This is a genomic window from Acetivibrio saccincola (genome assembly GCF_002844395.1).
GTDB lineage: Bacteria > Bacillota > Clostridia > Acetivibrionales > Acetivibrionaceae > Herbivorax > Herbivorax saccincola.
This window is the reverse complement of record NZ_CP025197.1, coordinates 1,153,431-1,614,803: the sequence shown is the minus strand read 5'-3', so window position 1 is coordinate 1,614,803 and position 461,373 is coordinate 1,153,431. Positions and strand designations below refer to the sequence as shown.

417 protein-coding genes, 1 tRNA gene, 7 pseudogenes, 3 riboswitches and 1 other annotated feature (2 of these 429 running past the window's edge) are annotated in these 461,373 nt (G+C 34.4%); of the genes and pseudogenes, 81 read left to right on the top strand and 344 right to left on the bottom strand.

Going from position 1 to position 461,373, the window contains the following annotated elements:
• From HVS_RS07170 to HVS_RS07125, 10 genes are all read right to left on the bottom strand, one after another.
• A protein-coding gene (locus HVS_RS07170; RefSeq protein WP_101300670.1) for a GNAT family N-acetyltransferase crosses the window boundary here: on the bottom strand, nt 1-76 show its 5' portion. The gene continues 443 nt to the left of window position 1, outside the view; the window shows 76 of its 519 coding nt (coding positions 1-76); its start codon is at nt 74-76; its stop codon lies beyond the left edge, outside the window.
• Nucleotides 77-299: 223 nt separating this feature from the next.
• Nucleotides 300-1,598: a phosphomethylpyrimidine synthase ThiC gene (thiC, locus tag HVS_RS07165; protein WP_101300668.1), complete on the bottom strand. Its 1,299-nt coding sequence runs from the start codon at nt 1,596-1,598 to the stop codon at nt 300-302.
• 1 nt (nt 1,599) lies between these two features.
• Nucleotides 1,600-2,688 carry a thiamine phosphate synthase gene (locus tag HVS_RS07160; protein WP_423230875.1) on the bottom strand — a complete coding sequence of 363 codons (1,089 nt, stop codon included), beginning with the start codon at nt 2,686-2,688 and terminating at the stop codon, nt 1,600-1,602.
• Nucleotides 2,689-2,821: 133 nt separating this feature from the next.
• Nucleotides 2,822-3,436 carry a sulfur carrier protein ThiS adenylyltransferase ThiF gene (gene thiF, locus HVS_RS07155; RefSeq protein ID WP_101300666.1) on the bottom strand — a complete coding sequence of 205 codons (615 nt, stop codon included), beginning with the start codon at nt 3,434-3,436 and terminating at the stop codon, nt 2,822-2,824.
• A gap of 168 nt (nt 3,437-3,604) precedes the next feature.
• The gene (gene thiH, locus HVS_RS07150) at nt 3,605-4,708 is read right to left on the bottom strand and encodes a 2-iminoacetate synthase ThiH (RefSeq protein ID WP_101300663.1); all 1,104 of its coding nucleotides are present in this window, start codon (nt 4,706-4,708) and stop codon (nt 3,605-3,607) included.
• Between the two features lie 42 nt (nt 4,709-4,750).
• Complete coding sequence (locus HVS_RS07145) at nt 4,751-5,533, bottom strand: thiazole synthase (RefSeq protein ID WP_101300661.1); 783 nt, start codon at nt 5,531-5,533, stop codon at nt 4,751-4,753.
• Between the two features lie 3 nt (nt 5,534-5,536).
• A complete protein-coding gene (thiS, locus tag HVS_RS07140; RefSeq protein WP_101300659.1) occupies nt 5,537-5,737 on the bottom strand; it encodes a sulfur carrier protein ThiS in 201 nt (66 codons plus the stop codon).
• 95 nt (nt 5,738-5,832) lie between these two features.
• Nucleotides 5,833-5,937: riboswitch (TPP riboswitch) on the bottom strand.
• Nucleotides 5,938-6,000: 63 nt separating this feature from the next.
• Nucleotides 6,001-6,600 carry a ribosome biogenesis GTP-binding protein YihA/YsxC gene (yihA, locus tag HVS_RS07135; protein WP_101300656.1) on the bottom strand — a complete coding sequence of 200 codons (600 nt, stop codon included), beginning with the start codon at nt 6,598-6,600 and terminating at the stop codon, nt 6,001-6,003.
• A gap of 151 nt (nt 6,601-6,751) precedes the next feature.
• Complete coding sequence (locus HVS_RS07130; protein ID WP_101300653.1) at nt 6,752-7,603, bottom strand: hypothetical protein; 852 nt, start codon at nt 7,601-7,603, stop codon at nt 6,752-6,754.
• A gap of 122 nt (nt 7,604-7,725) precedes the next feature.
• On the bottom strand, nt 7,726-8,784 hold the full coding sequence (locus HVS_RS07125; protein WP_101300650.1) for a hypothetical protein: 1,059 nt from the start codon (nt 8,782-8,784) through the stop codon (nt 7,726-7,728).
• 292 nt (nt 8,785-9,076) lie between these two features.
• Between HVS_RS07125 and HVS_RS16510 the strand changes: the two genes are divergently transcribed.
• Both HVS_RS16510 and HVS_RS07120 read left to right on the top strand, forming a co-directional pair.
• A complete protein-coding gene (locus HVS_RS16510) occupies nt 9,077-9,217 on the top strand; it encodes a hypothetical protein (RefSeq protein WP_159063416.1) in 141 nt (46 codons plus the stop codon).
• A 207-nt stretch (nt 9,218-9,424) separates the two neighbouring features.
• Entirely contained in the window at nt 9,425-9,631 is a 207-nt protein-coding gene (locus tag HVS_RS07120; RefSeq protein WP_101300648.1) for a J domain-containing protein, read from the top strand.
• 119 nt (nt 9,632-9,750) lie between these two features.
• On the opposite strand, the gene HVS_RS07115 is transcribed toward HVS_RS07120, so the two are convergent.
• Nucleotides 9,751-11,061 carry an NfeD family protein gene (locus HVS_RS07115; RefSeq protein WP_159063415.1) on the bottom strand — a complete coding sequence of 437 codons (1,311 nt, stop codon included), beginning with the start codon at nt 11,059-11,061 and terminating at the stop codon, nt 9,751-9,753.
• 130 nt (nt 11,062-11,191) lie between these two features.
• Nucleotides 11,192-11,482 carry a DUF503 domain-containing protein gene (locus tag HVS_RS07110; RefSeq protein WP_101300644.1) on the bottom strand — a complete coding sequence of 97 codons (291 nt, stop codon included), beginning with the start codon at nt 11,480-11,482 and terminating at the stop codon, nt 11,192-11,194.
• A gap of 134 nt (nt 11,483-11,616) precedes the next feature.
• Here HVS_RS07110 and HVS_RS07105 point away from each other — a divergent pair, with 134 nt between their 5' ends.
• The 5 genes from HVS_RS07105 to HVS_RS07085 all read left to right on the top strand — a co-directional run bounded on the left by HVS_RS07105 (nt 11,617) and on the right by HVS_RS07085 (nt 20,069).
• Nucleotides 11,617-12,771, top strand: coding sequence for a response regulator (locus tag HVS_RS07105; RefSeq protein ID WP_101300642.1), 1,155 nt, complete (start codon nt 11,617-11,619; stop codon nt 12,769-12,771).
• Between the two features lies 1 nt (nt 12,772).
• Complete coding sequence (locus HVS_RS07100) at nt 12,773-14,491, top strand: ATP-binding protein (protein WP_101300640.1); 1,719 nt, start codon at nt 12,773-12,775, stop codon at nt 14,489-14,491.
• A 127-nt stretch (nt 14,492-14,618) separates the two neighbouring features.
• Nucleotides 14,619-16,376, top strand: coding sequence for an Rqc2 family fibronectin-binding protein (locus tag HVS_RS07095; protein WP_101300638.1), 1,758 nt, complete (start codon nt 14,619-14,621; stop codon nt 16,374-16,376).
• Nucleotides 16,377-16,444: 68 nt separating this feature from the next.
• Nucleotides 16,445-17,632, top strand: a complete 1,188-nt coding sequence (locus tag HVS_RS07090) for a pyridoxal phosphate-dependent aminotransferase (RefSeq protein ID WP_101300636.1) — start codon at nt 16,445-16,447, stop codon at nt 17,630-17,632.
• Between the two features lie 217 nt (nt 17,633-17,849).
• Nucleotides 17,850-20,069 (top strand): glycoside hydrolase family 9 protein, encoded by a 2,220-nt coding sequence (locus tag HVS_RS07085; protein WP_101300633.1) that lies wholly within the window; start codon nt 17,850-17,852, stop codon nt 20,067-20,069.
• 91 nt (nt 20,070-20,160) lie between these two features.
• Here HVS_RS07085 and HVS_RS07080 read toward each other — a convergent pair whose 3' ends face one another.
• From HVS_RS07080 to HVS_RS06965, 24 genes are all read right to left on the bottom strand, one after another.
• Complete coding sequence (locus tag HVS_RS07080) at nt 20,161-20,796, bottom strand: thiamine diphosphokinase (protein WP_101300631.1); 636 nt, start codon at nt 20,794-20,796, stop codon at nt 20,161-20,163.
• A gap of 30 nt (nt 20,797-20,826) precedes the next feature.
• Nucleotides 20,827-21,486, bottom strand: a complete 660-nt coding sequence (gene rpe, locus HVS_RS07075) for a ribulose-phosphate 3-epimerase (RefSeq protein WP_101300628.1) — start codon at nt 21,484-21,486, stop codon at nt 20,827-20,829.
• 86 nt (nt 21,487-21,572) lie between these two features.
• A complete protein-coding gene (rsgA, locus tag HVS_RS07070; RefSeq protein ID WP_101300626.1) occupies nt 21,573-22,460 on the bottom strand; it encodes a ribosome small subunit-dependent GTPase A in 888 nt (295 codons plus the stop codon).
• Nucleotides 22,461-22,473: 13 nt separating this feature from the next.
• Nucleotides 22,474-24,399, bottom strand: a complete 1,926-nt coding sequence (pknB, locus tag HVS_RS07065) for a Stk1 family PASTA domain-containing Ser/Thr kinase (protein WP_101300623.1) — start codon at nt 24,397-24,399, stop codon at nt 22,474-22,476.
• Nucleotides 24,400-24,467: 68 nt separating this feature from the next.
• On the bottom strand, nt 24,468-25,235 hold the full coding sequence (locus HVS_RS07060) for a Stp1/IreP family PP2C-type Ser/Thr phosphatase (protein ID WP_242971707.1): 768 nt from the start codon (nt 25,233-25,235) through the stop codon (nt 24,468-24,470).
• A gap of 18 nt (nt 25,236-25,253) precedes the next feature.
• Nucleotides 25,254-26,285 carry a dual-specificity RNA methyltransferase RlmN gene (gene rlmN / locus HVS_RS07055; RefSeq protein WP_101300619.1) on the bottom strand — a complete coding sequence of 344 codons (1,032 nt, stop codon included), beginning with the start codon at nt 26,283-26,285 and terminating at the stop codon, nt 25,254-25,256.
• Between the two features lie 6 nt (nt 26,286-26,291).
• On the bottom strand, nt 26,292-27,656 hold the full coding sequence (gene rsmB, locus HVS_RS07050) for a 16S rRNA (cytosine(967)-C(5))-methyltransferase RsmB (RefSeq protein WP_101304127.1): 1,365 nt from the start codon (nt 27,654-27,656) through the stop codon (nt 26,292-26,294).
• Between the two features lie 5 nt (nt 27,657-27,661).
• A complete protein-coding gene (locus HVS_RS07045; RefSeq protein ID WP_169926538.1) occupies nt 27,662-28,357 on the bottom strand; it encodes a zinc metallopeptidase in 696 nt (231 codons plus the stop codon).
• 32 nt (nt 28,358-28,389) lie between these two features.
• On the bottom strand, nt 28,390-28,887 hold the full coding sequence (locus tag HVS_RS07040) for a DUF116 domain-containing protein (RefSeq protein ID WP_242971706.1): 498 nt from the start codon (nt 28,885-28,887) through the stop codon (nt 28,390-28,392).
• A 244-nt stretch (nt 28,888-29,131) separates the two neighbouring features.
• A complete protein-coding gene (fmt, locus tag HVS_RS07035) occupies nt 29,132-30,067 on the bottom strand; it encodes a methionyl-tRNA formyltransferase (RefSeq protein ID WP_235827646.1) in 936 nt (311 codons plus the stop codon).
• Entirely contained in the window at nt 30,064-30,573 is a 510-nt protein-coding gene (gene def, locus HVS_RS07030) for a peptide deformylase (protein ID WP_101300615.1), read from the bottom strand. Before def ends, fmt begins: the two co-directional genes overlap by 4 nt.
• Before the next feature lie 59 nt (nt 30,574-30,632).
• On the bottom strand, nt 30,633-33,080 hold the full coding sequence (priA, locus tag HVS_RS07025) for a primosomal protein N' (RefSeq protein ID WP_101300612.1): 2,448 nt from the start codon (nt 33,078-33,080) through the stop codon (nt 30,633-30,635).
• 372 nt (nt 33,081-33,452) lie between these two features.
• Nucleotides 33,453-33,872 carry a hypothetical protein gene (locus HVS_RS07020; protein WP_207654806.1) on the bottom strand — a complete coding sequence of 140 codons (420 nt, stop codon included), beginning with the start codon at nt 33,870-33,872 and terminating at the stop codon, nt 33,453-33,455.
• A 91-nt stretch (nt 33,873-33,963) separates the two neighbouring features.
• Nucleotides 33,964-34,476: a Gx transporter family protein gene (locus HVS_RS07015; RefSeq protein ID WP_101300607.1), complete on the bottom strand. Its 513-nt coding sequence runs from the start codon at nt 34,474-34,476 to the stop codon at nt 33,964-33,966.
• Between the two features lie 32 nt (nt 34,477-34,508).
• Nucleotides 34,509-34,907, bottom strand: a complete 399-nt coding sequence (locus HVS_RS07010; RefSeq protein WP_101300605.1) for a NusG domain II-containing protein — start codon at nt 34,905-34,907, stop codon at nt 34,509-34,511.
• A 10-nt stretch (nt 34,908-34,917) separates the two neighbouring features.
• Nucleotides 34,918-35,589, bottom strand: a complete 672-nt coding sequence (locus HVS_RS07005; protein WP_101300602.1) for a single-stranded DNA-binding protein — start codon at nt 35,587-35,589, stop codon at nt 34,918-34,920.
• Nucleotides 35,590-35,898: 309 nt separating this feature from the next.
• Entirely contained in the window at nt 35,899-36,549 is a 651-nt protein-coding gene (locus HVS_RS07000; RefSeq protein WP_101300600.1) for a Mur ligase family protein, read from the bottom strand.
• A gap of 89 nt (nt 36,550-36,638) precedes the next feature.
• Complete coding sequence (locus HVS_RS06995; protein WP_101300598.1) at nt 36,639-37,415, bottom strand: polysaccharide deacetylase family protein; 777 nt, start codon at nt 37,413-37,415, stop codon at nt 36,639-36,641.
• 607 nt (nt 37,416-38,022) lie between these two features.
• Entirely contained in the window at nt 38,023-38,214 is a 192-nt protein-coding gene (locus HVS_RS06990) for a hypothetical protein (protein WP_101300595.1), read from the bottom strand.
• Nucleotides 38,215-38,265: 51 nt separating this feature from the next.
• Nucleotides 38,266-38,877 (bottom strand): polysaccharide deacetylase family protein, encoded by a 612-nt coding sequence (locus HVS_RS06985; RefSeq protein ID WP_101300593.1) that lies wholly within the window; start codon nt 38,875-38,877, stop codon nt 38,266-38,268.
• 212 nt (nt 38,878-39,089) lie between these two features.
• Nucleotides 39,090-39,338, bottom strand: a complete 249-nt coding sequence (locus HVS_RS06980) for a CPF_0552 family protein (RefSeq protein WP_101300591.1) — start codon at nt 39,336-39,338, stop codon at nt 39,090-39,092.
• Between the two features lie 136 nt (nt 39,339-39,474).
• The gene (locus HVS_RS06975) at nt 39,475-40,254 is read right to left on the bottom strand and encodes a cohesin domain-containing protein (RefSeq protein ID WP_101300589.1); all 780 of its coding nucleotides are present in this window, start codon (nt 40,252-40,254) and stop codon (nt 39,475-39,477) included.
• Between the two features lie 41 nt (nt 40,255-40,295).
• On the bottom strand, nt 40,296-41,945 hold the full coding sequence (locus HVS_RS06970) for a fibro-slime domain-containing protein (RefSeq protein ID WP_101300584.1): 1,650 nt from the start codon (nt 41,943-41,945) through the stop codon (nt 40,296-40,298).
• A gap of 560 nt (nt 41,946-42,505) precedes the next feature.
• Nucleotides 42,506-43,795, bottom strand: a complete 1,290-nt coding sequence (locus tag HVS_RS06965) for an IS110-like element ISCth8 family transposase (RefSeq protein WP_101300581.1) — start codon at nt 43,793-43,795, stop codon at nt 42,506-42,508.
• Between the two features lie 449 nt (nt 43,796-44,244).
• Here HVS_RS06965 and HVS_RS17825 point away from each other — a divergent pair, with 449 nt between their 5' ends.
• Nucleotides 44,245-44,358 (top strand): YjcZ family sporulation protein, encoded by a 114-nt coding sequence (locus HVS_RS17825; RefSeq protein WP_459562254.1) that lies wholly within the window; start codon nt 44,245-44,247, stop codon nt 44,356-44,358.
• Between the two features lie 216 nt (nt 44,359-44,574).
• Complete coding sequence (locus HVS_RS06960; protein WP_101300578.1) at nt 44,575-44,772, top strand: dockerin type I repeat-containing protein; 198 nt, start codon at nt 44,575-44,577, stop codon at nt 44,770-44,772.
• A 167-nt stretch (nt 44,773-44,939) separates the two neighbouring features.
• On the opposite strand, the gene HVS_RS06955 is transcribed toward HVS_RS06960, so the two are convergent.
• From HVS_RS06955 to HVS_RS06905, 11 genes are all read right to left on the bottom strand, one after another.
• The gene (locus tag HVS_RS06955; RefSeq protein ID WP_101300575.1) at nt 44,940-46,163 is read right to left on the bottom strand and encodes an aldo/keto reductase; all 1,224 of its coding nucleotides are present in this window, start codon (nt 46,161-46,163) and stop codon (nt 44,940-44,942) included.
• A gap of 251 nt (nt 46,164-46,414) precedes the next feature.
• Nucleotides 46,415-50,182 carry a phosphoribosylformylglycinamidine synthase gene (locus HVS_RS06950; protein WP_101300573.1) on the bottom strand — a complete coding sequence of 1,256 codons (3,768 nt, stop codon included), beginning with the start codon at nt 50,180-50,182 and terminating at the stop codon, nt 46,415-46,417.
• 233 nt (nt 50,183-50,415) lie between these two features.
• The gene (gene htpG / locus HVS_RS06945; RefSeq protein ID WP_101300570.1) at nt 50,416-52,302 is read right to left on the bottom strand and encodes a molecular chaperone HtpG; all 1,887 of its coding nucleotides are present in this window, start codon (nt 52,300-52,302) and stop codon (nt 50,416-50,418) included.
• A 201-nt stretch (nt 52,303-52,503) separates the two neighbouring features.
• Nucleotides 52,504-54,726 carry a glycoside hydrolase family 9 protein gene (locus HVS_RS06940; RefSeq protein ID WP_192876526.1) on the bottom strand — a complete coding sequence of 741 codons (2,223 nt, stop codon included), beginning with the start codon at nt 54,724-54,726 and terminating at the stop codon, nt 52,504-52,506.
• Nucleotides 54,727-54,862: 136 nt separating this feature from the next.
• Entirely contained in the window at nt 54,863-55,393 is a 531-nt protein-coding gene (locus HVS_RS06935; RefSeq protein ID WP_101300568.1) for a nitroreductase family protein, read from the bottom strand.
• Nucleotides 55,394-55,435: 42 nt separating this feature from the next.
• Nucleotides 55,436-56,191 (bottom strand): exodeoxyribonuclease III, encoded by a 756-nt coding sequence (locus HVS_RS06930; protein ID WP_101304120.1) that lies wholly within the window; start codon nt 56,189-56,191, stop codon nt 55,436-55,438.
• A gap of 8 nt (nt 56,192-56,199) precedes the next feature.
• On the bottom strand, nt 56,200-57,024 hold the full coding sequence (locus tag HVS_RS06925; protein WP_101300566.1) for a mechanosensitive ion channel family protein: 825 nt from the start codon (nt 57,022-57,024) through the stop codon (nt 56,200-56,202).
• Nucleotides 57,025-57,131: 107 nt separating this feature from the next.
• A complete protein-coding gene (locus tag HVS_RS06920) occupies nt 57,132-57,413 on the bottom strand; it encodes a DUF1294 domain-containing protein (protein ID WP_202861498.1) in 282 nt (93 codons plus the stop codon).
• A gap of 25 nt (nt 57,414-57,438) precedes the next feature.
• On the bottom strand, nt 57,439-58,164 hold the full coding sequence (locus HVS_RS06915) for a M48 family metallopeptidase (RefSeq protein ID WP_101300564.1): 726 nt from the start codon (nt 58,162-58,164) through the stop codon (nt 57,439-57,441).
• A 330-nt stretch (nt 58,165-58,494) separates the two neighbouring features.
• Nucleotides 58,495-60,189 (bottom strand): cellulase family glycosylhydrolase, encoded by a 1,695-nt coding sequence (locus tag HVS_RS06910; RefSeq protein WP_101300562.1) that lies wholly within the window; start codon nt 60,187-60,189, stop codon nt 58,495-58,497.
• A 217-nt stretch (nt 60,190-60,406) separates the two neighbouring features.
• Nucleotides 60,407-61,054: a LysE family transporter gene (locus HVS_RS06905; protein WP_101300560.1), complete on the bottom strand. Its 648-nt coding sequence runs from the start codon at nt 61,052-61,054 to the stop codon at nt 60,407-60,409.
• 295 nt (nt 61,055-61,349) lie between these two features.
• Here HVS_RS06905 and HVS_RS17755 point away from each other — a divergent pair, with 295 nt between their 5' ends.
• Together HVS_RS17755 and HVS_RS17545 are read left to right on the top strand one after the other, a co-directional pair.
• A complete protein-coding gene (locus tag HVS_RS17755; protein WP_108593940.1) occupies nt 61,350-61,688 on the top strand; it encodes a YceG family protein in 339 nt (112 codons plus the stop codon).
• The gene (locus tag HVS_RS17545; protein WP_101300558.1) at nt 61,682-63,097 is read left to right on the top strand and encodes a S1C family serine protease; all 1,416 of its coding nucleotides are present in this window, start codon (nt 61,682-61,684) and stop codon (nt 63,095-63,097) included. The genes HVS_RS17755 and HVS_RS17545 overlap by 7 nt, the downstream gene beginning before the upstream one ends.
• 9 nt (nt 63,098-63,106) lie before the next feature.
• Here the strand turns inward: HVS_RS17545 and HVS_RS06895 are convergent, their stop codons facing one another.
• The 41 genes and pseudogenes from HVS_RS06895 to HVS_RS06700 form a co-directional block, all read right to left on the bottom strand.
• Nucleotides 63,107-63,496, bottom strand: coding sequence for a sulfite exporter TauE/SafE family protein (locus HVS_RS06895; RefSeq protein ID WP_101300555.1), 390 nt, complete (start codon nt 63,494-63,496; stop codon nt 63,107-63,109).
• A 129-nt stretch (nt 63,497-63,625) separates the two neighbouring features.
• A complete protein-coding gene (locus HVS_RS06890; protein ID WP_101304116.1) occupies nt 63,626-64,009 on the bottom strand; it encodes a sulfite exporter TauE/SafE family protein in 384 nt (127 codons plus the stop codon).
• A gap of 112 nt (nt 64,010-64,121) precedes the next feature.
• Entirely contained in the window at nt 64,122-64,631 is a 510-nt protein-coding gene (locus tag HVS_RS06885; protein WP_101300551.1) for a GNAT family N-acetyltransferase, read from the bottom strand.
• 134 nt (nt 64,632-64,765) lie between these two features.
• On the bottom strand, nt 64,766-65,944 hold the full coding sequence (locus HVS_RS06880) for a MalY/PatB family protein (protein WP_101300549.1): 1,179 nt from the start codon (nt 65,942-65,944) through the stop codon (nt 64,766-64,768).
• A 47-nt stretch (nt 65,945-65,991) separates the two neighbouring features.
• Nucleotides 65,992-66,372 carry a RidA family protein gene (locus tag HVS_RS06875; RefSeq protein WP_101300547.1) on the bottom strand — a complete coding sequence of 127 codons (381 nt, stop codon included), beginning with the start codon at nt 66,370-66,372 and terminating at the stop codon, nt 65,992-65,994.
• A gap of 59 nt (nt 66,373-66,431) precedes the next feature.
• Nucleotides 66,432-66,860: a GNAT family N-acetyltransferase gene (locus tag HVS_RS06870; protein ID WP_101300545.1), complete on the bottom strand. Its 429-nt coding sequence runs from the start codon at nt 66,858-66,860 to the stop codon at nt 66,432-66,434.
• Nucleotides 66,861-67,404: 544 nt separating this feature from the next.
• Nucleotides 67,405-68,309, bottom strand: a pseudogene (locus HVS_RS06865) (trans-sulfuration enzyme family protein).
• Between the two features lie 926 nt (nt 68,310-69,235).
• On the bottom strand, nt 69,236-69,484 hold the full coding sequence (locus HVS_RS06855) for a hypothetical protein (RefSeq protein WP_101300540.1): 249 nt from the start codon (nt 69,482-69,484) through the stop codon (nt 69,236-69,238).
• Nucleotides 69,485-69,899: 415 nt separating this feature from the next.
• On the bottom strand, nt 69,900-70,115 hold the full coding sequence (locus tag HVS_RS06850) for an AAA family ATPase (RefSeq protein WP_101300538.1): 216 nt from the start codon (nt 70,113-70,115) through the stop codon (nt 69,900-69,902).
• 39 nt (nt 70,116-70,154) lie between these two features.
• On the bottom strand, nt 70,155-70,634 hold the full coding sequence (locus tag HVS_RS06845; protein WP_101300535.1) for a hypothetical protein: 480 nt from the start codon (nt 70,632-70,634) through the stop codon (nt 70,155-70,157).
• Nucleotides 70,635-70,782: 148 nt separating this feature from the next.
• The gene (locus HVS_RS06840; RefSeq protein ID WP_133161645.1) at nt 70,783-71,037 is read right to left on the bottom strand and encodes a hypothetical protein; all 255 of its coding nucleotides are present in this window, start codon (nt 71,035-71,037) and stop codon (nt 70,783-70,785) included.
• Between the two features lie 53 nt (nt 71,038-71,090).
• Nucleotides 71,091-72,785 carry a hypothetical protein gene (locus HVS_RS06835; protein WP_101300530.1) on the bottom strand — a complete coding sequence of 565 codons (1,695 nt, stop codon included), beginning with the start codon at nt 72,783-72,785 and terminating at the stop codon, nt 71,091-71,093.
• A 57-nt stretch (nt 72,786-72,842) separates the two neighbouring features.
• Nucleotides 72,843-73,067 (bottom strand): hypothetical protein, encoded by a 225-nt coding sequence (locus HVS_RS06830; RefSeq protein WP_101300527.1) that lies wholly within the window; start codon nt 73,065-73,067, stop codon nt 72,843-72,845.
• Between the two features lie 20 nt (nt 73,068-73,087).
• The gene (locus HVS_RS06825) at nt 73,088-73,915 is read right to left on the bottom strand and encodes a hypothetical protein (protein WP_101300525.1); all 828 of its coding nucleotides are present in this window, start codon (nt 73,913-73,915) and stop codon (nt 73,088-73,090) included.
• A gap of 21 nt (nt 73,916-73,936) precedes the next feature.
• Nucleotides 73,937-74,923, bottom strand: a complete 987-nt coding sequence (locus HVS_RS06820) for a copper amine oxidase N-terminal domain-containing protein (protein ID WP_101300523.1) — start codon at nt 74,921-74,923, stop codon at nt 73,937-73,939.
• Between the two features lie 287 nt (nt 74,924-75,210).
• Nucleotides 75,211-75,414: a hypothetical protein gene (locus HVS_RS17750; protein WP_101300520.1), complete on the bottom strand. Its 204-nt coding sequence runs from the start codon at nt 75,412-75,414 to the stop codon at nt 75,211-75,213.
• Between the two features lie 249 nt (nt 75,415-75,663).
• Nucleotides 75,664-76,701 (bottom strand): Rpn family recombination-promoting nuclease/putative transposase, encoded by a 1,038-nt coding sequence (locus HVS_RS06810; protein WP_101300517.1) that lies wholly within the window; start codon nt 76,699-76,701, stop codon nt 75,664-75,666.
• A gap of 257 nt (nt 76,702-76,958) precedes the next feature.
• A complete protein-coding gene (locus HVS_RS06805) occupies nt 76,959-79,517 on the bottom strand; it encodes a hypothetical protein (RefSeq protein ID WP_101300514.1) in 2,559 nt (852 codons plus the stop codon).
• Nucleotides 79,490-79,894 (bottom strand): hypothetical protein, encoded by a 405-nt coding sequence (locus tag HVS_RS06800; protein ID WP_101300510.1) that lies wholly within the window; start codon nt 79,892-79,894, stop codon nt 79,490-79,492. The genes HVS_RS06805 and HVS_RS06800 overlap by 28 nt, the downstream gene beginning before the upstream one ends.
• A gap of 19 nt (nt 79,895-79,913) precedes the next feature.
• A complete protein-coding gene (locus HVS_RS06795; RefSeq protein WP_101300508.1) occupies nt 79,914-80,900 on the bottom strand; it encodes a copper amine oxidase N-terminal domain-containing protein in 987 nt (328 codons plus the stop codon).
• A gap of 287 nt (nt 80,901-81,187) precedes the next feature.
• Complete coding sequence (locus HVS_RS06790) at nt 81,188-81,391, bottom strand: hypothetical protein (protein WP_101300506.1); 204 nt, start codon at nt 81,389-81,391, stop codon at nt 81,188-81,190.
• A 250-nt stretch (nt 81,392-81,641) separates the two neighbouring features.
• Nucleotides 81,642-82,727, bottom strand: coding sequence for an Rpn family recombination-promoting nuclease/putative transposase (locus tag HVS_RS06785; RefSeq protein ID WP_101300503.1), 1,086 nt, complete (start codon nt 82,725-82,727; stop codon nt 81,642-81,644).
• A gap of 582 nt (nt 82,728-83,309) precedes the next feature.
• A complete protein-coding gene (locus HVS_RS06780; RefSeq protein ID WP_235827484.1) occupies nt 83,310-84,749 on the bottom strand; it encodes an ISLre2 family transposase in 1,440 nt (479 codons plus the stop codon).
• A 313-nt stretch (nt 84,750-85,062) separates the two neighbouring features.
• Nucleotides 85,063-85,407, bottom strand: coding sequence for a hypothetical protein (locus HVS_RS06775; protein WP_101300501.1), 345 nt, complete (start codon nt 85,405-85,407; stop codon nt 85,063-85,065).
• Nucleotides 85,365-86,159: a hypothetical protein gene (locus tag HVS_RS06770; RefSeq protein ID WP_101300498.1), complete on the bottom strand. Its 795-nt coding sequence runs from the start codon at nt 86,157-86,159 to the stop codon at nt 85,365-85,367. The genes HVS_RS06775 and HVS_RS06770 overlap by 43 nt, the downstream gene beginning before the upstream one ends.
• A 57-nt stretch (nt 86,160-86,216) precedes the next feature.
• Nucleotides 86,217-86,441 carry a hypothetical protein gene (locus tag HVS_RS06765; RefSeq protein ID WP_101300496.1) on the bottom strand — a complete coding sequence of 75 codons (225 nt, stop codon included), beginning with the start codon at nt 86,439-86,441 and terminating at the stop codon, nt 86,217-86,219.
• Between the two features lie 20 nt (nt 86,442-86,461).
• Nucleotides 86,462-87,289: a hypothetical protein gene (locus tag HVS_RS06760; RefSeq protein ID WP_101300493.1), complete on the bottom strand. Its 828-nt coding sequence runs from the start codon at nt 87,287-87,289 to the stop codon at nt 86,462-86,464.
• A gap of 21 nt (nt 87,290-87,310) precedes the next feature.
• Nucleotides 87,311-88,297, bottom strand: a complete 987-nt coding sequence (locus HVS_RS06755) for a copper amine oxidase N-terminal domain-containing protein (protein ID WP_101300491.1) — start codon at nt 88,295-88,297, stop codon at nt 87,311-87,313.
• A 287-nt stretch (nt 88,298-88,584) separates the two neighbouring features.
• Nucleotides 88,585-88,758, bottom strand: coding sequence for a hypothetical protein (locus HVS_RS16505; RefSeq protein ID WP_159063414.1), 174 nt, complete (start codon nt 88,756-88,758; stop codon nt 88,585-88,587).
• Between the two features lie 243 nt (nt 88,759-89,001).
• Nucleotides 89,002-90,063, bottom strand: a complete 1,062-nt coding sequence (locus HVS_RS06750; protein WP_101300489.1) for an Rpn family recombination-promoting nuclease/putative transposase — start codon at nt 90,061-90,063, stop codon at nt 89,002-89,004.
• Between the two features lie 257 nt (nt 90,064-90,320).
• Complete coding sequence (locus tag HVS_RS06745) at nt 90,321-90,665, bottom strand: hypothetical protein (RefSeq protein WP_101300487.1); 345 nt, start codon at nt 90,663-90,665, stop codon at nt 90,321-90,323.
• Nucleotides 90,623-90,844, bottom strand: coding sequence for a hypothetical protein (locus HVS_RS16500; protein WP_159063413.1), 222 nt, complete (start codon nt 90,842-90,844; stop codon nt 90,623-90,625). The genes HVS_RS06745 and HVS_RS16500 overlap by 43 nt, the downstream gene beginning before the upstream one ends.
• A gap of 190 nt (nt 90,845-91,034) precedes the next feature.
• Nucleotides 91,035-91,799, bottom strand: a complete 765-nt coding sequence (locus HVS_RS06740; protein WP_101300485.1) for a hypothetical protein — start codon at nt 91,797-91,799, stop codon at nt 91,035-91,037.
• A 24-nt stretch (nt 91,800-91,823) separates the two neighbouring features.
• On the bottom strand, nt 91,824-92,660 hold the full coding sequence (locus HVS_RS06735) for a hypothetical protein (RefSeq protein WP_101300480.1): 837 nt from the start codon (nt 92,658-92,660) through the stop codon (nt 91,824-91,826).
• A 19-nt stretch (nt 92,661-92,679) separates the two neighbouring features.
• Nucleotides 92,680-93,666: a copper amine oxidase N-terminal domain-containing protein gene (locus tag HVS_RS06730; RefSeq protein ID WP_101300477.1), complete on the bottom strand. Its 987-nt coding sequence runs from the start codon at nt 93,664-93,666 to the stop codon at nt 92,680-92,682.
• A gap of 302 nt (nt 93,667-93,968) precedes the next feature.
• Nucleotides 93,969-94,313, bottom strand: a pseudogene (locus HVS_RS06725) (stalk domain-containing protein); the annotation flags it as partial.
• Between the two features lie 92 nt (nt 94,314-94,405).
• Nucleotides 94,406-95,455 carry an Rpn family recombination-promoting nuclease/putative transposase gene (locus HVS_RS06720; protein ID WP_101300472.1) on the bottom strand — a complete coding sequence of 350 codons (1,050 nt, stop codon included), beginning with the start codon at nt 95,453-95,455 and terminating at the stop codon, nt 94,406-94,408.
• Nucleotides 95,456-95,712: 257 nt separating this feature from the next.
• Nucleotides 95,713-98,649 (bottom strand): hypothetical protein, encoded by a 2,937-nt coding sequence (locus tag HVS_RS06715; protein ID WP_101300468.1) that lies wholly within the window; start codon nt 98,647-98,649, stop codon nt 95,713-95,715.
• Nucleotides 98,650-98,668: 19 nt separating this feature from the next.
• A complete protein-coding gene (locus tag HVS_RS06710) occupies nt 98,669-99,655 on the bottom strand; it encodes a copper amine oxidase N-terminal domain-containing protein (RefSeq protein WP_101300463.1) in 987 nt (328 codons plus the stop codon).
• A 431-nt stretch (nt 99,656-100,086) separates the two neighbouring features.
• Entirely contained in the window at nt 100,087-100,443 is a 357-nt protein-coding gene (locus tag HVS_RS06705) for a hypothetical protein (protein WP_101300460.1), read from the bottom strand.
• 90 nt (nt 100,444-100,533) lie between these two features.
• Nucleotides 100,534-100,995, bottom strand: a complete 462-nt coding sequence (locus tag HVS_RS06700; protein ID WP_101300458.1) for a hypothetical protein — start codon at nt 100,993-100,995, stop codon at nt 100,534-100,536.
• A 174-nt stretch (nt 100,996-101,169) separates the two neighbouring features.
• On the opposite strand from HVS_RS06700, the gene HVS_RS06695 reads away from it, so the two are divergent.
• Both HVS_RS06695 and HVS_RS06690 read left to right on the top strand, forming a co-directional pair.
• Nucleotides 101,170-101,526, top strand: coding sequence for a hypothetical protein (locus tag HVS_RS06695; protein ID WP_101300456.1), 357 nt, complete (start codon nt 101,170-101,172; stop codon nt 101,524-101,526).
• A gap of 40 nt (nt 101,527-101,566) precedes the next feature.
• The gene (locus HVS_RS06690) at nt 101,567-101,761 is read left to right on the top strand and encodes a hypothetical protein (RefSeq protein WP_242971705.1); all 195 of its coding nucleotides are present in this window, start codon (nt 101,567-101,569) and stop codon (nt 101,759-101,761) included.
• A gap of 118 nt (nt 101,762-101,879) precedes the next feature.
• Here the strand turns inward: HVS_RS06690 and HVS_RS06685 are convergent, their stop codons facing one another.
• From HVS_RS06685 to HVS_RS06665, 6 genes are all read right to left on the bottom strand, one after another.
• The gene (locus tag HVS_RS06685; protein WP_101300450.1) at nt 101,880-103,925 is read right to left on the bottom strand and encodes a serine hydrolase; all 2,046 of its coding nucleotides are present in this window, start codon (nt 103,923-103,925) and stop codon (nt 101,880-101,882) included.
• A gap of 370 nt (nt 103,926-104,295) precedes the next feature.
• A complete protein-coding gene (locus HVS_RS06680; protein ID WP_235827789.1) occupies nt 104,296-104,628 on the bottom strand; it encodes an ATP-binding protein in 333 nt (110 codons plus the stop codon).
• Entirely contained in the window at nt 104,615-104,740 is a 126-nt protein-coding gene (locus tag HVS_RS17540; protein ID WP_273065401.1) for a hypothetical protein, read from the bottom strand. The genes HVS_RS06680 and HVS_RS17540 overlap by 14 nt, the downstream gene beginning before the upstream one ends.
• 314 nt (nt 104,741-105,054) lie before the next feature.
• Nucleotides 105,055-105,486: a hypothetical protein gene (locus HVS_RS06675; protein WP_207654805.1), complete on the bottom strand. Its 432-nt coding sequence runs from the start codon at nt 105,484-105,486 to the stop codon at nt 105,055-105,057.
• Between the two features lie 209 nt (nt 105,487-105,695).
• The gene (locus HVS_RS06670) at nt 105,696-106,169 is read right to left on the bottom strand and encodes an ExeA family protein (protein WP_242971704.1); all 474 of its coding nucleotides are present in this window, start codon (nt 106,167-106,169) and stop codon (nt 105,696-105,698) included.
• Nucleotides 106,138-106,752: a hypothetical protein gene (locus tag HVS_RS06665; RefSeq protein WP_101300445.1), complete on the bottom strand. Its 615-nt coding sequence runs from the start codon at nt 106,750-106,752 to the stop codon at nt 106,138-106,140. Before HVS_RS06665 ends, HVS_RS06670 begins: the two co-directional genes overlap by 32 nt.
• A 140-nt stretch (nt 106,753-106,892) precedes the next feature.
• On the opposite strand from HVS_RS06665, the gene HVS_RS06660 reads away from it, so the two are divergent.
• Nucleotides 106,893-107,075, top strand: a complete 183-nt coding sequence (locus HVS_RS06660; protein ID WP_101300443.1) for a hypothetical protein — start codon at nt 106,893-106,895, stop codon at nt 107,073-107,075.
• 18 nt (nt 107,076-107,093) lie between these two features.
• Here the strand turns inward: HVS_RS06660 and HVS_RS06655 are convergent, their stop codons facing one another.
• The 5 genes from HVS_RS06655 to HVS_RS06635 form a co-directional block, all read right to left on the bottom strand.
• Nucleotides 107,094-107,381 carry a hypothetical protein gene (locus tag HVS_RS06655; RefSeq protein WP_159063412.1) on the bottom strand — a complete coding sequence of 96 codons (288 nt, stop codon included), beginning with the start codon at nt 107,379-107,381 and terminating at the stop codon, nt 107,094-107,096.
• A gap of 192 nt (nt 107,382-107,573) precedes the next feature.
• Entirely contained in the window at nt 107,574-108,077 is a 504-nt protein-coding gene (locus tag HVS_RS06650) for a GAF domain-containing protein (protein ID WP_101300439.1), read from the bottom strand.
• 92 nt (nt 108,078-108,169) lie between these two features.
• Entirely contained in the window at nt 108,170-108,910 is a 741-nt protein-coding gene (locus HVS_RS06645; RefSeq protein WP_101300438.1) for an HNH endonuclease, read from the bottom strand.
• A gap of 344 nt (nt 108,911-109,254) precedes the next feature.
• On the bottom strand, nt 109,255-109,758 hold the full coding sequence (locus tag HVS_RS06640; RefSeq protein WP_101300436.1) for a type II toxin-antitoxin system PemK/MazF family toxin: 504 nt from the start codon (nt 109,756-109,758) through the stop codon (nt 109,255-109,257).
• 3 nt (nt 109,759-109,761) lie between these two features.
• Nucleotides 109,762-109,956 (bottom strand): hypothetical protein, encoded by a 195-nt coding sequence (locus HVS_RS06635; RefSeq protein ID WP_101300434.1) that lies wholly within the window; start codon nt 109,954-109,956, stop codon nt 109,762-109,764.
• 226 nt (nt 109,957-110,182) lie between these two features.
• Here HVS_RS06635 and HVS_RS06630 point away from each other — a divergent pair, with 226 nt between their 5' ends.
• Entirely contained in the window at nt 110,183-110,488 is a 306-nt protein-coding gene (locus HVS_RS06630; protein WP_242971703.1) for a hypothetical protein, read from the top strand.
• Nucleotides 110,489-110,532: 44 nt separating this feature from the next.
• Here HVS_RS06630 and HVS_RS06625 read toward each other — a convergent pair whose 3' ends face one another.
• The 14 genes from HVS_RS06625 to HVS_RS06560 form a co-directional block, all read right to left on the bottom strand.
• A complete protein-coding gene (locus tag HVS_RS06625; RefSeq protein ID WP_242971702.1) occupies nt 110,533-110,814 on the bottom strand; it encodes a hypothetical protein in 282 nt (93 codons plus the stop codon).
• 160 nt (nt 110,815-110,974) lie between these two features.
• A complete protein-coding gene (locus HVS_RS06620) occupies nt 110,975-111,703 on the bottom strand; it encodes a DUF1444 family protein (protein WP_101300430.1) in 729 nt (242 codons plus the stop codon).
• 534 nt (nt 111,704-112,237) lie between these two features.
• The gene (locus tag HVS_RS06615; protein WP_101300427.1) at nt 112,238-112,780 is read right to left on the bottom strand and encodes a PIN domain-containing protein; all 543 of its coding nucleotides are present in this window, start codon (nt 112,778-112,780) and stop codon (nt 112,238-112,240) included.
• A 2-nt stretch (nt 112,781-112,782) separates the two neighbouring features.
• Nucleotides 112,783-113,577, bottom strand: coding sequence for an ImmA/IrrE family metallo-endopeptidase (locus HVS_RS06610; protein WP_101300424.1), 795 nt, complete (start codon nt 113,575-113,577; stop codon nt 112,783-112,785).
• Between the two features lie 159 nt (nt 113,578-113,736).
• Nucleotides 113,737-113,934 (bottom strand): helix-turn-helix domain-containing protein, encoded by a 198-nt coding sequence (locus HVS_RS06605; RefSeq protein ID WP_101300422.1) that lies wholly within the window; start codon nt 113,932-113,934, stop codon nt 113,737-113,739.
• A gap of 50 nt (nt 113,935-113,984) precedes the next feature.
• A complete protein-coding gene (locus HVS_RS06600) occupies nt 113,985-116,975 on the bottom strand; it encodes a type I restriction endonuclease subunit R (RefSeq protein WP_101300420.1) in 2,991 nt (996 codons plus the stop codon).
• A 16-nt stretch (nt 116,976-116,991) separates the two neighbouring features.
• Nucleotides 116,992-117,900, bottom strand: coding sequence for a DUF5655 domain-containing protein (locus tag HVS_RS06595; protein ID WP_101300417.1), 909 nt, complete (start codon nt 117,898-117,900; stop codon nt 116,992-116,994).
• 36 nt (nt 117,901-117,936) lie between these two features.
• Nucleotides 117,937-119,481, bottom strand: a complete 1,545-nt coding sequence (locus HVS_RS06590; protein WP_101300415.1) for a restriction endonuclease subunit S — start codon at nt 119,479-119,481, stop codon at nt 117,937-117,939.
• Nucleotides 119,478-121,496: a type I restriction-modification system subunit M gene (locus tag HVS_RS06585; protein ID WP_101300412.1), complete on the bottom strand. Its 2,019-nt coding sequence runs from the start codon at nt 121,494-121,496 to the stop codon at nt 119,478-119,480. The genes HVS_RS06590 and HVS_RS06585 overlap by 4 nt, the downstream gene beginning before the upstream one ends.
• A gap of 139 nt (nt 121,497-121,635) precedes the next feature.
• Nucleotides 121,636-124,860 (bottom strand): DEAD/DEAH box helicase, encoded by a 3,225-nt coding sequence (locus HVS_RS06580; RefSeq protein WP_159063410.1) that lies wholly within the window; start codon nt 124,858-124,860, stop codon nt 121,636-121,638.
• Between the two features lie 153 nt (nt 124,861-125,013).
• Nucleotides 125,014-125,868: an HNH endonuclease gene (locus HVS_RS06575; protein ID WP_101300408.1), complete on the bottom strand. Its 855-nt coding sequence runs from the start codon at nt 125,866-125,868 to the stop codon at nt 125,014-125,016.
• A 137-nt stretch (nt 125,869-126,005) separates the two neighbouring features.
• Entirely contained in the window at nt 126,006-126,242 is a 237-nt protein-coding gene (locus HVS_RS06570; RefSeq protein WP_101300405.1) for a DUF4829 domain-containing protein, read from the bottom strand.
• A gap of 136 nt (nt 126,243-126,378) precedes the next feature.
• Nucleotides 126,379-126,603, bottom strand: a complete 225-nt coding sequence (locus HVS_RS06565; RefSeq protein WP_065820885.1) for a SymE family type I addiction module toxin — start codon at nt 126,601-126,603, stop codon at nt 126,379-126,381.
• A gap of 27 nt (nt 126,604-126,630) precedes the next feature.
• On the bottom strand, nt 126,631-126,924 hold the full coding sequence (locus tag HVS_RS06560) for a stage V sporulation protein S (protein ID WP_065820886.1): 294 nt from the start codon (nt 126,922-126,924) through the stop codon (nt 126,631-126,633).
• 370 nt (nt 126,925-127,294) lie between these two features.
• On the opposite strand from HVS_RS06560, the gene HVS_RS06555 reads away from it, so the two are divergent.
• Nucleotides 127,295-129,358, top strand: coding sequence for a CHC2 zinc finger domain-containing protein (locus HVS_RS06555; RefSeq protein WP_101300403.1), 2,064 nt, complete (start codon nt 127,295-127,297; stop codon nt 129,356-129,358).
• Nucleotides 129,359-129,457: 99 nt separating this feature from the next.
• Nucleotides 129,458-129,745 (top strand): hypothetical protein, encoded by a 288-nt coding sequence (locus HVS_RS06550; protein ID WP_101300401.1) that lies wholly within the window; start codon nt 129,458-129,460, stop codon nt 129,743-129,745.
• 120 nt (nt 129,746-129,865) lie between these two features.
• Here the strand turns inward: HVS_RS06550 and HVS_RS06545 are convergent, their stop codons facing one another.
• From HVS_RS06545 to HVS_RS06450, 20 genes and pseudogenes are all read right to left on the bottom strand, one after another.
• A complete protein-coding gene (locus HVS_RS06545; protein WP_101300399.1) occupies nt 129,866-130,159 on the bottom strand; it encodes a sodium ion-translocating decarboxylase subunit beta in 294 nt (97 codons plus the stop codon).
• Between the two features lie 48 nt (nt 130,160-130,207).
• Complete coding sequence (locus tag HVS_RS06540) at nt 130,208-130,717, bottom strand: hypothetical protein (RefSeq protein ID WP_101300397.1); 510 nt, start codon at nt 130,715-130,717, stop codon at nt 130,208-130,210.
• A gap of 866 nt (nt 130,718-131,583) precedes the next feature.
• Entirely contained in the window at nt 131,584-133,023 is a 1,440-nt protein-coding gene (locus HVS_RS06535) for an ISLre2 family transposase (protein ID WP_235827484.1), read from the bottom strand.
• A 364-nt stretch (nt 133,024-133,387) separates the two neighbouring features.
• On the bottom strand, nt 133,388-134,617 hold the full coding sequence (locus HVS_RS06530) for an IS256 family transposase (protein WP_014256049.1): 1,230 nt from the start codon (nt 134,615-134,617) through the stop codon (nt 133,388-133,390).
• Between the two features lie 1,107 nt (nt 134,618-135,724).
• Nucleotides 135,725-136,135 (bottom strand): annotated as a pseudogene (locus HVS_RS06525) (anti-phage BREX system Lon protease BrxL); the annotation flags it as partial.
• 64 nt (nt 136,136-136,199) lie between these two features.
• Nucleotides 136,200-137,417 carry a hypothetical protein gene (locus HVS_RS06520; protein WP_101300395.1) on the bottom strand — a complete coding sequence of 406 codons (1,218 nt, stop codon included), beginning with the start codon at nt 137,415-137,417 and terminating at the stop codon, nt 136,200-136,202.
• A 23-nt stretch (nt 137,418-137,440) separates the two neighbouring features.
• Entirely contained in the window at nt 137,441-139,999 is a 2,559-nt protein-coding gene (gene pglZ, locus HVS_RS06515) for a BREX-1 system phosphatase PglZ type A (protein ID WP_101300393.1), read from the bottom strand.
• Between the two features lie 59 nt (nt 140,000-140,058).
• The gene (locus tag HVS_RS06510) at nt 140,059-141,219 is read right to left on the bottom strand and encodes an RNA-binding domain-containing protein (protein ID WP_101300389.1); all 1,161 of its coding nucleotides are present in this window, start codon (nt 141,217-141,219) and stop codon (nt 140,059-140,061) included.
• An 18-nt stretch (nt 141,220-141,237) separates the two neighbouring features.
• Nucleotides 141,238-141,609, bottom strand: a pseudogene (locus HVS_RS06505) (BREX-1 system adenine-specific DNA-methyltransferase PglX); the annotation flags it as partial.
• A 1,240-nt stretch (nt 141,610-142,849) separates the two neighbouring features.
• On the bottom strand, nt 142,850-144,673 hold the full coding sequence (glmS, locus tag HVS_RS06500; RefSeq protein ID WP_101304111.1) for a glutamine--fructose-6-phosphate transaminase (isomerizing): 1,824 nt from the start codon (nt 144,671-144,673) through the stop codon (nt 142,850-142,852).
• Nucleotides 144,674-144,699: 26 nt separating this feature from the next.
• On the bottom strand, nt 144,700-146,049 hold the full coding sequence (gene glmM / locus HVS_RS06495; protein ID WP_101304109.1) for a phosphoglucosamine mutase: 1,350 nt from the start codon (nt 146,047-146,049) through the stop codon (nt 144,700-144,702).
• 143 nt (nt 146,050-146,192) lie between these two features.
• Nucleotides 146,193-147,785, bottom strand: coding sequence for an NAD(P)/FAD-dependent oxidoreductase (locus HVS_RS06490; protein WP_101300386.1), 1,593 nt, complete (start codon nt 147,783-147,785; stop codon nt 146,193-146,195).
• A complete protein-coding gene (locus HVS_RS06485; RefSeq protein WP_101300384.1) occupies nt 147,785-149,008 on the bottom strand; it encodes a CdaR family protein in 1,224 nt (407 codons plus the stop codon). Before HVS_RS06485 ends, HVS_RS06490 begins: the two co-directional genes overlap by 1 nt.
• Complete coding sequence (gene cdaA, locus HVS_RS06480) at nt 149,001-149,885, bottom strand: diadenylate cyclase CdaA (RefSeq protein ID WP_101300382.1); 885 nt, start codon at nt 149,883-149,885, stop codon at nt 149,001-149,003. Before cdaA ends, HVS_RS06485 begins: the two co-directional genes overlap by 8 nt.
• Before the next feature lie 116 nt (nt 149,886-150,001).
• On the bottom strand, nt 150,002-150,868 hold the full coding sequence (gene amrS, locus HVS_RS06475) for an AmmeMemoRadiSam system radical SAM enzyme (protein WP_101300380.1): 867 nt from the start codon (nt 150,866-150,868) through the stop codon (nt 150,002-150,004).
• Nucleotides 150,869-150,897: 29 nt separating this feature from the next.
• Nucleotides 150,898-152,268: an AmmeMemoRadiSam system protein A gene (amrA, locus tag HVS_RS06470; RefSeq protein ID WP_101300378.1), complete on the bottom strand. Its 1,371-nt coding sequence runs from the start codon at nt 152,266-152,268 to the stop codon at nt 150,898-150,900.
• A 522-nt stretch (nt 152,269-152,790) separates the two neighbouring features.
• Nucleotides 152,791-152,883, top strand: a riboswitch (cyclic di-GMP riboswitch).
• Between the two features lie 155 nt (nt 152,884-153,038).
• Nucleotides 153,039-153,368: a cyclic-di-AMP receptor gene (locus HVS_RS06465; protein ID WP_101300376.1), complete on the bottom strand. Its 330-nt coding sequence runs from the start codon at nt 153,366-153,368 to the stop codon at nt 153,039-153,041.
• A 35-nt stretch (nt 153,369-153,403) separates the two neighbouring features.
• Entirely contained in the window at nt 153,404-154,261 is an 858-nt protein-coding gene (gene ablB / locus HVS_RS06460; RefSeq protein WP_101300373.1) for a putative beta-lysine N-acetyltransferase, read from the bottom strand.
• Complete coding sequence (gene kamA, locus HVS_RS06455; protein ID WP_101300371.1) at nt 154,242-155,519, bottom strand: lysine 2,3-aminomutase; 1,278 nt, start codon at nt 155,517-155,519, stop codon at nt 154,242-154,244. Before kamA ends, ablB begins: the two co-directional genes overlap by 20 nt.
• 126 nt (nt 155,520-155,645) lie before the next feature.
• Nucleotides 155,646-155,776, bottom strand: a riboswitch (cyclic di-AMP (ydaO/yuaA leader).
• A 231-nt stretch (nt 155,777-156,007) separates the two neighbouring features.
• Entirely contained in the window at nt 156,008-157,255 is a 1,248-nt protein-coding gene (locus HVS_RS06450; RefSeq protein ID WP_101300368.1) for a D-alanyl-D-alanine carboxypeptidase family protein, read from the bottom strand.
• A 298-nt stretch (nt 157,256-157,553) separates the two neighbouring features.
• Here HVS_RS06450 and HVS_RS16690 point away from each other — a divergent pair, with 298 nt between their 5' ends.
• From HVS_RS16690 to HVS_RS06430, 5 genes are all read left to right on the top strand, one after another.
• A complete protein-coding gene (locus HVS_RS16690; protein ID WP_169926537.1) occupies nt 157,554-157,691 on the top strand; it encodes a hypothetical protein in 138 nt (45 codons plus the stop codon).
• A gap of 645 nt (nt 157,692-158,336) precedes the next feature.
• On the top strand, nt 158,337-158,636 hold the full coding sequence (gene clpS, locus HVS_RS06445) for an ATP-dependent Clp protease adapter ClpS (protein WP_101300366.1): 300 nt from the start codon (nt 158,337-158,339) through the stop codon (nt 158,634-158,636).
• A 39-nt stretch (nt 158,637-158,675) separates the two neighbouring features.
• Complete coding sequence (clpA, locus tag HVS_RS06440; protein WP_101300364.1) at nt 158,676-160,964, top strand: ATP-dependent Clp protease ATP-binding subunit ClpA; 2,289 nt, start codon at nt 158,676-158,678, stop codon at nt 160,962-160,964.
• Nucleotides 160,965-160,988: 24 nt separating this feature from the next.
• Entirely contained in the window at nt 160,989-161,669 is a 681-nt protein-coding gene (aat, locus tag HVS_RS06435) for a leucyl/phenylalanyl-tRNA--protein transferase (protein ID WP_101300361.1), read from the top strand.
• A 294-nt stretch (nt 161,670-161,963) separates the two neighbouring features.
• Nucleotides 161,964-163,049, top strand: a complete 1,086-nt coding sequence (locus HVS_RS06430) for a DUF3810 domain-containing protein (protein WP_101300358.1) — start codon at nt 161,964-161,966, stop codon at nt 163,047-163,049.
• Nucleotides 163,050-163,097: 48 nt separating this feature from the next.
• Here the strand turns inward: HVS_RS06430 and HVS_RS06425 are convergent, their stop codons facing one another.
• The 19 genes from HVS_RS06425 to pdxS form a co-directional block, all read right to left on the bottom strand.
• On the bottom strand, nt 163,098-163,958 hold the full coding sequence (locus tag HVS_RS06425) for a hypothetical protein (RefSeq protein WP_101300355.1): 861 nt from the start codon (nt 163,956-163,958) through the stop codon (nt 163,098-163,100).
• A gap of 125 nt (nt 163,959-164,083) precedes the next feature.
• On the bottom strand, nt 164,084-164,920 hold the full coding sequence (locus HVS_RS06420) for a hypothetical protein (protein WP_101300352.1): 837 nt from the start codon (nt 164,918-164,920) through the stop codon (nt 164,084-164,086).
• Nucleotides 164,921-165,045: 125 nt separating this feature from the next.
• The gene (locus tag HVS_RS06415) at nt 165,046-173,778 is read right to left on the bottom strand and encodes a glycoside hydrolase family 94 protein (protein ID WP_101300349.1); all 8,733 of its coding nucleotides are present in this window, start codon (nt 173,776-173,778) and stop codon (nt 165,046-165,048) included.
• Between the two features lie 96 nt (nt 173,779-173,874).
• Nucleotides 173,875-174,669: a 23S rRNA (guanosine(2251)-2'-O)-methyltransferase RlmB gene (gene rlmB, locus HVS_RS06410; RefSeq protein WP_101300347.1), complete on the bottom strand. Its 795-nt coding sequence runs from the start codon at nt 174,667-174,669 to the stop codon at nt 173,875-173,877.
• A 72-nt stretch (nt 174,670-174,741) separates the two neighbouring features.
• Nucleotides 174,742-175,098, bottom strand: a complete 357-nt coding sequence (rplT, locus tag HVS_RS06405) for a 50S ribosomal protein L20 (RefSeq protein WP_101300345.1) — start codon at nt 175,096-175,098, stop codon at nt 174,742-174,744.
• A 15-nt stretch (nt 175,099-175,113) separates the two neighbouring features.
• Complete coding sequence (rpmI, locus tag HVS_RS06400; RefSeq protein ID WP_101300343.1) at nt 175,114-175,311, bottom strand: 50S ribosomal protein L35; 198 nt, start codon at nt 175,309-175,311, stop codon at nt 175,114-175,116.
• Nucleotides 175,312-175,351: 40 nt separating this feature from the next.
• Nucleotides 175,352-175,846 (bottom strand): translation initiation factor IF-3, encoded by a 495-nt coding sequence (gene infC, locus HVS_RS06395; protein WP_235827767.1) that lies wholly within the window; start codon nt 175,844-175,846, stop codon nt 175,352-175,354.
• A gap of 59 nt (nt 175,847-175,905) precedes the next feature.
• Nucleotides 175,906-176,033, bottom strand: a sequence feature (ribosomal protein L20 leader region).
• A gap of 59 nt (nt 176,034-176,092) precedes the next feature.
• Nucleotides 176,093-176,728 carry a glycosyltransferase family 2 protein gene (locus HVS_RS06390; protein ID WP_101300339.1) on the bottom strand — a complete coding sequence of 212 codons (636 nt, stop codon included), beginning with the start codon at nt 176,726-176,728 and terminating at the stop codon, nt 176,093-176,095.
• A 2-nt stretch (nt 176,729-176,730) separates the two neighbouring features.
• Complete coding sequence (ispG, locus tag HVS_RS06385; protein ID WP_101300336.1) at nt 176,731-177,822, bottom strand: flavodoxin-dependent (E)-4-hydroxy-3-methylbut-2-enyl-diphosphate synthase; 1,092 nt, start codon at nt 177,820-177,822, stop codon at nt 176,731-176,733.
• Between the two features lie 3 nt (nt 177,823-177,825).
• The gene (gene rseP, locus HVS_RS06380; RefSeq protein ID WP_101300333.1) at nt 177,826-179,139 is read right to left on the bottom strand and encodes an RIP metalloprotease RseP; all 1,314 of its coding nucleotides are present in this window, start codon (nt 179,137-179,139) and stop codon (nt 177,826-177,828) included.
• A gap of 42 nt (nt 179,140-179,181) precedes the next feature.
• Nucleotides 179,182-180,324 (bottom strand): 1-deoxy-D-xylulose-5-phosphate reductoisomerase, encoded by a 1,143-nt coding sequence (locus HVS_RS06375; RefSeq protein ID WP_101300331.1) that lies wholly within the window; start codon nt 180,322-180,324, stop codon nt 179,182-179,184.
• Between the two features lie 132 nt (nt 180,325-180,456).
• On the bottom strand, nt 180,457-181,281 hold the full coding sequence (locus HVS_RS06370; RefSeq protein WP_101300329.1) for a phosphatidate cytidylyltransferase: 825 nt from the start codon (nt 181,279-181,281) through the stop codon (nt 180,457-180,459).
• 5 nt (nt 181,282-181,286) lie between these two features.
• The gene (locus HVS_RS06365; protein ID WP_101300326.1) at nt 181,287-182,042 is read right to left on the bottom strand and encodes an isoprenyl transferase; all 756 of its coding nucleotides are present in this window, start codon (nt 182,040-182,042) and stop codon (nt 181,287-181,289) included.
• A 33-nt stretch (nt 182,043-182,075) separates the two neighbouring features.
• Entirely contained in the window at nt 182,076-182,279 is a 204-nt protein-coding gene (locus HVS_RS06360; protein WP_101300324.1) for a hypothetical protein, read from the bottom strand.
• 6 nt (nt 182,280-182,285) lie between these two features.
• Complete coding sequence (gene frr, locus HVS_RS06355) at nt 182,286-182,843, bottom strand: ribosome recycling factor (RefSeq protein WP_101300321.1); 558 nt, start codon at nt 182,841-182,843, stop codon at nt 182,286-182,288.
• A gap of 15 nt (nt 182,844-182,858) precedes the next feature.
• Nucleotides 182,859-183,569, bottom strand: a complete 711-nt coding sequence (pyrH, locus tag HVS_RS06350; RefSeq protein ID WP_101300319.1) for a UMP kinase — start codon at nt 183,567-183,569, stop codon at nt 182,859-182,861.
• Between the two features lie 135 nt (nt 183,570-183,704).
• Complete coding sequence (tsf, locus tag HVS_RS06345; protein ID WP_101300317.1) at nt 183,705-184,352, bottom strand: translation elongation factor Ts; 648 nt, start codon at nt 184,350-184,352, stop codon at nt 183,705-183,707.
• 240 nt (nt 184,353-184,592) lie between these two features.
• On the bottom strand, nt 184,593-185,414 hold the full coding sequence (gene rpsB, locus HVS_RS06340; protein WP_101300314.1) for a 30S ribosomal protein S2: 822 nt from the start codon (nt 185,412-185,414) through the stop codon (nt 184,593-184,595).
• 224 nt (nt 185,415-185,638) lie between these two features.
• Complete coding sequence (gene pdxS / locus HVS_RS06335) at nt 185,639-186,484, bottom strand: pyridoxal 5'-phosphate synthase lyase subunit PdxS (RefSeq protein ID WP_101300312.1); 846 nt, start codon at nt 186,482-186,484, stop codon at nt 185,639-185,641.
• A gap of 194 nt (nt 186,485-186,678) precedes the next feature.
• Here pdxS and typA point away from each other — a divergent pair, with 194 nt between their 5' ends.
• From typA to sigK, 6 genes are all read left to right on the top strand, one after another.
• Nucleotides 186,679-188,478, top strand: coding sequence for a translational GTPase TypA (gene typA / locus HVS_RS06330; RefSeq protein WP_101304107.1), 1,800 nt, complete (start codon nt 186,679-186,681; stop codon nt 188,476-188,478).
• 31 nt (nt 188,479-188,509) lie between these two features.
• Nucleotides 188,510-189,631 (top strand): endolytic transglycosylase MltG, encoded by a 1,122-nt coding sequence (mltG, locus tag HVS_RS06325; protein ID WP_101300310.1) that lies wholly within the window; start codon nt 188,510-188,512, stop codon nt 189,629-189,631.
• Between the two features lie 195 nt (nt 189,632-189,826).
• Nucleotides 189,827-190,465, top strand: coding sequence for an O-methyltransferase (locus HVS_RS06320; RefSeq protein ID WP_101300308.1), 639 nt, complete (start codon nt 189,827-189,829; stop codon nt 190,463-190,465).
• 24 nt (nt 190,466-190,489) lie between these two features.
• Nucleotides 190,490-191,716: a peptidase U32 family protein gene (locus tag HVS_RS06315; RefSeq protein ID WP_101300306.1), complete on the top strand. Its 1,227-nt coding sequence runs from the start codon at nt 190,490-190,492 to the stop codon at nt 191,714-191,716.
• A 121-nt stretch (nt 191,717-191,837) separates the two neighbouring features.
• Entirely contained in the window at nt 191,838-193,481 is a 1,644-nt protein-coding gene (locus HVS_RS06310; RefSeq protein ID WP_101300304.1) for a peptidoglycan D,D-transpeptidase FtsI family protein, read from the top strand.
• A gap of 80 nt (nt 193,482-193,561) precedes the next feature.
• A complete protein-coding gene (sigK, locus tag HVS_RS06305; RefSeq protein ID WP_101300302.1) occupies nt 193,562-194,269 on the top strand; it encodes an RNA polymerase sporulation sigma factor SigK in 708 nt (235 codons plus the stop codon).
• Nucleotides 194,270-194,447: 178 nt separating this feature from the next.
• Here sigK and HVS_RS06300 read toward each other — a convergent pair whose 3' ends face one another.
• The 4 genes from HVS_RS06300 to HVS_RS17635 all read right to left on the bottom strand — a co-directional run bounded on the left by HVS_RS06300 (nt 194,448) and on the right by HVS_RS17635 (nt 197,198).
• Complete coding sequence (locus tag HVS_RS06300) at nt 194,448-194,639, bottom strand: hypothetical protein (RefSeq protein ID WP_101300300.1); 192 nt, start codon at nt 194,637-194,639, stop codon at nt 194,448-194,450.
• Nucleotides 194,640-194,726: 87 nt separating this feature from the next.
• The gene (locus HVS_RS06295; protein WP_101300298.1) at nt 194,727-195,968 is read right to left on the bottom strand and encodes an S-layer homology domain-containing protein; all 1,242 of its coding nucleotides are present in this window, start codon (nt 195,966-195,968) and stop codon (nt 194,727-194,729) included.
• Nucleotides 195,969-196,073: 105 nt separating this feature from the next.
• Nucleotides 196,074-196,451, bottom strand: a complete 378-nt coding sequence (locus HVS_RS17640) for a 4Fe-4S dicluster domain-containing protein (RefSeq protein WP_341456968.1) — start codon at nt 196,449-196,451, stop codon at nt 196,074-196,076.
• Between the two features lie 51 nt (nt 196,452-196,502).
• Entirely contained in the window at nt 196,503-197,198 is a 696-nt protein-coding gene (locus HVS_RS17635) for an aldo/keto reductase (protein ID WP_341456967.1), read from the bottom strand.
• Between the two features lie 240 nt (nt 197,199-197,438).
• On the opposite strand from HVS_RS17635, the gene HVS_RS16685 reads away from it, so the two are divergent.
• A complete protein-coding gene (locus HVS_RS16685) occupies nt 197,439-197,591 on the top strand; it encodes a hypothetical protein (RefSeq protein WP_169926536.1) in 153 nt (50 codons plus the stop codon).
• Nucleotides 197,592-197,625: 34 nt separating this feature from the next.
• Here the strand turns inward: HVS_RS16685 and HVS_RS06285 are convergent, their stop codons facing one another.
• A complete protein-coding gene (locus HVS_RS06285) occupies nt 197,626-198,246 on the bottom strand; it encodes a GerMN domain-containing protein (RefSeq protein WP_101300296.1) in 621 nt (206 codons plus the stop codon).
• 141 nt (nt 198,247-198,387) lie between these two features.
• Nucleotides 198,388-199,146, bottom strand: a complete 759-nt coding sequence (locus HVS_RS06280) for a ComEA family DNA-binding protein (RefSeq protein ID WP_101300294.1) — start codon at nt 199,144-199,146, stop codon at nt 198,388-198,390.
• Nucleotides 199,147-199,444: 298 nt separating this feature from the next.
• Between HVS_RS06280 and HVS_RS06275 the strand changes: the two genes are divergently transcribed.
• Nucleotides 199,445-200,731, top strand: coding sequence for a D-alanyl-D-alanine carboxypeptidase family protein (locus tag HVS_RS06275; RefSeq protein WP_101300292.1), 1,287 nt, complete (start codon nt 199,445-199,447; stop codon nt 200,729-200,731).
• A gap of 195 nt (nt 200,732-200,926) precedes the next feature.
• Here HVS_RS06275 and leuS read toward each other — a convergent pair whose 3' ends face one another.
• From leuS to HVS_RS17140, 21 genes are all read right to left on the bottom strand, one after another.
• Nucleotides 200,927-203,404 carry a leucine--tRNA ligase gene (leuS, locus tag HVS_RS06270; protein ID WP_101300290.1) on the bottom strand — a complete coding sequence of 826 codons (2,478 nt, stop codon included), beginning with the start codon at nt 203,402-203,404 and terminating at the stop codon, nt 200,927-200,929.
• Nucleotides 203,405-203,425: 21 nt separating this feature from the next.
• On the bottom strand, nt 203,426-203,764 hold the full coding sequence (rsfS, locus tag HVS_RS06265; protein WP_101300288.1) for a ribosome silencing factor: 339 nt from the start codon (nt 203,762-203,764) through the stop codon (nt 203,426-203,428).
• Between the two features lie 77 nt (nt 203,765-203,841).
• Nucleotides 203,842-204,414, bottom strand: coding sequence for a bis(5'-nucleosyl)-tetraphosphatase (symmetrical) YqeK (yqeK, locus tag HVS_RS06260; RefSeq protein ID WP_101300285.1), 573 nt, complete (start codon nt 204,412-204,414; stop codon nt 203,842-203,844).
• A 123-nt stretch (nt 204,415-204,537) separates the two neighbouring features.
• On the bottom strand, nt 204,538-205,149 hold the full coding sequence (gene nadD, locus HVS_RS06255) for a nicotinate-nucleotide adenylyltransferase (RefSeq protein WP_101300283.1): 612 nt from the start codon (nt 205,147-205,149) through the stop codon (nt 204,538-204,540).
• Nucleotides 205,150-205,164: 15 nt separating this feature from the next.
• Nucleotides 205,165-206,127, bottom strand: coding sequence for an ROK family protein (locus HVS_RS06250; RefSeq protein WP_101300279.1), 963 nt, complete (start codon nt 206,125-206,127; stop codon nt 205,165-205,167).
• 27 nt (nt 206,128-206,154) lie between these two features.
• Nucleotides 206,155-207,417: a phosphoribosylamine--glycine ligase gene (purD, locus tag HVS_RS06245; RefSeq protein WP_101304105.1), complete on the bottom strand. Its 1,263-nt coding sequence runs from the start codon at nt 207,415-207,417 to the stop codon at nt 206,155-206,157.
• Nucleotides 207,418-207,449: 32 nt separating this feature from the next.
• A complete protein-coding gene (gene purH, locus HVS_RS06240; RefSeq protein ID WP_101300276.1) occupies nt 207,450-208,994 on the bottom strand; it encodes a bifunctional phosphoribosylaminoimidazolecarboxamide formyltransferase/IMP cyclohydrolase in 1,545 nt (514 codons plus the stop codon).
• A gap of 76 nt (nt 208,995-209,070) precedes the next feature.
• Entirely contained in the window at nt 209,071-209,697 is a 627-nt protein-coding gene (purN, locus tag HVS_RS06235) for a phosphoribosylglycinamide formyltransferase (RefSeq protein ID WP_101300274.1), read from the bottom strand.
• Entirely contained in the window at nt 209,691-210,713 is a 1,023-nt protein-coding gene (purM, locus tag HVS_RS06230; RefSeq protein ID WP_101300272.1) for a phosphoribosylformylglycinamidine cyclo-ligase, read from the bottom strand. Before purM ends, purN begins: the two co-directional genes overlap by 7 nt.
• 49 nt (nt 210,714-210,762) lie before the next feature.
• Complete coding sequence (gene purF, locus HVS_RS06225; RefSeq protein ID WP_101300270.1) at nt 210,763-212,229, bottom strand: amidophosphoribosyltransferase; 1,467 nt, start codon at nt 212,227-212,229, stop codon at nt 210,763-210,765.
• 57 nt (nt 212,230-212,286) lie between these two features.
• Complete coding sequence (locus HVS_RS06220) at nt 212,287-212,787, bottom strand: AIR carboxylase family protein (RefSeq protein ID WP_101300268.1); 501 nt, start codon at nt 212,785-212,787, stop codon at nt 212,287-212,289.
• A 588-nt stretch (nt 212,788-213,375) separates the two neighbouring features.
• A complete protein-coding gene (gene guaA, locus HVS_RS06215; RefSeq protein ID WP_101300265.1) occupies nt 213,376-214,908 on the bottom strand; it encodes a glutamine-hydrolyzing GMP synthase in 1,533 nt (510 codons plus the stop codon).
• A gap of 152 nt (nt 214,909-215,060) precedes the next feature.
• Nucleotides 215,061-215,582 (bottom strand): VanZ family protein, encoded by a 522-nt coding sequence (locus tag HVS_RS06210; RefSeq protein WP_101300263.1) that lies wholly within the window; start codon nt 215,580-215,582, stop codon nt 215,061-215,063.
• Between the two features lie 8 nt (nt 215,583-215,590).
• Nucleotides 215,591-216,799 carry a nucleotidyltransferase domain-containing protein gene (locus HVS_RS06205; RefSeq protein WP_159063409.1) on the bottom strand — a complete coding sequence of 403 codons (1,209 nt, stop codon included), beginning with the start codon at nt 216,797-216,799 and terminating at the stop codon, nt 215,591-215,593.
• Complete coding sequence (locus HVS_RS06200; protein WP_101300258.1) at nt 216,786-218,696, bottom strand: ABC transporter ATP-binding protein; 1,911 nt, start codon at nt 218,694-218,696, stop codon at nt 216,786-216,788. Before HVS_RS06200 ends, HVS_RS06205 begins: the two co-directional genes overlap by 14 nt.
• Nucleotides 218,697-218,882: 186 nt before the next feature.
• The gene (locus HVS_RS06195) at nt 218,883-219,449 is read right to left on the bottom strand and encodes a S24/S26 family peptidase (RefSeq protein ID WP_235827643.1); all 567 of its coding nucleotides are present in this window, start codon (nt 219,447-219,449) and stop codon (nt 218,883-218,885) included.
• Nucleotides 219,439-219,705, bottom strand: coding sequence for a PqqD family protein (locus HVS_RS06190; protein ID WP_101300256.1), 267 nt, complete (start codon nt 219,703-219,705; stop codon nt 219,439-219,441). The genes HVS_RS06195 and HVS_RS06190 overlap by 11 nt, the downstream gene beginning before the upstream one ends.
• A gap of 89 nt (nt 219,706-219,794) precedes the next feature.
• On the bottom strand, nt 219,795-220,508 hold the full coding sequence (locus tag HVS_RS06185) for a hypothetical protein (RefSeq protein WP_101300254.1): 714 nt from the start codon (nt 220,506-220,508) through the stop codon (nt 219,795-219,797).
• A gap of 18 nt (nt 220,509-220,526) precedes the next feature.
• The gene (locus HVS_RS06180) at nt 220,527-221,684 is read right to left on the bottom strand and encodes an S-layer homology domain-containing protein (RefSeq protein ID WP_101300252.1); all 1,158 of its coding nucleotides are present in this window, start codon (nt 221,682-221,684) and stop codon (nt 220,527-220,529) included.
• A gap of 244 nt (nt 221,685-221,928) precedes the next feature.
• On the bottom strand, nt 221,929-223,101 hold the full coding sequence (locus HVS_RS06175) for an InlB B-repeat-containing protein (protein ID WP_101300250.1): 1,173 nt from the start codon (nt 223,099-223,101) through the stop codon (nt 221,929-221,931).
• Nucleotides 223,102-223,127: 26 nt separating this feature from the next.
• On the bottom strand, nt 223,128-223,670 hold the full coding sequence (locus tag HVS_RS17140; RefSeq protein WP_242971700.1) for a hypothetical protein: 543 nt from the start codon (nt 223,668-223,670) through the stop codon (nt 223,128-223,130).
• Between the two features lie 449 nt (nt 223,671-224,119).
• Here HVS_RS17140 and HVS_RS06165 point away from each other — a divergent pair, with 449 nt between their 5' ends.
• On the top strand, nt 224,120-225,940 hold the full coding sequence (locus HVS_RS06165) for an AMP-dependent synthetase/ligase (protein WP_101300248.1): 1,821 nt from the start codon (nt 224,120-224,122) through the stop codon (nt 225,938-225,940).
• 83 nt (nt 225,941-226,023) lie between these two features.
• On the opposite strand, the gene HVS_RS06160 is transcribed toward HVS_RS06165, so the two are convergent.
• From HVS_RS06160 to HVS_RS17530, 17 genes and pseudogenes are all read right to left on the bottom strand, one after another.
• Nucleotides 226,024-226,515 (bottom strand): phosphatase PAP2 family protein, encoded by a 492-nt coding sequence (locus HVS_RS06160; RefSeq protein ID WP_159063408.1) that lies wholly within the window; start codon nt 226,513-226,515, stop codon nt 226,024-226,026.
• 1,048 nt (nt 226,516-227,563) lie between these two features.
• Entirely contained in the window at nt 227,564-228,886 is a 1,323-nt protein-coding gene (locus tag HVS_RS06155) for a UDP-glucose dehydrogenase family protein (protein WP_101300244.1), read from the bottom strand.
• A gap of 10 nt (nt 228,887-228,896) precedes the next feature.
• Nucleotides 228,897-229,880: a GDP-mannose 4,6-dehydratase gene (locus tag HVS_RS06150; RefSeq protein ID WP_101300242.1), complete on the bottom strand. Its 984-nt coding sequence runs from the start codon at nt 229,878-229,880 to the stop codon at nt 228,897-228,899.
• Between the two features lie 134 nt (nt 229,881-230,014).
• A complete protein-coding gene (wecB, locus tag HVS_RS06145; RefSeq protein ID WP_101300240.1) occupies nt 230,015-231,118 on the bottom strand; it encodes a non-hydrolyzing UDP-N-acetylglucosamine 2-epimerase in 1,104 nt (367 codons plus the stop codon).
• Nucleotides 231,119-231,265: 147 nt separating this feature from the next.
• Entirely contained in the window at nt 231,266-233,242 is a 1,977-nt protein-coding gene (locus HVS_RS06140; protein ID WP_101300237.1) for an InlB B-repeat-containing protein, read from the bottom strand.
• Nucleotides 233,243-233,354: 112 nt separating this feature from the next.
• Complete coding sequence (locus HVS_RS06135) at nt 233,355-235,253, bottom strand: polysaccharide biosynthesis protein (RefSeq protein WP_101300235.1); 1,899 nt, start codon at nt 235,251-235,253, stop codon at nt 233,355-233,357.
• Nucleotides 235,254-235,556: 303 nt separating this feature from the next.
• Nucleotides 235,557-236,984: a tyrosine-protein kinase domain-containing protein gene (locus tag HVS_RS06130; protein WP_242971699.1), complete on the bottom strand. Its 1,428-nt coding sequence runs from the start codon at nt 236,982-236,984 to the stop codon at nt 235,557-235,559.
• A 20-nt stretch (nt 236,985-237,004) separates the two neighbouring features.
• Complete coding sequence (locus HVS_RS06125) at nt 237,005-237,637, bottom strand: hypothetical protein (protein WP_159063407.1); 633 nt, start codon at nt 237,635-237,637, stop codon at nt 237,005-237,007.
• Between the two features lie 54 nt (nt 237,638-237,691).
• Entirely contained in the window at nt 237,692-238,480 is a 789-nt protein-coding gene (locus tag HVS_RS06120; protein WP_101300229.1) for a tyrosine-protein phosphatase, read from the bottom strand.
• Between the two features lie 204 nt (nt 238,481-238,684).
• A complete protein-coding gene (locus HVS_RS06115) occupies nt 238,685-240,964 on the bottom strand; it encodes an S-layer homology domain-containing protein (protein ID WP_242971698.1) in 2,280 nt (759 codons plus the stop codon).
• Nucleotides 240,965-241,201: 237 nt separating this feature from the next.
• Entirely contained in the window at nt 241,202-241,546 is a 345-nt protein-coding gene (locus tag HVS_RS06110) for a histidine triad nucleotide-binding protein (protein WP_101300227.1), read from the bottom strand.
• Between the two features lie 734 nt (nt 241,547-242,280).
• Nucleotides 242,281-243,720: an ISLre2 family transposase gene (locus HVS_RS06105; RefSeq protein WP_235827484.1), complete on the bottom strand. Its 1,440-nt coding sequence runs from the start codon at nt 243,718-243,720 to the stop codon at nt 242,281-242,283.
• Nucleotides 243,721-243,848: 128 nt separating this feature from the next.
• Nucleotides 243,849-245,522, bottom strand: a complete 1,674-nt coding sequence (locus HVS_RS06100; protein ID WP_101300224.1) for a peptide ABC transporter substrate-binding protein — start codon at nt 245,520-245,522, stop codon at nt 243,849-243,851.
• 162 nt (nt 245,523-245,684) lie between these two features.
• Complete coding sequence (pgeF, locus tag HVS_RS06095) at nt 245,685-246,521, bottom strand: peptidoglycan editing factor PgeF (RefSeq protein ID WP_101300222.1); 837 nt, start codon at nt 246,519-246,521, stop codon at nt 245,685-245,687.
• Between the two features lie 284 nt (nt 246,522-246,805).
• Nucleotides 246,806-249,484, bottom strand: coding sequence for a stalk domain-containing protein (locus HVS_RS06090; RefSeq protein ID WP_101300220.1), 2,679 nt, complete (start codon nt 249,482-249,484; stop codon nt 246,806-246,808).
• Nucleotides 249,485-250,070: 586 nt separating this feature from the next.
• Nucleotides 250,071-250,856, bottom strand: coding sequence for a UPF0236 family transposase-like protein (locus tag HVS_RS17535; protein ID WP_278278682.1), 786 nt, complete (start codon nt 250,854-250,856; stop codon nt 250,071-250,073).
• Nucleotides 250,843-251,512 (bottom strand): annotated as a pseudogene (locus tag HVS_RS17530) (UPF0236 family transposase-like protein). Before HVS_RS17530 ends, HVS_RS17535 begins: the two are co-directional and overlap by 14 nt.
• 480 nt (nt 251,513-251,992) lie before the next feature.
• Here HVS_RS17530 and HVS_RS06080 point away from each other — a divergent pair.
• Nucleotides 251,993-252,208: a hypothetical protein gene (locus HVS_RS06080; RefSeq protein ID WP_159063406.1), complete on the top strand. Its 216-nt coding sequence runs from the start codon at nt 251,993-251,995 to the stop codon at nt 252,206-252,208.
• A gap of 84 nt (nt 252,209-252,292) precedes the next feature.
• Nucleotides 252,293-252,484, top strand: coding sequence for a hypothetical protein (locus tag HVS_RS16495; protein WP_207654783.1), 192 nt, complete (start codon nt 252,293-252,295; stop codon nt 252,482-252,484).
• Between the two features lie 173 nt (nt 252,485-252,657).
• Here the strand turns inward: HVS_RS16495 and folE are convergent, their stop codons facing one another.
• Nucleotides 252,658-253,221 carry a GTP cyclohydrolase I FolE gene (gene folE, locus HVS_RS06075; RefSeq protein WP_101300214.1) on the bottom strand — a complete coding sequence of 188 codons (564 nt, stop codon included), beginning with the start codon at nt 253,219-253,221 and terminating at the stop codon, nt 252,658-252,660.
• A 330-nt stretch (nt 253,222-253,551) separates the two neighbouring features.
• Nucleotides 253,552-253,851: a hypothetical protein gene (locus HVS_RS06070; RefSeq protein ID WP_242971598.1), complete on the bottom strand. Its 300-nt coding sequence runs from the start codon at nt 253,849-253,851 to the stop codon at nt 253,552-253,554.
• A 328-nt stretch (nt 253,852-254,179) separates the two neighbouring features.
• On the opposite strand from HVS_RS06070, the gene lexA reads away from it, so the two are divergent.
• A complete protein-coding gene (lexA, locus tag HVS_RS06065) occupies nt 254,180-254,824 on the top strand; it encodes a transcriptional repressor LexA (protein ID WP_101300211.1) in 645 nt (214 codons plus the stop codon).
• 223 nt (nt 254,825-255,047) lie between these two features.
• Here lexA and HVS_RS06060 read toward each other — a convergent pair whose 3' ends face one another.
• A complete protein-coding gene (locus tag HVS_RS06060) occupies nt 255,048-256,103 on the bottom strand; it encodes a 3-isopropylmalate dehydrogenase (protein ID WP_101300209.1) in 1,056 nt (351 codons plus the stop codon).
• Nucleotides 256,104-256,556: 453 nt separating this feature from the next.
• Between HVS_RS06060 and HVS_RS06055 the strand changes: the two genes are divergently transcribed.
• Nucleotides 256,557-257,456: an anti-sigma factor domain-containing protein gene (locus HVS_RS06055; RefSeq protein ID WP_101300207.1), complete on the top strand. Its 900-nt coding sequence runs from the start codon at nt 256,557-256,559 to the stop codon at nt 257,454-257,456.
• A 50-nt stretch (nt 257,457-257,506) separates the two neighbouring features.
• Here HVS_RS06055 and HVS_RS06050 read toward each other — a convergent pair whose 3' ends face one another.
• The 8 genes from HVS_RS06050 to HVS_RS06020 form a co-directional block, all read right to left on the bottom strand.
• Nucleotides 257,507-258,361, bottom strand: coding sequence for a hypothetical protein (locus HVS_RS06050; protein ID WP_101300205.1), 855 nt, complete (start codon nt 258,359-258,361; stop codon nt 257,507-257,509).
• A 136-nt stretch (nt 258,362-258,497) separates the two neighbouring features.
• Nucleotides 258,498-260,996: an RHS repeat-associated core domain-containing protein gene (locus HVS_RS06045; protein WP_101300203.1), complete on the bottom strand. Its 2,499-nt coding sequence runs from the start codon at nt 260,994-260,996 to the stop codon at nt 258,498-258,500.
• Complete coding sequence (locus HVS_RS06040) at nt 260,882-262,855, bottom strand: DUF6531 domain-containing protein (RefSeq protein WP_101300201.1); 1,974 nt, start codon at nt 262,853-262,855, stop codon at nt 260,882-260,884. Before HVS_RS06040 ends, HVS_RS06045 begins: the two co-directional genes overlap by 115 nt.
• Nucleotides 262,856-262,935: 80 nt before the next feature.
• Nucleotides 262,936-264,501, bottom strand: a complete 1,566-nt coding sequence (locus HVS_RS06035; RefSeq protein WP_101300199.1) for an S-layer homology domain-containing protein — start codon at nt 264,499-264,501, stop codon at nt 262,936-262,938.
• A gap of 76 nt (nt 264,502-264,577) precedes the next feature.
• Nucleotides 264,578-264,712, bottom strand: coding sequence for a hypothetical protein (locus HVS_RS17525; protein ID WP_268876570.1), 135 nt, complete (start codon nt 264,710-264,712; stop codon nt 264,578-264,580).
• 184 nt (nt 264,713-264,896) lie between these two features.
• Nucleotides 264,897-267,311, bottom strand: a complete 2,415-nt coding sequence (locus tag HVS_RS06030; RefSeq protein ID WP_101300197.1) for an S-layer homology domain-containing protein — start codon at nt 267,309-267,311, stop codon at nt 264,897-264,899.
• A 308-nt stretch (nt 267,312-267,619) separates the two neighbouring features.
• A complete protein-coding gene (locus tag HVS_RS06025; protein ID WP_101300194.1) occupies nt 267,620-268,507 on the bottom strand; it encodes an AraC family transcriptional regulator in 888 nt (295 codons plus the stop codon).
• Nucleotides 268,508-268,548: 41 nt separating this feature from the next.
• Entirely contained in the window at nt 268,549-269,124 is a 576-nt protein-coding gene (locus tag HVS_RS06020) for a DUF5698 domain-containing protein (protein ID WP_101304095.1), read from the bottom strand.
• A 391-nt stretch (nt 269,125-269,515) separates the two neighbouring features.
• Between HVS_RS06020 and HVS_RS06015 the strand changes: the two genes are divergently transcribed.
• On the top strand, nt 269,516-270,478 hold the full coding sequence (locus HVS_RS06015; protein WP_101300192.1) for an alpha/beta hydrolase: 963 nt from the start codon (nt 269,516-269,518) through the stop codon (nt 270,476-270,478).
• Nucleotides 270,479-270,588: 110 nt separating this feature from the next.
• Here HVS_RS06015 and HVS_RS06010 read toward each other — a convergent pair whose 3' ends face one another.
• From HVS_RS06010 to HVS_RS05990, 5 genes are all read right to left on the bottom strand, one after another.
• Complete coding sequence (locus tag HVS_RS06010) at nt 270,589-271,080, bottom strand: flagellar protein FlgN (RefSeq protein WP_101300189.1); 492 nt, start codon at nt 271,078-271,080, stop codon at nt 270,589-270,591.
• A gap of 16 nt (nt 271,081-271,096) precedes the next feature.
• Nucleotides 271,097-271,495: a flagellar export chaperone FliS gene (gene fliS, locus HVS_RS06005; RefSeq protein WP_101300186.1), complete on the bottom strand. Its 399-nt coding sequence runs from the start codon at nt 271,493-271,495 to the stop codon at nt 271,097-271,099.
• 120 nt (nt 271,496-271,615) lie between these two features.
• Complete coding sequence (fliD, locus tag HVS_RS06000; protein WP_101300182.1) at nt 271,616-273,541, bottom strand: flagellar filament capping protein FliD; 1,926 nt, start codon at nt 273,539-273,541, stop codon at nt 271,616-271,618.
• Between the two features lie 4 nt (nt 273,542-273,545).
• The gene (locus HVS_RS05995; protein ID WP_101300180.1) at nt 273,546-273,920 is read right to left on the bottom strand and encodes a flagellar protein FlaG; all 375 of its coding nucleotides are present in this window, start codon (nt 273,918-273,920) and stop codon (nt 273,546-273,548) included.
• Between the two features lie 305 nt (nt 273,921-274,225).
• The gene (locus tag HVS_RS05990; protein ID WP_101300176.1) at nt 274,226-274,612 is read right to left on the bottom strand and encodes a DUF8042 domain-containing protein; all 387 of its coding nucleotides are present in this window, start codon (nt 274,610-274,612) and stop codon (nt 274,226-274,228) included.
• Nucleotides 274,613-275,142: 530 nt separating this feature from the next.
• Between HVS_RS05990 and HVS_RS05985 the strand changes: the two genes are divergently transcribed.
• From HVS_RS05985 to HVS_RS17135, 4 genes are all read left to right on the top strand, one after another.
• The gene (locus HVS_RS05985; RefSeq protein ID WP_101300174.1) at nt 275,143-275,829 is read left to right on the top strand and encodes a hypothetical protein; all 687 of its coding nucleotides are present in this window, start codon (nt 275,143-275,145) and stop codon (nt 275,827-275,829) included.
• Nucleotides 275,829-276,176: a hypothetical protein gene (locus HVS_RS05980; protein ID WP_101300172.1), complete on the top strand. Its 348-nt coding sequence runs from the start codon at nt 275,829-275,831 to the stop codon at nt 276,174-276,176. Before HVS_RS05985 ends, HVS_RS05980 begins: the two co-directional genes overlap by 1 nt.
• Nucleotides 276,177-276,499: 323 nt before the next feature.
• Nucleotides 276,500-276,652 carry a hypothetical protein gene (locus tag HVS_RS05975; protein WP_159063404.1) on the top strand — a complete coding sequence of 51 codons (153 nt, stop codon included), beginning with the start codon at nt 276,500-276,502 and terminating at the stop codon, nt 276,650-276,652.
• Between the two features lie 94 nt (nt 276,653-276,746).
• Nucleotides 276,747-277,196, top strand: a complete 450-nt coding sequence (locus tag HVS_RS17135) for a reverse transcriptase domain-containing protein (protein ID WP_328587522.1) — start codon at nt 276,747-276,749, stop codon at nt 277,194-277,196.
• A gap of 777 nt (nt 277,197-277,973) precedes the next feature.
• Here the strand turns inward: HVS_RS17135 and HVS_RS17130 are convergent.
• The 11 genes and pseudogenes from HVS_RS17130 to HVS_RS05920 form a co-directional block, all read right to left on the bottom strand.
• Nucleotides 277,974-278,150, bottom strand: a complete 177-nt coding sequence (locus tag HVS_RS17130; RefSeq protein WP_242971697.1) for a hypothetical protein — start codon at nt 278,148-278,150, stop codon at nt 277,974-277,976.
• Between the two features lie 2 nt (nt 278,151-278,152).
• Nucleotides 278,153-278,389: a hypothetical protein gene (locus HVS_RS17125; protein WP_242971601.1), complete on the bottom strand. Its 237-nt coding sequence runs from the start codon at nt 278,387-278,389 to the stop codon at nt 278,153-278,155.
• A 101-nt stretch (nt 278,390-278,490) separates the two neighbouring features.
• Entirely contained in the window at nt 278,491-279,210 is a 720-nt protein-coding gene (locus HVS_RS17120; protein ID WP_235827417.1) for a hypothetical protein, read from the bottom strand.
• A 49-nt stretch (nt 279,211-279,259) separates the two neighbouring features.
• The gene (locus tag HVS_RS05955) at nt 279,260-279,853 is read right to left on the bottom strand and encodes a hypothetical protein (protein ID WP_101298571.1); all 594 of its coding nucleotides are present in this window, start codon (nt 279,851-279,853) and stop codon (nt 279,260-279,262) included.
• Between the two features lie 135 nt (nt 279,854-279,988).
• Nucleotides 279,989-280,258 (bottom strand): ribonuclease HI, encoded by a 270-nt coding sequence (locus tag HVS_RS05950; RefSeq protein WP_101300166.1) that lies wholly within the window; start codon nt 280,256-280,258, stop codon nt 279,989-279,991.
• A gap of 238 nt (nt 280,259-280,496) precedes the next feature.
• Nucleotides 280,497-281,615: a hypothetical protein gene (locus HVS_RS05945; RefSeq protein ID WP_101300162.1), complete on the bottom strand. Its 1,119-nt coding sequence runs from the start codon at nt 281,613-281,615 to the stop codon at nt 280,497-280,499.
• A 48-nt stretch (nt 281,616-281,663) separates the two neighbouring features.
• Nucleotides 281,664-282,401, bottom strand: a complete 738-nt coding sequence (locus tag HVS_RS05940; RefSeq protein ID WP_101300160.1) for a DUF6602 domain-containing protein — start codon at nt 282,399-282,401, stop codon at nt 281,664-281,666.
• 633 nt (nt 282,402-283,034) lie between these two features.
• A pseudogene (locus HVS_RS05935) lies at nt 283,035-284,474 on the bottom strand (ISLre2 family transposase).
• 116 nt (nt 284,475-284,590) lie between these two features.
• Nucleotides 284,591-285,640, bottom strand: a complete 1,050-nt coding sequence (locus tag HVS_RS05930; protein ID WP_101300158.1) for an AI-2E family transporter — start codon at nt 285,638-285,640, stop codon at nt 284,591-284,593.
• 82 nt (nt 285,641-285,722) lie between these two features.
• Nucleotides 285,723-285,902, bottom strand: coding sequence for a hypothetical protein (locus tag HVS_RS05925; protein ID WP_101300156.1), 180 nt, complete (start codon nt 285,900-285,902; stop codon nt 285,723-285,725).
• A 27-nt stretch (nt 285,903-285,929) separates the two neighbouring features.
• The gene (locus tag HVS_RS05920; RefSeq protein WP_101300152.1) at nt 285,930-286,463 is read right to left on the bottom strand and encodes a PRC-barrel domain-containing protein; all 534 of its coding nucleotides are present in this window, start codon (nt 286,461-286,463) and stop codon (nt 285,930-285,932) included.
• Between the two features lie 180 nt (nt 286,464-286,643).
• On the opposite strand from HVS_RS05920, the gene HVS_RS05915 reads away from it, so the two are divergent.
• Entirely contained in the window at nt 286,644-288,002 is a 1,359-nt protein-coding gene (locus HVS_RS05915; RefSeq protein WP_101300150.1) for a DUF1015 domain-containing protein, read from the top strand.
• A gap of 232 nt (nt 288,003-288,234) precedes the next feature.
• Here HVS_RS05915 and HVS_RS05910 read toward each other — a convergent pair whose 3' ends face one another.
• From HVS_RS05910 to HVS_RS05900, 3 genes are all read right to left on the bottom strand, one after another.
• A complete protein-coding gene (locus HVS_RS05910; protein WP_101300148.1) occupies nt 288,235-291,339 on the bottom strand; it encodes an efflux RND transporter permease subunit in 3,105 nt (1,034 codons plus the stop codon).
• 106 nt (nt 291,340-291,445) lie between these two features.
• Entirely contained in the window at nt 291,446-292,681 is a 1,236-nt protein-coding gene (locus HVS_RS05905) for an efflux RND transporter periplasmic adaptor subunit (protein WP_101300146.1), read from the bottom strand.
• A gap of 187 nt (nt 292,682-292,868) precedes the next feature.
• Nucleotides 292,869-293,303 (bottom strand): MarR family winged helix-turn-helix transcriptional regulator, encoded by a 435-nt coding sequence (locus tag HVS_RS05900; RefSeq protein WP_101300144.1) that lies wholly within the window; start codon nt 293,301-293,303, stop codon nt 292,869-292,871.
• A 312-nt stretch (nt 293,304-293,615) separates the two neighbouring features.
• Between HVS_RS05900 and HVS_RS05895 the strand changes: the two genes are divergently transcribed.
• Nucleotides 293,616-294,707, top strand: a complete 1,092-nt coding sequence (locus HVS_RS05895; RefSeq protein ID WP_101300142.1) for a polyprenyl synthetase family protein — start codon at nt 293,616-293,618, stop codon at nt 294,705-294,707.
• Between the two features lie 43 nt (nt 294,708-294,750).
• On the opposite strand, the gene metA is transcribed toward HVS_RS05895, so the two are convergent.
• On the bottom strand, nt 294,751-295,674 hold the full coding sequence (gene metA, locus HVS_RS05890) for a homoserine O-acetyltransferase MetA (protein WP_101300139.1): 924 nt from the start codon (nt 295,672-295,674) through the stop codon (nt 294,751-294,753).
• Nucleotides 295,675-295,834: 160 nt separating this feature from the next.
• Complete coding sequence (locus HVS_RS05885; RefSeq protein WP_101300137.1) at nt 295,835-296,575, bottom strand: hypothetical protein; 741 nt, start codon at nt 296,573-296,575, stop codon at nt 295,835-295,837.
• 196 nt (nt 296,576-296,771) lie between these two features.
• Between HVS_RS05885 and HVS_RS05880 the strand changes: the two genes are divergently transcribed.
• Nucleotides 296,772-297,194, top strand: a complete 423-nt coding sequence (locus HVS_RS05880; protein WP_101300134.1) for an ATP-binding protein — start codon at nt 296,772-296,774, stop codon at nt 297,192-297,194.
• A gap of 192 nt (nt 297,195-297,386) precedes the next feature.
• On the opposite strand, the gene HVS_RS05875 is transcribed toward HVS_RS05880, so the two are convergent.
• Nucleotides 297,387-299,132: a B12-binding domain-containing radical SAM protein gene (locus tag HVS_RS05875; RefSeq protein WP_101300132.1), complete on the bottom strand. Its 1,746-nt coding sequence runs from the start codon at nt 299,130-299,132 to the stop codon at nt 297,387-297,389.
• Between the two features lie 60 nt (nt 299,133-299,192).
• Nucleotides 299,193-300,419 (bottom strand): D-alanyl-D-alanine carboxypeptidase family protein, encoded by a 1,227-nt coding sequence (locus HVS_RS05870; protein WP_235827640.1) that lies wholly within the window; start codon nt 300,417-300,419, stop codon nt 299,193-299,195.
• A 154-nt stretch (nt 300,420-300,573) separates the two neighbouring features.
• Here HVS_RS05870 and HVS_RS05865 point away from each other — a divergent pair, with 154 nt between their 5' ends.
• From HVS_RS05865 to HVS_RS05855, 3 genes are all read left to right on the top strand, one after another.
• Nucleotides 300,574-302,166, top strand: coding sequence for a DUF342 domain-containing protein (locus HVS_RS05865; RefSeq protein ID WP_101300130.1), 1,593 nt, complete (start codon nt 300,574-300,576; stop codon nt 302,164-302,166).
• Nucleotides 302,167-302,475: 309 nt separating this feature from the next.
• The gene (locus tag HVS_RS05860; RefSeq protein WP_101300127.1) at nt 302,476-302,679 is read left to right on the top strand and encodes an alpha/beta-type small acid-soluble spore protein; all 204 of its coding nucleotides are present in this window, start codon (nt 302,476-302,478) and stop codon (nt 302,677-302,679) included.
• Between the two features lie 355 nt (nt 302,680-303,034).
• Nucleotides 303,035-304,768, top strand: coding sequence for a serine/threonine-protein kinase (locus HVS_RS05855; protein ID WP_101300124.1), 1,734 nt, complete (start codon nt 303,035-303,037; stop codon nt 304,766-304,768).
• Nucleotides 304,769-304,830: 62 nt separating this feature from the next.
• Here the strand turns inward: HVS_RS05855 and HVS_RS05850 are convergent, their stop codons facing one another.
• The 12 genes from HVS_RS05850 to HVS_RS05795 all read right to left on the bottom strand — a co-directional run bounded on the left by HVS_RS05850 (nt 304,831) and on the right by HVS_RS05795 (nt 317,553).
• Nucleotides 304,831-305,496 carry a prepilin peptidase gene (locus tag HVS_RS05850; protein WP_101300122.1) on the bottom strand — a complete coding sequence of 222 codons (666 nt, stop codon included), beginning with the start codon at nt 305,494-305,496 and terminating at the stop codon, nt 304,831-304,833.
• A gap of 246 nt (nt 305,497-305,742) precedes the next feature.
• The gene (locus tag HVS_RS05845; protein ID WP_159063402.1) at nt 305,743-306,201 is read right to left on the bottom strand and encodes a hypothetical protein; all 459 of its coding nucleotides are present in this window, start codon (nt 306,199-306,201) and stop codon (nt 305,743-305,745) included.
• Entirely contained in the window at nt 306,170-306,595 is a 426-nt protein-coding gene (locus tag HVS_RS05840; RefSeq protein WP_101300118.1) for a DUF2974 domain-containing protein, read from the bottom strand. The genes HVS_RS05845 and HVS_RS05840 overlap by 32 nt, the downstream gene beginning before the upstream one ends.
• A gap of 37 nt (nt 306,596-306,632) precedes the next feature.
• Complete coding sequence (locus HVS_RS05835) at nt 306,633-307,379, bottom strand: hypothetical protein (protein WP_101300116.1); 747 nt, start codon at nt 307,377-307,379, stop codon at nt 306,633-306,635.
• Between the two features lie 389 nt (nt 307,380-307,768).
• Nucleotides 307,769-310,405, bottom strand: coding sequence for an Athe_2463 domain-containing protein (locus tag HVS_RS05830; protein ID WP_101300114.1), 2,637 nt, complete (start codon nt 310,403-310,405; stop codon nt 307,769-307,771).
• A 31-nt stretch (nt 310,406-310,436) separates the two neighbouring features.
• Complete coding sequence (locus tag HVS_RS05825) at nt 310,437-311,279, bottom strand: copper amine oxidase N-terminal domain-containing protein (protein ID WP_159063401.1); 843 nt, start codon at nt 311,277-311,279, stop codon at nt 310,437-310,439.
• 80 nt (nt 311,280-311,359) lie between these two features.
• The gene (locus HVS_RS05820; RefSeq protein WP_101300110.1) at nt 311,360-314,209 is read right to left on the bottom strand and encodes an Mbeg1-like protein; all 2,850 of its coding nucleotides are present in this window, start codon (nt 314,207-314,209) and stop codon (nt 311,360-311,362) included.
• Nucleotides 314,209-314,940 carry a hypothetical protein gene (locus HVS_RS05815; protein WP_101300107.1) on the bottom strand — a complete coding sequence of 244 codons (732 nt, stop codon included), beginning with the start codon at nt 314,938-314,940 and terminating at the stop codon, nt 314,209-314,211. Before HVS_RS05815 ends, HVS_RS05820 begins: the two co-directional genes overlap by 1 nt.
• 3 nt (nt 314,941-314,943) lie before the next feature.
• Nucleotides 314,944-315,219, bottom strand: a complete 276-nt coding sequence (locus tag HVS_RS05810; protein WP_101300105.1) for a hypothetical protein — start codon at nt 315,217-315,219, stop codon at nt 314,944-314,946.
• Nucleotides 315,191-316,213, bottom strand: coding sequence for an Mbeg1-like protein (locus tag HVS_RS05805; RefSeq protein ID WP_159063400.1), 1,023 nt, complete (start codon nt 316,211-316,213; stop codon nt 315,191-315,193). Before HVS_RS05805 ends, HVS_RS05810 begins: the two co-directional genes overlap by 29 nt.
• Nucleotides 316,210-316,947: a hypothetical protein gene (locus HVS_RS05800; protein WP_101300100.1), complete on the bottom strand. Its 738-nt coding sequence runs from the start codon at nt 316,945-316,947 to the stop codon at nt 316,210-316,212. The genes HVS_RS05805 and HVS_RS05800 overlap by 4 nt, the downstream gene beginning before the upstream one ends.
• Before the next feature lie 3 nt (nt 316,948-316,950).
• Nucleotides 316,951-317,553 carry a hypothetical protein gene (locus HVS_RS05795; protein ID WP_101300098.1) on the bottom strand — a complete coding sequence of 201 codons (603 nt, stop codon included), beginning with the start codon at nt 317,551-317,553 and terminating at the stop codon, nt 316,951-316,953.
• Between the two features lie 122 nt (nt 317,554-317,675).
• On the opposite strand from HVS_RS05795, the gene HVS_RS05790 reads away from it, so the two are divergent.
• Complete coding sequence (locus tag HVS_RS05790; RefSeq protein WP_101300061.1) at nt 317,676-318,707, top strand: IS6 family transposase; 1,032 nt, start codon at nt 317,676-317,678, stop codon at nt 318,705-318,707.
• A 239-nt stretch (nt 318,708-318,946) separates the two neighbouring features.
• Here HVS_RS05790 and HVS_RS05785 read toward each other — a convergent pair whose 3' ends face one another.
• The 6 genes from HVS_RS05785 to HVS_RS05760 form a co-directional block, all read right to left on the bottom strand.
• A complete protein-coding gene (locus tag HVS_RS05785; protein ID WP_101298602.1) occupies nt 318,947-319,267 on the bottom strand; it encodes a hypothetical protein in 321 nt (106 codons plus the stop codon).
• A gap of 232 nt (nt 319,268-319,499) precedes the next feature.
• Nucleotides 319,500-319,790, bottom strand: a complete 291-nt coding sequence (locus HVS_RS05780; protein ID WP_101300096.1) for a WXG100 family type VII secretion target — start codon at nt 319,788-319,790, stop codon at nt 319,500-319,502.
• Nucleotides 319,791-320,374: 584 nt separating this feature from the next.
• Nucleotides 320,375-322,291, bottom strand: coding sequence for a hypothetical protein (locus HVS_RS05775; protein WP_101300094.1), 1,917 nt, complete (start codon nt 322,289-322,291; stop codon nt 320,375-320,377).
• A gap of 66 nt (nt 322,292-322,357) precedes the next feature.
• Nucleotides 322,358-323,008 carry an Athe_2463 domain-containing protein gene (locus HVS_RS05770; protein WP_101300092.1) on the bottom strand — a complete coding sequence of 217 codons (651 nt, stop codon included), beginning with the start codon at nt 323,006-323,008 and terminating at the stop codon, nt 322,358-322,360.
• 25 nt (nt 323,009-323,033) lie between these two features.
• Nucleotides 323,034-323,882, bottom strand: a complete 849-nt coding sequence (locus HVS_RS05765) for a copper amine oxidase N-terminal domain-containing protein (protein WP_159063399.1) — start codon at nt 323,880-323,882, stop codon at nt 323,034-323,036.
• 269 nt (nt 323,883-324,151) lie between these two features.
• Entirely contained in the window at nt 324,152-326,047 is a 1,896-nt protein-coding gene (locus tag HVS_RS05760; RefSeq protein WP_101300087.1) for a hypothetical protein, read from the bottom strand.
• A gap of 333 nt (nt 326,048-326,380) precedes the next feature.
• Between HVS_RS05760 and HVS_RS05755 the strand changes: the two genes are divergently transcribed.
• On the top strand, nt 326,381-326,626 hold the full coding sequence (locus HVS_RS05755) for a hypothetical protein (protein ID WP_101298598.1): 246 nt from the start codon (nt 326,381-326,383) through the stop codon (nt 326,624-326,626).
• Nucleotides 326,627-326,667: 41 nt separating this feature from the next.
• On the opposite strand, the gene HVS_RS05750 is transcribed toward HVS_RS05755, so the two are convergent.
• The 16 genes from HVS_RS05750 to HVS_RS05690 all read right to left on the bottom strand — a co-directional run bounded on the left by HVS_RS05750 (nt 326,668) and on the right by HVS_RS05690 (nt 343,070).
• On the bottom strand, nt 326,668-327,888 hold the full coding sequence (locus HVS_RS05750) for an IS256 family transposase (RefSeq protein ID WP_101300085.1): 1,221 nt from the start codon (nt 327,886-327,888) through the stop codon (nt 326,668-326,670).
• Nucleotides 327,889-327,951: 63 nt separating this feature from the next.
• Complete coding sequence (locus tag HVS_RS05745) at nt 327,952-328,218, bottom strand: hypothetical protein (RefSeq protein WP_101300084.1); 267 nt, start codon at nt 328,216-328,218, stop codon at nt 327,952-327,954.
• Between the two features lie 26 nt (nt 328,219-328,244).
• Nucleotides 328,245-329,093 (bottom strand): copper amine oxidase N-terminal domain-containing protein, encoded by an 849-nt coding sequence (locus HVS_RS05740; RefSeq protein WP_101300082.1) that lies wholly within the window; start codon nt 329,091-329,093, stop codon nt 328,245-328,247.
• Between the two features lie 62 nt (nt 329,094-329,155).
• Nucleotides 329,156-329,281 (bottom strand): hypothetical protein, encoded by a 126-nt coding sequence (locus HVS_RS17115; RefSeq protein WP_235827765.1) that lies wholly within the window; start codon nt 329,279-329,281, stop codon nt 329,156-329,158.
• 405 nt (nt 329,282-329,686) lie between these two features.
• A complete protein-coding gene (locus HVS_RS05735; protein WP_101300080.1) occupies nt 329,687-330,274 on the bottom strand; it encodes a copper amine oxidase N-terminal domain-containing protein in 588 nt (195 codons plus the stop codon).
• 29 nt (nt 330,275-330,303) lie between these two features.
• Complete coding sequence (locus tag HVS_RS05730) at nt 330,304-332,220, bottom strand: hypothetical protein (protein WP_101300078.1); 1,917 nt, start codon at nt 332,218-332,220, stop codon at nt 330,304-330,306.
• 66 nt (nt 332,221-332,286) lie between these two features.
• Nucleotides 332,287-332,940 carry an Athe_2463 domain-containing protein gene (locus HVS_RS05725; RefSeq protein ID WP_101300075.1) on the bottom strand — a complete coding sequence of 218 codons (654 nt, stop codon included), beginning with the start codon at nt 332,938-332,940 and terminating at the stop codon, nt 332,287-332,289.
• Between the two features lie 25 nt (nt 332,941-332,965).
• The gene (locus HVS_RS05720; protein WP_101300073.1) at nt 332,966-333,814 is read right to left on the bottom strand and encodes a copper amine oxidase N-terminal domain-containing protein; all 849 of its coding nucleotides are present in this window, start codon (nt 333,812-333,814) and stop codon (nt 332,966-332,968) included.
• A gap of 62 nt (nt 333,815-333,876) precedes the next feature.
• The gene (locus tag HVS_RS17110) at nt 333,877-334,002 is read right to left on the bottom strand and encodes a hypothetical protein (RefSeq protein WP_235827765.1); all 126 of its coding nucleotides are present in this window, start codon (nt 334,000-334,002) and stop codon (nt 333,877-333,879) included.
• A 403-nt stretch (nt 334,003-334,405) separates the two neighbouring features.
• A complete protein-coding gene (locus HVS_RS05715; protein ID WP_101300071.1) occupies nt 334,406-334,993 on the bottom strand; it encodes a copper amine oxidase N-terminal domain-containing protein in 588 nt (195 codons plus the stop codon).
• A gap of 29 nt (nt 334,994-335,022) precedes the next feature.
• Nucleotides 335,023-337,656 (bottom strand): Athe_2463 domain-containing protein, encoded by a 2,634-nt coding sequence (locus HVS_RS05710; protein WP_101300069.1) that lies wholly within the window; start codon nt 337,654-337,656, stop codon nt 335,023-335,025.
• Nucleotides 337,657-337,683: 27 nt separating this feature from the next.
• On the bottom strand, nt 337,684-338,532 hold the full coding sequence (locus HVS_RS05705) for a copper amine oxidase N-terminal domain-containing protein (RefSeq protein WP_101300067.1): 849 nt from the start codon (nt 338,530-338,532) through the stop codon (nt 337,684-337,686).
• A 187-nt stretch (nt 338,533-338,719) separates the two neighbouring features.
• The gene (locus tag HVS_RS05700) at nt 338,720-339,271 is read right to left on the bottom strand and encodes a copper amine oxidase N-terminal domain-containing protein (protein WP_278278681.1); all 552 of its coding nucleotides are present in this window, start codon (nt 339,269-339,271) and stop codon (nt 338,720-338,722) included.
• Complete coding sequence (locus HVS_RS17520) at nt 339,240-339,536, bottom strand: copper amine oxidase N-terminal domain-containing protein (protein ID WP_278278680.1); 297 nt, start codon at nt 339,534-339,536, stop codon at nt 339,240-339,242. Before HVS_RS17520 ends, HVS_RS05700 begins: the two co-directional genes overlap by 32 nt.
• 29 nt (nt 339,537-339,565) lie before the next feature.
• Entirely contained in the window at nt 339,566-342,196 is a 2,631-nt protein-coding gene (locus HVS_RS05695; protein ID WP_101300065.1) for an Athe_2463 domain-containing protein, read from the bottom strand.
• A 25-nt stretch (nt 342,197-342,221) separates the two neighbouring features.
• A complete protein-coding gene (locus HVS_RS05690; RefSeq protein WP_101300063.1) occupies nt 342,222-343,070 on the bottom strand; it encodes a copper amine oxidase N-terminal domain-containing protein in 849 nt (282 codons plus the stop codon).
• Between the two features lie 122 nt (nt 343,071-343,192).
• Between HVS_RS05690 and HVS_RS05685 the strand changes: the two genes are divergently transcribed.
• Nucleotides 343,193-344,224 carry an IS6 family transposase gene (locus tag HVS_RS05685; RefSeq protein WP_101300061.1) on the top strand — a complete coding sequence of 344 codons (1,032 nt, stop codon included), beginning with the start codon at nt 343,193-343,195 and terminating at the stop codon, nt 344,222-344,224.
• A 238-nt stretch (nt 344,225-344,462) separates the two neighbouring features.
• Here HVS_RS05685 and HVS_RS17105 read toward each other — a convergent pair whose 3' ends face one another.
• From HVS_RS17105 to HVS_RS05660, 6 genes are all read right to left on the bottom strand, one after another.
• Nucleotides 344,463-344,588, bottom strand: coding sequence for a hypothetical protein (locus HVS_RS17105; RefSeq protein WP_235827765.1), 126 nt, complete (start codon nt 344,586-344,588; stop codon nt 344,463-344,465).
• A gap of 400 nt (nt 344,589-344,988) precedes the next feature.
• Entirely contained in the window at nt 344,989-345,576 is a 588-nt protein-coding gene (locus tag HVS_RS05680) for a copper amine oxidase N-terminal domain-containing protein (protein WP_101300059.1), read from the bottom strand.
• Nucleotides 345,577-345,605: 29 nt separating this feature from the next.
• Nucleotides 345,606-347,522: a hypothetical protein gene (locus HVS_RS05675; RefSeq protein ID WP_207654803.1), complete on the bottom strand. Its 1,917-nt coding sequence runs from the start codon at nt 347,520-347,522 to the stop codon at nt 345,606-345,608.
• Between the two features lie 53 nt (nt 347,523-347,575).
• Nucleotides 347,576-348,241, bottom strand: coding sequence for an Athe_2463 domain-containing protein (locus HVS_RS05670; RefSeq protein ID WP_101300055.1), 666 nt, complete (start codon nt 348,239-348,241; stop codon nt 347,576-347,578).
• A 56-nt stretch (nt 348,242-348,297) separates the two neighbouring features.
• Nucleotides 348,298-349,116, bottom strand: coding sequence for a copper amine oxidase N-terminal domain-containing protein (locus HVS_RS05665; protein WP_159063398.1), 819 nt, complete (start codon nt 349,114-349,116; stop codon nt 348,298-348,300).
• A gap of 632 nt (nt 349,117-349,748) precedes the next feature.
• Nucleotides 349,749-349,925 carry an IS3 family transposase gene (locus HVS_RS05660; protein WP_101298620.1) on the bottom strand — a complete coding sequence of 59 codons (177 nt, stop codon included), beginning with the start codon at nt 349,923-349,925 and terminating at the stop codon, nt 349,749-349,751.
• Between the two features lie 563 nt (nt 349,926-350,488).
• Here HVS_RS05660 and HVS_RS17100 point away from each other — a divergent pair.
• The 3 genes from HVS_RS17100 (at nt 350,489) to HVS_RS05650 (ending at nt 352,349) form a co-directional block, all read left to right on the top strand.
• Nucleotides 350,489-351,208 carry a hypothetical protein gene (locus HVS_RS17100; RefSeq protein WP_235827417.1) on the top strand — a complete coding sequence of 240 codons (720 nt, stop codon included), beginning with the start codon at nt 350,489-350,491 and terminating at the stop codon, nt 351,206-351,208.
• A gap of 101 nt (nt 351,209-351,309) precedes the next feature.
• Nucleotides 351,310-351,546 carry a hypothetical protein gene (locus HVS_RS17095; protein ID WP_242971601.1) on the top strand — a complete coding sequence of 79 codons (237 nt, stop codon included), beginning with the start codon at nt 351,310-351,312 and terminating at the stop codon, nt 351,544-351,546.
• Between the two features lie 2 nt (nt 351,547-351,548).
• Nucleotides 351,549-352,349: an ExeA family protein gene (locus HVS_RS05650; protein ID WP_101299048.1), complete on the top strand. Its 801-nt coding sequence runs from the start codon at nt 351,549-351,551 to the stop codon at nt 352,347-352,349.
• A 326-nt stretch (nt 352,350-352,675) separates the two neighbouring features.
• Here HVS_RS05650 and HVS_RS17515 read toward each other — a convergent pair whose 3' ends face one another.
• From HVS_RS17515 to HVS_RS05565, 19 genes are all read right to left on the bottom strand, one after another.
• Nucleotides 352,676-352,807, bottom strand: a complete 132-nt coding sequence (locus HVS_RS17515) for a hypothetical protein (RefSeq protein ID WP_268876582.1) — start codon at nt 352,805-352,807, stop codon at nt 352,676-352,678.
• 158 nt (nt 352,808-352,965) lie between these two features.
• Nucleotides 352,966-353,256, bottom strand: a complete 291-nt coding sequence (locus HVS_RS05645; protein WP_101300050.1) for a WXG100 family type VII secretion target — start codon at nt 353,254-353,256, stop codon at nt 352,966-352,968.
• A gap of 237 nt (nt 353,257-353,493) precedes the next feature.
• A complete protein-coding gene (gene essC / locus HVS_RS05640; protein WP_101300046.1) occupies nt 353,494-357,354 on the bottom strand; it encodes a type VII secretion protein EssC in 3,861 nt (1,286 codons plus the stop codon).
• 24 nt (nt 357,355-357,378) lie between these two features.
• On the bottom strand, nt 357,379-358,182 hold the full coding sequence (locus HVS_RS05635) for a DUF5050 domain-containing protein (RefSeq protein ID WP_101300044.1): 804 nt from the start codon (nt 358,180-358,182) through the stop codon (nt 357,379-357,381).
• A 12-nt stretch (nt 358,183-358,194) separates the two neighbouring features.
• Entirely contained in the window at nt 358,195-358,428 is a 234-nt protein-coding gene (locus tag HVS_RS05630) for an EsaB/YukD family protein (RefSeq protein ID WP_133161642.1), read from the bottom strand.
• A gap of 27 nt (nt 358,429-358,455) precedes the next feature.
• The gene (locus HVS_RS05625) at nt 358,456-358,977 is read right to left on the bottom strand and encodes a hypothetical protein (protein WP_101300039.1); all 522 of its coding nucleotides are present in this window, start codon (nt 358,975-358,977) and stop codon (nt 358,456-358,458) included.
• A gap of 15 nt (nt 358,978-358,992) precedes the next feature.
• Nucleotides 358,993-359,472 carry a hypothetical protein gene (locus HVS_RS05620; RefSeq protein ID WP_101300037.1) on the bottom strand — a complete coding sequence of 160 codons (480 nt, stop codon included), beginning with the start codon at nt 359,470-359,472 and terminating at the stop codon, nt 358,993-358,995.
• A gap of 12 nt (nt 359,473-359,484) precedes the next feature.
• Nucleotides 359,485-359,679: a hypothetical protein gene (locus HVS_RS05615; RefSeq protein WP_101300035.1), complete on the bottom strand. Its 195-nt coding sequence runs from the start codon at nt 359,677-359,679 to the stop codon at nt 359,485-359,487.
• Between the two features lie 42 nt (nt 359,680-359,721).
• Nucleotides 359,722-360,603 carry a hypothetical protein gene (locus tag HVS_RS05610; RefSeq protein WP_101300033.1) on the bottom strand — a complete coding sequence of 294 codons (882 nt, stop codon included), beginning with the start codon at nt 360,601-360,603 and terminating at the stop codon, nt 359,722-359,724.
• Nucleotides 360,600-361,571, bottom strand: coding sequence for a hypothetical protein (locus HVS_RS05605; protein ID WP_242971696.1), 972 nt, complete (start codon nt 361,569-361,571; stop codon nt 360,600-360,602). The genes HVS_RS05610 and HVS_RS05605 overlap by 4 nt, the downstream gene beginning before the upstream one ends.
• The gene (locus HVS_RS05600; protein ID WP_278278679.1) at nt 361,561-363,030 is read right to left on the bottom strand and encodes an ATPase, T2SS/T4P/T4SS family; all 1,470 of its coding nucleotides are present in this window, start codon (nt 363,028-363,030) and stop codon (nt 361,561-361,563) included. The genes HVS_RS05605 and HVS_RS05600 overlap by 11 nt, the downstream gene beginning before the upstream one ends.
• Before the next feature lie 17 nt (nt 363,031-363,047).
• Entirely contained in the window at nt 363,048-363,875 is an 828-nt protein-coding gene (locus HVS_RS05595; RefSeq protein WP_101300029.1) for a CpaE/TadZ family protein, read from the bottom strand.
• Nucleotides 363,859-364,737 (bottom strand): CpaB family protein, encoded by an 879-nt coding sequence (locus HVS_RS05590; RefSeq protein WP_101300026.1) that lies wholly within the window; start codon nt 364,735-364,737, stop codon nt 363,859-363,861. Before HVS_RS05590 ends, HVS_RS05595 begins: the two co-directional genes overlap by 17 nt.
• Nucleotides 364,738-366,093, bottom strand: coding sequence for a MinD/ParA family ATP-binding protein (locus tag HVS_RS05585; RefSeq protein WP_101300024.1), 1,356 nt, complete (start codon nt 366,091-366,093; stop codon nt 364,738-364,740).
• A gap of 451 nt (nt 366,094-366,544) precedes the next feature.
• Complete coding sequence (locus tag HVS_RS05580) at nt 366,545-368,800, bottom strand: M4 family metallopeptidase (RefSeq protein WP_101300022.1); 2,256 nt, start codon at nt 368,798-368,800, stop codon at nt 366,545-366,547.
• Nucleotides 368,801-369,102: 302 nt separating this feature from the next.
• Entirely contained in the window at nt 369,103-370,938 is a 1,836-nt protein-coding gene (locus HVS_RS05575) for an ABC transporter ATP-binding protein (protein ID WP_101300019.1), read from the bottom strand.
• On the bottom strand, nt 370,938-372,023 hold the full coding sequence (locus tag HVS_RS17630; protein ID WP_341456965.1) for an ABC transporter ATP-binding protein: 1,086 nt from the start codon (nt 372,021-372,023) through the stop codon (nt 370,938-370,940). The genes HVS_RS05575 and HVS_RS17630 overlap by 1 nt, the downstream gene beginning before the upstream one ends.
• A gap of 46 nt (nt 372,024-372,069) precedes the next feature.
• Nucleotides 372,070-372,660, bottom strand: coding sequence for an ABC transporter transmembrane domain-containing protein (locus tag HVS_RS17625; protein ID WP_341456964.1), 591 nt, complete (start codon nt 372,658-372,660; stop codon nt 372,070-372,072).
• Nucleotides 372,661-372,713: 53 nt separating this feature from the next.
• On the bottom strand, nt 372,714-373,241 hold the full coding sequence (locus HVS_RS05565) for an A24 family peptidase (protein WP_101300017.1): 528 nt from the start codon (nt 373,239-373,241) through the stop codon (nt 372,714-372,716).
• 586 nt (nt 373,242-373,827) lie between these two features.
• Here HVS_RS05565 and HVS_RS05560 point away from each other — a divergent pair.
• From HVS_RS05560 to HVS_RS05550, 3 genes are all read left to right on the top strand, one after another.
• Nucleotides 373,828-375,267 carry an ISLre2 family transposase gene (locus HVS_RS05560; protein WP_242971685.1) on the top strand — a complete coding sequence of 480 codons (1,440 nt, stop codon included), beginning with the start codon at nt 373,828-373,830 and terminating at the stop codon, nt 375,265-375,267.
• 607 nt (nt 375,268-375,874) lie between these two features.
• Complete coding sequence (locus tag HVS_RS05555; protein WP_101300015.1) at nt 375,875-377,515, top strand: DUF6382 domain-containing protein; 1,641 nt, start codon at nt 375,875-375,877, stop codon at nt 377,513-377,515.
• A gap of 41 nt (nt 377,516-377,556) precedes the next feature.
• Nucleotides 377,557-378,345, top strand: coding sequence for a PP2C family protein-serine/threonine phosphatase (locus tag HVS_RS05550; protein ID WP_101300013.1), 789 nt, complete (start codon nt 377,557-377,559; stop codon nt 378,343-378,345).
• A 91-nt stretch (nt 378,346-378,436) separates the two neighbouring features.
• On the opposite strand, the gene HVS_RS05545 is transcribed toward HVS_RS05550, so the two are convergent.
• The 7 genes from HVS_RS05545 to HVS_RS05515 all read right to left on the bottom strand — a co-directional run bounded on the left by HVS_RS05545 (nt 378,437) and on the right by HVS_RS05515 (nt 384,802).
• Nucleotides 378,437-379,693, bottom strand: a complete 1,257-nt coding sequence (locus tag HVS_RS05545) for a TadE/TadG family type IV pilus assembly protein (RefSeq protein ID WP_101300010.1) — start codon at nt 379,691-379,693, stop codon at nt 378,437-378,439.
• Between the two features lies 1 nt (nt 379,694).
• Nucleotides 379,695-380,414: a TadE family protein gene (locus HVS_RS05540; RefSeq protein WP_242971695.1), complete on the bottom strand. Its 720-nt coding sequence runs from the start codon at nt 380,412-380,414 to the stop codon at nt 379,695-379,697.
• An 87-nt stretch (nt 380,415-380,501) separates the two neighbouring features.
• Nucleotides 380,502-380,702, bottom strand: coding sequence for a Flp1 family type IVb pilin (locus HVS_RS05535; protein WP_101300006.1), 201 nt, complete (start codon nt 380,700-380,702; stop codon nt 380,502-380,504).
• Nucleotides 380,703-380,723: 21 nt separating this feature from the next.
• Entirely contained in the window at nt 380,724-381,590 is an 867-nt protein-coding gene (locus HVS_RS05530) for a type II secretion system F family protein (RefSeq protein ID WP_101300004.1), read from the bottom strand.
• Nucleotides 381,591-381,608: 18 nt separating this feature from the next.
• The gene (locus tag HVS_RS05525; RefSeq protein WP_101300001.1) at nt 381,609-382,409 is read right to left on the bottom strand and encodes a type II secretion system F family protein; all 801 of its coding nucleotides are present in this window, start codon (nt 382,407-382,409) and stop codon (nt 381,609-381,611) included.
• Between the two features lie 37 nt (nt 382,410-382,446).
• Nucleotides 382,447-383,685 carry a TadA family conjugal transfer-associated ATPase gene (locus HVS_RS05520; RefSeq protein WP_101299999.1) on the bottom strand — a complete coding sequence of 413 codons (1,239 nt, stop codon included), beginning with the start codon at nt 383,683-383,685 and terminating at the stop codon, nt 382,447-382,449.
• A gap of 10 nt (nt 383,686-383,695) precedes the next feature.
• Complete coding sequence (locus tag HVS_RS05515) at nt 383,696-384,802, bottom strand: P-loop NTPase family protein (protein ID WP_101299996.1); 1,107 nt, start codon at nt 384,800-384,802, stop codon at nt 383,696-383,698.
• Nucleotides 384,803-385,022: 220 nt separating this feature from the next.
• Here HVS_RS05515 and HVS_RS05510 point away from each other — a divergent pair, with 220 nt between their 5' ends.
• On the top strand, nt 385,023-386,390 hold the full coding sequence (locus HVS_RS05510; protein WP_101299994.1) for a TrkH family potassium uptake protein: 1,368 nt from the start codon (nt 385,023-385,025) through the stop codon (nt 386,388-386,390).
• 27 nt (nt 386,391-386,417) lie between these two features.
• Here the strand turns inward: HVS_RS05510 and HVS_RS05505 are convergent, their stop codons facing one another.
• Together HVS_RS05505 and HVS_RS05500 are read right to left on the bottom strand one after the other, a co-directional pair.
• Nucleotides 386,418-387,086: a potassium channel family protein gene (locus tag HVS_RS05505; protein ID WP_101299992.1), complete on the bottom strand. Its 669-nt coding sequence runs from the start codon at nt 387,084-387,086 to the stop codon at nt 386,418-386,420.
• Between the two features lie 61 nt (nt 387,087-387,147).
• The gene (locus HVS_RS05500) at nt 387,148-387,762 is read right to left on the bottom strand and encodes a potassium channel family protein (RefSeq protein ID WP_101299989.1); all 615 of its coding nucleotides are present in this window, start codon (nt 387,760-387,762) and stop codon (nt 387,148-387,150) included.
• A 317-nt stretch (nt 387,763-388,079) separates the two neighbouring features.
• Between HVS_RS05500 and HVS_RS05495 the strand changes: the two genes are divergently transcribed.
• The 5 genes from HVS_RS05495 (at nt 388,080) to HVS_RS05475 (ending at nt 392,318) form a co-directional block, all read left to right on the top strand.
• Nucleotides 388,080-388,769: a DUF421 domain-containing protein gene (locus HVS_RS05495; protein WP_101299987.1), complete on the top strand. Its 690-nt coding sequence runs from the start codon at nt 388,080-388,082 to the stop codon at nt 388,767-388,769.
• The gene (locus HVS_RS05490) at nt 388,769-389,158 is read left to right on the top strand and encodes a DUF4363 family protein (RefSeq protein ID WP_101299984.1); all 390 of its coding nucleotides are present in this window, start codon (nt 388,769-388,771) and stop codon (nt 389,156-389,158) included. Before HVS_RS05495 ends, HVS_RS05490 begins: the two co-directional genes overlap by 1 nt.
• 128 nt (nt 389,159-389,286) lie before the next feature.
• Nucleotides 389,287-390,726, top strand: coding sequence for an ISLre2 family transposase (locus tag HVS_RS05485; RefSeq protein WP_242971694.1), 1,440 nt, complete (start codon nt 389,287-389,289; stop codon nt 390,724-390,726).
• Between the two features lie 671 nt (nt 390,727-391,397).
• A tRNA-Val gene (locus tag HVS_RS05480) sits at nt 391,398-391,474 on the top strand.
• A gap of 85 nt (nt 391,475-391,559) precedes the next feature.
• Nucleotides 391,560-392,318 carry an enoyl-ACP reductase FabI gene (locus HVS_RS05475; protein ID WP_101299979.1) on the top strand — a complete coding sequence of 253 codons (759 nt, stop codon included), beginning with the start codon at nt 391,560-391,562 and terminating at the stop codon, nt 392,316-392,318.
• Between the two features lie 83 nt (nt 392,319-392,401).
• On the opposite strand, the gene HVS_RS05470 is transcribed toward HVS_RS05475, so the two are convergent.
• The 3 genes from HVS_RS05470 to HVS_RS05460 form a co-directional block, all read right to left on the bottom strand.
• The gene (locus tag HVS_RS05470; RefSeq protein ID WP_101299977.1) at nt 392,402-393,283 is read right to left on the bottom strand and encodes a YegS/Rv2252/BmrU family lipid kinase; all 882 of its coding nucleotides are present in this window, start codon (nt 393,281-393,283) and stop codon (nt 392,402-392,404) included.
• A gap of 156 nt (nt 393,284-393,439) precedes the next feature.
• On the bottom strand, nt 393,440-394,561 hold the full coding sequence (gene glgD, locus HVS_RS05465; protein WP_101299975.1) for a glucose-1-phosphate adenylyltransferase subunit GlgD: 1,122 nt from the start codon (nt 394,559-394,561) through the stop codon (nt 393,440-393,442).
• The gene (locus HVS_RS05460; protein WP_101299973.1) at nt 394,558-395,838 is read right to left on the bottom strand and encodes a glucose-1-phosphate adenylyltransferase; all 1,281 of its coding nucleotides are present in this window, start codon (nt 395,836-395,838) and stop codon (nt 394,558-394,560) included. The genes glgD and HVS_RS05460 overlap by 4 nt, the downstream gene beginning before the upstream one ends.
• Before the next feature lie 310 nt (nt 395,839-396,148).
• Here HVS_RS05460 and HVS_RS05455 point away from each other — a divergent pair, with 310 nt between their 5' ends.
• Nucleotides 396,149-396,763 (top strand): PilZ domain-containing protein, encoded by a 615-nt coding sequence (locus tag HVS_RS05455; protein WP_101299971.1) that lies wholly within the window; start codon nt 396,149-396,151, stop codon nt 396,761-396,763.
• 144 nt (nt 396,764-396,907) lie between these two features.
• Here the strand turns inward: HVS_RS05455 and ribH are convergent, their stop codons facing one another.
• The 4 genes from ribH to ribD are packed head-to-tail and all read right to left on the bottom strand — an operon-like array spanning nt 396,908 to nt 400,423.
• The gene (ribH, locus tag HVS_RS05450; protein WP_101299969.1) at nt 396,908-397,372 is read right to left on the bottom strand and encodes a 6,7-dimethyl-8-ribityllumazine synthase; all 465 of its coding nucleotides are present in this window, start codon (nt 397,370-397,372) and stop codon (nt 396,908-396,910) included.
• Complete coding sequence (locus HVS_RS05445) at nt 397,365-398,606, bottom strand: bifunctional 3,4-dihydroxy-2-butanone-4-phosphate synthase/GTP cyclohydrolase II (RefSeq protein ID WP_207654802.1); 1,242 nt, start codon at nt 398,604-398,606, stop codon at nt 397,365-397,367. The genes ribH and HVS_RS05445 overlap by 8 nt, the downstream gene beginning before the upstream one ends.
• A gap of 47 nt (nt 398,607-398,653) precedes the next feature.
• A complete protein-coding gene (locus tag HVS_RS05440) occupies nt 398,654-399,307 on the bottom strand; it encodes a riboflavin synthase (RefSeq protein ID WP_101299964.1) in 654 nt (217 codons plus the stop codon).
• A 21-nt stretch (nt 399,308-399,328) separates the two neighbouring features.
• Complete coding sequence (gene ribD, locus HVS_RS05435) at nt 399,329-400,423, bottom strand: bifunctional diaminohydroxyphosphoribosylaminopyrimidine deaminase/5-amino-6-(5-phosphoribosylamino)uracil reductase RibD (RefSeq protein ID WP_101299961.1); 1,095 nt, start codon at nt 400,421-400,423, stop codon at nt 399,329-399,331.
• 514 nt (nt 400,424-400,937) lie between these two features.
• Between ribD and metF the strand changes: the two genes are divergently transcribed.
• Entirely contained in the window at nt 400,938-401,810 is an 873-nt protein-coding gene (metF, locus tag HVS_RS05425) for a methylenetetrahydrofolate reductase [NAD(P)H] (RefSeq protein WP_101299957.1), read from the top strand.
• 31 nt (nt 401,811-401,841) lie between these two features.
• Here metF and HVS_RS05420 read toward each other — a convergent pair whose 3' ends face one another.
• The 12 genes from HVS_RS05420 to HVS_RS05365 form a co-directional block, all read right to left on the bottom strand.
• Nucleotides 401,842-402,762 (bottom strand): site-2 protease family protein, encoded by a 921-nt coding sequence (locus tag HVS_RS05420; RefSeq protein ID WP_242971725.1) that lies wholly within the window; start codon nt 402,760-402,762, stop codon nt 401,842-401,844.
• On the bottom strand, nt 402,737-403,684 hold the full coding sequence (locus HVS_RS05415) for a M23 family metallopeptidase (RefSeq protein ID WP_157942992.1): 948 nt from the start codon (nt 403,682-403,684) through the stop codon (nt 402,737-402,739). The genes HVS_RS05420 and HVS_RS05415 overlap by 26 nt, the downstream gene beginning before the upstream one ends.
• A gap of 256 nt (nt 403,685-403,940) precedes the next feature.
• Nucleotides 403,941-404,336: a methylglyoxal synthase gene (gene mgsA / locus HVS_RS05410; protein ID WP_101299952.1), complete on the bottom strand. Its 396-nt coding sequence runs from the start codon at nt 404,334-404,336 to the stop codon at nt 403,941-403,943.
• 18 nt (nt 404,337-404,354) lie between these two features.
• Complete coding sequence (minE, locus tag HVS_RS05405) at nt 404,355-404,639, bottom strand: cell division topological specificity factor MinE (RefSeq protein ID WP_101299949.1); 285 nt, start codon at nt 404,637-404,639, stop codon at nt 404,355-404,357.
• 13 nt (nt 404,640-404,652) lie between these two features.
• Entirely contained in the window at nt 404,653-405,453 is an 801-nt protein-coding gene (gene minD / locus HVS_RS05400) for a septum site-determining protein MinD (protein WP_101299947.1), read from the bottom strand.
• A gap of 204 nt (nt 405,454-405,657) precedes the next feature.
• Complete coding sequence (gene minC, locus HVS_RS05395) at nt 405,658-406,341, bottom strand: septum site-determining protein MinC (protein WP_101299945.1); 684 nt, start codon at nt 406,339-406,341, stop codon at nt 405,658-405,660.
• Between the two features lie 92 nt (nt 406,342-406,433).
• Nucleotides 406,434-408,554: a penicillin-binding protein 2 gene (mrdA, locus tag HVS_RS05390; RefSeq protein WP_101299942.1), complete on the bottom strand. Its 2,121-nt coding sequence runs from the start codon at nt 408,552-408,554 to the stop codon at nt 406,434-406,436.
• 38 nt (nt 408,555-408,592) lie between these two features.
• Nucleotides 408,593-409,108: a rod shape-determining protein MreD gene (gene mreD, locus HVS_RS05385; protein ID WP_101299939.1), complete on the bottom strand. Its 516-nt coding sequence runs from the start codon at nt 409,106-409,108 to the stop codon at nt 408,593-408,595.
• Between the two features lie 31 nt (nt 409,109-409,139).
• Nucleotides 409,140-409,967 carry a rod shape-determining protein MreC gene (mreC, locus tag HVS_RS05380; RefSeq protein WP_101299937.1) on the bottom strand — a complete coding sequence of 276 codons (828 nt, stop codon included), beginning with the start codon at nt 409,965-409,967 and terminating at the stop codon, nt 409,140-409,142.
• Between the two features lie 12 nt (nt 409,968-409,979).
• Entirely contained in the window at nt 409,980-411,002 is a 1,023-nt protein-coding gene (locus HVS_RS05375; protein WP_101299935.1) for a rod shape-determining protein, read from the bottom strand.
• Between the two features lie 29 nt (nt 411,003-411,031).
• Nucleotides 411,032-411,622 carry a Maf family protein gene (locus HVS_RS05370; protein WP_101304086.1) on the bottom strand — a complete coding sequence of 197 codons (591 nt, stop codon included), beginning with the start codon at nt 411,620-411,622 and terminating at the stop codon, nt 411,032-411,034.
• 238 nt (nt 411,623-411,860) lie between these two features.
• Nucleotides 411,861-412,682 carry a hypothetical protein gene (locus HVS_RS05365; protein WP_101299932.1) on the bottom strand — a complete coding sequence of 274 codons (822 nt, stop codon included), beginning with the start codon at nt 412,680-412,682 and terminating at the stop codon, nt 411,861-411,863.
• A gap of 183 nt (nt 412,683-412,865) precedes the next feature.
• Here HVS_RS05365 and HVS_RS05360 point away from each other — a divergent pair, with 183 nt between their 5' ends.
• Together HVS_RS05360 and HVS_RS05355 are read left to right on the top strand one after the other, a co-directional pair.
• Nucleotides 412,866-413,492 (top strand): adaptor protein MecA, encoded by a 627-nt coding sequence (locus tag HVS_RS05360; protein ID WP_101299929.1) that lies wholly within the window; start codon nt 412,866-412,868, stop codon nt 413,490-413,492.
• Between the two features lie 61 nt (nt 413,493-413,553).
• On the top strand, nt 413,554-414,102 hold the full coding sequence (locus HVS_RS05355) for a DUF6648 family protein (RefSeq protein ID WP_101299926.1): 549 nt from the start codon (nt 413,554-413,556) through the stop codon (nt 414,100-414,102).
• Here HVS_RS05355 and HVS_RS05350 read toward each other — a convergent pair.
• Both HVS_RS05350 and lon read right to left on the bottom strand, forming a co-directional pair.
• A complete protein-coding gene (locus tag HVS_RS05350; protein ID WP_101299923.1) occupies nt 414,099-415,784 on the bottom strand; it encodes an MASE3 domain-containing protein in 1,686 nt (561 codons plus the stop codon). The two genes, HVS_RS05355 and HVS_RS05350, sit on opposite strands and share 4 nt — an antisense overlap.
• A gap of 621 nt (nt 415,785-416,405) precedes the next feature.
• Complete coding sequence (gene lon / locus HVS_RS05345; protein WP_101299921.1) at nt 416,406-418,841, bottom strand: endopeptidase La; 2,436 nt, start codon at nt 418,839-418,841, stop codon at nt 416,406-416,408.
• 569 nt (nt 418,842-419,410) lie between these two features.
• On the opposite strand from lon, the gene argJ reads away from it, so the two are divergent.
• Both argJ and HVS_RS05335 read left to right on the top strand, forming a co-directional pair.
• Nucleotides 419,411-420,613, top strand: coding sequence for a bifunctional glutamate N-acetyltransferase/amino-acid acetyltransferase ArgJ (gene argJ, locus HVS_RS05340; RefSeq protein WP_101299919.1), 1,203 nt, complete (start codon nt 419,411-419,413; stop codon nt 420,611-420,613).
• A 157-nt stretch (nt 420,614-420,770) separates the two neighbouring features.
• Nucleotides 420,771-421,250 (top strand): chemotaxis protein CheW, encoded by a 480-nt coding sequence (locus HVS_RS05335; protein ID WP_101299916.1) that lies wholly within the window; start codon nt 420,771-420,773, stop codon nt 421,248-421,250.
• 71 nt (nt 421,251-421,321) lie between these two features.
• Here the strand turns inward: HVS_RS05335 and HVS_RS05330 are convergent, their stop codons facing one another.
• The 6 genes from HVS_RS05330 to HVS_RS05305 all read right to left on the bottom strand — a co-directional run bounded on the left by HVS_RS05330 (nt 421,322) and on the right by HVS_RS05305 (nt 425,539).
• Nucleotides 421,322-421,696: a DUF948 domain-containing protein gene (locus HVS_RS05330; protein ID WP_101299914.1), complete on the bottom strand. Its 375-nt coding sequence runs from the start codon at nt 421,694-421,696 to the stop codon at nt 421,322-421,324.
• 198 nt (nt 421,697-421,894) lie between these two features.
• Nucleotides 421,895-422,230 carry a YtxH domain-containing protein gene (locus HVS_RS05325; RefSeq protein ID WP_101299912.1) on the bottom strand — a complete coding sequence of 112 codons (336 nt, stop codon included), beginning with the start codon at nt 422,228-422,230 and terminating at the stop codon, nt 421,895-421,897.
• Nucleotides 422,231-422,403: 173 nt separating this feature from the next.
• Nucleotides 422,404-423,306: an anti-sigma factor family protein gene (locus tag HVS_RS05320; protein ID WP_235827621.1), complete on the bottom strand. Its 903-nt coding sequence runs from the start codon at nt 423,304-423,306 to the stop codon at nt 422,404-422,406.
• 86 nt (nt 423,307-423,392) lie between these two features.
• Complete coding sequence (locus HVS_RS05315; protein WP_101299910.1) at nt 423,393-423,914, bottom strand: RNA polymerase sigma factor; 522 nt, start codon at nt 423,912-423,914, stop codon at nt 423,393-423,395.
• 210 nt (nt 423,915-424,124) lie between these two features.
• Entirely contained in the window at nt 424,125-425,090 is a 966-nt protein-coding gene (locus tag HVS_RS05310; RefSeq protein WP_101299908.1) for a LiaF domain-containing protein, read from the bottom strand.
• Nucleotides 425,087-425,539 (bottom strand): PspC domain-containing protein, encoded by a 453-nt coding sequence (locus HVS_RS05305; protein WP_101299906.1) that lies wholly within the window; start codon nt 425,537-425,539, stop codon nt 425,087-425,089. Before HVS_RS05305 ends, HVS_RS05310 begins: the two co-directional genes overlap by 4 nt.
• Before the next feature lie 256 nt (nt 425,540-425,795).
• Between HVS_RS05305 and HVS_RS05300 the strand changes: the two genes are divergently transcribed.
• Complete coding sequence (locus tag HVS_RS05300) at nt 425,796-426,344, top strand: chromate transporter (RefSeq protein WP_101299904.1); 549 nt, start codon at nt 425,796-425,798, stop codon at nt 426,342-426,344.
• A 64-nt stretch (nt 426,345-426,408) separates the two neighbouring features.
• Nucleotides 426,409-426,975 carry a chromate transporter gene (locus HVS_RS05295; protein WP_101299902.1) on the top strand — a complete coding sequence of 189 codons (567 nt, stop codon included), beginning with the start codon at nt 426,409-426,411 and terminating at the stop codon, nt 426,973-426,975.
• A 265-nt stretch (nt 426,976-427,240) separates the two neighbouring features.
• Here the strand turns inward: HVS_RS05295 and HVS_RS05290 are convergent, their stop codons facing one another.
• Both HVS_RS05290 and HVS_RS16490 read right to left on the bottom strand, forming a co-directional pair.
• Nucleotides 427,241-427,687 (bottom strand): hypothetical protein, encoded by a 447-nt coding sequence (locus tag HVS_RS05290; protein WP_101299900.1) that lies wholly within the window; start codon nt 427,685-427,687, stop codon nt 427,241-427,243.
• 24 nt (nt 427,688-427,711) lie between these two features.
• Nucleotides 427,712-428,230, bottom strand: coding sequence for a hypothetical protein (locus HVS_RS16490; RefSeq protein ID WP_159063397.1), 519 nt, complete (start codon nt 428,228-428,230; stop codon nt 427,712-427,714).
• A gap of 7 nt (nt 428,231-428,237) precedes the next feature.
• Here HVS_RS16490 and HVS_RS05280 point away from each other — a divergent pair, with 7 nt between their 5' ends.
• A complete protein-coding gene (locus tag HVS_RS05280; protein ID WP_101299898.1) occupies nt 428,238-428,582 on the top strand; it encodes a cellulose binding domain-containing protein in 345 nt (114 codons plus the stop codon).
• Nucleotides 428,583-428,702: 120 nt separating this feature from the next.
• On the opposite strand, the gene HVS_RS05275 is transcribed toward HVS_RS05280, so the two are convergent.
• From HVS_RS05275 to uvrB, 6 genes are all read right to left on the bottom strand, one after another.
• Nucleotides 428,703-429,479 (bottom strand): ABC transporter permease, encoded by a 777-nt coding sequence (locus tag HVS_RS05275; RefSeq protein WP_101299896.1) that lies wholly within the window; start codon nt 429,477-429,479, stop codon nt 428,703-428,705.
• A gap of 1 nt (nt 429,480) precedes the next feature.
• Nucleotides 429,481-430,107, bottom strand: a complete 627-nt coding sequence (locus HVS_RS05270) for an ABC transporter ATP-binding protein (protein ID WP_101299894.1) — start codon at nt 430,105-430,107, stop codon at nt 429,481-429,483.
• A 33-nt stretch (nt 430,108-430,140) separates the two neighbouring features.
• Entirely contained in the window at nt 430,141-431,535 is a 1,395-nt protein-coding gene (gene asnS / locus HVS_RS05265) for an asparagine--tRNA ligase (protein WP_101299892.1), read from the bottom strand.
• Between the two features lie 88 nt (nt 431,536-431,623).
• Nucleotides 431,624-432,646 (bottom strand): aspartate--ammonia ligase, encoded by a 1,023-nt coding sequence (gene asnA, locus HVS_RS05260; RefSeq protein WP_101299890.1) that lies wholly within the window; start codon nt 432,644-432,646, stop codon nt 431,624-431,626.
• A gap of 278 nt (nt 432,647-432,924) precedes the next feature.
• Nucleotides 432,925-435,774, bottom strand: a complete 2,850-nt coding sequence (gene uvrA, locus HVS_RS05255; RefSeq protein ID WP_101299888.1) for an excinuclease ABC subunit UvrA — start codon at nt 435,772-435,774, stop codon at nt 432,925-432,927.
• A gap of 115 nt (nt 435,775-435,889) precedes the next feature.
• Nucleotides 435,890-437,869, bottom strand: coding sequence for an excinuclease ABC subunit UvrB (uvrB, locus tag HVS_RS05250; RefSeq protein WP_101299886.1), 1,980 nt, complete (start codon nt 437,867-437,869; stop codon nt 435,890-435,892).
• 338 nt (nt 437,870-438,207) lie between these two features.
• Between uvrB and HVS_RS05245 the strand changes: the two genes are divergently transcribed.
• A complete protein-coding gene (locus tag HVS_RS05245) occupies nt 438,208-438,918 on the top strand; it encodes a SurA N-terminal domain-containing protein (RefSeq protein ID WP_101299884.1) in 711 nt (236 codons plus the stop codon).
• An 88-nt stretch (nt 438,919-439,006) separates the two neighbouring features.
• Here HVS_RS05245 and HVS_RS05240 read toward each other — a convergent pair whose 3' ends face one another.
• The 5 genes from HVS_RS05240 to HVS_RS05220 form a co-directional block, all read right to left on the bottom strand.
• The gene (locus tag HVS_RS05240; protein WP_101304082.1) at nt 439,007-440,194 is read right to left on the bottom strand and encodes an RtcB family protein; all 1,188 of its coding nucleotides are present in this window, start codon (nt 440,192-440,194) and stop codon (nt 439,007-439,009) included.
• Nucleotides 440,195-440,361: 167 nt separating this feature from the next.
• Nucleotides 440,362-441,534, bottom strand: coding sequence for an alpha/beta fold hydrolase (locus HVS_RS05235; RefSeq protein WP_101299881.1), 1,173 nt, complete (start codon nt 441,532-441,534; stop codon nt 440,362-440,364).
• Nucleotides 441,535-441,551: 17 nt separating this feature from the next.
• Nucleotides 441,552-442,553: an isocitrate/isopropylmalate dehydrogenase family protein gene (locus HVS_RS05230; protein ID WP_101299879.1), complete on the bottom strand. Its 1,002-nt coding sequence runs from the start codon at nt 442,551-442,553 to the stop codon at nt 441,552-441,554.
• Nucleotides 442,554-442,703: 150 nt separating this feature from the next.
• Nucleotides 442,704-444,887: a DNA gyrase/topoisomerase IV subunit A gene (locus HVS_RS05225; protein ID WP_101299877.1), complete on the bottom strand. Its 2,184-nt coding sequence runs from the start codon at nt 444,885-444,887 to the stop codon at nt 442,704-442,706.
• Between the two features lie 66 nt (nt 444,888-444,953).
• Nucleotides 444,954-446,933 (bottom strand): DNA gyrase/topoisomerase IV subunit B, encoded by a 1,980-nt coding sequence (locus HVS_RS05220; RefSeq protein ID WP_101299875.1) that lies wholly within the window; start codon nt 446,931-446,933, stop codon nt 444,954-444,956.
• Between the two features lie 328 nt (nt 446,934-447,261).
• Here HVS_RS05220 and HVS_RS05215 point away from each other — a divergent pair, with 328 nt between their 5' ends.
• From HVS_RS05215 to HVS_RS05200, 4 genes are all read left to right on the top strand, one after another.
• Nucleotides 447,262-447,720 (top strand): hypothetical protein, encoded by a 459-nt coding sequence (locus HVS_RS05215; RefSeq protein ID WP_101299873.1) that lies wholly within the window; start codon nt 447,262-447,264, stop codon nt 447,718-447,720.
• Nucleotides 447,721-447,864: 144 nt separating this feature from the next.
• Nucleotides 447,865-448,473, top strand: coding sequence for a SafA/ExsA family spore coat assembly protein (gene safA / locus HVS_RS05210; protein ID WP_101299871.1), 609 nt, complete (start codon nt 447,865-447,867; stop codon nt 448,471-448,473).
• 239 nt (nt 448,474-448,712) lie between these two features.
• Nucleotides 448,713-449,399, top strand: coding sequence for a DNA/RNA nuclease SfsA (gene sfsA / locus HVS_RS05205; RefSeq protein WP_101299869.1), 687 nt, complete (start codon nt 448,713-448,715; stop codon nt 449,397-449,399).
• 132 nt (nt 449,400-449,531) lie between these two features.
• Nucleotides 449,532-451,244 (top strand): Na/Pi cotransporter family protein, encoded by a 1,713-nt coding sequence (locus HVS_RS05200; RefSeq protein ID WP_101299867.1) that lies wholly within the window; start codon nt 449,532-449,534, stop codon nt 451,242-451,244.
• An 87-nt stretch (nt 451,245-451,331) separates the two neighbouring features.
• Here the strand turns inward: HVS_RS05200 and HVS_RS05195 are convergent, their stop codons facing one another.
• A complete protein-coding gene (locus HVS_RS05195) occupies nt 451,332-453,368 on the bottom strand; it encodes a thioredoxin domain-containing protein (RefSeq protein ID WP_101299865.1) in 2,037 nt (678 codons plus the stop codon).
• 176 nt (nt 453,369-453,544) lie between these two features.
• Nucleotides 453,545-453,757 carry a hypothetical protein gene (locus HVS_RS05190; RefSeq protein ID WP_101299860.1) on the bottom strand — a complete coding sequence of 71 codons (213 nt, stop codon included), beginning with the start codon at nt 453,755-453,757 and terminating at the stop codon, nt 453,545-453,547.
• 395 nt (nt 453,758-454,152) lie between these two features.
• Here HVS_RS05190 and HVS_RS17510 point away from each other — a divergent pair, with 395 nt between their 5' ends.
• From HVS_RS17510 to HVS_RS17740, 4 genes and pseudogenes are all read left to right on the top strand, one after another.
• A complete protein-coding gene (locus HVS_RS17510) occupies nt 454,153-454,284 on the top strand; it encodes a hypothetical protein (RefSeq protein ID WP_278278678.1) in 132 nt (43 codons plus the stop codon).
• A gap of 21 nt (nt 454,285-454,305) precedes the next feature.
• Complete coding sequence (locus tag HVS_RS05185; protein WP_101299858.1) at nt 454,306-454,908, top strand: SAM-dependent methyltransferase; 603 nt, start codon at nt 454,306-454,308, stop codon at nt 454,906-454,908.
• Between the two features lie 178 nt (nt 454,909-455,086).
• Nucleotides 455,087-455,305: a transposase gene (locus tag HVS_RS17745; protein WP_412779121.1), complete on the top strand. Its 219-nt coding sequence runs from the start codon at nt 455,087-455,089 to the stop codon at nt 455,303-455,305.
• Nucleotides 455,296-455,499 (top strand): annotated as a pseudogene (locus tag HVS_RS17740) (transposase); the annotation flags it as partial. The gene HVS_RS17745 and the pseudogene HVS_RS17740, both read left to right, overlap by 10 nt.
• A 304-nt stretch (nt 455,500-455,803) precedes the next feature.
• Here HVS_RS17740 and HVS_RS05175 read toward each other — a convergent pair.
• The 3 genes from HVS_RS05175 to HVS_RS05160 form a co-directional block, all read right to left on the bottom strand.
• Nucleotides 455,804-456,448 carry a response regulator transcription factor gene (locus HVS_RS05175; RefSeq protein ID WP_101299856.1) on the bottom strand — a complete coding sequence of 215 codons (645 nt, stop codon included), beginning with the start codon at nt 456,446-456,448 and terminating at the stop codon, nt 455,804-455,806.
• A gap of 856 nt (nt 456,449-457,304) precedes the next feature.
• A complete protein-coding gene (locus HVS_RS05165) occupies nt 457,305-458,513 on the bottom strand; it encodes an NADP-dependent isocitrate dehydrogenase (protein ID WP_101299852.1) in 1,209 nt (402 codons plus the stop codon).
• Between the two features lie 148 nt (nt 458,514-458,661).
• Nucleotides 458,662-459,633 carry a type I phosphomannose isomerase catalytic subunit gene (locus HVS_RS05160; protein ID WP_101299850.1) on the bottom strand — a complete coding sequence of 324 codons (972 nt, stop codon included), beginning with the start codon at nt 459,631-459,633 and terminating at the stop codon, nt 458,662-458,664.
• A 266-nt stretch (nt 459,634-459,899) separates the two neighbouring features.
• On the opposite strand from HVS_RS05160, the gene HVS_RS17090 reads away from it, so the two are divergent.
• Complete coding sequence (locus tag HVS_RS17090; RefSeq protein WP_242971693.1) at nt 459,900-460,046, top strand: LacI family DNA-binding transcriptional regulator; 147 nt, start codon at nt 459,900-459,902, stop codon at nt 460,044-460,046.
• Nucleotides 460,047-460,066: 20 nt separating this feature from the next.
• Complete coding sequence (locus tag HVS_RS17085; RefSeq protein WP_242971692.1) at nt 460,067-460,273, top strand: substrate-binding domain-containing protein; 207 nt, start codon at nt 460,067-460,069, stop codon at nt 460,271-460,273.
• Between the two features lie 167 nt (nt 460,274-460,440).
• Here HVS_RS17085 and glgA read toward each other — a convergent pair whose 3' ends face one another.
• Nucleotides 460,441-461,373, bottom strand: partial view of a glycogen synthase GlgA gene (glgA, locus tag HVS_RS05150; protein ID WP_101299848.1) — the 3' portion only. Its footprint extends 513 nt past the window's final position; the window shows 933 of its 1,446 coding nt (coding positions 514-1,446); its start codon lies beyond the right edge, outside the window — the gene reads right to left on this strand; it ends in the stop codon at nt 460,441-460,443.

The following is a 461,373-nucleotide window of genomic DNA, read 5'->3' as shown; positions in this document are numbered from 1 at the left end:
TATATATTTCAGTAAGCTCATTTAATTGTACATTTTTAAAATAAATATCGTTATTATTTACATTTAAAGAATACATCCGACACCCCTTATAACACTATAACCAAAAATAAGATATATTTCTTTTTAATTTTGGTCATTATAACAATTAACAATTACCCGTCAGTATAATATACTATAATCATACTAATAACTTTTTACGTACTTTTTCCTCTATACATTTATAATATCCGCTGCAGCAATAACTGCAGTTTTTTGTTGGAAAGGGGTTTCCCCCCTTCACCCCTTTATTTATTTTCTTTCTAAATTATACTTACTTCTTCACTTTTTAAAACTTTGTTGGTATTTTTTACAGCACACATTTTACCGCACATAGTACAGGTATCTTTATCCTCGGGAATTGAACTTTCCCTGTACTTTCTGGCCTTTTCACCGTCAATGGCAAGCTTAAACATACCCTCCCAGTCTAACTTTTGTCTAGCTTCACTCATTTTATAGTCCCATTCCCTTGCACCTTTAACCCCTTTTGCAATGTCTGCTGCATGGGCTGCTATTTTTGCAGCAATTATTCCTTCTTTCATATCATTAATATCAGGAAGTCTCAAATGTTCAGCAGGCGTAACATAACACAAGAAGTCTGCACCGTTTGCTGCGGCAACCGCCCCGCCTATAGCACTTGTTATATGGTCATACCCTGGGGCTATATCGGTAACAATAGGACCTAAAACGTAGAAGGGCGCCCCATGACACAGCCTCTTTTCTAATACCACATTAGCTGCAATTTCATTTATAGCCATATGCCCCGGTCCTTCTATCATCACCTGGACATTTTTCTCCCACGCCCTTTTGGTAAGTTCACCTAAAACAATAAGTTCTGCCACCTGGGAAGGGTCTGTAGCATCATTTATACTTCCCGGCCTTAATGCATCACCAAGGCTTATTGTAACATCGTATTCTGCCAAGATATCCAGTAATTCGTCATAGTACTGGTAAAAAGGGTTTTCATTGCCTGTAAGCTCCATCCATGCAAAAATTAATGAACCTCCTCTTGAAACAATATTGGTAAGTCTTTTGTTTTGTTTAAACTTTTTAGCAGTTTCCTTGTTTATGCCTGCATGTATCGTCATAAAGTCTACCCCGTCTTGGGCATGTTTTCTTACAACGTCCAAAAATTCCTTTGATGTTATCTCCTTTAAATCTTTATCGTAAAAACCCACTGCATCATAAACAGGAACTGTACCAATCATAGAAGGTATTGTTTCCACAAGCTTTCTTCGGAATTCCCGGGTCTTTCCGTAAGAGCTAAGGTCCATAATTGCTTCAGCTTTTAAACTCACAGCCTTTTTAGCCTTTTCCAGCTCCATTTCAAAATTACAGCAATCTTTTGAAATACCTAAATTTACATTTATTTTAGTCCTAAGTCCTTCCCCTATACCTTCAGGGTCAAGGGATTTATGGTTTTTATTTGCAGGTATTATTACCCTTCCCTTTTCCACAAGACTTCTGATTTCTTCAGGCGTTTTTCCTTCTTTTTTTGCAACAATTTCCATTTCCTTGGTTATAATACCTTTCTTCGCTGCATCCATTTGTGTTGTATACATTTTACATTTCCCCCTCTAAAATTTTTTTATTAACTCTCCTGACTATTCCTTCAATATCTTCCGCCTCTGTAATTTCTGTCACCATAGAGACACATTTAGCTCCTTTGGATAACACCTCATGTAAATTGTGTTCTTTTATACCCCCTATTGCCACATATGGAATGTTAATATTTCCAATGACATATTCTAAGTACTCCAGTCCAACAGGGTCGCATACATCCTTTTTTGTATAGGTTCTATATATAGGTCCCACACCTATGTAGTCCACATCTTTTTTAAGTGCATCCTGTGCCTGCTTTGGGGAATGGGTTGAAAGACCTATAATCATATCCTCCCCCACAAGCTCCCTTACCTTCTCAATGGGGTAATCATCCTGACCTAAATGCACCCCGTCTGCATTAACCATCATTGCCAAATCCACATGGTCATTTACTATAAAAGTTACTCCAGCTTCCTGTGTAAGTTTTCTTATCTTTACACATTCTTCATACATATCAATAAAGTTTTTGTCTTTTTCCCTGTATTGAAGAATTTTGGCTCCTCCCTTTATCATCTTCTCTACCACTTCTATATTGCTCCTGCCCTTTGAAAACTCATGGGCGGTTATACAGTAAAGCCCTTTTAGAGTAATACGCCTTCTTTTTTGCGGGGGGATTTTTTTAAAGAAGATTTTTTCCAACTCATATGTATCAAACCTAAAATTTTCATAAATCTTTGAAAGCCTGTATTTATCAATTACCTTTAAATTTTCTTCCACAGTCCTTAAAGCTTCCTGCAGCCTTTTAAAATTAGCTACCGCAAGTTCTCTTATGGAAGCTTTGTTGTCAATTTCAAGTTCTTTAGATACCCATGCACCCACATCCCCTAAAGAATCCCTGGCATTTAAAAGCGACGGCAAAAAAACCATAACCTCTTTTCTTATGCCATGCCTTATTTCTTTTAGCTTCTTGCTTAAATCCTTATCCTCTAAATAAAACCTCGCCAAATCTTCTAAAACCCTTACACCTTCTGACGCCCTGTTTATATTTGCATCAATTATCCTGTAAAACTTGTCCATGTATAACACCTCACTTTCTTTTAAAATCCACATTCACCTAAAAAACCTGCTTTATTTAAAAGTCTCTTTTATTTAAAAGCCGCTTTACAAAAAAAGCTTTACGTAAAAATCTAGACATTTAAAAATCCTCTCTAAAGACTTTTAGTGACTTTTTTTAGATCCCACTTTAATTGCCTCCTAAAAAATAATCCAAAATCACATCCGCCTGTTTTGCGGCGGCAATATTTACCTTAGGGGACATAGGAGGCAAATTTTTACCTGCTTCGTTAACAAAATCACCTATTATATAGAACTTGTCCCGGACTTTTCTTACCATTATGTCATCGCTGTTTCCCCACCCTGCAAGGCCTGAAACACAAACTAAAAGTTTATCCGACGCCAAATAATTTTCCACAATCATTTTTTTATATTTAACTTTGTCAAAGGCTTCCACCACCACATGGCAGTCAGAAAACATGTCCCTTACATTTTCTTGGGTGATTTTTTCTAATATTCCTTCAATTTTAACATCCGGGTTAATTCTCTTTAAATTTTCCTTCAAAGCCTCCACCTTTGGTATATTTACCTGGTCTAAAAAGAAAAATTGCCTGTTGAGGTTTGAAGGTTCAACTACGTCAAAATCCACTATTTTAAATTTTTTAAACCCGCATCTTACAAGGTTAAAAGCACAGTTAGAGCCTAACCCCCCTGCCCCTGCCAATCCTATTTTTATTTTTTGGATTTTTTTAAGCTGTTCTTTTTTAATATAATTTAAAAGCCCCGTTTCAAAAACATTTTGCATAAGCACTCACCATTTTTTACTGTTTTTACAGCCCTTTGATATTTTCACTTAACACTTAAATATTTTATTGAGTTTAATACTTTAATGTTTAATACTTTAATATTTTTATTGTGTTTAATATTTTAGTTTTGTTATTGCGCTTTAATTTAAATAAAATCTCCCTTTCCCTTATATTGCATGCCAATCTTTAAATACAGGCTGGTAGCCCTTTTTATAAATTGTTATTTTCATCTCTTCAACACTTCTTGGGTCTGATATGTCAAACTGACCATCACTCTCTTCTCCTAGGGTATGTCCTCCCACTTTTGTTGAAGAACCTGCAGACATTTTTGTAACACCAAGTCCTATAAGATTGTCCCTAAACTCCGCCCTCTCCCTGGTGGATATGGTAATGCCCACCCTTGGCATATAAAGCCTTAAAGCCAGCATTATCTGAACTATATTTTTATCCTCCACTCTATATACAGATTGAAAACTTCCCGCATGGGGTCTCATTCTGGGAAGGGAAACAGATATTTCAGTGTCTAAATATTTATTTTGAAGGTAACTGGCGTGAAGACCTGTAAAAAAGCTTTCACTCCTCCAGTTCTCCAAACCTAAAAGAGCTCCTATATTTACACTTCTCATTGATGCCCTGCACGCCCTTTCAGGAGTATCAAGCCTGAATCTGTAATCTTTCTTAGGACCTCTTATGTGAATTTTGTCGTAAGTTTTTTCATTATATACTTCCTGATACACCGTAAGCCCGTCAACCCCGGCTACAACCAGCTCTCTGTACTCCTCTTCCGTCAAAGGATAAATTTCAATTGTTATGGAAGAAAAGTACTTTTTCAATATTTTTACACAATCCTTTATATAGCTTAAAGGTGTTTTCTTCCTTGACTCCCCTGTAAGGATTAAAATATGCTTTAAGCCTGTCTCTGCTATTGCTTCTGCTTCCCTCTCCACCTCATCCAATTCAAGTTTTTTTCTTACAATTTTGTTTGTCACATTAAAACCACAGTAAGCACACTGGTTGACACAGTAATTAGCCAGGTACATGGGTGTATATAAAAATATAACTTTCCCAAAATGCTGCAGGGTAAGCCTGTTTGCTTTTTGAGCCATTTCTTCTAAATGCTTTTCCGCCCTTTCTGATAAAAGGGTCAAAAAATCATATTCATCAAGTTTTTCCTTGTTAATTGCCCTTAATATATGTTCATCAGTTAATTTTTCAAAAAAATTTTCAAAATTAAAGTCCCTGTATTTTATGTACTCATTATAAAAACTCATTTTAACCCTTCTTTCAGCATGGTTTCTTTTGTCTTTTCAGCCCTACGCCAAAAATCCTGTAAGAGGTGATGAAGCCTCTGCATACTCCCTAACTGCACCGGTACCTGAAAGATATGCCATTCTTCCGGCTTCAACAGCTTTTGCAAAGGCCCGTGCCATTTTGGCAGGATCTTCCGCCGTTGCTATGGCGGTATTTACAAGAACGGCATCCGCACCAAGCTCCATAGCCTCACAAGCATGAGAAGGCTTTCCAATTCCTGCATCAACTATAACAGGCACATCAATTTCATTAATTAATATTTTTATAAGTTCTTTTGTTTTAAGTCCCTTATTTGTGCCTATGGGTGCACCTAAGGGCATCACCGATGCAGCCCCTGCTTCCACAAGCCTTTTTGCTGCCATTAAATCAGGGCTCATATAGGGCATTACAATAAATCCTTCCCTGGCTAAAATTTCAGTTGCTTTAATTGTTTCATGGTTATCCGGCAAAAGATACTTATTGTCTGAAATAACCTCAATTTTTATAAAATTGCCGCACCCGGCAGCCCTTGCAATTCTTGCAATTCTTACAGCCTCCTCTGCATTTCTCGCCCCTGAAGTATTGGGCATTATAATGCAGTCTTTTGGAATGTAATTTAATATGTTTTCCTCATCTGAATCAAAATCAATTCTCCTTAGCGCCACAGTAATAACCTGGGCATTTGAACCCATTATTACATCAGGAATCAGTTTGTTTGATGAAAACTTTCCTGTCCCCACAAAAAGCCTGCTTTTGATTTCCACTCCTCCAATAACCAATCTGTCACTAACTAATCTTTCACCCATAATTTATCCGCCCCCTACAAATCTTAAAACTTCCAGGTTATCATTTTCTTTTAAAATGGTTTTCTCCCACTCCTCCTGTCTTAAAACCTGATAATTGTGCTCAACAACTATTCTCTCAGGCTCAAGACCTTTTTCATCTATAAGTTCCTTTAATGTCATTCCTTCTTTTATTTCTGTCTTTTTGCCATTTAGCGATATAAACAATTTAACACCCCCTTATTTTACATATATTACATACTTTATGTCTTTAGGTATCAAAAAAAGCTTGCCTTTGAGGCAAGCTAATTATCTATGAAAAAAACACTTTTTCAAAGCTTCCCTACGCCGGCATTATCCGTGTCAGGTTCAAAGGGTTAAGAGTTTTTCACTCTTTCTCAGCCAGTGTGGCACCCCCAGCTTAAAAAATATTCAATTTTCAGAGTCTATTATATATTATAAATCTACACTTGTAAAGACATTTGTCAAGATTAGCCTTCCATATCCAAACACTTTTTAATTTCATCCCACAATTCATCCCTTCCCTGTCTTGTCTCTGAGGAATAGGGAATTAATTTATTAGAAGCATCAAGATTTAGCTCTTTAGCTATATCAGCCAATCTTGGCTTTATTTTAGAACGGGGTACTTTGTCCTTCTTAGTTGCAACCACTAAGTATGGAAGCTCCATACTTAAAATCCAGTCATGCATTAATTTGTCATGGGAAGTTGGAGAATGTCTTATATCAACAAGCATAACTATTAATTTTAGCTGCTCCCTTTTTACTAAATAAGTTTCAATAAATTTTGCCCAGGAAGCCTGTACCCCTTTTGACACTTTTGCATACCCGTACCCGGGAAGGTCCACAAAATACAGTTTATTATCTATATTGTAAAAATTTATCACCTGCGTTTTTCCAGGTGTAGCTGCAACTTTTGCCAAATTTTTCCTGTTTAAAAGAGAATTAATCAAAGAGGATTTACCTACATTAGACCTTCCCACAAAGGTCACTTCAGGCAAATCACTAACAGGATACTGGGAAGGCTTAACCGCCGATACTTCGAATTTTGCATTATTTATATTTAAACTCATTACATTCTACCTCTTTTGTATAATATTTATCTTCAAAAAATATTATACCATTAAACTTACAAATTTAAAGGTTACACATTTAAAAAGAACCGTCTTTCCAGAACCGTTGCGCTCTATTATCCCGTGAATTTTACCTTATAAAATTTATTTTTTAATTATTTTTATTTGCTTCTATAAATGCTATTTCCCGTATATTTGTAACATCAAACTTAACTAACAGTTTAGTTTCTTTAGTCTCCGGTATGTACTCATACAAAGATATATAACTTCCATTTTTAGGGTTATTTACCAATATTTCAAATACTATTCTGTTATCTGTATATATGGTTTGTATATACTCATCTAATTTGTTAACAAGCTTTTCATTTATACTATCGCAAAAATCAGGATATTCACTAATAATCACATTGCCTTCTAAATCCATTGAATCTTTATATATATAGTCAAAGAAAATTTTTTCTATTTCGTATGTATTTATATTATATCTCATTGTATATACTTCTTCATTCTCATCAAGAAAAATATAATAGATATAGTCCTTATAAGGAAATACTTTTATTATATTTTTATCATTATATTTATCATTTGTGCTTATAATTTTTTGTTTTGCCTCTTTATAAATTTCCCTTTCACCATATAAACTTATCAATTCATTGTATTCTGACTCTTTTATGCTTTCTTTAACGCCGTATTTAGTCTTTACTTTATAATATCTGTAGTTATCTATCATCATCATTCCGGACTTTTGAGTACAGACAATCATATCGGCAGGTTGGTTTTTAATATAATTATACATTAAAACATTTCTAACTGAAATTGCTATTAAAATAATGGCAAAAGCAACTACTGTTATTTTTATTATTTTTTTAACTTTTTTTTTGCCCATTTCGTCTAAATTATTTTTATAGTGCCTGACAAAAACAAATATCCCTGCTATTAATAAAAGAAATAAAAAAAGTGCTGCCAATCCTCCATAATTTATTGACGCCTCTTCTACTATCATAAATTCACCCCATCTACCTTTTAGCCAAAAGTTGTAATTGCATTTTTTATAATTATATCATTTAAAATCCTAAAACTCAATAATCTTATCCAAAAATTCAATAATTCTAAAGTAATAAAAACTTAAAGGTAATTTAAATATTCTTCAATTCCCTCATTGCAAACCATATTGATTTTATCTCCAAAAAAACTTTTATATCTTACCGCCGTCGAATCGCTATTTAGTAAAACCACGTCAATATTAAGTTTTGTCTTCTTTTTATGAGAAAGTTTTAACTCTGCTATTTTTAAAAGGTGTTTAAATTCATAGTCATTCTGGGGCAATGAATAGCCTACAAAAATCCACTTATCTGAAAGTGAAAGGGATTTTTCTGCTTCAGCCCAAATATTAGAAAAAGAATTAACTTTAAAAGAATTTCTGTAGCTTTGAGTAGCTATATGAGATGACAAAACATTTCCGCATCTGAAACATTTTTTATTTTCTATATTGTCATAATTTATATCTACCCCCTCTAAATCCTTTAGAAGCAATATATCCATCCTGGTAAAGCCTGTTCTTTTAAGGGGGGAAATGCTGCTTTTTAAATCATTTATAAGTACCCTGCAATTATTGCAGTACATCCAGTTACAGGAACCATGTACTTTTAATACTTTTACCACCTTGCTTATTTTAAGTGAATTGCCAAGGCCTTTAATCTCCTCTCCCCCATTTACATAATCTATGCCTATAGGCTCTTCCATCTCATAAATATTCTTTTCCAATACAGTATCCCAGTTTAACACCACAAAATCTACTTCAGGGTAGTCTCTTAAAAGCACCCTTACAAATTTAGCAGCATGCCGGGAGTATCTATAAAACCCTTCAAGTATTGATATAATCCTATATACAATAACTTTTCTAATTAATTCTAAATGTGTATAAGAATAACCCGCCCCAAGATTATGCCCTGAATTTATTGCTATATCAATGGAAGTTAGTATGTCATCCAATTGGGGGTATGCATTTCCTTTTGAATATCCAAAAACATTTTTTATATATCTTTTAATTATTTTACTCACTGCCTTGTCAAAGTCACCAATAGCATAACTTTCTACTAAATAATTAGAAAACTCCGTCTGTACTGGCACCCCGGAATTTTTTGAAAATCCTGCACCAAGTATAACTGTAGTTTTTTTAGACAAAAAGTCTGCTCCCCTTCCTCAATAATATTCCCCTTTTCTATGCCAATCCATTATTAAATTGTTCTTTTTAACTACAGTATCTGCAATTAGTTTTAATATTATTATTTTATCTTATTTTTATTTCCGGTAGTTTTAGATTAGTTTCCCGAGTTTCCATTTTAATATACACTTATATTTTTAATTTACACTTACATCCGGTCCAAAAAACTTTTTTATTTTCATAAAAACTTTTTTATTTTCATACATTTGATTTTGCATTTGATTTATGCTAGAATTTTAATTATTAGTGGAGGTGATTAAAGCTATGCCTTGGCAGCCTATTGTATACTTATTATCAGCAGTTGCTTTAATAGGGCTTACATTCTTTTTATTAATGCGTTCTGCTGATAAAAAACTTAAAGAGCTAAATTCAAAATCAAAAAAAAGAAGATAGTACTAAATTGTAAACACCTTGATATAAAATTTTTTTAATGGTATAATTTAATTATAGAAAACAGCTTTAAATACAGAAAATATAGAGAAAACACCTTACCACCATTATCAGTGAAAATATTGCAATCTATAAAGTATTATTTTGGTATAATGTATAAGTTCAATCATTAAATTTAACATAAAGCAATTTTTTTAGAGGGGGAGTAATATGAATTCATCACAACACAGCAAGAAGCTGATTACAAGGTTTAACGAAATCCAGGAAGAGATTTTGAGAATTGGTTGGAATGGCATAATTCAAAAATACCATCCGGATATGAATTGTGACAACCCCAATTCAGCTAAGTTGTTTAAGATGTACAAATGCATCTACGAAAACATGAAAAAGCGTGTTTTCGTAGAGAGTCAAAGCTAAAAAATTTAAGTGGTTGAATGAATTTCAACCACTTTTTCTGTCTTTCTAAGTTTTTAAGTTTTAATTTAAGTTTTAATTTGATTTTTTCTATTTACTATTTTTATTTATCAATTATTTATCTATTGTTTATCATTTTTTGCTACAACAATCCTTGAACCCTCAACTTGTATTACTTTAATCTCAGTGTTATTAGCGATAAACTCACCATCAGTTACAACATCTACCCTCTTCCCATCAATTAACGCAGTTCCTGCTGGTCTTAGTGTAGTTACCGCTTTTCCGGTTTTTCCAAGTAAATGTTCGTTTCCTGAAACATTTACATACCCTTCCTCAACTGTCTCAGCCTCAGATAATATTATTCTTTTAAATAAATTGGTTTTCTTTCCAATGAAGTAAAATAATATAGGAACTACTATAATGGACACCACTATGGCTATGGCTAAACTAACAAGTCCCTGTGTCAAATCCGGTGCGGAAAATACAATTGCAAGAATCACAGATACAATTCCCCCTATTCCAAGTACACCAAACCCTGGCACAAAAGCTTCTGCAATTAACAAAATTAGCCCTACAATGAATAAAACCAGCGGCCACCATTCACTATATCCTGCAATGGCATTACCTCCAAAATAAAGTAGAAAGGAAATTATTCCTACCATACCCGGCAAACCAAAGCCCTGGGTGCCAAGTTCAATTATAATGGCAATGGTTCCTATGCTAAGAAGCAGTGATGCCACCTCGTAGCTGGTAACAAACTGGGCTATCTGCATAGTGAAGGAAAACTCAGTTTCCACAATGTCTAAACCGTCCCATCCCATCTCTTTTAAAACATCTTCCCTGGAATCCAGTATTGCATCTGCATACCCAAACTCCTTTGCCTGGGAAGCCTTCATGGATAAAATTTCTCCTTTCTCCACCAAGCCCTCTATCTCTATGTTTTTGTCCACCATGGCTTCTGCAACGTCAGTCCTTCTGCCTCTTGCTTCTGCCGTTGCCCCAAATTCAGCTTTTACAAAGGAAACGGTTTTCTCATCATTAGGTCTTGGCTCTGCTGCCCCAATCTGACTTCCAGGGGCCATAAAAATCTTATCCGCTGAAATGGCTATCAGAGCACCTGCCGATACTGCCCTCTTTTCAACATAAACAACCACTTCTATGTCTGAATTCATAATTGCCTCTTTCATTTTTAATGCCGAATCCACTCTGCCGCCTAACGTTGTAATTTCTACCAATATTCCCTTAGCACCAAGATTATTGGCCCTTTGTATCTCATTTGACAGAAAAACCGCCATAGCCGGGGTAATTTCATCCTTTACAGGTATTACATGTATATAATCTCCTGAAGTCGCTAAGCTGACAGAAGAGGCAAAAGGTAAGACCAAACCTGCAACTATAAAAATAATTGCCATAATACGTCTGATATTTATCATAATACCTCTGATATTCATAGCCTTCAACCCATTTCTATTATAGTTTAATTCCTGGTAAAACCTCTAAACATATTATACAGGAAATCTTAAAAATATTCTACTTGTAAAAGAGAATACATAAAACCCTAAACTAACTTATATGAATAATTTCAGTGCTGTAATCAAACAAAACCGCCCTACCGTCATTTTCAATAAAATTCACCATATTTGCCATCATACTGTCCGCATGGGATGACTCATTTGAAACGCACGAAATGCCAATAACCGCATTCTTCCACATATCATTTAGCCCTACTTCTGCAACAGAAGCATTAAATTTGGCTTTTAACCTTTCCACAATACTTCTTACTATCTGCCTCTTTTCTTTTAAAGAAAAGGCATCATCTATATTAAGTGTAACTTTACATACTCCTACAACCATTGATACATCCTCCAATTTATAATTTTATTTACCACCATTATAACATTTCAAACTTAGCATTTGTATAGAAAAATTAATCACAATTTGATATAATCATTAATGTAATCCTCTCAAAATCAAAAGGAGCAAATATTATGCCAAAAATTCTTGTTATTGATGACGAAAAAACCATTCTTGAAAATATTAAATTCATACTGGAACTAGACAATAACGAAGTTATCACTGTATCTAACGGAAAAGAAGCATTAGAAATATTTAAAAACAATTATTCCAATATAGATGTTGTCATTACTGACATGAAAATGCCTGAAATATCAGGTATGGAAATACTTAAAGAAATTAAAAAAATAATGCCTGAAATGGGTGTCATTATCCTTACCGGTCACGGGGATTTAGAAAATGCCATCCACGCCATGAAGGAAGGGGCTTTTGAATATCTCAGAAAACCGGTTAATGCAGACGATCTTACAATAGCAATAAATAATGCCATTAGCAAAAAAAATCTTCTTTTAGAAAATACCCGTATAAACAAAGAACTCCTTGAATATAAAAAGTACATGCAGGGACTTCATGATTCTGCATTAAAAATACTTTTAAACATGCTTCCTAAAAACCTTCCTGACATTCCCGGCTTTAACTTTTTAGTGGAATATAAAAGCTGTGAAAGTGTTGGCGGGGATATGTACGATGTGGAAGACATAGGGGAATATATATGTTTTTATGTATTTGATGTATCAAGCCATGGAATATTAGCTTCAGTGATATCCACAATAATAAAAAGTTTTTTGCAAAATATAGAATATAATTACAAACAGGGCATTAACAGAAGAAGGTTTCCTGAGATTGTGCTGGATCTTAATTTAGAATTATACACTAACACCGCCCGGAATATTTTTGCATCACTTTTTCTGGGCTTTATAGATAAAGAAACAAAAACCCTTTACACAGTGTCCGCAGGTCATATTAATCAATATGTTATAAAAAAAGACGGAGGCTTTATTAAATTAGAATCAACAGGTCCAATATTGGGTGTTTTTGAAGATGCAACATACAGCTGCAGTGTCAACCACTTAAACAAAGGTGATAAAATATGGCTTTTTACCGATGGAATAACAGAAGTATCCCGTGACGGCAAAATATTCGGGGATGAAAACATGCTAAAACTCCTTCAAGACTGTAAGGATTGTTCCCTTTCTGACACCATAAAAAAAATTATACAGGTTACAGAAGACTTTTCAGACGGCTCTTGCCAGGATGATACAACAATTTTAGGAATCGAGGTTTTATAAAATGAATGACAACAGACACATTTTTTATTTATCTAAAAGTACACACCCTCTGGCCCTCCTTGAAAGTCTTATGATTAGCTCCACTGAATACGCCATTATTGCAACAGATTTAGATAATAAGGTGGTGTTATGGAATAAAGGTGCAGAACTTATATACGGCTATACCTGCCATGAAATGCTTTTGAATGAACTTCCCACAAACCTACATAAAAAAGATTCCATTGGAAAAAACTTTTCCTATTTAATTAACAGTCCTACCAATTCAAATTTAATAGACCATACAATGCACGCTGTAAGAAAAGACGGCACACTGCTTCCTGTATCCGTTACCGTTACCCCCCGTATAAATAAAAACAACCAGATAGAAGGGCTTCTTATAATGACCCGTGAAATAACAAAATACATACATCAGGAACAATGCAGGGTTGCCTTAATTGAAATTGCTCACCTGGTAAACTCCAATAAACCACTGGATGAAATGTTAAGTAAAATATGTAGTACCATAAGTAGTTTTTTGGAAACTTCCCTGGTGTATATCTGCCTGTTTGACCCTGGCAGTAATGGTTTTTACATTAATTCCTGCTCAAGTTCATGTGAAAAAATGAGGCAGCACAGTTGTACTTATCATAGCCATGAAAAAGATGTGCCGGAGGGTAAAAAGGGTTGTTTTTATACATATACCCGCCTAACAATTAATTCTACGGACATTAAAAATCATGATATTTTAAAATTCATTAATGAAAATGATTTTAGCAATGAGGATTTTTCCATTATACACATACCCCTAACTTCTGATGACTCATTATTGGGCATACTGCATATTGTTGTTACAACTTTAAGAAAAGACTTTTTACTTAAAGAATCCCAGATTTTAAGCCTTATTGCAAATGAAATAACGGCAGGTATACAAAGAAGGCGCCTTGTTGAAGAAATAAAGGACTATGCAGAAAACCTGGAAAAAATGGTTAAAACCCGCACCGACCAATTACGTGAAAAAGACGCCCAATTAATCCAATCGGCAAAACTTGCAACTTTAGGTGAAATGGCAACGGGTATAGCCCACGAAATAAACCAGCCCTTAGCCGGCATAAGCCTTATAACTCAGGGTCTTATACTGGCTAAAGTGAGAAATGTATTAAATGATAAGCTTTTATTTGAAAAGCTCAATGAAATAATTGAGCAAACCGAAAGAATTAATAAAATAATAGGGCATCTTAGGACATTTGCAAGACAGTCTGACCAGACAAAAAAAGAAATAGACATCAAAATGCCTTTATTTGACGTATTTAAACTAATTGGCCAACAGCTTATAAAGAGGAAAATAACTGTGGAAACAAATATTGAAGAAAACCTCCCCCCTATACTTGCTGACCACAATAAGCTGGAACAGGTGTTTTTAAACATCATAGCAAACGCAAGGGATGCAATTGAGGAGCTTAGAATGAAAAACCCGGATAAAAAAGACGGGATAATATCAATAAATGCATATCATAGAAAAAATACCGTTATAATTGAAATTGCAGATAACGGTATTGGCATTTCTGAAAAAGTTAAAGAAAAGATTTTTGAACCTTTCTTTACCACCAAAGACGTTGACAAAGGTACCGGGCTTGGACTTTCAATAACTTATGGAATTGTTAAAGAATTTAATGGTATAATAGAAATAGAATCAAAAGAAATGGAAGGAAGCAAATTCATAATAAAATTCCCAGCCATATAATTTGTTAAAAATCTTGCAAAATGATATAATATCTTGGTATTATCTTTTGAGGATATTAACATAATATAAAGGTATAAACCAGGCTTATACAATGGTTTTGTGAATTTGGCAAAAAGAGGTGTGTGTGTTGCCTTTTGATGGTGTAGTGGTAAAGAATATGGTTGAGGAGCTGTCCCGGATACTTATAGGCGGGCGCATTGATAAAATATATCAGCCGGAATATGATGAAATATTGATAAATATAAGGGCACAGGGGAAAAATCTTAAGCTTGTTATTTCTGCAAATGCAAGTTATCCAAGAATTCACCTGACTGAATACACAAAGGAAAATCCTTCTAATCCTCCGGTTTTCTGCATGCTGCTTAGAAAACACCTGGCAGGAGGAAAAATTACAGAAATATCTTTTCATGATTTTGAAAGAATAGTTGTTTTACATATTGATAATATAGGTGAATTAGGAGATTTAACGCAGAAAAAACTTGTTGTGGAAATAATGGGTAAGCACAGCAATATAATTCTTTTAAACCAAGAGGACAAAATTATTGATTCCATAAAGCATATAGATAAAGACATCAGTAGCGTAAGGGAAATTATGCCTGCAAGGCTTTATTCCCTTCCCCCTGCACAAGACAAAATAAGCCCAAAAGAATTGGACGCTGAATCTTTATTTAAAAATACGGAGGATAAACTCAGCATTCGTATTTCAAAATTCCTTTTATCCAATATAAAAGGATTCAGCCCTTTATTGTGCAATGAAGTATGCTTCCGCTCCGGGGTTGAGCCGGATACTTTAATTAAAAATCTTTCAGATAAAGATATAAATAATTTAAAAATTACTATAAACAATATGGTTAGAGACATAATTAATTCAAATTTTACTCCCTGCATTGTATGGCGGGACCCTGATATTTTAAAACCGCTGGATTTTCACTGCATGAAAATCACCCAATACCGGCATGTGGAGCTTTTTGACTCCATAAACGATGTTTTAGATATTTTTTATTCTTCAAAAGATAATGTTGAAAGACTTACACAAAAAAAAGCTTCTATACTAAAGGTAATTAATAACAATATAGAAAGATGCAATAAAAAAATAACAATATACCAGGATATAATGCGGGAATCCGCCCAAAGGGATAAATACAAACTATTTGGGGAACTGATAATTTCAAATATTTACAATATACCTAAAAATGCAGAAAAAGTGACTTTGTTAAATTATTACAGTAGTGACAATGAATACGTGGAAATTCCTTTGGACAATAATATTTCACCACAGGATAATGCACAGAAATATTTTAAAAAATATATAAAATGTAAAACAGCTTATTCCCATGCAAAAGAGCAGCTTAAAGAAACTTACCGGGAACTGGAGTACTTAGAAAGTGTATCTCACAATTTAGAAAACTGCAAAAATCTTTCAGATATTGAAGAAATACGGCAAGAGCTGGTTTTAGCAGGATATTTGGAGGAAAAGAGAAAAAATAAAAAAGAAAATATTAAATCCACACCGTTAAAGTATAAATCCTCTGACGGTCTTACCATATACGTGGGAAAAAACAATGTTCAAAACGATACTTTAACTTTAAAAACAGCTTCTTCAAATGATATATGGCTTCATACAAAAAATATACCCGGATCCCATGTAATAATTAAAAAAGAAAAAGGTGATATTCCTGAAAGTACATTAGAAGAAGCAGCAATACTTGCCGCCTATTACAGCAAAGCTAAAATGTCATCTAATGTTGAGGTGGATTATACAACAGTTAAAAATGTAAAAAAACCTAAAGGAGCAAAGCCGGGTATGGTAACTTATGTGAATTACAAAACTATTTTTGTTACTCCCAGTGAAGAATTGGTAAATAAATTACAGAAAATTAATTAAATAAATTTGAAAATATTAAGTCAAAATTAATACTTAAAAGATATTAAATTTTAATAAGGAGTGTTAGTATGATATCTAAGAAAGTAGTAGAAAATTTAGAAAAATCGTCCTGGGTCAGGGCAATGTTTGATAAAGGTACAAAACTCCGCCAGATACATGGTGATGACAAAGTTTTTGACTTTTCTTTAGGAAATCCTGATCCTGAGCCTCCGGCATCTGTAAAAGAGACTCTAAAAAACATAATATCCGAAGACCCAAAAGGAATTCACCACTACATGAGTAATGCCGGCTTTTTAGATGTAAGGGAAAAAATCTCCAAAAAAATAAATAGTGAAACCGGACTTTCTCTTACAGTTGATAATATTATAATGACTTGCGGTGCAGCAGGGGGTCTTAATGTGGTTTTTAAAACCCTTTTAGACCCGGGTGATGAAGTTATAATTTTTGCACCATTTTTTGGTGAGTATAATTTTTATATTGATAATCACGGAGGGATACCTGTAATAATACCACCTGTAAAGGACAGCTTTGAACCTGACTTGGAATTATTTGAATCTAAAATAAACAAAAAAACCAAGGCACTTATAATTAATTCACCCAACAACCCTTCAGGATATATTTACAGTGAAGAAACTTTAAATAAAATATCCGATATAATAAGTTCAAAAGAAAAAGAATTTAACACAACAATATATGTAGTATCCGATGAACCATACAACCAGCTGATTTATGATGATATAGAGCTCCCTTCCATATTAAAAATATTTAAAAATTCATTTGTTGTAAACTCCTTTAGTAAATCCCTGTCCCTTCCGGGGGAGAGAATTGGCTATATAGCAGTAAACCCGGATATTGAGAATATAAAAACCGTTATTGATTCACTTATTTTCTCCAACAGAATTTTAGGGTTTGTCAACGCTCCTGCCCTGTTTCAAAAAGTAATAAGCTACTCTCTTGATGCTAAAGTGGACGTGGAAATATATAAAGCAAGGCGGGACAGATTATATGAAATTATCACTGAATGTGGTTTTTCCTGCATAAAACCCCAAGGTGCATTTTATCTGTTCCCCAAATCACCCATTGAAAATGATGTGGAATTTGTGGAACATGCATTAAAATACAACCTACTTTTAGTTCCCGGCACCGGCTTCGGATGTCCCGGCTATTTCAGGATGGCATACTGTGTAAGCATTGAAACCATTGAAAACTCATACCCTGCTTTTAAAGCACTGGCAAAGGACTTTAACCTTATATAAAAACATATAAATAGGGCTTTTTTAGGGGGGCAATACCAGCACCCCTAAAAAAAGACTTTTTACACGAATGTTATATATGAAAGTATATTTATTAAAACCAATATAAAACATCATAAGACAATATAAACCAATATAAAACCAATGACTAAAAATAGCTAAAGAGATATTTAATCTCTTTGGTTTAAAATATTTAAAAAATAAAAAAGGGGGACGTATAATGAAAAAGCTTACCTGCATAATTATTGTGGCTACTTTTATTGTAACTCTTTTAGCATCCCCGCCAACAGTTGAGGCAGCTACCTTTAACTATGGGGAGGCACTTCAAAAGGCAATTTTGTTTTATGAATTTCAAATGTCAGGAAAATTACCTGATAACATGCGCACAAACTGGCGCGGGGATTCATGCCTCCAAGACGGCAGCGATGTGGGACTAGACCTTACCGGCGGCTGGTTTGACGCAGGGGACCACGTAAAGTTTAACCTTCCAATGGCATATACCGCTACAACCCTTGCATGGGCAGTATATGAATACGAAGACGCACTAAAAAGAAGTGGCCAGCTTCCGTATTTAAAACAGCAAATTAAATGGGCTGCTGACTACTTTATAAAATGCCATCCTGAAAAGTATGTTTACTACTATCAGGTGGGGGACGGAATAGCTGACCACAGATGGTGGGTTCCCGCTGAAGTGATTGACATACAATCAAAAAGACCATCCCACAAAGTAACCCTTGACAGCCCGGGTTCTGCTGTTGTGGCAGGAACTGCAGCAGCCCTTGCTTCTGCTTCAATAGTATTTAAAGATTCTGACCCTGATTATTCCAAGCTTTGCTTAAAGCATGCCAAGGAGCTTTTTGAATTTGCAGATGTAACACGAAGCGATAAAGGGTATACTGCAGCAAATAACTTCTACGACTCCTGGAGCGGCTTTTGGGACGAGCTTTCAATGGCAGGTGTATGGCTGTACATGGCTACAGGTGAACAGGAATACCTGGATAAAGCCGAAAGTTATGTAGCAAACTGGCCACGTGAAGAAAGAACTGACCTTCTTGCTTATAAATGGGGACACTGCTGGGATGACGTTATGTACGGTGCATCACTTCTACTGGCAAAAGCTACAAACAAACCATTGTACAAAGAACATGTTGAAAGACACCTAGACTACTGGTCCGTTGGTTATAATGGCGAGAGAATAGCATATACCCCTAAGGGGCTTGCACATTTAACTGCCTGGGGTGTACTGCGCCACTCAACCACTACAGCCTTTTTAGCTGCTGTTTATTCTGACTGGGAAGGATGTCCTTCTGACAAAGCTAAATATTATATGGATTTTGCAAAACAACAAGTGGACTATGCACTAGGAAGCAGTGGAAGAAGTTATGTAGTGGGATTTGGTAAAAATCCTCCACAGCATCCTCACCACAGAACTGCTCACAGCTCATGGGTTGATTCTGCTGATGAACCACCATACCACAGACATATACTTTACGGTGCATTAGTGGGAGGTCCTGACCAAAATGACAAATATGTGGACAGTGTAAGTGACTATGTGCAAAACGAAGTGGCATGTGACTACAATGCCGGTTTTGTTGGTGCTCTTGCTAAAATGTATGATGTATACGGTGGAGAACCAATTCCAGGATTTACTGCAGTTGAAGAAGTTCCATACCCTGAAATTTTTGTTTCTGCATCATTAAGTGACAGAAAAACTGCAACGGAAGTTACTGCATTTGCAGTTAACAAATCAGGCTGGCCTGCAAGAGTTATTGATGATCTTTCCTTTAGATATTATATTGATTTAACTGATTACATAAACGGAGGATACAGTCCTGACCAGATATCATCAAGAATAATTTACAGTGCAGCAAGTACGGCAACTATTTCAGGACCATTTGAATACGATACTTCCAAAAACATATACTATTTTGAAATAGATTTATCCGGAACAGCTATCTTCCCTGGAAGCAGAAGCGACCATCAAAAGGAAGTACAGTTCCACATAATTCCTCCTAACGGCGCACCATGGAACAGCACAAAGGACTACTCATATCCCGGTATTACAGAAAAATGGGAACCTGTACCTCAAATTCCGGTGTACAGCGGCGGGGTACTTATTTACGGTGAAGAACCGGACGGAACTACTCCAAAACCTACCACTTCACCATCACCTGAACCAACTCCTACACCACCTGTAAAAGTTACTTACGGGGATATAAACGGGGATGGAGAAGTCAATTCAATGGATGCAATGCTTTTAAGCAGGCATATTTTAGAGGTACTACCAAGCCTCCCACAAACTGATGTTTACGGTAACCCATACAATGGGCATATGGCAGCGGATTTAAACGGTGACGGCATTATTAACACTATGGATTCATCCCTACTGCAAAGATACATTTTAGAAATTATATCAAGTTTCCCTGTGGAAAATAGATAAGGTGCCGGAAATAGAAAAGATAAGGTGGAGGATTTCCCTCCACCTTTTTATTTTTAAATTTTAAAATCTAACTCCTTGTAAAATTTCAATTCTAATCCCTTGATTTTATAACCAGCAATAATCCCTTTTTTATTGATATTTCAGCACTGTCACTTATAAATTCATTGCTTACCCCGAAACTGCTGCCAAATTCAATGGTGGCATCATTCAGCCCATAATACAATCCCTTAGTGGTCACTCCTTCAACTTTATCTGTAGCAGGCAGCAAAGATAATTTATACCCTTCTTCTTTTTTTATTTTAATTCTGTCCTTAATTAAATATATCTCGTTGTATGTATCTACTATCATTCCCTTTATTCCATTATCTAAAATTTTCTTTAACAAAAAAACATTAGATAAGGAATGATCAAGCCTAGAGCCAATTACACCCATTAAGATAATTTGCCTTAAGCCTCTTTTTATCCCTTCATCTATTGCAATTTCCGTATCAGTAGCATCTTTTTCTTCAGGGAATTTTAATATTTCCACCCCTGCTTTATAATAATTTTCATAATCTTCTTTTAATATAGAGTCAAAATCTCCCAGCAAAATATCCGGCTTTATGCCCAAATTTCTTAAGTGAAATGCTCCCCCGTCAACAGCAATAACTAAACTTTCTTTTTTAAAATATTTTCTGTAAAAATCATAATCCTCTATATTTCCATTGGACACAATAATTCCCGTCATAACACAATCACCACATATTGCACATTGAATTTAACCATTCAATGCCCTTTCCCTAAGCTCTCTTATAATGCTCTTTCTGTCCGGTGCACTAAAAATGGTAGAACCGGACACAATAACATTGGCACCTGCTTTTACAACTTTATGTATATTATTGGTGTTTATTCCACCATCAACTTCAATATCAACTTTAAGACCCTTTGCATCTATCATTTTTCTGGCATCTTTTATTTTCCTGGTGGTAAACTCAATATATTCCTGTCCTCCAAAGCCCGGATTTACAGACATTATAAGTATCATGTCCAAATCCTCTAAAATCCACTCAATGCTGCTAAGTGGAGTACTTGGGTTTATGGCCACCGCCGCTTTAACCCCATACCCTTTTATTTGCTGGATTAACCTGTGGAGATGATAATTCCCTTCAACATGAACAGTTATCATATCAGCACCAGCTTCAACAAAGGCTTCCAAATGTCTCTCAGGATTTTTAATCATGAGGTGGACGTCAAATTTAAGCTTGCTTATTCTTTTTAAAGAAGCAATGACAGGCGATCCTATTGTTATGTTAGGCACAAAACTCCCATCCATAACATCTATATGTAACAAGTCTGCCCCCGCATTTTCAACACAAACTATTTCTTCCCCCATCTTTGAAAAATCTGCTGCTAAAAGGGAAGGTGCGATTTTAATCAATTTAAAACACTTCCTTTTTACACTTTCTTCTAGAGTTTAATTTTCTATATATTTTAAATTTTCTAAATATTTTTATTTGACTAAAATTATGAATACCTTCTTCTGTGCTTGTCCCTTAACACATTATAAAGCTCAACATATCTAATGTACCTGCCTTTGTCAATTTCTTCTGACTCTAAGGCATCTTTAACTGCACAGCCAGGCTCACTTACATGGAAACAGCCATTGAATTTGCACTGATTGGCATAGGCGATAAACTCAGGATAATAGTCCTTAAGTTCCTCAAAACTTACATCAGATATTTCAAAAGAACTGAATCCCGGAGTATCCACAATTAGTCCCCCTGTCTTCAATTCCACCAACTCTGCATGTCTTGTAGTATGTCTTCCACGTTCATTTTTTTTGCTTACATCTCCTGTTTCCATAATATATGAATCCATTATTTTATTTAGAATTGTTGACTTCCCTACTCCTGACTGTCCTGCAAAAACAGTAATCCTGTCTTTTAAAACTTCCTCTAATTTTTCAAATCCGGTACCCTTTAGGCAAGACAAAGGTATAACCTTATACCCTGTTTTTTCATAGGAATACTTAATTTTTTTATATTCCCCTGCCTCATCTAAATCAATTTTATTAATTAAAATAACTGCATCTATTCCCTTTTGACGGGCAGTAACAAGAATTTTATCAACTAGCAAAAAGTCCGGTAAAGGTGATTTTATTGAAAAAACTATTGCAATTTGATTAACATTTGCCACAGAAGGTCTTGTCAACTGGTTGGTTCTTGGCAATATTTCATCAATACTGCCGGTCTTTTTTTTCTCATCAATAATGGAAATGGAAACAATGTCTCCAGGCAGCGGGGTAATAGAATCTTTTCTAAAAAGCCCTCTGGGCTTACATTCATATACCCCGTTTTCTGTCTTGACATAATAAAATCCCATTATACCTCTGATGATTATACCTCTCGGCAAATTCTAAAACCCCCTAGTATATTTCTTCAAATTCCTTATAAAACTTTTGATCTAGATACACCTTTATTTGTGTGCTTCCGTCTTCCGGTACAGGTATTTGAATAACTATCGGAAAATCTTCTTTTTTAATGGTATCCCTTAATATTGTTTCTACATCGTTACTATCTGATCTTTTTATATTTACTAAAACCTTTATATTGTCACCGTATTTTTCTTCATCTTCTAAAGTAACAACCCTGCTGACAATTTTGTCCTTGGGAATTAATTCATCAAAGAAAAAGCTTATAGCAGTTCCCTCATTAACTTCCACACCTGGCTCAGGCATCTGCCTGGTCACTTTGTCAACAACACTTGTCATATCCTCAGGATAAACATTCCCTACTTTAAGCTTTCTCTCTGTCAGGACATTTGTAGCTTCAAGCCTGGTCATGCCGATTAAATCAGGAACTATAGTTGTTTTTATTTCCGGTCCTATGCTTCTGAATATAATTACCGTATCACCATTTTTTACCCTTGCATTCATAGGAGGGTCTGTTCTTATAACATAGTCAATTGCAACTGTATCACTATATTCAAGCTCTTCTACAACCCTAAGTCCGTTTTCCCTTAATATACTGCCTGCCTCCCTGTAATCAGTCCTCCTGAAATCAGGTATTTCAAAATACTCAGGTCCTTTACTTACATGAAGTTCTATTTCGCTGAATTCACCAGGTATTAAAGTTTCTCCTTCACCTCTGTCCTGGTAAAAAATCTCACCTTCTGGAACTTCATCATTATATTTTTCCACAAGCTTAACCCTGATATTGTTATCTTCCAGCATTCTAACTACTTCCTGATAATTTTTGCCTACATAGTTGTCTACAACAAATTCTTTATTGTTCTGATTAATTTGAGACATTATAACTTTTCCCACCATAAAGAGTACTGCAACAACTACAAGTATAGATGTAGCAACTGCCACTATGGTGGTGGTTTTCTCTTTTTTCTTTTTTCTTCTCATATCATTATCACCTGTTTTCTTAGATACAGCATTACCTGAAAATGATGAATTTTCACCTAGTGCCGGTACCCTTACTGTAGGAGAATCTTCAATATTTCCCTCTTCAAAAAACTGGGCACTTGGTTTATCTAAAACTTTGTACAAATCATTTAAAAGATCTGCCGCTTTTTGATACCTGCTGCTTTGATCTTTTTGAATAGCCTTTTTTACAATATCATTTACCCCTGTTGGAATTTGGGAATTTACATTTATAGGCTCCTCCGGTTCCTCCTGTATATGTTTTATGGCAACTGAAACAGGTGTATCCCCGTTAAAAGGAAGTCTTCCTGTCAAAAGCTCATAAAGCACAATCCCTAAAGAATAAATGTCTGATTTTTCGTCTGTAAACCCTCCCCTTGCCTGTTCAGGGGAAAAATAGTGAACTGAGCCGATTGTACCCCCTACCATTGTTATAGTAGAGGAAGTTACAGCCCTTGCTATTCCAAAATCAGTTACTTTAACCATTCCATCCTTGGTAAATAATATATTGTGAGGTTTTATATCCCTGTGTACAATATTATTTTCATGTGCATGCTTAATAGCCAGACATATCTGTATTGATATATTAACTGCTTCTTTCCAGTCTAATGCACCTTTTTCTTCTAAATACTCTTTCAATGTAACGCCATCTATATATTCCATTACAATATAATGGATATCTCCTTCATTACCTACATCATATATAGAAACTATATTTGGATGCGAAAGACTGGCTGCCGCCTGGGCTTCTATTTTAAAACGCTTTATAAATTCTTCATCATTTGTAAAATCAGGCCTTAAGACCTTCACTGCAACGAACCTGTTAAGTAACTTGCATCTTGCCTTGTAGACAAGAGCCATCCCGCCTCCGCCTATTTTCTCAATCAACTCATATCTATTTCCAAGGATTTGACCTATCATATCAGCACCTCTAATCTATATCTTTTACCAAAAAATTTATAATAATGCCCCTGAGATCATTAAAACTGCTAGCTTTTTTTCATAATAATAACAGTTATATTGTCTTCCCCGCCTTTTTCATTTGCCAATCTGACAAGCTCATTACAGGAATAATTTAAATCATCGTTTTTTAATATTATCTCCATTATTTTATATTCTGATAGCATATTTGTCAAACCGTCAGTACACAATACAAATATATCATCTTTATTTACAGGACTTGTTAACGTATCCACAAGTATAGTTTCATTACAGCCTAAAGCTCTGGTAATTATATTCTTCTTTGGATGGTTCTTAGCTTCTTCCCTTGTAATTGAACCATTCAATATAAGTTCTTCTATGTAAGAGTGGTCAGTAGTCAGCTTTTTTATGGTATTGTCCCTTATAAGGTATAATCTGCTGTCTCCCACATGGCCTATGTACAGTTTATCCTTTAAGACAACAGTTAAAATAAAGGTAGTACCCATTCCTAAAGTTTCTTTAGACTGGGACGCCTTTTCATAAATTGCCCTGTTTGCCTCTTCTATTAAATTCCTGATTCCTTCTAGTACACTATCTTCACTAGAAAAAATTTCAGGATTGTTTAATATGTAATCTTTTGCAAAATCAACAGCCATGTTACTTGCTACATCCCCGGAACTATGCCCGCCCATACCATCTGCAATAATAAATGTGTCTGGAACCCCGTCCTGGCCGGTTATAATTCTGTAGCTGTCCTCGTTTACGTCTCTTACTATACCTTTATCACTTATCGCTGCAAATCTCACTATACCACTCCCTAGCCTGACATTATACATATCGTGCGGAAAATATTTCTAGTTTATAATATTTCTTCTTAATTGACCGCATGCAGCATCGATATCCCTTCCTAGTCCGCGTCTTATAGTTACCTTTATCCCATGTTTTTCTAAAATATTTTTAAACATCTCAATTGATTCCCTGCTGCTTCTTTTATACCCTGTATTTGATACTGTATTCACAGGTATTAAATTTACATGGCACAACATCCCCTTTATAAGTGATACAAGTTTTTCTGCATGTCCCGAAGAGTCGTTAATACCGTTTATTAATGAATACTCAAATGTAATCCGCCTATTAGTAATCATAGTATATATCTTACATGCTTCAACCAATTTGTCAAGTGGATATTTGTTATTAACAGGCATAATCTTGCTTCTGGTTTCATCATCAGGAGCATGTAAGGATACTGACAAAGTTACAGGCATATTCTCCTTTGAAAATTTTAGTATCTGTGGCACAAGACCGCAGGTAGATACAGTAATGTACCTAAAACCTATATTTAACCCGTCCTTATGGTTTACCAGCCTTAAAAACTTAATTAAATTATCATAGTTATCAAAAGGCTCTCCAATTCCCATAATTACAATATTTCCAATTCTTTCTTTTATATCGTTTTTTATTGTCAAAACCTGATCCAACATTTCACCAGCAGTTAAATTCCTTTTAAAGCCTGCCCCTGTAGAAGCACAAAAACTGCATCCCATCCTGCAGCCTGCCTGGGATGATATGCATACGCTAAAACCATATGAGTACTTCATTAAAACACTCTCTATAACATCATTATCATAGAGTTTAAAAATGTACTTCCTGGTCCCGTCAATTTTTGATATAAGCTTTTTTACTATTTCAAAATTATTAATATATGCATTACGTTTAAGATTTTCCCTTAAATCTTTGGATAAATTAGTCATAGAATCTATATCTTTAACACCTTTATTTACCCATTCAAATATCTGACGAGCCCTAAACTTAGGCTCTCCTAAACTTAAAACAAAACCTTCCAATTCATCTATTTCCATATTCATAAGGTCAACTTTCCCTTCCATAATAAATTAACTCCTTTTTTTAAGCTTTGCAATGAAAAAACCATCAACATTATGTTTATTTGGGTAAAGCTGTATATATTCTCTCTTTCCATTGACATTTTTAAATAAATCCCTGATTTTTTCAGGTAAACTTTCCCAAGGATTTTCTAAATAAAAATCTTTATTATCCTTTAAAAATTCCTCAATTATATTTTCATTTTCCTCCGGCTCTATTGTACATGTGCTATAAACTATTATACCACCTTTTTTTACATATTTTGAAGAAGTATATAATATTTTTTTCTGAAGTTTTATAATTTCATTTTTATCCTCTTTTTCCCTTGTCCATTTTATATCAGGTTTTCTCCTGATAATCCCAAGACCGGTACATGGAGCATCAACTAAAACTTTATCCACCCTGCCTTCAAGTTTTTCATCAAATAATGTGGCATCAAAAACTTCCGTTTCTATAATGCCAATTCCAAGTCTTTTTACAGCCTGGTTTATAAGCTCTATTTTGTGCTCATAAATATCCCTTGCTACTATCCTTCCTCTGTTATCCATCAGCTGGGCCAGATGTGTAGTTTTTCCCCCTGGGGCACTGCACACATCCAAAACAAAATCACCTGGCTTTGGATTAAGCACCCGTCCTGCAAGCATAGAGCTTTCATCTTGAACTTGAAAATATCCTTTGTTAAAAGCATCCATTCTCTGCAAAGACTTTGGATTTTTTATAATAAGTGCCTCATCCAAATACTGACCAAATTCAACTTCAAAACCATCTTCTTCTAATATTTTCTTTAAACTATCCCTGGAAATCTTTAAAGTATTTGCCCTTATAGTGAAGTGTGGTGTTTCATTGTTGCTTTTTAAAAGCTCTTCTGTAAATTCTTCCCCATGTCTTTTTAACCATTCATCAACCATCCAAAGGGGATGGGAATATTTTATAGACAAAAACTCAGACAAATTACCTTTTTTATCAGGATACTTTATTGCATCTTTATTTCTTGATATATTTCTCAAAACACCATTTACATACTTACTGCTTGCTGCATGCCCGTACTTTTTTGCAAGTTTGACACTTTCATTACAAGCAGCGGATACAGGTACCTTGTCTGTAAAAATAATTTGATAAACCCCGGTGCGCAAGATATTTAATATCCACGGGGATATTTTTTTTAGTTTTATTTTTGAAAATCTTGAAATTATAAAATCAATAGTCAGCTTCCACTTTAAAATGCCATAAACCAGCTCGGTAATAAAAGCCCTGTCTATATCCTTTAATTTTCCATTATCTAAGTGCTTACCCAAAGATATATTTGAGTAAGCACCGTTTTTATCTATATCATATAAAATTTTAACTGCTGTCTCCCTTGGTATATCGATATTTATTTTGTTCACCTTCTTCTCCTTCCGGCTATTAAAAGCAAGCGTAAAAGATGTCCTATTGCAACAGCCGCAGAAGCCACATATGTCATTGCAGCTGCAGATAAAACTTTTTTAGCCGGGTCAACTTCATCATAGTCTAAAACAGCTGTATCCTCTAAAGACCTTATAGCCCTGCTGCTGGCATTAAACTCCACCGGAAGTGTAATTAAATAAAAAGCCACTGCCAGGGAAAACGCAATTATGCCTGCATACATCAGAGGTTCAAAACTAAAAATAAGACCCATTAAAAATAAAGGAAATCCCATATTGGACCCAATTCCTGCCAAAGGCACCAGGCTGCTTCTTAAAGTCAGCGGACCGTAACCAACACTGTGTTGTATAGCATGACCCGCTTCATGGGCTGCAACACCTATTGCTGCAACGGAATTACTTCCGTATACCACCTGTGAAAGCCTTAACACCTTGCTTCTAGGATCATAGTGGTCTGTAAGTTCCCCTCCAACCTTTTCAACCCTCACATCATAAAGTCCGTTTCTTTCCAATATAATTCTTGCCACATCAGCGCCTGTAAGCCCTTTTTTATTCGGTACCCTGCTGTACTTGTTAAAAGTGTTCTTCACTTTAAACTGGGCATAAAATGCAAATAATAAAGCAGGAAATACAAAAATTAAATAAGAAGAATCAATGTATATAAATCCTAACATAAAACCTACCTCCTTTTCTAAATATTTTATTGTTACTTTATAATACTGTCAAGTTTATCTTTTAATACAGATACATCAACACAGGTGTTATAGCAGGGTCCGTTGGGTCTTTCATTTACAATTCCTACAACAGGTATCTTACCCACATCTATTATACCACTTGTAAGATCCCTTTCACATGCCACAGATAAAATCATTTTTGGTTTTAGCTTTTTTACAATATTCCTGGCCGCCGTCCCGCCTGTCACCACAAAGCATTTGACTTTTCTTTCTTCCACTATTCTTGAAATACCGCCAATTGTACATTTCCCACATTTCCTGCAGTTTGAAATATCATTTGTTATTTTAAAAACACAATCCGCATCCTGCAAACAGTGGGGAAGAAGCACAATTACGTCTTCTTTTTTATATCTTTTCCCCATGGCACTTACGGTTATGTTATTAAAATCTACATAAAATCTTCTCACAATGTTTTTTTTGATTTTAAATAAACCGGCCAGCGCCATAATTACAGGCAATAATACCTTCATCCCGGCTTTTGAAGTATTTAGTAAAAGCTTGCTTTTTACCTCTTTATTTTTATAAACATAAAAAATGGTAAGGGATGAAATACAAAAAAACATTATCATTAGTATCGTCACTATAATTAATAATAATGTAATTATATTATATGTAAATATTGAAGAAGAATAATAAACAAACACCAATGCTAAAAAAAATAATAAAGAAAAAAGAATTACCGTACCCGATAACAGTAAAAATTTTTTGAAGTCTTTATTCAAGTATTTCACCTTCATCTATTTTATTTCCACAAATATAATCAGCTACACACATTCTCCGGCAGGAAGCAAATTGAACTTCTTTTATATTTATTTTTCCTTTGCCGCAGCAAACTACAATCCCCTCTTTACTAACCCTTAGTATTGTACCCGGCTTTAAACCGCCACAGGGCTCTTCATCCACTATTTCAGACTTCCATACTTTCATTACAGCACCTTTGTAATGGGTAAAAGCTCCCGGCCAGGGATTTGTGCCCCTGATTAAATTGTAAATTTCACAGGATGACTTTGACCAGTCTATTTTTCCAATATCTTTGGTTATAATGGGAGCATATGTAGCCTCACCATCATCCTGTGGAATTCTTTCAAGCTCATTTTTCTTCAACTTTTGAAGTGTCTCTTTTAAAACTTCAGCCCCTAAAACCGACAATTTATCATGAAGCTCCCCGGCAGTCATGTCATCTGTTATGGTCACCTCAGCCTTTAATAGTATATCCCCTGTATCTAACCCTTCATTGGTGTACATGGTGGTAATTCCTGTAATTTTTTCACCGTTTATAATACACCAGTGTATAGGTGCAGCCCCCCTGTATTTAGGCAAAAGGGAAGCATGAACATTTATACATCCTAAAGGCGGAAGTTCCAATATTTCTTTTGAAAGTATTTTACCGTAAGCTGCCGTTATAAGAAGATCCGGTTTTATTTCTTCTAATGTTTTTAAAAACTCCAGGGTTTTTATTTTTTCAGGCTGCAAAACTCTCAACCCTTTACTTATGGCATACTCCTTTACAGGGGGAGGGGTGATTTTTTTGCCTCTTTTTGCCGGCTTATCAGGCTGCGTAACAACTGCAGCTACTTCATAACCTTCATTTACAAGCATATCAAGACTTGGCAGGGCAAACTCAGGAGTACCCATAAAAACTATTCTCAACCTTCTTCACCTCTTTCTTCATCATCTATTTCTTCGTTATCTCTTTCAAGTTCATCCCTGCTTATAAATCTTTCAACTTTATCTACAAATAATACCCCGTCAAGATGGTCAATTTCATGGCAAAATGCCCTTGCCAAAAGATCTTCCCCTTCAAGGGTTATTTTTTCTCCATTTCTGTTTAGGGCAGACACCACTACACGCTCAGGTCTTACTACTTCCCCCAAAAGCCCCGGAAAACTAAGGCAGCCTTCAATTTCCTTTTTCTCACCCTCTTTTTCTATTATTTCAGGGTTAATAAGCTCTATCAAGCCATCACCCACATCAATTACCACAACTCTTCTTAACACTCCCACCTGGGGCGCTGCCAGCCCAACTCCCTTTGAATAATACATCGTTTCAGCCATATCATCTAAAAGGGTTAAAATCCTGTCATCTATCACATCAACTTTTTTGGATTTTTTTCTTAATATTTCATCTTCATTGGTTCTTATATTTCTTATTGCCATGTGATTTCCCTCCATTACCTGGTTACTTTAAAAAATTTAAAACTTACAACATTGTATCATTATAACATATTTACAGGGTTTATATCCACACTGAGACTGACAGAATTTTTTCTGCCAGAGTTATAATAATCATCTGTAACTTTTGTTAAAACCTCTAAAAGTTCCGTCAGCCTTTCACACTTTATAATTATCCTCCATCTGTATTTGTTTTTTATTTTAGACAAAGGTGCCCTCAAAGGTCCTAATACTTTATATATTCCCTTCATCCCTTTAAAACTCTCATGAATTTTTTTTGCCACTTTATTAGCTTTATCAATCACCATCTTCTCGTTAGTACCGCTGAGTATTACCGATGCAAGATTGGTAAATGGCGGATACAGAAGCTGTTCTCTTAAAAGTATTTCATTTTCATAAAAGGAATTATAATCGTGGTTGCATGCACATACAATACTAAAGTTTTCGGTGTTGTATGTCTGTATTACCACCCTTCCTTCCACCTTTCCCCTTCCCGCCCTTCCTGCCACCTGGGTTATCAGCTGGAAGGTCTTTTCCGTCGCCCTGAAATCCCCTGTATTTAAAAGGCTGTCTGCTGCTATAACCCCTACCAGGGTCACATTTGGAAAATCATGGCCTTTTGCAACCATCTGGGTTCCAACCATTACATTTATATTTTCTTCTTTAAAAGTTTTTAAAATCTTTTCATGAGAATTTTTCCTCATTGTGGTGTCCATATCCATGCGCAAAACTGTAGCACCTTCAAAATGATTTTTTATTTCTTCCTCTATTTTTTGGGTTCCAATTCCAAAACTTCTAATATAAGTGCTTTTGCATTTAGGACATGCATCAGGCTTTTTTGTTGTATACCCGCAATAATGACATATCAATCTCTTGTCATAAGCGTGGTAAGTAAGGGTAATGCTGCAATTAGGACACATAAGGGAATGTCCGCAATTCCTGCACAATATAAAAGAAGCATACCCCCTCCTGTTTAAAAATATTATAGTTTGTTGGTTTTCTTCTATATTTTTCTTTATCTCCTGAGAAAGTTTCCTGCTAAAAACCGTCCTGTTCCCGCTGCTAAGTTCATCCCTCATATCTACAATATATGCCTTTGGTAGAACCATATCATTAGCTCTTTTTTTCATTTCCATAAGCTCTATTTTTCCTGTCTTTGCCCTATAGTAGGTCTCAACAGAAGGGGTGGCAGAACCGTGCAGCAAAACAGCATTTTCAATTTTGCACCTGATTCTTGCCACATCAGCCGCATGATACTTAGGGTTTATCTCAGACTTATACGAAGTTTCATGCTCTTCATCAATTATTATAAGCCCTAAATTATTCACCGGGGCAAAAACAGCCGACCTTGCCCCAACCACAACTTTAATTTTGCCGTCCCTTATAACCCTCCACTGGTCATAGCGTTCCCCTAAGGACAGCCTGCTGTGCAGTACCGCCACATCATTTCCAAACCTTCCCTTAAACCTTGCCACCATCTGTGGTGTCAAAGATATTTCAGGAACCAGCACAATAGCCTGCTTTCCTTTATCAATGCACTTTTGTATAAGCTGAAGGTAAACTTCTGTTTTCCCGCTTCCTGTAACCCCATGCAAAAGAATTTCTTTAAATTTTCCTTCATCCATAATTTTTTTTGTTCTTTCCAATACATCCGCCTGCTCCCGTGTAGGCTCTAGCGGAAAAGTTTTTTCAAAAACAGTATTTTCATGGGGGTCTCTTTTTACTTCAATCTCTTTATAATCAATATAGCCCTTTTTCTTTAAAGCATTTAAAACACTTGAAGACACACCTAAAAACCTCATTATATCACTTGTCGAGATGTATTCATTTTCAATTAGCATTTCAAGCACCCTAATTTGTTTTATGCTCTTTATTTCATTTGCTTCAATTTCTTCAATAATTTCTTCTACGGGTTTTATAATAAATGCAGCCTTATAGTATTTTTTGTTTACACCTGTTGTAAACTCTTCAACAACATCCACAACACCAAGTTCCTGTAAGTTTTTTATATTTTTTGTAAAAGTCCTAGAATTTATAATTTCCCTAAGTTCTTCATAGTCTTTTTTGCCCCCGCATGAATTTAGCACCTCAACTATTTTTCCGTTATTTCCCCTAAGGTTTTCTTCATATTTTTTAAGCACCACAGTTTTTGAGCTTTTCACACTAATGCCCGGGGGCAGCATACACTTTATAACATCTGAGTAGGTACAGATATACCGCTTTTTCATCCACTTAGCAAGTCTAATCATAGAAGAACTTAATAAAGGCTTGCTGTCAACAACATCCTTTATCTTCTTTAATCCTTCTATCTCAGACTTTTCAATAATGTCAAAAACATATCCCTCAACATGCCTGTTCCCCTTGCCAAAGGGAACAATCACCCGGTTTCCTGTATTTATTGCATCTTTTAATTCACATGGAATTATATAGTGATACTCCTTATCAAATTTTCTTGTACAATTACTGATAACAACTGCTGCAATTTTATACATATTACTCCATCCAAATGGTTTTTATAATAACAACATCATTATAACAACACCGGTAACTTTTAAGCAACACAATCCCTTTTCTAACTCTTTAAAAAACTTATAAAATTTTTTTATAAATCTTAAAGAGAAAAGGCTATAGTCCACAATTTACGGGCTATAAGCCTTTTTCTCTATTTAAATTTATTTTAATTTATCTAAATAAATTACATTTTATTTAATAATTTTAAGTACAATAAGGTTTAAGTATATAAGTATAATAATTCTTTTAAATATATTTAGTTTTATATATTTAGTTTAATTTTATTTATTTAAAATTCATCACAACTTATGACATAAAAATAAAACATAGCTTCTTTATTCATCAACTATGTTTTAGTAATACTCTTTAATAAACTCCGGCATAGAATTTGGATCTCCTTCAATTGATATGCTAAAGTTTATATTGTATTTGTCAGAAATCTCCTTTATGCCCTCAAATAGCTTTTTCAACCCATCAACATCATTACCCACAATGGTAGTAATATCATCTATAAATACTCCATTAACATCGTAATTTGCTGAAATAATTCCACACAAGAAACCAAGAAAGACATCAGAACTGTCAATTTTTACAGGAAATTCAGATATGTTGATGTACCTTATCTTGTGATTTAGCTCATACATTAACTTGCTCCGTCTGCATCCATCAATAAATGCTACAACTCCTGTACAGATTTCCACAAGACTGTTTGAGGAATCAACTAAAACTCTTGTCTTTCCCACGCCCTTTTTCCCACAAATTACTTTTATCATCGGCATCTATCCTTTCCTCAAATAATACTTACTTATAAATAATACTTACCTATAATTATACCATAATATTAGCTATACCATAATATAAATTTTAAATGTTTTCAAGAATATTTTTAAGCCTGTCCGTGAGAAAAGTGCTTATAATACCCACCAGAACACCCATTGCGCTGCCTAAAGTAAGAATTACCGGAAGTAAAGTAATTACAACTATATCTTTCATTAATAAAGCTGCAACCAGTACCTGCCCTGTATTGTGTGCTGCAGCTCCTGCCACGCTGATTCCTACGATACTGAAAAAATTATTTTTTATTTTATATAAACCTGCCATGACAATTGTACTTAATACCCCCCCTGCACAGCTAAATAAAAAAACAACAAAACCGCCCCCTCCAAATATTGAAGAGAGCATGGTTCTTATTATGACGACAATTAAAGCTTCCTTAAAATTAAAAAATATTATTACAATAAGTGTAATAATATTTGCAAGTCCAAGCTTCACCCCTGGCACCACCATAGGAAAAGGTATCCATGATTCAATTATTGACAAAACTAAAGCCTGCGATATAAAAAGCGATAATAAAACTAATTTTTTTGTTTTATTCACATATATCCCTTTCTAATAGAATTTTTACTATACTAATGTGTTATTATATCCACTTCATCCCCTGTGTTCAATTCATCACCTGTGCCTTCAATTTTGATTATAATTCTATATGGAAGGCACACCGCCATTTCCCCTTTTTTAGAAATCCATCCGCTTTCAACGCATACCTTATCAGGGCAGCCAGATTTATAAAATCTGATACGCCCATTTTGGGCATGTATAATAACATCATCATTTCCAAATAGTTTTATCTCTTTTAATTCATTCAAATCATCTATAAATACTTTCTCAATTACCACATTATCCTGTTTTATAATTGCAACTTTTTTATCATTTTTATCATCAAACCTGTAATAATAAACCCCTATAGACGAAACAAGTATAATTGCTAAAATGGCTGTGTATATAATTATATCACCTTTTTTAAACATAAAAACATCCTTACTCTGTCAAATCTTCTTCTGTACCTTCCTTTTGATTGTTTTTACTGCATATTTCCATTTTTGAAATAGATACTTCATAAGCTGTTTTAGTGACAGTCTCACCTGTTTCAAGCTTCTTTTGATAATCCCTGCTCTGAATTCTTCCCCATATTTTTATGTTTTGACCTACTTCTAATTTAGAGGAAAAACGGGCATTTCTTCCCCAGGCTATGCAAGGTATATAATCAGACTTGTTATACGGCCTGTTTACAGCCAGAAGTATATCTGTAATCTCTCTGCCGAAAGGAGTTGTTCGGTAGGTAGGGGTCTTACAGATAAATCCATTAAGGTAAATCTGATTAGGATTTTTTATCTTCTTCTCATCTTCCAAAAAATTAATTTCCCTGGCAAACACCGTCAAAATCAGCCTGTTGCCGCTGGTATTATTGTAATTGTTGTAAGAACGGAATTGTCCTTCAATTTCTACATACCTTCCAATTTCTAAATTTTCCTTAGAAGTCAGCCGTTCCGATATGGTTATACATATTTTGTCGGTACTGTCACTTAATCTTGGCACTTCTAGCATGAAAGAATAAAATCCTTCACCGTAAACCTCATGGCTAAATTCTGCTTCTGATATTATTTTACCGGAAATGGTCACCATGTTGTTCTCAATGATGTTTTCGACCATTTGCCCCCCACTCCTCTCTTAGGCTCGTTGCGTTATTTGGTACTGCTAAAATACACCTAATGTAATGTTTATTCAAGAAAAGTCATTTTTAGAATTACTTTTGTCAATTCATTTTTAAATAGTTTCTAATTTCACCAGTAAAGCATCTTCAACATTTATTATAATATATTAACATTTATTATAGTATATTATAGTATATTTTTTTCATCTTGCAAACATTATTAATTTTTGCATTTTTATTATAAGAAATTAAGATACAAAATCATATAAAATAATAAAAAATTAAATTGTTCATACTAATTATTCATACTAATTGTTTATTAAATTTACATCCACACCATTAATTAGAGCAAAAGTAGCTGCTGCCAAGACATTATACAGATCCATACCGTTTAAATCAGCTTTTATCTTAAATTCTTGCGGTTCGAGGATTTTGCCGTTTTTTGTATGTATTGTTCTTTGCAAACAACACATAATATCATCTTTATCCATAAAATCTCCCACACTTGAAGTGGTTATACTTGCCTTTAAATTAAAACCATATGTAACTATATAGTGTTTTATCCCGCTTAAAAAACTGCTAAGGTCATTATCGTCAGAATTTACAATTGCAACACCATTTTCATTTAATAATGAAAATGTTTTTTTCATTATTTTTCTGTAAGTCTCAATTTTATCTTCATCAATTTCATCGGCTTTATCTGTAAAAATGATAACATCAAATTTAATATTATAGAAAATTTCTTTTAATAGGTCTTTAAAATCTATCTTTAAAATGGCAATGTCAACATTGTTTTTTTCAAGTTCATTAAAATAGTCTTTAATTCTTTTTGCATCAAAATTTGACAAATTTTTAGAATCTACAATGCTTATTCTTTTATTTGAGTTTGAGAAGATACGGTGAATTAAACGGGATATCTTATCCTTGTTGTTTTGACCAATTATACCTGCTATAAGCAATTAATATACCTCATTTCATATTACATTTTATGCTGTAATATTTATGTTTCCTTTTTTTTTGTTTTTTATGTGCTAAGTTTTAAGTAAAATCAGGATTTTTGTTTTTTTATCTGCCTTCCTGTATTGTCAATATAATAGTCTTCTTTAATTATCAACTCTGAAACCGGTACAAAGCTATAGCCACTGTTTTTTAAATTAACAATTATATCTGAAATTATATTTGCAGTGTGCTTTGTATCATTGTGAAACAATAAAATTGAACCGTTCTTTACGCCTTTTTTTATTCTATTATGTATTTCTTCTATGGTGATATCCGGATGCCAATCTAAACTATCCACATCCCATTGAATTGTATAGTGATTTAGTTCCCTAGCCACCCTTATCACATCATTATTATACTCCCCATAAGGCGGTCTAAAGAGGTTAACTTCTTTACCTGTGATTTTTTCCAAAACACTGTCACATTTAATAATCTCATCTTTTATCCGGTTCCGGTCAACACTCCCCATTTTTATATGTGAATAGGAGTGATTTCCCACATCATGACCTGCTTCAGAAATTAATCTTACAGCATCAGGAAATTTTTCTGCCCATGTACCCACAATAAAAAAAGAAGCTTTTACCTGGTGTTTTTCCAATGTGTCCAATATGTCAGGTATATCATCGCTTCCCCATGCACAATCAAAAGTAATTGCTATTTTTTTGTCAGGGCAGTCCACTGAATATATGGGTAAATCCCTCTTTTGTTGGAAAACCGTTGCAACTTCCTCTTTAAAATAAAAAACCATTGCAAACAATATAATTGCCATAGAGGCTAAAAAAATACTTTTTAATATGCTGTTAATTTTAATAACATAGAGCTTCATAGAAAATATTCTCCCGAACAATATTAATTTCTTATATTAATAATATTGTATGGGAGAAATATATATGCAATAAAACATATGCCCAGGGACTAAAAAAGGCTCATAAACCTTTTTACTATTGGTTTAGAGCCATTTTTTATATATTATAAGTACTTTATTCAGGTTTGCAGGATTTTCTAAACTTCTTCCTTTATTCCATTTTTCACGTTTCCATTTATTTTTTAATTCTTGATGTCGTTTCTTCCAACAACTACTGCAATATTTCCTACGGTTTGATGTACGTTTAATATGAAAATTATATTAATATTTTGTTCTTCCTATTCTGATAAATAAAAATAAACAAAATCCTTAAAAGTATTGATTTTACTGTGTTTCATCTAAGTTTGCGGGATTTTCTAAAGTATTAGATTTTTGTTTAATATTCTATTCCATAGAATAGAAAAATGTTATTTTTTATAAAAAAATTGCCCAAAATCCGCTATTCATGCAGGTTTGCAGGATTTTCTAAACCCTTAACATTTCTATGTTTTCTTTTTCATTATATCAAAATGGGGCAACAAATCTCAAAATTCGCTATTCATGCGGGTTTGCAGGATTTTCTAAAACTTTAGTATGGTTTTTTACTAAATTCCTTCAACAAATCTTTTTCGCTAATTTCATGAGTTAACAACTTAACCATATCATCATCGGCTTCTTTTTCGTTGTCATATTCATTTAAAACCTTGCAAATCATATATTTACCTGTTGTTGTGCTGTGCATTATATAACATTTTTTTAACCCTTTGCTTATTATCTCCATATTAAAATCCTCCTTTTTGTTATTTTATTATATCATACTAACACCTTGTAATCAAATTGTTATTGTATTTAAAACAGGTCTATATAAAAAAATATCCGCTTGTGCGGATTGAGTATGTTTTACTTTTATATTTAATGAATCCACATCCCATTGAATTGTATAGTGATTTAGTTCCCTAGCCACCCTTATCACATCATTATTATACTCCCCATAAGGCGGTCTAAAGAGGTTAACTTCTTTACCTGTGATTTTTTCCAAAACACTGTCACATTTAATAATCTCATCTTTTATCCGGTTCCGGTCAACACTCCCCATTTTTATATGTGAATAGGAGTGATTTCCCACATCATGACCTGCTTCAGAAATTAATCTTACAGCATCAGGAAATTTTTCTGCCCATGTACCCACAATAAAAAAAGAAGCTTTTACCTGGTGTTTTTCCAATGTGTCCAATATGTCAGGTATATCATCGCTTCCCCATGCACAATCAAAAGTAATTGCTATTTTTTTGTCCACTGAATATATGGGTAAATCCCTCTTTTGTTGGAAAACCGTTGCAACTTCCTCTTTAAAATAAAAAACCATTGCAAACAATATAATTGCCATAGAGGCTAAAAAAATACTTTTTAATATGCTGTTAATTTTAATAACATAGAGCTTCATAGAAAATATTCTCCCGAACAATATTAATTTCTTATATTAATAATATTGTATGGGAGAAATATATATGCAATAAAACATATGCCCAGGGACTAAAAAAGGCTCATAAACCTTTTTACTATTGGTTTAGAGCCATTTTTTATATATTATAAGTACTTTATTATGGTACTTTAATTCAGTGAAATTATAGATTAAATGCTATAAATGCTAATAGATTAAATACTAAGGGTCTTAGCCCTAACCCCCTCCATATCATTAAGCTGTTTTTCCAGTTCACCAATTTCTTCTTTGCTTCCTGTCAGCTGGAGTAAAATAAGACCTTCTTCCGAACAGGTGTTATCTGTTTCATGAAGACCAACCCTCATTCTAATATTACAACCATATTTAGTGAAAATTTCTTGAACTTTAGGAGCATTGTTTGACCTGTGGTTTATAACAACTGCCATGATATTGTACTTTTCCATAACTGTCCCTCTCCTTTAATTAAAATATTTTATCAGTATTTAAATATACCCAGTATATAATAATTCTAACACAAAAAAGCTTGTTATGTAACAAGCTTTTTTGTATAGTTTCTTAATTATTCAATTTAACTAAAATTTATTCAACTGTTATAATTCCGGGTATATACCATACCCAAAGGGCAGCAGAATGATTATCTTCAAAATATCCCCCGCTGCTTAATCTGATTGCAGTCTTGCCTGTAGGCGCATTATTTTTAATTTTAGCCGTTATTACAGCCAACTCCCCGTCTGAAGTAATTGACGGCCTTCTTCCTGCATTTGAATCAAATTTTATATTTACAATTCCGTTTCCTCCAATGTAACTAAATCCTGCCCCGTCTCCAGACAGTAATTTTCCGGGCTTTACGCTTTCTATTTCTAAAATGTCCCTATCATACAGCAATTCAAAATCAGTTTCAAATATGCCGCCCTTAGGCACATATCCCAGGTAAACAGGAATCTCAACAGTGCTTCCTTTAGTAGCTGTCAAGCTTCCGACTTTAAGGTCTATAGGGTCGTGTTTACTGAATTTTACTTCCCTGATTTCCGGTAAAATACCATACCCTGCAGGTGCGCCGGGAATTTCTTCTACTTCCTCTACTATTTCCCCTCCACTTGGTCTTTCAACTTCAACCCTTCTTAACTGTTGATTCCACTCAACATCTATTCCCAGCACTTCCCCTATTGCCCTGAGAGGAAGATAGGTTCTTCCTTCTATTACAATAGGAGGATTTTCACCTTGATACTTTTCACCGTTAACGTAAATATCAAAAGTGGCTATTAAAGCTATTATACTCTCAGTGGCTGCGTTAACTACTAAAAAAGAAACAAGTAAAACAACAACTAATATTGCTAACGCACTCATCCTCTTTTTCATTCAAAACACCTCTTTAATATAATTTCATATACCAATAATTTTTATTGAATATCTATCACCCACATAATATTCACTGTCTTTTCTGCTTCCTGGTTAATTCCGTCAAGTCCGACATTTACACTTATTTTACCTTCACCTTTACCCACAGCTTTTACTTTAATTGTCTCCCCGTTATCTTCAACAATCTCAAGGTAATTTTCATCTACACTCCAAATAAAGCTGGTATCAGTGGTATCCTCTAAGTCAGTTATTACGGTATAAGTTACAATTTGACCAACGTACATTGAATCAGGTCCTTCTATTCTCGCTCTAAATCTTACATTTATTCCTACATTGTTATCTGCAATATAGTGACCTTTGTGCAGACCCACAATCGCTCCATCTGAGTAATATAAGGAATAATTAGCAATTATGTCCTCAGGATTGATTTTGTATGCTCCCGGTCTCAATAATCTTACCTTTATTGTTATTTCGTGCTTCTTAATCCGGTACTTTCCTGTAACAGGGTCAACTTCATAATCTATATCAAAATCTTCACCTGAGTCGGGCTGCCGCAATTTAGTACCAATTATATTTCCTCTTTCATCTAATATATCCGATTTTATCAACCCACCTGAATCAATTACTTCTAATCCCCTTGGAAGATTAGTCTCAAAATTAAATACAATCCTGTTTATACTTATGTTTTCTATTTCCGGCAGTTCAATTTCCTGTTCCGGGAAAACATATTTAAGCTCTACTATATCCCCTACCATTCCACTTGCTTCGCTGTCATAACTACCACCTTCATTTCTTGCCATAAGATTCATCTTATGATTCTGCTCAGTATAAAAATCAATAGTGGTCTGTATTGTAAAATTTGATTCTACTGTATGTCTTTCTGCATGGAAAAAGTGAAAAGTATATATCTTACCTTTTTCTAAACCGATATCCAAATCATCCAAAGATATTTTTTCTTCTACCTTTCCATGAACCCCGCCTATATCAATTACCAACTTACCGTCAATAAATACCCATACATCATCGTCACCTATAAATGTAAAAGTTTCTCCGCCCTTGTACATAAATTTACTCTCTATCTCTGTTGTGAAGTGAAAATTTCTGCTTACCCTTACTTTCTCAACAATACCACTTCCTGTTCGTTCTTCTTTTTCAACTAGTTTGTCTTTATAATTTCCGAATGTCTCTTCACCTTCACGAAGTACATCGTCATCAATCGGGAAAAATTGGTCATCACTGAAACAATAGTACGGATTGTTATTTTTATCATAGTCTAGTTTTAATTCAATTTCACGTTTAACTGAACGATTAACACCCTCAACATCCCTATACCATTGACTAAATGTCTCAGCACTGGTAATCATTTGTACGTTATCTCTCATTCTACCATAGTCATCCCGATAATACCCCGGTCCTTTATAAACAGGTTTGCCGTCTTCATCCAGTTCATCTTGCACCAATCCTTTAACAGCTTTACTTCCTATTCTGATTGCATTATTATAAAAATTACGGTTTTCAAAATCCGGATTTGTGTCAGGAGTAAAGTCCCTTATAGTCGCCTCAAAAACAACTTTCTCGGGTAAATCCAAGTCGTCATTAGCATTTACAGGAATTGTTATTATAAAGCTTGGTAACATAACAGAAACCAGTAGTGCTATTACTGTCAATAAACCTAATTTTTTTCTCCTCATGTGTACACTCCCTCCCCATTATGTTTTATTTTTTTAATTTAAATGAATTGAAAAGATATGAAACCTAAGAATGCCGGCGTAAAGATGTAGACCCAAGTTGTTGAACTAAAAGAGATTTTTAATAATAAAAGATATACCTCAACATAAACCATCCCCTTTATCCAACTCTTTGTCTATATAATGTTAATATGTTAAAAATAAATACAACTCCCCTCAATTAAATTATATCAAAATAATCCAAAGGATGTATATAGTAGTAAATTATCATTTCATAGTATTATTTTATTCATAAGAAAAAAACAAATTTTTTATTTAATAGTAACAATTTTTCTATGTTCTAAATAATATGTATTACATGAAAATACTTATGGGTGATATCTATAAGAAAGACCAGCTAATTAAAGTCAAGAGTTTTTAAGAAAAAATTTTAAGAATTTTCTAAAACTCCTGACAGCGAAAAAAGGCACAACGACAAGACCACCTAAGATTAGTAGACATAAAATAGCTGGCCTGAAATAGTAAATTGATCTTTGAAAACTAAACATCGAGTACAAGTACTACTAAGCTGCTGTGTGCTTCGCTGCAAGCATTTGCGCGTGCTCTTGGGGAGAACGTAATTCGTAAGGCTTTCTATCCCTAAGAACAGCAAAAATATAATTAACAAGCTTACGCATAACAGCCCCCAAAGCTACTTTCTTGGGCTTGCTCTGGCATTTGTTTTTGTAATATTCCATCAGTACAGGGTTGTAAGCTGTTTTGTCCCGCTTGGTGCGGATATTAGCAAGAGCAATTGTGAAAAGTACTCTGCGAAGCAGTCTTGACCCCCTTTTTGACATCTTGTTTTGTGTGCCGGTAAACTCTCCGGACTGCATTACAGAGGGGTCAATACCGAAATAAGCAACTAGCTTGCCTGGCTTTGAAAAGGCTGAAAAGTCGCCAATTTCAGCCAGAATGGTAACAGCAGAGATAAGTCCTATACCTGGAATGCTTTGTAGAAGCTCGAGAGTCAGTGCCAGCATGGGCATGTCCTTTGCCATATCTTCAATAATCAATGAACGAATGGCTTTGAGGACTTTCTCAAGGTTTTCTTCCAAGGTTTTAATCATAGAGATATACACACCAAGCATGGCAACATTTGAAGAGTTACTAATGCTTAAAGGTGCAAATTCTTTGGCCTTGGAATTCAAAAGCTCATACTTTGCAGTTGCCCATTTAAGGCTTCTGCGGGAATTCTTCTGTATCAGTGCAATCAACTTGTTTCTGTTCGCTTTAAGAATATGCGCAGGTGCAGGATATTTCTCCAATACTGCAAGAGCAGCCTTTGAAAAGATATTAGGGAATACATCCTTGAAGTTTAGCATGAGTTGGTCAACAATACCCATAAGCCTGTTTTTGTAAGCAGTAAGTTCGTCAGAGAGCTTGTAGTACTGGCGGCAAAGGCTTCGCAGACATTCAATATCCTCGTCGGGGATATTGGTAGTTTTAAGCTCCTGAAATCTGTATAGCAGAGCAATTTTCCGGGCATCCACTTTATCATTTTTCACTTTCCTTATTCCAATATTTTTGATAGAATCAGTTTGGATGGGGTTTATGACAGAAACCTCAAATCCAGCTTTATAAAGTGAATGGAAAAGGATTTTGTGATAGTGCCCAGTGGATTCCATGACGACGAAAGGCCTAGAATCAAAGTCCTTTTCCGTTTTTTTCAGTAATTCAACGGCTCTTTCAACGTCAGTACTGGAATCATGGCGGATCTTCATGCGGGCAATTACTTCATTGGATGGAGAAAGAATTGCCATCTCACTGAAGAACTTGCCGACATCGATTCCGGCGATGGGTCTAAAATTCATAAAAATACCTCCTTTGTAAGATTAATGGACTTAAAAGACTCCATTCCTTCTCATGTAAGTAAACAACCTTGCGTGTGACACGAGGAGCCAGCTGAAATGCTGGCCTCAACCAGCCAAATCATTTAGACTTACCGGAATGGATAAATACTCTTTCTTACGGGTAGTCGGCCCAATAAGGTCCGTCCCAGGAGTGATTACAAACACTCTCCAAGTCCGGAAAATATTATACATGATTGACAAGGTTCAGGCCAGACGAAAGCTAGCAAGCGGTCATAGATGGGGAACCGCAGGCGGCAGGATTTGAAAGCCGCCGCCATCCCCTAGGGGATGGCACATAGAAGTGCTTGATGTTTAGAAAAGCAACAAATATGACATTATGTTAACAGGGTCGAACAGTGGCAAAAGTCACTGATGAAATAACAATATTAATTGTACAAGGAGTGTTTTAGATGGATAATGGAAGATTTGCAGGTGTAGGAGTAGGATTCGGGGGAGGAGTTTTCTTCTTAATAATACTTATAATACTATTACTTATAATATTCCCATTTGGAGGAGTATATTAAGTAAAAGAAAAAAGCACTGCATTTTTAAAAAGACGTATCAAATACGATACGTCTTTTTAAAATGCAGTACTTCTAAATGCAATACATCTAAATTTTTATCACTTTTTTCATAATGCCCACCTTTTTTTATAAAATATTGTAAACGGTCCAAATGGTTTAAAGGATTCTGCTGAAATATGTACTGTATTTACAGAAGATGCTCCTGTACCTGACGTAATGTACGGTGACATAAAAAATGACAAAGTCATAAATTCAATGGATTACTCCCTTCTAAGCAGATACATACTAGAAGTGGAAAAATCCTTACCTAATAAGGAAGCTGCAGATTTAAACGGGGATAATATAATAGATTCTTTGGATGCAACATTACTGCAAAGATACGTTTTAGAAATTATAAAAAAATTTCCAAGATAAATATTAAAAAATTTAAACAAAATGGATTCAAGGTAGATTAATTAAGATAATTAAGATAATTAAGATAATTAGATAATCAAGATAACTATATAAGTATAAATTATTTTAAAGATAAAATGCATAAATAAAAAACCCGGAAAATTAATTCTTCCCGGGTTTTTTTATTTTTAAAGTTTATCTTTCCTCCTATTATCCAACAAACTCTTAAATTTCAAAACTCTCTTTCCGACAAAAAGAAGTGGCTTACTCCACCAAGGCTCCATTTCCTTAGTTACTTTTTTAAGTTCTTCACTTATTTCTATACCCTGAGGGCATACCTTCTCGCACTTTCTGCAGCTAATACAATTTGACGCAAGAAAATTCCTTCCTCCCAGCACATCCCCCCCAAAAAACAAATATTTGAAAATAGCAGTCCGTTGGTTGAAAAAAAACCTTGAATTATAATAGTTAAATGCAAATGGAATATTTACTCCAACAGGACATGGTAGGCAATAGTTGCAGCCTGTGCACGGAACCTTCATAAGCCTTAAATACTCTTCTTTTACTTCTTTATAAATGTCCAGTTCTTCTTTGGTGAGACAGCCAACTTTAATTTCATCTGCCAGCTTAGAATTTTCAATAATATGCTTCTCATCATTTAAGCCTGACAGAGCTACTGATACCTCTTCCTGATTCCACAGCCACCTGAAAGCCCAGTCTGCATAAGTTCTCTTAAAAGGGGCCTTGTTCCATATTTTATCTATTGAAGGAGGCATCTGTCCCACAATCCTTCCCCCTTTTAAAGAACCCATAATTGCAACTCCAATATCTTTTGAAAACGCATATTTAAGCCCTTCAACCCCTGCCTGGGTGTATTCGTCAATAAAGTTGTATTGGATCTGGCAAAAATCCCAATTATAATCGTCTATAATTGCTTTAAAATCATCTTTTCCCCCATGATATGAAAAGCCAATAAACTTAATTACACCTTTTTCTTTCATCTCCTCTAAAAAGCTTACCATTCCGGCACTTTTTGCCTTTTCCCAGCTTTCAATATCTTGAATTGAATGAATTAAATAAAAATCAATATAGTCTGTTTTAAGTCTTTTTAGCTGGGTGTTTAAGACTTTTTCCATGCTTGCCTTGGAATTCACCATATATGGAGGAATTTTTGTGGCAATATAAACTTTTTCTTTTAAATTATTCCGCTGAAGAATCTCTCCTAAAGCCGCTTCACTTCCCGGGTATATATATGCAGTATCGAAATAGTTAACTCCATTTTCTACTGCAGTTAGAATTTGTTTCTCCGTTTTATTTAAATCAATTCTTTTATTCTTTTTAGGAAACCTCATGCATCCATATCCTAATATTGATACATTAACATTTGTCTTTCCAAATCTTCGATACTGCATACTAATCCCCCTGTATGTTTTTATCCTGGTATTACATTTATCACGTTATTGTATTTTATGCTGCTTGTGCAATTTTATCCTGCTATTGCATTTTCCCCTGCTATTGCATTTTATCACGCTATTGCACTCTATCCTGCTATTGCATTTTGTCATGCTATTACATTTTACCTGCTGTCACATTTCATTGTGGTTTTGTAATTTTTTACTATTGCTGTTTTTCTTCTTTTAATGCTCCTTTAGTACCAGCAGTACTATTTAAAATAATTAACCCCTGCTTCAAATAGTTTTTGATTCTTATTACCCGGAATATTTTTTGCCACATTAGTGCTTATTCTCTCAGAGTGTCCCATTTTGCCAAGTATCCTGCCATCCGGACTGGTTACAGCTTCAACAGCCCCAAAAGAACCATTAGGATTAAACCTGATGTCATAAGTAGGGTTGCCGTCAAAATCCACATACTGGGCTGCAATTTGTCCGTTTTTCTCTAATATATCAAACACTTCATCTTTTGCAACAAATCGTCCTTCCCCGTGGGAAACCGGAATTGTATAGACATCTCCCACTTTCACATTGCTAAACCATGGTGATAAATTAGAAGTAATCTTTGTCCTCACCATGGTTGAAACATGTCTTCCTATTGTGTTAAATGTCAAAACAGGACTATCGTCTGAAATATCCCTTATCTCACCATAAGGTACAAGCCCTAAATTAATTAACGCCTGAAAACCACCGGAGATTCCCAACATCAGCCCGTCCCTGTTTTCTACTAAATCCATCACGGCATCTTTAACTTTTGAATTTTTAAAAGCTGCTACAATAAACTTAGCTGAACCGTTTGGCTCATCACCACCGCTATAACCTCCGGGAAGTACCACAATTTGTGATTTTTGAATGCCTCTTACCAATTCATCCATTGATTTTTCAATGTCTTTGATGCTTAAATTTTTCATTATTAATATTTCAACTTCCCCGCCTGCCTTCTCAAAAGCCTTAATAACTTCATCTTCACCATTTGTACCTGGGAATACAGGTATGAAAATCCTTGGTTTTGCAAAGCTTGTTTTAGGTTTTATACTGTCTTTTCTAAAATATTCGTACTGTTTTGGCTTTCCATCTTCAGAAGGCAATTTTGTAGGGAAAATATTTTCTAAAGGCTCTTCCCAACTGTCACAGAGGCTGTCAAGTTGTAAGCTGATTTTTCCAACATCTATGGACTTTTTATCCTGGGTCAGACCTAAAACCTTAAAATCAATACCATCCAGCAACTTATCCACATCTTCATTTTCATCAAATTCAAGAATTATTGAACCGTATAAAGGTGCAAAAAGTTCTTCATCACTAATATCTTCACTAAACTTAAACCCAATCATATTTCCAAAGCACATTTTGCTTATTGCCTCTGAAATACCTCCACCCCTTACACTTTGAGATGAAAGCACTTTTCCTTTTTTAATTACCTGGTTTATTTTTTCATACTTATTCTGTAGATCTTCAAAATCAGGAAGATTTCTCCTGTCAAATTTTGCAGGCACTAAAACCACTTTACTTCCTGCTTTTTTAAACTCTGCAGACACTACATTATTTACATCTGCAACATTTACAGCAAAGGAAACCAGTGTAGGAGGAACATTCAAATCTTCAAAAGTTCCTGACATACTGTCTTTCCCGCCTATTGCTGCAATTCCAAACTTCATTTGTGCATAATATGCTCCAAGGAGTGCACTAAAAGGCTTGCCCCATTTTTCAGGATCAGAGCCCAGCTTTTCAAAATACTCCTGGAATGTCAGCCATGTAGTTTTATAATCCCCACCCATTGCAACAACCTTTGCAACAGACTCAACAACAGCGTAAACAGCCCCGTGGAAAGGACTCCATCTTGAGATACGGGGATTGTATCCATAGGTCATAATGCTGCCTGTATTTGTTTCTCCCTTTTGTACAGGTATTTTAGCCACCATTCCCTCTTGAGGAGTCAGTTGATGCTTTCCTCCAAGGGGCATAAGTACGGTGTTTGCACCGGCACTGCTGTCAAACATCTCCACCAGGCCTTTTTTACTGCAAACATTTAAATCCCTTAAGTTTGAAATCCAGGCGTCTTCTAAATTTTCTTTTACTTTACCTGCTTTATTAAAATAATTTTCCTCATTTAGCGGTGCCTTTACTTTAACATTAGTATTTTGTTTAACGCCATTTGTATCTAAAAACTCCCTGCTTATATTTACAATATCAGTATTTCTCCATGTCATAACGAGCCTTGGTTCTTCTGTAACCTCTGCAACCGGGGTGGCTTCAAGATTTTCAAGGCTTGCAGCCTCTATAAACGCTTCTACGTTTTCCTTTGAAATAACTACAGCCATTCTCTCCTGAGACTCTGATATAGCTATTTCCGTACCATCCAGTCCTTCATATTTTGTTGGAACAGCGTCTAAATTTATTTTTAAGCCGTCCGCCAGCTCACCTATCGCTACCGAAACCCCTCCTGCACCAAAGTCATTACACTTCTTTATCATTGTGCTTACCCAAGGCTTTCTAAAAAGAGTCTGTATTCTTCTTTCTATAGGAGGGTTACCCTTTTGCACTTCTGCACCGGATGTAATTAGTGATTCTTCTGTATGCTCTTTAGATGAGCCGGTTGCCCCTCCACATCCATCCCTGCCTGTTCTTCCTCCAAGCAAAATAATTACATCCCCTGGAACGGGCTTTTCCCTAACTACGTTTTTCATAGGTGCTGCAGCAATTACTGCACCCAGCTCCATTCTCTTTGCAACATACCCTTCATCATATATTTCGTCCACCTGTCCTGCTGCCACTCCAATCTGGTTTCCATAGGAACTGTACCCTTGGGCAGCTACAGTTGTAATTTTCCTTTGCGGAAGTTTTCCTGGTATTGTATCCTCAATTCTGGTTCTTGGATCACCACTGCCGCTAATACGCATAGCCTGATATACATATGACCTTCCGGACAGAGGGTCTCTTATTGCCCCTCCAAGGCAGGTTGCCGCGCCGCCAAAGGGCTCTATTTCTGTAGGGTGGTTATGTGTTTCATTTTTAAACATAACCAGCCAGTTTTCTTCTTTTCCATCCACATCAACCTTAACTTTAATGCTGCAGGCATTAACCTCATCAGACTGGTCTAAAGCATCAAGCTTCCCTCTTTTTTTCAATTCTTTCGCCACAATTGTAGCCAGGTCCATTAATGAAATATCTCTTTCTTCATCACCATATACAAAATCCCTGGACTTTAAATATTCCATGTAGGCTTCCTTTACAGGCTCAGTAAAATCTCCATCTTCAAATTCCACACTTTTTATATTAGTCAAAAAGGTAGTATGTCTGCAGTGGTCTGACCAGTAAGTATCTAAAACTTTCATTTCCGTTATGGTTGGGTCTCTTTTTTCAGTATTTTTAAAATACTCCTGGCAAAACTTCAGGTCTTCTAAAGACATTGCAAATCCCATTTTATTTTTAAATTCTTCAATTTCTGCAGATGACATATTTATAAAGCCATCTAAAACTTCAACATCTTCCGGTACATTGGCTTTTTTCTCTAATGTATCCGGCTTTTCCATTGAAGCTTCCTGACACTCAATTGGGTTAATTAAATACGTTTTTATTTTTTCATACTCTTCATCGTTAATATCCCCGCTTAGTACAATGATTTTTGCCACCTTTACCCTGGGTTTCTCCCTAAGAGTAAGCAATTGTATACACTGAGAGGCAGAATCCGCTCTCTGGTCGTACTGACCCGGCAAAAACTCTATAGCAATTAACCTTTCACCCTCGCCTATATCTATAGTTTCATCATAAACATTATCTACAGGAGGTTGGGAAAACACTATCTTTTTTGCTGTTTCAAGCTCTTCATCAGACAGCCCTTCCACATCACAACGGTTAATTACTCTCACAGATTTAAGATTTTTTATACCCAAATTCTCCTTTAAATCAGCAAACAAATTTTGCCCTTCCACATCAAAACCCTTTTTCTTTTCAACATAAATTCTTTTGATATTTTTTACCATATAAGCACCTCTTTCTATAAAGACAAAAAAACTATAATAGTCCTCCTGCCTAAAATTAAAATTTAATTTCTGTCCTTTCTTCCGGTATTCCAATTCCGGTTCACTAATTACAGCATTACAATTTAAATCTCAAGTCCCGTCTTCTAATTAAAGTCTTCCAATCGCAGCGTTCCAAATGCAGCATTCTGATTTTAGCGTTTTAATTGCATCGTTCCAATTACTGTCTTCTAATTCTAACCCTCTAAGTTAGATGCAAATTTTGACAAAATTTTATTGCTCCTTTCAATGAACCCTGTCATGGCCTCAGGTTCAAGCTGTTTATGACTCATCATGGCAAGGTCATAAATATGCTGGCAAATAAGCTTTGTATCTTCCTTTTTATCTTCTTTATCCTTTAAACTCATGAGAGATTTAATCAAACCGTTATTGCTGTTTAACACCAGAGTCTCTTCTGCCTGGTACCTTTCTCCTAAAGTTATGCCGCCGAACATTTTAGTCATTTCATGTATTCTTCTGGATTCTTCAGATAAAAGTATCATACCCGGAACTGATGATGTCTTTAATGCTTCAACCTCAACTTTTAATTTTTCATTTTCCAGACTATTTCTAAATAGTTTCTCAAGGCCTTCTTTCATTTCCTTTTTCTTTTCCTCATCAGTTTCACTTTCCTTCATGCTTTCACTGATATCCGAATCTATTCTCTGGAACTTAACATCTTTTTCATTCATTTCAATAAACTGCATGAAGTGATTGTCTATCATTGTTGTCATTAAAACAGCATCTAAGCCTTGTTCTTTAAACATTTTTACATATTGGGACTGCTGTTTTTCGTCAGACACATAAAAAACTTTGTTTTCATGCTTGTCTTTATTCTTTTCAAGATAATCCTTTAATGTAACATACTCATCATTGATTGTCTTATAAACAATTATATCTTTAACCCTATCATAAAACTTTTCTTCCTTTATACATCCAAACTTTACAAATGGGTTGATGTCGTCCCAGTATTTATTGTATTTTTCCCTCTCCTTCTTAAAAATTGAAGTAAGTTTGTCCGCAACTTTTTTAGTTATATGGTTGGAAATTTTATTAACATACCCATCATTTTGAAGAAAACTTCTGGATACATTAAGTGGTAAATCAGGGCAGTCTATAGTTCCCTTTAACAGCATAAGAAACTCAGGTATTACCTCTTTAATGTTGTCAGCAACAAATACCTGGTTATAAAATAGTTTAATCTGCCCTTCCATTGCGTCAAACTCATGTTTTAATTTTGGAAAATATAAAATACCCTTTAATCTGAAAGGATAGTCCATATTTAAATGTATCCAGAAAAGGGGCTCTTCAAAATCAAAAAACGCCCGTCTGTAAAACTCCTTATACTCCTCATCAGTACAGTCTTTAGGGTCTTTCAGCCAAAGAGGGCTTGTATCATTTAACGGTATTGGCCCGATATCTTCTTTATCTTCTTTTTTATCTTTTTCTTCATTTGCATCCTCTAAATATATTTCATATGGGAGGAAGGAAAAATATTTATTTAGAACTTCCCTTACTTTGTACATTTCAAGAAATTCAACGCTATCTTCTGCAATATAAAGAGTTATCGTTGTACCCACTTCATCCCTGTCCGACTTTTCCATTTCATATTCAGTACCTGTTGAGCTTATCCATCTTACAGGCTCTGCATCCTTTTTGTAAGACAAAGTATCTATTTGAACTTTTTCAGAAACCATAAATGCAGAATAAAACCCTAACCCAAAATGGCCGATAATCTGACCTTCATCAGCTTTGTCCTTGTATCTTTCAACAAAGTCCTTAGCTCCTGAAAAAGCTATCTGGTTGATGTATTTTTTTACTTCTTCATCGGTCATCCCTATGCCGTTGTCAACTATTTTGAGAGTTTTATTCTCTTTGTCCACAATAACTTTGATAAAAAACTTTTTATCCTTATCAATTTCCGCTTCTCCAATGTCAGCTAACTTTTTTAACTTGCTTATAGCATCACTGGAGTTGGAAACAAGCTCACGAAGAAAAATATCTTTCTCAGAATAAAGCCACTTTTTGATAATTGGAAAAATATTTTCCGTGCTAACAGATATAGTCCCCTTCTCGTTACTCATAATGCACCTCCTAAGTTAGTATCTATGTAAATAGTTCCATTTATAGATTCATTAATAAATTCCATTGACAATCCCATTAATAATATTACATTTATAATTAAAATTTTTCAAGAATTTTTTTAGCACTCCTATAAGAAGAGTGCTAAAAAAAACTCCACCTTGTAAAAAGGTGAAGCTTTTTTATATGCATACTGCAAATTTCTATCTTTCAACCATTTCCCCTATAGGATAGTTTACGGGAATTTCTAATACAAACCTGTTTAATAACGTATAGTCAAGGGTATCCACAATTCCGTCATTATTTATGTCAGCTGCTGCAGTAAAGGATTTTTGGGACTCCGGATCCGTATAAGTTAAAACTTCAAGTATATATCTGCTTAATAATGTTGAATCAATGGAATCAACCGTTCCGTCATAATTTATATCCCCAAGTTTGACTAAATTAGGTTCTTTCGTAGGTGTCGGACTTGGATCAGGTGTCTTGGTAGGCGTTGGTACCGGTAAACCGTCCGGCTCCATTCCATACACTCTCACACCGCCATCATACATAGGTATATATTCTGTACTTATACCGTTCATTCCGGCATCTTCAAGTCCTTTGTATGAATAGTCATTGCTGTTGTCCCAGTTGCCTTCTCCATACGGAGCTTCAATTATAAAGTATACATCTCTTTTATAGTCATTTATGCCACCCGGGAATATATTTATACCTGTCAAATCTATTTCCACATAGTATATATTTTTGTCCTTGTCCCAAGGCTTTAATCCTGAAACCTTTACACCCGGTGTGGATGCAGACACCCTGATGTCATCAGGTGTAAGACCTGCTTTAATTGTTTCAGAAATATCCACAAAGTATTTAGCGGACAATTTATCACTGGCTCTTGGTGGCCAAGCTGTTTTGTTCATTAGTGTAACTCTTAAATTGATAAAACTGATACCTGATGCCACAATGGCAGCTTCAACTTCATACTCCTGTCCCACTTCTTCAATGGCATTAAAGTTAGGAATAGGGTTTCCGCCATACTTTTGGTACATTTTAGCAAGAAGACCTACCACACCTGCATTATAGTCATTTGCCACTTCATTACTTTGGAAATCAATAATATGGTCAACATATGAATCATCGCTTCTTGGTCCTCCAACAAGAGCACCGTACAAAATGTGCCTGTGCTGTTCCGGATAGTCCATATCCGCTATGTATGAACCGTGAGCAGCCCTGTGGTGAGGACGCTGAGGATATTTGTCACCAAATCCCACTATAAAGCTTCTTCCTGTACTTCCTAATGCATAGTCTGCAGTGGATTTTGCAAAGTCGTGATATACCTTTGCTTTAGAAGAACTGCATCCCGACCAGTCAGCATAAACTTCTGCAAGAAAAGCAGTAGTGGTAGCATATCTTAAAGAACCCCATCCATCCAGCCATGCAAGTCCTTTTGGAGTATATGTAATACGCTCAGAACCCACTCCTACAGTCCACCAGTCCAAATGTCTTTCAATATTTTCTTTATAAAAAGGATTATTTGTTATTCTAGCCAAGAGAAGCATAGCGCCAAAAAGCTTGTTATCCCAGCAATGAGCCCATCTGTATTTTATTGTATCAGACCCAAGTTCCCTCTCCCAATGAGGCTCATAGGACTCAGCCTTGTCCAGGTAATATTGGTCTTCCGTAGCAAGGTATAACCATACAGCAGCCCATGTAAGTTCGTCATAAAAACCGCTGTGGGATGAATAAAAACCTTCCGCTGCTTTATATCCTGCATCACTTCTAGTAGTATCTGCAAAAGTGAAAAGATCCTTTGCATGACTCAGGCAAGTCTCAGCATAAGCAGGGTCGGTATCCCTGAAAATAATTGACGAAGATGCCAAAGCCGCAGCAGTTTCTGCCACAACTGTAGAACCTGGATTGTTCATATCCACTTTATACGACGGTCTTTCCATCTGCATTACTTCAGGTGAACCCCACCATGCATGGTCTTTTTGAGGGTCTCCAACTTGATAGTAATAAACATTCGGACTTGGATGACATTTAATATAATAATCTGTTGTCCACTTTATGGCATCCAATATGTAAGGAAGTTGTCCGCTTTGTACATATGCATCCTTCGACTCATATACACTCCAGGCAAGCATTGTTGTAGTATATGCCATAGGTAAATTAAACTTCACATGGTCTCCTGCGTCATGCCAGCCGCCTGTAAGGTCCAATCCCACATCTGCACCGTCCTGAAGTCCGGAGTCACCTCTCCAGTTATCTCTTTTGTTCTCCGGAAGCTTTCCGGAACGCTGGAACTCATAAAATATAATAGCCTTTTGCAATGCCTCTCCATAGTTAAAGTTTTTAGACGCACTAACGCTGCCCTTAAAAACCAATAGCGTTGACAGCATTGCGGCTATCAATACAACTGCCAGTACTTTTTTCACATTCTATCTCCCCTTTATTTTTTAAATATTTATTTAAAATTCCCCTAAAAATGCGGGGAACTTTAAAAGTCTAATTTAATAATATTATATCATAGGGAAACAGCGTGCTGCAATTAGTCTAAACTGAAGAATTACCTTAAGAATAATTGTATGAACCAAAATGTATTTTTTCAAAAGGAAGCTTATTTAAGTCATAACCTTCTTTTTTCTCATCAGGGTAACCTATTGCTATAATGCATTCAACAGCATATTTGTCAGGTATATTTAAAATGTTTTTAATATAGTCTTCCGCCTTTACCCCTTCTTTGTGATACCTGTCCCTTACCTGTATCCAGCAAGAACCCAATCCCAATGAATGGGCAGATAATTGAATTATAATAGAAGCTATTGAACAGTCCTCCACCCACACATCACATATGCTTGGGTCTGATATAACAACTATTCCCAAAGGAGCCCCTTCTAAAAATGCAGAGCTGTGTTCCCTGCACATGGAAAGCTTTTTTAAAACTTCTCTGTCTGTAACAACCACAAATTCCCATGGACGTCTTGACCTGGAAGAGGGTGATAATAAAGCACTCTTTAAAATAATATCCACCTTTTCTTTTTCAACAACCCTGTCCTGATATTTTCTAATACTGCGCCTTTCTTTTAATAAATCAAAAAACATTTTACCATCCTCCTGTCATAAAATTTTCTTTAAACTGAAGTTTTATAAATCAATTAAAAGTCCCACAGGACAGTGATCAGAGCCTAAAACCTCACTATGTATCTGTGCATCAATTAATTTGTCTTCAAGCCTTTTTGAAACACAAAAGTAGTCAATTCTCCATCCTGCATTCCTTGACCTGGCATTAAACATATATGACCACCAGGTATACGCCCCCTCTTTGTCAGGGTAAAAATATCTAAAGGTATCTGTAAATCCAGAATCTAGCAACACCTGGAATTTCTCTCTTTCTTCATCTGTAAAACCTGCATTTCTTCTGTTTGATGAAGGATTTTTAAGATCAATTTCTTTATGCGCCACATTCAAATCACCACAAAGAACTACAGGTTTAACTTCATCTAATTTTTTCAGATACTTTAAAAAATCATCTTCCCACTTCATTCTGTAATCTAATCTTACAAGCTCTTTTCCTGAATTAGGCGTATATACAGTAACAAGAAAATAACCCTCATATTCTAATGTTATTACCCTTCCTTCCTGGTCATGCTCCTCAATACCTATTCCATATTCCACATTTAGGGGTTCTTTTTTTACAAAAACCCCTGTACCTGAATACCCTTTCCTTTTGGCATAATTCCAGTATTGCTTGTATCCTTCAAGTTCTAATTCTAAAATCCCCTCCTGAAGTTTAGTCTCCTGAATACAAAAAACATCTGCATCCACTTCATTAAAATAGTCTAAAAAACCTTTTTTTAAACATGCCCTGATACCGTTTACATTCCACGAGATCATTTTTATCATATTTTTTAGCCTCCGTTTTTATTAATTAAATGTACACCCATTTGCGGGAAAGGTAAATTTATATTGTTTTCATCAAATTTTAACCTGACTTCCTCCTGCAAATCATAATATATAGTCCAGTAATTTGCTGCCTCACCCCAGACCCTTACTGTAAAAGTAATGGCACCCTCACCACTTTCAAAAAGTCTTATAAAAGGCTTCGGATCCTTTAAAACCAAGGGGTGGTTATCCACAATGCTATTTAAAATTTCTTTTACCTTTTTTATATCTGCTCCGTATCCCACACTAAACTTAAAATCCACCCGCCTTGTTTTCTCAACGCTAAAATTAATGATTTTTTCATTAACCAAAGCTCCGTTTGGAATTACAACCACTTTATTGTCAGGGGTGTTAAGTTTAGTATGCATAAGTTGTATTTCTTTTACTGTACCCGAATATCCTCCAGCCTCTATAAAATCCCCTATATTAAAGGGACGGAACAATAAAATAATTACCCCGCTTGCCAGATTTGAGAGGTTGTCCTTTAAAGCCAGACCAATGGCAAGCCCTGCAGCTCCTAATATAACTAAAAATGTATCTATTCCTATTCCCAAAACATTGGCTGCAAAAATAACCACAGCAAATTTCAATGAGAACCTGGACAAGGCTTTTATAAAGGAATTTAGTGTAGCATCTTTGTTGTATTTATTCATTGAATTTTCAATGGCTCTAACAATCCATTTAGACAGTTTAAAACCAATAATTAATACAAGAATTGCCCCTATTACCCCTGGTACATTAGCAAATAAAAAATCTTTAGTTCTTTCTAAAATTTCTTCTACATTAAACATAAAAAATCCACTCCTGTTTTTTGTTTTTTTATTTTTATTTCCTCATATTAATATTAATTAATTGTAATATTGATATGGGATTTTTTTCCTAAGTCCTGTAAATTTCTTTACAACGTGTATAAAAAGTATATCAATATTAAGTTTATAATGGCTATTAAAGGAATGCCTATTTTAAAACTCCAATGCCTTGTTTTATGCCTGAATATGTACATACCTGCTAAAACACCAAAGGCACCTGACAAAAAAGCTGATAAAAAAATTGTTTTTTCCTTTATACGCCATTTTGATTTTTCAGCTTTAGATTTATCTATTTTCATCATAATAAAAGTAATAATATTCCACAATACTATAACTAAAACTACTGCCCACTTCCAGTGACTTTCAAACAAAAAAAAATCACCCCTTCCTCAAAATTTATATCAAAAGCTTGTGTCCGTTTTCTTTAAGCCATTTGCGATGATTTTTATAATCCGGCATTATAGATGATACAATTTTCCAATAGTTTTTTGAATGGTTCATCTCTATCATATGGCATAATTCATGCACAATTACATAGTCAATAACTTCCATAGGAGCCATAACAAGCTTCCAGTTTAAATTAATGCTGCCTTTGCTGCTGCAGCTTCCCCAAAGGGTTTTCTGCTCACGGATTGTTATTTTTGTGGGATTTACACCTATCAAAATGCTGTATTTTTTTATTTTCTCTGCTGCAATATCCCTAAACCTTTCAACAAGCCATTTTTTTATCACATTTCTTATATTTCCCCTGGCATCTTCACCAATAAATTTTTCACTAATATATATAACCATATAGTGATTATCAATAACAACTTTTGGCCGGACATCTTCTTCTGTCTTTATAATCTTCAGGATATATTCCTTCCCAAGGTAAGAAATTTTCTCTCCATCTTCAAATTTCCTATATACATTTCTCTCTCTTTGTATTCTCTTTAACTCCTCTTGTTTTTTTAAAATCCAGGAAAGCTTCTCTTCTATAATTTCATCTATCTGATTTTTTGTAACGCTAAAAGGGGCTGAAACTTTTATGCTCCCATCTTCACGAAGCTGTATAGCTACAGTTTTCCTGTTACTGCGGACAATTTTATATTTAATTTTTCCGCTATCTAATGCTTTGCTCATACTGCCTCCGTTTTATAAACACAAATTTTTCAAGTAAATTTCCATACACTCTTAACAAAACTCTATGAATAAAAATTTATAATATATAGTTTCAAAGACAATTTTACTATAATTTTATTGTTATGTGAAGGATTTAGTGCTATACTCAGCATTCTACATAAACTATCACAATCTTTTTGCAAAACCAATTTTTGGATACATGGGATATATGGTTTTTAAAAAAGCTAAAATTTATTTAAAAATATTTTATAAATTTATTTAAAAAGCCATGTTGGAAATACATAAAAGTTCCAACATGGCTTTATTATATCCACTGCGCCCATACCTGTGTTAGTTTTTACTTACAGGAAATTCAGTTATTACACCAAAAATATACCTTCCTAAAAGTACATAATCCATGGTATCTACAACCCCGTCCCCATTTAAATCTGCTCTTTTCATATCTACACCAGACGGGGACATTTCAAGTAAAATCCTGCTTAATAATACAGCATCAAGGGAATTTATTTCGCCATCATCATTTAAATCCCCATAACTTATTGGTTCAATGGGTGTTTGTGTTGGTTCCTGGGTTGGAGTTGGACTTGTTGTTGGTGTTGGACTTGGTAAATTAGGGTCCTTTGTTCCATAGTATTCCCCTAATGAAATTCCGTTTCTGCCTAAAGGCACATTTTGGTCAAGTCCTATAAACTTGCCTTCTTCATTTTTCCACAAAGTAGGGTACAAAAAGTTGTCATATTTATAGTCATTCCACTTAAGATCCCTTCCGCCCGGAAACTCTGTTCCCTCATCACGGGTGAGCAAACCTCCGGTGTCTGCTGAGTCAATATTTATGCACCAAAATGTATGATGTAGTTCATATTTGTTTTCTATAATATAATCCCTTATAGCCCTTAAATACTTCTTATTAAGTTCTAAAAGCTTGTGATTGCCTTCTGTCATACCACCCCATTCACCAAGTAATAGCGGTGATATTCCTTCTTCCATAATAAATGCCCAATTGTCCCTCCAGCACTCTTCATATAAAATCTCTTTTGCCCTTTCATCATCTGCAGTAATAAATTCACCCTGGAACCAGGTCTGTTCGTATACTATAGGACCATAATCATGTGGTGAATAAACAAGTTGTTTTTGGTGTTTTCCTAAATTAATAGGGTATTTTCTCACGCCTCTAAGGTTACCGCCCCACCAGTTTCCATAATAATCATTAGTTCCAAACCACGGGGATGTATTAAATTCCTCATCATCCCATATATCATCTTTAGGATACATCTCTATACCCTCAACAAATATCAGTACATTAGGGTGAACTTCCAATATTGCCAATGCAGTCTCCTCTGCCACCCTTTTCCAGTTAGTTGGCCTGTCAGAGTCATCCCATATAGCACTTTCAGATATTCTTTTTAAATCACCGGCATTTGTGTGAGGTTCATTCTTAAGGTCAAAACCTATAACGGTATCATTGTTTTTAAACTCTTTGGCTGCCCACACCCATGCTTCTTTAAATATCTCTTCTGTTATCTTTCCTTTAAACCAAAGGGGATGTGTATGCCCCTGGTTGTCAGTTTCTGCACTATGTACGTCAATTATAACCTTTATTCCTAATCTTTTAAAATTTTCTAGCATGTAATTAAACAGCTCATAGCTATTCAGCCCAGCCAAGGTTGCATTGTTGTAGCTGGTGTCCACTGAAGGAGGATATTCCCCCTTGCTCCACGCATACAACAAGTCTGTAGCAATAGGTACCCTCACAACATTTATACCTTTGTCTGCCACCATCTCCATAACTGCTAATACATCACTGTGATAAGAATCTAAAAACATTCTCTCACGGCAGTTAAAACCAAACCAGTTAGCACCTGTTAACCATACTTTGTTGCCATGTTTATCTACGATATTGGTACCTTCCACATGAAACCAGTTACCGCCGTCACCGGACGCAGCAACAGGACTTTGGAAATTATGTATCGCTAATAATGATACACACATTACCAATATCATCAGTATAATGGTGATTTTTTTCATTTCCATTCCTCCTAATATATTTAAAATTAAAATATTAAAATCAACATTATTCATCTTAAGGGATTTTTGAAACCAATGGATTATAATACTGCAAAGAAGCGGAAAAATAGTGGTGTTACATAAACTACATAGATTAGATAAAAATATAGCAATTTCTCCCCGTCTTTAAGTTTATAATACCATATTATCTTAATGAATACAATAAAATTCTACGGTATCATGCATTAATAAGCATTTTCAAACCGCCGCTTATAAAGTATATGGAAAAGCCCATAATAAATACGCCCAAAAACAGAATAATCCAGCGATACACATTATCACTTATTAATTTCTTTCCTTTTGAAAATGCCAATGAAACTGACGAATACCATATAAAGTCCGATAAAATATGACCGGCAAAGAAAAATAAAATACCTATAACCCCTATAGTAAGAGCCTGACGTATTAATTCCATACCCGTAGATGCCCACCAAATAATAAAGTAAGGATTGGTAGCACTTACAATCAACCCTACCAGTACGAGATTTTTACCCATGATACTATTGCCTGTTTCTTGATTTTCCAAAGAAACTGATTTATTTTTACCTGATTTTATCATTCCATACCCCATCCATGCAAGAAAAACACCACCTGCCAGCCCGATAATTCCTCCAACTACCGGATTAGTAAAAAAATCTCTAAACCCCATAACCATAACTATAATCAATAAAATTTCCAATATCCCATGACCTAATACTATCAAAGGACCTGCTTTCCATCCTTTTTTTAAGCTTCCATCAATGGTGACTCCCAGCATAGTTCCCGGCACCATTGCCCCTGAAAAGCCTATTAAAAAAGATTTAAAAAACATTCCCCACAAAACCATATTATTTACCCTTTCATTATCCTTTCTGTATTGTAATTAAATTTATCCATAAAATATTTATTCCCAACTATCGAAAAAGTAAAAACTAAAAATAATTATAACATAATGCTCTTATAAGAAAATAATAAAAAAAACAAAAAATTATAAACTGATTACTATTTTCTTGTTTTTACATAAGGCATATGAGATAATGGTTATATATAGGTTTTTCTTGAAAAGAGGGGTATAGTTAATGATTTTAACATCCAGACCGGTTAAAACAATTATCCAAACTTCAGACTGTATTTAAGAAGATATTTTAATTCCGCTATCAAGAAGAAATGGTTTTTCCATTAGAAAAACACATGTAATTCCAATATACTTTTACAGATATATAGGTATAAAGGAAAACAAAGATATATATTATAAGGAACTGACTAATTTAGATAATAGACTTTTAGAACTTGGAAACTTATATTTAAAGTTTATTAAACCTATACCTTTTTTATTTCATGATGAAATTTCAAATTCTGCCGGAAATATATGGGAAGAAGTGGCTGAAAATCTAAATAAAAAACAAGACAACACATATCTTTTGTACAATGCAGGAATATTTCCATATGTTAAATCAGTACACTTACTGCTTCAATGGTGAAAGCATTCTCTGATATACTGAACCTTTTTTGGTCTAATTCTGATAATAAAAGCATTACCATATTAAAAAATTTTGGACTGAAGCTTTTAAATTGGATACATGAATATGTGCCTGGTTTATTTTGTGATTTTTGCACAGCTAATGCTAAATCTACAGAAATACACAATCCTAAAGTAATGTTTTACGGGGACATAAAAAAGCACGAAATATATTTTCTCATATTGCTTTCTAAACTTGGAACTGATGTTTTATATATAAACACTATGGCAAAGGATGAATTTGAAGATGTTGACAAACACTCCCGGCACTCTTATGTTTATAAACTCCCGTACACCCAGCCGCTAGAAGAGTTTCCCCGGTTTAAACTACAGCAAAAAAGCAACATTATTAAAAGCAATACTAATACAGTGATCCCTCCAATAAATTATACTCCTTTAGAAACTAAAAAAGCAGAAAATTTTGCTGAGAAAATACATACAGCGGAAAAAGTAGAAAAAACTAAAAAGTCCCTGGAAGAATTGGCTCAGCTTTCAAATTCAACAGTAATGATAAGAACTTATGATAAAAACGGGAAAATTCTCGGCAGCGGCTCAGGAGTGGTAATTAGCAATAACGGACTTATTGTCACCAATTATCATGTTATAGAAAAAGGTTTTTATTTTGGAGTGATTTTTGAAGGCATGGAGGAAAATTCCCAATACGAAACCCATACGGTAATAAACAGAAACCCTGACAAAGACTTGGCTTTAATAAAACTTCCTATTAAAACCAACGCTATAGCAATAAGCAGGGGTGAAGACATTGCAAGAGGTCAAAAAGTTGTTGCCATCGGAAGCCCTTTAGGATTAATGAATACTTTTTCAGAGGGCATAATATCAGGATTTAGAAAATCTCAAAAATGTGATTTTATACAAACTACAGCACCTATGTCACCGGGAAGTTCCGGAGGAGCCCTACTTAATATGTATGGTGAGCTTATAGGTGTGGCATCAGCCGGTTTTATAGATGGGCAGAATATAAACCTTGCTGTACCAAGTAAATATGTTTTAGATATGTTGGAGGAAAAATCCACAGTAATCGGTATGGAATTAATGGAAATGTATTCATCCTTTAGTTATAATAACATCAGGATTAATTTTGACGGACTGTTTGGCAGAAGCATTGTTGGATGCTATAATATTTTGTTATATCAATCCAGAACAGATAGAACAAATTTACTTGAGCTTGTAAAAAATAGAGATTTTTCAAATACTCTTGTAAATTATTATATAAATATTATTTCTAACCTTATGTCTAAACACAGCATCCAGGTTTATGAATTGCAATTAGGGGCTGGAAATTATATATTCACATATTCATATAGAAAAGGTAAAATTACAAACAAAGGCTGGGAATATATAAATTTATAAGTTTCCATATTATTTTTTAATTTTATCTTTATTTTTTTTTATTTTATTTTTCCCATCCTTTCTTATCATTTCGTTAATGCCTATCAAAAATAAAAAAACACCAAAACATTTTCTTAAAGTATCCTCGGACAAATTAACTGCAATCTGCGAACCTATATATGCCCCAAATAGCCCGAATATAATAATGGGCACTGCAATTTTAAAATCTATTTTTTTATTCTTTATGTGTATAATAAGTGCAACTATTGCAGTAGGTATAAAATATAGTAAATTGACACTCTGGGCTATGTGCTGGGGCGGCTTTACAAACATAACAAGGGCTGGTATTAGTATAGCCCCGCCACCTATCCCCATTCCACTCACTATTCCTGACACAATGCCTATTAAGAATAATTTCATAAATTCCTCCTGCCCATTTCTATATCATTTCTATATAATTGCTGTATCATTTCTAAATCGTTTCTACATCATTTCTACATCATTTCTACATCATCTCTACATCGTCTCTACATCATTCCTACATCATCTCTACATTATCATCCTGATTGCTGCAGCAATAATAAATATTGCAAAAATTTTTCTAAGGATCCCGGCAGGACATATGTTTAGAAGTTTAGCTCCTATATATCCTCCTACAATACCTCCCGTCACCACTTTATAGGTCAAAGTCCAGTCCACCAGATTATTTTTAATATAAAAAAAGCTGCTCACAATTGTAAGGGGCAGAATAATGGAAATAGCAGTCGCATGAGCTTTATGCTCATCACTTCCCAGCAAATATACCATGGCAGGTACTGCCAATGTGCCGCCTCCTGAACCAAAAAGTCCGTTAGCAATACCTGTAACCATCCCTATTACTATATATTTAAAATATTTTTTATTCGCTTTAGCAAATTTATTTAATAAATCCATACTAATATTTTTTATATTTATTGCGGATTTATACTGCAAAATTTATACTATAAATATTTGCACCATAAATATTTATAAATAGTAGTAAATTGTTATAAGTAATTATACGACATTATAAATTATTTTCAGGGTTGTCATTTGCAGAGTTATCATTTGCAGGGTTGTCATCATTTTTTTGTTCTAAAATAATTAGAAACGGCTTAAAATTAAACCTTTTATAAAAATTCAAAACCTCTTCATTTCCTATTGCCACATTAAGCCTTTTATTTTTTACTCCTTTTTCATCCATCCATTTTAATGATAAATTCATGAGGTTTTCAGCTATTCTGTTTCTTCTGTATTCCTCTTCAATAAAAATAGACTCAATCATCCCAAGTCTTTTTTCATCAATAGTGGATATACAAAATCCAACATACTTATCTTTTTCCCTATCTTTTGCTATAACAACTCTTATTTCTGACTTCTCAAGCATTTCCTCCGTTCTCCCGTCAAATGTCATCTGTGCAAACTTATGAGGAAAATATGTTGATTTTTCTTTATGATACTTTCTTTTTTTTATCCACAGAGGTCTTACTTCTTCAAGTAATTCCCGACCTCCCTCTATATAGCTGATATTTAACACTATACATCCTCCTGTGCTTTATAATATTTTTATCTTGTTTATAGTTTATCCAACTTTTCTTACTTTTCCTAAGAGTTCTGTATTTTCATGCAATTCTTGCTTTTATTAAAGATTAACCAATCTTAACAGTTCTTTCAATTGACGAGTTTTTCTACTGCTTTCTTTATTTTCTCCAAACCCTCTGATAAAACTGCTTTAGGGCAAGCAAAATTTAATCTCTGAAATCCAGAACCTTCTATACCAAATATTAAACCATCATTTAACCCTACACCCGCTTCATTAACAAAAAAGTCATTAAGCTTCTCCGGCAGAACTGGCAGTTCATTGCAGTCAAGCCATGCCAGGTATGTTGCCTCCGGTCTTATTACTCTTATTTGAGGAATATTGTCCTTAAAAAATTTCTCCAGCATATTTAAATTGCCCTCAAGATATAAAAGTAATTCATCCAGCCAATCTTCGCAATATGTATAAGCAGCTTCTGCCGCCGTCAAGCCAAAAATATTCAGCATATCTGCACCGGTTTTTTTTAAAGCATAAACAAACTTTCCCCTGAGACCTTCATCAGGTATTATTGCAGCAGATATGGAAAGTCCCGCTATATTAAATGTTTTTGTAGGTGACACCAACGAAATATAGTTTTTAAAATCCCCGTCCCGCAAACCGGTGGGAATATGCTTATACCCTTTAAACACTAAATCTGAATGTATTTCGTCTGAAATAATAAAAACATCATATTTTTTACAAAGCCTTAACACCTCTTCAAGCTCATTAGCTCTCCACACCCTTCCAATGGGGTTGTGGGGGGTGCAAAAAATCATTGCCTTCACATTGTTTTCAGCAAGTTTTTTTTCAAGATCTTCAAAATCAATTTCATAATATCCGTTATTGTTTTTAAGAGGATTTGTAATAAGCTCCCTTTCATTATTCTTAATACTAGAATAAAAAGGGTGATACACAGGTGTTTGTATCAAAATCTTATCCCCTGGATTAGTATATGCAAGTATTGCAGTTTTTATCGAAGTAACAATACCTGGACTATATACAATCCAGTCTTTTTCTATCTGCCAGTTATGTCTTTTTTTCATCCACCCGGACAAAGATGCCGAAAGGTTCTCCGACGCCTTGGTATATCCAAATACCCCGTGGCGGGCTCTTTGCACAAGTGCCTCAACTATAACAGACGGGGACTGAAAATCCATATCAGCCACCCACATAGGAAGAATATCCGCCTTTCCAAATACTTCTTTACAAAAGTCCCACTTCATACTGTTGGTGTTTTTCCTGTCTACAACCTCGTCAAATATATTTCTCATATAATCCTCCTTGTTCTAATACTCATCTCTTCTCAATCTTACTTAAGCTATCTTACCGCAACAGCTTCAATTTCCACCAGTACATCTTTAGGAAGTTTTGACACTTCCACACATGACCTTGCCGGATAAGGCTCTTTGAAATACTTGGCATACACTTCATTTACTTTTGAGAAGCTGTTCATATCCTTTATAAATACAGTGGTCTTTACCACCTTGTCCATACCGCTGCCGGCTGCCTCAAGAACATTTTTTAGATTCTCCAGCACCTGCTCAGCCTGCTGCTGAATTTCATTTCCCACCACTTCCCCCGTTTTTGGGTGGATGGGAATTTGCCCTGATGTGTAAATAAATGAACCCACAGCAATTGCCTGTGAATACGGCCCTATTGCCTCAGGAGCATTATCTGTCTTTATAACTTCAATATTCATTTAAAATCACCATCCTTATATTTTAACTATTCATCCTTATATTTTAACTATTCCACAAACTACTTCTCTTTTTCCCAATATTGCACCATTCCGTGTCCATAATTATCGTTGGGCCTTCGCCAAAATCCAAATTTCTCATAAAACCCTTCTTTCCCTTTTGTAGACATTAGTCCAATTCCTGCACCTTCAGCAGCATTTTTTGAAATATATGACATTACACTTTCCATTAACATCTTGCCAACTCCCAAGCTTTGATATTGGGGTTTTACAATTACATCCTGTATATAAAAACAAATGCTACCATCACCAATTACCCTCGCCATTCCGATAACTTCATTTTCCATTTGTGCACAAACACAAAACAATGAATTACTTAAACCCTTTTCAATGTATTCAATATCTAGAATCTTCCATCCCACTGCTTTTCTTAAATCAATATACTCCCCAACTTCTATTTTTCTTTCAACAATTTGAATATTTATTGACATAATGCCCCCCAATCTTGCAAGGTTACTTTTCTAACCCCGATTAAATATATTTTCCCCTAATACATTTTTAAATATATAAAAATATTTTTCAAATACCCCTTGGTGAATTGTTTGGTCTGATTTTTGCTAATATAACTATTTTACTACATTATTCTTTATAAGAAAACTAAATTTTTTTAAAATTAGTAACGTAAATATATTACATATCATTCTCCCAATCCCCGTCCGTTCCCGTACTGGTTCTATGCAGTGCCTCAAATACTTCGTGATAAGCTCCTACAGGAAGAATGTCCATTTCTTTCCACTTTTCAATTCTTTCCCTAGTTACAAATTTTAAAATCCTTGTGGTGATATCTTATATCTCTATAAAAATCCACATTGGCACCTCATTTCACATATTATTTTCATATATTATTTTTATATATGCTTACTCATTTTTTTACTATTGGCAATATACACTGTACTTTTCGTATTATTCCTATATGTTTTGTATGTTTATGGTTAAAAAAATTATTTAAGACCTTATTTAGCTAAGTTCATCTCTCTACTCCAATGCCTGTTCAAGGTCAGCAATTATATCTTCAGCCGCTTCAATTCCAACAGAAAGTCTCAAAAGGGTGTCAGTAACCCCTATTTTTTGCCGTAATTCCTCCGGTATGGCAGAATGGGTCTGGACAACAGGATATGTAATCAGGCTTTCCACTCCACCAAGACTCTCAGCAAACAATACCAGCCGTACCTTTCTCAAAACCCTCTCAACAATTTCCACCTCTTTTACGTTAAAGGAAATCATGGCTCCAAAACCAGATTCCTGGGATTTTGAGATTCTGTATCCTTCATGGTCAGGCAAACCTACATAGTAAACCTTTGTTACATTTTTATTGGTACAAAGCCACTTTGAAAAAAAGTATTATCTACAATTAAAAGCATTCCCCTGTCTTTTGCAAATTCCGATACTTTCTTTAAATCAGTCACTTTCATCATGGGGTTTGAAGGGGTTTCAATAAAAAACCCTTTACTGTTATTTTTCACTGCCTTTTCTATATCTTGAATCTTGCTGGTATCAACATAGGAAAATTCCATACCGTATTTTTTGTATATTTCCTCAAACAGCCTGTATGTACCTCCATAGAAGTCATCAGAAACAATAATGTGATCTCCCGGTGAGAAAAGGGAAAGTATAGTTGATATTGCCGCCATTCCACTGGAAAAAGCAAACCCGAATTTACCGTTTTCAATATTTGCAATTGTATTTTCAAGTTCTTCTCTTGTAGGATTTTGCAAGCGTGAGTAATCATAACCGGTAGTCTGATATAAACCCGGATGCCTGAAAGTAGCACTTTGATATATAGGGAAGCTTACAGCTCCCGTTTGTGGGTCGTAGTATTTAGAACCATGAACCACCTTTGTACTTATACTGTGTTTGAATACATTCCCAATTTTCATCATCCTTTCTTTGTTTTATTGGAATACCTTTATTTTCTTATTAGTTCTTTCTTCAAAAGCTTTGATAGTCCGGCACACGAGCTTTACTAGCCTTTATAATCTCAATAGTTCTTCTTATAATTATCACTATCGTTAACCAAGTATTCCAATATGTTTTATGTTATATGACTAAATATACCTCCTTGTCAATAAATGTTTATAAAAATTTTATACATTTTTTAAAATACATCTTTTTAAGTACATCTTCTAAAAATTATTTTTTATTGCTAAGTTACATAATAGATTCCCAAAATTACATATAAATGATACAATTTAAATAACAAAACAATGGAGGAAAGATAAAATGAAACAAAGAAAACAACTACATCCCCCCTTCATGGATAACCAAAGAAGTTACAAGTGATAATAGATATAAAAACGGCAGCCTGGCACGGTATGGAATACCAAAAGACTAATCATATCTGCTTTTATCAAAAGCTAAAATAAAGATTGAATAATATACAAAGCTCCTTTGTATCAACAAAGAGGTTTTGTATATGGGAATATGCTGTGTTTAGAAATATTCCTTTTAAAGTGCTAAATGCATTGCATGCACTATATATTTTTGTAAAGATTAATCTAATATTGATATACCGCAAGATCGGAGCTCTTTTTCAAACTCCTCCCTAATTTCTGAAACCACTCTAAACTCCAGCCATATTCTTCCTTCTTCTTTTATGCAAGTCAAAGCACAAAGCTCATTTTTAATTATAACGCGCAGCAAGTACAATAATAAGTGAAGTCTACACTATCAAACAACTCAATTTCTGAAATTTTTTTCACAAATTGTTCATATTCCTCCGGAGTATACTCTTGTTTTCCGCCAGAAATCTCTTTAATAATCTTAGCTTTTGCATCAATATACTTAGTTTTCCACTTATTGTCATCAATTAAATTATATAACGAATAGTTGAACATTCTTTAAGATTCCAACCGTATCTTCCTGCCCGCCTCATCGGTTTAATCTCGAGTTTCTCTAATATCTGTTTTATTGTCTGAGCAATATTCTCTGTTGCAAGAGTTATCCTTTCAAATCCATATAAATTACACGAATATGTACATCCATCTACAAAACCTCCGGCACAATCTATTCCTCCGTCAATGCCAACTTCAGGAAAACGTTCCGCTGTCTTTGACATAATGAAAGCCGCATATTCATATTGTCAGTGGTAAAATTTAATTGGTTCTTTCCAGGGTTAATTGAATTAAATGACAATATATGATGTAAATTTTCAAATTAAATTAGATAATATTTTCAAATTATTTTAGGTCAATTTTACCACAAATTAGTGAATATTTTCAAATTAAAATAGGAACGCGATAATCAAATTTTCAAATTCCAGTAGGATTCAAAATAAAATTTGGAAAAATAAGTATTGCATAACACTTTCAAATTTGTATAATAAAAATGAGCAGATTAACTGCTCTTAAAATTTTAATCAAAATATTGATAATAGAAAACTTTTAAGTATAAATTCAATAAGTTTACAACATTTATTACTTAAACGGTTTATAACCGTTGTACTAAGGCTGCCGGTTAAAGATAAAAGTATTTTAGATATCAAAGTCTTTTTGTCCTTGGTATACGATTTCTTCATCTACATGCTTTTGCTTTATTGAACAAGCATACATAAGGCTTGAGGTTGCAAGACTGTTAACAAGGCGGGGTACGCCTTTTGATGCAGAATAAATAGCTTCAATTGCAGCCTGGGTAAATATATTTTCATGTAAACCGGCAGATTCTAGCCTTGTAAAAAAATGTACCGTCATGGTTAACTTTGCGTTTTACACGTAAAAGAAGCTTTTCTTCTAAAGAGTTTCATCCGGTAATTTCACTTTGTGTATTATTTGTCTTAATCCATTTTGTATTGTATTGAGATTTTTAATGAATTTTTTTCTGTAATAGTATAGAATTTGCCTTGAAAACTGTACGTTGTTTTTTAGATTTAGTTGTTTTATAACTGAATTAATACTACCTTTACGATAAAATAAATTATATATGTATTCAAAAATATGATTTACTGCATTAATAAATCCGGGTAAACAAAAGTTAGGAATATATGATATGGTGCATCCACATAGAGGACATATATAGCGTCTGATTACTATTTTCCCTTTATATTCTTTTGAGTAATAATATCTTTCATAGAAGCCATGTTTGCGGAAACTAACTAATTTATTGCATTTTGGATTGTGACATCTTTTAGTTGGTGGCGGTGGAAAAGGATAATTTCTCCCAAGTTTAATATATTCATGAATTCCTTCATGAACATTGAAGATATATTGCATTTTTACATCACCCTCCGCAATATATTATAAAAAATAATCCTACTGTAAAGTGAAAATATTTTTTCAAATTGCGGTAGGGTTAAAAATTTTTTTCACCTATTTTAATGTGATAAAATAAGGGTAGATTTACCTAAATTAAAATGAAAATCTACACCATAGCTTTTTGAGTCATTTCGTCAATTGTATTGGCAAGATTGTAAACCATATTTTCCACCTCCGTTGGTCTCGATTTTTCCAGTATGTCATCTATCTTAAAACGCAATTCTTCTGATATCCTCGGCTTTAATATCCATTTAAACCAACCTTTAAATAAACCAAATTCCTCTTCCGACAGGTCCTTTAATATTTTTATCATTTTTACCAATCTGTCTTTTAGCTGATTCGAGTCTATTTTCTGGTCCAATAAAAATACAACGGTTATTCTTTTTGGTAAAATATTTAATTATTTATCTTTAATTAGTTTGTATCATCATACATAGAGCCTTTTACCGTAATTATAATCTCATCTAAAGGCACTATTCCTTTTAAGGTACCCAGCAAATTGTATGCATTATTTATGCTTGTAAAATTATTACTTGCAAGGTTTATATCCGCCATCCATACCCTTATGTAGTACTCTCCGTCAGGCATGTGTGCATGGGTATAAAAATTTATATTGTCTTTGTTTACTTTAATTGTGATTTCCGTAGTTTCGGTTATTTTGTACATGCTCTGGCCTTCTTTTACATATTCCCTGTATTTAAAATTATCCCTGCTGTCTAAAGTACCTGATTCACTGTAGCCTTCCATAACCTGCTTCCAACGCTCATCTGTAAATCCACCGCTTACAGAGCTGTATTTTACTTCTTCAAAATCACTTTTATAAGATGTATCTATAGTTAAAAGATTTATACCGTTGACGCTTTGGTTATTCATTACCGATACTGCCCCCGGCTCTTTTTGAAGTTTTCCTCCTATGCTTCTTACAGGATTGTTGTTTATATTAACTGCTTCCCTTCTATCGGTTATGTATATTAAATCCGTTTCGTACCTGAAGGAATTAATAAGGGCGTTGACTAAATTCTCATGGTCTTTTGTTTTCCCAGCTACAGGCTTATATGTCACAGTCTCAAGGGTGATTTTATATTCACCTGCAGGATTAAAATAATAGCCTGATTTTATAGGATAGTCAAATCTTTGAAGTTCCTTGTCCGTTGCAAAAACGGCTTTGTCATACAGGTCTTTTCTGTTTATCCCCTTTGCTGCCGCATTCCTTCCCTGGTAGTATTCATCTGCCATCGTTCTTATCCTTTCAACTTTTATATTGGCACTGTTTTGCTGGAGGAAAGTTCTTTTGTATTGTCCGTCAACAGCAGTCCAATTATGTTCTCTTCCGTTTTCATCTATGTGGCACATCCATCTTATCACATCAAAAGGGTAAGGTTCACTCTGCCATAATAGGCTCTTTTGCAAGTACATGTTTCCGTTGTTCTCTATTTTATTTTCAAAACTTGGTGGTTTTAAATCCTTTTTGCCGTTATATATGTAAGCATTTATAAATATTCTATCACTTCCTGGATTAAACGGTGCCTTTGCCACTCCTTCAACTTCTATTTCATCTTCGTCATACAGACCGGTATCTCTTTTGTAAACATATGTCCTTCTTACCTCTCCACCGTATGTAAATTCCCCGTCTAAAACTTTTGGTTTTCTAGGATCAGGTAAATTAAGCCACTTTTTATTTAAAGGGTCATCTCCAAAAACAGGCCTTTCAACAGTTGCCGTTACATTAGGGTTTAATTCTATCGTATCGCTGTTTTCACTAACACCAATTGTTTTTGGGCTGTATGATTTGAATAGTTTAATGCCTTTTAATATTTGAGAATCTTTTTGCTCTATGTTTAAACTTCCTGTAGCAAGGCTTCCTTTTTTCCATTCACCCCGTGGTTTAGTTAAACGGGCGGTGATGTCTTCGCCTTCAGCTAAAGGAAAGCGTATTTTTCTTGACAGTGCATTATATGGTAAATCAAATGTCCTTTCTGTTTCATATTTTTTCACCAAGTGTATTGCAAAAGACTCGGAGTCCAAAATATTATTATTAAGATATTTTTCCAAAGGTTTTTGTCCGTTTTCATTTATTTTAAACTGTATTCTTACATCACTTTCCGGCATTTTAAAAATTGCATAAAACAGTGCTTCTCCTCCTGCCGGTATTTTTACTTCACCCTGTTAATTAACTACGACACTTACTAAAACTTCGCTGTCTTTTACAGCACCTGAAGGTATTTCTTCAAAATTTGCAGACAGGTCATTTCCCGGTGCGTAAAAGGTCAGTACAATTGGATAGTCAAAACGAAAGCCCACAGCCCCGCCATTTTTAAATGTTCCTGAACCAACGGAGCATTCATCGGAAACATATACCTTTCCTCCGCATACAAGTTTAAATCCATCCACAAGGTGTCCTGAGGAGTCTTTTATTTGTGAAGGGGCAATTGCTCCAAGTTCCTGTATTGGTATTTCAAGGTTTTATCTATATTGGGTATGTCAAGAATGTGGCTGTAATTTTCTATATTAGGTATGTTTACTAAATGTTTTATTTCATCTATTGTAGGTACATTAGGAGTGGCAAATGGGTCGTCTTTATTAAAATAACCCCATGCACCGCCTAAACCAACTGATTTATTTCCACCGGATTTTCTACTCCAAATGGCATAAAGGTTCATACCATAGTCAGGGTCAACAAATGGAATTTGTACATCAAGTATGTCTCCTATTATATATTCAAAATTAATCCGGTTCCCTTTAAAAAAATTAAGTTTTGGTTTGCCTTTAAAATATATTTTGCCATTTTTGAGCTCTATAGAAGGTTTTTCATAAAAGATGTCATATATGGTCTTATACTCATCCGTTATTGGATTTTTTAAAGTAGTTGAACAAACTACCTTTAAATCTTCGATTTTAATTAGCCTTTCATACAGTTCAGAATCCAGATCGCATTCAAATGTAAATTCGCCTTTAATTGCTTTTGCTAAAGCATCTTCATCAGTTAAATTATTTTCTAACTCACTATCATAAATTTTTATACCTTCATAACTCCAATATCCTCCACTGTGATGCCACATTTCAATGTGTTTTTCAAATTTAATAGACTCACCTATACGACCTACATTTGGTACATCATCCAAACCATCAATTAAAACTTCAATATTAATTTCTTGTGCTTTTACATATTCATTAATTAAAAACACATTAGCAACAATGAAAACTATGAATATTATTGTGAAAACCCCTATATTTTTCACTATTGTTTCACCTACCTTCTTTTACCATTGAAACATCTTCTCAAAGTTAAAAGTATCGGTATAAGGTATTCTTTGATTTTTTGCCGTCTCTGGAATAAAGTTTGCTCTTCTCGTTGTCCCATCACCTAATGTACCTTCCATCAAATAAGCAATTTCTAATACCCCTAAATACTCTTTTATTTCTTTATTACGAACTGCAATAACTATACCAATTCCCCTAACATCATTTATTTCTATTAGTCCTGTTGTATCCTTTTTGAAAGTTCCTTCTCGAGGTATATCAAACCCTGGTACCCTGGTTCCTGGAGCAAAAGTTCGTGTACCCCCGCTTTTAAGGTTTATACCAATCCCTAATGACCACTCAAATTCCTCCGGTATTTCTGGATACTCACCTATAATATAATACTTACCATTTTCTTTCACAAAAGCTAACTGGTCTGCCATCTTCAATAAAAACTCCTGGGACTTCTCTATCGTCATCCTTCCAAATTCATCAACATCTGTTGCAGGATTAAAGGCAATGCCGTCATAATACCTTATTTCCCCCTCTTCAGGACTTGGAGTTGGTACAGCCCCTCCCGTTGTTATATACACCGTCCTTATTGAAGCATTCCACTCAACATTTGCACCTAGTCCCTCACTTACAAACCTTACAGGTACAAATGTCCTGTCTTCCAATAAAAGCACAGTTGTGTCCATTTCCATTGTCTTGCCGTTAACTGTATACTCTGATTTCCCTACCACCAAAGTTATTTTATTTCTTCCCTGTTCTATAGTGACCGTCTTTGTTTTGCCGTCCCATCCTACATCTGCTCCTAATGCCTCACTTACAAATCTTACAGGTACTTGTGTACGGCCATTTTCATCAATAAAGGGCTGGGCATCAGGAAAGTTTATCCTACTGCCGTTTACCACCACACGAAGAGGTATTTTTGCAGCAAAAATATTTACTGTAAGTATTGTGCTTACAACTGTTATTAGTACTAGTATAAAAGCAATCTTTTTCATTTTTTCAAACCTCCATATGAATTTTTCAAACGAATATACTTGTATATTAAAAAACTTTTAATTTCTTGCTTTTAGAATTTAAATGTATTTATTATCATCTAATGTTTTTATCGTATGTTTTATGGTTTTTGTTTACATTTTTATATACTCTTATATTATCTATTTCACTAATTAAGATATTCCTTAAAATATTCTCCGTGTTTATCTGATAGTTCCTACGTAAGTTTATTTTCTTTCGGTATCTCTGCCACGCTTGCCTTCGTTACACTATATGTTACTGTATTTCTTTATCCCTTTACCCAACTTTCCTTCATAAAATCCAACTGGTCCGCCATCTTTAATAAAAACACCTGGGACTTCCCTATAATCATCCTTCCAAACTCATCAACGTCCGTCCCAAGATTAAATGCAATGCCATCATAATACCTTATTTCTCCCTCTTCCGGACTTGAAACTTGCACAACTCCTGCCGTCGTTATATATACCGTCATTATGAAAGCATTCCATTCAACATTTTTGCACCCAGCCCCTCACTTACAAACCTTACAGGCACCTATGTACGACCATTTTCATCTATAAATGGCTGGGCATCCGAAAAGTTTATTCTATTACCGTTTACCACCACACAAAGAAATATTAATACGGCAGTTCCTCTTCATTCCCTCTTTTAACCAAAAATATAGGGGAACTATTCCCCTTCTCTTTGCTTTTAGAATACTTTTGACATACTTATAAAATTTTTATTTTGTCCTTTCAATTTCTTCCTTTAGTTTCTTTACTATTTCAATATCCAATTCGGTAATACTTGCTACAAAGTCTATGCCTGCCCCCTTCTCCAAGGCTGATTTCGCAACTTTCAATACCCCTTCTTTTATTCCCTTTTGTAATCCTTCTTCTATTCCCTTTTGTATTCCCTCTTCTATTCCCTTTTGTATTCCCTTTTGTATTCCTTCTTCTATTCCCTTTTCCATAGCTTTTTGAGTCATTTCGTCAATTGTATTGGCAAGATTGTAAACCATATTTTCCACCTCCGTTGGTCTCGATTTTTCCAGTATGTCATCTATCTTAAAACGCAATTCCTCTGATATCCTCGGCTTTAATATCCATTTTAGCCAACCTTTAAATAAACCAAATTCCTCTTCCGACAGGTCCCCTAATATCTCTATCATTTTTACCAACCTGTCCTTTAACTGTTCAGAATCTATTTTCTGGTCCAATAGAAATACTCCTGATATAAGGTTTGCAAGTCCCAGCAGTTCCTCTTCCTCATATCTGTTTACATCAAACAATATATAATTAAAATCTAATACATGATTTGAAAATATTTCACTGCCATCAAGCATTTCCCTAAAACTTCTGCATACCGTCCAATTATTTACTCCATTGTACAGTACAATAGGTACTATACAGGGAAGTTTAAAACCCTTTCGCTCTGCCTCATGATGCTCAGTGTTTTTCAGTATATCACGCCATATCTCTATCATGTAGAACAACAGTCTTAGCGGCATTTGATAATCAACTGATGATTGCAGTTCCAACAAACAATAAAATATTACGTTCCTATCCTTTATTTTTAACCTATATACTATATCCGATTCTTTTTCCTTAAAATCCTGCAAAACATAACTCTTATTTATCAGCATAACCTGACTTTCATCTATTTCCTTTACCCAGTCTTCTTTTACAAAACTTCTCAACAGTTGAATAAAGGTCTTTTTATGCGTCAATAAATGCTTGTAGCCCAGGTCATGTTCCTTATTTATCCTTCCTTCCGGCATTTTTTACTCCTCTTTTTCCTTTTATTATAGTATATCATTTTTTAACTATTATGAAAATATCATAAAGCTATTTCTACTCCTATTCCTGATATTTTATTTGAAGCCGTTATATAAAATTTGTGCATTTTAAAAAAACCCATGTATTTTGAATATTGATTAAAAGTTAAATATCCGTCTTATATAAAAAGAATAACTGCCGCCTAAATAGCAACAGTTATTTTTTTTAGTAAAATATTTAATTATTTGTTTACCTTTAATTAATTTGTATCATCATGCATAGAGCCTTTTACTGTAATATTAATTTCATCTAAAGGTACTATTCCTTTTAAAGTGCCTAATGAATTATATGCATTATTTATGCTTGTAAAATTATTACTTGCAAGGTTTATATCCGCCATCCATACCCTTATGTAGTACTCTCCGTCAGGCATATGTGCATGGGTATAAAAATTTATATTGTCTTTGTTTACTTTAATTGTGATTTCCGTAGTCTCAGTTATTTTGTGCATGCTCTGGCCTTCTTTTACATATTCCCTGTATTTAAAATTATCCCTGCTGTCTAAAGTACCTGATTCACTGTAGCCTTCCATAACCTGCTTCCAACGCTCATCTGTAAATCCACCGCTTACAGAGCTATATTTTACTTCTTCAAAATCACTTTTATAAGATGTATCTATAGTTAAAAGATTTATACCGTTGACGCTTTGGTTATTCATTACCGATACTGCCCCCGGCTCTTTTTGAAGTTTTCCTCCTATGCTTCTTACAGGATTGTTGTTTATATTAACTGCTTCCCTTCTATCGGTTATGTATATTAAATCCGTTTCGTACCTGAAGGAATTAATAAGGGCGTTGACTAAATTCTCATGGTCTTTTGTTTTCCCAGCTACAGGCTTATATGTCACAGTCTCAAGGGTGATTTTATATTCACCTGCAGGATTAAAATAATAGCCTGATTTTATAGGATAGTCAAATCTTTGAAGTTCCTTGTCCGTTGCAAAAACGGCTTTGTCATACAGGTCTTTTCTGTTTATCCCCTTTGCTGCCGCATTCCTTCCCTGGTAGTATTCATCTGCCATCGTTCTTATCCTTTCAACTTTTATATTGGCACTGTTTTGCTGGAGGAAAGTTCTTTTGTATTGTCCGTCAACAGCAGTCCAATTATGTTCTCTTCCGTTTTCATCTATGTGGCACATCCATCTTATCACATCAAAAGGGTAAGGTTCACTCTGCCATAATAGGCTCTTTTGCAAGTACATGTTTCCGTTGTTCTCTATTTTATTTTCAAAACTTGGTGGTTTTAAATCCTTTTTGCCGTTATATATGTAAGCATTTATAAATATTCTATCACTTCCTGGATTAAACGGTGCCTTTGCCACTCCTTCAACTTCTATTTCATCTTCGTCATATAAACCGGTATCTCTTTTGTAAACATATGTCCTTCTTACCTCTCCACCGTATGTAAATTCCCCGTCTAAAACTTTTGGTTTTCTAGGATCAGGTAAATTAAGCCACTTTTTATTTAAAGGGTCATCTCCAAAAACAGGCCTTTCAACAGTTGCCGTTACATTAGGGTTTAATTCTATCGTATCGCTGTTTTCACTAACACCAATTGTTTTTGGGCTGTATGATTTGAATAGTTTAATGCCTTTTAATATTTGAGAATCTTTTTGCTCTATGTTTAAACTTCCTGTAGCAAGGCTTCCTTTTTTCCATTCCCCCCGTGGTTTAGTTAAACGGGCGGTGATGTCTTCGCCTTCAGCTAAAGGAAAGCGTATTTTTCTTGACAGTGCATTATATGGTAAATCAAATGTCCTTTCTGTTTCATATTTTTTCACCAAGTGTATTGCAAAAGACTCGGAGTCCAAAATATTATTATTAAGATATTTTTCCACTGGTTCTTGTCCGTTTTCATTTATTTTAAACTGTATTCTTACATCACTTTCCGGCATTTTAAAAATTGCATAAAACAGTGCTTCTCCTCCTGCCGGAATTTTTACTTCTCCTTGTTTTTCAGAAGCATTTCCTAAAAACTCAGCATTTATTTTATTGCCTTTTTTATCTGTAATTTCCCACTCATAGTTTGTTTTTATTTCTTCTTCAAAGGTGGAATTAACTACGACACTTACTAAAACTTCGCTGTCTTTTACAGCACCTGAAGGTATTTCTTCAAAATTTGCAGACAGGTCATTTCCCGGTGCGTAAAAGGTCAGTACAATTGGATAGTCAAAACGAAAGCCCACAGCCCCGCCATTTTTAAATGTTCCTGAACCAACGGAGCATTCATCGGAAACATATACCTTTCCTCCGCATATAAGTTTAAATCCATCCACAAGATGTCCTGATGAGTCTTTTATTTGTGAAGGGGCAATTGCTCCAAGTTCCTGCATTGGCCTTCCAAGAATTTTATCTATATTTGGTATGTCAAGGATGTGACTGTAATTTTCTATATTAGGTATGTTTACTAAATGTTTTATTTCATCTATTGTAGGTACATCAGGAGTGGCAAATGGGTCATCTTTGTTAAAATAACCCCATGCACCGCCTAAGCCAACTGATTTATTTCCGCCGGAATTTCTGCTCCAAATGGCATAAAGGTTCATACCATAGTCAGGGTCAACAAATGGAATTTGTACTTCGAGTACGTCATTGATAATATCTTCAAAAGTAATTCTTTCTTTTTTATAAAAATTCAGTTTTGGCTTACCTTTGAAATATATCTTTCCATTTTTGAGTTCTATAGAAGGTTTTTCATAAAAAATGTCATTTATAGCCTTGTATTTTCCAGTTACTGGATTTTTAAAGTAGTTGAACAAACCACTTTTAAATTTTCAGTATTAATCAGCTTTTCATATAATTCAGAATCCAGCTCATATTCAAAAGCAAACTCTCCTTTAGTTGCATCTATTAAAGCATCTTCAAATCCTCGTTCATCTTCTAAATCATATTTTAAACTTTTATCGTAAATTATTAAATCTTTATACTTCCAGTACCCACCGCTACTATGCCACATTTCAATATATTCTTCAAATTTAATGGGCTCACCTATACGTCCAACTTTTGGTACATCATCTACTCCATCAATTAGAATTTCAATATTAATTTCTTGTGCTTTTACATAATCATTAATTAAAAACACAACGGAAACTATGCAAACTATGAATATTGCTGCAAAAAACCCTTTGTTTCTCACTATTGTTTTCACCTACCTTTTACCATCGAAACATTTTTTCAAAATTAAAAGTATCGGTATAAGATATTCGTGAAATTGCACCTGACTCTGGAATAAAGACTGCTCTCTTTGTTGTGCCATCATAAAATGTTCCATGAATTATATATGAAATACTTAATCTTCCCAAATCCCTTTTTATTTCTTTATTTTGTACTACAATAACTATATTAAAACCTTCAATATCATTTATATCTATCAATCCTGTTGTATCCTTTTTAAAACTTCCTTCTCTCGGTATAAGATAATCTTTACGGGCAGTTCCGGTTGAAAAATTCCGTACTCCTCCGCTTTTAAGAATTATGCCAATCCCTACTGCCCATTCAAATTCTTCCGGTATTTCTGGATATTCGCCTACAATATAATACTTGCCGTTTTCCTTAACAAATGACAACTGATCCGCCATCTTTAATAAAAACTCCTGAGACTTCTCTATTGTCATCCTTCCAAATTCATCAACATCTGTTGCAGGATTAAACGCAATGCCGTCATAATACCTTATTTCCCCCTCTTCAGGACTTGGAGTTGGTACAGCCCCTCCCGTTGTTATATACACCGTCCTTATTGAAGCATTCCACTCAACATTTGCACCTAGTCCCTCACTTACAAACCTTACAGGTACAAATGTCCTGTCTTCCAATAAAAGCACAGTTGTGTCCATTTCCATTGTCTTGCCGTTAACTGTATACTCTGATTTCCCTACCACCAAAGATATCTTATTTTTTCCCTGCTCTATAGTGACCGTCTTTGTTTTGCCGTCCCATCCTACATCTGCTCCTAATGCCTCACTTACAAATCTTACAGGTACTTGTGTACGGCCATTTTCATCAATAAAGGGCTGGGCATCAGGAAAGTTTATCCTACTGCCGTTTACCACCACACGAAGAGGTATTTTTGCAGCAAAAATATTTACTGTAAGTATTGTGCTTACAACTGTTATTAGTACTAGTATAAAAGCAATCTTTTTCATTTTTTCAAACCTCCATATGAATTTTTCAAACGAATATACTTGTATATTAAAAAACTTTTAATTTCTTGCTTTTAGAATTTAAATGTATTTATTATCATCTAATGTTTTTATCGTATGTTTTATGGTTTTTGTTTACATTTTTATATACTCTTATATTATCTATTTCACTAATTAAGATATTCCTTAAAATATTCTCCGTGTTTATCTGATAGTTCCTACGTAAGTTTATTTTCTTTCGGTATCTCTGCCACGCTTGCCTTCGTTACACTATATGTAACCATATTTCTTCATCCCTTTACCCAACTTTCCTTCATAAAATCCAACTGGTCCGCCACCTTTAATAAAAACACCTGGGACTTCCCTATAATCATCCTTCCAAACTCATCAACGTCCGTCCCAAGATTAAATGCAATGCCATCATAATACCTTATTTCTCCCTCTTCCGGACTTGAAACTTGCACAACTCCTGCCGTCGTTATATATACCGTCATTATGAAAGCATTCCATTCAACATTTTTGCACCCAGCCCCTCACTTACAAACCTTACAGGCACCTATGTACGACCATTTTCATCTATAAATGGCTGGGCATCCGAAAAGTTTATTCTATTACCGTTTACCACCACACAAAGAAATATTAATACGGCATTTCCTCTTCATTCCCTCTTTTAACCAAAAAATATAGGGGAACTATTCCCCTTCTCTTTGCTTTTAGAATACTTTTGACATACTTATAAAATTTTTATTTTGTCCTTTCAATTTCTTCCTTTAGTTTCTTTACTATTTCAATATCCAATTCGGTAATACTTGCTACAAAGTCTATGTCTGCCCCCTTCTCCAAGGCTGATTTCGCAACTTTCAATACCCCTTCTTTTATTCCCTTTTGTATTCCTTCTTTTATTCCCTTTTGTAATCCTTCTTCTATTCCCTTTTGTATTCCCTCTTCTATTCCCTTTTGTATTCCCTCTTCTATTCCCTTTTGTATTCCCTTTTGTATTCCTTCTTCTATTCCCTTTTCCATAGCTTTTTGAGTCATTTCGTCAATTGTATTGGCAAGATTGTAAACCATATTTTCCACCTCCGTTGGTCTCGATTTTTCCAGTATGTCATCTATCTTAAAACGCAATTCCTCTGATATCCTCGGCTTTAATATCCATTTTAGCCAACCTTTAAATAAACCAAATTCCTCTTCCGACAGGTCCCCTAATATCTCTATCATTTTTACCAATCTGTCTTTTAGCTGTTCAGAATCTATTTTCTGGTCCAATAGAAATACTCCTGATATAAGGTTTGCAAGTCCCAGCAGTTCCTCTTCCTCATATCTGTTTACATCAAACAATATATAATTAAAATCTAATACATGATTTGAAAATATTTCACTGCCATCAAGCATTTCCCTAAAACTTCTGCATACCGTCCAATTATTTACTCCATTGTACAGTACAATAGGTACTATACAGGGAAGTTTAAAATCCTTTCGCTCTGCCTCATGATGCTCAGTGTTTTTCAGTATATCACGCCATATCTCTATCATGTAGAACAACAGTCTTAGCGGCATTTGATAATCAACTGATGATTGCAGTTCCAACAAACAATAAAATATTACGTTCCTGTCCTTTATTTTTAACCTATATACTATATCCGATTCTTTTTCCTTAAAATCCTGCAAAACATAACTCTTATTTATCAGCATAACCTGACTTTCATCTATTTCCTTTACCCAGTCTTCTTTTACAAAACTTCTCAACAGTTGAATAAAGGTCTTTTTATGCGTCAATAAATGCTTGTAGCCCAGGTCATGTTCCTTATTTATCCTTCCTTCCGGCATTTTTTACTCCTCTTTTTCCTTTTATTATAGTATATCATTTTTTAACTATTATGAAAATATCATAAAGCTATTTCGATAGCGTCAATTTATTGTAGGAAAAAGAAAAGTAGATGGCATCCCATTTTTTATTTGTGCAACTATTTCAAATAACGGTCTCTTAGTAACGAAAGTGTTTTACATCATTTTGAGCCTTATTTTCTTTTATAATTCCTCTAACTTATTGTCTATTATACCATATAACTCTTTCTTTCTATAAAGAATTCATTTTACTCAATACTTGTGACAAATTAGTACGTTTTGTTATCTATGTTCCTTCACATTTTAACGCTACTTTTAAAAGAAAAAAGTATTTCTATTGTACCATTTTCCATTTTGTCAAGGCTAAAACAAGCGGGCAAAGCCCGGCCTTGACAAGTAGTAGGGCTCCGCGGGTCATGGTACTAAAGTTTTGCTTTTTTCTTTTCTTTTTCTTTTTTTATGTTTTTTCTTTTTCTTTGTCTTTTTTCCAGATATGTATAATTCCTATTGGATAGGCTTACTTGTAAACTTTCCCGTAATTTTTGCTTTATTATTACCTCATCCCTATCCGCATATACCTATAATACGCCTTAATTCTTTATATAAACCAGTTTTACACCCCTTATGAATAACAGTTAAATTACTATTCCATACACTCTCATACCTGTTTGATGACTTCTTTAATTCCTTAATTAATTTTTCCTGAATTTCTTGCCTACTAGATGCTAACTTTTTTTGTTTTTGTGCCATAACTATGTCATATACCTTACCGCCATTCTTCTTGTATATTATTAGCTTTGACATCTTTTCTACACCTTTTCTCGACCAGCCTTTAGGTCTTGAACTTAAACGGGATGAAAATACATGACTCACATGACCTTCAGCACTACAACCCACTATTCCTCTGTTTGACCTTATTTCTATACCATCCCAATTATTTAAAATATATCGCTTTGCATTTTTTATAGCCTTTATTTTATTTTCATTATCGCCTGTCTTTTCAATTATCTTTTTAAAAACCTTTGTTAGCATTTTTTTATCAGATAAATTCAAAGCCTCCTGTAAATCTTGGCTTATTGCTTCATCATTTAAATGTGTGGTCGCAACTCTTACGTATTTTTGAAGATGGTATCTATCAAGTACAAATTTACTTTTTGAAAGACAGTTAACTCCTTGCCTTATCCATGACGCCCCATCTCCTGATATATACACCGTCTCTAAAAAATCAACGTCATATTGTTTATATATGTATTCCGATACTTCAAGCCACAAATCTTCTGAATTCTTATACACTCCCCCAAAATATCGAACATTCTTTAATACTTTTCTCTTCTTATTACTTTTTTCAAAGTCAATTCCCTCATGCACATATACAAGTTTTGGCATAATTGTATTTCTCTTGCCCTTCTCATTCTGTCTCAATATACTTTTTTGTTGTAATGCTACATGGTCCTCATCGGCCTCAACATACAATATTTTTACTTCTCTCTTTTTATCTACTTTTATTTCAGGCTCAACTATTTCAATATTATGTATTTTATTCATCACTGCTTGTTTGCTGATTTCATCAATATATGTCGCCTTTTCTCCTGCCTTTCTGTAGCTGCTGTCAGCTGCTTCATCTATTGCATTAATTACAACATCGGCACTTACTCTGTCATGTGGTTCTACACCTACAATCCTGTCGACTAGGTGTTGTCTATTACCATTTTCCTTATGCTTAAAATATGTCCTGTTATAACTTAGTGTTCCAAATGTCGTTAAAATAGCTGTTTTATCTTTTCTTATAATTTCCCAATACTGTTTCCTTATTTCACAGTTACGGAAATATTCATCCATATCTTCAAGCACTTCTTTAAGTATATCGCGTCCAAGTTTAAATAAATCTTCTTTTAGACCAAGAACAAGATCAGCTAAGTCTTTTCCTTCTTCAATAAAATTTTTTATCTTTTTTTCAATTCTTTTTACCCCAAATTCATTAAAATGTTGTATACTATTATACATAGAAGATGTCATCCTTTCTATTTATTATTTTTGCTTAATTAATATCTTAACAGGATGTCATCTTCTTTTCAATTATATATGGTATTTTATGTCTCATTCCCTACAATAACTTTACGCTAACAGCTATTTCTACTCCTATTCCTGATATTTTATTTGAAGCCGTTATATAAAATTTGTGCATTTTAAAAAAACCCATGTATTTTGAATATTGATTAAAAGTTAAATATCCGTCTTATATAAAAAGAATAACTGCCGCCTAAATAGCAACAGTTATTTTTTTTAGTAAAATATTTAATTATTTGTTTACCTTTAATTAATTTGTATCATCATGCATAGAGCCTTTTACTGTAATAATAATTTCATCTAAAGGTACTATTCCTTTTAAAGTGCCTAATGAATTATATGCATTATTTATGCTTGTAAAATTATTACTTGCAAGGTTTATATCCGCCATCCATACCCTTATGTAATACTCTCCGTCAGGCATATGTGCATGGGTATAAAAATTTATATTGTCTTTGTTTACTTTAATTGTGATTTCCGTAGTCTCAGTTATTTTGTGCATGCTCTGGCCTTCTTTTACATATTCCCTGTATTTAAAATTATCCCTGCTGTCTAAAGTACCTGATTCACTGTAGCCTTTATGTGGCACATCCATCTTATCACATCAAAAGGGTAAGGTTCACTCTGCCATAATAGGCTCTTTTGCAAGTACATGTTTCCGTTGTTCTCTATTTTATTTTCAAAACTTGGTGGTTTTAAATCCTTTTTGCCGTTATATATGTAAGCATTTATAAATATTCTATCACTTCCTGGATTAAACGGCGCCTTTGCCACTCCTTCAATTTCTATTTCATCTTCGTCATATAAACCGGTATCTCTTTTGTAAACATATGTCCTTCTTACCTCTCCACCGTATGTAAATTCCCCGTCTAAAACCTTGGGTTTTCTAGGATCAGGTAAATTAAGCCACTTCTTCTTTAAAGGGTCATCTCCAAAAACAGGTCTTTCAACAGTTGCCGTTACATCAGGGTTTAATACTATCGTATCGCTGTTTTCACTAACACCAATTGTTTTTGGGCTATATGATTTGAATAGTTTAATGCCTTTTAATATTTGAGAATCTTTTTGCTCTATGTTTAAACTTCCTGTAGCAAGGCTTCCTTTTTTCCATTCCCCCCGTGGTTTAGTTAAATGGGCGGTGATGTCTTCGCCTTCAGCTAAAGGAAAGCGTATTTTTCTTGACAGTGCATTATATGGTAAATCAAATGTCCTTTCTGTTTCATATTTTTTCACCAAGTGTATTGCAAAAGACTCGGAGTCCAAAATATTATTATTAAGATATTTTTCCAAAGGTTTTTGTCCGTTTTCATTTATTTTAAACTGTATTCTTACATCACTTTCCGGCATTTTAAAAATTGCATAAAACAGTGCTTCTCCTCCTGCCGGTATTTTTACTTCACCCTGTTAATTAACTTCGACACTTACTAAAACTTCGCTGTCTTTTACAGCACCTGAAGGTATTTCTTCAAAATTTGCAGACAGATCATTTCCCGGTGCGTAAAAGGTCAGTACAATTGGATAGTCAAAACGAAAGCCCACAGCCCCGCCATTTTTAAATGTTCCTGAACCAACGGAGCATTCATCGGAAACATATACCTTTCCTCCGCATACAAGTTTAAATCCATCCACAAGGTGTCCTGAGGAGTCTTTTATTTGTGAAGGGGCAATTGCTCCAAGTTCCTGTATTGGTATTTCAAGGTTTTATCTATATTGGGTATGTCAAGAATGTGGCTGTAATTTTCTATATTAGGTATGTTTACTAAATGTTTTATTTCATCTATTGTAGGTACATTAGGAGTGGCAAATGGGTCGTCTTTATTAAAATAACCCCATGCACCGCCCAAGCCAACTGATTTATTTCCACCGGAATTTCTACTCCAAATGGCATAAAGGTTCATACCATAGTCAGGGTCAACAAATGGAATTTGTACATCAAGTATGTCTCCTATTATATATTCAAAATTAATCCGGTTCCCTTTAAAAAAATTAAGTTTTGGTTTGCCTTTAAAATATATTTTGCCATTTTTGAGCTCTATAGAAGGTTTTTCATAAAAGATGTCATATATGGTCTTATACTCATCCGTTATTGGATTTTTTAAAGTAGTTGAACAAACTACCTTTAAATCTTCGATTTTAATTAGCCTTTCATACAGTTCAGAATCCAGATCGCATTCAAATGTAAATTCGCCTTTAATTGCTTTTGCTAAAGCATCTTCATCAGTTAAATTATTTTCTAACTCACTATCATAAATTTTTATACCTTCATAACTCCAATATCCTCCACTGTGATGCCACATTTCAATGTGTTTTTCAAATTTAATAGACTCACCTATACGAACTACATTTGGTACATCATCCAAACCATCAATTAAAACTTCAATATTAATTTCTTGCGCTTTTACATATTCATTAATTAAAAACACATTAGCAACAATGAAAACTATGAATATTATTGTGAAAACCCCTATATTTTTCACTATTGTTTCACCTACCTTCTTTTACCATTGAAACATCTTCTCAAAGTTAAAAGTATCGGTATAAGGTATTCTTTGATTTTTTGCCGTCTCTGGAATAAAGTTTGCTCTTCTCGTTGTCCCATCACCTAATGTACCTTCCATCAAATAAGCAATTTCTAATACCCCTAAATCCCTTTTTATTTCTTTATTTTGTACTGCAATAACTATATTAAAACCTTCAATATCATTTATATCTATCAATCCTGTTGTATCCTTTTTAAAACTTCCTTCTCTCGGTATAAGATAATCTTTACGGGCAGTTCCGGTTGAAAAATTCCGTACTCCTCCGCTTTTAAGAATTATGCCAATCCCTACTGCCCATTCAAATTCTTCCGGTATTTCTGGATATTCGCCTACAATATAATACTTGCCGTTTTCCTTAACAAATGACAACTGATCCACCATCTTTAATAAAAACTCCTGAGACTTCTCTATTGTCATCCTTCCAAATTCATCAACATCTGTTGCAGGATTAAACGCAATGCCGTCATAATACCTTATTTCCCCCTCTTCAGGACTTGGAGTTGGTACAGCCCCTCCCGTTGTTATATACACCGTCCTTATTGAAGCATTCCACTCAACATTTGCACCTAGTCCCTCACTTACAAACCTTACAGGTACAAATGTCCTGTCTTCCAATAAAAGCACAGTTGTGTCCATTTCCATTGTCTTGCCGTTAACTGTATAATCTGATTTACCTACCACCAAAGTTATTTTATTTCTTCCCTGTTCTATAGTGACCGTCTTTGTTTTGCCGTCCCATCCTACATCTGCTCCTAATGCCTCACTTACAAATCTTACAGGTACTTGTGTACGGCCATTTTCATCAATAAAGGGCTGGGCATCAGGAAAGTTTATCCTACTGCCGTTTACCACCACACGAAGAGGTATTTTTGCAGCAAAAATATTTACTGTAAGTATTGTGCTTACAACTGTTATTAGTACTAGTATAAAAGCAATCTTTTTCATTTTTTCAAACCTCCATATGAATTTTTCAAACGAATATACTTGTATATTAAAAAACTTTTAATTTCTTGCTTTTAGAATTTAAATGTATTTATTATCATCTAATGTTTTTATCGTATGTTTTATGGTTTTTGTTTACATTTTTATATACTCTTATATTATCTATTTCACTAATTAAGATATTCCTTAAAATATTCTCCGTGTTTATCTGATAGTTCCTACGTAAGTTTCTTTTCTTTCGGTATCTCTGCCACGCTTGCCTTCGTTACACTATATGTAACCATATTTCTTTATCCCTTTACCCAACTTTCCTTCATAAAATCCAACTGGTCCGCCATCTTTAATAAAAACACCTGGGACTTCCCTATAATCATCCTTCCAAACTCATCAACGTCCGTCCCAAGATTAAATGCAATGCCATCATAATACCTTATTTCTCCCTCTTCCGGACTTGAAACTTGCACAACTCATATATACCGTCATTATGAAGCATTCCATTCACATTTTTGCACCCAGGCACCTATGTACGACCATTTTCATCTATAAATGGCTGGGCATCCGAAAAGTTTATTCTATTACCGTTTACCACCACACAAAGAAATATTAATACGGCAGTTCCTCTTCATTCCCTCTTTTAACCAAAAATATAGGGGAACTATTCCCCTTCTCTTTGCTTTTAGAATACTTTTGACATACTTATAAAATTTTTATTTTGTCCTTTCAATTTCTTCCTTTAGTTTCTTTACTATTTCAATATCCAATTCGGTAATACATGCTACAAAGTCTATGTCTGCCCCCTTCTCCAAGGCTGATTTCGCAACTTTCAATACCCCTTCTTTTATTCCCTTTTGTATTCCTTCTTTTATTCCCTTTTGTAATCCTTCTTCTATTCCCTTTTGTATTCCCTCTTCTATTCCCTTTTGTATTCCCTTTTGTATTCCTTCTTCTATTCCCTTTTCCATAGCTTTTTGAGTCATTTCGTCAATTGTATTGGCAAGATTGTAAACCATATTTTCCACCTCCGTTGGTCTCGATTTTTCCAGTATGTCATCTATCTTAAAACGCAATTCCTCTGATATCCTCGGCTTTAATATCCATTTTAGCCAACCTTTAAATAAACCAAATTCCTCTTCCGACAGGTCCCCTAATATCTCTATCATTTTTACCAATCTGTCTTTTAGCTGTTCAGAATCTATTTTCTGGTCCAATAGAAATACTCCTGATATAAGGTTTGCAAGTCCCAGCAGTTCCTCTTCCTCATATCTGTTTACATCAAACAATATATAATTAAAATCTAATACATGATTTGAAAATATTTCACTGCCATCAAGCATTTCCCTAAAACTTCTGCATACCGTCCAATTATTTACTCCATTGTACAGTACAATAGGTACTATACAGGGAAGTTTAAAACCCTTTCGCTCTGCCTCATGATGCTCAGTGTTTTTTAGTATATCACGCCATATCTCTATCATGTAGAACAACAGTCTTAGCGGCATTTGATAATCAACTGATGATTGCAGTTCCAACAAACAATAAAATATTACGTTCCTGTCCTTTATTTTTAACCTATATACTATATCCGATTCTTTTTCCTTAAAATCCTGCAAAACATAACTCTTATTTATCAGCATAACCTGACTTTCATCTATTTCCTTTACCCAGTCTTCTTTTACAAAACTTCTCAACAGTTGAATAAAGGTCTTTTTATGCGTCAATAAATGCTTGTAGCCCAGGTCATGTTCCTTATTTATCCTTCCTTCCGGCATTTTTTACTCCTCTTTTTCCTTTTATTATAGTATATCATTTTTTAACTATTATGAAAATATCATAAAGCTATTTCTACTCCTATTCCTGATATTTTATTTGAAGCCGTTATATAAAATTTGTGCATTTTAAAAAAACCCATGTATTTTGAATATTGATTAAAAGTTAAATATCCGTCTTATATAAAAAGAATAACTGCCGCCTAAATAGCAACAGTTATTTTTTTTAGTAAAATATTTAATTATTTGTTTACCTTTAATTAATTTGTATCATCATGCATAGAGCCTTTTACTGTAATAATAATTTCATCTAAAGGTACTATTCCTTTTAAAGTGCCTAATGAATTATATGCATTATTTATGCTTGTAAAATTATTACTTGCAAGGTTTATATCCGCCATCCATACCCTTATGTAGTACTCTCCGTCAGGCATATGTGCATGGGTATAAAAATTTATATTGTCTTTGTTTACTTTAATTGTGATTTCCGTAGTCTCGGTTATTTTGTACATGCTCTGGCCTTCTTTTACATATTCCCTGTATTTAAAATTATCCCTGCTGTCTAAAGTACCTGATTCACTGTAGCCTTTATGTGGCACATCCATCTTATCACATCAAAAGGGTAAGGTTCACTCTGCCATAATAGGCTCTTTTGCAAGTACATGTTTCCGTTGTTCTCTATTTTATTTTCAAAACTTGGTGGTTTTAAATCCTTTTTGCCGTTATATATGTAAGCATTTATAAATATTCTATCACTTCCTGGATTAAACGGCGCCTTTGCCACTCCTTCAATTTCTATTTCATCTTCGTCATATAAACCGGTATCTCTTTTGTAAACATATGTCCTTCTTACCTCTCCACCGTATGTAAATTCCCCGTCTAAAACCTTGGGTTTTCTAGGATCAGGTAAATTAAGCCACTTCTTCTTTAAAGGGTCATCTCCAAAAACAGGTCTTTCAACAGTTGCCGTTACATCAGGGGTTTAATACTATCGTATCGCTGTTTTCACTAACACCAATTGTTTTTGGGCTATATGATTTGAATAGTTTAATGCCTTTTAATATTTGAGAATCTTTTTGCTCTATGTTTAAACTTCCTGTAGCAAGGCTTCCTTTTTTCCATTCCCCCCGTGGTTTAGTTAAATGGGCGGTGATGTCTTCGTCCTCAGCTAAAGGAAAGCGTATTTTTCTTGACAGTGCATTATATGGTAAATCAAATGTCCTTTCTGTTTCATATTTTTTCACCAAGTGTATTGCAAAAGACTCGGAGTCCAAAATATTATTATTAAGATATTTTTCCACAGGTTCTTGTCCGTTTTCATTTATTTTAAACTGTATTCTTACATCACTTTCCGGCATTTTAAAAATTGCATAAAACAGTGCTTCTCCTCCTGCCGGTATTTTTACTTCACCCTGTTTTTCAGAAGCATTTCCTAAAAACTCAGCATTTATTTTATTGCCTTTTTTATCTGTAATTTCCCACTCATAGTTTGTTTTTATTTCTTCTTCAAAGGTGGAATTAACTACGACACTTACTAAAACTTCGCTGTCTTTTACAGCACCTGAAGGTATTTCTTCAAAATTTGCAGACAGGTCATTTCCCGGTGCGTAAAAGGTCAGTACAATTGGATAGTCAAAACGAAAGCCCACAGCCCCGCCATTTTTAAATGTTCCTGAACCAACGGAGCATTCATCGGAAACATATACCTTTCCTCCGCATACAAGTTTAAATCCCTCCACAAGGTGTCCTGAGGAGTCTTTTATTTATGAAGGAGCAATTGCTCCTAGTTCCTGTATTGGTCTTTCAAGGATTTTATCTATATTGGGTATGTCAAGGATGTGGCTGTAATTTTCTATATCAGGTATGTCAGCTAAATGTTTTATTTCATCTATTGTAGGTACATTAGGCGTGGCAAATATATCATCTTTGTTAAAGTAACCCCATGCACCGCCCAAGCCAACTGATTTATTTCCACCGGATTTTCTACTCCAGATGGCATAAAGGTTCATACCATAGTCGGGGTCAACAAATGGAATTTGTACTTCGAGTACGTCATCGATAATATCTTCAAAAGTAATTCTTTCTTTTTTATAAAAATTCAGTTTTGGCTTACCTTTGAAATATATCTTTCCATTTTTGAGTTCTATAGAAGGTTTTTCATAAAAAATGTCATTTATAGCCTTGTATTCTCCAGTTACTGGATCTTTTAAAGTAGTTGAACAAACCACTTTTAAATTTTCAGTATTAATCAGCTTTTCATATAATTCAGAATCCAGCTCATATTCAAAAGCAAACTCTCCTTTAGTAGCATCTATTAAAGCATCTTCAAATCCTCGTTCATCTTCTAAATCATATTTTAAACTTTTATCGTAAATTATTAAATCTTTATACTTCCAGTACCCACCGCTACTATGCCACATTTCAATATATTCTTCAAATTTAATGGGCTCACCTATACGTCCAACTTTTGGTACATCATCTACTCCATCAATTAGAATTTCAATATTAATTTCTTGTGCTTTTACATAATCATTAATTAAAAACACAACGGAAACTATGCAAACTATGAATATTACTGCAAAAAACCCTTTGTTTCTCACTATTGTTTTCACCTATCTTTTACCATCGAAACATTTTTTCAAAATTAAAAGTATCGGTATAAGATATTCGTGAAATTGCACCTGACTCTGGAATAAAGACTGCTCTCTTTGTTGTGCCATCATAAAATGTTCCATGAATTATATATGAAATACTTAATCTTCCCAAATCCCTTTTTATTTCTTTATTTTGTACTGCAATAACTATATTAAAACCTTCAATATCATTTATATCTATCAATCCTGTTGTATCCTTTTTAAAACTTCCTTCTCTAGGTATAAGATAATCTTTACGGGCAGTTCCGGTTGAAAAATTCCGTACTCCTCCGCTTTTAAGAATTATGCCAATCCCCACTGCCCACTCAAATTCCTCCGGTATTTCTGGATACTCACCTATAATATAATACTTGCCGTTTTCCTTAACAAATGACAACTGATCCGCCATCTTTAATAAAAACTCCTGAGACTTCTCTATCGTCATCCTTCCAAATTCATCAACATCTGTTGCAGGATTAAAGGCAATGCCGTCATAATACCTTACTTCTCCTTCTTCCGGAGTCGGAGTTGGAACGGTTCCTCCCGTTGTTATATACACCGTTCTTATTGAAGCATTCCACTCAACATTTGCACCTAAACCCTCACTTACAAACCTTACAGGTACAAATGTCCTGTCTTCCAATAAAAGCACAGTTGTGTCCATTTCCATTGTCTTGCCGTTAACTGTATACTCTGATTTCCCTACCACCAAAGATATCTTATTTTTTCCCTGCTCTATAGTGACCGTCTTTGTTTTGCCGTCCCATCCTACATCTGCTCCTAATGCCTCACTTACAAATCTTACAGGTACTTGTGTACGGCCATTTTCATCAATAAAGGGCTGGGCATCAGGAAAGTTTATCCTACTGCCGTTTACCACCACACGAAGAGGTATTTTTGCAGCAAAAATATTTACTGTAAGTATTGTGCTTACAACTGTTATTAGTACTAGTATAAAAGCAATCTTTTTCATTTTTTCAAACCTCCATATGAATTTTTCAAACGAATATACTTGTATATTAAAAAACTTTTAATTTCTTGCTTTTAGAATTTAAATGTATTTATTATCATCTAATGTTTTTATCGTATGTTTTATGGTTTTTGTTTACATTTTTATATACTCTTATATTATCTCTTTCACTAATTAAGATATTCCTTAAAATATTCTCCGTGTTTATCTGATAGTTCCTACGTAAGTTTATTTTCTTTCGGTATCTCTGCCACGCTTGCCTTTGTTACACTATATGTAACCATATTTCTTCATCCCTTTACCCAACTTTCCTTCATAAAATCCAACTGGTCCGCCACCTTTAATAAAAACACCTGGGACTTCCCTATAATCATCCTTCCAAACTCATCAACGTCCGTCCCAAGATTAAATGCAATGCCATCATAATACCTTATTTCTCCCTCTTCCGGACTTGAAACTTGCACAACTCCTGCCGTCGTTATATATACCGTCATTATGAAAGCATTCCACTCAACATTTGCACCTAGTCCCTCACTTACAAACCTTACAGGCACCTATGTACGACCATTTTCATCTATAAATGGCTGGGCATCCGAAAAGTTTATTCTATTACCGTTTACCACCACACAAAGAAATATTAATACGGCAGTTCCTCTTCATTCCCTCTTTTAACCAAAAAATATAGGGGAACTATTCCCCTTCTCTTTGCTTTTAGAATACTTTTGACATACTTATAAAATTTTTATTTTGTCCTTTCAATTTCTTCCTTTAGTTTCTTTACTATTTCAATATCCAATTCGGTAATACTTGCTACAAAGTCTATGTCTGCCCCCTTCTCCAAGGCTGATTTCGCAACTTTCAATACCCCTTCTTTTATTCCCTTTTGTAATCCTTCTTCTATTCCCTTTTGTATTCCCTCTTCTATTCCCTTTTGTATTCCCTTTTGTATTCCCTTTTGTATTCCTTCTTCTATTCCCTTTTCCATAGCTTTTTGAGTCATTTCGTCAATTGTATTGGCAAGATTGTAAACCATATTTTCCACCTCCGTTGGTCTCGATTTTTCCAGTATGTCATCTATCTTAAAACGCAATTCCTCTGATATCCTCGGCTTTAATATCCATTTTAGCCAACCTTTAAATAAACCAAATTCCTCTTCCGACAGGTCCCCTAATATCTCTATCATTTTTACCAACCTGTCCTTTAACTGTTCAGAATCTATTTTCTGGTCCAATAGAAATACTCCTGATATAAGGTTTGCAAGTCCCAGCAGTTCCTCTTCCTCATATCTGTTTACATCAAACAATATATAATTAAAATCTAATACATGATTTGAAAATATTTCACTGCCATCAAGCATTTCCCTAAAACTTCTGCATACCGTCCAATTATTTACTCCATTGTACAGTACAATAGGTACTATACAGGGAAGTTTAAAACCCTTTCGCTCTGCCTCATGATGCTCAGTGTTTTTTAGTATATCACGCCATATCTCTATCATGTAGAACAACAGTCTTAGCGGCATTTGATAATCAACTGATGATTGCAGTTCCAACAAACAATAAAATATTACGTTCCTGTCCTTTATTTTTAACCTATATACTATATCCGATTCTTTTTCCTTAAAATCCTGCAAAACATAACTCTTATTTATCAGCATAACCTGACTTTCATCTATTTCCTTTACCCAGTCTTCTTTTACAAAACTTCTCAACAGTTGAATAAAGGTCTTTTTATGCGTCAATAAATGCTTGTAGCCCAGGTCATGTTCCTTATTTATCCTTCCTTCCGGCATTTTTTACTCCTCTTTTTCCTTTTATTATAGTATATCATTTTTTAACTATTATGAAAATATCATAAAGCTATTTCTACTCCTATTCCTGATATTTTATTTGAAGCCGTTATATAAAATTTGTGCATTTTAAAAAAACCCATGTATTTTGAATATTGATTAAAAGTTAAATATCCGTCTTATATAAAAAGAATAACTGCCGCCTAAATAGCAACAGTTATTTTTTTTAGTAAAATATTTAATTATTTGTTTACCTTTAATTAATTTGTATCATCATGCATAGAGCCTTTTACTGTAATAATAATTTCATCTAAAGGTACTATTCCTTTTAAAGTGCCTAATGAATTATATGCATTATTTATGCTTGTAAAATTATTACTTGCAAGGTTTATATCCGCCATCCATACCCTTATGTAGTACTCTCCGTCAGGCATATGTGCATGGGTATAAAAATTTATATTGTCTTTGTTTACTTTAATTGTGATTTCCGTAGTCTCGGTTATTTTGTACATGCTCTGGCCTTCTTTTACATATTCCCTGTATTTAAAATTATCCCTGCTGTCTAAAGTACCTGATTCACTGTAGCCTTCCATAACCTGCTTCCAACGCTCATCTGTAAATCCACCGCTTACAGGGCTGTATTTTACTTCTTCAAAATCACTTTTATAAGATGTATCTATAGTTAAAAGATTTATACCGTTGACGCTTTGGTTATTCATTACCGATACTGCCCCCGGCTCTTTTTCAAGTTTTCCTCCTATGCTTTTTACAGGATTGTTGTTTATATTAACTGCTTCCCTTCTATCGGTTATGTATATTAAATCCGTTTCGTACCTGAAGGAATTAATAAGGGCGTTGACTAAATTCTCATGGTCTTTTGTTTTCCCAGCTACAGGCTTATATGTCACAGTCTCAAGGGTGATTTTATATTCACCTGCAGGATTAAAATAATAGCCTGATTTTATAGGATAGTCAAATCTTTGAAGTTCCTTGTCCGTTGCAAATACGGCTTTGTCATACAGGTCTTTTCTGTTTATACCCTTTTCTGCCGCATCCCTTCCCTGGTAGTATTCATCTGCCATCGTTCTTATCCTTTCAACTTTTATATTGGCACTGTTTTGCTGGAGGAAAGTTCTTTTGTATTGTCCGTCAACAGCAGTCCAATTATGTTCTCTTCCGTTTTCATCTATGTGGCACATCCATCTTATCACATCAAAAGGGTAAGGTTCACTCTGCCATAATAGGCTCTTTTGCAAGTACATGTTTCCGTTGTTCTCTATTTTATTTTCAAAACTTGGTGGTTTTAAATCCTTTTTGCCGTTATATATGTAAGCATTTATAAATATTCTATCACTTCCTGGATTAAACGGCGCCTTTGCCACTCCTTCAATTTCTATTTCATCTTCGTCATATAAACCGGTATCTCTTTTGTAAACATATGTCCTTCTTACCTCTCCACCGTATGTAAATTCCCCGTCTAAAACCTTGGGTTTTCTAGGATCAGGTAAATTAAGCCACTTCTTCTTTAAAGGGTCATCTCCAAAAACAGGTCTTTCAACAGTTGCCGTTACATCAGGGTTTAATACTATCGTATCGCTGTTTTCACTAACACCAATTGTTTTTGGGCTATATGATTTGAATAGTTTAATGCCTTTTAATATTTGAGAATCTTTTTGCTCTATGTTTAAACTTCCTGTAGCAAGGCTTCCTTTTTTCCATTCCCCCCGTGGTTTAGTTAAATGGGCGGTGATGTCTTCGTCCTCAGCTAAAGGAAAGCGTATTTTTCTTGACAGTGCATTATATGGTAAATCAAATGTCCTTTCTGTTTCATACTTTTTCACCAAGTGTATTGCAAAAGACTCGGAGTCCAAAATATTATTATTAAGATATTTTTCCACAGGTTCTTGTCCGTTTTCATTTATTTTAAACTGTATTCTTACATCACTTTCCGGCATTTTAAAAATTGCATAAAACAGTGCTTCTCCTCCTGCCGGTATTTTTACTTCACCCTGTTTTTCAGAAGCATTTCCTAAAAACTCAGCATTTATTTTATTGCCTTTTTTATCTGTAATTTCCCACTCATAGTTTGTTTTTATTTCTTCTTCAAAGGTGGAATTAACTACGACACTTACTAAAACTTCGCTGTCTTTTACAGCACCTGAAGGTATTTCTTCAAAATTTGCAGACAGGTCATTTCCCGGTGCATAAAAGGTCAGTACAATTGGATAGTCAAAACGAAAGCCCACAGCCCCGCCATTTTTAAATGTTCCTGAACCAACGGAGCATTCATCGGAAACATATACCTTTCCTCCGCATACAAGTTTAAATCCCTCCACAAGGTGTCCTGAGGAGTCTTTTATTTGTGAAGGGGCAATTGCTCCAAGTTCCTGTATTGGTCTTTCAAGGATTTTATCTATATTGGGTATATCAAGGATGTGGCTGTAATTTTCTATATCAGGTATGTCAGCTAAATGTTTTATTTCATCTATTGTAGGTACATTAGGCGTGGCAAATATATCATCTTTGTTAAAGTAACCCCATGCACCGCCCAAGCCAACTGATTTATTTCCACCGGAATTTCTACTCCAAATGGCATAAAGGTTCATACCATAGTCAGGGTCAACAAATGGAATTTGTACTTCGAGTACGTCATCGATAATATCTTCAAAAGTAATTCTTTCTTTTTTATAAAAATTCAGTTTTGGCTTACCTTTGAAATATATCTTTCCATTTTTGAGTTCTATAGAAGGTTTTTTATAAAAAATGTCATTTATAGCCTTGTATTCTCCAGTTACTGGATCTTTTAAAGTAGTTGAACAAACCACTTTTAAATTTTCAGTATTAATCAGCTTTTCATATAATTCAGAATCCAGCTCATATTCAAAAGCAAACTCTCCTTTAGTAGCATCTATTAAAGCATCTTCAAATCCTCGTTCATCTTCTAAATCATATTTTAAACTTTTATCGTAAATTATTAAATCTTTATACTTCCAGTACCCACCGCTACTATGCCACATTTCAATATATTCTTCAAATTTAATGGGCTCACCTATACGTCCAACTTTTGGTACATCATCTACTCCATCAATTAGAATTTCAATATTAATTTCTTGTGCTTTTACATAATCATTAATTAAAAACACAACGGAAACTATGCAAACTATGAATATTACTGCAAAAAACCCTTTGTTTCTCACTATTGTTTTCACCTATCTTTTACCATCGAAACATTTTTTCAAAATTAAAAGTATCGGTATAAGATATTCGTGAAATTGCACCTGACTCTGGAATAAAGACTGCTCTCTTTGTTGTGCCATCATAAAATGTTCCATGAATTATATATGAAATACTTAATCTTCCCAAATCCCTTTTTATTTCTTTATTTTGTACTGCAATAACTATATTAAAACCTTCAATATCATTTATATCTATCAATCCTGTTGTATCCTTTTTAAAACTTCCTTCTCTCGGTATAAGATAATCTTTACGGGCAGTTCCGGTTGAAAAATTCCGTACTCCTCCGCTTTTAAGAATTATGCCAATCCCTACTGCCCATTCAAATTCTTCCGGTATTTCTGGATATTCGCCTACAATATAATACTTGCCGTTTTCCTTAACAAATGACAACTGATCCGCCATCTTTAATAAAAACTCCTGAGACTTCTCTATTGTCATCCTTCCAAATTCATCAACATCTGTTGCAGGATTAAAGGCAATGCCGTCATAATACCTTACTTCTCCTTCTTCCGGAGTCGGAGTTGGAACGGTTCCTCCCGTTGTTATATACACCGTTCTTATTGAAGCATTCCACTCAACATTTGCACCTAAACCCTCACTTACAAACCTTACAGGTACAAATGTCCTGTCTTCCAATAAAAGCACAGTTGTGTCCATTTCCATTGTCTTGCCGTTAACTGTATACTCTGATTTTCCTACCACCAAAGATATCTTGTTTTTTCCCTGCTCTATAGTGACCGTCTTTGTTTTGCCGTCCCATCCTACATCTGCTCCTAATGCCTCACTTACAAATCTTACAGGTACCTGTGTACGGCCATTTTCATCAATAAAGGGCTGAGCATCCGGAAAGTTTATCTTGCTGCCGTTTACCACCACACGAAGAGGTATTTTTGCAGCAAAAATATTTACTGTTAGTATTGTGCTTACAACTGTTATTAGTACTAGTATAAAAGCAATCTTTTTCATTTTTTCAAACCTCCATATGAATTTTTCAAAAGAATATACTTGTATATTAAAAAACTTTGAATTTCTTGCTTTTAGAATTTAAATGTATTTATTATCATCTAATGTTTTTATCGTATTGTTTGTGGTTTTTGTTTACATTTTTATATACTCTTATATTCTCTCTTTCACTAATTAAGATATTTTTCAAAAACTCTACGTGTTTATCTATAGTTCCCATGTAAACTTCTTTTTTGTTTTTTATACCAATTTATATTATACATTACTAACAGGCGGTTTTCACTTGTTTTTATTTTTTAGACTTCTATAGAATGTTTTTCGTAAAAGATATCATTTATAGTCTTATATTTTCTGTATTTGAATTTTTAAAAGTAGTTGAACAAACTACTTTTAATTCTCCAGCTTTAATTAGTTTCTCATATGAGCGTTGTCCACTATCCTTCTCCTGTTCCAGGATATGTGTCACCATTTGTATAATATACTTTCATATTATAAGTATTTTTTTGTCCTGGATATTCATCTCCTATGGCTCGTCCTTGCGTACTAAAATTTGGAGCATTTGCTGTAAATGTAAAACCAAAATTATCTTTCCATTCTACTTTACTTATTCCCTCTGTAGGACCTACGTATTTAAGTGTAGGGTTATATGTTCTTTTCCCATAATCAGTATCCGACATTTCTACATTATGGTTTGAATCTGTTTTATTCTGTCCGTCTATATGTATTTCAAAATCTCCATCAAAACCAGCATAATATTCTACATCAAAACAAAAAAAGAACTCTATACCCATTGCTCCACCGCCTGTAAAAGTTCCGTCCCCTATTTGATAGTCTCCACCTTGAAATTCTACACCATTTGAAAAAATATAAGTTTTATCATCTTATAAAAGTCCATCGGATCCACTAAGCCTTATTTCGTCAGGATCTTGTAATTTTCTAGGATCATCTAATCCATATTCTAACTCCCCTGTTTCAACTCTAGGATTTCTAGTATATACAGCAAACATAGCATTTCCATATCCTTCTTGAACAACAGGAAGAAGAGGTATTACTTCTTCATGTATAGAACCTGCCCAAAAATCTTCTCCTCGTCTAACATTAAATTGAGGTTGAAATTTTAAATAAATTTTCCTACTTGCTACGTCTATTCTGTATTGAAATTTATGTTTTACTTCATTATAAACATAATTTTTATTATTTGTTTCCCTTATTTTAAACTTTAAATTATCTTTACCGGAATTTAAATAATTAACTACTGCACTAGGTAAATTTGCAGATATTACAAAATCTTTATTTGAAGTTTGAGCTTGTAATATCTGTAAGCGGCAAACTGATTCGTACATGGATTAATTGAATTTAAAGTAGTACAATCATGAAAAAACGGTTGAAAATGTTGTGAAAAGCTTTAAAAAAGTGCAAAAAGTGTGCAAAGTGCGAAAAGTGTAAAAACTTTTTCAACCAAGATAGGAGCGATTGTATGAATACACGAAAGACGCAAATGAATACCGGTTGAGTCAATGGGCACAAATAATAAAGGCCAGAGACGAGAGCGGAAAAGTATCAAGAAGTTCTGTGAAGATGCAGGAACAAGTAGATACGCATATTTTTATTGGCAATGGAAATTACGTGAGAAAGCCTTAAGTGAACTAACAATAGCAGAGAAATCCACAAAGAATGTACCGGATGGATGGATTAGGCTGAACCCGGAAAAACCACAACGTCCGGATGAAAGCATATCAATAGAAATTAACTGTTGCCATATCACTGTAAAGGGAAATACCGACCTCAAGTTGTTAAAAGACGTCTGCGGGGTGGTTAAGAGGAAGAGGAATGAAAATCGGGAAACACACATCGTTTATGATAGGTTTTATTAAAGATTTCATAGATGGAGAGATAGACAGTTATTTTTTCAAATTGGATTATGATGCCTATGTAATAGAGCATTTTCCCTACATGGAAAATGAGAATCCGGCGCTTGCGGATCGTTTTGTCAATACCATAGATTATACATATGAAAATATTATCAATCAGGAATTAACGGATGATGAATTCAGAACAAGAATATCGGCCGCTTTTAATAAATGGTTAAGAAAAAGTAAAGAAGCCTAATTTTGTTATTATGTTCTATTCTATTTGACGCTTACAAATCGATTCAAAAAAAGTGCTGTGATTTTAAAAAATCACAGCACTTTTTTTATTTTAAAATTGTTCTTTATCCAATCTTTTCCTAGATTTTTTTTGCCATAAACATAAGTCCTTCTTGTTTTAGCACTAAACCCTTCACCGTTCCGTCATTGGCTACAACAAAATCTATCTCAGCCTGGATATCTTTATAGAAAAATTCTGTTTCGGACATAGGTAGTATTTCTAATTTAACCTGCCCTGTAAGACGCGCATACAGCTTTTCATCTTCTACTGATACTGTAATTATTCCGATATTTTCTATCTCGTACTCGCCCACATACTTTTCATATATTTCTTTATCTATATCTGCAATCTCCCGCTGTGGAGCATCCCCTACACGGGTGGTCTCAAGAATCGTATTCCCCTGTTCAAAGACAAGACCAGTTATTTTGCCATTATCATCTGTATTAAATGTAATTTTTGCATCTATTACTTTATAGAAAAATTCTGTTTGGGACTTAGGATATATTTCTGCTTTTACCTGTCCAGGAAGCTGGGCATACAGCTGACCTTCACTTTCTGTAATAACTATGTTAAAACCTTTTGTATATTCATAAATACCTGTATATTCCTTTAACACCTCAGCATCTAACTCTATTTCAACTAAACTCTCCGGCAATTCATAGCTATTTCCCATTAAAATATCCACAAGAGTCTCTTCAACGGGACCTAATACATAACTTCCGGCATTTGTTGTGATTATAATGGTAATATCCTTATCCACATATTTTGATAACTGGGCTGAATAGGACAGCGTATTTCCTCCGTGGGATACAATTTTCCCAAGCTCCGGATTATTTTCAATAAACCAGCCAAATCCATACCCGTCAAAAGTATACATATCACTTTCCGGCATTTTTTCTTGAATGTCAAAAATCATATCTAAAGTCTCTTTTTTCACAAGCTTTTCTGTTTGAAGAGCCCTGTCCCACTTATACAAGTCATTTACAGTTGATAAAATATTTCCTGCCCCATATGCAATCTTTAATACAATCTCATCTTCATGTACAGGGGTTAATTCAGTAATCCCCATATAGCCAATTGCATAATCTTCTTCCATTTTATCATAATAAGTTCCTGTATTATTCATTTCCAAGGGTTTAAATATATTCTCTTTTAAATATTCATCATAACTTACCCCACTTACTTTTTCAACAATATATCCAAGAAGCACATACCCGGAATTGCTGTATTGCCACTGTGTACCGGGTTCAAATATTAAAGGTTCATCTTTAAACAAACCTAAAACAAAATCAATTGAAGTATCTTCCGGTGCTTCTACCATTTCCAAAAGAAAATCAGTATAATTAACCAATCCTGAAGTATGGGTCAAAAGATGCCTGATAGTAATATTATCGCCTTCAATAACATCAGGTAAGTATTTTGAAACAGCATCCTCCAAGTCTAAAAGACCTTTTTCATAAAGCTGCATTATTGCCATTGCTGTAAATTGCTTTGTTATAGAGCCTATTGCAAACAAGGTATCAGGGGTATTTTTTATTTTCTCTTCATAATTTGCATATCCATACCCCTTATTAAAGAGTATTTCCCCTTCCTTTGCAACTAAAACGGCACCTCTAAAACCTTTATTTTTCTCCATGGCAGTTAAGTACCTGTCAAAGTGTTCTTCTGTACTGAGTTCAGCTAATTTTTCCGGGGTTGTTATTATAACTGTTTTTGTTTCACCGTCCCAATCAACGTCCATTTCCAGTGTTTCACTTATAAATCTCAATGGAACATAAGTCCTGTCTTCAAAAATCTGGGGATATGTATCAAATGTTTTTTCAACACCGTTAACCACTGCTGTGTTGTCACCTATCTTTAGCAGGATATCAGTATCATCTTTCTTAATTGATACCGTTTTGTCTTCATTATTCCATAAAACTTCAGCACCCAAATTCTCAGCAATAAATCTGATAGGGCATAATGTTCTGGATTGTTCGTCTATAAAAGGCTTTGCATCAGGAAATTCTACCACTTCACCATCAATTTTAACCACTATATTCTGTTCTTGTGCTGTTGCCTGAAATGTTACAAATGACGTAATTAGTATGATTGTAAGTAAAATACATGTTGCTTTTTTAAACATATTCTCTCTCCTTTTCTAAATAATCTTTTTCCTATAATTTTAAATTACTAAAGGACAAAAAACAAGCTTTTAAAATTGTTAAAAATTGTTATCCTGTTCCGTTTTTATATCTTGTTTGTCTAAGACCTTAATCCTTTGAAAGTTCATTGTCATAAGCCCAGTATATTTTTACCGGTTATTCTCCCGCCCTAAGTTGAAGGTTTTCAGGTAATGTTTCTTTGTATACCTTATAATTCTCCCTAAGACTTGGTTCTCCAAAAGGTATATAAATAAGGTAACTGGATTGAGTATCCGCTTCTTCTAATTGGTATTTATCAAAAAATATTATTACTCAGTTTTAGTATCTTTGCATTTTCAAACTCTAAAAAATCTATGCTTTGTATATTATTAAAACAAACTCTTCTCCCTGCTCCATGAGTAATGGTTCTTTTGCGCCTGCTTCCTTCATTTTCTTCAGTATCATAGGTATTCCTCTTCCCAGCTGATCAATATATATCATATTTTCCATATACTTAACAAGAAAAGGATTCCGGGCATAGGATACACCAATTTTCATTTTTTCTATTGTAACCGTATTAGGAAGCCGTCCCGGGCTTCTAAACTCAATCCGGTCGTCATACATTAACACCCTTATTTTAGAACCGCTGATGCTGTAATTTCTATGTACAAGGGAATTTACAACAGCCTCTCTAATAACAAGCATTGGATATTCTTCTTTTTCTTTTCAATCCGTCTATCACCGATAAAACAAGCATATTATTCTTTATAACAACCATTATCTGTTCTGCAATATCCTGAATTCTCCCGGTTATCATTGGCTTCTTGCCTTCTCCCTTAGGTATCTCAACACCTTAAAATTTGGCATAATTTACTTTTACTCCGTCATCCAAGTCTGGCTTTATCCTCGTCCTGCAAATCTTTTTATTTCTCTAAAAAGAAAAAATCTTTATTTATCGGTGCACTCGAGCCGATGAAGAGCTACGGTGTGGCTTTTTTTTGGGATAACTTACAGAACCCTTTTTCATGTCCTTTCTCCACCACACCCTTTAGAATAAGCTTTGACATGTAGAGTTCCCTGTCCCTCAAAGCCAGACTAGGACAAGGATGTTCGAGCCTCAAATAACTTAGGCTACACACCATTGTCATGCTCAGTTTTATTGTCTGATCTTAAAATTTCGTTGAATATCTTAACGATCTCCGCATACCCAACAATTTTTCTACCTTCTTGAATAGTGATAATCTTGCCTTTCCAAAGACAATTTGGGTAGTATTCTGGTGTAATAAACGTAATTGTTCCCCAAATAAATTCTCCTGGATATACAATATCTTTATCGTAATAATGATGAATTCCAGTAGTTAAATAATTTTCACAAACTTTATGTACTGGTCGATATCCAGATACACATAACTTTCTACCGCCATCTTCAGGTTTTATAAATTTGAATATAGCTTCAACATCAGGATCCCTCAATATCTTCACCTCTAACCAAATATATCTACTGTGAATATTTGTAATTTTCACAAATAATGTTATTCTGCTTTTCCAAAGCCTCTCGCTCAAAACTCTCCCTCGTATGGAACAGAACATAGTAAATTCCATATAACGTCCCCGTCTCCGATGTCCTCGAAAACCACCAATTTGTGCAATAATAGGTACTCTACCAATCCCTTTTAACTTGTTAAATATATTGTAAATTTTCAAATTAAATTAGATAATATTTTCAAATTATTTTAGGTCAATTTTACCACAAATTAGTGAATATTTTCAAATTAAAATAGGAACGCGATAATCAAATTTTCAAATTCTTCATCTACATGCTTTTGCTTTATTGAACAAGCATACATAAGGCTTGAGGTTGCAAGACTGTTAACAAGGCGGGGTACGCCTTTTGATGCAGAATAAATAGCTTCAATTGCAGCCTGGGTAAATATATTTTCATGTAAACCGGCAGACTTTAGCCTTGTAAAAATATAGTCTGAAAGTTCCTCAGGCTTTAACCCCTGCATTACGTATTTTACGGCTATACGCTGCTTTAAAGGTGCATTTACCGCTAACTGTAATTTGTTCCTGATTTGCGATTGCCCCGACAATATTAATATAAAAGGATTTTCAGAGTCCATTTTAAAGTTAAATAAAAGCCTTAATTCTTCAAGTATGCTGTTTGACAGCATCTGTACCTCGTCAAGGATAATAACCGGAGTAATTTTTTGATTATAGTACAAAGACATTATTGCTTGTTTCAAGAAATGTTTTAGCGGTAGCTTGATAGTATTTTTGAGAGAATAGTTGAATGTTGGGGAATTCTCTTACTACTATTGCTAAAACGTTTCTTGCTTTTTCTGTGTTTCCAAGAGTTTCATCCGGTAATTTCACTTTGTGTATTATTTGTCTTAATCCATTTTGTATTGTATTGAGATTTTTAATGAATTTTTTTCTGTAATAGTATAGAATTTGCCTTGAAAACTGTACGTTGTTTTTTAGATTTAGTTGTTTTATAACTGAATTAATACTACCTTTACGATAAAATAAATTATATATGTATTCAAAAATATGATTTATTGCATTAATAAATCCGGGTAAACAAAAGTTAGGAATATATGATATGGTGCATCCACATAGAGGACATATATAGCGTCTGATTACTATTTTCCCTTTATATTCTTTTGAGTAATAATATCTTTCATAGAAGCCATGTTTGCGGAAACTAACTAATTTATTGCATTTTGGATTGTGACATCTTTTAGTTGGTGGCGGTGGAAAAGGATAATTTCTCCCAAGTTTAATATATTCATGAATTCCTTCATGAACATTGAAGATATATTGCATTTTTACATCACCCTCCGCAATATATTATAAAAAATAATCCTACTGTAAAGTGAAAATATTTTTTCAAATTGCGGTAGGGTTAAAAATTTTTTTCACCTATTTTAATGTGATAAAATAAGGGTAGATTTACCTAAATTAAAATGAAAATCTACACTCTCGGTATAACCCCCGATTTTGTCTTATATGATTCTTTATATAAATCAAGAGAATACATAAAAGATGAAATAGCAAATCTTCTTAAAGACTGCTCCGAGGATAATTTACGCTTGATTGTGAAACTGATTAAGGCAGTTGTAGAAGAGCAAGGTGGGCAAAAAAAATAAGCCGTGAAGGCTTATTTTTTATTTCCCATTTATTACTTTTCTTATCTGTTCCATATTTTGTGTTTCCGAAACCAGTCTTACCCATTCCATCAAAGTACTCTGATTTTCCTGATTCATAATACTGTTATAAATATCGTCTGGCAGAGTATCTGCTTTCTTTAATAAAAGTATTAGTATTGCCTCCTTTATACCTTCTTTAACCCCTTCTTGTTTTATTAAAAATCCCAGTTCAGTATTTAATAATTTTTCTTTAAAGCACTTACTAAAACAATTATTCATCTGGCATGCTGTTTCCATACTTTTCACCTCAATATTAAATTCCAGCGGATATTTCAGCAAAGTACTTTTCTTAGTCCATTTATCCTTTATAGAATGCTGAATTCCTATTAATTTAAAGAAATAATAAAAGAGGATTAAAGTATGTTTCAAGTTTTATTGATAATTTCAAGTGCATTTTTATAATATTTTATTTGTTCTATTTGCTTGCCCTTTTATTGATTATTCAAACTGTTCTGGCCAGTCAATATACTGATTTAGAATATTTACAAAACTGCTTAATCCTTCAGAATCCTGTTTATCTAATCTGGCTTTAACAGGGCTGTCAATATCTAAAACACCTATCAATTTATCATTCTTTATAATGGGTATAACAATTTCCGATTGGGATGCAGCATCGCAAGCAATATGACCTGGAAATTCATTCACATCCTCCACCACCTGTATTTTTCTTGTCTTTGCTACAGTACCACAGACTCCCTTTCCTAAAGCAATACGGACACAGGCTGGTTTCCCCTGAAATGGTCCCAAAACTAATTCTCCACCTTTATATAAATAAAATCCTGCCCAATTAATATCAGGCAGTAGTAGATACAGTAAAGCGGATGCATTGGAGATACCTGCAAGCCAGTCTGTTTCTTCACTAATTAAACCAATGAGATATGTGTTTAGTTGCTTATAAAACTCCTGCTTATTTTGAGCATTTATATTTCCTATCTCAAACACCGTTTTGGACCTCCTTAAATTAAATACGTTTATCCCAACCCGAAAATATTTATCATTTTCGCCTGTTTAAATGTGCATTATCTAGACAATTACTAACCGTTATTGGACATAGTAATCATTTCTCTTACCTCTTCAATTGTAAAAGGTTCTCTCTTGCTGTGAATTATAAGATGACAATTAGGACATACTGGTCTTAAATCTCGTATAGGGTCTACTTCATATTCCTTTTGTATCTCAGACAAAGGTATTAAATGGTGTATATGAATTTTATCCTTACCTATTGGTCCATATGTCTTCTCGAAATCAAAACCACAAACGACACACTTGCTGCCATAATGGGCGATACATATACTTCTTGCCTTTCTATTTCTTTCATAACGGTTAACAAAAACCTGTCTTACTGTACCTTCGGATAGAGAAGAAATATCTTCAATAGTAATTTCTTCAGAATAAACTAATTCAGTATTACTTTGACCAAAAACTTCCTCAAAGGCAATTACCAGTTCAGGACGCATAATCCAAGGAAATTTTCCTGCTTTTTTATATCCTAAAAAAGGAACGTGCCACCATCTAGGTTTTCCGTCTCTTCTCAAAGGTGGCTGGACTCCTGTTTTATGAATTACACGTTTGCTAAATCTGCTTATCTGTAAGTTGATTAACACATGATGTGGAATGTTTAACTTTGAGGCTATCTCAGATGCTCCTATCTCATGGTTTTTACTCTCATACACAATTTTTAGAATATTCAAGTCAGACTCTGTAGTAACTTCTCTGTCTGTGAGTATTTGAGACCATACTTCTTTACTTATTTCTAATCGAGCATTATAGAACATAATTTCCCTCCTAGTCTTGTATAAAAATACTTATCTAAATACTCTTGCCACTGATAACATCGTCTTTAGTCATTTTACGCCATTTCTGTATAACCTCCTGCGATTCAACGTCTGTTTTACCATATCATTTTACTTCAACATTATATAAACACAATTTTTTAATAACCAAATCTGACATAAAGTTAATGCAATATTTTTAATGCTTTAATGAACTTTCAATTCCTTAAATCCTTAAAACATAAGCCTATATCCTACTTTAACTAATATATAAAGTAAAAATAATAAAACCAAGAACTTGTCCTACTGATTAGCCCTTGGTTTTCTATTCTTGAATTTAGTTCAAATTACTTTCTAGAGTATTTTTCTATATGCATATTTTCAATGGAATTCAGCAAATCTTGAATAACTTCATTAATAGACGCAAATAAATCATAGTTATAAAAAATTGCTTCATCTATCTCCCTTGTGTTTACAACTTGTCCCATATACCAGTCTTCAAACAGTTCATCTTTTGATACAGTATATACCTGGTCAAGAAGTACGACACTATCCTTATCCAGGAAAGGGTAATCCTTTTTATACAATGGTGCGTGATAAGGATATTTTAATTTTTGCGGTTGTATTATATTGCCATATGTATCTTTTTCTAAATAGTGTATCATGTCTGACACTGGACAAATAATAACTCTGCTTGATTTAGGGTTATATCTGCTAATAATTATAAATGGTCTTGCCTTTTGTGAAGCAATTGAAGGGTCACTATTACCAGTTAAATCAAACCAGTGAATGCAACCCTTCTCAAAATGGGTACTCTTTTGTGGATTTTTCGGCAACGCTGGACAGGGCAAAACTTACTCACCCCTCCGCCTTTTAGTCATTTCATCGAAAATCTCTTTTTCATCATCTGTTTCTACATAGTCTTTATCGATATCTGCATAAAACTTTCTTCTCTTAACGGGGTTGAATATCATATCAAGAGTGGAAACATCCTGCCGTTTAGGTATTTGATTTAATTTATAATCCTTAATGCTAACTACCGTCGCCATTCTATACAACCCCTTTCTTGCCTTTCTTACCCTTATGATATCACATCCTTATGATTTTTTCAAGCATAATTCCAATTCTTAACTTCTATATATATTATGTCCACATTTATTTAATTGACACCTTACAAGACAATTAAAATTCTTAATTCTTTAAATAAAATTTTTGCACTGATTTTTTGATTTGTAATGTCCTCATCTGTATAATACCTCAAAATTTTCTGAAGGAGTGGTCATAATAATAAATTTAGAAGTTTTCAGACTGGAACTAAATTACCTGAAGCAGGTTGCAAAGGGCATCTTGGGGGATAAGGCTTCAGGGGAAATAAGTGAAGCAATTACAGCATTAGTCACTTGTTTCCTTTCTCCTAATACCTACGATTCCTTATCCCTTTCTTACCTTCAAACAATTGAACAGTACATAAATCAGATTCAGCAGGAAATAGAACCAGATAAATATCAACTCCTGATGAACAATATCCCCACCATAAGAATTTTCATGGAAAAAGTAAAAAGTGAAATACCCAAATGCTAATAAAATAAGGCCTTGCAGGATAGAAAACCCTATCCGCAAAGGTCTTATTCCTTAATCCTATTAACCCCCTGTCTCTTTATAAATTCGAACAGGTCTGAATTATCTATTTTCCTAAAATCAATGGCCTTTATAACATTGGTTAGAATTATTGAATTATTATTTATATTCATTTCACCGACTAGAGTAAACCTAAAATCCTTATCATAAGCAATTATAAAATTCTGGTCTTTTTCTATTTTAATCGTTTCTAGTTGTTTTATAATGCCTTCTTTATTTAATTTATATTTATCAATAAGAGTATCACATTCAATTAAAACCTTATTCATACTGTAATATCTCCTTTCCATATATTACTAGTATAGTACAATATACAAAATACCTAAACTCAAACTTTTTACTCAAACAAATTAGGAAATAAATCACCGTAAGTATCAATAAATAATACTTAACCCTTATTCCTATACTTCCTTAATATAAATATACTTTTCAAACCGATGCAATATCAAATATCCCATTTTTATACTGATACACTTTATCCGAAATTCTGTTCGTGTCTGTGTCTATTGCCATTAATGACTTTATTATCGAAATATATTCAGGACGAAATTTGGCTATGATAAGTGTAGTTGAAGAAGGAATTGCAAAAAGATATTCCCGCCCTATCTTTTTGCATATCTGATTCTGTAGTGCAGTACTTAACAACAGGGTCGAATTATAGTCTGTAGAATACTTCAGGCAAAAAATATCAAGTGTCTTATCCAACTTTACCAATGGATTGGCCATCTTATTCAAGTTTTCCCACGCTGCCCTTTTCACCCTGTGAAACTCTACATCATCACTTTTCAGAATAAATCTAAAAATTTCCCCTTCATCTGATACATAAAATGTGTCTATATCAGCAAAGGTTTGCTCTCTATAAAACCCTAAATTCTTTTCCCCTTTCCCAAACTCCCTGCTTTTAAGCAATGGATACACATTATTGTAGTCTACTTTAAATTTGTATTGATTTAATATTTCATTTGAAATCTTTATATATAATTTCTTTATACTTTCATAATCCGTAACTTGGTATTCTTTATACATGCTATTGATTGGCAATTCCACATGAGTTACTCCTGTCCCAAGACGGATAAACCTATCTTCTACCCTCACTTCAGGAAATACTTTCTTAAAATCCTCTGAAATATTCTGTACGAATTCTTGAAGCGTAAGCATTCTTTCATCCCCTTTAACTGCATTTTTATACTCTACCCTCTAAATCCTAACAATAAAATAAAGTTCTCTTCCAAAGATAGCATCGTCTGTTAAATTTCATATCTGCTATTTCTGAAAATACAACATCATATCCTTCACCACATATTTATTATAAATAAGTGAAAAGGCACATCTCCCTTTCGTTTAATTCCAGTTGTGAAACTGGCCGTAAAGGAGATGTGCCTCCATCCGTGTTTTATTTCTTACAACCTAAATCCTTTAAATCTAAATTCCTTATATCCTACTCAGAATGATAGCGCAATTTATTGTTATTTGCAAATGTTATTTAACTATTCCTCTATTCTTTAAACAATCATTATTTTTCAATTAGACTTGTACTTATCATAAGTTAATGAAAAAATGTAATGCCCTCTGAAGAAAACTTATATTTATTAGGCATAATAATGAACAAGTCAATTCTATCCACTTTATATCTTGACAGAATTGACTTTACTTCTTTCATATAATGTATTTTTTCCATAAATATTAACTCATCTATGATATCGCTTTGCCTTCCATAAGAAGTCTAAGTTTTTCTGCAGCAACTTCGCTTAGCAAATCCCCTTGTATTTTAAATTTATTCTTATTCAATCTATTCTGATAGGTTGATACTTCATTATCTCCAATATATCCTCTAATGTATGCTTCTTTTATAAGATGAATTATTCCAACAATTTCGCCTAACTCTATGTATCTTTTAGCATAATTTATTGCTCTTTTATCATCACAAAAAGTTATACATCCAAAGTTTTTGGCCTTAACAAAACATGACAACTCTGCATTACTAATTCTTTTCTTATGCTCTGGAACTTGTGCCATCTCTATTAAATCTTCAATAGATAGTTTTACATGTTTGATTTTATTTTTAGATACTAACTGTCTATAAAAATTTTTGGTATCTTCTTTTCCTTTTTCAATTTCCTGTATAACATAAATAGTAGTGCATAAATAATATTCTAAGTAATCTATTAAACTACTACACTTAATATTCTTTAAATTTATCAACGTACTCGTATCAATAACAGCGATACTGCTCATTATCACACCTCCATGTAAACATCCCATAAGTCAATCAACTGTTTTGCATCTTCAATATTCATTTGTAAGCATTCCAGCATTTTGCCATAAGATATTTCATTCTGTTGATAAGCGTTTCTTACCAACTCTATAAATTCCAGTGAAATTCCACTTTCAATAATCTTTTTCAATCTTTCATGAAGATTTTTTGATGCTCCAACCAATTCGGGGTCAATCTTATCAGACTTTGATATAATGAGTCTTTCATCTTTTAATAGTCTTTCTATAAGTTTCTCACTAAACCTTTTTCCTTTTAACCTATATATTACAACTTTACTACTAACATTATAGTGATTGCATATGTCTAAAATTATCTTTATTAGTTCTTCGTATGAAATATCAGTATTAATTGATTCTATTCCCTTGTCAGGAAGCAGAAAATTACTCGCAAAATTATTTGCACGGATTTCTACATAATCCATTTCTCTGTTAAAATATGTAATTGATTGTTCTTTGCCAGAATCAAAAAGGACATGACAGTATTTATGTGCCATAGAGAAATTCTGTCTATATAAATCATCTGAATAGTTAATAAGTACACAATGCCCAGCAATTGGATGTTTTATGTAAACACCAGAAATGTCGCTATCTTCAAGTTTTCTTCTAAAAATATGAATCTTTTGTTTTCGCAAAAGGCCATAGATATCATTGATAGAATCATCAATTTTAAGACGTTCTCTTTCTAAATACGCAGCAGTTATTCCCTGGTATTTATGATTATCACTTTTAAATTCATATTTACTATAATCATATGGCATAGGCTTTTGTCTCGATAGCAAATCTTCTAAATTATGTTTTTCTTCACATAGTCTAATAAATTTCCGAATCGCTTTTCTATCATTCTTAGTTATATCTCCATTTTGCCTAAAAAGTTCCTTAACCTGTGATTCTGCAGATACATAATCACCAGAGACAAACTATCTAAAATCCATTTCTAACACTTGAGAAATGATTATGATTGTATCTCCATCTATGCTATTTAATTCACCACTTTCGATTTTTTCATACTCTTCAACTGAGCATCTTAAATATTTAGCAATTTCGTCTTTTTCAATAAGAAGGCTTTCTCTTGCCTCTTTTATCTTTCTACCAAGAAGTTTATAATCAAAACTCATATTGCTCCCCCATAAGTAAAATGCTTTTAAACACTATCTATTGGTCACCTTTACTTCACCATACTATTTAATTTCTCATAAGTTTCGACCAGCATATACTCCATAAGGGCATTCCTAAATTGCTCATCGTCTAAAACACGGGTAAAAAATACCTGATTCTGGTCCATTCTGTCAATCACTTTGTTTATAAACACTTTTTCAAAGGCAAATCTAAAATCATCAATAGTATTTGTTTTAGCCTTTTGAACCAAATCTTCATCAGCGGCAAAATCCTCTTTTATTTGCTCTACCGATAACTGGTCCGCTTTTGTGAAGTTAGTTCCAAACCGCTTATTAAGCCGTTCAATAATGCTGGACAGATATTCTTTCTGTTCTTCCTTTACCCCAGTTCCTGCAAATTTTACAGGTGTAACTGGTACATTCTCATCATCTGGGGTTAATGAGATGCTCCCTTCAAATGTCTTTTTAACAGTATAATATTCCAAAGCAACTTCATCCGCCAGATGTATAGTAGAACCTTTTTCTTTTGGCAGTTTTTTAAGCAAATATGTTAAATATACATACAACTTATGTAATTCAACATCTTCAAAAGGTGTAATTTGTAGTATGAATGAGTAAAGTCTTATGTATTTCGTTGCTTGGCCACTAAAATCTTGCTTCCGTTGTTCTTCCAGTTTTTTAAATCTTTCTACTGCTACATCTATTAAGTGGTTTAATATAGCCCTGTCTTTAGAAGTCCTTTTATCCTTCGGTTTAAAATATATATTATTAAACCTATCCAACTCATCTTTTATATATACTCCATAGGCATGTAATTGATTTTCAATATCGTATAGAATATTTGGTTCCGTTACTTCTTCCACAATAGTTGCCTGATAATAAGGTTTAAACGCTTCTTGAATATCCTCTGCTTTATTTACAAAATCAAGAATAAAGGTATCTTCTTTTCCTGGGCAAGTTCTGTTAAGCCTTGATAAAGTCTGTACCGCCTTGACTCCTGACAATTTTTTGTCTACATACATGGTATGTAAAAGTGGCTGGTCAAAACCTGTCTGATACTTTTCTGCAACTAACAGTACTTGATATTCATCAGTGGCAAAACGTTCTGGAAGTTCTGACTCCTTAAATTTGTTCATACCACTCTCAGTATACTCCACTCCATTATCCTTTACTGTTCCTGTGAAGGCTACAAGGGTTTTCATATCCTTGTAACCCTTCTTTTTTATATATTCATCAAAAGCAAGTTTATATCGTACAGCGTGAAGCCTGGAACTGGTTACAACCATTGCCTTGGCTCTTCCGCCTATTTTATGCCTGGTTACGTTTCTAAAGTGTTCTACCATAATTTCAGTTTTTTGAGCGATATTATGAGGATGAAGGCTGACGTATCTTGTAAGCGCTTTTGTGGCCTTCGCCTTATCAAATGCAGGGTCATCTTCAATTTTCTTTGCCAGTTTAAAATAAGTTTCATAAGTTACATAGTTTTGAAGTACATCAAGGATAAATCCTTCCTCAATCGCTTGTCTCATAGAATATAAATGGAAAGGATGAGGAAGTCCATCATCACCTATGGTTCCAAACATCTCTAATGTTTTTGCTTTAGGTGTGGCAGTAAAAGCAAAGAAACTAATATTCGGCTGTTTTCCCCTTTTCTTTATTGTTTTTATAATTTCCTCCTCAGGGTCATATTCCTTGCCTTCCAACTCTTCATCCAGTTTCGCTGCTTCTTCAAGGCTGTTTGTCGACAAAACTTCCCTTAATGAAGCCATATTTTCCCCTGCACTGCTGGAATGAGCCTCGTCTATAATGACGGCATACTCACGATTTTCCAACTCTCCTACCTTTTCAATGATAAAAGGAAACTTTTGCAGGGTAGAGATAATAATCCTGGTTCCACTTTTCAGGGCATCAGCCAATTGATTTGAGTCTTTATCTATTTTCTGTACAACTCCGTGTTTATGCTCTAATTGATAAATACTATCCTGCAACTGCCTGTCCAAAACTCTTCTATCCGTAATAACAATAACCGAATCAAATACAGGGTTATCATTATCATCATGAAGATTGGCAAGTCTGTGGGCAAGCCATGATATGGAGTTGGTTTTCCCTGACCCTGCGCTATGCTGCACAAGATAGTTCGTCCCTACGCCTTTCTTTTTTGCATCGGCTTCCAGTTTCCTTACTACATCTAATTGGTGGTATCTTGGGAATATGACGGTTTCCGAGGTATAAGTATTACCGTCTATGTCTTTCTTTTCTTGAGTCTCTATAAATACAAATCTTTTTAATATGTCCATCAGGCTATCTTTTTGAAGTATCTCTTCCCAAAGATAATCCGTTTTTAAGCCATCAGGATTGTCTGGATTTCCTTTTCCTCCATCACAACCTTTATTAAATGGAAGAAAAGAAGTTTTATCTCCTGAGAGCCTCGTAGTCATATAGGCTTCTTGAGTATCTACTGCAAAGAATACAATGGCTCTTTTCTTAAACTGAAACAACAGTTCATTAGGGCTTCTGTCTTTCTTGTACTGCATGATTGCATCTTCATAGGTTTGACCAGTAAAAGGGTTCTTAAGTTCTAATACAACAACCGGAAGTCCGTTCACACAGATAAGCATATCTATACTGTTTTCGTTTTTGGTACTGTAGTGTACCTGCCTTGTGACGGATATCCGATTCTTTTCATAGAGTTTTACCATCTCATCATTTAATTTGCTGGCAGGCTGAAAATAGGCAAGGTCCAAGTATACGCCATAATCTTTAATCCCATGCCTTAATACATCAATCATACCACGGTTACTAAGTTCACGATTTAATCGGCTTAAAATCTTAAATTGATACTGGTCTTTATAAATTTCTCTTAATCTTTCCATTTTCTTGGGCTGGGTATCTTCTAAAAAGTCAAACAGAATTTTAGTGTCAAGGGCAAATTCTTTGTTATAGTCGTCAGGGTTACCCTTGATATATCCAGATTTTAAAAGATGCTCCTCTATATACTCTTCAAAGCCCTTTTCTAAAAGTTCTTCAGGAGTTTTAGCCATTTATATCCCCCCAAAATTAATTTTCATCATAACTTTTTGCTATAAGCGCTTTAGCCTTTTCAAATTCGTCTTTACTGTTTATCCTAACCTCTAAGTTTCCTGTGCCGTAATGACCGATATTTCTCACATCTTTGGTAAACCCTTCCTTCAACTCTACCTCGTCAGGATTTATATTCAAATGCATAAGAATTGTTTTGCTTTTGGAATATACTTCTACACAGGCAAAATTTCGTATCTTTTTAAAAGCAATATAGTATTTCAAAACTTTCTCCTGGATGTCGTCTCCAAGGTTTAATATAAAGTCTCTTACTGAATAATACATATCCTGTAATTCCTTATCGGCCTGTTGAAGATTCTCTGTTACTGTTTTATATATGTTTGATTTAGTTGTGCTATCATCTGAAACTATTGCTGTTTGAGATGCTGTAGTGGCATTTACCAGTTCAAACAAAATCAAGTCATCTTCATATTTTTTATATCTAATAAGTTCTATATTCCTATTAATCTGCTTTACAGCGTATTCATCAAACTTTGTAAAATCACCTGCAATACACAAAAGTCTCGGCATAGACCATTCAATCTTATCGGCAATATCCTTTCCCAATTTCTCCATTACGAGTAATTTAAACTCTGCTTTATGGTCCATTAGCCAGTCAAGATAAAACAGCCCCTGATTTATTACATTTTCATTTAATGCTCTCTTGTACTCCAGTATCACTGGGCAATAGTTTTCGTCTATCCCCAAAGAATCTATTCTTCCGCCATGATTCTTGCCCGTAGAATACTCTGACGCCAGAAAAGTAATACCGAAAAATGCTTCCATATTATTTTCAATTAAAGTCTGAATAGACTTTTCAATGGCTACTGAAGTACCTACAAGTTCTTTTACTTCATTTTTTATTCTAAAAAGTTTCAAATCACCCATATAAACCACTCCGATTTAATTGTTAACATTAGTTCTTCAAGTTCTATCTGATGGTTTAAAATTGCTTTTGTCATTATCTCTTTTCTGTTTCTCGTATTCCTGTTTGCCTTTCTCCCAATCTTTTTTTGCCGCTTCAAATTCCTTCTCGAACCTCTGATTCATATCTCTGTCCAAATAAATTGTTTCATTCTTCATTCTGCTCACTCGCCTTTCAACTTTCTTTATTAGATTAAGATTGCTCATTCCCTCATCCTTATAATCCCTAACATCAATTTTACCTGTTACTGCTTCGGATATAAGGGATTGGCGGTATTCTTTGAGTTTTTGAATTTGCCACTCAATTTCCTTTCTCAATGAGTTTATTTCTGCTATTTTTTTGTCGAGATAATTACTAATCTCCTGTTGTTCGCTTAAATCTGGTATAATTAAAACTGTATTTAAAAACTTCTCATAAGTATAATGCATAATTGTTGCCTTATTACATATTAAATCAATATATCCAGCATGTTTAAGAAAATAAAGCCAATAATAAAGATATTTGTTTGAACTATTTTTCTTTTCTCTAACTCTATGTACAGCATTTTGTATATAGCAATTTTCTACGCTACCATCCCATATACTTGCTCTACCAGCATCTCCACCTTCACAGACTATTAAGTCTCCACTTTTTATTGAATATTTCTTCTTGTCATCATTAGAAAACCACATTTCTTTTAAATTGCTTATATCTATACCGTCCCATGTCACGTTGATAGAGCATAAATAATACTCAAGAGTATCAGAATAGTCTTTCCGATTGGGTTGTATCATTTTTCCTAAACATATATCATAAAAATATTTTACTTTTGTAACTTTCCAATGTTCTGGTACCTCTCCTATCCACTCAATCCCTGAATCCTTCATCCTAACATTCGGATTAAGCCCTTTGGTAACGGCTTCAGTTATAATAGCCTGTCGTTTTTCCTGCAGTAATTCAATTAGTTTTTCCTTATCAGCAATCAAACTATCTATTTCGGCAGTCTTTTGGTCGAGGAAATTGCTAATGGCTTTCTGTTCATAATAACTAGGCAGTGGCAATATCATATTGGCATATTTATTCCCATTAAAATTACTTATAGTCGATGACACTAATGCCAATTGAATCTGTATATAAAAAATATTTGACTTACTGAAATAGAACAAAAATTTAGGACAATTCTTGCTATTTGCTCGGAATTTAACTAAATATCCTGCATAAGAACATTTTCCGTATTTATCTTCGTCAAAATAAAGGGATGTACCCAATGAACCACTTCTTGATACTAATAAATCGCCTGTTTTTAGAATATAACCCTTTACTTTTTCTTCAGGTAAAAAAACTCCTCCCATACTATTATCTAAGTTTCCTTTATTATCGATGTCAGTAGTTCTAATGAATCTTACTCCCTCTTCTACATAATTCTCTGCCGATTCATTTAAGCCATAAACTGCTGATTCAGAACAAATATATTTTAATTTCGTTATCTCCCAATGTTCTGGTATCTCCCCTATCCACTCAATTCCTGAATCCTTGTACCTTTCATACCTCTTATACTTACTCATTCACCCATCACCTTCTTCAATTTCTCTGAAATGCTCTTTTCCAGTTCTATAATCTCTTTCATAATCTCTTCAGAAGGTCTCAGAGGCTGGTACTTATAAAAATGCCTTGTAAAAGGTATTTCATATCCAATTTTAGTCTTAGTTTCATCTATCCAGGCATCGGGCACGTGGGGTTTTACTTCCCGTTTAAAATACTCATATATATCTTCTTTCAAAGGTACGTTTTCAGTATCCCTCAGGTCTGGGTCTGGTTCAGGATTGCCATTGCTGTCCACACAAATATCCGCTGTTTCATCTTTTTCGGAAATGGCAGACAGGATAGCCTTTAAAAGTGCACTATCCAGTTTAATATCACTGTCTTTAAAAGCCTTCTTCAGCACTTTTGTAAATTCATCTCTATTTTTATACAAAATAGTAGAGTCCATTGTTTTTAAGGTTTCTATTATTTGCTGTTGTAGTTTCCTACCTTTTTCTATTTCTTTTAGCCCTGCTGTTCCCTTTTTCTTAGACTTTGCAAGATTACTAAAGGCTGTTTCATTATATAAATTATTAATTCTTTCTTCAGTTACCTGAAAATTAAGCCTTAAAGGTCTTTCTATAACTATCTTCTGATATCCGAAATCTTCATTATCAAAAATCTTGCAGTATTCATTCTCCTTAAACTCACCATATATCCTTGTAATTTCTTTTATCTGCTCTTCAGTGATTTCATTTCTCTTATTCCCAAGGCTTTTTCTCATTTTTTGATAGAAATCTACTGCATTAACCAATTGTATTTTACCCGTCCTTACAGGCCCCTTCATTGGGTCATTATTTTTACGATTGGTAACTATCCATATGTAGGTAGAAATACCTGTGTTATAGAATAACTGGTCAGGCAATGCAATAATACCTTCCAGCATGTCATTTTCAATTATCCAGCGCCTTATTTCCGATTCACCTGAACCTGCGTCCCCCGTAAACAATGGTGAGCCATTAAAGATAATAGCAATACGGCTGCCTTTTTCGTCCTGTTTCATTTTAGATATTAAGTGCTGTAAGAATAAAAGGGAACCATCGGATATTCTGGGGAGCCCAGCCCCGAATCTGCCGTTAAAGCCTTCTTTCTCATATTCTTCACGAATAAATTTCTCCGCTTTCTTCCATTCCACACCGAAGGGCGGATTGGTAAGCATGTACCTAAAGGTTCTTCCCCTGTGTCCATCTTCAGTAAAACTGTCGCCTAAAATGATGTTATCTGCGTTTTGTCCTTTTATAAGCATGTCGGATTTGCAGATGCTAAAGGATTGGGGATTTATCTCCTGCCCAAATAATTCAACCTGTATTCCTGGGTTTAATTCTTTCAGGTACTGCTCTGCAACTGAAAGCATTCCTCCCGTCCCCGCACAGCAGTCGTAAACAGTTACAACAAGCCCTGGCTGCGTTAATTCCTCGTTATCTTCATTCAGGAGAATATTCACCATAAGCCTGATAACCTCACGAGGGGTATAGTGGTCTCCTGCCTCTGCGTGTTCGGAAAATCTCCTTATCAGTTCTTCAAATATGTACCCCATTTCGGTATTGCTTACCTTATCAGGATGTAAGTCTATCTTATTAAACTCAGATACCACGAGATAAAGCAGGTTGTTGTCATTAAGTTTTGTAATCTGCTTGTCAAAATCAAAGTGTTCTATAATTTCTCTGGCGTTTTTAGAAAAACCATTAATATAATTCCTTAAATTATTTGCGATATCATCAGGCTCAGCTAATAATTTTTCAAAATCATATTTACTGGTGTTATTGAATTCCTGCTTTGATATTCTATTTAAAACAGGGTCCATGTTTTGGAGCCCTGACTTCTTTAAGGCTTCATACTTTTCTAATACTTCATCTTTAGTTGCTGCAAGGACACAGTCAAACCTCCTGAGTACGGCCATTGGGAGAATCACATCTCCGTATTGTTCTTTTTTATAGGGGCCTCTTAAAAGTTCTGCTATACTCCATATAAAATTAACTTTATCTTGAAAGTTAATCAACTTTATCACTCCTGCTCAAGTTATATATAATTCAATAATAGTTATTTAAAAACTTTTTGATATTTGCTAATGAATATCTAAACCTATAAGTCAAAGATTCTATTCTTATAGGTTGTCCTGCTTTTTAAGAATTAATTTCTTATATATTTAATCTTCCTAAAAAGTAATCTTCAATATAATCCCATTTATTCTTATCTGTATTGATAAATCTTTCGACTATCTTGATTTCATTGTCATCCCTTGTTCGCATATCCATCAATAATTGATTTTTATAGTATGCCGTGGCTAACTTATCAACCGAGTTTACAACAATGTTAACATATTGCATATGACCACCATTGATAATAAAACTTGCTAATCCCATAGTTTCTAGTATATATGCTAAATCCAATGTCTCGCAAGTATAAATAGAGTTTCCAATATATGGTGGAACTAAAAACTTTTCAAATATTTCCCCATCTTCGAACCTATTATTAAATATCTTAATAATGTTTTGTAATCCTAACGAAATTTTAAGTCTTGGAGCAATATAAATATATTCATTGCCTTCATCTCTTTTACGTATAATCATCTTATGAGAATAGTTATTACTTCCAACTTCCATGTAAAGAAAAGTAGTACATATATGTAGAAGTTTATTGATAATTTCCTTGTCATCTAACCCATAATCATCTCTTACTACCCTTCTCAGAGACTTTTCCAATTCATTCTTTGTAAACTTATCCTGCGTTTGAAGTGCTGTCGCAATTATATTCAATGCATATTCAAGTTGCCCTAGTACCTTTTCTTTAGAACTCTGAAGTTCTATTTTTGTATAAATCCTTGGTATGACCGAAAAATCTTCAAAGAGTTTATTGTTAAAAAACAGATACTTAATAGACCTATAGTTTTTATCATAGTATTTCTCTTCCCATAACTTCTTTAAATCAATTTCGAGAATATTACCAATATCTTTGCACAAATAGTATTTATCTCTTGAAAATCTAATATTGTCTTCTATATTGCAAATTTCTCTAACATATTTTCCATATTTATTTATAAATTCATCTTTATTACCGTCATCTACTGTACAGTAATAGTTACCAAATTCATCTCTTGGGTAGACGCTAATTATATTCCAACCAAATCTTTTAAAAAAATCTTTTTCTATTAAAAATAATGCTGTCCTTATTTTTTGCTCGGTATTATCTACTTCATTTTCGTTAAAAACAAATGAAAAAGTATCTAAAGGCAATAACTTTTGTAGACGTTTTTTCTTACCATATTTAAACTCATCATATAATTTATTAACTATAAGTTTTAACTCCCATTGTGTAGGACGAGAAATTCCTTTAAGAATTCTCCAATATTGAAAATCTTTTTGATTAAATAGAGTATAGGCTTTTCCTCTAATTTCTCGATTCCTGCCCGCTCGTCCAATTTCTTGGGAATAATCAGCCAAATTTCCAGGTATCGCATGATGATATACTATTTCAATATCAGATATATCTATACCCATGCCAAAGGCTTTCGTTGCAAGAACAACTATATATTCTCCAGACTTAAACTTTGAAATAATTTCTTCACCTTCTTCTCCCTTTGTGTCACCAGTATAAATTGCTACTTTAGATTGAATATCTTCTGAAAGTCTAATATAAATATCTTTAATTTGGCTTTTCCACGGAAAGTATACTATTGCTTTCTTTCCTTCCTTTACTATCTTAGTGATTTCATCAATAGTCATTTTTATTTTGGTTTCACGGTAATTCCCAGTAACATTTACTTTTTTTATTTCTATATCTACATTTGTTCTTTTAATATCTGTATAATAGATGATAGGGGCTGGCATAAGGTTTAAATATCCTATTATTTCATTTAGTGTATCAAATTCTCCACCCCACACTGCAGTTGCCGTTAATGCTAAAATTGGAAATTGCATCTCTTTTCTGTATCTTTTTATATAATCTCCTAAATATCCATAATCAGCACGAAAATCTTTTCCCCATGTACTAACACAATGAGCCTCATCTACAACTACTAATCCTATTTTTCTATCACCAACAAGATATTTAGCACTGGAATACTTTTGTAAAAATTCAGGAGACACATATATCAAGGAATATTTTCCATTTTTTATTCCTTCAAGTCTTTCTATCTGTTCCGAATACGAAACATCTGAATTTATATATGTAGCATAAGTTAACCCTTTTTCATGCATAGTCTGTAATTGGTCTTTCATTAACGCTTTTAAAGGAGAAACTACAATAGTAATTCTATTTTCATCATTTAAAATAATTGAAGGTAGTTGATATAGCAATGACTTACCTGCTCCAGTTGAAGCAATAAAAAAAATATCTTTCCATTCATTACTATTGCCGCTTTTAGATTTTACATATTGTGATAGAATTTGCATTATAATTTCTTTCTGTGTAATTTTTTTTACTTGATACTTATTTGAATAAATATCATAAATACAGTACTCTCGGAATTTATTACTATTCCAATATTTTTTTAATAATAAATCAATATCATATGTTTGTTCATAAGATATATTAGTATCAATATCATATTCCACTAGTATAATATTTTTAAAAATTCTACACCATGCATTAAGATACATAGGTAACGAATCAAAATGTTCAGGATTTGCAATTACGCAAACTTGATTATATGAACTATTATAGAATTCCTTCAATAATATATCACTTTGAAGTCTGTTATAATACTCTTTATTAATATATATTTTTAAATCCTGTGCTAAATAAATTAAGCATTTTTCTACACTATTATCACTCACATAATCTCCATATTTTTTACGTTGTATAGATAAGGCACGGGTTGTATCTACCAAGTTAATTTCCTCTACACTTAAATTTTCAAAAATATTTTTATCTTTGTAATCTATAATAACTCTTTGTGTATCACCATATCTGTCGACTCTTATATCATCATAATATTCAAGCATATAATCTATTTCTTCATCTTGGATTTCGTTGATATCTGTAGTAGCAATTTTATTTATAACTTTTTCTTCGTTTATAGGCAAAAATTTATAGCGTTCAATATTATTATTAAGCACTATTATACTACTGTTAATTATTTTGAAATCAATCTTTTCAATTATCTGAATAAATTGTTCATACAACAAAATAATACTCTTTGTCCTTAAGTTATATATATAATCTATTAACAAATTGTCTGTACTTTCATATAGTTCTTTAAAACTCCTGTATTTAATTTCTGTATTGGGAACATAAAATAACGTGTTATTTTTTAATTCATCTAGAATACTATAATATAAACTAAAATCACAAGTTTTTATGACAAATATATTTTTATCACCCAAATCCATAATTATTTTTAAAGCCTCTTCAGTTAAGTTCATCATTGTCCCCTCCTCTTCATGTAACTTAATCCATTTACTTCACAAATTTAATGTTAAGTATATTTTACCATTATGACATTAGGAGTTAAATATATATTAAAACATATATGTAAATTTATTGCATAAAGTCAAACTTGTAACTATTACCTTCTCTTACTGCAAATGTCGGTTCAATATAATCCTTTCTTCTACTCCATTATGATAAACAAATATTAGTTTTCTCCTGTCAAAAACAGGTCTTGCCCTATGAATAATCCGATGATGATTAGGACAAATAATAACCTGATTTTCTGAATTATTATTGAGTGATTCAACAAATGGGTTTATATGGTGCGATTCAACAACATTGACTCCATATCTTGCACTAATATTCTCTCCACATATCTGGCAGCGGTAATTATAAAGAAGTTTCAGGCTTTCTCCTATTGCCCTGTTAAGTTTACGAATCTTTACTATTTGGTTCACTGCAGCAATAGTAGCATTAGGGTCAACAGTGTTATAGTTAATACTTGCTTCATATTCCTGCTCATCTTCATGAACCATTGTTTCCTTTATTATCCTTGTATCCTCCTGCGTAATACATTCAAGTAGATATGTATCTGGATACTCTGTTGTATATATAGCCAGGTATTCCTTTATTTCTTCAGGAACTTTAATGAATTTGCGTTGATTTTCAGGCAGGCTATTCCTCTGCTCTAATATATACCTGTAACTTGCAGCAAAAATGCTTCTAAGTCTTTCCGCAATCTCACTTTGTGGATGATACCTTATTTGCAGTATATCTTTTCTATTAGGATATTTTCTCTCATCGAATTTCTGGTTTACAAGCCTTGCCTTATAAGTCAGTCCTTCCAATACCAGATAAATATCTTTAGACTTGCCTCTTGGCAAAAACTTATTTATAGTATTTTGGAAAACTACCTGTATGGTTACTGGAATGCTTACACCCTGCTGCAGCACCGACCAGTCCACTTCTTTTTTGTATACATAATAGTTGTTATCAAGCATACTATCATTCCTTATACCTTTAAACTGTTTATTCTACTTTTCTATTCGATAATTGTGAATAAAATCCTTTTAAATTTGATATAAAAAACAAAAGTGCACGCTATAAAAGCATGTACTTTATATCACATACTCCCTAATCACGGTCCCGTACCAACACCGTCAATCCTCCAGCCGCTTTTTTCAGATTCTTTCTTCAATATAATAAATCTTGGCCAGACTCCATCATCTGCTGTTATTAGTTTTTTAAAATCAAAATCAACTTTAACCTGATACTCCAACACCCCTGGCTCATTGTTAAATCCCTTTAACTCTTTTATCTCCAACAACTTTGCACTATTAATGTTATAGTCAATTTTATCTTCACCCTTAAACAAGAAAAATCACTGCTTTATTGTTTAAGCAGTGAAAATAGAATACAAATAATGTCTCAAAGTGCAATAAATTTAATCTTATAAATACCGTGGGTACAATTAAGGCAGGTGTTAACCTGCTCCGTTACATATTGTATCTTTAACAACTCTTCTTAGAGACCTTATTATTATCTTTTTTAACTAAACTAACATTATTTTCAGCAGAAGTAAGCCTTATTTCTAAAACTCCATTCTCTGCTAAAACAACTATCTTCTTCCCTGTTTCAAACCCAAGTTCCTTAAGCCATTTGCCTTGCAGCCTTATTTGAGGTACTTCCTTATCTCCTGTATAACTATAATAAACACTTAGAATACGTTTTTGCATTTTAACACCTCTGTAGTTGCTGCAAGATTAAATGCTTTTTTCCTTAGCAATCAATGTCCATCGGATAGCAGTTTTCACAACTGATTGCACATTGTTATCTTTTGTTCTTACTTTCACATAATACGGTCTTAAATTGAATCTGTAACCTTTATTTACCAACATTTCAGTCGCCTGAACAAGGGCTTTCACCGTCATATATGCTGCTTTTATTCCAATACAATCAATATGAACGATGCCATTTGCTACTACATATTCAACTATGGCCTCTGCTGCAGCATTAATGTTGCTTTCTCCAGCAACCTTTAATACCTGTATCCCCATGCCTTATATACCTCCTTAACCTGTTTTGCAAGGCATATTAAGGATTGAATATAAGGCATTTCAAGTATTTATTTTCTTTCTTCAATACTTCAGTTCAAAACAAATTGAGTAAAATCAAAAGTAGTTAGACTATTTCATTAATACTTCATACTTCATTAACTTCAAGGCGTCTCTCAATGTTTCGCAAAGTTTTCGCGAACTGAAGTACCTTGAAGTATTAATCATTTTAACCATATTTTTTTGTTTGTCAAATTTTGAGTCTTATTTTTTTTATTACATTTTTGTTACAAAATAAAGTTCTTCTTGAAATACATTAATTTGTCGCTATAATACGTTCAATTAAAAAATAGGAGGAACGGAGGAATAGTCTATGAACAGAAGTATAGATAGCATCATAGCCAAAAAAGTTTCTCACGATGTTGGTATTTTAATATTTCAATACCTTAATGATATCGAACCCTTAATCCAGCAATCTCTTACTGCCGAAAAATTAAAAGGCTTTTACGGACTTAAAGGGAAATATAGCAAAGGACGGTTTGTTTGTCCGTTCCATCACGGTGCAGATAACCCAACTTCCCTTTCTATGAATGATAACAAGCGATGTTTTCACTGCAACGCCTGTGGAAAAAGCGGCACATACCTTGAATTTATTATGTATATGCAAAATATTTCTGGAAGGAACAGTTATAATGATGCAAAAATTTTTGCTGCAAACCATTTTACTAAACTGAACTTAGGATTCAATTCAATCGCAGATTTTGAACAGAAATTGAAAGATAAAATATTAGAACGTTATCGTAAAACTAATAGTCTTAGATATACGGACTACTATGATATTTGGCTTCTACCCGAAAGATATTTTTCTTCTAAAGAACAGTCACAAGTCCGCCAATACCAAGAAGAACAACAAACAAAGCCTTCTTTAGAAGTTTCTCTTTCAAACTCTACAAACAAGCCCGGTTTTATACTGGAATCACTGGACCTTGAAATGACTATCAGGCATCTTAAAGCCCAAAATATCATTGTTAATGGAATTACTGATTATGACGAGGCGGTTCAGTTCGCTAAGAACAGTAAACTGATTAAGGATTTTATCCAAAATGCAGATAAATTAAACTCTGTCGATAAACTCACTGATTATATGAGTAAGAAATATAATATAGACATAGATACTGCTTTGAAATATGGTCTAATATACTTTGATAAAAGCAGCCAACATCAACTCTACTATAGCGATTTCTTCATGTTGAATAACAGAGTCTTGTTCCCTGTAAGAGACCATGAAACCGGCATTGTTGTCGGGTATCAGTGCCGGCGGACTGACTTAAGTGCTCCAAGACATTATAAATATCTAAACATAACCGACTACCAGGACAACTTGATAACAAATGAAAACGGAACAACATATAGAGATTTTGTTCCTTTTAAGGTTGGAAACTTCCTTTTTAACCTTTATGAACTTAAGGGTAAGTGCATTAATACCTTATGGATTACAGAAGGGATTGCAGATGCGATTAAACTTTCCAGCATGGGATATGACGCTGTTTCTCTTGGGCAGGCAAACTTGACCGACTATCAAATATATTTAATTGACAAGTATTTTGGCAAAGATGTGACTCTTAACTTATTCTTTGACAATGATGACCATAAAATTGGGCAAAACAAAAGCATCGCAGCAGCCTACCGCCTTTGGCAGTTTGGTTTCAGGAATATTAGAATTATAAATACCTTTAAGGAAATGGGAAAAGATATAACTGATTGCTCTGTTAAATTGCGTGATGATGACATGTTGAGACTTTTTATTAATCACTGGGAAGAGCAGGCATATTCATTTGCCCCTGCTAGCAATGAAGATTTAAGTGCTTTATTAAAGACAGGTCTTTATAGTGAAAGTGAAATCCTGTTTATTGACCCAAGAGATGTTGAGCGGATAATTAGTTTTGGTGAAATGCTTAATAAATATTTAGATTTTAAGAATATGACTTATCAGCAACTTAAATTATTAAAGAAATTATGCTCCTTTAAGGAAGACGAAATTAAAATTCTATTAAGCCTTTCTACAAAGGATTTCCTTGACGTACAGAATACTAATGAAACAGAGGCTGCCATAAAAGAAAACAGCAATACTAATATAGACAGTACCCAAGAAGAAGGAAATGTTGAAGGAAGCCTAATCAACATTTCTAAAGCGCAACTGTTTCACCTTAAAAAGAGATTTGATATAGGCATAATTAAAAAAATAGATAACGAATGTTCCAAAAAACAGATTGCCGCTATCGTCGGTAATATAATAAGAAATAAAGATTTTGATGTTTGGGATTACATCCCCAAAAATGAAAGTCACTATTCTTCAACTAGTATAGCCTCTAGCACCAATATACTGGATGATGGCAACTTCACTCCTGTATATGACGATGTCAGTATTCCTTTTTAATGAGCCGTAATCTTAAAAACTTATTTTTTAATCAAAAAATTGACTTTCAAAACCATAATTCTGTATCCTGTGTAAAACTAATCGAGAGGATGTGGTTATATGAAAGTCAAGAATTTAAAACAAGAAATCAAAAGCATACTTGCTTCAATAGGCAACAACTTTGGTAAGGACACAAGAGAATACCAGGATGCAGAATACTATTTTGACATCCTTCAAACTGTATACTTCTATAACTACAACGATGGAAAAGATTTGCTCGATGAATTAAAGAAATTACTGAATAAATTGTCAGATAAAATGCCCGAATTGGCACCTGATAAATTCTCACAACATTATCCAGATGTAAGTGAAATGATAAAATATCTGGATAAATGGTTATCTGATTAATAATCTTATGGCTTTTCAGTTTTGACTGGAAAGCCTTTTTATATAATATGTTATATTATCTTTTCTGTACAAACAAACCTGTTGTTACATCTTTGCTCCTGATAAATAACTGATTCTGGATTAATTATGATTTTTCTTATATTTGATAACAACTAGATATATGAATCCCAATATTGTTAGCAATGCAAAGATTGCAGTAAACAAGTGCGAAGAAGACTGACCTGACAAATAAACTGCTGTTGGTCCATCTGCACCGCCTATAATTCCTATTGAACCAGCATCGCTTGTATCTATATTGAATTTATGAGATAAATATAATGACAGCAGATAACTGGAAAATAAACTGATAAATGCTACTAAAGCACATATAACAGTAAATATAGTAATCATCTTTATTGATTTTTCTTTTTTCATACCTTATTCACTCCAAACATTCTCTTTTTTACGAAAGCATCGTATTCTCTATTGCTTACTTATTTTAATAATATTTTTTCCATCTGTTTTATCAATGTCAAATAAGACATTATCATTTATAACAGGACTATTAATTTGTGTAAAATCTACATCGCTTCTGTCGAGCGTAACATCCAAAACTACTTTATTATCTTTCACAAAAACTAATTTTTGAAATATGTCATCATCCAGTGGATGCTCCCCGAGCCATGTTTTATCAAATATCAGATAACCAATATATGTATCGGCAGTGGTCCATTTTGTTCCTACTTTTTCATGCATTTCTGTTCTGCTGGTATAAGGTCGTATAATATACATTCTGTCCCATTCAAAAGGAGTTATATTTTTCATATCAAAATGTGATTTTTGCTGGATAGTTGCCATAAGGTTATTTTTGAAACTTTCTAAGTGCTCATTATTGATTTTTTGACTGCGGAAACCCATATAACTTGATAAAAACAGTATCAAAGGTATTATTAAAAATACTGCTATAATAATTGTTTTGCTTTTAGTTTTCATATTTTTTCACCTCATAAAGGATAGGTAGTGTCAAAAGTTTTTACCCTTAAAATGCTTCAAACGCTTTATTACCAAGGCCTAGATAGTTTCGACCCTACTACCCCCCTGATTTTGTCAGATTTTAACTTTCATCCTCTTGAAAACCCCCTTAATCTGCGTCTGAATTTTTGTCAAGGCCGGGCTGGAAGCCCGTTCATTTCAGCCTTGACGAAAATTCAAGGACGCAGATTATAATTTTGCCAGAGGATGAAAATCATTCACCCGAACAAACGTTTTTCATAAGTCTTTTGACACTACCAAAGGATACACGCAATATTGTACTACATTTTGCCAAGAATGTCTATTTACTATTATATAGGATAGCGTCAATTTATTGTAGGAAAAAGAAAAGTAGATGGCATCCCATTTTTTATTTGTGCAACTATTTCAAATAACGGTCTCTTAGTAACGAAAGTGTTTTACATCATTTTGAGCCTTATTTTCTTTTATAATTCCTCTAACTTATTGTCTATTATTCCATATAACTCTTTCTTTCTATAAAGAATTCATTTTACTCAATACTTGTGACAAATTAGTACGTTTTGTTATCTATGTTCCTTCACATTTTAACGCTACTTTTAAAAGAAAAAAGTATTTCTATTGTACCATTTTCCATTTTGTCAAGGCTAAAACAAGCGGGCAAAGCCCGGCCTTGACAAGTAGTAGGGCTCCGCGGGTCATGGTACTAAAGTTTTGCTTTTTTCTTTTCTTTTTCTTTTTTTATGTTTTTTCTTTTTCTTTGTCTTTTTTCCAGATATGTATAATTCCTATTGGATAGGCTTACTTGTAAACTTTCCCGTAATTTTTGCTTTATTATTACCTCATCCCTATCCGCATATACCTATAATACGCCTTAATTCTTTATATAAACCAGTTTTACACCCCTTATGAATAACAGTTAAATTACTATTCCATACACTCTCATACCTGTTTGATGACTTCTTTAATTCCTTAATTAATTTTTCCTGAATTTCTTGCCTACTAGATGCTAACTTTTTTTGTTTTTGTGCCATAACTATGTCATATACCTTACCGCCATTCTTCTTGTATATTATTAGCTTTGACATCTTTTCTACACCTTTTCTCGACCAGCCTTTAGGTCTTGAACTTAAACGGGATGAAAATACATGACTCACATGACCTTCAGCACTACAACCCACTATTCCTCTGTTTGACCTTATTTCTATACCATCCCAATTATTTAAAATATATCGCTTTGCATTTTTTATAGCCTTTATTTTATTTTCATTATCGCCTGTCTTTTCAATTATCTTTTTAAAAACCTTTGTTAGCATTTTTTTATCAGATAAATTCAAAGCCTCCTGTAAATCTTGGCTTATTGCTTCATCATTTAAATGTGTGGTCGCAACTCTTACGTATTTTTGAAGATGGTATCTATCAAGTACAAATTTACTTTTTGAAAGACAGTTAACTCCTTGCCTTATCCATGACGCCCCATCTCCTGATATATACACCGTCTCTAAAAAATCAACGTCATATTGTTTATATATGTATTCCGATACTTCAAGCCACAAATCTTCTGAATTCTTATACACTCCCCCAAAATATCGAACATTCTTTAATACTTTTCTCTTCTTATTACTTTTTTCAAAGTCAATTCCCTCATGCACATATACAAGTTTTGGCATAATTGTATTTCTCTTGCCCTTCTCATTCTGTCTCAATATACTTTTTTGTTGTAATGCTACATGGTCCTCATCGGCCTCAACATACAATATTTTTACTTCTCTCTTTTTATCTACTTTTATTTCAGGCTCAACTATTTCAATATTATGTATTTTATTCATCACTGCTTGTTTGCTGATTTCATCAATATATGTCGCCTTTTCTCCTGCCTTTCTGTAGCTGCTGTCAGCTGCTTCATCTATTGCATTAATTACAACATCGGCACTTACTCTGTCATGTGGTTCTACACCTACAATCCTGTCGACTAGGTGTTGTCTATTACCATTTTCCTTATGCTTAAAATATGTCCTGTTATAACTTAGTGTTCCAAATGTCGTTAAAATAGCTGTTTTATCTTTTCTTATAATTTCCCAATACTGTTTCCTTATTTCACAGTTACGGAAATATTCATCCATATCTTCAAGCACTTCTTTAAGTATATCGCGTCCAAGTTTAAATAAATCTTCTTTTAGACCAAGAACAAGATCAGCTAAGTCTTTTCCTTCTTCAATAAAATTTTTTATCTTTTTTTCAATTCTTTTTACCCCAAATTCATTAAAATGTTGTATACTATTATACATAGAAGATGTCATCCTTTCTATTTATTATTTTTGCTTAATTAATATCTTAACAGGATGTCATCTTCTTTTCAATTATATATGGTATTTTATGTCTCATTCCCTACAATAACTTTACGCTAACAATTGTTTTCTACTATGTTTCTTTAATTTCCGCTAATGTGGTTGTCAAGGGCCCAAACCGGGCTTTTCCTTGACAACCACATTCCGCCATGCTCTCTTTATTTTGCCGAGGGATGAGGGGAAGAAGCAAGCTACATTTACCTCATCCTCCGCAATTTTCCAGTGTAGCATGGCGGACACTGCCTAAGGCCATTTAAGTGTAGTAAAAATAGCCTCGGGATTCAGCTAAAAAAGCAAGCTAACTTTATTTGTGCAATAATGCCTCTGGGGCCAAACTATATGTCCCAATTGCAGGCTTTACCAACTTATTCATTGATTCTTTACTAAAGTACCTTCGACCAATTTGCCATTCCTCGTGCTGCTCTATTAATATTGATCCAACCAATCTTATTACTGATTCACGATTTGGAAATATACTTACCACGTCAGTTCTTCGCCGTATTTCCCTGTTTAGTCTTTCTAATGGATTCGTGGAATGTAGCTGTGCCCAATGTTCTCGCGGAAACTCCATATACTGCAACACATTCTCACATCCATTTTCCAAAACTTCCATTGCTTTCGGAAATCTTCCCTTTAACTGTTCTACAACTGTATATAATTGATTCTTAGCTGTTTTCTGGTCCGGTGCTGCAAATACTGTTCTTACTATTGCTGATACCATACCTTGCTGTTTCCGTGGCACCTGACTTAATACATTCCTCATAAAATGCACTCGACACCTTTGCCACGAACAACCTACTAAAACTTCTGAAATCGCCTTTTTTAACCCTTCGTGAGAATCACTAATAACAAGTTGGACTCCATGTAATCCACGATTTACAAGTCGGCGTAAAAACTCTGTCCAGAATGGCCCGCTTTCTGTAAGTCCAACATCAAAACCCAAAATCTCACGTTCACCATTTTCATTAACACCTACTGCTACAACCAATGCCATGTTTTCTACATGTCCACCTTCCCGTACTTTTGGAAATGTTGCATCCAACCACAAATATGGATATTTAATTGTTAATTTACGGTTTACAAATTGAGTAACATATTCATCAAGTTCTTGGCTTATGCGTGATACTTTACTTTTATCAATACCTTCCATACCAAGTGCCTGAACTAATTCATCCACTTTTCGGGTGCTTATACCATGGACATATGCTTCCTGAACAACATTAACAAGTGCTTTTTCCCACATACGCCTGGGCTCTAGAAAACTTGGGAAATAGGTTCCCTCACGAAGTTTAGGTATTTTTAAATCAATGGTACCAAGACGGGTATTATATGGTCTGATTCTGACACCATTCCTTTGATTATTTCTTTCTTCTGTACGTTCATACTTATCTGCACCAATTTTTGCAGTCACTTCAGCTTCCATCAACTTATTTAGTATTAAAGCCATCAGATCTCTCATGAAATCTCCATCTTTTACATGTCCATAATACTTGAAAATTTCTTCGATTAGTGGCATTATATCTTTTGTAGCCATGATATGACCTCCTCTACTTTTGTTTGGCTAACATAGTAGAAAACCATATCGTGGCTTTATTTTCAAGGGACAATATTTTCCAGTAATTTTAAGTCATCAATTTTACACTACTACTTAAGACTATAACTCTAAATAAATGAATAAAATCAATAAGCATCTCACTTCTCTCAATATTTATATAATGAAACCAGAAATTAAGACAGACAAAACGTTCAAAATGTATATTTAAAATAAACTCCGCTCCAAAGCGAAATCGCTCAAACTCTTATCCCATCTAACCTCAACCCTATTCTCCTAATTTCATCCATCTAATAAAGTCGATTCTAAAAATCCATATTTTCATTCCATTTAATAACATTTATTTCTTAATTCTTGTAACAATTTTTAAATAAAGTCGGTTCCAAATAGGGGTAAGTTGCAAGGGGCAAAATTATATGGTTGCATTTCCTCACGTGCTTTTTCTATTCTTTTTTCAATATATAATACTCTCAATCCCTTTCAAATCGTTTTCTTCAGCCTTATTACTTACCCCTTAACTCTCCCTACAAAAAATCAAATCCCGCAGCCAAGCAGGTTTTCTCCTGCTGTATATTTAAAATAAACTCCGCTCCAAACGACTTTCCCTCAAACCCTTATCCCTTCTCGCCTTATGCCCATTTTCCTAATTCTTTCCATATAATAAAGTCGGTTCAAAAATTCCATATTTTCATTCCATTTAATAACATTTATTCCTTAATTCTTGTAGTATTTTTTAAAATAAAGTCGGTTCCAAATAGGGATATGTTGAAAGGAAAATAGGAATAAGTTTCATGGGTTAAGGGTTAAGGTTTTATTTCACCCTTTCAGTTGCTATATCAATATTATCTTCAATACAGTAGTCAATACTTCTCTCAATCCCTTTAAAATCAATAGTTTTAAGGCTGTAACCAACAAATAATTCTAATCAAAATTCTAATGAAAAATCTAACCCCTTAACCCTTACTCCTTTATCCTCCCATCCTATTATGCAGCCAATCAGGATTTCTCCTGCATCTGCTACGGGATTTTGGAACGAACTTTATTTTTATAGAGCGAAGTTTATTATTACGGAGTGGAGTTTATTTGTATTATACAGCACCATATGCCGCCACATAGGAGTTTTTCATATTGTTTTACATAACTCGGGGATATGGCCACTCCTTTTATGCCCAAATTTGAAAATTCGGCTTCATAGATGTCCTTCTTTTCATTAAGTTTTACACTAACCTTATCAATAACGGTATATTTTCCTATCTCCCTAATCTTGGATTTTACCTTCTCGGCTTCATCAGGACGCACAAAATTTTCAGCCAGAATTCTTTTTACTGTTTCAACACCTTCACTAATTCCATCTTCGTCATCAGTTGCGCAATACATACCCAAAAGATATTCAAGGACATATACGGGCACGTTTGCACCTTCTTTTATCTTTTTTGTTAAGTCCTTTCTTACAACCCTGCCAGCAAAATATTGATTCAGTTTCCTGCTTAATTCATCCACTATTTCAACCCCTTAACTATACTCTGTATTCCTAACATAGTAGAACAATATATTTTAATAAATCCTAAGACACTTCTTCTCCTAAGTAATACAATCCTTCATCTTTTACGATAAATACTTGCTCCCCCTTATTAAAGGATATTAGATTTCTTACTGAATCAATTGTATTTATTACACTCTTCTCAAAGTCTTCCATCCTTTTTACAAAGTTAGTATCAAATTTTCCTTTCTCATTCCATACTTTATCTTTATTAATAATTGCTTTACGTTCAATTTGTTCTAATACCCCTGAATATTTATTAATGATATCTCTATTAAACGTAACTGAATCTATAAAGTGAATGTTTAAATCTTCTATTAAGTTATTGCAGTATTCATCATCATAAATCTGGGCTAACTGCATCTCATACATTTTGCCTATTAACAATAATTCAAAACATATATGCTGTTGAACAAGCAATTCTGATACCTCAATCTCAACTTTTTGCACCTCATTAACTCTTTTACCTGTAGTTCTATTATTGCTGATAATACTGTCTAATTCTGCATTCTTTCTTTTTATTGTACTTTCATAAAATAGTAGATTTTGTTTTAGTTCTACTAAATAAGACTGCAAATTAGTCAATGTAGCAATTCTCAAATCAGAATTATTTATTATAATATTGAGATTATTTCTGATATAGGTATAGAAACCAAATATCGCCTTGTTTTTCGCTTTTTTATCATCTAAAAACATCGATATTATTTCTCTTACATCCTTTGATATACTTTCTAAAGACTTATTTATTCTAGCCATAAAATACTGACCCGTAATTGCGGATATTGCTGTAAATACCATTACAGGTGTTAACGACAAATTCTGCAATTCAACTAAACCAGCATGAGTATTTCCGATTTTGCCATTATTAACCAAAGGAGTTCCTAACATTCCATTTTTATATCTCATTAACTCTCCTACTGCCCCTTCAGGAAAAACTACTTTATAAGCACCCTTTAGCATCTTTGATTGTTTTGCAGTTTGCACTATAGGAAGATATTGGATGAGACTCATAATCTTCTCTGAACTGCCAATTGGTCTTAAACTTTTTGTTTCGTACTTATTTGGACTATCAATTAAAGACTCTACATGTAAGAATGGTTTATTATCAATTGGATTTACAAACTGTAATGAATTATTTAGTTCCTTTTCCTCTTCTGGTTGATTTTTAATTTCTGACTTAATTTCTTCAATATTCTTCAGAATTTCATCTATTCCCAATAACCTCTTAATATACTTCTTCATATTGGCCTCCTTTCAACCATCTATTAAAACCCAAAATCATCACTTATGGCTATATCAATAATAAACGGTATTTTATCATATATCCTTTCCACTGTTTCCTCTTCATCTTCCATAATAAGATAATATTTCTTCGTTTTATCATATTTTCTGTTCTTCAATACAAACTTTTCCCTGAAACTTCTGTCCTCATAAGTTTCCGACTTGCTATCAGCAATAATTATATTCTCATTTGATATCCTATTATTTTCTTCATCTACAAAATATACTTTAAGCCTCAATGGAACACGCTTATCCTCTATCTTCTCAGTCTGGAAGAATTCCAAATAAGATATGGTGTTAGTTATTTTTCTGGTTATGCTTGTAAGTTTCACATCGACTTTTGTCACTTCATTTTTACTATCCTTACTCCTATCATTCTTAAACTTAATAACAGGAATAAGAATCTCCTGCAAAGATGTACCACCATGCACATAGTTGGCTCCTGTACCCTGCACCTTAAACCTGTTTACTCCCCTTGGAGAAATATATTTAAGGCTGGTGCCAGGTCCAAGTAAATACTCCATATCAAAGGTTAAGGTGCCATCCAACTCTAAAGTCTTCGTACTCAATACAAACCGTCTGTTTTCATAAGCATCTTCGATAGAACCTTTTGATATTTTATCGCTTTCCATGAGGTTTCCACGTTTATATATAAATCCGTGGTCGGCAGTTATAATGATATTTGTTGCTGTAACATTGTTTACAAGATTATTTATTAACAGTATTAATTCTTTAAATGCTTCTTCCACTGCATCAAAAACTTCTCTTTCTGTTTTGCTATTGTCTCCTCTTGCATCAATAGCATTATGATATATATAAATTAATTCTTTTCCGCCGAAAGTTTTACGCATATCATCCCTTTTCATATCAATAACATCCATGAACTGCACTGCTATTGATTCCTGACTGTAATTATTTAGAATTCGATTCCTGTTATCCGTTCCTTCTGAAGATATGCCGTCTACATATGCCTTATAATCCTCGTCTAATGTAATAGCCTTATGGGGTAAAAGGGATGACATGCCAAGACGGGTGCTGGATGGTATACAGCCTTGCATATATACAATCTCAGTAGACCCTTTCCTTTCTTTATTGAGCATATCACAAAACTCCCTGGCGGCCTCATATCTAAGTGCATCTGAAATAATAACAAATACCCTTTCTCTACGATTTTTAAATGGTTTTATGTACGTGTTGTAAAAGTCCTTCTGCATAATCATACCGGGAATTGTCCAATTTCCATTTAAAGTTTCCAGACTATCGGACCACTTAATAGAGAGTGTATTGAGATAACCGTTAACATAGATATTTTCAATCTTATCCCTTAATTCCATCAGCAGTTCCTTGTTTTGCAGTCTGTCGAAAGAAGTATAGAATTTTCTGTAGGCAGTATCCAGTTTATAATACTGCTCCGCATATCTTTTAGCAAACTCCAAAGGGGTATACTGCCGTATATTCTGGCTAACATCCTTCCAGCAGTCAAATAACTCTATAGCCCAGTAGATACACTCATATTCTGATTTAAAAAAGTTATACCAGTGCTTTGTCCTCCTGGCTTGAATAATATCCCTATACCTTCCAAACTCTCCTATATCAGAAAGAAGTTGTTCTGTGAGTTTCCTTATAACTGCTTCATCAAAGACTTTGAAAGTGTCACAGTTGATATAGTCCTCTATTTCCCAGTTGTCTATATATTCATGTACTTTCAGTTTCCATTCCATGCTGTTTGCCAACCTGTCATAAGCAGCAGAGTAGAGAGAGTGGTTCATGAAGTTGCTCAAGAATACCACACAGTCAGCCTTTCTTGCAGAAACATATTTTCTCCATGTATCAGGCAATTCACCGTTAAGGCAATATGCAACATTTGTAACCAGCATGAATACGGCTAATTTCTCAAGAGTAGGCTCCTTATCACTATACCCATAATATTTATCAGCAAGTTTCCACAGTACGTCTAATCTTCCAAACTTCTCGATAGCCTCCAGGTACTTGTTTTTCTCCAAATCTTCTTCCATCAAAAGCACTCTTAAAACTTCATCAAAATCTGGATAAGGCAGTTTGCACAATGACGATAGCACCGCCAAATCCACTGTTTCTTCTGTGTACTTTTCTATTTCATATCCTTTAAAAATCTTTTCTCTGTCCTTTTTGTTAAAGAACTTTATATATTTCCTAAACACGCTCTTTAAACTGTCATCCGAAATATTCAAGTCTCTCATGATGACAGCAGCCTTGTCAGTAGAAAATTCTATACTGTATTTTAGTATATCCAGTAAGTAATTCTCTTTTGGGGACGGTTTCTCAAAAGGAGCATAGAGAAGATAGTTAGAATCCATATCTACCTTCTCCAATTGATATTTCACATAAAAATAACTGTTTTTACTTAATTTAATTATCTTTGCATTTTCAAGATTTAGTTCATCTATATCTTCCTTGAATTCCCCATCACCGTCATACCAGAAAACAATATGGCGTTTCTTCCCTTCACTCAATTCTTTATTAAAAGTATCTTCAAGAAGCATTTTTACCTGAGTTAAATCCATTAAAATCACCTATCTACTATAAAAATTAATAATTCATGGCCTCATCAACAGACAATTATTTATGCTTTATATATTGTCAAAACAAACTCTTCTCCCTGCTCCATGAGTAATGGTTCTTTTGCCCCTGCTTCCTTCATTTTTTTTAGTATCATTGGTATGCCTCTTCCCAACTGGTCAATATATCTCATATTTTCCATGTACTTAACAAGGAAAGGGTTTCGGGCATAGGAAACCCCTATCTTCATCTTCTCTATTGTTACCGTATTAGGGAGCCTTCCCGGGCTTCTAAACTCTATACGGTCATCATACATAAGAACCCTTATTTTAGACCCGCTGATGCTGTAATTTCTGTGCACCAGCGAGTTTACGATGGCTTCCCTCATAACAATCATGGGATATTCTTCCTTATCTTCCCTTTTCAGACCGTTAATTACCGACGGGATAAGCATATTATTTTTTATCACAACCATCAATTGTTCCGCAATATCCTGAATTCTTCCAGTTATTATCTTTTTATCAATTAATTCATCCGTGATTTCATTGCCTTTAAAATGAGCAAAACTCACTCCATTCTGCGGAAGGTGCTTTTCAGGGTTTTTGCCAAATACCAGCAGTCCCCCCACAGTACAGAGTTTTCTGCCATCAACCTCTTTAAGGATGTCTGCATTTACCAGTATCCTTTCTACAGATTCCTCAGGCTCTTCAAGCAAATCAAATGTGTTATACTTCATAAAGTAATCTCTAATAATATCGGTGTTTAAATCTTTGATAGATGTTCCTTCAACGGGAGAAATATCAAAATGGAGGCTTCCTCCTGCCTCAAAAAGCCGCAGCAATTCCTCCTTTGATGCAATCCTCTTTGTGGTGCCCACCCGTATATAATATTTATGGTCAGCAGTATAATATGGCTTATTAAGCCCCTTAGGGACAGTAATAACCGCAATCCTCTTCCCTTCTACTTCTATGTTTTCATACAAAGGAATAATATGAGGAATACAATTATTTCTGCATATATTCATCACCGTTTCTTCTATCTTATCATCTTTTACCCCTTTTATATTTCCTTCATCATCAACCCCAATAAGAATCATACCTCCTTCTGAATTGGAAAAGGCAACAATCTCCTCCGCCAGTTCTTTTGCTTTTATTTCCTCTTCTTTGAACTCAATATACGAATTTTCCCCATTTTGAATTATCTTCTTTATTTCATCTGTAGTCATACGAAAACCTCCTGTTAACTATATTTTCGCCAGCAAGTCCGCTTTCAATAGCTTCCTGCCTTCACCCTGAGGTATCTCAATTCCCTGGAACTTAGCATAGTTTACACTTACCCCGTCATCTAAATCTATCTTTATCCTCTGGTTTGCAACATGGGCGATTACCTGGTCATACTGCAAGCATTCATCTATCTGTTTTAGTATCTTCTCCTTTTTCTTCCTTGCATTGGCCTTTTCCCTCTGAGAAGCATTGGAGTCAATGACAATATCCAGCCTCTTAATCTCTGCTTCATAGGATTTCTGCAGTTTATGTAAATAGTCAGTTCTTACCCTTGCCACCGTAAACTCATCATATCGGTGCATGTAGATGAGTGCCTTGAAGCCATCTTGCTTATTTTTAACACGAGTTTTTTATCTTTGACACGAGTTTTTTTGGGTTATACACCTCACATTTACTAAATTAGTTATATGAACACATTTATATATAATATTCGATATAATATTCGATATATTTTTTTAATTTCCTTCATTTTTCACAAGCAAAATCTATTATTTTATTGAAAATTCATACAAAATTTTATCAAAATAAGTAATTTCAACCTATATCTTATTATCAAATCATATCCATTACTATCTCTTTTTTCTTGCCTTCTGTGTAAACATCAATTAAAGTCGTTCAGATTAAAATAAAGTCATTCCTTTGGAATAGGTTCAAGGGGCAAGGTATAGGGAATTAAATTATGCATCCTTTTTATAAATAAATCCTTTGTAATCTACTTATCATGCAGATTACAAAGGATTATATTTTTCTTTCCTTATCCCTTTTCCCTGTAAAAAGAACAACTTTATTTACTTTTTCTCCTCCATTTTTCCATTAAATTCAATTACCTATTTTACAGAACATCTTAGTTTTATCCCATTCATCAAACATACAAGTTCACGGAATTAACCAAGAACATAAGAATCTATTCTTGGAATAACTTTATTTTATTTATGGAACAACTTTATTATCACAGAGTCGACTTTATTATTCATTTCATTTCTCTTGTTCCTTTTACCTAAAAATCCATACCCCTAACTATGTATATTTAAAATAAACTCCGCTCCAAACCGAAATCCCTCAAACCCTTATCCCTTCTCGCCTTATGCCCATTTTCCTAATTCTTTCCATATAATAAAGTCGGTTCAAAAATTCCATATTTTCATTCCATTTAATAACATTTATTCCTTAATTCTTGTAGTAATTTTTAAAATAAAGTCGGTTCCAAATAGGGATATGTTGAAAGGAAAATAGGAATAAGTTTCATGGGTTAAGGGTTAAGGTTTTATTTCACCCTTTCAGTTGCTATATCAATATTATCTTCAATACAGTAGTCAATACTTCTCTCAATCCCTTTAAAATCAATAGTTTTAAGGCTGTAACCAACAAATAATTCTAATCAAAATTCTAATGAAAAATCTAACCCCTTAACCCTTACTCCTTTATCCTCCCATCCTATTATGCAGCCAATCAGGATTTCTCCTGCATCTGCTACGGGATTTTGGAACGAACTTTATTTTTATAGAGCGAACTTTATTTTCATGGAGTGAACTTTATTTGAATTATACATTAAAATCAATCTCTTTCCTGGCTCTACTCAACAGTCACACTCTTTGTCAAGTTCCTTGGCTTATCAACATCGCATCCCTTCACCACAGCCATGTAGTATGCAAAAAGCTGCAATGGAGTTACTGCTGCAACAGGTGCTATGAAAGGATCAACATCAGGTATTGTGAAAACCTCATCTGCAACTTTATGAACTTGTTCGTTGCTCTCCCTTGCTATTGCTAAAACAGTTGCCCCTCTTGCTTTAACTTCCTTTATATTGCTTATCATCTTATCCATAAGGTCATCCTGGGTTACAGGACATACAACCAGCGTACCATCTTCAATAAGGGCAATGGTCCCGTGTTTTAGTTCTCCTCCTGCATAAGCCTCAGAATGTATATAAGATACTTCTTTAAGCTTTAAAGAACCTTCCATAGAAAGTGCATAATCAAGACCTCTTCCAATAAAGAATATATTTTTTACATTGCAGTGGGAAGAAGCAAATCGCTGTATCGCTCCCTTGTTTCCTAATATATCTTCAATAGCATCCGGAATAGTCTGAAGGCCTTCAATTATATTTTTATACTGCTCTTCACTCATACAACCTCTCTTATACGCCAATTCCAAAGTCAAAAGGTACAATGCACAAAGCTGTGCATTATAAGCCTTAGTTGAAGCAATTGCAATTTCCGGTCCCGCCCAGGTATATAAAACGTCATCCGACTCCCTGGCAATTGTACTTTCTACAACGTTAACTATAGAAAGTACCCTCGCACCTTTTTTCTTTGCCTCTCTCAATGCAAAGAGGGTATCTAATGTCTCACCTGACTGGCTTATTATAATAGCCATATCTTTATCTGTAACAATAGGATCCCTGTACCTGAATTCAGAAGCAACATCCACTTCCACAGGGATTCTTGCTGTCTTTTCTATTATATATTTAGCTATAACTCCTGCATGATAAGCCGTTCCACATGCAACAATGTGTATTTTCCCTATATTTTTAACATACTCTTCGGTTAATTCTATATCATCCAACACTACTCTTCCGTTTTTTATCCTAGGACCTATTGTGTCCTTTATCGCCTTAGGCTCTTCACATATTTCCTTCATCATAAAGTGTTCATAGCCTGCTTTTTCTGCAGCTGCAACATCCCAGGTTACCTTAAACACTTCTTTTTTTACTTCAACACCAAGATTATTATAAACCTTTACATTATCAGCAGTCAGCACTACAACTTCTTTATCATCTAAAATATAGACATCCCTGGTATAATCTAATATCGCCGGAATATCAGACGCCACATAATTTCCATCTTTTCCAAGTCCCACTACCAACGCACTGTCCTTTTTTACTGCCACAAACATTTCAGGACAATCGGTACACATAATTCCAAGGGCATATGAACCCTCTATTTCATTTAAAGTTTCAATAACAGCTTTTACTAAATCACCTTTATAGTTGTATTCAACTAAATTTCCTACCACTTCAGTATCTGTTTCAGAAACAAATTCATATCCTTTTGTCTCTAAAAACTCCTTTAGCTCTAAATAATTCTCTATTATGCCGTTATGTACAACGGCTATCTTTCCTGATTTGCTAACATGGGGATGTGAATTTATATCACTGGGTTTTCCGTGAGTTGCCCATCTGGTATGACCTAGTCCTATAAACCCCTTAGGATAATTTTGAGACATTTTTTCCTCTAAAATCGCAAGTTTTCCTTTGCATTTTAATACCGTCAAATTACTGTCATCTAAAACAGCCATCCCTACAGAATCATAACCTCTGTATTCCAGTTTCTTAAGACCGTTTATAAGTATTGGCGCTACCTCTTTATTACCTACATATCCAACTATTCCACACATAAATACCTCTCCTTTACATTTAAAAGTCAACCAAGCCTCTCTTCTATGACCTTTGCCAGTTCCTCTGCCTTTTTTGTAATGTATTCCTGGTCTTTTCCTTCGATCATTACACGTATGAGTGGCTCCGTGCCAGATGCTCTTACCAGCACCCTGCCTTCACCTTTAAATTCTTCTTCTAATTTTTTGCACATATCAGAAACCACTTCATCATCAAGATATGAGTTCTTTTTTTCGTTTTTGACTTTTGCATTTCTTAGAACCTGAGGCAGTACTTGCATTACAGAAGCAAGCTCCGACAGTTTTTTCCCTGAAGATTTTAAAACATTCAAAAGCTGTACACCGGTTAAAAGTCCATCTCCTGTAGTATTGTGCTGCAAAAATATAATATGACCTGATTGTTCGCCGCCTAGTACATAGCCGTTTTCTAACATGCATTCCAAAACATATCTGTCCCCTACTTTTGTCTTAAGAATATTTATGTTTTCCTTTTTTGCCATCATATCAAGACCCAGATTGCTCATTACAGTTGCAACAATTGTATCTTTTGAAAGCTTCCCTTTTTTCTTTAGGTCCAATCCTAAGATAGCCATTATTTGATCCCCGTCCACAACGTTGCCTTCTTCATCAACTGCAAGAACCCTGTCTGCATCCCCGTCAAAGGCAAGACCTGCATCCGCACCGGTCTTTTTAACAAACTCCTTCAGCTCTTCCATATGTGTAGAGCCGCAATTTTTGTTTATGTTAATTCCATCCGGTCTTTCATTTAAAACAAAAACCTCTGCCCCCAATTCCCTAAGCGCCTTAGGTGCTGCCTTAAATGCCGCTCCGTTAGCACAATCCAATGCAATTTTTAATGTTTTAAAGTCACCGTCAACTGTACTTTTTATGTACTCAACATAGTCATCCACTGCAGTTTCTACTGCAATTTCTCTTCCCAACTTATCACCTATAGGGAGGGAAATTTCTTCAGAATTATTAAGAATAATTGATTCTATCCTATCCTCAATCTCATCTGGCAATTTGTAACCTTCATTATTAAAAAACTTTATTCCATTAAATTCATAAGAGTTGTGAGAAGCAGAAATAACAACACCTGCATCTGCTTTATATTTTCTTACAAGATATGCCACAGCTGGAGTGGGTACCACACCAAGATATACAGCATCTGCCCCTACAGAACAAAGACCTGCCACAAGAGCTGATTTTAACATATCCCCTGATATTCTTGTATCCATACCCACAAGCACCTTAGGACTGCTGTTTAACTCAGAAGTCAAAACATAAGCACCTGCCTGACCCAGCTTATACGCCAGTTCAACAGTTAAATCCTTGTTTGCTACACCTCTTACACCATCAGTTCCAAAAAGCATTCCCAATACATTCATCCCCTCTACATTTATGTTAGTCTGACTTATACACCTTGTATACACTCTCTTTAAGGATTCATCCTATTTACAAGTATAATATATTATATACACTAAGTAAATACCATGACCCTTTTTTACAATTTATACTTTTTTTATAAACTTTCATTAGAGTAAGTTTCCATTATCTTTTCCGCTATTCTTATGCCATCTACAGCTGCACTTACTATACCGCCGGCATAACCTGCCCCTTCCCCTGCAGGGTAAAGTCCTCTTATGTCCAAAGCCTCTAAATTATCATCCCTTAAAATCCTGACCGGCGAAGAAGTCCTGGTTTCAACCCCCGTCAAAACAGCATCTTCAATGCCAAACCCATTTATTTTTGCATCAAAGAAGGCAATGGACTTTTTTAATAAATCTGTAACATAAGGCGGTAGACAATAATTCAAATCTGAAAACTCCGTCTTCCCTGTATATGAAGGCTTAACACTACCTAATTTCCTTGTCACCCTGCCATTTATAAAATCTCCTAGCCTTTGAACGGGAGCCGCATAATTTCTCCCACCACATTGAAAGGCCAGCCTTTCCCATCTCCTTTGAAACTCAACCCCGGCTAAAGGATGGGAGTTTTCAAAATCCTCAGGTCCTACCGAAACCACCAGTGCACTGTTGGCATTTTCCCTGTCCCTGGCAAACTCACTCATCCCGTTAGTTAAAACAGTTTCAGGCTCTGACGCCGCCCCAACCACAACCCCTCCAGGACACATACAAAAAGAGTATACCGTCCTTTTGGAAAACTTTTTAAATATCTGATAATCTGCAGCCCCAAGTCTTGGATGTTTTGCAGCATCTCCATACATGGCATAATTAATTAGCTCTTGTGGATGCTCGATTCTTACACCTATGGAAAATGGCTTTTGAACAAACTTAACACCTCTATTATAAAGCACTTCAAAGGTATCCCTTGCACTGTGACCTATGGCCAGCACCACAACCTGGGAATGAATTTCTTCATAATTATTGACTTTAACCCCTTCAATTTTGCCGTCCTTTATTAAAAAATCCGTTACTTTTGCATTAAACCTTACTTCTCCCCCAAGGTCTATAATTCTCTTTCTCATATTACAAACCACTTTTTTAAGTACATCGGTGCCTATATGTGGCTTTGCCTTATACAGTATTTCCTCAGGAGCACCGGATTTATAAAATTCCTCCAAAACCATCTCTGAGCGCTTATCATTTATTCTGGTGGTAAGTTTGCCGTCTGAAAAAGTTCCTGCCCCACCTTCCCCAAACTGCACATTTGTCTCTTCATCCAGCTTCCCTCCTGCCCAAAATGAATTAACTATTTGTGTCCGTTTTTCCACACATTCCCCTCTTTCGAGTAAAAGAGGCTTATAGCCGTTTTGGGCCAGTATAAGGGAGGCAAACAAACCTGCAGGCCCGGAACCTATAACTACCGGCCTTTCTCTAATCTTTATGCTCCCGTAAACAAAAGGCTTTTTCAAGACATCCTCTAAAACCCTTATATCGCCCTTTGAAGGAATTCTTATTTTTCTGTCCGTTTCAACCATGACAGAATAAACAATATTAATATGAGGTTTTTTTCTGGCATCAATAGATTCTTTAACTATTTTAAATGAGGCAAAATCCCTCTCACTAACTCCTATTTTTTTTGAAGTGACTTTTTTTAAATCATATATTGTATCATCTAAATTCATTTTTAAATTATATACCAGTATTTTCATTATCCTTCATCCAAATCTTCTTTTTTTTCAATAATAACTTCTACTTCATAGTCCTCTAAAAGGTCTACAGTCCTTGGAAGCACAACTTTTAATGTTCTCTTATGCCTGCCTTCTTTAAGACCTTCCACATCTATACTTGGTTTTAAATTTTCCACTGAAATCCTGTCAAGTTCTTCTTTTCTTCCCTCTATACTAATATTTATATCCGTTCCCGGAATCTCATATATTAGTGAACCATCTATAACTGCATTTTCAATTGCTATATCCCAGCTTTTTATTGTAAATTCACGCACCGCTACTTTTTCAATAACCACATCAACATAAACATTTTCTGGTGTTTCAATTAAGCGTACCCCTTCCGGAATATTCAGCTCAACGGTTTTTGTAACGCTTTGGTTAGCATTTTCTATATCTATTTCTTGTGTTTTTACATTGTCAATCCACTCAATTATATCCGGCGGACCTGTTATAAGAGCTTTATCAGGTGAAACCTTATGAACTCCGTCTATATAATTTCTAGCCGGTTTCCCCTTTACAACAGGAACTATAGGCACTTCCTTTGCCATTTCCACTTCTACATTTACATTGAATATAAGCTCTTCATCTTCTAAAACTTCACCATTTACATCATAGACAACACACTCTTTTTGTATAACCATCTCACTTGTTATATTGCTAATATCAACAAAAACTTTAATCTCCCCAATGGAGTTAACCACAGAATCCGTTGCTTCTACAAATATAGTTTCAGGTGTGGACGATACTCCAATAAGCTTATAATTCTCTTTTGGTTTCCCCTCTATAACTATATTCACAGGAAAAGAATTTTTTTCTACTTTCTCCAATTCAAAATTTACCACACCCGGGGTAATGCTTTCTATGGAAAAGCCCTCCTTATGTATATATACATCAACATGAAGGCTTTTAGTCTTAACATCATCTATTTTTTCTAAATCAATTATAGCCTCTATATCATTTACATCTAAAGTGCTTATTTTATTCTGCCGCCCTTTTACACTAACAGAAATATTTCTGGGAAAATTTTTATTTACAATAACAAACCCTTTTTCCTTTAAACTCTCTTCATTTTCAATTTTCAGAGGTATATTAAAGTCATAAGAAATTACAGGGTTTGAACTGTCTAAAACAAAAAACCACAAAACAACTGCAAAAAACAATGATATGATTTTTATACCTATATCCTTTTCAAATAATCTACTCATTTTTAGACTTCACCTTCCATAACCCCAGCTTCTTGTTGGGCGCTTCCATATTAAGAAGATTTTTATTTAGGGCTTTTCTTAAACTATCACCGGTAAGGTTTCTTGTTAACCCGCCATTTAGTGCCACTGAAATCTTTCCGGATTCTTCAGATACAACAACCACTATTGAATCAGATACTTCTGTTATTCCTAAAGCTGCCCTGTGTCTCGTTCCTAAATCTTTACTTATATTTGGATTTTCTGTAAGCGGCAGAAAACAAGCCGCCGCTTTAATCTTCCTTTCCCTTATAACAACGGCACCATCATGAAGAGGTGTATTAGGAGAAAAAATATTAATTAAGAGTTCTGATGTAACATTTGCATCAATTTGTATGCCGGAATTAACTATATCCCCAATTTTTGTTTCTCTTTCTATAACAATAAGGGCACCTGTATATGTCTTTGCCATGCTGGTAACTGCTTTTACAATCTCTTCTATTAATGCCCTCACTTTAACTGTATCTGTTTCTTCTTCGAATGAAAAAATATTCCTGAACCTGCTTCTGCCTATCTTCTCTAAACCCCTTCTCAGCTCCGGCTGGAACAATACAATTAATGCAATTGTTATGTATTGAATGATTATTCTCAAAATAAACGCAATGGTCCTAAAACCTAAAGCATCACTTAATCTGGCAGCAATAAGGATAACAAAGACACCCTTTAATAGCTGCCACGCCCTAGTTTCCCTTACAAGTTTTATAAGCTTATATATTACATAAGATACTATACCAATATCTATTAATGATTTAACAATATCCCAAGGACCTTTAACGTCCAGCAAACTTAAAATAACAGAATCAAAAAACTCTTTAAAATTTTGTATATTTAGCAAATTCATTCAACAACCTCACACTCTTAAAACTTTTCTCACCTTAAAATTATAACGTTTTTTTATGTTCTTGAAAATATTTTTTAAAAAATAAAGAATATTTAAATATACATTAAAAAAATTTATTATACATTGCCAAGATATACGTAATTCAAATATTTTAACGCCTCTTTTCTAGCATTTTCAAGAGTCTGTATGGGTGTAGGCATCCTATTCCTCATTTTGTAATTAAGGAAAAATCTTGTTAAATGAAGGACAATATCAGGTGACAAAGATGAAAGCCATTTTGAAGCTAAAGCAATATCCAATACAGAATCATTAAGTCCGGGGATTACAAGCATAGTCACCTCCACATGACATTTTGAAGCTGCAAATTCTATAGTGTCCTTCACATGCTTCAAATGACCTTTACAAATATCCCTGTAAAAAGAATCGGTATATGCCTTTAAATCAATATTCATTGCGTCAATAAAAGGAATGAGTTTTTCCAGTGGCTCTCTTTCAATATACCCGTTTGTAACAAGCACATTAGATAAACCCGCTTCTTTTATCAATACAGACGTGTCGTATACAAATTCATACCATGTGGAAGGTTCATTATAGGTATATGCAACACCTATATTTCCTTCCGGTATAAGTTCCACTGCTTTATTTTTAAGCTCCTCAGGCGTTATTTTGTAGTGTCTTGGAATTTCATGGGCAATGGTCCAGTTTTGGCAAAATGAACATTTTAAATTACAGCCAAATGTACCAACGGATAATATCATACGTCCTGGCTTAAAATTGTTCAAAGGCTTTTTTTCTATAGGATCTAATGCAATGGAAGTAACTTTGCCATAATTTAGTGTATATAAATTCCCTCCAATATTTTTCCTTGTACCACACACCCCTGATTTATCAGGAGCTAAAACGCACCTATGTGGGCATAAAGTACATTTAACTTTTAAGTCCTCCTCTTTTATATAAAATACAGCCGGCTTTTTAACATCCAAAAGTTCATCACCTGCTTTTTAAAAAAATTTTATTCCCCGTATCTTATCACTTCAAACCTTTCCATTGAATAATTTTCTTTAGGGCTTATTCCAGCTTTACGAAGGGCTATGCTAACTTGTTCCTCAGGAGTGTCCACCCCTTCTAAATTAGGAAGAAGCAGTCCTGTACGAAAACCTGCCCTTACAATAACCCCGTATTTTTTTACATCCAAATCCTCTATTGAATCAATGGGCTCAGGCTCTAAAAGCACATCCACCGAATAAGAAAGAGAATCCAATTCATCTTCTCTCACAGCATTAAATCTTGGATCCCTGGTTCCGGAACTTATTGCATTGCTGATTATCTCCAATGCTATATTCTCTTTTGTAGGAAGTATAGTACCGATACATCCCCGGAGCTCACCGTTTTTCTTAATGGAGACAAAAGTACCTGCTTTATTTTTCAACATCTCATCCGGCAAATCATTCGGGACACCTATTATCTCTCCTGTTATTACATAGGTTTCCAAAGCTTTTTTGGCAAGGGACACATATGGATTTTTATCATAAATTTCAGTTTTTTCTGCTGTTTTTTCTTTTATTACATTAATTCTTGAAACCATATAACCTACACCGTACGGTCCTTCATAAGAAAAGAATTCCGGCTCCGTCTCATACCTATCCAGTGCCCCCAGCATTATCACAATTGAAGCTAATCCGCATTCACCGGCCTCTTCCCTAAAATCATCATCTATACTCAAAATTTCTTTAATATTCTTTTCCTTTATACAATCTACAATCAGATTATCAAACTTTTCCCCATACTCACTATAGCCATACGGCCCGTCATGGGTTAATCTGTGGGAAAGGTCACTGCTGGCAACAATAACCACATTTTCATCAGAATTTTTAACAGCTTCACTTATACATGTACCAAATTTATAAAGTTTTTCTAAAGGATAATTTGTTATTGACATGTGAACAAGCTTAAAATCCTTGTATTCTTTGTCTATATAGTATAAGGGTACAATGGCGCCGTGGTCTAGCTTATTTAAATCCCAAAATCCCCTGAAAAGTCCTGGCTCAATTCCCCCTGCGCTTATACCATGCTTTTTAGATATAGAAATTATCTTTTCCACCAAATCCAAATTATTTTCATAAGCTAAACTTACATCTTTTGCACGGAATTTTTCTAAATTCCCTTTTAAAACTTTTGCATCAGAAATATAAATATACTCCTGAAATAACGGAGCATGGGGGGTTATCACAATTATTGTTGAAGGCTTTTTCCCGGCAATACTCTTAGCAGCTTTTTTCGCAGCTTCAACTGTTCTAATAACTCTTGCTTCTGCTCCCTGCCCAACCTCCGGCACAATCAAAGGAGGATGGGGAAAAATATAGGAGCCGATTATTTTTCCCATATTCTCCTACCTCCCTGCAAAAATTGAAACAACAGCCGCTGCAATAGACGATGCCATAAGAATAAATGCAGTAACTGCAGCTACAAGTTTTACATGATTTCTTTTCATATCTTTTCACATCCTGTTTTTATTTTTTTATAAAATTTGCTTTTTTATCTAATTATAACATACAGTCTTTTAAAATTAAAACTCAAAATCTGTCTTAATCAACATTGTATCTTATTTATAATTGAAATTAAACACCTTTTTTAAATATGTGATTAAAAATATATTACATTATAATAATCTGCTTTTCATTTTTGCAATTGATATACTCATGAAATTTAGCACCACAATGCTAATTAAAAATTAAGTGAAAACATAAGAACCGGGTACCTATTTAAAGTAAATCAAATATAATCCTTTTTTTCTTCTCAAAGCACCCTTTTTTTAAAGTATAATAATCCACATAAAAATGTTATAATAAAAATGTACATTATACTCCCCTTTATTATTAGGTATAAGGAGATATAAATAGAGACTTATGAAACAGGGCAAAGTTGTCGAAAGGCAACGACGCAAAGCCACGGGTCTAAAGCATCGCAGATGCGGTGTTATGATGGCTGGGCTACCATAAAGGTTCTGTTTATACTCTTCTAAAGGTAAAGAGGAAGTAGGTCCCTAGATATTTCCTTATACCGCCTATTTTATAACAACACGGTATAATGTACAAACAAAAACTATTTCCTTTAATGAAGTATCTTTAAAAGAGATACTTTTTTTATGCCTTTTTAAACCTTTTTAAATTTTTCAACATCAACTACAAAAATAGTTGCCCCACCAACATTTACTTCTATGGTATTTAACATAAATACATTACCTGCATCTACAGGGGTAACAGGAGCATTTATCACTTGTTTTCTGCTTTTAGAGTTGCTTTCAATTATCTCTAGTACTTCTTCTAACTTTTCTTCTTCCACACCCACCATAAGCGTTGTATTTCCTGTTCTTAAAAAACCTCCTGAAGAACAAAGCTTTGTAACGCTAAACCCTTTTTCATTAAGCTTACTCATTACCTTGTTTCCGTCTTTATCATTTACAATAGCAAAAACAAGCTTCACCCCTCACCGCCTCCTTAAAACATATATATTTTATTCTAATTTATTATATTTTTCACCCATATATTCATATCTTCAAAGCCGCCGCAAATATTACTATTATTAATCAATCTGCCTTTGTAATGATACCCCTGTTTTCTTAAAAGTATATTTATCCCTGGATTTATTGCCCTAGATAAACTATATAGGGTGTAATAGCCTTTCTTTCTTAAATCATTTTCCAAACTATATATCAAATTTGTCAAAAGACCCTGTCCCCTGTATTCAGGATAAGTGGCGCAATCTGTTATTTCTGCATTTAAATTCTCCTCATCCATATCTGCTGATGCTATACTTATTATTTTACCATTTTTTAATATAGCTTTAAACAACATTTTCTCTTTTATCATTTTTTTTAAGTAATTTGCATCAAAAACAGGCGACGGGTATGTTTTAAAAATATCTTTAAATATCTCAATCATTTGTGGTATTTCTTTTTCACCGCAATCTATTAATTGATATCCTTCCTTTAGTTCCTCCGGCTGAGATATCGGGATTTTATCCATACACATTTTCAGAATTTTATCTTTTTCCTCTACTCTTTTTGCCTGTGCCCTTTCCTTATCTATAAAAAACGATACGCATTGGGCATCTTTGCCTCTAAAGAAACCATTTATAACACCTTCTACTACAAAACCTGCTTTTTTTAGAACGTCCAAATCTTCTTCCCTGCAGTTTATAATTACTTTCCCTAAATTTTCTCTTTTTGCATGCCTCAATATCTCATCTGTCAAATCATTTGACAGTACATTATATTTTAATATTTTAAGCCTTGAATTAAAATAATCAAAATATAATAAACAATCCTCCAGTTTCTTATGCCTGTTATCTGAAAAATTAAGTTTTTGAATATACATTAAAACTCTTCCTCCTATTTAATCTTATATTACTTCTTGGTATTAAGCTTATATTCTCTTCCTCATACAGTTGTTCTATACCAACATTGTCTTCATTTCTGTATTTTTTACATAATCCACAGTTTTTACACTCATGAGTTTTATCTTTTGGTTCAGAATATGAACATATTACACCTTCAAAATTTCTCAATATTATTTTTTCCGGAGACTGGGAAACAACATATTGAGGGTTTACAGGTATCTTACCTCCCCCTCCGGGTGCATCCACTACAAAGGTAGGTACGGCAAAACCGGACGTATGCCCTCTTAACATTTCTATTATTTCAATTCCTGTTGATACAGATGTCCTGAAATGTTCAATTCCTTCTGACAAGTCACATTGGTACAAATAATAAGGTCTTACTCTCATCTTTACCAATTCATGAACCAGCTTTTTCATTATATAAGGACAATCATTTATACCTTTTAAAAGAACAGATTGATTCCCCAGAGGCACACCGGCATTTACAAGCATTTCACATGCCTGTTTTGCTTCTTTTGTTATTTCATTAGGATGATTAAAATGCGTATTAAGCCAAACCGGATGATGCTTTTTTATTATATCACAAAGTTCTTTTGTGATCCTTTGGGGCATTACAACAGGGGTCCTGGTTCCGATTCTGATAACTTCAACATGCTTAATTGCACGTATGCTTCCTAAAATATAGTCTAAAGTGCTGTCAGAAACACATAATGCATCTCCACCTGAAAGAAGCACATCACGTATTTCTTTATGTTTTTTAATATACTCAATTGCCCTTTTTATATTTTTTAAAGGCATTGCTTTGTCATCATGCCCTGCAAAACGCCTTCTTGTACAATGCCTGCAATACATTGAACACTGATCGGTAATAAGAAGCAAAACCCTGTCAGGATATCTATGGGTAAGTCCCGGTAACGGTGAGTCAAGACCTTCCTCTAAGGGATCTGTCATATCTGAATTGGAAAGCTCCGTTTCATAAATAGTGGGCACTCCTTGTCTCCTTATTGGACAATCATAATTATCAACATCCATGAGTGTTGCATAATAAGGTGTAATAGCCATCCTTAAATATTTAAGGGCCTTTTTTACCCCTTCCCTTTCTTCATCCGTAAGATTAATAACCTGTTCAAGTTCTTCTAATGTTGTTATTCTGTTAGAAATTTGCCATCTCCAATCATTCCATTGTTCCTCACTGACATTTTTCCATATAGACATATTTTTGTAGCTGTTTTTCATATCATGCCCTCCTTTTTAAGTATTCTTAATTTATATTTTTTTATATTTCTCCTTTTATTTTTAATGCTGTACCGGAGAAAAAAACAAAAAGCCACAGAGAAAAACCTGTGGCTTTCTAAACACCCACACATCTCTCTCAACGCTTACGAGGTTAGCTGACGGATTCGGATCGAAAGAGCTGACCCTACTTAACATACGTTAAGATTCACCCCAAAACATGGTTCCCCCGTTCAATTATGATTAAGCGCTTATTATAAATATTGAATTGTTACAAAAAATACTACTTTTTAAATATTTCCATAGAAATATTTGATATAAATCCTTATTTTTTAAGATTCCTTGTTAACAAGGAGAAGACTTTCCCGTCCATTTTTCCTTGTGGAAAATATAAACGATAAAACTTGACAATAAATATTCTTCACCCATGAAAATTATACGGCAATTTTTCAAAATAGTCAAAATAGTCATTGTTAACTACAATAAATATCTTATCCATTCTTAAATTTCATTTTTATTTTTGAAAAAACATATACAAATCCCTTTATTAACTTATAAATTATTATAATTATTTCTAAAATAATAAGTGCCGCAATTAAAAAGGTAAGTTCCTTATACTCTTTCAGTTTCCTTATTATATTTGAAAGCATGCTTACATTAGAATATACATTATCTTTAGGATATATTTTTACATCAATAAATGTATCATCCATTAAAATATATCTTACAAACCCAACTTCCTGTTCCTTTGTAAGCGGAGGCTCTATAATGTCTTCTATATGGGTTTCAACTTCCTTAACATAGTCAACCCCTATAGGATGGACATAGTAGTAATCGCTTTTACTAATCAACTCTACAACTTCATCCCCAACAGACAGCATCCTAAAGCGCTGCTCCTTCTCAACTAAAATACTTCTTTTAAAATTGGCAAAACCATAATCCAACAGCTTATTCACATTTTCATCAAGAGTTGCCTCAGGTGAATCAAGTACAATGGCTACAAGTCTCATATTTTCCTGTGTAGCTGAAGTTATAGAAGTCTGGCGCTCTATATCATTAAAGCCAATTCTTCCCCCGTCAACATCATCCCGGCTCCAAAAAAGCTTATTTTCATTTTGCAAAAACTCATTTTGATCTGCCCAAATCCATGCTCTGGCTTTAAATACACGTTCAAAGCCCGGGTTATTTAATGCATACCTCATTAGCCTGGCCATATCATAGGCAGTGGTATACTGTCCCTCCTCCTGAAGACCTGTGGGGTTTACAAAAACAGTATCCTCCATACCCAGTTCTTCTGCCTTTTGATTCATAAGGTTTACAAAATCCTCAATGCTCCCCCCTATATACTCTGCCAGTGCATTAGCGCTGTCATTTGCAGATTTTAACATTACAGAATATATAAGGTCTTCAACCCTGTATTGCTCTCCTACCTCTAAATTAGACACCGCACCGTCAACCGTTACAGCTCTTCTGCTTATGGTTACTTTAGACTCTTCAGGTCTTGGCTCCTTCTCTATAGTAAGGAGAGCCGTCATAATTTTGTTGGCGCTGGAAATATGAAGTTTTTCTTTAGGGTTTTTTTCAAATAATATCTGTCCCCTGTGAGCATCTATCAAAATTGCCGAAACTGAATCTATTTCTGGTTCATTAGTATTAGCACCAATTAAACTTGTACACAAAGAGACTGTTAGCAAAAAAACAGTTATATATAAAATTGGTAATATCCTTCTGTTGTTCATACATTACCTCATCCTATACCGTCATAAGATTAAGATTTTTATAAAACTCTAATAATAGACTCTGATAGTCAAATGCCTGCTAATATCATTCCAAATACATTTCAAAAATACTATTATATAAATTATATTTCAGGTACTATTATTTAAAAATATCTCAAATATTATTATATTACTTTAATCCTGTTATTACAACTTATTATATATTATTTTCAGAAATAATATTCTTTAATGGTATTTTTATCAATATGAATTTCTTTTTTAAATTGGGGCAAAATTAATACAACTGGAGGTGAATTATATGGCTAAAAAGAAAAACAAAGAAGCCAGAAATAAAGACATGTATGAATTTGCCAACGATCAATTAGGAGAAAATAAAGATCCATCTTACAATCCTATAAATAATAATAAAGAAAAAAATAAGAAGAAGAAAAAATAATAAAGCCAGGTGGGAACTTTACCCCACCTGGTTTTATTTAAAAATAAAAAAAGAAAAAGCCCATGATTTATGGCTTTGCAAAATAAATAATAATTTTGTGAGTCTAAATATTAATATATTATCATTTATTTTTTTAATCCCCTATTATATAATTAACATAACAGAAGATTTCAAGCTAACTTGACAGTTTAAATTACTTTTTACTATTCGCCTCCAAAGATGCTTACTTACTTTAGTCAACTAAGACCAATGCTTATTTTACCGGAAGTTGGGGAGAATGTCTAAAAGATATTTAGGGGAGCTACATAATATTTTATCGGGGAGTTATAATAGATACATAGAGCATATATATAAATATATGGTTTAGGGGAGAAAAGAGAGATTTAGGGGAGATAGGAATACAGAAATTTTAAAAAATTATTATTGGTTTTAGTTGATGAGAACGGTTATTAATAGTAAGTTATGCATCTTGGTAATAGATTTAGATGTTTTCCGGTTAACACCCTTAAAATGGGTGTTTTTTTATATTCTTTTTTTACCATCCTTTTTATGTGAAACTCATAAGTTCAAGAAACTATTGTATATTCATAGGGGAATTTGTTATAATTTTATTGACAACATTTTATTTTTGCAGGTGAGTAGTTTATGGCGAAAAAAACCGTATATAAAGAAGATACTACAACTGATTTTAAAAAACCAAAACTATACCGTGTAATACTTTTAAATGACGATTATACAACAATGGATTTTGTTGTTGAAATATTAATGTCGGTATTTCACAAAGACCCTTTTGAAGCAACGCAAATTATGCTAAACGTTCATCAAAACGGAAAAGGTATTGTAGGCGTTTATACATATGACATAGCTAAGACCAAAGTATCCCAGGTAGAGCAACTTGCAAAAGAAAGGGAGTTTCCACTAGGTATAATTATGGAACCAGAATAATAAACAATCCATTATTTCACTTAGAAAGGGTGAAGTTTCATGAGATTAGATGAAACTACAAACAGAATAATTATGGCAGGTTACAGCCAGGCAAAACAGCAAAAACACGAGTACTTCACACCTGAACACATTTTATATGCTTCTCTTTTCTTTGATGAAGTTAAAACCATTATAAAAAGCTGTGGAGGAAATATTGAAAATATAAAAAAGGATCTTTTGGCATATTTTAAGGAACACATACCGGTTACAGAGGATTCAGACCCAATAGAGTCTGTTGATGTAAATAATGTAATCCAGTCAACTGCTTTTCACTGTGCATCCTCCGGCAAAGATGTTATATACATTGGCGATATTATAGCTTCCCTTTATAACCTGGAAGAATCCTTTGCCCGCTATATACTTTTAAAAAATGGTGTCAAAAAATTAGACCTGTTAAGATATATATCCCATGGAGTATCTTTAGTACCCACCAAGCCTAAAGATACATCCCTACAAACTATAGAATCTTATACAGAAGATTTTGAAGATGAGTTTGAAGAGGATTATGAAGATGACTTCGATAAGGATTTTGAAGGAAACGAATTTTTAAGTAATTTCACCATTGAGCTTACAGCCAAAGCAAAAAGAGGTGAAATAGACCCTGTTATTGGCAGAGAAGATATTATAAACAGAACCATTCAGGTTTTGTCAAGAAGGTTAAAAAACAATCCTATACATGTTGGAGAGCCTGGAGTTGGGAAAACTGCCATTACCGAAGGTTTAGCCAATATGATAGCGGAGGACAGGGTTCCTAAATCCTTGAAAAATTGCAAAATATACTATCTGGATATGGGAAGCCTGATTGCAGGAACTAAGTACAGAGGTGATTTTGAAGAAAGAATAAAAAAAGTATTAAATGAAATAAAAGAACAGAAAAAAGCCATTGTCTATATAGATGAAATTCATACAATTGTAGGTGCCGGCTCTGTTTCAGATGGTGCCATGGACGCCTCCAACATAATAAAACCTTTTTTAACAGAAGGTAAACTCCGCTTTATAGGCTCTACCACCTATGATGAATATAAAAAATATTTTGAAAAAGACCGTGCCCTGTCCAGAAGATTCCAAAAAATTGACGTACCTGAACCATCTGTTGAGGACACTTACAAAATTCTATTGGGATTAAAGGACCGGTACGAAAAATTTCACAATGTAAAATACACAGACAAGGCTTTAAAACATGCAGCAGAACTATCTGCAAAATACATTCAGGACAGATTCCTTCCTGATAAGGCAATTGACGTTATAGATGAAACCGCTGCCTATATCAGGCTTAACTGTGAAGATGAAGAAAAAACCATAACAATAAAAGAAAAAGACATTGAAAGAACTGTATCTTTTATTGCAAGAGTACCTCAAGAAACTGTTTCCCGTGATGAAATTACAAAGCTGAAGAATTTAGACAAAGAGCTAAAATCCCAGATATTTGGACAAGACAATGCCATAAACGCTGTAACTACTGCAATTAAAAGATCAAGGGCAGGTTTTAACGAAGGGGAAAAACCTGTAGCCTCCCTCCTCTTTGTAGGACCTACAGGAGTTGGGAAAACAGAGCTTTCAAAACAGCTGTCTAAAATTTTAAATATACCTCTTATAAGGTTTGACATGAGTGAATACCAGGAAAAGCATACAGTGGCAAGGCTCATTGGCTCCCCTCCCGGTTATGTGGGCTATGAGGAAGGCGGGCTTTTAACTGAGGCAATAAGAAAAAACCCCCACTGTGTACTTCTTTTAGATGAAATTGAAAAAGCGCATCCGGATATATTTAACGTACTGCTTCAAATTATGGACTATGCTACCCTTACAGAAACCAACGGCAGAAAAGCGGACTTTAGAAATGTAATACTAATAATGACTTCCAATGCCGGTGCAAGGGATGTTGGCAAAACCCTTATTGGTTTTGACCAGAGAAGCGTAGATGTAAGTGCCATGACCAAAGAAGTAGAAAAGGTATTTTCGCCTGAATTCCGCAACCGCTTAGATGATATAGTGGTCTTCAACCACATTGATGAAAAAATGGCTGTTCTTATAGCCAAAAAAGCTATAAATCAATTTAGGGAAAAACTAAAGGAGAAAAATATCAAACTCAGGGTATCCTCTAAGTGTTATAAATGGCTTGCTGAAAAAGGAAAAACTTCTGTTTTTGGAGCAAGGGAAATATTAAGAATTGTACAGGAAGAAATTAAAACATACTTTGTGGACGAGGTTTTATTCGGTGAATTGTCTAAAGGCGGTACCGCCTTTATAGATGTAGTTGATAACCGGATAAAAATTCACAAAATAGCATAGAAATTAAGCATAGGGATGATAAAAATGAGAATTTTTCAACTCACAAATAAAATGGTTTTTCCTCATCCTTCTCTTGCAAACGAAGATGGTATTTTAGCTATAGGGGGAGACTTAAGTGTTGAACGTCTTCTCCTTGCCTATGCAAACGGTATTTTTCCCTGGTACTCAAAAGGGCAGCCTATACTTTGGTGGTCTCCTGACCCTAGGTTTGTCCTTTTCCTCAAGGATATAAAAATCTCCAAATCAATGAGAAAGTTTTTAAAGAAAAATTTATATAAAATTACCTTTGACACTTCCTTTGAAAAGGTAATCTTTATGTGTGCAAATTTAAGGGCAGACAACACCTGGATTACCCCCGAAATGATGGAAAGCTACATTATGCTTCATAAGCTGGGTTTTGCCCACTCCGTTGAAGTCTGGCATGAAAACTCCCTTGTAGGAGGGCTTTATGGAGTATCTTTAGGAAATTGTTTTTTTGGAGAGTCTATGTTTTCCACGATGGATAATGCCTCAAAAACAGCACTAATTTTTTTAAGTGAAAAACTTATGGAAAAAGATTTTCTCCTTATAGACTGCCAGGTTTACTCTAAACACCTTGAATCCATGGGTGCTGTAAATATTCCAAGGAATGAATTTTTAAAATATCTTGAAATTTCTTCCGGTAAAAAAACTCTCATTGGCAACTGGAATAGCTATTTTTCTTAAAAAAATATAATTTCCAAAACTTCAAATTACCACACCTTTTTGTCTTACATCCTCTGTATTCTTGTAAGCTTAATAAACTTAAATATAGTTATACTGTAAACTACCCGTTTTAATTACAGACTGCCGATTAAATTGCTGACTGTAGTTTAAATTACATACTATCGGATAATACAGGCTGCAGGTTAAATTGCTGACTGAATAAAAAATAATATTTAACCTAAAGCTAAATATGCAATTTAATATGCAATGTATTTGTAAAATTAAAAAGAATATTTAAAGAAAGGAAAATTATATATGAAAAAAACCAAAAAATTAATGCTGTTACTTCTTGCCCCTTCCGGCTACTTGATTTTTTTCCTTTCATCCTTTATACCACACACAGTTGAAAAAGTTTATTCTAATTTTATATTCAAAGGAATTGCCGGGATTTTTACCATTCTAACAGGATACATCCCTGTATCTTTTGGAGAAATTATAATTATACTATTATTCCTGTTTCTTTTGGTTAAATTTATCCTGCTGTTGGTTAGAATAATTAAAAAACCGTCAACTGCTTTTAAAGTGCTTGGAAATACCCTATTAAATATACTTGTCATTTTTAGCATCGCATACTTTTCTTTCATGCTGTTATGGGGTCTGAACTATCAAAGGCTTCCTTTCAGTGAAATTGCAAATTTAGACATAAGCCCTGCCACAACCCGGGAACTTGCTGATGTATGTGAAAACCTTTTAGCTGAGGCAAATAAACTCAGGGAATTAGTTAATGAAGATGAAAGGGGGGTTATGGCACTGTCTTCTGACATAAATACCACCCTCAAAAGAGCCTATATGGGCTATGAAAATGCAGAAAAAATCTACCCTGTCTTAAAGGGCAGATATGGAAGACCTAAAGGGGTAATATCCTCTGAAATACTGTCCTCCTTAGGGATTACCGGAGTGTATTCAGTATTTACAGGGGAGGCAAATATAAATATTTCAGCTCCCCCGGCTTCAATCCCCTTTACAACCTGCCACGAAATTGCCCATCAAATGGGGTTTTCCCGTGAAGACGAAGCTAATTTCATTGCATACATTGCCTGCAAATACCATCCGGATGCAGACTTTCAATACTCCGGCATATTTATGGCGCTCCGTTATGCCTCCAATGCCCTTTACCGCCACGACAAAGAACAGTACCAGGCTCTTTTAGAAAAGTACAGTGATAAAATACTAAGGGACAGCAAAGCAATCAGCGAATATTGGAAGCAGTACGAATCACCTGTACAAGACATTTCTTCATCAATTAATGATGCATATCTTAAATCAAACATGCAAAGTGAAGGCATAAAGAGCTACGGAAAAATGGTAGATCTTCTAATTGCAGAGTATAGGAAAAAGTAGCTACTATATAAACTTCTGTGTAAATTTCTATACATGCTGTGTAAATTTTTATAAATCAGATGCATTAGGAATCTGGTCTACGGTTTTTACGTTTTTATCCGCCACATATCTGTAAACTTCAAAATTAAAAACAATAAGTAAAAACCAGTATAAAGTTAATAAAACCGCTGAAAAGACAGCTGCAATTCCACTAATTTTCCCGATTGGTGTAAATACAACAGCTGAACTTAAAATGCTGACGCAGGCTCCTAATAACATCGTTACACCAACCATCGGCCAAAAATACGACCTTATTGTTGACATTGCCTCAGATATACCGGTAAATACCCCTGTTTCTTCTGTTACTACCACTACATATCCCATAATAGAAACATTTATCAAAAATACTATCAACAAAATAAATGCAATAACCAATAAGAATGAAATTAATATGTAAGCTGCCTGTGATGTATTTGCTATAAGACTAACAATTAACAAAACTACAACAGTAACTATAATTGTGACTGCTATGAAAAGTAATAAAGCTATGCAGTATAATATAAACTTTAAAATATTATTTTTTAATTCTATAAAGATATCCTCTAAACTTGCTCTTCCATTTGAATAAATTCTATTTATAATTCCAAAGGTTATAGGTAAAACCAGCAAAAACACTATAGTAATTACTAGATATAATTTTCCGAAATTACCTGAGTCTTGACTAAATACCATTAAAAACTCCTGTATTTGTTGCATCTCGGCTGCTGTAGGTTGTCTACTGGATCTTAATATAGTTAATATATCCTGTAATTTACTATAATTCATACTAGTCATGTTAATAATGGATTGTATTAAACAGGCTATAAATAAAGGAATAGCAAAAACTATGTTTTGGAAAAAAAACTTAAATGAATTTTCCAAAAATCTCATAAGTACTCCCTCCTGGCAAAATATAATTAAAAATAAAAGCAAATATTTAGCTGCTAAATATTTCTATTACATTATAAAACAAATTATCCTTATTGTCCATAATAATATTAATTTTTAATAAAAAATTATAGATAATCACCAAGAACAGAATTTTTTTCTGTCTTATCCCTGTATAATTCAAAACCATATACCATAAGTACGTAAATACACATAGAAAGTAAAAAACTTTTTATAAAGTAGCTTACAATTATAATATTTTCCAGCACCCCACCAATAAGGGCATTTACAGTAATATATATAAAGGCCATGGAAAAAGCTATCCCGACACAGGACCAAAAACATCCTTTTACCAACTCAAAAGCCTTAAAAAATCCTTCTAAAACCTTCATGTCATCCCATGCCAAAGCTACAAACCAAATATTTAAAACATTAAATAAAAAACACAAAAATATCACCGATGCAATGATAACCCCTATAAAAACAATTGTCGCCAACTGCCATGAAATAATAAATATAAACGGGAAAATAAAGAAAAACAAAAGATAAATAATTGCAACTGCTGCCATTATAATTAGTACGCTAAGAAAATATAATATAAATTTAATAAAATATTTTTTCAATGAAGTAAAAAAAGAACCCAAGCCTGTTGCACCTGTCTCATAACCTCTAATAATCATCCCGTAGGTTGCAGGAAAAATAAAAATGCTCAAAAATAGCACCAATAAAACAACTTGCAGTAATATACCTATATTTGGGGCTATTTTATCCAGCACATCATATAAATCAATATTTTCAGCTTCGCCGGTTACAAGACCTAAATCTGTCACCTCATTCAGGGTGCCGGTTATTTCCTTTAAAGTAGGATTTCCCAAAAACACTGCAACACAACATAAAATAAACAGAGGTACAATTAACCATTTAAACTTTCCCCAAAATTTAAAAGCATTTTCTAAATATTCCACGAAGTATCCCCCTTTAATACTTTATGTTTATATTAATACCTACTACATTATAATATAAGCAATATAATATAAGCACCTACTACATTATAAAATTGATTGGACAAAATGTCCAAGGCTTTTTTAATTTACCCCATAATTACTTCAACATAATGTTTCCCTTTATCATCTACAAGGAGTATTTTTTTATCTTTTACTTCTTTCTTATCTATAAGGACTTTTTTAACACCTTTATTTACCCTATCAGGGTTTTTTACCTCTATAATATATAAAGTATCTTTGAATTTATATTTTATATCAAACCCGCTCCAGTTTTCAGGTATACACGGGTCAATTACAAGGGTTTTGTCATTCTTTTTAAATCCGAGAATGTGTTCAAACCCCACTTTGTAAAACCATCCTGCAGCTCCGGTATACCATGTCCATCCTCCTCTTCCGGTGTGTGGCTCAACTGAATATACATCGGCAGCCATAACATAGGGCTCCACCTTATACTTTGAGTATTCAATATGTGTTCTAGAGTGGTTTATAGGGTTTAGCATCTGAAAAAGCTCCACTGCCTTTTCCCCGTCACCCATTTTAGCATATGCCATAACCACCCAGGCTGCAGCATGGGTATACTGCCCCCCGTTTTCACGTACTCCGGGAACATAACTTTTTATATACCCAGGCTCAAGCTCCCCTTCGTCAAAGGGAGGTGTCAAAAGCTTTATTAAGCCCTCGTCTTTTTTAATTAAATAATTTTCAACGGCATTCATAGCAGATTCAATTCTTTCTTTATCTCCGGCACCTGAAATTACGGCCCAGGTCTGTGCCAAAGAGTCTATCTGGCACTCGCTGTTTCCTACAGACCCCAATGGCTTTCCATCATCAAAGTAAGCCCTTCTGTACCAGTTTCCATCCCATCCGTTTTCCTCTATTGCCTTCGCAATTTCCTTTGCTGTTACAGCATACTTTTTAGCCCTCTCCTTTTCCCCCATTTTCTCACAGACAGGCACAAATGAATTTAATATAGAGCACAAAAACCAGCCCAGCCATATACTTTCCCCTTTTCCTTTGTTTCCTACGGTATTCATACCGTCGTTCCAGTCTCCTGAGCCCATAAGGGGTATTCCTCTTTCCCCAAATTTCAAAGATATCTCTATTGCCCTTATGCAGTGTTCATATAAAGTGCCGGATGTATCAGAAACCCTTGGTATACGGTAGGCTTCATCTTCATATTCATTTAACGGCTCATCCTCTAAATATGGGGTCTTCTCAAGCAATATATCATAATCCCCTGTAATTTTTAAATACTCCAAAGTAACATAAACCAGCCATAACCGGTCATCTGAAAACCTGGTCCTTGTTCCTTTATATTTTTCCTCATGCCACCAATGCTGTACATCTCCCTCTAAAAACTGGTGCCTTGAATGAATGAGAATTTGATTTCTTGTAATCTCAGGCCACACATGGGCAACTGCCATAGAGTCCTGAAGCTGGTCCCTAAAGCCGTATGCCCCTCCTGACTGGTAAAATGCTGATCTACTCCATATCCTACATGAAATAACCTGATAAATGAGCCATCCATTCAGCAAATAATCCATTGCAGTATCAGGAGTATAAAACTGCACTCTTCCAAGCCTTTCTTCCCAAAACTCCTTTACTTCCTTTAAAGCCTTTTTAGCTTCATCTATCTTCCTGTACTTTTCAATAATGCCTCCAACTTCCTCCATAGAGCTTCCTGCACCCAGCAAAAATACAATTTCCTTTTCCTCACCGGGGTTCAACTCACAATGTACACTTAAAGCAGCACAAGGATCCAGTCCTGCCCCGGTCTTTCCTGAAAGCTCCACCTGCTTTATTCCTTGAGGTTCCCTTATATTTCCTGTGCCAAAAAACTCCCTTCTGTCCCCTGTTACTGAAGTAATTTTCATTGATGAATGTATAAAACCAATTGTATCTAAAAACTCTTCATTATAATTATTTTTTATTAATACAGCACCTGAATCGTGTAAATCTGTACTTATATGGGGTGCGGTAAACTGGTCGCTTACCCCCATAACAGGCCTTATATAGTACACAAGGTTTATTTTTCTTTTTATTTGGGATGTATTTTTTATTTTCATAATGCTTAATTTCACTGAGTCTTCCAATGGAACAAACTGCACCATATTGTGCATAATTCCGTGAAACTCATGGTCAAACACAGTATAACCAAAACCGTGCCTTACAGTATAAGGCTCATCATTTCGTATTGGCAAAGGAGTAGCTGACCAGTGCTTTCCGTCCTCCTCATCACACAGATACAAAATCTCTCCCGGAGTATCGCTTACCGGATCGTTTGACCAGGGGGTAAGTTTGTTTTCACGGCTGTTTTTATACCATGTATAGCCTGAACCCGACTCTGTTACCAAAAATCCGAATTTTTTGTTGGATATAATATTTGACCATGGTAAAGGGGTATTTGTATTTTTTTCAAGGTTAATTACATATTCCCTGCCGTCTTTGCTAAAACCGCCTATACCATTGTAAAAGCCCAGTTCCTTATCCTCAAAAAATGTTTTTCTTTCATATGTCCTGACCTCAGGGCTAAACTCCCTTAATGGAGGCAGGCTTCTTTTCTCTTCCCTCATAAGCTGCTGTGCCAAATCTCCTGATTTTCCATCCAGCACCACCCTGGCAGTGGCACAAATTAAGTCAATATCTTCTTTTTCCATATTGCTTCCCTTCAGGATAAACACGCCGCCAGGTTTGTTTATCATATCATGGACATGGCTTTTGGATACAACATCGTATAAAAGTCCCTGCAGCGGGTTGTTGTAGCTGTTTTCCTCCTCATTAATGATAACCAGGTCAACTTTTATATTTTTAAATTTCCAGTACTCATGTGCCTTTAAAACATCATAAATAATCTCTATATCATCTGTTTTATCAAGTATAACAAGGACAATGGGTATATCCCCTGAAATACCGTATGCCCACAGCGCCGACTGTCCTTTTTTGTTATCCAATATACATTTTTGTCTCAATTTTTGCTGCGGGCTTATAAACAGTATATGGGGCATTAATTCTTGGTAAAATTCAATTTCCTTAGCTTTAAGATTTAAATACCTGGCCTCTACCCTGCTCCTTGTATGGGCAAGGTCAAATTCTTCAGTTATAACACCCTCTTTTGAGTATTTATCCAGCATTTCTAAAATTTCCTCTCTGCTGTCGGCCACCAGGGTGACAAAGGAAATTTTAACTGAGCTTTCAGGCTCTATTTCAACCATCTGTCTCAAACTTGCCACAGGGTCTAAAACCGGACCTACCGAATTGGACAGGGGCTTATTAGGGTCAAGAGCCACAGGGTTTGACACATCCCTTCCCCTTCCTATAAACTGCAGCCTGTCAGTATCAAACTGGACTATTCCCACAGTTTTCCCTTCTACACACAGTGTATGTGCAAGCCACACTGTTTTATCCCCTTCCATTCTGGGTCTTCTGTTGGCAATGATGCTGTTATATTCAGGAACAAACTCCGTCCTGATAAAAAGGTTGCTAAAAGCAGGATGAACCACATCTGAAGCATGGTGAGCCAAAACCACTTCAAAATAACTGGTTATTTCCACAACACAGCTTTCCTGGCTGTGATTTGTAAGGGTTATTTTCCTGATTTCTGCATTATCTGAAGCGGAAACCGCCACCTGTACCAATGTGTCCACATCCCCGTCCTGCCTGAAAAAGCGGGCTTCACCTGATATAAAGGATACCTTGTAGTTATCTGGTTTTTTGCCGTAGAGACCATAGCAGGATGACCAGCATTCATTTGTCTTTGTATTTCTAAAATAAAATATTGTGCCATAGCTGTCTAAAACCACATCTTCTCTCCACCTTGTAACATCAAGGTTTTTCCACCTGCTATAACCTGTGCCCCTGTCTGTTACCATAACAGAATAACTGCCATTGGATAAAATATGAACCCTTGGAAGTACAAAATTTGGCTCTTTGTACTCCCTGCGTGAATCCTCCTCTGTGTATACAATATCCTTAAATGGAATAACCTTTTCTTTATTTTCCTTTGTAAATACAATGTTTGTTGGCACTTTTTCCTGCAGCAGAAGTTTGGCAGCTTCCACCACAGGGTCTGAATGAAAGCGTTCTTGCATTATATTGTCATTTAAACAGTTATTTAAAGCCAAAAGACTCATTCCCTGATGGTGAGCCATGTAGCTCTTTACAATTCCCATTTTCTCACCCATAGGAACTCTTTCAGGGGTATAGTCCAGCGCTTCATAAAAACCATAAGGTCCGTTTGCCCCTTCCTTATCAAGCCTTTTTAAATTCTTTATAGAAGCCACCGGGTCTACCAGCATAGCCAGCATAGTTGCATAAGGTGCAACCACCATATCCTCCACCAAACCTCTCTTAAGCCCCAGCCAGGGCACCCCGAATGCCTTGTACTGGTAGTTTAAATCTATATCAAATGCATAAAACCCTGACTCTGAAGTACCCCAGGGCACATTCCTCTGTTTGCCGTATTTTTTCTGACTTCTTACGGCAAAGGAATATGTCTCGTCCATTAATGTGTTTTTACTTCTTTTCATTATAAGAAGGGGCATAAGGTATTCAAACATAGTCCCGCTCCAGGACACCATACCTTTGTAGTTGTCAATTTGCGTAAGAGTTCTTCCCAGCTTAAACCAGTGCTGTTCTTCCACTTCACCCCTTGCTATGGCTATAAAACTTGCCTGCCTTGCCTCTGAAGCTATCAAATCATAGTATGAATTGGTAAGGCTTCCTTCTTGCATATCATACCCTATTGAAAACAGCTGTCTCTTCCTGTCGTATAAGTGTATAAACTCTGTATCGTCTGAAATTTTCTTAATTCTCTCAATTAAAACTGTATAGTTGTTAATAAAATTTTCCAATTCCCCCATTGACTGCAAAAGAGATTTTTTAAATTTTTCCAGTATTAAAAAACTTACATCTTTACTCTTTTTAACTTTCAATAATTCTTCTATCTTTTCTATAATAGCTGCCGCCTCACCGTACTCTTTTGATAAATCTTTTAAAGGAATTGGTTTTTTAAGCCTTTTAATCATTCCGTCAAAAAGCTCTTTTACCTCTTCACCGGCATCTTTAAGCTCTTTTGTAATGTCATTTATAAAAGCTGTCCATGGGAAAAACCTTTTTATTTCTTCTTTAAATTCATTCACCATACTATTTGTTTTCATTTCCCATATATCAAATTTTTTGCTTTTATTTTCTTCGTCACAAGCTACTTTCTCCAAAATGTTTCTAAAAAGGTCAATATCAAAAACTTCTTCACTTTCCAAAAACTTGTCAATATATTCTGTACCTGTACATGTTTGGTTATCTCCCTTTTCAATAAGGGAAATGGTATCTTTTAAACCATGTACTAAACTTTTGTCCAATACAGGTTTATTTAAGTACTCCAAAAGCCCTTCTTTAAGAGTAATAAGATACCCTACAAAGTTGCCGCTGTCCACAGTGGATACATAAGCAGGTCTTAATATGTTTAAAGTCCTGGTATCATACCAGTTATACAGATGCCCGTTCCATTTTTCCATCCTCTCAACGGTTGAAATTGCCCTCTCCACCATTTTGTAAAGCCTGCTTATATTTATATAGCCCAAATCCCTTGCAGCTAATGCTGATAAAAGCCCCAATCCTATATTTGTAGGGGATGTCCTGTGGGCTATGCCATTTGCCGGATCTTCCTGATAGTTGTCCGGCGGGATATAATTGTTCTTCTTGTCCATAAACTCCTCAAAATATCTCCAGGTCTTTCTGGCAATTCTCCTAATCTCCGCCCTGTCTTCTTTGGTTAAAAATTCCTTTTTATGCACCGTCTCTTTACTTACCCTGTATGCAATATAAGGGGATATTGCCCAGATAGCAGAAAGAACTGCAGCTACAGCTATATAGCCGGGCTTTAGCCATATTGTCAAAAGAAGTACTAACGCTGCCTGAAGTATGGCATACCTCATTCTTATAAAATAGCTTCCTATTGAGTCCTTTATGGTTTTTTCTGCATCTAATGCTGTTACCCATTCCAACATATTTCTTTTTGTAAAAAACACCCTCACTATGGTTATGGATATAGCATTCACCATAAGATATGCCTGGTAAGGCAAAAATACAAATTGAAGCACCTGCTGCAAAAAGCATGCCTTTAAGCCGCAAATTGCAGGGGTATAACTTTTGGACTTCAGTGCACTAATGGGTTTTGAAACAGCATAGTCTAACCCTCCTGTTATTAAAGGAAAGAAGATATTTATAATTACAATACCAAGCCAAAACCAAAGACTTCCCGGCAGGACGCTAAATGCCAATGCAATCAACAGCATGGTAAAAGGAGCCACAAGGCTTCTTCTAAGATTATCTAATATTTTCCATCTAGCCACCACAGAAAGAGGATTTTTCACTTTTTCCCCTTTTTGGTTTTTTACATACCTGCCAATCCATGGAATAAGCTGCCAGTCACCTCTTACCCATCTGTGCAGTCTCATGGCATAAGAACTGTATTTACCCGGATACCCGTCAATAAGCTCTAAATCTGTAACAAGCCCTGCCCTTACATAAGAGCCTTCCAAAAGGTCATGGCTTAAAACTGTATTTTCAGGAATAGCATCCTTCAAAATACTTTGAAATACTTCTAAATCATATATACCCTTGCCTGTAAAAATCCCTTCTTTAAATAAATCCTGATAAACATCAGATATTGCACTTGCATAAGGGTCAATTCCCTCTTCTCCTGCAAAAATCCTTGAAAAAAGTGATTTATTCACACTTTCTATATCAAAACCTATCCTAGGCTGCAAAAGGGCATAGCCATCCACAACAATGCCTTTTTCCTTATCTATAACAGGTCTGTTTAAAGTATGGCTCATGGTGCCGATTAGGCGCTTGGCAGTGCCTAGGGGAAGTATTGTATCCGCATCAAGGGTAATAATGTATTTTATTTTAGGAAGCTTATCCACATCCTTTGACATAATAGAAAAACTTGTTTCCTTTGAACCTAAAATCATACTGTTAAATTCAACAAGAGCCCCTCTTTTTCTCTCCCAGCCAATCCACTTGTTTTGCCTGTCATTGTACTGCCTGTGCCTGTGAAAAAAGTAAAAAATATCTTCTTTTCCACCGCTGTATTTTTTATTCAGCCGGGCAACTTCAGCCAAAGCTGCATCAACTATTTTTTTATCATTGGGCATATTTTCTTTTTCGGAATCTTTATAGTCTCCAACAAGAGCAAAATAAAGGTTTTTCTCTTTATTTGCTAAATAATAAACTTCTAAATTTTTAATAAGCTCAACGGCTCTTTTTTCATCAGGAAGGAGGGCGGGTATCACCACCATGGTACTAAGCTCCTCAGGTATACCCTCCTTTAGTTCCAGTTTAGGCAAAAAGGAAGGCTTTACCACATGGCTCAATAGCCAGTTTACTGTATTTACCGCTATATCTGATACAGGAATAAAAACAGCCAGCAAAGCTACAATAGCAAAGACAGTTGAAGTTTCATCCTGTGTTCTGTTTACTACATACTCTGTAATAAACCCAAGGACCATTATAGTGAGGACAGCTATTCCGCCAATATACACAGAGGTAGGGTGGCTTTTTAAAAAGTCTATAACTTTCCCAAAAAAAGCCTTTTCATAACCTAATTCCTTTTCCAGTTCCTTTACACCATTGTCTATAATGTAGTATCCCACATGACCTTTGTGGGCATTTTCCGGCTGGGAATTCTCATACCCTTCTTTTGCAAGCTCAATAGCCTTTTTGGCAACATGTATCTCTGAAACATTAAAGAGCATTGACATCTCTTCAAGTTTTTTTCTGTAATAATTTCTAGAAGGAAGATCCATTAAAGGATAAGTACCGCAAGGGTCCTCCCTCAATATTCCCTCCACTTTACTTAAGGTTTCAAATATTTCCACCCAGTCAGTTGTAGATATAAATTTTAAGCTTATAATACAATTTCCAATGGAACCTTTTCTCTGAGTCTGCTCTCTATGTTCTTTATGGGAAATTTCATCCACACTTGTCCCGTTTTTTGAAAGCAGTTCATCTACATAGCGTAAGACATGGGCATAATTTTTACCCATCTTCCTGAGTTTGTATGAAAGATGCTCCACAAATGTTGAATCAATATAGCTTTTTCCCTTTAAATATGAATTTATATTATTTATAAGTTCAGATACATCCCCTTTGCTTTTTTTAAAGCCCTCAAAAATTTCTTCAACTTTTCTCCTTTGAATCTGGGACTCCATTATTTTTTCGCACAAATATTTTATCTTTTCCACAATGGCAATTTTAATCATAACAGGAAGAGCCCAAATTTCCCTACCTGTCAAAATATTATTGGTCTGATATGCATTTATGTAGTTAATTAGAACATCCTCATCAATCCTGCCATCTGTGTGAGATATAAGATCCAAAGCTATTGCATATGCTCTTGCATATCCTTTTAATGGACCATAGCTGATTGCAGGAAGGCGTAAATACAGGTCCTTACTCAAATCTTTTCTGACACTTTTAACTTGTTCTTCTATTATATAAAAATTATCAAGCAACCATTCAGCTGCAGGAGTTGTAGCAATTCCCTTTTGCACGTCTTCATTAAGTGCCTTATAAACAGATACAATATATTTATAGTTTTCATTCATTCTAGGAACAGGCCAGTTGAAAATATCAGGTTTCCTAAGAATATTATGGTCATAGGCAATTTCTTTAGCATGTTCTTCAAGTTCATCACATGTAAGTTCCACATTTTTTATTTGAATTAACTCTCTGTTTATATTTTTCTTAAACAAAATCCACAGTAAAATCACCGCTAAAAATGAAAGAACAATTATTCTATTTAAATATAATTCCACTAGAACATACTCCTTTCTAGAAGTTCTGATTCTAAACGTTAAACCTCTAGAATAGTATGTGCTAAATAGACAATTTCAAAACATATAAATTTAAAATTAAATTCTTTTTCTCATAATTTCAAATATTAAAAGACCTGCCGCAATTGATGCGTTAAGAGACTCAGCTCTTCCCTTCATAGGTATTTTAACTAAAACATCTGAAATATCTTTAATATCATCCCTTATACCCCTTGCCTCATTTCCAATGACAATTGCAACATTATCCACATTCTCTAAATTAAAGTATGCTGTCTCTCCTTCTAAATGGGATGCACAAATCATTATTTTTTTCTCCTTAAAATACTTCAAATCTTTTAAAATATCTTTGCTATTATAAATGGGTACATGAAAAACAGATCCCATTGTAGACCTTAAAACCTTCGGGTTATAGACATCCACACACCCTTCAGACAAAACCACCCCCGTTGCCCCCGCAGCATCAGCTGTCCTTATTATTGTACCCATGTTGCCGGGGTCTTGGATAGCGTCTAAAACCACTAAAAAATTATTTTCATTAACCATCTCCTCTAAAGAATACTTTTTCATCTCAATTTGAGCCAGTATTCCCTGGGGGTTGTCTGTATCTGAAATCTCTTTAAAGAGCTTGTGGGGCAAAACAAAATAATCCAGCTTTTTTTCATTAATGGTTTTAAGTATCTCCTTACCACCCTTTACACCTTCAAGTTTTTCAGAAATAAATATCTTATAAGGTTTTATGTTTTCCTTTAAAGCCTCCTGTACAAACCGGATACCTTCAATAAAATACATGTTTTTAGCTTCCCTGTATTTTCTATTTTTCAAAGATTTTACTTCTTTAATGAAAGCATTTTTATTGCTGCTTATATATTTCACCAAAACACCTCCAAAATAAAAAAGAGCTGCTTTTGAGCTCTCTTTTATCTATATCTTTGTAATTTTTAGCTTTTACTCTGCAGCTTCTTTAACTTTTTCAACCAACTGCGCAAAAGAATTTGAGTCGTTAACAGCCATTTCAGCCAGCATCTTTCTATTTAAGTTTATCCCTGCCTTTTTAAGGCCGTTCATAAATTTGCTGTAGCTAAGCCCGTTCATCCTTGCCGCTGCATTTATTCTTGTAATCCACAGCTGTCTGAAATTTCTCTTGCGGGCCTTTCTGTCTCTATATGCATAAACAAGGGACTTCATTACTGCTTGGTTTGCCACTCTAAAGTTCTTGCTTTTAGCACCAAAATATCCCTTTGCCAGTTTTAACGTTCTTTTGCGTCTTGCACGGGTAGCAACTGAATTTTTTACCCTTGCCATAGCAGCATACCTCCTTTATTTGTATGGAATCAGTCTCTTAATTACCGCCGCATCTGCATCGGATGCAACTGCTGATTTTCTTAAATTTCTTTTTCTCTTAGAAGTCTTCTTAGTTAATATATGACTCTTATAGGCTTTATTTCTCTTAACCTTGCCTGTACCAGTCAATTTAAATCTCTTCTTTGAAGAGCTGTGGGTTTTAATCTTAGGCATATTCCTCTTTCCTCCTTTTATCTATATATTACTGCTTATACTACTGCTTAGGATTTAGTATCATTAGCATATTCCTGCCTTCTAATTTAGGCTTTCTTTCTACAGTACCATAATCCTCAACAGCTTTAGCAAATCTTTCCAAGACTTTTTCACCCAGCGAGGTGTAGTTCATTTCCCTTCCTCTAAATTTTATAGTTACCTTTACTTTGTCTCCGCTGCGTAGAAACCTTATTGCATTTTTGACCTTAACTTCAAAATCATGGTCTTCAATTGAAGCAGATAACCTCACTTCTTTTACACTAATAACTTTTTGATTTTTTTTAGCTTCCTTTTCCCTCTTAGCCTGTTCAAACATATACTTTCCATAATCCATTACTTTGCACACAGGCGGATTAGCCTTAGGAGCTATTTTAACAAGATCTAAGTTTTTGGAATTTGCTATTTTCTGCGCTTCCTTTGAAGACATAATTCCTATCATCTTGCCATCAACATCAATAAGCCTCACTTCTTTGTCCCTTACCATTTCATTAACCATTATTTCGTTTTTGTTAATAGAAAACACCTCCGGGTTTTTTTCCTAATTTTATATTATTCATAAAATTAAAAAAACGAATCAATAAAAAGATTCGCTTCATCACAAAATAATAAACCTTTGTTTATATTAACCTTACAGAAGCATGCTTGTTCGTAAGGTGAGAAGCGAATAACTTCTTCTTTCTTGTTGCGTTATTTATGATATCAGATAAATAAAAATTTGTCAAGAATTTTTTTAATAAAATATTTATCTTTTGGCAAGTCTTAAGCCTTTTAGTATTTGCCAGTACATTTTCATACGGTGAAAAAACCCACGGAACACCCCAAACTTTTCCTCCTTCATAACATGGGTCATTCCATAAAGCTCTATTTTCTCCACCCTTATTTTCATTTCTTTTGCATGGTTATTCAGCAGTACTTCAATTCCATACCCTGCCAGGTCAGCATCCTTCATGGTATCCAAAACAAACTTTTTTACAGCCCTCTGGCCTGACAATTTAGGTGAAACTTTGTGGGAAAAATTTGTGGAAAACCTGCCATTTGTAAATACACCGACAGTCATATCTGCTTTATCATATATAACCGGCATCAGCAATTTATAAACATGCTCCTCTTTAAGCCCTATAAGATCAGCATCTAGAAAGAGGATAACATCCCCCTCACAAACCTCAATGGCAGCTTTTATTGCCGCCCCTTTTCCTCTATTTTCACTATACTCTATAACCTTTGCCCTCATATTTTTTGCAATAGCAGGGGTATTATCAGTAGAACCGTCACTTACAACAATTACCTCTGAAATAGTGGGAATATTATTTAAAATGCCAATAACATTTCCAATAGTGGCTTCTTCATTGTAGGCAGGTATAACAGCGCTTACCTTCACCTTCAACAACTCCTTAGTTTCCTTATTTCTTCAATTAGCTCTTCCACAACTTCCTCTTGGGGGATTTTTCTTATTATTTTGCCCTTTTTAAACAGCAGAGCTTCATTTTTCCCCCCGGCAATTCCTATATCTGCATCTTTTGCTTCTCCCGGACCGTTAACCCCACACCCCATTATTGCAACTTTAATATCTTTACCGGTAATACTTTTATCGTCAAAAGAAAGTCTTTCTTCAACTTTATTTGCAATATCAATAAGGTTTATCCTGCACCTTCCACAGGTAGGGCATGATATAATATCAATACCGCCCTTTTTAAGCCCCAGTGCCTTTAGTATTGAATTCCCAACCTTTACTTCCTCTTCAGGTTCCCCTGTCAAAGATACCCTTATGGTGTCGCCAATTCCTTCTGCCAAAAGACAGCCAATGCCAACGGAGGACTTAATTGTCCCCCCCTTTACCGTCCCTGCCTCAGTAACCCCTAAATGCAGAGGGTAGTCTGATTTTTGAGACATCAGCCTGTATGCAGCTATTGTCATTGGCACACTTGATGCCTTTAAAGATATTGCTATATCAAAAAAATCCTCTTCTTCCAGTATTCTTACATGGTTTAAAGCACTTTCCACCATGGCCTCCGGAGTTGCACCGCCATATTTTTTTATTATTTCCTTTTCCAAAGAACCGGAATTTACCCCTATCCTAATGGGTATTCCCCTCTCTTTTGCCACTTTAACAACTTTTCTTACTCTTTCCCTGTCCCCGATATTTCCAGGGTTTAACCGGATTTTATCTGCTCCGTTTTCCATAGCAGATATAGCAAGGCGGTAATCAAAATGTATATCTGCAACAAGTGGGATTTTTATGGCCTTTTTTATTGCAGCTATTGCCCTTGCAGCCTCAGAATCTAAAACTGCAACCCTTACAATATCACATCCTGCTTCTTCCAGCCTCTTTATCTGCTCTATTGTAGATAATGCGTCTCTGGTATCTGTATTGGTCATGGACTGCACCGTAATGGGGGCATCCCCTCCGATACAGACATTTCCCACCTTTATTTTTCTGGTTTTTTTCCTCTCTATAAATGCATCATACAGCATTACTTAACCCCTTACTAAATTAATAATATCATTTGTTGTTATAAGTATTGCAAGACCAATGAGAATAAAAAACCCTATAGTCATAACCAATGCTTCTTTTTCCACCGGAATAGGCTTTTTCCTTACTGCCTCAATTCCCAGTACCACAAGTTTACTGCCGTCAAGGGCCGGAAACGGAACTAAGTTGGTAGCTCCTATGGCAACACTAATTAAAGCGGTAAGCTCTAAAAGCCTTAGTATTGCTGAACCTATGGGTACATCCTGAACCGCCTCATTCATTACAGAACCAATTCCCACAGGACCTGCCATATTAGCAAAGGAAACCTTGCCTGTAATAAGCCATCCAAGGGAAATAGGAACCATACGTGCATTAGAAAATGTAAAAATACCCGCATGTTTTATCACATCAAAAAAGTTTTCTCCTTTTTCCATTGCAAAAGCTACTCCAACATAATAATTGTCTTCCCCGACTATTTTTTTAGGAGTAATGTTTATCTCAAAAGGCTCACTGTATCCTTCTCTCTCAACTGTTACCCTTATAGGATTTTCCTTATTTTCACGCATGAAACTTCTGATTTCGTCAATATTACTAACCTCTTTATCATTTAGTTTTACTATCTTGTCACCTACTAAAAGCCCTGCTTCAATTCCGGGACCGTCCTCGGAAAGTTTCCCTACAACGTTGGAATTTCCCTCATCTTGTATTGTAAATCCTATTATATACTGCTCACCGGGAATTATTTCAGGAATTACCGGAAGTACTTTTCTCTCCCTTTCCTTTTTACCATCCACCACAACTTCTCTTTCTATTTCAATCTTAGTAGGTTTGCCCTTTGAAACATATAGAAAATTTAAAAACTCAATATATTGGAAAACCTTTTTGCCGTCATAGCTTATAATTTTATCCCCCGGCCTGATACCTGCCTCATATGCCGGTGAGTCTTCTGCAACATCACTTACAATGGTTGTTCCATAGCCTGATATACCGTACAAAACGGCAATTATAATAAATGCTGAAATAATATTTGCCAAAGGTCCTGCAGCAATAACCGCAGCTCTTACCCAAACCGGTTTTTTGCAAAAAGCCCTTTCATCATCAGACTCTTCTCCTTCCCCTTCCATTTTTACATATGCAAGTAAAGGAAAAGTCCTCAGTGAATAGGTAGTTTCACCTCTTTTAAAACTAAAAATTTTAGGACCGATAAACAAGGAAAATTCATCAACTTTTATACCTGCTAATTTTGCAACTATAAAATGACCTAATTCGTGAATTAATATAATGAAGTTAAATGCCAGTATAACCATTAATAATCTCATAAAATACCTCCTTTTTATTATTATACCACAATAGACCATTTATTATATGATTTTTTTTACAACTTCCCTTGCCCACAAATCCACTTCAATTATATCTTCTAAAGAAGGATTGTGCTTAACCTGATGTTTTTCCATAACCTTTTCTATGATTTGTGGTATTTGTATGAAATTTATCCTCTCTCCTATAAACAAACTTACAACTTCCTCATTAGCTGCATTCATAACAGCCGGCATAGTTCCACCTGCCTTTATTGCTTCATAGGAAAGTCTAAGACAAGGAAACTTTTCAGTATCCGGCATCTCAAAAGTCAGATTATTGTGTTTTAAAAAGTCAAGTTTTGGAAATCCATTGACACTTCTTTTAGGATATCTCAGGGCAAACTGTATAGGAAGCCTCATATCCGGCAAGCCCAGCTGTGCCATCACAGAACCGTCATTATACTCCACCATGGAATGAATGATGCTCTGAGGGTGAACCAAAACTTCAATTTTATCCACCGGCAAACCAAAAAGCCACTTTGCCTCTATTACCTCTAATCCCTTATTCATCAGTGTTGCTGAATCTATTGTTATTTTGCTTCCCATATCCCAGTTAGGATGCTTCAGCGCTTCTTTAACCGTTACTTTTTCAAGCTCTTCCTTTGTTTTATTTCTAAAAGGCCCTCCTGAAGCAGTTAAAATAATTTTTGACACATCTTCAATAATATTTCCCATTAAACATTGAAAAACAGCAGAGTGTTCACTATCAATGGGAAGTATCTTAACTCCCTTCTCCTCTGCCTTTTTCATCACAATGGATCCTGCCGTTACCAGGGTTTCTTTATTTGCAAGGGCAATATTTTTTTTATTTTCTATAGCTTCCATTGTTGGAATAAGCCCTGCTATCCCAACTATAGATACAACAACCATATCAACACATTCTAAAGAAGCCGCCCTCTTTAAACCCTCCATCCCGCCTGCAACTTCAATACCTAAGTCACTAAGGCGCTCCTTTAGTACATTGGCAGCATCAACATCTCTTACCGCCACCATACTGGGTTTAAATTCCCTGGCCTGGGCTTCAAGTAAATCTATATTTGTATTGCCGGACAAAGCTTCAACCTTAATATTTAAATTTCTCGCCACATCCAGCGTCTGAACCCCAATAGACCCTGTTGAGCCTAAAATAGAAATACTTTTAACCATTACAATCTCCCTCTTAATATAATAAACTTACTATATAAGTTAAAATTTACCGCATTTGAAACCTCATATACCGGAAAGCCGTTATATCGTAAAGCTGTTATAGTAAAGCTGTTATATAAATATACAGGATATTTATAAAAGATACAGGATATTTATGTAGAAGTATACCACCGGTGCACAGAATAATATGCTATCAAACCTGTCTAATGCCCCTCCGTGCCCTGGCATTATATTTCCAAAGTCTTTTACATTGACATATCTTTTTATAGAAGATGCAGCCAAATCCCCTATCTGGGATACTATCCCGCACAAAAAACCCAAAGGAATAAGGTGGTATACGACAAATCCATTAAGCATATTAATATTTGAAAGATACATACCATAAAGTACAGTTATAAGCATACATCCAATCACCCCTCCTATTGACCCTTCTACAGTTTTTTTAGGGCTTATAGAAGGAATAAGCTTTCTTTTTCCAAAAAACCTACCGGAAAAATATGCAAATGTATCTGTCGCCCAGGCTCCAATAAAAATAAACCATACGAGATATTTTCCGCCTGGAAGGTTTCTTGTCAATATAATAAAAGAAAACAAAAAGGTTATATAAAATATACTGAAAAAAGACAGAGAAATGTCTATAATATTATGCTTTTTATTTAAAAAAATAATAAAAGAAAATAAAAAGACAATGCTTAAAAAAATAAACAGTACCAAAACCCCGGAAAACCCCGCCGGAGTTAAAGAGTGGTCAACTCCTAAAAAAGCCAATATAAAAGCTGATAAATAGCCCGGTAATTTAACCGGTTTATAGCCTGCTTTAGAAACTGACTTATAAAATTCATACAGTGCAATAAGGCATACTATAGAAACAGCTAAGCCCAGCACAAGTTTTCCTGCCCATAAAACTGCCAGCAGTATACAAAACCCAATAACACCGCTTATTATCCTGACTTTCATAAAAATTACAATCCTCCAAACCTTCTATTTCTGTTTTGATAATCTAACAGCGCGTCAATAATGTGTTTTTCCCTAAAATCAGGCCATAAAACATCTGTATACCAAATCTCAGTATAAGCAGCCTGCCACAAAAGGAAATTACTCAGCCTGCTCTCCCCGCCAGGTCTTATTAATATATCGGGATCCGGTATATCCTTTGTATATAAATTTTCAGAAATTATTTCCTCATTAATATCTTCCTTGGTAATTTCACCTTTTTCTATTTTTTCAACTATGCTTTTAACACAGTGTACCATTTCGTTTCTTCCGCCATAATTTAAGGCTATATTTAAAATTAACCCGCTGTTGTTTTTTGTTTCCCTTGTTACCCTCTCAATTTCTTTTTGAATCTCACTGCTAAGTACGCTTATATCCCCAATTGTTTGTATGCGCACATCTTTTCCGCCAATATGCTTTTCTGCATTTTTTAAATAATCAAGGAGTAGATCCATTAAAGCATCCACTTCTTCTTTTGGTCTTTTCCAATTTTCTGTAGAAAAAGCATATACAGTTAGATATTTTATTCCTATATTCCCACAAAAGGTGGAAATGGTTTTTAATGTTTTGGCACCTTCCCTATGTCCTACCGTCCTGGGAAGCCCCCTTCTTTTAGCCCACCGCCCGTTTCCATCCATTATTATGGCAATATGCTTAGGCAATTTACTTTTATTCAGTTTATTAATATATTTATCTTTTTTAAAAAATCTATCAATAAAACTCATTTCTGACCTCCAAAATAAGCTTGTAAACCCCTCTCAACACAAGAGGGGCTTACAAACTATAAGTTCAATACCTAATTTATTCAGTTCCCTTACATTTATTACCCTGTAGTCATCGTCATACTCATTTGATGGATTTTTAGGTGGTGATGCAACTTTTACAGAATATATATGCTTTCCTTCCTTTTCAATAATTTCTTTAGCTTCCATAAAAGTCAATGCTAATAACCTGTCAACCATGTTTCATTAAACCTCAAGTATCTCTTCTTCCTTTTTCTTAACAATGGAATCAATATCCGCAATAAATTTATCAGTTATTTCCTGAATTTCTTTTTCAGCTACTTTTAAATCATCTTCAGTAATTTCTGATCTCTTCTTTGCAGCTTTCATTTTTTCTATAGCATCTCTTCTTATGGATCTTATTGCAATTTTTGCATCTTCCCCATATTTTCTCGCTACTTTTGTAAGTTCTTTTCGTCTCTCTTCAGTCAGGGGAGGAAATACAAGCCTTATTACTTTTCCGTCGTTGCTTGGATTAATCCCTATATCCGACTTTTGAATTTCCCTTTCAATATCCTTCAAAACACTGCTTTCCCATGGTTGAATTACTATAACCCTGGCTTCCGGAATAGAAATGTTAGCTAACTGGTTGATAGGTGTAGGTGTTCCATAATAGTCTATACTTATTTTATCCAAAATTGAAGGATTGGCTCTGCCCGCCCTGACACCGTTAAGTTCTCCCTTTAAAACACTTAAAGTTTTATTCATTTTCTCTTTCATTTCTTTATATTCCTCTTTTGACATACTACCACCTCTCCTTTACTTATTTATTATTGTTCCAATATTTTCGCCTAAGACTGCCTTTACTATATTTTCAGGGTTGTCCAGTCCAAAAACTATAATGGGTATATCGTTGTCCTTACAAAGAGAAGCTGCAGTTGAATCCATTACCCCAAGCTCCTTGTTGAGTATATCTAAGTATGAAAGCCGGTCAAATTTTTGGGCATTTGGATTGATATTTGGATCCGAATCATACACAGCATCAACTTTCTTTGCAAGCAAAATAACTTCTGCATCAATTTCCGCCGCCCTGAGGGCTGCAGTGGTATCTGTTGAAAAAAACGGGTTTCCTGTACCACATGCAAAAATCACAACTCTTTTCTTTTCTAAATGCCTTACCGCTTTCCTTCTAATATAGGGTTCAGCAATCTGCCTCATTTCTATGGCAGTTTGGACTCTTGTGGGAATTCCTTTTGACTCTAATGCATCCTGAAGTCCTAAAGCATTTATAACCGTTGCAAGCATTCCCATATAGTCGGCGGTTGTCCTGTCCATACCTACACCGCTTCTTCCACGCCAAAAATTTCCCCCGCCAACAACTATAGCCACTTCAACGCCCATTTTGTATATTTTTTCAATCCTGTTTGAAATTTCATTTATAGTATCGGTATCTATTCCGTGCTTGTTATCACCTGCTAAAGCTTCACCGCTTATTTTCAAAATAACCCTTTTATATTTAATTTTCTGCATTGAAAAATTCCACCCATTCTAAAATATTCTTATAAAAATATTGTTTCAAAGTTTTTATTATATTTTAAAATTTTAACATTATTCTAAAAAAGGAACATATAAATATATTATATGCTCCTATAAATATCATCAAAATTAACCTTTAATTTGCTTCATAACTTCTTCTTGAAAATCTTCTTGTTTTTTCTCTATTCCTTCGCCTCTTTCAAATCTTGCAAACCTTCTGATGTTTATGTTTTCACCAATAGTGGCAATTTTTTCATTTAAAAGATCTTGTATAGTCTTATCCGGGTCCTTAACCCACGGCTGTTCTAAAAGACATACTTCTTTATAGAATTTTTCTATTCTTCCTTCAACCATTTTTTCTATAATTTTTTCTGGTTTTCCTTCATTGCGGGCTTGTGCACTTAAAATTTCTTTTTCCTTTTCAATTACTTCAGCCGGAATCTCTTCTCTTCTTATGTATTCTGGCTTAGCTGCTGCAATTTGCATAGCTATATCCTTTACAAAAGTCTTAAACTCTTCATTCTTCGCCGCAAAATCAGTTTCTATATTAACTTCTACTAATACACCTATTCTTCCGTCACCATGTATATAGGCATCAACTAATCCCTCTGCTGCAATTCTGCCTGATTTTTTAGCAGCTGATGCAATACCTTTTTCCCTTAAAATTTCTATAGCTTTTTCCATATTACCATTAGCTTCGGCAAGAGCCTTTTTACAATCCATCATACCTGCTCCGGTTTTTTCACGAAGCTCTTTAACCATACCTGCAGTAACCATTCTTACTCCTCCAAACTTTATTTTAATTTTATATAATTTTATCACTATAAATAACTATTTTAACAATTAACTACATCAAGTAACTTCCATAATACAATCTGGTAGTTTAGTTTGTTAATTTATTAATTATTTAGTTGTTTAACTATTTATTAAATATTATTATTTAATAACACTGATAATCTTATCTATTCTTCTTAAAAAGCCAGGCTTTTTAAGAAGAATAGAAACTTTTTGACAAAATTAAGCTTCAGCAACTACCTCTTGCTGTTCTGCCTCTTGTTGTACTTCCTTCTGTTCAGGTTCTTTTTGTTCTTCCTCTTTTTGTAATGACACTTCTTCCTTAACTTCTTGCTGTGGTTCTTCACCTGTAGACAATTGTTCGCCCTGTCTTCCTTCTATAACTGCGTCCGCTATTTTTGCTGTAATTAGCTTTACAGCTCTTATAGCATCATCATTTCCTGGGATAACATAATCCACTTCATCCGGATCACAGTTTGTGTCAACAATAGCGACAACAGGTATACCTAATTTTCTTGCTTCAAGAATAGCAATTTTTTCTTTTCTTGGGTCAACTACAAACAAAGCCCCTGGCAATTCATCCATATCCTTTATACCACCAAGGTACTTTTCAAGCTTTGCCATTTCATTTCTAAGCTTTATTACCTCTTTCTTAGGTAATACCTCAAACATTCCTTCCTCTTCCATCTGGTTTAATTCTTTTAATCTCTGGATTCTTCCACGGATGGTTTTGAAGTTTGTCAACATTCCGCCCAGCCATCTTACATTTACATAAAACTGTCCGGATCTTGTAGCTTCTTCTTTTATTGAATCCTGGGCTTGTTTTTTGGTACCTACAAAAAGAACTTTTTGCCCGTTCATTGCAACTTCTCTGATAAAGAAGTATGCTTCTTCAATTTTCTTTACGGTCTTTTGAAGGTCTATAATATAGATACCGTTTCTTTCTGTGAAGATGTACTCTGCCATTTTAGGATTCCATCTTCTTGTTTGATGTCCAAAATGAACACCTGCTTCTAAAAGCTGTTTCATAGAAATAACTGACATAAAAAAACACCTCCGGTTAGTTTATACCTCCGGAATTCTCATCTTTATGGAAAACCCTTGCGGCACCCTTCCATAAATCAAATTCCGTGTGTATTTTCCGTTAAGTAGTATATCATATAGTTTTTCTTTTTTCAATCCTCAATATACCATTTAGAAAAAATTTTTTCTAAACGGCATATTGGGATTTATTTTTTGAGTTTTTTATTTTAAGTTTTTTATAAACTTTATACCTGGGGAATTTCAACCCCGCGCATAGGTTCTCCCAAATCTTCAGATACCTCTGCAATAACTTCCGGATTATTATAATACTTAGTTGCCTCCACAATTGCCTTTGCAGTTTTTTCAGGATTTGAAGACTTAAATATTCCTGAGCCTACAAAAACACCTTCACTTCCAAGCTGCATCATTAACGCAGCATCAGCCGGTGTTGCCACTCCTCCTGCTGCAAAGTTTAAAACAGGAAGTTTTCCTTCCTCTGCAACTTTCACAACCAGCTCATATGGTGCTGCAATTTCTTTTGCAAAAGTCATTAACTCTTCCTTTGGAAGATTTTTTAGCCTTCTTATTTCAGACATCATAGTTCTCATATGCTTTACTGCCTCAATAATATTTCCGGTTCCCGCTTCACCTTTTGTCCTTATCATTGATGCGCCCTCTGCAATTCTCCTTAATGCTTCTCCTAAATTTTGAGCACCACATACAAAAGGAGTTTTAAACGCCTTCTTGTCTATATGGCACTTATCATCTGCTGGTGTTAAAACTTCACTTTCATCAATGTAGTCAATTCCTATAGCCTCTAAAACTTGTGCTTCCACAAAATGCCCTATCCTCACCTTAGCCATAACAGGTATGGATACAGCATTAATTATTTCCTTTATCATCTTAGGGTCAGACATTCTTGCAATACCGCCCTGTTTTCTTATATCAGCCGGTACCCTTTCTAACGCCATTACTGCAACCGCCCCTGCTTTCTGGGCAATTTCCGCTTCTTTAGGGTTGGTAACATCCATTATTACCCCGCCCCGTAATATTTCTGCCAAATCTTTACTTGTACCAAATCTACCTGACATTAAAATCCCTCCATCTGTATCGATACACTATTGATTATTATATTAATCTTTTAGGCATTTTTACACAAATTATAACCAAAGTCAATAAAAATTTAGAAAAAGTTTTTTTTGTTGACAACAGCTAATATGATAACTTAGAATTATTAATGTAAAAATTCAAGGTTATAAAAATGCTGCAAGGAGTTTTTTAAGTGATACATATAAGGGAAGATTTAAGAAATATAGCAATTATCGCCCATGTAGACCATGGGAAAACAACATTGGTAGACGGATTGTTAAAACAAAGCGGGATATTCAGGGACAACCAGCATGTAAATGACAGGGTTATGGATTCCGGCGACCTTGAAAGGGAAAGAGGAATTACAATCCTCTCTAAAAACACCGCCGTCCACTATAACGGGGTCAAGATAAATATAGTGGACACCCCTGGACACGCTGACTTTGGCGGTGAAGTTGAACGTGTTTTAAAAATGGTAGACGGTGTGCTGCTTTTAGTGGACTCTTTTGAAGGCACCATGCCCCAAACCAGGTTTGTCTTAACAAAGGCACTGGGTTTAAATTTAAAACCAATAGTGGTGGTAAATAAAATAGACAGACCTGATGCAAGACCTCAGGAAGTGCTGGGTGAAGTATTGGAACTTTTTATAGAACTTGGGGCTGATGATGAGCAGCTGGATTTTCCCGTTGTATACGCTTCAGCAAGAGAAGGGTATGCAACTTTGGATTTAAATGAAAAGACTTCAAACTTAAAACCTTTATTTGAAACTATAATAAATACCATTCCAAAACCAACAGGTTCTTTGGAGGAGCCTTTGCAATTTTTGGTGTCCAGTATAGACTATAATGACTATATTGGAAGAATTGCCATTGGGAGAATTGAAAGGGGCACAATAAAAGCAGGCCAGACTGCTGCACTTTGCAGAAAAGACGGCTCTGTGGATGAGGTAAAAATCAGCAATCTCTACACATTTGAAGGTCTTAAGAGAATCGGGATTACTTCTGCCTCTTTAGGGGAAATTGTTGCAATATCAGGTATAGAAGATGTAAATATAGGTGAAACAATTTGTGATTTAGAAAAAATAGAGCCACTGCCCTTTGTTGACATTGATGAGCCTACAATATCCATGACCTTTAGTGTAAATGACAGTCCCTTTGCAGGCCAGGAAGGAACATATGTAACATCACGCCATTTAAGGGACAGGCTTTTTAAAGAACTTGAAACAAATGTAAGTCTGAGAGTTGAAGAAACAGATTCCCCTGACTCATTTAAAGTGTATGGAAGAGGAGAACTGCATCTTTCCATTTTAATTGAAACAATGAGAAGGGAAGGATATGAATTTCAAATTTCCAAACCCACTGTGGTTTATAAGGAAATAGACGGGGTTAAATGCGAACCTGTGGAATATTTAATAGTAGATGTACCGGAAGATTATATGGGAGTGGTAATGGAGAAATTGGGAATGCGAAAATCCGAGCTTATTAATATGGCTTCTTCCGCCCAAGGATACATGCGGCTGGAATTTAAAATCCCCGCAAGATGCCTTATTGGCTACAGATCAGAACTTTTGACTGACACAAAAGGAAATGGTATAATGAATCATGTATTTTATGGATATGAGTCCTATAAAGGTGATCTGACCATTAGGCGGAGAGGCTCCATGATTGCCTGGGAAGAGGGGGAAACCTCTGTTTACGGGCTTTATAACGCCCAGGAAAGGGGTACTTTATTTATAGAACCCGGCACTAGAGTATATAAAGGCATGATTGTTGGTGAAAATGCAAAACAAGAAGATATATTAATAAATGTATGCAAGAAAAAACATGTGACAAATATAAGGGCTGCCGGCTCTGATGAAGCTTTGAGGCTTTCGCCTCCAACTATCCTAAGCTTAGAACAAGCTTTGGAGTTTATTGCAGATGATGAGCTGGTGGAGGTTACACCTAAAAATATAAGGCTTAGAAAAAAGGCATTAAATGGTCACAAAAATAAATAATTAAAAAATTTTATACAGAGTGGTGAATAATATGAGTGGGGAGACTAACAGGACAAAAAAAAGAAGAAAAACAAAAAAGCGTAAAAGAAGTATTTTCCGTTCATTGCTTTTATACTTTTTATTCTTTACGTTTGTTTTCATTGTAGGGGCAACTGTTAGCTACAGGTATATAACCAATGCGGATAAACTCACCATTAGTGAAATAACTAAAAAAATAGAATCCGGTGAAGCTGTGGAAATTGAAATTCCTTTCAATTCCAGCACTGATGACATTGCCAAAATACTTAAAGAGAAGGATATAATTAAATATCCCAGGATTTTTAAGTTTTTGTCCTTTTTTAATGGTCATGACGGAAATTACAGATCCGGGCGGCACTTAATTTCCAAGGATTTGAGCTACGATGAAATAATGCGTGTATTAAGCCAAAATCCTATAAGTATTAATGTAACCATACCTGAAGGCAAAACCTTTACCGAAACAGTTGAAATTCTGGCAAAAAACAACCTTATAGACAAGGAAGACTTTATAAAAACCGCCTCAGAGGAAAAGTTTGATTATAAATTTTTAGAAGGTCTTCCTGAAAGGGAATTTCCTTTAGAGGGATATTTATTTCCCGACACATACTTTTTTGATCCAAAGTCAACTTCAAAAATGGTTATAAGAAAATTTCTTGATAATTTTAATATTAAGTTTACACCTGAGTTTTATAAACGGGCTGAAGAACTTGACATGACTGTGGATGAAGTGATAACTCTTGCATCAATAATTGAAAGAGAAACAAAAATCCCTGAAGAAAAAGAAATTGTTTCAAGTGTTTTTCACAACAGGCTAAAAAGTAATGACCCTTCGTTTAAGAAACTTCAGTCATGTGCAACTATACAGTATATACTTTTACAAAGGGACGGCAAGGTAAAGGAAAACTTAACATATGAAGACACACAAATAGAGCATCCGTACAACACTTATCTCCACGAAGGCTTGCCTCCAGGTCCTCTTTGTTCACCTGGTCTTGATTCTATAATAGCTGCCCTCTACCCTAATGAAGAATCTGATTATATGTTCTTCGTTGCAAGGGGCGACGGAAGCCACGAGTTTTCAAGAACTTTACAAGAACACGAGGCAGCTAAACAAAAATACGGTGTTTCTTATTAAGCATGACTTGTTTTTATGTGCGTACTTTATTAAAAAATCATGCTTATTTAATTAAGCTTATTTGACTGGCTTTTTTGATTAGATTTTTTGACTATAATGTATTTTATTTTGAATATATTTTATACTTTTTTTAGAATGTATTTTTTCTTAGAATATATTTTACTTAGAATGTATTTTACAAAAGGATGTATGAATATGGTCTCCATTGATTATATAAACGACTATATTAGAAAAACAATCAAAAAAAATGAAGGAATATTAGCCCGGCTGGAAGATTATGCAGAAGAAAACCATGTACCCATTGTGCAGCCTGAAGTCGCTGCACTTTTAAAAGTAATAACACTTATTTTAAAGCCAAAAAGGGTTTTAGAAGTGGGTACCGCCATAGGCTATTCATCTATTTTGATTTCATCTGTCCTGCCAAAGGGCGCTAAAATTGATACAATTGACAGATATGAAATTATGATAGAAAGAGCTAAAGACAACATAAAAAAAGCCGGTTTAGAAGATACTATAAATATAATATACGGAGATGCGACAGAAGTACTGAAAATTTTGGATAAAAAATATGACATGATTTTTTTAGATGCGGCCAAAGGCCAATACCCTGAGTTTTTACCCCAGTGCATCCGACTTTTAAACAGCGGAGGGGTATTAATTTCAGACAATATATTGTATAAAGGTATGATTGCAAATGATGAGCTGGTTGTGAGAAGGAAAAAAACAATTGTAACAAGGCTTAGGACTTTCCTTGACGATATTTGCAATAATGACCTGCTTGAAACAAGCATCATCCCCATTGGGGACGGTGTTGCACTAAGTTACAAAAAATAAAATTAGTTCTATGGAGTAATACATATGAAAAAAGTTGAATTATTAGCCCCTGCGGGGAATTTGGAAAAACTTAAAATGGCTGTTGTTTACGGTGCAGACGCAGTATACCTTGCAGGCACAAAATTCGGTCTTCGTGCCTCTGCAGGCAATTTTACCTATGAAGATTTGCAAGAAGGGGTAAAATTTGCCCATGACAGAGGAAAAAAAGTATATATTACAATGAATATATTTCCTCATAATGAGGATATTAAAGGTATGCCTGAATTTATTAAAAGAGTGAGCTCTATAGGTGTTGATGCAATAATTCTTTCAGACCCGGGGGTGTTTTCCCTGGTAAAAGAAACAGCACCTCATATGAAAATTCACTTAAGTACACAGGCAAACAACACCAACTGGCTTAGTGCTAAATTCTGGTATGAAAACGGCATAAAAAGAATTGTACTGGCAAGGGAACTTTCTTTAAAAGAGATTAAAGAAATCAGGGACAAACTCCCTGAAGATTTGGAACTGGAAATATTTATCCATGGTGCCATGTGCATTTCTTACTCTGGAAGATGTCTTCTTAGCAATTATATGGCATACAGGGATTCAAACAGAGGTCTTTGTGCCCACCCATGCAGATGGAAATACTATCTCATGGAAGAAAAAAGACCCGGTGAGTACTACCCTGTCATGGAAGATGAAAGAGGTACTTTTATATTTAATTCAAAAGATTTGTGCATGATTGAACACATTCCTGACATTATAAACTCAGGGGTCACAAGCCTTAAAATAGAAGGACGTATGAAAAGCTCCTTCTACGTTGCAACTGTTGTAAAGGCCTACCGTGAAGCAATAGATGCTTATTACAGGGACAAAGACAATTATGTTTTTGATAAAAAGTGGCTTGAAGAAGTGTCAAAGGCAAGCCACCGTGAGTATACAACAGGTTTTTATAAAAACAAAACAACTTCAGAAGATCAGATTTACCATACCAGTTCATATATAAGGGAATATGAATTTTTAGGTGTTGTAAAAGACTTTGACGAAGAAACGGGAATTGCCACAATTGAACAGAGAAACAGAATGCATGTGGGAGATGAAATTGAAGTTGTAAACCCTGTGGGGGATTATTTTGTACAAAAGATAGAGTCTATGAGAAATATTGATAATGAAGAAATAACCGTTGCCCCCCACCCCCAAATGACTGTCTACATGCCTCTCAAGCAAAAGGCATTAAAATATGCAATGCTAAGAAAAAAAAGTGAATAAACCCGGTATTTAATGTATAAATTTAATGTATAACCCCCGCAAAATTGTGGAATAATTTTATATGGTTAAGAATTATAGCAAAAGCAATAATAAACTAAAAATACAATTTTGAGGGGTTTTAATGATTAAAAAAAGACTTTATATACTGCTTTTCTTTTTTTCTGTTTCAATTATTTCTCTTATTATAAGATTTTTTTACATACAGGTGCAAGTGGGTGAAAGACTTGCTGTATCAGCCACAAGCCAAAGGATATCTTCTTTAGATATTAAAAGCCACAGAGGCAACATATTAGATACAAACTCCATCCCCTTTACAAACAGGGTAAATGAAGTTTTTGTTGTAATTAAGCCCCTTAATTTAAAGGGTAATGAAAAAGCAATTAAAATAATTGCAAATATACTTAATGTAAATCCCGGTGAACTTAAAAGATTAGTGGATTTTAAAAAAGAGCCCATTATTTATATGACTGACAACAATACTAAAACTATCCTCATAAAGGAAAGACTTCCCGGTATTTCATTTATAAACTCACTAAAGCGCCATGACAATTCCGGCATTGCAAAGCATGTCACAGGCTATTTAAATAAAGCAGACGGCATTGGACAGACCGGAATTGAAAAATCTTATGACCAAGTTCTAAACCTTAACTCCAAAAGTTCCATAGGAATGGTAACATACCCAAGTGATAATTTCCTGGCGGGACTTGGATACAGGTTTTTAAATCCTGTAAATTATAAAAAACTTCATGTTAAACTTACACTTAACTATCACATACAAAAAATAGCAGAAAATGCTTTGGATAAAAGAAATTTAAAAGGAGCAGTTGTCATTCAAAATGTGCTAAACGGCGATGTTGTAGCCATGGTAAGCAAACCTGATTTTGATCCCGACAAAATAGATGAGTATTTAGACAGCCCTGATAAGGAGCTTTTTAACCGGGCAGTTGCCTCATACAATCTGGGCTCTATATTTAAAACTATAGTTCTTGCAAGTGCATACTTGGATAACAAAACCCCTCCTTCAAATTTTTATTGCCCGGGTTATCTTATGCTTGGGGATAAAGAGTTTAAATGCTCCTCATATGCATCAGGAGGCCATGGTTTTGTAGATGTTAAAAAAGCCTTTGCCTCTTCCTGCAACTCTTATTTTATAGAACTGGGAATAAACACAGGCATAGAAAATATACTTGAAACTGCCAAAAAATTTTTTACAGGCATAAACGTACAGGGTATTGAAGAATCTAATGGGCATCTTCCCCAACCCGGCAAATATTATACCCACGGGGATATTGCCAACATATCCATAGGCCAGGGTGATATTCTTGCCACCCCCCTTCAGGTTTCAAACATCATCGCAACTATAGCAAACGGCGGTATAAAAAACACCGTTAACATTGTTGATTGTATTGTTGATTCAGATGGAAACATTGTAAAAAAAATAAAAAAAGAAGAGGGGGAAAGAATTCTCCCTAAAGAAATATGCGATAATATAAAGTCTTACATGGAGGAAGTTACTATAAGCGGAACAGGCACCAAAGCAAATTTAGACGCCTATGGCGGTGCCGGTGGAAAAACCGGAAGTGCCGAAACAGGTCAGGTTATTGACGGTGAAAGAGTGGTTCATGCATGGTTTGCAGGATATTTTCCTAAAGCAAATCCTAAATACTCAATAGTGGTATTTATAGAAGACGGAAAAAGCGGCGGAGATGTTGCCGCCCCTGTGTTTAAAGAAATTGCAAAGGAAATCTGTGAAAAAAATCTTTAAAAAACCTTTTTGTACTTGCACCTACCTACCTTTCAATTCATATACTTATAAAGTAACCTATTTATTGGAGGTACTTTACTTTGTTTAATATTCTGTTTATTCCATTTATTGAATGCCTTAAAAACATCTTTTTTGTATTTGGTTATATATCCAATACCAGCTCTTTTCCACAACCTCTTAAACCCGAAGAGGAGCAGTATTATATAAAAAAATTGTCAGAAGGCGATGAGGAAGCCAGGAATGTTTTAATTGAAAGAAACTTACGTCTTGTTGCACATATTGTAAAAAAATACACCTCCACCATAAGCGACTCTGATGACTTAATTTCAATAGGAACAATAGGTCTTATAAAGGCCATTGCTACCTTTAACTATGACAAAGGCACAAGGCTTGCAACTTATGCTGCACGGTGTATAGAAAATGAAATACTTATGCAAATAAGGTCAAATAAAAAAATCCAAAGCGAAGTATCCCTCCAAGACCCCATAGGTATGGACAGAGACGGCAATGAAATTTCTTTAATTGATGTTTTAGGCAATGACTCTGAATCTGTTGTAGAAGAAGTGGAGTTAAAGATGCAGGTCAGGCGCCTTTATAAGAAAATGAAGGATGTTTTAAAGCATAGAGAAAAAATGGTGTTAGAATTAAGATACGGCCTTTTAAACGGCACCAGCAAAACCCAGAGGGAAATTGCTAAAATGCTTGGAATATCAAGGTCGTATGTATCAAGGATAGAAAAAAAAGCTATAAAAAAACTTAGCAAAGAATTAAAATCAGAGGGCTGTTAACTGCCCTCTGATTTTAATTTATTATACTTTGATCTTTTACACCAAGTATATATTTTTAGATTTGTTTTTTTAAAGCTGTCCCGCTAATTATTTAGCAGAACAGCTTTATTGTGCTTTTTCAGGTACTATTATTTATAAATTTTTTCTGATATGTACATCAATATAAAAGCAAATTCCGCTACTCAAATGCTGATTTTATATCTTTTTCGCAGTCATTACATATATGTACTTTCTCCCCGAAAAAGTCTATGGTTTTTCCTTTCTTCTCCTCGGAACAAAAAAAGCACTCTTTTGCCACCCCACAAGCTGCCAGCATAGTCATACAGAGTACAACAACCATCAGCAGGGCTAAAACTTTTTTTACTATCATAATCACCTTCTTTAATATTTTTTTACATACGTATAATACCATTTATAGATTAAATAATCAACATAAATCTATAAAAATTACAAACAATTAATCTATACAATTTGCAATTATGGCAAATACTTCTCCTCTTGTAACTTCGTTTCCAGGCTTAAATGTATTGTCCGGATAACCTTTAACTATTCCCTCTTTAACCGCTCCTTCTATAAAATCCGCTGCCCAGCCGGGTATCTCATCCCCGTCTTTAAACCGGGATTTATCAAGCCCTGCCTTTTCAATGCCAAAAGCGTTCATTACCAAGACAACCATTTCCGCTCTGGTTAAATTGTTAAAAGGCCTTAGTGTATTGTCCTCATATCCTTTCAGTATACCTTTTTCTGAAGCAATCTTTACATGATTTGCACACCATGCAGGAATTATGTCTTTATCATTAAAACTTATTTCCCCTTCATCTGAAATTTCCAGCCCCAGAGTGTTTACAAGCAAGACTACGCCTTCTGCCCTTGTTATTTTCTCATCCGGCCTTAATGTATTGTCCGGATAGCCTTTTAATATGCCTAAATTAACAAGTTTTAATGCAAACTCCTTTGACCAGTGGTTTTCAATATCGGTAAAAACCACTGCACCCGGCACATCTCCTGGCTGTTCTTCTATTTCCTCCCCGTCCTTGTCCCAATCTTTACCGTCCTCTCCTACTTCATCAACTTTATCATCCTCTCCCGTGCTTTCATCCTCTTTTTCTGAATCTTTACCGCCCGGCAGAGTACCGGTTCCGCTACTTCCCCCCGGAGATGACGGTTCTTTATCTTCAGGCTTTAAAATACCTGTTATAGATATTTTTTTATCGTCAAAAGAATATTTTGTATCCAAAGACTCTAAATCCCCAACTTTAGTATCAACAATTTCACTACTTACAACCCTTACCGACTCTAGTTCTATACTTGCCTTTGCAGCTTCAAGAACTTTAAAAGTAAATTTACAAAGGTTTACGTTCCCTTTTAAAGGCGATACATCGCCTATTTTTGTATATACAAAGTGAATTTTGTCTTCATCCATGAAATTATATGCGAAATAGCCTTCATTTGTTCCCTCTGCCTTTATCAGTTCCAACTTATCAGGCTCAAAAATTATGTCCAGTTCAAATGCGTATATGTCCTCCACATCTTTCCCCTTAACGTACACATCAAACTCTTTTCCCACTTCCACTTCATTCTTTCCTGCCTCAATAAAAAAGCCGGTTTCAAGCTGTGCTGTCACCCATAAGGGCAGTAACATGCTAAGTATAATTACCCCCGCTAAAACATGTTTAAATCCCTTTCTCACATTAATCATAATTATATCCCCTTCTCATTTTTATACATTTTTCATTTCATTATTTTACATTTATAATTTAATGTTATCTGTTTATAAAATTTAATGTTATCTGTCTCCAAAGCTTTACTCCTTATCAAAAATTTCAGAGGCCTCCTTCATTGTCTCTATAATTGGTAGATGCTGAGGACACACACTTTCACACTGACCACAAGCAATGCACTCACCTGCTCTTCCGCTTCTTTCCACCAAATTGCCGTAATAGAAACGGGGTCTTGCATCTTCACCATACATACGCAGTGTGTTTAAAGCACTTATTACATCCGGAATACTGATATTGACAGGACACCCATCACAACAGTATTTGCATGAGGTGCATTGTATGGTGGGAAGTTTTTGCATAGCTTTAACCACTTCATTGAGAATTTCTCTCTCTTTATCGCTTAAAGGCTCAAAGTTTGTAAAGGTTTCTATATTGTCCCTAAGCTGTTCTTCATTGGACATGCCGCTTAATATTGTGGTTATACCGTCTAAAGAGCCTGCAAAACGGAATGCCTAGGAGGCAATGCTCTTATCCGGCTGGTGTTTTTTCATCATAGCTTCAATTTCCGGCGTGGTACTTGCAAGGGTGCCGCCTTTTACCGGCTCCATTACAATTACCGGCATATTTCTTTCTTTTAACATTTGATACAATTTCCCTGAATGGACAATGGGATTATCCCAATCCGCATAGTTTAACTGGATTTGCACAAATTCCACCTCAGGATGTTCTAAAAGAATTTTCTCCAGCAAAGCAGGGGAACCGTGAAATGAAAGCCCGAAATGCTTTATCTGACCCTTTTTCTTCTTTTCAATTCCCCATTCAAAACAGTTAAACTCTATATATTTGTCATAATTGCTTCCTTCCTCCACACTGTGCAAAAGGTAAAAATCAAAATAATCCACTCCTGCACGTTCAAGCTGCGTATTAAATATTTTGTCACAATCCTCAGCTTTTTTAATCTCCCATGCAGGAAGTTTTGTTGCAAGGTAAAAAGAATCCCTAGGATAACGTTTTACAATAGCTTCCCTCGCTGCTACTTCGGATTTTCCCCCGTGGTACACATAAGCGGTGTCAAAGTAATTGAACCCGCTTTCCATATAAATATCCACCATTTTGCATACCTTTTCCATATCTATTTCTCCGTCTTTTTCCGGAAGACGCATAAGTCCAAAGCCCAGTTTTGGCATCTTACTTACATCAATACTCATTAATCCTTCCTCCATAATTACAAGTTTTAGAAATTTATTATGTCTTACAAACTTCCTATAAACTGTAATCCAACCTGTCCTATAAACCACCCTTCAATTGTACTATACAGGCGGCTTTTTTTCAATAACACTAAAACTTCCTTCCTAAAAAACACTTTCCCTGGAAATAATATTTTTTATTAATTTGTGGTATAATATTTAAAATAATTGTAAATAAGCATAAATTTGTGGAGGGCACAAATGAGAAAAAAAAGGGTAGATAAATTTAAAAAATTGAGAAGAAAACGATATAAAAAAGTGCTGTTGTATCTTTTTGTACTGCCTGCAATTTCAATATTTTTAGGCTACATAATTAGAACTGTTTTCATTCTACCCTTGATGAAAGTCAAATAAAAAAGCCGGCTAAAATACCGGCTTTTTTATTTTGTTAATTTTTTATTACATTTTCATTTCTCTTTATTGGTCTGTCTAAAGCATGGTGAATAAGAACTTCCCTTACATTTCCTTCTATACGGAACTGTACACTGTCTATATGCTCAAGTTCTGTCAATGTGTTTACAATGGAATTAATAGATATAGTTTCAGCTGCCGTTCCTCCCGGTTGGTTAGAAACAAATTCCTCTGATAAATCCACCGTACAGACCCCGTCCTCTGTCTGGATGGATAACAGCCTTGTTCCTTCGGGAATTACACCATATAGTTCCTTATTTTCAGGTCCCTTTTTTAGCTCTTCAAAAACAGTCTCTTCGATACTTCCTTTAATTTCCACTTTTCTTGTTTCAGCAACTGTATATTCCGCCTGATAGTCGCTAAAATAGAGAGTTATATCCCTTATAGTCTCTTCTATAGTCTCTTCTATAGTCTCTTCTATAGTCTCTTCATTTTCATTGCTTTCACTATTTCCCGCAACATAGGTTTCTAAAGAATCAGCTGCAAGAGTTTTTAATGCCTTCTCCTCTAAATTACCATTTTCATTAGAAGACTTGGAGTTGTTGCACCCCGATAATACCATTAATGATATTACCGCAGCTATACATACTTTTTTCATTTAATGTGCTTTGTTAGGCAACAAGCTAACAAACCAGCCCCCCTTTCAATTTTCAAAAAACAAAAAGTCTCACTTTGCAATTTAATTATACTTTATAAACCATATATTTGTCAAAAACCTTGAATTGGAGGGCTTTTAACCTTATTCAACTGTTATTAAATCCTTTAATCTCTTAAATTTGGCATCACCTATTCCTGATACCTTCATTATATCTTCAATTTTTTCAAACCTTCCGTTTTCCTTTCTGAATGCAACTATATTATCTGCAATTGCAGGTCCTATACCCGGCAGTGTAGTCAGCTGTTCTTTAGAAGCTGTATTTATATTTATCTTTAATTTTACACTATTTAAACTCTCACCTACAACAACACCGCCGCTGTCCGCTACAATATTCATTCCTGGAAAAAGCGGATCTGATATTTCTCGAAAAGTATTTTCAGATACACCTCCACTTTCCGGTACACCCTCATCATCCCCTGCACCTTCTCCATCCTCGTCTTTCACATCCTTTTTGCCTCTGATTTGCAGCATAACATTTTCTGTAAGTATGTAAGCAAGATTTATATTTTCCACATCAGCATTTTCTGTAAATCCCCCTGCCAAAAGAACTGCATCTTCTATTATCTGCCCCTTTTCCAAAGTAACTACCGATGGGTTCTTCACTTCCCCCACCACATATACTTTTATCTTGTCCTTTTCTTCTTCCTTTTCTATCTCCTCTTCTTTTTCGGGAATTACTACCATTTCATTATCCGGTTTCATCATAATCACATTTTCGCCATAATCCCACATAATTAGTAAATACCCTGTCATTGACATGCTAAGAAGCAATGCTGTAATAAGAGAAATTAAAACTCCTCTTTTAATGGTTATTTCAGAATTTAACATCTCTTTCAGCATAAGCATTCCCTCCATATTAATTTATATACTTCATCCAAAGAATACTTTTTGGTGGGGACATTTAGCGCCTTGATATAACTTTACTTGATATAACTTTAATTTAAAAAATTTTTGTTTAAAAATTTTTACTCTTATATTGTTATAATTCTACATCATTATACTTCTTCCCTTTAATTACCTAAATTTTTTTTTTGATTTTAATATACATTTTTCTCAACTTTTTTGTTATACTTTAATAAGGCGTAACTAAAACAGCTCTTTTAAACTACATAATTAAGGTATCTGGACGGAGGAATTTATGAAAAAAATACTTTTTATTATATTAGTTCTTTCTGTGGCAATATCAACTGTCTTGCCAATAAATTCACAACCTTTAAATATACCTGCTAGGGCATATATTCTCATGGATTTTAAAACAGGCCAAGTATTATGTGAATATAATTCCAAAACCCCATTGCATCCTGCCAGCACAACTAAAATTATGACAGGGATTTTAGCAATTGAATATGGGGATCTTGACAGTATGGTAACTGTAAGCCAGTCTGCCATTGACAATATCGGCGCCGGTGGAATGCATATAGGTCTTATAGCAGGGGAAAGGCTAAAGCTGATTCACATTTTAAATGCCTTATTAATTAGGTCTGCAAACGAAACCGCTTATGTTATAGCTGAAAACATAAGTTCTTCTCATGAGGAGTTTTTTGACCTTATGAATAAAAGGGCAAAGGAACTAGGCGCTGAGTGTACAAATTTTGTAAACCCTTCAGGTATGGACAATACAGCAGACGGTCACCTGCATGTTTCCTCTGCTTATGATTTAGCTCTCATGGCAAGGCATGCCATGACACTGCCTGAATTTAGAGAAATAGTAAAAAAAACCTACTACAGAATACCTCCTACAAACAAACACGATGAAGAAATTTTTCTAAACACCAGTAACAAACTACTTTTTTCTAAATCCGAATACTACACTGAGGTTACAGGTATAAAAACAGGATATACAGACAGGGCACTGGCCAATCTTGTTTCATCCGCAAGGGATGAAAGCGGTATGGAATTAATTGCTGCTGTAATGGGGGTTGAAAGATACAACGATGTATTCACCTATTCACAAGAGCTTTTAGAATACGGATTTAAAAATTTCTCATTACGTCATGTACTTGCCAAAAATTCATATGCTGAAACTGTACATGTTTCCAATGCTTCAGGAAACAGCAATTTGGATTTGCTTGTAGCTGAAGATTTTGAATGCGTTCTCCCAAAGGGGACAAGTATTAATGAGCTTACTTTTGAAAAAAACATTAATGAAAATATAACCGCCCCTGTATACAAGGGGGATGTATTAGGCAGTATAGAAATAAAAAACGGTCAGAAATCCCTTGGAAAAGTAGACCTTATTGCAACACGCACTGTGGAAGAAAAAATCCCTGAAAAACCTGTCGAAAAAAAACCTGGTACCTCCACAAAAAAGTCACTTCTAAAGCGCATTTTAAATGGCACAATATTTTTTCTCATTGCATTTATACTTCTTAGAATCACACTTAAAAAAATATCCAGAAGTATAATTGCAAAAAATAAATTTTAAATAAAAAACCATGGAAAATTCTAAACCATGAAAAATTTTAAAAAACCCTGAAAAAAAGGCTGTGCAAAAGCATTTTTACTGCTTATGCCAAAGCCCTTTTTAGTCCTTACTCCACAACAAATCTTACTCTACAATAAAATCCTCACAGACAAAATCCATACTTCACAATAACAAGACCTTTTTCACAACAAGTAGTTACTTTACAACAATGTTTACAAGTTTTCCTGGTACAGAAATTACTTTTACAACATTCTTTCCTTCAATTGCCATCTTAATTTTTTCACTTTCTAAAGCCTTTTCTTCCATTTCTTTTTTATCCAGTCCAGCCGGGATAACAATTTTATCCCTCACTTTTCCGTTTATCTGAACTACAATTTCTATTTCATCTTTAACCAATGCACTTTCGTCATACCCTGGCCATTTTTCATCATGGACACTGCCCTCTTTTCCTATAGAGCACCATAACTCTTCTGCCGCATGAGGAATAAACGGAGCCAGCATAAGTATCATTTTTTCAATACCTGATTTTATTATTCCCTTGTTTTTCTTTTCATCAGGCACTTTGTCACTGTAATTGTAAAATGCATTTACAAGCTCCATTATGGCACTTATTGCTGTATTAAAGTTAAACCTCTTTTCAATATCATCAGTTACTCTCTTAACTGAATTATTTATAACAAACCACAAATCTTTGTCTTCCTTTGTAAACCCTGCAGGATTTACTTCATAATCACCTTTTACAATATCTATAAAGTGATTTATTATCCTCCACACCCTGTTAATAAATTTGTAACATCCTTCAACCCCCTGGTCGCTCCACTCAAGGTCTTTTTCCGGAGGAGATGCAAATAATATAAAGAGTCTTGCAGTATCCGCCCCGTACTTTTCAACTATCTCCTCAGGACTTACCACATTTCCTAAGGACTTTGACATCTTAGCCCCGTCTTTTAAAACCATACCCTGGGTTAAAAGATTTTTAAATGGTTCATCATAGGATACATACCCCATATCATAGAGGGCTTTCATGAAAAATCTGGAATACAAAAGATGAAGTATTGCGTGCTCAACACCGCCTATATACTGGTCAACAGGCATCCAATAATCTACACTTTCCTTTTCAAAAGGAAGTTTATCATTACATGGGTCACAATACCTCAAAAAGTACCAGGACGAACAAACAAAGGTATCCATAGTATCAATTTCACGTCTTCCCTCTTTACCGCATTTAGGGCATTTTGCCTTTAAAAATTCCTCATTCGTTGCTAAAGGTGATTCCCCTGCTCCTTTAAACTTAACATCTACAGGCAGTACAACCGGCAAATCTTCTTCGGGTACCGGTACAATACCGCAGTCATCACAATAAACAACAGGAATAGGAGCTCCCCAATACCTCTGTCTTGAAATCAGCCAGTCCCTGAGTTTAAAATTTACTTTCCTTTCACCAAAGGACTTTTCTTCTATATAGTCTATTATTCTATCTATTGCCTCATCACTCTTAATGCCGTCAAACTGTCCTGAATTCACAAGGTAGCCTACATCTTCATAGGCCTCAGTCATACTTTCTGCATTAAGTTCTTCTCCTTCCGGCTGAATAACCACTTTTACAGGCAAATTATATTTCTTTGAAAACTCAAAGTCACGCTGGTCATGGGCAGGTACAGCCATGACAACCCCTGTCCCGTAATCCGCCAGTACATAGTTTCCAAGATATAAAGGTACTTTATCCCCGTTTAAAGGATTAACAACATACCTTCCAGTAAACACTCCCTCTTTTTCCACATCCGTTGCTGTCCTGTCAAGTTCACTTAAAAACTTCATTTTTTCAATAAACTCAGTGCAAGCCTTTTCCTGCTCTGTTCCCTCTATAATCTCTTTTGCCAAAGGATGTTCCGGTGCCATAACCATATATGTGACACCAAAAATGGTATCAGGCCTTGTGGTGTAGATCCTCACTGTTTTATCAAGCCCGTCCACTTTAAAATCAACTTCCACACCTTCACTTCTGCCAATCCAGTTTTGCTGCATTGTCTTTACTTTGTCAGGCCATCCTTTGAGCTTTTCAATATCGTCTAAAAGCCTTTGGGCATACTTTGTTATCCTAAAGAACCACTGCTCCAGGTCTTTCTTTGTAACAGTGGAACTGCATCTTTCGCAAGCCCCGTTTACAACTTGTTCATTTGCCAGAACTGTTGAACAGGAAGGACACCAGTTAACAAATGATTTTTTCTTGTATGCAAGCCCGTTTTTGTAAAGCTTAAGAAACATCCACTGTGTCCATTTATAATAATCAGGATGGCAGGTAGCCACTTCCCTGTCCCAATCATATCCCATTCCAAGTCCTTTTAGCTGCTCCCTCATGCTTTCTATATTTGACCATGTCCACTCATTAGGGTGGATATTTCTCTGTATAGCAGCATTTTCTGCAGGCAGTCCGAAGGAATCCCAACCCATTGGGTGAAGTACATTGTACCCGTTCATCTTTTTAAATCTTGCTACAACATCCCCAATGGAATAATTTCTGACATGCCCCATATGAAGTTTACCTGAAGGGTAAGGAAACATTTCTAGAACATAATATTTTTCTCTGCTGTCATCCTCTTTTACAGAAAATGGTTTTTCTTCTCCCCATTTTTTCTGCCACTTTTTTTCAATTTCCTTAAAATTGTAGTGCATAAAAATACCTCCACCTCTATTTTAACTCTGTTCTTTCATACCATCTGACCATAATCTTTCAAGATTATAAAACTCCCTGTCTTCTTCATGGAAAATGTGAACAACAACACTGCCATAGTCCATCAATACCCATCTGGCACTATTGTAGCCTTCTCTATGTAAAAGCTTTACATTCTCTTCTTCCATTTTAGCTTCCACTTCATCAGAAAGCATTTTTATATTAATAACAGATGTCCCACTGGCTATAACAAAATAATCAGCTAATGTGGAAAGTTCTCTTATATTTATAATCTTTATATCCTTTGCCTTTTTGTCTTCTAGTACATCAGCTATTTTTTTGGCTATCTTATCAGGTTTCAAAACACAATCCTTCCTTTCATAAAGGGTCTTTTCAGTTTCAAATTATACCATATGAAAACTATCTATGTAAATAAACATTATTTCCTCATTCTCTTTTTTATCAAATCATTTCTTGCCAGCACTGCCACAGGATGAATCAAAAGCCCTTTAGTCATAATGTGCTTCATAATGTTTTCAAGGGAAACAATTATAGCCCTGTCTAAATCAACAAAAGCAAGTTTCCTAAGTTCTTCAATCCCCTCAAAATCCCTGCCTGGTTCAACATAGTCGGCAATAAAAACTATTTTGTCCATGGTAGTCATATTTTCCCTGCCAAGGGTATGGTGCTCTATTGCATCTAAAACTTCCTTATCGGTAACGCCATACTCCTTTGATGCCAATACCGCCCCAACCTTTCCGTGCAGCAGCTTTGGCTGAAGTCTCTCCACATCATTCACATCTATTTTATATTCTTCACAAAGCCGCAACAATTCATCAGCTTCAATATTTTTTGCACAATCATGTAAAAGCCCGGCAACAGCAGCCTTTTCCCGGTCTGCCCCATGTGCCGCTGCCAGTTCTTCTGAAAGGTCCATCACATTTATTGAGTGAACAAACCGCTTTTTTGTAATGTTTTCTTTAAGTTTAACCTTCATTTCTTCCCTGGTCACTTTTTTTCCCTCGCATTATATTACTGGTATTCTATTTCTCCCATTATATTACTCATATTATATTTATCAGATTACATTACTCGCATTATATTTCTCACATTATATTATAAGCAAAGTTTGTTTTTATAAGTAAAGCTTGTTTTCTTTAATGTATTTTTCCACTCTTTCTGGAACCAAATACTTTATAGACCTTCCCTCTTTTACTCTCTTTCTTATTTCCGTAGAAGAAATATCTATCAGTGGAATATATGCTTTTTTTATTTTTGCATGGTATTTAGTTTCTAGATACTTTATGTGCCCTTCAAATCCTTCCGATTCAAAACCGGGCCTTAAAGCCGCAATAAACTCACATTCTCTAAATACCAGCTCAAAATCTTTCCACTTTGATAAATCGTATAAAACATCAGCCCCTACTATATAGTACAGCAAAACATTATCTTTTAATAATGTTTTTAATTTTCTTAAAGTATCAATTGTATAAGTATAACCTTCCCTTTCCACTTCAATTCTGGATTCTTCAAAAAAATCATTCCCTTTTACAGCTTCACAAACCATATTAAACCTGTGCTCTTTATCAATAACTTCCCCGCCGGTTTTGTGAGGCGGATTTCCGGAAGGCATAAAAAGCACCTTGTCCAGTCTGAAAGTTTCCCGTATTTCTTCTGCCATTATTAAATGCCCGTTGTGAATAGGATTAAATGTCCCGCCTAAAATACCTATTTTAGTAGTAAGCATAATAAAATACACCTTTTATTTAATTTCTTTAGCCAGTGCAAGGGCACCGTATATAATAGAATGGTCCCCCAATGCACTTTCCACAATTTCTGTCCCTTCAAGCATGCCAGGAAGTATAAATTTTTTTATATATTCCTTTAAAATCGGCATAATATAACAGCCTAAAGACTCTATTACGCCGCCGCCTAATACCACCATTTCAGGATTAAAAATATTTATTAAAGAACCTGTCCCGGCAGCTAAGTAATATATTGCTTTATCTAATACTTCAACAGCAAGAGCATCTTTTTCCTCAATAGCTTCTTTTAACGGCTTACTGCTAATAACTGAACTTTCCATATCCATTAAATCTTTTAAAATACTCTCCCTGCCTCTTTTTATCTGATTCTTTATTTCCCTTGTCATAGCCACCTTTCCTGCATATGATTCAAGGCAGCCCCTTTGACCGCAGTTGCAGTAGGGACCTTCAGGATTTATAACCATATGCCCCAGCTCACCTGCTAAATGATTTGCCCCTGTAAAAAGCTTATCATCTACAATGAGCCCTCCTCCTATCCCTGTCCCTACAAAAATTCCAACTACATTTTTTTTATTTATGGCGGCACCGTATTTCCATTCTCCCATAATACCAACATTAGCATCATTTCCCACAACAAAAGGTATTCCTAATTTGCCCTCAATAATTTTTTTTATATTATAGTTTTTCCAGGGCAGGTTGGGGGAATATATAATTTCCCCGGTATCTTTATTTATAACCCCGGGAGCACCTGCTCCTATTGCTGCAATTTCTTCCTTTGGTACCTGGGATTTTTCCAAAAGCTCTTCTATCACACCTAAAAGTCTTTCTTCCACCACTTCAAGACCTTTATGAGCCTTGGTTTTCTTTTTTACCTCACAAATTATATTGTCTTTTTCATCAACTATAGCACCTAATATTTTTGTCCCGCCAATATCAATACAAATATACTTGTCCGCCATTAAACCTACCTCACATGAGAAATTCTTTTATTTTACCCCAATATCTTTTCTATAATGAGCATTTTTAAAGCTTATTTTTCCAACAGCCTCATATGCCTTTTTAATTGCCGAATCCAGACTGTCCTCTAGTGCAGTAACCCCTATGACCCTTCCTCCTGCTGTTATGTACTTTTCATTTTCCTTCTTGGTTCCTGCATGGAAAACAACAACATTAGCATCTTTTTGAGCTTCATCCAGTCCTAATATTTCAAAACCCTTTTCATACTCTTTGGGATATCCCCCTGAAGCCATTATAACACATACACATCCGCTATCGCTCCACTTTATATCAATTTCATCTAATTTTTCATCTATAACAGCATTAAATATTTCCAAAATATCAGTTTGAAGCCTTGGGAGCACAACCTGTGCTTCAGGATCTCCAAATCTTGCATTGTATTCCACTACCTTAGGACCGTCCTTTGTAACCATAAGACCAAAATACAACACTCCTTTAAACTTTCTGCCTTCTTTATTCATAGCTTCTATTGTAGGCATAAATATTTTTTCCATGCAAATCTTTTCAACTTCCGGAGTGTATATCCTGCTTGGTGAAAAAGCCCCCATACCTCCTGTATTAGGTCCTTCATCATTGTCAAATACCCTTTTGTGATCCTGTGCACTAACCATAGGCTTTACCGTCTTTCCATCGGTAAAAGCAAGGACGGTAACTTCCTGTCCAGTCAAAAATTCCTCAATTACAACTTTATTCCCGGCTTCCCCAAAAGCCTTCTCCTCCATCATACTTTTTACTGCTTCTTTGGCTTCATCAAAATCCCGGGCTATTATCACACCTTTCCCCAAAGCAAGTCCGTCTGCTTTAACAACTATAGGATAGGTGTTTTTTTCTTCTAAATATGAAATAGCTTTTTCGCTACTGTCAAAAACCTCATACTCCGCTGTAGGTATTCCGTATTTTTTCATAAGCTCCTTGGCAAAGGATTTACTTCCCTCAATTATGGTAGCAGCTTTATTTGGTCCAAAGGCTCTTATCCCATTTTCTTCTAATTTGTCAACCATACCTGCCGCTAACGGGTTTTCTGCTGCCACCACCACCAGGTCAATTTCTTTTTCTTTGGAGAAATTAACCACGCCATCTACATCCAAGGCATCTATGGGTACACACATAGCTATTGATGAAATACCGCCATTTCCTGGGGCACAGTATACTTCCTCAACCAATTTGCTTTGTGCAATTTTCCACACAAGAGCATGTTCACGCCCGCCACTTCCTACAACAAGTACTTTCATTCCAATCCTCTCCTTTAAGCCTGTATCTATAATCAATGTTTAAAATGCCTCATTCCGGTAAATACCATAGCAATACCATTTTTATTGCATTCATCTATAGACTCCTGGTCTCTTTTTGCCCCGCCAGGCTGGATAATTGCAGTAACACCTGCTTTAGCTGCTTCTTCAACACAATCCGGGAACGGGAAGAAAGCATCTGAAGCCATTACTGCGCCCTTAGCCTTTTCTCCTGCGTAATCAATGGCAATCTTTGCAGCTGTCACCCTGTTAGACTGTCCAGGTCCTATTCCCACTGACTGTTTATTTTTTACCAACACTATTGCATTTGACTTGGTGTGCTTTACAACTTTCATGCCAAATATCATATCTTCCAGTTCTTCATGTGTAGGTCTCTTTTCTGTAACATACTCCAGTTTATCAACATCAAAAAGCTCATTATTGTAGTTTTGAACCAATAAGCCGCCTGCAACCTTTTTCATATCGTAAGTTCCCGCAGGCAATTTAGTGGCAATATTATCAAGCTCTAAAATCCTGATATTTTTCTTCTGGGTAAGAATTTCCAAAGCTTCCTTTGTATATGATGGAGCAATTATAATTTCAATAAATATTTTATTTATCTCCTCTGCAGTCCTTGCATCTATCTCCCTGTTTGCAGCAATAATTCCGCCGAATATGGAAACAGGGTCTGCTTCATATGTCTTCAAATAAGCTTCATATATGTCTTTTCCGCTGGCCACACCGCAAGGATTAGCATGTTTAACTGCAACAACCGTTGGCTCATCAAATTCTTTTAAAAGCTCTAATGCACCATTGGCATCATTTATATTGTTATATGAAAGTTCTTTTCCGTGATGCTGTTTTGCCGACACTAAATTTCCGATATTTGCACCCACTTCTTTGTAAAAAACAGCCTTTTGATGAGGGTTTTCCCCATATCTCATATCCTGCACTTTTTCAAATGTAAGGGATAAAGTTTCTGGAAATTCTTCTTCACCCGTCTTGTCCCTTAAATATTTTGCAATTAAAGTGTCGTAATGGCTGGTATGCTCAAAAACTTTGTATGCAAGTTTAAACTTGGTCTTAACAGACATGTCTTTTGAATTTTTTATTTCATCTAAAACCATTTTATAATCGGAAGGGTCCACCACCACAACAACATCCTGATAATTTTTTGCTGCCGCCCTTAACATGGTAGGACCACCTATATCAATATTTTCAATAGCTTCCTCCAGTGAAATATGTCCCTTTAATATAGTTTCCTTAAAAGGATAAAGGTTTATAACAACCATATCAATAGGCTCTATTCCAAGCTCCTCAAGCTGCTTCATATGCTCCGGGTTGCTTCTCATAGCCAAAATGCCGCCGTGAACCTTTGGATGAAGGGTTTTTACCCTTCCGTCAAGGCACTCCGGAAAACCCGTAACATCGGATATATTAATTACCTTTATACCATTATCACTTAAAACTTTTGCAGTACCCCCTGTTGAAATAATTTCAACTCCAAGGCTTTCCAGTTCTTTTGCAAATTCCACAATACCGGTTTTGTCTGAAACACTAATTAATGCACGTTTAATCATTATTACCACTCCTTTTATGTATATTGTATTTATTCCCACTTAAATTCAATCTTTGTCTTCTTTTTTACATTTTCCCTCAGTCTTTTATTCTAACTCTTCTTCCCTCTACTGAAATCTTTCCTTCTGAAATTAACTTTACTGCTTTTGGCAGTATCTCCCACTCCGCCTCTTCCATTACTCTTTTTTGCAGCGTTTCAGGAGTATCGTCATCTTTTACATATACAGCCTTTTGCAAAATAATAGGACCTGAATCAGCCTCTAATTCTACAAAGTGAACAGTTGCCCCTGTAACTTTAACCCCGTATTCTAAGGCTTTTTGATGGGGAATTATCCCGTAATACCCTTTTCCGCAAAAAGAAGGTATCAAAGAAGGGTGAATATTAATTATCCTCCCCTTAAAACGCTGTACAAAAGTCTCCCCTAAAATGGATAAAAAACCCGCCATAACAATCAGGTCAACTTTGCACTCTTCAAAATGCTTTATTAGAGCCTCATCATATTCTTTAATATCTGCATAATTCTTTCTTGCAATGCACGTTGCAGAAATACCATGCTTCTTTGCCCTTTCTAATGCATATACGCCTTCTTTGCTTGAAACAACTGTAACAATTGAACAATTCCCAATATAGCCTTCTTCAATCTTGTCAATTAAGGCCTGGAGATTTGTCCCTCCTCCAGAAACCAAAACACCTATCTTCAGCATAATTCAACCCCGGCCTTTCCGCTGACTACCTCCCCTATAATGTAGGCTTCCTCTTTTTCCTTATTTAAATACTCCAATACACTATCTGCTATTTCATTATCTACAGCAATAACCATTCCTATTCCCATATTAAATGTATTAAACATATTGTTTTCATCAATCATTCCCACATCCTGAAGCAAATTAAACACCGGAAGTATTGGCCAAGAACCTTTAAAAACCTTAACCCCCAGCCCTTCCGGAATCATTCTTGGAATGTTTTCGTAAAATCCTCCACCTGTAATGTGGGATATTCCTTTGATTTCAAATTTATCTTTTAAATCCAATATAGTCTTAACGTATATTTTGGTAGGCTTTAATAAAGCCTCTCCTAATGTAGAACCTAAGGATTTTACCTTTTCTTTAAGCTTTTCTTTTGTAGGTGACAAAACTTTTCTCACCAATGAATACCCATTGCTGTGTATCCCTGAGGAAGCTATGCCTATTATCTTGTCCCCTTCTTTTATATTTTTACCGTCGATAATTTTGCTTTTATCTACAATACCAACTGCAAAACCTGCCACATCATACTCTCCGTCCGGATAAAAACCCGGCATTTCAGCAGTCTCCCCTCCAATTAAGGCACAGCCTGCTTCAATACATCCCTTTGAAATGCCCTTTACAATTTCCGTAACTTGCTCAGGACGGTTTTTCCCCAACGCAATATAATCTAAGAAAAACAAAGGTTCCGCACCGCTGCACACTATATCGTTTACACACATGGCAACGCAGTCAATTCCAATGGTATCATGCTTATCCATTAAAAAAGCAATTTTAAGCTTTGTCCCTACCCCGTCAGTCCCTGATACCAGTATAGGTTCTATGTACTTTTCCTTATTTAAAGCAAAAAGTCCCCCAAACCCTCCTATATCAGTAAGCACTTCCGGTCTAAAGGTTCTCTTTACATCTTCCCTCATTAATCTGACTGCCTCATAACCAGCCTCTATATCCACACCAGCATCTTTATAAGTAGCCATTTTTAAAAACCTCCAACAAATGATATTTTACCATTATTTTTTTAAAAAATCATCCACAAGAAGAATTATTTGCATTCTCCGGTACTTCCATAGGATATTTACCTTCAAAGCAAGCTGAACAAAAACCTGTTTTTGAACCCAAAGGTGTTTTTAAAAGCCCCTCAACACTTAAGTATCCTAAACTGTCGGCTCCTACCATTTTGCATATTTCTTCAGTGGAATATTTAGCAGCAATAAGTTGGGAACTGTTGGAAATATCTATTCCAAAAAAGCAGGGGTATTTAACCGGCGGAGAACTAACCCGCATATGAACTTCAGTAGCCCCGGCTTCCTTTAACATCTCAACTATTCTTCTGCTGGTAGTTCCTCTTACTATGGAATCGTCCACCATTACAAGCCTTTTGCCATTTACCACATCTTTTATGGCATTTAATTTGATTTTAACAAATTTTTCCCTTTGTCCCTCCTCCGGCTGGATAAAAGTCCTACCCACATATCTGTTTTTAAGAATCCCCATACCATAGGGAATACCGGACTGCTGGGAAAAACCCAGTGCTGCAGTAAGACCGGAGTCAGGTACACCAATAACTAAATCCGCATCCACCGGATGCTCTATTGCAAGCCTTCTTCCAGCTTCTATCCTGGCTCTGTAGACACTTGCCCCGTCAATATAGCTGTCAGGTCTAGCAAAGTATATATGCTCAAATATACAAAGCTTTGACTCATTGGGTACTTTTGTCTGAATTGAGTTTAGCCCCTCTTCTGTAATAACCACTATTTCTCCCGGGTTTACATCTCTTAAAAACCTAGCTCCCACCGCATCTAAGGCACATGATTCAGATGAAAGGACATGGGAACCGTCTTCAGTCATTCCAATGCACAAAGGTCTTATTCCTAAGGGATCCCTTACCCCTATAAGTTTTCTGGGAGACAACATAATCAATGCATACGAACCTTTTATTTCCTGCATTGTCTTTATTATCGCCTCTTCAATTCCAGAACTTGTAACCCTGTGTCTGGAAATAAGATTTAAAATAAGCTCTGAATCTATAGTAGACTGAAATATAACACCTTCTTCCTCAAACTTTTCCCTAATCTCATTTGAATTTACAAGATTTCCATTGTGGGCAAGGGCTAATTTGCCATTTTTGTATTTTATCACCATGGGCTGGGAATTTTCCCTTATGTTTTCCTTTGCCGTAGAATATCTCACATGACCTATTGAAACATTTCCTTCAAGTTTATTAAGTATTTTTTCTGTAAATATTTCAGGTACAAGTCCCATATCTCTATGAAAAACCAAGTTTTCATCTGAATTTACAGCAATCCCGCAGCTTTCCTGCCCTCTGTGCTGAAGGGCATATAGTGCATAATAAGTAGCTCTGGCTGCATTACCTCCTTGTCTGTTAAAAATTCCAAACACCCCACACTCCTCATTCAACTTATCTAATCTAAAATCATCTTCTAAAAAGAAATAATCTTTATCTTGTTGTATAAATTCCCCATTAACACTCATATAAACTTCTCCCTTACATAAAAATTAATCCCATTATGTAGATTATTGTTAGATTTCTTACTTAGCTTCATACTGTTGCCTTAATAATTTATCTCTTTCTTCCACCATTTCTTTTAAATCATTTTTATAGTTTTTCATTTTCTCCCTCAGCTCCCTGCAGCTGGTGGAAAGAATTTGAACTGCAAGCAAAGCTGCATTTTTTATTCCGTTAACAGCTACCGTTGCAACAGGGACACTTTCCTCCCCATTAAGCATTGACGAAAGTAAATCCAACCCTTTATCATTTTCCTGCTTAATTGGAACTGCTATAACAGGAATATTAGTCACTTTTGCTAAACTTTCTGCAAAATTAGAGCCTTTTTTATAGCCAGCAACAATAACCCCTACTCCCTCAGATTCTGCATTCTGTACATATTCAACAGCATCTTTGGAAGCATCAAGATTTGAATTAATCAAGACCTCCACATCAAATTCATTTAACAATTCAGTGCAGTCTTGAAAAATGTTAATATCAGTTTCTGTCACTATAGCAACTTTTGTGGCTCTTGTTTCTGTCATATATCCAAACCTCCATTAACAGTTAAAATTAAAAAGAGAGTTGGCGAACTTACCCAACCCTAAAGCGTTATAACTAAAAGATGTCCCTCTCACCTTCATTAAATTTACCTCTTTTATCACAATAATAATAGTATCAAATTGGTTTACTTTTTGTCAATGAAATCCCTTTCAAAATCAAACATTATTTTTATAAATAAAACTTATAAAAAAATAAATCACCTGCTAATTTTATTATTTACAATATCCTTGATAATTTTACCCGAAACATTATTAGTGCTATATTCACTTGAATCCAAATTTAAAATCATATGTCTGATTTCTTCAATGTTATCAACGTCAATTTTCATGTTGGTATACCTTTTTTTAAAGCACTTTTTACATTATCCACCTCATTTTGAAATTAGAACTATATCTAAGTATAACAATTTTGCCTTAAAAATTCCACATATTTTTATCTTGTCATTAACATAATTTCAAGTTGCCAATTGTAGTAAACTTAAATTTACATAAACTAAAGCGTTCACAACAACCGGTGAACGCCTTAAAAGATTTCTTCATTTTGTACATCATTCATAAATGAAAAACTGCCTACTCCCACTCTATTGTCGCCGGGGGTTTTCCTGTTATGTCATATACAATTCTGTTTATATGCCCCACCTCATTTACAATCCTGTCAGACACTCTCTCCAACAAATCATAAGGAAGCTTTGCCCACTTTGCCGTCATAAAATCAGTGGTTTTAACAGCTCTCAACGCCAAAGTATAATCATAGGTTCTTTTGTCATCTTTTACCCCTACGCTTCTCATGTTTGTAAGTACCGTGAAATACTGATTTACTTCCCTGTCCAAACCTGCTCTTTTAATTTCTTCCCTGAAAATATAATCCGCTTCCCGTAGTATATCAAGCTTTTCCCTTGTTATTTCACCTATAATCCTTATTCCAAGCCCAGGTCCCGGGAAAGGCTGCCTCATAACCATATCTTCAGGTATTCCCAGCTCCAAACCTGCTTTCCTGACTTCCTCTTTAAAAAGATTCCTCAAAGGCTCTATAATTTCCTTAAAATCAACATGGTCAGGAAGACCGCCTACATTGTGGTGGCTTTTAATAACAGCCCCGTCACCGGCACCGCTTTCAATTACATCAGGATAAATGGTTCCCTGTACGAGAAAATCCACCTTTCCTATCTTTTTTGCCTCTTCCTCAAAAACCCTTATAAACTCTTCCCCAATTATTTTTCTCTTTCTCTCAGGATCCGTAACTCCCTTTAACTTGTCCAAAAACCTGTCCTGCGCATTTACTCTTACCAAGTTTATATCATACTGTTTTCTAAAAAGTTCTTCCACCTGGTCTCCCTCATCTTTTCTCAAAAGACCGTGGTCAACAAAAATACATGTAAGCTGCTTGCCTATAGCTTTATGAATCATAACGGCAGCTACAGAGGAATCCACTCCTCCCGAAAGGGCACACAAAACCTTTTTGTCCCCCACTTTTTCTTTTATTTCCTTTATTGACTCTTCAACAAAGGAAGACATTTTCCAGTCCCCTCTGCACCCGCAAATATTGTAAAGGAAATTTTTCAAAATATCCTTACCCTTAGGGGTATCACTTAATTCAGGATGAAACTGCACCCCGTACAATTTCTTCTCTTCATTTTCAATTGCTGCAATCTCCCCGTTCTTTAACCGTGCAGTAACCTCAAAACCTTCCGGAAGGCTGTCAGCCAAATAGCTGGAATTCATCCAGCCTGTAGTATCCCCTTCAAGTTTTTCAAAAAGCCTGCTTTTTCCCTCTAAACAAATGTCATTTTTGCCGCCTTCCCACTGGACTTTTTTAAAGCTCCCGCCCATTATACTGTTTATTAAATGCATGCCATAACAAATACCAAGGATGGGAACCCCCAATTCAAAAACACCTTTATCACAAAGTTTAGCCCCTGGCTCTTTTATAGAATCAGAATCCCCAATAAAAATAATCCCCTTTGGATTCATAGCCTTTATTTTGTCAATAGAAGCGTGGTAAGGCAGTACCTCTGAATAAACCTCTGCTTCCCTTACCTTCCTTCCAATAAGCTGATTATGCCGGCTTCCAAAATCAAGCACCAAAACTAATTCCCTATTCAAAATAACCTCTCCTTACAAATCAAAATATAATGTTTTATTATATCTAAATTAACATTGTATTTCAATTTCATTTCAACCTGCATTGCAAAATATATTTTTTAAAATTTTGCATTCATTGTCTCATTCATTGTCTTTTTAAAAAATCTGTTTTCTTAATTTTTCCTTAATTTTTTTAATCTTCTTCTTAATTTTTTAAATAAAAAAATACCAAATGCAACAAACAAAAGTCCCAATACAATACCTGCATTATCTAAAAATACATCTCTTACTTCCCCGCTTCTTCCCGGAATAAATACCTGATATATCTCATCTATAATAGAAAAAACAGTAGCCATAACCCATGTGATATAATAAGGCCTTAACCCCCTTGTCCTGACGGTCTTCCACCCAAGACACATGAAAACACTCAGCAAAAAGTATATAAACACATGTGCCGATTTACGTATGTAGAAATGAAGGTCATCTAAATCAATAAATTTAATATCATATTCCTCAATTATTCTCTCTACAAAAGGCTCTATTTTCTCTAAAATCAAACCACTTTTTTCCTTCGAAACATGAGCAGGGTCGCTGGAAAATGAAATAATGGATATAGCCCAAATAACTGCAAGCAGCCAAAAAAGTACCGTCATTATATATCTTATTTTTTTATCTATATTATTTATATTAAACACACTCCTTACTAAGCCTTTTTATAAAGTCCTGCCTTTTTGTGTAAATCCAGAATTTCCGCTAACTCCTTATCAGAAGCAGAGTAAACCGACTCTACACTTCTAAATGCCCTCTCCCTTCTAAACAAAATACCCCTCACCAGCCTAAACACCCAAAACACAGGAAGAAGGAAGGGAAACCTGTTTAAAATATTAAATCTCTTTTTCATTCCCTCTAAGCCAGGAAAAATCATTCTAAAACCATAAATATATTTTGACTTTTTTCCATGGCTTTTTTCTTCAAACTTTTTACCCATAGCCACCATAACGCTATTTTTTACTGTTCCATAAACACCGCTTGATAAAATATACTCCCCTAGTAAATTATAAAATTCACGTTTTTTCCCTTCAACCATCTTATTATCAAACCAGAACTCAGACAGCCCACGTATATTTTCTTCAAATTCATCAAGTTTGATTTTTTTAAGCTCATCTTTAATATAATCCCAATCCATCTCATTATAAAACTTTTTATTATACACCCAAATGTCAAGAACACTGCGGACACCTGTCCCTGCGTTTTCAAAGTGTTTTGTAAAATGCACCAGTAAAAAAATATAAAAATCTTCTTTTGAAAACTCATATATATACTGGGAATTATCCCTTGTTTTCATTTTGTTCCAAACATCTTTGTAATAAGAAGCATAGGGCTCAGCCCTTCCCATGAGACTTTTATGCAACTCCAAAGTCATAAAAGGCTTTTTATAGTATTTATCATGTTTATCCTCAACCTTTACAATTTTAAACCCCATGTTTTTCATAACCTGCCGTACCTCAAGCGTCTTTTTCTCATTATAGAAAATATCTATATCCCCCATTGTCCTCATATCTGGTTTAGGATAAAAACCCTTCAACACATATCCCTTAAGGGGTATGCATTCAATCCGGCTTTTCTCATATTCCTCCAAAATCATTTCTGTCATTACATGCTGCACTGCTTCCTTTGCAACACCTTTTTTATAGTCACCGTATATTTTCTGCCATATATCTTCAGGCATTTTATACTCATCCTTAACGTCTTTTAATGAGTAATAAATAATATTGGAAACTTTATGATAGCAAGCTAAATTATAAAGTTTTTCCCATTTTATATTTTTAGGAGGATTCCCTGCTTTTTTTTCATTTATGGCTTGAGAAATTAAATGTATCAAATACTGCTTTTCATCTTTAAATCCCTTCATATGTACCCCTCCTGTTGCCATGTTTTTCACCTCCGTCATACCTCCCTCTAATGTCGTATACCTCTATGTCGCTGTATCCCTTTTTGTCGCTATATGCTTTTATATCGCTATATGCCTTTCTACCACTGCATTCCTTCCTATCATTATATCCCTTTTTATCGCTATATTCCTTTGTACCGCCATATCCCTTATTATATCTTTTTTTGTCCCTGTACCTTTTTCCATTATCATATCTTTTTTGATAAGCCTTTCCTTTTTTAATATTAATTACATTATTATATAAGGAGCTGAGGGTTTTTTTATGACTTACAAAAACAAAAGTCCTGTGGGTAAGCTTTTTTAGATTTAACAAAACTTTCTTTTCAGTTATTTCATCTAATGCAGAAGTTGCCTCATCTAAAAGCACAATAGGTGCACCGCTCAAAACTGCCCTTGCAATTGCAAGCCTTTGTATCTGACCTTCCGAAAGTCCCTGAGAATTTTCTCCAATGACAGTATCCAGCTTATTAGGAAGCCAATTTATAAATTCATCTGCACAGCTTATTTTAGCGGCCTCCATTATTTCTTCATCTGTTGCACCGGACTTAAAAAATGAAATATTTTCTCTTACAGTCCCAGAAAAAATCATATTTTTTTGTGGGACAAACGCAAAATATTTTCTCACATGACCGCTTATATCTATTTTTTCATTGGAATATGTCTTTAGAAAAATCCTTCCCTTGTCAGGGGAGTACACCCCGAGAAGGAGCATTAAAAGAGTGCTCTTTCCGGCACCTGAAGCACCGCATACCAATGTAAAATCGCCTTTATTAATTGTCAGATATATATTTTTTAAAACTTCTTCTTCACCATATGCAAAAGTCACACCCTGTACTTTTATACATTCCATATCGGAGTATTGCTGCACATCATATGCATCTTCATCCTCTAAGCCCTGTTCTTCCGGAAGTTCAGCCACTTCAATTATCCTCTCTGCTGAAGCCAAAACCCCGTAGAATTTGGGGAGAAGACCGGACAGCCCTGCAAAAGGTGCCTGAAGATGGCCTACAAGCTGCAGGATTGCTACTAATGTTCCAAAACTTATATTATTATGTACAAGCCCGTAGCTGTTCCAAACAAGTGCATACAAATAAACCATTGCAAAAATAAAAGAAAAACCCGTTGCAGCAAATACATCAAAAATATTCTTTTCCCTTTTGGCATTATAGTGCCGCTTTTGCAGTTGGTTTGTTTTATCCAGCATCCTATCTTCTGCTTTAAAAACTTTTATAACAACTGTATTTTCCAAAAGCTCATAAATAAAAGAACGTAATGAAGCATCTTTATCCTGTACATTTTTATGAAGCTTTTTAGCCCTGTTTCTCAAAAGCCTTGCAACAAAAATAACCACTATCCCGCCTGCTATAAATACCGATGTAAAAATTTTATTTAAAATAAACAATGCGGCAAATGCAGAAATCAATTTTGTAATAAATTTCGCAAAATCAGGCAAAATTGACGATACACCTTCACTTACCTTTAATGTATCCGCTGTATATCTGCTTAATATATCCCCTTTATGATATTTTCTCAAATGTGAATAATACTTTTTAGAATATTCCCTCATCATATATGATTTGTAGCAATTTTCAAGTCTGTTTTGCATTTCCTTTTGCAAATACTTGCATGTAATACTTAATACAAATTGCAGTAAAAATAATGCAACTAAAATAAATCCATGTACAAGCAACCTGTCCTTTGAACCTTCCTGGGCACTGTCTACAAGCCCACGGGAAAAAAGAGCAATAGCTACCCCGTTTACAGCTACAACTATGCTTGTAAAAATCAGCACAGCCATTCTTAAAATCTGGGATTTGGAGTTTTTATATATCCACAGCAAAACTTTTTTGTCCTTCATTTTGTACTTTCCCCAAATTTTCAATCTTTTATATTGTCCAACCACTTTCAATTCTTCAATGGTTTACAACACTTTAACCATCTATAATACTTTAATCAATCACAAATACTTTAATTAATCATAGCTCTTTAACCATTTATAATTATCTAATCTTTTATAATTTTTCAGCCATTTATAGTTCTTTAATTATTTATAATCATTCAGCCATATGCAAATTAATCTTTTGCACAGCAACTTCCCCTTGTGCAAAATAAGCCGTATAAAAAATGTCCAGCTCCAAAACCTTACATAAACATTATAAAAAAAAGCATCACAGGATGTATATTTTCCATTCCTCCAAAAGCCCTTTACCACCCCTATTACCTGGGAATGCTTAACCGGATACTCTTTAACATACTGATTATCTCCAATCACAACATACCCGTCAGGCTTTACACCTACAACCCTGTGCAGTATGTACTTGCCGTCATCCCTTATAAAAAGCAGTATGTCGTACTTTTTTAAAGCATTATCTTTTGCCTTTACAATACAAACCCTGTCCCTTCCATGCCTAAGCATAGGAAACATGCTATTTCCCATAACTGTAAGCACAATTTCCCCAGCATTATTTAAGACCTCTTCAATTAGCTCATGAGCTTCAGACAGGGTTATTTTATTAGCCGGTTTATCATGACCCAATCTACTGTCAGTCATTTTATCATCTTCCTGTTTATTATTAATCCATTCATCATTAGTCAATTTATCAACAGTCAATTAAATCAGCATCCTTAAGTTTTTCAACAAACTCCATAATATCTTTTCTGGCGGTAGCCTCATCCACATCATATTCTTTTGTAAAATTTTCCACCAACTCTTCTAAATTCTTTTCCTCTGCCAGCTGTTCCCACAAAAAAGCTCCTGTTTCATTTAACGTTATCATTCCGTTAAAATCAACTGTAGCCTGGCCTGTTGGAACTACAACATAATTGTCTGCAACTTCCCTCATAATATATCCTGATTTTATTTTCATACCCAATTACCCTTTCCTTTATATTATCTCTTTTATATTATCTCTTTTACATTATCTCCTTCACATTATCCCTGCTTTCGGCTTTCCAATTACGCCCCGTTAACAGTACTGTAAATTAATTCTACAGCATCCATACTTATATTACAACCCAGACGGTATATGGGTATTTTTTTAATTATAGAATCTAAAATGTTAAGTAAATTACTCATTCCATCATTATTACTGCTAAACGGGCGCAAACTCTGTTCCATCAAAAGTTTAACGACTTCCCTGCTTTTTAAAACTTCAACATAGTTTTCTTCAGACTGCCGGATAAACACAATTGCCTGCAGCGGCACTTTTATATTGGTATGTATATTGTTCTTTCCGCTCCAGGGCGTCCCGTATACATAGAAAACATCATCAACCAGCCGGATAGCAGGCTTATCATCATTTATTATAACTGCTTTTTCTTTTCCAAAATACTCTGTCCACAGCCTTGTATGAGTAGACTTTCCGGTGCCGCAGGGTGCAGAAAACAGCACCGCCTTATTGTCCACTGAAACTGCAGAAGAGTGCAGGCAAAAACCATTAAAATCCAAAATAGAATTTGAAAAAGCAAAGCCCGTAAAAATATACTCCAATTCATCAAAACCAAGTGTAGGATGTTTATCCTTTAGTTTTTGTAATTTTTCATCTGTCATATGTATTTTAATGTCTATCTTCTCTACATCTTCGCAAATATATGGCTTAGAGCGTACTTTTAAAGTTTTTTGCAAAGACTTAATTTCCACTCCCAAATCTGCTATTTTATAACGGTTCACTTAAATAAATCCTCCCAATTAATAATCTACTATATCCGCACTATCAGGGTAGTGAGAACCATCATCCGGCTCTTCACCCCCTGACCCTTGATCATCTTTATTTTCTCCCGAAGTACCCTGTTCATCTTTATTCTCTCCCGGTGTTCCTTTATCTCCCTTGTTTTCTGATTCTTGGTTTTCTGCGCCTTGTTCCTTTGAATTTTGTCCCCTTTCATCTTTTTGACCTTCGCTGTCTTCCGGAGCTGCCGGTATATCTTCTTTTTCCTCTTCCAAATCCCCGGTATCCTCATTAGCTAAATTTAGATTTATTCCTTCTTTTTCAATTTTAACCGTCCCAAAAACACTGTTTACTGCTTTTATTCCATCACTACTTCCACCTCTTACAAAGGTGATACCGGACACATAGACATTTTCAAATTCAACATCCCCGTCTCCAATTCCTTCTGCCAAATAAAGATTTCCCTCTATTTTCATATTTTTAAGCTTAACCCCGGGTGAACTTATAACTACATTTCCGGCTACATCTGCACTGTACTCACCGGGAGCATCCAAATAAAGCTTTATAACATTGTCAAGAATCTGTACCATCTCTGCCCTTGTCAAATTGCTGTAAGGATCAAAGAATCCTTCCTCTTTTCCACGTATATACCCTTCTGCCTCCATGGCAAAAATTGAGTTTTCCGCCCATTTAGGCAAGTTTTCATCTTTAAAATTTGAATTATAGTCAGAAGGAACTTCTATAGAAAACACATTGGTAAATATAACCGCCGCTTCAGCACGGGTTAGCGGGTGGTTGGGTCTTGCCTCCAAACTCCCCTTTTCATCAAAATTTCCTTTAATTACACCATGGGCATACCCTTTAACTATAGCATCATAATACCACGCCCCCTCTTTCACATCAGAAAAAGGGTTGTCTTTTTTCAAATGAAATTTAAAAATATTATTTAAAATTGCCACCATCTCTGCACGGGTAATATTATTATTTGGATTGAATTTTTTTCCGTCCCCTTTTATAACCCCACGGTCTTTCCAATTGTCTATTGCACTTTTTGCCCAAAAACCCTCATGTACGTCTTCAAATTCTATAACTTCATTTTGTGCTAAAACATTAATCCCTGCCATGATATTTATTATAAATACTGCCATTACCAAAACAACGCAAAATTTTAATCTCATAATCTTTTCTCTCCCTCTTTTGTTTTTTCCGTGCCCCTGAAAATGCGTAAAACAGGCAGAATTTTCTGCCTGTTTTTATGCTTTTCCTTAATTAAGATCTATCCCATCCATTCCCGATGGATCGGGTGCGCTGTATGCAATATCTTCTGTCTCAAACTTTGTTATCTCCATTTCTGGCTTTTCATACGGCTTTTTCATTTCATTCACCTCCTGTACCCTTTTATATATAACAATCCTCCGGGTATTATTCCGGTAACTCCATTGTCCCCTTAGCAGTTACTTCACTATATACAGTTTTTATAACACCTTCAGGATTTTTATAAATTAAGTACGCCCTTCCATACCAGGTAGCACCGTCCTCCACGTTTATCTTGCGTACGTAGAACTGGCTGGTAGAGTCATTACTTATCCTTCCACGTATTATATTCTCAGTTTCTAAAGTTAAAGGTTCTTGCAACTCTTCGTATGATTTAAGGAGAATAATACCGCTTTCTATCAGCTGATACCCTTCTGTCATATTTCTTGTTGCAGTGAATATAACCGTATGGTCAAGATGATCCACAATAGTGTTTTCTGACAGTGCAATAAAAGGCTCTGTATCTAAAACTTCATTTTCATCTACAAAAACAGCCGTCAAATTAGTATCCCTCATTGGTACAAAGAAAGAAAATGTACTCTTTGTGCTGACTTTTATTCCGTCTTGTTCCCAATGACTGAATTTCTTGCCTTCCGGAGCTTTATTTGCAACAACCTCTACCGGAACATCAAAGAGGTACTGGCCTTCTGTTCCGCCTGTAGACAATTCTCCGCCTGTAACAGTCACTGTATAAAGATCTGCCAGTCTTCTAAAAACAGGTGTTATTATCATATTAGATACAACATTGCTAAAGTCCTGATTCCATCTTACAAACCTGTATCCTGTCATATACGGGTCTTCCGGAGCGACAGCTTCCTCATTTTTAGGTACTTTGGTAGACTGAAGTATTCTTCCGCTCCTGTCCTTAAATACCACCATAAGTTCCTCTGCAACTTCCGGATTCTGATAAAATACTGCTTTAAGTTTTGCACCTGTTCCCATTACTAATTTATATATAGGATTGTCGGATAAAATTCTTCCAATTTCTCCATCTTCCCAATAAGCAAATTCAGAACCTTCATTTGCATAGGCCTCTAACTCAATCTCAGTTCCAACTTCATAATCATACTTATAACTTGTTGGAAGAACTTTCTCACCATTTTCTTTTACAAAACCATCACCTAAAACATTTACTTCTAAAGAGTTTTTTGGTACTTCATCAAAAAGCTTAACCAGCTTAACCCATACCCTTTCCTCATTAACAAAATTATATCCTTCCTCTAAAGGCTTTGTTATGCAAAGAATGTTCATATATGAGTACTCAGGGCTGTTAAATTCCACTGTCTGAATTCCTTCCCCACTTAGTATTACTTTATGTGTTCCACTTGCAACGAAGTTGCTTGAATATTTTGTTTTTTAATGTCAACTTTCTGAAAAAAGTCCCCCTTTACTTCCAATGTACCTGCCGTTAGGCAACCAATATGGGAATTGCTTGAATATGTTGCAAAAGAACCTTTTACCTCTATGTAATCATTTTCATTTTTCATAATCAAATAAGCATTTGGATAATTTCCTTCACTACCTATGGTGTAGTTTTTTTCTACCTTTAACTTTCCACCATTTAATATAATTTTTCCGCCCTTTTGAATTAGGTTTCCCGTAACCACCAGCTCATTTCCGTCTAAATCCAGCTCTCCATCCCTTAACTCTAAATCCCCTGTTACCACAGTATCTTGAAACAGCCTGACATTCTTATTTATTACAACATTACTCCCTTGAATATTAAAAATATTATCTACCTGTGCCATATTTGGGGATTCATTAGCAAATACGCCTACAGAAAAGCTTAACATAAAAGCTAAAACACAGATCATCACAAATACAATGGATTTACCTGATTTTACCGACATATACATTACCTCCCATTATTTTTTTTATACTTAATATGGTTTGGCAACACTGCTCAAACCATTTTTTTAAGTCCATCACGGTACTCTTCTGTACTGTGCATGTATACTGAATTTAAAACAAGATTTGTTCATTTTCAAACTTCACTGGAGTGTAGTTTTATACATTTTATGTTCCGGCGTGTAAAAAATTGTACATTGGTAATTTTGACCATAAATATTATATCACACAAAAAGGATACTTCAATATGTTTTGTGCAAAAAATCCAATAAATAATATCACATATTTTGTCGAATATATTAATTATGCTTCATTATACTTACGTACCACTTATATATTTTAACTTTACATAAAATGCATTAAAAATTTCAAAATTCAATATTGCCTGAGATTTAATTTTAAAGTATAATTATTATCAGGTCATAATTAAGTTTTTATAGGGAGAAAAATCATGAGTAAATGTGTAGAGATTTACTTTGAAAATGACAGGCGCATTGTTAAAGGATTGGGATATTACCAACCTCAGCCTGTAGATAATCTTAAAACACTGGTAAAAGAAAGTGTAAAAAACTACGGGGGTTCCATAGGATTTAAGTTCAAGGATAAGAACGGCAATATAGTTGGAAAAACATATGTGGAATTTGACAGGGAAATAGACTATCTTGGCACTTCTCTATTGTCACTGGGATTAAAAAACTCAAAAATAGCAATAATAAGCGAGAACAGGTACGAATGGGGATTATGTTACCTTTCCATTGTCAATGCTACAGGTGTGGCGGTACCCATGGATAAGTATCTGCCTCCTAATGAAATAATCAATTTAATTGAACGGGGAAAAGTTAGTGCCATATTTTACAGTAAACCTTATCACCAAACTATGACTGAAATATCTGAAACAAATGAAAATATCAAATACTATATATGCATTGACGGCGATATAGACAAACCAAATGATAAGTTTTTAACTTTGCCTGATTTAATTGACAGGGGTAAAAAACTCCTTGATAAAGGTGACAGAAGTTTTATAGACGCAGAAATTGACAAGGGCAAAATGTCAGTACTCCTTTTTACTTCAGGTACAACAAATATATCAAAAGGTGTGATGCTTTCCCATTCCAACATTGCAGGCAATGTAACCAGCCTTTCATCCTGTATTTATGTAGGTCCCGGGGATGTACACCTTTCACTGCTTCCCCTGCATCACACATTTGAAAACACAGTGGGACTGCTTTTTATGATACACAGGGGTGTATGTATAGCTTACTGTGAGGGTATTAAATATATAGCGCAAAATCTTATAGAATATGAGGCATCTATTTTAGTAGCTGTACCGGCTATTTTTGAAGCCATGCACAGAAAACTAATCAAAGGAATAGAAAAATCAGGAAAAACCGGATTGGTTAACACCCTCATAAAAATATCCCAACTATTAAGACTTTTAAAAATTGATATACGCAGGAAACTGTTTAAAAGCCTGTTTAAACAATTCGGGCCGCGCCTTAGAATTGCCGTTTCCGGTGCTGCACCTTTAGACTCAGAAGTAATCGCCTGGTTTGACAAAATCGGCTTAAACCTTCTTCAGGGATATGGTCTTACCGAAACATCACCTGTTGTATCTGTAAATTATGAGTTTTTTAATAAATTCGGAACAATAGGTTTTCCTTTGGCAGATGTGGAAGTGGCAATTGATTCGCCGGATGAAGACGGTTTAGGTGAAATTATCATAAGAGGTCCTAATGTAATGATGGGATATTACGAGGATGAAAGTGAAACCAAAAAAGTTTTGGATGAGAAAGGCTGGCTTAGAACCGGTGATTTAGGGATTATTGATGGAGACGGGTATATAAGCATACGGGGCCGTGCTAAATCCATGATTGTATTTGCAAACGGCAAAAAGGCATTTCCGGAGGAATACGAAGTGCTTCTAAATGAAATTCCCGGTATAAAAGATTCCTTTGCCTGGGGTCATCCTTCTCCCGGAGGGGACATTCAGGTATGTGCAAAACTTGTTGTAGATAAGGAAGCAATATTGGCGGAAAAAGGAGAACTACCGCCTGATGAGGTACTCTCTGCCGGGTTTGAAAATGCTATCAGAGAGATAAACCGGACTCTACCTCTGTATAAAATAATAAGACATTTTATAATGACTTATGAGGACTTGGCAAAGACCACCACATTAAAAATTAAAAGGTCTGTGGAAGAAAACAAAATTAATGAAAAATTAAACATTTTGGGGCTGGATATGAAAAAGGCTTCGGGAAAATTTATGTAAAGTCCTTCAGGAAAATTATACAAAAGATAATTATAAATAATATATAACACTATATATCATTATATAGCATTTATATATAACACTTATATATAAAATAATATTGAAAACAAAATAGAAATAATAATGCCTGCTAAAACATCAATTGGGTAGTGTACCCCTGCTAACACCCTGGTAACGGCGGTAAGCAAAGCAAAAAAAATCAATACGCCTCCTGCTATTGGATTATTCCAATATACAGAAAGAGCAATAATCATAGCTGATGAAGCATGTCTGCTGGGAAAGGAACATCCTGCATCATGTTCCATTGCCGGCTCAATTTCAAGTGCCTCAAAAGGCCTTTTTCTGTTTATTGCTTTTCTTAGTATAGTTACAACCAAAAGTACCAGTGCGGGTATTAAAAGAAATTTTATCAAGCGCCGGTCCAAAGAAATCAGCAGCATTAAAGCACATAATGAGTATAAAGTAATAAAAATAATTACAGAAACTAAATTTATAAGGTCCAAGGCTTTTTTAAGCCTCTTTTTTTTTGATACAAATTTGTGCAGCATTAAAATTATTTTTTTGTCTATAAACATCATATTTCCTCACACCAATCCAGTCTAAAAGTATCTTCTGTTTATACACTACATTATACTACTTTTTTTGCTTTTGGAAACTTACCTTTTTTTCTCAAATTAATAAAACATGACAGTGTATTTTATGAAAAAAGAATTGTTATTAAATTATTAATTAACTTATCAGGCTCAGCATAAGCTTGTACTGTATTATCTAAAAATTTTGAATATGATTCTTTTCTTTATTGTAGATATCAAGATTACTTACGAGAGCTACCATTACTGGTAGCTCACTTTCAAATAAACTTGCGAGTTCAAAAGAACCCTATCATCAAAATCAGTTTAGTGTCCTACAATTATATTATACTAAAATTTAATACTTATATATGAAAACTTTAGAGATAAATTTAATTGAATTAACGACGAAAGCTACCATTACTGGTAGCTCACTTTCAAAAAAAAATACGAGTCATAGACCCTTTCAAAATAATCATTTATTTATGCTAATAATATAATAACATATTTTGTTCTCTTTTGCAATAAAAATTTAAAAGTTTATTTATCTTACTTTTATCTCACTCCTGCAATATTAATTGCATTACTAATTTGATTTAAAACCGTATTTATAGTAAGTGTATTATTAATTGTAAAAACAGAATCTTCAGAATTCAATTTTTGATAAAATTTATTTACATATGCTTGTCTACTTGGTATTAGTGTTTGGTACTGATAATCAGTAATTGTATTCGGTAAAAATGTTTGAGGAACTATTATATCATTCTCATTTTGAATTAAATCATTCTTTTTTTCAAGCCATTTAAAATATTTTATTGTTTTTGTAATATCTTCTGGATCTGTAAAATCAGTTTTTTCTATAAAGTCAATATTTTTTTTTGAACTTTAAAAAACTGCTCATATACATCACACATAAATATAATTCCTCCTCCCCTATAGTCTATCATAAAATAATACAAATTTCTACATAATTTTTAAAAAGTTATCCACATTAATGCATACTTGTCAAAACCACGTTGCCGCTTGACATAATTTGTATAATTATATATCTGAATCATTGTCCCACCCCGCTATACTTAAATCCATAACTCTCCATAGCGGATCTTTCATATATATTCCTAAAATCAAAAAAGTACGGCTCTTTTAGTAATTCTTTAACCTTTTTAATATCAAGACGTTTAAACCGGTCCCATTCAGTTAAGATAACCACTCCGTCACTTTTATCTATAGCCTCATATTCATCTTTACAATATTTTATTTTATCATTAATATCTGAAAGCCTCCACTTGGCTTCCTCCATTGAGGCGGGGTCATAAGCCTTAACCCTTGCACCTTTTTTAATAATATATTTTAATATTGTAATTGACGGTGCCTCCCTCATATCATTTGTATTTGGCTTAAAGGCAAGCCCCAGTATTGCCATCTCTTTCCCCTCCAAATCCCCCATAACCTTTTCTATCTTTTGTGCCATAAGCTTTTTTTGATTTTCATTTGCCCTGACAGTCTGTTCAATTAATGTTACCGGAAAACCATATTGTTTACCCATATTGACAAGAGCTATAGTATCCTTTGGAAAACAACTGCCTCCATAACCCGGACCCGGCTTTAAAAACTCAGGACTAATCCTTCTGTCTTTCCCCATTCCTTCTGCCACATCCTGTACATTTGCCCCTAACTTCTCGCAAAGATTTGCTATTTCATTTATATAAGTTATCTTCATTGCCAAAAAAGCGTTGGAAGCATATTTTATCATTTCTGCAGTTTCATTATTAGTCAGCATAAAAGGAATGTCATTTTGATACAGTACGTTATATACCTGTTTCATAATTTCCACAGCCTTTTGTGAGTCTGAACCAATAACCACCCTGTCAGGGCGGCAAAAGTCATGTACGGCGGTACCCTCTCTCAAAAACTCAGGATTTGAAACCACGTCAACCGGGAAATTAACGCCCCTTTGCTTTAGCTTTTCCTCAATAAGTTCCCTCACCTTTTTAGCCGTTCCGACAGGTACTGTACTTTTATTTACAATCACCTTGTATTCATTCATATTTTTTCCAATGTCCTTTGCAACCTGCTCCACATATTTTAAATCTGCACTGCCGTCATCCTGTGGAGGTGTACCTACTGCTATAAAAATAACCCGGCATTCTTCCACTGCCCTTTTAATATCTGTTGTAAAGGTAAGCCTTTTATAATAAGTATTTCTTTCAACTATAGGAGAAAGTCCCGGCTCAAAAATTGGAATAATCCCGTTTTTAAGATCTTCAATTTTTTTATAATCATTATCCACACATATAACATTCATTCCAAAATCTGAAAGACCGGCTCCTGTTACAAGTCCCACATATCCGGTTCCCACAACGGCTATCTTATACATGTTTCAACCCTCACAAACAAATTTTTATGTACCACTCAATGAATCTGTTAATTCCTGTCTCAATGTCTGTGGAAGGGTTGTAGCCAAGAATTTCCCTTGCTTTTTTTATGTCTGCACAGGTTCTTTTAACATCCCCTGACTGCGCAGGCAGTTTTTTAATTACTGCCTTTTTGCCGATTGACCTCTCAAGCAGCTCAACCATTGTTTTTAAACTAACTGTATGGGATTTTCCAAGATTAAAAATTTCAAACCTGCCATTTTCTTTATTAATCCACTCAATGGTTCTTATAATTCCGTCTATAATATCATCAATATATGTATAATCCCTCTCGGACAATCCGTCTCCATAGAAAGGAATTTCCTCACCGTCAAATATTAGTTTTGTAAACTTATGTATAGCAAGATCAGGCCTTTGTCCCGGCCCGTACACGGTAAAAAATCTTAACGCTGCCACATCAATATTAAATAATTGGTGATAAGTATAACAAAAAAGCTCCCCTGCTCTTTTAGAAGCTGCATAAGGAGAAATTGGACAGCCGGCGCTGTCTTCTTCTGAAAAAGGAACTTTATCATTGTTTCCGTAAACTGAAGAGGAAGATGCAAACACAAATTTATTCACTTTATATTTTTTGCACATTTCTAAAAGATTTACCGTTCCTTTAACATTTACATCCGTATAAGTCAAAGGATCGGTTATAGACGGCCGCACCCCTGCCATGGCGGCTAAATGAACGACAATGTCTGTTTTTTCTTCACTAAATATCTGATTTATTTTAAAAATATCTCTTATATCACATTTAATAACCTTAAACGCGTCCTGTATAATATTTTTACAATACATAAAATTCTTTATATCAATAATATTATTTTCTTTTATTTTGGGACTGTACAAATTATCAAAATTATCAACTACAACTACATTGCATTTTCTTTTAAGAAGTTCTTTACATAAATGAGACCCTATACCCGCTCCGCCGGTAACCAATATATTCATCATGTCACCCCTTCCCATATAGCATATATATGAGAAAAGTTTTATTAGGGTGAATAAATATCGCTGCACAAAAAAAGCGATACACACCCGGCTGTATCCTGCTGACTGTACATCGCTCTTTTTACAAATAAACCTTATTCTTTATAGCAACCGCACAATATATCAGCAATCCTCCTGCTTGCAAATCCATCACCATATGGATTGCTTGCCTTGCTCATTTTTTCATATTCCTCTTTATCCTCAAGAAGCAGTTTAAAGGTATTATATATAACTTCTTCATCAGTTCCTACAAGTTTTAAAGTTCCTGCCGCAATTCCTTCAGGCCGTTCTGTGGTATCCCTCATTACCAGAACAGGCTTGCCAAGGCTTGGAGCTTCCTCTTGTATTCCCCCGCTGTCTGTTAAAATTAAATATGACCTTGCAAGGAAATTGTGAAAATCTAAAACATCCAAAGGTTCTATAATTCTTATTCTGTCTGTATTTCCAAATATCTCACCGGCTGCTTCCCTCACCAAAGGGTTCATATGAATTGGATAAATGGCTTTAATGTCGGGCTTTTCATCAATGATTCTCTTAATTGCCCTGAACATATTTCTCATCGGCTCTCCAAGATTCTCTCTTCTGTGAGCCGTTATCATAATAAGCCTGCTGTCAGATGCCCATTCTAAATGTTCATGGGTGTATTCTTTCCTTACGGTGGTTTTAAGTGCATCTATAGCTGTGTTTCCTGTAACAAAAATAGTTTCTGGATTCTTTCCTTCTTTTATAAGGTTGTTTTTTGAAACTTCCGTGGGGGCAAAATTATAATTGGATATAATGCCGACAGCCTGGCGGTTGAATTCCTCAGGATACGGTGAGTAAATATTATATGTCCTGAGTCCCGCTTCAACATGCCCTACCTGTATCTGCAGATAAAAACACGCCAATGCAGTTACAAAAGTTGTTGATGTATCGCCATGCACCAATACAACATCCGGCCTGACCTCTTCTAAAACAGCCTTCATCCTTTCTAAAATATTTACAGCAACGTCAAATAACGTCTGTTTTTCTTTCATTATGGATAAATCATAATCCGGTACCACATCAAAAGCCTCAAGCACTTGATCCAGCATTTCCCTGTGCTGACCCGTTACACAAACAACAGTTTCCAGCTCATCTCTGGATTTTAATTCTTTTACAAGGGGACACATTTTAATAGCTTCCGGCCTTGTTCCAAAGACTACCATAATTTTTTTCATTAAAATACATTTCCTCCTTAAAACTATATCTATATTTTTTTACTAATCTCATAAAACATATTATATCAAAAACAACACCGAATACAAAAAAGAAGGCTGTATAAAAGTACTTTTCGGAAACACCTGCAAGTGTTACTGAGGTTTTTTTTAATTCACCCCGTTAAATAAAACCCCTTCCCTGGCATAATTTAATAAAATTTCAGCCTCATGCTTCAGTTCTTCTTCTGCCCACCGGCTTTTTAAAACAGTATTGTAACCATGGATTGCAGAACTGAAACTGCCCCTCATGTAGCTTTTTTTGCTCCAATCCAAAATGATTTTTGCACTTTCATTTACTCCGTTTATTAATTTAGAGTTTTGCGGGTAAATCAACAGCCCTTCTTCATATATACTCAATGCCTTATACGGACTGTCCGCTGATTTTGCATGCTCAATAACGTTATTCGGATTTTCCGTGTAATTTAATAATGTTATTGCCCTAAGTTTTATGTCTTCATCAACCCATTTACTGTTTGCAACTCTTCTATATCCTGATTTGGCAGAATAAATATCCCCTCTTTTTATGCTGCCCTCACACCATGACAGAATGATTTTTGCACTTTCATTTGCTCCGTTTATTAATATGGAGTTTTGCGGGTATATTAACAAACCTTCTTCATATATACTCAATGCCTTATACGGACTGTTCGCTGATTTTGCATGTTCAGCAATAGAATCTGCCGTATCAATTAATTTATTTTCCTTTGCTAAGTCAAATAAAGCTTTTGCCCTTTCTGCCAGCAAGCTGTCCGCCCATTTACAGTTAATCACTCTGTTATAACTTGACATTGCCGTGGAAAAATTCCCTCTCTGATGGCTGGACATTGCCCATGACAGTATCGTATTTAAGCTTTTGTTAATTCCTTCATAAAATCTGATATCTGACGGATAAAATTCAATTCCCTCTTCATAAACTGCCAATGCCTTATACGGGCTTTCCTCAGACTCAGCTCTTTCAATAAATACATCCGCACCGGGTGCAGCTTCCCATTTAGCATATAAAACAATGTTCTGATCCTCTACAGTTATGGCATCCCATGCATTATAATCCTTTCCGCTCCCGTCTGCTTTTGTATTCCAACAGGAAAAAACATGTCCGTTTTTTTTCAGGGAACCGCTGTTATTTACCACTGCAACATCCCCGCTGAAATAACAGTTTAAGTCTACCGGTGCCTTGCCTAAGTCAGCTCCGTTTTCATCATATATTAATGAATATGTTTCTAATTTATTATTCTCAGAAAAATCCGGCATTTGTGCCTTCCATGCATATACATTCCCAAATTTTGAATATGCTGCATAAATATAAACATTTCCGTTTTCCTCACGAAGAAAGGCATTGAAAAAACCTTTATAATCCGGACTCCACTCAGCTTCCCTGAATATTTCATGCCAGCTTTGCCCGCCGTCACCTGTGGCAAACAATCTGGTATGACCTTCTGTTTTGGTATCATGGTTGCGGAAGGGCATTACCCCCAAAACCTGTCCGTTTACTTCAAGGGTATCACCTTTAGTGGCATATGTACCAATCAAATTATCGTTTGCCTTCCCAAAAGTTATTTTATACTCAATATCTTCCCACCTGATTTCAGGTTTTTCAACGTTTTCAGGTCTTTTCCACCAGGATATGCCTTCCGGCAATTCATCACTTCCAAAAGCAATGCCGTCCGGAAAGGGCAAAATGGATGTAGGGTGTATCGGCGCCATGTTTACTTTGTCATAAACCCTTTCATCAAACACATCATGCCACGTCTTTCCAAAATCATAAGAATAATGAATCTGCCTGTTTACTCCGTCTCCAACAGAAATAAGAATCATGTTTGAATAGGGATCAAATGCTACATCATGTATGTGATAATAACCAGGGTCAAGCATCTTTGAAATTGGCTTGTCAAAAATCTTCTCCCACGTTTCACCATGATCCTTTGAAAGGTAGACCTCTCTGGGCGGATTATCGGCATTATGTTTTCCATAACTGGCCAATAAAATATAGTTTTTATATTTATCATGCCCCCATGTGTTTTGAGTATAGCCGGCTTTAAAGGTAAAAGCTTCTTTTAGTTCTGTTCTTTCTTCATCTGAAACCAAAACCTGTCCTTTATTGGTACAAACTATAATCCTGCCTGTATCTGAAATATTATTATACTAAAAGAAATATCCGTTTTCAATGGCTCACAGTTTTGTTTTCTAAATAGCTATGCTATCCAACCTTTTTTGACTTTTGGGTATCCGCCTTTTTATATTCAGGTACAATACACCGCATTATTTTTTCAATATCATCAGGTCTTTCATGTGCAATAGCTTCTTTTAACCAGTTCAATTTATTATACAATTCATCGCTGTCTATTGAAATCGGCTTTCCAATAAAAATCTTTTCATGCCTTGTCTGAGAAATTCCTTCTTCTGCAAGCAGCAATTCCTCATAAAGCTTTTCTCCCGGACGCAGGCCTGTATAATGTATCTTTATGTCTTTATCAGGTTCAAAACCGGAAAGCCTTATAAGATCTCTTGCCAAATCCACAATTTTAACAGGCTCTCCCATGTCAAGTATAAATATTTCTCCTCCCTTTGCCATGGAGCCGGCTTGTATAACCAATTGAACTGCTTCAGGTATTGTCATAAAATAACGTATTATCTCAGGATGAGTCACCGTTACAGGACCGCCTTCAGCTATTTGCTTTTTAAACTGTGGAATAACGCTTCCGTTGCTTCCTAATACATTTCCAAAACGGACAGCCACAAATTCTGTCTTGCTTCTTCTGTCAAGAGACTGTATAATCATTTCTGCCGTCCTCTTGGTTGCACCCATTATATTAGTTGGATTTACCGCCTTGTCTGTAGATATCAGTACAAAGCGTTTGGTACCGTATTTGTCAGCACACTCAGCCACGTTCAATGTACCAAAAACGTTATTTTTAATGGCCTCAGTCGGATTTGCTTCCATTAATGGCACATGCTTGTGTGCTGCGGCATGGAATACAACCCCCGGCTTGTACTTTTTGAAAACACTCTCCATTCTTTTTCTGTCTCTTATTGAAGCAATTACAACTTCAAGATTTAAATTTTTGTGATTTCTAATTAGCTCCTGTTGTATTTCATAAGCGTTATTCTCATAAATGTCAAGTATAATAAGCTGTTTGGGACTAAAACGTGCTATCTGGCGGCAAAGCTCTGTTCCTATTGAACCACCGCCACCGGTTACCAGCACTACTTCAGAGCTTAAATAATTGCATATCTCCGCTAAATTTACCTTTACGGGATCCCTCCCTAGTAAATCTTCAATATTCACATCCCTGATTTTCTTTATATCTACTTGTCCATTTATTAATTCAAATACTCCGGGTATGGTCTTTAATTTGCACTTTGTTTCTTTACAAATATTCACCAGTTCCCGTATTTCACTTTTGCTGGCTGAAGGGATGGCAATTATTATTTCATCAATTCTTTTTGCTTTTACAACCCAGTGTATATCTTCCCTTGTTCCTAAAACCGGAACACCGTGGATTTTTGCACGGTTCTTTTGAGGATTGTCATCAATAACAGCTACAGGATACTTCAAAAGCTGTGGGTTGTCGAAAAGCTCTTGAATCACTAATGAACCTGCTTCTCCCCCACCTACAATCATGACCCTTTTCCGCTCAGACAAAAGTCCGTTAAAGTACACATTTTTTATGCGTCTCAGGGCACGATAAGAAAATCTCATCCCACCTACAAGTATTACGAGTAATATTGGCATTAAGATGTAATAACTTCTTGGAAAATCGATGTTGAGAATATGTTCGTATAGGACAAATAGTATTCCGCCCCCAACTACTGATGCGAATATTACATTATTCATCTCTTCTATACTTGCATAACGCCAAACGCTTTTATACAAGTTAAAGAGACGGAATACTGCTATTAGGACAAGTGTTGTGATTATGTACGTTTTTTGAATGCTGGCAAGATATATTTCAGGTATTCTAAAGTCGGTTCTTAAAAACACTGCGCCCAAAGATGCAAGATTTATAAGTACAATATCAAGTAATAGTAAAAGCCATCTTCTGTAGGTTAAATTGAGATTAAAGCCCTTAATAAGTCTTCCGACTACAGCATACATTCCTAAATCCCCCAATGCATATCATTTTTATATTTTTAAATATTTTTTTATAGAGTTATTACTCATGCATTCTGTACTCTAAAGAAAATCCCCTAGAAAACTATGTCGTTTAATTTCTAAAACTAGTTATATGCCGTTCTCCATTTTTATTAGATATACCCCCAATTTAGTCCTATCTAACTCTATTATCTTTTATCTATATCTCTATAAATTTTTTAATATTCTTCCATAAAATTACCATAACACTTTATCATGAGAAAATCAATAATATCATAAAATGCTGATATATGGCATTGTGTGAATTTAATCATATTGATAGCTGTAACTGTAACCGTAGTAGGATGTCTTTCTAAAATCAATTTTAGTAAGAACAGCTCCAATCATATTTGCGTTTACACCTTCAAGGGCTTTACATGCCCGCTTCGCCATATCAATCCTGGTGCCTGCGCATGCCAGAACCAATATAGTCCCGTCAGCTAATCCTGCCAAAATTGCTGCGTCTGTAACTTGTCCCACCGGAGGTGTATCAAATATAACTATATCATACTCACCTTTAACTTTTTCAACGAAACTCTGCATCTTGTTAGAACTCAGCATTTCATATGGATTAGGTGGTACAGGGCCGCTTGTTATTATATCCAGGTTTGAAATTTCCGTCTTTTCTATTGCCTTAGCTTTAATATCCTCTTTCGTGTCAGTAAGGATGCTTGTCAGTCCTATATTGTTTTTAACTCCAAAGTAATGGTGCACTTTAGGCTTTCTAAGGTCAGCATCCACAATAAGAACCCTCTTGCCCGACTTAGCTAATATAACTGCTAAGTTTGCAGCAGTTACAGATTTTCCATCTCCCATGGACGGGCTTGTTACCACCATTGTCTTTACTTCTTTATCAATATTTATATAGTGAAGGTTTGTCCTAAGTTCTCTAAAGGCTTCTGTAGCTGCAGCCTTCGGATCGTTTTTAGTAATAAGGTTTTTAAGGTACTCTTTTTCCAATTCTCTCCTGTTCTTGGCTTTGCTCTTTCCTCTTTTACCGCCTTTAAACTTAGGAATAGTTCCCACCACATTAAGACTTAGATATCTTTCTACCTCATCCGGCTTCTTAAATGTGTGGTCAACAAACTCCAGAACTAGAATAAGCCCTACACCAAGTACAATCCCCAACAATCCTGCAACTGCAACATTCATCTTCTTGTTAGGTTTAACCGGTGAATTCGGCATATTTGCTTCGTCTACCACCATCACATTTTTAACTTCTATAATATCTGCCGCCAGTTCTTGAATTTCATTTGACAGCTCATTTACCACATCCCTTGCAAGGGTTGGGTTGCTGTCTTCATAACTAATCTTAAATATCCTGGAGTCTTTAACTGTCCTTACATCTACATTACTAAGAAGTTTTGACGGACTTACATTGAGTTTTTCACCAACTCTTTCTGCAACAGTCCTCGATTTTAAAAGTTCCCTGTAGTCAGCGATAAGCTGGTTGTTTAGTTGTATATCCCCTATACTTAGTCCTCCTACATTGCCGCTTTCTTTTCCTAAAAACAATGTAGCCTCTGATCTGTAAATGGGTGTTAAATAGTAACTTGTGATTAGAAAAGTTGAAACAGTAACAAATATAAAACATGCAGCAACTACGTACCATTTCCTCAGAAGTAAGAAGAAAATCTCTCTTACGTCTATTTCCTCGAAATTATTTCTCTCCATAAATGCTTGACCCCTTTTCACTAATACTAATTAAATACTAATTAAATTTCTATTTCCGCCATTAAATAGGAATACTTGTAAAATAACTCTCTTCCTCTTAGATAATCACTGCCAAGTGTCGCTTTAAGGTATTCTTTGACTTCTTCTACTTCTTCATCTGTATAGCCATCTTCCATTATGCCTTGCAGATAAGCAATGTCTACCTTTGAATAAAGCCTTCTTAAGTCCTCTAAATCGTCATCGCTAATGTGGTGTCCGTATTCCCTGATCATCTCTTCAACCCATGATTCTGATAAAATTTTGTTTTCTGCATCTGAATCATTATTACCTTCTTCATCTGCCCCGTTGTTATCTCCACCTGGAGCATTTGTTTGTTTGTCCGTTGGTGCAGGGTCATTTTCTGAGCTGTTTTCTGAGTTGTTTACAGATGTGTCCTCTGGAGCGTCAGTATCAAGGTCAGCTGAATTTTGCACACTTCCAGGTCCGCCTGGGATGTCATCTGGCTCACCTGATTCTATAATATCCACCTCTCCTTCTGAATTGTTTACATCTGGACTCCCCGAAGCACCATTATTAATCAGGATAGGTAAAATGATTCCTATGAAAACGGCTAGCAATATGGCTAATATAATTATAATTGCTTTTTTCATATAAAAACCCCTTTTTAAAATCATATAAACTGCCAACTAACTTGAAAACAGCTGAAATTCTAGCCAATCTTCAGTAATTTATGTGTTGTATCTTATGTTTTTAAATATCTCTAGCAAAAAGAAACTTTTCTTTGGTTTTGTAAGATATTCCACATCTTTATCTTCCAGTACCATCAATGGATTTGTGTACATAAGTTTTTGAGTATTTTCCATACCACAGAATTTAACTAATTTTGCCTCTAAATCATCCTTGTCCTTTAAGAATCTGTGCTGTCCGTGAGAATCAGAAGCAACAATGTGCGCCATTTCCTCATTTATGAGAGCAAAAGCTTCTTTTTGAACCCTTTTACCGTGATATCCAAGTATGCTGCCGGAATTAATCTGAATTAGAGCTCCATTATTAACAAGATCCTGTAAGACGTTGGTTTTTCTGTATTCTGTGGTGTACCTCTCTGGGTGAGCAATTATAGGTACATATCCTTCAACTAGTAGAGAAAAAACTAAATTTGAAGCTTGTTTAAGAACAATGTCCATAGGAAATTCAATAAGTACATATTTAGTATTATTAAGCGTGAGGATTTCCCCGTTCTCTATTCCATCGGCTATTTCATGGTCTGCAAACACCTCCATACCTGAATAAATATTTAAATCAATGTTCTTTTCTTTAAGAACACCTTTTAAATTATCCATTTTAGACTTTATTGTCTCAGGTGTAGGTGCATAACCGCCACCTATCATATAGTGGGGTGTTGCAATAATACTGCTTATTCCTGCCTCTTTAAGCTTGCCGCACAATTCAACAGACTCATCCAAGGATTGAGGCCCGTCATCAAGTCCATCTAGAATATGACAATGTATGTCTATCATTTTTCTCATCCTTCTTTTGTTTGTTATTGTACTTTATGCTGATATTGTTGTTTTATTTAAATACCATTTAATTCTTGCTGCAAAGTAAATTATATCACTATATCGTTGAAGTCTCAAGAGATTTTTTCAAATTTAACAAATCAGACAACTGGAATAAGTTTCCCCAGTTGTCTGATTTACATAAGTCATTAACTATTTATTTTATTATTCCTCACTGCTGTCTTCTTCACCGCTGTCACTTTCCTCCTGGCTGCCTTCATCCCCGCTGTCATCTTTATCAGCATCATCTTTTACATCTTCCCCATTGTCATCAGAAGGAATTAAGCCTCTATCCAACATGGTATTGTATAGCACTACAAAAGCTTCTGCCCTTGTAACATTTCTCTTAGGCTTAAATGTGTTGTCCGGATATCCTTTTACAATGTTCAGTTCTACTGATTTTGTTATGTAGTCCATAGCCCACTTGCCTATTTCATCTCTATCTATAAATGCAGGCTGCTCAAGACCATTTTCTGCTGCTATGTCAAATGCTTTCAGAATTAGGACAACCATTTCTTCCCTGGAAAGTTCTCTTGATGCCCTGAATGTGTTGTCTTCATATCCTACTATAATATTATTTTCTACTGCTGTTTGGATAAAGCCCGCTGCCCACTCAGGGATTTGTGCACTGTCTTCAAATTTAAGGTCTACCTTTTCTGCCGGCTTCAATCCTGCAGCATGAACAACAATTACTGCCATTTCAGCTCTTGTTATACTTGCATCAGGTCTGATTGTTCCATCAGGATAACCGTTAACTATACCCATTTTTGCAAGTTTTAATATTATTTCCCTAGCCCAGTGGCCATCTATGTCAGTAAAGTTAATTTCATCGTCCGGTCCGCCAGGAACTTCTGTTTCAACTGGCTCTTCAATATCTTCGTCAGGTGTTGGTGTAGGTGTAGGTGTTGGCGTTGGTGTGCTAATAATTCTTCCACCACCTGAAGGAGGTTTGCTTGAAGTTGGTTTTGGTGATGTTGTTGGTGTTTGTGTTGGGTCTTCAGGTTCGTCTGTTGGTTCAGGTGTTTCTGGTGGCTCTGGTGATTCCGTTGGTTCAGGTGTTTCTGGTGGCTCTGGTGATTCCGTTGGTTCAGGTGTTTCTGGTGGCTCTGGTGATTCCGTTGGTTCAGGTGTTTCTGGTGGCTCTGGTGATTCCGTTGGTTCAGGTGTTTCTGGTGGCTCTGGTGATTCCGTTGGTTCAGGCGTTTCTGTTGGATCCGGTGTTTCCGTTGGTTCAGGTGACTCTGTTGGTTCAGGTGTTTCTGTTGGCTCTGGTGATTCCGTTGGTTCAGGTGTTTCTGTTGGCTCTGGTGATTCCGTTGGTTCAGGTGTTTCTGTTGGCTCTGGTGATTCCGTTGGTTCAGGTGTTTCTGTTGGCTCTGGTGATTCCGTTGGTTCAGGTGTTTCTGGTGGTTTTGGTAATGATCCGCTGTATCTTCTCGTACCAAGCCGATATTGCACTTCTGCTTTAAAGTAATATATCTGCATATCATCATGACGGTTTATGAAGTTAGTCATATAATCAAAGAACTTGTCTATGTCTGTTACTCCTCTTCTCTTAAATACATCAAGGAATCCTAGTAACTTGCTTAATTGATCCTTCTTTGATGAAGGAAAGTTTACGTATATTTGTACTTTGTACGGATCTTCAGCATGGTCGCGCACAGATGGTGATAGTGATAGATTAGCAAGTACATCAAGCAAGCAGAATACCAGTTTTATTCCAAAGTCATCATGAGGGTCTCCTGTTATCTCCGCATTAAAATCAGCAGCTATTTTTTCAAAACCTGTTGTGTCAAGATCAAACTCAACTGCCCCGACTTGTTTTAGGAAGTAAACAATATCTTCCCTGCGTGATATTGAGTAGTCTACAATTTTATTAAGAGCTTTTTCTATTTCCTCTCTGGTCATGTTATTGAGCTTCTCACTGAGAATTATAGCGTACTCCAGGTAATTTTCCTTTGTTAGTTCTTTTATTTGCTTTTCAAAATCATCAATAAATTCAGAAAACGCTTCTCCTTTTTCTTCCAGTGAAAGACCGATTATTTCTAGTATAAGGCGTTCAAGTGGGTCTTTTACTCTGTTTTTTATAAAATTCTTCAAGTCTTCAATTGTCAAGTCGTATGAAGGGTCTGTAAGCAGGACTTCTCTTAAAAATCTAGCCAAATCGTCATCCGCTATTATTTTTATTACCAGTTCACCTTTTTCGCGCAATGACATGTTTTTCACTTCGTTTCTAAATCTGTCCAGATCTTCTTGTGTTAATTCATTAAGCAAGTCTTCTCTTTCGCTTTTTGAAAGTCCCATGCTTTCATTAATTAGTTCTTCCAGGGTATAGTCCTGATATTTAGCAAATACAGCACCCCCAGCCATAATTCCTATAATTAGTGTAAATACAGTGATACAAGAAAGTATGCTTTGAAACGTTTTCCTAAGGTTTTTTTTCATTATTGCCCCCCCTAATTTTTAATCCTTATTATTTTTAAACTACAAAAACTCAGTTGGGAAATGAATTTTTGTATTTTAATTACTATTTTTAATTGCGTTAACATTACACTAATAGCACAATATAATTTTCATATTTTTTAAGTCAGGTGATATACATAAATGATAAACAAGACTTAATAAAATAATATCATAATTTACATTATATTGCAATACGGTTGCCAAAATTAAATAATTATTTTATATTATTTTTTCCCCCATTTCCATACCGCCTAGAAGGTGGTAATGCAAATGAAAAACCGTCTGACCGGCATCTTTACCAACGTTTGTGATAAGCCTGTAACCTTTCTGAGAAATACCCAATTCATCTGCAACTTTGTTTGCTGCCAAATGAATATCTACAAGTATTTCACCATTATTTTCATTTATATCTTTTACATTTTCAATATGTTCTTTGGGAATGATTAACACATGAACTGGAGCTGCTGGATTGATATCTTTTATAGCTATTACTTTTTCATTTTCAAGATAAATTGTGGAAGGTATTTCTTTTCTAATAATTTTACAAAAAACACACTCGCCCATTTTAAGATTCCCCTTTTTTCCCTCTTTATTTATAAGGTATTTTTCTAATAATCCTGGCTAATTGAGTAATTTCAGTCTTTCCACCATATAAAGTATTTGTAAAATTAATTTAAAGGAAGTTTATTACATAAAAACTCCCTTTTTAAATTAGCAATCTTAGGTATAAAGTTCCGTTAAATAAATTATATAAAAGTATTAATTGGATGTCAAGAACTAAACAACCGCTGATAGCGTCAATTTATTGTAGGAAAAAGAAAAGTAGATGGCATCCCATTTTTTATTTGTGCAACTATTTCAAATAACGGTCTCTTAGTAACGAAAGTGTTTTACATCATTTTGAGCCTTATTTTCTTTTATAATTCCTCTAACTTATTGTCTATTATTCCATATAACTCTTTCTTTCTATAAAGAATTCATTTTACTCAATACTTGTGACAAATTAGTACGTTTTGTTATCTATGTTCCTTCACATTTTAACGCTACTTTTAAAAGAAAAAAGTATTTCTATTGTACCATTTTCCATTTTGTCAAGGCTAAAACAAGCGGGCAAAGCCCGGCCTTGACAAGTAGTAGGGCTTCGCGGGTCATGGTACTAAAGTTTTGCTTTTTTCTTTTCTTTTTCTTTTTTTATGTTTTTTCTTTTTCTTTGTCTTTTTTCCAGATATGTATAATTCCTATTGGATAGGCTTACTTGTAAACTTTCCCGTAATTTTTGCTTTATTATTACCTCATCCCTATCCGCATATACCTATAATACGCCTTAATTCTTTATATAAACCAGTTTTACACCCCTTATGAATAACAGTTAAATTACTATTCCATACACTCTCATACCTGTTTGATGACTTCTTTAATTCCTTAATTAATTTTTCCTGAATTTCTTGCCTACTAGATGCTAACTTTTTTTGTTTTTGTGCCATAACTATGTCATATACCTTACCGCCATTCTTCTTGTATATTATTAGCTTTGACATCTTTTCTACACCTTTTCTCGACCAGCCTTTAGGTCTTGAACTTAAACGGGATGAAAATACATGACTCACATGACCTTCAGCACTACAACCCACTATTCCTCTGTTTGACCTTATTTCTATACCATCCCAATTATTTAAAATATATCGCTTTGCATTTTTTATAGCCTTTATTTTATTTTCATTATCGCCTGTCTTTTCAATTATCTTTTTAAAAACCTTTGTTAGCATTTTTTTATCAGATAAATTCAAAGCCTCCTGTAAATCTTGGCTTATTGCTTCATCATTTAAATGTGTGGTCGCAACTCTTACGTATTTTTGAAGATGGTATCTATCAAGTACAAATTTACTTTTTGAAAGACAGTTAACTCCTTGCCTTATCCATGACGCCCCATCTCCTGATATATACACCGTCTCTAAAAAATCAACGTCATATTGTTTATATATGTATTCCGATACTTCAAGCCACAAATCTTCTGAATTCTTATACACTCCCCCAAAATATCGAACATTCTTTAATACTTTTCTCTTCTTATTACTTTTTTCAAAGTCAATTCCCTCATGCACATATACAAGTTTTGGCATAATTGTATTTCTCTTGCCCTTCTCATTCTGTCTCAATATACTTTTTTGTTGTAATGCTACATGGTCCTCATCGGCCTCAACATACAATATTTTTACTTCTCTCTTTTTATCTACTTTTATTTCAGGCTCAACTATTTCAATATTATGTATTTTATTCATCACTGCTTGTTTGCTGATTTCATCAATATATGTCGCCTTTTCTCCTGCCTTTCTGTAGCTGCTGTCAGCTGCTTCATCTATTGCATTAATTACAACATCGGCACTTACTCTGTCATGTGGTTCTACACCTACAATCCTGTCGACTAGGTGTTGTCTATTACCATTTTCCTTATGCTTAAAATATGTCCTGTTATAACTTAGTGTTCCAAATGTCGTTAAAATAGCTGTTTTATCTTTTCTTATAATTTCCCAATACTGTTTCCTTATTTCACAGTTACGGAAATATTCATCCATATCTTCAAGCACTTCTTTAAGTATATCGCGTCCAAGTTTAAATAAATCTTCTTTTAGACCAAGAACAAGATCAGCTAAGTCTTTTCCTTCTTCAATAAAATTTTTTATCTTTTTTTCAATTCTTTTTACCCCAAATTCATTAAAATGTTGTATACTATTATACATAGAAGATGTCATCCTTTCTATTTATTATTTTTGCTTAATTAATATCTTAACAGGATGTCATCTTCTTTTCAATTATATATGGTATTTTATGTCTCATTCCCTACAATAACTTTACGCTAACTTTAAAACTATTCCACATCAGGTATATACCATTTTGCAAAATTATCATACTTGCTCCATATACAAGGGTTAAACTCTCCCCTGATTCTTTTGTTGTATATAGCCGCATCGTAAAAGAAATATAATCCGAGATACGGCATATCCTCGTATATTGCTTCTTTCATGTTAATAAAATATGCTTTCTTCATTGATGAGTCTGTTTCCCGTAAAATCATAGACAAATAACTATCTACAATCTCATTTTCGTAGCCGGCAATATTAATACCCGTTCCGATTTCAGCCGATGAGTACAAAAAGGATATGTCCGGTATTGACGGCACATTACATCCAACAAAAGCCATATCAAACTTACCGGATTTTACTTTATTTAGCTCATCTTCCCATGTTACCTCTTTGATATTCAGAGCAATTCCCACTTCCTGAAGCTGGCCTTGTATTTCCTTTGCCACCTCGAGTCTACGTTCGTTATCGGTATTCACCAATAACTCCAGAGTAAGAGAAGTATTAACACCGTTTATCCTCTTGTATAAAACACCGTTTCTCTCCGTCCACCCACTGTCATTAAGTATTTGCTTTGCTTTTTCAACATCCCTTTCATAGGAAACAATGTTTGTATCATACAACCATGTATCCGGAATTACAGGCAAGTCCGACACCACTGCCTCACCGGGCATAACATCATTTACAAGCTTGCTCCGGTCAACAGCATAGGCTATCGCTTTTCTTACTTCTTTTTCCTTGAGAATTTTGTTGGACAGGTTAAAGGCAATAAATTCAAACCTGTTGCTCACATATTTCTTAAGAGTTATATCCGATCTTCCGCTGTAACCGATCCAATTCTTTGTATCGGCTATGATCATGTCAACTTCCCTGGACTGAAAGGCATTGGTTACAGAACTGTCCTTTCCGTATATTTTTATATTAATCTCCGTGATATACGGCAAGGTAAGCCCGCTCTCATCTGTATCGGAATTTTTCCACCAGCTCTCATTGTCCTCAAGTCTTATAAACTCGTTCTCTCTATACTCTACAAATTTATACGGCCCTGTCCCGATAGGTCTGTCATTTTTTGGCGTATTCATAATGTCTTCCCCCAAGTAATAATGTTTTGGAATTATGGGAAAAGTCATAAGCTCGGGAGTAAAGGAATTGGGACCGTCCATTTCAACCCTGAAGGTTTTTGAGTCAACAGCCGAAAAGCTTACAACATTTTTAAAGCTGGAGGCATAGGGGCTTTTGGAACCGGCATTCACTATGGTACTTGCCGTAAATTCCACATCCTCCGCCGATAAACGAATGTTATCATGCCAGTAAACATTGTCCCTTAAATAAAAAGTCCACACCTTTCCGCCTTCAGACGGCTCCCATCTCTCTGCCAACACCGGTACGGGTTTTTGCTTATCATTGAGCTTAACAAGACTTTCATATATAAAGCAAGAATAATCCTTGACAAAGGCATTAGCCGTCAATATCGGATTCAGAGTATCGGGAGCGGTGGAAAACAGGTTCAATACACCGCTTTTTACAGGCCCGGTATCCAATATATCATCTATATCATTATTTAAAAAACTGTAATCGTTACCTGAATTTTCACCCAAAAGACTGTTTAAATCCACATTGCAGCCTGTTATTAGCACATTTATGAATATAAATACAACAAGCAATAACGTCCTCTTTTTCAAAACGTATCTCTCCCTGATTTATATTTTTATCAATACACCGGTACTGATAAAACTTTTTCCTTTGTATAATATCAACTGCCAGTAATGATCCCTCATTTTCAATCATTGTCAAACTTTTCTTTTTTCAATAATCGATAAACTTGTCTTTTTTCAATCATATAATCAATTAATCATCATAATACCCGCAAGAGTCCCGGTTTTGCCATTGTCGCCCCGGTGTGAAAAAAACATGTCTTTGTTGCATTTGGTACATATACCGCTTAAAACAATATTATCATCCGCAAGCCCTTCATTTAAAAGACTGTTTTTAATTACCGCAGGAAGATCAAAATACCATTTCCCGTCTTTTTTTTCACAGTATTTCGTGCTCCACTCAATGTTTGCTTCAAATTCCCTATATACCTCATCCCCCACCTCAAAACAGCACCTGCCGATTGAGGGACCTATCGCTGCCAAGATATCCTTCGGTTCGCAAAAAAAAGCATCTTTCATTTTCCTTACAGCCTCTTTTGCTATTTCCTTCACCGTACCGCGCCAGCCGGAATGAGCAATTGAAATTACGGTTTTTACCGGATCAAACAGAAAAACAGGTACACAGTCGGCATAAAAGGTAACCAGTGCCACTTTTCTTCTGTTTGTAGCAAGTCCGTCAAATCCAATTATATCGCTCTGCCTTATAATGCCCTTGCCTCTGTCCTCCTCGGTTACCACCCGAATTTTGCTATCATGCACCTGATTTGAAAGAACCATGTTCTCAATTTCAATTTCCAGCGCCTTAGCCACCCTTCTGTAGTTTTCTTCCACATTTTCTCTTTCATCCTTTTTATTAAAGGCCATGTTCAACGACTCATAGGGTTTTTGGCTTACCCCTCCGTGCCTGGTGGTAAAACAGTGGGTAATAACATCCTTATATTTTAACAAGTTATTAAACTGGATCAATTCTATGCCGTTAATTGATACATGGGTTACATCTTTGCTTTTATCAAATCTGTTATCCAATGCCGTAATCCTCCGTTCGCAAAATCATGCTTTGTAAAGCGCAGTGTTAAAACTATTTCCGGATATTATTTTGTTTATTATATATGAATAATATCATACATTATTACTCTTCACAACAGTCATATAACAGCAATTAAATCAAATGTATTTATATATTTATTATACATTCTTTTCGTATAGAAGCCACAAATGAAAAAAAGGCCTTAAAAACCGAGAAACAATATGTTCCAAGGTTTTTAAAGCCTATTCTAGCCAAGCAATTTAAAAGTACTGCTTACTCATCATTATTCCTCTTTCTTTCCATACAATACCGATGCAAACATCGATAAGCTGGCAGGTTTATTATACTCCATATATACCTCGCTGAAACAATCCATTATTTCATCCTGAGTCGGAGCCCAGTTTAATATTTTAATGCTGTATTGTTCATCAGGGTCACTGAAGGAGTCAATAAGCTTTTCCTTTAATTCTTCAGGACTGCTGGCATATAAATCATTGACATAATAATAATCATACTCATATGAATCTGCAACATAATTTACCAGATGGCTGTCAATTTCAAACTCGCTGTTCAATGCGTATTCCAGTGCTATTGAATTATCTGTAGCATTAAACACCGGATAATCTATTCCTATGTCATTATTGGTCACGTCAACATGGGCCCATTTCTCACCTATCTTTACCATATTCCATGCATGAGGAACGGTCTGAAGATCTCCGGTAGCAACAACACAAGGAACACCGGCTTCATCACACAGCAGCTTGAAGGCTTCCGCATAGCTCTGACATACTCCCAGACCGTTAATCAGTATTCCGTATGCATTAAAGGAATCGGGATAAATCTCAGCTATTTCATTAAGGGATTTTCCTTCAAAGTATGCGTCCAATATTTCATGATGGTATTCTCCGTTATCAACCAACCAATCGTGCAAAGCCAACTCCTTTTCATATAACGACATGCCGGGCTTAATAACCTGTTCCACAACACTTTTAACCTTTTCCTTTATTTCTTTCTGTTTTTTCTCAACCACTTCCGCAGTGGATTTATACTCAACCAATACGGATTTTGTCCTATAATCATATCCAAAACGGCTCTCATCGAGAATTAACGGGTTTTGTACTATAACCTTTAAAATAACATCCTCAAGATATGTGGAATCCTCAGCCTCCGGGTAATTTCCCACATATATTGATTTTTTTCTCTCCATCAAACCTTCAACCAAAACCTGCTCAAAGGGCTTCCGGTTTTCTGTAGTTGTTTCGGCTACTTCAACGACATTATCATTGCTTTGAATGCCAGAGCTAATCTCATCGGCGTCGGGAACGGATTTAATATCTATAATATCCTTCAAATCCTCCGCTCCGCCTATAATTGTATTTTCAGAGGATTTTGAATCATCCAAAAACATTGCTATTTCGTCAGAGGTCGGAGGACCATCATAAAAAGTAGCCTTCAGTTTGAAGTTAGTTCCTAAAACCTTACCTTCATAGGTTGGGAAATATTCGTCGCTATCCTTTGAAAAATCCCATACTACTTTATGGTTTGAAGTTTTATAACTTCCAAATCTTCCGGGAACATCGCTGGAAATATACTCAAGATAATCGACACTCACGGATTTGGGAAGTGAAAAGATATTCTCATAATCAAAATCCTCTCCGACATAGTAATAACTGGAGGCTGTCAATTTACTCGGTGCTATTGAAATATAGTCCTCTCCTTCTATTATATTGCTAAGTCTGGATTCCTTCCCGCCAACTACTGACGTAACTGCATAGCTATATACATCCGACAAATAAGAGTTCATAACAACATCAGCATATTCTTCCGCAGTCATTGACATACTGTTCTCTGTTGTTTCTTTTAAAAGCTCCATCTCATATCTGCTGCCTCTGTAAATCTTATATTTTTGCGCACCCTCTATTTTATTCCAAGTAAGAATTATATTCCCGTTATTGTCCTTTTTAACCTTCACAGTAGGTATCGGAATGTCGGAACCCACTGTAAACATTAGTCTCATTGGTTTGCTCAACTTAGTTACTTCCGTAGCATTTAAGTCATGATAAATAACTATGTAATATTTTTGCAATCCACCCCATGACAGGCCTTTGACATCAACACCTTTTCTTGGGTACATTCCCCATGAAGAGTCATCAGGCTTTATTGTAATAATGTTTGATTCTTCATCGTAATCAACTCTTGCTATCAACTCCGTAGTACAATCCCTATCGGAAAACACCTTAAACATATTTTTAATGCCAAAAGACGCAAAAGGAGCATCTGAAAGCTTTAACTTAAATTTAAATACCTGATCCTCGGATACATTATAAATGGGCTCAAGATCCTGAAAATAAGAAATATTTTCTTCATAGGTACTACCATCATGTATATATTCCCCGTCCTTTTTCGGACCTTTGCCGGTGCTGGTCATGGTTATTGTGCTTGTATTTCCGTCCCATTGCACATCCACTCCCACCGCATCACACAATGCCCTAAGAGGTAAATATGTTCTGTTGTTAACCAAAATGGGATAAACCAATGTACCGTCTGCTTCTCTCGGATTGAATGGGTTCCCATACAAAACCATTTTTAAATCAGTATCTTTATATGCCTTACCGGTTCGAAGACTTCTGTCTTTTGAACCTTTCGGAGTTACCTTTTGAGGTGGTACCCACTCACCTCCTCCGATGGAAACCGTTTTGGTGGAAGCATCCCAGTCAACGAATAATTTCAGAGCATCGCACAATGCCCTTACCGGAAGATATGTACGGCCATTGTAAATTACAGGTATAAGATACGAACCGTCTGTTTCTAAAGGAATAAACTCTTCCCCATCCAAAATCATTGTTATTGCTCCGTTAAAGTGTACGGTTATTTCTTCCTGTCTGGCATAGACCACCGGGTTAATAAAACTTAAAACCAGAGCTATAACCAATACAACAGCTAATAAATTTTTTCTTTTCACTGCGCTCACTCCTTAAGTTTTTATAATATAAACAAAATATCACTAATTCCAAGCAATGTCAATTATCTATTTAACATCGATAGCGTCAATTTATTGTAGGAAAAAGAAAAGTAGATGGCATCCCATTTTTTATTTGTGCAACTATTTCAAATAACGGTCTCTTAGTAACGAAAGTGTTTTACATCATTTTGAGCCTTATTTTCTTTTATAATTCCTCTAACTTATTGTCTATTATACCATATAACTCTTTCTTTCTATAAAGAATTCATTTTACTCAATACTTGTGACAAATTAGTACGTTTTGTTATCTATGTTCCTTCACATTTTAACGCTACTTTTAAAAGAAAAAAGTATTTCTATTGTACCATTTTCCATTTTGTCAAGGCTAAAACAAGCGGGCAAAGCCCGGCCTTGACAAGTAGTAGGGCTCCGCGGGTCATGGTACTAAAGTTTTGCTTTTTTCTTTTCTTTTTCTTTTTTTATGTTTTTTCTTTTTCTTTGTCTTTTTTCCAGATATGTATAATTCCTATTGGATAGGCTTACTTGTAAACTTTCCCGTAATTTTTGCTTTATTATTACCTCATCCCTATCCGCATATACCTATAATACGCCTTAATTCTTTATATAAACCAGTTTTACACCCCTTATGAATAACAGTTAAATTACTATTCCATACACTCTCATACCTGTTTGATGACTTCTTTAATTCCTTAATTAATTTTTCCTGAATTTCTTGCCTACTAGATGCTAACTTTTTTTGTTTTTGTGCCATAACTATGTCATATACCTTACCGCCATTCTTCTTGTATATTATTAGCTTTGACATCTTTTCTACACCTTTTCTCGACCAGCCTTTAGGTCTTGAACTTAAACGGGATGAAAATACATGACTCACATGACCTTCAGCACTACAACCCACTATTCCTCTGTTTGACCTTATTTCTATACCATCCCAATTATTTAAAATATATCGCTTTGCATTTTTTATAGCCTTTATTTTATTTTCATTATCGCCTGTCTTTTCAATTATCTTTTTAAAAACCTTTGTTAGCATTTTTTTATCAGATAAATTCAAAGCCTCCTGTAAATCTTGGCTTATTGCTTCATCATTTAAATGTGTGGTCGCAACTCTTACGTATTTTTGAAGATGGTATCTATCAAGTACAAATTTACTTTTTGAAAGACAGTTAACTCCTTGCCTTATCCATGACGCCCCATCTCCTGATATATACACCGTCTCTAAAAAATCAACGTCATATTGTTTATATATGTATTCCGATACTTCAAGCCACAAATCTTCTGAATTCTTATACACTCCCCCAAAATATCGAACATTCTTTAATACTTTTCTCTTCTTATTACTTTTTTTCAAAGTCAATTCCCTCATGCACATATACAAGTTTTGGCATAATTGTATTTCTCTTGCCCTTCTCATTCTGTCTCAATATACTTTTTTGTTGTAATGCTACATGGTCCTCATCGGCCTCAACATACAATATTTTTACTTCTCTCTTTTTTATCTACTTTTATTTCAGGCTCAACTATTTCAATATTATGTATTTTATTCATCACTGCTTGTTTGCTGATTTCATCAATATATGTCGCCTTTTCTCCTGCCTTTCTGTAGCTGCTGTCAGCTGCTTCATCTATTGCATTAATTACAACATCGGCACTTACTCTGTCATGTGGTTCTACACCTACAATCCTGTCGACTAGGTGTTGTCTATTACCATTTTCCTTATGCTTAAAATATGTCCTGTTATAACTTAGTGTTCCAAATGTCGTTAAAATAGCTGTTTTATCTTTTCTTATAATTTCCCAATACTGTTTCCTTATTTCACAGTTACGGAAATATTCATCCATATCTTCAAGCACTTCTTTAAGTATATCGCGTCCAAGTTTAAATAAATCTTCTTTTAGACCAAGAACAAGATCAGCTAAGTCTTTTCCTTCTTCAATAAAATTTTTTATCTTTTTTTCAATTCTTTTTACCCCAAATTCATTAAAATGTTGTATACTATTATACATAGAAGATGTCATCCTTTCTATTTATTATTTTTGCTTAATTAATATCTTAACAGGATGTCATCTTCTTTTCAATTATATATGGTATTTTATGTCTCATTCCCTACAATAACTTTACGCTAACTGTCCCTTCCTGAAAAGTACTTAAAAAACAAAGCGCCTAAAGCCGCATCTCCCTTCAGTCGAAATTTATTAGAATTTATTATATAATCTAAAATAAGATAAAACAGGAAATAATAACAAGCATTAAATCTAAACCTAAATATACAATTAAACAAATTTTCACTGAGCATTGGCAATTTTTTTAACACCTATGCTTATTTGACCATTGGTAATCAGTTGTTATATGTAAAGCAGTTATTATAAATGTAGATAGAATTTTAGCAAGTAATGCTTTCAATTTTTTGATAAAAAAAAGAGTATTTGAATGTATATATCGTAAATAGCAAGTCAGAAGATTTGTTAGATGAATAAACGGAAAGGATGATTACTGTGACCGATAACGGCAACAGCATCGTACAACTGGATTCGGTAACAAAAGAGAAACTTGCCAGACTGCTATACATGAGTCATATGAAAGAGCCTTTAGACTCCTTTAAAATAGACAGCTTGATGAATGAATACGCTTATTTATGTCATGACGACGGTACATGGACAACACATATTTACGCGATATATCCCAATATAAGAATGTTTTGAATTATAAAGTGTCACAAGCATTAAAAAAATCAGGAAAAGAAAACATGGACAAAAGAAAACATGGACGGAACTATCATTAACGAATTGTTTGAAATTTGTACGGAGGGACTCTTAATAGATTTACAGGAAACAAAAACCCATGAAATCGGTTTATATATACTAAATAACATCAGCACATTGGATGATTTGGAAAATGCCGTTACTGCTTCGAGAAAACGCAAGTGTGACAAAAAGCTAAAATATGATTTAAAATGCAACATATGGAAATTGTTCTAACGACACTCCCTTGTTGTCTGCTTTGGATTGATGTAAAATCTCCTTGCTTATTTGTAAAAAGCCCTCTTAAAGGCGTTTAACCCTTTTTAAAAGATTAATTTATCACTTTAATATTTTTACTATAAAAATTTATATCAAAAACTTATGTCAGAAAAAATAAATTAAAGGAGAAATTACAGGCCGTTTATAAGTGACATTACCTCTGACCTGGTTCTGGCATCGGTTTTTATTATGCCCCTTAAGGCTGAAGTCACGGTTTTAGACCCCGGTTTCTTTACACCCCTCATTGTCATACACAAATGTTCCGCTTCAACAACTACAGCAACCCCCAATGGGTTTATGCTGTTCATAATTATATCTGCAACTTCGCTGGTCAAACGCTCCTGAAGCTGTGGTTTTTTGGCAATAATATCTACAATCCTGGCAAGTTTGCTAAGGCCTAATATCTTGCCCTTTCTGGGTATATAAACCACGTGGGCAACACCTACAAAGGGAAGCAGGTGGTGTTCACATACCGAATACATAGGAATGTCTTTTACAAGAATCATTTCTTCATGAGTGTTTTCCTGAAACACTTTAATGCAATCCTTAGGGTCGGTATAAAGCCCTGCAAAAATCTCTTCATACATTCTTGCCACCCTGTCAGGTGTTTCCACCAGTCCTTCTCTATCAGGATCTTCTCCAATAGCTATAAGTATCTCTCTGACAGCTGCCTTTACACGTTCTTTATCAATCATCTTCACTACCTCTTTTCTGAAAATAAAATTACTTTTTATACAAATTAATTTTATACAAATTAATTTTATACAAATTAAAATTGTTTAAATTATTTTTTTAATATTATTTTTATATAAATAAAATTGCTTTTAAAATTGCTTTTTATACACAATTGGCATGTTAAAATAAATTAAACTTCACATACAAATCATTATACTGTATGCATGGGAAAATGACAATAAATTCTGAAATGAAGGCTATACGTAACCACGGTGTATATAATATCCAAATATACATAATAAGGTAACTAAAAAACCAAGTGATATCGGATGGTATTGTTGAATTTTATGTTAACTAATCAGATTCATTATATAATCTGCAATTATCTCACTAAATATTAAACCTATAGCCATAAAAATCATATTTACAATTATAACGGTAAGTCCTGCTTTACTGCCATTTTTTGTTGCTAATATGCCCATAATAACACCTACAAATCCAAAAATAAAAGAATATCCCAGTAGGGAAACCAGGGCAAAAACCAACCCGCCTACAACCAGGACAATGGTACTAAATGTAGCTGTTTTCTGGCTATTAATGTTCTCCATATCTATCACCCTGTTTAAGTATTTCCTGCTTTTGATATCCATATTCATTTTTTTTGTAAAATCTTTTCACTAAACACTGTACAAAATATAATAAATGGGTTATAATATTATTAGTAACTTATTTTTATTTGCATTTATCTCCAATTTATTTTTTGCAATAGATTCAGCAATACAAATAACATCTGTTCTTGCATATTCCAAGCATTTTATACTGCTTCATTTTGTTTACATAATTGCCAATAATTAAATTTGAAAACATGCTTACTTTTTGCTAAACTTATACCTAACATGTTGCTTATTATGTAAACTCATTTGAACTTTTATTTAAACTTACAAAGGTATTTTATAAAACTAAATTAATAAATAAAGGATGGTTAAAGTGTCTGTGGATTTTAATTTCTTAACTTCAAAACAAAAAAAGGTCTATACTGCAATCGAATCATTCATCAAGGAAAATGGAATGCCTCCTACCGTAAGGGAAATAGGCGAATTAATTGGTGAGAAAACACCTGGAGCTGTACAAGGTATACTAAACAGGCTTGAAGAAAAAGGTGTTATAAGGAGGCAGCCAAGAGTAGCAAGATCTATCCAGCTTGTACAAGAAAACTCAAACTATGCCGACCACGTATATCTGCCGCTAATCAAAAAAATAAGCCAACGTAATGTAGACGACCTGCTCAATATGTACAACATCGTCAAGTACTATCCTGTACCGGCTCATTTGTTTGAAAATGCCGAAAATCATTTTATAATCCAATGTCCTGACAACAGTCTTTTGGACAGTGGCATCTCCTATGAAGACACTTTAGTAATTGACATGAAACCAGACCTTAAAGACGGGGATATAGTACTACTTATGTATGAAAACCTTACTATCCTAAGGTATTATAGCCCTCACGAAGACTCAGACAAAGTTGTTTTAAAAGCTGACAGCGATTTAATTGGAAAGGAAGTATTTAGTAGAGATGAAATAAAAATAATAGGTAAAATGGTTGCTAAATTCACCAAATACTAATTGAAGTACCTGATTATTTTTATTAATTCATCTGTATTAGTATTAAAAATAACAGGGTTAAGCTAATTATTTAAAAGCTTAACCCTTGTTGTTTTTTTATTATTTATTGCTTATTTTTGCTGTTTATATTATTTGACTTTCATTGTTTCTTTGTATTTATTTTTGTGGGCATATTTGGTTTTTACAAACTTTTTATATGTATGCCTTTTTAGACATGCATTTTTTACAGGTAACTTACAATAAGGTCGCCCACTTCATCAGTTCCATAACCCATTTTGCCTGCGCCTAAGTCTTTAATATCATTTTTAACAGCCTTCTTAATGGCATTTTCTATATCTTCTGCTGCCTTAACTTCTCCTAGCTGTTCCAGCATCATTTGTCCTGCTGCTATTGCTGCAAGTGGGTTTATAACATTTTTACCTGTATATTTTGGCGCTGAACCTCCTATAGGCTCATACATTGATACTCCCTCAGGATTTATGTTACCGCCGGCAGCTATTCCCATTCCTCCCTGGATAACTGCTCCAAGGTCAGTTATAATATCCCCAAACATATTGTCTGTCACAATAACGTCAAAGAATTCAGGATTTTTAACCATCCACATACATGTAGCATCAACATGGCAGTAATCTGTCTCTATATCAGGATATTCTTTTGCCACTTCATAAAATACTCTTTCCCATAAATCAAATGCAAATGTTAAAACATTGGTTTTTCCGCATAGCGTTACTTTTTTACCTTTATTTCTCTTTCTTGCATACTCAAATGCAAACCTTATACATCTTTCAACACCTTTACGGGTGTTTATTGATTCCTGGATTGCAATTTCATCAGGAGTACCCTTCTTTAAAAAGCCTCCTCCTCCTGCATACAGACCTTCTGTATTTTCCCTTACAACAACAAAGTCAATATCCTCAGGTCCTTTGTCTTTTAAAGGAGTGTCCACTCCTTCATAAAGGATAACAGGTCTTAAATTGATGTACTGGTCAAGCTCAAAACGCAGCCTTAACAGTATACCTTTTTCCAAAATACCAGGGGCTACATCAGGATGTCCTATTGCACCAAGCAAAACAGCATCCCTTGATTTTATTTTTTCAATATCACTGTCAGTTAATACTTCCCCAGTTTTTAAATATCTGTCCCCACCTAAGTCGTAATACTCTAAATCCACTTGGAAATTATGCTTTTTGCTGACTGCTTCTAAAACTTTAACACTTTCCCGGACAACTTCAGGTCCTGTACCGTCACCAGGTATAACTCCGATATTGTACTTTTTCATATTCAAAATCCTCCTTTTGTAATTTCATATGATAAATGTCCATATGTTTCTGTACCGGTGTGTCATAAGTAATTTACATGTTGTAATTTTTGTATGTTAAAATGTCTGCTTGTAAATATACTCTCTCTAAATATTATAACACTAATTATATTTTGTCATTATAAATATTGATTTATAGATATTAATTATAATTCTTAAAACTAGTTTATTCTACCTGATATTTACCTTAATCATGCCGGCTTTTTAATGTTTTTTGATTTATTTTATAATTTTTCGCCAAATCCATTTTCTCCACAGCCCTTTCATGTTAAAATGATATTAATGGAATTTAGGAAAAGATGCAGCGATATGGAGGTAAGGCACCTTGTCTTTTAAAAAAATAAAGATACTTTTAATGAAAGTTCAATAATCTCAACTATAAATGAAATTAAATCTAGTAATGACAGCCTTTTGATGGATAACTTTATATCTGAATTTACCCCTTTTATTAAAAAAGAAGTAATAAAATTTACAAAAAAGCCTTTTGAAATAGAAAATACTTTTGAATTTAGTGTTGCTGTTTTAGCATTTAAAGAGGCCATTGATTACTATAGTAAAAACCAGCATTTAAGCTTTTTGGATTTTTCTTCTTTATTGATAAGAAAGCGTCTTTTAGACTATGTAAAATTCAGCAATGGAAAAAAAACATTTTCTATTTCCAATTTTGAAAAAAAGCATTTACATTTAATTGAACAACTGCATCTACCGGAACAAAACAAGTACCATAAAGAGTATACCATGTTATATGAAATAAGTATATTTAAAAAAATGCTTAAACCTTTTAAAATATCTGATGAAAATCTTCTCAAGTATTCACCAAGAAATGACATAATAAAACATAAATGTTTTAAAGTGGCGGAAGAAATTTTGAAAAATAATGATTTATTGGAGGATATTTTAACTAAGAAAATTTATCCCGTGTCAAAACTGCAAAAAATTACACAAGTCAAAAAAAGGGACATTAGGTATCATAAAGGGTTTATTGTTTCTGCCGTTTTAATTTTTTCCTCAAAATTAGATACTTTAAAAGGATATATTAATAATTTCTTAGATGAAAAATTTGAAAAAACCGGGGTACTTATAGCAATGAAAGAAAATTATGGTATTGTAGTTACTAAAGAGTTTCTCTTTTTATCAATACCAAAAAAGCCTTCCATGGCAATTGGTCAAACCTTGGAATTTAAATCTTTTTATCTCTCTATAATAAAAGGTGTATCTCATGATATAGTAATAAAAGTGTTGATTATTATTGCTATATTATCAATGAGCGCTGCTTTTTTGTTCAGTTTTTTGGCTCAGCTTTTTCTGGTCTAAAATAAATAATCATATTTTTGCAATTTATGTTGACATAACTAATAATTAACTTATTTGAAAATAATTCTTCGTATTTTTCTTTCTATTGCCATTATTTTTTCCATTCCTGTTGTAATGTCGTTTTCGTCATATTTAAAGAATTTAATTTTGTACCCGTCAACGTGGTATTGTTTTTTCAAATCTTCTTTTGAGAATAAATATATTGTATTTTGAAAGGGTTTTTTCCAACCGGAAATAATTTTTTTATATTCTTTTTTCTTGTTTGTTAATTGGTCAAATCTTTTATGTACATCTTCACTTGTGTTTTCCAGTAATTCTTTGATTATAAGCAAAATATCATCAGATGATAAATCTTCTGCCTTTTTTTCAATTGGTCTGATAACAAAAACATAACCAACAAAAGCAAAACCTACATATACAGTATGGTCATATATGAAAAACACTATATTCTTTATATATTCTCCTTGCTCATTTTCTATAGGTATATCAAAACCATTATATATACACGTAAAATTATCCAGCGGAATAGCTTCTATGAATAAAAAAGGCATCCTGCTATAGAAGAAAACCTTCGCATACCACTCATCAATAAAGTCTTTTTTTTCATAGGGTAAAAAAATATTAACTTTAAATCCTTTTATATAAAATTTTACATGTTTAATTAACATATCTAGAAAGTAATTTATAACATGTATATTATTGTAGTACTTTTCCATTAATAGTCCTTCCTTAACTTCCTTGTATTTTTTCTTATCCGGAATTTCATTCCTTATTTCTTCAATAGACCGGTCAATATACACGCCTCTGCCCAGCTCAACAGCTTTTAGCCGGCCTTGAAAAAAATCAACACAGATAAACTTAGTTTTAAAACAATAAGCAATCTTTTTAATAATATCTCTAAGCATTTTATTCCTCCAAAAGCCATATAACCTTTTATTTTTGTTATTAAGCAGAATTTTTTCAACTACAAATATCAGGTAAATTGCAATTTACCTGATATTTGTAGTTTATCTATATCTTTAATTTAATTATACATCCTGTCTAATCAAAACTCCACCCAAACCATTCTTCTACTGATTCTTTAAATCTTTCTATTAGAACTTCAGCAAAAGATCTGGATGTTACAACTGCTGTAACTCCTGCTGCAGAATCGTAAGGCGTCTTTGATGATCTTTCTTTTATAGTTTTTGTATAAACATTTTCTACATCAAAAACTCTGGTAGTATGCGCCTCATCAACAATAGTAAAAATTGCTCCGAAAAACACACCGGAAAAAGTTGCGTATACAATTCTATTTCCCATTTTTCCTACTTCTATAGTCTCACCGGTAATTGCCCATTCTAAAAAAGCATCATATGCATTGCCTCTTAACATTTCATCTGTCAGTGCAACAAGAAACGAACTGGCACCTCCTGAAATCATTCCCTGTATAATACGCCCTCCAAAACTTAAACCTTTACCATTAACAAATCCAACTCCTATAAAATGACTTGCCAATCCACCCACAGCACCTGTTATTACATCAATACTGTAATCTTTAATTAACTGTTTTGGAGTATAATATATGTCGTTAAATATTCCTTGGTAAAACACATTAATTGTTGTAAATATAGTGTTTAAACTAATGCTTACTGCTAATGATTTACCCAATAACGAACTAACTAAAGTAAAGTTACCCGAAGGGTCAATATTCATTACAGGATTTGCATGGGCATATAGGTACTTGTGCAAGCTGTATGGATCTTGTATAAATCCTTCAAACGGATCCATTGTTGTAAATCTTCCTATAGCCGGATTCATGTACCTTGCTCTTAAGTAGTAGAATCCTATGTTAGCATCATACTGTTCTCCTGTGTACAAAAACTCATTCTCTGTATCGCCTGTTTTTTCAATTAGATTTCCAAAAGCATCATATGTGTATGTATCAGTTACTTCTCCGTTGCTATTTGTCAGAGCCCTTGTACTTCCTAAACCATCAAAGTGATAGTAGCTTTTAACATCTCCTCTTTTTTGGCTTATAAGATCATCCCCATGAACATAACTAACTATAAGCTTGCCTTTTTCATTTCTTTCTTCTAAAACTTTCGCATAATCTGTATTTTTATCTACAGTATATCTGCTAAATTTTGCATCGTCAACTATTTTTCCAACTCTTATCCCGTCCACGTCATAAACATATTCAACAGTTGATGTACCGGTCTGGTTGGTTGTAACTACACTTACAAGCCTGTTATCATATCCATAGGTATATAATATTGTCTCTGTCTCATTTTTCTTTGAAAGAGTGTTTCCATTATTGTCATAAGTATAGACATTTTCACCTTCTGAAATAAGCCTGTTATTTTCATCATAAGTATAATTCACAGTGTTTCCGTCATCCGTCTTAGTCAGCCTGTTTCCTACAGCATCATAAGTATAGCTTATTTCACGTATAGTTCCATCAGGATTATTTATAGTTTCTTTTAACAGTTTATAAGTATTATCATACTCATATTCTATAACTCTTCCGGTATGTTCTTCAATTTTTATTCTGCTACCTGCAGGTCCTAATGTATATTTGTAAGATGAAATAATCTCCCCGTTGGCATCTTGGTTTACAAGCTCTACCAATCTGTTAAGTTCATCATAGGTATATAGCATCTTTGTTCCGTTAGGATAGGTAACACCAGTTCTGTTGCCCACTTCATCATATATGTATGTTGTCACTCCCCCGTCAGGATCCGTCACTGTAGAAAGCCTATTTAACTTATCATAAGTATAGGTTGTTGTCCCGGACGGAACTTTGACACCGGTTTTGTTTCCTGCTGCATCGTAAGTATATTCAATGCTTATTCCATCGGGACCGGTTTCTTTTATAAGTCTTCCCATAACATCATATTCAAATTTTGTAGTTCCCCTATTGTCTGTTACTGTTGCCCTTTGACCTAAAGGAGTATTTCCTTCTGCATTAATACTCTTTGTCCTTGCTCCCGTTTCATCATACTCATAATTTATTTCATTTCCTCTTGCATCAATTATTTTGGTTATATTTCCATTGCCGTCGTACTCGTAAAAAGTAGTATTTCCTAATGCATCCGTAACGGAAATATTGTTACCTGCTTTATCATATTCATAGGTTGTAACATTTCCAAGCGCATCAATTTCTTTGATTTTACGTCCATTGACATCGTATTCCGTCTCTGTAAAACTGCCGTCAGGATTAACCTTTTTAACCAATCTTCCAAGTTTGTCGTAAAAGTATTTGGTAACATTTCCGGCCCTGTCAGTGTAAGTTAGTCTGTTGCCCTCTTTATCGTAAGTAAATTTTTCTTCCGTTCCGTCAGGATAAATGGTTTTTTCTAAATTTCCATAAATATCATATATATATTCAGTACGCCTTCCCAAACTATCAGTTTCAGCAGACTTCTTACCAATAGGATTATATTCTATGGTTGTAGAATTCCCATATGCATCAATAATTTTTGTAAGGCGTCCTTTTTTGTCATACTCATATGTTGTGTTATTTCTTCTTCTCCTATCTTTATGGTTTCTGTCAGACATTTTCCTGCAGAATCATAAGTATAAACTGTTTCAGTTCCGTCTGCACTTATTTTTCGGATTACATTTCCATAGGAATCATAAGTATGGCTTGTGGTATTTCCTTTAGAGTCTGTCATTTTAGTCAAATTCCCTTTTGAATCATATTCAAAAAATGTTGTATTTCCTAAAGGATTCGTTACTTTTATCAAATTGCCTTTTGAATCGTATTCATTTATTTTGGTATTTCCCATTGGATCTGTTTCTGTAAGCACCTGACCTTTGGCATTATAAGTATATTCAGTCTTATTTCCCATTGCATCAGTGAAAGAAGTCACATTATTATTTTCATCATATGTATATGTAATAGTATTTCCAAGAGGCTCAGTTTCTGTCAGCATATTACCATTCTCATCATATGTGTAAGATGTGGTGTTTCCCATTGCATCAACTTTCTTTAATATATTCCCCTTTTCATCATATGAAAATACAGTTACATTACCCATTCTATCCGTTACTATTTCCTGCCTTGCACCTATGTCTCTGGAATATTCTATCCTGTTGCCCTCAGCGTCAATATGTGCAATAATTCTTCCATCGTCATCATATTCATTCCGTACTGCTTTAACTCCTCTTGGATCAATAATATCTATCAAACCATGGTTTGAATTATACGTAAATCTTGTAACATGGCCTTCCTGATCCGTTACTTTTACTAAATCTCCGTAATAATCATATTCATAATTTATACTGTTACCCATAGGTTCTGTTATTTTGGTTATCCTTCCTTCTCTGTCCCTTTCAAAAGTTACACTTTTGCCTCCTGAGTGTGTAATTCCGTCTTTTGTATATGTAATGGTGTTACCGTTAATATCTGTAACACTTTCCAGACCACTGTTCATATTTAATATTAAAACAGTACCCTCCCGTGTAGTAAGTTTATATCTTTGAGGGTTATAACACTCCATGTCAAAATTTCTTAATTCATTACCCACTACATAAGCAACTTTATCTTCATCTAAAGCCTCAAGTTTTGAAAATGTGCCTTTTTTTGCAACAAATGATACACTTACTTCTTGTATGGGAGCAAACGGCTGCATACTTGGTGAAACAGCTACTCTAAATTCATCAACTTTTCCGTCAGGATAAGTTACAGTTATATTATGGGGTTTTATCTCATACAAATTGTAAACCCTGCTGAATACTCCCCCACTTTCTTCATGTCTCCAGTTCTCCCCGGGTTTCATGTTTTGCTCAATACGTACATACTTATATTCTAATGACCAGCCAATACCAAAATCACCTTTGGATTTATTCCGGCTGTCATAATTTCTTGCAATTGATATAGGCAATCCTGCCATTGGAACTGTTAAGTCTTCAAAACTTATTGTAAAGTTTCCAACTTTCATTTCTCCCTCAACTATATACGAAACATTATAAACAGATACATAGCCGCCTGAATCATATACAGATAATCTAATGTCATATTGCCCGTTTCTCATCATTGTTGGATCAAAAATACCAAGTACATCATTCTTAACACTTTTTGTGCCTTCTGCAAACTTTATATACCGGTCTTTACCTGACTGGGAATATTCAAGAATGTATTTTACAAGGTTTTCATCGTAAGCGGTGCCTATAATTTCTACAGGCTCATGTATCTTTGTATACTCCAAAGGACTTTCTATAAAAGCTTCAGGAGGCACTTTATCTCCTTCTTCTTTTACAAATAATTCTTTACTTGCATATCCTTCATTTCCTGCAGCATCGTATGCTTTTGCCACAACCTCAAACATGCCTGCAGTATCAGCGACAAAAGTACCAATACCTGTTTCATCCAATTCAACAGGTTGATTATTAAATTCAGCACTAATGTGTTCCACACCTACATTATCTATGGCTGTAACCTTTATTGTTACTGTAGTTCCGGTATTTAAAACAGTTGCGTTTGTTGCAAGTTCAATTATTGTTTTTCATAATCCGGATCCGGAGTAGGTTCTGGTGTTGGCTCTGGTGTTGGTTCAGGCGTTGGTTCTTCTGTTGGTTCAACTATACTTATCTTAAATTCTTGAATATCATAAGCTCCTTTTGTATCTTCAACTTTAATACTGACATCGTATATCCCTCTGTTTAAAGAAGTAACAAACCATTTTACTTCCCCCGTTTCACTGTCAACGGTCATTCCTTCAGGACCATTTATTAAAGTGTACTTTAAATCATCACCGTCTTCATCATAGGCCTCAGCATTATATATATAAACTCCCTCTGACATCTCTTCAGTTGTAAAACCTTCATAAACAACCATTTCTTGCGAATAATTGTAAAATCCAAATTTTCCTGTAGTGTAGGTATCATCGTACAATGAAATATCATCCAACACAACATCATCATGTCTTATAATTATATTAAAATGCCCATTACCTGAAAACTTCAAAGTAAACTCATAGTCTTCAAAATCCTTATATGGAATGGTATTGCGATAAATTACTTTAACCCTTTCATTCCCCTCCGACATCCATAAATCTCCATCTAAAATAGGCGTGTCGGTATTAATTACTTTTACACTCATTCCTTGTTCACAGTTATTTCCTTTCCACATTTGGGTAGTCTGCTTCCAATCAAAGAGATAAAAATGTCCTTCATCCTGATAACCAAAAACAAAACCCATAAGGTCGTCATCCTTTGATGTATCAACTCTCCATTTACCGTTAACTATACATTTATCCACCTGAATATCACTTAATAGTACTGATGGGTTTGCATTTCTTGTCTGCATTGCTTTTGTCGGCTCAGAATGCACCCAATTTGGAATATCATCATTTGTATCACATAACTGAACCACAGTCCATTTAGTTAAATCTATTATTTCCCTGTTGCCCTCTACCATATTAAGAACAACTTCTTCAACAGGTGTACTTATAAATATAGGAGCATTATTAACAGGTGTTGGTTCCGGTGTTGGCGTTGACTTAGTTCCTCCCGTACTACCCCCTTTAGGAGTTGTTGGTGTCGGACTTGGTGTTGAAATCGGCGTAGATGTTGGCTTTGGCGTCACCGTTGGTCTTGGTGTTTCAGGCGGAGCTAAAGGTGGCGTCTTTTCAGGTATCTCAATGTATTTTAGAACAACATCTAACATTTGAACTGCTTCTGCTCTTGTTATTAAATTAAACGGCCTGAAAGTTCCATCAGGGTAACCTCTGGCTATTTCATGGGATGCAAGGTTTTTTATGCTCTGATATAAATACTTTGGAAATGTTTCCTCATCTTTGAATGTAAATTCAGGCGCACCCTCAAAAAAACCCACTTCAAAAAGCCTTGATACAAGTACTGCTGCATCCTGCCTTTGCATATTTTCCATTGGTCTGAAGGTTCCATCTTCATATCCGGCTATTAAACCTTCACTTGCTGCATAAGATACTGCATTATAAAACCAGTCATCTTTGTTTACATCTTTGAAATTATTTCCTTCTACCTCTTTTTCTTCTTTAAAAATGTTTACAACCATAGCTGTAAATTCTGCCCTAGTCACAAGTCTGTCCGGTCTGAATAATCCGTCATCATAGCCTACAACCCAGTTGTTTTCAACAAACTTTTCAATAGTTTTCCTACACCAATGGTCTTTGATGTCCGGAAAAGTCTCTTTTAAATTTTAGATCTGTCGCTTCCATGGAAAACAATGTCCCTGTTAATAAAAGACAAATGATAAGAGTGCAGGATATAATCCTTTTTGATGTGTTCATTAAAAAATAACCTCCCCTAGAAAAAAAGTTTTTTAGTTTTTTATGTTTTTTTTAGTTTTTATAATATATATTTGTTTGTTTTATGCAAACCTAAATTATAGCATAAAATATATAAAAATAAATAATTTTTTCTAAAAAAATAGTTGCACCTGTTTAAAGTGCAACTATTTTTCACACAATGTAATTATTCTTTTGGCTCTGGTGTTGGTTCCGGAGTTGGTTCTAGCTCTTCTGTCGGTTCCGATGTTGGTTCCGGTGTTGGCTCTGGCTCTTCTGTCGGTTCCGGTGTTGGTTCCGGTGTTGGCTCTGGCTCTTCTGTCGGTTCCGGTGTTGGTTCCGGTGTTGGCTCTGGCTCTTCTGTCGGTTCCGGTGTTGGTTCTGGTGTTGGTTCTGGCTCTTCTGTCGGTTCCGGTGTTGGTTCCGGTGCTGGCTCTGGCTCTGTTCCTGGTGCTGGTAATTTAAAACCTTTTGAACCTATTGTAAGATCTAATAACTCAGGACTGAAACCCTCACTTGATATTTCAAGCTCAACTAAAATCTTTATATATCTTCCGTCTTTAATATTAAATGTACTATAATTTGATACACTTAAAGGCTTAGAATAATTTTTCCCGTCATTGCTGGTTGATACCGTTACGCTTACTTTGTCATCGCTATATACTTTGTCATTCCAATAGATGCTTCCCCACTGAGTGTTTGATCTTTTACTGTCAAATACAACGCTCCATGTTCCATATGATACATATTCACTAACCGGAAGTGATAAATCGTCTATATCTATAACAATTGTATTGTTGTTTCTATCAATGTACTCAAGTGATGTATCTTTTAGAATGATTTTTTTGCCATGTTCAAGGTTTTCAAAATAGACTGACAGCAACATATCCTCTTCTTCTTGCATTTTTATCCTGTCATACTTCCATTCATATGTATAACTTCCATCTTCATTTTCAACTATATTTGCAGGTTCAGGCAACACTTCTAAATCTATTACATTATCTTTTAACACCGTCGTCTTCAAAACAACATTTCTTCCGGACGTATCAAATACCTGCTGTGCCATATACTCCATCATCTCACCCAATTCTTCTGATGAAGGGCTGAACCTGTATATTCCGCTTGTAATATTTGCAAGTTCTTTTAAAAGTGCTTCATTAGCCCCTGAACCAAGTCCTACTGAATGTATTATTATATTTTTTTCTTTAGCAATTTCTGCTTGTGCTACTGCAGGGTTTCTGCTTGCATTACCATCGGACAATAATATAATGGCCTTATCTCTTCCATCCGTACTTTCATTGTTAAAAGTCTCTATTGCTTTTGCCAAACCACTACCAATATTCGTTGACCCACCGGGACCGCTTAAATTGTCTATTACATTTAGTAGTACATCTAAATCACTTTCTAAGCTATTATTAAGGTATGCACTACCATCAAAAGTAACTATTGCAACTCTGTCTTCTTTTCTCACAAAATTAAGTATGTTGCGGCAAGCTTCTAAAGTAGCAGTCCACTTACTTCCTGACATACTGCTGGAACGGTCAAGTACAAGTATAAGATCAATAGGAGTCTTCTCTGGCATATCAGGTTTTCCATGTCCAAAAAGATTAAATGAAATTTCAACTTCATCTTTCCCCGGCATTAATACAGATTTGTTTACTTTTTGAGTAACTTCAATATGTATAGGTTCTCCATCTCTTCCATATGTCATTTGTGTAGTTCTGTATTCTCTTTTAATAGTTTCTATTTCCTGCTTTTTAAGTATCAGCCTATCCTCAATTTCAGTGCTTAGATTGTAAATCTCTCCTTCTTCAAAGTCCTCAGTTGTAGTATATGTACGAGACACTACCGGCAACAAAGTTGGCGTAGAGGTTCTTCTTGGTGTATCCCTTCTAACGCGTGGTGTTGGTGTTGGCGTTGGCTCTTCTGTTGGCTCCGGTGTTTCAGGTGGAGCTAAAGGTGGCGTCTCTTCCGGCAACTCAATATACTTAAGTACAACATTTAACATTTGAACTGCTTCTGCTCTCGTTATTAAATTAAAAGGTCTGAAAGTCCCATCAGGATAACCTTGCACTATTCCATGAGATACAAGATTTTTTATACTCTGACGTGAGTACTCAGGAAATGTATCTTCATCCTCAAATTTTACATCCTCTGCACCTTCAAAAAAATCTACTTCAAAAAGCTTTGATGCAAGCACAGCTGCATCTTGTCTTTGCATATTCGCCATTGGTTTAAAGGTTCCATCTTCATATCCTGATATTAAACCTTCACTTGCTGCATAAGATACTGCATTATAAAACCAGTCACTTTTACTTACATCTGTAAAACTGTTTTCTTCCACCTGTTTTTCTTCTTTAAAGATGTTCACAACCATAGCCGTAAATTCAGCCCTGGTTACAAGTCTGTCCGGTCTAAATAAGCCATCGTCATAACCAACAACCCAGTTGTTTTCTACAAACTTTTCAATGGTTTCTCTACACCAATGGTCTTTGATGTCTGGAAAAGTTTCTTCTTCTGTCATTCCCATGGAAGATAATGTTGCTGTCAATAAAATGCAGATAATGAGTGTGTAGGATATTAGTCCTTTTAATCCCTTCATAAATTAACCTCCCCTAAAAATACTGTTTTTTTAACATAAAGCTATGCTCTTCCTGCAGTATTTGACATAATTTAGAATTTCAAAGTTTTTACTTAATGTATATTTGCTTATTTTATGCAAACACTGCCAAACACAATTATAACATAAAAGATAAAAAAATAAGAAGCTTTTATATATTTTTTTACAGCCTCAAAAATTACACTTTTTATAAGCCAAAAAGAAAAAAATTAAACTTTTAAAAATAGATAAGAAGAAAATCATTAAAATTTATAAAAATAAAAGTATTGGACATGAAAAAATTTTAGTTATCAACAAAAGCTCTTCCTATACTGAAGGGGGGTTTTTTGGGTATATTTTTTGAATATATCATTAAATCTCTGCTGATTAGAAAAACCTACACTTAGAGCAATATCACTTATTTTAGCATCTGTTTCCCTTAATAATTCCTTTGCTCTTTCAACCCTGACATTTAAAAGATAGTTTATAGGGCTTACCCCCATTTCTTCCTTAAACGCCCTGGTAAAATAGCTTGTGCTTAAAAATACATACTTAGAAATATCCGTTAGGGAAATATCCCTTTCGTAATTATTATTTATATAATTAACAGCTGCCTGTATAAGCTCTTTTAATTTGGGACTTTTATTTTTTATACTGTTTTCCCACTCCATTTTTAATGCCCTGGATATTAATACGAAAAGCTCTAAAACAAGAAGATAATTTAAAAATTCACTTCCAATTTCAGGATTTTCCCTCTCTTTTAGTATTCTGTTTAGCAAATTGATTATTTCATTTTTGTGGCTGACTTTTAAAGATATAAAACGTCCCCATTCTTTTTTGTTTACAAAGTTTAGAAAATCTTCCAATGAAACTTCCGCAAACTGATTGTCAAATTTATTTTCAAACCCGAAATTTAAAACGATAAATTCACAGCCTGCCTGGGACTTTACTTCAAATTTATGATACTGCCTTGGCTTTATTATAATGATGTTGTTAGGTCCTATTTCAACAGAAGTTCCTGAAATTTCAAATACAGCATTCCCTTTTTTAACATAAACCATCTCAAAAAACTCATGAATATTAGGCTCCATGTGCCAGCTGGTATCATGGAATCTTTTAATAGATTTTACTATTACAGGTATAAAAGTTGCTGATTCCAGCACACTTTCCCATGCCTTTGGCAAAATATCCTTACCCACTTCTAAACCACTTCCCGTTTTGCATTTGATACAGCCTGCTTTTATTTCTTCCCAATTCTTCTGTGAAACCTGTCAATTCCAAATTTGTTCTTCAAATTGTAGGGTATTGCCTCTTTAGTCCTAAACACACCTAAGTTTACTTTTTTAGCATCCTCAATGGAGTAAAATACCTTTGAGTCACAGCTTTCTATTATATCAATAGCATCGTCCAGTTCCTTACGCTTCATAATAGAGTATATTATTTTTACTGCCCCAGTCTTTCCCTGGGCATCAACAGTGGTAACCCCGAATCCCGCTTCAGATAAGCGTCTTTGTATCTGGCATTGATCCTTCATAACTATAATCCGGACTACCACCACTCCTATTGCAAGCTTTTCCTCAATAATCATCCCCACCAAAGTTCCCGTTGCAAAACCGCCTGCATATGCTATATACGAAAAAATACTTCCTAAATTCTGCATCACCTGGCCAATAACAATAATCCAAATTAAAGCTTCAAAAAAACCTAAGATAGGTGCAAGAAATTTTTTTCCCCTTGAAACAAAAATAATCCTTATTGTTGCCATGGAAACGTCCAAAACTCTTGCTACAAAAATGAACAGGGGAAGAATTACCATTGCATAAGTACTCTGACTAAAAAATTCTTTTAAAATAACCACCAACTCCTAAGTAAATGAGTTTTAAAAAAGTTTTGATATTTATAAATAATATAGTTTATATTTATAATAAAGTCAACTTAAGTGAAAATCATTATTTAACTGCAATTATTAAACTATCATCACTAAACTATAGTTAATGCTATAATCATTAAGCTATAGTTAATTATATAAAAATTAATTATACAAAAAAAATCAAACAAAGCTTTACTATTTACCAAAAAGAAAATATAATAAAGTATATAATTATTTTTATTTTCAGATAAAAATCAGCTATTGAATAGTTTAAATAGCTTTAAATGGATTAAACAGTTTTAAATAATTTAAATACATTAAGATTGGGGATGTTTTTGTGAGGATTTCTGGAATAAGTTACACACAACGTAAAAGACAGGTGCCCAAAAAATTGATTTTAGTGGTGATATTGTTAATAACCTTAACCGCTTTAATTATATCCATTATTTCCATAAAAACAGCAATGACTTTAACAAAGCCTGAAAGGTCGGAATTACCTGTTTTTTCAGCGAATATTGTTCCTGAATATGACAGCATATCTTTTAGGGATATAAATAATGAAGTTACTTTAAAAGGTTGGTTTTTCATCTCTCCCGAAAGCAATAAAACAATTATCCTGGCCCACGGCTACGGTTCCAACAGACTTCCCTTTGGAGAAGATACAATTGGACTTATAAAAAGTTTTCTAAATGAAGGGTATAATCTTATGACCTTTGATTTCAGAAACTCCGGGGAATCCGAAGGAGATGTTACATCTGTAGGCTATTTTGAAAAATCCGATTTACTTGGTGCCATTGAATATGCTAAAAAAAGAGGTTCTGATGAAATAGTGCTTTTAGGTTTTTCCATGGGAGCCTCAACTGCTATTCTGGCAGCTGCTGAAAGCCAGGACGTGGATGCAGTAATAGCAGACAGTCCATTTTCTGATCTTACTTCGTACCTGGATGAAAACCTTAGCGTATGGAGTAATTTACCTTCTTTTTTTAACAAAACCACACTATTTACTATGAAACTTCTAACGGGTGTGGATACTAAGGATGTAAGCCCTGTAAATGAAATAGGCAAAATTTATCCAAGACCTGTGCTGCTTATTCACAGCACAGACGACGAATTAATTCCCGTAAAGCACAGCTATATTCTAAAAGAAGCTTCAGGTGATAACGTGGAACTTTGGGAAACGTCCGGGGCAAGCCATATCAAGACTTATAAAGAATACCCTGATGAATACATAAAAAAAGTACTAGATTTTATAAATAACAGTATTAAAGGGGAAGATATTGAAGATGCTGAGAACTCATAAACTTTAGTAGATTCGGAAATTTCATAAAATTCAGAAAATCATAATATTTTGATAAATCATCTTATAAATCATAACATTCAAAAAAGAATCAGAAGAAGCAGACTTTTCATCTACTTCTTCTGATCAATAAAATATGATACTGCGTTAGTTTCTGAATCTCTGCTATAGACGTTGCTGGCTTTCTTCCCTTGATTTATTTTCCTTATCTTGCTACTTAAATCCTCTAGTGTTTCCTTTACTTTTTTATTGTTTTCCTTTTCTAACCTACTTATTTCTTGAAGGGTCTTTTTTATACTACTTATCACTTCCTGAAGTTCCCTGGTGTTTTTTGTATTTAGTGTTTCCAGGTTTTCCAAACTTTTGACCCCGTACTTTTCTTTAATTTTTTCATAATATGCATAAAACTCTTCGTCGTTTTTATTTATTTCATCAATTATTTTCTGCTTATCATCCAATAATTTCCCAAGACTCTCTATGCCTTCTTCCTCTATTGCTTTTGCCTGGGCTCTGGTTAAGGTGAGTATATCTTCAAGCTTTTTTTGTTTTTCCACTGAAATTTCTATAAGTCTTTCAATATAATTTTCAGTTTGTTGGTTTTCCATTGTATGCCTCTCCTATTTAGCCGCTTTTGGCGGTTTTATTTTTTTGTCTTGCAATTTTCATAGCCTGCTCCCATGTATTTCTAAGCTCTTTTGCCATCACTAAAACTTCTTCAACAATTGAAACATCCTTCTTTATATTTGCCTCTAAAAGCTGCCTGTACATATAATCATACAGTAAATCCAATTGCTCTGCTATCTCATAATTCATGTCCAAAGTTCCTCTAAACTCTGCAACGATATTCTGGGCTTTTATTATTGCTGTATTTGATTTTTCAATATTATTCTCATTTAAAGCTATCTGTGCCTGCATTAAAAATTTTACAAGCCCATTGTACAACATAAGAGTCAGTTCTTCACTACTTGCTGTATACACTGTGTTTTCTTTATACTGTCCATACGGGTTATTACTTATCATTTTATTACCCCTCCAAGTTTCCATTATAAAAATATTTACAAACCCAGCTGCTATATTAATACATAATTGTCCACTGATACCCAGCCGTTATACTAAGGTCGTTATCCTGATGCCCTGCCGTTATCCTAAACCAAGCTGCTGCATAAGCCATACAGACTGACTTTCCATCTGGCTCAGCATTTTTTCCATAGCCGTAAATTTTCTATAATAAGCCTCCTCCTTCTGATACATAATTTCAAGCATCTTTTGGATCATGGAATCCTTTGCTTTTATTTCATCTACAATTAGATTATTAAACTCTGATGCATCTCCTACTATACCTGCCTTTTCAAGTAATATACCTTTTTTGCCGCTTGAATCCCTGGTAGTTCTTATGTTCTTTTGCAAAATATCATATATTCTCTGAGTTATACCGCTTTGATTGTAGTTTTGGACAACTTTCTCCCTGTCATTAACGGTATTTACTCCAGAATCTTCAGGTTTAGTCGTGAAAAGTTTAACCACTTCATCAAAATTATTCATAAGTGCTGATTTTAACTTAGCTTCATCAAGGGTAAGTTTACCCCTTTCATAATAAGCACCTGTTGATATGCCTATATCAAAAACACTTATAGATACTCCTTCCACTTTATCAAACAAAGCTTTTCTCATTTCATTTAATATATTAAATAGTATATTGTCGTTACTTAATAGACCCTCTTTGGCTTTTTCTTCCCACAATTCAATTTCTTTTTCTGACATAGCATCCTTTTGTTCCTTTGTAAGGGGTCTATAATCCCTGTTCTTCTTTTGATGAATCAATCCGTTTATTTCATCTAAAATCTTGTTATAGTCCTCAACCAAACCTTTAATATTTTCAACAACAGCATCTATATCATTTTTAATTTCAATTGTTACTTCCTCTTCTGAAATTTCATTTAGGGAAAACCTTACCCCGTCAATGGTAAACTGGTTACTGCTTCTTTTCATTCCTTCAACGCCGTTTAACGTAAACTCTGCATCTGTTCCCTGGGTATAGGTCCCGTCAACAATTCCTAATGCCTTTAAAAGCCCGTTTTCTTCATGGGTATCCACAAATGTAATGGATGACGCAGCACCTTCAACAGTGGATGTTAAAGTAAATTTGTCATTTAAAGAATCATACTGGATTCTTACACCGGCATCACTGTTATTTATTGCGTTCATAACATCCCTTAATGTTGCGTTTTTGTAACTTTTGCCCACATCAATAACTACATCATTTATTGTAAATACAACATTTTCCTCCGGATTATCTATAGCCAAAGTGTTTTTAAAATTATCTTTAATGCTCTCAAGACCGGATGCTAAGGATATCCTGTTGCTGGTATTATCCTCCGGCATAAAACCTAATTTCTTAAGGTCACCGGAAAATGAGGTTCCATCTGCCAGCATTAAAGTACTGCCGTTTAAAAGCACATTAAACTCCACTCTTCCGCCAGAATTGCTAACTTTCACCTTACCTGCGCCAAAAGCTTTAGACAGTGAGGCGTTTATATCTTCAATCATATGATCAATATCGCTATAATCCTTTAATTCAATTGTTTTGGTAACACCGTCTAAAGTAACATTTATTTTTCTTCCGACAAGCTGAAAATCCTCTACAGCTTCACTTGCAATTATGTTTCTGGTAATATTTGATGTGCCTTCAATTTTTGCACCTGAAGCCAGGGAATGAACCTGTATGGTGTAAACTTTGCTTTCTGCCGCCGAACCTGCAACAGCTGTTACCGCTTTTTCATTGCTTGAACTTATATTAAATAAATTAAATGCAGATAAAGACCTGAAATTTGTTTCAGGTTTTAAAAGGTTAAAGTATTTGTCAGAAAAGGCTCTCAGCTTATTTGTAACATCCCTGTACATATCCCTTTTCCACTCTAAAATCTGCTTGTCCTGCTCGACTTTGTCCACTTTCATTTTTTCAATGTACATTAATTGTTCTATCATATATCCTGTATCTACTCCTGATACAAGACCTGAAAATCTCAATCTGCTGTATTCCGTGTTGTAGATACCATATAAAGACATAGTTCTACCTCCTCTCGTCCACCAATATGCCGGCTAATTCCCACATTTTTGCTACCATGTCTAAAATTTTTTCAGAAGGAATTTCCCTTATAACTTCTTTTGTTTCTGTATTAATAACCTTAACTAATATTTCCTTTGTTCCCTCATGTATTGAAAATTCCAACTGGGTTCGAGCTCCTATAATCGCCTTGTTTGCCTTTTCAATAGCATCAATGATTTCCTTAGCTGTAACGTCAGAATAATTTTGGCCCTCATCTTTTGTGACTTTTTGTACATTATTATTTTCTAAACTGGTTTTCTTTACACCAAGGGTATTTTGAACTGTATTTTGTGTGTTTTTTAATTGCATTAAAGAAGCATCCATGCTATCAATTCTCATAAAAAATCCCTCCGTGATATTTCCTTCATATCTATTATCGGAATTTCACTACACATAGTTTACAATTAATTTCAGTGCTTTATTTCAAGGTATACGGCAGTTTTTATTAAAAAAATTTTAATTTGTTTTTAAAAAATAAGAGAGTTCTTATTTAATATAAAAACTCCCTTAAAGTGTCAAATTATTATTGGGTTTTTGTTAAGTCTTTACCGAGGTTTTTATTTACGGGGGTTTTTATTTACGGGTTTTTTTACTTATTGAAATTAATCATTTAAAATTAATTAATCAAAATCAATTACTCAAAATTAGTTGCTTAAAATATCTGTACTTACATTGAAAATAGATAAAGATCTTTCAACCTCAGCTTTCCAGTCTGAAAATATGGGAAGCATCTCATTTTGTATATGTTCTTCTAAATTTGAAGCAACTTCACTTTCATAATTCTCCACTACTTTGCTCATACAGTCTTTAATTTTAGCTGTAAGAACGTCTATCTGACTGTCTGGTAGCATTTCCTGCATGTTTTTAATTGCCTTTTCAATACATATAATTCCATGCATTGTATCTTCTAAAACCGTCCTGGCTTCTTCATAACGAAGTTCGGACAATCTCTTTTGTATATGATTAATTCCTTTTTCCATTGTCTGAAGCAGTGGGAAAATGTGTTTTACAACCTGGATATTTTTGTCCATTATACTCAACCTCCCTTTGTCTTTCCCATAATATTTTTTAATTAAGTTAATTATGGTAAGACTTTTACGGAAATATTTTGTTTAATTGCATTTTTTACTATATCGGTAAATTTCCACTGCTTCCTTACCACTTTTTTAAAATAATTTTTTTATCTTATAAAAGTTAATATGAGATTGTATTCCCTATATAGAAAATTTTTGATAAAATATGCATAAATAATATAGAAAGAAGGGAGAGGAAAAGCAGGGAATGTCATACAAAGTCACTGTGGGGAAATACCATTCTAGAGAAATGTATTGAAAATGTTCAGTATAATGTTTCTACTCCAAATGATTACATATTTACTTCTAGATGTAATAATAAAAATTTAGTAAAAATAACAGGATATATTGACACTGAAGAGAGAACTATAGCACTATATGAATGGGCATTACTTCCAGCAACCAATCCTGACTGTTATAAAGAAATAACTATAGAACATTATAAATCAGAAAAATTGTTAAGAAAGGTTATACTTTCGAAGGCATTTGTGGTAAAATATACTGAAAGTTATTCCAGCGACGAAGGTGTAGGTACTTTTACCATTCATATAAAGCCGCTGTACGGACAAGAAATTGAAGTTTTATGTGAAGCGCCATCCGCAACTTACAATGCAAATTCAACTCCTCTACCTGAGTTGGAAGAAGAAACGAAAAATAAGATAATCGTTGAACAAAAACAGAATACTGTCGATCTGATGACAACAAAAAGCATAACAAGTAATTCGGATTCAAAAATGGTATGTGCACCCTTTACTGAATATGGAACTATACTGAGTAAAGATGAAGCTGCGGAAGATGAGAGTTTACGGAATGTACATAGAATAATAAAGAAAATTTTGGAAGAAGGACCAGAATGGAAATCACAGGAAGCATTAGAACGACATCTTAAAAAAAGAATCCAGAGGGATCAAGTCCCTTCCAATTGGACGGTTATTGACTATAATAACAAAATAATAGAGGTTTGTAGTAATCCGGACAGTTGCATTTATGAATATTATCAAGAAGAATTTGATCAAAAATATTATATATTTGGGGATGGGGATTGGATTGTAATGGTTGGTGAAAATGGTATTATGGAGACAACTTTTCCACCAGATACAATGACATATTCGGATTACCTGAATGAACATTTAAAAGTTGAATTTATTGGAAAGATTGGAGATGTGTATAAATAATGATTGATAACAAAATGAAAATTAAAGATTATGGTTATGATGTTAGTCAAGTTCTAGATGTTAGTCCATTTGAATATATTGATACATTTGCGTGTAGGAGTTATTTGACAGATATATTCTATTCTTTGGATGATGAGGATAAAGCTATATTGAAAGAATATGATAAAAAGCTTTTATTAAGGGCGGAGGAATTTTATAATTATTTAAAACCAATATATCGTTGGGGAAGTAGTGAAAAGCCTTATACGCATTGGTGGTGGCACTTGGATAAAGTAATATCAGGCGAGTTAAACGTAGATATTGAACAATGGAAAGTTGAAATAAATGGGGAAACTATGAGCATTTAATCCTGATACATAAATCCTTTTTTCTGAAAATTAACCGTCCAATAGATTTCAAAAGGAAATATAAATTATTTTGTGGTGCGGCCGGGCAAGGCCGTGGAGTACAGCGGGTGGAAACCCCGCCGAGGAAACCTTAAGCCGAGGAACTAGTAGCAAGTCTTGGAGTATCAGTAGCGATATTGATGCTTAAGCGTAGACAGTTAGGCAGTAGGTCCGAAGTCCGCAAGGGCGAGTGATTGAACCTCGAAAATTTTACAAAGTCGGGAAGGCCGACTGGCTCACAAACCAGGAAGGCAGGATTGCATCAAGCGTTAACGGCGAGCGTGATGTGGCTTCCCCGAGGTCAAAGAGCCGGGCATACTGTACAAAGACTCCACGGTAACCCGGGAGACCCTGACGATTCTTGCGAAAGCAAGTATGATGTACAACCGATAAAAAGGAAGGAAGTCAAAAGATTGTCAGGGAGTCGGATAACCTAATAGTATTAATGATGCTGGGTAATGCCGGAGGAGAAAAGGAGGTTACGTACAATCGCTCTTGTTAAGGAAACATTAACTACACACAGGGGTAGGGATTGATGGAAACGAAATAAGCCGTCTAAAAACACATAGTTATAAACCACAACCCGCAAGAAGAACATATATACCGAAAGCGAATGGGAAAGAACTAAGGCCACTGGGCATAGCTGCATACGAGGACAAGATAGTACAGATGGGACTTGCAAGAATACTGGAAGCAATCTATGAGCAAGATTTTCTTGACTTTTCTTATGGTTTCAGACCAAACAGGAGCGGTCATGATGCGCTGAGAGCAATAAACAAAACAATTATAAAAGATAAGATAAACTATATAGTTGATGCAGATATAAAAGGATTCTTCAACAACGTTGACCATGAATGGATGATGAAGTTTATAGGACACAGGATAGCGGACCCAAACATAAAAAGGCTGATAGTGAGATTTCTAAAAGCAGGGATAATGGAGAGAGGTAGATTTGAAGCAACAGACAAGGGTACAGCCTAGGGTTCAGTAGTTTCACCGATATTGGCAAACATATATCTTCATTATGTGCTTATGGTTTGAGAAAGTGATAAAGAAAAGGAGCAAAGGGGAAGTTTTTATTATCCGTTATTGTAAATTTTCAAATTAAATTAGATAATATTTTCAAATTATTTTAGGTCAATTTTACCACAAATTAGTGAATATTTTCAAATTAAAATAGGAACGCGATAATCAAATTTTCAAATTCCAGTAGGATTCAAAATAAAATTTGGAAAAATAAGTATTGCATAACACTTTCAAATTTGTATAATAAAAATGAGCAGATTAACTGCTCTTAAAATTTTAATCAAAATATTGATAATAGAAAACTTTTAAGTATAAATTCAATAAGTTTACAACATTTATTACTTAAACGGTTTATAACCGTTGTACTAAGGCTGCCGGTTAAAGATAAAAGTATTTTAGATATCAAAGTCTTTTTGTCCTTGGTATACGATTTCTTCATCTACATGCTTTTGCTTTATTGAACAAGCATACATAAGGCTTGAGGTTGCAAGACTGTTAACAAGGCGGGGTACGCCTTTTGATGCAGAATAAATAGCTTCAATTGCAGCCTGGGTATATAGTACAAAGACATTATTGCTTGTTGTATCTGATGAAACATTGTAACCTTCTTATGTGAAGGCACTTCTCCTAAAGATATTAAAAGACCCCGGTAAAAATCCATAACGGTAACTGTTGAGAGAGAAAAATAGCAGGGTTTGTAAAGTCCCGGATTTAACCCGGCTGAAAATTTTCTTAAGGCGGTGGATTTCCCATTCCCGGTTCACCGACTAAAAGAAACATTCCCCGGATGTTTTGAATATATTTAAATCTTGAATTTAATTCCTTAATATCTTCACTTTCATAAACATCAGAAATATCAATTTCTTTTCCAAAAGGATTGTATTTTAGTCCAAAAAACTGTCTGAACATAATTATTTCTCTCCTTCCATAATTGTTTTAAATGAAATTGTTTGTTTTGATTTAGGCATGTCAGCATGTGTTACAGATACTTCGTTATTTTGTAAATCCACTATTAACTCAGAATTTTTAGGTCTGCCCCTTCGTTTCATATGGGCATTGTCATGAAAATTAACCTGCAAGGCTTCACCGATTTTCTTGCCTTCATAGTATATGAATACCGGCTCTTCTAAACTCTTAATTTTATTCATATTAAGTTGGGATAAAAATCTTTTTCTAACTGTTAAAAAGAACCTTTCTATTTTTCCCCGGCTATGTGCAACAAAGGGTTTCGAATGTATAAGAGCGCATCCTACGTCCGCGCACATAAATTCAAACTGCTGTGAACGGTAAATCTTCCCATTGTCCGTATAGAGCAGGGAAGGTATGCCTCTTCCTGTATGTAAGGTCCATACATTAAATCCCCATACCACAACTCATTTATATATTGATGTGCAAATCTTTTAATTTCTTTTTTCTCTTCAGTTTCATAAATGCTTTCATGATTTGAAAATTTTAAAAACCTGTATAGTGTGGTAAGTGATATTTGCCCTTCTTTTAATATGCCTTTTTTTATTAGTTTATCATAGATGATTGTAGTAGGCGCTTTAGGATATTTTCTTTTCGTCTCAAGGATTTTTTCAGCAAGTTCTGTATCTATTTTTCTACAATTACCCCTGTCTTTCCGGTATCCGGGTTTTAATGCATCCAATCCTCCACGCATGTAATCACAGTACCAGGACTCTATTGTTTTAGGTGAATATTTTCTTATGCCATAGTGTGGCATTTCTACGGGTTTTGATGAAATTTGAGCATAATAGTCCTTACGATTATTCACTTGTCCATTTAGGATCGGACTTATCAGTGAAAATCTTTTTAACGCAATGGCATTTCTTACCTCTTCACTTAACATATTCCTGACCTCCTGTTGCATTTTTAGGAAGCCATGACCGGTCAGGCTGTTCTTTACCACGGATGTTACCATAGTTATTTGCTCAAGTAAAGGAAAATATGGTGTTGCGGTTGATTTCATTAAAAATTTTTCATAAGACGCTTTTTAAAATCCTATTTTAATGTTATAATCATGCTGCAAGAAATGTTTTAGCGGTAGCTTGATAGTATTTTTGAGAGAATAGTTGAATGTTGGGGAATTCTCTTACTACTATTGCTAAAACGTTTCTTGCTTTTTCTGTGTTTCCAAGAGTTTCATCCGGTAATTTCACTTTGTGTATTATTTGTCTTAATCCATTTTGTATTGTATTGAGATTTTTAATGAATTTTTTTCTGTAATAGTATAGAATTTGCCTTGAAAACTGTACGTTGTTTTTTAGATTTAGTTGTTTTATAACTGAATTAATACTACCTTTACGATAAAATAAATTATATATGTATTCAAAAATATGATTTATTGCATTAATAAATCCGGGTAAACAAAAGTTAGGAATATATGATATGGTGCATCCACATAGAGGACATATATAGCGTCTGATTACTATTTTCCCTTTATATTCTTTTGAGTAATAATATCTTTCATAGAAGCCATGTTTGCGGAAACTAACTAATTTATTGCATTTTGGATTGTGACATCTTTTAGTTGGTGGCGGTGGAAAAGGATAATTTCTCCCAAGTTTAATATATTCATGAATTCCTTCATGAACATTGAAGATATATTGCATTTTTACATCACCCTCCGCAATATATTATAAAAAATAATCCTACTGTAAAGTGAAAATATTTTTTCAAATTGCGGTAGGGTTAAAAATTTTTTTCACCTATTTTAATGTGATAAAATAAGGGTAGATTTACCTAAATTAAAATGAAAATCTACATTCTACTATGGAAATTTCATCTGTTACAACCTCTATTTTTTTATTTTCAAGACTCATATCAATATTCAATAAATATTGCAGTGCATGTATTATAGCCTGTAATTCTGCTTGTATATTTTTTTTACACTTTAGATTTGTATATCCAAGTATTTTATTTTTACCAGGATTAATTATTAAAAAACTAATTCCTGCTTTGCTTTTCTTAAAAGAACCATCTGTATATATTTTTATATTTTTCATATATTCATCCATATACCTTTAATAAAAATTCCTTTCTCTTATTAAACTATTTAATAAGAGAATACCATTAAAATTACACAATTACAACGAAAATCATCCAATATTTTAATATATCTGTGTTATTCTGTGTTATTCTCAATTTTTCTTACAATAACACCTAATAACATTATTTTCGTTTTTCTTAATATATAGAACATATAAAAACTCCATTATCTTAAATAATATAACGGAGTTTCTAATATAATGTTTATTAATCTGATATTATTTCCTTATTCTCAATCTTGACCACATCTTGCAGCCTCTGTTTAGCCAAATTATAATTCAGTTCAAATCTCAATTCATTTAAATACTCCGGTAAATTCTTCGTTGGGAAAATGGCTTTCCAGATTTCTCTGCTAATTTGCAATGTTAATATTGATGTTTTATGGGCTTTTTCTATCCACTCGTCTGGTTTTCTCCAAATGCTCTCTTTACTAGGCGAAAAATGGACGGAAGAATTCCTTAATTTTTTTATTTCATCAAAAAATAATCTATAATCATTTGATGTTCTTTTCTTTTTATTTATTTTTAGTACAACTGTTTTATCCTCTCTTATTATTTGCTGTAGCCTTTCAATTTTCTCCTCAATGGAAAGAAAATCGTTAGGCTTGTTGCTTTCTCTTCCTAATAAATTATTTTTTTGAATATTTGTTAACCTATCTATATTTCTGCAATAGTAATCATAACCAATACTATTAATAAATGCTTCAAAAAATGAATAAAAACTTATTATCGATAACCTACTATAAGTTGCCACAGTTTGATTAGTATTTGATAGTGCTCTAAAAATATACTGATTTTCTTTATTTTTTTCATTTTGTTTTACAAAATTACTATATTCATGCATTTTATTAAAGGTATCTTCTGCTTTTACCAAAAGATAGAAAGCATCTCTTAATAAAAACTCCTCTTCTACACTAATATTCCCTGCGTGAATTCCTAGTCCAATTTTTGTTTGGTATGGTAAATAATTAGGATAAGGCAATTTTAAGTAATTAAATATCTCAATTAACCAGCCGTATTCTACACCCTTTGAATAAACATTATTATTACCCCTAAAAAAATTATTAAATTCGGTTGCAATAACATCTATATCCTTAATATTTTCAAATTTATCTTTATACTTTTCTATAATACTGTCTAAAAACTGGTTTACTTCATTCTCTTTTTTTGATAATTCTTCATCTGTCGAATTTATAATCCAATTATGTAATCCTTGTATCATCTCTTTGACTTCACTATTGGCAATTCCCCCATATCCTTTAGGTGTCAGAGAAAATAATAATTGAACGTATATCAATTTATTATTTAATCTATTTCTATTATCCAACCCACTTACCTCCCTACTGATTAAAAGTTAATAATTTTATAAATTAATCTATAATCTATGCTCATCTTCAAGGCTTATCTCATCCAATTTAAAACGCTCTTTTGAATCTAAAGGAAACCATGCTCTATGATTAATACTCACAGTGCCATTAGAAATGTAATCTAGTAAATTATTAATAAAATAGGCGTAGGATAAATCTTTAAGTTTATAGAAATGCCATTTTGAGCATTCTTCATTCGTAACTGGGTCGTTTGTCCAATATTTCATAAAATAATTTTTGCCTAGCACTAAATGATTAATATAAGACTTGCCGCCTACATTAGTAATTTCACTAACTCGTTCTATCAAATCTCTACAATATTCTCTTTCATAGTCATATGAAAATAACCCAATAAAACAGTTTATATCTGTTACCAATTCAGCAATTTGATTTAATTTTAATAATGTTACTCTCAAATCAGTTATATTCTGCTTAGATTTCACTTCTATTACTGCTCTAACTGAATCAGGTGTAACAAATACTAAGTCGCCATCCTTAAATAAAACAGGATATCTACTATCATACACTAAAATATCTACCTGACTAGAACATACTTCACCATTATGAATAAAACCTCTAGCAATTTTAATATGTTCAGGCATATATCTTCTTATAACATGACGTAATACCGACTCTTTTAATTCACCATCTGTTAGATAATGAGGGTCATTCATCAAAAATCTTATTCTATTTTTTGACGAACAAATCTCTTCACCTATAGACTTATAGTAATTTATTAAATCCAAATAATATCACCTCAACAAAATCATTATTTTTATAGAAATTTTTATTTTTCATCTTTACTCATGTTATATTTAATTTTACTTAATTCCATTATAATACAATTTTTAACTCTATTCTATTTAATCTCTAGATGCCGATAGCGTCAATTTATTGTAGGAAAAAGAAAAGTAGATGGCATCCCATTTTTTATTTGTGCAACTATTTCAAATAACGGTCTCTTAGTAACGAAAGTGTTTTACATCATTTTGAGCCTTATTTTCTTTTATAATTCCTCTAACTTATTGTCTATTATACCATATAACTCTTTCTTTCTATAAAGAATTCATTTTACTCAATACTTGTGACAAATTAGTACGTTTTGTTATCTATGTTCCTTCACATTTTAACGCTACTTTTAAAAGAAAAAAGTATTTCTATTGTACCATTTTCCATTTTGTCAAGGCTAAAACAAGCGGGCAAAGCCCGGCCTTGACAAGTAGTAGGGCTCCGCGGGTCATGGTACTAAAGTTTTGCTTTTTTCTTTTCTTTTTCTTTTTTTATGTTTTTTCTTTTTCTTTGTCTTTTTTCCAGATATGTATAATTCCTATTGGATAGGCTTACTTGTAAACTTTCCGTAATTTTGCTTTATTATTACCTCATCCTATCCGCATATACCTAATATACCTTAATTCTTTATATAAACCAGTTTTACACCCCTTATGAATAACAGTTAAATTACTATTCCATACACTCTCATACCTGTTTGATGACTTCTTTAATTCCTTAATTAATTTTTCCTGAATTTCTTGCCTACTAGATGCTAACTTTTTTTGTTTTTGTGCCATAACTATGTCATATACCTTACCGCCATTCTTCTTGTATATTATTAGCTTTGACATCTTTTCTACACCTTTTCTCGACCAGCCTTTAGGTCTTGAACTTAAACGGGATGAAAATACATGACTCACATGACCTTCAGCACTACAACCCACTATTCCTCTGTTTGACCTTATTTCTATACCATCCCAATTATTTAAAATATATCGCTTTGCATTTTTTATAGCCTTTATTTTATTTTCATTATCGCCTGTCTTTTCAATTATCTTTTTAAAAACCTTTGTTAGCATTTTTTTATCAGATAAATTCAAAGCCTCCTGTAAATCTTGGCTTATTGCTTCATCATTTAAATGTGTGGTCGCAACTCTTACGTATTTTTGAAGATGGTATCTATCAAGTACAAATTTACTTTTTGAAAGACAGTTAACTCCTTGCCTTATCCATGACGCCCCATCTCCTGATATATACACCGTCTCTAAAAAATCAACGTCATATTGTTTATATATGTATTCCGATACTTCAAGCCACAAATCTTCTGAATTCTTATACACTCCCCCAAAATATCGAACATTCTTTAATACTTTTCTCTTCTTATTACTTTTTTCAAAGTCAATTCCCTCATGCACATATACAAGTTTTGGCATAATTGTATTTCTCTTGCCCTTCTCATTCTGTCTCAATATACTTTTTTGTTGTAATGCTACATGGTCCTCATCGGCCTCAACATACAATATTTTTACTTCTCTTTTTATCTACTTTATTTCAGGCTCAACTATTTCAATATTATGTATTTTATTCATCACTGCTTGTTTGCTGATTTCATCAATATATGTCGCCTTTTCTCCTGCCTTTCTGTAGCTGCTGTCAGCTGCTTCATCTATTGCATTAATTACAACATCGGCACTTACTCTGTCATGTGGTTCTACACCTACAATCCTGTCGACTAGGTGTTGTCTATTACCATTTTCCTTATGCTTAAAATATGTCCTGTTATAACTTAGTGTTCCAAATGTCGTTAAAATAGCTGTTTTATCTTTTCTTATAATTTCCCAATACTGTTTCCTTATTTCACAGTTACGGAAATATTCATCCATATCTTCAAGCACTTCTTTAAGTATATCGCGTCCAAGTTTAAATAAATCTTCTTTTAGACCAAGAACAAGATCAGCTAAGTCTTTTCCTTCTTCAATAAAATTTTTTATCTTTTTTTCAATTCTTTTTACCCCAAATTCATTAAAATGTTGTATACTATTATACATAGAAGATGTCATCCTTTCTATTTATTATTTTTGCTTAATTAATATCTTAACAGGATGTCATCTTCTTTTCAATTATATATGGTATTTTATGTCTCATTCCCTACAATAACTTTACGCTAACCAACCGCTTCAATCCATCTTTTTGCTATTACCTTCAATACAGCTGCAACTGGCACGGAAACCAGCATTCCAACAAACCCAAAAAACTCTCCTCCTATAAGCACCACCAATATTGTTGTCACCGGATGAAGCCCTACCCTGTCATCAATTATCCTGGGGGAAATAAAAATATTTTCTATCTGCTGTATTAGTATGACAACTAAAGCCGTCCATAATGCCTTTATGGGCGAATCAATGAGGGCAACTGCTATTGCAGGTATAGCCCCTATTACAGGCCCGAAATAGGGTATTATATTGAAAATCCCTGCTATCATGCCTAATATCAGGGGGTATTTTAATTTAATAATAAAAAACCCTATGGTTATCATAATACCCACTATAAAAGCCGCCAGTACCTGTCCTTGAATAAAATTTGAAAGTATTGCGTTTATTTCCCTGCAGCAGCCAATTACCCCGTTTCTCCACTTTCTTGGTATTAAGGACAAACCCCCGTCCCTGAAGCTTTTGGCATCCTTAATTAAATAATAGGCTATTACCATTGCAATTATGAGATCTAATGCCACGGTTGCTGTTTTTGCAATTCCCCAAAGATAATTTTTTAATGTATCCATGGCTACTTTTTCTACAAAATAAGTACCTTTATTTATCTCTTTAAATATTGATTCCTTTATATCCGGAGGCCATTTGCTTGTTTTTATATTCCTGATAAAAGTGTTAAAATTCTCCCTAAAATCCATGGCTACATCCGGAAGTACATTCATCAGCTCTTTTGTGTTGTTTATTAAATGGGGGACTATAAATATAATTGATGCTGTAATAATCCCCAGGCTTACAAAATATATAATTAAAACAGACCAGGTCCTGGATATTCTTTTTTCTTCTAGCCATAAAACTACAGGATAAATCAAATAGGCAATTACTGCAGCAAGAAGTAAAGGTGCTATTATTCTCAATAATTTAACCCTGTATCTGAAGGCAATATATAAAAAAAACAAAAAAACCACTGCAAATAAAGTATATATTAATATTTTCCGTATAGAAGACATCTGTCAAACTCCCCTTGCCCTAAAGTTTTTAAGAATAGTTAAAGACTGGATTTCTCCAGTCTTTACAAGGATTTGAGAGTATTTATCGAAATAAATCAATCACGTCTCCAATTATGGAGCCGGATTTTCTTATAAGCTCAGCACTGGTTTTTTTAAGCTTCCTTTTTGACTTTCCATTCATCATGTTTGAATTCATTACCATACCTACAGATGCTCCAATGATGCTTCCCATAATTAAACCTCTTGTAAATCCGCTTCTCATATAATCACCTCTCTTTTGTAATATTGCCTATGTTTTATTAATTATTCCTTTTATGCCTTTGCCAGTTTCTATCATTTCTTCAACTGCTGCTCTTTCAACCAAAATGTTTTCCTTCCCAAACTCCACTTTTCCCAAAAGAGGCAGCAAATTTCTGCCCTTTACAATGTCCTGTATCAGTCCGTCAGAAACTTCTACACCGTCCAATGTATTTTTTTCAAAATCAAATAAAATATCTTTAACAACTCCAATATCCTCTCCATATTTAGTATATATTTTGAAGCCGATTATTGTGCCTTTCTTTTTTACCCCCAGCTTGTCTTTCACTTTTTTAAAAGCAATTATTTTATTTTCATTTTCAATTATCATTGCATCTTTGCCCAGGCTTAATACATCTTCCTTTAGCACTACCTTTTTTTTGATTTCACAGCTGTTCTTTTCAATTTCAAAAGCTGCAATTTTTTTGTTTTCAGGACAAAAAACAATATCTTTTATAACACCTGCTTTTTTGCCGGTGGCAGCACATATAACCGGCAAACCTATAACCTCACTGTATCTTAGCACTTGTCACCTCTCATATAATATAATTTTTTTCAAAATAATTATCATAATTTTATTATTTCAATAATATTTAAAATAATACGCATCTTGCAGTTTGACTTAATTTACATATTCGTATAGAATTTATTCGTTATATAATTTTTATATAGTTTAAAAATAGATATTTGTGAGGCAGGTGTAAAAATGTTAAATTCTAGAATTTATAGTGAAAAAATTGGTGTTCTTGTACCGGAGATATTGTTGCCAAAACAGGGCACGGATATGGAAGCATGGGCGGTAGTTGCATGTGACCAGTATACTTCTGAACCGGAGTATTGGCAGGAGGTTGAGAAAAAAACCAAAGATAAACCCTCAACTTACCACTTAATATTTCCTGAAGTCTATCTTGAAGAGGAAAATGGTGAAGACAGAATAAAAAAAATCAATGACACAATGAAAGAATATATTGAAAAAAATATTTTAACTTCCCATGGGCCTTGTATGATTTTTGTTGATAGAAAAACTACCCATGCAGAATCAAGAAAAGGTCTTATTTTAGCAATAGATCTTGAAAAATACGATTACAATAAAGGATCCCAGACTCTTGTAAGAGCCACTGAAGGTACGGTTATAGACCGTCTTCCTCCGAGAATAAAAATCAGAAAAAATGCTACATTAGAACTTCCTCATGTAATGGTTCTCATTGACGACCCTGAAAAAACTGTAATAGAACCACTTGCAGAAAAGGTTGGGGATTTTGAAAAAGTATATGATTTTGAGCTTATGGCATCCGGGGGGCATATAAAAGGATACAAGATTGATGATAAGGAAGTTCTTTCAAATATAATCAGTGCTTTGGAGAAACTTTCAGACCCTTCTGCTTTTAAATCCAAATACCAGGTTGGAGATGACAAAGGCGTTCTTCTTTTTGCCGTTGGGGATGGAAACCACTCTTTGGCATCTGCAAAAGGCCATTGGGAAATTATAAAAAAGAATTTGTCAGAAGATGAAATTAAAAATCATCCTGCCAGGTTTGCCTTGGTTGAACTTTCCAATGTCCATGATGAAGGAATAACTTTTGAGCCTATTCACAGGGTGGTATTCAACATTGACACCAAGGACATTTTTGAAAGTATGAAGAATTTTTACAATAATTCAGAAGTTACTTTTGAAAAGCTTGACTCATTGGATATGGTCAATAAAAAAATTAAAGAATCTTCCCAAAACACCTCAGTCCACACCTTTGGGTTTGTCACATCTGAAGGGTATGGTGTAATTGAGGTAAAAAATCCAAGCCACAACATAGAAACAGGAACTCTTCAGAGCTTTTTAGACAGCTTTATTGAACAAAATGAAAAAGTCAGGATTGATTATATACATGGTGAAGATGTTGTTACAAAACTTGGCTCTAAAGAAGGCAATATAGGCTTTTATCTTCCTGCAATGAGCAAACATGATTTATTTAAAACGGTAATATTAGAAGGCGTGCTGCCAAGGAAGTCTTTTTCCATGGGAGAAGCTGAAGAAAAAAGATTTTATTTGGAATGCCGCAAAATAGTTTAGAAGGTAAGATTAGAAATTGGAAATTAGAAATTAGAAGTTGGAGGTTAGAAATTGGAGGTTAGAAATTAGAAGTTGGAGGTTAGAAATTGGAGGTTAGAAATTAGAAGTTGGAGGTTAGAAATTGGAGGTTAGAAATTAGAGGTGAGAGGTTGGAGGCTAGAGGTTGGAGCCCCACCTCTCACTTCCCACCTCTAGCCCCACTCTTCCCACTTCTCCTCTCGCTTCCCGCTTCTCACATCCCACTTTCAACTTCCAGCTTCTTACCTTTCACCTTTCTTGCCAAATCATCAAATAGCGTATATATAACCGGTATAATCAAAAGAGTGAGCAGTGTTGACAGCGCAAGACCAAACATCACCACGGTGGCAAGAGGCGCCTGTATTTCTGCCCCTTCACCTATTCCTAGAGCAAGGGGTACCAATCCTAAAATTGTTGTCAAGGTGGTCATAAGTATAGGTCTTAACCTTGTCGGACCTGCTTTTAGTATTGCTTCATCCCTTTCCATGCCGCTTTCTCTCAGATTGTTTATATAGTCAACAAGGAGTATTGCATTGTTTACCACTATACCTGCAAGCATTATAACACCTATAAATGACGCTACGTTTAAAGTCCTTCCGGTAATAAACAGCCCAAGTACCGCACCTGAAAAAGCAAGGGGTACTGAAAACATTATTATAAATGGCTGGGAAAGAGATTCAAACTGTGCTGCCATCACCATATATATCAGTAAAATTGACAGCAATAATGCCTTTCCAAGACTCTCAAAGGATTCCACCATCTGCTCGTTCTCCCCGCCTAATTGGGTATAGTATCCGTCAGGGAGTTTTAGCTCATTTAATTTTTCCTGTATTTCAGCATTTACACTTCCCAAATCTCTTCCGTAAAGATCCGCATTAACGGTTACATACCTGGTCTGATTTCTTCTGGTTATGTTAATGGGACCTTCTTCTAATTTTATTTCCACAACCTCCCCTAAAGGGACATTAACGCCTAAAGGACTTAACACACTAATGTTATTCAGGCTTTGATAGGTTTTGGTAACTTCATCAGGAAATTTCACCCTTACATCAATTTCATTTCCGCCAATCCTGTATCGTGTAGCCACCTGACCTTGGAGGGCGGTGCTTATTGCAGATGCAACCTGTATAGTTGAAAGTCCGTACATAGAAGCCTTATCCCTGTTAACATATACCCCAGCTTCAAGCCTTCCTTTTGAAACGCTGGTCTCCACCTGTCTGGTTCCCTCAACACTTTCTACAATTTCCTCCACTTCAGATGCTATTTTTGCAAGTTCACCCAAATCATCCCCATATATCTGTACAGAAATAGCACTTCCCATCATAGACAGCATATCCATACCTGCATTCCTTACTGTAATATCTGCTCCCGGGATTTTAGCCACTTCTTTTCTTACCATTTCCACTATCTCACTTGTGCTTTTTGAGCGCTCTGAAAGAGGTTTTAATGTAACGTCAACGGAAGCACTGCTTGATTCTGTCCCTAAGGACATAACATTACTGGAGCTTCCCCCTACTGTGGCAAATACAATTTCCACTTCAGGGATTTTTTCAATTATTTCTTCAACTTTTTTTACCACTTCATCTGTTTCTTCAAGCACAACCCCTTCACCCATATCTATGCTCACAGTAAACAAACCCTGGTCTGTATCAGGAATAAACTCTGTTCCTACAAAATAAAGAGTTGCAATGGAAGCTCCTGAAATAACAATTGTGACAATAATGGTAATGAGCCTTGAATTAAGTACGCCCTTTAGTGCTACCCTGTAAATGTTGTCCAACCCGTTGATTACCTTATCCCATTTGTCAACTATCTTAGAGTAAAAAGAACTTTTTCCTTTGCCGTTTGATATATGCAGCATTTTTGAACTCAGCATTGGCACTATAGTTAAGGCAACAGCCAAAGAAGCAAGGAGTGAAAAAGTCACAGTAAGAGCCATTTCTTTAAAAATTTCTGATGCTAGCCCTTCTGTAAATACTATGGGAACAAACACAACCACCGTTGTAAGGGTTGATGCGATTATTGCACCCCCAACTTCCTTTGTCCCTGTTAATGCTGCTTCAATCCTGCTTTTTCCTTCCCTTCTGTGCCTATAAATACTTTCCAGTACAACAATGGCGTTATCCACCATCATTCCCACACCAAGGGCAAGACCGCTCATTGAAATCATATTTAATGTTGTATTTGATAGGTAAAGAAGAATAAAAGTTGATATTACAGATATTGGAATAGATATTGCAATTACCAGGGTGGGTCTTAAGTTTTTCAGGAATAAAAACAATATAAGCATAGCAAGGAGAGCACCTATTATTCCGTTTTGTATAACACCGTTTATAGACTGCTCAACAAATATGCCCTGGTCAAAAGCAATTTCTATATTTATATCCTCATATTCTTCAATGATATTATTAATTTCCCTTTTTATGCGTTTTGTAACTTCTAGGGTGTTTGCCGTCGCTTCTTTTTGTATTGTAAGACCAATACAGTCTTCCCCGTCCATCCTGTTTATGGATGACTTCTCCTTATATCCCTCTTCCACCGTTGCAATATCCCTTATGTATATAATGCTTCCCTGGGGCAGGACTATTGGTATATTTTCTATTTCTTTAATGGAATTAAATTCCCCTTTGCTTCTGACGTTGAGTTTTCTGTCACCATGTTCCACCACACCTGAAGGCAAATTTATATTTTCCATTTGGAGGGTGGATGCTACCTGGTTAATTGACAATTTATAATTTTCCATTTTTGTTTTGTCCATATTGACAATTATCTCTTGTGTAAGTCCCCCGCTAAGGCTAACAGATGCCACTCCCTCAATTCTCTCTATGCGGTTTTTTATGTTGTTTTCTACATAACTTTTAAGCTCCGCCTCACTTTTACCTGCAGAGGAAACCCCTATTTGTGCTATGGGCAGCATATCCGGATTTATTTTAATAACCATGGGGTTTGATGCCCCGTCAGGTAAAAATTCTTTAATCATATCTATTCTTTCTCTCAAATCCAAAGCTGCAAAATCCATATCTGTACCATCATTAAACTCAACAATTACAATGGAAGAACCCTCTGATGACTGGGAGCTTACGCTTTTCATATTACTAACCGTTGATACGGCACTTTCTATCGGTCTTGTTACAAAATTTTCCACTTCTTGAGAACCCACGCCCTCATATTCAGTCATAATAACAGCCATGGGAATAATCATACTTGGCAAAAGGTCCATAGGTGACTTTAAAAATGACACCACTCCGAATACAACTATCATAAGCATAACCATTATAATGGTTACAGGTCTTCTTACAGATAGTTCTGATATATTCACAAAAAATCACTCCGTTTCCTAATCTTTTGCTGTCACAATTACTCCAGAATTACTCTGTCAGAACTACACCGGTCAGAATTATTCTGTCAGAATTACCCTGTCAGAATTATTCTGCCACAATTACTTTAGAATTGTCACTTAAGAAATTCTGACCTTTTACAACAACCTGGCTGCCCTCTTTTATGTCCCCGCTTATCTCTATAAATTCTTCATTGGATATGCCGGTTGTAACTTCTTTTTTGACAGCCCTGTCTTCTTCTACAACGTAAATATAACTCTTTCCGCCTTCACTTACAACACATTCAACGGGAACTGCCAGTATGTTTTCTTTTGCCTCAACAGCTATTTCCACTTTAGCTGACATACCGCCTTTAATTGCCCCGTCTTCATTTGGTACTTCAATTCTTGTACGGTATGACTGGGTCATAGGGTCCACATTTGGACTTATGCTTATAACCTTACCCAAAAAAGGCTCTTTCTTCACAGATTCTATATAAACAGGATACTCATCCCCAACTTTTATTTTGTTTACTATATTTTCCACAATGTTAACTTCTACAACAACGGTGGATATATCCACTATTGTAGCTGCAGGAACAGCACCTGATGTGATTTCCCCTTCATTTACATTTAATGATGAAATATATCCGTCTGCAGGTGAAGTTACAACTGTATTTTCAAGCTGTGTCTTAGCAAGATTATATGAAGCTTTCGCCTGTTTTAACTGGGCTTGTGCTGTCTCTATATTTTCTTTATTAATTCGTGACTCCGTCAACTCTAAAGCGGATTTTGCAGTTTCAAACTGTTCCTTTGCAAGTTCATATCCTGATTTAGCCCTGTCAAGGTCTTGTTTTGAAGCCATTCCGTTTTCATATAATATTTTTACATCATCGTACATTTTTTGTGCATCATTTAAATTAATTTCTGCACTTTTAAAAGCCGACTCAAGCTGGGTCATTTGAAGTTCTAACGCCCCGCCCTCTGCCCTTTTGACATTTGCCTTTGCAACATTTACAGCTGCTTCTGCCTGTGCAAGCTGTAATTTTATTTCCTTATCATCAATTGTAAAAAGCGTCTGACCCTCTTTAACTTCATCTCCTAAACTCACATAAACTTCTGAAACTTTCCCCGGAAGTTTAGGGATAACGTTCACTTCCTTTATAGGCTTTGCCTGCCCCGTCACCGTCTGGGTCTTCTCTATGTCTGTTTTTTTAATATAATCCACACTAACTGTTATAGCTCTTTCTTCCTCTATTGCATCCTCATTTGATGCTGAAGTGCTGCACCCTGCCGTTATCAATAAAGCAAAAGTGGCAAGCACCGCTAAAATTCTACGTTTCATAAAAATTCCTCCTTGTGTTGAGACATTTTATCAACTGCTTTCTTATTAACTGCTGTTTTTTTTAATTTACTGTTTTTAAATAAATACCGCCCTTAATTAAATACCGCTCTTAGTTAAATATTGCCCTTAATTAAATACTGCTTTTAATATTAAATACTACTTTTAACTAAATAAATACTGTTTTTAATTAATTGTTATCTACAACTCTTGAAAACATACCTTTTATTTCTTCTATCATTTCATTTAAACGTTCTACTTCTTCATCTGTAAAAATAGAAAGTTTATCTAAGAGATGATTTGTAAATTTATTCATTTCTTCACTAAGAAAATCTTCCCCCTTTTCGGTAAGTTTAAGTGTAGATACCCTCCTATCCCTTTCAAGACTCTCCTTTTTAACAAAGCCCTCATTTATCATTTTTTCAGCTAAAACAGACATGTTAGGTTTTGAAACCATAATTTTTTTCGCATAATAGTTCATCGGCTTTCCGCCTTCAACTTTTAAGTAGTATAAAAGCTTCATTTGCAATCTTGTTACCCCACAGTTTGGAAAATCCCTAAAAAAAGTTCTATAAAGCATAGGCAAAAGTGTTATGTAGTTTTCTATTAAAAGTCTTCTGCTCATTCTTCTCCTCCCTATATACAATATATCCTGCTATAAAATATACTCTGAGGATTTAAAAAAAATCTACCTTAATAGGTATGATTTTTAAATAGTTATGATTCATAACTATTTTATTATTATAATATACCATATTCTTTTTATGTGGTCAATCATAAAAAAATACCCACTCTTGCCTGATATAGATTAATATTATAAACTATTTAAGATAAGATATAAAAAACCATGTTTTCAATTGAATTTTTTATAAGTGTTTTTTAGCTGGTGTATTAATAGCTGTGTTTTAAAACAATTAAATATTAGGAGGTTTTTTTATTGAGTGCTAAATTAATGGAATTTTTAAAGGAGAAAGAACAACAGCTGGTAGAGTACATGAAAAGCAGCGAAGTTCAAAAATACTTCAGACCAAAGCACATACATGACGCAGTAACAAGCTATATATACAGAAGTGCAAAACGCCTGAGACCTGGTGTCCTTATAATGTCATGCGGCTGTTTAGGCGGGGAAGAACGGATTGCAATACCTGCAGCTGCAGCAGTTGAGCTTTTTCATACCTGGACATTGGTTCATGACGATATAATTGACAATGACAGTTTAAGAAGGGGAAAACCTACAGTCCATCGACTAATGGAAAGTGCGGGTAAAAGGGATTTAAACTTAGAAGGCAGCCTGGCTGAAGATTACGGAAGGAATATTGCAATTTTAGCCGGGGATATACAGCACGCCTGGTCGGTAACTTTTCTTATAGAAACAACTACAAAAATGGGGGTAGACCCGTATATTACGCTGGAAATAATTAAATATATGGAATCCTATGCTATCGGCAATCTCATTTATGGGGAAACAGTTGATGTGCAAATGGGAATGACAGATAGCAAAGATACTGAGAAGTTTTCCCAGGATGATGTAATAGATATGCTTTGGGGTAAAACCGGGGTATTATACGGTTTCTCTGCACTGGCAGGGGGAATGATTGGTAAAGGGACATCTGATATTAATGACCCACAGGTTACAGCATTAAAGGATTTTGCAACCAACTGCGGAATTGCATTCCAGCTTCAGGATGATATACTGGGCATTACCGGGGATGAAAAACTTCTTGGAAAACCTATTGGGTCTGACATAAGAGAGGGAAAAAAGACAACTATAGTTTTAGAATCCCTTAAAAATGCAAATGAAGAACAGAAAAATCTCATACTCAATGTATTAGGAAATAAAGATGCCGGAGAAGATGATGTTGAAAAGGTAAAAAGTCTTTTCCATGAGTTAAATGGAATAGAGCACACAAAAATGCTTGCTCAAAAATACATACAAAAAGCCCTTCCGAAAATTGATGCCGTGGAAGACTCAAAATATAAAGAACTTTTACTTAGCTGGGCTGATTTTATGATTAACAGGAATTTATAAAAAATAATAAAGTGGGGTTAAAATCCCCACTTTTTTTGTGTTTTTATTTATTCCCGATTTTACTTAAATCATACGGTGTTTCCTGATAAACATAGTAGTTTAACCAATTTGAGAAAAGAAGGTTAGCATGCCCTCTCCAGGTTACTATTGGCATATTGTTGGGATCATCATCAGGAAAATAATTTTTTGGAACTTTAATATCAAGTCCCCTTTGTATATCCCTGTCGTATTCAGTCTTTAAAGTCAAAGCATCGTACTCAGGATGACCTGTAACAAATACCCTGCGTCCATCCTTTGAAGCAACCAAATAAACACCTGCTTCTTCAGATTCAGCCAATATCTCCAACTCATCAATTTTTTCCACATCTTCTCTCCTAGTTTCAGCATGCCTTGAATGGGGTACATTAAAATTTTCATCAAATCCTCTTGTGAGCCTTACATTGTTTTTTGTTATTCTATGACTAAAAATCCCAAACATTTTTTCATTCAGGAGATATTTTTCAATACCATAGTGATAATACAAAGCAGCCTGAGCTCCCCAGCATATGTGAAGAGTTGACATTACATTGTCTTTTGTCCACTCCATAATAGCCTTCAGCTCTTCCCAGTAGTCTACCTCTTCAAAGGACAAATGCTCAACAGGCGCACCGGTTATAATCATTCCGTCAAACTTTTGGTCTTCAACCATATCAAAAGTTTTGTAGAACTGGATAAGGTGCTCCTCAGGCGTGTTTTTGGATTTATGAGTTTTAGGCTGCAAAAGCACTATATCAACCTGCAAAGGAGTATTACCCAAAAGCCTCAATAGTTGGGTTTCTGTTATAATTTTTGTAGGCATAAGATTTAAAATGCCTATTTTAAGCGGTCTGATGTCCTGGTGAAATGCCCTGTGCTCCCCCATAACAAAAATATTCTCTTTAACTAAAATGTCGAAAGCCGGCAAATCATCCGGTATTTTAATCGGCATATTTCATCATCCATTCTATATATCATTAATTGCAATACTATAAATAATACTATATATTATCAAAGTCAGTCAATGATATTTTTGTAAATTCAATTTTTCCTGCACAAATTATTATCTGTTAAGATTATTCTATATGTTAAGGCTTATCTATCTGTCAAGATTAATCCAGCTCTAAAATATGCCTGAGATTTAAAATATAATTAAAACACTCTTCTACATCTCCCACCACTTCGCCTTTTTCTTTTCTTATGGAATGGGTTATTGCAGCATCTCCAAATGAAATATAACTTTTATGGGCTGCATATGGGTCTTTGTATTCATAGTATTTTATCTCAAAATTCTTTTTATCCTGTAAAGGAGTTTTTGCAGAATACACCCTTACCCACTGGTGGTCAATAAAATCCTGACTTTTAAGATATTTTACCACAGAATCAAACAGCATCACAGGACCATTTTCATTATCTTCTACGCCTTCTTTCTCCTCTCCATTTCCCAAACTTCCTGTATTTATCTTGTCTTCTGCATTTATCTTGCCTTTTTCACTTACCTTGATTTTTACATCTGTCTTGTTTTCTGCACTTATTACGCCTTCTGTATTTGCCTTATCTTCTGTATTTGCCTTATCTTCTGTACTTTCCTTGTCTTCTACATTTTCTTTATCTTCTTTTTCATTATCTCCTATATTTTCTTTGTCCTCTGCCTTTGTTTTATTCCCCGGACTATTTTCGCTTATTAGTTTTTCTATCAGTTCTCTTTGATCTTCCAATTCAATCCAATAAAGACCTTTATATTTTGACAATTCATTAAATGTTTCATCAGATAAATAGCTTGCAGCCTTCAAATAATAGCTTATAGCTTTAGACATCTCTTTTAAAAGTCGTATGTCTTTTTCTCCAAGCATACTTCTTCACCTTTACTTTCTAAGTTTAGTATGCAATTAATATACCAAACAAATACATAAAATTCAAGCAATCTTAAACTTTTAAACATTAACTGTGAATCCTTTTAACCTTTTGTTTATTTTATATTTTATGATATAATTAAATAAGTGAAAAACCTATGTTTTTACTTTTGTTTTTACTTTGGAGGACTCGCCTATGCAAATATTGAAGTATGAATTGGAAGCATATATACCTTTTGATAATGAAAGCATAGAAAAGTTTCTTTTTCTGTGTGAGGAAACTATAAATAACTTAACATCTGACCAGGAAGTTATTTTCAAATTAAAAAGCGCTACTCATGAACTTTTAATTAATTCTTTAGAACATGGATATGGAAAAACACCTGGAAAAGTTTCTTTTCTAATGGAAAAAACAGAACATTCAATTATTTTGGAAATGACAGATGAAGGCTCTGGTCTAAACCCTTCAACATTAGACTTAGAAAAGCAGTGCACTGACTTAGACAGTGCAAGGGACAGGGGCTGGGGACTTATGATACTTAAAAGATTAGCTGATAAAATGGAAATCACACCAAATAAACCAAAAGGGACTAAAGTGTCAATTTCCATTTCAACTTAAGTATTTTCTTAAGCATTATATATACTCTTTTATATATGCTTTCATATATACTTCTAAGTATTTTATAAGCATTTTATACCTGGTTTTGGGTATTTTATACCTGTTTTAGTGTAATTATCTGCAGCATTGTTATAAATTTACTGAAAGCTTGCTGTATATTTACTGTGTATTTACTGTAACTTTATGAAAAAGCTATAAAATAACTTTTTTTGCTTCAAAAAGTTCTGTTACCCTGTTTCTTTTATTATAATTAACTAAAATTATTACCGGGCTTTCTTTTAACTCAAAATTTCCTGAAACATCAAAATTAAAAGGCTCAAAATGTACATCCCTTATTATTTTTTTAGCAGGCACATTTAGATATTCCGGGAGATATTTTTTTATATTCTCATCATTATCTAAAAATTCAAAAATTCTTTCTTTATGCTTTGACACTTGTTTTTTTTCTATACCTTCCGGAAAATTACCGGTTCTGTGGGATACAATAAAGTCATATTTTAGAAGATCACATATTAAATCCCTGTTTATTCCAATATTTAAACCATCTATAAATTTTAAAAGTACTGTATAAAGTTCCCTGCTAGAAACGGAACGCCTGAACAAACCTTCTTTTTCATGAAAGAATGATAATTTTTCATAAAATTCAAAAGCTGAATTAAAAAAGTTTTCAATAATATAGTCAAGGCTTTTGCAAAATCTTCCGGAATTATAATACCTTTCAACCATCTTTTCTATCTTTTTTAATTTTAAAAGCTCTTCAAATGTCAAAACATTATTTCCCAAAACCTCATAAGGAGGGTAGTCCCTGTACAAATAATTGTGTTTTTTGTCATTTTTACGTATTCCAGACCCCTTCAGCATTTTTAAAAAACCCAGCTGCAGATTGTGGGGTCTTAGGCTGTATACTTCATTAAATGAATTTTTAAATGATTCATAATCTTCATAGGGCAGCCCTGCAATAAGGTCTAAGTGTATGTGAATATTTTTTAAATCCAATAATTTTTTTGTATAGTAAAATACCTTCTTAATGTCTGTTTTTCTGTTTACTTCCTTAAGTGTCCGTTGATTTACAGACTGTATACCAATTTCAAATTGTATTATACCTTCCGGGGCTTTTGACAAGAGATTTATCATATCATCGTCAAATAAATCACCGGCAGCTTCAAAATGAAAACATGTATCTACAGAGTTTTCTATTACAAATTCAAATATTTCCATAGCCCTCTTTTTGTTGCAGTTAAAAGTCCTGTCAACAAATTTTACAAGTTTCACCCCTGCATCCATCAGAATTTTTAGTTCCATCTTAACCCTGTCAATGGAAAAATACCTGATACCTTTGAAGGTGGATGACATACAATATGAACATGAAAAAGGACATCCCCTTGAAGATTCATAGTAAATAATCTTATCCTTTACCTCATCCAGCATTTCTTTTGTATATGGCGTAGGTATTTTATCAAGATCTTCTATTAAACCCGTGCCTTCTCTTGAAACTATCCTGCCGTCTTTTCTGTAAGTTATGCCGTCTATATCTTCTGTTTTTACACTTTGGTCTTTCAAATACTGCAATAATTGCCTAAACCTTATTTCCCCCTCGCCTGATACTACATAATCAATATAATTATATTCATTTAAAATGCTCTCCGGTTCGTATGAAACTTCAGGTCCTCCAAGGACAATTTTTATACCGGGGGCTATTTTCTTTAAATTTGAGGCAATTTTTAAAACATGCCCAATATTCCAAATGTAGCAGGGAAAAGCTGCTACATCACATTTTTTAAAATAAATATTCCCAAGGATATCATCTATATTATCATTTATAGAAAACTCAGCTACCTGAACACTTTCAAAATAATCCCTGCAGCTTGCCCAAAGATACCAACATGCAAGGGATGAATGTATATATTTCGAATTAATTGCTATTAAAAGTACCTTCATATTTTTAAACCCCGTTTTTATTTTTTTACTCTTCAACTCTAACATTTAGACAAGCTGGTGTCAATCATGTCGGATTAAAGAATACCATGCATTTAACACTTCACCCAAATAGTCATTATATTTTTTAGCAGGTACCTCATCACCTGTCTTTAAACCGGTTTTGGCAATTAACTTGCCGTCTATGGTAAATCTTATTTCCCCCACTTCAATATCTTTATATACAGGAGCGTTTACAGTCCTTTTATAATATATTGTCTTTTTTAATTTTTCTTTTTCAGCCAAAGTTAAAGGAATTTTAATGTCCTTCATAATTACCGCCGGCACTTTATTTTTTTTGCCTCTATGTACATTTATACTCCTTTCTTCTTCTCCGGCTTGAGCTAAGTTGTAAATTTTGTAATTAGAAAAAGCGTAATCCAAAATGTCTTTACTGCTTTGGGCCCTGGCACTTCTGCTTGGACAATTCAACACAACGGATATAATTCTCCAGCCATCTTTTGTTGCTGACGTTACAAGACATCTTCCTGCCTTTCCTGTATAACCGGTTTTAACCCCATCAGCACCAGGATATACAGAAAGCATTTCATTTGTTGTATAAAGATCCCTGTTTGTTATGTGTATACTCTGAGTTCCTGCCATTTCAGAGAAAACAGGATTTTTTAGTGCATATTGTGTGAGTTTTGCCAATTCATATGCAGTGGAATAGTGACCGGTGGCATCTAATCCATGGGGGTTTTTAAAAGCTGTATCCTTAAGCCCTAGCTCCTTTGCCTTTTTGTTCATCATTTCAACAAAATTCTCCACCGTTCCACCCACATGTTCTGCCACTGCTATAGCCGCATCATTTCCTGACTTAACAAGCATGCCGTATAAAAGCTCCCTTAGAGTCAGTTCCTCCCCTGTCTTTAAATTTATTACCGAGCCACCTATTGAAGCTGCCCTTCTGCTTACCGTAACCCTGTCGTCAAGATTCCCGTTTTCAATGGCAACAATGGCTGTCATTATTTTTGTTGTACTTGCCATGGCTCTTCTTGAGTGGGCATTTTTTTCATATAAAATCCTTCCGCTTACCGTATCCAATACAACTGCCGCACCTGCACTTATTTTAGGAGGTTCTGCACCACTATAGGTATCAGTTTCAATGTTAATTACTTCTTTTAAAGGCTCATTTTCATTAAATTCATCACCTTCTGCATACATAATCCCATAAAGATACTGGTGCATCAAAATTAAAATACATAAAAAAGTGCTAATAACCGATTTTATTACTGCTGATTTTCTTAACAAAATACCACATCCTATATTTAAATAATTAGCCATATAAATATATGAAAATAATACAAACTTTATAAGTATTCTATGTAGAAAAAATTTCTATATAACTATCTGTTAAGTGACCATACAAAATTACCGATATAATCTTTGAGGGGGGAACTAATCCATGAAACAATGTAGCATATACCGCAACAAATATATAGAAATATTTTCAAAAGACGATAGAGTATACCTTGAAGCAATAAGACCTGGATTATCGTTAGAACAATTCGATAAAATAATATCGTCATACCCCTTTATTACTATAAAAAACCTCAGAATCGTAGGAAACGCCCTGAATACCGCCCCAACTCCCCCCCTTTTAATAGGTGAATTAAAAGAACAAATGGAACTGGTAATTAGTGATGACGGGCTAAGAGCATGGATAACTTTCCGTTTGCCGGAAGAAGAACTGGATTTTTCAAAACGGGAACAATTAATAAAAAAAATATACTCCCTCCTAAACGAAAAAGGTATTGTTTATGGTATTAAACAGGAAGTACTTTTTCAAGCATTAAATAACAATACCCCTTATTTAATTGCTGAAGGAATACCCCCTCAACATGGAGAAGACTGCATAATTAATATGTATAAAATAGAGCCCCCTACGCCGGAAATCAGGGAAGACGGAAGTGTAAATCATTACAATTTAAAGCTGATTAACAGGGTTAAAGCAGGTGACTGGCTGGGGGAAAGAATTGATGCCACCAAAGGCGTCCCCGGAAGAAGCATTTTTGGCACTGACATACCGGCATCAGACGGCAAAAACTTTCCTTTAAAATACGACAGAAAAACCGTTTATGAAGTTTATCAGGATAACGTAACCCTTCTCTTTTCTAAAGTAAACGGAGCTGTCGATTACAAGGATGACGGTTCCATTTTTGTTTCTAACCACCTTTTAATTAATGGTGATGTGGATTTTAAAACAGGAAACATAAAATTTGACGGATGCGTCACTATAATGGGGACTGTTGCAGATGGTTTTTATGTGGAAGCTACAAAAGACATAGAAATAAACGGTGCATTAGGCCTTGGCAACATTAAGGGGATAACAAGCCATGAAGGAAATATTTACATAAGAGGAGGCATTGCAGCTAAAAACCATGTGGAAATAAAAGCTAAGAAAGATGTGTTTATTAAGTTTCTTGATAATGTAACGGTAAAGTGCGGTGGTGCCGCACACATAGGTTTTTACTGCATTAACAGCAATGTATATGCCAAAGAAGTATATATTGAATCTTTCAGAGGGAATATAATAGGCGGGCGTGTTTATTCCCAAATAAAGATATCCGTTCCCATATTAGGGTCTGCACTTGAAAAAAGAACTGTTTTAAAATTAGAAGGGTTTGACAGGAAAAAACTTGAATTGGAATTAGAAAATGTAAATAATAAAATAGAACATTTAAAAACCGTCCAGACTAAAATAAAAAAAGACTTAATGAAAATGGAAACAGTTAAAACCCTTACCCCCCAGGAAACTGCCCGGTACAACAACAAGCTTAAACAGTTTATATCCATTAAAGATGAACTGAATGATTTAGAAGAAAGTAAGAAAAACATATATAAATATTTAAACATCAAAGGAGAAGGTGAAATAGTTATTTCTAAAAGAATACACCCAAATTGTCTTATTTCCATTAAAAATCATGAAATTGAAATAAAAAACTCCCAGCTTCACACAACTTTCATTTATAAAGACGGAAATATATTAGAGCTTTAAATGTTATTTTTTTTGTTTATTTCTCGTTCCCTCCAATCTCATTTTAATTATATCACGTCTAATAATTATCACGGCAATTTCATTCATTAATTTTTATTTATAACTGTTATTTATTTATAATTGTTATCCATTTATTAATTTTTTTCATTCAATAATTGTTATTCATTTAATACTTGTTATATAAATGCGTATTTGTCCATATAATATTTTTGTCCCCAGATTAAAGTTTACATAAAAAATTCCTTAGTAAAACTTTCTACTCATAATAGATATAATTTTTGAAAAAATAAGACTAAGGAGGTGATAGTAATGGCAAACAAGAGTAAATCACAGTTTGAAAATATGAAATATGAAATAGCTAAAGAAGTTGGCGTTAACCTAAAACAAGGTTATAATGGTGACTTAACTTCAAGAGAAGCTGGTAAAATAGGTGGTAACATCGTTAAGAAAGTATTCCAGAGCTATACTGGAAACAGTTATCCAACTGAACGTTTAGGAGATACTTCAAGATAAGTATAAATAAAATTAAAATAAAAGCCCGTTGCCTAATGGCTCCGGGCTTTTATCATAACAATAAGGCTTATAACAATAGGTCTTGTATTAGGAGACATATTTTGATAAAATGTTAGTAAGGTTTTAGGTTTTTACCGCATCCATTCATTTCACATACCAATTGTTAATGGTAAAATTACATTCCGGAAAACCAGGCTTTTTTAATTATTATCACTTAAGTGCATTTGCAAATATTACGATATCTTAATTGACCTGCTAATTTTATTGAGCTGCTTATATAAATTCAAACGCCATAAGCATTGTAAACATTATATGTCTAATATATCTAAAACATTATATGTCTAACGGTGGTTAAATGTTTAATAATGAACTTTTCGACGGAAAATACAGAATAATAGATATTCTTGGAAAAGGCGGCATGAGTACTGTCTATTTAGCCGAAAATGTGCGGCTGGGTACTCTGTGGGCAATTAAAGAAATATCTAAAGAACAAAATTCTAAAATTGATATTTACGTTGAACCCAATATTTTAAAAAAATTAAATCACCCTGCCCTTCCAAGAATTTTTGACATTATTGAAAATGACGAATACTTTTATATAATTATGGACTATATTGACGGCTACAATTTAAACGAAGAATTAAATCGCTGCGGAAAGTTTCCTGAAGATACCGTAATTGACTGGGCCATTCAAATATGTGATGTACTTATATACCTTCACTCTTTCAAGCCTAACCCTATAATATACAGGGATATGAAACCTTCAAACATTATGCTGACAAAAGATGGCAAAATAAAGCTGATAGATTTTGGAATAGCCAGGGAATACAAACTATCTGCTATAACTGACACTGTATATATAGGAACCAGAGGTTATGCAGCACCTGAACAGTACGGAAGCGGTCAGACTAACGAAAGAACGGATATATACAGTTTAGGAGTTACCTTGTACCATTTTCTGACGGGTATAGGTCCAAATGACCCGCCTTACCAAATAAAACCTATAAGATGCTTTGATCAAAGTTTTTCAAAAGAATTAGAGAGGGTTATTGATAAATGTACCCGCCAAAATCCTCATGAAAGATACCAGTCCGCTAATGAACTTTTAGAAGCACTTATAGCTATTAAAGGCGTTGATATAAATAACTATCTTCTAAACCGGACTTTAATAAGAGATAAAAAAGAAATTTCCAAAAAGAAAAAACGTATTTTAAACCCTTTTAAATTAAAATCAAATGGACAGGAAAAAATTTCATCTATAGATGAGTTAAAAAGGCTCTTTGAAAGCATAAACAAAAATACAAGCAAGGTTATTGCAATTACAGGACACAGAGGCTCAGGAGTAACCAGCTCCGTTGTAAATTTGGCATGTGTAGCTGCAAAAAATGATTTTAACACAATAATAGTTGATATGGACATTGACTATAGAAGTACAAACATGTATTTTAATTCATTTCATGAGAAAACAAAAAAAGATGAAGAAATAAACGCTTCACTTATAAGAACCCTTGCAAAACCGGAAAACTTTATGACTACCGCATTCAATATCAAAAACAATTTATGGCTCACTTCATTAGGATACAGGTTTTATGATAAAAACCTCATTGATAAGTTTTTTAACAGCCTGAAAGTTATCAGTATGCTGTCTGTTCTTAGAAACAAGTTTAATCTGATAATTATAGATATACCTCTGGATTTACTAAAAAACTTCAGGGAAATACTTATACATATTGATAGATTTGGTCTTTGTGTTTCAAATAATCTCTATTCAGTCCTTAGTTCTTTAAGAAATATGGAAGTGGTTCTTGAAAAAGAACATATATCATATATAAATGCTAAATCTAAATTGTTGATAACTAAATACAATAACAGATCCAGATTTCACGAAAAAATCTTTACTCAGGAAAAGGTTTGTGAGCTCATTACTTCTGGATTAAGTGAACACTTTACAAATCAAATATCTTCAGCAGGGATTATTCCTTACAGTCAGGAATTTGACCTGCAAATTGAAAAAAGCACCCCGGTTATAAATACAGTAAAAGATTTTGAAGAAGTTTATGGAAATATACTGTTAAGATTGATTAATTGATTATTATTAATTAATTTTTTAATTATATGATTTTTTGATTATTTGACTAATTAACTATTTGATTAATTCACAAAAAACATGGTGATAAATGTTCCTATGTAAACAAAGGGTGCTAAAGGTACGGTGTCTTTTCTGGTTTTTTTCCCCGTCGCAAGAAGGATAATGGAAGCAATAGAACATATAAAAAGACTCACCAGAAGGGAAAAAAGCGTTCCGAAGTAGCCCATGAACAAGGCAATTGCGGCATACATTTTCACATCTCCCATTCCTATTCCATTTTTAGTAATCAAACCTCCTAAAAGAAAAATGCCACAGCCTAGCAAAAGTCCCTTCATATCAGACTTGAAAATACCAAGTGTTTCCTGTTTAAATGCTATTATTTCCATTATATAAAATACAATTCTTGCAAAAATACCAGTGAGAACAAGGATGTTTGGGATTATATGGCTTTTGAAATCTATGTAGGCTATAGGAGCCAATAGCATAATTAAAAAAGTAAGCTTTGATGCTTTTATGTATTTCCCAAAATAATTGTACTGCACAGTAAAAACTGTCATACCGGCTATAAACGCAAGCACTAAAAATGCAATATATTTAATATCTTTAGGAAAAATTTTGCTAATGTTAATTCTTCCTTCTTCGTTTTTTAGTATCTTATCTTTTTGTAAATAACCACTTGCCAAAACTGTAAATATTGAAACCATAGGTACAGAAACTAATAGCCACATTTTTTCCTCCTGTTTTTTATGAATTATAGTGAAGAGTTGTGATTTAAGTATTTAATGTAAATATGCAGCATGATGTAAATGCATAAAGTAAATTTATAATTTAAATTTATAACGTATATTTATATTGATACCATATTAATTACAATTCTCTTTTATTTAAATTAATCCTCTTAATTACAATTCTCTTTTTCATAAATTAATCCTCTATTTTTTAGTGTGTTTTCTTTTTAGCTGTGTTTTCTGCACCTAAAAATTTATGTTCAACCAATTTGAATAACCGGTCATGTTTTTTTCATAGTCCTTGTAACTCCCTGTAGTTAACCCCCCTAGCTTTTTTAAAAATTCTAATACATCTGAAATGGTAACTTTAGTATTTCTTGATTTTATTCTCTCCAAATCATCTTCAAACAGTTTTGGGCATATACCTGCCAATGCACGGGCAGCTAAAAGTTCAGCTACAATTCCCTTTTTCTCACTGGTGGTATCTAACAGGGCTTTACCTGCAAAATCAGCTAATGTTGAAAGTGACATTAATGCAGCAAATTTATCAGAAAATGATGCTACAATTTCCCCACTTACTGTTTCATCATCTCCCTGCACAAATGACATTATGCTTCTAAAAATTGCATCTCTTTCCAAAGGTTCTAGCCTTAAAGCTTCCTCAGAAAGATTCTCAACAAACAAAGATAAACTTCCTTGTTCCACCTACTCTGAGAAATCCCCGTCTTCTGTCAGGCAAGAGTCTGGTAAATACTATATAATCAAAATATTTCATCCCCTGCACTTGCTGTATAGTTTCTATATTCAGTCCTATAACTCCTTCCGCATTGTCCCCCCATTCTTCGGAACCTGTCCCCCTGTAAACCACAATTATATTCCCGTTTTCATCTTCAAATGTACATGCATTAAGGCCTTTTCTGTCATTGAATTCATCTCCCATGTTCCAGCTTTGGTTTCCTATGGTCATGTTAGCTAGTCTTTCATTATTTTTAACGGCATTTTTTATAATTCTATACTGACGCTGCCTCTCTTTATAGTCTTCCATAGAACCTTCTTCAAAACCTGTACTGGATTTTCTATCCCTTCTTCCCAATTTCATAGAATCTTCAAGCTGTAAATTTCCTGATTTAATTCATTCATTTTACCTGCCTCCATTTACTGTAGCTAAATTCAAAGGTATCTTTCGTATTAAAACCACCTCTAAGTAAAACCCATTCAGCATTATGAGGCCCTGTTAATACTTCTGTTACATTTTCCTCACTAATTAAGTCTATTTTGCCCTCCCTTATATAGAAAACATCCAGGTTGCATTTATATTTTCTCTCTTCTAAAGCCTTTCTAAGCTTCTCTATCTTATTGTCTTTATTTGTTTCATATCCGCCGTCTTCAATGCATATGGTTACCGGAAGACCCGGAAGTCTTATTTTTGAATATTCTGAAATATCCATATCAGGTGTTACACTGTTCGGTACAGGTCTTCCACCTGATCTGTAAAACACCTTACTTTTTGGATAAATCCCTTTTACTATTTCAGTTAATGCCTTTTCAATTCTCTCCTTCATGTAAAAATCCATATAGTTGTCAACAATAACACCTGTTTCCTTATATCTTTGCACTACTATTCTTTGGCCGGGAAATTTCCCTGACTTCACTATCATCTCTGTATAAGGGGCTGTCCATATTTCTGTATTAATATTCACAAACACAAAATCTTCGTTATATTTCTCTCTCATATGCTCCATCATCATATACTTTACTGAACCTTCTTCTTTTAGACCGTCTGCATTTTTATCGCCATTATTTGACATGTATACGCACACTCCCGTCATTAATATTATTGATGCTATAGATGCTATACCTGCTGCTATTTCCCCATCATGCATTAATCCTTAATTACATAATTAATACTTATTTTATTTATGTGAATTATGTAATTTTAGTTGCTATAACCGGTATTTATTCTCTTTAGTAAATAAATATTTTTTCTTACAAACTAATTATAGCAACTAAAATATTTGATTGTAAGTGCCATTAGTCACTTTTTTCCGTGACTTTGGTCACTTTTTTTCGTGACCTTAGCCGCTGTTTTTTTTTAAAACCATGACTTTAGTCACTATTTAATCATAACTAAAGTCATAGTTTTACATAATTTAGTTTTTGACTGCAGATTAACCATACAAAAAGCATGATTTTAAATCACCTTTCAACTGTGATTAAAATCATGCTTTTTAAATTCAGAAATATCAAGAAAACAACCTATACAAAACCATTATTAGTCATCATACATGGAGCCTTTTACCGTAATATACATTTCATCAAGCATTACCCCGCTTAATGTACCCAATGAGCTATATGCATGGCTGCTGCTTCCTAAATCAATATTGTCCATCCACACTCTTATGTAATACTCACCATCCGGCATATGTGCATGTGTAAAAGTGTTTATATTGTCCTTGTTTATAATAATGTCCACCTCTGTTGTTTCTGTTATTTTGTACATTTTTTGTCCCGGTTTTACATACTCTCTGTATTTGTAATTATCCCTGCTGCTTAAAGTATTTGACTCTTCATATCCTTCCATCACCATTTTCCAATATTCATGTGTATTTCCTCCGCTTATATGTTCATGGTAAATTTCTTCAACTTTTTTTGTATAACGTGACTCATCGCTATTTCTGTCTAACACCGTCACAAGTTCTATCCCGTTTATACCTATGTTATCCCGTGCCGTCAATCTGCCCGGACGTGTACTGAAAGTACTTCCCCTTTCAGGCAGCAGTTCTCCTTTTATATTTACAGCTTCCCTGTAGTCATTTATGTACATAAGGTCTGTTTCATAGTTAAATGAATTTATAACGGCGTTTACAATATCTTTGTGTTCCTGTGTATCATAAGGCACAGGCTTGTATGTTACCGTCTCCACTTTAAAAGAATATTTTCCGGCAGGGTTAAAGTAGTATCCTGACTTTATAGGATAGTCAAATCTTTGTAGATCTATATCCGTTGGAAATACAGCTTTGTCATACAGGTCTTTTCTGTTTATACCTTGCCTTGCTGCTTCCCTTGCCTGCATATATTCAATTTCCATAGGACTATTTATTTTTATTTGTATATCTCCACTGTTTTGCTGCTTAAAAGTTCTTTGATATTTTCCGTCAACAGGTGTCCAGCCGTATTCTTTTCCATTGGAGTCTAAACGGCACATCCACCTGATTACATTAAAATTATACGGCTCACTTTCCCAATACATTTTTTTGTTAAGAGAATCTACCCTGTTGTTTTCTATTTCATTTCTAAAGCTTTTTGACGGAATGTTTTTCATTCCATTGTATACATAAACATTAAACGTTAAATCTTTTGTTACTTCGTTAAACGGTGCAGTTCTAAGTACTTTATGAGGGCATAATTCACAATCTTCAAAACCGCACTCATAAACATCCCATCCTTGTATATAACCTTCAGAGAAAAGCCGGCCATTTTTAACCACCGGGGTTGAAGGATTTATGTCAAGCCATTTCCTACCTTCAGGGTCATCCCCAAAATCCCTTCTTTCAATGGTGAAATTTACAATAGGATTTCTTTCTACTCTGCTTCTTCTCACTTCATTGACAGGAGGATTATTTTGTTCAGAATATTTTCTAAACAATCCGTCCTTTGGATCTCTTATTATTCTAAACTCTCCTGTTATATTGCCGCTCCATTCTCCTCTTGGAGAGCCTAAATCAGCCACGGAAGGTCTTTTTGAAAGATTAAAACTAAAGTCTCTTGAGAGTACGTTGTAAGGAATGTCATATTCATCATATTCAAAAATACTCTCAACATATTTTATTTCTGCTTCAAATACATTGTTTCCTAAATATTTTTCTTCAGGGCTTGTACCGTCTTCATTTATAACAAAACGCACCAAAACATCATCTTCAGGCATACTAAAACTTGCATACATCAGTCTTTCATTTTCGCCGGGAATGGTGATTTTGCCCTTTTCTTTGGTTGCATGTCCTAAATATTCTACAGGTATTTTAGAGCCATCACTTTTCTTTATAATTTCCCATTCATAATCTGCTGTCTCATCCTCAGTGAATGTAGACCTTACATTTATTCCAACTAAAACTTTTCTTCCTGCTCCGGCACCAACCGGAATGGATTCTGCTTGAACGGAAATATCTTTTTTTAGCATTTCAAACGGCATAAGGAGAAAGGTTTTGTATCTTAAATTTTGACCGTTGTTGTGAAAATAAAATCCTATTCCCAGCCCCCATGAATACATTGTAGGGGGCTGGATTATATGTACATAGTCTTCAACAGAACCTCCGTCAGAAAAATATTGGGGTTCCGGACCGTCAACTATATTTGCGGCAAAGAAATCCCGCCTTCCGGTTTCTTTATATAATTCATCTGGTGTAAAAACAACCCTATTTATCCACTGTTGAATATAGGGATGTTCGTAGTCCCACGGTTCTTTAACCCATCTTCCGTTGAGAGTTTTAACATTCTGCGTTGGGGGATAATCAGGTGGAAATATAGGATTTGCAAATAAATCCCCATTGACCGTATAACCCAAACATCTATATTGGGAATTCCCTTCTTTATCGGGTCTTTTAATTACTTTAATTGCAGCTTCTTTAACAGCATCAATACTGGCTCTTTCCTCACTGCCATATACAAAAATAGGCATGTTATTAAAAGCCGGAGTACCCTTAACAGCTAACGCTTCATTTATCTCAAGTCCTTTAATGTTCTTTTCTTTAAAATAACCATAATAACCCAGTACATTTTCTTCTAAAAATTTATTAGCAATATCTAGCGATTCTTCAGCTGTTTTTATATTGGTGCTATTTGCTGATACTGTAATGCTAATCACCTGTATCAGTAGAGATGTAATCAGTATTTTAAATATATGCTTTTTCACCTTTTACACCTGCCGTTCTATACCATTAATTTTACCACTCCACTACAACATCATCGTATTGACTTGTACTAGGTACATATCTCGGAAGCATAACATTTATAGATATGCTCTCTGCTACTGACTTTCTTATCCAAATATATTGTTCCGTCTTTTCTACATATATGTATTTTTCAGGTAAATAATCCGACCAGTTTTTCTTTTGTTCAACATGTTTTCTTACTTGATTTGCTATATCCTTGCCAAATTTATTTTCTAATGCAAATGTTAAATCTTCAACCTGCTTTTCAAAATTCGGTTTCATAATATTTATTGATATTCTTGTTTCTACTTTGTCACTGCTTTGAGCCTTCGCAATTACTACATTTGTATCATTTGGCACTAAGTATCCATCTACTTCTATAATACTACCATCCTTTGGGGTCTCATCCTTTATGTCTCCTTTTTCTCTTGTATCAATATAAACCGTCCTTACAGCCGGGTCCCAATCCACTTTTGCACCTAACCCCTCACTTACAAACCTTACAGGTACAAAGGTTCTGTCTTCTTTCAGCAGTGCTTCTGTATCCATTAGATTCTTTTCACCATTTATTGTATAGTCCTTTTTTCCAATTACAATCTTTATTTCTTTATCTCCCTGGGATATTGTAACCGTCTTTGTACTTCCTTCCCAGCTTACTTCCGCTCCTAACGCTTCACTTACAAACCTCACCGGTACCTGTGTCCTGCCGTTGTCGTCTATAAACGGCTCTGCATCCGGAAAATTCACCCTGTTGCCGTTTACCACCACACGAAGAGGCAATTGAGCAAAGGATGTTGTTGTAAAAGCCATTAGCATAATAACTGATACTGTTATAAATAAAACTATCTTTTTCATTTTATTTCCTCCCATTTTTCATTTTTTACATGATATATAATATATATCTACAAAATATTATTTTAACTTTATTTTTATAATTAAGCAAAACTATTTGCTTCCCTACCTGCCATAGCTTCTATTCTTTTATACTCTACACAAGCATTGTCTAACGCTTTTGTTTTTCTTTCAATCATATCGGTAATTCGTCTAGTATCAGCTTTTATGTTATCACAAATTCTATTAATTTCTCGTATTCTCTGCCTTACATAATATTCATTATATTTCCTCTCCGTATCAGATGTTAAATTGTTTACATCCTTTAGCATGTAATGTATCTTTTCTCCCCATTCTCTTTCTAGGTCTTTCATCTTCTTTCTCAAATCTTCTAATCTTGCTAAATCTACTTTTAAATTTTTTATATACGTTACTCCTATAGTTCTAATTACACTGTTTCTTAAAGTCTTAAGTACATGTTCTTTTTTATCCCTAATACTTTTTACTGTTTCCTTTTTATAATCTATAACATACTTAACTGCACCTTCAAATTTCTCACGCATAGTTTTTATTTGTTCCCTTATATTGTCTGTAACTTCTTCGACTTTTTGATTTGCTTTTTTAGTTACTTTGTTCCATGCATTCGCCACTTCTTTTTTGCAGTATTTTGCAAAATTCTTTATTCCATTTACCACACTTGCAATAAAGCTCGAAATAGCTCTTTCTGCTTTGTCTTTAAAATCTTCCATGGCTTTTATTCCTGTATGTACAGCATCTTTTATATTATTTGCTATACCCAATACATAATCTTTTAGCCTTACCAGTGCCTTTTCTGCTTCAGACATAAATTTTAAAAATACCTCCGTAAGACTTACTTCAAGTCCCTTTATTCCCAAAACTGACTCTTTTATCTTGTCTACCAAAAATTTTAATCCCCTTATACATTCAACAACTGCCTTTTTGACAAGGTTAACTGTAACTGCTTTTGCTATGTTGTCAAGATAATTAACAACTCTGTTTACACCTTCTTTTAGCTTTTCACGTCCTTTTTTTATTATCTCTTTTGCATTATTTATTCCTTCTATTACTATTTCAACTGTACTGTGTAATAAATTAAAACCAGCTTTTTTGCGATAAATTAAAAAATTATTTATTCCACTTGCTAAATTATTAAAAAAGCCGGTTACAGCCGCTATAATCCTCTTACTATATATTAACATCTTTTCAGCTGTATCTTTCAATGCACTCTTTGATATTTTTATCATATCATCTATAATAACTCCAATATGCTTAACTAACCTGCCAAAGGAATCCCTTGCTTCTAAAATAAATTTATAAAATGCTACACCTAAAGCCCCTCCATAGGCAAATAAAAATTCTCCTGTCTCCATACCGGATTGTCTCGGATAAAACAATTTTTTTATAAATTCTACGCTTTCAACTAAGACTGTTTTTCCTAAGATTTTTAAACTATTTAGCATCTCATTCTTAAAATTTTCTGTAACTATTGATATGTTTTTGAGATTCTCTAATATATCTAATGCAGTCCTTTTAGCAATTGTTGTTATATCTCTAAAAAACTCTACTGATGCCTGAGATATCTTTACTATTTTTACTCCTCCTGTTGCTATCACATCACCAAACATTAATATCAAATATATTTTTGTTAGAATACTAAAAACTACAACTTGATCTACAATACCTTCTTTTTCTTTAACTGTATCTAAAAGTGCTCTTTTTAGTGCTCCAAGCAAAAATTCTCTTGACTCTAAAGTCGCCATTTTATCAGACCATGAGGCCACTATTTCTCCATCCACAGTTTCATTGTCTCCCTGGAATAATGACATTACTGCCCTAAATATTTTTTCCCTTTCTTCAGGATCCAGTATCATAACTTCCTGAGAAACGTTTTCAACAAGTAAAGATATAAAGCCTTGTTCCGTCTGTTTTGAAAATGTACCTTCTTCTGTTAAGCATGAATCAGGAAAATGAAGTTTCTTAAACTCACTCAGACTTTTACGATCTTTTTTAATAATATCTAAAACTTTAGAGAAATCTTTATAACTATCTATATTCAATGAAATTTTTGATGGAATCACCGTTTCAAAATAAAAACGGTTTTCATCTGGAATTATGTATATACCAAGGGGATTCACAAAATCATTTGAGCCATTAAAACTATAAAGTTTTTTTACCGATTCATCATAATCATCAAATCTTTCCTTAAATGCCTTTATAACTTCGGGACAAAAAGCCTGACCATCACAACTAAAACAATATTTTATTAGATCTCTGTATTTTGAATTTATAGTTATGTACTGTGCCTTATTCCCGCCTTTTGAGTGACCTGTAACAGTAATTTCTATGTTCTTTTTATCATACCCGTTTTTCTCCACTATGTAATCAAAGTATTCCAACGCCTGTGTTTGCTGCGGGCTCTCAGTCACCACTCCTGAGAGTGCTACTCCATTGTCTCCCCATTCTCCGGAGGCTGTTCCTCTATACACCACTATTATATTCCCGTTTTCGTCCTCAAATGTACATGCATTAAGACCTTTTCTGTCATTGAATTTATCACCCATATTCCAGCTCTGATTTCCTATAGTCATATTGGCTAATCTTTCATTATTTTCAACTGCATTTTTTAAAATTCTATATTGACGCATCCTATTTTTATAGTCTTCTTCGGAACCTTCTTTAAAGCCAGTTTCAGATTTTTTATCTCTTCTGCCTAATTTCATGGAGTCTTCAAGGTATAATTCCTTATACATAGCATATTTCTCTTCGCATATAGTACCATCGGGAGAATTGTAAAATTTACCTAAACTTTTTAATATATCTCTAAGCATCCATCCATCTTCAGCGTCAGACCATTCAATATTTAAATATATTAATGTATTTAATAACCTTCCTTCAAGGCCTTTAGCTTCAAGTTCGTCACTAAGATAATTCATTAAAATTCCCTCCAATCATAGTAACGGAATTTAAAAGATTCATCCATTGAAAAATCCCCTCTCATTAAAACCCATTCCTTTCGTGTAGAGCCTGTTAAAAATTCACTTCTATTGTCCTCAGAAACTAAATTCAATTTATTTTTGTCTAAATAATAAATATCTAATTTACACATATATTTTTTCTCTTCTAATACCTTTCTTAATTCTTCTATTTTCTCTTCCTTATTTGTTTCATAATCAGGGTCTTCAATGCATATTGTTAATGCAAGTCCTATTATAGTTTCTATTGAATACTCTGCAATACTTATATCAGGTGTTACACTGTTTGGCACCGGTCTTCCTCCTGGTCTATAAAACACCTTACTCTTTGGATAAATTTTTTTCACTATTTCAGTTAATTCCTCTTCAATCCTTTCTTTCATATGAAAATCCATATAGTTGTCAACTATAGCACCTGTTTCCTTATATCTTTGTACTACTATCCTGTGGTTAGGAAATTTCTCTGATTTTACTATCATCTCTGTATAAGGTGCTGTCCATACTTCTGTATTAATATTTACAAACTCAAACTCTTCATTATATTTCTCCCTCATATGCTCCATCATCATGTCTTTTACTGAACCTTCTTGCTGCACAACATCTTTTTTACTATCATTATTATTTGACATACATCCACACACCCCTATCGCTAATATTATTGATATTATACCTATTGCTATTTTCTCTACCATACATTAACCCTCCATTTCAAACTCTTCTTCAAAGTTGAATTCCAAAAATCCAATTTGAGAATATATTAAGTCCTGTATTTTCTCATTTACTTTTTTATTTATTTCTGCTTTTTCTTGTTCTAATATTTCATCTACCTTTGTAAAAAACTCATTAATTACACTGTTTACATCAAATGCCGTTTTGCCCATTGTAAATATAACCAAACCTTTTAATATGATTTCAACACTTTTACAGCATTCTTGTACTATTTCAACTGCTTTTTTTGTAACTTTTTCCACCTTCAAATTCCCCATCTTCTGTTAAACACGAATCTGGAAAGTGTAGTTTTGCAACATCAGAGATGCCTGTAATATTTTTTATAAATTCTAAAACATCTTTAGGGCTATTTATATTTAGTGGAATCTCTGATGGAATTACAGTTTTAAAATAAAAACGGTTTTCATCTGGAATTATATATATGCCAAGGGGATTTACAAAGTCATTTTCTCCATTAAAACTATAAAGTTTTTTTAATGATTCATTGTAATCATCAAATCTTTTCTCAAAAGCTTCTATAGCTTCGGGAGAAAAACCCTGACCATCATAGCTAAAGCAATATTTTATTAAATCTCTATATTTTGAATTTACAGTTGTATACTGTGCCTTATTACCACCTTTTAAATGACCTGTAATAGTAATTTCTATATTCTTTTTATGATAGTTGTTTTTTTCCACTATATAATCAAAGTATTCCATTGCCTGTTTTTGTTGTTGAGTTTCATTAACTAATCCTATAAGTCCTTCGGAATTGTCTCCCCATTCTCCGGAGGCTGTTCCTCTATACACCACTATTATATTCCCGTTTTCGTCCTCAAATGTACATGCATTAAGACCTTTTCTGTCATTGAATTTATCACCCATATTCCAGCTCTGATTTCCTATAGTCATATTGGCTAATCTTTCATTATTTTCAACTGCATTTTTTAAAATTCTATATTGACGCATCCTATTTTCATAGTCTTCTTCGGAACCTTCTTTAAAGCCAGTTTCAGATTTTTTATCTCTTCTGCCTAATTTCATGGAGTCTTCAAGGTATAATTCCTTATACATAGCATATTTCTCTTCGCATATAGTACCATCGGGAGAATTGTAAAATTTACCTAATCTATTTAATATATCTCTAAGCATCCATCCATCTTCAGCGTCAGACCATTCAATATTTAAATATATTAATGTATTTAACAGTCTTCCTTCTAAACCCTGATCCTGGATCTCCTGATTTAATTCATTCATTTTATCTCCCTCCATTCAGGGTCATTTTCAAATTCAAAAGAATCATTCATTAAAAAATATGCTCTCATTAAAACCCATTCAGCATTATGAGGTCCTGTTAATACTTCTCTTCTATTATCTTCATTAATTAAATCTATTTTGCCCTCTTTTATATAGAAAACATCTAAATTACATATATACTTTTTCTCTTCTAAAACTTTTCGAAGTTCTTCTATTTTCTCTTCCTTATTTGTTTCATAATCAGGGTCTTCAATACATATAGTCACTGGAAGACCTGGAAGTCTTATTTTTGAATATTCTGCAATACTTATATCAGGTGTTACACTGTTTGGCACCGGTCTTCCTCCTGGTCTATAAAACACCTTACTCTTTGGATAAATTTTTTTCACTATTTCAGTTAATTCCTCTTCAATCCTTTCTTTCATATGAAAATCCATATAGTTGTCAACTATAGCACCTGTCTCACTATATCTTTGTACTACTATCCTGTGGTTAGGAAATTTCTCTGATTTTACTATCATCTCTGTATAAGGTGCTGTCCATACTTCGGTGTCAATGTTTACAAACTCAAACTCTTCGTTATATTTTTCTCTCATATGCTCCATCATCATATCTTTTACTGAACTTTCTTGCTTCACAACATCTTTTTTACTATCTTTGCTATTTGACATACATCCACACACTCCTATCGCTAATATTATTGATATTATACCTATTGCTATTTTCTCTATCATACTTTAATCCTCCATTTCAAGTTCTTCTTCAAAGTTGAATTCCAAAAATCCAATTTGAGAATAAATTAAGTCCTGTATTTTCTCATTTACTTTTTTATTTATTTCTGCCTTTTCTTTTTCTAATATTTCATCTACCTTTGTAAAAAACTCATTAATTACACTGTTTACATCAAATTCCGTTTTACCCATTGTAAATAAAACCAAACCTTTTAATATGATTTCAACACTTTTACAGCATTCTTCTACTATTTCAACTGCTTTTTCTGTAACTTTCTCCACCTCCAAATTAAACTCTTCTTCATTGCTTTCTATGTCCCCTTCAAATTTTATATTATCTCTGTTTTCAGCCAGCTCTTTTTTCATGTATTTTATAACATTTCCCATTGCTTCTCTAGTTTTTTCTTTATCTAAATCATTCACTTTTAAAAGAATTGAATGTATATTTTTTGCAACAAGTAATTCTTCATCATTTGATTTAAAAAATATATTAAATATTTCTTCATTAATAGTACCTTCTGTATCTTCAAGCCAATTTTTTAATTCTAAAAATTCCTTATCCTCTTCACCAGTTCTCTGTTCTTCATTAATCGCCTTTTCTTCCTTCATGAAATCCCCTCCTATATATTATTAACGCTCTGTAAACTTAAATGAAAATTGAGGACTTCAATCCTCTGTGGTACAATGTTTTTGCCAGAAAACAAATACCTCCCAGAAAGGATGAAGTCCTCATGCAAAAAATTGTACCAATTAAGTGCCCAAAATGCAATAATAAAGATTCTTTTTATCGCTATGGCAAAGATAGAGATGGTTATCAAAAATACCTTTGCCGTAAATGTAATCACCAATTTGCTCCTGATAGACCAACGTCTAAAAAGGTGCCTAAATACCCCCGTTGCCCTGTTTGCGGTAAAGCAACATTTCTTCATCACGATTATGAATACTACTCTAATTACCGTTGTTGTGATAAAAAGTGCAATCATTCTATGTTTGTTCCTAAACCAAATAATATATTACCTGCATCTATGTCTAAACTTGTTGGTAAGAATGATTTTAAACGTATGCGTTACCCAGTGCATATAATTATTACTGCTCTATCTATGTTTTACCTTGGCAAAAATTCTTTTAGAAATATTGCCTTAATACTTAGAGTAGCCCATAATGTTAAGGTTTCTCATACTACCATTAGCAATTGGTGTAAAAAGTTTGCTCCATTCTTTAATAATCTCTCTTTGGAACTTATACCAATGTTAGATTTTAATTCTGATGAATGGCATGCTGACGAAACAGTTATAAAAATTAATGGCCAAAAATATTATATTTGGTTTATCATAGATTCAGAAACCCGCTTTGTCTTAGGTTTTCATTTATCGCCTTATAGAGATTCTAGCCAAGCTTTTGCTTTGCTTAATTCTGTTAAAGATTTAGGTACTGTTAATGCCATAGTTAGCGATCGATATAGTGCTTATAAAGTACCAGTTAAATCTGTGCTAGGTAGTTCTGTTAAACATATTCGCGTTGAAAGCTTTAAAGATGATGTTTCTAATAATTTAATAGAGTCTTTCCATCATCAATTTAAAGCTTGGTATAAGACTAAGCAAGGTTTTAATTCCTTTGAATCAGCCAACAACCTAATCAGCATGTTCATATTTTTCTATAATTTTGTTAGGCCTCATTCATCTCTTAATGGCTTAACGCCAGCTCAAGTTGCTGGATTAAATCTAACTGAAAGAGAGAAGAAAAAGTATCTTCTTGTAGCATAAATTTTGCTTTAATTTCGCCAAAATATTTTTCAAATGTACGTCCTTGAGATTGTCAAGGGCGCGCGTTAGCGCGTTCATTTTACCCTTGACAATCTCAAGGCGGACTTTTATAATCGTCAAGGCGAAATTGAAAGTAATTTAAAGCAATTCTATAAAACATTGTGCTATTTTTTCATGTTTAGTTTACAAAGCCATTATTAAATTAAGTTTTAATTACGTTTTTTGTCTTTTATTAATTGCTATATAAATCTATTAGCTTTCTCCTGTTCTCTCTTCTTTTTTTCCAATTCTAATTTACGTCTTCTTTCATCGTCTGCATGTTTTATATCTGATGCTAAGCTTCTTAGCTGGGATTTTAAGCTGTTTATGTTGCTGTATGTTCTGTTTGTAATTTTTTCAATTTCTGACAAACTAGCATCAACAGACTTGACTGCCTCACCTTTCCACCAAGTCTTACTTTCTTCTACCGCACCTTTTAACATATTTTGTTTTTTCTTCAAGTCACTTTCTACTTCATTAACTCTTCTTATTGTACTTTGTACAGCATTTTGTGTACTCATAATCAGCCCTCCATTACTACTTTATAAATAACTTAGTTCTTCTGCTAAACTATATATTCTCTCAAATATACTAAGAATACATAGTTTAACAGGTAAAAGTATTAGAACTTCACCTGCTAGTGCTTTTTAACATATGAATTTCTAACCTTTTACACTGTTAAAAATACATTTTTTGTTTATGCCCTGCACACTCTAGAAATAATTTCTGTTGCAGAACATCAAACTAAAATCATTACTTTCTAAGTTGAGAAGCTATGTCACGTTCACTCTGTTCTTTAATTTCTGCAATTTTATCTAATTGCATGCTAATGTTATGTACACACTCCACTAGCTTATCAAGACTTGGCTTCAAACTGTTAAACTCATCTACAAAAGCTCTTGCAGAATCACCTTCCCACCAGCCTTCAACTGATTTGATTTCCCTGTCAAGCTGTTCGACAACACCCTTTGCTGCATCTCCTTTGTTTTTAATTGATCTTGCCACACCTCTCGCTTGTTCAGGACTAAAACTTATCCTTGCCATATATTTCACCTCCTTTACATAATTAAGTCGGTGTTCAGCAAAGCTGAACCCGTTGATATTACTTAATTTATACTAACTGAAAACAAGTAACTTCACCTCCCGGCTTCCAAACCTTCTATAATATCGATCTAGAAAGGGGATGAGGTCATTTGTTGTCACCAAACCAAAGCCATTTAGCTTATAAATTAAATCTTTTTGGGCATATCCGCCAGAATGACAGGATAGCCAAGGTTATTTCAAAGATTAACCTTTCATGTGTTTATATCCAACTTTCATCAGATTACTGAACACCTACACAACTAAAACTAATTATAGCAACTAAAAGATTAAACTGCAAGTGCCATTAGTCACTATTTTCCGTGACTTTGGTCACTTTTTTTCGTGACCTTAGCCGCTGTTTTTTTAAAAACCATGACTTTAGTCACTATTTAACCATGACTAAAGTCATAGTTTTACATAATTTAGTTTTTGACTGCAGATTAACACATACAAAAAGCATGATTTTAAATCACCTTTCAACTGTGATTAAAATCATGCTTTTTAAATTCAGAAATATCAAGAAAACAACCTATACAAAAACATTATTAGTCATCATACATGGAGCCTTTTACCGTAATATACATTTCATCAAGCATTACCCCGCTTAATGTACCTAATGAGCTATATGCATGGCTGCTGCTTCCTAAATCAACATTGTCCATCCACACTCTTATGTAATACTCACCATCCGGCATATGTGCATGTGTAAAAGTGTTTATATTGTCCTTGTTTATAATAATGTCCACCTCTGTTGTTTCTGTTATTTTGTACATTTTTTGTCCCGGTTTTACATACTCTCTGTATTTGTAATTATCCCTGCTGCTTAAAGTATTTGACTCTTCATATCCTTCCATCACCATTTTCCAATATTCATGTGTATTTCCTCCGCTTATATGTTCATGGTAAATTTCTTCAACTTTTTTTGTATAACGTGACTCATCGCTATTTCTGTCTAACACCGTCACAAGTTCTATCCCGTTTATACCTATGTTATCCCGTGCCGTCAATCTGCCCGGACGTGTACTGAAAGTACTTCCCCTTTCAGGCAGCAGTTCTCCTTTTATATTTACAGCTTCCCTGTAGTCATTTATGTACATAAGGTCTGTTTCATAGTTAAATGAATTTATAACGGCGTTTACAATATCTTTGTGTTCCTGTGTATCATAAGGCACAGGCTTGTATGTTACCGTCTCCACTTTAAAAGAATATTTTCCGGCAGGGTTAAAGTAGTATCCTGACTTTATAGGATAGTCAAATCTTTGTAGATCTATATCCGTTGGAAATACAGCTTTGTCATACAGGTCTTTTCTGTTTATACCTTGCCTTGCTGCTTCCCTTGCCTGCATATATTCAATTTCCATAGGACTATTTATTTTTATTTGTATATCTCCACTGTTTTGCTGCTTAAAAGTTCTTTGATATTTTCCGTCAACAGGTGTCCAGCCGTATTCTTTTCCATTGGAGTCTAAACGGCACATCCACCTGATTACATTAAAATTATACGCCTCACTTTCCCAATACATTTTTTTGTTAAGAGAATCCACCCTGTTGTTTTCTATTTCATTTCTAAAGCTTTTTGACGGAATGTTTTTCATTCCATTGTATACATAAACATTAAACGTTAAATCTTTTGTTACTTCGTTAAACGGTGCAGTTCTAAGTACTTTATGAGGGCATAATTCACAATCTTCAAAACCGCACTCATAAACATCCCATCCTTGTATATAACCTTCAGAGAAAAGCCGGCCATTTTTAACCACCGGGGTTGAAGGATTTATGTCAAGCCATTTCCTACCTTCAGGGTCATCTCCAAAATCCCTTCTTTCAATGGTGAAATTTACAATAGGATTTCTTTCAACTCTGCTTCTTCTCACTTCATTGACAGGAGGATTATTTTGTTCAGAATACTTTCTAAACAACCCGTCTCTTGGATCTCTTATTATTTTAAACTCTCCTGTTATATTGCCACTCCACCTTCCTCTTGCAGACCCTAAATCAGCCACGGAAGGTCTTTTTGAAAGATTAAAACTAAAGTCTCTTGAGAGTACATTGTAAGGAATGTCATATTCACCATATTCAAAAATACTCTCAACATACTTTATTTCTGCTTCAAATACATTGTTTCCTAAATATTTTTCTTCAGGGCTTGTACCGTCTTCATTTATAACAAAACGCACCAAAACATCATCTTCAGGCATACTAAAACTTGCATACATCAATCTTTCATTTTCACCGGGAATGGTGATTTTGCCCTTTTCTTTGGTTGCATGTCCTAAATATTCTACAGGTATTTTAGAGCCATCACTTTTCTTTATAATTTCCCATTCATAATCTGCTGTCTCATCCTCGGTAAATGTAGACTTTACATTTATTCCAACTAAAACTTTTCTTCCTGCTCCGGCACCAACCGGAATGGATTCTGCTTGAACGGAAATATCTTTTTTTAACATTTCAAACGGCATAAGGAGAAAGGTTTTGTATCTTAAATTTTGACCATTGTTGTGAAAATAAAATCCTATTCCCAGCCCTCATGAATACATTGTAGGGGGCTGGATTATATGTACATAGTCTTCAACAGAACCTCCGTCAGAAAAATATTGGGGCTCCGGACCGTCAACTATATTTGCGGCAAAGAAATCCCGCCTTCCGGTTGTTTCGAATAATATGTCAGGTTTAAAATCTTTAGATTTTATCCACTGCCGAATATAAGGGTGCTCGTGGTTCCATGGTTCCTTTACCCATCTTCCATTAAGTGTTTTTACATTCTGAGTAGGAGGATAATCAGGTGGAAACACAGGATTTGCAAATAAATCTCCATTAAGAGTGTAGCCTAAACATCTGTATTGTGGAATTCCTTCTTCATCAGGTCTTTTAATTACTTTAATTGCAGCTTCTTTAACAGCATCAATACTGGCTTTTTCCTCACTGCCATATACAAAAATAGGCATGTTATTAAAAGCCGGAGTACCCTTAACATCCAACTTCTCATTTATTTTTTGTCCTTTTATGTTCTCATCTAAAAAATAATCATAGTGACCTAAGTTTTCTCCTAAAAAATTATTGGCAATTTCGAGTGATTCTTTAGCTGTTTTTATATTGGTGCTATTTGCTAATACAGTAATGTTAATCATCTGTATAAGTAAAGATATAATCAGTATTTTATTTATATACTTTTTCACCTTTTACACCTGCCATTATATAATATCAATTTTCCCACTCTACTACAACATCATTATATTGACTTCTATTAGGTACATATCCTGGAACTAAAATATCTATTGATACGTCTGCAGTCTCTGACTCCGATATCCATATATACTGTTTTGTTTCCTCAACATATATGTATTTTTCTGGTATATAATCCCATCTTTTTTTCTTTGGTTCAATATGTTTTTTCACTTCATTTGCTATATCTTTCCCAAATTTACTTTCTATTGCAAACACTAAATCTTCTTTTTGCTTTTCAAAATTTGGTCTCAAAACATTTATAGATATGCTTGTTTCAACAATTTTACTTTCTTGAGCCTTTGCAATTATTATATTTGTATCATTTGGCACTAAGTAACCATTTTTTTCTATAATACTTCCATCCTTTGGTGTGTCATCCTTTATGTCGCCTTTTTCCCTAGTATCAATATAAACCGTCCTTACAGCAGAATCCCAATCTACCCTTGCACCTAACCCCTCACTTACAAACCTTACAGGTACAAAGGTTCTGTCTTCTTTCAGCAGTGCTTCTGTGTCCATTAAATTCTTCTCACCATTTATTGTATATTCCTTTTTTCCAATTACTATCTTTATTTCTTTATCTCCCTGGGATATTGTAACTGTTTTTGTTTTTCCTTCCCAATCTACTTTTGCCCCTAACGCTTCACTTACAAACCTCACCGGTACCTGTGTCCTGCCGTTGTCGTCTATAAACGGCTCTGCATCCGGAAAATTCACCCTATCGCCATTTACCACTACACGAAGAGGCAATTGGGCAAATGATGTTGTTGTGAAAGCCATTAGCATAATAACTAATACTGTTATAAATAAAACTATCTTTTTCATTTTATTTCCTCCCATTTTTCATTTTTTACATGATATATAATATATATCTACAAAATATTATTTTAACTTTATTTTTATAATTAAGCAAAACTATTTGCTTCCCTACCTGCCATAGCTTCTATTCTTTTATACTCTACACAAGCATTGTCTAATTCTTTTGCTTTTCTTCCAATCATATCGGTAATTCTCCTGGTTTCTGTTTTTATATTATCACAAATTCTATTAATTTCCCGTATTCTCTGTCTTACATAGTATTCATTATATTTTCTCTACGTATCAGATGCTAAATTGTTTACATCCTTTAGCATGTAATGTTTCTTTTCTCCCCATTCCCTTTCTAAGTCTTTCATCTTTTTTCTCAAATCTTCTAATCTTACTAAATCTACTTTTAAGTTTCTTATGTACGTTGCTCCTATAGTTCTAATTACACTGTTTCTTAAAGTCTTAAGTACATGTTCTTTTTTATCCCTAATACTTTTTACTGTTTCCTTTTTATGATCTATAACATACTTAACTGCACCTTCAAATTTCTCACGCATAGTTTTTATTTGCTGTTTTGTATCCTCTACAACTTTTTCAACTGTTTGGCTTGCTTTTCTAGTCACTTTATTCCATGCATTCGCCACTTCTTTTTTGCAGTATTTTGCAAAATTTTTTGCTTCAGACATAAATTTTAAAAATACCTCCGTAAAACTTACTTCAAGTCCCTTTATTCCCAAAACTGACTCTTTTATCTTGTCTACCAAAAATTTTAATCCCCTTATACATTCAACAGCTGCCTTTTTGACAAGGTTAACTGTAACTGCTTTTGCTATGTTGTCAAGATAATTAACAACTCTGTTTACACCTTCTTTTAGCTTTTCACGTCCTTTTCTTATTATTTCTTTTGCATTATTTATTCCTTCTATTACTATTTCAACTGTACTGTGTAATAAATTAAAAAGAGCTTTTTTGCGATAAATTAAAAAATTATTTATTCCACTTGCTAAATTATTGAAAAAGCCGGTTACAGCCGCTATAATCCTCTTACTATATATTAACATCTTTTCAGCTGTATCTTTCAATGCACTCTTTGATATTTTTATCATATCATCTATAACAACTCCAATATGCTTAACTAACCTGCCAAAGGAATCCCTTGCTTCTAAAATAAATTTATAAAATGCTGCACCTAAAGCCCCTCCATAGGCAAGTAAAAATTCTCCTGTCTCCATACCGGATTGTCTCGGATAAAACAATTTTTTTATAAATTCTACGCTTTCAACTAAGACTGTTTTTCCTAAGATTTTTAAACTATTTAGCATCTCATTCTTAAAATTTTCTGTAACTATTGATATGTTTTTGAGATTCTCTAATATATCTAATGCAGTCCTTTTAGCAATTGTTGTTATATCTCTAAAAAACTCTACTGATGCCTGAGATATCTTTACTATTTTTACTCCTCCTGTTGCTATCACATCACCAAACATTAATATCAAATATATTTTTGTTAGAATACTAAAAACTACAACTTGATCTACAATACCTTCTTTTTCTTTAACTGTATCTAAAAGTGCTATTTTTAGTGCTCCAAGCAAAAATTCTCTTGACTCTAAAGTCGCCATTTTATCAGACCATGAGGCCACTATTTCTCCATCCACAGTTTCATTGTCTCCCTGGAATAATGACATTACTGCCCTAAATATTTTTTCCCTTTCTTCAGGATCCAGTATCATAACTTCCTGAGAAACATTTTCAACAAGTAAAGATATAAAGCCTTGTTCCGTCTGTTTTGAAAATGTACCTTCTTCTGTTAAGCATGAATCAGGAAAATGAAGTTTCTTAAACTCACTCAGACTTTTACGATCTTTTTTAATAATATCTAAAACTTTAGAGAAATCTTTATAACTATCTATATTCAATGGAATTTTTGATGGAATTACCGATTTAAAATAAAAACGGTTTTCATCTGGAATTATGTATATGCCAAGGGGATTCACAAAGTCATTTGAGCCATTAAAACTATAAAATTTTTTTACCGATTCATCATAATCATCAAATCTTTCCTTAAATGCCTTTATAACTTCGGGACAAAAAGCCTGACCATCACAACTAAAACAATATTTTATTAAAGGGAGTGTAAATAATTTTGTGGGTTTAGATTTTATGTAAATCCTTCTCAGCAAGAAACATTAATTAATTTTAGTTTACAGAATATATAACTGCATTTTGTTTTTCATTATAGAGTTTTGCCAATTATTAAAGTTTTATACATAAATTTTTTAATAATTGGCAATACTTATTTGTCTAGCAAATTTAAAAAAGTAAAAACATAAAAGTACAATGTTAATTTAATTTGCTTTTTGTCAATAATTCTATTGAGGCCCGGCTCTGCCGATACCCTGCAATGCTGGGAAGCAACAGGGAACCTACAACCGGGCTGAAACCATACAAGTTTCAGGGAAGCGTATAAAATCCTATATAAGATTCTATATTTTTTATGATGAAGGAGCTTTGCAGTGTTTAATTTTAGTGCTAACCACATGGTAATGATAAATTGCAAAGAATTAGATAGATACAATATTTTTACAATGAAGGATCTTGACACTAACCGGGTTTATTTACTCTATGACTTCAGGAAAAAACATGTCTTTAAAAGAGACAAAATATATTGTGTTTCCGGAAAAGTCAACTCTGCAGACAAATTATACCTTGTACTTGAAAATTCAAAGGAAGATATTAAACATAGTAAAACCGCCATATAAAGTTTTCAAGGAACACTTAATACTTTATTTGTCTTTCTGTTTTAACTAACATAATTGTCAAGGCGTCCTGGGTATTGAATTATCAGTTGATTCAATACCCTATCCCAATTTTTATAACGTTGGGTCCATTTTTTTATCACATTTTTTGAAGCCATATATAGCATTTTTTCTAAAGAATCATCTGATGGAAACATAGTTTTTGATTTTGTTACCTTACGGTACTGCCGGTGTAATCCTTCAATGACATTAGTTGTATAGATAATCTTTCGGATTTCTTCTGGGAATTTATAGAATGGACTTAGTACATCCCAATTATTTTCCCAGCTCCGTATCGCAAAGGGATAGCTTTTTCCCCATTTTTCTTTTAATTCATAAAACTTCTCTAAGGCAACCTTTTCATTAATAGCTTTGTAGACATTTTTAAAATCATTACTAAAGGCTTTTATGTCTTTGCAGGATACATACTTAAAGGAATTACGCAGTTGATGTATTATGCATCTTTGTATTTCTGCCATAGGAAACGCAGCATTTATAGCTTCTTTCAGTCCTGTAAGTCCATCCACGCAAAATAGCATTACATCCTGTACACCCCTGTTTTTAAGATCATTCATTACACCAAGCCAGAATTTTGATGATTCATTTTCTCCAATCCATATACCCAGTATGTCTTTATATCCCTCAACATTAACACCAATAACCACATAGGCTGCACGATTACATATTCTTCCTTCATCTCTTACTTTATAATGAATGGCATCCATAAAACAAAATGTATATATAGGTTCTAAGGGTCTTTGTTGCCATTCTTTTATTTCAGGAATAATACGGTCAGTAATCCTACTAAGCATTTCCGCAGATATTTCCACTCCATAAAGGTCCTTTAGCTGCTCTCCAATATCCCTGGTTGACATGCCCCTTGCGTATAGAGATATTATTTTTTCTTCTATGCCGGAAACATTTCTTTGATATTTAGGTATAATTTTAGGCTCAAACTCTCCTTTACGGTCCCTTGGAATTTGAATCTCAACTTCTCCAAATTCACTTTTTAAAGTCTTAGTAGAATAACCATTTCTACAGTTGTCGGTATTTTTTGCACTACGTTCTTCCTTAGCATAACCAAGCTTTTCTTCTAATTCAGCTTCCATAAGCTCTTGTATAATGTCTTTAAAAATGTCTTTAAGATAGTTCGTGACATCAGTCACACTTTGGAAATTATTTCCCTTAACTATTGCTTTTATCTGTTCTTTTGATAATGTTGACATAAAAAATTCCTCCTTAGCTTTTATTGTTTGTAATTCTTGCCAAGAAGGAATTTAATTATTCATTCATACACAAAATTTGTTACATTCTCTAGGCATATCACTAAAAGCCGGAGTACCCTTTACAGCTAATACTTCATTTATTTTATCTCCCTTTATATTCGTTTCTCCAAAATAACCGTAAAATCCCAGTACATTTTCTTCTAAAAATTTATTGGCAATATCCAGTGATTCTTTGGCTGTTTTTATATTAGTGCTACTTGCTGATACTGTAATATTAATTACCTGTATTAGTAAGGATATAATTAGTATCTTAATTATATACTTTTTCACCTTTTACACCCTCTGTTCTATAGTTATTAATTTTCCCACTCTACTACAACATCATCATATTCACTTGTATCAGGTACATATCCCGGAAGTAAAACGTCTACCGCTATATCCTCTCCTATTGATTTTCTTAACCAAATATATTGATTTGTCTTCTCTACATATATATATTTTTCAGGCAAATAATGCCATCTGCTTTTCTTTTGTTCAACATGTTTTCTCACTTGATTTGCTATATCTTTACCAAATTTATTTTCTAATGCAAATGTTAAGTCTTCAATTTGTTTTTCAAAATTTGGCCTCATAAAATTTATAGAAATGTATGTTTCTACAACTTTACTACTTCGAGCCTTTGCGATAATTATATTTGTATCATTTGGCACTAAATACCCATCTACTTCAATAATACTTCCATCCTTTGGTATGTCATCCTTAGAATCGCCTTTTTCCCTCGTATCAATATAAACCGTCCTTACAGCCGGGTCCCAATCCACCCTTGCACCTAACCCCTCACTTACAAACCTCACCGGTACAAAGGTCCTGTCTTCCTTCAGCAGTGCTTCTGTATCCATTAGATTCTTTTCACCGTTTATTGTATAGTCCTTTTTTCCGATTACTATCTTTATTTCTTTATCTCCCTGGGATATTGTAACCGTCTTTGTGCTTCCTTCCCAGCCTACTTCTGCCCCTAATGCTTCACTTACAAACCTCACCGGTACCTGTGTCCTGCCGTTGTCGTCTATAAATGGCTCTGCATCCGGGAAATTCACCCTATTGCCGTTTACCACCACACGAAGAGGCAATTGGGCAAAGGACGTTGTTGTAAAAGCCATTAACATAATAACTGATACTGTAATAAATAAAACTATTTTTTTCATTTTATCTCCTCCTGTTTTTAATTTTTTTATATGCTATATAATATATCTTTCTATTTTTTAATTTAGCAAATTTTATAATTAAATACATCTTCTTTAAAGAGATACTTTATTGAAACGGTGGCCTCCGCCCTCATATATGTACTGCAATTGGACATGCTGAAGCTGACATCCCCAGTTTCTTTCCTCATATTCATTTCAATTAAATCTGCAATCCTTTTTATTTACTCACCTGTTTTTAATTTTTATATCCATTCGGTCAACATAACTATTCCATATATTTGTGTAAACTATATACATTTTTATACTTTGCGCTCTCAATACCTTATTTTTATAATTCCCATTCTACTATAACATCATCATACTGACCCGTATTAGGTACATACCCTGGAATCATAACTTCTACTGATATGTCTGAAGCTTGTGACTTTGATATCCATATATATTGATTTGTCTTCTCAACATATATATTTTTTTCAGGAAGGTAATCCCATCTTTCTTTGGTTCAATATGTTTTCTTACTTCATTTGCTACATCTTTGCCAAATTTGCTTTCTATTGCAAACACTAAGTCTTCTTTTTGTTTTTTTTTTTTTTTTAATTTGGTAATAATGTAGTTACAGATAAACTTGTTTCTATTGTGTCACTTCCACGAGGTTTTACAATTATTATATTTGTATCATTTGGCACTAAATATCCATCCACTTCTATAATACTTCCATCCTTTGGTGTGTCATCCTTGGTACTTCCTTTTTCTCTCGTATCAATATAAACCGTCCTTACAGCCGGGTCCCAATCCACCCTTGCACCTAACCCCTCACTTACAAACCTTACAGGTACAAAGGTCCTGTCTTCCTTCAGCAGCGCCTCTGTATCCATTAAATTCTTCTCACCATTTATTGTATAGTCCTTTTTTCCAATTACTATCTTTATTTCTTTATCTCCCTGGGATATTGTAACTGTCTTTGTGCTTCCTTCCCAGCCTACTTCTGCCCCTAACGCTTCACTTACAAACCTCACCGGTACCTGTGTCCTGCCGTTGTCGTCTATAAACGGCTCTGCATCCGGGAAATTCACCCTGTTGCCATTTACCACTACACGAAGAGGCAATTGGGCAAAGGATGTTGTTGTAAAAACCATTAGCATAACAATTGATACTGTAATAAATAAAACTATCTTTTTCATTTTTATTTATCCTCCAATGCAAACCATTATTAGTCATCATACATGGAGCCTTTTACAGTAATATACATTTCATCAAGCATTACCCCGCTTAATGTACCTAATGAGCTATATGCATGGCTGCTGCTTCCTAAATCAACATTATCCATCCATACTTTTATGTAGTACTCACCGTCAGGCATATGTGCATGTGTAAAAGTGTTTATATTGTCCTTGTTTATAATAATATCCACCTCTGTAGTTTCTGTTATTTTGTACATTTTTTGTCCTGGCTTTACATACTCTCTGTATTTGTAATTATCCCTGCTGCTTAAAGTGTTAGATTCTGCATATCCTTCCATCACCATTTTCCAATATTCATGTGTATTTCCTCCACTTATATGTTCATGGTAAACTTCTTCAACTTTTTTTGTATAACGTGACTCATCACTATTTCTGTCTAACACCGTCACAAGTTCTATCCCGTTTATACCTTTGTTATCCTGTGCTGTAAGTATACCTGGTCGTGTGCTAAAAGTATTTCCCCTTTCAGGTAGCAGCTCTCCTTTTATATTTACAGCCTCCCTGTAGTCATTTATGTACATAAGGTCTGTTTCATAGTTAAATGAATTTATTAGGGCGTTTACAATATCTTTGTGTTCCTGGGTATCGGAAGGTACAGGTTTGTATGTCACTGTTTCTACCGTAAAAGAATATTTTCCGGCAGGGTTAAAGTAGTATCCTGACTTTATAGGGTACTCAAATCTTTGAAGATCTATATCCGTTGGAAATACAGCTTTGTCATACAGGTCTTTTCTGTTTATACCTTGCCTTGCTGCTTCCCTTGCCTGCATATATTCAATTTCCATAGGACTATTTATTTTTATTTGTATATCTCCACTGTTTTGCTGCTTAAAAGTTCTTTGATATTTTCCGTCAACAGGTGTCCAGCCGTATTCTTTTCCATTGGAGTCTAAACGGCACATCCACCTGATTACATTAAAATTATACGGCTCACTTTCCCAATACATTTTTTTGTTAAGAGAATCCACCCTGTTGTTTTCTATTTCATTTCTAAAGCTTTTTGACGGAATGTTTTTCATTCCATTGTATACATAAACATTAAACGTTAAATCTTTTGTTACTTCGTTAAACGGTGCAGTTCTAAGTACTTTATGAGGGCATAATTCACAATCTTCAAAACCGCACTCATAAACATCCCATCCTTGTATATAGCCTTCAGAGAAAAGCCGGCCATTTTTAACCACCGGGGTTGAAGGATTTATGTCAAGCCATTTCCTACCTTCAGGGTCATCTCCAAAATCCCTTCTTTCAATGGTGAAATTTACAATAGGATTTCTTTCAACTCTGCTTCTTCTCACTTCATTGACAGGAGGATTATTTTGTTCAGAATACTTTCTAAACAACCCGTCTCTTGGATCTATTATTATTCTAAACTCTCCTGTTATATTGCCGCTCCATTCTCCTCTTGCAAAGCCTAAATCAGCCACGGAAGGTCTTTTTGAAAGATTAAAACTAAAGTCTCTTGAAAGTACATTGTAAGGAATGTCATATTCATCATATTCAAAAATACTCTCAACATATTTTATTTCTGCTTCAAATACATTGTTTCCTAAATATTTTTCTTCAGGGCTTGTACCGTCTTCATTTATAACAAAACGCACTAAAACATCATCTTCAGGCATACTAAAACTTGCATACATCAATCTTTCATTTTCACCGGGAATGGTGATTTTGCCCTTTTCTTTGGTTGCATGTCCTAAATATTCTACAGGTATTTTAGAGCCATCACTTTTCTTTATAATTTCCCATTCATAATCTGCTGTCTCATCCTCGGTGAATGTGGATTTTATATTTATTCCAACTAAAACTTTTCTTCCTGCTCCGGCACCAACCGGAATAGATTCTGCTTGAACGGAAATATCTTTTTTTAGCATTTCAAACGGCATAAGGAGAAAGGTTTTGTATCTTAAACTCTGACCATTGTTGTGAAAATAAAATCCTATTCCCAGCCCTCATGAATACATTGTAGGGGGCTGGATTATATGTACATAATCTTCAACAGAACCTCCGTCAGAAAAATATTGGGGCTCCGGACCGTCAACTATATTTGCGGCAAAGAAATCATATCTTCCAGTTAATCTGAATAATCGTTCCGGTGTAAAATCTATTCTGCGTATCCACTGCCGGATATAAGGGTGTTTATGGTTCCATGGTTCTTTAACCCACCTTCCGTTGAAAGTTTTAACATTCTGAGTCGGAGGATAATCAGGTGGAAATACAGGATTTGCAAATAAATCACCGTTAAGAGTGTATCCTAAACATCTGTATTGAGGAACTCCTTCTTCATCAGGTCTTTTAATTACTTTAATTACAGCTTCTTTAACAGCATCAATACTGGCTTTTTCCTCACTGCCATATACAAAAATAGGCATATCACTAAAAGCCGGAGTACCCTTTACAGCTAATACTTCATTTATTTTATCTCCCTTTATATTCGTTTCTCCATAATATCCGTAAAATCCCAGTACATTTTCTTCTAAAAATTTATTGGCAATATCCAGTGATTCTTTGGCTGTTTTTATATTAGTGCTACTTGCTGATACTGTAATATTAATTACCTGTATTAGTAAGGATATAATTAGTATCTTAATTATATGCTTTTTCACCTTTTACACCCTCTGTTCTATACTATTAATTCTCCCACTCTACTACAACATCATCATATTGACTCGTATCAGGTACATATCCAGGAACCATAACATTTATAGATATACTATCTGTTTGTGATTCTCTTATCCAGATATATTGATTGGTCTTCTCTATATATATGTATTTTTCAGGCAAGTAATCCCATCTACTTTTCTTTTGCTCAACATGTTTTCTCACTTGATTTGCTATATCTTTGCCAAATTTATTTTCTAATGCAAATGTTAAATCTTCAACCTGCTTTTCAAAATTCGGTTTCATAATATTTATAGACATTCTTGTTTCTACAATTCTACTTTCCTGAGCATTTGCAATTATTATATTTGTATCATTTGGCACTAAGTATCCATTTTTTTCAATAATACTTCCATCCTTTGGGGTGTCATCCTTAGAGTCGCCTTTTTCTCTTGTATCAATATAAACCGTCCTTACAGCCGGGTCCCAATCCACCCTTGCACCTAACCCCTCACTTACAAACCTTACAGGTACAAAGGTCCTGTCTTCCTTCAGCAGTGCTTCTGTATCCATTAGATTCTTTTCACCGTTTATTGTATAGTCCTTTTTTCCGATTACTATCTTTATTTCTTTATCTCCCTGGGATATTGTAACCGTCTTTGTGCTTCCTTCCCAGCCTACTTCTGCCCCTAATGCTTCACTTACAAACCTCACCGGTACCTGTGTCCTGCCGTTGTCGTCTATAAATGGCTCTGCATCCGGGAAATTCACCCTATTGCCGTTTACCACCACACGAAGAGGCAATTGGGCAAAGGACGTTGTTGTAAAAGCCATTAACATAATAACTGATACTGTAATAAATAAAACTATTTTTTTCATTTTATCTCCTCCTGTTTTTAATTTTTTTATATGCTATATAATATATCTTTCTATTTTTTAATTTAGCAAATTTTATAATTAAATACATCTTCTTTAAAGAGATACTTTATTGAAACGGTGGCCTCCGCCCTCATATATGTACTGCAATTGGACATGCTGAAGCTGACATCCCCAGTTTCTTTCCTCATATTCATTTCAATTAAATCTGCAATCCTTTTTATTTACTCACCTGTTTTTAATTTTTATATCCATTCGGTCAACATAACTATTCCATATATTTGTGTAAACTATATACATTTTTATACTTTGCGCTCTCAATACCTTATTTTTATAATTCCCATTCTACTATAACATCATCATACTGACCCGTATTAGGTACATACCCTGGAATCATAACTTCTACTGATATGTCTGAAGCTTGTGACTTTGATATCCATATATATTGATTTGTCTTCTCAACATATATATTTTTTTCAGGAAGGTAATCCCATCTTTCTTTGGTTCAATATGTTTTCTTACTTCATTTGCTACATCTTTGCCAAATTTGCTTTCTATTGCAAACACTAAGTCTTCTTTTTGTTTTTTTTTTTTTTAATTTGGTAATAATGTAGTTACAGATAAACTTGTTTCTATTGTGTCACTTCCACGAGGTTTTACAATTATTATATTTGTATCATTTGGCACTAAATATCCATCCACTTCTATAATACTTCCATCCTTTGGTGTGTCATCCTTGGTACTTCCTTTTTCTCTCGTATCAATATAAACCGTCCTTACAGCCGGGTCCCAATCCACCCTTGCACCTAACCCCTCACTTACAAACCTTACAGGTACAAAGGTCCTGTCTTCCTTCAGCAGCGCCTCTGTATCCATTAAATTCTTCTCACCATTTATTGTATAGTCCTTTTTTCCAATTACAATCTTTATTTCTTTATCTCCCTGGGATATTGTAACCGTCTTTGTACTTCCTTCCCAGCTTACTTCCGCTCCTAACGCTTCACTTACAAACCTCACCGGTACCTGTGTCCTGCCGTTGTCGTCTATAAACGGCTCTGCATCCGGGAAATTCACCCTGTTGCCATTTACCACTACACGAAGAGGCAATTGGGCAAAGGATGTTGTTATAAAAGCCATTAACATAATAACTGATACTGTAATAGATAAAACTATCTTTTTCATTTTTATTTATCCTCCAATGCAAACCATTATTAATCATCATACATGGAGCCTTTTACAGTAATATACATTTCATCAAGCATTACCCCGCTTAATGTACCTAATGAGCTATATGCATGGCTGCTGCTTCCTAAATCAATATTGTCCATCCACACTCTTATGTAATACTCACCATCTGGCATATGTGCATGTGTAAAAGTATTTATATTGTCCTTGTTTATAATAATGTCCACCTCTGTCGTTTCTGTTATTTTGTACATTTTTTGTCCCGGTTTTACATACTCTCTGTATTTGTAATTATCCCTGCTGCTTAAAGTATTTGACTCTTCATATCCTTCCATCACCATTTTCCAATATTCATGTGTATTTCCTCCGCTTATATGTTCATGGTAAATTTCTTCAACTTTTTTCGTATAACGTGACTCATCACTATTTCTGTCTAACACCGTCACAAGTTCTATCCCGTTTATGCCTATATTATCCCGTGCTGTCAGCCTGCCCGGTCGTGTACTGAAAGTACTTCCCCTTTCAGGCAGAAGCTCTCCTTTTATATTTACAGCTTCCCTGTAGTCATTTATGTACATAAGGTCTGTTTCGTAGTTAAATGAATTTATAACGGCGTTTACAATATCTTTGTGTTCCTGTGTATCATAAGGCACAGGCTTGTATGTTACCGTCTCCACTTTAAAAGAATATTTTCCGGCAGGGTTAAAGTAGTATCCTGACTTTATAGGATAGTCAAATCTTTGTAGATCTATATCCGTTGGAAATACAGCTTTGTCATACAGGTCTTTTCTGTTTATGCCTTGTCTTGCTGCATCCCTTGCCTGCATATATTCAACTTCCATAGGACTATTTATTTTTATTTGTATATCTCCACTGTTTTGCTGCTTAAAAGTTCTTTGATATCTTCCGTCAACAGATGTCCAGCCGTATTCTTTTCCATTGGAGTCTAAACGGCACATCCACCTGATTACATTAAAATTATACGGCTCACTTTCCCAATACATTTTTTTATTAAGAGAATCTACCCTGTTGTTTTCTATTTCATTTCTAAAGCTTTTTGACGGAATGTTTTTCATTCCATTGTATACATAAACATTAAACGTTAAATCTTTTGTTACTTCGTTAAACGGTGCAGTTCTAAGTACTTTATGAGGGCATAATTCACAATCTTCAAAACCGCACTCATAAACATCCCATCCTTGTATATAGCCTTCAGAGAAAAGCCGGCCATTTTTAACCACCGGGGTTGAAGGATTTATGTCAAGCCATTTCCTACCTTCAGGGTCATCTCCAAAATCCCTTCTTTCAATGGTGAAATTTACAATAGGATTTCTTTCAACTCTGCTTCTTCTCACTTCATTGACAGGAGGATTATTTTGTTCAGAATACTTTCTAAACAACCCGTCTCTTGGATCTATTATTATTCTAAACTCTCCTGTTATATTGCCGCTCCATTCTCCTCTTGCAAAGCCTAAATCAGCCACGGAAGGTCTTTTTGAAAGATTAAAACTAAAGTCTCTTGAAAGTACATTGTAAGGAATGTCATATTCATCATATTCAAAAATACTCTCAACATATTTTATTTCTGCTTCAAATACATTGTTTCCTAAATATTTTTCTTCAGGGCTTGTACCGTCTTCATTTATAACAAAACGCACTAAAACATCATCTTCAGGCATACTAAAACTTGCATACATCAATCTTTCATTTTCACCGGGAATGGTGATTTTGCCCTTTTCTTTGGTTGCATGTCCTAAATATTCTACAGGTATTTTAGAGCCATCACTTTTCTTTATAATTTCCCATTCATAATCTGCTGTCTCATCCTCGGTAAATGTAGACCTTACATTTATTCCAACTAAAACTTTTCTTCCTGCTCCGGCACCAACCGGAATGGATTCTGCTTGAACGGAAATGTCTTTTTTTAACATTTCAAACGGCATAAGGAGAAAGGTTTTGTATCTTAAATTTTGACCATTGTTGTGAAAATAAAATCCTATTCCCAGCCCCCATGAATACATTGTAGGGGGCTGGATTATATGTACATAGTCTTCAACAGAACCTCCGTCAGAAAAATATTGGGGTTCCGGACCGTCAACTATATTTGCGGCAAAGAAATCTCGTCGTCCGGTTGATTCGAATAATTGTTCCGGCACAAAAATTCTTTCTTTTATCCACTGTTGGATATAAGGGTGTTTGTGATCCCAAGGATCTTTAACCCATCTTCCGTTGAGAGTTTTAACATTCTGTGTTGGGGGATAATCAGGTGGAAAACCAGGATTTGCAAATAAATCACCTTCAGTAGTATAACCTAAACACCTGTATTGTGGAATTCCTTCTTCATCAGGTCTTTTAATCACTTTAATCGCAGCTTTTTTAACAGCATCAATACTGGCCTTTTCCTCACTGCCATATACAAAAATAGGCATGTCACTAAAAGTCGGAGTACCCTTTACAGCTAACACTTCATTAATTGAATATCCATTTGCATTTTTTTCTTTAAAATAATCATAATATCCTATGTTTTCTTCTAAAAATTCATTAGCTATTGTAAGAGACTCTTTAGCTGTTTTTATATCAGTGCTATTAGCTAATACAGTAATGTTAATCATCTGCATCAGCATTGATATAATTAGTATTTTAATTTTATACTTTTTCATTCCTTACACCTACCCGTTCTACTTCCATTAATTTTCCCACTCAACTACAACATCATCATATTGATTTGTATCAGGTACATATCCCGGAAACAGAATACTTATTGATATATCAGAAGCCTGCGACCTTGCTATCCATATATACTGATTTGTATCCTTCACATATATATATTTTTCAGGTAGATAATCCCATCTCTCTTTCTTCGGTTCAATATGTTTTCTCACTTCATTTGCTATATCTTTACCAAATCTGCTTTCTATTGCAAACACTACGTCATCTTTTTGCTTTTCAAAATTTGGTCTTAAAGTAGTTACAGACATTCTCGTTTCTACTTTGTCACTTCCTTGGGGTTTTGCAATTATTATGTTTGTATCATTTGGCACTAAATAGCCATACTTTTCAATAATACTTCCATCCTTTGGGGTGTCATCCTTAGAGTCGCCTTTTTCTCTTGTATCAATATAAACCGTCCTTACAGCCGGGTCCCAATCCACCCTTGCACCTAACCCCTCACTTACAAACCTTATAGGTACAAAGGTTCTGTCTTCTTTCAGCAGCGCTTCTGTATCCATTAGATTCTTTTCACCGTTTATTGTATAGTCCTTTTTTCCGATTACAATCTCTATTTCTTTATCTCCCTGGGATATTGTAACTGTCTTTGTGCTTCCTTCCCAGCCTACTTCTGCCCCTAACGCTTCACTTACAAACCTCACCGGTACCTGTGTCCTGCCGTTGTCGTCTATAAACGGCTCTGCATCAGGAAAATTTACTCTATCACCATTTACCACCACACGAAGAGGCAATTGGGCAAAGGATGTTGTTGTAAAAGCCATTAACATAATAACTGATACTGTAATAAATAAAACTGTTCTTTTCATCTCATTTCCTCCTGTTTAAAAAAGTTTATATGTTATTTCTTAAATATTATATTACTTTAATTTTCTAATTCCCACAACATTTATTTTGCTTATATCTTTAGCATGTAATGTATCTTTTCTCCACATTCTCTAAAAATTCTCGTCTTCCGATTGGGTTGTATTTTTCCTGCTCTACTATAACGTCATCCTATTCACTTGTATCAGGTACATATCCAGGAACCATAACTTCTATTGATATACTATCCGTCTGTGATTCTCTTATCCAGATATATTGATTTGTCTCTTTTACATATATGTATTTTTCGGGTAAGTGGGTCCATCTACTTTTCTTTTGTCTAACATGCTTTTCTATTTCGTTTGCTATATCTTTACTAAATCTGCTTTCTATCGCAAAAACAAGATCTTCAATTTGCTTTTCAAAATCCAGTCTTAAAACACTTATATGTAAAGTTGTTTCTATAATACCGTTACTTGACTTTGCAATTGTTATATTTGTATCATTTGGCACTAAATAGCCATACTTTTCTATAATACTTCCATTCCTTGGTGTATCACCTTTCGTATCGCCTTTTTCTCTTGTATCAATATAAACCGTCCTTACAGCCGAGTCCCAATCCACCCTTGCACCTAACCCCTCACTTACAAACCTTACAGGTACAAAGGTCCTGTCTTCCTTCAGCAGCGCCTCTGTATCCATTAAATTCTTCTCACCATTTATTGTATAGTCCTTTTTTTCCAATTACTATCTTTATTTCTTTATCTCCCTGGGATATTGTAACTGTCTTTGTGCTTCCTTCCCAGCTTACTTCCGCTCCTAACGCTTCACTTACAAACCTCACCGGTACCTGTGTCCTGCCGTTGTCGTCTATAAACGGCTCTGCATCCGGGAAATTCACCCTGTTGCCATTTACCACTACACGAAGAGGCAATTGGGCAAAGGATGTTGTTATAAAAGCCATTAACATAATAACTGATACTGTAATAGATAAAACTATCTTTTTCATTTTTATTTATCCTCCAATGCAAACCATTATTAATCATCATACATGGAGCCTTTTACCGTAATATACATTTCATCAAGCATTACCCCGCTTAATGTACCTAATGAGCTATATGCATGGCTGCTGCTTCCTAAATCAACATTGTCCATCCACACTCTTATGTAATACTCACCATCTGGCATATGTGCATGTGTAAAAGTGTTTATATTGTCCTTGTTTATAATAATGTCCACCTCTGTTGTTTCTGTTATTTTGTACATTTTTTGTCCCGGTTTTACATACTCTCTGTATTTGTAATTATCCCTGCTGCTTAAAGTATTTGACTCTTCATATCCTTCCATCACCATTTTCCAATATTCATGTGTATTTCCTCCGCTTATATGTTCATGGTAAATTTCTTCAACTTTTTTTGTATAACGTAACTCATCGCTATTTCTGTCTAACACCGTCACAAGTTCTATCCCGTTTATACCTATGTTATCCCGTGCCGTCAATCTGCCCGGACGTGTACTGAAAGTACTTCCCCTTTCAGGCAGCAGTTCTCCTTTTATATTTACAGCTTCCCTGTAGTCATTTATGTACATAAGGTCTGTTTCGTAGTTAAATGAATTTATAACGGCGTTTACAATATCTTTGTGTTCCTGTGTATCATAAGGCACAGGCTTGTATGTTACCGTCTCCACTTTAAAAGAATATTTTCCGGCAGGGTTAAAGTAGTATCCTGACTTTATAGGATAGTCAAATCTTTGTAGATCTATATCCGTTGGAAATACAGCTTTGTCATACAGGTCTTTTCTGTTTATGCCTTGTCTTGCTGCATCCCTTGCCTGCATATATTCAACTTCCATAGGACTATTTATTTTTATTTGTATATCTCCACTGTTTTGCTGCTTAAAAGTTCTTTGATATCTTCCGTCAACAGATGTCCAGCCGTATTCTTTTCCATTGGAGTCTAAACGACACATCCATCTGATTACATTAAAATTATACGGTTCACTTTCCCAATACATTTTTTTATTGAGGGAATCTACCCTGTTGTTTTCTATTTCATTTTTAAAGTTTTTTGATGGAATGTTTTTCATTCCATTATATACATAAACATTAAACGTTAAATCTTTTGTTACTTCGTTAAAGGGTGCAGTTCTAAGTACTTTATGAGGGCATAATTCACAATCTTCAAAACCGCACTCATAAACATCCCATCCTTGTATATAGCCTTCAGAAAATAATTTGCCATTTTTAATTACAGGAGTTGAAGGGTCTCTGTCAAGCCATTTTCGTCCTTCAGGGTCATCTCCAAAATCCTTTCTTTCAATAGTGAAATTTACAATAGGATTTCTTTCAACTCTAGATCTTGAACTATTTATAGACGGATTGTTTTTTTCAGAATACTTTCTAAATAATCCGTCCTTTGGATCTCTTATTATTCTAAACTCTCCTGTTATATTGCCACTCCACCTTCCTCTTGCAGACCCTAAATCAGCCACGGAAGGTCTTTTTGAAAGATTAAAACTAAAGTCTCTTGAGAGTACATTGTAAGGAATGTCATATTCATCATATTCAAAAATACTCTCAACATACTTTATTTCTGCTTCAAATACATTGTTTCCTAAATATTTTTCTTCAGGGCTTGTACCGTCTTCGTTTATAACAAAACGCACCAAAACATCATCTTCAGGCATACTAAAACTTGCATACATCAGTCTTTCATTTTCGCCGGGAATGGTGATTTTGCCCTTTTCTTTGGTTGCATGTCCTAAATATTCTACAGGTATTTTAGAGCCATCACTTTTCGTTATAATTTCCCATTCATAATCTGCTGTCTCATCCTCGGTGAATGTAGACTTTACATTTATTCCAACTAAAACTTTTCTTCCTGCTCCGGCACCAACCGGAATAGATTCTGCTTGAACGGAAATATCTTTTTTTAGCATTTCAAACGGCATAAGGAGAAAGGTTTTGTATCTTAAATTTTGACCATTGTTGTGAAAATAAAATCCTATTCCCAGCCCCCATGAATACATTGTAGGGGGCTGGATTATATGTACATAGTCTTCAACAGAACCTCCATCAGAAAAATATTGAGGCTCCGGAGCGTCAACTATATTTGCGGCAAAGAAATCCCGTCGTCCGGTTAATCTGAATAATTCATCTGGCGTAAAATCTACTCCATTTATCCACTGTTGGATATAAAAATGTTCATAATCCCATGGCTCTTTAACCCATCTTCCATTGAGAGTTTTAATATTCTGTGTTGGGGGATAATCAGGTGGAAATACAGGATTTGCAAATAAATCACCTTCAGTGGTATAACCCAGACATCTGTATTGTGGAACTCCTTTTTCATCGAGTCTTTGAATTACCTTAATCGCAGCATTTTTAACTGCATCGTTACTAGCATTAAATTCCTTACCATATACAAAAATAGGCATATCACTAAAAGCCGGAGTACCCTTTACTGCTAGCACCTCATTTATTTTATCCCCATTTATATTCGTTTCTCCAAAATAACCGAAATAACCCAGATTTTCTTCTAAAAATTCATTAGCTACTTCAAAAGATTCTTGAGCTGTTTTTATATCTATACTACTTGCTAATACAGTGATGTTAATCATCTGCATCAGTAAAGATATAATTAATATTTTAATTATATGCTTTTTCAACTTTTACACCTGCCGTTCTATACTATCAATTTTCCCACTCTACTACAACATCATCGTATTCACTTGCATTAGGTACATATCCTGGAACCATAACATTTATCGATATGCCTCCAGTTTGTGATTTTCTTATCCAGATATATTGGTCTGTCTCCTCTACATATATATATTTTTCAGGTAAATAATCCCACCTCTCTTTCTTCGGTTCAATATGTTTTCTTACCTCATTTGCTATATCTTCGCCAAACTTATTTTCTAATGCAAATACCAAGTCTTGTTTTTGCTTTTCAAAATTTGGTCTTAAAACATTTATAGACATTCTTGTTTCTACAATCTTACTTTCTTGAGCCTTTACAATTACTATATTTGTATCATTTGGCACTAAGTATCCGTCCACTTCAATAATACTTCCATCCTTTGGGGTGTCATCCTTGGTACTGCCTTTTTCTCTCGTATCAATATAAACCGTCCTTACAGCCGGGTCCCAATCCACCCTTGCACCTAACCCCTCACTTACAAACCTTACAGGTACAAAGGTCCTGTCTTCCTTCAGCAGCGCCTCTGTATCCATTAAATTCTTCTCACCATTTATTGTATAGTCCTTTTTTCCAATTACTATCTTTATTTCTTTATCTCCCTGGGATATTGTAACTGTCTTTGTGCTTCCTTCCCAGCCTACTTCTGCCCCTAACGCTTCACTTACAAACCTCACCGGTACCTGTGTCCTGCCGTTGTCGTCTATAAACGGCTCTGCATCCGGGAAATTCACCCTATCGCCATTTACCACTACACGAAGAGGCAATTGGGCAAATGATGTTGTTGTTAAAGCCATTAACATAATAACTGATACTGTAATAAATAAAACTATTTTTTTCATTTTATCTCCTCCTGTTTTTAATTTTCGCTCTGTAAACTTAAATGAAAATTGAGGACTTCAATCCTCTGTGGTACAATGTTTTTGCCAGAAAACAAATACCTCCCAGAAAGGATGAAGTCCTCATGCAAAAAATTGTACCAATTAAGTGCCCAAAATGCAATAATAAAGATTCTTTTTATCGCTATGGCAAAGATAGAGATGGTTATCAAAAATACCTTTGCCGTAAATGTAATCACCAATTTGCTCCTGATAGACCAACGTCTAAAAAGGTGCCTAAATACCCCCGTTGCCCTGTTTGCGGTAAAGCAACATTTCTTCATCACGATTATGAATACTACTCTAATTACCGTTGTTGTGATAAAAAGTGCAATCATTCTATGTTTGTTCCTAAACCAAATAATATATTACCTGCATCTATGTCTAAACTTGTTGGTAAGAATGATTTTAAACGTATGCGTTACCCAGTGCATATAATTATTACTGCTCTATCTATGTTTTACCTTGGCAAAAATTCTTTTAGAAATATTGCCTTAATACTTAGAGTAGCCCATAATGTTAAGGTTTCTCATACTACCATTAGCAATTGGTGTAAAAAGTTTGCTCCATTCTTTAATAATCTCTCTTTGGAACTTATACCAATGTTAGATTTTAATTCTGATGAATGGCATGCTGACGAAACAGTTATAAAAATTAATGGCCAAAAATATTATATTTGGTTTATCATAGATTCAGAAACCCGCTTTGTCTTAGGTTTTCATTTATCGCCTTATAGAGATTCTAGCCAAGCTTTTGCTTTGCTTAATTCTGTTAAAGATTTAGGTACTGTTAATGCCATAGTTAGCGATCGATATAGTGCTTATAAAGTACCAGTTAAATCTGTGCTAGGTAGTTCTGTTAAACATATTCGCGTTGAAAGCTTTAAAGATGATGTTTCTAATAATTTAATAGAGTCTTTCCATCATCAATTTAAAGCTTGGTATAAGACTAAGCAAGGTTTTAATTCCTTTGAATCAGCCAACAACCTAATCAGCATGTTCATATTTTTCTATAATTTTGTTAGGCCTCATTCATCTCTTAATGGCTTAACGCCAGCTCAAGTTGCTGGATTAAATCTAACTGAAAGAGAGAAGAAAAAGTATCTTCTTGTAGCATAAATTTTGCTTTAATTTCGCCAAAATATTTTTCAAATGTACGTCCTTGAGATTGTCAAGGGCGCGCGTTAGCGCATTCATTTTACCCTTGACAATCTCAAGGCGGACTTTTATAATCGTCAAGGCGAAATTGAAAGTAATTTAAAGCAATTCTATAAAACATTGTGCTATTTTTTCATGTTTAGTTTACAAAGCCTTAATTTTTTTATATGCTATATAATATATCTTTCTATTTTTTAATTTAGCAAATTTTATAATTAAATACATCTTCTTTAAAGAGATACTTTATTGAAACGGTGGCCTCCGCCCTCATATATGTACTGCAATTGGACATGCTGAAGCTGACATCCCCAGTTTCTTTCCTCATATTCATTTCAATTAAATCTGCAATCCTTTTTATTTACTCACCTGTTTTTAATTTTTATATCCATTCGGTCAACATAACTATTCCATATATTTGTGTAAACTATATACATTTTTATACTTTGCGCTCTCAATACCTTATTTTTATAATTCCCATTCTACTATAACATCATCATACTGACCCGTATTAGGTACATACCCTGGAATCATAACTTCTACTGATATGTCTGAAGCTTGTGACTTTGATATCCATATATATTGATTTGTCTTCTCAACATATATATTTTTTTCAGGAAGGTAATCCCATCTTTCTTTGGTTCAATATGTTTTCTTACTTCATTTGCTACATCTTTGCCAAATTTGCTTTCTATTGCAAACACTAAGTCTTCTTTTTGTTTTTTTTTTTAATTTGGTAATAATGTAGTTACAGATAAACTTGTTTCTATTGTGTCACTTCCACGAGGTTTTACAATTATTATATTTGTATCATTTGGCACTAAATATCCATCCACTTCTATAATACTTCCATCCTTTGGTGTGTCATCCTTGGTACTTCCTTTTTCTCTTGTATCAATATAAACCGTCCTTACAGCCGGGTCCCAATCCACCCTTGCACCTAACCCCTCACTTACAAACCTTACAGGTACAAAGGTCCTGTCTTCCTTCAGCAGCGCCTCTGTATCCATTAAATTCTTCTCACCATTTATTGTATAGTCCTTTTTTCCAATTACTATCTTTATTTCTTTATCTCCCTGGGATATTGTAACTGTCTTTGTGCTTCCTTCCCAGCCTACTTCTGCCCCTAACGCTTCACTTACAAACCTCACCGGTACCTGTGTCCTGCCGTTGTCGTCTATAAACGGCTCTGCATCCGGGAAATTCACCCTGTTGCCATTTACCACTACACGAAGAGGCAATTGGGCAAAAGATGTTGTTGTAAAAGCCATTAACATAATAACTGATACTGTAATAGATAAAACTATCTTTTTCATTTTTATTTATCCTCCAATGCAAACCATTATTAGTCATCATACATGGAGCCTTTTACCGTAATATACATTTCATCAAGCATTACCCCGCTTAATGTACCTAATGAGCTATATGCATGGCTGCTGCTTCCTAAATCAATATTGTCCATCCACACTCTTATGTAATACTCACCATCTGGCATATGTGCATGTGTAAAAGTATTTATATTGTCCTTGTTTATAATAATGTCCACCTCTGTTGTTTCTGTTATTTTGTACATTTTTTGTCCCGGTTTTACATACTCTCTGTATTTGTAATTATCCCTGCTGCTTAAAGTATTTGACTCTTCATATCCTTCCATCACCATTTTCCAATATTCATGTGTATTTCCTCCGCTTATATGTTCATGGTAAATTTCTTCAACTTTTTTTGTATAACGTGACTCATCGCTATTTCTGTCTAACACCGTCACAAGTTCTATCCCGTTTATACCTATGTTATCCCGTGCCGTCAGCCTGCCCGGTCGTGTACTGAAAGTACTTCCCCTTTCAGGCAGCAGTTCTCCTTTTATATTTACAGCTTCCCTGTAGTCATTTATGTACATAAGGTCTGTTTCGTAGTTAAATGAATTTATAACGGCGTTTACAATATCTTTGTGTTCCTGTGTATCATAAGGCACAGGCTTGTATGTTACCGTCTCCACTTTAAAAGAATATTTTCCGGCAGGGTTAAAGTAGTATCCTGACTTTATAGGATAGTCAAATCTTTGTAGATCTATATCCGTTGGAAATACAGCTTTGTCATACAGGTCTTTTCTGTTTATGCCTTGCCTTGCTGCTTCCCTTGCCTGCATATATTCAATTTCCATAGGACTATTTATTTTTATTTGTATATCTCCACTGTTTTGCTGCTTAAAAGTTCTTTGATATTTTCCGTCAACAGGTGTCCAGCCGTATTCTTTTCCATTGGAGTCTAAACGGCACATCCACCTGATTACATTAAAATTATACGGCTCACTTTCCCAATACATTTTTTTATTAAGAGAATCTACCCTGTTGTTTTCTATTTCATTTCTAAAGCTTTTTGACGGAATGTTTTTCATTCCATTGTATACATAAACATTAAACGTTAAATCTTTTGTTACTTCGTTAAACGGTGCAGTTCTAAGTACTTTATGAGGGCATAATTCACAATCTTCAAAACCGCACTCATAAACATCCCATCCTTGTATATAACCTTCAGAGAAAAGCCGGCCATTTTTAACCACCGGGGTTGAAGGATTTATGTCAAGCCATTTCCTACCTTCAGGGTCATCTCCAAAATCCCTTCTTTCAATGGTGAAATTTACAATAGGATTTCTTTCAACTCTGCTTCTTCTCACTTCATTGACAGGAGGATTATTTTGTTCAGAATACTTTCTAAACAACCCGTCTCTTGGATCTCTTATTATTTTAAACTCTCCCGTTATATTGCCGCTCCATTCTCCTCTGGCAGAACCCAAATCAGCCACGGAAGGTCTTTTTGAAAGATTAAAACTAAAGTCTCTTGAGAGTACATTGTAAGGAATGTCATATTCACCATATTCAAAAATACTCTCAACAAATTTTATTTCTGCTTCAAATACATTGTTTCCTAAATATTTTTCTTCAGGGCTTGTACCGTCTTCATTTATAACAAAACGCACCAAAACATCATCTTCAGGCATACTAAAACTTGCATACATCAGTCTTTCATTTTCGCCGGGAATGGTGATTTTGCCCTTTTCTTTTGTTGCATGTCCTAAATATTCTACAGGAATTTTAGAGCCATCACTTTTCTTTATAATTTCCCATTCATAGTCTGTCGTCTCATCCTCGGTGAATGTGGATTTTATATTTATTCCGACTAAAACTTTTCTTTCTGCTCCGGCACCAACCGGAATGGATTCTGCTTGAACGGAAATATCTTTTTTTAGCATTTCAAACGGCATAAGGAGAAAGGTTTTGTATCTTAAATTCTGGCCGTTGTTGTGAAAATAAAATCCTATTCCCAGCCCCCATGAATGCATTGTGGGGGCTGGATTATATGTACATAGTCTACAACAGAACCTCCGTCAGAAAAATATTGGGGTTCCGGACCGTCAACTATATTTGCGGCAAAGAAATCCCGTCGTCCGGTTAATTTTAATAATCGATTTGGTTTAAAATCTAACCTATTTATCCACTGTTGAATATAGGGATGTTCGTTGTTCCATGGTTCTTTTACCCATCTTCCGTTGAGAGTTTTAACATTCTGAGTCGGAGGATAATCAGGTGGAAAAACAGGATTTGCAAATAAATCACCATTAAGGGTATAACCTAAACATCTGTATTGTGGAACTCCTTCTTCATCGGGTCTTTTAATTACTTTAATTGCAGCTTCTTTAACAGCATCAATACTGGCCTTTTCCTCGCTGCCATATACAAAAATAGGCATGTTGTTAAAAGCCGGGGTACCCTTTACAGCTAATACTTCATTTATTTTATCTCCATTTATATTCGTTTCTCCATAATAACCGTAAAATCCCAGTACATTTTCTTCTAAAAATTTATTGGCAATATCTAGTGATTCCTCAGCTGTTTTTATATTAATACTGCTTGCTGATACTGTAATATTAATCACCTGTATTAGTAAAGATATAATTAATATTTTAATTATATGCTTTTTCACCTTTTCCACCCGCCGTTCTGTACTATCAATTTTCCCACTCTATTACAACATCATCATTACTGACCCGTATTAGGTACATATCCTGGAAGTAAAACATCTATTGTTATGTCCTCTCCTACTGATTTTCTTAACCAAAGATATTGATTAGTTTTCTCTACATATATGTATTTTTCAGGTAAATAATGCCATCTGCTTTTCTTTTGTTCAACATGTTTTCTCACTTCATTTGCTATATCTTCGCCAAACTTATTTTTTAATGCAAATGTTAAGTCTTCAATTTGTTTTTCAAAATTTGGTCTCATAAAATTTATAGCTATACTTGTTTCCACAACTCTACTTCCATGTTCCTTTGCAATTATTATATTTGTATCATTTGGCACTAAGTATCCGTCTACTTCTATAATACTACCATCCTTTGGGGTGTCATCCTTAGAGTCGCCTTTTTCTCTTGTATCAATATAAACCGTCCGTACAGCCGGGTCCCAATCCACCCTTGCACCTAACCCCTCACTTACAAACCTTACAGGTACAAAGGTCCTGTCTTCTTTTAACAACGCTTCTGTATCCATCAGATTCTTTTCACCGTTTATTGTATAGTCCTTTTTTCCGATTACTATCTTTATTTCTTTATCTCCCTGGGATATTGTAACCGTCTTTGTGCTTCCTTCCCAGCCTACTTCTGCCCCTAATGCTTCACTTACAAACCTCACCGGTACCTGTGTCCTGCCGTTGTCGTCTATAAACGGCTCTGCATCCGGGAAATTCACCCTATTGCCGTTTACCACCACACGAAGAGGCAATTGAGCAAAGGATGTTGTTGTAAAAGCCATTAACATAATAACTGATACTGTAATAAATAAAACTATTTTTTTCATTTTATTTCCTCCCATTTTTCATTTTTTACATGATATATAATATATATCTACAAAATTTTATTTTAACTTTATTTTTATAATCAAGCAAAACTATTTGCTTCCCTGCTACTGTAGATTTTCATTTTAAATTTGGTAAACTACCCTTATTTTATCACATTAAAATAGGTGAAAAAAATTCTTAACCCTACCGCGATAGCGTCATTTTATTGTAGGAAAAAGAAAAAGTAGATGACATCCCATTTTTCATTTGTGCAGCTATTTCAAATAACGGTCTCTTAGTAACGAAAGTGTTTTACATCATGTTGAGCTAATTATTTTCTTTTATAATTCCTCTAACTTATTGTCTATTATACCATATAACTCTTTCTTTGGTCTGTCCTGATTAAACTGGACATACAATTACGTTAGTTTACTGCCTCGCTCTCAAAATTTCTCTGTCTTTCGTTAGACCAATTGCTTGTTTTCGGAGTGCCCTTGACAACAAGCATCTCCTATATGATTAAAGCAGCCAGAGCGGAGCCACATTATATGTAGTAGGCCTCTGGGAACAGGTGGCTGCCGCCTTTTAATAGGATATCATACGGGTCCCTCTTATTGTAAAGGGAAGCTCCGCCACTCCTGCGGTATCGGTACTAGGCCACTTTTTTCTCATTCTTATAGTAGTCGTTTATATATTCTCTTGGCAATTTATATCCAAGTGATGAATGCAAACGCCTTGAGTTATAAAAACCTTCTATATAGTTAATTATCACCTTCCTAGTCTCTTTTTTTGTCTTGAAGCGGATTCCATATATCACGTCCTTCTTCAAGGTTGAGTGTAGATTTTCATTTTAATTTAGGTAAATCTACCCTTATTTTATCACATTAAAATAGGTGAAAAAAATTTTTAACCCTACCGCAATTTGAAAAAATATTTTCACTCGCTATATATGTCCTCTATGTGGATGCACCATATCATATATTCCTAACTTTTGTTTACCCGGATTTATTAATGCAATAAATCATATTTTTGAATACATATATAATTTATTTTATCGTAAAGGTAGTATTAATTCAGTTATAAACCGACTAAATCTAAAAAACAACGTACAGTTTTCAAGGCAAATTCTATACTATTACAGAAAAAAATTCATTAAAAATCTCAATACAATACAAAATGGATTAAGACAAATAATACACAAAGTGAAATTACCGGATGAAACTCTTGGAAACACAGAAAAAGCAAGAAACGTTTTAGCAATAGTAGTAAGAGAATTCCCCAACATTCAACTATTCTCTCAAAAATACTATCAAGCTACCGCTAAAACATTTCTTGCAGCATGATTATAACATTAAAATAGGATTTTAAAAAGCGTCTTATGAAAAATTTTTAATGAAATCAACCGCAACACCATATTTTCCTTTACTTGAGCAAATAACTATGGTAACATCCGTGGTAAAGAACAGCCTGACCGGTCATGGCTTCCTAAAAATGCAACAGGAGGTCAGGAATATGTTAAGTGAAGAGGTAAGAAATGCCATTGCGTTAAAAAGATTTTCACTGATAAGTCCGATCCTAAATGGACAAGTGAATAATCGTAAGGACTATTATGCTCAAATTTCATCAAAACCCGTAGAAATGCCACACTATGGCATAAGAAAATATTCACCTAAAACAATAGAGTCCTGGTACTGTGATTACATGCGTGGAGGATTGGATGCATTAAAACCCGGATACCGGAAAGACAGGGGTAATTGTAGAAAAATAGATACAGAACTTGCTGAAAAAATCCTTGAGACGAAAAGAAAATATCCTAAAGCGCCTACTACAATCATCTATGATAAACTAATAAAAAAAGGCATATTAAAAGAAGGGCAAATATCACTTACCACACTATACAGGTTTTTAAAATTTTCAAATCATGAAAGCATTTATGAAACTGAAGAGAAAAAAGAAATTAAAAGATTTGCACATCAATATATAAATGAGTTGTGGTATGGGGATTTAATGTATGGACCTTACATACAGGAAGAGGCATACCTTCCCTGCTCTATACGGACAATGGGAAGATTTACCGTTCACAGCAGTTTGAATTTATGTGCGCGGACGTAGGATGCGCTCTTATACATTCGAAACCCTTTGTTGCACATAGCCGGGGAAAAATAGAAAGGTTCTTTTTAACAGTTAGAAAAAGATTTTTATCCCAACTTAATATGAATAAAATTAAGAGTTTAGAAGAGCCGGTATTCATATACTATGAAGGCAAGAAAATCGGTGAAGCCTTGCAGGTTAATTTTCATGACAATGCCCATATGAAACGAAGGGGCAGACCTAAAAATTCTGAGTTAATAGTGGATTTACAAAATAACGAAGTATCTGTAACACATGCTGACATGCCTAAATCAAAACAAACAATTTCATTTAAAACAATTATGGAAGGAGAGAAATAATTATGTTCAGACAGTTTTTTGGACTAAAATACAATCCTTTTGGAAAAGAAATTGATATTTCTGATGTTTATGAAAGTGAAGATATTAAGGAATTAAATTCAAGATTTAAATATATTCAAAACATCCGGGGAATGTTTCTTTTAGTCGGTGAACCGGGAATGGGAAAATCCACCGCCTTAAGAAAATTTTCAGCCGGGTTAAATCCGGGACTTTACAAACCCTGCTATTTTTCTCTCTCAACAGTTACCGTTATGGATTTTTACCGGGGTCTTTTAATATCTTTAGGAGAAGTGCCTTCACATAAGAAGGTTACAATGTTTCATCAGATACAACAAGCAATAATGTCTTTGTACTATAATCAAAAAATTACTCCGGTTATTATCCTTGACGAGGTACAGATGCTGTCAAACAGCATACTTGAAGAATTAAGGCTTTTATTTAACTTTAAAATGGACTCTGAAAATCCTTTTATATTAATATTGTCGGGGCAATCGCAAATCAGGAACAAATTACAGTTAGCGGTAAATGCACCTTTAAAGCAGCGTATAGCCGTAAAATACGTAATGCAGGGGTTAAAGCCTGAGGAACTTTCAGACTATATTTTTACAAGGCTAAAGTCTGCCGGTTTACATGAAAATATATTTACCCAGGCTGCAATTGAAGCTATTTATTCTGCATCAAAAGGCGTACCCCGCCTTGTTAACAGTCTTGCAACCTCAAGCCTTATGTATGCTTGTTCAATAAAGCAAAAGCATGTAGATGAAGAAATCGTATACCAAGGACAAAAAGACTTTGATATCTAAAATACTTTTATCTTTAACCGGCAGCCTTAGTACAACGGTTATAAACCGTTTAAGTAATAAATGTTGTAAACTTATTGAATTTATACTTAAAAGTTTTCTATTATCAATATTTTGATTAAAATTTTAAGAGCAGTTAATCTGCTCATTTTTATTATACAAATTTGAAAGTGTTATGCAATACTTATTTTTCCAAATTTTATTTTGAATCCTACTGGCATTTGAAAATTTGATTATCGCGTTCCTATTTTAATTTGAAAATATTCACTAATTTGTGGTAAAATTGACCTAAAATAATTTGAAAATATTATCTAATTTAATTTGAAAATTTACACCTCCCCTTCCCACCAAGTCTTACTTTCTTCAATCTCTCTTCTTAATACATCTTGCCTTTTCTTTAAGTCATTTTCTATATCATTAACTCTTCTTATGGTATTTTGTACAGCTACTTGTGTACTCATAAATTAAATCCTCCATTATAAATTAAGTTGTCCTGCTAAACTATATATTCTACTAGAAACTAAGAATACATAGTTTAACAGGAGAATAAAGGTGTTTTTTAATTTGTGCCCTGCATACTTCGATATAACTTTTGTAGCAGGGCACAAAACTAAAATTATTACTTCCTAAGCTGTGAAGCTATGTCACGCTCACTCTGCTCTTTAATTTCTGCAATTTTATCTAACTGCATGCTAATGTTATGTACACACTCCACTAGCTTATCAAGACTTGGCTTCAAGCTGTTAAACTCATCTACAAAAGCTCTTGCAGATTCACCTTCCCACCAGCCTTCAACTGATTTAATTTCCCTGTCAAGCTGATTGATAATATCTTTTGCTGCATCTCCTTTGTTTTTTATTGATCTTGCCACGCCTCTCGCTTGTTCAGGACTAAAACTCAACCTTGCCATATATTTCACCTCCTTTACATAATTAATGTTTGTTTTAATTAAGTAACTTCAGTTACCAACCAATATTTACAGTCTTTTGTAAATAAATATTTTTTATTGCAAACTAATTATAGCAACTAAAATGTTTGATTGTAAGTACCATTAGTCACTTTTTTTCGTGACCTTAGCCGCTGTTTTATTTAAAAAACATGACTTTAGTCACTTTTAACCATGACTAAAGTCATGTTTTTACATAATTTAATCTTTCGCTATACCTACTCTTAGGCTTGTAAATTTATTTTTTACAATAAAGTATCCATCTCCCTTTTCCAATTCCTTTTCCTGTACGCCATATGGGATTTTTACTCCAAAAAGATTTTGCTCTTTCAAACTTCCAAGTAATACCCCGGTTTGCTCATCTCTTATTGCTTTAGCAAAACCATCCCAGTTAGATTCAAACTCACTGGTATTATCCCCTGCAATTACAGTCACTTTTAAACCCCTGTCCCTTTTTACAATCCTTTCCATGAGCTCTTTTAAAGAATACATATCCCCGTTGGTAAACTCACTTAACCTGTCTATTACAAAAATAATAAGGCTCCATTTTTCCATTATTTTCTCTATGTTTCCGCCGCTTTTTCTGCACTCAATTAATTCATTTCTTCTTGCATCAAGTTTTTCTTCAATTTCCTCAATGAAACTGCTCATATCCTCTATTTCTGATACATTTGTAACGTTATCCATATCCATAATCTGACATATGCCCAGCGCACTAGAATCAATTGCATATATTTCAACATTATCCATTTTTTCATTTATAATTTTTATCCACGATACCAACAGTGTGCTTTTTCCCGACATAATGTCCCCTGCAACCATAATTACAGGTGTGGCTAAAATATCTAAAAACACAGGCTGCAAATCGTCATCTCCAAGACCTATGGCTAATTTTTCTGTATCTTTATTAATATCTTCAAGATTAATTATTGAAGGCATAACAGGAACAGGTACTGCCCTTATTGTTTCACTTTCACTAATTCTTTTTATTAATGATTCTATTTTTTCATCCTTAAACTCCGGTAAAGATGCCTGGAATTCCATTGGGGGATTAGCTCTTACCAAACCTCTTCCTGGGAATTTTGAAGGTTCTAATCCTTCCGTCCTTCCCACTATTGCATCATACTCACTTTTTTCAGTCAATTGAAAGCAAACAGCCATTTTAAAATTGACAGATAGTTTATACCTTACTAAAGACGCATTTGTTGCCGTAGCCACGATAAATATACCGTATTTAGCCCCTTCCCTTGCTAGCAGTATTACTTGTTCATCCACATCCTCATATGTTTCAGACAGCGCAAAATAGTTGTCTATTATAACTACAATTCCCGGCATTTTGCCCCCTTTTGACTTATAGTCAGCAAAACCCTCACTGAATTCTTTTTCAAATTGTAATTTTCTCTCTTCCATTACTCTAAACAAAAACCTGATAAACTGTTTTATTAATTTCTCTTCTTCTAATGTCATAACTCCGCCCACATGAGGCAATTTTTCAAATAATTTCATTGTCCTGCCGCCAAAATCCATAATATATATATTTACATCATCAGGCGTATATAAGCATGCCATAGACATACAAAGTGTTTTTAAAAATACTGTTTTCCCGGTTCCCGGTGCGCCGTATACAAATAAGTTTCCTTCTGATGCAAAATCTATATTCAAGGGTTCCTGCCTTTGACCCCTCGGGTCATCTAAAATCCCCACAGGAACACTTAAAATCCCTTTGTTTTTATTTATATCCTTAGAAAGTTTATTATGTAATAAGCTGTCTAAGTATATTGTATCAGACAGCGGAGGCAGCCATGGTCCCTTTAATGGCTCTATTTTTTCCCTCTCTGCTATATGTATAATATAATCCACCATAGCTTTAAGCTGGGAAGGCAACTCTTTTTTTGCTATTTTTTCCTCTTCAAGAGGATATATTTTTTCTGTCTTTCCGTTTAAATATACCCTGTATATTCTCTTTGCCTTGTTTTCATCTTTTAACATTTCATCTTCCGGATCGTAGTCAGCACCCGAATAGGCAGATTGGAAAAGCTCAAATATTTCGTCATTTCCAACTTGTATAAAAGCTCTTCCCGGCTCTTTTATCATAGATGCATCAGGCCTTTTGATTACATCCTTACTGTCTGCTTCATCTTGTACTTTGAGACAAATTTTAAATTTAGAGTTACTCCATATCTGATCATCTACTACACCAGCCGGCTTCTGGGTTGCTAAAATAAGATGAACACCAAGGCTCCTTCCAACCCTTGTAGCACTTACCAGTTCTTTCATAAAATCTGGCTGGTCCTGCTTTAGTTCGGCAAACTCATCTGCTATCATAATAAGATGTGGTATTGCTGGCATATGTTCTTTATTATTTCCGCTATAATACAATTTCTGATACTTGTCGATATTGTTTACATCATATTCTGAAAATATTTTTTGCCTTCTTAAAAGTTCACTTTTTATAGAAAGCAAAGCCCTTGTTGTCTGATTTCCCCCCAAGTTTGTAATTGTTCCCACAAGATGGGGCATGCCTTTAAAAACATCAGCCATACCGCCGCCTTTATAGTCTATGAGGACAAATACTAAATCCCGTGGATGGTAATTTATAGCCAGGGAAATAATTATAGTTTGAAGCAATTCACTTTTACCGGAACCTGTTGTCCCTGCAACCAGTCCATGAGGTCCATGTCCTGTTTCATGCATATCCAGGTTAAATAAGACCCCTCCTGCTTTTACACCAATGGGAACACTCATACCTTTAAAGGTCTTATTATTATTCCAGCGGGACAATATGTCAATTTCATTTACCGTTTTAGATTTTAACATTTCCATTAAAGTTATGGATGAAGGAATGGCAAAGTTGCCCCTTGAATTCTTTATCCTGACAGGTGCAAGCTTCATTACTGCATTTTCCATACTTTTGATGTCCAAACTATCCATGATAAATGAATTCTTTTCTCCTGTTTCCCTGTTGGCTATGTCTCCTTTTTTACCACTTATATTTATAACTGTTTTACAATTCATAGGAAGATAAGCCTGGTTCATGGCTGTAAAAACTGAAGAAATACCAAACTTTCCATTTGGCTCATATATATACTTGCTTATTTGCTCATTTTCCAAAAGCTCACTATCTTCCACAATAAACACATAATGAGGAATGGCATTTATTCTCCTGGAATTAATTTCCCTTGCTTTAAACAAATCATATAGCTCACCAAGTACAGTATGAGCCATAGCTTTACCACAAAGGAGATACCTTGTAGTAAAATTATCATTCCATATATGCGGAATGTATTTTAAAAAATTCCATTTATCAAGTCCCTCTTCTTTTGCAAGAATAACAATTCTTACATCATCATAACCATGATGAGTGATTATTTGAAGAGCTAAAAGCTGTAATAGTTGTGCTATTTTATCCTCTTCACCTGCAATCCCGCATATCTCTGTTTGCATAAGATTTACCGCAACAGGAACATCCCGTATTTTTTCAAATTCAAGTGCCAATCTCTGGGGTTCGTTAAAAAGAGGATCACTTTCCATAATAATTGCCTGCCTGGTATATTTAATTTTAACTTCCAAAGGAACACTTCCAAGTCCTAATCTTATAGAAAGAAAATCCTTAAATGAAGGGGTTCTTTCCCAAAGCCTTTTATCAATCTGATCTATCCGCTTTATGCACTCTGCAGGATCCGGATTCATTTCATTCATTGCCTTTATTTGCTGCTCCTTCATTATTGAAAGATGACTGCGTGTATCTTTAATAAATTGAAGGTACTTTTTCTCTCTTTCTTGCTTCTTTTTTTTAAATTTTCTTATTTGAGAAACAGCTCCCGTAACAGAGCCAATAAGCGTCATAAATGTTGTAGCAATGGATATCAGCATAAAAACAGACCGGACTGTCAGCGCCAGCAAAACGGTTATAACAAGCATCACAAAAGGAGGCAGCAGCAACATAAACCAGGATATCTCCGGTTTTTCATATGCACTTGGCGGATTTGGTATTTCTACTTCTCCCGAAGGCATTTCCGGCAAAAATCTAGGCTGCCTGCTAAATATATTTTTATCTTTCACACTATCACCTCACATCATCGAGAATTAAATAATTTTCTGTGGCTGCCCTCCGGATAAAGGCATTTTATACCATCCTAAATTGCTGCAAAAATACAATTCATCATCTATAATGTGTAAATAATCTGAGCTTTCACCACATATCCTTATGCAGGTTTTTCTTCTGAAATCAATACGGTAAATGGAATTTGAATGCTTCCTGTTAGAACAATACAGATAGTTTCCATCAGTATTTATGCTAATCGGGGAAATCTCTTCAAATATTTCCCTCTCACCAGTATTAATATCAAGCATTGTTAAAATATAGTTGTTTTCTTTGTCTGCAAAAAAAATTTTTTCATCTAAGGCAATGAGACCTACTCCAGGAACATCTGAAATTTCCTCTCTCATTTCCCCTTTTAGGGTACAGCAATAAATACCTCTGTCTGTGGAATAAAAAATTGTGTCCCCCCCTGCAAAAAAACATAAGACATTATTATCTGCAATTACCTCCCCTTTTCTTTCACTTAGAGAATATCTGTATAGCTTTTTATCTCTCTCATTGATATAGTAGCAACAGCCATCTATAAAAATCACGCCATAGCACGGGCTTTCAACAATCACCTCTGTGCTTTCAGTGCATATATTAAATCTTAATAGATAATTTTCTCTTTTTTGGTCACTATAATATATATAGGAGTCATCACAATTCATAAACCAAAATAATCCATCTAACTGTTTTTGGTGTCCACTCCCAATTATATATGTTCCTGTAAATTTTTTAATGTCAGTTATATAAATCTTGTTATTCAGTATTGTAACAAGTCCTCCATTTGATAAATTGTACCTCATTTTACCTCCCTGTTATATAAGTGTAAGTAGTGCCCCGTGTTCTACACCTTCCTGCAAAAGGGTAAGGTTGTTGTCAAGAATCCTGCCCAAAGGCTCTGCCTGAAGCCTGCTGCCCTCTTTAAAAGTCAACCTCAGAGCCTTTGACAGCATACTTATCAGCTCACCTGTTTTTACAAATACAGGCACCTTTAAATCCACACTATCAATGTTTTCAGCCTGAAAAGTAATCATTATATAATCATCCATAATAATATCCTCCGGTTTATCCTCCAACTAGTTACGTACAAACAGTAAAAACTTCCTCTCTCCTTTTAGCATATAATCAGTGCTCAAAGAGCTTTCTGCAAGTTTTAAATATTTGGTTTTAAAATTATACTTTGATTCCGCAGTTACAATAACCTCACTTACTACTTGACCAGTGGTGGAATCTGTTCTTTCATTTATGTCAATTATAACGGTAAAGTTGTTGTATTTTCCTTTCTTGCAAACAAATACTAGTTCATTTCCGTTAACAGAAGATAATTCTAAATCCATGGCATCTTCAAAGGCCTCTGAAAAATGCTGCATAAAAAGGTTTTTATCTACAATTGCATCCAGTTCCCTTCTGCTGTCATACTGAATTTCCCCGCTGTCATCGGATACAATAAAACTTCTGTCTTTAGCAGCACGGAAAGAGGTATTAAGTGCAGATCCCAACAGTATCTTTTCCCTTAAAACATTTGCAGTTTCCACCATTGGTTCTATAATTATGGACAAAAGTATTATAAGTAATATTCCTATTGCTATATTTTTCAATGTTTTTCATCCTGTTCATTCAAAATAATAATCTAAATCCTTATAGTGCTTAAGACCTGTTGTGGTAATGGAAAAGGAAACAGGTAGTTCCCTTTCATACTCTTTCCCCCATAAAGTTATCGATAGGGGGTATACTGCCCTTATCTCAACTGTTACAGGCTTTCCACGTTGTCTGTAGGGTTTTTGGTTTTCTGACAATCCTTCATAATATGATTCATCATCACTTCCTACAGCACGCCCGCCACTATCGTTTGTAACAATTATTTCTATTTTCTCTGCCTTTTCCCTGAATATAGGGCGGGCACTAAGTCTTTCCATTGCGTCATCATAATAAGACTGCTTTATGTAATTGTCACTGGCAGCAATTTGCGACATATTAAAAGTCTCAACCACCAGCGTCATATACCAGGGGAAAAAGAATACCAGGTTGGTAAACAACATTATACATATAGATACTATTATTGTTATCAGCAAAGCCTTGGCTACGCCTTGCATTCATTTCACCCCTTAAGATATTGTATCCTTTATCATCTCTATAAACATATCCCATACTTCTACAACCCAGGTACCGATATTTCCTCGGACTACCCCGATTATAAGACCTATAATTACTATAACGGCAACAGTTGCGGCAATTTGTTTGATTCCAAATTCTCCGGATTGGTCTTTTAATAAGTTTTTCATCATGTTTTTAATTTTCATAGCTAATACCTCCATTTTTTTTATTTTTTGTTGAAATATTATTTATTGAAACATTTTTAAAGAGCCTAAAACCATAAATAAATAGTATAAAGCTATATAAACCATAAGAATTACAATAAGTACAAACTGTATTCTTGAATTAATGCTTTTCCTTCTTTCAAGTTCATCTTCTAATGCCCTTATTCTATATTCGTCCAATTCGTTTTTAAGGTATGCCATTTGTGATATATTGTCATAGCCCTTTAATCTTGTTTCCATTATGTCGCAAAATTTTATTATATGATGCATTGGAACACGTCTTTTCAACTGTTTTAAGGCAAACTCTTCTCCGTAAACCATATTGTCCAGCATTACACCAAGTTCCTCTGCCATATCAGGTCCGGCATTTGGAATATAGTCTTTTATCACATCAGCAAGGTAAATATTAACAGATTTAGAATACTGATAATACACCATGCTGTAAAATGAAGGAAACTCTAAAGAAATATTTTTGTCTTTTCTTTCTATTATCTTTTCGAGTTCCTCAACGGGATACAACCAGCCCAGTATAATAAAAATTCCCGTTATAAACCCTAAAATTTTATTTGCACTTGCCATAAATATAGTTAAAATTATTGCTCCAAAAGTATAAATAAACTGTTCTAACCTAATCTCCTCCGGTTTAATTCCAAGATCAAGCCTGTCAATTATTTTCTGAAATCTCTGTCTTTCAGAACTTCCAATTAAATTTTTTATATATTTTAATGCAATCTCTCTTTTGAGATTTTTTACTTTTTCTTTAAACTTTACGCTTTGGCGCTCTTTCATGTACATGCGCATGCGATTTTTCTGCCTTTTACTAACCGGCTTAAAAAAAGGATAAATAAGTGTTTTAATTAAATATAAAACTGAAGCAAATGCAAACAGCTTTGCCAAAAAAGTCACCTAATTTCACCTCCCGGGCCAAGATTGCCCTGAAGTGCCTGACACCTTGCAAAACTTAAGCATATTGTACTTATCAGCACCGTATTTATTACCTTTCCTAAATCGTTATGCAGCATAAATTCTCTAAAGCCTTCAACTGTCAGTGAATACAGGAAAAACAAAATTATAATTGCTGTTTTTATAAGAAAATCCCTGTTCATTTTCCTGAAAATCCTGTCTTTCCTGGAGTTTATTTCCCTTAAAACCGCATTTTCATCAACAATATCTAAAAATATATCAGCCATTCCTTTTCTCTCGTTATATTCAAATACAATTGCCTTTTTTGTGAAATTGTCAAATTTAGGACCTAACTGCCTGTTTAAGAGAGTTATAGCTTGTCTGAATGAATAACCGTTATTTTCACAGTTGTCTATAAACTGCTGAAAATAAGGTCTTATATTTGGGCTTATACTTTCTTCAGCCTCCATTACTTTCTTTATGGCAACCAAAACACCGTCACGGGCTAAAGGACATATCAGATCTTCTGCATCCATTATATTTTCAAGTCTTTCTGCTTTAATGGATTTAGACTGCATAACAAAATATGTGAGGCCACCTATAAAAATGGATACTGCAATAACTACAGAAAGAGTTATGTTTTTCATAAAAATAACAATTATAAGTACACTTATTGCAAAAAGTATACATAGTATGGATGTAAAGCTTTCAAGAGTAAACGGCATATTAAAGTCAATTATAAGTCCTTCCACAAGTCTGTTGTATTTTACAAAAATATTTTCTTTTCTCTTTACAATTCTCTCTTTTTTTATGCGCTCAATATACCTTTTTGTATTATATCTTCCTAAGCTTTCTGCCAATGTATCAAGCATATCCAGAAATGCCTTTAAACTTCCCTCAAAAAACCTTATTTCAAAGATTATATTAACCAGGACAAATGCTGTTATTCCCAGCATAATACTAATAATCAATGTTAAGTCCATCCGGCTCATACACCTCTCTTTCTGTAGATTTTGGAGGCTCTGTTAAAAATTTAAACCTACTTTTTTTAATACCTGCTTTTAGCATAGACTGTTGGACTTTTTCAGAAAGCTTACCAACTCTTACATGTCTTCCAAGTATTTTAATCACCCTGTGAGTTCCCTCTTCCTCTAAAACATCTTCACATACAAATTTATAAATAGGGTTTATTATTGGTTCTAAACCTTCCGATCCTAATACCTCAGATATGGATGTAACTTTTCTGGCTCCGTCTGCTAACTTTTCCTGGTATATTATGAATTTTACAGCATTGCATATATTTCTAAGTGCAAGTTCTGCAGGTTCATTAGATGCCATAAGATACGCTGTCAAAAACCTGTATATTGCTTCTTTGTCCCCCTCAGCATGCAGTGTCGTAAAGAAATAATGACCAGTTTGTGCAGCCCTTAGGGCAGTGGCAAATTCTCCGGGAGTTCTAAGCTCACCGGGGCCAATCCAATGAGGGGACTGTCTCATGGCATTAATAAGAAGGTTTTCCATAGTTGCAGGACTTGAATCATCATCGTCCGGAACCGATTCATACTGCAAAACGTCATTAATTACCCTGCCGTGTTCACTATTGCCTTCCCTGCGTATAAGCCTCATCTCTGACGGGTTCTCTATGGTTATAATCCTGTATAAAGGATTGATTTCCTTTACCAAAATCTCATTTAAAGTGGTTTTACCACTACCGGTAGGTCCCACTGTAATCCATGACAAATTAGCCTTTGGAATGAGGGAAAGAAGCTTAAACATATTTGTTGAAAAAGTTTCGTTCTTTATCATCACTTCCGGAGTAATGCTTTTTTTGTTAAACTTTCTGACAACAAAAGCAGGCATATTATACGGGGATATTTCCGCATGTGTTGCATTCACCCTGTATCCTTCAATTGTCCGGGCATTCACCATAGGTATTTTAGGTGTAAGTCTTACTTTAGACACACCTATAAGCTTGGATATTATCCTTTCCATATGCTCTCTGTCAGTAAAATTCTGATCCCAGCGGATTGTTTTACCTCCACTTTCAACAAAAATTTGATCAGGGGCATTAGCTCTTATTTCATCTATTGTAGGATCCATCATGGCCTTTGTAATGGGACCATAATGGGTTATTTCATTGACAAGGGCTTTTTTTAAATCACTTAAATCATCAAATCCCTCTACTTTAGGTTTTTGGGAATCTACAAACTCATAAATGTATGACCTTGTCATTTCCCTCTTTCTTGCAGGATCGTTTTCTCTTCTGAATGCATTAGTAGCTATTTTAGTAATATACTTTTGACATAGTTCTAAAGCTTCATCAAAACTAATGGTTGTAAACTTATTTTTCAAAGCTTCGCTATTTTCATTTGCATCAGGTTTATAAGATAATTTTTGCTGCATATTACTGATTTTGCCTCTGGTAAGCAAGCTTCATCACCCTTTCTTTACTGTTCTGCAAGCCCGTCCGCAAGCTCATATAATTCTCTTCTGAAAAACTTATTTATGAGCGGATTATCTTTAACATAAATTCTTCCTTCAAGTGCATATGTAAATGCTGATTTAACAAAAGGAATTTTTGCTACAATGTTAAATCCCATTTCTTCCATGATTTTAAAATCGTAATCAAATCCCATAACATTCATAAATATTACATTTGTAAACTTTGAAGTGCTTATTCCTACTGAAGCAGCATAATCCAAAAATTTTATCATATTCCCGGCACATTCCACCCTTTCAGTAGCAGTAAAAAAACCCATGTGACAGTATTTTACTGCTCCTAGACAAAATTCCAAAGGCGGGTTATTTGGAATATCAATAAGCACAACATCAAATATACTTTTTAGGGTATTTATTACACGTTCCACATTTTCAAATTCAAAATCAAAGTATTCCTCCATTAAATCATGGGGACTTGGGGACAAAAGATACAGCCTTTCATACCTTGTACTAAGCAATTCCCCTCTTATGTCAACTTTATCACTTTTTAGCACCTTAATTAATCCATCTGATTTCTTGTTAGGTGTTACATCTAAATACTGATACAAATTGGGATAAAAAACTTTAAAATCTAAAATGCAAGTATTTAACCCCTTCTGGCTTAGAAGGTAACCTAAATTGCTTATTAAAAGAGCATTATCTACAAAATCACAGGAAGGAATAAATCCAATTACACTATACATAAGCTTACTTTCTTGAAGCTCCGCTCCGATTAAATCTTTTGAAGATATTTTGTCTATTATTTCAGATAATCTCTTCTTACCTTTCAATCCCATATAACCCCACCTCATCTCTAAAATCCAGTATTACATCGCTTTCCGCCCTGCTTAAAATGGTTATTAAAAAGCTTTTACCTGAATAAGCATTGTATTCAGAAAATTTATTCATTTGCTCCTTTGTACCTTCAAGTAAAAGAGCCCTAGGCTGGATGCTTTTTAAAAAATCCTCACTCTTCATAACCTCTTGCCGGGTATCTTCATCTAATTTAAGAACCTCTTGGTACACTTCATATATGGATTGGCTGTTTGCATTTAACATATCTTTTACAACAATGCTTTCAAATAATATATCTGTCTTAATTGTTTTTCCCCTGGTCACTGTTACAACCTGATTCGGGTTGTTTCCGGTACCTGCCGGCTCCTGCTTTGTAGTTTCAACCTCGTATGACACACGTATTCTCACCCTGTCACCCGGCATAAGTATGTCACCACCGCACTCTAAAAGATTATAGGGAAGGGTAAGTACCTCATTTTCTTCATTCATTTCATAGAGCCATTTATTTCTCAGTGGTTTTTCTTCTGTAAACTGATCCTTGTAAAGTATGCTGTTTTGCCTCAAATAATACTTGGTATATTTGTTTATGATGGTAGAAATATCTTCTGCTAAAACCATATCTTCTGTATATTCTTTTCTAATAAGTTTATATTTTTCAATCTTGTCCTCTGTTAACACTGTAAAAGCAGGAATCCCGCTGCCTGACTTAACCCTCAAAACTTCAATTGTGTCAGTTGCAGCTTTGTCTGCATTACTTAATACGATATAAGAAACAACAATAACTCCTATGGCAAAAATTACAGCAAAGAATTTTTTTAAGAATTTTTTGCCTGGTGAAACACTTTTTATATTGCTTAAATCCATTTATTTAGCCCCCTCCATTAATCTCAATAATATATTTCCAAATGCTTCTTCAAAATCTTTCGCTGTGTATATTATCGGAATATCTCTTTCAATTTGTAAGTCAAATTCTTGACTAAATGGAATAATTCCCGCTGAAGTTATTGGATAAGTAAAATGCTTACTTAACCCTGATGTCATGACTTGGCATATTCTGTCCTGTGTAAATATATCTCCTTGAAATCTGGACCTATTATTATATTTTGTTACTAATAATTTAGATTTTGCATTTATATGCATAAGGCTTCCGGGATCAAAAACCACCTCCAAATTTCTCAATGTGCTAAGTATTGAATGAAGATTATTTGAAACACACAAACCAAATACATCCACATATATAAGAGCTTCTTTAAAGTTTTTTAGTAAATCCAAAGGCATATCTAAAATTATCAAATTAAACTGATTCCTAAAAACCGACAACATACCAGAAAGTTTTACACTATTGTAAAACTGTTCTATAAGCCTTGCATCATTAAAATCATATCCTAAAGATGTTAACCATAAGTTTTCTTTAATGTTAAAGGCTGTAATCATATAATCCTGGGGTTTTGCAAGAGTTCTTATAAGAGAAGCATTCATTTCTTCATCTCTTTTTGTTTTCTCATGAAACTCACTAAAGTACATATTGGTACTTCTATAGTCAATATCCATATCTACTATTATAGTGTTTAAGCCTCTTTTCGAAGCTTCAACAGCTATATTTACAACGGAGCTGGTTACTCCTGATACCCTGCGCCCTGTAATTGCAACAACCCTGTTTATGCTCCTGCTTATCTTTTCAAATTCTTTTGCTAACTGGTTTATTTCTTCTGACTCTTGATTTTTCTTAAAACTTAATTTGAACCTGTCTAATATGGATTTTTTCTTTTTAGCATCATCTTTTTCTTCTTTTTGTATTTTCTCTTTCAGATTCTTCTCTTCCTTGAGATTTTCTTTTGCTTTAACAGTTAATTTTTCATAAGCCTCTTTTAAAAGAAAAGCCGGAATTCTAACATAATCTGACACCATTATAGTTACATTTGGATACTCACTAATTATCCCGGATGCTTTATAATAGTCCCTGGTCAAAAAAACTACAGGCACATCTCTCATGTTATTGTCTTTCATCCATTCTAAAAGACTTATTAAATTGTCATCACTAAAATCATTTGAAAAAAATTGCTCAATTATTAACAATCCTTCAGGCATCATATCCAGAGTTTCAATAAACTCCAATGCATTATCTAAGAATAAGACCTCCCTGTTGACTATACTTGCTTTTTCCCCCCTATAACATAAAGTTATATCATGCATTGTTCCGGCTATCAAAAGAATTCTCAATCTAAACCCTCCGTAAACTATAAAAATAAAAAACTTTCTTTTTATGTAAAGAAGTTGGTTCTTTAGACATAAAACACACTTTTTTTTCACCAGTTTCATTTACAGAAACATTATACTACCTAGTTAAATGTTTTTAAAGATGACTTTGGTCACGAAAAAACAAATTCCGGCATTTATTTGCATTTTTCCACTGTTTTCATCTCATTTAAAATTAAAATAGCAACATAAAGAGTTTACAACATTTAATAGTAAATTTCAATATCAAATTATATTTCGATATAAAACCTTATAAAGTTTATAATGAAAATTTTATTCTTCATTTCTACTTTTTATTTATAAATCCATTACCTGTTTTTTAAAAAATTGAATTTTGCCTTATATAAAAATAGATAAAAAAACGGCTTTACTGTTTTAAAACAGTAAAGCCGTTTTTTATCTTGCTTTTTTTTGCTTAATGCAATACAAGGCAATTTTCAACAGTCACTTTATTACTGTAGTCCGATATTCTATTACCATTTTCATCTACAATTGCTACATAGTAATCATAACTTCCCCATATGGAAATTGTATAAAACATATTAAATGGGGTTTCTGCCACCTTTACAGGCTCACCCGGCAAACATGAACACTTCATGTATATTCCGTAGCGTGTACCCGGTACCCCGCTATGATCCCATCTAAGCTGTACTATTAACCCTATTCTGAAAGACTCTCTAAAATTTTCAGGTGCCTTTAAATAGGCTTCAACAGTTACAGCATCACTGAAGGCTGATATTCTCTTTCCTCTTCCGTCAACTAATGCTATGTAATAATCATATGTACCCGGCAGACTCTCTAAAGTAATTTGAGGCTCCTCTATCTCTGCCACCTTTTCAGGAAGGCACGTAGAACCAGGTTTTCTTCTGTATATTCCATATCTTCCTCCAGGTATCTCATCCCATGCAAAATCAACGGACAAACCGTCTATATTGGTCACTTTGAAATTCTCAGGAGCTTCAGGTAAAAGTCCCACTGAAGTGAAAGCTTCTATTACAGTGTTAATATCATACTGGTCATAATAAATGTTCTTTTTGCCTTTAATAGAAGTATGACTATACTTTTCATCTTCAAATAGATTGACAACAGCAACGGCATAGCTTGCAAAATCCTTTAATGATGAGTAGGGCACAATATAGCCGTCAGTCATAGCACTGTAAAATATATTTGCAAGTTTGCTATAACCTATTCCTTTAATTTCTCTGCCATTGTGGCTGCCGCCTTCCGCAATAAGATATGCTGCCTTTGTAATAACTCCTCCCCCTTTATGTGGTATAAAGGGATCCATTTCTAAAACACCACTGTAATGTGTAATTTCAGGATATGCAGCATTTCTCATGGCTCTTCCCGTATCCTCACCTATAAACCAATTAGCTTTTTCTTTACTTAGAAGATAGTCTTCTAAAGCATACTCGCATATAACTCCGAATACATCCGCCAACCCCTCATGTAAGACCATATTTTCATGGTCATTATTATATTCCAACCCTTCGTGGAAAAGTACCAGATGTATAAATTCATGTGCTGCAATATCCAATGCCGCAGCTGTACTTCTTCCATCAACTATTTCATTGCCATCCTCATCAAGGGGTTTCCTGTTATAAAACCATATTTCACTGTGCTCTCCCCAATTACCATACCGTTCTGCACGTGCATTGTGAGGACCAAACATTATCCTGCACTTTATTAACCCCCAATTATCATCATAGGAATTCCTGTTAAAATAATGATTAAAAAAGTCTATTACCCCGGTTAAATTGTAATGGGCATCCACACCATGAGGAACCCTGCTTATTACCGCGTCCGGTTCTGCCTCAAAATGATTTTGCGGACTGCTAAATATATAGAAATTTACTCCTTCACCTGTTTCAAAATTGCCATCTAAATTTATTAAATAATACATTTCATCTTCTTCAACCATTTTTAAATTTTCCACCAGTCCGAATTCACCAATCCCTGTGCCATAAACAGTTGTTTTTACGTTTGTTGAAGATTTTTCAATATTAACTACCTCTAAATTTTCTCCGGAAATGTAGTATGTAAAGCTGTCAGGCTCCGGTTTAGATATGCTTACTACAACTTTATACACATATTCATAGGTGTCGTTGACAGGATAGAGAATTAACTCAGGTTCAGACATTTTAAAAATATCAGTTTCCTGACCTAAATTCTTTTCTATTATTTCTGCTATTTCTTTTTCTGAGATTTTTAAAGAATTGCTTTTTTTAATTAATTTCCTGATGTTTTCAACATTTTTTCCAGATATGACTTCCAGAACACCTTCATGATTTATGTGAAAATTTCTTTCGCTTCCATACACAGGTACCCCGTCTACCACTTGTACCGTCTTTATAACCGTTCTACCCATTGAATTTATAAACTTTCCGGTTATCTCAAATTCCATTCCTTCTAATTTTGTTTTTAGATCTTTAGAACTTTTAGCATAAACCTTTTTTACTATCTCTTCCGGCAACTCATCTGACTTCTCTGTTAGTTTCCCTAAAACAAATGTTACCTCATCGCCCCTTTTGTTCATTAAAGCTATTTCCGGCACAAATTCTTCAATTCCTTCTGTACTGATTACCCCGGTGCTTCCATAGCTGACGGTAGTGCCACTTACAATAATACTTGCTGTCAAAATAATGCAGAGAATTCTTACTAAAGCTTTCATTTGTAAACCCCCCTTATTTTGTTTTTTATTGTATACTATACACTTTACTGTGTACTATACTTTTTATTTTATACGATTTGTGTTAACTAGTGGGTTTAATAACATATATTGCACAATATCCTTTTTATATATTTTATCAGTAAAAACACTTTTCGTAAATAAAAATAAAAACATGATTTCAGCCATTTTTATTTGTGGCTAAAACCATGTTTTTTATTTTAAGTTCATCATATTTACCTAAAGGAATCATCTACAAAACAGGTGATTTTTTTAATGAATAATAATTTCTTGAAGCCTAATTTTTACACTGTAGCAGCTGAAAAATCAGTGAAATCATCCCCATCTAAAAATTTAAACTGAGACATAAAGAGCTCATAATACGCACCTTTTTTCTTTATAAGCTCATCATGAGTTCCCTCTTCTTTAATGCCTCTGTCATCAATAAACATTATCCTGTCTGCATTTTGTATAGTTGAAAGCCTGTGGGCAATTACAAAGGATGTTCTTCCTTCTAAAAGTCTTTGTATTCCTTTTTGTACAAGTTTTTCAGTATAAGTGTCAATACTTGCGGTAGCTTCATCCAGTATAAGTATCCTGGGATTTGCCAAAAGCACCCTTGCAAAAGCAATAAGCTGTCTTTGACCTGCCGACAGTCTAGAACCTCTTTCATTTACATCGGTATCATAGCCGTCCGGCAGCTCCATTATAAATTCATGTGCACAAACTGCTTTTGCTGCCTCTATAATTTCTTCATCACTTGCATCCAGCCTTCCATACCTTATATTGTCCTTCACCGTTCCCGAAAAGAGAAATGTGTCCTGAAGCATAATTCCCAGTTGGCTTCTAAGGCTTTCAAGCGTCACTTTGGTTACATCCATTCCATCTATTAAAACCTTACCCTTTGAAGTCTCATAAAACCTGCTTATAAGATTTATAATTGTAGTTTTTCCCGCCCCTGTAGGACCTACCAATGCAACAGTTTCTCTCTCCTTCACGGTAAAACTTACATTTTCCAGCACTGTCTGCTTTTTATCATATCCGAAAGTTACATTTTTAAATTCCACTTTTCCTTTAATTTCTGGCATTATAACAGCATCTTCACTGTCTTTAATACCCGGTTTAATATCCATTATTTCAAATATTCTTTCGGCACCGGCTAAATTTGTAATTAATATATTATAAAAATTAGATATATTCATAACAGGTACCCAAAACATTGATATATAACTTGTGAACGCCACTAAACCACCTATTGTAATTTCACCTGCATTTAAAAGTCTTAACCCGTACATAAAAACCAGCACCGTCCCGCCGCCCCAGGACAATTCCACCAATGGCCAGAACATGTCATTCATTCTTACTGCCCTTATAAACGAATTTTTAAATTCATTTAAAAGTTCCCAAAAAACCCTTTTGGTTTTTTCCTCACTATTAAATCCCTGGACAACCCTTATTCCTGAAAATATTTCATGACTGTAGGCATTTAAATTGGATGACTTCTTCCTTACTATCTGCCACCTTCTCCTTGACACTATTTGAATGAAAAACATTAAAACACAAAGTACAGGAAGGGTACTGAAGGAAACCAGTGCCAGTTTATAATTCATAGAAAACATTATAGTGGCAATTACTACCATTTTTATTAGCTCGGGAATAAGATTTGTTACGCTGTTTGTAAAAAGGTCATATAATGAGTTTACATCACCTACTATACGTGCTAATATCTTTCCCACCGACCTGTTGTCAAAAAAATCAAATGAAAGATTTTGAATATGGTTATAAAGCTCCTGCCTTATTGAAAAAAGTATTTTATTAGATACCCCGGCCATTATAAGTATTCTGTATTTTGCACAAACCATTGCAACAACATTTGCAAAAGCCATAATACCTCCCAATATTAAAAGGCCTTTTACATTACTGTTTGCAATTTTTACATTACTGTTTGCAATATATTTATCAATTCCAACCTTTATAAAATAAGGATTTAAAAGCTCAACAAGAATCACCATTCCGATTAAAAACAGAACATTTAAAACCCTTAAAATATAGGGTCTTAGGTATGAAAACAGCCGTATTACCACTTTTATATTTACAGTTTCCTTTAAAGTTTCATCTTTTCTAAAATTGTTAAAAGGCATTATATCACCTCTTCCTTGTCATAAAGTGTCATTTTCCCCAGCTGATTCAAATAGGTTTCGTAATATCTTCCTTTTAAATCTAATAACTCCTGATGCTTGCCCCTTTCTACTATTTCCCCGTCTTCGAAAATCAATATTTCATCTGCATTTTTAACTGCAGAAATCCTGTGAGCAATGATAAATTTAGTTACATCTCTGTACTTTTCAAGAGCTTTTTGAATTTCCTGCTCCGTCTCCATATCAAGGGCTGATGTGGCATCGTCAAGTATTAATATTTTAGCATCCTTCATAAAAGCCCTGGCAATTGATATTCTCTGTTTCTGCCCCCCTGAAAGTCTCACTCCTCTTTCCCCCACAACGGTATCAAATTTTTGAGGCATTTTAGATATAAAATCATAGGCTTTCGCATCTTTAGATACAGTAATTAATTTTTCATCAAGTATATTCCTAGACATTCCATTTAATTTCTTATCCGATACTTCATCCACCCCAAAACATATATTTTCCCTTATTGAGTCTGAAAACAAAAACACATCCTGCATAACAATTGAAATTTTACTGCGTAAAAATTTTAAATCCATATCCCTGACATCAATTCCGTCTATTAAAACACTTCCCTCCGACACATCATAAAATCTTCCAATAAGGTTTATTAATGATGTTTTACCAGAACCGGTAACTCCCATTACAGCAATTGTACTACCCGGTTTTGCATCAATATTTATGTTTTTTAGCACAGGTATTTCATTATATTTAAAAGACACATTCTTAAATACCACATGACCTTTAAATTCTTCAGGTTTTACCGGGTTTAAAGGATTCTTAATTTCCGGCTGCTCCTCAAATATCTTTTCCACTTTTTTAACAGAAGCATAGCACTGGGCAATGACATTTGTTAGCCAACCTGCCATTCTCATAGGCCATATCAGCATAAAAATATAATTGCTAAAAGCCACCAGAGTTCCTAAAGAAATCTCATCACCAATTACCAAAAAACCTCCAATTGTAACTACAATAACTACAATGAAATTTGACAAAAATTCAATTCTGGGAAAATACCTTCCCCAAACCTTTGCCTGCTCCATATTAAGCCTGTAGTTATGCCTGTTTTTTCTTAAAAACTTAGTTATTTCAAACCTTTCTTGTATTTAAGGCAGCCCTCTGGTCACTTATCTTTCCGTGAATTTCCCCCACTTTTCTTTCTAGTTTAAAAACAAAATACGCCAAAGCAGGCAATACCAAAACAGTTAAAAGTGCCAGCTTCCAGCTAAGCACAAACAGAATCACCGTAGCAATTATTATATATAAGCCCTGCTCAATGGAAAGCATTATTCCAAAGGATATGGCATTTAAAATATTTTCCGTATCATCTTTAATTCTAGACATAAGCTCGCCGGTGTTTGTCTTGTCAAAATAACTAAAAGACAGCTTTTGAATATGTTCAAACATATCCTGCCTTAATTTTATAATTACTTTAGCTGCTGAACAGTCAAAGAAATACTGCTTAATATAGCCAAAAACCGCCCTTAATACCGTTATAACTATAAGAGCCATTATTATCTTTGAAAACAAATGAGCTTCCCCGCCGATAATAACCCGGTCAACAATGGCGCCAATCAAACGGGGATTAAACATATCCAAAGCTAAACTTGAAAGCATCATCAATAATCCTAATATATAGAACCACATGTATTTCTTCATATATGAAGCCAATCTTTTCAAAACCTTTAACCTCCTACAAACCTACTTTGCACGTCTGATTAAAAAAGTTTACACTATGTAAGTCCTATTGTCAACTGATGAATAAGTGTGATAGCCACGCCACCTGATACTGCATAGGAAAAACGGAAAAAGCCTGACTTTTCCCCGTCAAATTCCTGATATTTTTCTAATTTCATAAAAATAAACAAATCTCTTAAATATAAAAGCAGTTTTTTAAATCTTTCAAAAAAGTTCTTTCTTTTAATCATTATTAAAAGCGCCAAAAATCCTCCAAAAAGAAAAGAATATGCCATACAATAAATTACAAATCTTATTCCCATTATAGCCGCAATTGCAGAAAACAACTTCACATCACCAGCTCCTAAAAACCCTAAAGCATAAAATAAAAATAATGTTATAAAGGGTACAATTATTCCCAAAAAAGAATCTTTCAGACCTCCTGTTCCTGACATGATTAAATTTATCAAAAATCCTGCCAACATAGCCGGATACACTATAAAATTTTTTATTTTTAAGTACTTATAGTCAAAATACACCGACAGAATTAAAGTTATAAAGAGTACTGTTAGTTTAATCGCCATAAGATATTAGCCACCCTTACAATTTATTTTATTATGATAAACCTGAGTAGATTAAAGATAAATAAAATACTGCTTAAAACAAGAGCTGAAAGGCATTATGTCAAAACAAAAAGCTATTCTATATATATATAATATATAAATTATACTATTTAAAAATGGCAGTTGTCAAAATGTATACCTTTTCCATGTTTGCAAATAAAAAGACTCCTAAACCATCCTAACTTTTGGTTTAGAGTCTTTTATGACCACATTTTGCAATTATTCCTTTTGCAAGAACTCATCCTTTTAGATATTTGTTAATATCTTCTATACTTTCATACTCTAATATTTCATCTATAATAGTTTCTAATGTAGGTGCATCCAAATTCTCTATTTTAATACTATTATATCATTTAGCAATGGATTTTTACATAAATTTTTCTTTTATTTATCAACGAAAAATGATACAATATTACACTATTTTAAGTTAGCGTAAAGTTATTGTAGGGAATGAGACATAAAATACCATATATAATTGAAAAGAAGATGACATCCTGTTAAGATATTAATTAACCAAAAATAATAAATAGAAAGGATGACATCTTCTATGTATAATAGTATACAACATTTTAATGAATTTGGGGTAAAAAGAATTGAAAAAAAGATAAAAAATTTTATTGAAGAAGGAAAAGACTTAGCTGATCTTGTTCTTGGTCTAAAAGAAGATTTATTTAAACTTGGACGCGATATACTTAAAGAAGTGCTTGAAGATATGGATGAATATTTCCGTAACTGTGAAATAAGGAAACAGTATTGGGAAATTATAAGAAAAGATAAAACAGCTATTTTAACGACATTTGGAACACTAAGTTATAACAGGACATATTTTAAGCATAAGGAAAATGGTAATAGACAACACCTGGTCGACAGGATTGTAGGTGTAGAACCACATGACAGAGTAAGTGCCGATGTTGTAATTAATGCAATAGAAGAAGCAGCTGACAGCAGCTACAGAAAGGCAGGAGAAAAGGCGACATATATTGATGAAATCAGCAAACAAGCTGTGATGAATAAAATACATAATATTGAAATAGTTGAGCCTGAAATAAAAGTAGATAAAAAGAGAAAAGTAAAAATATTGTATGTTGAGGCAGACGAGGATCATGTAGCATTACAACAAAAAAGCACATTAAGACAGAATGAGAAGGGTAAGAGAAATACAATTATGCCAAAACTTGTATATGTGCATGAGGGAATTGACTTTGAAAAAAGTAATAAGAAGAGAAAAGTATTAAAGAATGTTCGATATTTTGGGGGTGTGTATAATAATTCAGAAAATTTGTGGCTTGAAGTATCGGAATACATATATAAACAATATGACGTTGATTTTTTAGAGACGGTGTATATATCAGGAGATGGGGCGTCATGGATAAGGCAAGGAGTTAACTGGCTTTCAAAAAGTAAATTTGTACTTGATAGATACCATCTTCAAAAATACGTAAGAGTTGCAACCACACATTTAAATGATGAAGCAATAAGCCAAGATTTACAGGACGCATTGAATTTATCTGATAAAAAAAAGCTAACAAAGGTTTTTAAAAAGATAATCGAAAAGACAGGCGATAATGAAAGTAAAATAAAGGCTATAAAAAATGCAAAGCGATATATTTTAAATAATTGGGATGGTATAGAAATAAGGTCAAACAGAGGAATAGTGGGTTGTAGTGCTGAAGGTCATGTGAGTCATGTATTTTCATCCCGTTTAAGTTCAAGACCTAAAGGCTGGTCGAGAAAAGGTGTAGAAAAGATGTCAAAGCTGATAATATACAAGAAGAATGGCGGTAAGGTATATGACATAGTTATGGCACAAAAACAAAAAAAGTTAGCATCTAGTAGGCAAGAAATTCAGGAAAAATTAATTAAGGAATTAAAGAAGTCATCAAACAGGTATGAGAGTGTATGGAATAGTAATTTAACTGTTATTCATAAGGGGTGTAAAACTGGTTTATATAAAGAATTAAGGCGTATTATAGGTATATGCGGATAGGGATGAGGTAATAATAAAGCAAAAATTACGGGAAAGTTTACAAGTAAGCCTATCCAATAGGAATTATACATATCTAAAAAAAGACAAAGAAAAAGAAAAGAAAAAAGCAAAACTTTAGTACCATGACCCGCGGAGCCCTACTACTTGTCAAGGCCGGGCTTTGCCCGCTTGTTTTAGCCTTGACAAAATGGAAAATGGTACAATAGAAATACTTTTTTCTTTTAAAAGTAGCGTTAAAATGTGAAGGAACATAGATAACAAAACGTACTAATTTGTCACAAGTATTGAGTAAAATGAATTCTTTATAGAAAGAAAGAGTTATATGGTATAATAGACAATAAGTTAGAGGAATTATAAAAGAAAATAAGGCTCAAAATGATGTAAAACACTTTCGTTACTAAGAGACCGTTATTTGAAATAGTTGCACAAATAAAAAATGGGATGCCATCTACTTTTCTTTTTCCTACAATAAATTGACGCTATCCTATTTTAAAAATATAGTTGTCAATACACCTGTTTTCTTGATAAAATAGTATATAAGAGTATTACTTCTTGTTCTATATATTTCAAATCAAAATTGTTCACCTAAAAAAGGAGGAGCCCTTCTATGATTAATTTCTACGGCAAGAATCTTGAATTTAACTATGAAAGCAATGTTTCCGGCAATTTTCTTGTAATAATCATGGATGCATCTGAAAAAATACACGAATACCAAATAGGTATTTTAGCAAACAATCCAAATAAACATATTTTGCCCATAGAAATAAGGCAAAAAGATGAAAAACATACTTTGTATTATAACATAACTTCTAAACTGTCTTTATCCCAGTACCTTAAACGTAACAAAATAAATAAAAACAATTTTGTTGCAATTTTTTCAGGTATCACAAAAACAATTTTAGATTCTAAAAATTATTTATTTTCAGAAAATTCATTTTTACTAATGGAAGATTACATATACATAAATCCAAACAATCTAGAAGTTTCCCTTGTTTACCTTCCATTTGATGTACAGGAAGGGCTAAACATTAATTCCTTACTTAAAGAATTTACTAAAAACTTCATAATTAACAGTGCAAATATAGACGAGTCCGGCAACGACAATTTCATTAAGCGGGTTATAAACCTGCTTAAGCTGGATACTTTTAATATACTAGAATTTCAAAAATTTTTAAATGAACTAAGCCAAAATGAAATTCCAAAGAAAGCTGACAGCATCTCATTTAATAAGTCTTCCGACCAATCTTCCGAAGAATTTAAAGATTCAGGCACAGAACCTTCCAAACCTCAAAAGGATAATTCTCTTTCATCATACTTAAGTAAAACTAAAATATCGGTTAATATACCACCTAAAAAAGATGATTTCAACCCCCATCCGATACCTAAAATTCCAAAATCAGAAAAGCAAAAAAATAAAGTTTCAACCAACATCCTTGATAACAGCCGGATAAAAGCGAAATATAAATCCGGTGCTATTACATTAGGTGTTATATTGCAGCTTATAATTATAATAGGAGCTGTCCTTTTGCTGGTCTCCGGTGCATTAGATTCATTAGGAAATGATATGGTAACAAATATAGTTGCCATTGCCATTTTAGGAGGGGCTTTAAGCTTTCTTATATGGAAAAATATTTTAAACGAAAAAAATATCGTCCAAGACACCAAAACTAAAAAAACACCTGCTGTAAAGCCTCCGCCTGTAAAAGCAGCTTCCCCAAAAGCTTTTTTTTCAAAACCTTCCAATATTCCAAAGTCAAAAGTAAATACAAACAAAAAAGAAATAATCTCCATGTCACAAAGTAAAAACAGTCCAATGGAAAACATCCAATTTAATACATTTGCTGCCAACTCCATTTATTCTGATGATACAACACTATTATCTCCTGAAGATAGTTCAATAGATAATACAGATGAAACCACATTGCTTACCCCTTACGAAATTTCCCCGCCTTACCTGCAATCAAACAGGGACGGTGTAATAGAAGAAATTAAAATAACCAAACCTGAATTTTTAATTGGCAGGTTAAAAGGCCAGGTTGACTATGTAACTGAAAACAAAGCAATTGGGAAGGTACATGCAGAAATAATAACAAGGGACGGAAAATATTTTTTAAAGGATCTTAATTCAAAAAACGGTACATATCTTAATAATGAAAGATTAAACAGCAATACGGAGTATGAAATAAAAGACAATGATGTAATTGTATTTGCAAATAGTGAATATATATTCAAAATCCCTAAAAAATAATTTTTAAGTTTATCTGGGTTTTTCCCTGTTAAGGAGGACTTATGAGCAATATATCTTTTAATGTAGGAGCAATATGCGATGCGGGAAATGTTAAAAAGATAAATCAAGATAATCTGCTGGTGAAAATCGGCGAAACACATTTTGGCGAGTTTGGCCTTTTTGTAATAGCAGACGGAATGGGCGGACTTGCTGCCGGGGAAGTTGCAAGCGGTATTATTATATCTACATTTAAAAAGTGGTGGGAAAAGGATTTACCGGTATTACTTTACTCCAGTAATTTCAGTTTAGATTTAGTTGATGAACAATTAAAAAAAATAATACAAATAATCAATCAAACTGTGATAAATTATGGGGTTTCAATAAATAAAAATTTGGGCTCCACCCTCTCTATGCTCTTTTTATATGACAGGTCATATATTTTAAAGCATATTGGAGACAGCAGAATATACATTATAAACAAAAAAACCATAAAACTTACAGAAGACCATTCCTGGGTAGCTGAACAACTAAAGGAAGGAAATATAACTTACAAGGAAGCTTTGAACCACCCTAAAAGAAATGTACTCACAAGATGTATAGGAACAAGAAATATTGAATTATATGAGTCAAAGGGCTATGTTACGGAAAACGACGTTTTTTTGCTGTGCAGCGATGGTTTTTACAACTATCTTGATGAACAGGAAATTCTAAAAGATATTTTAAAATGCACAAAAAATAAAAACAATGTACAGGAATGCTTGTCAAATATGCTAAAAAAAATCAAGTCAAAAAAAGCTCATGACAACATATCAGCTATTATTATTTCGCAAAACAAAGATAATAATGGCTAAAATTACCACAAAGACTTCTTAATAGCATCCCTTTTATAGTACTTATTTATAGTACTTATTTATAGTACTTATTTTTATAGTACATATGTTTTTAATGACCCGTTGGCTTTCCATAACCTTCTTTTTCAATGATGGTGACAGGAGGCTCTTTTTTTGCTGCTTCCTCTTTTAGCTCACTAAACATCTTCTTTGCCTCTTCCGTAAGAGAACCCTCCGGAACTACCACAATAAGAATTCTTGAATTTATACCACCGTTATCCTTTGTCTTTAGATGGAAGTCATTAATGGTACCCCGTATTGAACTTTTTGCTTTTCTTAAGTCTTGATAAGTTTTTGCATATAGGTTAATACTTCTTACTTTATATGCATTTTCAGGATTTTCAGATTGATATTTTTCCAATTCTTTTTTACTGATATAACTTCCGTACTCGAAATTTCCCAAATCCCATATGGAGCCTTCCTCTTCTTCCTCTTCCTCATCATCTTCATTTTCTTCTCCTTCCTCATCTTCTTCCTCTTCTCCACCACCCCCGTCTTCAGCATCATCTTCATCTTCTTTTGACCATTCTGAAACTGAAGTTACTTCACCGTCCCCACTCATCCACCCCCTGACTATTGCCCTTTGTTTCATATGTATTTCAGGTATTATATTTATAGGAAGAGCTGTTTTAATTCTATAACTCACTACTATATCAATTGTTTTACCGTCCGCAAAAATGCGGTTGTTAAATTTAAATGCCTGATAAGGGCTTTCCCCTTCATTTACAGCAATATAAACACCCGGACCGCCTTTACTGTTAAAAATGTTTTCATTTATATATTTTCTCATAAAGAAGCGTACCATTGGAGCTGACAACTCACTTTTAATCTTTTCATATCCTGCTCCGGCAAACAAGGCGGCAATGCTTACAAATTCTTTTTGAGGATTATCTTTAACCTCATTAAAAACACTTGTAACGTTTTCCACAACTCTGCCGCCGTCTTCAAATAAATTTTTTAAGTTGTCAATATCCATATTTTCACGGTTTTTGCCCTGAAAATTGCTGCCTAAAGCATCAAAAGCCTCCAAAATTCCTGTCATATGTTCCGATGCACTTTCCCCGTACTCACCGGCTTTTCCGGAAATTTCATCATTCAAAGCCTGAAGCCCGGATACTGAATATAAGTAGCTGTACGTTGAAAGTTCATTGGCAGCACCGTTTATTGCATATTGCACATTGTTATGAATATATGCAACCCTCATAAAGAAAGCTATGCTCAAAAATACGCAAATAAACAGTGGAAGCGAAATGGCAGCTTCTACAGTCAATGCACCTCTATTCTCTTTAATGCACTTTATATGAAACATTTTAATCAGCCCCGCTGGCAACATCCTGGATTTTTTCAAATATATTTCCAATACCCTTTCTTACATCAGTAACAACTTCACTTCCCTTGCCTTTAAAAACCCCGTTGTCTATTTCCTTTACCACATCCAGTGCAAAATCCGTAGTCCTTATAAATTCCACAGGTTCATTTACAACTGCCTCTGAATGTACCCTGATTGTTATTGTGTCTTTTAATCCAAAAACCCTTAAAACAGAAGCAAAAGGGTTTTTATACTCTGCTTCCACGGTTACCCTTATTTTTTTATATACTATGTAATCTGTTTCCATTTTTGCAGTTACATTTAATGTTTCAGGTTTATCCAAAATAGATACACGGGACATTAGATACTTTGTATACTCTTCTATTTTAGACTGCTTTGTATTTCTCGCCTTAGATGATTCCAAAAAGGGTATCCTCCAATAAAGACATACATCTTTCATTTTATCCTTTGATATATATCCCATAATCATATCCTTTGAAGGATTATTCCATACTTCGGCACCACGGCATGCAGTCCTGTCAGCAACAGACTGTATATATGACTGCTGATACAAAAATTCTCCGATAAGTATAAGGGCTATGAGAGTAAAGATAACGACAGGCACAATTATCGTTGCCTCAACAGTGATGCTTCCTTTATTGTCTTTTAGTTTTTTTTCCCACACCTTGCCAAAGCCCATATTTAAAACCTCTTTTATCATAAAAAAATTAAAATCAATATATTAGGGCAAAATATCCTCTGCCCTAATATAAATCCAATATCTCTTAAAACTGATTACCTCCTGTTTTTACGGAGTTGGAGTTATACCTTCTAAAATTTTACCGTCAAGATCATTATTAAAAATTTTTTTAATAATATTACTTACAAAATCAAATATAGCTCTTCTGAAAATCAATGCAACAGCCACTAAAACCGCAACAATTATGACTATTTCAACTGTACCTAACCCGTCCTCTTCTTTTAAAAACCTTTTAATCAATTTAAGCATCCAAATCACCTCCTTCCAAAATTACATACTTCCCATAATGGCTATAACTGCAGGAGTTGCTACTATCAGCAACACTGCCGCAAACATCAGCATCATTGGAAAAAGCAGTTTTGAACTTGCCTCTTCCCCTATTCTTCTTGCCGCATGTTTTCTCATTTCCCAACATTCGCTGGCCTGGCGTAAAAGCATCGGTACTATATCGGAGCTTCCCTTGTTAATGTTTTGAATGATTATAGAAGAAAACCTGGTTATTTCAGGTATCCTGCACCTTTTTGCAAAGTCCTCAAAAGCATTTATTTCAGACTTTCCTGCCCTGATATCAGCAAGTACAATTCTAAGTTCATCATACAAAACAGTATCCTTTTCACTTTGCTCAACAATTCTTTCCCACGCCCTTGAAACTGTCATACCTGCACTTATCAAAAGAACAAGCTGGTTTAAAAAATCCGGAAAATCAATTTGTATACTAAGTCTTCTTTCCTTTACTTTTTTGTCCAATTCCCTGTAGGACACAAAAACCACCAAGGCTAAAACAAATACTCCAAAAAACAAATATTCAGTTGTAATTTCTTCCTGGGAAACCCCTACAAATAAGAACAGAATAAGCAGTATAAACATAAGAGTTATTTTATTAGCCCAATAAATTTGGAGATAGTAAACGGAATACTTAGGTCCTTTTAATTCAGATATTTTGTCAAGAACTTTCCTGTCATATTCCGTATTATAGGAATACTTTATTTTGTCCATGATAAAAAGCCCTACACACAAAAGGTCCTTTAATTTGTACTCTTCCTTATCCAACGGTTCTGTGTATTCCCTGTATTTATTCTTAGACGAAAGAAGCAGTATCATAAATACTAAAAGTACGGCTAAAGATGCTATCAGCATGCTTCTACCTCCCGGCAATTAAACTTTAATATCCATTATTTTCTGGGATATAAAATAGCCTGCTGCCATGATAATAATTGCAACGGTCATTACAATCCTTCCTAGTATAGTGCTAAACAAAGGCTCCATATAATCTTCCGTTGTCAGTGAAAGAACTACTATCATAAAGATGGGCATAACAGATAAAATTTTATGTTCAAACTTTTTAGCCGCTATTGTAGTATTTATATCCTCTATAATTTCAATCTTCTCACTTATAACATCTGATGAATTCCTGGTGACTGCCACTAAATTCCCGCCTGTCCGTTTACAGGTCTTAAACACCTCTACAAAGTTTTGAATATCCTCAATTTTTGTTCTTTTTGCCAGGTCATCTAAAGCAGCTTCCACCGTTTCATTCATATTCAGCTTCCTTATTATGTACTCAACTTCCTTGATTATATAAACATCGGTGGTGGGGTATAGAACTTTTAGATCTTTTAACACATCTGAAAATGCAGATTCCGGGGATTTACCTGCAGTCAGTGAAGAGGAGAGGGCATACAGCATGTCCTTAAACTGGAGATTTAAAAGCTTCTTCCTCTTTTTTATTATTTCCCTTGTTTTTATTTTAGGATAAAAAAGTGCAAAAGGAGTCAAAAGCAGTGACAATATTATATTCTGATAGAATATAAACCCGATTGTAAATAGCACGGCCGCAGCAAGAAGGATATAAAGTAATTTCTCAGCAGGTTTCATAATATAAACATCATAATCAATTAAAACATTTTGATTTTGAACATCCTTTTCTTCAGTGACAGTTAAAGTTTTAGATTCCATTATATCACCCCTGTTCTTAAGAAAACATCAAACATTCTTAAAAAACATCAGATATACCTGCCATTTTAAATTTAAACTTTTTAACCATTTGGTTATTGGTTCTCTTTAGTTTTCCTATAACTCTTTTTTCTTCATCTTCCCCTTCTTCCTCAAATACATAAAGGGGGTTTAACAGTATGTTGCCGTCTTTATAGCCCACAACTTCTGTAATCTCCATGGTTCTCCTCGATTTGTCCCTAAGTCTTGCCAAGTGAATAATTATATCAATTGCAGAAGCAATTTGCTGCCTGATGGCGTCTAATGGTATATTGGAACCACTTAAAACCATAGTCTCAAGCCTTGAAAGAATATCCCTGGTGGAGTTGGCATGACCTGTGGATAAAGAACCGTCATGCCCTGTATTCATGGCCTGGAGCATATCTATGGCTTCAGGACCACGAACCTCACCCACTATAATTCTTTCAGGTCTCATTCTAAGAGAGGCTTTAATAAGGTCTCTTATTGTTATTTCACCTTTTCCTTCGGTATTAGCATTTCTGGTCTCCAGCCTTACAATATTCTCTATACCTGTAATTTGCAATTCTGCCGAGTCTTCTATCGTAATTATTCTTTCATCTTTTGGAATGAAATTTGAAAGGGCGTTTAAGAAAGAGGTTTTTCCGGAACCCGTCCCACCGCTTATAAAAATATTATATTTTGCCCTGACCATCCTGTTAAGGACTTCTGCAACCTCCTCCGTCACTGAACCAAACTTTATGAGCCGTTCCATAGTCATAGGCTTTTCAGGAAATTTTCTTATAGTTACAATGGGACCGTTTAAGGCTATAGGCGGAAGCACCACATTAACACGTGACCCGTCTGTAAGCCTTGCATCTACAATGGGATTTGATTCATTAACCGTCCTGTTTACCTTTGATACAATAGTCTGAATGACATCTTCCAGTTTTCTCCTACTTTCAAACCTGACATCTTTTTTAAAAATCCTGCCGTCTTTTTCAACAAAAATTGTATCCGGACCGTTTATCATTATTTCCGTTATACTTTTGTCATCAATAATAGGCTGAAGTACATCAAGCCTTCTCATGGAGTTAAATATCACATCTGTGATTTCCTTCTTTTCACCAATGCTAAGATAATGCTCCTTAGATGCCTTAAAAACTTCGCCGGTTATTACTTCCCTGATTTCTTCATCGGTATAATCCTTTGATAAATCAATACTGTCGTTTATTCTTTCCCTTATTTCATGGATAAGTTTTTCCTTGCTATTAATATCCATTTTAAACACCCTATTTCAACTTGTATATTATTTTGTTTGCTGCATTTGCTATGGGGTTTTCACTATTTGCAAGGTAGTGGGCATCAGATGCTTCCATTCCGCTTATATACGGTATTTTGGCAAAAACCGTCTTTTCTCCTAAAGTCACATTATCTAAAGCTTCTAAATTAATACCTGTACATTTATTCAGTATAACTTCACCTTTGTTAATAAAATCCAAACCTTTTCTTTTATTTAAAAACTCAAATGCCTTAAGCATCTCTTCAAATTTAAATTTTGAAACCCTGTCATAAGATAAAACATAAAATATGCAATCACTTTTCTGCATTAGCAATATGTTAGTATCACTTAACTCACTGCTGATATCGGCAATAATCACATCATAATAAGCCATTGCTTTCATCTCATCAATAAGCCTTTCCATTTCATCAACAGCCATATCTTTTAAGTCAAAACTATTTTCCGGCGGAAGAAAATAGTGTACCCCTGTTGCATCATCTATTAATCTGCCGGTTTCTATTTTAAGAGATAAATTCTTGCTTTTTTCTTTTAGGAAAAACAATATACTTGATAAGTTTTGACCATTATCAACAGAATTGAAAAAAGCTCTGGTAGAAGAAAGACCTTCAAAATTCAGATAAAAGGTGTTCATTTGACTTTGTACACATTGAAAAGCAGTAGCCGCCGCTAAAGTAGATGTACCTGCACCCCCTACCGGCGAGAAAAAAGTAACTATTTTTGTGTCATTAGACCCTTCTTTAGTATGAATGCTAAAATTACTTCTTTCAGAAAAGATATTTAAAATATTATTTACAAGATTGGTACCCGTTTGATACTTGCTAACTATTTCAAAGTCTTTAATTTCCTTTGGTAAAATCCCTGTTGATAAAATTATTGGAGCAACTACTTTTTTTAAGTCAATTTCCTCTTTATAAAATGACGGTGTAATCAACAAAATATCAATTCTATCAGTTTCATCAATATGCTCATACAGGGATTTTTCATTTGTAAAAGACTTGATATAAAATTTGTTTTTGTACTTTGAGTAAATAAAACCTGTAACGTTATCAATGTAGACTTGATCTTTGTCGGCTATTACCAACCTTAGTTTATACATTTTAAATACCTCAACAGAATAGTTTTTTTAAGAACAGAAACTACTAAAAGATGTCTTATTATATATTATATTATAAATTATAAGATTTTCCAAGACTTTTTTTATGTAAAGTATTCAATTTAAAACCAAAGTTTTCTCATTGCAGCCATATCCATAATATGATATAATGGGAAGAATGAAAGTTATGGCTAATAATACCAAGGCACGGTGATTATTTTTTATGATTAAGTTCCAATTTAATATAAAGAACAGGAAGCTATTCCGTTTAGATCCCACTAAAATTATATTGTTAAGCTTTATAGTGGTTATTTTTTGGGGAACTTTACTTTTAACCCTTCCCATTGCTTCAAATGACAATGCTGAAAAAGCAGATTTTCTTACTGCACTGTTTACCGCCACATCCGCCACCTGTGTTACAGGACTGGTAGTGGTGGATACAGCCGCCCAGTGGTCACTTTTTGGCCAGATTGTTATCCTGATTCTCATTCAAACAGGAGCTTTGGGTTTTGTAACCTTTGCCACATTTTTCTCAATTTTGCTTGGAAAAAAAGTAAGTCTCAAAACAAGGGTATTAGCTCAACAATCTCTAAGTGATTTTAGCTTTGACGGTGTTTTAAGCCTTATTAAAAACGTGGTACTTGCCACTTTTTCAATTGAATTGGCAGGAGCCGTTATTTTAGCTACAAGGTTTGTTCCAAAATTCGGTTTTAAAGGCTTTTACATTTCAATTTTTCATTCCATATCCTCCTTTTGTAATGCTGGATTTGATATATTGGGGGATTTTCAAAGCCTTACCAATTACAATGACGACCCTGTACTTTTGTTTTTTACATCAATACTTGTTATTTTAGGCGGACTTGGCTTTGTTGTGTGGAAAAATTTATGGGAATTTCCCAAAAAGAGAGAGCTGCTCCTTCACACAAAGGTAGTTTTACTTTTTACTGTATTTCTCATTGTCTTTGGCGGGATATTTTTCTTCCTTTCAGAATTTAATAACCCCTATACATTAGGCAAACTCAGTATAGTTGAAAAAATAAATGCCTCATTTTTTCAATCTGTAACAACCCGCTCTTCAGGTTTTAACACCATTGACACAGGCAGCATGAAAGAGATAACCAAAGCAATGGCAATTTTTCTTATGTTTATAGGTGCGGCACCTGGTTCCACAGGAGGCGGTGTCAAACTAACCACCTTCGGGGTTATTTTAGTTGCCGTTATTTCACAAATCAGGGGAACAGAACACGCTGTTGTTTTTAAGAGAAGAATTCCCCACCAAACCATAATTAAGTCCCTTGCCATTGTCAGCCTTAGTGCCATGATTGTTATCACCTTGACAACTGTGCTCATGTTTTTGGAGGATATTCCTTTTTTGGACACCCTTTTTGAATCCACATCTGCAGTTGCCACTGTAGGTCTGTCCCCTATAGATGTAAGTATTTTAAGCAACATAAGCAAAATTCTTATAATAATCGGTATGCTGGTGGGAAGAATAGGTCCTCTCTCTTTTGCCATTGCTCTTACAATACAAAATGCCCAAAAGAAAAATCAAGATGTGGTATATCCTGAGGGAAAAATAATAGTGGGCTAAAAATACCTGAAACTTAGAAGCTACAAGTTATTGCTTTCCTTTACCCACAAAGTAATCCTTAAGCTCTGCCTGGTCCTCACTTGAAGAGACGGTTATAATATAATCCCCTTCTTTTAATATTGTAAAACCATTTGGTATAATAACTTCCACATCCCTGATTACAGAAATAACAACACAGTCTTTAGGAATATTTATATCCTTTAAAGCTTTGTCACACACCGGTGATTTATCAGTTATTAAAATTTCATTCAGCACCAGCTTCCCGGTTTTTAGTCTCAAAAGGGTTTTTATGCCTGAGTAATCCACTTCCTGCTCAATAAGGTCAGCTATTATGGATGTACTGCTGACTGGGATATCCACCCCCAGCTTTTGAAATATTTCAATATTTTTTGGGTTATTGACCCTTGCTATGGTCCTCTCCACTCCAAAATTTCTCTTAGCCAGTTGGCACGCAATTAAATTATCCTGGTCTTTTCCTGTAACTGCAATAAAAATATCACACTTTTGCAGTTCTATTTCTGAAAGCACTTCTAAATCTGTTCCATCCCCGTTTACCACAGGAATATTCAGTTCATTTGCTATTTTATTGCACACATCCTCTAATGGCTCTATAATAGCTATTTTATGTTTATATGGAAGAAGGGTTTTTACAAGGTAATATCCAAGCTTTCCCCCTCCCGCTATAACAATATACATATTTTACCTCCATATGAAATTTATGAATTTTGATAAAAGTACATAAATTCCTATTAAAAATTCAATCCCCTTTACTTGCAATTACAATTTCATCGCCTTTTTTAAGTACAAAACCGGGTTTTGCAAAATTAAACTCATTGTCCCTTATAACGGCAAATAAGTGGGAACTTTCATCCAATTCAATATCCTCTACTTTTTTACCTATATAGGATTTATCCACTCTTTCCTGTCTGTATAAAATAGCTTTATTGCCAATGGTTTGCGTCTGAACCTCTTTTTTGCCTATTATAATAGACTTTATTACATTAACTGAAATATCCGTAGGACAAATTGTCTCCAATCCAAAATGGTGAAAGACATGTTCCCTGGAAGGGTCATATATTCTGGCTATCACCTTTGGAACTTTAAAAATCTCCTTTGCAACCTGGCAAACCATAATATTTATATTGTCATCCGGTGTAACAGCTGCTAAGGCATCTGCAGTATTTATTCCTGCCTTTTTTAAAACATCCTGGTCTATGGGTACCCCAGTAAGAGTTATCCCGTTAAAATCAGGAGACAGCAATTTAAAAGAATTGCTGTCACTATCTATGATAACAACATCGTGACCTTCTTCAGATAAAACATTTGCAAATCTTGAACCTACTTTTCCACATCCTATTATAATTACATGCATTATATTCCTCCCGGAAAAATTGCTTTTTATTTATGTATAGCTAACCTGTTTTATATTAATTAAACCTATTCTATATTATTTTTATTATATTGCATACTGTAATTTATGCCGGTTTTATTCCAATTTCATAAATATATCATAAATAGGGTAAAATATTTAAATAAGACTCATTATTAATTTAAATTGCTAACATTTTCATGTTTTTTAAACACCGTTTTTTGCAATAGTCTCCATTCCCGGCTAAGCCATAAATTCCTACACATTTTAAAATAAATACCTGGCAAAACTATTAATAATTATACAGAAAGGGTGATATAGTGCTGATATCTTTTGTCAGGACAGCAATATTATATTTACTTGTAATTATTGTAATGAGAATAATGGGAAAGCGTCAAATAGGGGAATTACAGCCTTTTGAACTTGTTATAGCCATAATGATATCTGACCTTGCATCCGTTGCAATGCAAAATACAGGAGTTCCATTGGTAAACGGAATTATTCCTATACTCACCCTTTTAGTGGCACAACTACTTTTTTCTTATATCGGGCTTAAAAGTGCCAAAACAAGGGCTATTATTTCAGGAAGACCCACTGTTTTAATTGAAAACGGCAAACTTAAAGAACAAGCTCTTAAAAAAGAGATGTTTACAATAAATGAGCTTTTAGAACAGTTAAGAATAAAAAATATATCCAACATTTCAGATGTGGAATTTGCCATACTGGAGACAAACGGACAGCTAAGCGTTATCCCTAAATCCCAAAAAAGACCTTTAAACCCTGAAGACCTTAATATTCAAACTGAGTATGAGGGTTTACCTCTTGATCTTATAGTGGACGGAAATGTAAATACAGCTAATTTAAAAACTGCAAATCTAGACGAGAAATGGCTGTCTGATGAACTGAAAAAATTTGGGGTGGAAAATATAAAAGACGTATTATTTGCAAGTTTAGATTCTTCCGGCAATTTATATTTTCAAGTTAAAGAAAAGAAAGGGGAGGATAATTAATGCACAATTTAAAAATTTTAGGAAGTATAGTGCTGGTTCTGGCATTAATAATCGGAGCATCATTTTTTGCTTCAAGAATCCTTGCAACATCCACCCTTGTAATAGAAGAAAAAATTCTTAAAACTGAAGCCAATATTTATGAGAAAAATTGGGAACCGGCTAAAAATAATCTTTTAGAAATTATAGAAAAGTGGCCTGAGACAGAAAAAAAATGGAGCATTCTACTGGACCATTCTGATATAGATGCAATCAGCACTTCTATATCAAGACTGTCTGTATATATAGACGCAAAGGATTCTACCTTGGCTTTAGCTGAAATAGCCTCCTTAAAGCAGCTTTTAAAAACCATCCCTGACAGGGAAGCACTGTCTTTGACTAATATTTTTTAATAATGATGTTAGCGTAAAGTTATTGTAGGGAATGAGACATAAAATACCATATATAATTGAAAAGAAGATGACATCCTGTTAAGATATTAATTAAGCAAAAATAATAAATAGAAAGGATGACATCTTCTATGTATAATAGTATACAACATTTTAATGAATTTGGGGTAAAAAGAATTGAAAAAAAGATAAAAAATTTTATTGAAGAAGGAAAAGACTTAGCTGATCTTGTTCTTGGTCTAAAAGAAGATTTATTTAAACTTGGACGCGATATACTTAAAGAAGTGCTTGAAGATATGGATGAATATTTCCGTAACTGTGAAATAAGGAAACAGTATTGGGAAATTATAAGAAAAGATAAAACAGCTATTTTAACGACATTTGGAACACTAAGTTATAACAGGACATATTTTAAGCATAAGGAAAATGGTAATAGACAACACCTAGTCGACAGGATTGTAGGTGTAGAACCACATGACAGAGTAAGTGCCGATGTTGTAATTAATGCAATAGATGAAGCAGCTGACAGCAGCTACAGAAAGGCAGGAGAAAAGGCGACATATATTGATGAAATCAGCAAACAAGCAGTGATGAATAAAATACATAATATTGAAATAGTTGAGCCTGAAATAAAAGTAGATAAAAAGAGAGAAGTAAAAATATTGTATGTTGAGGCCGATGAGGACCATGTAGCATTACAACAAAAAAGTATATTGAGACAGAATGAGAAGGGCAAGAGAAATACAATTATGCCAAAACTTGTATATGTGCATGAGGGAATTGACTTTGAAAAAAGTAATAAGAAGAGAAAAGTATTAAAGAATGTTCGATATTTTGGGGGAGTGTATAATAATTCAGAAAATTTGTGGCTTGAAGTATCGGAATACATATATAAACAATATGACGTTGATTTTTTAGAGACGGTGTATATATCAGGAGATGGGGCGTCATGGATAAGGCAAGGAGTTAACTGTCTTTCAAAAAGTAAATTTGTACTTGATAGATACCATCTTCAAAAATACGTAAGAGTTGCGACCACACATTTAAATGATGAAGCAATAAGCCAAGATTTACAGGAGGCTTTGAATTTATCTGATAAAAAAATGCTAACAAAGGTTTTTAAAAAGATAATTGAAAAGACAGGCGATAATGAAAATAAAATAAAGGCTATAAAAAATGCAAAGCGATATATTTTAAATAATTGGGATGGTATAGAAATAAGGTCAAACAGAGGAATAGTGGGTTGTAGTGCTGAAGGTCATGTGAGTCATGTATTTTCATCCCGTTTAAGTTCAAGACCTAAAGGCTGGTCGAGAAAAGGTGTAGAAAAGATGTCAAAGCTAATAATATACAAGAAGAATGGCGGTAAGGTATATGACATAGTTATGGCACAAAAACAAAAAAAGTTAGCAGCTAGTAGGCAAGAAATTCAGGAAAAATTAATTAAGGAATTAAAGAAGTCATCAAACAGGTATGAGAGTGTATGGAATAGTAATTTAACTGGTATTCATAAGGGGTGTAAAGCTGGTTTATATAAAGAATTAAGGCGTATTATAGGTATATGCGGATAGGGATGAGGTAATAATAAAGCAAAAATTACGGGAAAGTTTACAAGTAAGCCTATCCAATAGGAATTATACATATCTGGAAAAAAGACAAAGAAAAAGAAAAAACATAAAAAAAGAAAAAGAAAAGAAAAAAGCAAAACTTTAGTACCATGACCCGCGAAGTCCTACTACTTGTCAAGGCCGGGCTTTGCCCGCTTGTTTTAGCCTTGACAAAATGGAAAATGGTACAATAGAAATACTTTTTTCTTTTAAAAGTAGCGTTAAAATGTGAAGGAACATAGATAACAAAACGTACTAATTTGTCACAAGTATTGAGTAAAATGAATTCTTTATAGAAAGAAAGAGTTATATGGTATAATAGACAATAAGTTAGAGGAATTATAAAAGAAAATAAGGCTCAAAATGATGTAAAACACTTTCGTTACTAAGAGACCGTTATTTGAAATAGTTGCACAAATAAAAAATGGGATGCCATCTACTTTTCTTTTTCCTACAATAAATTGACGCTATCATAATGATTTTTACCATTGACACAAACAGGAATACGTTATAGAATGATTTGTGTATATACAATGTGTAGTACAATATAGATGTGCTCAATATATATGTACAAATGTACAAATGTGAATACATTGTATATACACTGTAAGTTTAAACTATTTATACTTAATTTCGGGCGATTAGCTCAGCTGGTTAGAGTACCACGTTGACATCGTGGGGGTCGATGGTTCGAGTCCATTATCGCCCACCAATGTTTTGTCAGTATCATGGGTGTTATATAGCCTTGATTTTTTACAAATTGCAAAAATAACTACTGGTAAAGGAGCGGTGTGATTATGGGAAATTTACTTGCCGGCAAGAATATTCTTGTTATGGGCGTAAGAAATAAGTGGAGTATAGCCTGGGGAATTGTAAATGCTGCAATTAATGAAGGTGCAAATATAATAATTACATACCAGGGGGAAAGAGAGAAAAAAGGTGCCTCAGAACTTGGCGCTGATTCCATATTCCAATGCGATATTTCTTCTGACCAGGACATAGATAATTTATTCGCTGCCATTAAAGAAAAATACGGCACAATCCACGGGGTTGTTCACAGTATAGCCCATGCTAATACAGAGGATTTACAAAATGATTTTATATACACCTCCAGAGAAGGCTTTGCCCATGCCATGGATGTCAGTGCATACTCCCTAGTGGCTGTAAGCCGCCGTGCAAAGGAGATAATGACAGAGGGAGGAAGTATAATAACTCTTACATACATGGGTTCTGAAAAGGTTTTTCCCGGATACAACGTTATGGGAGTTGCTAAGGCAGCCTTAGAAGCCAGCGTAAGATATTTGGCTTCGGATCTTGGACCATCCGGAATTAAAGTAAATGCTATTTCAGCAGGTCCTATAAAAACATTATCCGCCAAAGGAGTTAAAAACTTTGGAAGCATACTGGACACTGTGGAAGAAAAAGCCCCTCTTAGAAGAAACGTCACTACCGAAGACGTAGGCAAAACTGCCTTGTATCTTTTAAGTGATTTATCCAGTGGGGTAACCGGGGAAATCATTCATGTAGACAGCGGATATCATATAATGGGAATATAGTTGGGCAAAAAAGCAGCATTTTTGGACACAAGGATAGTGGTTAGGCAAAGGGACTGCTCTTTTAAAAAAGTGCAGTCCCTTTTTTAATTTGCAAATACTTCAATACTCCTTTGTACAAACTCTATATTAGCAGGTAAACAGTGTCCTTCTTCACCATCTATAGCCACTGCTATTTCGTCATAACTTTCTATAAAACATCTTTTTGTCTTTAGTTTAATTACATTCTTGTTGTCGTCCGGAATGCCCTTTCCCACAACTTTGAAAAAAATTGATGCCATATCAATAGGATTACAGTTTTTTATTATTACTACATCCATTAACCCGTCTGCATAATCTGCATCCTTGATTAAATTATTAAAACCGCCTGCCTGCACCCCGTTTAGTATAAAAAACAACAAAATTTCTTCTTCAAAAACTTCATCATCCGTTTCAAATTTCATTCTAAAGGATTTGAGGCTTCTAACCTCACTTAACGCCTTCAGATAGTAAGCAAAGGGTCCAAAGGTTTTTTTCAGCTCATTATGGGTGCTAAAGGACACATCCACAAAAGCCCCGCCTGCAAAAGAACTAAAAAAGTATTTCTTATCATTTACAAGACCTGCATCAACTTTTTTTGTTTTACCTTTTAGTATAATGTCTAAACAATCCTCTAATTTGTTGGGGATGTTTAGTATTGAAGCAAAATCATTACATGTTCCGGATGGAATTACCCCCATTGGAATTGCTAATTTCTCTTTCAAAATAATATTCCCAGCATAATTTATAGTCCCATCCCCTCCAGATGCTATTACAAAATCAAACTGCCCGCTCTTTAGCAGTTCTACAAGCTGTGTATGGTTTTTATTCAGCCTGTATGGCTGGAGCAAAATATCATTGGTTTGGAACCTGTAAACTATGTAATCTAATTTGTTTGGTAAACTTTGATCCCCCGAAATAGCATTATAAATAAGGATTGCTTTTTTCATACACATTCTACCTTTCTCTCTGTTTTTAAGCTTTTATAAAATTATATTACATAGCTGTACAACATTCAATACATATAAAAAGGGATTATTATTTTTACAAAATATAACAATCCCTTTTTGTATATAATTCTTAAGTTTTTAAACCATTGTATTTTTTTAAACCACTGTATTTTTACTTATAATTACCGGAAAAGTATCAGTTCCCTGAAGGCTGATTCCCTTTGTTATCCTGACATTTTTATCTACAATTAAGTGTTTTATATTTACACCTTCTTCTATTACAGAACCCTGCATTACTATGCTGTTTTTAATCACTGAATCCCTTTTAACTGTAACACCTCTAAAGAGTACCGAATCTATTACCGTTCCTTCAATTATACATCCGTCTGCAACTATGGAATTTTTTACTTCTGCCTCTTCATTATACTTTGCGGGGGATTCATCTTTAACTTTTGTATAGACACGGCCGTTTTCAACAAAAAGCTGGCGCCGGATTTCAGGATTTAACATCTCCATATTAATCCTGTAATATGCATTAATAGTACTTATATTTCTCCAATAACCGTCAAATCTATAACCATAAATTTTAAGCACATTCAGCTTTTTAATAAGAACATCCTTTACAAAATCATACTTTCCATGGGCTGCACATTCCTGCAGCAAAGAAATCAAAAGTTCTCTTTTTAAAATATATATTCCCATTGAACAAATTGTTGTTGGCGGGTTTTTATGCTTTTCACGGAAATCAGTTATCCGTCCTGTTTCATCCACATCTAAATTCCCCATATACTGCAATTCCTCATAGGGGAAATCATACATATCTCTATAAGCAATGGTTATATCTGCATTTTTCTCAATATGATAATTAAGCATGTCATCAAAGAGCATTTTATAAACACAGTTGCCTTGGGCAACAACTACATATTCTTCAAAACTTCTCTCTAAAAAAGTAATATTGTGAACCATGGCATCTGCACTTCCCTGATACCATCCTGAGTTTTCACCTGAAAGATACGGAGGAAATACAAACAGCCCCTCATTTCTCCTGTCTAAGTCCCATTCCTTTCCTGAACCCAAATGGTCCATTAATGAGCGGAAGCTGTACTGGGTAAGCACTCCTATATTGGTTATTCCTGAATTGACCATATTTGATAAAACAAAATCTATCATTCTATATTTCCCACCTACCGGAACAGCTGTACTTGAACGGTGCTCAGCCAGCTCTTTCAATCTGTCATTCTTGCCGCCGGTAAGAATTATTCCCATTGTACTTTTCATTCACACTCTCCTCCCTTCAATATGCTCTCTCCTGACTCAATATCTAAAGAACAATAATCTTCAGGGGTAATATGGGTGTCTATAACTACATTTTTTCCAATTCTGCAATTATCGGGAATTTCTGCCTTTTCTCCTACAACTGATATACCAGAATGATATAATTCCGGTTTTAACTTGTTCACTATATTTTCACCAACTCCCACCACTACATTGTTTCCAACCCTTACGTTTTCGCCTATTATACTTTGCTTTATAAAGGTGTTTTTTCCTATAACACTGTCTATCATGACAATTGAGTCTTCAATTTCAGCACCTTCATCTATATAAACTCCCGGGAAAATTACAGAGTTTTTTACTTTTCCATAAATCATACAGCCTTCTGCTACAATGGATTTTTTTACACTTCCATTAGGTCCTATATAATGGGCGGGTTTCACATGATTAAAAGTGTATATTTTCCATGCAGGATCAAAAAGATTAAAATCCGGTACCCTGCTGATAAGATCCATATTAGACTCCCAATAAGCCTGTATAGTTCCCACGTCTCTCCAATACCCGCTAAATCTATACGCCCACATACTTCTATTTTCACTAAGCATCATAGGAATTATATTTTTTCCAAAATCATGACTTGAGTTAGGATTTTCATTATCACGGATAAGATATTCCTTTAAAACTTCCCACGTAAATATGTAAATTCCCATTGAGGCAAGATTACTTTTAGGGTTTTGTGGTTTTTCCTCAAATTCATATATTCTGCGGTCCTCATGAGTATTCATAATACCGTATCTGCTTGCTTCCTCCCAGGGGACATTTATTACAGAAATTGTGGCATCTGCATTGTTTTCTTTGTGAAAGTCAAGCATTTTTGAATAATCCATTTTATAAATATGGTCACCTGATAAAATTACAACATATTTAGGCGAATATTTATCTACATAATGAATATTTTGAAAAACAGCATTTGCAGTACCTTTATACCACTCTCCTCTTTCTGCTTTGAGATAAGGTGATAATATGGTAACTCCTCCGTTTATCCTGTCCATATCCCAAGGTTTCCCAATGCCGATATGTGCATTGAGTTCATGGGGTTGGTACTGTGTCAATACTCCTACCGTGTCAATATCAGAATTGACACAGTTGCTCAAAGTGAAATCAATTATCCTGTATTTTGCTCCGTACAAAACAGCTGGTTTTGCTATGTTTTTTGTTAGTACGCCTAATCTGCTTCCCTGACCTCCGGCTAGCAGTAAGGCAATAATCTCCTTATTTTGCATTGAATCCCCCCAACTTGTTTGAATATAATTATTGTATTCTATATTGAAGTATTTAATCCTTTAAAATTTTCGCATAATTTTCGCATAAATATTAATTTGTAAATAAAATAAAAATTTTAGTATCAAAAAAATCAAATAAATATGTTAAATATTCGTAATTAATGTTATAATGTAATTATAATATCAACATCTTTTTAACAAGCAGCAGACATTAATGGCTTTATCAATAAGAACTATATTTTTTTAGCTTCACCTAAAATACAAATAAATACAACATCTACAAACTTCTAAGATATTGGAGTGATAAAATATGGAATTAAAAACAGGTGCTCTTGTATCAATCAGGCATTTCTCCGGAACAAAATTATTTAAAAGTCTGGTCACTGAATCTAGCGGTGATACCGTTTGCGTCAAGCTTGTTGAAGACATCGCCCTTTTAAATTGCTCAATAGGAGATCCGATAGTTCTTGGTCATGAACAGAAGGATGAAATTTACATATCCAGTTGCACCCTTCTGGGTATGGACAAATCCAAAAACACATTAAAGGTTAAAATTGACAGCTTTGAGAAAACCACAAATAAAAGATTATTCGTAAGATTTCCAGTTTCTATTTATGCAGAGGCAACAATCGGACAATCTAAGACAAAAAATCTTGCCATGGTAAAAAATATTAGTTTTAATGGCATGATGGTACATTCAAAACATGAATTTCCTTTATATCAGGAATTAAATTTTGATTTACACGTTGGTATTACCATTAAATTGAAAGCTGTTGTCATTAGAAAAACCAAAGACACTCATAACTACGAATACGGACTGAAAATTATTTATACCGATGTACATACGCCTAATTTATTAAAGAAGTATCTTTTACTTCTTAAAAAAGAACAGGAAGAATTTTTAAAAAAATTTAAGGAAAATTAAAAACACCTTCAGGTGGACAGTATTCTGCCTGAAGGTTTAAAATACAACGGAAATTTCAATATTATAAAATTTCAATATACTACATTTAATATTGATTATATTCAATATTATAAAAGTCCGTATTCAATATCTATATTCAAAATATTATAAAAGCTTCAATAAATTTGTCATCTCAATAGCTGTTACTGCTGCCTCATAGCCTTTATTCCCGGCTTTTGTACCAGCTCTTTCTATTGCCTGCTCAATTGTGTCTGTTGTAAGCACTCCAAACACCACCGGCATACCCTCGTCTAAAGATACTTTTGCAATTCCCTTTGACATTTCATTTGCAACGTAATCAAAATGAGGTGTACTTCCTCTTATCACTGCCCCAATACAAATTATTGCATGGTATTTTTGGGATTTTGCCATTTTTTGAGCCATTAATGGGATTTCAAAGGCTCCCGGCACCCAGAAAACTTCAATGTCTGACTCCTCAGCACCATGCCTTACAAGTCCGTCTATAACGCCGTCTAGAAGTTTGCCACTTATAAATTCATTAAAACGCCCAACTACCACTCCGAATTTTAAACCTGTTGCAATAAGCTTTCCATGATTCATCTTAACCATTTTTGTTGTCCTCCTTATCCTCTTTTGAAATTAAACTTGACAGCATATGTCCCATTTTTTCTTTTTTTGTCATTAGGTAAAATTTATTAACATTATTTTCTTTTATTTCAATTGGAACTCTTTCAACTAATTCTAAACCATGCCCTTTTAGCCCTACCAGTTTTTTAGGGTTATTTGTAAGAAGTTTTATTTTCTTCAAACCAAGGTCTTTTAATATTTGAGCTCCAATTCCATACTCCCTTAAATCTGCCGGAAAACCCAACAATATATTAGCCTCTACAGTATCTTTTCCCTCATCTTGAAGCTCATAAGCCTTCACCTTATTAACAAGACCTATTCCTCTGCCCTCCTGACGCATGTATAAAAGAACGCCTCTTCCTTCTTCATTTATCTTTTTTAAAGCGACTTCCAGCTGCTCACCACAGTCACACCTTAAAGAATGAAAGGCATCTCCTGTTAAGCATTCTGAATGAACTCTCACCAGCACCGGCTCATCTGTACCGGAAATATCACCTTTTACCAACGCCACATGATGTTCCCCGTTAATAGCATTTTCATATGCAACAATTTTAAATTCCCCATACTTTGTAGGCATTTTTGCCTCTGCAGCCTTTTTAATAAGTTTTTCAGTATTTCGTCTATAGCTTATAATATCTGCAATTGTAATAATTTTTAGATTATGTTTTTTCACATACTCCATCAGTTGGGGAACTCTTGCCATTGTGCCGTCCTCATTCATTATTTCGCATATTACCCCTGCAGGATAAAGACCTGCCATTTTAGCCAAATCCACAGCAGCTTCTGTGTGTCCTGCCCTTTTTAAAACCCCGCCTTCCACGGCAACTAGGGGGAAAACATGCCCCGGCCTCAAAAAATCCTCAGCTTTTGCATCTTTGTTGGCAAGTTCCTTTATTGTCTTAGCCCTTTCGAAAGCAGAAATGCCTGTAGTGGTATCCTTATGGTCCACAGTAACGGTAAAAGCGGTTTTCATACGTTCCTTATTTTTTTCAACCATAAGATCAAGCTTTAGCTCCTCCGCCCTGGCTTTGGTCAATGGTGCACAAATCATTCCCCTGCCATAAGTTGCCATAAAATTTATACTCTCAGGGGTGGCCTTTTCTGCCGCCATCACTAAGTCCCCTTCATTTTCCCTGTCCTCATCATCAACTACAACTACCATCTTTCCCTGTTTTATATCTTCTATGGCCTCTTCTACTTTATTAAACTTCAACATAAATCCTCCCTTCTGTGCTACACCAAATTACTGTGCCACATCCTCTTTTAAGCAAATCCGTACTTTTTTAAAAAATCCAAATCTATCTTTTTTCCCGGCTCACTGTCCCTGACATCTATACTTAGCAGTTTTTCTATATATTTTCCTATTATATCACATTCTATATTTATTATATCCCCGTATTTTTTGTTTTTAAGGGTGGTCATTTCTGCTGTAAGGGGTATTAATGAAACCCTGAAGTTACTCTCCCCCACACCTGCAATTGTAAGACTGGTTCCGTCCAGTGCCACCGAGCCTTTTTGAACTATGTATTTTAATATATTCGGACTTGCAGTAATCTCAAGCCATATTGCATTGTCTTCCTCCCACCTGTTTACAACTTTCCCGGTACCATCAATATGCCCTGTTACAATATGCCCGCCCAATCGGTCTCCCAGCCTTAAGGCCCTTTCAAGATTTACTTTTCCTCCAACCTTTAAGCTTCCCAAATTTGTCTTTCTCATAGTCTCAGGCATAGCATCAGCAATAAAACTTTTGTCTGTAAACTCTGTAACAGTAAGGCATATACCGTTTACAGCTATACTGTCCCCTACCTTTGCATCCTGTATAACTTTTTCACACCAAACAGTCAATTTAATTGATTGACTTGACGGTATTATTTCCTTTAGTGTTCCTATTTCTTCAACAATACCAGTAAACATTTCCTTCACCTGTTTCTTGTTTTATTTCTCAAGGTATCCTTCAATTAGTATATCATTCCCAAACTCTTTTACCGAAACATTTTTTATTTCCAACGCATCTTCCATTTTATCTATTCCACAACCTTCAACGGGAGTAACAGCATTTTTTCCTCCCACTATCTTTGGTGCTATAAAAAACATAACTTTATCCACTATTTTTGAAGAAATAGCATAGCTGTTAAGGGTTCCCCCTCCCTCCAGCAATATGCTGTCTATATTAATTTTATATAGTTCATCCATTAATAATTTTAAGTCCACATGTTCGCCTTCTGTTTTTATTATTTTTACACCCTTTTCCGTCAATCTTTTCTCTTTGTCTTTATCAATGGATAAAGTGGTGGCAAGTATAGCAGGTGCTTTTGACGAGGAATTAAATACATTGCTGTCCTCAGGCACAATTCCCTTGCCGTCTACAATAATCCTTACAGGGTCTTTTCCTTCCTTATTCTCAAGCCTTGTAGTTAAAAAAGGATTATCCTTTATTACAGTGTTTGAACCCACCATTATAGCCGACACCCTGTCTCTTATAATATGCACGTATCTTCTTGCCTCGGTACCTGTAATCCACTTAGAACTTCCTGTAAAAGTTGCAATTTTCCCGTCTAAAGTCATGGCGGTTTTCATAATTACAAAAGGCTTTTTATTTACCACATAATTTATAAATATCTCATTTAAAGCCTTTGCCTCTTTTTCCATTACCCCTACTTCAACTTCTACCCCTGCTTCTTTTAAAATATTCACACCTTTTCCTGAAACTTTAGGATTTGGGTCTATCATTGCCACAACAACTTTTTTTATTCCGGCTTCTATAATTGCCTTCACGCAGGGCGGGGTTCTTCCGTAATGGGAGCAAGGCTCTAAATTTACATACATTGTACTTCCGGCAACAGAAGTGTCGGCATTATTAATTGCACAAACTTCCGCATGACTTCCTCCTACCACTTCATGAAACCCTTCAGAAATAATTTTGCCGTCTTTTACAATGACAGCACCTACAAGAGGATTTGGATTTGTTCTTCCCCATCCTTTTTTTGCTAACTCTATGGCTCTTTTCATATAATTTTCATGACTTCGCATAAAAAAACCCCATTCTGTATAATAACAACGCCTTTTAGCCAGGAATCTCCAGCTTCTTTTACCTTTGTAAGAGTAAAGATAAACAATATATTAACCATATCCCGGACACAAAAAACAATAAAAAAGACAATAAAATAGAAAAACCTTCCTTTTAAGAAGGTTCTCATAAACGTAAATTTGCCCCTTTAAGGTTTTTTTAAAGCTTGCCTGTTAAAAAGGCGTTTTTAAACTTATCTTGCTATTATAATACTATTCTCAATATAATTTGTCAAGGTTAAATTGCTAAACAAAATACATGTATCTTTAATGCAAGGGGCTTTTCCTTTTTGAGAGTTTCCTGCATGAATTTCCTATAATTTATAACGAAATTTTAATTGTATTTAAATGTACTTTAAATATCTGTCATTATCTTTGGCTGTATATAAATGTACTTAAATATACTTGACAGTAGATGTTTTTATGATATAATTTTTGTAGTAAATGTTCCAAATACATATAAAAGAGGAGATTAGAGATGAGACTTATTGATTTATTTAAAACCAAAAAACCTGTTATTTCCTTTGAAATATTTCCACCTAAACTTGATATGCCTTTAGATTCCATATATGACAAATTAGAAGATTTTAAAAAGCTAAAACCTGATTTTATAAGTGTAACTTACGGAGCGGGAGGCAGTGCCAAAGACCGTACCATTGAAATTGCATCAAAAATAAAAAAAGACTACAAAATAGAAAGTATGGCGCACTTTACATGTGTGGGACATTCTAAAGAAGAAATAGATTCACTTATAGATTCTTTAGAAAATGAAGGGTTGGAAAATGTATTGGCCCTAAGGGGAGACCCACCCAGAGACCAGCCTGATTTCGATTTCAGTAAAAATGTATACCAATATGCAAGCCAACTGATAGAGCATATTAAAAAAAGAAGCAACCTATGCATAGCTGCTGCTGCCTATGCTGAAGGACATGTAGACAGCCCCCGCATTAAAGATGACCTTATAAATTTAAAAAACAAAGTGGATACCGGGGTTGACTTCTTGGTTACACAGCTATTTTTTGACAACAGAATATTTTATGACTTTTTAGACAGAGCCATTTCTTTAGGAATTACCTGCCCTGTAACGCCTGGTATAATGCCTGTTTTTAGAGCAGACCAGATAAAAAGAATTGCATCTCTTTGCGGTGCGTCAATTCCTGCACAATTGGTTATTATCATGGATAAATACGGCGGTAATCCTGATGATATGTTAAAAGCAGGTATAGAATATGCATGTATGCAAATACAGGATTTAATAGACAACGGAGTGGACGGCATCCATCTTCTAACCATGAACAGGGCTAAATCCACAAGAAAAATCCTTGAAAATCTCAACTTACTTCAAAAATAAGAATAAAATTTCATAATCTTAAAACTCCACTTCAAAGTGGAGTTTTTTTGCAGTCTTCAAACAAGTCTTTAAAAGAAATCTGTGTATTGTACTTAATTGCATAGTCTAAAACCTCTTTTTCCGTAACCACATCAATCAACTTCATATTTTCATCAAGTACATATATAATGTGGAATCTATCAAAATCCATACTCTTTATAACATCACCTAAACTCTTTGTCTCCATCACAGCCAACTCCCTTACAGGATATATGCCTTTCTTTTTAAATCTTGAACCCCTGTATACAAGATTTTTTACATTCATTAACGCTACCTCCGTTTTATTATTTTTAAAATTAAATAAAAGATATATAACCAAAACCAATAGGCTTATATTATAACCGCTGGTGATGTATTGAAGTGTTCCTAAAAAAGACATCAATATTAAGAATACCAGGGATATTCTCCTTATGTACTTCGAAGTTTTAAAAAAACCCAGTTTTGTTTCAAGAATATCTTTTAACAGCTTCCCTCCGTCTAAAGGGTATACAGGCAGCAAATTAAATACTGCCAGTGAAATATTTGCATAGATAAAAAAAAGCATATCATACAAACAATATGCTTTTAAAATGAAACATACAGTGAAAAACAGAAGGTTCGCAATGGGACCGCTTATATTTATTAAACAGCGCTTTACCAAAGACAAATAATTATATTTAATTTCAGCATGTATTCCTATTGGCAATATTTTAACTGACTGTAATTTAGCTTTCATTAATTTTGACGTAAAAATATGGGCTAATTCATGAACTGTCATGGAAAAATATATAATACAGTATTGGGGAAAATAATTAAAATATACCATTAACGGGACAAAAACAATAAACAAAGGATTTACTCTTACTTTAACATATTTTTTTATTTTACCATTATTCTCATTATCTATTTTATACATCTTGCTTATTAGTAACATCAATATAATCTAATGGATTTACAGGTATATCATCTTTAAGGAATATTAAATAAAGGGACGGGATTTTAAAATTAGCAGTATTCCCCACTCTTGCTATGACATCTCCCTTACTAATGTATTGACCTTTTTCTACTAACAACTCTGAACAGTTAGAATATATTACCCTTAGATTCTTTTTATGTTTCACCTCTATAAATTTGCCCCTCTCTAAGTCCTCCCCAACTTCCAATACTTCCCCGTTATGAGCTGCCCTTATAGGAGTTCCTGCTTCAGCTTCTATATTGATGCCTGTATGATAATCTTCAGTACCATTTGATGATTCTTTCTTTTCCCCAAAAAAGCAGGATACCGTCCCTCCAACAGGAATAACAAATAAATGCTCATCTTCAACGCTATAGCTTATGCTGTCAACCCTTTTTTCTTCTGAAAACTCCCCGTAATATATATTGTTTTCATCCATGCTTAAAACTTTATAATCATCACTTGCAAAATCCCCATTTGCAACATCACTGTTTACATTTATAGCCTCATTATTATCACGGGCATTACCACCATATGGATTATCACCGGATATGGCAATTTGCTTTTCATCTTCTTTAACATTTTCATCTTTTTCATGATTTTTTTCATCTGCTTTTTGAATAAAATTGTCCATTTTGTAAAGAAAATCTTTGATATCAACATTATAAGACAGTATACCTGTTATTTTATTTTCAATATAATTTGTAACAGGGCTGTCTGCCACTTTTATGATTACTGCAAAGACTGCCAGAAAAATACACAAAGCCGTCTGCAATATAATCTTTTGAATTATATTAAAGGATTTCCTTCCATGTCTCTTTTGCCTCTTAACTTTTCTCGTCCTTCTCCTGTATCGGACTGACTGTCCTGGGTATCTGTTTCTTATCATAATATCTTCCACTTGTACAGCACTTCCTCTTGTTGTGAAATTTTTATTACAGTAAATTATATTTTTTATTTTGAGGAATATTACAAAAACCTCTTTTAAATAATAAAAGAGGTTTTTTCTATAATTGTCTTTTGCCATAGCTATTTTATATGCAAATTAATTCTTTGCAGTTTATATATAATTAGTTTTAATAATTGGTTTATATATAATTAATTTATATATAATTTAAATATATATAAATTAAAATTTAACTAATTTGTCAGCTAATTTACTTATTAATTAGTTCTCTCCAATCTAAATCCCCTCTTTCCAGACCTTTTATCAGCATCTCAGCTGTCCCAAGGTTTGTAGCAAAGGGAATGTTGTTCATATCACATAATTTAAGCAGGTAGTTTACATCTGGTTCGTCAGATTTAGCAGTTAAAGGGTCTCTGAAAAAGATAACAAGATCCAATTCGTTATAAGCAGCCCTGGCTCCTATCTGCTGCTCTCCCATTAATCCAGGAAGGAACTTTTCTATTTTAAGACCTGCTGACTCGACGATTACCGCTCCAGTAGTCCCGGTAGCAAAAAGATTGTGTTTTTCAAGTATATTCTTATAGGCAATACAAAATGACACCATTAATTCTTTTTTCTTATCATGAGCAATTAAGGCTATATTCATATTATCATTCCAAACCGTCTATTTACCGCTGTTCTTTACTTTTCTAATGGGTATATTTGCCACCAAAGCAGGAACAACCCCGTCCCCTTCTTCTGCTTTTGTCCTTGTCATCTTAATATCCAAAGCGTCCTCATCCACATCCATGTAATTTGAAATAACTTTTATTATTTCTCCTTTTACCATTTCTAAAAACTGAGGAGAAACATTTGCCCTGTCGTGAATTAGCACCAGCTTAAGCCTTTCCTTTGCAAAATCTTTAGACTTTTTAGGTTTGCCAAATAACTTAGATAAATCTAAGAACATAATTTTCCTCCTCTCAGTTTGCCTTCAAACCAAATAACTTCTTTATCTTAAACATGAAACCTTCTTCATTCTCTAAGTTTAGCAGCGGAACATCCTGTCCCATTATTCTTTTTGTTATTGACCTGTAAGCCTGTCCTGCAAGAGATTTGTTGTCCACCACAGCAGGCTCTCCCTTATTTGTGGATACAATTATTTTCTTATCATCAGGAACAACACCTATAAGATCAATTGCCAAAATATCAATAATATCGTCTATAGACATCATATCCCCGCGCTTCACCATGTCCTGACGTACCCTGTTTATAAGAAGTTTTGGATTTCTAACTTCATTAGCTTCTAAAAGACCTATTATCCTGTCTGCATCCCTGACAGCAGATACTTCAGGAGTTGTAACCACTATAGCCCTGTTTGCCCCTGCAATTGCATTTTTAAAACCCTGCTCTATACCTGCAGGACAATCCACCAGTATATAGTCAAATTCCTGCTTTAATTCCTCACACAAATTAAGCATTTGTTCCGGAGTAATAGCAGACTTGTCTCTGGTTTGAGCTGCCGGTAAAAGATACAAACCAGTATATCTCTTATCCTTTATCAATGCCTGTTTTAACCTGCATGTGCCTTCAACAACATCTACAATGTCGTACACAATTCTATTCTCAAGTCCCATTACCACGTCTAAATTTCTAAGCCCTATATCTGTATCAAGTAAAACCACCTTTTTACCCTCTAGTGCTAGACCTGTTCCTATATTAGCAGTAGAAGTAGTTTTACCAACCCCGCCTTTTCCTGAAGTTATTACTATAACCTCTCCCATTTATGTTTACCTCCCAACATGTAATCGATTAAGAATGTTTAAAGCAAAAGATACTATGCATTTAGGTTTAAAGAGCATTAATTTTATTTATTTTACAGAAAAATTTTATAAACCCTCACCTAAACTATATATATCTTTTAACAATTTGTCAATTACACAATTTATCATTTTTTCAGTTTTTTCATTCTTTTAAGTTTAAAATATTCAGCCTTTAGAAGGCAGATATCTGTCAATATACACAAAATTGTCTTTTATATAAGCCATTTCAGGTATAAATTGGTTTTCAATTTGCTTATCATCCGGTGAGCGGGTAATTACATCTGCTATTCTAAGTTGGGTTGGGTTTAAATTCAAAGCAACAACTATAGCCTCCCTGTTGCCGTCAGAACCTGCATGAACAATCCCCCTCAAAGAACCCATAACCACCACATTTCCAGCCGCTATTACTTCACCTCCTGGATTTACATCCCCTATAACCACTATGTTGCCGTCAAAGCGCAGCAGCTGTCCTGAGCGTACTGTACCTCTGTGAAACTTTGTAATCCCTTCTTCAATGCCTTTAAAATAAAAGTTACTCATCTTAATTATTGGATGCGGCTTTGCAGCAGGTTCTCTTTTTACTTCCACAGGTATATTTGTGTCTTTTTCAAAACTTGTAATTTTTGCCCCGCTCTTGTTTTTCAAAATTTCAAATATTTTGTTTTCTTCCTCCTCTGAAAGCTTTTTCCCCCTATATTTAACTTTTAGGTCAGCACCTTTAAAAAATCTTTCATTAGAAGAAATTTTAAACTCCATCTCCTCTAAAATAGTCTCAAAATCTGCTTCTTCTTTCATAATAACAATTAAACTGTCCGATGTGCCCTTAAAAACTATACTGTTGTTCCTCATTTTTACTTCCTCCATATAATATAACATTTAAATATGACACAAAATATAAATATAACATTAAAATATAATACAAATTAAAGTTTATATTGGATTTATCTTGTAAATCTTACTTTATCCGTGGTTATGCTGTCTTCCGGCAAAATATTAGTGTTGGTTCCAAAATATTCCTTAAATATATCAACTGCAACGGGAATTGCATTAGAACCCCATACCCCTTTTTCTATAACCACCGCAACTGCAATTTCAGGGTTCTCTGCCGGTGCATATGCTATAAATAAAGCATTTGACGTACCTGTACCCGTTTCGGCGGTTCCGGTTTTTCCGGCTACAGTTATTCCTTCCGGCAATTCATTAAAATAACCATATGCAGTACCATAATTTTCACTTATAACCGCCTTCAAGCTTTCATTTATATATTCCATTGTTCCTTCAGATAAAGGCAATTCTTCATATTCTATGTTTGCCTGCCTTACTATTGAACCATCGTGCTTCCTCACTTCTTTTATTATATGAGGAGAATATCTCTTGCCTCCGTTAGCCAAAGTACTGGTATAGTTAGCAAGCTGTAATGGTGTGAAAAGATTGTCAAACTGACCTATTGCAACCTGTGCAGTATCAGCCGGTCTCCATTCTTCATTTCTAAGCTTCCGTTTAGTTTCTTTATTTGCCCTTGTTCCGGCAGCTTCCCACTGTAATTCTATCCCGGTTCGCTCTCCTAATCCAAAATACTTTGACCATTTATCAATTATATCTATGCCTGTATCAACTCCAAGTTCATGAAAATAAATGTTGCAAGAAGTACCCATAGCCCTTGCCAAATCCAGTCTTCCATGAGATCCCCTGTAGTTTCTGTAAAGAAGACACTCAAAATTCCATCCCCCTATATTGTGCCTTCCTCTGCAGGTAATATAATCCCTGCCTTTTGAAATTTTACCAGATTCAATACCTGCAATTGCAGTAATAGGCTTAAAAACAGACCCTGGAGCATACACTCCCTGTATAGCCCTGTTAATAAGAGGTCTTGCAGTATTATTTGGGTCATTAAGATCCATGCGTGCCTTCTGTGCTTCTTTACTGTTTGACAAAAATACATTTGGGTCATAAGTGGGGTAACTAGCCATAACAAGTACTTCACCATTTCTAACATCAATGGCAACCACCGACCCTGCTTCTGCATTTCCCTGATATCTTTTAGGATCTTCCTCCGCTAGGGCATTAATCCTGTTTATATTTCTCTCTAAAGATTCCATGGCAACTTTCTGAAGGCGTGAATCTATTGTAAGCACAATATCATTCCCCGGAACTGCAGGGTTGCTGCTAAGTTCCCTGGTAAGCCTTCCTTTTGTATCAACTTCAACTCTTTTTTGACCGTTAATACCCCTTAAATCTTTTTCTGCCGAAAGCTCTATACCTGTCTTTCCTAACATATCGTTTAGTTTATAACCTTCTTCTTTAAGTCTTTCATATTCTTCTTGGTTTATAACGCCGATATATCCCAGCACATGTGCAACAGAAGTAGCATCAATGTATCTTCTTTGAGGAACACTGTCAATTATTATCCCCGGAAATTCAAAATGCCTTTCCTCCAGCTGTGCCACCGTTTCCATACTAACATCCTTTGCAATTAAAACTGGGCTTGAAGGACTGTATTTTATAAGCATATCATATCTTACTGTCATTATTTTGTAAGCTTCCTCATCAGTATACTTTTCATCAATTGAAAACTTTTCTTCACGGAAATATCTGAAAACATCTTCAGGGGTTTTCAATTTCTCTATATCTTTTTCTTTAATAACCATTTCGCTTTTCCACTTTTCAAGGGCTTCTTCTGATTCTAAAGCAGGTCCAAATTCTATAGGGTCAAATGTAAGATAGTTTTCAAGATTCTTTTCATATGAACCATTATTATATTCCTCAAATACATTTATAAGTTTTAAAATCATTTCATTGTATTCCGGCGCTTTCAAGTCTGTTGCAGCCAGCTTCACATTATGTGCCGTCCTGTTAACCGCTATTGGAAGCCCGTTTCTGTCAACGATATTCCCTCTGGGGGCAATAATTTCCCTCTCACTGATAATTCTTCTTTTGGACTTTTGTGCAAACTCCTTTCCCCGGACTATCTGAAGATTTACCAATTGAAATATAATTGCTGTAAATGCCAGTAAAAGACCTATAGCTATAACTATATATCTTTGACGTTTTTTTTCTTTCAAAACTACACCACCTCTACCTTCTTACCTGGTATTTATCATTAGTACTTTCTGGATAGTTTTTTAGAAGCTTCATACTTTTCATTAATTTTATAAACAAATATATAAATAAATATAGAGACAATTCCGTTATACAATGCTAAAGGCAAAATTACACTCCTTAGCGGATAAAATAAGTCTAAGCTGTGGCGGAAGATTGTATGAAAAAAGTATACGCTGTATTCATAAACCACTGTAGAGACAAGTATAAAAAAAATAACTGCAAAAATGTTTTCTTTATACAGTCTTTTATTTAAAGAACCTACACAAAAACCAAGATATAAACCTAATAAAGCATAAAACCCAATGGCTTTCCCGGAAATCATATCGTGTATAAGACCACTAAAAAAACCAACTATTGCCCCCTCAATATTATTTCCTAAAAAAGCCACAATTACAATAAAAACCATAAGTAAATTTGGTTTTACATTAAATATTTTCAGATAATCCAGCACTGTTGATTGTAACAACCCAAAAATAACCATCATAAGAGTATATCCTATTATTTTTATCCTCATCAATTCTCTCCACCTTTGACACCCATAAAAATTAGTACTTTCTCTTTAAAACATATACCTCTTCAATTCTTTTAAAATCAACAGCCGGTTCAATTATTGCATACCTGTTTAATTCATTATTTATCTGCCTTACTTCTTTTACTTCCCCTATCACTATTCCTTTAGGATAAATTCCTCCTAATCCGGAAGTTTCAATTGTATCTCCAACAGATATATCAATATGCGGTTCAATATATTCAATTCTGCAAAGGCCATCGTCCTTAAGCTTTAAATCACCCTTTACCACAACCAAATCCCTTGTTCTCACTATACGGGCACTTACAGTACTGTCAACATCAATAATGGAAATGACCTTTGATGACATTATATCCGCTGACATTACCCTGCCCACCAGGGCATTTTGAGCTATTACAATATCACTTTCAGATACACCGTCTTTACTGCCCACATTAATGGTGAAGACATTAAACCAGTTGCCTGCATCCCTTGCTATTATATCTGCACCGCAAAATTCAAAATCGTTAAACTGTTCTTTTATATTCAATGCCTCTTTCAGCTCTTCATTTTTTTCACGGTATGATTCAAGCTTCCTTACTTCGTCCTCTAAAAGTTCGACCCGCTCTTTTAGCTTCTTATTTTCTTCTCTCAATGTTTTAACATCCCCAAAATAACCCGTCAGCTCATCAACTTTATCAGCAGTATAACTGGTAAATTGCTGCAATGGGGACATGATAAAATTAAATGCACTTGCCAGATAATTTATCTTGCTGTTTTTACGGGAAGATACACCTATTACAATTAAAATAACAATTGTAACAAGCAATAGTAAAAATAATTTTTTTTTAAATAATTTTTTCAAGAGGTATCCCCCCTATCTAATTTTCTTTGGAGGAATAAGCAATTTCCGCAATGTTTCTATTTCATCTACAACCCTTCCTGTACCAAGAACAACACAGTCTAAAGGATTTTTTGCAACTGAAACAGGCATACCTGTTTCGCTTCTGATTAACCGGTCTAAACCGCTAAGAAGTGCCCCTCCTCCTGTAAGTACAATACCTCTGTCCATAATATCAGCAGCCAGTTCAGGCGGCGTCTTTTCAAGAGTATATTTTATTGCATCTACTATTGAATTTATAGGCTCTTTTAAAGCTTCGGCAACTTCTGTAGATGTTATTACTATGTTTTTAGGGAGTCCTGTAATTAAGTCCCTCCCCCTTATTTCCATAGACTCTTCTTTAGGTCTTAAATAAGCAGCCCCTATTTTAACTTTTATTTCTTCTGCCGTTCTTTCACCTATCATTAAATTATATTCTTTTTTGACATAGTTCACAATAGATTCATCAAATTCGTCACCGGCAACCCTCAGGGACTTGCTGGTAACAATACCACCAAGGGAAATTACAGCTACCTCGCTGGTTCCTCCTCCAATGTCCACCACCATGCTTCCGGATGGTTCTTCAACAGGAAGATCTGCCCCAATTGCCGCAGCCATAGGCTCTTCAATTAAAAATGCCTCTTTTGCGCCTGCATTGGTGGCTGCCTCTTCCACCGCCCTTTTTTCCACTTCTGTAACACCTGACGGTACGCATACAACTACCCTGGGTTTTCCAAACATTCCCCTGGACATTGCCTTTTTTATAAAGTACTTAAGCATGCTCTGAGTTGTTTCAAAGTCCGCTATAACCCCGTCTTTCATAGGTCTTATTGCAACTATGTTCCCCGGGGTCCTTCCTATCATGTTTTTAGCAGTATCGCCAACTGCAAGTACTTCCCTGGTTCTTTTATTTATTGCAACCACTGATGGTTCTCTTACAATAATTCCTTTACCCTTTACCTGCACTAGTGTATTTGCTGTACCTAAATCTATCCCTATATCCCTTGAAAATATACCCATATTTTATTCTCCTTCCATGCTAATAACCATTATACTATAGAAACACCAAATTTTTTCAATAAAGTATCTAATTTTGCCAAAGGCAGTCCTACAACATTAAAATAACAGCCGTTTATTTTCTCTATAAATATTGAACCTATACCTTGAATTCCATATGCACCGGCTTTGTCAAGAGGTTCTTTTGTTTCAATATATGCCTTTATGGTACTGTCACTAAGTTCCTTCATTTTTACATCAGTTACCTCAAAATCACTTATCCCATTCATAGTAGAAGCATCAATAACAGCGACCCCTGTCAAAACCTTATGCCAGGAACCCTGGATGTACTTTAACATTTGAAAAGCTTCCTCACTGTTTTGTGGTTTTCCTAAAATCTTTTCCTTTTTAACTATTGTATCTGCCCCGATAACAAGGCATTTTTCATCCTCTTTTAAATTATTTGATATTTTTTTTGCCACAAAATGTGCTTTTTCATATGCCAAAAACTCCACCAACCGGGAAGCTTCCAAATCTAACCCGTTGGTTTCATCAATATCAGGCTCTATAACCTCAAAATCCAGGCCTACCTGGCTTAAAAGCTGAGACCTCCTGGGTGATGAGGATGCTAATACTATTCTAATGGTAATCACCTCATATAGCTTGCTAAAATTAAATGTTTATGCATATTTTTACTTATCCCCTTGTAAATGTAATGAAATATAAACTGAGTTCTTTTTTTGCGGCATTTTTCTCTAATAAATATTATAAACCGGCACACTTATTATTATAATCACACAAACTGTCCTATTTCAACAAAATTTGAATTTAAAAGTTGTTATTTTTTTATTACAAATATTTATATATAAAATATATTTATTTTTAATTAATATTTTTTACTGCTTCCTTCACCTCTGTAATTATATTATCCAGTCCTTCTATTATTTTACTCATATCTGTTACGCTTATTTCTTCTAAACTTTCAAAACCCGCCTCTTTTAAAACCATTTTTAAAATAAACTCATCATCAGCGTTTAATCCTGCGTTTTTTAATTTTTGTTTAAGGTAGTTTATTTGCCTTGTTGTAGCTTTTTTGTCAGGAGTTTTAACTTTCTTTTTACTGCTTTTATTAATCTGGTCCTGGACATAGTAGAATTCTTCATCTAAAAGTCTTGCTTCTTCGGGATACAACCAGTCATTTTCACCCATTAATTTTCTGATTATCCTGTCACAAGCTCCAGTTATTGTTTTTTCCAAGCCAAATTCTTTATCATCAATAAGTTCTTTTCCTATTTTGAATTTTTCCCAATCTGTCAACAAATAATCCAATTTACCTTCTTTTATAGGGGCATTTTTCTCCTCAATTTTTTCTGCCACATATTTTTGAAACCTGTTGTAATAGTCAATTTGCTTCCCGTCTACAATAACCTGGCCGCTAGTCATATCCCTTCCCCTGACTTTTACTAAATAAGCAGGAAGCTCAATTTTCCCAATGCCAGGAAAATTTACTTTGTTTTCTTTTACCACACTAATAGACACATCCTCAATGGATATTCCCTTCTCTTTTGCTTTTTTAAATAAGCCTTCTGCCCGCATTCTCAATTCTCCGGCTGCACCCTTATAAAAATCTTTTTCTTTATTATATATTACATCAGAATTTACTTTTTTATTTTCTAAGTTTGCCGATATATTATTTACAGACATTAAATATCCTCCCTATTGTTGCTTTTGTATTATTATTTGAATAATTTTGAGGATATAACACAACCTATATTTTGTTTTTATGGAAAACTAATCAATCTAGTTTTTAGCCTTCTCTTTTTTACTATTAACAAGTATAATATAAGTATAGGAATCTATTAATTTCTAAAACAATGGAGGTGTCCAATGAAAATAGAAAAAATAAATGAAAATAAAATTAAAGTTACAATTTCATTTAATGATTTAGAGGAGAGGAATATTGATTTGAATTCCTTAAATTACAATTCTCCGGAAACACAGGAATTGTTTTGGGACATGATGGAACAGGCAGAAATGCAGCTAGGCTTTACCGCTTCAGATGCCCAATTATGTATTGAAGCTGTTGCTGACGCTGATGAAGGCTTTATAATTTTAATAACCAAAATGGATGAAGAAAATGAATTTGAATCCATTCATAAATATATCAAAAACAGATTTAGAAGAGCAGACCTGAGAGTTAAAAAGAAAGCTAAAAGAGTATGCTCCACTTTGGTTATGTATTCTTTTGACGATTTTGAAAACTTATGTGTTTTATCTAAAAGACTATCAGATATTTATTCAGGGGAAAGCACACTGTATAAGTTTAAAGACACCTACTATCTTCTTCTAACCAGAAGTTTATGGTCTGTAGACAATTTAAGTGCATTTGATTTAATTTTAAATGAATATGGACGGAAAATAAAAAACAGCAACTTTTATGAAGGTTATTTAAATGAATATGCAGTAAAAGTTATAGAAGGTACTGCTATTGAAACAATTGCAAATTACTTTTAACTTCACAAAAATAAAACTTTAACAAAATAAATAAAATATAAAAAAGATTGGTTGGATAGTTATGTTGCCTAAAAGAATAATTGTACCTAACAAATTCGATCAGTTTTTATTACACAGAAAAAGCCTTTTGCAGCAATATTCAAAAGGTGATTTATCAAAGGCAGAATTTATTGAAGCAAATTATGATTGCATAACAGCACTAAATATAAAACCTTTCAGGAAAATAGATAATGTAAAAAAAGCTATTTACAACTATCAATATTATAATGTGCTGGCAAAATATTATCAGAAAAAAGCTCATGATCTAAGGAAAAACCATGGAGCCAGAAGTGATTATTTAGAATTGTCCAACTACTTTTATTCAAAAAAAGACAATGTGACAATGAAATTCTTAAAGTTCATTGATTTTCGTGGAGTTGAAGCCTATTTTGTTAAAGTAAAATCACCCAACCTTAAAAAAAAGTTATTTGAAATTGTTTATAAAGATTACGACAATTTAATATTTCACTCTAAAAACGAAGTATTATTAAACATGCTTATTGAAGAAAATGTATTTATTTTTGAAGAAAGGCGCTCTCTTGTAGACAGTTATATCAATCAAAAATATTAATGCTGCTCTCTTCTTTCCAATATAAAAAATGTAATGTCATCCTGCGTATTTTTGCTGCCCATAAATTCAAAAACACTGTCACATATTACATCCGCCATATATTTTAAAGGTTTGTTTAAATTGCTCTTTAGCACATTTTCCAGCCTCCCGGTCCCGTAAAACTCTCCGGAAGAATTCCTTGCTTCTATAAGACCGTCTGTATAAAACATCACCCTGTCCCCGGGCTCAATTTCAGTGATATGGTCCTGGTACTTTTCGTTGTAGATTTCAATTAATTTGCATATAGGAAAACCTTTTATTTTAATTTCATGGATTTTGCCATTTTTCTTTATAATAAGGGGTTCCACATTGTGTCCTGCAGAAGACCATTTTAACCGGCCGCTTTTTATATTATACACTCCAAATAACATAACAATATACACATCATCACCAAAATTAGTTTTATTAAAAGCCTTATAAGTATCATCCAATATACTGCCGGGGCTTAAATCACCTTTTGAATTATTTAAATCTAAAAGGGATCTTACCGTCTGGTTTAAAAAAATAGTCAGCATAGCTGCCGGAACCCCGTGTCCCGATACATCCCCTATGTAAAAGGCTATATTGCCTTCATCAATTTTAAAAATGCTGTAAAAATCCCCACTTATTCTTTCAGCAGAAAAATATCTTACTTCAAAAGAAATGTTTTTGTTTTCAGGCACCTTAAAGGAAAACATTGATTCCTGAATACTTCTTGCATATTTTATATCATCTAAAAGCCTGTCATTTAATTTCTTTATTTCAATGGTTCTTTCATAAACCTTTTTATCTAAGTTTTCTGCATGGTCTTTAAGCTGTTCTTTTGCCCTGTGCAGCTGAAGATAGGGCTTTTTTATACTGCTGATTAAAACCCCCCTGAATATGAGGAAAAATGCAATAAATTTATATATATGCCCTAAGTAGTTGTAAATATCATATACACTCTCATACAGTACAAATGCCATTTCACTGAATATACTGATAATTAAAGACAGTACAAATAGAAAAATTACATTGTCCTTTTTCTTTTTGTATTCATAAATAAGTATAAGGGCTACAACAGCAAACAATATAACTATAAGGTATTCCGAGTATATTTTGTATTTTGTAAGTCCGTATTCTTCTATAAACATGGGAGGAAAAAAATCCGGGTGGTACGTAACCACATTAAGCAAAAAAACGCTTATTGCCATAGGGATAATCAAAAATATTTCCTTTCTTATTTTGGATTTCCGCTTTGGCGGAATTATAGTTGCAATTAAAAATCCAATTGCCGAAATAAGTCTTCCTAAAATCCAAAAAGTAGTGGCTCTGTTGGCACTTACATTTTCTATGAAAAAATCTGGCATTCCTTTAAAGCTTAAAGTGTGGAACATATCTATCATGCCTATGGTAAAGAAGACACTTCCCAAAAAAACCGTTCTTAAATTCCGCGTCTGGTCATAGGTGTAGTAGGACACTACGAATACTGAAAATGAGACAAGTATACTAATGAACTCAAACAGATAGTGCCAAGTCAGGTAGTTTGCTATGCTCATAATTCGTTCAAACTCTTCTTCAAATAGCCCGGCTATTTCCAAAAGAGCGTATGCAGCAGCACCTGTAATTATTATTATAATGTAGTGCTTGTATTTAGTGTGTATATCTGATATTTTTTTCAGCATTTGTCCTCACATACTCAGATTTTTTATTCCCATGTCATTTATAAGAAGAAAAGACTTTACTTTACCCACTTAATATTTTTACCCTATTAATTTTAACATTTCTGATTACCCCTATGCAAGTAATAACCCAAAAAACTTTGTTGTTTAATTTGTCTTTATAATGTAGTCAGAAAAAGAATATCAACATGTAGAAGCTTAAACTATAAGCTTTCACAAAATCGTGCGTAACTTGGCCGGACTTAAGGTAAAAAGAATAAGTGAGTTGAATTACTTCCATATAACTTTTTTGCTTGTAGAAATGATCCAAAATTCTTTTGCAAAGTTATACATTACCGCATACCGAAATTAAAGAATTTCAAGATATAGTTGGACTGGGAATAGAATATTTGCCATACTAGGGACAATTATTACGAAGAAAACATTCAAAATACTTTATACAACGACACAACCGTTCCAACAGACAATGACAAAGCTAAATGGAAAAAATGGGTTAATGACTTTGAAAAGAAAAATGAACAACTAAAAAAATTGTTTCAAACATGAATTTTAGGTATAATTTAAGCTCCTTAGTTAATAAATTTCAGCCTCCATAGGGATTATTAACTTAAGGAGCTTTTATTTTTACTGTTCTATCATTGTATTGTTCAGGTTATCCAATCCGCCTTCTTTGCTTATAATTATTTTCTCTTCCTTTTGTGCATTTACAGTTTTGTATTTTATTTCCCCCTGTGCAAGAGCTGTCTTTAATACCGTTTCCATGTCCTCTGCAATGACAAATTTTATTTTTCCTCTAACATTTTCAGGAATTTCGTCTAAATCTTTTTTATTGTCAACAGGCAGAATAATGGTATCTATACCTGCCCTGTGGGCTGCCAGTACTTTTTCTTTAAGCCCACCTATTGCCAGAACCCTTCCTCTTAGAGTTATTTCACCGGTCATAGCCACATTTTTCTTAACCGGTATATTTGTAAGGGCAGAAACCATTGCCGTAGCCAGTGTTATACCTGCAGAAGGTCCGTCTTTTGGTATGGCTCCCTCCGGAACGTGAATGTGGATATCGTACTTCTTATAAAAATCCTTATCAATTCCATACAAATCCACCCTAGAGCGTATAAAACTCATTGCAGCCCTTGCAGACTCCTTCATAACATCTCCTAACTGTCCTGTCAGCTCCAGTTTTCCGCTGCCTTCCATAAGGGTCACTTCTATAGACAAAGTGTCCCCACCTACCGGTGTCCAGGCTAAACCTGTTGCAATACCAACCTCGTCTTTTTCATTTGCCAAATCGTACTTGTACTTTCTGGTACCCAAATACTTTTCTATATTTAATGCAGTAATTTTTACTGTTTTTTGGTTTGTAGCTACAATCTTTTTAGCAACTTTTCTGCAAACACTTGCTATTTGCCTTTCCAATCCCCTTACTCCTGATTCCCTTGTATAGCAATTTATAATTTCCCTTACCGCTCTTTCATCAATCCTTATATTTCCCTTTTTAAGACCATGTTCCTTAATCTGTTTAGGGAACAAGAATTTTGTGGCGATATTTACCTTCTCTTCTTCAGTGTAGCTTGTAAGTTGAATTACTTCCATCCTGTCTAAAAGAGGTCTTGGAATGGTGTCAAGGGTATTGGCAGTTGTCAGGAACAAAACATCCGACAAATCAAAGGGGAGTTCTATATAGTGATCCCTGAATGCAAAGTTTTGTTCTGAATCCAGTACTTCAAGCATAGCTGATGCAGGGTCGCCCCTGAAATCACTGCTCATTTTGTCAATCTCATCCAAAAGAATGAGAGGATTCTTTGAACCTGCCTGTTTAAGAGCAGCAATAATTCTTCCCGGCATTGAGCCTACATACGTCCTTCTATGCCCTCTTATTTCAGCTTCATCCCTTACACCGCCTAAAGATATCCTCACATAATTCCTGTTTAATGCCCTTGCAATGGATCTTGCAATTGATGTCTTACCCACTCCCGGCGGTCCCACCAGACAAAGAATAGGTCCTTTAAGGTCATTTTTTAGTTTTCTGATTGCAAGATATTCTATTATTCTTTCCTTTACCTTTTCAAGCCCATAATGATCCTCGTCTAAAATATCCTCTGCACGCTTTAAATCAATAATTTCCTCAGTTTTAGTATTCCAGGGCAAATCCAAAAGCCAGTCAATATAGGTCCTTATTACAGAACCTTCTGCAGAACCTGAAGGCATCTTAACAAGGCGGTCTAACTCCTTCAATACCTTGTTTTCAACTTCCTCATTATATTTTCCTTCACGTAACCTTTTCTTGTATTCTTCTACCTCACCTGCAACGCCGTCTTTATCTCCTAATTCATTTTGTATTGCCTTTAACTGCTCTCTTAAATAGTACTCTTTCTGCATTTTATCAATTTGTTTTCTGACTTTAATATTGATTTCCTTTTCAATTTGCATAATATCAATTTCTTTTACAAGAACCTCAAATAATTTTTTAAGTCTCACACTAGGCTTAAATTCATTGAGAATTTCCTGCTTTTGCTCAACCTTTAACACTAAGTTTGAGGTTATTATATCTGCCAATTGATCCGGATCCTCAATATTCATTATTGATAAAACCGTTTCAGGTGATACTTTATTACTTAATTTTGAATAATCTTCAAAAGTTGACAATACCCTTCTTTTCAGTGCCTCAATTTCAACTTGGTTTTCATCATCATCAATATAAATTTTTTCTACAACCTCAGCCATAAAAAACGGCTCTACCTGAGTATACTCAGAAATTTCTGCCCGGCTTATACCTTCCACTAAAACTCTTATTGTATCTCCAGGAAGCTTCAACAATTGCTTAACCTTGCATATAGTTCCAATTCTATAAATATCATCCTCAGTAGGAGAATCATTCTTGGCATCCTTTTGGGCAACCAGATAAATTAATTGGTTGTTTATCATTGCTTCTTCCAAGGCTTTGATGGACTTTATCCTTCCCACATCAAAGTGCAGTATCATATGGGGAAATACTGTCAATCCTCTTAGAGGTAGTAGCGGTAACACCTGTTTTTTTATTACCTTTCTTTCACCAGACATTTTACCATCCCCCTGCTTCTAAATTTGTATTGTTCTTACAAAATGCAAACAGCGAAGCCATTAATCTTCACCATTATAACCTTAGTAACACATTATTTCAATTGTTTTTACTTGGAATGTCCAGGTATCAGCTAAGTTTGGATTAAAACATAAGTGCATTAAAATTTTAACAATCTAAGAGGTTCTTATAAATGTCTATTCAAGTATACTTAATTATAATATAATTTATACCCAATATAAATAGGTCTATATACCCTTTTTAAAAAAATATATTGAATAGTACTTTATTTTATATGTTAAATCCAACACTTAAAGATGATTATATCATCTTTAGCTGCAAAAATGCAGTTGAAATATATGTAAAACCTTTGCTTTTATACTATACAAAATGATATAGCAGAATAATTTTTTTAAAAAACAGAATAGAATTACAGAAAAGCAAATTAAAATATCTAAATTTTATTGAATAGTAATTATAATTTATGTATAATTTACATGTAAAGTATAAAAAAATCTTATGCTTAAAGACAATTACATCATCTTTAAGCATAAAAACGGAGTTGACATATATGAAAATTATATCAGGTGGAGTTACAGCACCAAAAGGATTTAAAGCTGCAGGGGTTTCCTGCGGGATAAAAAAGGACAACAAAAAAGATCTTGCCATTATATGTTCTGATGACATTGCAATTGCTGCAGGAGTATTTACTAAAAATGTAGTAAAAGGTCATTCACTGCAATTGACTATGGAGTACATAAAAAAGGGCTGTGCTAAGGCAGTGGTTATAAACAGCGGAAATGCAAATGCCTGTGTTGGTGAGGCAGGATTTAAAAATGCAAAGGAAATTGCTGAGGTTACAGGAAATCTTCTAGGCTGTGATCCTGAAAATATATTGGTAGGTTCAACCGGCGTTATAGGCGTGCCTTTAGATATGCCCAAAATACTTAATGGGGTTAAAGAAACTGCTTTAAAGCTATCCCCTGAAGGCTCAAATGATGCAGTAGAGGCCATAATGACCACCGACCTTGTGAAAAAAGAAATGGCTGTGGAAATAGATATTCAAGGGAAAAAGGCAAGAATTGGAGCTATTGCAAAAGGCTCAGGCATGATACATCCTGATATGGCTACAATGATAAGTGTTATCACAACGGATGTTAACATTTCAAAGGAACTTCTTGATAAAGCATTAAAAGAAGCAGTTGCACATACATTTAACAGGGTTTCCGTTGATGGCGACACCAGTGTTTGTGACATGGTTGTAATACTTGCAAACGGAAAAGCTGAAAACCCTGGAATTTTAAATGAAGGTACTGAATACGACACTTTCAAATCTGCACTTGAATTTGTTTGTGAACATCTTTCACGCTCAATTGCAAAAGACGGGGAAGGTGCCACAAAGTTAATTGAAGTTGTGGTAGAAGGTGCAGCCAGCAGTGATGATGCTTATAAAATGGTATCATCCATTGCCAAATCCCCTCTTGTAAAAACGGCAATTTTCGGTGAAGATGCCAACTGGGGCAGAATAATAACTGCTGCCGGCTATTCCGGAGCAGAATTTGACCCAAATTTAATAGACATTTCAATAGGCAGCCTTTTAGTTTGCAAAAACGGAACCGCACTGGACTTTGACGAAGGGGAAGCTAAAAAAATATTAGAAAAAGATGAAGTACAAATTAAAGTTAATTTAAAAAAAGGAACTTTCAAAGACAGAATATGGACATGTGATTTTTCCTATGACTATGTTAAAATTAACGGAAGTTATAGAACTTAAGTTGTAAATTTGGTATAATAGAATAAAGGACTTGTCTTTCAATGTGCTATGTTGTCGCTTAAATTGCTCAATTAATTTATACTCGCTAACCTTCATCTAAAAAACATCCATTATACTCATTCTATGTAGTTATTATTACAATATTGGAGGTATCATTATGGCTAATAATCAATATGTTGTATTTAAGCTGGATGATAACAGTTTAGCAATCAGAATAGACTACGTAATAGAAATAATAAATTACCATGAAATATTTAAAATTCCCAACTCCCCACCCTACATTGAAGGACTTATAAATTTAAGGGATACAATTTATACCATATTGAATTTAAGAGAAATGCTTAATATGCCTAAAAAGGACTTAAATTTGAGTGATAAAGACTGGGATGAAGAAAAACCCAAGATATTGCTTGTTAATATAAATTCCAAACTAATTGGGCTTATCGTTGATTCTGTTGACAAAATATTAATATTAGAAGATGAAAAAATTGTATCCCCCTCTGAATTTGACTCCCAATTTGACAGAAGCTTTCTTGAAGGTATAGCTAAAATGGAAAATGACAAACTCCTTCTATTATTAGACCCTGACGCACTTGTTAAAAAAGTAATTGATAAGCAAATAAACTGTCCTGTTTAATAGATTTAAAAAAAGGAGCTGTGGAAAGTAGTTTTTAACTGTTTGTGCCACAGCTCCTTTTTTAACTCTTATTATTTTTTGTTAAAAGGAAAAACTTTTAAAATTGCCTTTATTATATGTTTTAAAATAGTAACAAAGTCAAAAAAACTGTCTGTTTTTTCAGTAAAACTTATAATGGCATCACAAACAGATTCCTCTATAGCCTGAGTGGTAGATTCCACCTTGTCCACTCCGTATTTTACAGTTCTGGTAATTTCATTGACATTATCAACAGTCTGGGAAATTTTGTCTTCATTTTTTTCAATAATTCTGTCCACTCTTTTGAGAACTTTATTGACATTAACTAAAGTATTGACAAGAAATATAACTGCTATTATTGCCCCAATAACAGCAATTATACCAAAAAAATAAAGTATAAACGTCCCAATATCTTGCAGTGTGTACATTACAAAGCCCCCTCTGTTATCTATTAAGCCTAATTGAGTCTAAGCAGGGTCTTGGTTATCATCTGTACATATCTGTCTTTTTGTTCTGCTTTAGCTCTTATAAGCCCGGTTATGAATATCTGGAACTTTTGAAGACATAGTAGAAAAACTAAAACACACTTGAAAAGCAACAGAAAAGAAAAGTGTAAATCTTTAAGTTTATTCTTCAGTCTCCTCAGAGGAATCTTCAGCTTCTGCCTGGGCTTTCTTTCTGGACTTAACCTCTAAAATTTTTCCTTTAACATCTTCCATGGAGTGCTTAACATTCTCAACAACTTTTTTCGTACCTTTAGATACTTTATCAGCAGCTTTTTTAGCATTTTCAGCTATATCCTGCCTGGTTTCTTTTCCTGACTTAGGTGCAAATAACAATCCTGCAGCCAATCCAAGTACCGTTCCTACTCCTGCGCCAATTGCAGCATTCTTTGCAGCTTTTCTTTTTGCAGCCTTTTCTCTTTCCCTTTTATTTCTTTCTAGCAAGTCTTTCAGTAGCATTTAATAGCACCTCCAGTATTTTTTTATACACCTATAATAATATTATACTTTATTTTTGGGAAAATTACTAGTAGTTATATGGTAATATTGTAATTTTAAACTTATAATCATTATAAAATAAAAAAAGACTACAACTTTAAAAGCTGCAGTCTTAATATACATTCCTTGCTTTCTTACGCATCTTTTCCAACAAAGCTAATTAAAAATTCTCCATTTATTTTTTCTAATTCAAAATTCAACTGATAATCTGCTGCATCTTCATAAATTCCGTCATTTAACCTGACAAATACGTAATATACATCTCCTTCTTTAGCAACATTTGTGATTTGGGTAAAAATAACATTTGTATCATTTAAATATACATAGCTTCCATCATTGCTAAATAGTATTTCAGTCCTTTCATTAGCTATTTTCCCCTTAAATTCATCATTACACATCTCTTTCATTGTTTCAATATCTCCCCTGTACAGGGCTTTAACAAAACGGATTACCATTCCCTGTATAATTTGATTGTCAGCAGGATCAATTCCTTCACTGGTTTGGTATTCTGTTATATTCTCTCCTTCAATTTCTTTTATTGTCCTTTTTAGTTCTTCATTTTCCAGTTTCATTTCCTCGTTTTGCTGCTTTATATAATCATTTTCCCTCTTTATTTCTTCAATTTCCACCTTAGCTTCATTATAGTTATTTTGAATTTCCTTTAGCTGCCTTATTACCGGGATTCCCTCCGGTACATAATTAGATGCAAATGTGGGAAATGCCACAATGGAACCTGTAAAAAGAAACATAATAACAAACATACCTGCAGCTATGCCTGAAAAAAACCGCTTCATATTAAACTTTTTCTCTTTAGTATTTTTTAATATGTTTTTCTTGTTTAGTTCTAATATGTCATCTTTTATTTTAATTGATTCTTTCAACTTTTTAAGACCTCCTATTAATTTTTTTGTCTCATCATATTCTGTTTTACAGCTGCTGCACCCGTCAATGTGCTTTTTTAATTCATTGAAAGTATTTACATCCAACTCTCCCATTATATATTCTTCCATTAGCCCTTTAACGTCATTGCAATTCATTTCTTCCCCTCCTTAATTATTCTTAAAATAGGTTTTTCTCACTCCTTGTATAATTTCATTGTATAATTTATTAAGCTAATAAAATCTCAGCCGCTGTTTTTATATCCTTTCATTAATTTTCTCATCTCCTCAAGCCCGTTGCTTAATCTGGACTTAACCGTTCCTTCAGGTATATCTAAAATTGCCGCTATTTCTTTTAAGGAAAGATCCTGAAAATACCTTAAAGTCAACACCACCCTGCTATTTTCCTTTAAAGAAGACAGTGCTCTCAACAAATCAATACTTTCCTCACTCCCCTCTTCAATAAATCCTCCAGTTTCTTCTATAAAATCTACACAAACCTCATTCTTATTCTTTCTAAAATAGTCATTACATTTGTTTACAAGAATCCTGTTTATCCATGATCTGAATTTACTCTTGTCTTTCAACGAATTTATTGAGTTAAAGGCTTTAATAAATGTTTCCTGGCATATATCAAGAGCCTCCCATCCTGAACCTACTATCCCAAGGGCTGTATAGTACAGCACATTATGATATTTTTTAACTATTGCTTCAAATGCTTTTTTGTCTCCTTTTTTGGCAGCTTCAACCATTATTTCTTCTTCCACCTCCACACCCCCGTACTCTTTTTTGTTTCATCTGTTAAATTATGTTAGTTTTATCTGTAAGCTTTTGAAGTTAAATAAAAAATAAGCTTTAAGTGTCCCTTTTAAAAGCCCCTTAATGGTTCTTCTATAATAATGACGCACTTAAAGCCTGATTAGTTCATTTTTTATATGAAATTTATTTAGGATATAAAATTATCCAGCATTTAAAATTTATTTAGCATTTATTGATACATTCCCGGCTCCCATTTTTACATCTATTTTTATCTTGTTTTCTGCATCATCATAATTTTCTGAAATATAATGTTTACCGTCTTTTACTGCCTTAATGCCGTTAAACTCCATTGTACTCAATACACCTGTATTTTTAACTTTTACCCCGGAATTTTTAGGAACATAAATTTCAACATTAGAGGCTCCTGCATTAACTTCTACTTCTATTTCTTTCTGTCTCTCCCCTATAATTAATTTAAAATTTCCTGCCCCACCATTTAAATTTAGCTCCTTTACCTGTAAATCCGATGTATCAAATTCTGTGTCCACCATACCTAAGTTTAAATCTATGTCCCACAAAACATCTTTATTTAAAAATAAATCTAAATTCCCATCTTTGATATTTTCCACGTTAAGTAAATTTTTAATATCAGGTGCCTTAATTTTAATTTTTGCTTTTTTGTTACCTTCCTTATAATTTATCACAGGTTCTTTAAAGTTTATGCCTCTGATTTCCCCTTTAATAAGCTTATCATCAGTTGAATCAACATTAATTTTAACCATACCTAAGTTAATATCCAACTCCCCATATAAAGTATCTTCTTCCTTGTTTATTTCAAAATAATTTCTGTTTTCACCATCGCCATTTTCATAATTGCCATTTTCGCTAACTTCATCTCTTAAAATAAAAAGTCCTTTAGATTTTAACGGGTATAACTGGCTTAAGGCAATAATGACCGCAAAAAAAGCCACCCATGTGATTACCTTTACAAAACGGTATTTTCTAAAAATAATATTCAAACCTATAACTATGAGTATCATAGATATTACTTCAGTGAGATTTCTAAACACAAATCCAAATACTGAATTAATAAAGGATAAATCCAAAACTTTCAGCTGCCATGCTATTATAACAACACCAATAAATATAAAAACCAATCCCACACCTAAACTGTTTTTTTTCATAATGTCTTTTTTCCCCCCCTATATATAATAACTATACCTATAATCATCAATATAATTGGAAATACATATTTCAAACTAATGAAATGCCTTAATAAAAGCATTCCTCCAAAAATAATAAGACCAAGTCCTACAAATGTTTTATTTCTGTCTTCATTTGAACCAAATCCTTCCACGCTATCCCCCATGGTTTTGCTAAAATCTTTTTCCTCATCAAAACCATCACTAAAACTTTCACCTTCATTATAAAAATTGTGAGGAACATATTCATCTTCTTCAGGGATAACAATTACTGCAACGATATAAGCAAGTATACCGGTTCCCCCGAAAAAAATCGAAATTAAAAACCCAAGCCTTACAATGGTAGGATCAATACCAAAATATTCAGCTATCCCTCCGCATACACCTTCTATAACCTTGTTTCTTCTAGAGCGTGTTATTCTTTTTCCCATTTTTCTCCTCCTTTTAATTGCAATTTTTACTTATAATATTACTTAAATATATTTGCAGCAGTTTATAAAATTGCTGAACAACAATTTTACCTGTCAAAATATAATACGACTATTTTTTAAAAAAGTCTTAAAAAAGTCTTGTTTTTTATGAGAATTTTTTTCCTTTATAAATCAGCTTATTAATGCTATTATACATAAGGAGGATTTTTTTGATTATATTTTTTAATAAGCGGATATATAAAAGGTGAGTATAAATATGATAAAAGAAAAAATTTATGAAAGTTTTGAAATTTTTATTACTTTTTTTAAAATAGGTGCTTTTACACTAGGTGGTGGATATGCAATGCTTCCACTTATAGAGAAAGAAGCTGTGGAAAATAAAAAGTGGCTAAACAGGGAAGAAATCCTTGACATGTTTGCAATAATGCAGTCACTTCCAGGAATAATTGCTGTAAAATCCTCAGCATTTATCGGCTATAAAAAAGCAGGAATTAGGGGTGCTTTTTTTGCCGCAGTAGGTGTAACTCTTCCTTCATTTTTAATAATACTTTTAATTGCCCAGTTGCTGTTAAGTTTAAGGGATAATATATATGTACAAAAAATATTTGCCGGCGTCAGGGCCGGAGTTACCGCCCTTATTTTAGTAACAGCAATAAGACTTGCTAAATCAGCTTTAAAAGGATATATATCCATATTAATTGCCATAGCTTCATTTATACTTATAGTGTTTTTAAATGTCCACCCTGTTTTCACTATACTTATAGGCGGTGTTTTAGGCTTTTTAGGATACTTAAAGCATAAATAAAAGTATAAGTATAAATATCAATTAAAATATAAACAAAAGCAAAAATACAGAAAGGTTTGAAATTATGATTTATTTTACTCTTTTTAAAGTATTTTTTATAATAGGATTATTTAGTTTTGGAGGAGGTTATGCAATAATTTCTCTTATACAGGCTGAAATGGAGTACTATGGCTGGATAAGCTCCACTGAATTTGCAGATATAATCGCCATTTCCCAGATGACTCCCGGACCTATTTCTGTCAATACCGCAACTTATGTGGGTGCCGGTGCCGCCGGCATTTTAGGTGCAACCACTGCAACGCTTAGCCTAGTCCTTCCTTCATTTATTATTATGGTTACTGTCGCCCACTATTTTGCACAGTTTAAAGACAGTAAAGCTGTAGAATGGATTTTAAAAGGAATACGTCCTGTAACAATTGGTTTAATTTTTTCAGCAGTGGTGTTTTTGGCTGAAACCTCTATACTAAATCCGGACAGTCAGTCAGGATTTAGTTTAAATGCAATTATATCTTCATTTGATTTTAAAAGCACCCTGGTTTTCCTGCTTGTCTTTTTATCAAGTTTAAAGTTTAAACCACACCCTATATTGGTTGTAGTGCTTTCTGCTTTAATCGGTCTTGTTATCCTCTAAACCATAAGACCCATTAAATGCTTACTTTATTATGATATTTTATTGTAATAAAACGAAAATCTTAGTATAATTATAATAAGGCAGCACTGTAACTAAGGTGTTACCATTAGAAAATATTTTAAATGCAGTTATTAATATACTGTTTATTAATACCTATTATAAAATACTATTGTCAAAATGCTGCAATTTTGATACCATTTTAAGGTGCCTTACATATTAAGATGCCGTATTAAAGACCACATTAAAGGAGGTTAAGTGCTCAGTTTTAAAGGTAATATAATTTGAAGGGAGGTATAATATGTATACCATCTGTGGAAATGTAAACTATTTCCACAGTATACATGAGAGTTGTTATGAAAAAATTACTGTACAATGTTAAGTTTAGGAAGAAAATTATTTTTGCTTTTACAATTATATTAATTACAGTTACTTCTTTTATAGTATCTTTTTCAATTAATAATGAAAAGAATAATTCTGCCAAAAACGTTTCTAATAATGATTCATCAGGTAACAAGTTAATTGTTGATGCTAATAATGAACTGCCTAAATCACCAGGCACAGATAACCAAAACACCGGTGAAACAGTCTCTGATGATGTCACAGCCCCACCCGGACAGTCAAATAATACAACTGATGACATTAAAGATGATTTTGAAGATAATATTGAAGATAATTCAGACTCGGATGATTTTGACACAAATGTTCCAGACATAGAACATACAGACTCTGAAGAAACTCATGACAAGGAAGAAAATACTTCAACACCTGTAACTACGCAGCCTTCTTCAAAACCTGACTCTACTCCAACCACTACTACAAGTCCTTCTACCAGTCCTAAAAACACTACAAAACCTGCTGCTACCTCTACTTCAAATCCATCAACCAATCCTAAAAATACTACAAAACCTGCTACTACTCCTTCTTCAAAGCCTTCCGCCACTCCTAAAAACACTACAAAACCTGCTGCTACTCCTTCTTCAAAACCTACCACCACTCCTAAAAATACTTCAAGAGCCGTTATTACACCTACTTCAAAGCCTTCTTCCACACCTAAAAATACTACAAAACCTGTTATTACTCCTACTTCAAAACCTACTGCTACTCCTAAAAATACTACAAAACCTGTTATTACTCCTACTCCAAAGCCTACCACCACTCCTAAAAATACTACAAAACCTGTTATTACTCCTACTCCTAAACCTACCACCACTCCTAAGAACACACCAAAAACTTCACCTACTACAGAACCTACCACTAAGCCTGTGGAGCCTCCAAAATACGGGGATTACATTGTAACATACGATATAAAAGGCGATTGGGGAAATGGTGCAATTGTCATGGTTACTATTAAAAACAATACTTCAGAGCCTATAAAAAATTGGACACTAACTTGGAGTTTCCCTGACAACCAAAAAATTAATGATCTCTGGCAGGCACAACTTGAACAAAAGGGTAATTCAGTTAAAGTAACAGGTTCGTCAATATTAGGCACCGGTGAAATTCCTGCAAAAGGAGAAGTAAGCTTTGGATTTAACATGGGGTATTCCGGTAGAAACAGAACACCTGATGATTTTGAACTTAACGGGGTAAAATGCAAAGTAAATTAAAAATTAAATTACAATAAAAAAACCACCTTTCCTCATTTACGGAAAGGTGGTTTTTAAAGTTGTTTTAACTATTTTAAAGTTATTTTTAGCTATAATAATAACATGGAATAATAAACATTTTTAATAAAGCTGCTTTTGCTCATTAAAGAAAGTCTTGCACCCTAACTGGACAAACAAAATTACCGTTAGTGACACACTTCCTAAAATACCAAGCATAATGGCTATCTGATAGCATATTGCATCCACCGGGGAAGCTCCTGACAGTATCTGACCTGTCATCATTCCCGGCAAAAAAACCACTCCCATGCCAAGCATAGAGTTAATGGTAGGAAGTATGGCAGAATCAAAGGCATCATCAACAATGGCCTTTGTTGCCATTTTAGGTGTTGCCCCAAGCATCAGGGCTCCTTCCACCAAATGTTTTTTGGAGGTCATCCCATCAACCAGCCTGTTCACTCCCAATGTAATTCCCGTCATAGAATTACCTATAAGCATTCCCCCAATGGGTATAAAATACCGGGGTTCATACCACGGGGAAATATTTATAACAATAAAAAGAAAATAAAAAAAACAGGTGATACTTCCAAGGGACATTGAAAAAGCTATAATACGTCCTAATTTTGACATAAAGCTAATTTTGGTCCTTTTCAGAATTGTATATATAGAAAACATTTCCATAACTGCAAGTATTATCACTGAATATACCGGGGATGGGTTTTCAAATATATAAGTTAGTAAATATCCAATTAATATTAGCTGAAGGGTCATTCTGACTGAAGATATCAATATTTCCTTTTCCCTGGGAATCCCTTTAAGCCTTACAATTAGTAATAACAAAATAACAAATGCATAAGCAGCAACAACCTGCCACAATTGAAGCTCTATCATATCCTCCATTTTATTTTATGACCCTCCCCCCTTTTATCTCTACAATGTTGTCAGAATAATCTAAAGCTATCTTTTTAGAGTGGGTAACCATGACAAGGGTTTTATTTTCTGCTTTTATATGCTTTACCACCCTTTCAATTACCACCTCTTCTGTTTTATCATCTAATGCAGAAGATGGTTCATCAAGTAAAAATACCTCCGGTTTCATTAAAATTACCCTTCCAAGGGCCATCCTCTGCTTTTCCCCGCCGGAAAGCTTTTCTGCATCGTCATCAAGCTTCTTTTTTAGGGAAACCATTTCTAAAACTTTGATTAATTTATCATCCTTCTCTTCAGGTTTTCCTGAAAACTTAAGCCCTATAAGTAAATTTTTCTTTATACTCCCCGGAAAAACAACCGGCTGTTGGGGAAGCATAACCACCTTCCGCCTAAGTTCTACAGAATCTATATCATCTATAAGCAAATCATTATAATATATTTCCCCTCTGTCACAGCTTATCAGCTTATTAAGAAGGCACAGAAGAGTGGATTTTCCACTCCCGCTTTCCCCAACTATACATGTAACTTTATTTTTTGGAATTTCCAACCGTTCTATATGCAAAATATTCTTGTAGACAACATTAATTAATTTAAACATATTTAACCCCGTAAAAATTTACCCCTATGAAAACTAGAACTCAGCATTATTTACTGTCCTTGGGAAAGGTATTACATCTCGGATATTTGTCATACCTGTAATGTACATTATTGCCCTTTCAAAGCCAAGGCCAAAACCTGCATGCCTTGTTCCGCCGTATTTTCTAAGGTCTACATACCACCAGTATTCCTCTTCTTTAAGATTTAACTCCTTCATACGCTGCTGTAAAACTTCAACCCTGTCTTCCCTCTGGCTTCCCCCTATAATCTCACCCACACCGGGTACAAGGAGGTCCATTGCTGCTACAGTCTTGTTGTCATCATTCAGCTTCATATAAAATGCCTTTATATCTTTAGGATAATCAGTTACAAATACCGGTTTTTTAAACACTTTTTCAGTCAAATACCTTTCATGCTCTGTTTGAAGGTCACACCCCCACTTAACAGGATATTCAAATTTTTCTTTAGATTCCAGCAGAATATCAATTGCCTCTGTATAAGTTATTCTGACAAAATCAGAGTTTACCACATTGTTTAATCTGTCAAACAGTCCTTTGTCTACGAAGTTATTGAAAAACTCCATTTCTTCCGGGGCATTCTCCATGCAGTATTTTATTATATACTTTAACATATCCTCAGCAACTTCCATATTGTCGTTAAGATCTGCAAAAGCCATCTCCGGTTCTACCATCCAAAACTCTGCGGCATGCCTTGGAGTATTAGAGTTTTCGGCTCTGAAAGTAGGCCCGAAAGTGTATATATTTCTAAATGCCATAGCATATGTTTCGCCTTCTAATTGTCCGCTGACTGTTAAATTTGTCTCTCTTCCAAAGAAATCTTCTGAATAGTCTATACTGCCGTCTTCCTGTCTTGGTACATTGTCTAAGTCTAAAGTTGTAACTCTGAACATTTTGCCGGCACCTTCCGCATCGCTTCCCGTAATTATTGGTGTGTGCACATATACAAAACCCCTGTCCTGGAAAAACTTATGTATTGCATAAGCAGCAAGGGACCTTATTCTAAACACAGCTGAAAAGGTGTTTGTCCTGGGTCTTAAATGTGCAATTGTCCTTAAAAACTCAAATGAGTGCCTTTTTTTCTGAAGTGGGTAATCCGGCTGTGACAGCCCTTCAATTTCTATCTTGTCTGCTTTTATTTCAAATGGCTGCTTTGCCCCGGGTGTTTCAACCAGCTTCCCATGTACTATTATTGCTGAACCAACGGGAAGTTTTGCTATTTCTTTGAAATTATCTATTTTTTCATCTTCAAAAACCACTTGCAGGTTCTTAAAAAAAGTCCCGTCATTTAATTCAATAAACCCAAAGGCTTTAGAATCTCTTATTGTCCTTACCCAGCCGGCAACAACAATATTACTGTCTATATATTTTTTTGTTTCCCTATACAGGCTTTTTATACTAGTAGCTTTCATCTGCATACCTACTCCTTTTTATATTATTTGTATCTTCTTTTTGAACTATTTTATATTTCAATTGGTTAAATTAGCTGCTGGAATTTTATTAAAGTAACTTTATATTTGCTTTATCACAAATTTCAATCATAGAGTCAGGCCATACAGAAGCTTGTACTTCCCCGATATGTGCTTTTTTTAACAAATACATACACATCCTTGACTGACCTATTCCTCCACCGATTGTATAAGGAAGTCTGCCTTCCAGTAATTCCCTGTGAAATAAAAGATTTTTCCTGTCTTCACAACCTGCTTCCTTCAACTGCCTTAGCAGTGCTTCTTCATCCACCCTGATCCCCATTGAAGATATTTCCATAGCTCTGTCCAATAGGGGGTACCACAATAATATATCCCCATTCAGATTCCAATCATCATAATCAGGAGCTCTTTCACCGTGCTTTATCCCTGATTTTAATATCCCCCCTATTTTCATTATAAAAACAGCACTTTTTTCCTTTGCTATTTTATCCTCCCTCTCAACAGGGGAAAGATCAGGATACATATCCTCAAGCTCCTGGGTTGTAATAAAATATATTTCATCCGGAAGGGTTTTTTTAATAACAGGAAATTTGCTGCATATGTGGTCTTCGGTTTTCTTCAGTGCATTATAGATCTTTTTGACAGTTTCCTTTAACACTTCAATTTTTCTGTCTTCCTTGCTTATTACCACTTCCCAATCCCACTGATCTACATATATGGAGTGAAGGTTGCCCAATTCCTCATCCCTTCTTATAGCATTCATATCTGTATATAAACCCTCTCCAACGCTAAATTCATATCTTTTCAATGCCATACGCTTCCATTTAGCCAAGGAGTGTACAATTTCTACAATATTTTCATTTATTGCCTTTACATTGAAAGACACAGGTCTTTCAACACCACTTAAATTGTCATTCATTCCTGACTCAGGTCTTACAAAAAGTGGTGCCGATACCCTTTCAAGGTTTAATGCTTTAGCAAGTTCCAATTCAAAAAAATCTTTAATTATTTTAATTGCCTTTGCAGTATCTCTTATGGATAAAGATGATTTATATCCTGAAGGTATAATAATTTTTTTTCCGCCGTTCAACATAAAAAACGTTACGCAAAACTTTATAAAATTTATAACAAGATTGTACCCAACGCACTTCTAAATTTTATAATTTCTTGTTTTAACGTAACTCCTCCCTTCTTTTTTATCCTTGTTTTTATACTCTCATTACTTAATTATACTCTCCTTACTTAATAAACGGAGATAATTGAAGGCGTCTTACAGCACAATCTATAAAATTAACCAATTCACATTATAACATTTGAAACTCAAAAATCCAACAGTTTCAAATATATTTCTTTTTAAAGGCATACTTCTTTTTACAGCACTTTAAGCTTAGGAACAGGACTTAAAATTCTTTTAAGAAATCTTCCGGTATGGGAATTTTCAACTCTTATAATTTCTTCAGGTGTCCCCTGGGCAACAATATATCCTCCGTTGCTTCCCCCTTCAGGCCCTAAATCTATAATATAATCCGCTATCTTAATAACATCCAAATTGTGTTCAATTACCACCACTGTATTGCCTGCCTCCACCAGCCTTTGGAGAATATCTGTAAGCCTGTGGACATCTGCTGTGTGAAGTCCTGTGGTGGGCTCATCTAGTATATACATTGTCCTGCCTGTGCTTCTCTTAGAAAGCTCAGTGGCAAGTTTAACTCTCTGGGCTTCCCCCCCTGAAAGGGTTGTTGAAGGCTGTCCCAGCTTTATATATCCCAAGCCCACATCATACAGTGTCTGCAGCTTTCTCTGTATCTTAGGAATGTTTTTAAAAAACTCCAGTGCATCTTCAACAGTCATATCAAGAATCTCTGCAATATTCTTACCCTTGTACCTTACTTCAAGAGTCTCCCTGTTATACCTCTTTCCTTTACACACTTCACATGGCACATAAATATCCGGTAAAAAATGCATCTCTATTTTAATTATACCGTCCCCCCTGCATGCTTCGCACCGTCCGCCCCTGACATTAAAACTAAAGCGTCCTGCTTTGTACCCTCTGGTTTTGGACTCAGTGGTTTCTGCAAAAAGTTCACGTATAATATCAAATACACCCGTATAAGTTCCGGGATTGGATCTAGGTGTCCTGCCTATAGGGGACTGGTCTATATCTATTACTTTGTCAAGATGTTCAATGCCTATAATATCGTCATGGTCACCTGCTTTAGTTCTTGCCCTGTTTAACTGACTGGCTAACCTTTTGTACAAAATTTCGTTTACAAGGGAACTCTTTCCTGAGCCAGAAACTCCTGTTACACAAGTAAGCACCCCTAAAGGAAAACTTACATCTATATTTTTTAAATTATTCTCCCTGGCTCCAACTACTTTAAGCCACTTTCCATTTGGCTCCCTTCTCTTTTTGGGAATATCAATGGACTTTTTACCGCTTAGATACTGTCCTGTAATGGATTTTGGATTCTGCTTTATTTCTTCCACAGTTCCCTTTGCAACAATTTCCCCGCCGTGGATACCCGCACCCGGGCCTAAGTCTATAATATAGTCCGCTGCATACATTGTATCTTCATCATGTTCAACCACAATAAGGGTGTTTCCCAAATCCCTCATCTTTTTAAGAGTTCTCAAAAGCTTTTCATTATCCCTCTGGTGAAGTCCTATACTAGGTTCATCTAAAATATACAAGACTCCCATAAGACCTGAACCTATCTGGGTAGCAAGCCTTATTCTCTGAGCTTCTCCCCCTGAAAGTGTGCCGGCAGCTCTTGACAATGTAAGATAATCTAAACCTACATCCACCAAAAATCCCAATCTTTCATTTATTTCCTTCAATATCTGGCGGGCTATCAGCCTGTCCCTTTCAGATAAATTTATATCCTTAAAAAATTGCTTTGCATCTCCCACAGACATACAGCTGACCTCATGAATATTTTTCCCGCCCACCGTTACTGCAAGAACCTCTTTTTTCAATCTGGCACCATTACACTCTGAACACAAATTCTCACTCATAAACTGTTCATAATACTGCTTCATTTCTTCCTTTTGTGTCTCATTATACCGCCTCTCCACACTGTTTACTATTCCCTCAAAAGAGGTCATGAAAGTTCCATCCCCATACTTTCCGTTATATTCTGCCAATACCTTTTCACCTTTTGTTCCATAGAGGATTACGTCCAAAATATGTTCAGGCAAGTCTTCAACAGGGGTGGAAAGGCTAAAGTTATAATGATTTGCCAAAGCATTCATATACATACTTGCATAGCTGTCATCCTTAGCTAAATTCCATCCGGCAACTGCAATTGCCCCTTCTTTTAAAGACAGCTTTTTATTTGGTATAACCAAATCCGGGTCAACCTTCAGTAAAGAGCCGAGTCCTGTACAGCTGGGACAAGCCCCGTAAGGGTTGTTGAAAGAAAACATCCTTGGCGTTAACTCCTCCATGCTGATTCCACAGTCTGTACATGCAAAATTTTGACTAAATAAAATTTCTTCTTTTCCGATTACATCAACAATAAGTACCCCGTCACTTAACTTCAATACAGTTTCAATTGAGTCTGCAAGTCTTTTTTGTATATTAGGTTTGACTATAATCCTGTCCACCACAATTTCAATATTGTGTTTTTTATTTTTTTCCAGCTCAATGGGTTCATTTACATCCATCACTTCATTGTCTATCCTGACCCTTACATATCCGGATTTTTTTATGTCATCTAAAAGCTTTTTGTACTCTCCCTTTCTTCCCCTTACCACAGGGGCTAAAAGCTGTATCCTTGTCCCTTCCTCCAGCTGCATAATGCTGTCAACCATCTGATCTAAAGTCTGCTGTGAAATTTCCTTTCCGCAGGAAGGGCAATGGGGTACACCTATCCGTGCATATAAAAGCCTTAAATAGTCGTGTATTTCCGTCACCGTTCCAACGGTGGACCTGGGATTTCTGCTGGTGGTCTTCTGGTCTATGGATATTGCCGGGGACAGCCCGTCTATATAATCCACATCCGGCTTTTCCATCTGTCCCAAAAATTGCCTTGCATAGGATGACAGGGACTCAATATAACGCCTCTGACCTTCAGCATAAATGGTATCAAAGGCAAGAGACGACTTGCCTGAACCACTTACCCCTGTAATTACAACCAGTTTGTCCCTTGGTATTTCAACATCTATATCTTTCAGATTGTGTTCTCTTGCACCTTTTATAAAAATTTTATCTCTTACCATATTTACACCTTATTTCCCTATTATTTAATATGATTTTTATTTTCCTCTAAAAATCTTACCACAATATTATACCAAACTAACACTAAAAATCAAACATAAGTTCGGTAAAAAACTTTCATTTTGCTTTTTCTTTTAATTCCATCAATATATCCCGCAGTTCTGCAGCCCGTTCAAACTGCAACTCTGCTGCTGCCTGTTTCATCTCAGCGGTAATTTTATCAATAAGTTCTTTTATTTCTTCCTTAGTCATTGTTTTTTTGTCTTTGTCAATTTTATAACTTGCATCCTCTTCCGCTGCCTTTACCGGCTCTATAACATCACGTATTCCCTTTACTACGCTCCTTGGAGTAATACCGTGGGTTTTATTGTACTCCATTTGTATCCTTCTTCTCCTGTTTGTCTCATCTATTGCCCTTTGCATGGATTTAGTAACCTCATCAGCATACATTATTACCTTGCCCTCAACATTTCTTGCCGCTCTTCCAATAGTCTGTATCAGGGATGTCTCTGAACGCAAAAAACCTTCCTTGTCTGCATCCAATATGGCAACAAGGGATACTTCCGGCAAATCCAGTCCTTCCCTCAAAAGATTTATTCCCACCAAAACATCAAAAACCCCAAGCCTTAACTCCCGTATTATTTCCATCCTCTCAATGGTATCAATATCTGAGTGAAGGTATTTTACTTTAAAATTCATTTCCTTTAAGTAATCTGTCAAATCCTCTGCCATTTTCTTAGTCAACGTGGTAACAAGCACCCTTTGGTTTTTCTCAACTCTTTCACTAATTTCCCCGATAAGGTCATCTATTTGCCCCTCAACAGGCTTTACTATTACTTCAGGGTCAACTAAGCCCGTAGGTCTTATTATCTGTTCAACTATCTGTTTTGAGTTTTTAATTTCATATTCAGCAGGAGTTGCACTTACAAATATAATCTGATTTATTCTCTCTTCAAATTCTTCAAATTTAAGGGGTCTGTTGTCAAAAGCTGAAGGCAGCCTGAACCCGTATTCCACAAGGGATTGCTTTCTTGACCTGTCACCATTGTACATTGCACCTATCTGAGGTACGGTAACGTGGGATTCATCTATTATCATTAAAAAATCTTTTGGAAAATAATCTATAAGAGTAAAAGGAGGACTTCCGGGTTTTCTTCCGCTTATATGTCTTGAATAGTTTTCTATCCCCTGGCAAAAACCCACCTCCTGCATCATTTCAATATCATATCTCGTCCTCTGTTCAAGCCTCTGAGCCTCCAAAAGCTTTCCTTCTGCTCTTAGCTCTTTTAACCGCTCTTCAAGCTCCTCCTCAATGGACTCTATTGCCTTATCCATCTTTTCTTTAGTTGTAGCATAGTGGGATGCAGGAAAAATAGCTGCATGGTTTCTTATTCCTACTATTTCTCCTGTAAGGGAATCCACTTGGGTAATCCGTTCAATTTCATCCCCAAAAAATTCAACCCTTAAAATTTCCTCTGAAGAAGAGGCAGGGAAAATCTCCAAAACATCCCCTCTTACTCTGAACCTTCCCCTTCTAAAATCTATATCATTCCTGTCGTACTGGATTTCCACAAGTTTTCTTATAACCTCATCCCTGTCCCTTTGCATACCGGGTCTTAAAGAAAGCATAAGCTCAGTATAGTCCTCCGGGTCTCCCAGCCCGTATATACAGGACACACTGGCAACAATAATAACATCTCTTCTTTCAAAAAGGGCTGCCGTTGCAGAGTGTCGCAGTTTATCTATCTCGTCGTTTATAGATGCGTCTTTTTCAATATAGGTATCTGTAGAAGGAATGTAAGCTTCTGGCTGATAATAATCATAATAGCTTACAAAATATTCTACGCAGTTGTCGGGAAAAAACTCTTTAAACTCACTGCAAAGCTGTGCCGCCAAAGTTTTATTGTGAGCAATAACCAGTGTGGGCTTTTGCACCCTTTCAATGACATTTGCCATTGTAAATGTTTTCCCGGAACCTGTAACCCCCAAAAGAGTCTGTCCCCTAAACCCTGCATTTATGCCTTCCACCAGCTTATCTATAGCAGCAGGCTGGTCACCGCAAGGTTTAAAATCCGATTTTATTTTAAATTTATGCATAATATACCCTCCTGTAAATCCCCGTTAAAAATTAAATATAACCATATATACCACGCTCAATTTAATTTAACACATATCTATTTTACATTAACATTTTTTAATTGTATATTTCCCGCAGATTAAATTTATAGCATTAGCATCTTAAAATATTGATTTATATACACAATTAATATATAGTTAATAATATGTTCACGATTTTTTAGTAAAATTAAAATAAAGTTGTTTTTACATTTAAAGTTAGTTAAGCATTAACCGGATTAAAATGCACTGTAATCAGGAAGCATCTGTTAATTAGGAATATTTAATCTAGATATATTTATAAGAAAGGGGACTTTATTTTGGTAAAAAAAATTTTACTGTTTACAATGGCAGCTGTTATATCACTATCTATTTTGTCCTGCCAAAAAGAAAATACACCTGAAGAATCACCTGATATTTCACCGGCAGCATCAGAAGAGCCTCCTGAAAACATACCTGTGGCAGTTGTTAATGATACCGAAATTATGCTGTTTGATTTATTTAAAATGTATCAAAGCTTAAATAAAAACTATCTTCAGCAGGGCGTAGATATCACTGATGACGAAATATCCAATCAAATTTTAGAGGAAGCTGTAAACACTTTAATTGCATATGAACTGCTTTATCAGGGTGCTGTAAAGGAAGGTTATAAGATTTCTGATGAGGAGTTGGATAAAGAACTTGAAGCATTTAAATCCCAATACCAATCTGAAGAAGAATTTTTAGAATCATTAGAAGCACAGCAAACCACTTTAGAAGAATTTAAAAAAGATTTAGAGCGTGAATTAACCGTTTCAAACTATGTCCAAAATACCATTGAACAGCCTGAAGTAACTGAAGAGGAAATGTTGGAAATGTATGAGCAGTACATTAAAGAAACAACAGAAGAAAATCCTCCGGAGTTTGAAGAATTAAAACCCAGAATAGAACAAAAAATAAGAGAGGATAAGTTTGGCAAAAAAGTTGATGAACTGATAGAAACTTTAAAAGAGCAAAGTAAAGTAGAAATTTTCAGGGAGGAAACGGAGTAGGGAATGTACCTTTTTTCTCCCTTTACATATTTAGTTTTTTATATATTTGTTTTTCCAGTATAACCCTATTATGCGGTTTTACAGGGTTTTAAGCAGATTTAAAATTATATATGGGTTTTATTATATCAATAATTTCAACGGTGTCTTGTATGTTTTCTATTATTTCTTCCATAGGCTTATACGCCAGGGCACACTCATCCAAAGTGGATTTGTTTACCGTTGTTGAATAAATGCCTTCCATGGTTTTTTTAAACTCCTCCAGTGTAATGGTTTCCTTTGCCTTTCTTCTGCTCATAATCCTGCCCGCACCGTGGGGGGCAGAATAATTCCAGTCTTTATTACCCTTTCCAACGCAAATCAGGCTTCCGTCCCTCATATTAATTGGAATAAGCACCCGCTCCCCTTTTTGCGCTGAAATAGCTCCCTTTCTTAGAATCATATTTTCAATATCTATATAATTGTGTATTGTGGTAAACTGTTCAACAATTTCAAAATTCATTTTACTTATAATTTCATCCACTATGGCCTTCCTGTTGATAACTGCAAAATACTGTACCAGTTTCATATCATTAATGTAGTCATCAAAACTCTTCCCTTCCACGTATGCAAGGGATTTGTTTATTTTCTCAGTCTTTATTTTCTCTATTTCCACTTGAATTTCATTTTCACGTCCCTGGGATTTCAACTCTGCCACTATCCTTGCAATATGCTCCCTGTTTTTTACCATTTCTTTATATCCCAGGTTTTGATAGTATTCTGCAACCTGCTTTCCTAAGTGCCTGCTTCCTGAATGCACCACCAGATAGAGGCATCCGTCTTTATCCTTGTTCACCTCAATAAAGTGATTGCCCCCGCCCAATGTCCCTATGCTTAATTTTGCCCTTTCTATATTTACATGGTTTTTGCACACTAACTTTTCTAAATCAATTTTTTTGACATAACTATGCTGCTTTTTTCTAACATCAAACCCTGCCGGTATAAATTCATGAATAACCTTATCCAGCTTTTCTAAATCTATTTCCCTTTCCTTAAGCTTTATAGTCTCCATGCCGCATCCTATATCAACACCCACCAAATTGGGAACCACCTTATCCTGTATAGTCATTGTTGTCCCAATGGTACAGCCTGCACCTGCATGGGCATCCGGCATAATCCTTATGACACTGTCTTTGACAAACTCCTGGTTGCACAGTTCTAATATCTGTGCATAAGCCTCCTCTTCTAAATTGTTAGTAAAAACTTTTGCTGTATTGTATTTACCCCTGATTTCTATCATAACCTCACCACTTTCTAAAAACCCCATCGGTCATCATTCTACCACATATGCAGATACTTTGCATTACAATATGTCAAATTTACATTCTGATTTTTAATCTACAGCCCGGTTTCTTAATAAGCCCGGTTTCTTAATCTAATGGTAGATTGCAGATATTTAAACTGTAATTAATTCAGCTGTGATATATTAACATTAAAGGGGAGAAATTTTTCAGGACTTTCAACTTCCCTGCCTTTTACAATATCAATAATTAAATCATGGATTTTAGTATAATTCCTTTTTCTTACCGCTCTGCCTTCAAGCCTTCTTACCACACTGTTAGATAAAAGTCCCATATGTGATAAGTCAAAATAATAAACTTTGGCATTATCATCATTCATATCGGCACTTTTAATGGGTACCACCCCGTCTCCGATACCAAAAAGCATTTTGTATTTATCCTCTTCTTTTATTTTAAAAGGAACTATACTGCCTTTTTCATCCTTTTCCCTTTTTTCTCTGATGATTTGCATAATATTTGAACGCCTGTATCCTACAAATCTATATTCATTAATAGAAGCATTTAACTTATTATTTTCAATTTCACTCCTAAAAAGCATTCCCTGCCTGAACAAATCAGCATTGTAGTTGTCTTCTATATATTTTTTTGTAGCATTGTAATCTGTAATGCTATTATATTCATCATAATAAAAAGTAGTATAATTGAAATCTTTATAAATTTCATTATATACATTTACAAATGTCTCTCCGGGTAAAAGCTGGTACACTGAAAGCATATTCCGCACCATCTTTTTGCAAATCCCGTTTACCAGTATGGGAACACCTAAATTATCCCCCATTACTAAACTTTTCATTGCCCTTGGAGTTCCAAGATTAGGTGTACCAATATTAATAAAATTTGCCACCGGTGCATCCGGATTTTTCAATAGATAGTATCTTGCCACAAGCCCTCCTGCACTATGTGCAATTATTGTAACAGGCTTCCCTTTGCTATATGCCAGGGCAGAATCAATTCCATCCTCAACTGCCTTCATTGTATTTTTATGGGAAAAATCCAGTCTCCAGTCATAAGGAACCTTAACCACATTAATTCCTGCGTCTCTCAATTTATCTAAAAATATTTTAGTCTGATTGTGCCCTCCAAGAAAAGGCCAATAAGTTTCAAATACCTCTCCGGGATATGTGGTATAATTTCCATGAAAATCAGTATCAGGCTCTCCATTAGCGTTGAGAGCCATCCTCCTGTGCAGCAAGGGATCAATTACAGGCCATAATTTTATATCTATAATCCCTTTTTCATAAATTTCTGTACCAAGAAAACCTGGAACAAAAACTACCACTTATATCCTCCAATTCTTCAGGCAGACATTTTAGAAATAATATAGTCTGTAAACTCAGTTGTAGACGCATTCCCACCTATGTCTTTAGTGAGTACTTTTCCTTCTTCTAATACGCGGGACAAAGCTCTTTCTATTTTGTTTGAAGCTTCCACTTCACCTATATGTCTTAACATATGTACTCCGGATAAAATCAATGCTGTAGGATTTGCAATATTTTTCCCTGCTATATCCGGTGCACTGCCATGAACTGCTTCAAAAACAGCATATTCACTTCCTATATTGGCTCCCGGTGCAAAGCCCATACCGCCGACAAGCCCTGCACACAAATCAGACACTATATCCCCGTAAAGGTTAGGAAGAACCAAAACATCGTATGTTTCAGGCACTTGTACAAGCCTCATGCACATTGCGTCAACAATCATCTCTTCAAATTCTATATCCGGATACTCTTTAGCTATATCCTTTGCAATGGCAAGAAACATACCATCGGTATATTTCATAATATTAGCCTTGTGAACTGCTGTTACTTTTTCTCTTCCTTCCCTTCTTGCATATTCAAATGCATACCTTACTATTCTTTCACAGCCTTTGCGTGTAAATATTTTTATGCTCTCCGCTGCGTCATCCCCCACCATATGTTCAATTCCCACATACAAATCTTCAGTGTTTTCCCTGACTATGACAAGGTCAATATCGTCATATCTGGTGGGTATCCCCTTGTAAGTCTTCACCGGTCTTAAATTTGTATAAAGATCAAGCTCTTTTCTAAGAGTAACATTAACACTCCTGAACCCTTCCCCTACAGGGGTTGTTATGGGACCTTTCAAAGCAACTTTATTCTTTTTTATAGAATCAATAACATGCCCCGGAAGAGGCGTTCCAAACTCCTCCATTACATCAATTCCGGCATTTTGAATATCCCAATGAATTTTTACACCTGCAGAATCAATTATTTTCTTTGCTGCAAATGCAACTTCCGGTCCTATACCATCCCCTGGTATTAAGGTTATTTTATACATTTTATCCTCCTTCTATACTTCTATTATTTTATCCTGACACTCTTTGCATTATATTTATATATCATACATTTTTGCTGTAAACTTTAGGGTTTATTCATTTACAGTACAATTATTTATTTTAATGCATTATAAATTAACCTAAATTATAAATTAATCTAAAATTCTAAGCTGTATATCTTCTTCATCTTCTTCTTTTAAATAATATCCCACAGCCGGTATATTTTTTGTCCTGTAATAATCAAAATCCTTTATACCTGTATCTTCTAAAGCCTTTATGCCGGTCATTGTACTTCCGTTCTTTGACTTTAATACCTGCACTCCCTGAGAATTCCTGGTGGTTTTAGGATTTATTTTTGAAGTATCAAAAACCAGAACTTTATTAAGGCTGCTAAATGCAACCAGCTCAACATCTTCTAAAATATGGGATATATAAATAAGCTTTGATGTATCACTGTAGGCATTGGCAAGCTTCTTCCTGTTTGTTTTTGTCTCATAACTTTTCAAATCTATCTTTGCCACTTTCCCGTTTTCAAAACCAAATATCATATATCCTTTGTACTCATCCGTCGCAGTAATATATATAATTTCTTCCCCTTCTTCCAGCTCCAAAAGATTTGCCAAATATATTCCCAAACTGCTGGCTTTACAGTCTTCAACTTCAAATAGTTTTAATTTATACACAGTGTGCTTGTTTGAAAACAGAAGTAAATCTGATTTATTTCGCCCTTCAACTTCTTGAATTATTTCATCGTCTTCTTTGAGCTTTTGCTCCGGATTTCCCCTTAAAGAAGTTAGGGGTATTTTCTTTAAATAATTTTCCTTTGTTAAAAACAGTTTTAAATTATAGTCCTCTATTAAGTTCTCATGAGTTATCTCTTCAATATGTTCTTCATGAATTATTTCAGTTTTTCTAGGTTTTCCGTATTTTTTTGCCACATCCTTAAGTTGCTTTATTATTACTTTTTTTATCTTTTTCTCACTACCTAAAGTATCTTTAAGCTCCTCTATACTGCTTTTGAGGCTTTCAATTTCACTAACTCGGTTTAAAATATACTCCTTATTAAGATTTCTAAGTTTTATTTCAGCAACAAATTCCGCCTGCTGTCTGTCTATTCCAAAGCCTTCCATTAAGTTGGGTATCACAAGGGCATCTTCTTCTGTGTTTCTGATTATTTTAATTGCTTTGTCTATATCTAAAAGAATCTTTTTTAATCCCAGCAATAAATGCAGCTTATCAGACTTTTTCCCAATATCATAAGTAATCTGTCTTTTTATACATTCAATCCTAAATAATACCCACTCTTTTAAAATGCCTTTTATTCCTAATACTTTAGGCCGTCCATTAATTAAAATGTTAAAATTACAGTTAAAACTGTCTTCTAACGTGGTAAATCTAAATAGCTTTTCCATTAAAATATCTGGTTCTGTATTCTTTTTAAGATCAAGGGTTATTTTAAGACCCTTTAAGTCTGTCTCATCCCTTACATCCACTATTTCCTTTATTTTATTGTCTTTTATAAGGGTAATAATCCCATCCATTATAGCTTCTGTAGTTGTAGTGTAGGGAATTTCAAAAATCTCAATACAGTTATTTTCTTTATCAAATCTGTACTTAGCCCTGAGTTTAAAACTTCCCCTTCCGGTATTATATATTCTCTCAATATTCTTTTTATTGTATATAATCTGCCCTCCTGAAGGAAAGTCCGGCGCTTTGAGATGTTCTGAAATATCTGCATCTTCATCTTCTAAATATGCTATAGCAGCATCACAAACCTCTATTAAATTAAAACTGCATATATTACTTGCCATTCCCACTGCTATCCCCTGGTTTGAATTAACTAAAATATTGGGATAGGTAGTTGGGAGAAGCACAGGTTCTTTCATTGTACCATCATAATTGTCAACAAAATCAACGGTGTTTTTATCAAGGTCTTTAAACAATTCTTCGCATATTTTATCCAGCTTAACCTCTGTATATCTGGGTGCTGCAAATTTCATATCCCGTGAGTAGTATTTTCCAAAATTACCTTTAGAATCCACATACGGGTGCAAAAGTGCATCATTGCCCCTTGTTAGCCTTACTAAAGTTTCATAAATTGCCATATCCCCATGGGGATTAAGTTTCATCGTCTGACCTACCACATTTGCAGACTTCGTCCTTCCTCCCGTCAAAAGTCCCATTTTATACATGGTATAAAGAAGTTTTCTATGGGAGGGTTTAAGACCGTCTATTTCAGGAATTGCCCTTGAAAGTATAACACTCATGGCATAGGGCATATAATTGCTTTCAAGTGTATCCACTATTTTTTGCTCAATTACACTATTTGAAGACATTTTTTTCACCTTTCTATAAAACATTCCCTGATTAAAATCAACTTACTTATATTTAACTTACTAAAATTAACTTACATCCACCATATCTAAATACTTGTACCCATTCTCCTCTATATATGTTTTTCTGCCCTGCAAATCATCCCCTAATAGTATATCAAAATATCTTTCAGTTTTCTCAATATCATCCGGCACAACTTTAATAAGTCTTCTTGTCTCCGGATTCATAGTTGTGTGCCACATCATTTCAGGTTCATTCTCCCCAAGTCCCTTTGAACGCTGAATGGTACACTTGCCTTTTAATTTTGCTACTATCTCATTTTTTTCTTTATCAGAATAAGCAAAATAAGTTTTGTCTTTAGAAGTTATTTCAAATAGCGGGGATTCGGCAATAAATACCTTCCCGGCATAAATTAATGTAGGAACCAGCCTGTAAATCATAGCCAGTATCAAAGTCCTTATCTGGAACCCGTCAACATCTGCATCTGTACATATTATTATCTTGCTCCATCTTAGATTGTTAATATCAAAGGTGTTAAACTCTTTATTGCTCTTGGTTTTAATTTCCACCCCGCAGCCTAAAACCTTTAAAAGGTCTACAATTATTTCATTTTTGAAAATACTGTCATATTCAGCTTTTAGGCAATTGAGGATTTTACCCCTGACAGGAATTATAGCCTGAAATTCCGCATCCCTTCCAAGCTTACATGCGCCCAGGGCAGAATCCCCCTCCACAATATAAAGCTCTCTTTTTTCCACATCCTTTGTCCTGCAGTCTACAAATTTTTTCACCCTGTTAGATATGTCAATATTCCCGCTAAGCTTCTTTTTTATATTTATTCTTGTCCTTTCAGCCTTCTCCCTGCTCCTCTTGTTTACAAGAACCTGCTCGGCTATTTTATCAGCTTCTGCTTTGTTTTCAATAAAGTAAACTTCCAACTGTTCTTTTAAAAACTCCGTCATAGCATCCTGAATAAATTTGTTTGTTATGGATTTTTTTGTTTGGTTCTCATAACTTGTTTCAGTGGAAAAGGAGTTTGTTACCAGTATCAAGCTGTCCTGTATATCCTGAAAAGTGATTTTAGACTCATCCTTATTGTATTTTCCTAAAGACTTAATATATTTATCAATTTCATATACAAAAGCATTTTTAACAGCCCTGTCCGGAGAACCCCCGTACTCTAAAAAGCTGGAGTTATGATAGTATTCCAGCATATTTACTTCATTGTTAAAACAAAAAGCTATCTCCATTTTTACTTTATACTCAGGCTTGTCCTCCCTGTCCCTTCCCTTTGTTGTTTTTTCAAAAAATTGAACCTCTGTAAACTCTTTGCCTTCTGAAACTTCTTTTATATAATCAACTATGCCGTTTTCATAACAATATTCAAAAGTCTCACCTGATTCTTCATCGTGTAAAATAAATTTCAGCCCTGCATTTACAACCGCCTGCTTTTTTAAAGTGCCTGTATAGTACTCAAGGGGTATTTTTATATCTGTAAAAACCTCTAAATCAGGCTTCCATTTAATTATTGTACCTGTCCTCTCATAGTCAAATTCTTCTTTTTTTAATCCTCCAACGTTTTCACCTTTTTCAAAGTGCAGGGTGAATTTTTGCCCGTCCCTGAAAACCGTCACATCCATATATTCTGAACTGTATTGGGTCGCACAGCATCCAAGACCATTTAAGCCAAGACTGAACTCATAGTTTCCGCCGGTATTATTCTTGTACTTTCCTCCTGCATACAACTCACAAAAAACCAATTCCCAATTATATCTCTTTTCCTGCTCATTGTAGTCTAAGGGTATTCCCCTTCCGTTATCTTTCACGGTAATTGAATAATCCTTATGCCTTATAACTTCTATAGTGTTCCCGTATCCTTCCCTTGCCTCGTCTATGGAGTTTGAAAGAATCTCAAATACAGAGTGCTGACATCCCTCAATACCATCTGAACCAAAAATAACAGCAGGTCTTAACCTTACCCTGTCAGCCCCTTTTAAAGAGGTAATACTGCTGTTGCCATATTTTTTTCTTTTATCTTGTTTTTTCATAATTTTTCAGCCACCCCAATATATTTTTAACCACCCGTACAATAAAGTTCCCTGAAATCTAGCTTATAATAAACCTGCTACCTATGTCAAGATGCTGGTATCATAGTCTTTCCCCGGATAGGTATACAAGACTTTAAAAAAAATTGAAAAATCTTATTGCAAAATATATATTTTTGTAATATAATGTACCTTAGACTCTAAAAATCCTTGCCTTATTACCTTTCAGTTTTTAAAGCCGCGTTCCGGTAAGTGTTATCCAGGTTTGTATAAGCCAAATCCTGTAAAATTATCTAATAAAAAATGCTAACAAATTAAAGGAGTGGTATTGATGCAGGACATATGTAATTCAAGGCTTGACTGGAATGTTTCAAGAATAGACTCAGTTTATCAAATTGAAATGCTGGATGTAAAGGATTTAGGAAACTATATTTATCACCATCTACTTCCTGAATTACAAAAAAGCTACAAGCATGCAAAGCCGTATCTTTCTGCTTCCTCACGTAAAAATGTTTACAGCATTAAAAAGCTTTTGGCAGATTTAATTGAAAACCAGGATCATGTCCAGATATCCAATCATGAGGACTATGGTTCTGAATTTTTTACTAAACATGAAGCTTTGTTTTTACTATCAGAAACCCTAAACGTAATTCAATTTTTTGCAGCAATTGTTAAAGAAAAGTGTAAAGACACTTATTGGAATTCTGATTGTAAAGTAATATTTCAAACCATTATGAAACTGACACAAGTTTTAAGAAAAGATATTGACCACCTCATTGAATTTGAATAACCCTCTAAAGTTTTTCCATTCATTACATTTTTAAAATGTCAGTTCCTATCATCTGCAAAGTCAGTTGGGCAAGTATTTACATTATTTTTACTACATAAAAATTAATCTTATATATAAAAATATTACATGAGGTGATATTTTTATATGAAAAAAAGAATTATTCTAACACTATTATTTGTTTTAATATTAAGTACAAATACTTTTGCCCAGTCTTTGCAGCACACTGTTGTTCCCGGTGACACTCTTTGGAAAATTGCTGTAAAATACCAAATTGGACTAAGTGAAATAATTTCAGCAAATCCACAGATTAAAGACCCTAACCTTATTTATCCGGGACAAAAAATAACAGTACCTAATATTGATGAAATTAAAGCCCTTGAAAACGAAGTAATCAGGCTTGTAAACTCTGAAAGAGCCAAAAAAGGGCTTCCGGCTTTAAAAGCTAATTGGCAGGTTTCAAGGGTAGCAAGGTATAAATCCCAGGACATGATTGACAGAAATTACTTTTCCCATACATCCCCGACTTATGGCTCACCCTTTAGAATGCTTGAATCTTTTGGTATTTCTTTTTCAGCTGCCGGGGAAAACATTGCAATGGGGCTAAGGACACCCTCAGAAGTAATGAGAGCATGGATGGGATCACCGGGACACAGGGCTAATATATTAAACCCGTCGTATAATGAAATCGGAGTAGGTTTGGCCAAATCATCCAGGGGTGTATGCTACTGGACACAAATGTTTATCAAGCGTTAAATACCTTTAATTTCTTTTGTTTTAATTAAATACAAACAGATATCAAAAGTAAAAAACCACATATAAATCGCATTATTGTTATAATATGTGGTTTTTTGCTTTTGTTTTTAGATAAATATTGCAAAATAATCATTGTAAAATGTATAGCTAAAAATTTTCAATCTGATATAATGGTTTTATTGTAAATATTTTTATATGGTAATTACATAAAATGTATAAAGTAAAATGGGAGAGGCAAAATGCATTATAATTCTATAAAAAAGGGGATTTTTATAAACCGACCCAACAGATTTGTTGCAAATGTCCTTATAGATGGTATAACTGAAACCGTTCATGTTAAAAATACAGGTAGGTGTAAAGAAATACTGGTAAAAGGTACTACAGTATTTTTGGAAGAATCTTCTAATTTAAATAGAAAAACCAGATATTCATTAGTTGCAGCTTATAAAGGAGATACTTTAATTAATATTGATTCACAAGCACCTAATCATGTGGTGTACGAAGCTATACTACAAAACAAAATTAAAGATTTTAAAGATGTTTTAACGCTAAAAAAGGAAGTGACTTTTGGTAAATCCAGGTTTGACTTGTATTTTGAAAATAAGTCGGAGAAAGGCTTTATAGAGGTAAAAGGGGTTACTTTAGAAAAAGACGGGACAGCCATGTTTCCTGATGCCCCTACGGTACGTGGGACCAGGCACATTCTTGAAATGATAGATGTGGTGAATAACAAATACAAAGGTTATATACTTTTTTTAGTGCAGCTAAAGGGGGTGAAATGCTTTACCCCAAATAAAGAAATGGATCCTGAATTTGATGCTGCCCTGAAAAAAGCTAAAAGTAAGGGTGTTGAAATACTTGTTTATGATTCAATAGTCAGGGAGGACGGGCTTGAAATTGGAGAACCTGTGGCTTCTACTATATAATTTATATAAAATTTTAAGTAATTTATATGGTTTTTTTATGCAATATTTGCCTTGTGTTTATATTTACTCCGTGTTAAAATTTAATAGGTTTTAATATGGGGGAGTTTTTTGTTTTTTAAGGAGGTATCTTTAATGTCGGATAATTTGGAAATTTCAACGATGTTATTTAGTCTTTTTGGAGGACTGGCCATATTCATATACAGTATGAATCTTATGGGCGACGGACTTCAAAAAGCTGCCGGTGAAAAGATGAGGCGTATACTGGAGGTTTTAACCAGCAACCCTCTTATGGGTATATTGGTTGGTACACTGGTAACAATGATTATTCAAAGTAGTTCTGCAACCACAGTCATGGTTGTTGGTTTTGTAAGTGCAAAACTGATGACTCTTCCTCAAGCTATAGGCGTTATTATGGGTGCCAACATAGGAACTACCGTTACCGCTCAGATTGTCGCTTTTAATCTTGGTGATTATGCTTACTTAATAACCGCTATAGGTTTTATACTATTTTTCTTCTTTAATAAGAAAATAATTAAATATATTGGACAAACCACCTTTTCCTTTGGTCTTTTATTTGTAGGTCTTAATGTAATGAGTAATGCAATGAAACCTCTTGCTCAAAGTGAAGTTTTTACGGATATTATCTACTGCGTTTCCAATAACCCAATCTTAGGACTTATCGTAGGAGCTTTAGTAACCCTGATACTTCAAAGCAGCAGTGCAACCACTGCAGTTTTGTTAAATTTAGCCCGTGAAGTAGGGGCAGACGGACAAGCACTGATAAGCCTTCAAGGCGCTTTGCCAATTCTTTTCGGATGTAACATCGGTACCACAATAACAGCCATTTTAGCATCTATAGGAGCACGTATAAATGCTAAAAGAGCTGCAATGGCACATACAATATTTAACGTCGCCGGTTCAATTTTATTTATGCTTTTTCTGCCTTACTTTGCAAAATTCGTCGCTTTCATTTCTCCAAAGGGTCAGGAAATAGAAGTAGTGGGAAGGCAAATAGCAAATGCACACACTTCTTTTAATGTTATAAACACTATCCTCTGGTTACCTTTTGTGGCTTTACTTGCAAAAATAGTTACCTTTATTGTAAGAGGTGAAGAAGATACCGAAGAAAACAGGGTACTATACCTTGACTACAAAATTTTAAATAATGTGGCTGTAGCAATGGATCTTGCAACAAAAGAACTTACCAGGATGGCAGAATTAGCTCGGAAAATGATGGCAAATGCAAAAAAAGCTATTATAAACTCTGATACAGACGCTGCCAAAAAAGTTCATGAAATAGAAGATATTGTTGATATGCTTCAAACTGAGATAATTAAATACCTTTCTACAATGCTTTCACAATCTGCCCTTACAGACCGTCAATCGGTAAGACTTGCAGGTCTCATGCATATAACAAATGATATTGAGCGTATGGGGGACCACTGTAAAAACGTAGCCGAACTTGCAATGGAAAAAATAGATAGGGATTTACCTTTCTCTAAGGAAGCCATCAGTGATTTATCTAATGCCTTTAATAAATTAAATGATATGGTTGACCACTCAATACAATCCCTTAGCGAGGGCAATATTTCCCTGGCAAAAAAGGTGTTGGCGGAAGAATCTGAAATTGACAAACTTGAAACCGACCTTCGTGACAGACATATAAAAAGGCTTGACTCAGGACTTTGTAATCCGGCTTCCACAATTATGTTTATTGAGTTAATCCACAATATAGAAAGAATTGCTGACCACTGTAACAATATAGCAGAAGCAGTTTTAGAAGACTTAGAAAACAACTCTGCCTCACCCGGCACCGATTCATCTCCGGCTACCGATATACCTTAAAGATGCAATATACCTTAAGTAAAAAAGGATTTAATAAAAGATTTAAGGAAGGACAACCCCTTCCTTAAATCTTTTTTATTGGATTTTTTACATTCTTGACAATGCCTCTTTAAAATCCGTAAAATCTGTAATGGGAACCTGACAGGAAAAATTCTCACATATATAAGCAGTAGCCTTGCCTTCAACAGGTTTGTAATTTGTAATAAAAGGTACTAACTCCTCTAAATCCTTGCATTTATCAGAATAATACATTGATGTGGTAAAAGGTCTGAATTCTTCCCTTATAACATCTATCATCTTTTTTGTATCTTCGCCTACCAATATCACTTCCTTGGATTTTGCCTGGGAAAACATCAATGCTGTTAGCAGGAAGGTATGTCCTCTTGCATATCTTGTTAAATTGCTTTTAAATAAATTAAAAATATTATGAGCTTTTTCTTCTAACTCATGCTGCCCTGTATAACGGGCAAGTCTTAAAAAGTTCAGGGCTGACACTGAATTTCCTGAAGGCATTGCACCATCATAAATTTCTTTTGGCCGGGTAATAAGCTGCTCCCCGTCACTTCCATAAAAAAACAATCCTCCGGATTCATTGTCCCAAAAGAGCTTTAACAAATCATCATTTAATTTAACTGCCCTTTTAAGATAAACAGGCTTATATGTTGTTTCATACAGCTCAATAAGCCCCCATATTAAAAAGGCGTAGTCATCAACATATGCCAAAATCCCCGTCTCACCGTCACGGTATCTTGCCAAAAGCCTTCCATCTTCTCTTACAAGTCTCGAAAAAATAAAATCCGCTGCCTTTTCTGAAGCTTCTGTATACTTTTCACAGCCCAGTACCCTTCCCCCAATAGCCAGCGCCGCTATCATAAGCCCGTTCCATGAAGTAAGGATTTTATCATCTTTATACGGATGAACTCTTTTTTTACGGTATTCAAAAAGTTTTTTGCGGCAGTTTTTTATAAGTTTCCTACCCTCGTCAGGTATTGAATATTTAATAAGGTTTGGAATATTTAGCCCACCAAAATTTCCTTTTTCAGTTATGTCATAATATTTACAAAACTTTTCTCCCTCTTCTTTACCTAAAACATCTATAATTTCCTCCCGTGACCATACATAAAATTTTCCTTCCACCCCTTCAGAATCAGCATCCTCTGCTGAATAAAAACCCCCTTCAGGAGAAGTCATATCTCGCAATATATAGGTAAATATCTCATGAGCCACATCAGCATATTCCTTATTTTTTGTCTCCTGATATGTTTCTAAATATGCAATGGAAAGCAGGGCATTATCATAAAGCATTTTTTCAAAATGAGGTACCAGCCATTTGCTGTCGGTGGAATACCTGCTAAAACCATAACCTATATGGTCATATATCCCGCCTCTGTACATAGAATCTAAAGTTTTCTCTACCATTTCCAGTGCATATTCATCCTTAGTTTTATGCCAATACCTTAGCAGGAAAAAAAGGTTATGGGGTGTGGGAAATTTAGGACTGCTTCCAAAACCTCCGTAAATACTGTCAAAATCATTCTTTAGCTGGGAATAACCTTCATAAATTATATCTTCAAATGTTTCACCAAAATCCTCTTCATATTCATCATCATATTGACCCCTTATCACTTTTAAAATCTGATTACTTGATTTAACTAAAGAATCCCTTTTATTAACCCATGCATTGTGTGCATTTTCCAATATGGTTAATAACCCGCTCATTCCTATCCTGTCAGTTTTAGGGAAATAGGTTCCAGCAAAAAACGGTTTTTTGTCAGGGGTCATCAAAACAGTCAGAGGCCATCCCCCATGTCCTGTAAGTGCCTGACACACACTCATGTATATGGTGTCTATATCCGGTCTTTCTTCCCTGTCCACTTTTATGGAGACAAAGTATTCATTAAGCATTCTGGCTACTTCTTCATCTTCAAAGGACTCCCTTTCCATCACATGGCACCAATGGCAGGTGGAATAACCGATGGAGAGGAAGATTGGTTTATCTTCTAACTTGGCTTTCTGAAAAGCTTCATCACTCCAAGGAAACCAGTTTACAGGATTGTAAGCATGCTGTAATAAGTATGGGGATTTCTCATGGATTAGTCTATTAGCTTGTTTATTAGTTGACATGTGGGTATCACCTTTCTTTCATTTGTAAAGTGTTTACTCATAAATTTATAGCCCTTTATTTTTTGTTATTTACCACTAAAGTATTATTTGAATTCAAACATATTAATATTCAATGTGAAAACTTTATAGTCAAGGGTTATACTTGACATGCTCTTATTTTTAACAATTAAAATTTTTCAGAATTGTTTTTTATGTATGAAATACTGGTCAAAACCCCCATTATTTACTTCTGCAATTAGTATACCAACTCCGGAAAGTTTGTTTTCTCCTTCAGTCAAATTCTCATATCCTACTTTATAATTTTTATAAGTAGCTTTATCTGTTATGTCATAAAAGGCTTGTTCTTCATTTTCCATATTCTCAATTGCATCTGCAATATACTGTTCCATAATATACCCCCCTATGTTTGTATAAATTTGTGATATAAGAGTTTTAGTATCAATAAATCCTTCTACCATATATAATTTTAACAATATTTAACTTCTATGTCTACTTAATCTTCTATGCCGACTTAATTATAATAACCAAAATGCCAGTATTTGAAATATTAAAGGCAGTTCACTCTTAAGAATTTCATTGAACATGAAACAAGAATGTGGTAAAATTAGAGGTATCAATAACTCTAACTTTGAAGGGAGTGTTTTATTTGAAAGATATATTTTATAAAAAATTAAGATTGTTTTATCAAAACAAAGAGAGGGCAGTGACTAATAGAGGAACAAAACTTAAGTAAATGAGTTTTATTCCTCTATTGTTAATAATGATAATAATGGAGGAATAACCAATGAACATAAATAAAAGCAATAACATTCTGTACAATGAGAGATTCCCTTTTTCCAATAAATATGACCACAACTGGATATTAGACAACTCTATGGGACCAAATACTTTATGGCTTACAGAATGGCTATGTTAAACAATCGACTTAAAAGCTGACATGAGAGTCCTTGATTTAGGCTGTGGAAGAGCTATAAGCAGTGTTTTTCTTGCAAAGGAATTTGGGGTTCAGGTTTGGGCGTATGATTTATGGATAAATGCTACAGATAACTGGAATAGGATAAAACAACAAGGACTTGATAACAAAATTTACCCCATACACGGTGATGCAAGAAATATGCCTTTTGCTGACGGCTTCTTTGATGCAATAATCAGTGTTGACTCATATATCTACTTTGGTACAGATGATTTATATTTAAATTATCTGCAGAAGTTTTTAACTCCTGGTGGAACATTGGGTATTGTATTGCCTGGACTTATGAAAGATTTTGAGGATGGTGTTCCGGAACACTTAAAAGACTTCTGGGGACAAGACTGCTGGAGTTGGCATACAGTTGACTGGTGGAAAAAGTTATGGGAAAGAACAGGACTTGTTGACATTAAAGTTGCTGACACAATGCCGGAAGGCTGTATGATATATATTAAATGGAAGGAAGCGCAGGATAAGGTGGGGAAAAATCCTTGGCCGCAGGATACTGCTATTCTAAAAAAAGATGCCGGTGAATATGTTGGTTTCATCAGACTTGTAGCCAACAAAAAGTAATATCTTTATATACATAGTTTCAGCCGGTATGAGAATGTAACGAATTTTGTGTATGAATGAATAATTAAATTCCTTCTTGGCAAAAATTACAAACAATAAAAGCTAAGGAGGAATTTTTTATGTCAACATTATCAAAAGAACAGTTAAAGCAATAGTTAAGGAAAATAATTTCCAAAGTGTGACTGATGTCACGAACTATCTTAAAGACATTTTTAAAGACATTATACAAGAGCTTATGGAAGCTGAATTAGAAGAAAAGCTTGGTTATGCTAAGGAAGAACGTAGTGCAAAAAATACCGACAACTGTAGAAATGAATCATCAAAATTCTGGCTTGGTGTAATGAATGATCTTAAAAACAGGGGTGTACAGGATGTAATGTATCCTGCAAAGACATAAAAGCCTTTAGTAATGATTTTAAAAATGTCTACAAAGCTATTAATGAAGAGGTTGCCTTAGAGAAGTTTTATGAATTAAAAGAAAAATGGGGAAAAAACTATCCCTTTGCGATACGGAGCTGGGAAAATAATTGGGATGTACTAAGTCCATTCTATAAGTTCCCAGAAGAAATCCGAAAGATTATCTATACAACTATCAAAAAACATATAGAATCTTATATAGGATTTTATACGCTTCCCTGAAACTTGTATGGTTTCAGCCCGGTTGCAGGTTCCCTGTTGCTTCCCAGCATTGCAGGGTATCGGCAGAGCCGGGCCTCAATAGAATTATTGACAAAAAGCCAATTAAATAAACATTGTGCTTTTATGTTTTTACTTTTTTAAATTTTATGTTTCTTGCTGAGAAGGATTTACATAAAATCTAAACCCACAAAATTATTTACACTCCCGATAAATCAATTATTTTCATTATTATTTTGCTCCCTTTTTATTACTTTGTCTAAGTTGACGGAAAGTTCTTATGTACATAACTTGCCAATTGATTGCGGTCTGCTAAATCCAACTTTGACAAAATTTCAGATATAATATTTTTAACTCTCCCTACACTAAGGCAAACCCTTTGGGCTATGTCTTTATTGGTCATACCTTTTGCAACCATTTTCATTATCTCCACATCCCTCTCTTTAAACTCAAAATCCTTGACAACGGTAACCTCCTCTTTAGTCTCCGCATTAATATTATTCACAAGGGAACTATAGGGGTTTTTGCTAAATATCCCGAATCCTTTGACGGTATTTTTCACAGCCTGGATAAGTTCCTCCGGTGTAATATCTTTTAATATATAGCCGTCCGCACCGCTTTTTAATGCATCATAAATGCTTTTATCATCTTCAAATGTAGTCAAAATTAAAACTTTTATATGAGGACAATTCTCTTTAATAAGCTTAGTACCTGTTATCCCGTCACATTCCGGCATCCTTATGTCCATAAGTACTAAATCCACATCTTGTTCTTTGCATCTCTCAAAAGCCTGCTGCCCGTTTTCAACACAATCTATAACACTTATATCCGGATCATTTTCAATTATGGTTTTAAGGCTTTCGCTTAATAGTTTTTGATCATCTGCAATAATGACTCTTATCATATATTGACACCCCCCCTTTATTATATTTCCTTTTTATTGTATATAACTCTTTTTACTTCTTGTCAACATGTTTTAGTATTGTCAATCTTTTTATACCTGCAACTCTATAATACCATATTTTATATAATATTATCCATAAAAAAAAAAGCCCCATATTTCTTTTTTATACGGGGTTTCTTCTTTTATGTGTTTTTGTTTGTGTTGTTTATTATATATTTTATTTTTTTGTAATTAAAAGTATTAATAAGTCCGAAAACAGCTGGGGTGCTACATTGTCTTGCTTAAATTTAATCCCTTGTCCGGAGCTACGAATACCAGTCTCATCACTGCCTGTGTGGGAAAATATCATTTTATGTATTTTATATATATCAATAAGGAGGACATCAAAACTATAGGTGTTTGCCAAATACTTTTTTCTTTCTTGCAAGCTCTTTCTGTGGTTTTCCTTCACTTTATAACCTTCCCTCTTTTAGAAAGTTTCCGCTCATTTCTTCTTATCCCGAAATTACTCCCCTTGTAAATTAATCTCACACAGGCTCCCTGTATTCTCTCTTCTTGTGTAACACCCCCTGCTGACATTTTTATAATACAATATAAAAAGTCACTTATGTAAGTGCCATTAGTCACTATTTTCCGTGACTTTGGTCACAACTTTTTTGAGAAAAACGTGACTTTGGTCACTAAAAAAATGTGACTAAAGTCACAAATATATTACTTTAGTCACAAAAAAACGTGACTAAAGTCACGTTAATTTATGGTGCTATTAAATTTAACTGCCATAAAATATACATTTTTTAGTATGCAAAATATATGCTTTTACATACATTAAATATACTTTTTTGCATGTTTCTTAAAGTTACATGCTTTCTAAAGTGTTTTTAATTTCTATCAGAAACTCCTCTGTATTAACTACTCTCTTTTCCTCCGCTTCAGATAAAAGTGCCAAGTCTTTTGTCATTATACCTTTTTCTATTGTGGCAATAGATGCTTTTTCAAGCTTGTCTGCAAACTCTGCAAGTTCATCTATTCCGTCAAGTTCCCCACGTTTTCTAAGCGCCCCCGTCCATGCAAATATGGTAGCCATTGAATTTGTAGATGTTTCTTCACCTTTTAAATGCCTGTAGTAGTGTCTTGTAACTGTACCATGTGCTGCTTCGTATTCATACTTTCCATCAGGGGAAACTAAAACTGAAGTCATCATAGCCAGGCTTCCAAAAGCAGATGCCACCATGTCTGACATAACGTCACCGTCATAGTTTTTACATGCCCACAGCATTCCGCCCTCAGATCTTACAATACGTGCAACAACATCATCAATTAATGTATAAAAATATTCAATATTGTTAGCTTCAAATTTTTCCTTATATTCTGTTTCATATATTTCAGCAAATATATCCTTAAACCTATGGTCATAAGTTTTTGAAATTGTATCTTTAGTTGAAAACCATAAATCTATTTTCTGGTCAAGGGCATAATTGAAACAAGCTCTGGCAAAACTTCTGATGGACTTATCTGTATTGTGCATACCCAGAATAACACCTGAATCATCAAATTCATGAATTGTTTTTCTAATAACTTCCCCATCCTCAGATGTAAAGACAAGTTCAGCCTTTCCTGCTTTTTCTACTTTAATCTCTACATCCTTATATATATCACCATATGCATGTCTTGCAATTACAATGGGTTTTTTCCAAGTCTTAACAAAAGGTTTTATGGTTTTTGTAATTATGGGGGCACGGAATACAGTCCCGTCCAGTATTGACCTTATAGTTCCATTGGGACTTTTCCACATTTTTTTTAAATTATATTCTTCAACCCTCTGGGCATTAGGGGTAATTGTTGCACATTTTACGCCCACACCATACTTCTTTATGGCATTAGCCGCATCAACTGTTATCTGATCATCAGTCCTGTCCCTTTCCTTAAGAGCCAAGTCGTAGTATTCAGTTTTTAAATCCACATAAGGCTCTAAAAGAATCTCCTTTATCATTTTCCATATAATCCGCGTCATTTCATCCCCGTCTATTTCCACCAACGGAGTGTTCATTTTTATTTTGCTCATTATTGTTTTGCCTCCCTGTATATTTTTTATATATACTTATAAAAAGCATGTCTTAATCCCCTACCATTTTAAATTAAATTTATACATTAATCAAGGAACAACACAGAATTCATCACATATATATTTTACACATATCATTTAAACTCATATTTTAAACATGTATCCTAAGGGCTTTAAAATCACCTGATATTTCAAAATCACCCATGGCAGCAGGTATAAATACAGAATTCCCTTTTATTAATTTTTCACTGCCGCCTTTATAATTAATTTCACATTCCCCGTCTAAAACAACATATATTATAAATTTTGAACCATCAGCCTTATCAGGTATTTTCCCCTCCACATAATATTTTTCAATTATAAAATATTCATTATTAATTAACTCCGACTTTTTAGCCCCGTCATTTATAGAAAAAAACTCTTCTTTTATTTTTCCAATCTTTTTACTGTTTTTAAAATCTATAACCTCTATAGCCCTGTCCACATGAAGTTCCCTAGGCTTTCCGTCCTTGCCTGTTCTGTTATAGTCATACACCCTGAATGTGAGGTTGGAATTCTGCTGTACTTCCGCAAGTATTATCCCTTCCCCGATGGCATGTACCACACCTGCCGGGATATATATAGTATCCCCGGGATAAACCTCAATATAATCAAGGCAGTCTTCAACGGTACCTTTCTCAACATTCTTTATAAAAATATCCCTGTCCACACCTTCCTTTAGGCCGTACACAAGCTTTGCACCAGGCTTTGCCTCAAGGATGTGCCACATTTCATTTTTTCCGTAGTCATCACTTCCCATAAACTTTGCATATTCATCATCAGGATGTACCTGGACAGATAATTTGTCATTTGCATCAATGAGTTTGATAAGCAGCGGGAACTTTTCCATGTATTTCTCCGGAATGCTATTACCCATTACTTCTTCCGGACGCTCTTTAATTATCCTGCTTAATGTTAATCCTCTAAATTTTCCGTTTTCAATAACACTCTCCCCGTCAGGGTGGCAGGAAACTTCCCAGCTTTCAGCAACACTTCCGGAAAAACTTTTATTGTACTTTTTTAAATTTTCACCGCCCCAGATATAGTCCTTATACACAGGTTTGAATTTAAAAGGATACATCATTACTGACACTCTCCTTTCATTACATATTTAATGTAATCACATATTTATATGTAATCACATATTCATATGTTAAAGATATACTGACATATAAGACCCAAATATGAATTTAAGGCTGCACACCTTTTACTTTGCATCATTTATCATACCTTTATCTTAATTTAAAAGTTTTACTGTTTATCACATTTAAAAGCTTTAAAATAATCTTTATAACCTTAAATAAAGCTATTTTTTCTAAATAAAACTATTTTTTGTTTTTGGAGGAAAGCATGAGCAAAAAAGTTACCATGGAAACCATCGCCAAAAAACTTGGAATAAATAAAAATGCAGTATCTTTGGCTTTAAGGAATATACCCGGGGTTAGCGAAGAAACCCGCAAGCCGGTTATTAAAACTTCCAAAGAAAATTGTAATTGATCACTATAATAGATATGTCCATGGCAGAAACTCAGGACTATGATGTGGTAATTAAAAGATTAAAAGAAATACTAAAGCTTCCAACTGCCTTCTTTTGCTGTAATGACATTGAAGCTATTACTATAATAAAAGGTCTCTCTTCAATGGGCATAAAAATACCGGAAGATATATCAATTATCGGGTTTTTGACGATATTGAATTGTCAAAGAACATTTCACCAAAACTAACCACCATGCACATCCACAAAGAACTATTAGGAGAAATGGCGGTTAGAAAACTTATTTCACAATTGACTCAAAAAATTATATAAAGGAAAAAATACTGATGTCTGCTGATTTAGTTGAAAGACAATCTGTTAAAAGGGTATAGTCTCACCTATAAAGGTGAGACTTTTTTATTGTTTTTTCACTGCTTTATTGTACAATTCTATATATTCTTTGGCTGATTTTTCCCAGCTAAAATCCAGGGACATACCGTTATACATTAAATACTCCCATGTTGCCCTATGATAATAGTAGTGTACCGCCTGTTTAACTGCAAAAAGCATATCATGGGCATTGTACCTCTTAAAGGTAAACCCGTTTCCTTCCCTGGTAATCTCATTATACTGTGTTACTGTATCCTTTAAGCCTCCTGTTTCCCTTACAATGGGTATTGTACCATACCTTAAACTGAACATCTGGCTTAAACCGCAGGGTTCAAAAAGAGAGGGCATCAAAAACATATCCACCCCTGCATATATCCTCTGTGCAAGCACTGCATCATATTTTAAATGAACAGAAAGCTTATTAGGACATTTTCCCTCATAGTACTTTAACATCTCTTCATACTTCCGCTCACCTGCACCAAGAATTATAAGCTGTATATCCATTTTTAAAAGGTCTTCCATCACAAAATCTATAAGGTCAAAACCTTTTTGGTCAACCAACCTTGATATAATTCCAATAATAGGGATATCAATTCTCTCCTCAAGTCCCACTGACTTTTGAAGCATGTGCCTGTTCACAAGCTTTCCTTCCATATTGTCTTTGCTGTAGTTTGCAAAAATTCTTTCATCTGTGGCAGGATCGTTTCTCTCCATATCAATGCCGTTTAAAATACCATAAAGGTCGCCGGATCTCTTATTTAAAATGCTGTTTAAATTTTCTCCGTAAAAATCAGTTTTAATCTCCTCCGCATAAGTTTTGCTTACTGTATTTATAATATCAGAATAAGCTATACCTGCCTTTAAATAATTTACCTTGTCATAAAACTCAATCCCGTCAGCTGTAAAGTAATCCCAGGAAAGTCCTAACAGCTCCCCAAGCACTTCTTTAGGGAAAACCCC

What these genes read in the sequence shown, in the direction of transcription:
- HVS_RS06845 (WP_101300535.1), bottom strand. Translation starts at nt 70,634, where the DNA reads ATGCAATATATCTTCAATGTTCATGAAGGAATTCATGAATATATTAAA.
- HVS_RS05850 (WP_101300122.1), bottom strand. Translation starts at nt 305,496, where the DNA reads ATGTGGCTATTAGTTTCTGTACCTATGGTTTCAATATTTACAGTTTTG.
- HVS_RS06895 (WP_101300555.1), bottom strand. Translation starts at nt 63,496, where the DNA reads ATGAAATTATTCTTAATAGGCATTGTGTCAGGAATAGTGAGTGGAATG.
- HVS_RS17540 (WP_273065401.1), bottom strand. Translation starts at nt 104,740, where the DNA reads ATGATAACCGGGAGAATTCAGGATATTGCAGAACAGATAATGGTTGTT.
- HVS_RS05990 (WP_101300176.1), bottom strand. Translation starts at nt 274,612, where the DNA reads ATGGACAAAAATATCCAGGTTGTAAAACACATTTTCCCACTGCTTCAG.
- HVS_RS06875 (WP_101300547.1), bottom strand. Translation starts at nt 66,372, where the DNA reads ATGAATATTGAAGTTATAAAGACAGATAATGCTCCTGAGGCAATAGGG.
- HVS_RS07160 (WP_423230875.1), bottom strand. Translation starts at nt 2,688, where the DNA reads ATGTGGATTTTAAAAGAAAGTGAGGTGTTATACATGGACAAGTTTTAC.
- HVS_RS06795 (WP_101300508.1), bottom strand. Translation starts at nt 80,900, where the DNA reads ATGAAAAAGATTGCTTTTATACTAGTACTAATAACAGTTGTAAGCACA.
- HVS_RS07145 (WP_101300661.1), bottom strand. Translation starts at nt 5,533, where the DNA reads ATGGGTGAAAGATTAGTTAGTGACAGATTGGTTATTGGAGGAGTGGAA.
- HVS_RS05835 (WP_101300116.1), bottom strand. Translation starts at nt 307,379, where the DNA reads ATGCATGATGGGGAAATAGCAGCAGGTATAGCATCTATAGCATCAATA.
- HVS_RS06855 (WP_101300540.1), bottom strand. Translation starts at nt 69,484, where the DNA reads ATGTCAAAGACAGCGGAACGTTTTCCTGAAGTTGGCATTGACGGAGGA.
- HVS_RS05455 (WP_101299971.1), top strand. Translation starts at nt 396,149, where the DNA reads ATGGAATTAAAAACAGGTGCTCTTGTATCAATCAGGCATTTCTCCGGA.
- pglZ (WP_101300393.1), bottom strand. Translation starts at nt 139,999, where the DNA reads ATGGATTTAACTCAGGTAAAAATGCTTCTTGAAGATACTTTTAATAAA.
- purD (WP_101304105.1), bottom strand. Translation starts at nt 207,417, where the DNA reads ATGAAAGTACTTGTTGTAGGAAGTGGCGGGCGTGAACATGCTCTTGTG.
- HVS_RS05525 (WP_101300001.1), bottom strand. Translation starts at nt 382,409, where the DNA reads ATGGAATCTAAAACTTTAACTGTCACTGAAGAAAAGGATGTTCAAAAT.
- HVS_RS06720 (WP_101300472.1), bottom strand. Translation starts at nt 95,455, where the DNA reads ATGCCGGAAGGAAGGATAAATAAGGAACATGACCTGGGCTACAAGCAT.
- HVS_RS06370 (WP_101300329.1), bottom strand. Translation starts at nt 181,281, where the DNA reads ATGAAAGTCAGGATAATAAGCGGTGTTATTGGGTTTTGTATACTGCTG.
- HVS_RS06700 (WP_101300458.1), bottom strand. Translation starts at nt 100,995, where the DNA reads ATGTACGAATCAGTTTGCCGCTTACAGATATTACAAGCTCAAACTTCA.
- HVS_RS06925 (WP_101300566.1), bottom strand. Translation starts at nt 57,024, where the DNA reads ATGTTTAATGTAGAAGAAATTTTAGAAAGAACTAAAGATTTTTTATTT.
- HVS_RS05530 (WP_101300004.1), bottom strand. Translation starts at nt 381,590, where the DNA reads ATGCTGATAGCATCTTTAGCCGTACTTTTAGTATTTATGATACTGCTT.
- HVS_RS05955 (WP_101298571.1), bottom strand. Translation starts at nt 279,853, where the DNA reads ATGCAATATATCTTCAATGTTCATGAAGGAATTCATGAATATATTAAA.
- HVS_RS05905 (WP_101300146.1), bottom strand. Translation starts at nt 292,681, where the DNA reads ATGAAACGTAGAATTTTAGCGGTGCTTGCCACTTTTGCTTTATTGATA.
- HVS_RS06275 (WP_101300292.1), top strand. Translation starts at nt 199,445, where the DNA reads ATGAAAAAAATACTTTTTATTATATTAGTTCTTTCTGTGGCAATATCA.
- HVS_RS06980 (WP_101300591.1), bottom strand. Translation starts at nt 39,338, where the DNA reads ATGGAAAAGTACAATATCATGGCAGTTGTTATAAACCACAGGTCAAAC.
- HVS_RS06450 (WP_101300368.1), bottom strand. Translation starts at nt 157,255, where the DNA reads ATGAACAACAGAAGGATATTACCAATTTTATATATAACTGTTTTTTTG.
- HVS_RS05765 (WP_159063399.1), bottom strand. Translation starts at nt 323,882, where the DNA reads ATGAAAAAGATAGTTTTATTTATAACAGTATTAGTTATTATGCTAATG.
- HVS_RS06180 (WP_101300252.1), bottom strand. Translation starts at nt 221,684, where the DNA reads ATGAGATTAAAATTTTGCGTTGTTTTGGTAATGGCAGTATTTATAATA.
- minC (WP_101299945.1), bottom strand. Translation starts at nt 406,341, where the DNA reads ATGAGGAACAACAGTATAGTTTTTAAGGGCACATCGGACAGTTTAATT.
- HVS_RS05820 (WP_101300110.1), bottom strand. Translation starts at nt 314,209, where the DNA reads ATGAATTATCTTAGTGACGAACTTGAAGCTAAAGGCCTTGAAGGAAGG.
- sfsA (WP_101299869.1), top strand. Translation starts at nt 448,713, where the DNA reads ATGCATTATAATTCTATAAAAAAGGGGATTTTTATAAACCGACCCAAC.
- HVS_RS05560 (WP_242971685.1), top strand. Translation starts at nt 373,828, where the DNA reads ATGTATAATAGTATACAACATTTTAATGAATTTGGGGTAAAAAGAATT.
- HVS_RS05885 (WP_101300137.1), bottom strand. Translation starts at nt 296,575, where the DNA reads ATGCTTGGAGAAAAAGACATACGACTTTTAAAAGAGATGTCTAAAGCT.
- HVS_RS05240 (WP_101304082.1), bottom strand. Translation starts at nt 440,194, where the DNA reads ATGATAGAAATCAGGGGTAAATACAATACAGCAAAAGTTTTTACTAAC.
- HVS_RS05720 (WP_101300073.1), bottom strand. Translation starts at nt 333,814, where the DNA reads ATGAAAAAAATAGTTTTATTTATTACAGTATCAGTTATTATGTTAATG.
- HVS_RS05685 (WP_101300061.1), top strand. Translation starts at nt 343,193, where the DNA reads ATGCAAAAAATTGTACCAATTAAGTGCCCAAAATGCAATAATAAAGAT.
- fliD (WP_101300182.1), bottom strand. Translation starts at nt 273,541, where the DNA reads ATGTCTTTATATGGTATCTACAACACGGAATACAGCAGATTGAGATTT.
- HVS_RS06360 (WP_101300324.1), bottom strand. Translation starts at nt 182,279, where the DNA reads ATGGTTGACAGGTTATTAGCATTGACTTTTATGGAAGCTAAAGAAATT.
- HVS_RS06280 (WP_101300294.1), bottom strand. Translation starts at nt 199,146, where the DNA reads ATGCTGAAAGAGATGTTAAATTCTGAAATAACCATTAAAAGAGGAGTT.
- HVS_RS06780 (WP_235827484.1), bottom strand. Translation starts at nt 84,749, where the DNA reads ATGTATAATAGTATACAACATTTTAATGAATTTGGGGTAAAAAGAATT.
- HVS_RS05925 (WP_101300156.1), bottom strand. Translation starts at nt 285,902, where the DNA reads ATGAGAAGCGGATTTACAAGAGGTTTAATTATGGGAAGCATCATTGGA.
- HVS_RS06155 (WP_101300244.1), bottom strand. Translation starts at nt 228,886, where the DNA reads ATGTATAAGATAGCCGTTGTGGGAACCGGATATGTGGGACTTGTAACA.
- HVS_RS06530 (WP_014256049.1), bottom strand. Translation starts at nt 134,617, where the DNA reads ATGGCTACAAAAGATATAATGCCACTAATCGAAGAAATTTTCAAGTAT.
- HVS_RS06575 (WP_101300408.1), bottom strand. Translation starts at nt 125,868, where the DNA reads ATGCTTGATAACAACTATTATGTATACAAAAAAGAAGTGGACTGGTCG.
- mgsA (WP_101299952.1), bottom strand. Translation starts at nt 404,336, where the DNA reads ATGAATATAGCCTTAATTGCTCATGATAAGAAAAAAGAATTAATGGTG.
- HVS_RS06680 (WP_235827789.1), bottom strand. Translation starts at nt 104,628, where the DNA reads ATGCTTGTTATTAGAGAGGCTGTTGTAAATTCCCTTGTACATAGAAAT.
- pyrH (WP_101300319.1), bottom strand. Translation starts at nt 183,569, where the DNA reads ATGCAGAAAATTAAATATAAAAGGGTTATTTTGAAAATAAGCGGTGAA.
- HVS_RS06060 (WP_101300209.1), bottom strand. Translation starts at nt 256,103, where the DNA reads ATGAAAAAGTACAATATCGGAGTTATACCTGGTGACGGTACAGGACCT.
- HVS_RS06300 (WP_101300300.1), bottom strand. Translation starts at nt 194,639, where the DNA reads ATGATAGTAAAAAAAGTTTTAGCCCTGCTGATGGTTGTTGTACTCTGT.
- infC (WP_235827767.1), bottom strand. Translation starts at nt 175,846, where the DNA reads ATGGTTAATGAAATGGTAAGGGACAAAGAAGTGAGGCTTATTGATGTT.
- HVS_RS06510 (WP_101300389.1), bottom strand. Translation starts at nt 141,219, where the DNA reads ATGACTACAGATGAAATAAAGAAGATAATTCAAAATGGGGAAAATTCG.
- HVS_RS06990 (WP_101300595.1), bottom strand. Translation starts at nt 38,214, where the DNA reads ATGGAGATAATAAGCAAAGGGTTAAAAAAATGTTATATAATGCACAGC.
- HVS_RS06635 (WP_101300434.1), bottom strand. Translation starts at nt 109,956, where the DNA reads ATGGCGACGGTAGTTAGCATTAAGGATTATAAATTAAATCAAATACCT.
- uvrA (WP_101299888.1), bottom strand. Translation starts at nt 435,774, where the DNA reads ATGGTAAGAGATAAAATTTTTATAAAAGGTGCAAGAGAACACAATCTG.
- HVS_RS06955 (WP_101300575.1), bottom strand. Translation starts at nt 46,163, where the DNA reads ATGCAGTATCGAAGATTTGGAAAGACAAATGTTAATGTATCAATATTA.
- HVS_RS06135 (WP_101300235.1), bottom strand. Translation starts at nt 235,253, where the DNA reads ATGTATGCTGTAGTCGGAAGACTTATTAAGGGCTTTAATCTCAATTTA.
- lon (WP_101299921.1), bottom strand. Translation starts at nt 418,841, where the DNA reads ATGTCTGGTGAAAGAAAGGTAATAAAAAAACAGGTGTTACCGCTACTA.
- HVS_RS05160 (WP_101299850.1), bottom strand. Translation starts at nt 459,633, where the DNA reads ATGATGTATCCTTTTAAATTCAAACCTGTGTATAAGGACTATATCTGG.
- HVS_RS06595 (WP_101300417.1), bottom strand. Translation starts at nt 117,900, where the DNA reads ATGGGTGATTTGAAACTTTTTAGAATAAAAAATGAAGTAAAAGAACTT.
- HVS_RS06665 (WP_101300445.1), bottom strand. Translation starts at nt 106,752, where the DNA reads ATGCAATATATCTTCAATGTTCATGAAGGAATTCATGAATATATTAAA.
- HVS_RS05930 (WP_101300158.1), bottom strand. Translation starts at nt 285,640, where the DNA reads ATGTCTTCTATACGGAAAATATTAATATATACTTTATTTGCAGTGGTT.
- HVS_RS17130 (WP_242971697.1), bottom strand. Translation starts at nt 278,150, where the DNA reads ATGTTCAGACAGTTTTTTGGACTAAAATACAATCCTTTTGGAAAAGAA.
- tsf (WP_101300317.1), bottom strand. Translation starts at nt 184,352, where the DNA reads ATGGTTACTGCAGGTATGGTTAAAGAGCTTCGTGAAAAAACCGGAGCA.
- HVS_RS05325 (WP_101299912.1), bottom strand. Translation starts at nt 422,230, where the DNA reads ATGCTACTGAAAGACTTGCTAGAAAGAAATAAAAGGGAAAGAGAAAAG.
- HVS_RS05470 (WP_101299977.1), bottom strand. Translation starts at nt 393,283, where the DNA reads ATGAAAAAAGCAATCCTTATTTATAATGCTATTTCGGGGGATCAAAGT.
- lexA (WP_101300211.1), top strand. Translation starts at nt 254,180, where the DNA reads ATGGTTAAAGTGTCTGTGGATTTTAATTTCTTAACTTCAAAACAAAAA.
- HVS_RS05460 (WP_101299973.1), bottom strand. Translation starts at nt 395,838, where the DNA reads ATGCAAAATAAGGAGATTATTGCCTTACTGCTAGCCGGAGGTCAGGGA.
- HVS_RS06935 (WP_101300568.1), bottom strand. Translation starts at nt 55,393, where the DNA reads ATGTTTTTTGATTTATTAAAAGAAAGGCGCAGTATTAGAAAATATCAG.
- kamA (WP_101300371.1), bottom strand. Translation starts at nt 155,519, where the DNA reads ATGAAAAACAGCTACAAAAATATGTCTATATGGAAAAATGTCAGTGAG.
- HVS_RS06565 (WP_065820885.1), bottom strand. Translation starts at nt 126,603, where the DNA reads ATGCAAAAACGTATTCTAAGTGTTTATTATAGTTATACAGGAGATAAG.
- cdaA (WP_101300382.1), bottom strand. Translation starts at nt 149,885, where the DNA reads ATGAATTTGCTAAATATACAAAATTTTAAAGAGTTTTTTGATTCTGTT.
- purN (WP_101300274.1), bottom strand. Translation starts at nt 209,697, where the DNA reads ATGCTGAAGATAGGTGTTTTGGTTTCTGGAGGAGGGACAAATCTCCAG.
- HVS_RS05645 (WP_101300050.1), bottom strand. Translation starts at nt 353,256, where the DNA reads ATGGCAAGGTTGAGTTTTAGTCCTGAACAAGCGAGAGGCGTGGCAAGA.
- HVS_RS05650 (WP_101299048.1), top strand. Translation starts at nt 351,549, where the DNA reads ATGTTCAGACAGTTTTTTGGACTAAAATACAATCCTTTTGGAAAAGAA.
- leuS (WP_101300290.1), bottom strand. Translation starts at nt 203,404, where the DNA reads ATGCACTACAATTTTAAGGAAATTGAAAAAAAGTGGCAGAAAAAATGG.
- HVS_RS05520 (WP_101299999.1), bottom strand. Translation starts at nt 383,685, where the DNA reads ATGGATATTAATAGCAAGGAAAAACTTATCCATGAAATAAGGGAAAGA.
- HVS_RS05750 (WP_101300085.1), bottom strand. Translation starts at nt 327,888, where the DNA reads ATGTCAACATTATCAAAAGAACAGATAAAAGCAATAGTTAAGGGAAAT.
- HVS_RS17545 (WP_101300558.1), top strand. Translation starts at nt 61,682, where the DNA reads ATGGTGAAAGCATTCTCTGATATACTGAACCTTTTTTGGTCTAATTCT.
- HVS_RS05225 (WP_101299877.1), bottom strand. Translation starts at nt 444,887, where the DNA reads ATGTCTTCAAATAGTGTAATTGAGCAAAAAATAGTGGATACACTTGAA.
- HVS_RS06200 (WP_101300258.1), bottom strand. Translation starts at nt 218,696, where the DNA reads ATGAAGGACAAAAAAGTTTTGCTGTGGATATATAAAAACTCCAAATCC.
- HVS_RS07045 (WP_169926538.1), bottom strand. Translation starts at nt 28,357, where the DNA reads ATGTTAGGATTTATATACATTGATTCTTCTTATTTAATTTTTGTATTT.
- HVS_RS06745 (WP_101300487.1), bottom strand. Translation starts at nt 90,665, where the DNA reads ATGGATGTGCCACATAAAGGCTACAGTGAATCAGGTACTTTAGACAGC.
- HVS_RS06695 (WP_101300456.1), top strand. Translation starts at nt 101,170, where the DNA reads ATGGGCACAAATAATAAAGGCCAGAGACGAGAGCGGAAAAGTATCAAG.
- clpA (WP_101300364.1), top strand. Translation starts at nt 158,676, where the DNA reads ATGAGATTAGATGAAACTACAAACAGAATAATTATGGCAGGTTACAGC.
- HVS_RS05475 (WP_101299979.1), top strand. Translation starts at nt 391,560, where the DNA reads ATGGGAAATTTACTTGCCGGCAAGAATATTCTTGTTATGGGCGTAAGA.
- HVS_RS06190 (WP_101300256.1), bottom strand. Translation starts at nt 219,705, where the DNA reads ATGAAAATAAAATCAGGATATATTATGAGGGAAGTTGCAGACAATTAT.
- HVS_RS06010 (WP_101300189.1), bottom strand. Translation starts at nt 271,080, where the DNA reads ATGGAAAACCAACAAACTGAAAATTATATTGAAAGACTTATAGAAATT.
- HVS_RS06985 (WP_101300593.1), bottom strand. Translation starts at nt 38,877, where the DNA reads ATGAAGCTCTATGTTATTAAAATTAACAGCATATTAAAAAGTATTTTT.
- HVS_RS05505 (WP_101299992.1), bottom strand. Translation starts at nt 387,086, where the DNA reads ATGTATATTGTTATAGCGGGAGGGGGAAAGCTTGGATATTACCTTGTA.
- HVS_RS06580 (WP_159063410.1), bottom strand. Translation starts at nt 124,860, where the DNA reads ATGAACTTAACTGAAGAGGCTTTAAAAATAATTATGGATTTGGGTGAT.
- HVS_RS05740 (WP_101300082.1), bottom strand. Translation starts at nt 329,093, where the DNA reads ATGAAAAAAATAGTTTTATTTATTACAGTATCAGTTATTATGTTAATG.
- ribD (WP_101299961.1), bottom strand. Translation starts at nt 400,423, where the DNA reads ATGCGAAGTCATGAAAATTATATGAAAAGAGCCATAGAGTTAGCAAAA.
- rlmN (WP_101300619.1), bottom strand. Translation starts at nt 26,285, where the DNA reads ATGGAAGGGAAAGTTGACCTTATGAATATGGAAATAGATGAATTGGAA.
- HVS_RS06850 (WP_101300538.1), bottom strand. Translation starts at nt 70,115, where the DNA reads ATGACGGTACATTTTTTTACAAGGCTAGAATCTGCCGGTTTACATGAA.
- HVS_RS05515 (WP_101299996.1), bottom strand. Translation starts at nt 384,802, where the DNA reads ATGTATAAACTAAGGTTGGTAATAGCCGACAAAGATCAAGTCTACATT.
- HVS_RS05995 (WP_101300180.1), bottom strand. Translation starts at nt 273,920, where the DNA reads ATGAGAATTGATAGCATGGATGCTTCTTTAATGCAATTAAAAAACACA.
- minE (WP_101299949.1), bottom strand. Translation starts at nt 404,639, where the DNA reads ATGTTCTTAGATTTATCTAAGTTATTTGGCAAACCTAAAAAGTCTAAA.
- HVS_RS05230 (WP_101299879.1), bottom strand. Translation starts at nt 442,553, where the DNA reads ATGTATAAAATAACCTTAATACCAGGGGATGGTATAGGACCGGAAGTT.
- frr (WP_101300321.1), bottom strand. Translation starts at nt 182,843, where the DNA reads ATGTCAAAAGAGGAATATAAAGAAATGAAAGAGAAAATGAATAAAACT.
- HVS_RS05790 (WP_101300061.1), top strand. Translation starts at nt 317,676, where the DNA reads ATGCAAAAAATTGTACCAATTAAGTGCCCAAAATGCAATAATAAAGAT.
- HVS_RS06485 (WP_101300384.1), bottom strand. Translation starts at nt 149,008, where the DNA reads ATGAGTAGATTATTTGAAAAGGATATAGGTATAAAAATCATATCATTG.
- HVS_RS06820 (WP_101300523.1), bottom strand. Translation starts at nt 74,923, where the DNA reads ATGAAAAAGATTGCTTTTATACTAGTACTAATAACAGTTGTAAGCACA.
- HVS_RS05190 (WP_101299860.1), bottom strand. Translation starts at nt 453,757, where the DNA reads ATGGAACAGTATATTGCAGATGCAATTGAGAATATGGAAAATGAAGAA.
- HVS_RS07020 (WP_207654806.1), bottom strand. Translation starts at nt 33,872, where the DNA reads ATGATAAAAGTAATTTGTGGGAAAAAGGGCGTGGGAAAGACAAGAGTT.
- HVS_RS05275 (WP_101299896.1), bottom strand. Translation starts at nt 429,479, where the DNA reads ATGGAGGATATGATAGAGCTTCAATTGTGGCAGGTTGTTGCTGCTTAT.
- thiC (WP_101300668.1), bottom strand. Translation starts at nt 1,598, where the DNA reads ATGTATACAACACAAATGGATGCAGCGAAGAAAGGTATTATAACCAAG.
- HVS_RS06020 (WP_101304095.1), bottom strand. Translation starts at nt 269,124, where the DNA reads ATGGTAATTCTTCCCCTGTTCATTTTTGTAGCAAGAGTTTTGGACGTT.
- HVS_RS06915 (WP_101300564.1), bottom strand. Translation starts at nt 58,164, where the DNA reads ATGAGCAAAGCATTAGATAGCGGAAAAATTAAATATAAAATTGTCCGC.
- HVS_RS05815 (WP_101300107.1), bottom strand. Translation starts at nt 314,940, where the DNA reads ATGGTAGAGAAAATAGCAATAGGTATAATATCAATAATATTAGCGATA.
- HVS_RS05535 (WP_101300006.1), bottom strand. Translation starts at nt 380,702, where the DNA reads ATGCTTAAATTGATTAAAAGGTTTTTAAAAGAAGAGGACGGGTTAGGT.
- asnA (WP_101299890.1), bottom strand. Translation starts at nt 432,646, where the DNA reads ATGTTGAACGGCGGAAAAAAAATTATTATACCTTCAGGATATAAATCA.
- HVS_RS05675 (WP_207654803.1), bottom strand. Translation starts at nt 347,522, where the DNA reads ATGCCGTTTGAAATGCTAAAAAAAGATATTTCCGTTCAAGCAGAATCC.
- HVS_RS05270 (WP_101299894.1), bottom strand. Translation starts at nt 430,107, where the DNA reads ATGTTTAAATTAATTAATGTTGTCTACAAGAATATTTTGCATATAGAA.
- HVS_RS16685 (WP_169926536.1), top strand. Translation starts at nt 197,439, where the DNA reads ATGAGAAAAAAAAGGGTAGATAAATTTAAAAAATTGAGAAGAAAACGA.
- HVS_RS05575 (WP_101300019.1), bottom strand. Translation starts at nt 370,938, where the DNA reads ATGCCTTTTAACAATTTTAGAAAAGATGAAACTTTAAAGGAAACTGTA.
- HVS_RS06615 (WP_101300427.1), bottom strand. Translation starts at nt 112,780, where the DNA reads ATGAGCAGTATCGCTGTTATTGATACGAGTACGTTGATAAATTTAAAG.
- HVS_RS05735 (WP_101300080.1), bottom strand. Translation starts at nt 330,274, where the DNA reads ATGAAAAAGATAGTTTTATTTATTACAGTATCAATTGTTATGCTAATG.
- HVS_RS06490 (WP_101300386.1), bottom strand. Translation starts at nt 147,785, where the DNA reads ATGAAAATACTGGTATATAATTTAAAAATGAATTTAGATGATACAATA.
- HVS_RS06950 (WP_101300573.1), bottom strand. Translation starts at nt 50,182, where the DNA reads ATGGTAAAAAATATCAAAAGAATTTATGTTGAAAAGAAAAAGGGTTTT.
- HVS_RS06910 (WP_101300562.1), bottom strand. Translation starts at nt 60,189, where the DNA reads ATGAAAAAAATCACCATTATACTGATGATATTGGTAATGTGTGTATCA.
- HVS_RS06520 (WP_101300395.1), bottom strand. Translation starts at nt 137,417, where the DNA reads ATGAAGAAGTATATTAAGAGGTTATTGGGAATAGATGAAATTCTGAAG.
- HVS_RS05360 (WP_101299929.1), top strand. Translation starts at nt 412,866, where the DNA reads ATGAAAATAGAAAAAATAAATGAAAATAAAATTAAAGTTACAATTTCA.
- uvrB (WP_101299886.1), bottom strand. Translation starts at nt 437,869, where the DNA reads ATGCATAAATTTAAAATAAAATCGGATTTTAAACCTTGCGGTGACCAG.
- HVS_RS05565 (WP_101300017.1), bottom strand. Translation starts at nt 373,241, where the DNA reads ATGGCGATTAAACTAACAGTACTCTTTATAACTTTAATTCTGTCGGTG.
- HVS_RS05800 (WP_101300100.1), bottom strand. Translation starts at nt 316,947, where the DNA reads ATGATAGAGAAAATAGCAATAGGTATAATATCAATAATATTAGCGATA.
- HVS_RS07085 (WP_101300633.1), top strand. Translation starts at nt 17,850, where the DNA reads ATGAAAAAGCTTACCTGCATAATTATTGTGGCTACTTTTATTGTAACT.
- HVS_RS05200 (WP_101299867.1), top strand. Translation starts at nt 449,532, where the DNA reads ATGTCGGATAATTTGGAAATTTCAACGATGTTATTTAGTCTTTTTGGA.
- HVS_RS17630 (WP_341456965.1), bottom strand. Translation starts at nt 372,023, where the DNA reads ATGGAGCAGGCAAAGGTTTGGGGAAGGTATTTTCCCAGAATTGAATTT.
- HVS_RS06285 (WP_101300296.1), bottom strand. Translation starts at nt 198,246, where the DNA reads ATGAAAAAAGTATGTATAGCTGCGGTAATATCATTAATGGTATTATCG.
- HVS_RS06555 (WP_101300403.1), top strand. Translation starts at nt 127,295, where the DNA reads ATGAACAGAAGTATAGATAGCATCATAGCCAAAAAAGTTTCTCACGAT.
- mreD (WP_101299939.1), bottom strand. Translation starts at nt 409,108, where the DNA reads ATGAGGATAAAAATAATAGGATATACTCTTATGATGGTTATTTTTGGG.
- HVS_RS06605 (WP_101300422.1), bottom strand. Translation starts at nt 113,934, where the DNA reads ATGAGTTTTGATTATAAACTTCTTGGTAGAAAGATAAAAGAGGCAAGA.
- HVS_RS06030 (WP_101300197.1), bottom strand. Translation starts at nt 267,311, where the DNA reads ATGAAGGGATTAAAAGGACTAATATCCTACACACTCATTATCTGCATT.
- HVS_RS06125 (WP_159063407.1), bottom strand. Translation starts at nt 237,637, where the DNA reads ATGATTTTAAAAAGGGGTTTTTATATGAAAAAAGCAATTATAATTATA.
- HVS_RS06620 (WP_101300430.1), bottom strand. Translation starts at nt 111,703, where the DNA reads ATGCTTACGCTTCAAGAATTCGTACAGAATATTTCAGAGGATTTTAAG.
- HVS_RS07100 (WP_101300640.1), top strand. Translation starts at nt 12,773, where the DNA reads ATGAATGACAACAGACACATTTTTTATTTATCTAAAAGTACACACCCT.
- priA (WP_101300612.1), bottom strand. Translation starts at nt 33,080, where the DNA reads ATGTATAAAATTGCAGCAGTTGTTATCAGTAATTGTACAAGAAAATTT.
- HVS_RS07130 (WP_101300653.1), bottom strand. Translation starts at nt 7,603, where the DNA reads ATGATAGTAGAAGAGGCGTCAATAAATTATGGAGGATTGGCAGCACTT.
- HVS_RS05710 (WP_101300069.1), bottom strand. Translation starts at nt 337,656, where the DNA reads ATGAAAAAGTATAAAATTAAAATACTAATTATATCAATGCTGATGCAG.
- HVS_RS07005 (WP_101300602.1), bottom strand. Translation starts at nt 35,589, where the DNA reads ATGGTCGAAAACATCATTGAGAACAACATGGTGACCATTTCCGGTAAA.
- HVS_RS06770 (WP_101300498.1), bottom strand. Translation starts at nt 86,159, where the DNA reads ATGCCGGAAAGTGATGTAAGAATACAGTTTAAAATAAATGAAAACGGA.
- HVS_RS05635 (WP_101300044.1), bottom strand. Translation starts at nt 358,182, where the DNA reads ATGAGGTACAATTTATCAAATGGAGGACTTGTTACAATACTGAATAAC.
- wecB (WP_101300240.1), bottom strand. Translation starts at nt 231,118, where the DNA reads ATGAAAAAAATTATGGTAGTCTTTGGAACAAGGCCGGAAGCTATTAAA.
- HVS_RS05590 (WP_101300026.1), bottom strand. Translation starts at nt 364,737, where the DNA reads ATGGATTTAAGCAATATAAAAAGTGTTTCACCAGGCAAAAAATTCTTA.
- ispG (WP_101300336.1), bottom strand. Translation starts at nt 177,822, where the DNA reads ATGCTGTATGATGCATTTATAGAGAGGAAAAAAACCAGAAAAATAAAG.
- HVS_RS06425 (WP_101300355.1), bottom strand. Translation starts at nt 163,958, where the DNA reads ATGAGATTTTTGGAAAATTCATTTAAGTTTTTTTTCCAAAACATAGTT.
- HVS_RS05580 (WP_101300022.1), bottom strand. Translation starts at nt 368,800, where the DNA reads ATGAAAGCTTTAGTAAGAATTCTCTGCATTATTTTGACAGCAAGTATT.
- HVS_RS07105 (WP_101300642.1), top strand. Translation starts at nt 11,617, where the DNA reads ATGCCAAAAATTCTTGTTATTGATGACGAAAAAACCATTCTTGAAAAT.
- HVS_RS05500 (WP_101299989.1), bottom strand. Translation starts at nt 387,762, where the DNA reads ATGCATGTAATTATAATAGGATGTGGAAAAGTAGGTTCAAGATTTGCA.
- HVS_RS06115 (WP_242971698.1), bottom strand. Translation starts at nt 240,964, where the DNA reads ATGAAAAAAAACCTTAGGAAAACGTTTCAAAGCATACTTTCTTGTATC.
- HVS_RS06970 (WP_101300584.1), bottom strand. Translation starts at nt 41,945, where the DNA reads ATGAGGAGAAAAAAATTAGGTTTATTGACAGTAATAGCACTACTGGTT.
- folE (WP_101300214.1), bottom strand. Translation starts at nt 253,221, where the DNA reads ATGATTGATAAAGAACGTGTAAAGGCAGCTGTCAGAGAGATACTTATA.
- HVS_RS06590 (WP_101300415.1), bottom strand. Translation starts at nt 119,481, where the DNA reads ATGAGTAAGTATAAGAGGTATGAAAGGTACAAGGATTCAGGAATTGAG.
- argJ (WP_101299919.1), top strand. Translation starts at nt 419,411, where the DNA reads ATGAAAATTATATCAGGTGGAGTTACAGCACCAAAAGGATTTAAAGCT.
- ribH (WP_101299969.1), bottom strand. Translation starts at nt 397,372, where the DNA reads ATGGTTAAGATGAATCATGGAAAGCTTATTGCAACAGGTTTAAAATTC.
- HVS_RS05185 (WP_101299858.1), top strand. Translation starts at nt 454,306, where the DNA reads ATGAGAGTCCTTGATTTAGGCTGTGGAAGAGCTATAAGCAGTGTTTTT.
- HVS_RS05295 (WP_101299902.1), top strand. Translation starts at nt 426,409, where the DNA reads ATGATTTATTTTACTCTTTTTAAAGTATTTTTTATAATAGGATTATTT.
- HVS_RS05915 (WP_101300150.1), top strand. Translation starts at nt 286,644, where the DNA reads ATGTTAAATTCTAGAATTTATAGTGAAAAAATTGGTGTTCTTGTACCG.
- clpS (WP_101300366.1), top strand. Translation starts at nt 158,337, where the DNA reads ATGGCGAAAAAAACCGTATATAAAGAAGATACTACAACTGATTTTAAA.
- HVS_RS06540 (WP_101300397.1), bottom strand. Translation starts at nt 130,717, where the DNA reads ATGAAAACTAAAAGCAAAACAATTATTATAGCAGTATTTTTAATAATA.
- HVS_RS05440 (WP_101299964.1), bottom strand. Translation starts at nt 399,307, where the DNA reads ATGTTTACTGGTATTGTTGAAGAAATAGGAACACTAAAGGAAATAATA.
- HVS_RS17515 (WP_268876582.1), bottom strand. Translation starts at nt 352,807, where the DNA reads ATGAGTACACAAGTAGCTGTACAAAATACCATAAGAAGAGTTAATGAT.
- HVS_RS17520 (WP_278278680.1), bottom strand. Translation starts at nt 339,536, where the DNA reads ATGAAAAAGATAGTTTTATCTATTACAGTATCAGTTATTATGTTAATG.
- HVS_RS06545 (WP_101300399.1), bottom strand. Translation starts at nt 130,159, where the DNA reads ATGAAAAAAGAAAAATCAATAAAGATGATTACTATATTTACTGTTATA.
- HVS_RS17115 (WP_235827765.1), bottom strand. Translation starts at nt 329,281, where the DNA reads ATGAGGAAAGAAACTGGGGATGTCAGCTTCAGCATGTCCAATTGCAGT.
- HVS_RS17090 (WP_242971693.1), top strand. Translation starts at nt 459,900, where the DNA reads ATGAGCAAAAAAGTTACCATGGAAACCATCGCCAAAAAACTTGGAATA.
- HVS_RS07040 (WP_242971706.1), bottom strand. Translation starts at nt 28,887, where the DNA reads ATGAAGGTATTATTGCCTGTAATTATGGCGCTGGCCGGTTTATTTAAA.
- HVS_RS05630 (WP_133161642.1), bottom strand. Translation starts at nt 358,428, where the DNA reads ATGGATGATTATATAATGATTACTTTTCAGGCTGAAAACATTGATAGT.
- HVS_RS17525 (WP_268876570.1), bottom strand. Translation starts at nt 264,712, where the DNA reads ATGAACACATCAAAAAGGATTATATCCTGCACTCTTATCATTTGTCTT.
- HVS_RS05865 (WP_101300130.1), top strand. Translation starts at nt 300,574, where the DNA reads ATGAAACAATGTAGCATATACCGCAACAAATATATAGAAATATTTTCA.
- HVS_RS05305 (WP_101299906.1), bottom strand. Translation starts at nt 425,539, where the DNA reads ATGGGAAAAAGAATAACACGCTCTAGAAGAAACAAGGTTATAGAAGGT.
- HVS_RS17140 (WP_242971700.1), bottom strand. Translation starts at nt 223,670, where the DNA reads ATGTCGGTAAAATCAGGTAAATCCATTGTATTTGTGATGATCTGTGTT.
- HVS_RS05490 (WP_101299984.1), top strand. Translation starts at nt 388,769, where the DNA reads ATGCACAATTTAAAAATTTTAGGAAGTATAGTGCTGGTTCTGGCATTA.
- HVS_RS17100 (WP_235827417.1), top strand. Translation starts at nt 350,489, where the DNA reads ATGAAATCAACCGCAACACCATATTTTCCTTTACTTGAGCAAATAACT.
- HVS_RS06965 (WP_101300581.1), bottom strand. Translation starts at nt 43,795, where the DNA reads ATGAATTTTAGACCCATCGCCGGAATCGATGTCGGCAAGTTCTTCAGT.
- purF (WP_101300270.1), bottom strand. Translation starts at nt 212,229, where the DNA reads ATGAGTGTTAATGGGGAATTTATACAACAAGATAAAGATTATTTCTTT.
- HVS_RS06050 (WP_101300205.1), bottom strand. Translation starts at nt 258,361, where the DNA reads ATGCTTAGAGATATTATTAAAAAGATTGCTTATTGTTTTAAAACTAAG.
- HVS_RS05705 (WP_101300067.1), bottom strand. Translation starts at nt 338,532, where the DNA reads ATGAAAAGAACAGTTTTATTTATTACAGTATCAGTTATTATGTTAATG.
- pknB (WP_101300623.1), bottom strand. Translation starts at nt 24,399, where the DNA reads ATGATAGGTCAAATCCTTGGAAATAGATATGAGTTGATTGAGAAAATA.
- HVS_RS07115 (WP_159063415.1), bottom strand. Translation starts at nt 11,061, where the DNA reads ATGATAAATATCAGACGTATTATGGCAATTATTTTTATAGTTGCAGGT.
- HVS_RS17120 (WP_235827417.1), bottom strand. Translation starts at nt 279,210, where the DNA reads ATGAAATCAACCGCAACACCATATTTTCCTTTACTTGAGCAAATAACT.
- HVS_RS05445 (WP_207654802.1), bottom strand. Translation starts at nt 398,606, where the DNA reads ATGTTGAAGTTTAATAAAGTAGAAGAGGCCATAGAAGATATAAAACAG.
- HVS_RS17635 (WP_341456967.1), bottom strand. Translation starts at nt 197,198, where the DNA reads ATGAGTATTGATGTAAGTAAGATGCCAAAACTGGGCTTTGGACTTATG.
- HVS_RS05375 (WP_101299935.1), bottom strand. Translation starts at nt 411,002, where the DNA reads ATGGGTATATTTTCAAGGGATATAGGGATAGATTTAGGTACAGCAAAT.
- HVS_RS05950 (WP_101300166.1), bottom strand. Translation starts at nt 280,258, where the DNA reads ATGGATGAATATATGAAAAATATAAAAATATATACAGATGGTTCTTTT.
- HVS_RS06775 (WP_101300501.1), bottom strand. Translation starts at nt 85,407, where the DNA reads ATGGATGTGCCACATAAAGGCTACAGTGAATCAGGTACTTTAGACAGC.
- HVS_RS05485 (WP_242971694.1), top strand. Translation starts at nt 389,287, where the DNA reads ATGTATAATAGTATACAACATTTTAATGAATTTGGGGTAAAAAGAATT.
- HVS_RS06055 (WP_101300207.1), top strand. Translation starts at nt 256,557, where the DNA reads ATGGATAACTTTATATCTGAATTTACCCCTTTTATTAAAAAAGAAGTA.
- HVS_RS06560 (WP_065820886.1), bottom strand. Translation starts at nt 126,924, where the DNA reads ATGGGGATACAGGTATTAAAGGTTGCTGGAGAAAGCAACATTAATGCT.
- HVS_RS05900 (WP_101300144.1), bottom strand. Translation starts at nt 293,303, where the DNA reads ATGAGCAGAAGACTTTTAATAGAAAACTACATAACACTTTTGCCTATG.
- HVS_RS05330 (WP_101299914.1), bottom strand. Translation starts at nt 421,696, where the DNA reads ATGTACACACTGCAAGATATTGGGACGTTTATACTTTATTTTTTTGGT.
- HVS_RS07010 (WP_101300605.1), bottom strand. Translation starts at nt 34,907, where the DNA reads ATGTTTAAAAAAGGTGATATAATTATATACACAGCCATTTTAGCAATT.
- HVS_RS05730 (WP_101300078.1), bottom strand. Translation starts at nt 332,220, where the DNA reads ATGCCGTTTGAAATGCTAAAAAAAGATATTTCCGTTCAAGCAGAATCT.
- HVS_RS06160 (WP_159063408.1), bottom strand. Translation starts at nt 226,515, where the DNA reads ATGTTTATAGACAAAAAAATAATTTTAATGCTGCACAAATTTGTATCA.
- aat (WP_101300361.1), top strand. Translation starts at nt 160,989, where the DNA reads ATGAGAATTTTTCAACTCACAAATAAAATGGTTTTTCCTCATCCTTCT.
- HVS_RS05550 (WP_101300013.1), top strand. Translation starts at nt 377,557, where the DNA reads ATGAGCAATATATCTTTTAATGTAGGAGCAATATGCGATGCGGGAAAT.
- HVS_RS06785 (WP_101300503.1), bottom strand. Translation starts at nt 82,727, where the DNA reads ATGCCGGAAGGAAGGATAAATAAGGAACATGACCTGGGCTACAAGCAT.
- metF (WP_101299957.1), top strand. Translation starts at nt 400,938, where the DNA reads ATGAGACTTATTGATTTATTTAAAACCAAAAAACCTGTTATTTCCTTT.
- HVS_RS17825 (WP_459562254.1), top strand. Translation starts at nt 44,245, where the DNA reads ATGGATAATGGAAGATTTGCAGGTGTAGGAGTAGGATTCGGGGGAGGA.
- HVS_RS17095 (WP_242971601.1), top strand. Translation starts at nt 351,310, where the DNA reads ATGAATAAAATTAAGAGTTTAGAAGAGCCGGTATTCATATACTATGAA.
- asnS (WP_101299892.1), bottom strand. Translation starts at nt 431,535, where the DNA reads ATGAAAGCTACTAGTATAAAAAGCCTGTATAGGGAAACAAAAAAATAT.
- HVS_RS17125 (WP_242971601.1), bottom strand. Translation starts at nt 278,389, where the DNA reads ATGAATAAAATTAAGAGTTTAGAAGAGCCGGTATTCATATACTATGAA.
- HVS_RS06685 (WP_101300450.1), bottom strand. Translation starts at nt 103,925, where the DNA reads ATGTTTAAAAAAGCAACATGTATTTTACTTACAATCATACTAATTACG.
- HVS_RS05615 (WP_101300035.1), bottom strand. Translation starts at nt 359,679, where the DNA reads ATGAAAATTAAAAACATGATGAAAAACTTATTAAAAGACCAATCCGGA.
- HVS_RS07110 (WP_101300644.1), bottom strand. Translation starts at nt 11,482, where the DNA reads ATGGTTGTAGGAGTATGTAAAGTTACACTTAATATAGATGATGCCTTT.
- HVS_RS06310 (WP_101300304.1), top strand. Translation starts at nt 191,838, where the DNA reads ATGATTAAAAAAAGACTTTATATACTGCTTTTCTTTTTTTCTGTTTCA.
- HVS_RS06705 (WP_101300460.1), bottom strand. Translation starts at nt 100,443, where the DNA reads ATGGGTATAGAGTTCTTTTTTTGTTTTGATGTAGAATATTATGCTGGT.
- HVS_RS05855 (WP_101300124.1), top strand. Translation starts at nt 303,035, where the DNA reads ATGTTTAATAATGAACTTTTCGACGGAAAATACAGAATAATAGATATT.
- HVS_RS06315 (WP_101300306.1), top strand. Translation starts at nt 190,490, where the DNA reads ATGAAAAAAGTTGAATTATTAGCCCCTGCGGGGAATTTGGAAAAACTT.
- HVS_RS06430 (WP_101300358.1), top strand. Translation starts at nt 161,964, where the DNA reads ATGAAAAAAACCAAAAAATTAATGCTGTTACTTCTTGCCCCTTCCGGC.
- HVS_RS06835 (WP_101300530.1), bottom strand. Translation starts at nt 72,785, where the DNA reads ATGCCGGAAAGTGATGTAAGAATACAGTTTAAAATAAATGAAAACGGA.
- HVS_RS05215 (WP_101299873.1), top strand. Translation starts at nt 447,262, where the DNA reads ATGCAGGACATATGTAATTCAAGGCTTGACTGGAATGTTTCAAGAATA.
- rpsB (WP_101300314.1), bottom strand. Translation starts at nt 185,414, where the DNA reads ATGTCAGTTATTTCTATGAAACAGCTTTTAGAAGCAGGTGTTCATTTT.
- HVS_RS05975 (WP_159063404.1), top strand. Translation starts at nt 276,500, where the DNA reads ATGTGGCTTCCCCGAGGTCAAAGAGCCGGGCATACTGTACAAAGACTC.
- HVS_RS05840 (WP_101300118.1), bottom strand. Translation starts at nt 306,595, where the DNA reads ATGAAATTGGGAAGAAGGGATAGAAAATCCAGTACAGGTTTTGAAGAA.
- HVS_RS06790 (WP_101300506.1), bottom strand. Translation starts at nt 81,391, where the DNA reads ATGACGGTATATATAACGACGGCAGGAGTTGTGCAAGTTTCAAGTCCG.
- HVS_RS05775 (WP_101300094.1), bottom strand. Translation starts at nt 322,291, where the DNA reads ATGCCGTTTGAAATGTTAAAAAAAGATATTTCCGTTCAAGCAGAATCC.
- HVS_RS06995 (WP_101300598.1), bottom strand. Translation starts at nt 37,415, where the DNA reads ATGAAGCTCTATGTTATTAAAATTAACAGCATATTAAAAAGTATTTTT.
- purM (WP_101300272.1), bottom strand. Translation starts at nt 210,713, where the DNA reads ATGGCTACTTATAAAGATGCTGGTGTGGATATAGAGGCTGGTTATGAG.
- fliS (WP_101300186.1), bottom strand. Translation starts at nt 271,495, where the DNA reads ATGATAAGTAATAACCCGTATGGACAGTATAAAGAAAACACAGTGTAT.
- HVS_RS05780 (WP_101300096.1), bottom strand. Translation starts at nt 319,790, where the DNA reads ATGGCAAGGATAAGTTTTAGTCCTGAACAAGCGAGAGGTGTGGCAAGA.
- rplT (WP_101300345.1), bottom strand. Translation starts at nt 175,098, where the DNA reads ATGGCAAGGGTAAAAAATTCAGTTGCTACCCGTGCAAGACGCAAAAGA.
- pdxS (WP_101300312.1), bottom strand. Translation starts at nt 186,484, where the DNA reads ATGTCAGGTAGATTTGGTACAAGTAAAGATTTGGCAGAAATATTACGG.
- ablB (WP_101300373.1), bottom strand. Translation starts at nt 154,261, where the DNA reads ATGTATATTCAAAAACTTAATTTTTCAGATAACAGGCATAAGAAACTG.
- HVS_RS17085 (WP_242971692.1), top strand. Translation starts at nt 460,067, where the DNA reads ATGGCAGAAACTCAGGACTATGATGTGGTAATTAAAAGATTAAAAGAA.
- HVS_RS06080 (WP_159063406.1), top strand. Translation starts at nt 251,993, where the DNA reads ATGATTACTGTGACCGATAACGGCAACAGCATCGTACAACTGGATTCG.
- HVS_RS05785 (WP_101298602.1), bottom strand. Translation starts at nt 319,267, where the DNA reads ATGAGTACACAAAATGCTGTACAAAGTACAATAAGAAGAGTTAATGAA.
- HVS_RS05290 (WP_101299900.1), bottom strand. Translation starts at nt 427,687, where the DNA reads ATGTCTGGAACATTTGTGTCAAAATCATCCGAGTCTGAATTATCTTCA.
- HVS_RS05540 (WP_242971695.1), bottom strand. Translation starts at nt 380,414, where the DNA reads ATGATAAAAGAGGTTTTAAATATGGGCTTTGGCAAGGTGTGGGAAAAA.
- HVS_RS06070 (WP_242971598.1), bottom strand. Translation starts at nt 253,851, where the DNA reads ATGGATATCAAAAGCAGGAAATACTTAAACAGGGTGATAGATATGGAG.
- HVS_RS06365 (WP_101300326.1), bottom strand. Translation starts at nt 182,042, where the DNA reads ATGAGTTTTATTGATAGATTTTTTAAAAAAGATAAATATATTAATAAA.
- HVS_RS05880 (WP_101300134.1), top strand. Translation starts at nt 296,772, where the DNA reads ATGCAAATATTGAAGTATGAATTGGAAGCATATATACCTTTTGATAAT.
- HVS_RS05310 (WP_101299908.1), bottom strand. Translation starts at nt 425,090, where the DNA reads ATGAAAAAAAACAGTTTAGGTGTGGGATTGGTTTTTATATTTATTGGT.
- yihA (WP_101300656.1), bottom strand. Translation starts at nt 6,600, where the DNA reads ATGAGTTTAAATATAAATAATGCAAAATTCGAAGTATCGGCGGTTAAG.
- HVS_RS05365 (WP_101299932.1), bottom strand. Translation starts at nt 412,682, where the DNA reads ATGTCTGTAAATAATATATCGGCAAACTTAGAAAATAAAAAAGTAAAT.
- HVS_RS17105 (WP_235827765.1), bottom strand. Translation starts at nt 344,588, where the DNA reads ATGAGGAAAGAAACTGGGGATGTCAGCTTCAGCATGTCCAATTGCAGT.
- HVS_RS07120 (WP_101300648.1), top strand. Translation starts at nt 9,425, where the DNA reads ATGAATTCATCACAACACAGCAAGAAGCTGATTACAAGGTTTAACGAA.
- htpG (WP_101300570.1), bottom strand. Translation starts at nt 52,302, where the DNA reads ATGAGTAACGAGAAGGGGACTATATCTGTTAGCACGGAAAATATTTTT.
- HVS_RS05825 (WP_159063401.1), bottom strand. Translation starts at nt 311,279, where the DNA reads ATGAAAAAGATAGTTTTATTTATAACAGTATCAGTTATTATGCTAATG.
- HVS_RS05195 (WP_101299865.1), bottom strand. Translation starts at nt 453,368, where the DNA reads ATGTCAACTAATAAACAAGCTAATAGACTAATCCATGAGAAATCCCCA.
- HVS_RS06810 (WP_101300517.1), bottom strand. Translation starts at nt 76,701, where the DNA reads ATGCCGGAAGGAAGGATAAATAAGGAACATGACCTGGGCTACAAGCAT.
- mltG (WP_101300310.1), top strand. Translation starts at nt 188,510, where the DNA reads ATGAGTGGGGAGACTAACAGGACAAAAAAAAGAAGAAAAACAAAAAAG.
- HVS_RS05715 (WP_101300071.1), bottom strand. Translation starts at nt 334,993, where the DNA reads ATGAAAAAGATAGTTTTATCTATTACAGTATCAGTTATTATGTTAATG.
- HVS_RS06870 (WP_101300545.1), bottom strand. Translation starts at nt 66,860, where the DNA reads ATGTCAATAAATATTCAAATTGTTGAAAGAAAAATAGAAGTTGGGGAG.
- HVS_RS05875 (WP_101300132.1), bottom strand. Translation starts at nt 299,132, where the DNA reads ATGAAGGTACTTTTAATAGCAATTAATTCGAAATATATACATTCATCC.
- thiH (WP_101300663.1), bottom strand. Translation starts at nt 4,708, where the DNA reads ATGAGTTTTTATAATGAGTACATAAAATACAGGGACTTTAATTTTGAA.
- metA (WP_101300139.1), bottom strand. Translation starts at nt 295,674, where the DNA reads ATGCCGATTAAAATACCGGATGATTTGCCGGCTTTCGACATTTTAGTT.
- nadD (WP_101300283.1), bottom strand. Translation starts at nt 205,149, where the DNA reads ATGCTTACTACTAAAATAGGTATTTTAGGCGGGACATTTAATCCTATT.
- HVS_RS05795 (WP_101300098.1), bottom strand. Translation starts at nt 317,553, where the DNA reads ATGAAGGAAGAAAAGGCGATTAATGAAGAACAGAGAACTGGTGAAGAG.
- HVS_RS17640 (WP_341456968.1), bottom strand. Translation starts at nt 196,451, where the DNA reads ATGTCCAATGAAGAACAGCTTAGGGACAATATAGAAACCTTTACAAAC.
- HVS_RS05665 (WP_159063398.1), bottom strand. Translation starts at nt 349,116, where the DNA reads ATGAAAAAAATAGTTTTATTTATTACAGTATCAGTTATTATGTTAATG.
- HVS_RS05510 (WP_101299994.1), top strand. Translation starts at nt 385,023, where the DNA reads ATGATTAAGTTCCAATTTAATATAAAGAACAGGAAGCTATTCCGTTTA.
- HVS_RS06890 (WP_101304116.1), bottom strand. Translation starts at nt 64,009, where the DNA reads ATGGATTTATTAAATAAATTTGCTAAAGCGAATAAAAAATATTTTAAA.
- HVS_RS06660 (WP_101300443.1), top strand. Translation starts at nt 106,893, where the DNA reads ATGAAAATCTACACTCTCGGTATAACCCCCGATTTTGTCTTATATGAT.
- HVS_RS06755 (WP_101300491.1), bottom strand. Translation starts at nt 88,297, where the DNA reads ATGAAAAAGATTGCTTTTATACTAGTACTAATAACAGTTGTAAGCACA.
- HVS_RS06150 (WP_101300242.1), bottom strand. Translation starts at nt 229,880, where the DNA reads ATGAATATATTGGTTACCGGCGGAGCGGGTATAGGGTCTCATTTATGT.
- HVS_RS06295 (WP_101300298.1), bottom strand. Translation starts at nt 195,968, where the DNA reads ATGATTAATGTGAGAAAGGGATTTAAACATGTTTTAGCGGGGGTAATT.
- HVS_RS06535 (WP_235827484.1), bottom strand. Translation starts at nt 133,023, where the DNA reads ATGTATAATAGTATACAACATTTTAATGAATTTGGGGTAAAAAGAATT.
- HVS_RS06975 (WP_101300589.1), bottom strand. Translation starts at nt 40,254, where the DNA reads ATGAAAAAGAGGATGAGTGCGTTAGCAATATTAGTTGTTGTTTTACTT.
- HVS_RS07080 (WP_101300631.1), bottom strand. Translation starts at nt 20,796, where the DNA reads ATGACGGGAATTATTGTGTCCAATGGAAATATAGAGGATTATGATTTT.
- HVS_RS06960 (WP_101300578.1), top strand. Translation starts at nt 44,575, where the DNA reads ATGTACGGTGACATAAAAAATGACAAAGTCATAAATTCAATGGATTAC.
- HVS_RS05355 (WP_101299926.1), top strand. Translation starts at nt 413,554, where the DNA reads ATGTTGCCTAAAAGAATAATTGTACCTAACAAATTCGATCAGTTTTTA.
- HVS_RS06110 (WP_101300227.1), bottom strand. Translation starts at nt 241,546, where the DNA reads ATGGGCGAGTGTGTTTTTTGTAAAATTATTAGAAAAGAAATACCTTCC.
- glmS (WP_101304111.1), bottom strand. Translation starts at nt 144,673, where the DNA reads ATGTGTGGAATAGTTGGATATGTAGGTAATAAAGAGGTAGCGCCAATA.
- rpmI (WP_101300343.1), bottom strand. Translation starts at nt 175,311, where the DNA reads ATGCCTAAGATTAAAACCCACAGCTCTTCAAAGAAGAGATTTAAATTG.
- amrA (WP_101300378.1), bottom strand. Translation starts at nt 152,268, where the DNA reads ATGGGAAAAATAATCGGCTCCTATATTTTTCCCCATCCTCCTTTGATT.
- HVS_RS05545 (WP_101300010.1), bottom strand. Translation starts at nt 379,693, where the DNA reads ATGTTTCATATAAAGTGCATTAAAGAGAATAGAGGTGCATTGACTGTA.
- HVS_RS05805 (WP_159063400.1), bottom strand. Translation starts at nt 316,213, where the DNA reads ATGAATGAATTAAATCAGGAGATCCAGGATCAGGGTTTAGAAGGAAGA.
- minD (WP_101299947.1), bottom strand. Translation starts at nt 405,453, where the DNA reads ATGGGAGAGGTTATAGTAATAACTTCAGGAAAAGGCGGGGTTGGTAAA.
- HVS_RS07060 (WP_242971707.1), bottom strand. Translation starts at nt 25,235, where the DNA reads ATGTATAATGTCAGGCTAGGGAGTGGTATAGTGAGATTTGCAGCGATA.
- rseP (WP_101300333.1), bottom strand. Translation starts at nt 179,139, where the DNA reads ATGAGATTATTAATGGTTATACTGGCATTTAACTTCATTATATTAATT.
- HVS_RS05350 (WP_101299923.1), bottom strand. Translation starts at nt 415,784, where the DNA reads ATGCTGAAAAAAATATCAGATATACACACTAAATACAAGCACTACATT.
- HVS_RS05690 (WP_101300063.1), bottom strand. Translation starts at nt 343,070, where the DNA reads ATGAAAAAAATAGTTTTATTTATTACAGTATCAGTTATTATGTTAATG.
- HVS_RS07090 (WP_101300636.1), top strand. Translation starts at nt 16,445, where the DNA reads ATGATATCTAAGAAAGTAGTAGAAAATTTAGAAAAATCGTCCTGGGTC.
- HVS_RS17510 (WP_278278678.1), top strand. Translation starts at nt 454,153, where the DNA reads ATGAACATAAATAAAAGCAATAACATTCTGTACAATGAGAGATTCCCT.
- HVS_RS06205 (WP_159063409.1), bottom strand. Translation starts at nt 216,799, where the DNA reads ATGAAGGGATTTAAAGATGAAAAGCAGTATTTGATACATTTAATTTCT.
- HVS_RS06105 (WP_235827484.1), bottom strand. Translation starts at nt 243,720, where the DNA reads ATGTATAATAGTATACAACATTTTAATGAATTTGGGGTAAAAAGAATT.
- HVS_RS06120 (WP_101300229.1), bottom strand. Translation starts at nt 238,480, where the DNA reads ATGATAGACATACATTGTCATATTCTAGATGGACTTGATGACGGGCCT.
- HVS_RS05860 (WP_101300127.1), top strand. Translation starts at nt 302,476, where the DNA reads ATGGCAAACAAGAGTAAATCACAGTTTGAAAATATGAAATATGAAATA.
- HVS_RS05335 (WP_101299916.1), top strand. Translation starts at nt 420,771, where the DNA reads ATGGCTAATAATCAATATGTTGTATTTAAGCTGGATGATAACAGTTTA.
- HVS_RS05320 (WP_235827621.1), bottom strand. Translation starts at nt 423,306, where the DNA reads ATGAATTGCAATGACGTTAAAGGGCTAATGGAAGAATATATAATGGGA.
- HVS_RS05220 (WP_101299875.1), bottom strand. Translation starts at nt 446,933, where the DNA reads ATGAAAAAACAAGATAAAAGAAAAAAATATGGCAACAGCAGTATTACC.
- HVS_RS06220 (WP_101300268.1), bottom strand. Translation starts at nt 212,787, where the DNA reads ATGACAGAAACAAGAGCCACAAAAGTTGCTATAGTGACAGAAACTGAT.
- HVS_RS06045 (WP_101300203.1), bottom strand. Translation starts at nt 260,996, where the DNA reads ATGTCTGACAGAAACCATAAAGATAGGAGAAGAAGAAATAACACAACA.
- HVS_RS05620 (WP_101300037.1), bottom strand. Translation starts at nt 359,472, where the DNA reads ATGCAAGGCGTAGCCAAGGCTTTGCTGATAACAATAATAGTATCTATA.
- HVS_RS05300 (WP_101299904.1), top strand. Translation starts at nt 425,796, where the DNA reads ATGATAAAAGAAAAAATTTATGAAAGTTTTGAAATTTTTATTACTTTT.
- HVS_RS06905 (WP_101300560.1), bottom strand. Translation starts at nt 61,054, where the DNA reads ATGGTTTTGTGGGGAATGTTTTTTAAATCTTTTTTAATAGGCTTTTCA.
- HVS_RS05680 (WP_101300059.1), bottom strand. Translation starts at nt 345,576, where the DNA reads ATGAAAAAGATAGTTTTATCTATTACAGTATCAGTTATTATGTTAATG.
- HVS_RS17110 (WP_235827765.1), bottom strand. Translation starts at nt 334,002, where the DNA reads ATGAGGAAAGAAACTGGGGATGTCAGCTTCAGCATGTCCAATTGCAGT.
- HVS_RS06880 (WP_101300549.1), bottom strand. Translation starts at nt 65,944, where the DNA reads ATGAGAAATATATTTGACGAGGTTGTAGACAGGAAAAACACCAACAGT.
- HVS_RS06375 (WP_101300331.1), bottom strand. Translation starts at nt 180,324, where the DNA reads ATGGTTAAAAGTATTTCTATTTTAGGCTCAACAGGGTCTATTGGGGTT.
- HVS_RS06550 (WP_101300401.1), top strand. Translation starts at nt 129,458, where the DNA reads ATGAAAGTCAAGAATTTAAAACAAGAAATCAAAAGCATACTTGCTTCA.
- HVS_RS06710 (WP_101300463.1), bottom strand. Translation starts at nt 99,655, where the DNA reads ATGAAAAAGATTGCTTTTATACTAGTACTAATAACAGTTGTAAGCACA.
- HVS_RS06750 (WP_101300489.1), bottom strand. Translation starts at nt 90,063, where the DNA reads ATGCCGGAAGGAAGGATAAATAAGGAACATGACCTGGGCTACAAGCAT.
- HVS_RS06250 (WP_101300279.1), bottom strand. Translation starts at nt 206,127, where the DNA reads ATGGCGGACAAGTATATTTGTATTGATATTGGCGGGACAAAAATATTA.
- def (WP_101300615.1), bottom strand. Translation starts at nt 30,573, where the DNA reads ATGGCAATAAGAAATATAAGAACCAATGAAGATGAAATATTAAGAAAA.
- thiF (WP_101300666.1), bottom strand. Translation starts at nt 3,436, where the DNA reads ATGCAAAATGTTTTTGAAACGGGGCTTTTAAATTATATTAAAAAAGAA.
- HVS_RS16690 (WP_169926537.1), top strand. Translation starts at nt 157,554, where the DNA reads ATGGCTAAAAAGAAAAACAAAGAAGCCAGAAATAAAGACATGTATGAA.
- safA (WP_101299871.1), top strand. Translation starts at nt 447,865, where the DNA reads ATGAAAAAAAGAATTATTCTAACACTATTATTTGTTTTAATATTAAGT.
- HVS_RS05595 (WP_101300029.1), bottom strand. Translation starts at nt 363,875, where the DNA reads ATGGGATTGAAAGGTAAGAAGAGATTATCTGAAATAATAGACAAAATA.
- HVS_RS06320 (WP_101300308.1), top strand. Translation starts at nt 189,827, where the DNA reads ATGGTCTCCATTGATTATATAAACGACTATATTAGAAAAACAATCAAA.
- HVS_RS06645 (WP_101300438.1), bottom strand. Translation starts at nt 108,910, where the DNA reads ATGTTCTATAATGCTCGATTAGAAATAAGTAAAGAAGTATGGTCTCAA.
- HVS_RS06730 (WP_101300477.1), bottom strand. Translation starts at nt 93,666, where the DNA reads ATGAAAAAGATTGCTTTTATACTAGTACTAATAACAGTTGTAAGCACA.
- HVS_RS06625 (WP_242971702.1), bottom strand. Translation starts at nt 110,814, where the DNA reads ATGAATAAGGTTTTAATTGAATGTGATACTCTTATTGATAAATATAAA.
- HVS_RS05175 (WP_101299856.1), bottom strand. Translation starts at nt 456,448, where the DNA reads ATGATAAGAGTCATTATTGCAGATGATCAAAAACTATTAAGCGAAAGC.
- HVS_RS05980 (WP_101300172.1), top strand. Translation starts at nt 275,829, where the DNA reads ATGATTGATAACAAAATGAAAATTAAAGATTATGGTTATGATGTTAGT.
- HVS_RS06610 (WP_101300424.1), bottom strand. Translation starts at nt 113,577, where the DNA reads ATGCCATATGATTATAGTAAATATGAATTTAAAAGTGATAATCATAAA.
- HVS_RS05555 (WP_101300015.1), top strand. Translation starts at nt 375,875, where the DNA reads ATGATTAATTTCTACGGCAAGAATCTTGAATTTAACTATGAAAGCAAT.
- purH (WP_101300276.1), bottom strand. Translation starts at nt 208,994, where the DNA reads ATGATTAAACGTGCATTAATTAGTGTTTCAGACAAAACCGGTATTGTG.
- glgD (WP_101299975.1), bottom strand. Translation starts at nt 394,561, where the DNA reads ATGAAAAGTACAATGGGAATAATTCTTACCGGCGGCAAGAATGACAGA.
- HVS_RS17750 (WP_101300520.1), bottom strand. Translation starts at nt 75,414, where the DNA reads ATGACGGTATATATAACGACGGCAGGAGTTGTGCAAGTTTCAAGTCCG.
- HVS_RS05420 (WP_242971725.1), bottom strand. Translation starts at nt 402,762, where the DNA reads ATGTTACTAATAAGCAAGATGTATAAAATAGATAATGAGAATAATGGT.
- HVS_RS06165 (WP_101300248.1), top strand. Translation starts at nt 224,120, where the DNA reads ATGAGTAAATGTGTAGAGATTTACTTTGAAAATGACAGGCGCATTGTT.
- HVS_RS06600 (WP_101300420.1), bottom strand. Translation starts at nt 116,975, where the DNA reads ATGGCTAAAACTCCTGAAGAACTTTTAGAAAAGGGCTTTGAAGAGTAT.